The sequence below is a fragment of the [Bacteroides] pectinophilus genome, assembly GCA_025146925.1.
GTDB lineage: Bacteria > Bacillota > Clostridia > Lachnospirales > Lachnospiraceae > Bacteroides_F > Bacteroides_F pectinophilus.
In genome coordinates, this window is record CP102260.1 from 476,371 (window position 1) to 937,743 (window position 461,373).

At 41.2% G+C, this 461,373-nt stretch carries 418 protein-coding genes, 2 tRNA genes and 11 pseudogenes (1 of these 431 only partly in view); 349 read left to right on the forward strand and 82 right to left on the reverse strand.

Annotated elements, in window-relative coordinates; all coding sequences use genetic code 11:
• The 4 genes from NQ488_02190 to NQ488_02205 all read left to right on the forward strand — a co-directional run.
• Positions 1-266, forward strand: the 3' portion of a protein-coding gene (locus NQ488_02190) for a hypothetical protein (GenBank protein UWN97084.1). Its footprint begins 172 nt before the window's first position; the window shows 266 of its 438 coding nt (coding positions 173-438); its start codon lies off the left edge, out of view; it ends in the stop codon at positions 264-266.
• Positions 267-431: 165 nt separating this feature from the next.
• Positions 432-812 (forward strand): CidA/LrgA family protein, encoded by a 381-nt coding sequence (locus NQ488_02195; GenBank protein ID UWN96143.1) that lies wholly within the window; start codon positions 432-434, stop codon positions 810-812.
• The gene (locus NQ488_02200; GenBank protein ID UWN96144.1) at positions 805-1,497 is read left to right on the forward strand and encodes an LrgB family protein; all 693 of its coding nucleotides are present in this window, start codon (positions 805-807) and stop codon (positions 1,495-1,497) included. Before NQ488_02195 ends, NQ488_02200 begins: the two co-directional genes overlap by 8 nt.
• A gap of 19 nt (positions 1,498-1,516) precedes the next feature.
• Entirely contained in the window at positions 1,517-2,203 is a 687-nt protein-coding gene (locus NQ488_02205) for a GntR family transcriptional regulator (GenBank protein ID UWN96145.1), read from the forward strand.
• Here the strand turns inward: NQ488_02205 and NQ488_02210 are convergent.
• Positions 2,189-3,073, reverse strand: coding sequence for a LysR family transcriptional regulator (locus NQ488_02210; GenBank protein ID UWN96146.1), 885 nt, complete (start codon positions 3,071-3,073; stop codon positions 2,189-2,191). The two genes, NQ488_02205 and NQ488_02210, sit on opposite strands and share 15 nt — an antisense overlap.
• Positions 3,074-3,220: 147 nt before the next feature.
• Here NQ488_02210 and NQ488_02215 point away from each other — a divergent pair, with 147 nt between their 5' ends.
• From NQ488_02215 to NQ488_02235, 5 genes are all read left to right on the forward strand, one after another.
• Positions 3,221-4,513, forward strand: a complete 1,293-nt coding sequence (locus NQ488_02215) for an adenylosuccinate synthase (protein UWN96147.1) — start codon at positions 3,221-3,223, stop codon at positions 4,511-4,513.
• A 71-nt stretch (positions 4,514-4,584) separates the two neighbouring features.
• Positions 4,585-5,535 (forward strand): aspartate carbamoyltransferase, encoded by a 951-nt coding sequence (gene pyrB / locus NQ488_02220; GenBank protein UWN96148.1) that lies wholly within the window; start codon positions 4,585-4,587, stop codon positions 5,533-5,535.
• A gap of 554 nt (positions 5,536-6,089) precedes the next feature.
• Positions 6,090-6,803 (forward strand): transcriptional regulator, encoded by a 714-nt coding sequence (locus tag NQ488_02225; GenBank protein ID UWN96149.1) that lies wholly within the window; start codon positions 6,090-6,092, stop codon positions 6,801-6,803.
• Complete coding sequence (locus tag NQ488_02230; protein ID UWN96150.1) at positions 6,772-7,503, forward strand: response regulator; 732 nt, start codon at positions 6,772-6,774, stop codon at positions 7,501-7,503. The genes NQ488_02225 and NQ488_02230 overlap by 32 nt, the downstream gene beginning before the upstream one ends.
• Positions 7,496-8,779 carry a GHKL domain-containing protein gene (locus NQ488_02235; protein ID UWN96151.1) on the forward strand — a complete coding sequence of 428 codons (1,284 nt, stop codon included), beginning with the start codon at positions 7,496-7,498 and terminating at the stop codon, positions 8,777-8,779. The genes NQ488_02230 and NQ488_02235 overlap by 8 nt, the downstream gene beginning before the upstream one ends.
• A 162-nt stretch (positions 8,780-8,941) precedes the next feature.
• On the opposite strand, the gene NQ488_02240 is transcribed toward NQ488_02235, so the two are convergent.
• A complete protein-coding gene (locus tag NQ488_02240) occupies positions 8,942-9,487 on the reverse strand; it encodes an accessory gene regulator B family protein (protein ID UWN96152.1) in 546 nt (181 codons plus the stop codon).
• 241 nt (positions 9,488-9,728) lie between these two features.
• Between NQ488_02240 and NQ488_02245 the strand changes: the two genes are divergently transcribed.
• The 9 genes from NQ488_02245 to NQ488_02285 all read left to right on the forward strand — a co-directional run bounded on the left by NQ488_02245 (position 9,729) and on the right by NQ488_02285 (position 20,837).
• Positions 9,729-12,431, forward strand: a complete 2,703-nt coding sequence (locus NQ488_02245; protein ID UWN96153.1) for an FAD-dependent oxidoreductase — start codon at positions 9,729-9,731, stop codon at positions 12,429-12,431.
• Positions 12,432-12,435: 4 nt separating this feature from the next.
• Positions 12,436-12,780: a hydrogenase maturation nickel metallochaperone HypA gene (locus NQ488_02250; GenBank protein ID UWN96154.1), complete on the forward strand. Its 345-nt coding sequence runs from the start codon at positions 12,436-12,438 to the stop codon at positions 12,778-12,780.
• A 31-nt stretch (positions 12,781-12,811) separates the two neighbouring features.
• The gene (locus NQ488_02255) at positions 12,812-13,861 is read left to right on the forward strand and encodes a DUF5692 family protein (GenBank protein UWN96155.1); all 1,050 of its coding nucleotides are present in this window, start codon (positions 12,812-12,814) and stop codon (positions 13,859-13,861) included.
• Between the two features lie 5 nt (positions 13,862-13,866).
• Positions 13,867-14,535 carry a hydrogenase nickel incorporation protein HypB gene (hypB, locus tag NQ488_02260; protein UWN96156.1) on the forward strand — a complete coding sequence of 223 codons (669 nt, stop codon included), beginning with the start codon at positions 13,867-13,869 and terminating at the stop codon, positions 14,533-14,535.
• Positions 14,523-14,876 (forward strand): GNAT family N-acetyltransferase, encoded by a 354-nt coding sequence (locus NQ488_02265; protein UWN96157.1) that lies wholly within the window; start codon positions 14,523-14,525, stop codon positions 14,874-14,876. The genes hypB and NQ488_02265 overlap by 13 nt, the downstream gene beginning before the upstream one ends.
• A 275-nt stretch (positions 14,877-15,151) precedes the next feature.
• Positions 15,152-16,399 carry a metallophosphoesterase gene (locus tag NQ488_02270; protein ID UWN96158.1) on the forward strand — a complete coding sequence of 416 codons (1,248 nt, stop codon included), beginning with the start codon at positions 15,152-15,154 and terminating at the stop codon, positions 16,397-16,399.
• 176 nt (positions 16,400-16,575) lie between these two features.
• Positions 16,576-17,976, forward strand: coding sequence for an MATE family efflux transporter (locus NQ488_02275; protein ID UWN96159.1), 1,401 nt, complete (start codon positions 16,576-16,578; stop codon positions 17,974-17,976).
• A 44-nt stretch (positions 17,977-18,020) separates the two neighbouring features.
• Positions 18,021-19,226: a M20/M25/M40 family metallo-hydrolase gene (locus NQ488_02280; protein ID UWN96160.1), complete on the forward strand. Its 1,206-nt coding sequence runs from the start codon at positions 18,021-18,023 to the stop codon at positions 19,224-19,226.
• A 147-nt stretch (positions 19,227-19,373) separates the two neighbouring features.
• Entirely contained in the window at positions 19,374-20,837 is a 1,464-nt protein-coding gene (locus NQ488_02285; GenBank protein ID UWN96161.1) for a methyl-accepting chemotaxis protein, read from the forward strand.
• A 42-nt stretch (positions 20,838-20,879) separates the two neighbouring features.
• Here the strand turns inward: NQ488_02285 and NQ488_02290 are convergent, their stop codons facing one another.
• Complete coding sequence (locus NQ488_02290; GenBank protein ID UWN96162.1) at positions 20,880-21,353, reverse strand: GTP pyrophosphokinase; 474 nt, start codon at positions 21,351-21,353, stop codon at positions 20,880-20,882.
• Between the two features lie 154 nt (positions 21,354-21,507).
• On the opposite strand from NQ488_02290, the gene NQ488_02295 reads away from it, so the two are divergent.
• From NQ488_02295 to phoU, 6 genes are all read left to right on the forward strand, one after another.
• Entirely contained in the window at positions 21,508-22,524 is a 1,017-nt protein-coding gene (locus NQ488_02295; protein UWN96163.1) for a hypothetical protein, read from the forward strand.
• 147 nt (positions 22,525-22,671) lie between these two features.
• The gene (locus tag NQ488_02300) at positions 22,672-23,583 is read left to right on the forward strand and encodes a phosphate ABC transporter substrate-binding protein (GenBank protein UWN96164.1); all 912 of its coding nucleotides are present in this window, start codon (positions 22,672-22,674) and stop codon (positions 23,581-23,583) included.
• Positions 23,584-23,713: 130 nt separating this feature from the next.
• Positions 23,714-24,655, forward strand: a complete 942-nt coding sequence (gene pstC / locus NQ488_02305; protein ID UWN96165.1) for a phosphate ABC transporter permease subunit PstC — start codon at positions 23,714-23,716, stop codon at positions 24,653-24,655.
• A complete protein-coding gene (gene pstA / locus NQ488_02310) occupies positions 24,648-25,526 on the forward strand; it encodes a phosphate ABC transporter permease PstA (protein ID UWN96166.1) in 879 nt (292 codons plus the stop codon). Before pstC ends, pstA begins: the two co-directional genes overlap by 8 nt.
• 24 nt (positions 25,527-25,550) lie before the next feature.
• Positions 25,551-26,306 carry a phosphate ABC transporter ATP-binding protein PstB gene (pstB, locus tag NQ488_02315; GenBank protein ID UWN96167.1) on the forward strand — a complete coding sequence of 252 codons (756 nt, stop codon included), beginning with the start codon at positions 25,551-25,553 and terminating at the stop codon, positions 26,304-26,306.
• Positions 26,306-26,959 carry a phosphate signaling complex protein PhoU gene (gene phoU, locus NQ488_02320; GenBank protein UWN96168.1) on the forward strand — a complete coding sequence of 218 codons (654 nt, stop codon included), beginning with the start codon at positions 26,306-26,308 and terminating at the stop codon, positions 26,957-26,959. The genes pstB and phoU overlap by 1 nt, the downstream gene beginning before the upstream one ends.
• A gap of 3 nt (positions 26,960-26,962) precedes the next feature.
• Here the strand turns inward: phoU and NQ488_02325 are convergent, their stop codons facing one another.
• From NQ488_02325 to NQ488_02335, 3 genes are read right to left on the reverse strand one after another with little or no spacing between them, the layout of a single operon-like run.
• On the reverse strand, positions 26,963-28,564 hold the full coding sequence (locus tag NQ488_02325) for a DUF4173 domain-containing protein (protein ID UWN96169.1): 1,602 nt from the start codon (positions 28,562-28,564) through the stop codon (positions 26,963-26,965).
• Positions 28,565-28,572: 8 nt separating this feature from the next.
• Positions 28,573-28,788: a helix-turn-helix transcriptional regulator gene (locus tag NQ488_02330; GenBank protein ID UWN96170.1), complete on the reverse strand. Its 216-nt coding sequence runs from the start codon at positions 28,786-28,788 to the stop codon at positions 28,573-28,575.
• A gap of 47 nt (positions 28,789-28,835) precedes the next feature.
• On the reverse strand, positions 28,836-29,309 hold the full coding sequence (locus NQ488_02335) for a DUF2975 domain-containing protein (protein UWN96171.1): 474 nt from the start codon (positions 29,307-29,309) through the stop codon (positions 28,836-28,838).
• A 225-nt stretch (positions 29,310-29,534) separates the two neighbouring features.
• On the opposite strand from NQ488_02335, the gene NQ488_02340 reads away from it, so the two are divergent.
• Together NQ488_02340 and NQ488_02345 are read left to right on the forward strand one after the other, a co-directional pair.
• The gene (locus NQ488_02340; GenBank protein UWN96172.1) at positions 29,535-30,626 is read left to right on the forward strand and encodes a response regulator; all 1,092 of its coding nucleotides are present in this window, start codon (positions 29,535-29,537) and stop codon (positions 30,624-30,626) included.
• Positions 30,619-31,098: an S-ribosylhomocysteine lyase gene (locus NQ488_02345; GenBank protein UWN96173.1), complete on the forward strand. Its 480-nt coding sequence runs from the start codon at positions 30,619-30,621 to the stop codon at positions 31,096-31,098. Before NQ488_02340 ends, NQ488_02345 begins: the two co-directional genes overlap by 8 nt.
• 141 nt (positions 31,099-31,239) lie before the next feature.
• Here NQ488_02345 and NQ488_02350 read toward each other — a convergent pair whose 3' ends face one another.
• The 3 genes from NQ488_02350 to NQ488_02360 form a co-directional block, all read right to left on the reverse strand.
• Positions 31,240-31,761, reverse strand: a complete 522-nt coding sequence (locus tag NQ488_02350; GenBank protein UWN96174.1) for a peptidylprolyl isomerase — start codon at positions 31,759-31,761, stop codon at positions 31,240-31,242.
• 130 nt (positions 31,762-31,891) lie between these two features.
• Positions 31,892-32,461, reverse strand: a complete 570-nt coding sequence (locus NQ488_02355) for a chromate transporter (protein UWN96175.1) — start codon at positions 32,459-32,461, stop codon at positions 31,892-31,894.
• On the reverse strand, positions 32,458-33,012 hold the full coding sequence (locus NQ488_02360; GenBank protein ID UWN96176.1) for a chromate transporter: 555 nt from the start codon (positions 33,010-33,012) through the stop codon (positions 32,458-32,460). Before NQ488_02360 ends, NQ488_02355 begins: the two co-directional genes overlap by 4 nt.
• Before the next feature lie 136 nt (positions 33,013-33,148).
• On the opposite strand from NQ488_02360, the gene NQ488_02365 reads away from it, so the two are divergent.
• On the forward strand, positions 33,149-34,021 hold the full coding sequence (locus NQ488_02365) for a LysR family transcriptional regulator (protein ID UWN96177.1): 873 nt from the start codon (positions 33,149-33,151) through the stop codon (positions 34,019-34,021).
• Positions 34,014-34,877, forward strand: coding sequence for a GNAT family N-acetyltransferase (locus NQ488_02370; protein ID UWN96178.1), 864 nt, complete (start codon positions 34,014-34,016; stop codon positions 34,875-34,877). Before NQ488_02365 ends, NQ488_02370 begins: the two co-directional genes overlap by 8 nt.
• A 23-nt stretch (positions 34,878-34,900) precedes the next feature.
• On the opposite strand, the gene NQ488_02375 is transcribed toward NQ488_02370, so the two are convergent.
• The gene (locus NQ488_02375) at positions 34,901-35,599 is read right to left on the reverse strand and encodes a hypothetical protein (protein UWN96179.1); all 699 of its coding nucleotides are present in this window, start codon (positions 35,597-35,599) and stop codon (positions 34,901-34,903) included.
• 195 nt (positions 35,600-35,794) lie between these two features.
• Here NQ488_02375 and NQ488_02380 point away from each other — a divergent pair, with 195 nt between their 5' ends.
• The 13 genes from NQ488_02380 (at position 35,795) to NQ488_02440 (ending at position 46,556) form a co-directional block, all read left to right on the forward strand.
• Complete coding sequence (locus NQ488_02380; GenBank protein UWN96180.1) at positions 35,795-36,595, forward strand: DUF624 domain-containing protein; 801 nt, start codon at positions 35,795-35,797, stop codon at positions 36,593-36,595.
• Complete coding sequence (locus tag NQ488_02385) at positions 36,595-37,215, forward strand: hypothetical protein (GenBank protein ID UWN96181.1); 621 nt, start codon at positions 36,595-36,597, stop codon at positions 37,213-37,215. The genes NQ488_02380 and NQ488_02385 overlap by 1 nt, the downstream gene beginning before the upstream one ends.
• 108 nt (positions 37,216-37,323) lie before the next feature.
• On the forward strand, positions 37,324-38,883 hold the full coding sequence (locus NQ488_02390) for an ABC transporter substrate-binding protein (protein UWN96182.1): 1,560 nt from the start codon (positions 37,324-37,326) through the stop codon (positions 38,881-38,883).
• A gap of 473 nt (positions 38,884-39,356) precedes the next feature.
• Entirely contained in the window at positions 39,357-40,322 is a 966-nt protein-coding gene (locus NQ488_02395) for an ABC transporter permease (protein UWN96183.1), read from the forward strand.
• The gene (locus NQ488_02400; GenBank protein UWN96184.1) at positions 40,312-41,148 is read left to right on the forward strand and encodes an ABC transporter permease; all 837 of its coding nucleotides are present in this window, start codon (positions 40,312-40,314) and stop codon (positions 41,146-41,148) included. The genes NQ488_02395 and NQ488_02400 overlap by 11 nt, the downstream gene beginning before the upstream one ends.
• Positions 41,149-41,150: 2 nt before the next feature.
• The gene (locus tag NQ488_02405) at positions 41,151-42,719 is read left to right on the forward strand and encodes an ABC transporter ATP-binding protein (GenBank protein UWN96185.1); all 1,569 of its coding nucleotides are present in this window, start codon (positions 41,151-41,153) and stop codon (positions 42,717-42,719) included.
• A 110-nt stretch (positions 42,720-42,829) separates the two neighbouring features.
• Positions 42,830-43,225: a hypothetical protein gene (locus tag NQ488_02410; GenBank protein ID UWN96186.1), complete on the forward strand. Its 396-nt coding sequence runs from the start codon at positions 42,830-42,832 to the stop codon at positions 43,223-43,225.
• Between the two features lie 94 nt (positions 43,226-43,319).
• Positions 43,320-43,392: transfer RNA gene (locus NQ488_02415), tRNA-Gln, on the forward strand.
• 76 nt (positions 43,393-43,468) lie between these two features.
• Positions 43,469-43,554, forward strand: a tRNA-Ser gene (locus NQ488_02420).
• A gap of 44 nt (positions 43,555-43,598) precedes the next feature.
• Positions 43,599-44,303, forward strand: a complete 705-nt coding sequence (locus NQ488_02425; protein ID UWN97085.1) for a thioesterase — start codon at positions 43,599-43,601, stop codon at positions 44,301-44,303.
• The gene (locus NQ488_02430; protein UWN96187.1) at positions 44,304-45,140 is read left to right on the forward strand and encodes a S1-like domain-containing RNA-binding protein; all 837 of its coding nucleotides are present in this window, start codon (positions 44,304-44,306) and stop codon (positions 45,138-45,140) included.
• Positions 45,141-45,211: 71 nt separating this feature from the next.
• Positions 45,212-45,586: a RidA family protein gene (locus NQ488_02435; protein UWN96188.1), complete on the forward strand. Its 375-nt coding sequence runs from the start codon at positions 45,212-45,214 to the stop codon at positions 45,584-45,586.
• Positions 45,587-45,620: 34 nt separating this feature from the next.
• Positions 45,621-46,556 carry a CPBP family intramembrane metalloprotease gene (locus NQ488_02440; protein UWN96189.1) on the forward strand — a complete coding sequence of 312 codons (936 nt, stop codon included), beginning with the start codon at positions 45,621-45,623 and terminating at the stop codon, positions 46,554-46,556.
• A gap of 152 nt (positions 46,557-46,708) precedes the next feature.
• Here NQ488_02440 and NQ488_02445 read toward each other — a convergent pair whose 3' ends face one another.
• Positions 46,709-46,885: a YjfB family protein gene (locus NQ488_02445; GenBank protein ID UWN96190.1), complete on the reverse strand. Its 177-nt coding sequence runs from the start codon at positions 46,883-46,885 to the stop codon at positions 46,709-46,711.
• Between the two features lie 177 nt (positions 46,886-47,062).
• Here NQ488_02445 and NQ488_02450 point away from each other — a divergent pair, with 177 nt between their 5' ends.
• From NQ488_02450 to NQ488_02510, 13 genes are all read left to right on the forward strand, one after another.
• The gene (locus NQ488_02450; GenBank protein UWN96191.1) at positions 47,063-47,305 is read left to right on the forward strand and encodes a YitT family protein; all 243 of its coding nucleotides are present in this window, start codon (positions 47,063-47,065) and stop codon (positions 47,303-47,305) included.
• Positions 47,306-47,436: 131 nt separating this feature from the next.
• A complete protein-coding gene (ugpC, locus tag NQ488_02455) occupies positions 47,437-48,552 on the forward strand; it encodes a sn-glycerol-3-phosphate ABC transporter ATP-binding protein UgpC (GenBank protein UWN96192.1) in 1,116 nt (371 codons plus the stop codon).
• Between the two features lie 192 nt (positions 48,553-48,744).
• On the forward strand, positions 48,745-49,836 hold the full coding sequence (locus NQ488_02460) for a helix-turn-helix domain-containing protein (GenBank protein ID UWN96193.1): 1,092 nt from the start codon (positions 48,745-48,747) through the stop codon (positions 49,834-49,836).
• A gap of 17 nt (positions 49,837-49,853) precedes the next feature.
• The gene (ftsE, locus tag NQ488_02465; protein UWN96194.1) at positions 49,854-50,540 is read left to right on the forward strand and encodes a cell division ATP-binding protein FtsE; all 687 of its coding nucleotides are present in this window, start codon (positions 49,854-49,856) and stop codon (positions 50,538-50,540) included.
• On the forward strand, positions 50,530-51,438 hold the full coding sequence (gene ftsX, locus NQ488_02470) for a permease-like cell division protein FtsX (protein ID UWN96195.1): 909 nt from the start codon (positions 50,530-50,532) through the stop codon (positions 51,436-51,438). Before ftsE ends, ftsX begins: the two co-directional genes overlap by 11 nt.
• Positions 51,439-51,521: 83 nt before the next feature.
• The gene (locus NQ488_02475) at positions 51,522-52,769 is read left to right on the forward strand and encodes a peptidoglycan DD-metalloendopeptidase family protein (GenBank protein UWN96196.1); all 1,248 of its coding nucleotides are present in this window, start codon (positions 51,522-51,524) and stop codon (positions 52,767-52,769) included.
• A 39-nt stretch (positions 52,770-52,808) separates the two neighbouring features.
• Positions 52,809-54,107 carry a S41 family peptidase gene (locus NQ488_02480; protein ID UWN96197.1) on the forward strand — a complete coding sequence of 433 codons (1,299 nt, stop codon included), beginning with the start codon at positions 52,809-52,811 and terminating at the stop codon, positions 54,105-54,107.
• Between the two features lie 70 nt (positions 54,108-54,177).
• Positions 54,178-57,582: a hypothetical protein gene (locus tag NQ488_02485; GenBank protein UWN96198.1), complete on the forward strand. Its 3,405-nt coding sequence runs from the start codon at positions 54,178-54,180 to the stop codon at positions 57,580-57,582.
• Between the two features lie 217 nt (positions 57,583-57,799).
• Entirely contained in the window at positions 57,800-59,791 is a 1,992-nt protein-coding gene (uvrB, locus tag NQ488_02490; GenBank protein UWN97086.1) for an excinuclease ABC subunit UvrB, read from the forward strand.
• Positions 59,778-60,326: a DUF5662 family protein gene (locus NQ488_02495; GenBank protein UWN96199.1), complete on the forward strand. Its 549-nt coding sequence runs from the start codon at positions 59,778-59,780 to the stop codon at positions 60,324-60,326. The genes uvrB and NQ488_02495 overlap by 14 nt, the downstream gene beginning before the upstream one ends.
• Positions 60,326-63,169 carry an excinuclease ABC subunit UvrA gene (gene uvrA / locus NQ488_02500; GenBank protein ID UWN96200.1) on the forward strand — a complete coding sequence of 948 codons (2,844 nt, stop codon included), beginning with the start codon at positions 60,326-60,328 and terminating at the stop codon, positions 63,167-63,169. The genes NQ488_02495 and uvrA overlap by 1 nt, the downstream gene beginning before the upstream one ends.
• Positions 63,170-63,299: 130 nt before the next feature.
• The gene (locus NQ488_02505) at positions 63,300-63,842 is read left to right on the forward strand and encodes a DUF308 domain-containing protein (protein ID UWN96201.1); all 543 of its coding nucleotides are present in this window, start codon (positions 63,300-63,302) and stop codon (positions 63,840-63,842) included.
• A gap of 61 nt (positions 63,843-63,903) precedes the next feature.
• A complete protein-coding gene (locus NQ488_02510; GenBank protein UWN96202.1) occupies positions 63,904-65,304 on the forward strand; it encodes a radical SAM protein in 1,401 nt (466 codons plus the stop codon).
• Between the two features lie 26 nt (positions 65,305-65,330).
• On the opposite strand, the gene NQ488_02515 is transcribed toward NQ488_02510, so the two are convergent.
• Positions 65,331-66,458, reverse strand: coding sequence for a hypothetical protein (locus NQ488_02515; GenBank protein UWN96203.1), 1,128 nt, complete (start codon positions 66,456-66,458; stop codon positions 65,331-65,333).
• The gene (locus NQ488_02520; protein ID UWN96204.1) at positions 66,448-66,981 is read right to left on the reverse strand and encodes a sigma-70 family RNA polymerase sigma factor; all 534 of its coding nucleotides are present in this window, start codon (positions 66,979-66,981) and stop codon (positions 66,448-66,450) included. The genes NQ488_02515 and NQ488_02520 overlap by 11 nt, the downstream gene beginning before the upstream one ends.
• 240 nt (positions 66,982-67,221) lie before the next feature.
• On the opposite strand from NQ488_02520, the gene guaA reads away from it, so the two are divergent.
• Positions 67,222-68,763 carry a glutamine-hydrolyzing GMP synthase gene (gene guaA / locus NQ488_02525; GenBank protein UWN96205.1) on the forward strand — a complete coding sequence of 514 codons (1,542 nt, stop codon included), beginning with the start codon at positions 67,222-67,224 and terminating at the stop codon, positions 68,761-68,763.
• Between the two features lie 362 nt (positions 68,764-69,125).
• Here the strand turns inward: guaA and NQ488_02530 are convergent.
• Both NQ488_02530 and NQ488_02535 read right to left on the reverse strand, forming a co-directional pair.
• Positions 69,126-70,175 (reverse strand): annotated as a pseudogene (locus tag NQ488_02530) (site-specific integrase).
• Between the two features lie 176 nt (positions 70,176-70,351).
• The gene (locus NQ488_02535; GenBank protein ID UWN96206.1) at positions 70,352-70,948 is read right to left on the reverse strand and encodes a helix-turn-helix domain-containing protein; all 597 of its coding nucleotides are present in this window, start codon (positions 70,946-70,948) and stop codon (positions 70,352-70,354) included.
• Between the two features lie 282 nt (positions 70,949-71,230).
• Between NQ488_02535 and NQ488_02540 the strand changes: the two genes are divergently transcribed.
• The 11 genes from NQ488_02540 to NQ488_02590 all read left to right on the forward strand — a co-directional run bounded on the left by NQ488_02540 (position 71,231) and on the right by NQ488_02590 (position 83,468).
• The gene (locus NQ488_02540; protein UWN96207.1) at positions 71,231-71,626 is read left to right on the forward strand and encodes a hypothetical protein; all 396 of its coding nucleotides are present in this window, start codon (positions 71,231-71,233) and stop codon (positions 71,624-71,626) included.
• Positions 71,627-71,866, forward strand: a complete 240-nt coding sequence (locus tag NQ488_02545; protein ID UWN96208.1) for a hypothetical protein — start codon at positions 71,627-71,629, stop codon at positions 71,864-71,866. It begins immediately after the preceding gene.
• Between the two features lie 285 nt (positions 71,867-72,151).
• The gene (locus NQ488_02550; GenBank protein UWN96209.1) at positions 72,152-72,280 is read left to right on the forward strand and encodes a hypothetical protein; all 129 of its coding nucleotides are present in this window, start codon (positions 72,152-72,154) and stop codon (positions 72,278-72,280) included.
• Positions 72,249-72,611 carry a plasmid mobilization relaxosome protein MobC gene (locus NQ488_02555; protein UWN96210.1) on the forward strand — a complete coding sequence of 121 codons (363 nt, stop codon included), beginning with the start codon at positions 72,249-72,251 and terminating at the stop codon, positions 72,609-72,611. Before NQ488_02550 ends, NQ488_02555 begins: the two co-directional genes overlap by 32 nt.
• Complete coding sequence (locus NQ488_02560) at positions 72,590-74,365, forward strand: relaxase/mobilization nuclease domain-containing protein (GenBank protein ID UWN96211.1); 1,776 nt, start codon at positions 72,590-72,592, stop codon at positions 74,363-74,365. The genes NQ488_02555 and NQ488_02560 overlap by 22 nt, the downstream gene beginning before the upstream one ends.
• A 128-nt stretch (positions 74,366-74,493) precedes the next feature.
• Positions 74,494-74,763: a helix-turn-helix transcriptional regulator gene (locus NQ488_02565; GenBank protein UWN96212.1), complete on the forward strand. Its 270-nt coding sequence runs from the start codon at positions 74,494-74,496 to the stop codon at positions 74,761-74,763.
• A gap of 15 nt (positions 74,764-74,778) precedes the next feature.
• On the forward strand, positions 74,779-76,050 hold the full coding sequence (locus tag NQ488_02570) for a DNA cytosine methyltransferase (GenBank protein UWN96213.1): 1,272 nt from the start codon (positions 74,779-74,781) through the stop codon (positions 76,048-76,050).
• Between the two features lie 17 nt (positions 76,051-76,067).
• On the forward strand, positions 76,068-78,656 hold the full coding sequence (gene drmD / locus NQ488_02575) for a DISARM system SNF2-like helicase DrmD (protein ID UWN96214.1): 2,589 nt from the start codon (positions 76,068-76,070) through the stop codon (positions 78,654-78,656).
• A gap of 9 nt (positions 78,657-78,665) precedes the next feature.
• A complete protein-coding gene (locus tag NQ488_02580) occupies positions 78,666-80,363 on the forward strand; it encodes a site-specific DNA-methyltransferase (protein UWN96215.1) in 1,698 nt (565 codons plus the stop codon).
• Positions 80,363-83,086 (forward strand): DEAD/DEAH box helicase family protein, encoded by a 2,724-nt coding sequence (locus NQ488_02585; protein ID UWN96216.1) that lies wholly within the window; start codon positions 80,363-80,365, stop codon positions 83,084-83,086. Before NQ488_02580 ends, NQ488_02585 begins: the two co-directional genes overlap by 1 nt.
• A 13-nt stretch (positions 83,087-83,099) precedes the next feature.
• Complete coding sequence (locus tag NQ488_02590; GenBank protein UWN96217.1) at positions 83,100-83,468, forward strand: hypothetical protein; 369 nt, start codon at positions 83,100-83,102, stop codon at positions 83,466-83,468.
• A 181-nt stretch (positions 83,469-83,649) separates the two neighbouring features.
• Here the strand turns inward: NQ488_02590 and NQ488_02595 are convergent, their stop codons facing one another.
• Positions 83,650-84,618 carry a 4Fe-4S binding protein gene (locus NQ488_02595; protein UWN96218.1) on the reverse strand — a complete coding sequence of 323 codons (969 nt, stop codon included), beginning with the start codon at positions 84,616-84,618 and terminating at the stop codon, positions 83,650-83,652.
• Positions 84,611-84,754: a CD1871A family CXXC motif-containing protein gene (locus NQ488_02600; GenBank protein ID UWN96219.1), complete on the reverse strand. Its 144-nt coding sequence runs from the start codon at positions 84,752-84,754 to the stop codon at positions 84,611-84,613. The genes NQ488_02595 and NQ488_02600 overlap by 8 nt, the downstream gene beginning before the upstream one ends.
• A 54-nt stretch (positions 84,755-84,808) precedes the next feature.
• Here NQ488_02600 and NQ488_02605 point away from each other — a divergent pair, with 54 nt between their 5' ends.
• The 3 genes from NQ488_02605 (at position 84,809) to NQ488_02615 (ending at position 87,956) form a co-directional block, all read left to right on the forward strand.
• Entirely contained in the window at positions 84,809-85,528 is a 720-nt protein-coding gene (locus NQ488_02605; GenBank protein UWN96220.1) for a response regulator transcription factor, read from the forward strand.
• On the forward strand, positions 85,525-86,682 hold the full coding sequence (locus NQ488_02610; protein ID UWN96221.1) for a HAMP domain-containing histidine kinase: 1,158 nt from the start codon (positions 85,525-85,527) through the stop codon (positions 86,680-86,682). The genes NQ488_02605 and NQ488_02610 overlap by 4 nt, the downstream gene beginning before the upstream one ends.
• Before the next feature lie 236 nt (positions 86,683-86,918).
• The gene (locus tag NQ488_02615) at positions 86,919-87,956 is read left to right on the forward strand and encodes a hypothetical protein (protein ID UWN96222.1); all 1,038 of its coding nucleotides are present in this window, start codon (positions 86,919-86,921) and stop codon (positions 87,954-87,956) included.
• Between the two features lie 13 nt (positions 87,957-87,969).
• Here the strand turns inward: NQ488_02615 and NQ488_02620 are convergent, their stop codons facing one another.
• Both NQ488_02620 and NQ488_02625 read right to left on the reverse strand, forming a co-directional pair.
• Entirely contained in the window at positions 87,970-88,314 is a 345-nt protein-coding gene (locus NQ488_02620) for a phenylpyruvate tautomerase MIF-related protein (protein ID UWN96223.1), read from the reverse strand.
• Positions 88,315-88,428: 114 nt separating this feature from the next.
• A complete protein-coding gene (locus NQ488_02625; GenBank protein ID UWN96224.1) occupies positions 88,429-89,643 on the reverse strand; it encodes a dicarboxylate/amino acid:cation symporter in 1,215 nt (404 codons plus the stop codon).
• A gap of 156 nt (positions 89,644-89,799) precedes the next feature.
• Here NQ488_02625 and NQ488_02630 point away from each other — a divergent pair, with 156 nt between their 5' ends.
• The 13 genes from NQ488_02630 to cbiD all read left to right on the forward strand — a co-directional run bounded on the left by NQ488_02630 (position 89,800) and on the right by cbiD (position 102,077).
• Positions 89,800-90,966 (forward strand): hypothetical protein, encoded by a 1,167-nt coding sequence (locus NQ488_02630; protein ID UWN96225.1) that lies wholly within the window; start codon positions 89,800-89,802, stop codon positions 90,964-90,966.
• A gap of 46 nt (positions 90,967-91,012) precedes the next feature.
• Positions 91,013-92,029, forward strand: coding sequence for a metallophosphoesterase (locus tag NQ488_02635; GenBank protein ID UWN96226.1), 1,017 nt, complete (start codon positions 91,013-91,015; stop codon positions 92,027-92,029).
• A gap of 144 nt (positions 92,030-92,173) precedes the next feature.
• Positions 92,174-92,770: a PH domain-containing protein gene (locus NQ488_02640; GenBank protein ID UWN96227.1), complete on the forward strand. Its 597-nt coding sequence runs from the start codon at positions 92,174-92,176 to the stop codon at positions 92,768-92,770.
• 139 nt (positions 92,771-92,909) lie between these two features.
• Entirely contained in the window at positions 92,910-94,835 is a 1,926-nt protein-coding gene (gene recQ / locus NQ488_02645) for a DNA helicase RecQ (GenBank protein ID UWN97087.1), read from the forward strand.
• Between the two features lie 143 nt (positions 94,836-94,978).
• Positions 94,979-96,286 carry an ATP-binding protein gene (locus NQ488_02650; GenBank protein ID UWN96228.1) on the forward strand — a complete coding sequence of 436 codons (1,308 nt, stop codon included), beginning with the start codon at positions 94,979-94,981 and terminating at the stop codon, positions 96,284-96,286.
• Between the two features lie 160 nt (positions 96,287-96,446).
• A complete protein-coding gene (locus NQ488_02655; protein UWN96229.1) occupies positions 96,447-96,716 on the forward strand; it encodes a hypothetical protein in 270 nt (89 codons plus the stop codon).
• Positions 96,700-97,239 carry a DUF2726 domain-containing protein gene (locus NQ488_02660; GenBank protein UWN96230.1) on the forward strand — a complete coding sequence of 180 codons (540 nt, stop codon included), beginning with the start codon at positions 96,700-96,702 and terminating at the stop codon, positions 97,237-97,239. The genes NQ488_02655 and NQ488_02660 overlap by 17 nt, the downstream gene beginning before the upstream one ends.
• Before the next feature lie 12 nt (positions 97,240-97,251).
• Positions 97,252-98,226: a choloylglycine hydrolase gene (gene bsh / locus NQ488_02665; GenBank protein ID UWN96231.1), complete on the forward strand. Its 975-nt coding sequence runs from the start codon at positions 97,252-97,254 to the stop codon at positions 98,224-98,226.
• Positions 98,227-98,247: 21 nt separating this feature from the next.
• Positions 98,248-98,886: a precorrin-8X methylmutase gene (locus NQ488_02670; GenBank protein UWN96232.1), complete on the forward strand. Its 639-nt coding sequence runs from the start codon at positions 98,248-98,250 to the stop codon at positions 98,884-98,886.
• Positions 98,887-98,894: 8 nt separating this feature from the next.
• Positions 98,895-99,503 (forward strand): 2-dehydropantoate 2-reductase, encoded by a 609-nt coding sequence (locus NQ488_02675; GenBank protein ID UWN96233.1) that lies wholly within the window; start codon positions 98,895-98,897, stop codon positions 99,501-99,503.
• Complete coding sequence (locus tag NQ488_02680; protein ID UWN96234.1) at positions 99,500-100,093, forward strand: sugar O-acetyltransferase; 594 nt, start codon at positions 99,500-99,502, stop codon at positions 100,091-100,093. Before NQ488_02675 ends, NQ488_02680 begins: the two co-directional genes overlap by 4 nt.
• A 29-nt stretch (positions 100,094-100,122) precedes the next feature.
• Complete coding sequence (locus NQ488_02685) at positions 100,123-100,812, forward strand: L-2-amino-thiazoline-4-carboxylic acid hydrolase (protein ID UWN96235.1); 690 nt, start codon at positions 100,123-100,125, stop codon at positions 100,810-100,812.
• Positions 100,813-100,937: 125 nt separating this feature from the next.
• Positions 100,938-102,077, forward strand: a complete 1,140-nt coding sequence (gene cbiD, locus NQ488_02690) for a cobalt-precorrin-5B (C(1))-methyltransferase CbiD (protein ID UWN96236.1) — start codon at positions 100,938-100,940, stop codon at positions 102,075-102,077.
• A gap of 7 nt (positions 102,078-102,084) precedes the next feature.
• On the opposite strand, the gene NQ488_02695 is transcribed toward cbiD, so the two are convergent.
• Both NQ488_02695 and NQ488_02700 read right to left on the reverse strand, forming a co-directional pair.
• The gene (locus NQ488_02695) at positions 102,085-102,540 is read right to left on the reverse strand and encodes a threonine/serine exporter family protein (protein UWN96237.1); all 456 of its coding nucleotides are present in this window, start codon (positions 102,538-102,540) and stop codon (positions 102,085-102,087) included.
• A gap of 18 nt (positions 102,541-102,558) precedes the next feature.
• The gene (locus NQ488_02700; protein ID UWN96238.1) at positions 102,559-103,320 is read right to left on the reverse strand and encodes a threonine/serine exporter family protein; all 762 of its coding nucleotides are present in this window, start codon (positions 103,318-103,320) and stop codon (positions 102,559-102,561) included.
• A gap of 304 nt (positions 103,321-103,624) precedes the next feature.
• On the opposite strand from NQ488_02700, the gene NQ488_02705 reads away from it, so the two are divergent.
• The 4 genes from NQ488_02705 to NQ488_02720 all read left to right on the forward strand — a co-directional run bounded on the left by NQ488_02705 (position 103,625) and on the right by NQ488_02720 (position 108,556).
• Positions 103,625-104,404 (forward strand): alpha/beta hydrolase, encoded by a 780-nt coding sequence (locus tag NQ488_02705; protein ID UWN96239.1) that lies wholly within the window; start codon positions 103,625-103,627, stop codon positions 104,402-104,404.
• A 13-nt stretch (positions 104,405-104,417) separates the two neighbouring features.
• Positions 104,418-105,998 (forward strand): UDP-N-acetylmuramoyl-tripeptide--D-alanyl-D-alanine ligase, encoded by a 1,581-nt coding sequence (locus NQ488_02710; protein UWN96240.1) that lies wholly within the window; start codon positions 104,418-104,420, stop codon positions 105,996-105,998.
• 18 nt (positions 105,999-106,016) lie between these two features.
• Positions 106,017-107,198 carry a D-alanine--D-alanine ligase gene (locus tag NQ488_02715; protein ID UWN96241.1) on the forward strand — a complete coding sequence of 394 codons (1,182 nt, stop codon included), beginning with the start codon at positions 106,017-106,019 and terminating at the stop codon, positions 107,196-107,198.
• A 251-nt stretch (positions 107,199-107,449) separates the two neighbouring features.
• Entirely contained in the window at positions 107,450-108,556 is a 1,107-nt protein-coding gene (locus tag NQ488_02720) for a helix-turn-helix domain-containing protein (GenBank protein ID UWN96242.1), read from the forward strand.
• 12 nt (positions 108,557-108,568) lie between these two features.
• Here NQ488_02720 and NQ488_02725 read toward each other — a convergent pair whose 3' ends face one another.
• A complete protein-coding gene (locus NQ488_02725; protein ID UWN96243.1) occupies positions 108,569-109,555 on the reverse strand; it encodes a D-isomer specific 2-hydroxyacid dehydrogenase family protein in 987 nt (328 codons plus the stop codon).
• A gap of 260 nt (positions 109,556-109,815) precedes the next feature.
• On the opposite strand from NQ488_02725, the gene NQ488_02730 reads away from it, so the two are divergent.
• Positions 109,816-112,104: an EAL domain-containing protein gene (locus NQ488_02730; protein ID UWN96244.1), complete on the forward strand. Its 2,289-nt coding sequence runs from the start codon at positions 109,816-109,818 to the stop codon at positions 112,102-112,104.
• A gap of 4 nt (positions 112,105-112,108) precedes the next feature.
• Here the strand turns inward: NQ488_02730 and NQ488_02735 are convergent, their stop codons facing one another.
• Both NQ488_02735 and NQ488_02740 read right to left on the reverse strand, forming a co-directional pair.
• Entirely contained in the window at positions 112,109-113,290 is a 1,182-nt protein-coding gene (locus NQ488_02735) for a GHKL domain-containing protein (GenBank protein ID UWN96245.1), read from the reverse strand.
• On the reverse strand, positions 113,250-113,951 hold the full coding sequence (locus NQ488_02740; protein ID UWN96246.1) for a LytTR family DNA-binding domain-containing protein: 702 nt from the start codon (positions 113,949-113,951) through the stop codon (positions 113,250-113,252). The genes NQ488_02735 and NQ488_02740 overlap by 41 nt, the downstream gene beginning before the upstream one ends.
• Before the next feature lie 203 nt (positions 113,952-114,154).
• On the opposite strand from NQ488_02740, the gene NQ488_02745 reads away from it, so the two are divergent.
• The 4 genes from NQ488_02745 (at position 114,155) to NQ488_02760 (ending at position 117,805) form a co-directional block, all read left to right on the forward strand.
• Positions 114,155-115,204, forward strand: a complete 1,050-nt coding sequence (locus NQ488_02745) for an iron ABC transporter permease (protein UWN96247.1) — start codon at positions 114,155-114,157, stop codon at positions 115,202-115,204.
• Positions 115,205-115,206: 2 nt separating this feature from the next.
• A complete protein-coding gene (locus tag NQ488_02750) occupies positions 115,207-115,962 on the forward strand; it encodes an ABC transporter ATP-binding protein (protein ID UWN96248.1) in 756 nt (251 codons plus the stop codon).
• A gap of 112 nt (positions 115,963-116,074) precedes the next feature.
• Entirely contained in the window at positions 116,075-117,094 is a 1,020-nt protein-coding gene (locus NQ488_02755) for an ABC transporter substrate-binding protein (GenBank protein UWN96249.1), read from the forward strand.
• A 3-nt stretch (positions 117,095-117,097) separates the two neighbouring features.
• A complete protein-coding gene (locus tag NQ488_02760; protein ID UWN96250.1) occupies positions 117,098-117,805 on the forward strand; it encodes an alpha/beta hydrolase-fold protein in 708 nt (235 codons plus the stop codon).
• Here the strand turns inward: NQ488_02760 and NQ488_02765 are convergent.
• On the reverse strand, positions 117,795-118,220 hold the full coding sequence (locus tag NQ488_02765; GenBank protein ID UWN96251.1) for an FCD domain-containing protein: 426 nt from the start codon (positions 118,218-118,220) through the stop codon (positions 117,795-117,797). The two genes, NQ488_02760 and NQ488_02765, sit on opposite strands and share 11 nt — an antisense overlap.
• Positions 118,221-118,223: 3 nt before the next feature.
• Between NQ488_02765 and NQ488_02770 the strand changes: the two are divergent.
• Positions 118,224-118,379, forward strand: a pseudogene (locus NQ488_02770) (TRAP transporter large permease subunit).
• 517 nt (positions 118,380-118,896) lie between these two features.
• Complete coding sequence (gene eno, locus NQ488_02775) at positions 118,897-120,198, forward strand: phosphopyruvate hydratase (protein ID UWN96252.1); 1,302 nt, start codon at positions 118,897-118,899, stop codon at positions 120,196-120,198.
• Here eno and NQ488_02780 read toward each other — a convergent pair.
• Complete coding sequence (locus NQ488_02780) at positions 120,195-121,574, reverse strand: EAL domain-containing protein (GenBank protein ID UWN96253.1); 1,380 nt, start codon at positions 121,572-121,574, stop codon at positions 120,195-120,197. The genes eno and NQ488_02780 overlap by 4 nt on opposite strands.
• A gap of 675 nt (positions 121,575-122,249) precedes the next feature.
• Positions 122,250-123,092 carry a DegV family protein gene (locus NQ488_02785; GenBank protein UWN96254.1) on the reverse strand — a complete coding sequence of 281 codons (843 nt, stop codon included), beginning with the start codon at positions 123,090-123,092 and terminating at the stop codon, positions 122,250-122,252.
• A gap of 204 nt (positions 123,093-123,296) precedes the next feature.
• On the opposite strand from NQ488_02785, the gene NQ488_02790 reads away from it, so the two are divergent.
• The 28 genes from NQ488_02790 to NQ488_02925 all read left to right on the forward strand — a co-directional run bounded on the left by NQ488_02790 (position 123,297) and on the right by NQ488_02925 (position 152,094).
• Entirely contained in the window at positions 123,297-124,997 is a 1,701-nt protein-coding gene (locus NQ488_02790; GenBank protein UWN96255.1) for a methyl-accepting chemotaxis protein, read from the forward strand.
• A gap of 204 nt (positions 124,998-125,201) precedes the next feature.
• Complete coding sequence (locus tag NQ488_02795; protein ID UWN96256.1) at positions 125,202-126,089, forward strand: DegV family protein; 888 nt, start codon at positions 125,202-125,204, stop codon at positions 126,087-126,089.
• A gap of 42 nt (positions 126,090-126,131) precedes the next feature.
• Entirely contained in the window at positions 126,132-126,905 is a 774-nt protein-coding gene (locus tag NQ488_02800) for a tRNA threonylcarbamoyladenosine dehydratase (GenBank protein ID UWN96257.1), read from the forward strand.
• Positions 126,898-127,665 (forward strand): AzlC family ABC transporter permease, encoded by a 768-nt coding sequence (locus NQ488_02805; protein ID UWN96258.1) that lies wholly within the window; start codon positions 126,898-126,900, stop codon positions 127,663-127,665. The genes NQ488_02800 and NQ488_02805 overlap by 8 nt, the downstream gene beginning before the upstream one ends.
• Entirely contained in the window at positions 127,662-128,021 is a 360-nt protein-coding gene (locus NQ488_02810; protein UWN96259.1) for an AzlD domain-containing protein, read from the forward strand. Before NQ488_02805 ends, NQ488_02810 begins: the two co-directional genes overlap by 4 nt.
• Before the next feature lie 84 nt (positions 128,022-128,105).
• The gene (gene larE / locus NQ488_02815; GenBank protein ID UWN97088.1) at positions 128,106-128,903 is read left to right on the forward strand and encodes an ATP-dependent sacrificial sulfur transferase LarE; all 798 of its coding nucleotides are present in this window, start codon (positions 128,106-128,108) and stop codon (positions 128,901-128,903) included.
• Positions 128,904-129,146: 243 nt separating this feature from the next.
• A complete protein-coding gene (locus tag NQ488_02820) occupies positions 129,147-130,862 on the forward strand; it encodes a methyl-accepting chemotaxis protein (protein UWN96260.1) in 1,716 nt (571 codons plus the stop codon).
• Positions 130,863-130,886: 24 nt separating this feature from the next.
• Positions 130,887-131,873, forward strand: a complete 987-nt coding sequence (locus NQ488_02825; GenBank protein ID UWN96261.1) for a TRAP transporter substrate-binding protein — start codon at positions 130,887-130,889, stop codon at positions 131,871-131,873.
• A 10-nt stretch (positions 131,874-131,883) separates the two neighbouring features.
• Positions 131,884-132,516 carry an endonuclease III gene (locus tag NQ488_02830; protein ID UWN96262.1) on the forward strand — a complete coding sequence of 211 codons (633 nt, stop codon included), beginning with the start codon at positions 131,884-131,886 and terminating at the stop codon, positions 132,514-132,516.
• Positions 132,517-132,597: 81 nt separating this feature from the next.
• Complete coding sequence (hcp, locus tag NQ488_02835; GenBank protein UWN96263.1) at positions 132,598-134,169, forward strand: hydroxylamine reductase; 1,572 nt, start codon at positions 132,598-132,600, stop codon at positions 134,167-134,169.
• Between the two features lie 267 nt (positions 134,170-134,436).
• Positions 134,437-134,898, forward strand: coding sequence for a DUF2798 domain-containing protein (locus NQ488_02840; protein ID UWN96264.1), 462 nt, complete (start codon positions 134,437-134,439; stop codon positions 134,896-134,898).
• A gap of 184 nt (positions 134,899-135,082) precedes the next feature.
• Positions 135,083-135,769, forward strand: coding sequence for a F0F1 ATP synthase subunit A (locus NQ488_02845; protein ID UWN96265.1), 687 nt, complete (start codon positions 135,083-135,085; stop codon positions 135,767-135,769).
• Positions 135,770-135,809: 40 nt separating this feature from the next.
• Positions 135,810-136,040 carry an ATP synthase F0 subunit C gene (gene atpE, locus NQ488_02850; GenBank protein ID UWN97089.1) on the forward strand — a complete coding sequence of 77 codons (231 nt, stop codon included), beginning with the start codon at positions 135,810-135,812 and terminating at the stop codon, positions 136,038-136,040.
• A gap of 96 nt (positions 136,041-136,136) precedes the next feature.
• Positions 136,137-136,544 (forward strand): ATP synthase F0 subunit B, encoded by a 408-nt coding sequence (locus tag NQ488_02855; protein ID UWN96266.1) that lies wholly within the window; start codon positions 136,137-136,139, stop codon positions 136,542-136,544.
• Positions 136,544-138,598 (forward strand): F0F1 ATP synthase subunit alpha, encoded by a 2,055-nt coding sequence (gene atpA / locus NQ488_02860; GenBank protein ID UWN96267.1) that lies wholly within the window; start codon positions 136,544-136,546, stop codon positions 138,596-138,598. Before NQ488_02855 ends, atpA begins: the two co-directional genes overlap by 1 nt.
• A 19-nt stretch (positions 138,599-138,617) precedes the next feature.
• Positions 138,618-139,583, forward strand: a complete 966-nt coding sequence (gene atpG / locus NQ488_02865) for an ATP synthase F1 subunit gamma (GenBank protein UWN96268.1) — start codon at positions 138,618-138,620, stop codon at positions 139,581-139,583.
• 11 nt (positions 139,584-139,594) lie between these two features.
• Positions 139,595-140,992 carry a F0F1 ATP synthase subunit beta gene (atpD, locus tag NQ488_02870; GenBank protein UWN96269.1) on the forward strand — a complete coding sequence of 466 codons (1,398 nt, stop codon included), beginning with the start codon at positions 139,595-139,597 and terminating at the stop codon, positions 140,990-140,992.
• Positions 140,993-141,007: 15 nt separating this feature from the next.
• Positions 141,008-141,412 carry an ATP synthase F1 subunit epsilon gene (gene atpC / locus NQ488_02875; protein ID UWN96270.1) on the forward strand — a complete coding sequence of 135 codons (405 nt, stop codon included), beginning with the start codon at positions 141,008-141,010 and terminating at the stop codon, positions 141,410-141,412.
• Between the two features lie 125 nt (positions 141,413-141,537).
• Positions 141,538-142,560, forward strand: a complete 1,023-nt coding sequence (locus tag NQ488_02880; GenBank protein ID UWN96271.1) for a flippase-like domain-containing protein — start codon at positions 141,538-141,540, stop codon at positions 142,558-142,560.
• 37 nt (positions 142,561-142,597) lie between these two features.
• On the forward strand, positions 142,598-143,140 hold the full coding sequence (locus NQ488_02885) for a TetR/AcrR family transcriptional regulator (protein ID UWN96272.1): 543 nt from the start codon (positions 142,598-142,600) through the stop codon (positions 143,138-143,140).
• Positions 143,141-143,222: 82 nt separating this feature from the next.
• Positions 143,223-144,194 carry an Ig-like domain-containing protein gene (locus NQ488_02890; protein ID UWN96273.1) on the forward strand — a complete coding sequence of 324 codons (972 nt, stop codon included), beginning with the start codon at positions 143,223-143,225 and terminating at the stop codon, positions 144,192-144,194.
• 90 nt (positions 144,195-144,284) lie between these two features.
• On the forward strand, positions 144,285-144,695 hold the full coding sequence (locus NQ488_02895; protein UWN96274.1) for a hypothetical protein: 411 nt from the start codon (positions 144,285-144,287) through the stop codon (positions 144,693-144,695).
• A 36-nt stretch (positions 144,696-144,731) separates the two neighbouring features.
• Positions 144,732-145,760, forward strand: a complete 1,029-nt coding sequence (locus NQ488_02900) for a hypothetical protein (GenBank protein ID UWN96275.1) — start codon at positions 144,732-144,734, stop codon at positions 145,758-145,760.
• Positions 145,761-145,812: 52 nt separating this feature from the next.
• Positions 145,813-146,688, forward strand: a complete 876-nt coding sequence (gene cdaA, locus NQ488_02905; GenBank protein ID UWN96276.1) for a diadenylate cyclase CdaA — start codon at positions 145,813-145,815, stop codon at positions 146,686-146,688.
• Entirely contained in the window at positions 146,666-147,907 is a 1,242-nt protein-coding gene (locus NQ488_02910) for a CdaR family protein (GenBank protein UWN96277.1), read from the forward strand. Before cdaA ends, NQ488_02910 begins: the two co-directional genes overlap by 23 nt.
• A gap of 114 nt (positions 147,908-148,021) precedes the next feature.
• A complete protein-coding gene (locus NQ488_02915) occupies positions 148,022-149,749 on the forward strand; it encodes a phospho-sugar mutase (protein UWN96278.1) in 1,728 nt (575 codons plus the stop codon).
• A gap of 104 nt (positions 149,750-149,853) precedes the next feature.
• Positions 149,854-151,338 (forward strand): trypsin-like peptidase domain-containing protein, encoded by a 1,485-nt coding sequence (locus NQ488_02920; protein UWN96279.1) that lies wholly within the window; start codon positions 149,854-149,856, stop codon positions 151,336-151,338.
• A gap of 21 nt (positions 151,339-151,359) precedes the next feature.
• Entirely contained in the window at positions 151,360-152,094 is a 735-nt protein-coding gene (locus NQ488_02925) for a DUF6062 family protein (GenBank protein ID UWN96280.1), read from the forward strand.
• Between the two features lie 161 nt (positions 152,095-152,255).
• Here NQ488_02925 and NQ488_02930 read toward each other — a convergent pair whose 3' ends face one another.
• The gene (locus NQ488_02930) at positions 152,256-153,614 is read right to left on the reverse strand and encodes an SLC13 family permease (protein ID UWN97090.1); all 1,359 of its coding nucleotides are present in this window, start codon (positions 153,612-153,614) and stop codon (positions 152,256-152,258) included.
• A gap of 318 nt (positions 153,615-153,932) precedes the next feature.
• Here NQ488_02930 and NQ488_02935 point away from each other — a divergent pair, with 318 nt between their 5' ends.
• The 5 genes from NQ488_02935 to NQ488_02955 all read left to right on the forward strand — a co-directional run bounded on the left by NQ488_02935 (position 153,933) and on the right by NQ488_02955 (position 157,885).
• Positions 153,933-154,796 carry a DUF362 domain-containing protein gene (locus NQ488_02935; GenBank protein ID UWN96281.1) on the forward strand — a complete coding sequence of 288 codons (864 nt, stop codon included), beginning with the start codon at positions 153,933-153,935 and terminating at the stop codon, positions 154,794-154,796.
• A 10-nt stretch (positions 154,797-154,806) separates the two neighbouring features.
• On the forward strand, positions 154,807-155,613 hold the full coding sequence (locus NQ488_02940) for a hypothetical protein (protein UWN96282.1): 807 nt from the start codon (positions 154,807-154,809) through the stop codon (positions 155,611-155,613).
• A complete protein-coding gene (locus NQ488_02945; GenBank protein ID UWN96283.1) occupies positions 155,610-156,368 on the forward strand; it encodes a zinc-ribbon domain-containing protein in 759 nt (252 codons plus the stop codon). Before NQ488_02940 ends, NQ488_02945 begins: the two co-directional genes overlap by 4 nt.
• Entirely contained in the window at positions 156,352-156,801 is a 450-nt protein-coding gene (locus tag NQ488_02950) for a hypothetical protein (protein UWN96284.1), read from the forward strand. The genes NQ488_02945 and NQ488_02950 overlap by 17 nt, the downstream gene beginning before the upstream one ends.
• 79 nt (positions 156,802-156,880) lie before the next feature.
• A complete protein-coding gene (locus NQ488_02955; GenBank protein UWN96285.1) occupies positions 156,881-157,885 on the forward strand; it encodes a sugar kinase in 1,005 nt (334 codons plus the stop codon).
• A gap of 146 nt (positions 157,886-158,031) precedes the next feature.
• Here the strand turns inward: NQ488_02955 and NQ488_02960 are convergent, their stop codons facing one another.
• The 3 genes from NQ488_02960 to NQ488_02970 are packed head-to-tail and all read right to left on the reverse strand — an operon-like array spanning position 158,032 to position 160,508.
• A complete protein-coding gene (locus NQ488_02960) occupies positions 158,032-158,274 on the reverse strand; it encodes a hypothetical protein (protein UWN96286.1) in 243 nt (80 codons plus the stop codon).
• A gap of 30 nt (positions 158,275-158,304) precedes the next feature.
• Positions 158,305-159,492, reverse strand: coding sequence for a sodium/glutamate symporter (gltS, locus tag NQ488_02965; GenBank protein ID UWN96287.1), 1,188 nt, complete (start codon positions 159,490-159,492; stop codon positions 158,305-158,307).
• A gap of 53 nt (positions 159,493-159,545) precedes the next feature.
• Positions 159,546-160,508, reverse strand: coding sequence for a TAXI family TRAP transporter solute-binding subunit (locus NQ488_02970; protein UWN96288.1), 963 nt, complete (start codon positions 160,506-160,508; stop codon positions 159,546-159,548).
• 214 nt (positions 160,509-160,722) lie between these two features.
• Here NQ488_02970 and NQ488_02975 point away from each other — a divergent pair, with 214 nt between their 5' ends.
• The 3 genes from NQ488_02975 to NQ488_02985 are packed head-to-tail and all read left to right on the forward strand — an operon-like array spanning position 160,723 to position 163,740.
• Entirely contained in the window at positions 160,723-161,847 is a 1,125-nt protein-coding gene (locus NQ488_02975) for a GGDEF domain-containing protein (GenBank protein UWN96289.1), read from the forward strand.
• A gap of 2 nt (positions 161,848-161,849) precedes the next feature.
• Positions 161,850-162,845, forward strand: a complete 996-nt coding sequence (locus NQ488_02980; GenBank protein ID UWN96290.1) for an alpha/beta hydrolase — start codon at positions 161,850-161,852, stop codon at positions 162,843-162,845.
• On the forward strand, positions 162,826-163,740 hold the full coding sequence (locus tag NQ488_02985; GenBank protein UWN96291.1) for a polysaccharide lyase family 7 protein: 915 nt from the start codon (positions 162,826-162,828) through the stop codon (positions 163,738-163,740). The genes NQ488_02980 and NQ488_02985 overlap by 20 nt, the downstream gene beginning before the upstream one ends.
• A 6-nt stretch (positions 163,741-163,746) precedes the next feature.
• Here the strand turns inward: NQ488_02985 and NQ488_02990 are convergent, their stop codons facing one another.
• Positions 163,747-164,439, reverse strand: a complete 693-nt coding sequence (locus NQ488_02990) for a DUF6198 family protein (GenBank protein ID UWN96292.1) — start codon at positions 164,437-164,439, stop codon at positions 163,747-163,749.
• 185 nt (positions 164,440-164,624) lie between these two features.
• On the opposite strand from NQ488_02990, the gene NQ488_02995 reads away from it, so the two are divergent.
• From NQ488_02995 to NQ488_03005, 3 genes are all read left to right on the forward strand, one after another.
• Complete coding sequence (locus NQ488_02995; protein UWN96293.1) at positions 164,625-165,497, forward strand: LysR family transcriptional regulator; 873 nt, start codon at positions 164,625-164,627, stop codon at positions 165,495-165,497.
• A gap of 242 nt (positions 165,498-165,739) precedes the next feature.
• Positions 165,740-166,942, forward strand: a complete 1,203-nt coding sequence (locus tag NQ488_03000; protein UWN96294.1) for a BMP family ABC transporter substrate-binding protein — start codon at positions 165,740-165,742, stop codon at positions 166,940-166,942.
• 62 nt (positions 166,943-167,004) lie between these two features.
• Positions 167,005-168,705, forward strand: coding sequence for a methyl-accepting chemotaxis protein (locus tag NQ488_03005; protein UWN96295.1), 1,701 nt, complete (start codon positions 167,005-167,007; stop codon positions 168,703-168,705).
• A gap of 109 nt (positions 168,706-168,814) precedes the next feature.
• Here the strand turns inward: NQ488_03005 and NQ488_03010 are convergent, their stop codons facing one another.
• Positions 168,815-169,420, reverse strand: a complete 606-nt coding sequence (locus NQ488_03010) for a bacteriocin transport accessory protein (protein ID UWN96296.1) — start codon at positions 169,418-169,420, stop codon at positions 168,815-168,817.
• A 420-nt stretch (positions 169,421-169,840) separates the two neighbouring features.
• Here NQ488_03010 and NQ488_03015 point away from each other — a divergent pair, with 420 nt between their 5' ends.
• The 7 genes from NQ488_03015 to NQ488_03045 all read left to right on the forward strand — a co-directional run bounded on the left by NQ488_03015 (position 169,841) and on the right by NQ488_03045 (position 176,898).
• On the forward strand, positions 169,841-170,497 hold the full coding sequence (locus NQ488_03015; GenBank protein UWN96297.1) for an HD domain-containing protein: 657 nt from the start codon (positions 169,841-169,843) through the stop codon (positions 170,495-170,497).
• Positions 170,498-170,629: 132 nt separating this feature from the next.
• Positions 170,630-171,487 (forward strand): zinc dependent phospholipase C family protein, encoded by an 858-nt coding sequence (locus NQ488_03020; protein UWN96298.1) that lies wholly within the window; start codon positions 170,630-170,632, stop codon positions 171,485-171,487.
• Complete coding sequence (locus NQ488_03025; protein ID UWN96299.1) at positions 171,477-172,772, forward strand: MFS transporter; 1,296 nt, start codon at positions 171,477-171,479, stop codon at positions 172,770-172,772. The genes NQ488_03020 and NQ488_03025 overlap by 11 nt, the downstream gene beginning before the upstream one ends.
• A gap of 236 nt (positions 172,773-173,008) precedes the next feature.
• Positions 173,009-173,911, forward strand: coding sequence for an NAD(P)/FAD-dependent oxidoreductase (locus NQ488_03030; GenBank protein ID UWN96300.1), 903 nt, complete (start codon positions 173,009-173,011; stop codon positions 173,909-173,911).
• A 153-nt stretch (positions 173,912-174,064) separates the two neighbouring features.
• Complete coding sequence (locus NQ488_03035) at positions 174,065-174,376, forward strand: thioredoxin family protein (protein ID UWN96301.1); 312 nt, start codon at positions 174,065-174,067, stop codon at positions 174,374-174,376.
• A 36-nt stretch (positions 174,377-174,412) separates the two neighbouring features.
• Positions 174,413-175,771: an MATE family efflux transporter gene (locus NQ488_03040; protein ID UWN96302.1), complete on the forward strand. Its 1,359-nt coding sequence runs from the start codon at positions 174,413-174,415 to the stop codon at positions 175,769-175,771.
• Positions 175,772-175,920: 149 nt separating this feature from the next.
• Complete coding sequence (locus NQ488_03045; protein UWN96303.1) at positions 175,921-176,898, forward strand: J domain-containing protein; 978 nt, start codon at positions 175,921-175,923, stop codon at positions 176,896-176,898.
• Between the two features lie 81 nt (positions 176,899-176,979).
• On the opposite strand, the gene NQ488_03050 is transcribed toward NQ488_03045, so the two are convergent.
• The gene (locus tag NQ488_03050; protein ID UWN96304.1) at positions 176,980-177,591 is read right to left on the reverse strand and encodes a DUF308 domain-containing protein; all 612 of its coding nucleotides are present in this window, start codon (positions 177,589-177,591) and stop codon (positions 176,980-176,982) included.
• Between the two features lie 180 nt (positions 177,592-177,771).
• Between NQ488_03050 and NQ488_03055 the strand changes: the two genes are divergently transcribed.
• The 4 genes from NQ488_03055 to NQ488_03070 are packed head-to-tail and all read left to right on the forward strand — an operon-like array spanning position 177,772 to position 180,030.
• Positions 177,772-177,954 (forward strand): DUF6472 family protein, encoded by a 183-nt coding sequence (locus NQ488_03055; protein UWN96305.1) that lies wholly within the window; start codon positions 177,772-177,774, stop codon positions 177,952-177,954.
• A gap of 42 nt (positions 177,955-177,996) precedes the next feature.
• A complete protein-coding gene (locus tag NQ488_03060; protein UWN96306.1) occupies positions 177,997-178,722 on the forward strand; it encodes an ATP-binding cassette domain-containing protein in 726 nt (241 codons plus the stop codon).
• A 47-nt stretch (positions 178,723-178,769) separates the two neighbouring features.
• Positions 178,770-179,693 carry a SufD family Fe-S cluster assembly protein gene (locus NQ488_03065; GenBank protein UWN96307.1) on the forward strand — a complete coding sequence of 308 codons (924 nt, stop codon included), beginning with the start codon at positions 178,770-178,772 and terminating at the stop codon, positions 179,691-179,693.
• A 25-nt stretch (positions 179,694-179,718) separates the two neighbouring features.
• Positions 179,719-180,030 carry an MGMT family protein gene (locus tag NQ488_03070; GenBank protein ID UWN96308.1) on the forward strand — a complete coding sequence of 104 codons (312 nt, stop codon included), beginning with the start codon at positions 179,719-179,721 and terminating at the stop codon, positions 180,028-180,030.
• Here NQ488_03070 and NQ488_03075 read toward each other — a convergent pair.
• On the reverse strand, positions 180,027-180,668 hold the full coding sequence (locus NQ488_03075; protein UWN96309.1) for a hypothetical protein: 642 nt from the start codon (positions 180,666-180,668) through the stop codon (positions 180,027-180,029). The genes NQ488_03070 and NQ488_03075 overlap by 4 nt on opposite strands.
• A gap of 310 nt (positions 180,669-180,978) precedes the next feature.
• On the opposite strand from NQ488_03075, the gene NQ488_03080 reads away from it, so the two are divergent.
• The gene (locus tag NQ488_03080) at positions 180,979-181,917 is read left to right on the forward strand and encodes a magnesium transporter CorA family protein (GenBank protein ID UWN96310.1); all 939 of its coding nucleotides are present in this window, start codon (positions 180,979-180,981) and stop codon (positions 181,915-181,917) included.
• A gap of 121 nt (positions 181,918-182,038) precedes the next feature.
• On the opposite strand, the gene NQ488_03085 is transcribed toward NQ488_03080, so the two are convergent.
• On the reverse strand, positions 182,039-182,923 hold the full coding sequence (locus tag NQ488_03085; GenBank protein ID UWN96311.1) for a DegV family protein: 885 nt from the start codon (positions 182,921-182,923) through the stop codon (positions 182,039-182,041).
• A gap of 284 nt (positions 182,924-183,207) precedes the next feature.
• On the opposite strand from NQ488_03085, the gene NQ488_03090 reads away from it, so the two are divergent.
• From NQ488_03090 to NQ488_03110, 5 genes are all read left to right on the forward strand, one after another.
• Positions 183,208-184,767: a DNA methylase gene (locus NQ488_03090; protein ID UWN96312.1), complete on the forward strand. Its 1,560-nt coding sequence runs from the start codon at positions 183,208-183,210 to the stop codon at positions 184,765-184,767.
• The gene (locus NQ488_03095; protein UWN96313.1) at positions 184,764-185,198 is read left to right on the forward strand and encodes a YolD-like family protein; all 435 of its coding nucleotides are present in this window, start codon (positions 184,764-184,766) and stop codon (positions 185,196-185,198) included. The genes NQ488_03090 and NQ488_03095 overlap by 4 nt, the downstream gene beginning before the upstream one ends.
• A 113-nt stretch (positions 185,199-185,311) precedes the next feature.
• Positions 185,312-185,446: a hypothetical protein gene (locus tag NQ488_03100; protein ID UWN96314.1), complete on the forward strand. Its 135-nt coding sequence runs from the start codon at positions 185,312-185,314 to the stop codon at positions 185,444-185,446.
• A 32-nt stretch (positions 185,447-185,478) separates the two neighbouring features.
• A complete protein-coding gene (locus tag NQ488_03105; protein ID UWN96315.1) occupies positions 185,479-185,844 on the forward strand; it encodes a type II toxin-antitoxin system RnlB family antitoxin in 366 nt (121 codons plus the stop codon).
• A 167-nt stretch (positions 185,845-186,011) separates the two neighbouring features.
• Positions 186,012-186,713, forward strand: coding sequence for a S8 family serine peptidase (locus NQ488_03110; protein ID UWN96316.1), 702 nt, complete (start codon positions 186,012-186,014; stop codon positions 186,711-186,713).
• A gap of 46 nt (positions 186,714-186,759) precedes the next feature.
• On the opposite strand, the gene NQ488_03115 is transcribed toward NQ488_03110, so the two are convergent.
• Complete coding sequence (locus tag NQ488_03115; protein ID UWN96317.1) at positions 186,760-187,392, reverse strand: SdpI family protein; 633 nt, start codon at positions 187,390-187,392, stop codon at positions 186,760-186,762.
• A 141-nt stretch (positions 187,393-187,533) separates the two neighbouring features.
• Entirely contained in the window at positions 187,534-187,809 is a 276-nt protein-coding gene (locus NQ488_03120; protein ID UWN96318.1) for an autorepressor SdpR family transcription factor, read from the reverse strand.
• Between the two features lie 221 nt (positions 187,810-188,030).
• Here NQ488_03120 and NQ488_03125 point away from each other — a divergent pair, with 221 nt between their 5' ends.
• From NQ488_03125 to NQ488_03140, 4 genes are all read left to right on the forward strand, one after another.
• Entirely contained in the window at positions 188,031-188,876 is an 846-nt protein-coding gene (locus NQ488_03125; GenBank protein ID UWN96319.1) for a CAP domain-containing protein, read from the forward strand.
• 194 nt (positions 188,877-189,070) lie between these two features.
• Positions 189,071-189,619 carry a DJ-1/PfpI family protein gene (locus NQ488_03130; protein UWN96320.1) on the forward strand — a complete coding sequence of 183 codons (549 nt, stop codon included), beginning with the start codon at positions 189,071-189,073 and terminating at the stop codon, positions 189,617-189,619.
• A gap of 385 nt (positions 189,620-190,004) precedes the next feature.
• On the forward strand, positions 190,005-190,334 hold the full coding sequence (locus tag NQ488_03135; protein UWN96321.1) for a metal-sensing transcriptional repressor: 330 nt from the start codon (positions 190,005-190,007) through the stop codon (positions 190,332-190,334).
• A 27-nt stretch (positions 190,335-190,361) separates the two neighbouring features.
• Positions 190,362-192,890 (forward strand): heavy metal translocating P-type ATPase, encoded by a 2,529-nt coding sequence (locus NQ488_03140; GenBank protein ID UWN96322.1) that lies wholly within the window; start codon positions 190,362-190,364, stop codon positions 192,888-192,890.
• A gap of 126 nt (positions 192,891-193,016) precedes the next feature.
• Here NQ488_03140 and NQ488_03145 read toward each other — a convergent pair whose 3' ends face one another.
• Positions 193,017-194,492 carry a methyl-accepting chemotaxis protein gene (locus NQ488_03145; protein UWN96323.1) on the reverse strand — a complete coding sequence of 492 codons (1,476 nt, stop codon included), beginning with the start codon at positions 194,490-194,492 and terminating at the stop codon, positions 193,017-193,019.
• A 179-nt stretch (positions 194,493-194,671) separates the two neighbouring features.
• Between NQ488_03145 and NQ488_03150 the strand changes: the two genes are divergently transcribed.
• The 7 genes from NQ488_03150 to NQ488_03180 all read left to right on the forward strand — a co-directional run bounded on the left by NQ488_03150 (position 194,672) and on the right by NQ488_03180 (position 202,948).
• Positions 194,672-196,186, forward strand: coding sequence for an ABC transporter substrate-binding protein/permease (locus NQ488_03150; protein UWN96324.1), 1,515 nt, complete (start codon positions 194,672-194,674; stop codon positions 196,184-196,186).
• A 22-nt stretch (positions 196,187-196,208) separates the two neighbouring features.
• Positions 196,209-196,931, forward strand: a complete 723-nt coding sequence (locus NQ488_03155; GenBank protein ID UWN97091.1) for an amino acid ABC transporter ATP-binding protein — start codon at positions 196,209-196,211, stop codon at positions 196,929-196,931.
• Between the two features lie 41 nt (positions 196,932-196,972).
• Positions 196,973-198,037 carry a M15 family metallopeptidase gene (locus NQ488_03160; protein UWN96325.1) on the forward strand — a complete coding sequence of 355 codons (1,065 nt, stop codon included), beginning with the start codon at positions 196,973-196,975 and terminating at the stop codon, positions 198,035-198,037.
• 27 nt (positions 198,038-198,064) lie between these two features.
• Positions 198,065-198,625 (forward strand): TetR/AcrR family transcriptional regulator, encoded by a 561-nt coding sequence (locus NQ488_03165; protein ID UWN96326.1) that lies wholly within the window; start codon positions 198,065-198,067, stop codon positions 198,623-198,625.
• Between the two features lie 158 nt (positions 198,626-198,783).
• The gene (locus NQ488_03170) at positions 198,784-200,559 is read left to right on the forward strand and encodes an oleate hydratase (GenBank protein ID UWN96327.1); all 1,776 of its coding nucleotides are present in this window, start codon (positions 198,784-198,786) and stop codon (positions 200,557-200,559) included.
• A 235-nt stretch (positions 200,560-200,794) separates the two neighbouring features.
• Positions 200,795-201,736, forward strand: a complete 942-nt coding sequence (locus tag NQ488_03175; GenBank protein UWN96328.1) for an ion transporter — start codon at positions 200,795-200,797, stop codon at positions 201,734-201,736.
• A gap of 315 nt (positions 201,737-202,051) precedes the next feature.
• Positions 202,052-202,948: an Rpn family recombination-promoting nuclease/putative transposase gene (locus NQ488_03180; protein UWN96329.1), complete on the forward strand. Its 897-nt coding sequence runs from the start codon at positions 202,052-202,054 to the stop codon at positions 202,946-202,948.
• 141 nt (positions 202,949-203,089) lie between these two features.
• On the opposite strand, the gene NQ488_03185 is transcribed toward NQ488_03180, so the two are convergent.
• The 5 genes from NQ488_03185 to NQ488_03205 all read right to left on the reverse strand — a co-directional run bounded on the left by NQ488_03185 (position 203,090) and on the right by NQ488_03205 (position 207,904).
• Positions 203,090-203,782 (reverse strand): hypothetical protein, encoded by a 693-nt coding sequence (locus NQ488_03185; protein ID UWN96330.1) that lies wholly within the window; start codon positions 203,780-203,782, stop codon positions 203,090-203,092.
• Positions 203,783-203,880: 98 nt separating this feature from the next.
• A complete protein-coding gene (locus NQ488_03190; GenBank protein ID UWN96331.1) occupies positions 203,881-204,354 on the reverse strand; it encodes a VanZ family protein in 474 nt (157 codons plus the stop codon).
• Between the two features lie 11 nt (positions 204,355-204,365).
• The gene (locus NQ488_03195; protein UWN96332.1) at positions 204,366-206,573 is read right to left on the reverse strand and encodes an ABC transporter permease; all 2,208 of its coding nucleotides are present in this window, start codon (positions 206,571-206,573) and stop codon (positions 204,366-204,368) included.
• A gap of 16 nt (positions 206,574-206,589) precedes the next feature.
• The gene (locus tag NQ488_03200; protein UWN96333.1) at positions 206,590-207,507 is read right to left on the reverse strand and encodes an ABC transporter ATP-binding protein; all 918 of its coding nucleotides are present in this window, start codon (positions 207,505-207,507) and stop codon (positions 206,590-206,592) included.
• A complete protein-coding gene (locus tag NQ488_03205; GenBank protein ID UWN96334.1) occupies positions 207,500-207,904 on the reverse strand; it encodes a GntR family transcriptional regulator in 405 nt (134 codons plus the stop codon). The genes NQ488_03200 and NQ488_03205 overlap by 8 nt, the downstream gene beginning before the upstream one ends.
• A gap of 476 nt (positions 207,905-208,380) precedes the next feature.
• On the opposite strand from NQ488_03205, the gene NQ488_03210 reads away from it, so the two are divergent.
• The 3 genes from NQ488_03210 to NQ488_03220 all read left to right on the forward strand — a co-directional run bounded on the left by NQ488_03210 (position 208,381) and on the right by NQ488_03220 (position 213,055).
• Positions 208,381-210,030 (forward strand): SulP family inorganic anion transporter, encoded by a 1,650-nt coding sequence (locus NQ488_03210; protein ID UWN96335.1) that lies wholly within the window; start codon positions 208,381-208,383, stop codon positions 210,028-210,030.
• Positions 210,031-210,073: 43 nt separating this feature from the next.
• Positions 210,074-211,369 (forward strand): AI-2E family transporter, encoded by a 1,296-nt coding sequence (locus NQ488_03215; GenBank protein UWN96336.1) that lies wholly within the window; start codon positions 210,074-210,076, stop codon positions 211,367-211,369.
• A gap of 864 nt (positions 211,370-212,233) precedes the next feature.
• Positions 212,234-213,055: an Mrp/NBP35 family ATP-binding protein gene (locus NQ488_03220; GenBank protein UWN96337.1), complete on the forward strand. Its 822-nt coding sequence runs from the start codon at positions 212,234-212,236 to the stop codon at positions 213,053-213,055.
• On the opposite strand, the gene NQ488_03225 is transcribed toward NQ488_03220, so the two are convergent.
• From NQ488_03225 to NQ488_03240, 4 genes are all read right to left on the reverse strand, one after another.
• Positions 213,037-214,137 (reverse strand): hypothetical protein, encoded by a 1,101-nt coding sequence (locus NQ488_03225; GenBank protein UWN96338.1) that lies wholly within the window; start codon positions 214,135-214,137, stop codon positions 213,037-213,039. The genes NQ488_03220 and NQ488_03225 overlap by 19 nt on opposite strands.
• 24 nt (positions 214,138-214,161) lie before the next feature.
• Positions 214,162-215,409: an ABC transporter permease gene (locus tag NQ488_03230; GenBank protein ID UWN96339.1), complete on the reverse strand. Its 1,248-nt coding sequence runs from the start codon at positions 215,407-215,409 to the stop codon at positions 214,162-214,164.
• Complete coding sequence (locus tag NQ488_03235) at positions 215,406-216,128, reverse strand: ABC transporter ATP-binding protein (GenBank protein ID UWN96340.1); 723 nt, start codon at positions 216,126-216,128, stop codon at positions 215,406-215,408. Before NQ488_03235 ends, NQ488_03230 begins: the two co-directional genes overlap by 4 nt.
• A gap of 96 nt (positions 216,129-216,224) precedes the next feature.
• Positions 216,225-217,835 (reverse strand): CTP synthase, encoded by a 1,611-nt coding sequence (locus NQ488_03240; GenBank protein ID UWN96341.1) that lies wholly within the window; start codon positions 217,833-217,835, stop codon positions 216,225-216,227.
• Between the two features lie 249 nt (positions 217,836-218,084).
• On the opposite strand from NQ488_03240, the gene ftsH reads away from it, so the two are divergent.
• The 20 genes from ftsH (at position 218,085) to clpX (ending at position 243,018) form a co-directional block, all read left to right on the forward strand.
• On the forward strand, positions 218,085-220,043 hold the full coding sequence (gene ftsH / locus NQ488_03245; protein ID UWN96342.1) for an ATP-dependent zinc metalloprotease FtsH: 1,959 nt from the start codon (positions 218,085-218,087) through the stop codon (positions 220,041-220,043).
• Positions 220,044-220,138: 95 nt separating this feature from the next.
• The gene (gene uvrC, locus NQ488_03250; protein ID UWN96343.1) at positions 220,139-222,061 is read left to right on the forward strand and encodes an excinuclease ABC subunit UvrC; all 1,923 of its coding nucleotides are present in this window, start codon (positions 220,139-220,141) and stop codon (positions 222,059-222,061) included.
• Between the two features lie 134 nt (positions 222,062-222,195).
• Positions 222,196-223,152 carry an HPr(Ser) kinase/phosphatase gene (hprK, locus tag NQ488_03255; protein ID UWN96344.1) on the forward strand — a complete coding sequence of 319 codons (957 nt, stop codon included), beginning with the start codon at positions 222,196-222,198 and terminating at the stop codon, positions 223,150-223,152.
• Entirely contained in the window at positions 223,139-224,137 is a 999-nt protein-coding gene (locus NQ488_03260) for an ROK family glucokinase (GenBank protein UWN96345.1), read from the forward strand. Before hprK ends, NQ488_03260 begins: the two co-directional genes overlap by 14 nt.
• 5 nt (positions 224,138-224,142) lie before the next feature.
• Positions 224,143-225,105: a UDP-N-acetylmuramate dehydrogenase gene (gene murB / locus NQ488_03265; GenBank protein UWN96346.1), complete on the forward strand. Its 963-nt coding sequence runs from the start codon at positions 224,143-224,145 to the stop codon at positions 225,103-225,105.
• A 14-nt stretch (positions 225,106-225,119) separates the two neighbouring features.
• On the forward strand, positions 225,120-225,989 hold the full coding sequence (rapZ, locus tag NQ488_03270; protein UWN96347.1) for an RNase adapter RapZ: 870 nt from the start codon (positions 225,120-225,122) through the stop codon (positions 225,987-225,989).
• Complete coding sequence (whiA, locus tag NQ488_03275) at positions 225,989-226,936, forward strand: DNA-binding protein WhiA (protein UWN96348.1); 948 nt, start codon at positions 225,989-225,991, stop codon at positions 226,934-226,936. Before rapZ ends, whiA begins: the two co-directional genes overlap by 1 nt.
• Positions 226,936-227,190 carry an HPr family phosphocarrier protein gene (locus NQ488_03280; GenBank protein ID UWN96349.1) on the forward strand — a complete coding sequence of 85 codons (255 nt, stop codon included), beginning with the start codon at positions 226,936-226,938 and terminating at the stop codon, positions 227,188-227,190. Before whiA ends, NQ488_03280 begins: the two co-directional genes overlap by 1 nt.
• A 192-nt stretch (positions 227,191-227,382) precedes the next feature.
• The gene (locus NQ488_03285; GenBank protein UWN96350.1) at positions 227,383-230,973 is read left to right on the forward strand and encodes a DNA polymerase III subunit alpha; all 3,591 of its coding nucleotides are present in this window, start codon (positions 227,383-227,385) and stop codon (positions 230,971-230,973) included.
• Between the two features lie 199 nt (positions 230,974-231,172).
• Positions 231,173-232,147: a 6-phosphofructokinase gene (pfkA, locus tag NQ488_03290; GenBank protein ID UWN96351.1), complete on the forward strand. Its 975-nt coding sequence runs from the start codon at positions 231,173-231,175 to the stop codon at positions 232,145-232,147.
• Between the two features lie 117 nt (positions 232,148-232,264).
• Positions 232,265-233,722 (forward strand): hypothetical protein, encoded by a 1,458-nt coding sequence (locus NQ488_03295; GenBank protein UWN96352.1) that lies wholly within the window; start codon positions 232,265-232,267, stop codon positions 233,720-233,722.
• Positions 233,719-235,095: a UDP-N-acetylmuramoyl-L-alanine--D-glutamate ligase gene (murD, locus tag NQ488_03300; protein UWN96353.1), complete on the forward strand. Its 1,377-nt coding sequence runs from the start codon at positions 233,719-233,721 to the stop codon at positions 235,093-235,095. The genes NQ488_03295 and murD overlap by 4 nt, the downstream gene beginning before the upstream one ends.
• Positions 235,092-235,877 carry an RNA methyltransferase gene (locus NQ488_03305; GenBank protein ID UWN96354.1) on the forward strand — a complete coding sequence of 262 codons (786 nt, stop codon included), beginning with the start codon at positions 235,092-235,094 and terminating at the stop codon, positions 235,875-235,877. The genes murD and NQ488_03305 overlap by 4 nt, the downstream gene beginning before the upstream one ends.
• Before the next feature lie 210 nt (positions 235,878-236,087).
• Positions 236,088-237,299 (forward strand): cell wall hydrolase, encoded by a 1,212-nt coding sequence (locus NQ488_03310; protein ID UWN96355.1) that lies wholly within the window; start codon positions 236,088-236,090, stop codon positions 237,297-237,299.
• A 192-nt stretch (positions 237,300-237,491) separates the two neighbouring features.
• A complete protein-coding gene (gene argF / locus NQ488_03315; GenBank protein ID UWN96356.1) occupies positions 237,492-238,493 on the forward strand; it encodes an ornithine carbamoyltransferase in 1,002 nt (333 codons plus the stop codon).
• A 23-nt stretch (positions 238,494-238,516) separates the two neighbouring features.
• A complete protein-coding gene (locus NQ488_03320) occupies positions 238,517-238,816 on the forward strand; it encodes a hypothetical protein (protein ID UWN96357.1) in 300 nt (99 codons plus the stop codon).
• 39 nt (positions 238,817-238,855) lie between these two features.
• A complete protein-coding gene (locus NQ488_03325; GenBank protein UWN96358.1) occupies positions 238,856-239,881 on the forward strand; it encodes a biotin--[acetyl-CoA-carboxylase] ligase in 1,026 nt (341 codons plus the stop codon).
• Positions 239,874-240,209: a DUF6145 family protein gene (locus NQ488_03330; protein ID UWN97092.1), complete on the forward strand. Its 336-nt coding sequence runs from the start codon at positions 239,874-239,876 to the stop codon at positions 240,207-240,209. The genes NQ488_03325 and NQ488_03330 overlap by 8 nt, the downstream gene beginning before the upstream one ends.
• A gap of 24 nt (positions 240,210-240,233) precedes the next feature.
• On the forward strand, positions 240,234-241,598 hold the full coding sequence (locus NQ488_03335) for an MATE family efflux transporter (GenBank protein ID UWN96359.1): 1,365 nt from the start codon (positions 240,234-240,236) through the stop codon (positions 241,596-241,598).
• Positions 241,599-241,620: 22 nt separating this feature from the next.
• Positions 241,621-243,018 (forward strand): ATP-dependent Clp protease ATP-binding subunit ClpX, encoded by a 1,398-nt coding sequence (gene clpX, locus NQ488_03340; GenBank protein ID UWN96360.1) that lies wholly within the window; start codon positions 241,621-241,623, stop codon positions 243,016-243,018.
• Positions 243,019-243,081: 63 nt separating this feature from the next.
• On the opposite strand, the gene NQ488_03345 is transcribed toward clpX, so the two are convergent.
• The gene (locus NQ488_03345) at positions 243,082-244,794 is read right to left on the reverse strand and encodes a S8 family peptidase (GenBank protein UWN96361.1); all 1,713 of its coding nucleotides are present in this window, start codon (positions 244,792-244,794) and stop codon (positions 243,082-243,084) included.
• 229 nt (positions 244,795-245,023) lie between these two features.
• Here NQ488_03345 and NQ488_03350 point away from each other — a divergent pair, with 229 nt between their 5' ends.
• Both NQ488_03350 and NQ488_03355 read left to right on the forward strand, forming a co-directional pair.
• Positions 245,024-245,854, forward strand: a complete 831-nt coding sequence (locus tag NQ488_03350; protein ID UWN96362.1) for a Cof-type HAD-IIB family hydrolase — start codon at positions 245,024-245,026, stop codon at positions 245,852-245,854.
• Positions 245,855-245,963: 109 nt separating this feature from the next.
• Positions 245,964-247,595, forward strand: a complete 1,632-nt coding sequence (locus NQ488_03355; GenBank protein ID UWN96363.1) for an LCP family protein — start codon at positions 245,964-245,966, stop codon at positions 247,593-247,595.
• A 180-nt stretch (positions 247,596-247,775) separates the two neighbouring features.
• Here NQ488_03355 and NQ488_03360 read toward each other — a convergent pair whose 3' ends face one another.
• Entirely contained in the window at positions 247,776-248,096 is a 321-nt protein-coding gene (locus NQ488_03360; protein ID UWN96364.1) for a hypothetical protein, read from the reverse strand.
• Positions 248,097-248,383: 287 nt separating this feature from the next.
• Between NQ488_03360 and gdhA the strand changes: the two genes are divergently transcribed.
• The 3 genes from gdhA (at position 248,384) to NQ488_03375 (ending at position 253,363) form a co-directional block, all read left to right on the forward strand.
• Positions 248,384-249,718, forward strand: a complete 1,335-nt coding sequence (gdhA, locus tag NQ488_03365; protein ID UWN96365.1) for an NADP-specific glutamate dehydrogenase — start codon at positions 248,384-248,386, stop codon at positions 249,716-249,718.
• A gap of 232 nt (positions 249,719-249,950) precedes the next feature.
• Complete coding sequence (locus tag NQ488_03370; GenBank protein UWN96366.1) at positions 249,951-251,696, forward strand: methyl-accepting chemotaxis protein; 1,746 nt, start codon at positions 249,951-249,953, stop codon at positions 251,694-251,696.
• A 74-nt stretch (positions 251,697-251,770) separates the two neighbouring features.
• The gene (locus NQ488_03375; protein UWN96367.1) at positions 251,771-253,363 is read left to right on the forward strand and encodes a peptide chain release factor 3; all 1,593 of its coding nucleotides are present in this window, start codon (positions 251,771-251,773) and stop codon (positions 253,361-253,363) included.
• 28 nt (positions 253,364-253,391) lie between these two features.
• On the opposite strand, the gene NQ488_03380 is transcribed toward NQ488_03375, so the two are convergent.
• The gene (locus NQ488_03380) at positions 253,392-253,568 is read right to left on the reverse strand and encodes a DUF4250 domain-containing protein (GenBank protein UWN96368.1); all 177 of its coding nucleotides are present in this window, start codon (positions 253,566-253,568) and stop codon (positions 253,392-253,394) included.
• A 146-nt stretch (positions 253,569-253,714) separates the two neighbouring features.
• On the opposite strand from NQ488_03380, the gene NQ488_03385 reads away from it, so the two are divergent.
• The 17 genes from NQ488_03385 (at position 253,715) to NQ488_03465 (ending at position 276,374) form a co-directional block, all read left to right on the forward strand.
• Entirely contained in the window at positions 253,715-254,878 is a 1,164-nt protein-coding gene (locus tag NQ488_03385; GenBank protein UWN96369.1) for an AI-2E family transporter, read from the forward strand.
• An 81-nt stretch (positions 254,879-254,959) separates the two neighbouring features.
• Positions 254,960-256,291 (forward strand): MATE family efflux transporter, encoded by a 1,332-nt coding sequence (locus NQ488_03390; GenBank protein ID UWN96370.1) that lies wholly within the window; start codon positions 254,960-254,962, stop codon positions 256,289-256,291.
• A gap of 158 nt (positions 256,292-256,449) precedes the next feature.
• The gene (locus NQ488_03395) at positions 256,450-256,866 is read left to right on the forward strand and encodes a MarR family transcriptional regulator (protein UWN96371.1); all 417 of its coding nucleotides are present in this window, start codon (positions 256,450-256,452) and stop codon (positions 256,864-256,866) included.
• Complete coding sequence (locus NQ488_03400; GenBank protein UWN96372.1) at positions 256,863-258,584, forward strand: ABC transporter ATP-binding protein/permease; 1,722 nt, start codon at positions 256,863-256,865, stop codon at positions 258,582-258,584. Before NQ488_03395 ends, NQ488_03400 begins: the two co-directional genes overlap by 4 nt.
• Positions 258,585-258,864: 280 nt before the next feature.
• The gene (locus NQ488_03405) at positions 258,865-260,667 is read left to right on the forward strand and encodes an ABC transporter ATP-binding protein/permease (GenBank protein UWN97093.1); all 1,803 of its coding nucleotides are present in this window, start codon (positions 258,865-258,867) and stop codon (positions 260,665-260,667) included.
• A gap of 63 nt (positions 260,668-260,730) precedes the next feature.
• Positions 260,731-261,903 carry a VanZ family protein gene (locus NQ488_03410; protein UWN96373.1) on the forward strand — a complete coding sequence of 391 codons (1,173 nt, stop codon included), beginning with the start codon at positions 260,731-260,733 and terminating at the stop codon, positions 261,901-261,903.
• A 162-nt stretch (positions 261,904-262,065) separates the two neighbouring features.
• On the forward strand, positions 262,066-262,710 hold the full coding sequence (locus NQ488_03415) for a DUF4867 family protein (protein UWN96374.1): 645 nt from the start codon (positions 262,066-262,068) through the stop codon (positions 262,708-262,710).
• On the forward strand, positions 262,710-264,188 hold the full coding sequence (locus NQ488_03420; GenBank protein ID UWN97094.1) for an L-fucose/L-arabinose isomerase family protein: 1,479 nt from the start codon (positions 262,710-262,712) through the stop codon (positions 264,186-264,188). The genes NQ488_03415 and NQ488_03420 overlap by 1 nt, the downstream gene beginning before the upstream one ends.
• Before the next feature lie 80 nt (positions 264,189-264,268).
• Positions 264,269-265,744: a xylulokinase gene (xylB, locus tag NQ488_03425; protein ID UWN96375.1), complete on the forward strand. Its 1,476-nt coding sequence runs from the start codon at positions 264,269-264,271 to the stop codon at positions 265,742-265,744.
• Positions 265,745-265,904: 160 nt separating this feature from the next.
• Complete coding sequence (gene fsa / locus NQ488_03430; GenBank protein UWN96376.1) at positions 265,905-266,558, forward strand: fructose-6-phosphate aldolase; 654 nt, start codon at positions 265,905-265,907, stop codon at positions 266,556-266,558.
• Positions 266,559-266,684: 126 nt separating this feature from the next.
• On the forward strand, positions 266,685-268,100 hold the full coding sequence (locus NQ488_03435) for a methyl-accepting chemotaxis protein (GenBank protein ID UWN96377.1): 1,416 nt from the start codon (positions 266,685-266,687) through the stop codon (positions 268,098-268,100).
• A 128-nt stretch (positions 268,101-268,228) separates the two neighbouring features.
• Positions 268,229-269,950, forward strand: a complete 1,722-nt coding sequence (locus tag NQ488_03440; GenBank protein ID UWN96378.1) for a putative manganese-dependent inorganic diphosphatase — start codon at positions 268,229-268,231, stop codon at positions 269,948-269,950.
• Positions 269,943-270,818, forward strand: a complete 876-nt coding sequence (locus NQ488_03445; protein ID UWN96379.1) for a methionyl aminopeptidase — start codon at positions 269,943-269,945, stop codon at positions 270,816-270,818. Before NQ488_03440 ends, NQ488_03445 begins: the two co-directional genes overlap by 8 nt.
• 242 nt (positions 270,819-271,060) lie before the next feature.
• Positions 271,061-271,372, forward strand: coding sequence for a DUF6110 family protein (locus NQ488_03450; protein UWN96380.1), 312 nt, complete (start codon positions 271,061-271,063; stop codon positions 271,370-271,372).
• Between the two features lie 13 nt (positions 271,373-271,385).
• Entirely contained in the window at positions 271,386-273,464 is a 2,079-nt protein-coding gene (locus NQ488_03455; GenBank protein ID UWN96381.1) for a heavy metal translocating P-type ATPase, read from the forward strand.
• A 265-nt stretch (positions 273,465-273,729) separates the two neighbouring features.
• Complete coding sequence (locus NQ488_03460) at positions 273,730-274,947, forward strand: iron-containing alcohol dehydrogenase (protein UWN96382.1); 1,218 nt, start codon at positions 273,730-273,732, stop codon at positions 274,945-274,947.
• Between the two features lie 263 nt (positions 274,948-275,210).
• Positions 275,211-276,374 (forward strand): cation diffusion facilitator family transporter, encoded by a 1,164-nt coding sequence (locus tag NQ488_03465; protein ID UWN96383.1) that lies wholly within the window; start codon positions 275,211-275,213, stop codon positions 276,372-276,374.
• A gap of 22 nt (positions 276,375-276,396) precedes the next feature.
• On the opposite strand, the gene NQ488_03470 is transcribed toward NQ488_03465, so the two are convergent.
• The gene (locus NQ488_03470) at positions 276,397-276,936 is read right to left on the reverse strand and encodes a phosphatase PAP2 family protein (GenBank protein ID UWN96384.1); all 540 of its coding nucleotides are present in this window, start codon (positions 276,934-276,936) and stop codon (positions 276,397-276,399) included.
• Positions 276,937-277,276: 340 nt separating this feature from the next.
• On the opposite strand from NQ488_03470, the gene NQ488_03475 reads away from it, so the two are divergent.
• The 12 genes from NQ488_03475 (at position 277,277) to NQ488_03530 (ending at position 291,363) form a co-directional block, all read left to right on the forward strand.
• A complete protein-coding gene (locus NQ488_03475; GenBank protein UWN96385.1) occupies positions 277,277-278,035 on the forward strand; it encodes an AraC family transcriptional regulator in 759 nt (252 codons plus the stop codon).
• 13 nt (positions 278,036-278,048) lie between these two features.
• Positions 278,049-279,512 carry an amidohydrolase family protein gene (locus NQ488_03480; GenBank protein UWN96386.1) on the forward strand — a complete coding sequence of 488 codons (1,464 nt, stop codon included), beginning with the start codon at positions 278,049-278,051 and terminating at the stop codon, positions 279,510-279,512.
• Positions 279,513-279,555: 43 nt separating this feature from the next.
• Positions 279,556-280,026: a hypothetical protein gene (locus tag NQ488_03485; GenBank protein ID UWN96387.1), complete on the forward strand. Its 471-nt coding sequence runs from the start codon at positions 279,556-279,558 to the stop codon at positions 280,024-280,026.
• A 16-nt stretch (positions 280,027-280,042) separates the two neighbouring features.
• Complete coding sequence (locus tag NQ488_03490) at positions 280,043-281,575, forward strand: peptidase M20 (protein UWN96388.1); 1,533 nt, start codon at positions 280,043-280,045, stop codon at positions 281,573-281,575.
• 269 nt (positions 281,576-281,844) lie between these two features.
• A complete protein-coding gene (locus NQ488_03495; protein ID UWN96389.1) occupies positions 281,845-283,416 on the forward strand; it encodes an ABC transporter substrate-binding protein in 1,572 nt (523 codons plus the stop codon).
• A 67-nt stretch (positions 283,417-283,483) separates the two neighbouring features.
• Positions 283,484-284,449: an ABC transporter permease gene (locus NQ488_03500; protein UWN96390.1), complete on the forward strand. Its 966-nt coding sequence runs from the start codon at positions 283,484-283,486 to the stop codon at positions 284,447-284,449.
• Between the two features lie 31 nt (positions 284,450-284,480).
• Complete coding sequence (locus NQ488_03505) at positions 284,481-285,356, forward strand: ABC transporter permease (GenBank protein UWN96391.1); 876 nt, start codon at positions 284,481-284,483, stop codon at positions 285,354-285,356.
• A gap of 292 nt (positions 285,357-285,648) precedes the next feature.
• Positions 285,649-286,632, forward strand: coding sequence for an ABC transporter ATP-binding protein (locus tag NQ488_03510; protein ID UWN96392.1), 984 nt, complete (start codon positions 285,649-285,651; stop codon positions 286,630-286,632).
• 32 nt (positions 286,633-286,664) lie between these two features.
• Complete coding sequence (locus NQ488_03515) at positions 286,665-287,639, forward strand: dipeptide ABC transporter ATP-binding protein (GenBank protein UWN96393.1); 975 nt, start codon at positions 286,665-286,667, stop codon at positions 287,637-287,639.
• A 246-nt stretch (positions 287,640-287,885) separates the two neighbouring features.
• Positions 287,886-288,986: an iron-containing alcohol dehydrogenase family protein gene (locus NQ488_03520; protein ID UWN96394.1), complete on the forward strand. Its 1,101-nt coding sequence runs from the start codon at positions 287,886-287,888 to the stop codon at positions 288,984-288,986.
• A 140-nt stretch (positions 288,987-289,126) separates the two neighbouring features.
• The gene (locus NQ488_03525) at positions 289,127-290,410 is read left to right on the forward strand and encodes an aspartate aminotransferase family protein (GenBank protein UWN96395.1); all 1,284 of its coding nucleotides are present in this window, start codon (positions 289,127-289,129) and stop codon (positions 290,408-290,410) included.
• A 17-nt stretch (positions 290,411-290,427) separates the two neighbouring features.
• Positions 290,428-291,363, forward strand: a complete 936-nt coding sequence (locus NQ488_03530; protein ID UWN96396.1) for an AEC family transporter — start codon at positions 290,428-290,430, stop codon at positions 291,361-291,363.
• 145 nt (positions 291,364-291,508) lie between these two features.
• Here NQ488_03530 and NQ488_03535 read toward each other — a convergent pair whose 3' ends face one another.
• The 4 genes from NQ488_03535 to NQ488_03550 all read right to left on the reverse strand — a co-directional run bounded on the left by NQ488_03535 (position 291,509) and on the right by NQ488_03550 (position 296,684).
• Positions 291,509-292,525 carry an asparaginase gene (locus NQ488_03535; GenBank protein UWN96397.1) on the reverse strand — a complete coding sequence of 339 codons (1,017 nt, stop codon included), beginning with the start codon at positions 292,523-292,525 and terminating at the stop codon, positions 291,509-291,511.
• Positions 292,525-293,943 carry a Na+/H+ antiporter NhaC gene (nhaC, locus tag NQ488_03540; protein UWN96398.1) on the reverse strand — a complete coding sequence of 473 codons (1,419 nt, stop codon included), beginning with the start codon at positions 293,941-293,943 and terminating at the stop codon, positions 292,525-292,527. Before nhaC ends, NQ488_03535 begins: the two co-directional genes overlap by 1 nt.
• Positions 293,944-294,146: 203 nt before the next feature.
• Positions 294,147-295,676 carry a sodium/proline symporter PutP gene (putP, locus tag NQ488_03545; protein UWN96399.1) on the reverse strand — a complete coding sequence of 510 codons (1,530 nt, stop codon included), beginning with the start codon at positions 295,674-295,676 and terminating at the stop codon, positions 294,147-294,149.
• A gap of 87 nt (positions 295,677-295,763) precedes the next feature.
• A complete protein-coding gene (locus NQ488_03550) occupies positions 295,764-296,684 on the reverse strand; it encodes an AEC family transporter (GenBank protein ID UWN96400.1) in 921 nt (306 codons plus the stop codon).
• A gap of 168 nt (positions 296,685-296,852) precedes the next feature.
• Here NQ488_03550 and NQ488_03555 point away from each other — a divergent pair, with 168 nt between their 5' ends.
• The 8 genes from NQ488_03555 (at position 296,853) to NQ488_03590 (ending at position 309,049) form a co-directional block, all read left to right on the forward strand.
• Entirely contained in the window at positions 296,853-299,096 is a 2,244-nt protein-coding gene (locus tag NQ488_03555) for a DUF2339 domain-containing protein (protein UWN96401.1), read from the forward strand.
• Positions 299,097-299,111: 15 nt separating this feature from the next.
• Positions 299,112-299,585, forward strand: a complete 474-nt coding sequence (locus NQ488_03560; protein ID UWN96402.1) for a hypothetical protein — start codon at positions 299,112-299,114, stop codon at positions 299,583-299,585.
• A gap of 43 nt (positions 299,586-299,628) precedes the next feature.
• Positions 299,629-300,513 (forward strand): ankyrin repeat domain-containing protein, encoded by an 885-nt coding sequence (locus tag NQ488_03565; GenBank protein ID UWN96403.1) that lies wholly within the window; start codon positions 299,629-299,631, stop codon positions 300,511-300,513.
• Between the two features lie 533 nt (positions 300,514-301,046).
• Entirely contained in the window at positions 301,047-302,777 is a 1,731-nt protein-coding gene (locus NQ488_03570) for a carbon starvation protein A (GenBank protein ID UWN96404.1), read from the forward strand.
• Between the two features lie 283 nt (positions 302,778-303,060).
• A complete protein-coding gene (locus tag NQ488_03575) occupies positions 303,061-304,002 on the forward strand; it encodes a calcium/sodium antiporter (protein ID UWN96405.1) in 942 nt (313 codons plus the stop codon).
• Positions 304,003-304,244: 242 nt separating this feature from the next.
• The gene (locus NQ488_03580) at positions 304,245-305,201 is read left to right on the forward strand and encodes an L-lactate dehydrogenase (GenBank protein ID UWN96406.1); all 957 of its coding nucleotides are present in this window, start codon (positions 304,245-304,247) and stop codon (positions 305,199-305,201) included.
• Positions 305,202-305,591: 390 nt separating this feature from the next.
• Positions 305,592-307,310 (forward strand): methyl-accepting chemotaxis protein, encoded by a 1,719-nt coding sequence (locus tag NQ488_03585; GenBank protein UWN96407.1) that lies wholly within the window; start codon positions 305,592-305,594, stop codon positions 307,308-307,310.
• 47 nt (positions 307,311-307,357) lie between these two features.
• Complete coding sequence (locus tag NQ488_03590) at positions 307,358-309,049, forward strand: EAL domain-containing protein (protein UWN96408.1); 1,692 nt, start codon at positions 307,358-307,360, stop codon at positions 309,047-309,049.
• Positions 309,050-309,100: 51 nt separating this feature from the next.
• On the opposite strand, the gene NQ488_03595 is transcribed toward NQ488_03590, so the two are convergent.
• Positions 309,101-309,613 carry a flavodoxin family protein gene (locus NQ488_03595; GenBank protein UWN96409.1) on the reverse strand — a complete coding sequence of 171 codons (513 nt, stop codon included), beginning with the start codon at positions 309,611-309,613 and terminating at the stop codon, positions 309,101-309,103.
• A 170-nt stretch (positions 309,614-309,783) separates the two neighbouring features.
• On the opposite strand from NQ488_03595, the gene NQ488_03600 reads away from it, so the two are divergent.
• From NQ488_03600 to NQ488_03690, 19 genes and pseudogenes are all read left to right on the forward strand, one after another.
• Positions 309,784-311,535 (forward strand): GGDEF domain-containing protein, encoded by a 1,752-nt coding sequence (locus NQ488_03600; protein ID UWN96410.1) that lies wholly within the window; start codon positions 309,784-309,786, stop codon positions 311,533-311,535.
• A gap of 36 nt (positions 311,536-311,571) precedes the next feature.
• Complete coding sequence (locus tag NQ488_03605) at positions 311,572-312,384, forward strand: HD domain-containing protein (protein ID UWN96411.1); 813 nt, start codon at positions 311,572-311,574, stop codon at positions 312,382-312,384.
• Between the two features lie 187 nt (positions 312,385-312,571).
• The gene (locus tag NQ488_03610) at positions 312,572-312,841 is read left to right on the forward strand and encodes a hypothetical protein (GenBank protein UWN96412.1); all 270 of its coding nucleotides are present in this window, start codon (positions 312,572-312,574) and stop codon (positions 312,839-312,841) included.
• Positions 312,842-313,016: 175 nt separating this feature from the next.
• Positions 313,017-313,349, forward strand: coding sequence for a DUF3847 domain-containing protein (locus NQ488_03615; GenBank protein UWN96413.1), 333 nt, complete (start codon positions 313,017-313,019; stop codon positions 313,347-313,349).
• A 320-nt stretch (positions 313,350-313,669) separates the two neighbouring features.
• A complete protein-coding gene (locus NQ488_03620; protein ID UWN96414.1) occupies positions 313,670-313,813 on the forward strand; it encodes a MobA/MobL family protein in 144 nt (47 codons plus the stop codon).
• Entirely contained in the window at positions 313,810-314,340 is a 531-nt protein-coding gene (locus tag NQ488_03625) for a type IA DNA topoisomerase (protein ID UWN96415.1), read from the forward strand. The genes NQ488_03620 and NQ488_03625 overlap by 4 nt, the downstream gene beginning before the upstream one ends.
• Positions 314,341-314,476: 136 nt before the next feature.
• On the forward strand, positions 314,477-317,011 hold the full coding sequence (locus NQ488_03630; protein ID UWN96416.1) for a DEAD/DEAH box helicase family protein: 2,535 nt from the start codon (positions 314,477-314,479) through the stop codon (positions 317,009-317,011).
• A gap of 103 nt (positions 317,012-317,114) precedes the next feature.
• Entirely contained in the window at positions 317,115-317,981 is an 867-nt protein-coding gene (locus tag NQ488_03635; protein ID UWN96417.1) for a hypothetical protein, read from the forward strand.
• 75 nt (positions 317,982-318,056) lie between these two features.
• On the forward strand, positions 318,057-318,248 hold the full coding sequence (locus NQ488_03640; protein ID UWN97184.1) for a hypothetical protein: 192 nt from the start codon (positions 318,057-318,059) through the stop codon (positions 318,246-318,248).
• 50 nt (positions 318,249-318,298) lie between these two features.
• Positions 318,299-319,402 (forward strand): hypothetical protein, encoded by a 1,104-nt coding sequence (locus NQ488_03645; GenBank protein ID UWN96418.1) that lies wholly within the window; start codon positions 318,299-318,301, stop codon positions 319,400-319,402.
• A complete protein-coding gene (locus tag NQ488_03650; GenBank protein ID UWN96419.1) occupies positions 319,392-320,558 on the forward strand; it encodes a bacteriophage abortive infection AbiH family protein in 1,167 nt (388 codons plus the stop codon). Before NQ488_03645 ends, NQ488_03650 begins: the two co-directional genes overlap by 11 nt.
• 398 nt (positions 320,559-320,956) lie before the next feature.
• Positions 320,957-321,589 carry a hypothetical protein gene (locus tag NQ488_03655; GenBank protein UWN96420.1) on the forward strand — a complete coding sequence of 211 codons (633 nt, stop codon included), beginning with the start codon at positions 320,957-320,959 and terminating at the stop codon, positions 321,587-321,589.
• Positions 321,590-321,871: 282 nt separating this feature from the next.
• A complete protein-coding gene (locus NQ488_03660) occupies positions 321,872-322,093 on the forward strand; it encodes a helix-turn-helix transcriptional regulator (GenBank protein ID UWN96421.1) in 222 nt (73 codons plus the stop codon).
• A 67-nt stretch (positions 322,094-322,160) separates the two neighbouring features.
• Positions 322,161-323,195 carry a DNA cytosine methyltransferase gene (locus NQ488_03665; protein UWN96422.1) on the forward strand — a complete coding sequence of 345 codons (1,035 nt, stop codon included), beginning with the start codon at positions 322,161-322,163 and terminating at the stop codon, positions 323,193-323,195.
• On the forward strand, positions 323,195-324,085 hold the full coding sequence (locus NQ488_03670) for an Eco47II family restriction endonuclease (GenBank protein ID UWN96423.1): 891 nt from the start codon (positions 323,195-323,197) through the stop codon (positions 324,083-324,085). Before NQ488_03665 ends, NQ488_03670 begins: the two co-directional genes overlap by 1 nt.
• A gap of 120 nt (positions 324,086-324,205) precedes the next feature.
• Positions 324,206-324,835, forward strand: coding sequence for a TIR domain-containing protein (locus NQ488_03675; GenBank protein UWN96424.1), 630 nt, complete (start codon positions 324,206-324,208; stop codon positions 324,833-324,835).
• A 22-nt stretch (positions 324,836-324,857) separates the two neighbouring features.
• Entirely contained in the window at positions 324,858-325,277 is a 420-nt protein-coding gene (locus NQ488_03680; protein ID UWN96425.1) for a hypothetical protein, read from the forward strand.
• A gap of 33 nt (positions 325,278-325,310) precedes the next feature.
• Positions 325,311-326,183, forward strand: coding sequence for a toll/interleukin-1 receptor domain-containing protein (locus NQ488_03685; protein ID UWN96426.1), 873 nt, complete (start codon positions 325,311-325,313; stop codon positions 326,181-326,183).
• Between the two features lie 128 nt (positions 326,184-326,311).
• Positions 326,312-327,555 (forward strand): annotated as a pseudogene (locus tag NQ488_03690) (IS256 family transposase).
• Between the two features lie 166 nt (positions 327,556-327,721).
• On the opposite strand, the gene NQ488_03695 reads toward NQ488_03690, so the two are convergent.
• Together NQ488_03695 and NQ488_03700 are read right to left on the reverse strand one after the other, a co-directional pair.
• Positions 327,722-327,922, reverse strand: coding sequence for a helix-turn-helix domain-containing protein (locus NQ488_03695; protein ID UWN96427.1), 201 nt, complete (start codon positions 327,920-327,922; stop codon positions 327,722-327,724).
• Positions 327,923-328,214: 292 nt separating this feature from the next.
• Entirely contained in the window at positions 328,215-328,817 is a 603-nt protein-coding gene (locus NQ488_03700) for a hypothetical protein (protein UWN96428.1), read from the reverse strand.
• Between the two features lie 124 nt (positions 328,818-328,941).
• Between NQ488_03700 and NQ488_03705 the strand changes: the two are divergent.
• Positions 328,942-329,937, forward strand: a pseudogene (locus NQ488_03705) (site-specific integrase).
• A 161-nt stretch (positions 329,938-330,098) separates the two neighbouring features.
• On the forward strand, positions 330,099-331,448 hold the full coding sequence (locus NQ488_03710) for a hypothetical protein (protein ID UWN96429.1): 1,350 nt from the start codon (positions 330,099-330,101) through the stop codon (positions 331,446-331,448).
• A 364-nt stretch (positions 331,449-331,812) separates the two neighbouring features.
• Here NQ488_03710 and NQ488_03715 read toward each other — a convergent pair whose 3' ends face one another.
• A complete protein-coding gene (locus NQ488_03715) occupies positions 331,813-332,316 on the reverse strand; it encodes a helix-turn-helix transcriptional regulator (protein UWN96430.1) in 504 nt (167 codons plus the stop codon).
• A 571-nt stretch (positions 332,317-332,887) separates the two neighbouring features.
• Between NQ488_03715 and NQ488_03720 the strand changes: the two genes are divergently transcribed.
• The 10 genes from NQ488_03720 to NQ488_03765 all read left to right on the forward strand — a co-directional run bounded on the left by NQ488_03720 (position 332,888) and on the right by NQ488_03765 (position 344,122).
• The gene (locus NQ488_03720) at positions 332,888-333,187 is read left to right on the forward strand and encodes a hypothetical protein (GenBank protein UWN96431.1); all 300 of its coding nucleotides are present in this window, start codon (positions 332,888-332,890) and stop codon (positions 333,185-333,187) included.
• Complete coding sequence (locus tag NQ488_03725; GenBank protein UWN96432.1) at positions 333,184-333,378, forward strand: hypothetical protein; 195 nt, start codon at positions 333,184-333,186, stop codon at positions 333,376-333,378. The genes NQ488_03720 and NQ488_03725 overlap by 4 nt, the downstream gene beginning before the upstream one ends.
• A complete protein-coding gene (locus NQ488_03730) occupies positions 333,371-334,291 on the forward strand; it encodes a ParM/StbA family protein (protein UWN96433.1) in 921 nt (306 codons plus the stop codon). The genes NQ488_03725 and NQ488_03730 overlap by 8 nt, the downstream gene beginning before the upstream one ends.
• 8 nt (positions 334,292-334,299) lie before the next feature.
• A complete protein-coding gene (locus tag NQ488_03735) occupies positions 334,300-334,749 on the forward strand; it encodes an ATP-binding protein (GenBank protein ID UWN96434.1) in 450 nt (149 codons plus the stop codon).
• A gap of 5 nt (positions 334,750-334,754) precedes the next feature.
• Positions 334,755-334,928, forward strand: coding sequence for a hypothetical protein (locus NQ488_03740; GenBank protein ID UWN96435.1), 174 nt, complete (start codon positions 334,755-334,757; stop codon positions 334,926-334,928).
• 181 nt (positions 334,929-335,109) lie between these two features.
• Entirely contained in the window at positions 335,110-335,952 is an 843-nt protein-coding gene (locus NQ488_03745; GenBank protein ID UWN96436.1) for a hypothetical protein, read from the forward strand.
• A 91-nt stretch (positions 335,953-336,043) separates the two neighbouring features.
• A complete protein-coding gene (locus NQ488_03750) occupies positions 336,044-341,422 on the forward strand; it encodes a SpaA isopeptide-forming pilin-related protein (GenBank protein ID UWN96437.1) in 5,379 nt (1,792 codons plus the stop codon).
• Positions 341,423-341,495: 73 nt separating this feature from the next.
• On the forward strand, positions 341,496-342,491 hold the full coding sequence (locus NQ488_03755; protein UWN96438.1) for a DUF5688 family protein: 996 nt from the start codon (positions 341,496-341,498) through the stop codon (positions 342,489-342,491).
• 109 nt (positions 342,492-342,600) lie between these two features.
• The gene (locus NQ488_03760; GenBank protein UWN96439.1) at positions 342,601-343,140 is read left to right on the forward strand and encodes a JAB domain-containing protein; all 540 of its coding nucleotides are present in this window, start codon (positions 342,601-342,603) and stop codon (positions 343,138-343,140) included.
• Between the two features lie 4 nt (positions 343,141-343,144).
• A complete protein-coding gene (locus NQ488_03765; protein ID UWN96440.1) occupies positions 343,145-344,122 on the forward strand; it encodes a DUF3991 and toprim domain-containing protein in 978 nt (325 codons plus the stop codon).
• A gap of 270 nt (positions 344,123-344,392) precedes the next feature.
• Here the strand turns inward: NQ488_03765 and NQ488_03770 are convergent, their stop codons facing one another.
• On the reverse strand, positions 344,393-345,244 hold the full coding sequence (locus NQ488_03770; protein UWN96441.1) for an IS3 family transposase: 852 nt from the start codon (positions 345,242-345,244) through the stop codon (positions 344,393-344,395).
• Entirely contained in the window at positions 345,241-345,609 is a 369-nt protein-coding gene (locus NQ488_03775; GenBank protein UWN96442.1) for a hypothetical protein, read from the reverse strand. The genes NQ488_03770 and NQ488_03775 overlap by 4 nt, the downstream gene beginning before the upstream one ends.
• A gap of 391 nt (positions 345,610-346,000) precedes the next feature.
• Here NQ488_03775 and NQ488_03780 point away from each other — a divergent pair, with 391 nt between their 5' ends.
• The 26 genes from NQ488_03780 (at position 346,001) to NQ488_03905 (ending at position 374,790) form a co-directional block, all read left to right on the forward strand.
• Complete coding sequence (locus NQ488_03780; protein UWN96443.1) at positions 346,001-346,522, forward strand: multidrug transporter; 522 nt, start codon at positions 346,001-346,003, stop codon at positions 346,520-346,522.
• 4 nt (positions 346,523-346,526) lie between these two features.
• Positions 346,527-346,859, forward strand: coding sequence for a MobC family plasmid mobilization relaxosome protein (locus tag NQ488_03785; protein UWN96444.1), 333 nt, complete (start codon positions 346,527-346,529; stop codon positions 346,857-346,859).
• Positions 346,860-346,869: 10 nt separating this feature from the next.
• The gene (locus NQ488_03790) at positions 346,870-348,288 is read left to right on the forward strand and encodes a relaxase/mobilization nuclease domain-containing protein (GenBank protein ID UWN97095.1); all 1,419 of its coding nucleotides are present in this window, start codon (positions 346,870-346,872) and stop codon (positions 348,286-348,288) included.
• A gap of 29 nt (positions 348,289-348,317) precedes the next feature.
• Entirely contained in the window at positions 348,318-349,502 is a 1,185-nt protein-coding gene (locus NQ488_03795; GenBank protein UWN96445.1) for a hypothetical protein, read from the forward strand.
• Between the two features lie 9 nt (positions 349,503-349,511).
• Positions 349,512-349,916, forward strand: a complete 405-nt coding sequence (locus NQ488_03800) for a hypothetical protein (GenBank protein ID UWN96446.1) — start codon at positions 349,512-349,514, stop codon at positions 349,914-349,916.
• Complete coding sequence (locus tag NQ488_03805) at positions 349,916-351,034, forward strand: PcfB family protein (protein ID UWN96447.1); 1,119 nt, start codon at positions 349,916-349,918, stop codon at positions 351,032-351,034. Before NQ488_03800 ends, NQ488_03805 begins: the two co-directional genes overlap by 1 nt.
• A gap of 6 nt (positions 351,035-351,040) precedes the next feature.
• Entirely contained in the window at positions 351,041-353,236 is a 2,196-nt protein-coding gene (locus NQ488_03810) for a type IV secretory system conjugative DNA transfer family protein (GenBank protein UWN96448.1), read from the forward strand.
• Between the two features lie 123 nt (positions 353,237-353,359).
• A complete protein-coding gene (locus tag NQ488_03815) occupies positions 353,360-353,899 on the forward strand; it encodes a helix-turn-helix domain-containing protein (protein UWN96449.1) in 540 nt (179 codons plus the stop codon).
• A gap of 267 nt (positions 353,900-354,166) precedes the next feature.
• Positions 354,167-354,547, forward strand: coding sequence for an electron transporter RnfA (locus NQ488_03820; protein UWN96450.1), 381 nt, complete (start codon positions 354,167-354,169; stop codon positions 354,545-354,547).
• A gap of 54 nt (positions 354,548-354,601) precedes the next feature.
• Positions 354,602-355,444 carry a hypothetical protein gene (locus tag NQ488_03825; protein UWN96451.1) on the forward strand — a complete coding sequence of 281 codons (843 nt, stop codon included), beginning with the start codon at positions 354,602-354,604 and terminating at the stop codon, positions 355,442-355,444.
• Positions 355,445-355,456: 12 nt separating this feature from the next.
• Positions 355,457-355,867, forward strand: a complete 411-nt coding sequence (locus tag NQ488_03830) for a DUF4313 domain-containing protein (GenBank protein UWN96452.1) — start codon at positions 355,457-355,459, stop codon at positions 355,865-355,867.
• A gap of 12 nt (positions 355,868-355,879) precedes the next feature.
• Positions 355,880-356,392 carry a PrgI family protein gene (locus NQ488_03835; protein UWN96453.1) on the forward strand — a complete coding sequence of 171 codons (513 nt, stop codon included), beginning with the start codon at positions 355,880-355,882 and terminating at the stop codon, positions 356,390-356,392.
• A gap of 92 nt (positions 356,393-356,484) precedes the next feature.
• Entirely contained in the window at positions 356,485-358,857 is a 2,373-nt protein-coding gene (locus NQ488_03840; protein UWN96454.1) for a DUF87 domain-containing protein, read from the forward strand.
• Positions 358,858-359,109: 252 nt separating this feature from the next.
• Positions 359,110-359,679, forward strand: a complete 570-nt coding sequence (locus NQ488_03845) for a PBECR4 domain-containing protein (protein ID UWN96455.1) — start codon at positions 359,110-359,112, stop codon at positions 359,677-359,679.
• A 119-nt stretch (positions 359,680-359,798) separates the two neighbouring features.
• Positions 359,799-361,736, forward strand: a complete 1,938-nt coding sequence (locus NQ488_03850; GenBank protein UWN97096.1) for a C40 family peptidase — start codon at positions 359,799-359,801, stop codon at positions 361,734-361,736.
• Between the two features lie 50 nt (positions 361,737-361,786).
• Positions 361,787-362,683 carry a hypothetical protein gene (locus tag NQ488_03855; GenBank protein UWN96456.1) on the forward strand — a complete coding sequence of 299 codons (897 nt, stop codon included), beginning with the start codon at positions 361,787-361,789 and terminating at the stop codon, positions 362,681-362,683.
• Positions 362,684-362,710: 27 nt separating this feature from the next.
• On the forward strand, positions 362,711-362,929 hold the full coding sequence (locus NQ488_03860) for a DpnD/PcfM family protein (protein UWN96457.1): 219 nt from the start codon (positions 362,711-362,713) through the stop codon (positions 362,927-362,929).
• Complete coding sequence (locus tag NQ488_03865; protein ID UWN96458.1) at positions 362,926-363,294, forward strand: hypothetical protein; 369 nt, start codon at positions 362,926-362,928, stop codon at positions 363,292-363,294. Before NQ488_03860 ends, NQ488_03865 begins: the two co-directional genes overlap by 4 nt.
• 855 nt (positions 363,295-364,149) lie before the next feature.
• The gene (locus NQ488_03870) at positions 364,150-364,452 is read left to right on the forward strand and encodes a TnpV protein (protein ID UWN97097.1); all 303 of its coding nucleotides are present in this window, start codon (positions 364,150-364,152) and stop codon (positions 364,450-364,452) included.
• Positions 364,453-368,402: 3,950 nt separating this feature from the next.
• Positions 368,403-370,949, forward strand: a complete 2,547-nt coding sequence (locus NQ488_03875; protein UWN97098.1) for a helicase-related protein — start codon at positions 368,403-368,405, stop codon at positions 370,947-370,949.
• 13 nt (positions 370,950-370,962) lie between these two features.
• Complete coding sequence (locus NQ488_03880; GenBank protein UWN96459.1) at positions 370,963-371,580, forward strand: class D sortase; 618 nt, start codon at positions 370,963-370,965, stop codon at positions 371,578-371,580.
• On the forward strand, positions 371,573-371,971 hold the full coding sequence (locus tag NQ488_03885; GenBank protein ID UWN96460.1) for a hypothetical protein: 399 nt from the start codon (positions 371,573-371,575) through the stop codon (positions 371,969-371,971). The genes NQ488_03880 and NQ488_03885 overlap by 8 nt, the downstream gene beginning before the upstream one ends.
• A 3-nt stretch (positions 371,972-371,974) precedes the next feature.
• Positions 371,975-372,691 carry a SpoVG family protein gene (locus NQ488_03890; GenBank protein ID UWN96461.1) on the forward strand — a complete coding sequence of 239 codons (717 nt, stop codon included), beginning with the start codon at positions 371,975-371,977 and terminating at the stop codon, positions 372,689-372,691.
• 57 nt (positions 372,692-372,748) lie between these two features.
• Positions 372,749-373,651: a hypothetical protein gene (locus tag NQ488_03895; GenBank protein UWN96462.1), complete on the forward strand. Its 903-nt coding sequence runs from the start codon at positions 372,749-372,751 to the stop codon at positions 373,649-373,651.
• A gap of 584 nt (positions 373,652-374,235) precedes the next feature.
• On the forward strand, positions 374,236-374,496 hold the full coding sequence (locus tag NQ488_03900) for a hypothetical protein (GenBank protein ID UWN96463.1): 261 nt from the start codon (positions 374,236-374,238) through the stop codon (positions 374,494-374,496).
• A 66-nt stretch (positions 374,497-374,562) separates the two neighbouring features.
• Positions 374,563-374,790 (forward strand): hypothetical protein, encoded by a 228-nt coding sequence (locus NQ488_03905; protein ID UWN96464.1) that lies wholly within the window; start codon positions 374,563-374,565, stop codon positions 374,788-374,790.
• An 84-nt stretch (positions 374,791-374,874) separates the two neighbouring features.
• Here NQ488_03905 and NQ488_03910 read toward each other — a convergent pair whose 3' ends face one another.
• Complete coding sequence (locus tag NQ488_03910) at positions 374,875-375,585, reverse strand: hypothetical protein (protein ID UWN96465.1); 711 nt, start codon at positions 375,583-375,585, stop codon at positions 374,875-374,877.
• A 520-nt stretch (positions 375,586-376,105) separates the two neighbouring features.
• Here NQ488_03910 and NQ488_03915 point away from each other — a divergent pair.
• The 7 genes from NQ488_03915 (at position 376,106) to NQ488_03945 (ending at position 386,377) form a co-directional block, all read left to right on the forward strand.
• Complete coding sequence (locus tag NQ488_03915) at positions 376,106-377,842, forward strand: proline--tRNA ligase (GenBank protein ID UWN96466.1); 1,737 nt, start codon at positions 376,106-376,108, stop codon at positions 377,840-377,842.
• A 964-nt stretch (positions 377,843-378,806) separates the two neighbouring features.
• Positions 378,807-379,514: a hypothetical protein gene (locus tag NQ488_03920; GenBank protein UWN96467.1), complete on the forward strand. Its 708-nt coding sequence runs from the start codon at positions 378,807-378,809 to the stop codon at positions 379,512-379,514.
• An 81-nt stretch (positions 379,515-379,595) separates the two neighbouring features.
• Entirely contained in the window at positions 379,596-380,303 is a 708-nt protein-coding gene (locus NQ488_03925; GenBank protein ID UWN96468.1) for a hypothetical protein, read from the forward strand.
• A gap of 77 nt (positions 380,304-380,380) precedes the next feature.
• On the forward strand, positions 380,381-381,805 hold the full coding sequence (locus NQ488_03930; protein UWN96469.1) for a radical SAM protein: 1,425 nt from the start codon (positions 380,381-380,383) through the stop codon (positions 381,803-381,805).
• 24 nt (positions 381,806-381,829) lie between these two features.
• Complete coding sequence (locus tag NQ488_03935) at positions 381,830-383,167, forward strand: radical SAM protein (GenBank protein UWN96470.1); 1,338 nt, start codon at positions 381,830-381,832, stop codon at positions 383,165-383,167.
• A 582-nt stretch (positions 383,168-383,749) separates the two neighbouring features.
• Positions 383,750-385,078 carry a radical SAM protein gene (locus NQ488_03940; GenBank protein ID UWN96471.1) on the forward strand — a complete coding sequence of 443 codons (1,329 nt, stop codon included), beginning with the start codon at positions 383,750-383,752 and terminating at the stop codon, positions 385,076-385,078.
• Positions 385,079-385,168: 90 nt separating this feature from the next.
• A complete protein-coding gene (locus NQ488_03945; protein UWN96472.1) occupies positions 385,169-386,377 on the forward strand; it encodes a histidine phosphatase family protein in 1,209 nt (402 codons plus the stop codon).
• An 84-nt stretch (positions 386,378-386,461) separates the two neighbouring features.
• Here NQ488_03945 and NQ488_03950 read toward each other — a convergent pair whose 3' ends face one another.
• Complete coding sequence (locus NQ488_03950; protein ID UWN96473.1) at positions 386,462-387,313, reverse strand: IS3 family transposase; 852 nt, start codon at positions 387,311-387,313, stop codon at positions 386,462-386,464.
• Entirely contained in the window at positions 387,310-387,678 is a 369-nt protein-coding gene (locus tag NQ488_03955; protein UWN96474.1) for a hypothetical protein, read from the reverse strand. Before NQ488_03955 ends, NQ488_03950 begins: the two co-directional genes overlap by 4 nt.
• Positions 387,679-388,311: 633 nt before the next feature.
• Between NQ488_03955 and NQ488_03960 the strand changes: the two genes are divergently transcribed.
• Positions 388,312-388,881, forward strand: coding sequence for a CYTH domain-containing protein (locus NQ488_03960; GenBank protein ID UWN96475.1), 570 nt, complete (start codon positions 388,312-388,314; stop codon positions 388,879-388,881).
• Positions 388,882-388,963: 82 nt separating this feature from the next.
• Here the strand turns inward: NQ488_03960 and NQ488_03965 are convergent.
• Positions 388,964-389,211 (reverse strand): annotated as a pseudogene (locus NQ488_03965) (IS21 family transposase).
• A gap of 205 nt (positions 389,212-389,416) precedes the next feature.
• On the opposite strand from NQ488_03965, the gene NQ488_03970 reads away from it, so the two are divergent.
• Genes NQ488_03970 through NQ488_04005 form a run of 8 tightly spaced genes read left to right on the forward strand, consistent with a single transcriptional unit; the run spans position 389,417 to position 397,798 of the window.
• Complete coding sequence (locus NQ488_03970; protein ID UWN96476.1) at positions 389,417-390,838, forward strand: acyl--CoA ligase; 1,422 nt, start codon at positions 389,417-389,419, stop codon at positions 390,836-390,838.
• A 22-nt stretch (positions 390,839-390,860) separates the two neighbouring features.
• A complete protein-coding gene (locus tag NQ488_03975) occupies positions 390,861-391,952 on the forward strand; it encodes a hypothetical protein (protein UWN96477.1) in 1,092 nt (363 codons plus the stop codon).
• 16 nt (positions 391,953-391,968) lie between these two features.
• Entirely contained in the window at positions 391,969-392,214 is a 246-nt protein-coding gene (locus tag NQ488_03980; protein ID UWN96478.1) for an acyl carrier protein, read from the forward strand.
• 2 nt (positions 392,215-392,216) lie between these two features.
• Positions 392,217-393,278, forward strand: coding sequence for a nucleotidyltransferase family protein (locus tag NQ488_03985; GenBank protein ID UWN96479.1), 1,062 nt, complete (start codon positions 392,217-392,219; stop codon positions 393,276-393,278).
• Positions 393,279-393,306: 28 nt separating this feature from the next.
• Positions 393,307-394,167 carry a hypothetical protein gene (locus NQ488_03990; protein ID UWN96480.1) on the forward strand — a complete coding sequence of 287 codons (861 nt, stop codon included), beginning with the start codon at positions 393,307-393,309 and terminating at the stop codon, positions 394,165-394,167.
• Positions 394,161-394,400 carry a phosphopantetheine-binding protein gene (locus NQ488_03995; GenBank protein ID UWN96481.1) on the forward strand — a complete coding sequence of 80 codons (240 nt, stop codon included), beginning with the start codon at positions 394,161-394,163 and terminating at the stop codon, positions 394,398-394,400. Before NQ488_03990 ends, NQ488_03995 begins: the two co-directional genes overlap by 7 nt.
• Before the next feature lie 13 nt (positions 394,401-394,413).
• Positions 394,414-396,177 carry an ABC transporter ATP-binding protein/permease gene (locus NQ488_04000; GenBank protein UWN96482.1) on the forward strand — a complete coding sequence of 588 codons (1,764 nt, stop codon included), beginning with the start codon at positions 394,414-394,416 and terminating at the stop codon, positions 396,175-396,177.
• Positions 396,155-397,798: an ABC transporter ATP-binding protein/permease gene (locus NQ488_04005; protein UWN96483.1), complete on the forward strand. Its 1,644-nt coding sequence runs from the start codon at positions 396,155-396,157 to the stop codon at positions 397,796-397,798. Before NQ488_04000 ends, NQ488_04005 begins: the two co-directional genes overlap by 23 nt.
• A gap of 107 nt (positions 397,799-397,905) precedes the next feature.
• On the opposite strand, the gene NQ488_04010 is transcribed toward NQ488_04005, so the two are convergent.
• Both NQ488_04010 and NQ488_04015 read right to left on the reverse strand, forming a co-directional pair.
• A complete protein-coding gene (locus tag NQ488_04010; protein UWN96484.1) occupies positions 397,906-398,115 on the reverse strand; it encodes a helix-turn-helix transcriptional regulator in 210 nt (69 codons plus the stop codon).
• 75 nt (positions 398,116-398,190) lie between these two features.
• On the reverse strand, positions 398,191-398,889 hold the full coding sequence (locus NQ488_04015) for a helix-turn-helix domain-containing protein (GenBank protein ID UWN96485.1): 699 nt from the start codon (positions 398,887-398,889) through the stop codon (positions 398,191-398,193).
• Between the two features lie 200 nt (positions 398,890-399,089).
• Between NQ488_04015 and dinB the strand changes: the two are divergent.
• The 14 genes and pseudogenes from dinB (at position 399,090) to NQ488_04085 (ending at position 406,931) form a co-directional block, all read left to right on the forward strand.
• A pseudogene (gene dinB, locus NQ488_04020) lies at positions 399,090-400,133 on the forward strand (DNA polymerase IV).
• A 25-nt stretch (positions 400,134-400,158) separates the two neighbouring features.
• Positions 400,159-400,401, forward strand: coding sequence for a LexA repressor (locus tag NQ488_04025; protein ID UWN96486.1), 243 nt, complete (start codon positions 400,159-400,161; stop codon positions 400,399-400,401).
• Between the two features lie 4 nt (positions 400,402-400,405).
• On the forward strand, positions 400,406-400,660 hold the full coding sequence (locus tag NQ488_04030; protein UWN96487.1) for a hypothetical protein: 255 nt from the start codon (positions 400,406-400,408) through the stop codon (positions 400,658-400,660).
• A gap of 185 nt (positions 400,661-400,845) precedes the next feature.
• On the forward strand, positions 400,846-401,052 hold the full coding sequence (locus NQ488_04035; protein UWN96488.1) for a hypothetical protein: 207 nt from the start codon (positions 400,846-400,848) through the stop codon (positions 401,050-401,052).
• Positions 401,053-401,241: 189 nt separating this feature from the next.
• Entirely contained in the window at positions 401,242-401,559 is a 318-nt protein-coding gene (locus tag NQ488_04040; protein UWN96489.1) for a helix-turn-helix domain-containing protein, read from the forward strand.
• 156 nt (positions 401,560-401,715) lie between these two features.
• Entirely contained in the window at positions 401,716-402,084 is a 369-nt protein-coding gene (locus NQ488_04045) for a recombinase family protein (GenBank protein UWN96490.1), read from the forward strand.
• Positions 402,068-402,235, forward strand: coding sequence for a hypothetical protein (locus NQ488_04050; GenBank protein UWN96491.1), 168 nt, complete (start codon positions 402,068-402,070; stop codon positions 402,233-402,235). Before NQ488_04045 ends, NQ488_04050 begins: the two co-directional genes overlap by 17 nt.
• Entirely contained in the window at positions 402,222-402,569 is a 348-nt protein-coding gene (locus NQ488_04055; protein ID UWN96492.1) for a helix-turn-helix domain-containing protein, read from the forward strand. Before NQ488_04050 ends, NQ488_04055 begins: the two co-directional genes overlap by 14 nt.
• Before the next feature lies 1 nt (position 402,570).
• The gene (locus tag NQ488_04060; protein ID UWN96493.1) at positions 402,571-402,990 is read left to right on the forward strand and encodes a recombinase family protein; all 420 of its coding nucleotides are present in this window, start codon (positions 402,571-402,573) and stop codon (positions 402,988-402,990) included.
• A gap of 5 nt (positions 402,991-402,995) precedes the next feature.
• Positions 402,996-403,355, forward strand: coding sequence for a type II toxin-antitoxin system PemK/MazF family toxin (locus NQ488_04065; GenBank protein ID UWN97099.1), 360 nt, complete (start codon positions 402,996-402,998; stop codon positions 403,353-403,355).
• The gene (locus NQ488_04070; GenBank protein UWN96494.1) at positions 403,342-403,578 is read left to right on the forward strand and encodes an excisionase; all 237 of its coding nucleotides are present in this window, start codon (positions 403,342-403,344) and stop codon (positions 403,576-403,578) included. The genes NQ488_04065 and NQ488_04070 overlap by 14 nt, the downstream gene beginning before the upstream one ends.
• 77 nt (positions 403,579-403,655) lie before the next feature.
• On the forward strand, positions 403,656-404,855 hold the full coding sequence (locus NQ488_04075; protein ID UWN96495.1) for a site-specific integrase: 1,200 nt from the start codon (positions 403,656-403,658) through the stop codon (positions 404,853-404,855).
• A 232-nt stretch (positions 404,856-405,087) separates the two neighbouring features.
• Entirely contained in the window at positions 405,088-405,564 is a 477-nt protein-coding gene (locus tag NQ488_04080; protein ID UWN96496.1) for a low molecular weight phosphotyrosine protein phosphatase, read from the forward strand.
• A gap of 149 nt (positions 405,565-405,713) precedes the next feature.
• Entirely contained in the window at positions 405,714-406,931 is a 1,218-nt protein-coding gene (locus tag NQ488_04085) for an NAD(P)-dependent oxidoreductase (protein ID UWN96497.1), read from the forward strand.
• Positions 406,932-407,106: 175 nt separating this feature from the next.
• On the opposite strand, the gene NQ488_04090 is transcribed toward NQ488_04085, so the two are convergent.
• Positions 407,107-407,889, reverse strand: a complete 783-nt coding sequence (locus tag NQ488_04090; GenBank protein ID UWN96498.1) for an AraC family transcriptional regulator — start codon at positions 407,887-407,889, stop codon at positions 407,107-407,109.
• Between the two features lie 191 nt (positions 407,890-408,080).
• Here NQ488_04090 and NQ488_04095 point away from each other — a divergent pair, with 191 nt between their 5' ends.
• The 7 genes from NQ488_04095 to NQ488_04125 all read left to right on the forward strand — a co-directional run bounded on the left by NQ488_04095 (position 408,081) and on the right by NQ488_04125 (position 415,105).
• Positions 408,081-409,742 carry a glycoside hydrolase 43 family protein gene (locus NQ488_04095; protein ID UWN96499.1) on the forward strand — a complete coding sequence of 554 codons (1,662 nt, stop codon included), beginning with the start codon at positions 408,081-408,083 and terminating at the stop codon, positions 409,740-409,742.
• A 180-nt stretch (positions 409,743-409,922) separates the two neighbouring features.
• Positions 409,923-410,216 (forward strand): Asp-tRNA(Asn)/Glu-tRNA(Gln) amidotransferase subunit GatC, encoded by a 294-nt coding sequence (gene gatC / locus NQ488_04100; protein ID UWN96500.1) that lies wholly within the window; start codon positions 409,923-409,925, stop codon positions 410,214-410,216.
• An 81-nt stretch (positions 410,217-410,297) separates the two neighbouring features.
• A complete protein-coding gene (gene gatA, locus NQ488_04105; GenBank protein ID UWN97100.1) occupies positions 410,298-411,737 on the forward strand; it encodes an Asp-tRNA(Asn)/Glu-tRNA(Gln) amidotransferase subunit GatA in 1,440 nt (479 codons plus the stop codon).
• A 16-nt stretch (positions 411,738-411,753) separates the two neighbouring features.
• On the forward strand, positions 411,754-413,181 hold the full coding sequence (gene gatB / locus NQ488_04110; GenBank protein UWN96501.1) for an Asp-tRNA(Asn)/Glu-tRNA(Gln) amidotransferase subunit GatB: 1,428 nt from the start codon (positions 411,754-411,756) through the stop codon (positions 413,179-413,181).
• A 3-nt stretch (positions 413,182-413,184) separates the two neighbouring features.
• Complete coding sequence (locus tag NQ488_04115; GenBank protein ID UWN96502.1) at positions 413,185-413,946, forward strand: prolipoprotein diacylglyceryl transferase; 762 nt, start codon at positions 413,185-413,187, stop codon at positions 413,944-413,946.
• Positions 413,947-413,965: 19 nt separating this feature from the next.
• Positions 413,966-414,721: an NYN domain-containing protein gene (locus NQ488_04120; protein ID UWN96503.1), complete on the forward strand. Its 756-nt coding sequence runs from the start codon at positions 413,966-413,968 to the stop codon at positions 414,719-414,721.
• Positions 414,722-414,745: 24 nt separating this feature from the next.
• On the forward strand, positions 414,746-415,105 hold the full coding sequence (locus tag NQ488_04125; protein ID UWN96504.1) for a PilZ domain-containing protein: 360 nt from the start codon (positions 414,746-414,748) through the stop codon (positions 415,103-415,105).
• A gap of 92 nt (positions 415,106-415,197) precedes the next feature.
• Here the strand turns inward: NQ488_04125 and NQ488_04130 are convergent, their stop codons facing one another.
• Positions 415,198-416,478, reverse strand: coding sequence for a GGDEF domain-containing phosphodiesterase (locus tag NQ488_04130; GenBank protein UWN96505.1), 1,281 nt, complete (start codon positions 416,476-416,478; stop codon positions 415,198-415,200).
• A gap of 194 nt (positions 416,479-416,672) precedes the next feature.
• On the opposite strand from NQ488_04130, the gene NQ488_04135 reads away from it, so the two are divergent.
• The gene (locus NQ488_04135) at positions 416,673-417,725 is read left to right on the forward strand and encodes a hypothetical protein (GenBank protein ID UWN96506.1); all 1,053 of its coding nucleotides are present in this window, start codon (positions 416,673-416,675) and stop codon (positions 417,723-417,725) included.
• A 71-nt stretch (positions 417,726-417,796) separates the two neighbouring features.
• Here the strand turns inward: NQ488_04135 and mscL are convergent, their stop codons facing one another.
• Positions 417,797-418,201, reverse strand: coding sequence for a large conductance mechanosensitive channel protein MscL (gene mscL, locus NQ488_04140; GenBank protein UWN96507.1), 405 nt, complete (start codon positions 418,199-418,201; stop codon positions 417,797-417,799).
• A 167-nt stretch (positions 418,202-418,368) separates the two neighbouring features.
• Here mscL and NQ488_04145 point away from each other — a divergent pair, with 167 nt between their 5' ends.
• Positions 418,369-419,100: a phosphatase gene (locus NQ488_04145; protein UWN96508.1), complete on the forward strand. Its 732-nt coding sequence runs from the start codon at positions 418,369-418,371 to the stop codon at positions 419,098-419,100.
• On the forward strand, positions 419,093-419,392 hold the full coding sequence (locus NQ488_04150; GenBank protein UWN96509.1) for a YerC/YecD family TrpR-related protein: 300 nt from the start codon (positions 419,093-419,095) through the stop codon (positions 419,390-419,392). Before NQ488_04145 ends, NQ488_04150 begins: the two co-directional genes overlap by 8 nt.
• Before the next feature lie 142 nt (positions 419,393-419,534).
• Here the strand turns inward: NQ488_04150 and NQ488_04155 are convergent, their stop codons facing one another.
• Positions 419,535-420,206, reverse strand: a complete 672-nt coding sequence (locus NQ488_04155) for a DUF1836 domain-containing protein (GenBank protein ID UWN96510.1) — start codon at positions 420,204-420,206, stop codon at positions 419,535-419,537.
• Positions 420,207-420,408: 202 nt separating this feature from the next.
• On the opposite strand from NQ488_04155, the gene NQ488_04160 reads away from it, so the two are divergent.
• From NQ488_04160 to NQ488_04190, 7 genes are all read left to right on the forward strand, one after another.
• The gene (locus NQ488_04160; GenBank protein ID UWN96511.1) at positions 420,409-421,104 is read left to right on the forward strand and encodes a PspA/IM30 family protein; all 696 of its coding nucleotides are present in this window, start codon (positions 420,409-420,411) and stop codon (positions 421,102-421,104) included.
• Positions 421,105-421,131: 27 nt separating this feature from the next.
• Positions 421,132-422,106, forward strand: a complete 975-nt coding sequence (locus tag NQ488_04165; protein UWN96512.1) for an SPFH domain-containing protein — start codon at positions 421,132-421,134, stop codon at positions 422,104-422,106.
• Positions 422,107-422,158: 52 nt separating this feature from the next.
• The gene (gene pcrA / locus NQ488_04170) at positions 422,159-424,459 is read left to right on the forward strand and encodes a DNA helicase PcrA (GenBank protein ID UWN96513.1); all 2,301 of its coding nucleotides are present in this window, start codon (positions 422,159-422,161) and stop codon (positions 424,457-424,459) included.
• A 112-nt stretch (positions 424,460-424,571) separates the two neighbouring features.
• Positions 424,572-424,856, forward strand: coding sequence for a DUF4366 domain-containing protein (locus NQ488_04175; GenBank protein UWN96514.1), 285 nt, complete (start codon positions 424,572-424,574; stop codon positions 424,854-424,856).
• Positions 424,857-424,938: 82 nt separating this feature from the next.
• Entirely contained in the window at positions 424,939-425,355 is a 417-nt protein-coding gene (locus tag NQ488_04180; protein UWN96515.1) for a hypothetical protein, read from the forward strand.
• Positions 425,356-425,361: 6 nt separating this feature from the next.
• Entirely contained in the window at positions 425,362-427,002 is a 1,641-nt protein-coding gene (gene rlmD / locus NQ488_04185; protein UWN97101.1) for a 23S rRNA (uracil(1939)-C(5))-methyltransferase RlmD, read from the forward strand.
• 24 nt (positions 427,003-427,026) lie between these two features.
• Positions 427,027-427,272, forward strand: a complete 246-nt coding sequence (locus tag NQ488_04190; GenBank protein ID UWN96516.1) for a DUF6061 family protein — start codon at positions 427,027-427,029, stop codon at positions 427,270-427,272.
• Between the two features lie 51 nt (positions 427,273-427,323).
• On the opposite strand, the gene NQ488_04195 is transcribed toward NQ488_04190, so the two are convergent.
• The 7 genes from NQ488_04195 to NQ488_04225 all read right to left on the reverse strand — a co-directional run bounded on the left by NQ488_04195 (position 427,324) and on the right by NQ488_04225 (position 435,410).
• Entirely contained in the window at positions 427,324-429,969 is a 2,646-nt protein-coding gene (locus NQ488_04195) for an ABC transporter permease (protein UWN96517.1), read from the reverse strand.
• 15 nt (positions 429,970-429,984) lie between these two features.
• A complete protein-coding gene (locus NQ488_04200; GenBank protein ID UWN96518.1) occupies positions 429,985-430,656 on the reverse strand; it encodes an ABC transporter ATP-binding protein in 672 nt (223 codons plus the stop codon).
• A 135-nt stretch (positions 430,657-430,791) separates the two neighbouring features.
• Positions 430,792-431,691: a HAMP domain-containing histidine kinase gene (locus NQ488_04205; protein UWN96519.1), complete on the reverse strand. Its 900-nt coding sequence runs from the start codon at positions 431,689-431,691 to the stop codon at positions 430,792-430,794.
• Positions 431,684-432,361, reverse strand: a complete 678-nt coding sequence (locus NQ488_04210) for a response regulator transcription factor (protein UWN96520.1) — start codon at positions 432,359-432,361, stop codon at positions 431,684-431,686. Before NQ488_04210 ends, NQ488_04205 begins: the two co-directional genes overlap by 8 nt.
• Before the next feature lie 16 nt (positions 432,362-432,377).
• Entirely contained in the window at positions 432,378-433,550 is a 1,173-nt protein-coding gene (locus tag NQ488_04215) for a hypothetical protein (GenBank protein ID UWN96521.1), read from the reverse strand.
• A gap of 35 nt (positions 433,551-433,585) precedes the next feature.
• Positions 433,586-434,293, reverse strand: coding sequence for a hypothetical protein (locus NQ488_04220; protein UWN96522.1), 708 nt, complete (start codon positions 434,291-434,293; stop codon positions 433,586-433,588).
• A gap of 10 nt (positions 434,294-434,303) precedes the next feature.
• On the reverse strand, positions 434,304-435,410 hold the full coding sequence (locus tag NQ488_04225) for a DUF6076 domain-containing protein (protein ID UWN96523.1): 1,107 nt from the start codon (positions 435,408-435,410) through the stop codon (positions 434,304-434,306).
• Positions 435,411-435,631: 221 nt separating this feature from the next.
• Between NQ488_04225 and NQ488_04230 the strand changes: the two genes are divergently transcribed.
• From NQ488_04230 to NQ488_04275, 10 genes and pseudogenes are all read left to right on the forward strand, one after another.
• A complete protein-coding gene (locus NQ488_04230; protein UWN96524.1) occupies positions 435,632-436,252 on the forward strand; it encodes a CHC2 zinc finger domain-containing protein in 621 nt (206 codons plus the stop codon).
• Positions 436,227-437,617 (forward strand): annotated as a pseudogene (locus NQ488_04235) (phage/plasmid primase, P4 family). The gene NQ488_04230 and the pseudogene NQ488_04235 overlap by 26 nt, the downstream one beginning before the upstream one ends.
• Before the next feature lie 378 nt (positions 437,618-437,995).
• Complete coding sequence (locus tag NQ488_04240) at positions 437,996-439,285, forward strand: plasmid recombination protein (protein UWN96525.1); 1,290 nt, start codon at positions 437,996-437,998, stop codon at positions 439,283-439,285.
• A gap of 15 nt (positions 439,286-439,300) precedes the next feature.
• Positions 439,301-439,486: a hypothetical protein gene (locus tag NQ488_04245; protein UWN96526.1), complete on the forward strand. Its 186-nt coding sequence runs from the start codon at positions 439,301-439,303 to the stop codon at positions 439,484-439,486.
• A gap of 90 nt (positions 439,487-439,576) precedes the next feature.
• Entirely contained in the window at positions 439,577-439,807 is a 231-nt protein-coding gene (locus tag NQ488_04250; GenBank protein UWN96527.1) for a helix-turn-helix domain-containing protein, read from the forward strand.
• Between the two features lie 31 nt (positions 439,808-439,838).
• A complete protein-coding gene (locus tag NQ488_04255; protein UWN96528.1) occupies positions 439,839-441,464 on the forward strand; it encodes a recombinase family protein in 1,626 nt (541 codons plus the stop codon).
• Between the two features lie 268 nt (positions 441,465-441,732).
• A complete protein-coding gene (locus NQ488_04260) occupies positions 441,733-442,779 on the forward strand; it encodes a YaaC family protein (protein UWN96529.1) in 1,047 nt (348 codons plus the stop codon).
• Positions 442,780-442,835: 56 nt separating this feature from the next.
• A complete protein-coding gene (locus NQ488_04265; GenBank protein UWN96530.1) occupies positions 442,836-443,465 on the forward strand; it encodes a hypothetical protein in 630 nt (209 codons plus the stop codon).
• 532 nt (positions 443,466-443,997) lie between these two features.
• Positions 443,998-444,276: a helix-turn-helix domain-containing protein gene (locus NQ488_04270; protein ID UWN96531.1), complete on the forward strand. Its 279-nt coding sequence runs from the start codon at positions 443,998-444,000 to the stop codon at positions 444,274-444,276.
• A gap of 82 nt (positions 444,277-444,358) precedes the next feature.
• A pseudogene (locus tag NQ488_04275) lies at positions 444,359-444,769 on the forward strand (ORF6N domain-containing protein).
• Between the two features lie 127 nt (positions 444,770-444,896).
• Here NQ488_04275 and NQ488_04280 read toward each other — a convergent pair.
• Both NQ488_04280 and NQ488_04285 read right to left on the reverse strand, forming a co-directional pair.
• Complete coding sequence (locus tag NQ488_04280; GenBank protein UWN96532.1) at positions 444,897-446,192, reverse strand: site-specific integrase; 1,296 nt, start codon at positions 446,190-446,192, stop codon at positions 444,897-444,899.
• A gap of 160 nt (positions 446,193-446,352) precedes the next feature.
• Positions 446,353-446,970, reverse strand: a complete 618-nt coding sequence (locus tag NQ488_04285; protein UWN96533.1) for a helix-turn-helix domain-containing protein — start codon at positions 446,968-446,970, stop codon at positions 446,353-446,355.
• Between the two features lie 185 nt (positions 446,971-447,155).
• On the opposite strand from NQ488_04285, the gene NQ488_04290 reads away from it, so the two are divergent.
• The 3 genes from NQ488_04290 (at position 447,156) to NQ488_04300 (ending at position 454,287) form a co-directional block, all read left to right on the forward strand.
• Positions 447,156-447,386 carry a helix-turn-helix domain-containing protein gene (locus NQ488_04290; GenBank protein UWN96534.1) on the forward strand — a complete coding sequence of 77 codons (231 nt, stop codon included), beginning with the start codon at positions 447,156-447,158 and terminating at the stop codon, positions 447,384-447,386.
• Positions 447,387-447,629: 243 nt separating this feature from the next.
• Positions 447,630-449,348, forward strand: coding sequence for a MobA/MobL family protein (locus NQ488_04295; GenBank protein ID UWN96535.1), 1,719 nt, complete (start codon positions 447,630-447,632; stop codon positions 449,346-449,348).
• Positions 449,349-449,778: 430 nt separating this feature from the next.
• Positions 449,779-454,287, forward strand: coding sequence for a bacterial Ig-like domain-containing protein (locus NQ488_04300; protein UWN96536.1), 4,509 nt, complete (start codon positions 449,779-449,781; stop codon positions 454,285-454,287).
• 111 nt (positions 454,288-454,398) lie between these two features.
• Here the strand turns inward: NQ488_04300 and NQ488_04305 are convergent, their stop codons facing one another.
• Positions 454,399-454,626: a DUF6061 family protein gene (locus tag NQ488_04305; protein ID UWN96537.1), complete on the reverse strand. Its 228-nt coding sequence runs from the start codon at positions 454,624-454,626 to the stop codon at positions 454,399-454,401.
• Between the two features lie 266 nt (positions 454,627-454,892).
• Here NQ488_04305 and NQ488_04310 point away from each other — a divergent pair.
• From NQ488_04310 to NQ488_04340, 7 genes and pseudogenes are all read left to right on the forward strand, one after another.
• Positions 454,893-455,540, forward strand: a pseudogene (locus tag NQ488_04310) (hypothetical protein).
• Positions 455,541-455,603: 63 nt separating this feature from the next.
• Positions 455,604-456,511: pseudogene (locus tag NQ488_04315) on the forward strand (recombinase family protein).
• 319 nt (positions 456,512-456,830) lie between these two features.
• Positions 456,831-457,520, forward strand: a complete 690-nt coding sequence (locus NQ488_04320) for a response regulator transcription factor (GenBank protein UWN96538.1) — start codon at positions 456,831-456,833, stop codon at positions 457,518-457,520.
• Entirely contained in the window at positions 457,496-458,761 is a 1,266-nt protein-coding gene (locus NQ488_04325) for a HAMP domain-containing histidine kinase (GenBank protein UWN96539.1), read from the forward strand. Before NQ488_04320 ends, NQ488_04325 begins: the two co-directional genes overlap by 25 nt.
• 493 nt (positions 458,762-459,254) lie before the next feature.
• Positions 459,255-460,787: an ABC transporter permease gene (locus NQ488_04330; GenBank protein ID UWN97102.1), complete on the forward strand. Its 1,533-nt coding sequence runs from the start codon at positions 459,255-459,257 to the stop codon at positions 460,785-460,787.
• A 211-nt stretch (positions 460,788-460,998) separates the two neighbouring features.
• A pseudogene (locus tag NQ488_04335) lies at positions 460,999-461,118 on the forward strand (helix-turn-helix domain-containing protein).
• Between the two features lies 1 nt (position 461,119).
• Positions 461,120-461,371, forward strand: a complete 252-nt coding sequence (locus tag NQ488_04340; GenBank protein UWN96540.1) for a type II toxin-antitoxin system RelE/ParE family toxin — start codon at positions 461,120-461,122, stop codon at positions 461,369-461,371.
• Positions 461,372-461,373 lie beyond the last annotated feature (2 nt).

Below are 461,373 nucleotides of genomic sequence, written 5' to 3' on the forward strand. Positions count from 1 at the left end.
TAGAAGATAAAAACACATTTTCATATGATTCTATGAAAAATGTTGATTATATCAAACTGAAAAAATCTGAAAAGTTCACTCCGGCATTGTACCATGAAAATGGTGGCGTCTGGGAAGGTGGCAGCACAAGCCGTTTCTCTCCGGTAATGACATTTAAGCTTTGGGAAAGGTTTTCCGATAGCTGTCTGGAAGTATCTGAAAGTATGGAAGTTAACGGAAAGAGAACTTTTGGATACGATGCTCCGATTATTTATAAAAGAGTATAAAGAATTTATATAAAGCAGCAGAAGAGGGCAGCCGGTATTTTACGAATGTCCTGCTTCTGTTTTTTATGCCTGCTGCTTTTTACGACTGCTGATAAAAATAAGTTGACAAAGAAGATTTTGGATGTAAAATGGATTGGTAGTACCAATTTTTGGAGGAGTAAACTAATGAAGTATCTGAAGCAATTTTTAATTATTCTGATAATATCATTTATCGGAGAGATTCTTAAGGAGATTCTGCCGCTGCCTATTCCGGCAAGTATATACGGCATGGTAATTCTTTTTGTATGTCTGCTGACTAAGGTTATTAAGCTTGAAGATGTCAGAGAGACAGGCAAATTTCTTATAGAAATAATGCCGGTTATGTTTATACCGGCCGGTGTAGGCCTTATGTCATCGTGGAACGTTCTGCGTCCGCTTATTCTTCCAGTAGGAATTATTACGGTTGTAACGGTATTTACGGTAATGGCTGTCAGCGGAAGGATTTCACAGGCGATAATCCGTGCAGGCCAGAAAAATGAGGAAAGTGCAGGAACCATAGATGAATGAATTTTTTGCTAACGCTGCATTTGCAGGTGTGAGCGTAAGTCTTATATCGTACATGATAGGAGTATATCTTAAAAAGAAGCTGAATGTCGGACTTTTTAATCCGCTTCTTATATCAATAGCAGTAACAATAATATTTCTTGTGCTGGCACACATTGATTATGATGCATACAATGAGGGAGCCAGGTATCTGAGCTGGCTTCTGACACCTGCAACAGTATGCCTTGCAATACCGCTTTATGAAGAGTTTGAATTGCTTAAGAGTAATGTCCGCGCCGTAATGTGCGGAATCATATCAGGCGTGCTTACAAGCCTTATAACAATTCTTGTCCTTGCCATGTTTTTCGGGCTTACTCATGAGGAATATGTAACACTTCTGCCAAAGTCAATAACAACGGCAATAGGAATGGGTGTATCCGAAGAACTTGGCGGCTATGTAACTATTACTGTTGCTGTTATTATAATAACGGGTGTTATTGGTAATATTCTTGCGGAATTTATATGTAAAATTTTCAGAATTGAGGAGCCTATTGCCAAAGGAATAGCAATCGGATCTGCAGCACATGCAATCGGTACGGCCAAGGCAATGGAAATCGGTGAAGTTGAGGGCGCAATGAGCAGCCTTTCAATTGCAGTAGCGGGCATATTGACTGTGGTCGGTGCGTCTGTATTTGCACATTTTATATAATAACGGAGTATAGATTAAGATGGGGCGGGAATATGAGAAGGCCGTTGATTATGTGCGCAGAATGATTAGCAGCGGTTCATTGAATGTAGGGGACAGACTTCCGACAGAGCGGGAGTTGTCGCTTGAACTTGACATAAGCCGTAATTCAACGAGGGAAGCCATGAGAATGCTTGAAAATATGGGCATCATAGTGTCACGTCATGGCTCAGGTAATTATATCAGCGGCAACATGGAGAGAACAATATCGGATATGATACATATGATGCTGGCACTTAAACAGGTCTCTCGTCATGATATATGTGATTTCAGAAGAAGCATGGAAAAGACAGTGTGCCATGCTGTAATAGACAGGCTGGAAGCTGGAAGTGATAAACCGGATGAGCTTGATATGGCAGCGGAACTGGCTTATTCTATGGACTGCAGTGACAGTGAGACGGACAGAAGATTTCATTATCTGCTTGTAAAGGCATCAGGCAATGCATTTATCGATATACTTATGAGCGCACTCATAGACGTGTATCGTGAGTGGATAGATGAAGCACTCGAAGCGATAAACGGTGATGATAAGTTACATCTTAAGAAGGCACATGAAGATATAATAAATGCTCTGCATAGCAGGGATAAGTCTGCATGTGACAGAGCAATAGATATGCACTATAATATTAACGAGCAAAGCCTGACAGGACAGCTGCTATCTTTTAAGTAGTATTTCCTCAAGCTTGCCGGCGGCAACACTGTGAGGTTTTGATGTGTCCTGAATGAGACATACGGTTCTGTAGGGAACGGGTTCAAATATACGGATTGGCAGTATAGTTCCTTTTTGAATGAATTCGGATGCCATTTCTTCGGGATAAAAGCCGAGTCCGAGATTGTGCTCTACCATAGGAAGAATCTGGTCTGTAGTGGCAGCTTCCATATCGGGATTAAATGGCATATTGTGATTTAAAAAATACTGCATATACAGTTCACGGGTTGCTGATTCGCCGCCAAGTGATATAAAAGGTATATCGGCAAGATTATTAATACTCTGCATCTTTGCAGCGATATCTGAATATTTTCTTCCCCCGATGAGAATCTCACGGAATGAGTAAAGTGAGGTTTTCTGAAGGGGCTTTTTTATAGTTATGGGGGTTGTTACAACTGCAAAATCAACAAGTCCGTCCTCAAGGGCTTTGACAGCCTGTGGAGAGGAATGATTGGAAATGCGCAGCCTTACACGTGGATATTTTTCATGGAACTCTTCAAGCTTGTTAAGAAGCATAAGGCGCAGCGCTGTTTCACTTGCACCGATAGTAACAATACCGCTTTCAAGACTGTTATCCATTGATATCTCTTTTTCTGCGACTTCAATCTGTTCAAAGGCAACCGCAACATGTTCATAAAGCCTTGTACCTTCAGGTGTAAGTGTTACACCACGGTTCGTGCGGACAAAAAGCTTGCATCCCAGTTCATTTTCAAGATTGTTCATGCATCGTGTTATGTTAGGCTGGTTATTTTCAAGAATCTCAGCAGCCCTCGAGAAGCTTTTGTATTGTGCAACATAATAGAATATTCTATAGTAATCGTAATTTGCCATGCTATCCTCCATATACAAAATATGTATAACCGACATATCAAATATACATTTTACATCTGACTGCGTAAAAAGTATAATACAGTCGGTTTGAAAAATCAATAATCAAAAATATATTGGCGGTGACTGACTGCACTGAAAGGAGAATTTATGATTACGGCTGTTACGGGAATTAACTGGGGAGACGAAGGCAAAGGAAGAATAGTTGATCTGTTAAGTGAGAAGGCTGACTATGTTGTCAGGTATCAGGGCGGTAACAATGCAGGGCACACAGTTGTGACACCTGAAGGAAAGTATGTGCTGAATCTTATTCCATCAGGAATACTGCATCCGGAAGCAGTATGTGTGTTAGGCGGAGGAATGGTAGTTGACCTTGATCATCTCAGACATGAGATGTCAATGCTGCAATATATGAAAGTTAAAATAGATTCGGACAATCTCAAGATTTCGGATAAGGCAACAATATGTATGCCTTTCCATGTGCGTCAGGATGTACTTGAGGAAGAAAGGCTTCTTGAAAAAGGCGCAGCATTTGGCTCAACAAGAAGAGGAATAGCATATGCATACGGCGATAAGTATATGAAAAAGACACTTAGAATGGGCGATCTTCTGAATCTGAATTCGATTGCAATAAAGAGAAGACTTCAGGTTATACTTGAGAGTAAAAACCTCATCATGGAAAATGTCTATGGACAGAATCCGCTTTCATTTGAAGAATTATATAACTGGTGCGAAAGTCAGGCTGAATATTTCCGTAATTATATATGCGATACCGGAAAGCTGCTTAACAATGCTGCCGAGGCAGGAAAAAATATTCTTTTTGAAGCACAGCTTGGCGCTTTAAGGGATATTGATTATGGTATATATCCTTATACATCAAGTTCAAATACCATAGCAGCATATGCGCCTATAGGTGCAGGAATTCCACAGAGAACGCCTGACCGTGTTGTAGGTGTAATGAAAGCATATTCAACATGTGTAGGAGAGGGACCATTTGCTGCTGAAGATGCAATGCCTGAAGAGTGGAATAATAAGCTCCGTAATGCCGGAGGTGAATTCGGGGCAGCAACAGGAAGACCAAGAAGGGTAGGACCTTTTGATGCGGTAGCAAGCAGGTATGGGATAGAATGTCAGGGGGCAGATGATATAGCCCTCACAAAGCTTGATGTACTGAGTGAGTTTGATACAATACCGGTAGTTACTGCCTATGAGCTTGACGGACATACGATTGACACATTCCCTGCTGACAGCAGTCTCGAGAGAGTGAAGCCTGTTGTTGAGGAGTATCCGGGATGGCACTGTGATATATCAGGCTGCAAAAGCTGGGAGGAGCTTCCTAAAGAGGCAAGAGAATACGTGCTGGCAATTGAAAAACTTGTTAATCACAGAATTTATCTTGTGTCAACGGGAGCAGAACGCAGCGAATATATAACAATATCTTAATTGTACGGATTACATCGGTTAAATTATACAGATTGCATGAATTATACAGACTACATGAATGGAGAATGAAAATGAAACTCAGACATCTGATAGGACCACAGGACATTACACTTGAAGAAACTAATAGAATACTTGAACTTGCGCGCAGAATATCTGCCAATATGGACAGCTATTCAGAAGTTGCAAAAAGAAAAAAAGTAGCAACATTGTTCTATGAACCAAGCACAAGAACAAGGCTGTCATTTGAGACTGCAATGCTTAATCTTGGCGGAAGCGTGATAGGGTTCCCGTCTGCCAATGTATCAAGTGCCAACAAAGGTGAGACTGTAGAGGATACAATAAGAGTTATAAGCTGTTATGCTGATATAGCTGTCATGCGTCATCCAAAGGAAGGCGCACCCCTGCTTGCTTCACTCTATTCCAAAATACCTGTAATAAATGCAGGAGACGGCGGTCATAATCATCCGTCACAGACAATGATAGACCTTATGACTATTAAGAGCAGAATGGGAAGGCTCGACCACCTCAAAATTGGAATGTGCGGAGATCTGAAGTTTGGAAGAACCGTTCATTCACTTGTTCAGAGCCTGTCAAGATATGAAGGCAATGAGTTTGTGTTCATATCTCCGGAAGAACTCAGAATGCCGGAATATATGCTTGATGAGCTTCCGATAGATTCAGATGCAAAGTGGCGTGAAGAGAGAAGCCTTGAAAAGGCGCTTCCTGAGCTTGATATACTCTATATGACAAGAGTGCAGCAGGAAAGGTTCTTCAACGAGGAAGACTATCTGAGACTGCGTGACAGCTATATACTTAATGCAGAAAAAATGCAGCTTGCAAAGAGCAACATGGCAGTCCTGCACCCGCTTCCACGAATCAACGAGATCTCAAGGGATGTGGACCTCGACAGCAGAGCTGCATACTTTGAGCAGGTGCAGAATGGCGTCTATGTCAGAATGGCACTGCTGATGTCTTTCATGGGGCTTGAAGACCCACTTACAGGTGAATGTATACTGGGTTAAGCCTGCCCGTCTGAGTTAACCGGTCTTTAACTGCTCTGCTGAGCAAGCAGCTTACGCAGACGTTCAATTTCAGCTTTAAGAGTGGCAATCAGGTCAGCATCCTGCTGATGCTGTTGCCGCTGCTGCTGACAATCTTTATCGTACCGTTCGCGGAATTCCTTCTCATACCTCTCCCGGTATTCTTTTTCTAATTTCTCTTTCAGATGTTTTGTAAATCTCATATTCAGGCAATAATAAGGTTTTGGTCATTCTGACTGCCTCATCCGGCAGCTCAGGATTATGATATGTAACACGTATAAATGCTTTGCCTATTAATTTATATATAATATCGCATTGCGTGGTTTACGTCAACGTAAAAATTTTTTTAATAACAAATTAGAATAGTAAATTGAATAATGAACAGAATATTTACAATGATATAAAGATATAGACCTAATTAGGCACACAAACATTACCTTACAATTTATCTATAAGAATACATAGCATGCCGCATAAGACAATGGCTGTCAGGGCATGATGCAAAGTATTCAATGGCAGGTTGGAGACGTGTGGTAATGGGTAGTTATGATGAGATGCTGGTGAGGCTGGAAAAATACAGAAAATCTATCCCCATGAAGCAGAAGCAGATGGGGCAGGCTATCGGTGTCAGTCAGGAACAATATTCATACCTTGAGAATGGTAATACAAAGCTTACGGATAAGAATCTGAAGGCACTTGCAGATACCGGAGCAGACATTGATTATATTATCACGGGTGAGCATTTTCAATATAGTGCTGATGAGCTTGAGGACGAGATTAACAGAGCCGGTAAGGAACGTGATTTTGCCTTGAAAATGGTTGCTAATGTTATGAGTGAAAAGATTGAGCGCGGTGAACTGCAGAATGTCAGTCGGTCAGAGGCGAAACTTATAGAGGCAATGGCTGATTCGTGGGATGATTTCTCGATGGTCAATTTTGTCAGGGAGGAAGAGCAGTGTTCCCAGATAGAGATGGCTCAGCGTCTTGGAGTAGGAATAAAAAAATATCGTGAGCTTGAGAAGGAAACGCTATATCCGGATGCAGAACTGCTGCTTAGCTTATATAATATGTCAGGCTATCAGCCTGCATTGTTCATGAACCTTTGCGACAGAAGAATGCTTGCTGTCAAAATGTTGTGGTCTGCATTTGAAGCTGGAGATAAATCACAATTGCTTGATTTTGTAAGAAATTTGAGGAATATTATGCAGGGGAATACAGATGAGCAGAAGAATAATGATTATAGAGGATAACGAAACAACACGAGAAATTCTGGCATCAGCAGTAGAAGATGTGTGCCCTGACGCAGACATAAGAAAATTTGCAGATACAAAAGGAGCGGTTGAGACAGCGATAAACAGCAGGATAGATTTATTTCTTGTTGATATAATAACTAACACTAATGTGCCCGGGGATACCTCGGGCATTCGTTTCGTTGAGGCAGTCCGCCGTATAAATGAATATGAATTCACGCCGGTCATATTTATAACTTCATTAGAAGATCCGGCAATGTATGCATATGCACAGCTGCATAGTTTCAGTTATATAGAAAAGCCTTTTGACATTGACTGCGTTAAAGATGCAATAGCCAAAGCACTCCGTATGCCTCAGGCACATATTAACGACAGACAGATGTTTTTCAGAAGCGATGGAATCTTATTCCCAGTAAAATGTTCAGAAATTATTTACATAGAAAATATAGATCATAAAGCACATTTTCACAAAGTCACAGGAGAAGAACTAATAATCCCCAAAAAGACATGCAGGCAGATACTGGAGGAGGCAGACAACGATGCGCTTATCCAATGTAACCGCGGTGTAATCATCAACAGGAACTACATCGAACACATAGACCTGACTAACAGATGCATCCGTATGAGAGGCATAGATGCGGGTATAGTGATTGGCGTTACATTTGTTAAGAAGATAATCGGGATGATTAAGGATGGTTGATTATAAAATTTGCTGGGTTATAGAGATTTTAATGATAATTAGCTGCTTACACAAAATAGAAGGAAAGAAATTTATATTGAATGCTAGAACTATTATATTAGTGATTTCAGATGTGTTAATATTAAACGCTGTAGATAAAGGAATGATTCCTGATATTGCTAGTATTTTAGTATATCCGTTAATAGCTGGATATACTTTTTTGCAGTTCGGAAGTGGGATAAAAAGAAGCATTATAGATATCTGTATAATGTTTGTTTTTCTTGGCATTATACAGATGTTTTGTACAATGCCTGTTACTTATGTATTTCAAAGATATCTTGATGAAGATACAATGTCATTAATTATTTATATTGTGGCTCTGTTTGTATATTTAATAAGTACACATTTTATTGATTTGCATGCATTGGAAGAAATATTCTTAAAATCAGAGCTGTTATTAATAGGTGTAATGATAATAGGAACGATAATTGTAGTAGCAGCATTGATTATGACGAAAGCATTGGCAGGAATGTTTTTTGGAGAGTATATAACAGCCTTTATCCTTATAGTTATGATTTTTGCAATTACAGTTAGCTGGAATAATTATAAGCAAAAGGCAATAGAGGCATCATCAGAACTCCATGCATATAAGATATATGAAGAATCATATAAGAATCTCATTGATGAAATAAGAGTCAGACAGCATGATTTTGATAATCATTTAAATGCTATATATAATCAGCATACTATATATAAAACCTATGATGAGTTGGTATTGCATCAACAATTGTACTGTAACCAGCTTATTGCAGATAATAAGTATAAGAAACTGTTATGTATTGGAAATTCAGCTGTAATAGGTTTTCTGTACGGAAAATTCCTTGAAGCTGAGAAAAAGGGCATTCAGATTGATTATGACATTCATATTATTGAACTTAATATTGGAATACCAATACACAAAATTATTGAAATACTCGGTAATTTTATAAATAATGCAATTGATGCCTTGGAGGTATATAGTCCGAAAAGGCTGCATGTGCAAATTATAGAGAGTAATAGTGATTTTGTGTTATTTGTGGATAATTCAGGGGAATACATAATTACAGAAGAGTTTTCTAACTTTTTTAGAAAGGGATATAGCAAAAAAGGAGATGGAAGGGGACTTGGACTATACGCAATTAAGAAAATGAGTATGGAGTATGAATTTGATATTATATGCTGTAATGAATTAATTGATGAATCTAATATGGTTAGGTTTGGAATAAGAAAGAATAAAGAGACTACCAAACAAAATTAAGTGAGGCAGTCTCTTGCTTTTATTAAAGGCTATTTTTATCAGGATATTCGTATTCTCCGAAGAACAATACACAAGGATGAGACGAGCTTATCCAAAAAGAAAACGCCATGCACCCCATCAGTACATTCCTTACTGCCGGTGAGAATAATTTTTTCATGCTTACTAAACCTCCTTTTTAATTTTTTTTGCAACTCCCAGTTGAAATGTATTAAGTATAATAGTCCAAAAGCCGGTTATAATGTAGCGGCTGTCAGGCTTCATACACATTACGAAAATATATACAGCAATAACGGCAATAACCTTCAGCCGCAGGCGGAACCTGGTATTATTGCTTAGCTTAAGGTGTTTTGCGGATGTTACGGGACCGATTATGAAAGAGACTGCCGCACATATCACAAGCATCAGAATCCGCGCAAAAAGTACCGGCGTGAATAAAGGCAGCACTTTAATTATAATAACCATAAATGCAAGTGAAAGCAGTAGGCACCCTGCATATGTGCGGCAGTGTATACCTCCGGTTGTTGAACGTACTATCTGAAAGACAACTATTGTCCATAGATATAATCTGATGTCATATATGAAGAAAAGTCCTATGATCAGGAATTTGCTCAGCTCAGATAGCAGAGTGACCGTAAAGAAACGGAGCTGTGCCATCTGATAGTCTGTAAAATCATACTTTATCTGAATATAATTCTGTAAATGTTCCATTCCCATAATCCGATAAAAATTCCCAATGAATATCTGCCAAATTAATAACCAATTGCGATTATATTTAAGAAAAAGTAAAAAAATGGAATTTGGAGCTGAATTAAGCGAATTTGAACGTGAATTAACGATATGTCGAAATTGATAAAAAATTATCAATTTTTATTGTTAGCAGGTGGAGGATATTGTATAATATGTATATTACAAAATATCAGAAAGCGGGATTATGCAGAGGAGGGATTTAATGGCAGAACAAAGAGAGCTGATTATAAAGCTCGGACAGAAGATAACTGACCGTATCGGAGTTAAGGTGACCACGGAAGATCCTGAATACTGGGGACTTGCCGGAGTTGTCACAGACGAGATGGCAGAGGTCGCACTTGGAATGAAGGTAAGAGTGCCTATGACACTTGAGCAGGTTGCGAAGAAGTGTAAGAAGAGTGTTGAGCGTACGGAACAGCTTCTTCAGGAGATGAGTGTAATAGGACTTATCGAGTATAACTGGGAGAACGAGGACAGGCACAAGCAGTATATACTCCCGATGTTCGTTCCGGGAAGTGCTGAATTCATGGTAATGAACGGCAGGCAGGTCGAGGAACATCCGGAGGTCGCTGATTTCTTTGAGCAGATGTCACGTCTTCCGCTTGAGAAGGTAACACCTATGGTTCCACCGGGAGGAGCAGGCATAGGAATGCATGTAATTCCTGTTGAGACAGCGATTCCTGCAACGCCTGAATCTGTAAGCATTGAGCACATTTCATACTGGCTCAATAAGTACAAGGACAAGTATGCAGTAGGTGCATGCTCATGCCGCAGACAGCAGCGTGTGCGTGGTGAAGGTACAGGTGATATAGAGGGAGATCTGTGTATAGGTGTCGGTGATATGGCAGATTACCTTGTTGAGACAGGCAGAGGACATTACGCAGATATTGATGAAGTAATGGCGATACTTAAGCGTGCTGAAGATAACGGATATGTACATCAGATAACCAATATTGACGGTGAGGATAAGATATTTGCAATATGTAACTGCGCAGTAGGTGTATGTAATGCGCTCAGGACATCACAGCTTTTTAATACACCTAATATGTCACGTTCGGCATATCGTGCAAGTGTAACTCCTGACCGCTGTGTTGCATGTGGAAGATGTGTGCAGTACTGCCCTACGGGTGCTGCCAAGCTCGGACAGAAGCTGTGTACGAAGAACGGCCCTGTAGAATATCCGCAGCATGAGCTTCCTGACACTGTGAAGTGGGGACCTGAGAAGTGGGACAAGAATTATCGCGACAATAATCAGATTAACTGTTACGATACGGGAACAGCACCATGTAAGAGTGCCTGTCCTGCACATCTTCCGGTTCAGGGCTACATAAAGCTTGCATCACAGGGAAGATATATGGATGCACTTAAGCTGATTAAGACAGAGAATCCGTTCCCCGCCGTATGCGGTGCCATATGTAACCGTAAGTGTGAGGATGCATGTACAAGAGGAACGATAGACCAGGCAGTTGCCATAGACGAGATTAAGAAGTTTATAGCAGAGCAGGAGCTTCACGAAGCCAACAGATATATACCTGAGACAGTCAACCATGAAGGTAAGCAGTTCGAGCAGAAGATTGCAATAATCGGTGCGGGACCTGCCGGAATGTCAGCAGCTTATTATCTCAGATGCAAAGGCTATCCGGTAGACATCTTTGAGAAGGAAAAGACACCGGGCGGCATGATACTTAACGGAATCCCATCCTTCAGACTTGAGGAGCAGGTAATTGAGGCAGAGGTTGACGTACTCCGCAAGATGGGAATAGGTTTTAAGTGCGGAGTAGAGGTAGGCAGGGATATAACTATTGAGCAGTTAAGGCAGCAGGGCTATAAGGCATTTTATATTGCTATAGGAGCTCAGGGCGGAAGAAAGCTCGGAATCGCAGGAGAGGATGCTGATGGAGTTATAGCCGGAGTTGAGTTCCTCAAGAAGATTAATACTGATGAGAAGAGCGCCCATATCAAGGGAAGAACAGTTGTAGTCGGAGGCGGCAATGTTGCCGTGGATGTTGCGAGAACAGCTTTGAGAGCAGGTGCATCGGAAGTGACGATGGTGTGTCTTGAAGACAGGGAGAGCATGCCGGCGGCAAAGGATGAGATTGAAGAGGCACTTGAAGAGAACATCACAATCAATAATTCATGGGGACCAAAGGAGATACTAACAGACGGAGGTAAGGTTACGGGTATTGTATTCAGGAAGTGTACAGCCGTACGTGAGGCACAGGGACGATTTAATCCACAGTATGACGAGAATGATACGATGACGATTGAATGTGATAATGTGCTTGTGTCAGTAGGACAGTCAGTTGTATGGGGAAGCCTTATTGAGGGTACAAAGGTAGAGCTTAATCCTAATATGACTGTTAAGGCAGACCCTGTGACGTACCAGACAGCGGAGCCGGATATATTTGTGGGCGGTGATGTGTATACAGGACCGAGATTTGCAATAGACGCGATTGCGGCAGGCAAGGAAGCATGCGAGTCAATTCACAGATATGTGCATAAGGGACACAGCCTTACATTGGGACGTAATCTGCGTCAGTTCCCATCGCTTGACAAGGATAATCTTGCGATTGAGCCGGACAGCTATGACAATGCGCCGCGTCAGGCATGCCATAAGAAGACGGATGAGAACGGGCTTACATTCAGAGATCTGCGCAGTACATTTACAGAGGAGCAGGTTAAGAAGGAAGCAGCAAGATGCCTTGGCTGCGGAGCTACAGTGGTAGACCCTAACAAATGTATCGGCTGCGGCTTATGCACAACCAAATGCGAATTTGACGCGATACATCTTTCAAGGGATATACCTGAAGCAAGCACGATGCGCAAATCGGAGGATAAGATGAAAGCAATTCTTCCGTATATGCTTAAGAGAGAGATTAAGATTAAGTTCAAGAAGGACAAATAATACAATGCATGAGCTTGGAATTATTGTACATATTTCAAGGACACTCACAAAGCTGGCGGATGAGAAGAAGCTGAGTAAAATAGGCTCTGTGACTTTAGAGGTCGGTGAGGTCAGTGGAATAGTGCCTGATTATATGACGGATGCGTGGAATTATTACAAAAAGAAGACACCGCTTCTTGCGGAATCTGAACTTAGGATGGAGACACTCCCGGCAGTAACTTTCTGTGAGGAATGTGGGAATACATATGAGACGGTCAGGTACGGAAGGATATGCCCAAGGTGCAGCAGTCCGAGGACATATCTGCTTACCGGCAGCGAATGCAGCATAAAAGAGATAGAAGCGTGCTGATTGCACGGAATATGAATGGAGGGTGATTTTTATGTTATTTCATGTTTATGGAAGTGATGCAGTCTGTCAGTGGATAGCAATGCTGGCAGTGCTGGCAGGACTTATCCTGCTTAATGAATTTGCAAGAAGGACAAAGGCAGGCGGACTTCTTATGTTCGGAGTTATACCTCTTGCACTTACGGTATATTTTGTAGTGATTGCAGTTGCGGCACGAATGGGAGCAGAGTGGGCGGTTAACAACCAGACCCATATGTATATGAACGGCTGGTTCCATTATATGAAGCTCTATGCTTCACTTGCGGGATGTATCGGCTTTATGATGATTAAGTATGAGTGGGGAATCGGTAAGACGCACTGGTTCAAGGCATACCCGTTTGCAATCGTTGCAATCAACATACTTATTGCTGTGGCGAGTGATTTTGAATCGGCAATTAACGGCTGGTATTCATGGTGGCTTTCATCTGAAGGCGTATGGCTGTATGGCGGCTGGCATAATGTAATGAACGGAATCGCAGGACTTATTAATATATTCTGTATGACAGGCTGGTGGGCAGTCTATTCATCCAAGGATAAGAAGGATATGATATGGCCGGATATGATATGGGTATATATTCTTGTATACGACGTATGGAATTTTGCTTATACATATAACTGCCTGCCGACACATTCATGGTTCTGTGGTGTTGCGCTGCTTCTTGCACCTACTGTTGCAGCACTTATCTGGAATAAGGGCGGATGGATTCAGAACCGTGCCAACACACTCTGCATATGGTGTATGTTTGCACAGATATTTCCATTGTTCCAGGAGACGTTTGCAGACGGAACCAAGCTGTTCCCATGGGCTGCGATTACAACACAGTATGCAGACGGAACACTTAACGGCATAGCGGCGGGTACATCAGTTAATGCTGATCCTACGGCTATGACGGTTGTCAGTGCTCTTGCTTTAATTGTAAATATAATTGCAATTGTATACATTATCTGGAAGTCTGTAAAGACAAAGACCAACCCATACAAGGGTGAGATATTCAAGGATTTCAAGTATTATAAGGAAGCAGCCGACAGAGCTGAGATCAGGTAAATGTAATGGATATGAAGATAATAGAGGTAAAGCAGAGTATATTTGCGGATAATGACGCTGATGCAGATAGACTAAGACAGCAGCTTAAGGCGGAGGGGACATTTCTTCTTAATGTTATGTCCTCTCCCGGAAGCGGTAAGACAACTACACTTGTTAAAACAATTAACGCCTTGTCTGATGAGTTCAGAATTGGTATAATGGAAGCCGACATTGACTCTGATGTGGATGCACGGACAATGTCAGATAATACTAAGGCAAAGACTATTCAGATTCATACAGGCGGAATGTGTCATCTTGATGCGGATATGACAAGGCAGGGAATTACAGAGCTTGGAACAGATGATGTTGACCTGGCAATCCTTGAGAATGTAGGTAATCTTGTATGTCCGGCAGAGTTTGATACCGGAGCGTCTAAGAATGTCATGATACTGTCAGTGCCTGAAGGACATGATAAACCACTCAAGTATCCGCTTATATTTACGGTATGCGATGCGCTTCTGATTAATAAGATTGATGTACTGCCATATTTTGATTTTGATATGGATAAGGTTACGGAATATGCGCATATGCGTAATCCTGATATTAAGATATTCCCGATATGTGCCAAGACCGGTGAAGGGATGGATGCATGGTATGAGTGGCTTCGCACGGAGGTAAAGGAGTGGAGAAGTTAGATATCAGCATAAGAACCGCAACGCCTGATGATGCAGAAGGACTGCTGGCAATTTATGCACAATATGTTGAAAATACGGCAGTTACATTTGAGTATTCTGTTCCGTCTGAAGCAGAATTCAGACGCAGAATTGAGAATACGCTTAAGAAGTATCCGTATCTGGTGGCAGTATCACAGGGAGAGATTGTCGGATATGCCTATGCCGGAGAATTCAGAAAGTGCGGTTATAAGTTCGGACGCTGGTATAATGTAGCCTGGATGGAGAAGTATATTAATGATCATGAACGTAAGCCACAGCCTGTTAAGACATTCCGGGAGATAGCTGCGGATATAATTGAATGACACAGTTAAGGCATAGAGCGTTTTGATTAAAATATTGTACTTAATGAGAAATAATACAGATGATGATATATTGTCTGTATTATTTTTTGCCTTAATATAGTGTCCGGGCATAAATGTCTATTGGGGCTTCTGTCACTAACATCATATTAACCAAGGAAAAATCACAGAAAAATCACATTTATACTATTGACCCTGAAGTTTACTTCAATGATATGCTATATACATGAAATTAATTTTTTGTGGTATGGTGCAAAATGGCGGAATGGAGGATTAGTGTGATTAATAAAAGATATATAAAGACAGCGGGAGCAATTATAAGTGCAGCAGTGCTGCTTGTGTCAGCAGGCTGCGGAAGCCGGAACAATGTGCCGGGTGGCAGTGTGCAGGCGGAAAGTATTGCAGGCAATGATAAGGGAAGTACATCAGTCAGTACGGCAGATGTGACACTGACACGCGATTCGGAATATCCCGATTATTATGAGCAGGAAGTACGCAAGACAATACAGACACTTGACGATACAATTACCGGAGACAGCGTGAGCTATATATTTATCACGGATACACATCTTGACAGCAATGAAGCAAGCACAACGGCGGCATACCGTATGTATAATGCAGTTGTGGATGTTGCGAATAATTCTGATGTCGATTTTGTATGTGTCGGCGGTGACATATATGATGGAAGACATGCGGAGGAGAACGGCAAGGCTAATGCAATGCAGATAATCCGTAATGTGGCAGAGATACTGTCGACATGCAATAAGCCGGTATTTTTCCTGCATGGCAACCATGATGATAACAGCTTTTCGGCACAGGTTGACGGCAATCTGCTTTACAGTGCCGACTATATTATCAATAAAGAGGAGTGGTATTCCGTTACAATGGCATATTTTCCGCAGTATGCTACAGAGTATGAGCACGGATATTTTTATTATGACCTTCCAGGTAAGAATGTGCGTGTTGTCTGCCTTAATATGAGCGACAGTGACGACACGGTGGTTAATGGTGAGCAGAATGAGATGGGCATGTACTTTTACGGATATAAGGATAAGCAGATAGACTGGCTTCTTGACAAAGCATTTGCAAGGGAGGACTGCCGGTACCTTATAATGTCACATGATGCATTTGATTATCCGGAAGGTTATAATGTTTCAAGTAACAGAGATACATTGCATGATATTCTGACTGCGGCATATACACATCAGAATTATAATAACGGCAGGTTTGCCAAAGATTTTTCCTTATGGAACAGCAATATAGTACTTTATAATTGTGGTCATCTTCATATGGAAAGAGTATATATGGCACCTGACATGGGCGGGCTCCCGCTTATTAATACAGATAAAGGAAAGGTTGCAGAACATGGCGTATGGGGAACATTCGGTTCTAACGGATACTGGTGCCAGAAGCCGAGAACAGCGGGAACCATTACAGAGGCGCTTTTTGATATAGTTGTAAGTAAGCCGGATGAGCTTGACTTTGTAAGGTTCGGAGCAGGTGATGACTGGCAGGTAAAATATTAGGATTTACTATCAACAGACGTACCGGCAGCGCCGAAGCTTATGCGGCAGCCACGAATCAGGCAGAGGCTTGACATAATAGAAAAATAGTATAATAATGTTAAGGGGTTCTGCTTTGGCAGGGCCCTTTTAAGGTTAAATCAGTCTGGATACATTTGCGTCAGAAGAAAGGGGCAGGCATGAATAAAGAGAATAACAGAGAGGTTGAGACGTCCGGAATAAAAAGAAGCAAATATGAGATAGATATGTGCAATGGTACAATTATGGATAAGCTGATATCATTCGCACTTCCGCTTATGTTGTCCGGCGTGCTGCAGCTTATGTTTAATGCTGTTGATATTATAGTGGTTGGAAGATTCACCGGAAGCCAGGCACTCGCTGCGGTAGGTTCGACAAGCGCACTCATTAATATATTTACCAATCTCTTTATTGGAATATCACTTGGAAGCAATGTGCTTGCAGCCAGATTCTATGCGGCAGGAAAGTCAAAAGAGATGTCGGAGACAGTCCATACTTCAATAACAATAGCATTAATAAGCGGAATAATAATGGCTTTTGTGGGAGCCATATTTGCAAAAGGTGCATTGGAACTCATGGATACTCCGGATGATGTAATAGATCAGTCTGTACTTTATATGCGGATATATTTTATGGGCATGCCGTTTTTTATGCTGTATAATTATGGCGCAGCAATATTAAGGGCTGTCGGAGATACAAAAAGGCCGCTTTTATTTCTTATAATATCAGGAATTACCAATGCGGTGCTTAACCTTATACTTGTAATCGTATTCGGACTTGGAGTTGCCGGTGTTGCTATAGCGACAGTTATTGCTCAGCTCATTTCATGCGTGCTTGTCCTCACATGCCTTTGCCGTTCGCAGAGCAGTTACCGCCTGTATTTTAATAAACTCGGAATACGCAGGGACTATATGGTTCAGATATTCAAGGTTGGTGTGCCGGCCGGAATACAGAGCGTTGTAATCAATTTTTCAAATGCACTGCTTCAGTCTTCTGTTAATTCATTCGGCTCTACGGCGATGGCCGGATATACAGCGGCCAATAATCTGCTGGGATTCTTATATGTATCGATTAATTCAGTGACACAGGCCTGCATGAGCTTTACAAGCCAGAACCTTGGTGTTGGAAAGTTTAAGCGTATGGACCGTGTGCTTATCGACTGCATTATTTTGTCAGTTGCTGTTTCAATAGTTATGGGAAGTTCATTTTACATATTCGGCAGGCAGCTTATAGGAATATATACATCAGATGCCGAGGTGGTAAAATGTGGCATGGAAATACTCGCATATACAACGCTTACATATTTTCTCTGCGGAATTATGGATCTTATACCTGGTGCCCTTAGAGGAATGGGATATTCAGCAGTACCGATGGTGTTATCAGTAATAGGAACTGTAGGAACAAGAGTGTTCTGGATATTTGGCATATTCCCTTATCACAGATCACTTGGAATATTGTTTGTATCATATCCTGCGTCCTGGGGGCTTACAATCGTTCTGCAGGCGGCATGTTTCTATTTTGTGAGAAAGCGTGTACATGGGAAAAGACTATTTGTTAATTAATGCGGCCGTATATTATAAGAAATGTATTAGTATGTGAGGAAGATATGATTATAAATAATGAAAAGATAGCAAAAGCACTTGAATATATTAAGTCGGAAGATGACAACACAACGCAGGAAACACTTACAATGTGCCAGATTCCCGCACCGTCACATCAGGAAAAGAAAAAGGCGGAATATGTACTTGAAAAGTTCAAAGAGATAGGCCTGCTTAACGTACATATGGATGCAGTATGTAATGTACTCGGTACATGGCCGGGTGACGGAGACGGACCTGTAATAATGCTTGCAGCACACACGGACACGGTATTTCCGATAGATACGGATGTAACTGTAAAGAAGGAAGGCAATAGATATTACTGCCCGGGAATTAATGATGACACTCATGCAGCAGCTGAGATAATGGCGGTAGCAAAGGCAATGGTCAGGTATGACATTCACGCACATGGAGACATAATATTCTGTGCAAATGTGTGTGAAGAAGGACTTGGCGATCTTAAGGGTATTAAATACATTATTAATAATGATAATAATATTGATGCATTTGTGTCGGTTGATAATCCTGTGACAGGCGGTGTTGTATACACGGCAACTGGAAGCCGTCGTTATAAGGTAACATTCACAGGCAACGGCGGACACAGCTTTGCGGATTTCGGACTTCCCAATCCTATACATGCGATGGGAAGGGCAATAGCAAAAATATCTGATTTTAAAGCACCTGAGCTTCCTAAGACAACATTCAATGTAGGAGTCATAGAGGGCGGAACGTCTGTAAATACAATATCGGCATCGGCAGGCATGCTGATGGATATACGTTCTGACAGTGATGAAGAACTTGAGCGTCTTACAGAAGAATTCATGAATGCGGTAGAGAGTGCTGTTGAAGAAGAAAATGCAAGATGGGATGCCGACAAGCCTCAGGTAAAGGCAGACATAGAGGTTAAGGGGGTACGGCCTGCCGGAACACAGGAGCCTGACTGTCCTATAGTAAAAGCAGCATTTGATGCAGCGAGAATGCTTGGAATAGAGCCTGAATTAAGGGGTGAGAGCAGTACTGATGCCAATATTCCGATAAGCATGGGAATTCCGGCGATAACAGTAGGACGTGGCGGCAATGAAGGCGGAGTGCATACAGTCCATGAGTGGTTTGAACCCGTGGAAAGCTGGCTTGGACCACAAAGAGACCTGCTTCTTATTCTTCTGCTTGCAGGCTATGAGGATGTGGCAGAGCCTGTTATAAAGAAAAGATAATAACTTTGCAATTTACGTAATTTTTGCCCATCCGTTGACTTTAAGATATAGACATCATAAAGAAAAAGTATTAAAATCTACTTGAAACACAGGTTTAGTACTGTGAGTACCTGTGAGTTAATACGTTTTAGTACGGAGGGTTGTGTAATGAAGAAAGAACAGTTGAAAAGAGTCGACAAGGTAGTATTTGCAATATTATTGATTGTACTTGGCTATATAGCGTTTACAATGGTCGGACTGCTTGCAACAGGAAGAGGTAACAGCGGTATCATAATACAGACTGTGGCTGTAGCAGCAGGATTAATCACTGTTATAGGTATATTTGCAGTAAGGGCGGGAACACAGTTGTGCGGAATCGTTATGTCTGCGGCTGCGGCTATGGTGTATTTTGTAATGATGTGCACCAATAATATGCCGGATACATATGCATATGCGGTGCCTCTTATTATAGCAACAATCGGATATCTTGATATGAAGATGGCAAGGATTGAGAGCGGTATCATAGTTGCCGGCTTCATAATACATAGCGCAAGAATGATTTCTATGGGAAAGATAGCCTCTGAAGATGTGATAGTAGAGTCAATAGTTATCTTTATTGTTGCAGCTGCCGTTGTAATAATGACTAAGATGATGGTTACATTCAATAAGGAGAATATGGCTGAGATTGCCAGGGGTGCAGAGAAACATCATGAAACAGCAATTAAGATGCAGCATGTGTCAGAGGAGATTACCAATTGCTTTGATGAGACTAATGCACATATAAATGATCTCAATGCAAGCATTACAACGAGTAACCAGTCCGTTAAGAATATTGCCGAGAGTACGGAAAGTACAGCGGAATCTATCCAGCATCAGGCACAGATGTGTCAGGAGATTAAGAATCATACGGATGCGGCAAGCGACCACACAAAGAATATGCTTGATGCATCAGACCGCGCAATGCGGAACGTGCATGAAGGCGCAGAGCTTATCAATGCACTTAAGAGCCAGGCTGAGAATGTAGAGGAAGCAAGCCGTGAGACAGAGACTGTCACGGATAAGCTTACACAGCGGGCAAAAGAGGTTGGAGAGATTGTCGGTTCTATAATGAACATTTCTTCACAGACCAATCTCCTTGCACTTAATGCGTCAATTGAGGCGGCAAGAGCCGGCGAGGCCGGAAGAGGATTTGCGGTTGTCGCAGATGAGATAAGAGAGCTCTCAGAACAGACAAAGGACGCTACAGAGCGAATAAGAACCATAATTGAAGACCTTACCAATGATGTTGAAAGTGTAAGCGGGAGCATCGGTAATTCTGTTGAATCAGTGCGTAAGCAGAATGAGATGATAGATGAAGCCAAAGATAAGTTTGGAATGATTAACACAGAGGTCGATGACCTTATCATGGTAATCAGGGGATTTGACTCGATAATAAGCAATATAGTGAATTCAACTGATGTAATATCAGAAGATATAACTAACCTTTCGGCAACAAGCCAGGAAGTAGCAGCTGCCTCCAACGAAGGCTTCAGCCATACCAATGAGGCTGTTGAGAAGATGAATAAAGTATCAGAGCTCCTTAAGAAAATACACGGACTTGCAAAAGAACTTGAACAGTACGAAGCAGAGTAAGCAGATTAACGTGTTTGCGGATAGCAATTGACAGATAGAAGATTACAGCGTGTCGGAATACCCCTGAAGAAATGCTAATTCACGGCGGTATTTGACACGCTTTTCTATTAAGTGGCGTGTCGGTGTCACAACCCTGTATTCATCAAGATTATGCATAAGGTCATTAATCTTAACTTCACGGGCTATAGGATTGGCTTTTATTCTTGTAAAATAGGATTCTTCATCCCAGCCGTCTTCTTTGGTGACGCAGCGGACAGCCTCTATAATATGTTCGGGAAAACCTTCTGCACGTAAGTCATCATATGAAACGTCAGTATCTTCAATGACATCATGCAGCATTCCGACAATCTTGGAGTCAATCGAACCGCATCTGTATGACACAACAAGCGGATGCTCTATATATGGCATACCCGACATATCTGTCTGGCCTTCGTGTGCCTTGTATGCAATACGCTTGGCTTTGATAAGAAGAGCCAGATTGCAGGTGCTTTCTGATACTTGTGTATTAATGTCCATATAGAGTACTCCTTTCATAAGACCGCTCATAAGACTATCTTAGTTCATTTAAAAATTTATGTCAATTTCTAAAAAAATTATAAAAAAATATCGAAATGTAGTAAGATAAGTGTTAAAATATCTAAGTCATATTACAATAATAAGGGAGATAGTAATGAAGAGGACAACTAAGAATTTGATATGTGCTGCTTCACTGATAGCTATAGCATCAATAGCGGCATGCGGACCAAAGACATCACAGGAGATGGAAGCTGCAGAGGTCACTGAACCGGTAACGGCAGCAGTCGATGAGTCATGGAAGAATGGCAGGAATCTTACAGGCTATGATGTAAGTGATAAGAACGGTGCACGTACATTGTGGGTTGAATTTGGAGAAGAATCAGCCGATATCTATGATGATAAGGGACAGATTTTTGGCTCAGTCAACTATGGGCAGCTTAAGGATACGGAATACTCAAAGCAGGGTTTTGCCTTTGCTGATATTGATAATGACGGATACCTTGATGCATCAATGCCGGGAATCAAGAATGAATTCGGTAATTATACATATAACTGGATATACAATTTTGTTGACAGAAAGTTCATGGACAGAACCGCAGAGCTTACCAATGAGAAAGAAGTGCTTTGGCTTATAGCCAATGGTATTCTCGGCAATAACTCATCAAGACAGATAGTCCAGATGTTTAATAACAGTGACGTCGGAGTAGTTAATGGAGTCGTAACACTTAATGACAGGAACTGCAAGGCGTACAGCATAAGTGATGACGGCAGGGAGACGGCAAGACTTTACTATGACCAGAATGGTGACTGGTATATAGATGAGGGCTGTAAGAATATTTACAGTATCATGGCAGTTAAGAACGATTCCTATGTGCTTGACGGGGTGCTTACAACACCGAGAGCTAAGAGCATAGCAGGATATACGTTAGCAGATTTTTATGGAGATGCGTCCGCTGTGTCAACTGGTATAAGCCAGCTCTGGGTGGCAGCCGGTGATGCTTCTGTATCAGCTGATTCGATAAGCAGTGCGATTAATTCTGTTGTAAGTGCATATGAGATAGTCATAGATGATAAGGGAACTATCAGAAGAATGTCACGCGGCACGAATGTGTTTGAGATGGCTGCAGGGCAGTTTGGAATAGACCTTTCTAAGTATGAAAAACTTAAGTAAAGTAGCTTTACTACGATTTTACATACAATTTACAAATTAGTGGTTTGGGATTTTACAAACAAATAATATATTAAGTCATGCAAAGAGAAATAAATCAGAAAATCTCTTGCATGACTTTTTTGTTTGTATAATATGGAGGAAAAGAAAATGAGACTTAAGAAGTTATTATGTGCATCACTGTCAGTGATGATGGTGGCAGGAGCACTTACAGCGTGTGGCAGTTCAGCAGCTTCAGATGACGGCAGTGCAGCAGGCAGCGGAGCAGCTAATGCAGAGGAGCTTACAGGAAGCATTACGGCAGCGGGTTCATCAGCACTTAAGCCACTTGCAGATGATGCAGCAGACGCATTCAATGAGAAGTACCCTGATGTAAACATCACAATTGATGCAGGCGGTTCAGGTGAAGGACTTAAGCAGGTATCCGAGGGAACAGTTAATATCGGTAACTCAGATGTTGAGGCAGCAGAGAAGCTTGACGCAGCAAAGGCATCAGCACTTGTAGACCACAGAGTATGTGTAGTTACAATGGCACCTATCGTTAACAGGAGTGTTACGGCCGGCGGTGTTAAGGATCTTACGACACAGCAGCTTACAGACATATTTACAGGTAAGATTACTAACTGGAAAGAAGTTGGCGGAGCTGATGAGGCAATCGTTCTTGTAACACGCCCTGAGTCATCAGGTACAAGAGCTACATTCAAGAAGTATGCAATTGGCGGAGCTGCAGAGGCATCTAACAAGTCAATGGAAACAGATGATTCAGGTGTCCTTCTTAAGAATGTTAAGGATACAAAGGGTGCAATCGGTTATGTTGCTCTTTCATATCTTGTAAGTAATCCCGGCGTAGATACACTTTCACTTAACGGTGTAGCACCTACACTTGAGAATACATACGCAGGCAAGTATCCTGTATGGACATATGAGCATATGTATACAAAGGGTGAGCCTGACAAGACAGCTAAGGCATTTCTTGAGTACATCATGTCAGATGAGTACGGCAAGAAGATGGAATCACTTGGCTATGGTGTATCATCAAAGATGCAGGTAAAGGAACACTAATCAGCATATAATCGGAAACAAGTCCAAGACATTAGATTAATTGGTATATAAGGCGGGCGCCTATGGGGGGATGCCCGCCAATTAGTACATAAGACAGAATCCGAAGATATGAGCAGAAATGAGGTAGACAATGAATAGTAAAAAAGGTATGTTTCTCAAGGAATATCTGTGGAGAACAATCGTTACGATATGCGGACTGTTTGTTATCGTACTGACACTTGTTATAGGCGGTTTCCTTGTATATAAGGGCTCCGGAACATTTACGAAATTCGGACACAGCATAGGTGAATTCCTTTTCTCGGCAGACTGGGCACCTGTTGATAATATTACCGGAGGAGGAAGCGTGGGAACACGAATCTTCATTGTCGGATCATTATGCACATGTGGTCTTGGATTACTTATAGCAACGCCTTTTGCAATCGGTTCAGCGATATTTATGACAGAGATATCACCTAAGTTTGGCGAAAAGTTCTATCGTCCGGTCATTCAGATATTTGCGGGTATTCCGTCCGTAGTATACGGATGGGTAGGCCTTACGGTGCTTGTACCGGCTATAAAGACAATATTTAACAGACAGGTTGGACATTCGATTCTTGCGGCAGGACTTGTACTTGCAATTATGATATTCCCGACGATAACGAGTGTGTCGGCAGATGCGATACGTGCAATACCTAAGGAATTCAGGCTTGGAGCTTATGGAATGGGCTCAACCAGATGGCAGACTACATATAAGATAGTTCTTCCGGCAGCAGCACCGGGAATATTCTCGGCAGTAATTCTCGGACTTGCAAGAGCATTTGGTGAAGCACTTGCGGTAGCGATGGTAATAGGTCAGACAACAGCTCTGCCTACAGGAATATTCTCGACGACAAAGTCTCTTACAACAGAGATTACAGCACAGATGGGTAATGCCATGGAAGGCGGCGAGACTAAGACCGCATTGTGGACACTGGCACTGTTGTTATTTATCATATCACTGCTCTTTATATTCCTCATCCATTACTTCTCAGGAAAGAAGCCTGATGATGACGGAGCGGTAAAGGAAAAGAAGGGAGGAAGAAGCCATGCATAACAAAATAAAGCGCGCGATAGGCGCAGACAGAATTATGACCGTTGTATTTTATTGTGTTGCAGTATTTTTCTTCGTACTCCTTGCAGCATTTGCGGGATATGTAATAATAAAGGGCTTCATGGGTGCAACACCGGAGATGTTCAGGTTTCAACGCCGCGGAAGTATAGGAAACCAGTTATTTAATACTATTTATCTTGTGTTTCTTTCACTTCTTATAACTGTTCCCATCGGAGCGCTTGCAGGAATATATCTTGCAAAATACGCCAGAGAGGGAGCACTTACAAAATTTATAAGAATATGTATCGAGACACTGTCATCACTTCCTTCAATTGTTGTCGGACTGTTCGGATATCTTATATTTCTTGTTATCATGGGACTTGATAAGAGCCTTATGGCGGGTGCGTTGTCAGTATCAATACTTACACTTCCGCTTATAACAACGACAACGGAGGATGCGATAAGAGGTTTGCCTGAGGGATATTTTCAGGCGAGTATGGGTCTCGGCTCTACGAGATGGCAGGCAATATTCCATGTGCTTCTTCCGGCATGTCTTCCGAGAATTATGACAGGAATAATTCTTGCAGCAGGACGTGGATTCGGCGAGGCTGCCGTGCTTCTGTATACAACCGGTTCGGGAACCAACATAAGATGGGGCAACTGGAATCTCGCTTCACATACATGCCCGCTCAATCCGTTCCGCTCAGCTGAGACACTTTCACTCCAGATATGGGATCTGCAGGTTAACGGACAGAATCAGGACCTTGCCAATCTTGCATCGGCAGTCCTTCTTATTCTGGTCCTTGCATTCAGTATAGGAGCCAATATCCTGAGTAACAGACTTAATAAGAAAAATGCCGGTGAGAAGGCCTGACATATTTGCGAAAGGAATTAATATATGGAAAACAGTAAATTTGAAGTAAAAAATCTGAATCTGCATTATGGCGCTTTCCATGCATTGAAAAATATTAACATGGATATTGCAAAGAATGAGATAACTGCATTTATCGGCCCATCCGGCTGCGGTAAATCAACATTTTTAAAGACGCTTAACAGAATGAATGACCTTGTAGAGGGTGTTAAGATAGACGGCAATATATACCTTGACGGAGTTGACATATATAATGACATGGACGCTATTTCGCTGAGACACCGCGTCGGTATGGTGTTCCAGCAGCCGAATCCATTTCCAAAGAGTGTATATGACAATATCGCGTACGGACCAAGACTGTTCGGCGTGCGTAAGAAGGCAGAGCTTGACGAGATAGTTGAGCGTTCGCTCCGTCAGGCGGCGATATGGGATGAGCTTAAGGACAGACTTAAAAAGAGCGCGCTCGGATTATCGGGAGGACAGCAGCAGAGACTTTGTATAGCAAGAACGCTTGCGGTTGAGCCTGAGGTAATTCTTATGGATGAGCCTACATCGGCACTTGACCCGATATCAACATCGAAGATAGAAGACCTTGTTGTTGAGCTTAAGAAGAAGTATACAATAGTTATGGTAACACATAATATGCAGCAGGCAACCCGTGTATCTGATAAGACAGTATTTTTCCTGCTTGGTGAGGTTATAGAGGCAGCACCGACAGAAGAATTATTCTCAATGCCTAAGGATAAGAGAACAGAAGATTATATAACAGGGAGGTTCGGTTGATGAGAAATCGTTTCGACAAACAGTTAGTGCAGCTTAATGATTATATGCTTGAGATGGGAAGCCTCATAGAGCAGTCCATTGAAATGTGTGTCAAAGCCCTGGTGAGTCAGGATGAGGCAATAGCAAAGCAGACAATAGAGGCAGATGATGATATCGACCATCAGGAAAAGAAGATAGAGGATCTGTGTCTCCAGCTTCTCCTTCAGCAGCAGCCGGTAGCGTCAGACATGAGAATAATCTCATCGGCGCTTAAGATGGTAACTGACATGGAGCGTATCGGTGATCAGGCAGCGGATATATGTGAGGTGGCAATGGAGATGTCAGAGCTTACGTATATGAAGAAGCTTGAGCATATCCAGAGTATGGCAAAGGAGACAACCGTAATGGTTGTTAAAGCTGTTGAAGCATATGTCCACAAGGACCAGACACTTGCCGAGGAAGTAATTGCAAGGGATGATACTGTGGACAGACTTTTCAACGAGGTTAAAAAAGAGCTTATCACCCTTATCAACCAGAATGCAGAGAATGGCGGGCAGGCAGTTGATTTTCTCATGATAGCTAAGTATTTTGAGAGAATCGGTGACCATGCAACCAATATTGCAGAATGGGTAATATACTCAATAACAGGTGAGCATAACGATTATAATCATTAATTATTAATAATGATTTAAACCTTTGTATCTGCATAGGGCAGTGTAACGGGACAGATTAAATGTTCTCAGTGGCACTGCCCTTTTTCTGTCCGTTTCATTTGCATCCAGTTTGCAGCCCCATTCCATAAGGCAGTTTTTATAGTATGAATCTGATTCTGCCTTACGGCACATATTTTCAAAACCGCTGTTCATTAATATCGGAGCTGCATCAAATGAAAGCCCGGTGAGGTGAATGATATCATTGCGCACATCCGGGCCGTTATAACCTTCAGAAGCCAGTCTGCGCTGCATTGCACTGTAATTATACCGTGCAGTGACATAGTCGGGACGCGAGAATGAAAACATTACAAATATTATTGTAACGGCAGTAACAAAATATCCGAAAAGATTAAAATTACGCCGGAATATATTGATTAATATTCCAATCATGATAACAGCAATAGCGGCAAGTGCCCACAGAACGGATATCCTCAAAAATGTAAGATTGTAAGCCTTTATGTACATTATCATACGCAGGGCACTTGAAAATGTCATGATATATGTGCAGCCGCAGATAATGGTAAGTATTACATTAAGCGCGCGTGATACCCTGTAATAGTGAAGACATGCAAGAACTATAATGATATTAATGATACATACAAACAGCAGCTGGAAGAAACCGCTCCTTGCGTATTCGGCGTAGGTGCAGCCTGAAGGCAGGGCTGCGGCACCGGTCATGCCTGCAAACTGCACAAGGCAGAAAAGTACATATACAAAGCACAATATCCCTGTAAATGTTATGGCAGTCACCGGGTTATGAACGGCACTGACATGATTGTCTGACGGCATGTGCCCTTCACATAAAAATGACCATGTGCAGAAGGCTGCCATGAATGCAAAAACGCCCATTAATAATATTACATACAGGTCAGAGATAATATCATTAAATATGTCTATAATGTCAAAGTTCAATACTGACAGATAATTAAAAATATCAGAGATGATATTGCCGAATATGGCGTCAGCACCGGCAAGCAGCCAGACTACAATAAGAAGCAGGGGAACTGCTATCAGTATTCCGAGAAGAATGCTCTTTGCCATGGGAGATATGCTTAGGCGGTGCATTTTTGCGGCATCAGAATTATCGGTATTACCCGAAACACTGCCGGAACGCGCCGCTTTTAAAGCTTTGCGGCATTCATACGCATCGTGAAATGGTTTTGGAATAAACTCAAAGCATCCTATAATGATGCGCATGACTGAGCAGAGATGCTTTGCAAAGCTCCAGCCACCGGTGGTGTATACCGCACACAGAAAATAGCAGTTCATGAGTACAAATATTGCAAGCTTATTAAGAATTATCATGGGTATACAGTCTGTAATGCATGTCGATATGCCAAGAAGCAGCACGGCAGCTTCATAGAAAATGCATTCATGCGGAACCGCATTACGAAATTGCAATCCGTTCCTTCGGGCAGCAAAAAGCCTGAACATCACAACAGTTCCGGCCACAAACAGCGGGAATGTAATCCCTGACGGATTGTGGTAGAGGCAGAATACATAGAATATTGAGTACAGTGCGCAGCCTCTCAGATAAAATCCTGTATTATTAATATTTACTCCCATATTAAGTATTACTCCTTCCCGTCTTCAACGTATTCAATAATATCACCCGGCTGGCAGTCAAGCGCGCGGCATATTGCATCAAGCGTTGAAAGTCTTATTGCTTTGGCCTTGCCCGTCTTTAGAATTGAGAGATTGGCAAGTGTTATATCAACCTCCGATGCCAGTTCGGTAAGACTTTTTTTGCGTTGAGCCATAACAACGTCAAGATTAATGCGTATAGCCATTAAAACATCTCCATTCGTTTCAGGATTTATTCCCGGTATTAGTGTATTCAGATTGTAAGGTCATTCTCGGTCTTGTAGCTGACTGCTTTTTCAAATACCTGCGCCAGTACGCGGCTGAACATTCCGGCCACAAAGAACGTGATGATTACAATTATGGCAGCAGGTGACAGATAAAGAAAAAGCCGGATACATGTGATGCCTGATATAAGAAATGCATATAGTCCCATCCTTCTGAGGCTTGTAACGTTGGAATATACAAAGCAGTCATCTGCAAGCACGGTGGCAAACATCTTCCTCAGCTCTGCGATTATAGATATTGTAAATGCACCTGCCGAGGCAAATAGTAACCACATGACCAGGAAGTATCTTGCAAAAAAGCTGCTGTAATTCCCATAAAAATGTATAAGGGCGGGAAGTGCAAGCCATGTTATAATGGCACACACAAATGCAATATCAAGGAGCAGCTTCGTAAAACGGGTAACGTTAAAGACATTATTCCTGCCGGTAGTGTTTGTATTCATATTAATCCTCCATTCATGCCCGTAAAATCGTTTGATTTTGTTATCGGTTCACGGTTATCAGTTTAGTTAATGTATACACCATGATTAATCAAAAGTCAATAAAAATTTATTGAAAAACGATAAAAACGCATAAGACACTGACATTGAAAAACGGTACTTTATGTGTTAAAATAAAACAAAGTGTGGACGTGAATAAAATATATGAAAATATATGGGAGAGAGCATATGGCGAGACGTACAATTCTTATTATTGATGATGTTGAGTTTAACAGACGTGCAGCTGAAGGTGTTCTTAGAGATGAATATGATCTTATTCAGGCAGGCTCGGCTAAGGAGGCACTGGCAATACTTGAAAGTACTGTCCCGGATCTTATCCTGCTGGATATCGTAATGCCGGAGATGGACGGATATGAAGCGATAGGCGTGATTAAGTCAAAGAATGCGTGGAAGGGAATACCGGTAATATTTCTTACCGGCAATTCGGACACGGTGAGTGAGGTGCGCGGACTTGACCTTGGTGCTGCGGATTTTATAACAAAACCATTTGTAGCTGCTGTTATGAAGCGCAGAATCAAGACCCAGCTTGAGTTGTATGATTATGAGCATCATCTTGAAGAGCTTGTAGACGAAAAGGTGAAAGAGATAGAGAAGATGCAGGATCTGCTTTCTGTAGGTTTTGCAGAGCTTGTTGAGTGCAGGGACGGCGTGACGGGTGGACACATAAAGAATACATCAATATATTTTACTGCATTTATTAATGAATTGCGCAAGGTTCCTAAGTATAAGAATGACCTTACGGAAGATTTTGTGCGAAGTGCAATACGCTCAGCACCGCTTCATGATATTGGCAAGATTGCGATATCGGATGATGTACTCCGCAAGGCAAGCCCTCTCGATAACGATGAATTTGATTATATGAAGTCACATACTGTGATAGGTGGGCAGACATTCCGCAAGATCCGTAATCAGGTTATGGATAACTATTTCATATCAACAGCGGAAGAGATGGCATTGTATCACCATGAGCGATGGAATGGCAAGGGATATCCGTATGGACTGTCAGGTGAGGAGATACCATTGTCGGCAAGAATTATGAGTATTGTTGATGTATATGATGCGCTTACATCCAAGAGGCCATACAAAGAGCCGTACAGCCATGAGAAGTCTATGGCGATAATTGTAGAGGGACGCGGTCAGTTCTTTGATCCGGACCTTGTGGACGAGTTTATAAAGATAAGTCCGATAATAAGTGAGTGCCTGAAGCAGAAAGAAAAGCTCAGACAGGATTATATGGGAGAAACCAGAGTTTATGAATAAGATAGCAAGTTTTACGGTTAATCATCTTAATCTTCTTACGGGAGTATATGTATCACGACGTGATTACATAGGAGACGAAGTTATTACAACATTTGACCTGAGATTTACGAGACCGAATGAGGAAGCACCTATGGACACAGCGGGCATTCATTCCATAGAGCATCTTGGAGCAACATTCCTTCGTAACGACCCTGAGTGGAAGGATAAGACTATATATTTTGGACCTATGGGATGCAGGACCGGATTCTATGTGATATTTGCCGGCGAACTCGAACCGGAGGATATAATTGATGTTCTCAGAAGAATGGCAGACTACATACTGTCATACGAGGGCGATATACCGGGATATTCTCCTAGGGATTGCGGCAATTATCTCGATAATAATCTTAAGCTTGCCAAGATATACATGAATAAGTATAAGACAGAAGTGCTTGATGCACCGACACCGGACCGCATGAAGTATCCGCAGTAACAGATGAATTACAGCAACAGTAGTGCTTAGGGCAATTAAAGAATAATTAAAGAATAATTAAAGAGCTGCCATGCCGGAATTAATATCAGGTTCCGGCATGGCAGCTCTTTATATTAAAATTAAAACTATCGTAATTACAAATTACAGTGTCTCAGGCTCCGGATAATCTGCACCGAAAGTCTCAACAGTTACAGTCTTCATAACCTGTGGGTTACGTGGACGGTCATTCCAGTCCACATCTGTCTCTGCAATGCTGTTAAGAACATCAAAGCCTTCTGTAAGCTTACCGAAGGCAGCGTACTGTCCGTCAAGATGCGGAGCATCCTTATGCATGATAAAGAACTGTGAACCTGCTGAATCAGGGTGCTGTGAACGTGCCATTGAAAGTACGCCTGCTGTGTGCTTAAGGTCATTCTTGAAATTGTTGCCTGAGAATTCACCGGCAATACTGTAGCCCGGACCGCCGTAGCCCATTCCCTCAGGATCGCCGCCCTGAATCATGAAACCTGAGATTACTCTGTGGAAGATAAGTCCGTCGTAGAATCCCTTGTTGATAAGTGAGATAAAGTTGTTTACTGTGTTAGGTGCGATTTCAGGATAAAGCTCAGCCTTCATTACATCGCCGTTTTCCATTGTGAATGTTACTATTGGATTCTGTGCCATTGATATAAGTCCTTTCAAATATATTATGTGCTATTAATTCTATATTGCATGATTGAAAATGTCAAATATACGGATAGGACTAATGGTGGCATATGCATAGTGCATGGCAGGTCAGGGTAATACATCACCATCACGCATACATCACCGTGCCCAGCACTGCGGCAATAACAATCATAAGAATAGGGGAAGCCTGTTTTGAACGCATTTTTTTATAAATGGCACCAACACATGCAAGAGTAGTAAGTATTGCTACGGCACGGATGTCAACTGCAAGTACAGAGTGGATATTCTCAAATCCGAAAAGTGCCTTAAGACCGAGCGTTACTGCGGTGGAGAGAATCAGCGCAACCACACATGGACGTATTCCTGACAGAAAAGCCTGGACACCGCGGAATCTGAGAAGATTGTTTATAAGTGCAGCAATAATAAGAATTATGATAAATGAAGGGAGAACAACTCCAAGCGTTGCCACAAAAGCACCGGCAATTCCTGCCTGTGTCGAACCTATGAAAGTCGACATGTTGACAGCAAGCGGTCCGGGGGTTGATTCGGATATTGCGATGAAATTAATAAATTCATCTTCACTGAGCCAGCCGTTGGACATGACAGCATCACTGATCAGCGGAATCATTCCGTATCCGCCTCCGAAGGACACTGTTCCTATCTCAAGAAATGTAAGGAAAAGCTTCAGGTATATCATTTTTTCTCACCTCCGAGCCATACTGCAACACCGGCAACTCCACATATGAATATGAAAAATATTGAGGAAAAGTCTATTGCAAAAACCGAAAACAGAATCATTAATGCGGTTACCGCAGATACAATAAATATATTCATGAAGGTTCTGTCAAGCCTGCGCAGCAGTTTCAGACCGGCAGTGAATACAAGATATACTATGCATGCCTGTATTCCGCGGAAAGCATTCTGTACAACAGTAAGTGCCATAAACTGATCGAGGAAAAGCGAAATTATATAAATAATAATGAATGACGGTATGCTCACCGCAACAGTCGCCGCAAGCGCACCCCAAAAGCCGCATATACGGTAACCGATATAAGTTGCGCTGTTTATTGCCATCGGTCCGGGAGTGGACTCGGCAATCGCAATCATGTCTATGAACTCATCTTTGTCAAGCCATCTGCGGTATGAGACAAATTCAGATTCAAGCAGGGCTACCATAGCGTATCCGCCACCAAAAGTGAATGCTCCTATCTTTAAAAATGTAATAAAAAGTGTTGTGATTTTTTTCATGGATTTCATCTCCCTTAACCGGCTGTAACAATTATATTTACAGATTTGCCATAAAACAATACATATGTTAATATAAAAAACATAAGCTTTTACTTATGTATTGACGCAGGATTACTGCGCATGGAATGGAGCAGACATGACGTTAAGACATTTACAGATTTTCAGGGCGGTATGCGACTGCGGAAGCATAACTGCAGCGGCGGACAGGCTTAATGTAACCCAGCCTTCGGTCAGCATGGCTATACGTGAGCTGGAAGCATTTTATCAGACAAGACTGTTTGACAGAATTAACAGAAAGATATACCTTACCGAGGCCGGAACGATGCTGCGGCAGTATACCGACACGATGCTTGACCAGTATGATGATATGACAATACTTTTGCGGGAAGGAAAAGTATTTACAAAATGCAGAATAGGTGTGAATATATCAGTAGCCGAAACGCTGCTTCCGGATGTTATAAGGAAGGCACGCGCAAGAATACCTGATATCAATCTTAATGTACTTGTGCATAACACGGAGACAATAGAGCAGAAGCTTGCCGACAACCAGATAGATTTTGCAATTCTGGATAATGTAAAGGACAGTGCTTCAAGAAACTCAAGGATATTTGATACGGATGACATGGTGATTGTCTGCTCACCGTATGTTTATTACAAAGACAGTATGACAATTGGAGAGCTTGCGGAAAAGCCGCTTCTGCTGCGCGAAGAGGGGAGCGGTCTTAGAAGCTGTGTGGAAGGCGTGTTTGCAAGACATGGATATGGCATGAATATAATCATGGAGAGTACAAGCACACTTGCGCTTGCGGAGCTTGCGGACGGAGGTCTTGGATTTACGGTGCTCCCGCTGAGTATAGTAAAAAAACTTGAAAAGACATTGTGCCTTAAGACAGTTAAGCTTGAGGACGATATCTTCAGAAGAAGCTATTATCTTGTATATAACAAGAAAAAGCATCTTACATATACAATGACGGAATTTCTCAAGGCAATGGAGAGAACAGATGAATAAAGAGCTGATAATATTAAAGGACAGCATACCGGTACGGAAGGTGTATGCAATCAGGAGAGAACTGACGCAGTGGGACGTTGTATTTTATGATAATATTAATTCCTGCAATTCAATAGACAGCCGGGCGGGGGCATCTGATGATGACGGGGTGCGACAGGTGATTCTGGTTACGGGATGTCAGGATGATGAAGAGTATGACGGATATTATGAGGAGTATAATATACCTTATTTCGGATATGGCGAAGATTACCGTGGAGATGCGCGCTATGTGGCTCTTGATGAGTGGGCGGTGACGGACAGATTCCTTGATACGGTATGGGCAAGATATAATGGCCTTCCGCTTACGATGTTTTATACTTCAAGGCTTACGGCAAGGGAGATTACGGTTGAAGACCTTCCGAAACTTTACGAATTGTATGCGTATCCGGGAATGACAGAGTTTGTTGAACCGCTGTATGAATATGAGCGTGAAGTTGAATTTACAAAAGATTATATTAAAAATATGTATGGGTTTTATGGATACGGTCTGTGGCTTATATTTGAGAATTCTACAGGCAGGCTTGTAGGAAGAATAGGACTTGAAAACAGGCAGATTGACGGACAGACGCAGGTCGAACTTGGCTATATGGTTGGATCGCCATTCTGGAGAAGAGGGTATGCAACAGAGATGTGCGAGGCGATACTTGAATATGCATTTGCCGAGGATGGCCTTAATCTTGAAAAGGTGGCGTTGTGTACTACACGCGACAACAAGCCGTCCAAGAGACTTGCTTCAAAGCTTGGATTCAGGCTGTATGCAACTAACAGGCACGACAACCTGAATCTTTATTACAAATACAGAAACCGGACACGATAAACCACCATCTGTGGAGTGCAGTATCAGTCAAGGTCAAATGCATATCTGATAAAAGCAGTCGCGTTATCGATATGTGTTGATGACCTTACGATTGCAAAGCAAGGGTTCTTTACTGAAAGCCCCATATCTTTTACAAGTTTGGTTGCTGTAAGGTCAAGAGCTACCGGAAGTTCAGTCCCATCGGACAGCTTATAATAAATCACGTAATCACTTACCTTATTGAATTCCTCGTCTGTAAGGCATGTTGTAAGGTCAATAAATGCAGACTCGTCAGTTGTTGAAAATCCGCGAAGATTGGATTTGTCAGTTATAAGGGCATCTATACTGCCGGTTGCAATCTGGGTCATAATCTTCTCTGCACTGATATAAGGATCCTGGTCAACTGAGTTGGTGTATGTCAGAGTGTAATTATTATCAAAATATACACGTTCCTTTTTACCGTCAATTCCAAGATATTCAGTGAATTCAGTAGTGAGACGGTCTTCTTTTTTATCCATCCCCTGTATTCCGCCGTCAGTTACTACGGTGTATAATACATTTTCATAATCATTAAGACGGAACATGTATACAATTCCTATAATTGCCGCGATAAGCACAGCCACAGCTATTATCGGAATCTTGTAATATTCCCATATATGTTCTTTCTTCTGTTCCCATGTCATCCTGGACAGGCGTTCTTTTTCTTCATTCATATCTTCTTTGAGTGATTTGCCGTCAACCATAAATATATAATCCTTTCATAATTTACAAATTAAAATAACTGTCTGCACGATAAAGGTCATTATAACATACAGATAAGTGTATATGACAGGCTTTTAGAAAAAGTTAATAAAGATTATACAAAACTTCTTTGATTTTTTGTATATTAATGCGTATAATGAAAAACAGAATGTTATGAATTTAGGAATGGAGATAATATGGGTAAGTTTTTTGGACTGGACAGTCCGTTTTTTAAAGTGATGACAAAGGTCGCTGATTTTATAATTCTGAATTTTCTTGTGCTGGTATTCTCAATACCTGTAGTGACGATAGGCCCGGCACTTACAGCCATGTACTATGTGGCGCTTAAGGAAGCAAGAGGTGAAGAAGGATATATCTGGCGTGACTTCTGGAAATCATTCAAGGCTAATTTTAAGCAGGGATTTGTCATAGAGCTTATTGTTGCGGCGATAATAGCCGTACTTGGTCTTAATATAGTAACCTGTTACAGATGGACTTATGAGGGAAGCATGATGGGACAGATTCTTATGTTCCTTAACATAGGTCTTGCAATACTTGCTGCGGCATCGCTTATATATCTTTTTCCGCTTCTTGCACAGTTCAGGAACACGGTAAAGAATACGCTGTTTAATTCGCTTCTTATGGCTATGAAGCATCTTCCTCAGACGATAGTAATGCTTATAGCAACCGGACTTCTTGTATATGCAATAATAAGCTACCCGGTATTCATATTCCTGTTTATCGGTCTTATAGCGTATGTGCAGACATATGTGCTTGCCAAGATTTTCAAGCAGTATATGCCTAAGGAGGAATTTATTCCCGATACATATGAAGTGCCTGAGGATGTAGATGACATCTGGGACAGGCTTGCGGCAGGAACGGCTGATGAGAAGAAAGAGGCGGAGCAGGAAGCCACGGATGCGGCAGATGACAGCAGCGGACAGGAGACAGCCGGACCGGCTGCCGCTGATGAACAAAAAGAGCAGGGAGAAGAGTAATGAATTTTAAGAAGAAGGACATAATGCTTATATTGGCAGGAATTATCCTGCTTGCATTGGAGTTTGACATAACAGTTGCAGGAGCAAAGATTGATATATTCTCGGATGTGCTGGCGTACATCATTATACTTATTGGAATTTCACACATTGCAGTGCGCAATAATATTTTTAAAAAATGTAAAAGTACTTCAATAAAAGGACTTATCGCAGCAGTAGCAGTGCAGGCAATACACTGCGTAAGCCTTGGCGTGGCCCAGGCAAATGCAGACCTGTTTATGATGGGCGTTATGACAATATTCTTTATATATTTCACGTATTATTTTACGGAGGGTATTGCACTTGAAGCCAAGATGCAGGATAAGAGTGCTGTGGCGCGTAATTTTAAGCTTACATGGGGCGTGTTCGGCGTATTTATATTTGCATATTACATCATACTTAACTTTATATCAGCGGGAAGCATTGTTGCTATCCTTGTGCAGGCGGTGCTTGTAATATGTGCCATATACTACTGCTATGCAATGTCAGCAGCATGTGACATGCTCTACATGGAAGGGCTTCCGCAGCGTTCGGAGGAAGCACTCGCAGAAGAGAAGCAGAATGAGAAAATGGTTGAAAAGTAACACGATGTACTAAAAATAAAACTTGTAAAAGAATCATACATTGTATACAATGACCTTGGCAATTGAATAATGAGAGAAAGTAATATAGCTGAATTAAAGGAGAGAACAATGAAAAGAAGTAAAAGATTACTGGCTTTTGTATTGACGCTTGTTATGGCACTTTCTGTTGCACTAAGCGGATGCTCAGGCGACAAGAAGGGAGATTCTTCTGATCAGTCAGATGCTTCCTCTAAGGAACCGACATATGGCGGTTCTGTAGTTGTAGGAATACAACAGGATATCGACAGTCTTGACCCACACAAAGCAACAGCGGCAGGAACCAAGGAGATATTATTTAACATTTTTGAAGGGCTTGTAAAGCCTGACGAGAATGGCAATCTTATCAAGGCAGTGGCAAGTGATTACAAGGTATCGGATGATGGACTTGTATACACATTTACAATCAGGGACGGCATTAAGTTTCATAACGGAAATGCAGTGACCGTAGAAGATGTAAAGTATTCACTTGACAGAGCCAGTGGATTACTTGACGGCAATGCGCTGATTACGGCACTTAAGAAGATAAGTGCTGTTAACATAGTGGATGACAGGACGGTTGAAGTCACTCTCGCATCTGCGGATACGGAAATGATATACAACTTTACTGCTGCAATCATACCAAAGCCTGCTGACGGCACTCAGGCTGATGCAGGCAAGCCTGTAGGAACAGGCCCATTCAAATTCGTTTCTTATACACCGCAGGAGAGCATAATTCTTACAAAGAATGAGGATTACTGGCAGAACGGACTTCCGTATCTTGATGAAGTTAAATTCAAGATTGTATCCGGCACAGATACGGCACTGCTTGAGCTCAAGGGCGGATCGATTGATATGTATCCATATCTTACAGATTCACAGGCAGAAGAACTTAAGAGTACTTATGATATTGAATATGCAATATCTGATGTTGCACAGGCACTTTTCCTTAACAATGCAGAAGCACCGTTTGACAACGAAAAGGTTCGTCAGGCAGTAGCATGTGCACTGAATAAGGATGAGATTAACCAGTTTGTTGCGGGCGGCAAGAGCGCGGTAATAAACTCTGCAATGCTTCCGACGATTAAGAATTACTATGTTGATACTAATTCATACAATTCATATAATGTGAGCAGAGCTAAGCAGCTTCTTGCTGAGGCAGGTTATCCGAACGGATTCGACATGACAATAAAGGTTCCGTCAAATTACACATTCCATATGGAGACTGCACAGGTTGTTGCAGAGCAGCTGAAGGCAGCAGGAATTAATGCTAAGATTGAGGGGATAGAGTGGAGTTCATGGCTTAGTGACGTATATGCCAACAGAGATTATCAGGCTACAATATGCGCACTTACAGCGGATCTCACACCATCAAGTCTTCTTGTGAGATTTACATCGGGATATTCAAAGAACTTTGTGAATTTCAGTGATGCAGAGTATGATAAGGTTTACGCAGAGGCGCAGGCATCACTTGATGATAACGTGAGAAAAGAAAAGTATGCAAAGCTTCAGCAGATTCTTGCCGAGAAGGAAGGAAGCGTATTCATTCAGGCAGCGGCACTGCTCGTTGCCAAGAACAAGGACCTTGCAGGCTACAAATTCTATCCGGTGTATGTACAGGATATGAGCACGGTGTATTACATTAAGAAGTAAGTGGGACACATCCGCCCACGCATATTGTCGCCGGACACGCTTTCGCTGCGATGCAGCCATAGCGGACACGTAAGGCACCACAGTACGGCGCCTAAGTGCCGATGGCTGCAAAGCGTCCGGCTCGTAATAAGCGCGGGCTGCTGCTGTGCAGGACGCCAGCCATCCACACCACATGTATTTTAAGGCCGGTTTATATGTAAGGCTGTGCGATGCTATGTAGTCTATGTAGTTGCGCTGGGGGAAGCCCAGCCGCGAAGGAGCGGCAAGAGCATAAGCAGGCATTTTAGAGCGGCCGGTACTTATGCGGCGTATTCTGCCGCATTATGTACCGCTGCCAGCTCTAACAAGCGCAAGCGCGCCTGCGTTGCCTTGCTGTTCCTTCGCGGCGTCACTCACACAACGCATAAATTACCACAACATATAAAACACCGAATTATATAAAACACCGAAATACATGAAAGGAGGCCGGTTGAATGAAATATTTTGCCAAAAAGACATTAACTCTCATTATAACTTTATTTATGATTTCAATTGCCACCTTTTTTGTGTTTCAGATTATACCGGGAGATGCGGTTGCTAACATGCTTGGAACTGAGGCTACACCTGAGCGTGAAGAAGCACTCAGACAGCAGCTTGGACTGGATGAGCCGGTTCCTGTAAGATACATAGAGTGGATAAAAGGTGTTGCGCATGGTGATTTTGGACGCAGTTACCGTTATGCAGAGAATATGAATGAAATGATGAGTGTATCCAGACTGATTGGAGATAAGCTGCCGGTAACACTTACATTAGCAGTGCTTTCACTGATAATGACTGTGATACTGGGTTTCTTTATCGGAATTGTCTGGGCCGGCTGCAAGAGCAGGACACTTGATGCTGTATTTGGAATTATTACGCAGGGTGCGATGGCGGTGCCGTCATTCTTTCTGGGTATACTCATAATTTTTTTCTTTGGAATAATACTAAGATTGTTTGCTCCGGGACAGTATGTAAGTTACCATGACAGTGTTGCAGGTTTTTTCGGATATCTGATATTCCCTGCATTTGCAATGGCTATACCGAAGTCTGCGATGGCGGCAAGATTCCTTCGTAATGCTATTCTTGAGCAGGGAGAACTTGATTACGTGCGTACTGCTAAGAGTAAGGGATGTACGGATAGAAGAATCATGTGGCGACATATACTTCGTAATGCGATTATACCTGTAATAACATTTATGGGAACCGTCATAGCCGAGATAGTGGCCGGAAGTATTGTAGTTGAGCAGGTATTCAGTGTTCCGGGAATAGGAAGGCTGCTTGTGAGTTCGATATCCACGAGAGATTTTCCTGTTGTCCAGACGCTTATTCTGTACATAGCAGTTGCGGTTATGGTAGTTTATTATATTGTTGATATTATTTATGGAATTGTAGACCCAAGGATGAGGAGCAATGAAGACTGATAACGCTGCAAAAGGGAGAATAAAAATAATCCGGATGAACGGATATCTTACGGCCGGTCTTATAATAACCGGAGTTTTTGTGCTGCTCGGAATTATCGGGATGTTCTGGACACCGTATTCAACAACGGCAATGTCAGCCTCAGAGAAGTTTGCAGCACCAAGTCTGGCACATCTTATGGGAACGGATAATTTTGGAAGAGATATACTGTCGCGTGTTATGAAAGGACTTGGAACGACAGTTATGACCGGAGTCCTCGTTATACTTGTAAGTGGAACGGCAGGCCTTGTGATAGGGGCACTTACCGGATATTTCGGCGGAATTGTTGATGAAGTGATTATGAGAATTAATGATGCACTGAACAGCTTTCCGAGTATCCTGATGGCGCTTGTGGTTGTAAGTATACTTGGAACCGGAAGCCGCAATGTTATAATAGCTCTTTCAATCGTATTTATACCGAGCTTTGTGCGTGTGGTAAGAAGCGAGTATATGAGATGCCGCAATGCGGATTACATAACGAATGCAAGACTTATGGGAGTGGGCAGGATAAGGATTATGTTTGTGCATATACTGCCTAATATAATGTCGACATTCCTTGTGGCGGTTACGGTAGGTTTCAACAATGCAATACTGGCTGAGTCAGGTTTGAGCTATCTTGGAATAGGAGTGCAGCCACCTGATGCCAGCCTTGGCAAAATGCTTTCAGATGCCCAGGGATATCTGTTCACAGCGCCATGGTATGCAGTCTTTCCGGGACTTACAATAGTCTTATTTGTACTTGGGTTTTCACTTATCGGTGAAGGAATACAGCGTAATAACAGGAGATAACCATGCTTCAGATTAATAATTTTTCAGTGGGGATAAAAGAAAAGATAATAGTGGATTCTCTTACGCTTGAGATAGGTGACGGAGAAGTAGTGGGACTTGTTGGGGAGTCAGGTTCCGGCAAGTCAATGACGGCACTTGGAATTATGGGGCTTCTTCCGCATACGGCAGAGGTGATGTCAGGGGAGATACTGCTTGATTCCCGGAATCTGCTTGCAAAGAGTGCACAGGAGATGAGGAATCTGCGCGGCAGGGATATATCGATGATCTTTCAGGAGCCTATGACATCACTGAATCCGACGATGAAGGTTGGAAAGCAGCTTATGGAAGTATTTGCGGTTCATTCAGAAAAATATCTTAAGGATGAAGCCCAAAATAAAGTCCTTGAAGTACTTAAAAGCGTAGGACTTAATGATTCCCGGAGAGTATTCGACAGCTACCCGCATGAGCTTTCCGGAGGAATGAGGCAGCGGGCGATGATTGCAATGGCAATGCTTCTTAGACCGAAGCTGCTTATTGCGGATGAGCCTACAACAGCGTTGGACGTTACTGTACAGAAGCAGATCCTTGATATGCTTATCGAACTGAAAGAAAGAGAAGGCGGACAGAAGATGTCCATTCTTTTCATAACACATGACCTTGAACTGGCAAGACATTTCTGCGACAGGATAGCAGTAATGAAGGATGGAGCTATTGTTGAGCAGGGCGAGGCTGCCCGTGTGATGGATGAGCCTTCACATGAATATACAAAGAGGCTTATAGAGGCGGTACCGGGAAGACGCACAGGAAGAAGGCACCATGCGGATGATAGCATTGCGGGAAGCGGCAGAGATGCAAAGAGAGATAAAGTGCTGAGTGTGTCAGGTCTGAGTGCATATTACAAGAACAAGAGAAAAGGTGTTTTTGACAGACAGACGCTTATGAAAGCGGTTGATGACGTAAGCTTTGATGTGTATAAGGGTGAAGTGCTTGGCCTTGTGGGAGAGAGCGGATGCGGTAAAACATCCCTGTCCAAGGCGCTCCTTGGCGTGAATCCCGATGTTTGCGGCAATATTGAGCGCAAAAGTACAAACGCCAGAATGATATTTCAGGATCCGTATTCATCACTCAATCCATCATATACCATAGGATGGCTTCTTGAGGAACCGCTCAGGGCTGCCGGTGTCAGATCGGCACAGGAGCGTCAGAGACGTGTTAATGATATGCTTAAGATGATAGATTTAGAAGGGTATAATGACAGATATCCCGGGGAACTGTCAGGAGGACAGCGGCAGAGAGTGAGCATAGGACAGGCGCTTATAACGGAACCGGAACTTGTCATAGCTGATGAACCGGTGTCGGCACTTGATGTTACAATTCAGGCACAGATAATGGAGCTTATGCTTAAGCTGCAGGAAAAAATGGGGCTTTCATATATATTTATATCGCATGATATGAACGTAATAAGCCAGATGTGTGACCGGGTTATGGTTATGAAGTCGGGAAGCATAATAGAGAGCGGAAGCACAGAAGAGATTTTTGAACATCCAAGAGAAGAGTATACAAAGAAGCTTCTTGATGCTGCATGGAGATAATTCTGTATTTTTTGCAATACACATATAAAGTTATGATAAAAAATGTCGATAAGTATTTTACAAATGATTAACGCTGTTTAAGCTGTGATATTCAGAAAGGAGGAAGTGTTATGAGAATTGAGCGGGCCGGATATAATGTCTATGGAAGATTGGATAATGCTGATGGAAGTGTTTCTGTTAAGGCGGATGAAGCTGCAGGCAGGCTCAGTCAGGATACCGGTGCCGGACTTGCAGACACTGGCCTTAATGCTTCTGATGACAGCAGGCGGGCTGCCGGTAATGAGAATGTACATAATCTTGTATTTGACTTTAAGAGGGATAATGATTACAATCTTATTGGGGCGAGCAGCAAGCTGGAAGACCTTGATGTAGAAAAAGCATTATCAGACATGAAGCGTGACAGTGTTCTTTCACAGTATCAGTTCTTTGTAAAGTCACCTAAAGGACTTGGAACAGATGAAGATGGTACGGTAAGAAAAGTAGTGCGTAATTTTAATGACAACTAATTAAAAAGCCTTTTTTGAAAAAAATCAAAAAAAATTCAAAAAAGGCTTGCAATTTTAAAAAGCATGTCGTATAATACGTTTTGTTGCTATGTATTGGGCTTTCGCCAAATGGTAAGGCACTGGATTCTGATTCCAGCATTCTGGGGGTTCGAGTCCCTCAAGCCCAGCTCATAATCCCCCGCATAATTTAGTGGGGGATATTTTTTTAGCAGGATTTGTTTATTATGAATGCTGCACTAATATGGAGACGTATCGAAGTGGTCATAACGAGCCGCACTCGAAATGCGGTTACCCATCCGGGTACGTGGGTTCGAATCCCACCGTCTCCGCTAATTGTGAATATAATATAAGGAGGCACACGGTATTGTACTCAGTGAATGACATCATAAGATACAGTGAGATAGCCCCTGACGAAAAGCTGTCTGTATTCGGACTTGTTAATCATTTTCAGGACTGCTCCAATTGCCAGTCACAATCGCTTGGAGTTGGAGTTGATGAGCTTATTAAGGCCGGACGCGGATGGCTTTTGTCATATTGGCAGATAGACATAAAAAGGCTGCCAAAGTTTGGGGAGAGTGTAACAACGGGAACATGGGCATATTCATTTGAAAGATTCCTTGGACATCGTAATTTTATTATGAAAGATGCTTCGGGTGAGGTGCTTGCATGCGCGGATTCACTCTGGGTATATGTTGATACTGCATCAGGTAAGCCTGCAAGGGCAGAAGGCAGACTTGTTGATGCATATCCGATAGAACCTAAGTATGAGGATATGGATTATGAAACGCGTAAGATAAATACGGCGTCACATTATGATGAGTGCGGCGGCTTCTATGTTACGAAGTACCAGCTCGATACGAACTATCATGTTAATAATGCATGGTATATCCAGATTGCACAGGAATATCTGCCTGATGATTTTGTACCGGCGATGATTCGTGTGGATTATAAGATGCCGGCTGTATACGGCGATAAGATATATCCTTATATTGGCTGGACAGATGAAGGCAGGATACAGATTGATTTGCGTGATGGACTTAACAAGACATATGCATTGGTTGAATTTGCGGAGGCGTAGATGATTCAGATTGGTAAGAAGCAGTGCTTGAATATTGTAAGCAGAACAGATTTTGGTGTATATCTGGGAACTAAGGAAGAGAAAGTTCTTCTCCCTGTTAAGCAGGTGCCTGCGGATGTTGAGATTGGTGATGCACTGACGGTGTTCGTATACCGTGATTCCCAGGACAGGCTTATAGCAACAACAAATACACCTAAGATAGAGCTGGACCGGATTGCAAAACTTAAGGTTGCACAGACTTCACAGATAGGCGCATTCCTTGACTGGGGTCTTGAAAAGGATTTGTTTCTCCCGTTTAAGGAGCAGACATATAAGGTTAAGCCGGGTGATGAATGCCTTGTGGTGCTTTATGTTGATAAGAGCAGCAGACTGTGTGCGTCGATGAGAAGAGTATACAATTACCTTGTGCCGGCGGACTGCTATGAGAAAGACAGTCAGGTAAGCGGTACGGTGATAGAGATTAATCCTGACTATGGCGCATATGTTGCCATAGATGACAAGTATTACGGAATGATTCCGAATAACGAGCTTTTCAGTAAGGTTAATATCGGTGACAGAATAGAAGGCCGTGTCGTTAAGGTCAGAGATGACGGCAAGCTCATGATCGGTCTGCGCAAGAAGGCTTATCTCCAGATGGATGATGACTCACAGTTTGTGCTTGATGAGATTAAGAAACGCGGTGGAAGACTCCCGTTTAACGATAAGGCATCACCGGAGCTTATCAGGTCACAGTTCAATATGAGCAAGAATGAGTTCAAGAGAGCGGTTGGCAGGCTGTTTAAGGAGCGGAAGATTGTAATCAATCCGGATTCTATTGAACTTACTGATAATAATTAATATAATTACAGATGTAACTGCCATAATGCTGTGGCAATTATTTAAAATATTTTATGAAAGGAATTAATAATATGCAGAAAGTAATAAGCACAGAGAATGCACCGGCAGCAATCGGACCATACTCACAGGCAATCGAGATTAACGGAATGGTGTATACTTCAGGGATTATCGGAGTTGATCCTGCAACAGGAACTCCTATGGAAGGAATCGAGGCACAGGCAGAACGCGCCATGACAAGCCTTGTTAATGTTGTAGAGGCGGCCGGTTCTAAGGTGGAGAATATTGTTAAGACAACAGTATTTATTAAGAATATGGAAGATTTTGCTAAGGTTAATGAGATTTATAAGAAGCATTTTAAGGAGCCATATCCTGCACGCTCATGCGTTGAGGTTGCAAGACTGCCTAAGGATCTCCTTATTGAGATTGAGGCTGTAGCATTCAAGTGATTGCCGTATATATACTGGGATAAAGGGATGGACTATGTGTAAAAAAGCAAACTGGTTTTATCTGATACTGCTTGTATTTACATTTGCAGGCTCAATAGGTCTTTCATATGTTCTGGAGGATGCTCCTATACCGGAATGGTTCGGAATGATACAGACATATCTGGTTATGCTTGTTCCTGCAGTAATATTCATGGCAGTGTGCAGAATTAATCCGATTAAGAAACTGCCGTGGAGAATACTCAGACCGGCAGATGCACTTCTGTCGCTGCTTTTTGGATATATGCTCGTTCCGATGATGCTTTTTCTGAGCTATGTCTCGATGCTTTTTGTCGATAACCATATGCAGGAGACATCAATATCGATGAGGCAGGATTATGCATTTGTTGTACAGCTGCTTTTTATGGCTGTAATTCCGGCACTGGCAGAGGAATTCCTGTTTCGTGGGATATTCTTTCATTCATACCGAAAGAATGGTGTGTTTGGTGCAGCTCTTATGAGCGCATTTATATTTGGAATGTTCCACATGAATTTTAACCAGTTTTTCTATGCATTTGCGCTTGGAGTCATATTTGCACTGCTTGTTGAGGCGACAGGTTCTCTGTTTGCTTCGATGCTTGCGCATTTTGCGGCTAATTCATACTCGGTTATAATGCTGAGACTTATTCCACAGGATGTGTTAGAACAGGCGGCTTCTTCAGGTAGCAGTATAGAGATGTCGGAAATGCAGATGATTGCAGGCAATATAGCGGCGGTTGTCGTACTCGGAATTATGGCGGCAGGGTTTGGTGCTGTTGCTGTCTGTATATATCGCAGGCTTGCACGGCGCAATAACAGATATGAATACATAAAGCAAAAGCTTTCGGGCGGACCTCTCAAAGCATGCCGCGCAGTGAACGGTGAGAAATTTATTACAGTTCCGGCAGTTATTGCATCTGCGATTGGAATATATATCATGATTCTTGTGCAATAGATTTATATATCATAATATACATTAAACAATAAAACAGCCATATGGCGATTATAGTCAGAATGATGATTATAATATGCCATATGGCTGTTTTGTGATTGTGCACCGGTTAAACAATCGGCAAAAACAGTCGGTGCCGTTGATTGCTGTCTGTGTTATACAAGATAGTCAATGTTCTGTCCGATGCCGGGATTCACTGATAATTCCATCATCTTTGTCAGTGCATCGCCCTCTGTATTCATGACATCGAGATTCTTGGCAAGTACTGCAATACCGATATCATTGCTTGTCTGAATTGAATTCAGTGCAATTGAAAGTGCAGGAATATCCATAACTATACATCTCCATTCTCTAAAATGATATATCAATATGTCTGCGGATACAGATGTGTCTCCTGATTGAATTATATCATTATGGTATACAAGGTTTCAATATGGAAATCATATATATATGGTTAAAAGAGAATTATCTTTATTATAATAAGAATAATATCAGATATATAAGGATGCTTGCAAAACAAATATGAACAAATTGCCAAAAAAATCATAATCCGGCTGGAACGCGGAGGAACGTATCTTTATGGGGAAGGAATTTATTCAGGGAACAAAAAATCTGTAATTTCATGTGTTGTGGCAAGAAAACAGGTGCCGGCCATGAAAAAAGTAGTGTGGGAAACTGATGAAGATGCATTTGTTATGGTAAGTGATGTGAGAGAAGCAGTTGGCGGGAGTTTTGTGAAAAATTCACAGTGAAGGTACATGTATAGGCAAATTGACTAAATTTGAGCGTCATTTTTGGTAAATTACCATATGGCAATTATTTTGATGATAATGTATTATAGATGCAGTTGTTAAGACGCAAGAATTTAGGAGGAATTTGGAAAATGGCAAGTTTATCACTTAAGAATGTCTGCAAAGTATATCCTAACGGATTTGTTGCAGTTAAAGATTTTAACCTTGAAATCGCTGATCAGGAGTTCATCATCTTCGTTGGTCCTTCAGGATGCGGTAAGTCAACAACACTTCGTATGATTGCCGGTCTCGAGGAAATCAGCTCAGGTGAGCTTTGGATTGATGACAAGCTCGTTAATGATGTAGAGCCTATGAACAGAGATATCGCTATGGTATTCCAGAACTACGCTCTGTATCCACATATGACAGTATATGATAACATGGGATTTGCACTTAAGCTCCGTAAGGTAGCTAAGGCTGATATTGATAAGGCTGTACATGAAGCAGCTAAGATTCTTGACCTTGAGCATCTTCTTGATCGTAAGCCAAAGGCTCTTTCAGGTGGTCAGCGTCAGCGTGTTGCCATGGGTCGTGCTATCGTTCGTAAGCCAAAGGTATTCCTTATGGATGAGCCACTTTCAAACCTTGATGCAAAGCTGAGAGTTCAGATGCGTGTCGAGATTTCTAAGCTTCACCAGAAGTTAAAGTGTACAATTATCTACGTTACACATGACCAGACAGAGGCTATGACACTTGGTACAAGAATTGTAGTTCTTAAGGATGGTATCATACAGCAGGTAGATACACCACAGGCTCTTTACAATACACCACAGAACCTCTTCGTTGCTGGATTCATCGGATCACCTCAGATGAACCTTCTTGATGCTAAGGTTGTTGAGAATGCAGGCGCAGTTACACTTGAGCTTGGCGCTAACTTCTCAATCAAGCTTCCTGAAGCAAAGGGTAAGAAGCTTATCGAGCAGGGATATGTTGGCAAGACAGTTGTTGCAGGTATCCGTCCAGAGGATATTCATGATGAGGAGCTTTTCCTTACATCATCACCTGACAGCATTATTGAAGCTACAATTAAGGTATATGAGCTTCTTGGCGCAGAAGTTAACCTTCACTTTGACCTTGATGATGTAACATGTACAGCTAAGGTTAATCCTCGTACAACAGCACGTCCTGGTGATACAGTTAAGTTCGCAATTGACCTTTCAAAGCTTCATATATTTGATAAGGAGACAGAGCAGGTTATCTGCCACTAATCACATACATCAGATGTGATTGGTTCCTGTCACTAACTACATAAATGTGAAAATTTGAGGAAATGTTTAGAAATAAGCATTTCCTCTTTTTTTTTTGCACCGATTGAGTTATAATACCTCATATATGGTTTGGTATAATATGTCGAATTATTGTTATAATATACAGACTTTAGAAAGGATAACGGGAGTAAGATGGTTTCAAATCAGATTTTACAGAATACGATAGATGGTCTGAAGTCTATTACAAGAATAGATCTCTGCCTTATTGATACGGATGGCAAGGTTGTAGCAACAACATTTCCGGATACGGAGGAGTGTGAGAAAGCAGTTCTTTCATTTATAACTTCGCCTGCTGAGAGCCAGGTTATTCAGGGATACCAGTTCTTTAAGGTTAATGATGACCAGCATACGGAACTTGTTCTGCTTGCACGCGGCACGACAGATGATGTATATATGATAGGCAAGATGGCAGCATTTCAGGTTCAGAGCCTTATAGTAGCATATAAGGAGAGGTTTGATAAGGATAATTTTATTAAGAATCTTCTGCTTGATAATCTTCTTCGTGTTGATATATATACAAGAGCTAAGAAGCTTCATATTGATACGGAAGTTAAGCGTGTTGTATATATAATTGAGACAAAGAATGAGAAGGATACCAACGCTCTTGAGATTGTAAGGACACTTTTTGCACCTAAGACTCATGATTTTATAACAGCTGTTGATGAAAAGAATATTATTCTTGTTAAGGAAGTTAAGAGTACGGATACACTTGATGACCTTGATAAGACGGCATATATGATAATAGATATGTTAAGTACAGAGGCAATGAGTGCTGCAAAGATTGCATACGGAACTGTTATTAATGATATCAGGGAAGTGTCAAGATCGTACAAGGAAGCACAGATGGCACTTGATGTGGGTAAGATATTCTACAGTGACAAGAGTGTTGTGGCATACAGCAGACTCGGAATAGGCCGGCTTATATATCAGCTGCCGATTCCACTGTGCCAGATGTTCATCAGGGAGATTTTCGGCGGCAAATCGCCGGATGATTTTGACGAAGAGACATTATCAACAATTAACAAGTTCTTCGAGAACAGCCTCAATGTATCGGAGACATCAAGACAGCTTTATATTCACCGTAATACGCTTGTGTATCGTCTGGATAAGCTTCAGAAGAGCACAGGTCTTGATTTGCGCAAGTTTGACGATGCGATTACATTCAAGATAGCGCTTATGGTAGTAAAATACATGAAGTATGTGGAGAACAGGGATTCATTCTAGAAAGGAACACATAGAACATGATTATACTTGAAAATGTAACAAAGGAATATACGTCGGGTACACCGGCACTTAATGGAATAGATTTAAGGATTGAGAAGGGCGAGTTTGTATTTGTAGTCGGTAACAGCGGTTCCGGTAAGTCTACACTTATCAAGCTGCTTCTTAAGGAACTGGATGCAACATCCGGTAAGATATATGTTAACAAAAAGTATCTTAATAAGATTACAAGAAAGAGACTTCCCTCACTTCGACGTGACATAGGCGTTGTGTTCCAGGATTTCCGTCTCCTGCCTGACCGTAATGTGTATGATAATATTGCATTTGCAATGAAGGTGGTAGAGGCTCCTTCAAGAATTATAAGAGGACGTGTTCTTGCCATGCTTTCAATGGTAGGTCTGCTTGATAAGTATAAGTCGTTCCCTAACGAGCTTTCAGGTGGTGAGCAGCAGAGAGTAGCCATTGCGAGAGCACTTGTTAATGAACCGTCAATTCTTCTGTGTGATGAGCCTACAGGTAACCTTGACCCGGAGAATTCATGGGAGATTATGAAGATTCTCGATGAGATTAACAAGCGTGGCACGACAGTACTTGTTGTTACTCATAACATGGAGATTGTACAGGCTATGAAGAAGCGTACTATTACCATGAATAACGGCAAGATTATCAGTGATGTAGAAAAGGGTGGTTATTTCTATGAAGATTAGATCTTTAGGTTACAATATAAAACAGGGCTTCAAGAATATCTATCGTAATAAGATGTTCTCACTGGCCTCAATAGCAACAATGACTGCGTGTCTGTTCCTTTTTGGAGTTTTTTATTCGATTGTTACCAATTTCCAGTACATGATAAAGAAGGCGGAGAATTCAGTATGTGTTACCGTATTCTTCGATGAAGGCCTGTCAGACCAGCAGAAGTCAGATATAGGCAAGAATATAGAAAGCAGGGTTGAGGTCGCAAGTATTCACTATACATCTGCCGAAGAAGCATGGAGTACATTCAGCAAAGATTATTTTGGACAATATCAGGATCTGGCGGAAGGCTTCAAGGATGACAATCCTCTGGCATCTTCAGATTCTTACTCGGTATATCTTAATGATGCATCAATGCAGCCTACGCTTGTAACATATCTTGAGAATATGGATGGTATAAGACAGGTTAACCGTTCGGATGTTATGGCAAGCAGTCTTTCTAATGTGGCAATACTTGTAGGATATGCATCTGTGGCAATCATCGTAATACTTCTTGCAGTATCTATTTTCCTTATTATGAATACTGTAGTTATCGGTGTTACTGTACGTAAGGATGAGATATCAATTATGAAGCTGATTGGAGCAACTGATATGTTTGTTAACGCACCATTCGTTGTTGAAGGTGTAGTTATCGGTATGATTGGTTCAATTATTCCGCTTATTATAATAAGATACATGTATGCGAATATTATTAATTATGTGCTGGCCAAGTTCTCAATACTTAATAATATTCTTGCATTTCTTCCAGCATCAAGTATATTCAGGGTACTTACACCTGTAACACTGGGGGTGGGAATCGGAATAGGTTTCCTTGGAAGTATACTTGCACTCCGTAAGCATACTAACGTATAATCATTGAAATCATAGAAGGAGAGGGGCTTTTACAATAGATTCGCAGTTGTAGGAGCCCCTTTGTGTATATAATGGAGGGAACAATGAAAAAAAGACTGCATAAAGGGAGAATGCAATCTGTTGTGAAGAAGGTTACAGCTGTGATATTGGTGTCAGTCCTTTCACTGACGTCTTACAGACCGGCACTTGCGGACACCAAGCAGGACCTGTCTAATGCCAATGATGCCAAGGCTGCTATAGAGAAGAAGCTGCAGGATGTTCAGAATCAGTTAAGCCAGCTTAATAAGGATAAAAAAAATATTGAGAGCTACATTAAGGAACTTGACAGTAATCTTGCTTCAATAGACGGAGATATTAATTCTCTGGGAATACAGATAGAAGATAAGAAAAATGAGATAACCCAGGCACAGGAGATGCTTGAGACTGTACAGCAGCAGTCACAGGAACAGTATGAATCTATGAAGCTCCGCATAAAATATATGTATGAGAATGGAACCGATTCATCATACATTAACATGCTGATAACTGCACAGGATATGTCAGATCTTCTTAATAAGGCAGAATATATTAATAAGATTACAGAGTATGACAGGCAGATGCTTGATCAATATGCAGCTACGGAACAGCAGATTGCGGAGACTAAAGAGCTTCTTGAAGCAGATCTTACGTCACTTGAACAGATGCAGGTAGAAGTAGAAGGACAGAAGCAGGCACTTGCACTCATACAGAGCACCAAGGTGAATGAACTTCAGAAACTTGACAACAAATCCGCAGATGCCAAAGCATATCAGGCACAGCTTGAAAAAGACAAGAAGGAACAGGAAGCTGCCATTCTTGCGATGGAGGCTGAGATAAAGCGTCAGGAGGAAGAAGCGAGACGTAAGGCAGAGGAAGCCAAAAAGAATGGAACAACACCTGCAGTGACGGTTCCTACATACGATGGCGGTAAGTTCAAGTGGCCGACACCTTCGACAAGAATTACCTCTCCTTACGGAGATATGGAGGACAGGTCATCACCGCATCATGGCGTGGATATAGGAGCCAAGACAAGAGGTGTGTCGGGAGATCCGATATATGCAGCATATGATGGCACGGTAACTCTTGCAACATACAGCAGTTCAGCGGGCAACTGGATATGGATTAATCATGGCAACGGACTTATGACGGTCTATATGCACTGTTCAAAGCTGCTTGTATCTGAGGGAACCAAAGTTAAGAAAGGTGATACAATAGCACTCATGGGAACTACAGGTAATTCAACCGGCGTTCATCTGCATTTTGGTGTAAGACTTAACGGCAAATATGTCAACCCTATGTCATACTTTGGATAAAGCCATATAGGTAATTTTATATTTTGAAGTGAGGCAGTAATGGATAATTTTGATAATGATAACAATGTAAATGAAAAAAACGTAATACAGAAGGAACGCCACAGAAGCGGTGTTATACAGGGATTACTTATCGGTTCATTTACAATGCTTGCAATATGTGCCGTTGTCATTGCGGCAGCGGTTAAGAAAGGATATATAAGACCTGATACTGACGGAAGTATTTATATCCAGAGTGAGACATATGACGGGAACACAGGTATTGGAACAGAGGCTGAGCAGAAGCTCAATCTTATAGACCAGACGCTTAAGGATTTTTATTTTGATGATATAGATGACAGTAAAGTCCTTGATAATATTTACAAGGCATATGTTAATGCGTATGGAGATAAGTATACAGTCTACTATACTGCAGACGAATATGCTAAGATACAGGAGAGCAGTAATGGTGCGTATTACGGAATAGGTGTCGTTGTGCGTAAGAATGATGATGGTACAATACTTGTTGTGGAGCCATATGATGGAGCACCCGGCAAAGAGGCGGGAATGCGCAAGAATGATGTTATAGTTACTGTTAATGGTGAATCGGTAGCAGATCAGGATCTGAATTCAGTTGTAGCCAAGATTAAAGGTGACGAGGGAACAACTGTTAATATCGGAATCAGGCGGGATGGTTCCGATGATATTGCGGAACTTACGGTAACAAGACGCAAGGTAGAGATAAAGACTGTTGCGTATGAGATGCTGGATGACTCAGTGGGACTGATTACGATAAGTGAATTTGATAAGGTTACGGCACAACAGTTTAAGGAAGCATATGCGCAGCTTGAGACACTTGGCATGAAAGGGCTTGTAATTGATATCCGTTCTAATCCGGGTGGACTGCTGAATGTTGTTGTTGATATGCTTGATGAGATCCTTCCGGATGGGCTTATAGTATATACTGAGGACAAATACGGCAATCGTCAGGAATATAACGGAAGCAATCCTGATGTGATAGATGTTCCTCTTGCAGTGCTTGTTAATGGTGAGAGCGCAAGCGCATCTGAGATATTTGCCGGAGCAGTGCAGGATTACGGAGCAGGGACAATTATCGGTACTCAGACATTTGGCAAGGGAATTGTACAGACTATAAGAAGAATGTCTGACGGAAGTGCAATAAAATACACGATGGCTAAGTATTTTACACCGAAAGGACAGGATATCCATGGACATGGTGTTACACCTGATATTGTGGAAGAATTGTCAGATGAATTCAATAATCTTACAGAATATGATGCCTCTAAGGATAACCAGCTGCAGAAGGCAATTGAAGTTATAAAAGGTGATATAACACGTTAGTACGGAAGCAATGATGCTTAATGACAGATTCATGTCAATAAGATAGATAAATATGAGAGAGGAATTGCGTATGAAGAAAAAAACATATGGAAAAACAAGAACTAAAAGCTGCAGCTTTATAAAGAAAGTAACAGGCATGGTTGCAGCGGCTTCGCTGGCAGTGGGAATGATAGTATTACCTGATAACATATCAGGAACAATCAGAAAAGTTGACGCTGCCCAGCCTGTTGTAAAAGCTGCTAATGTGGTGGTTGTTGTGAAGTTCGCGGGAGACACATCGGATTATTCTGTCAGCGGATATAATAAGGCGTATACAAGTGCGATAGAAGGTGCTCCAAGAACATATTGGGAGTATTTTCAGAGAACATTCAACGGACAGAATGACAAGTTCTGGAAAGGTTCTTTTAAAGAATATTTTTATGATATATCGGGAGGCAGGCATCAGGTTGACTCTGTATTTCCACAGACTAATGATGACGGCACTGTGACATACATAGAGATGGATAATACTGTTGATAATTATAAAGGTGCAACGGGTGAGGCGCTTATGATTGATGAGATAGCCCGGAAGCTGGATGAAGCATATCCGTCTTATGATGGTGCACAGCTGGATCTTAATAATGATGGCATAATAGATAATTTTATGATTATACCATCTGTAACATCACAGAATCAGTTTACACCACATTCCTCAACAGGCGGTAATACGTCAAGTTTTGCAGGCAGGAAGATAGGTGCATACAATGTGATAGAGAATAGGACAAGTGCGGCACTTCCAACCGGAATGTTTGATATTCACACGGCAGCACATGAGTATATACATACATTTGGAATACCTGATTATTACCGGTCATCTTACCAGTATGCGGGCAGTGGTGAGAATCCTGTAGGCATATGGGACCCGATGGGTGTGCCGGGTAAGAGACCTTGGCCGCTTGCTGTTACAAGAGAGGCAATCGGATGGACTACTGTTAATGAGAAGCCGGCAGCTGATAATTCGTATGTATTATATGATGCTGCAGCTGCATACAATGATGCGGATAAAGTTCAGGCACTGAAGTTCTATACGCCTATGTCAGCCTCAGAGTACTTTGTTGTTGAATATCGCAAAGCTGGTTCACCAAGTGATAATAAGTCACTTGACCGAGGTGCACCGGGAGATGGACTTATAGTTTACAGAGTCAATCCTTCACTTAAGGATGAGGGAAATCTTCAGGGAAAAGATTATATATATGTATTCAGGCCGGGAGATACAAGTATAACTGCCTCTGACGGTATTGTTGAGAATGCACAGGTGGGACTTGCGTCATACAATGCAACACGTCAGGAGATAGGCAGTCTTGATATGAATAAGAAGATAACGGATGATGCTATCTGTTATTCGGATGGGCGTAATTCAGGAATAAAGATAAATGTTACTGCACAGACAGACGATTCAGTAAGTTTTAATATACAGTTTGCGGACTATAGCGCTCTCAAGCTGTGGAGTCCTGTGACAGACCGTGACGGCACGAGTCCGTTCTCATCAATTACTGCATCAGCTGCAAAGGCTGTGGCAGATGGCAATGATATTTATATACTTGCGGAAGATATACGTTCGGCAAATATATTAAAATATGATGGATCTGACTGGAAAAATCTTGGTGAGTGTGCATCGGGTTCATCAGGTATAAAAACCTCAATAGCTGCGTATGATGGAACTTCATATGTACTCATTGCGGATTATTCATCAGGACAGGGGCGGACAATACTTAAAAAGTATAATAATGGCGTATGGCAGCAGGTAGATGTAATTGAAGGATATACAGCTAATGCACCGGCATTGGGAGTTGCGGGCGGTTCATTATATGCACTGATTGATAATAATGGAAAGTCAGCAAAGCTGTATAAACTCATTGACGGCAGACTTACAGAAACCGGAGAAGCAATTGATGTAAACAGCATTAATTCTCCGGAGATATTTGATTATAATGGCGTACCTGCTGTTGCATATGGCAATTTCAGCTTTTCTAACGGCTCTTCTAATGCAGCAGTATTGGAAAATGGAAAATGGCATAATATTATGTCGGATACTTCAGCATATTCGGTATCTAACGCGGTAGCTGTGTCAGATGGTGTGACATATATATTGAACACATACAATAGCGGAGATAAGATTGCAAAGTTAAGGGTAATCGATGCAAATGGCAGTACAGATACATATAAGCTTAACGGTATATCACAGGGCGCATCTTCCGGAAGCATATCGGTTGATTCCGGGTATGTGTATATATCGGTTGTTGAGGATGGCAATGCCATTACATATACTGCCTCGGCGGATGACTTAAGCAAGTTTACGAAGCTTGGTGGAACTACTTATTCACCGGCTGGAGGGGTTTCAACTGTAATAAGTAATCGCGTTGTATATAGCGCAGTTGTGCCGGAAGTAAGAGGCACCATGGATGTAAGATCATATAAAGCACTGGATAAGCAGGATACAACGAAGCCACAGCCTACAACAACGGCGCAGGCGGCAACGAAGCCACAGCCGACAACAACCGCGCAGGCGACAACGAAGCCACAGCCTACAACAACGGCGCAGGCGGCAACGAAGCCACAGCCGACAACAACAGCGCAGGCAGCAACGAAGCCACAGCCGACAACAACGGCGCAGGCGGCAACGAAGCCACAGCCGACAACAACGGCGCAGGCAGCAACGAAGCCACAGCCTACAACAACGGCGCAGGCGGTAACGAAGCCACAGCCGACAACGACAGCGCAGGCGACAACGAAGCCACAGCCGACAACGACAGCACAGACAGCTTCAGACACAACAGGAAACAGTGACGACAATAATGGTGCAGATGATTCAGCAAAGGCAGGCAATGCAGCTGCTTCAACTGCAGCATCGGGAAGTCTTAATGTATCGGGCATTAATGCAACAGTATCAGTAAAGAATGGAACAGTAATTAAGAATGCGGCAGGTATCGCAGTTAATTCCGGTAATGTATATTTGCGCGCAATACCAAAGACTGCGGGACAGAGTGAGGCAGACAGAATAAGACAGGCTGTAGCAAATCAGAATATGGATTTGGGAAATATGCAGTTTGTATATTACGAAGTAGAGCTTGTAGATGCCGCAGGTAATCCGCTTACATTCGATGGAAATATTACTGTGACATTTGCATATCCTGAGGGAACTGATGCACAGACATATACATTCAAGGTGCTGCATCTGCTTAAATCAGGAGTGCTCGATGTAATGGATCCGTATGTGATATCAGATGGACTTAGTGTGGAAGTTTCAGAGCTCAGTCCGTTTGCAATAGCTTATAAGGAAGCTGCTTCTGACGTGGTACAGACAGGAGAAAATGTATCTTCGACACAGACAGGTGACAGGGCTCCGGTAGTAATTCTTATGGCACTGATTGCCGTAAGTGCTGCAGTATTATTAGGAATTACATACAGCAGTAAGAACAGGAAATCCGAAAGATAACTTTTATTTAACCGGGTAATAAAATAATAAGATGAAAATGGTGTGCCATAAATGAAAATTCATTGAGGCACGCCATTTTTTTAAAATTCCGGAATAACGCAATAGAACAACTATTCGATTTTACTGTACATTTTAAGTGTAGAATGATATAATGAATTATCGGGAAATATGTTTGGACACAAACTTGGGATGCCCTGAAAGCCGGGCAGGAATGGGGATTGTTATGGAATTCAGACTTCACAGTGAATATCAGCCTACCGGTGACCAGCCGCAGGCAATAGACAGGCTTGTTGCAGGATTTATGGAAGGCAACCAGTTTCAGACGCTTGTTGGTGTAACAGGCTCAGGCAAGACATTTACAATGGCGAATATAATACAGAAGCTTCAGAAGCCGACGCTTATTATCTCTCATAATAAGACGCTTGCCGCACAGCTGTACGGGGAGATGAAGGAGTTCTTTCCGGAGAATGCAGTTGAGTACTTTGTCTCCTATTATGATTATTATCAGCCGGAGGCGTATGTCCCTTCAAGTGATACCTATATAGCCAAGGATTCATCTATCAATGATGAGATTGATAAGCTGAGACATTCGGCAACAGCAGCTTTGTCAGAGCGCAAAGATGTTATTATAGTTTCATCTGTGTCGTGTATATACGGACTTGGTGCGCCTATCGATTATCGTAATATGGTTGTATCCTTAAGACCCAGGATGGAAGCTGACAGAGATGATGTTATACGCAAGCTTGTGGACATGCAGTATGTGCGCAATGAGATGGATTTTAAGCGTGGTACGTTCAGGGTGCATGGAGATGTCGTTGAGATATATCCGTCAGCTTCGAGCGGTGATGCGGTACGTGTGGAATTCTTCGGCGATGAGGTAGACAGAATTACGGAAGTGGATACGCTTACCGGAGAGATTAAGTCAGTTCTTGAACATGTCGCAATATTTCCCAACTCACATTATATTGTTGAGAAGGAGAAGATGGAGGCTGCCATAGCAGGAATTAAGGCGGAATTAGAGGAGCGTATTAAGTATTTTAAGAGCGAAGATAAACTGATCGAGGCGCAGCGTATAGAGGAACGCACGAATTTTGACATAGAGATGCTCCAGGAGACAGGGTTCTGCTCAGGAATAGAGAATTACTCGAGACATCTTACGGGACTTGCACCGGGAATGCCGCCATATACACTGATTGATTATTTTCCTAAGGATTTTCTTATAATAATAGATGAGTCACATATTACGGTGCCGCAGATAAGAGGAATGTATGCAGGTGACCAGTCACGTAAGACAACGCTGGTTGATTATGGATTCAGGCTTCCGTCAGCAAAGGATAACAGACCACTTAATTTTCAGGAGTTTGAGAGTAAGATAGACCAGATGCTTTTTGTGTCGGCAACACCGGCACAGTACGAGGCAGACCATGAACTGCTCAGAGCGGAACAGATTATAAGACCTACGGGACTTCTGGATCCGGAGATATCGGTAAGACCTGTGGAAGGGCAGATTGATGATCTTATAACAGAGATTAATAAAGAGACAAAGAATAAGCATAAGGTTCTGGTTACCACACTTACCAAGAATATGGCAGAGGATCTTACCAAGTATCTGAAGGAGGTCGGAATACGTGTAAGATATCTTCATTCAGATATAGATGCGCTTGAGAGAACCAAGATTATACGTGATATGAGACTTGATGTATTTGATGTGCTTGTCGGAATCAATCTTCTGCGAGAGGGACTTGATATACCTGAGATTACACTTGTTGCGATACTTGATGCCGACAAGGAAGGTTTCTTAAGAACAGAGACATCTCTTATACAGACTATCGGACGTGCCGCGCGTAATTCTGAAGGACATGTAATAATGTACGCCGATACGATTACGGATTCGATGAGACAGGCTATAGACGAGACAGAGAGAAGACGTGCAATACAGCAGAAGTATAATGAGGAACATAACATAACGCCTAAGACTATACAGAAGGCGGTAAGAGACCTTATCAGCATAAGCAGGGCGGCTGAGCCTAAGGATACCATGAATCTTGAGAAGGATTATGAATCGATGAGCCGCAGGGAGCTTGAGAAGGTAGCAAGACAGATAGAGAAGAATATGCACAGGGCTGCAGCAGAGCTTAATTTTGAGGAGGCAGCACAGCTCAGAGACCAGATGATTGAGGTAAGGAAACATATTAATGGACAGGTATAAGATTACTGCGAAGAAGTTCTTCGGGCATCTTCGCACAATAACAAGACACAGGCATAAGGTAATGATGCATTGTTTTAAGGCGGGAATATTCCGGCAGGGATTAAGGCATGACCTGTCCAAGTATTCACCTGTGGAATTCATGACGGGTGCCAGATATTATCAGGGAACAAGGAGCCCTAATGAAGCGGAGAGAGAGACAATAGGATATTCTGTTGCATGGATACACCACAAAGGCCGTAACCCGCATCATTTTGAGTATTGGACGGATTATAACCTGACAACACGTCAGGTTGAGCCGGTTCCGATGCCCAAGAAGTATGTTGTGGAGATGTTCTGTGACAGAGTGGCGGCATCCAAGATATATAATGGTGCGTCATATACGGACGCGGATTCGATAGAGTATTACTACCGGGAGAAGTCCCGCAGACTTCATCCTGATACGGCGAAGGATATTGAGCTTCTGCTTAATATGCTTAAGGACAAGGGAGAAAAAGAAACATTCAGGTATATTAGAAAGGTGTATAACAAAAAGTAATGGCTGTAAAAGGTAATTTGAACAGGACGTATATTAAGATACGAGGCGCTAATGAGCATAATCTTAAGAATATCGATGTGGATATACCGCGCAATGAACTTGTGGTGCTTACGGGACTGAGCGGCTCGGGTAAGAGTTCACTTGCATTTGACACGATATATGCAGAGGGACAGAGAAGATACATGGAATCATTATCTTCGTATGCAAGACAGTTTCTCGGGCAGATGGAGAAGCCGGATGTAGAGAGCATTGAAGGACTGTCACCGGCAATATCAATAGACCAGAAGTCAACTAACCGCAATCCAAGGTCTACGGTTGGAACAGTCACAGAGATATATGATTATTTCAGGCTTCTGTATGCACGAGCCGGAATACCACACTGCCCTAAGTGCGGACGAGAGATACGTAAGCAGACTGTTGACCAGATGGCAGACCAGATAATGGCACTTCCGGAGCGTACTAAGATTCAGGTACTTGCACCCGTTGTAAGAGGACGTAAGGGTGAACACGTGAAGCTTTTTGAGCAGGCCAAGAAGAGCGGATATGTGCGTGTTAATGTGGATGGAAGCATGTATGAGCTTACTGATGAGATTAAGCTCGATAAGAATAAGAAGCATAATATTGATATTATTGTGGACCGACTGTCTGTAAGAGACGGAATACAGAAGAGACTTACGGATTCGATAGAGACGGCACTTAAGCTGGCAGAAGGACTTATGACTATTGATGTCATAGGAGGAGAAGAGATGCATTTCAGCCAGAGCTTTTCATGCCCTGACTGCGGAATAAGCATAGATGAAGTAGAGCCGAGAAGCTTTTCGTTCAATAATCCGTTCGGTGCGTGTCCCGTATGCTTCGGGCTTGGATATAAGATGGAATTTGACGTAGACCTTATGATTCCGGATAAGAGACTTTCAATAAGTGAAGGTGCGATAGTAGTGCTTGGCTGGCAGTCTGTAACGGATAAGACAAGCTATACGAGAGCGATAATTGATGCGCTTGCCAGGGAGTATGGTTTCTCGGTTGATACACCATTCAAGGATTACCCGGATGACATAAAGGATATTATTATCCATGGAACAAAAGGTCATACAGTACAGGTACATTACAGGGGACAGAGGGGTGTCGGTGTCTATGATGTGGCATTTGAAGGACTTATTAAGAATGTTGAGAGACGTTACAGGGAGACTGCATCTGAGACGACCAAGCAGGAGTATGAGCAGTTCATGCGGATAACACCATGTTCAGAGTGCCACGGACAGAGGCTTAAGAAGGAGTCACTTGCGGTTACTGTAGGTGATAAGAATATATTTGAGATAACAGATATGTCTATCGCGAAGCTTAAGGATTTTCTTGATAATATGAAGTTATCAAGCTTCCAGCTTGCAATCGGAGAACAGGTACTCAGAGAGATTAAGGCAAGAATACAGTTTCTCATTGATGTAGGACTTGATTATCTGAGCTTAAGCCGTGCAACGGGAACACTTTCCGGAGGAGAAGCTCAGAGAATAAGGCTTGCCACACAGATAGGTTCGGGACTTGTAGGTGTTGCGTATATTCTTGATGAGCCAAGTATAGGCCTTCATCAGAGGGATAATGACAAGCTGCTTGCAACGCTTACCCATTTGAGAGACCTCGGTAATTCAGTCATAGTTGTTGAGCATGATGAGGATACGATGAGGGCAGCGGATTGTATAGTCGATATAGGACCGGGAGCCGGAGAACACGGCGGACAGGTGGTAGCAGTCGGAACAGCGGAAGAGATAATGAAGAATCCTGATTCCATAACCGGAGCATACCTCAGCGGAAGACTTAGGATTCCGGTGCCGAAGACAAGACGCAAGCCGGTTGATTTTATAACGATTAAGGGAGCAAGAGAACATAACCTCAGGAATATAGATGTAGATATACCGCTTGGCGTATTTACCTGTGTTACCGGTGTGTCGGGTTCGGGTAAGAGTTCGCTTGTCAATGAGATTCTTAACAAGAGACTGTCAAGAGATCTCAACCGTGCAAGAACGATTCCAGGAGAGCATGATGACATTATAGGAATCGGGAAACTGGACAAGGTAATTACGATTGACCAGTCACCTATCGGGCGTACACCGAGATCTAATCCGGCGACGTATACAGGTGTATTTGATATGATAAGAGACCTGTTTGCGGCAACAACGGATGCCAAGGAACGTGGTTACAGCAAGGGCAGATTCAGCTTTAATGTGAAGGGTGGACGATGCGAGGCATGTAACGGAGACGGAATACTTAAGATAGAGATGCATTTCCTGCCTGATGTATATGTTCCGTGTGAAGTATGCGGCGGTAAGAGATATAACAGGGAAACGCTTGAGGTACGTTACAGAGGTAAGAATATCTACGATATACTTAATATGACAGTTGAGGAGGCGGTTACATTTTTTGAGAATGTGCCTTCAATCAGACGTAAGATTGAGACCCTTAATGATGTCGGACTCTCATATATCAGGCTGGGGCAGCCGTCAACGGAGCTGTCGGGCGGTGAGGCTCAGAGGATAAAGCTTGCAACGGAACTTTCAAGGCGCAGCACCGGAAGAACGATGTATATACTTGATGAGCCTACAACGGGACTTCACTTTGCCGATGTGCATAAGCTTGTTGAGATTCTTCATAAGCTTGCAGACGGCGGTAATACAGTAGTCGTGATTGAACATAATCTTGATGTCATTAAGACCGCAGATTATATAATAGATATGGGCCCCGAAGGTGGAGATGGCGGCGGAACCGTCATTGCCAAAGGAACGCCGGAGCAGGTTGCTAAGGTTAAGAGCTCATATACAGGACAGTATGTTAAGAAGTATCTTAAATAAAGATAGTTAAAATTTAGACAAAAATGCCCGGGTGCACAAATTTTGTGCATCCGGCTTTTTTTGTCTGTTGGATTTTGTCGGAAAAACTTATAAAATGATGCCAATTGATAGGGAAAGGAGTGATGCAGATATGAATTCCCTTAAAAGAACAAAGCTGGCATACAGCATACTGTCAATTGTGCTTATTGTAATAGGAATTTACCTGATAATACGACCGCAGACGGCTATGTTAACAGTGTGCAGGGTGCTTGGAGTTGTGCTTATGTTCTATGGAATAATAAGACTTCTGGGTTACTTTTCACATGATATGTATCAGCTTGCATTTCAGTTCGACCTGGCGATGGGAATATTTTCGCTTGTAGCGGGATGTATATTTTTGTTCAGGACGGAATGGATAGCAGAGCTTATACCTGCATTTATCGGAGTTATTGTATTGATTGATGCGGTATTTAAGATACAGACATCGCTTGATGCCAAAAGGTTCGGCATAAGTAAGTGGTGGCTGATACTTATACTTGCAGTTATTGCAGGCGCGCTCGGAGCAATGCTTCTTGTAATTCCGCTTAAGGTTGTGGAATTCGTTATGGTGCTCATAGGGATTAATCTTGTAATTGACGGAGTGCTTAACTTTTGGGTCGTACATGATACGGTAAGAATGATTGATTCATTATAAAACACAAATAAAAATACAGGTGTATGTCATATAATGAGACATACACGGAATGGAGACTAATATGGGAACGATGACACATGCAGCAGCAAGACTGGCATTCAGTAAGGCAATTGATGTAGTGCTTAAGGATGTTGACAAGAACAGAGAAGAGGCAATAGTTAAGATTGTTGACCTTATGCAGAAGTATATGGGAGATGAGAAGCTTGACCTTGATTATGATAATATCAGGAAAATGATCCGTGACAAGGATGGAGCATTCAATAAGTACATCAACAAAGTGCTTGATGAGATTGATCCGCATGTACTCAAGACAGCAGCGCTTAATCTTGGATATGAGGCATTCTTCCACGGAACAAAGACAATCAGAAAGATGCGCGAGGTACACCAGTGCAACGTGCCATGGCTGATTCTTATGGATCCTACCAGTGCATGTAACCTTCACTGCACAGGCTGCTGGGCAGCAGAGTATGGTAACAAGCTGAATCTTACATTTGATGAGATGGATAATCTTATCAAGCAGGGCAAAGAGCTTGGTATCTATCTGTATATGTTCACAGGCGGCGAGCCGCTTGTAAGGAAGGCAGATATAATTAAGCTTTGCGAGAAGCACAATGACTGTGCATTCCTTGCATACACAAACGGTACACTTGTTGATGAGGCATTTTGTAATGAAATGCTCCGCGTAGGCAACCTTTACCTTGCAATCAGCCTTGAGGGCTTTGAAGCTGTTAATGACCTCAGAAGAGGTGACGGAGTATACGGCAAGGTTATGCATGCCATGGATCTCCTTAAGGAAAATGGACTTATCTTCGGTACTTCAATCTGCTACACATCAAAGAATATTGAGACTGTAACAAGTGATGAATTCGTTGACCTCATGGTTGATAAGGGATGCCGTTACGCATTTTACTTCCATTACATGCCTGTCGGCAATGATGCAGCCGTTGACCTGCTTCCGACAGTTGAGCAGAGAACATACATGAGAACAAGAGTCCGTGAGATAAGAAAGCTTACAACGGGCAAGGGTCTCTTCACAATGGACTTCCAGAATGATGGTGAGTTTGTAGGCGGATGTATTGCAGGTGGCAGAAATTATTTCCATATTAATGCAAATGGTGATGCAGAGCCTTGTGTATTCATCCATTACTCAGGAGCTAACATAAGAACACATTCACTCCTTGAGATACTTCACCAGCCATTGTTTATGGCATACAGAGATAACCAGCCATTTAATGAGAATCACCTTCGCCCGTGTCCAATGCTTGAGAATCCTGAGATTCTTCAGAGAATGGTTAAGGAGACGGGAGCAAAGTCAACAGACCTTCAGTCACCTGAGAGCGTAGAGCATCTCTGCGGCAAGTGTGAGCAGTATGCAAAGAACTGGCAGCCACGCGCTGACGAGCTCTGGGCGCAGACACCAAAGGTAGAGCACAGCTACGAGAACTACAAGAAGAGGGACTGATTATAAATATGAGGAATTAAACATATTTAGTTGGAGCGCTGTGCAGCTGAGGCTGATTGCTTAAGTGCATTCTCTTTTGCAATGGAAGCTTTTTCTCTTGCAATCGATTCGCTTATGCAGACAGCCTCTTGCTTCATACGGGCAATCTCTGCCTGTCTGCTGTAATCCTGCTTCATGCGCTCAATCTCAGCCTGCTCGGCGGCTTTAGCCCGGTTAACGGCTTCTTCGGCAGCATCAGCCCCGGCCTGCCTGGTGGCATCGGCCTTATCAAGAGCGTCCTGTGCAGCAAGGCTTGCGGCCTCTGCGTAATCGGTTTCAAGCTTTATATTGATACTGTTATTATTCATGGGACTGTCACCGGCTGCCAGCCTATACCGGTTGACGGAGATGCTTCCGTCATCAAATGTTACACATGCGGTTATATCTGCCGCCGGATCTTCCTCTTCCAAGGTTTCGCCATTGGTGATTAATGCAATGTAAATGCCATCGTCCGCAGCGAAGCTGCTTTCAATATCGCTAATCACGATACTGTAGGAGGTCCCGGCACTGCCGAAGACAATGCTGCCTGTATCATCAGTATCTGCAGGAAGGAATATAAAGTTATCACTTGATGAAAGATATTCTATCCGGCTTATATTGCTTCCGGAAACCGAAAGATTAACGTCATATATGCCTGCAATTGTCCATGAATCCGGGAGGGCACTGAAATCATATATTGTATCAGAAGCAGCATTGCCGGTTCCACATGTATTCATTGGAATCGGAGATATTGTGATGCCTCTTTTGGTTACGGCTTCACTGGAAGGCCCGGCAAGCACTGTAAATGGCTTTATTCCAACGACATTATAGACAGGTTCGGGATAAATACCACCAATACCTCCGTCATTTTTGTTGAGCTGTCTCAATGCGGACACGCCGGTTACAGTGATAACGGCGATGATAACTGCGCACGCTATTGCAGCGGTAACACGCAGTGGGGTACGGGACCTGTTTTGCATGTTTGTCCTGATGCGCTTCATAATGGATGTGTTCATCTTAGTCTGCCCGGCTGCGTCTGTTGTCTGCTTGTAAATATTGTCAAGCGTATCCCTGTAAATGCTGTCGGGTACATTTATATTGGAACAGCATTTGTTAAATTCATCTTTAAAATTCATAATTATCGGCCTCCTTCTTAAGAATGTCGCGTGCACGTTTGAGCCGCGAGCGCACGCCTGTCTGCATTATGCCAAGAATACCGGCAATCTCAGCGGTTGAAAGTTCTTCGTAGTAATACAGGAAAATGACATCACGGTATTTGGGCGGGAGGCTGCTCACAACGTCCCAGATGCCGGTTCGCTCATTGCTGCAATTATTATATTCACTACACGGATTACCGTATGTTGTGTCAGCAGCATCTATTCGGTCAGCTGTGCTGCCGGATGCAGACATGACATGGCGCTTCCATGCGCTTTTGTGGATATTGATACATTCATTTACGGTTACTTTGAGAAGCCAGTGCCGTATGTGGCTGTCGGACTCAAAATCCTTATTACAGCAGTAAAGCCGCATAAATACTGTCTGAAATACATCTTTGGCTTCCTCGGCATCCTGAAGCCTTAGCACGGACATGCGGTACACATCAGAGCCATACAGCTTCATTAGCCGTTCAAAATCAGGTTTGTTATCCTGCCAGTTCATTGGTTGTCCCCCTCGCAAAGGTATTGAAGATGCGTCTTCATTTATATTACAATATATAAAATGTATTTGTTGCAAAATATCGCAGCAAAATAAAATTTATATCCCAATTTATATCCAAAAAATTCTTGTATTTAAGCCGGATTATGAGGTTGATATATCCGGTGGAATTTTGTATAATAAAATTTACAGATTTGAATTAATTATCAGCATGCGCCTGCGCGCGTGGAACGGAGGAGAAGAATGAAAAAGGAACTCGTATTGGTTCTTGATTTTGGTGGACAGTATAATCAGCTGATAGCCAGAAGAGTCAGAGAGTGTAATGTTTACTGTGAGATAGTACCTTATACTATGAGTCTCGATGAGATTCTTGCCAAAAAGCCAAAGGGAATTATATTTACAGGCGGCCCTAACAGTGTATATGATGAAACATCACCTACATATGACAAGGCTATATTTGACGCAGGAGTACCAATTCTGGGAATTTGCTACGGCTGTCAGCTCATGGCGTACAAGCTTGGTGGTACTGTTGCAACAGCACCTGTAAGTGAATATGGCAAGACGGAAGTCGAGGTTGACAGTAAGTCACTTCTGTTCCACAACGTAAGCAGCAAGACTGTAACATGGATGAGCCATACAGATTACATTGCTGAAGCTCCAGAGGGCTTCAAGGTAACAGGAACAACAAAGAACTGTCCTGTTGCAGCAATGGAGAATAAGACAAGAAAGCTTTATGCAGTCCAGTTCCACCCGGAGGTTATGCACACGCAGGAAGGTAAGAAGATGCTTCACAACTTCCTCTTTGATGTATGTAACTGTGCAGGTGACTGGAAGATGGATTCATTTGTAGATAACACGATTAAGTCACTCCGCACTAAGATTGGCAGCGGCAAGGTTCTGTGTGCTCTTTCCGGCGGTGTTGATTCATCGGTTGCAGCAGTACTTCTTGCTAAGGCAGTAGGCAAGCAGCTTACATGTGTGTTTGTAGATCACGGTCTTCTCCGTAAGGATGAGGGCGATGAAGTAGAGGCTGTATTCGGACCGGATGGCCCATATGACCTTAACTTTATCCGCGTCAATGCCCAGGAGCGTTTCTATGAGAAGCTTAAGGGTGTTGAGGAGCCTGAGCGCAAGCGTAAGATTATCGGCGAGGAATTCATCCGCGTATTTGAGGAAGAAGCCAAGAAGATCGGAGCAGTTGATTATCTTGTTCAGGGAACTATCTATCCTGATGTTATTGAATCAGGACTTGGCAAGTCAGCAACAATCAAGTCACATCACAACGTAGGAGGACTTCCTGATTATGTTGATTTTAAGGAGATAGTTGAGCCGTTACGTGACCTCTTCAAGGATGAGGTAAGAAGAGCCGGCCTTGAGCTCGGTATCCCTGAATACCTTGTATACCGTCAGCCATTCCCGGGTCCTGGACTTGGCATCCGCATCATCGGTGAAGTAACAGCCGAGAAGGTACGCATCGTTCAGGAAGCTGATTTCATCTACCGCGATGAGATTGCCAAGGCAGGCATCGCAAGCAATCTGGGTCAGTACTTTGCAGCACTTACCAACATGAGAAGCGTTGGTGTCATGGGTGATGAGCGTACATACGATTACGCGATTGCACTCCGTGCTGTCAACACAGTAGATTTCATGACAGCCGAAGCAGCACAGATTCCATGGGAGGTGCTCAATAAGGTTGCCAACAGAATAGTGAACGAAGTCAAGGGAGTTAACCGCGTGCTGTATGACTGCACGGGTAAACCACCGGCTACGATTGAGTTTGAATAAGAGCCATAAGTCTTGGAATCCGCTAAACAAGCGGGTTCCGAGACTTTTTCTTTTGCTCTGCTACTAATTTGCTACTAATAGCAACTACTCTTTTTCTATCGTTTTCAGTTGGTTGTCATTAACTTTAATAGCAAGAAACCCTGATGACTGCTGGATTTCTTTTATATGATCTTTCTTTGTGGCATCTGGATGATTTTCCCGGATGCGGTATTTGGTGGTACTAACGCAGGTCCAAACTGAGGTCGGATTGTTACATCTGAGCCGTTGTCTTGAGTCTGAGGCACTTCACATGTGATACCTGCTGCTTCAAGCAGAGGGTTATCAGATGGTGGTTCAGGTGTTGGCGAATCTGTCGCCTGCAATGATTCCAGACTATGCACAAGCTCCTGCTGTTTATGTGGAAACAGATGAGAGTATGTGTTAAGTGTTGTGGATACTTTCTCGTGTCCGAGCCTGTCTGCTAACATCAAGGCATCACAGCCCTGATTAATAAGTAAGCTGGCGTGCGAATGCCTGATATCGTGGATTCGTATCTTTTTTACACCTGTGTTTTTGCAACCTCTTAACATCTCATGTGAGAGATATGATTTTGTTACCGGGAACAGCCTTTCGTCTGCATCAAGCATATATCTTGACTGGATATAGTCTGATAGTTCCTGGCAGAGAAAATCCGGAATCGGAATCTTTCGCTTGCTTTTTCTTGTCTTAGGTGATGTAAATACATCTTTTCCACCTATCCGCTGATATGTTCTGTTGATGGATATTATCTTGTTATCAAGGTCAATATCAGCAGGTGAGAGAGCAAGTAATTCACCTTCTCGCATACCAGTCCAGTACAGGACTTCAAAGCATATATACGATAGCGGCTTGTCTTTTACGCCCTCACGGAAAGCAATATATTCATCGTAAGTCCAGTAATCCATTTCCTCAGCCTTTGCTTTTCCAATGGTACCTGCCTTGCCGCAGGGATTGGTGTTGAGATCATAGAAGCGCTTGGCGTAATTGATGATGCTGTTAAGCTCCGTGTTAATCTTCTTCAGATAGGTCTGGGAGTAATTATTCGGCGAACTCATAAGCTTCGCCTGCCATCTTCGTACATCAGAGGCTTTGATTTCATTAATCGGCTTGCTACCGAAGAATGGAAGAATATGCGTCTGTAGTACCGTCTTTTTTGTCAGAAGAGTTGACTGCTTAAGTCTTGCAGCCATATCTTCCATATAAATTTCATAGAGGTTTTGAAATGTCATGTCAGGATTGGCAGACTGCTGTTCCAAAAAGTCCCTTTCAAATCCTAAAGCTTCCTTTTTGGTGGCGAAGCCTCTTTTCCACTTCTGTTTCTTGATTCCCTGCCAGTTCGTGTAATAGAACTTGGCGAACCATTTACCAGTTTTTTCATCTTTGTAAGCTGGCATAAATATCATCTCCTTTTTGTAAAATTGTTGTGCAATCATCAAAAGGCTATGATATAATCTACTTGTTCAGGGTGATTATAAAGCCTTCGGGTCAATCACTTACATAGCTTCGGTCATTCCTTTTGCGAGAAGGAGTGTGCCGGAGCTTTTTCTTTACTAAAGGTGTAAGCCTGCAATTATTCAGTTTTTGAATCAGCTTCATTATCCAGTCGGGAATCCTTATAATATGCCAACATATCTGATTTCCATGAATCAAACTTTTCTTTTGAAAGCTTTCCTGTCTGAAGCATATTCTTCTTTGCTATCCAGTTTTCCATAAAGAGACAGAAGTCTGCATCATATTTTCCATCGCCTTTGCCATTAACCTTAATCCCAGCGGTCCATTCAGTATTTTCCGGGGGTTTGGTATTGGTCAGCTCAAATGAAAAGTCAGTAAGTTCAGTTATGGCAAAGAGAGCATTGATTACATCTGACATAGTGTGGAATTCATATGCCGGGTACTCAGTGGCCGTATTATCTTTGGGAATATTATTATCTTCTGGAGATAAAAGTTCCTGCCATGGAACATTTAATTCATTTGCAATCTGTTTTAAAACATCTATCTTCATTAGTATTTCACCAGACTCATATTTCTGGATAGTGCGTTCTGATTTACCAAGATGCTGTGCAAACTCTTTTTGAGTAATCTTCTGTGCTCTGCGCTGTTTCTGTATTGCCTTCCCGATTTCTTCTGGAGAAGACATAGTGATTTTAATGGAATGAGAATTAGTCATTCTGTTCACCTTCCTTTACATGAAATAGTCCGTTGTAAAGATACGTATTAGGTTGATATTAAATGAAATACGTATCAGTAAGTGACTTGTTTATGATTGTACGATTACTTTATCATAAATAAAAACGAATTGCAAGTGCGTAATCGTAAAAAGTTCTATTGACAAATTTTGAAAAGGATATTAAGATAAACACGAATTAAAAATACGGAATAAATAAAGAACAGGATAGCTGCTTTGTGAAAACACGTATTTAAAATAACAATTTATGAAAGGAGGAGCTGCATGAAGGGTATAAAGGAAGCATTCATAGATGCAGGCGAGATAAGCCGGATGCTTGGTATCGGGATGACAAAGGCATATGCAATTATAAAGGAATATAATGCAGAGCTTGAGGCAAAAGGTTATTTCACCATGCGGGGCAAATGTCCAAGGAAGTACTTTGAACAGAAAATCTATGGTTACGAAGATTATTACAATCCGGATTATGAGCCGCAGCGTAATCGGATCAAGGTTGCAGAAGAAATGGATTATGAAGCGGCAGTAGGGGATTCTGTGATAAGTGAACAGGATGAAGTGGATATACCGCCTGAAACAAATGAGATGCCGGAAGTGGATACAGATGTAGCAGAAAATGTGATATCGGATGCGGATGAAATAGCAAAAGAGATAACTGAATAGGTGAATCCAGCAAGTGGGGGCAGAAAGCGCCCCCGCACTGAAGTGGTACAAATCAGAGCTGAAAAAGTGTGGGGGCAAAAAGTGCCGTCAAAATGCAAAAGTGGGGGCAAAAAGCGCCGTCAAAACAGCAAAGTGACGGCAAAAAGCGCCACCACTCAAATCAGAGTGAAAAAAGTCATGGTGGCGGAAAGTGCCATCAAAATGGAAAAGTGGTGGCAGAAAATGCCACCAAAACAATAAAGTTATGGCAGAAAGTTCCACTACTTTTCAAATCTGGTGGAACTTCAACCACCATATCAGTAATCGTGGTGGTACATTAACCACCACATATCATATACAGGGTGCAGGTGCTCCTGCCAAGACGAAAAATTATGTAAACGTTGATGGCGTTTATATTTTTCGGGAAAAGGTCCGACCTTTTCCGCATCTTGCAAAACAAGTGAACACTACGAATTTCATGCTTGCATGGAAATAAGTAGTGTGAACGCCAAATACACCGAGCATGTAATGCGAGGTGCAAAACCTATGAACACTATTTTAAGAAAGGATGAAAAAGCAATGGTACAGATAAAAAGAGATTGGTTTGATACAGAATTTGGAAATTACGAAAGGGGAAAAACGTATGGCAGATGGAAAGAGAAGATACAAGTCTGACAGGAAAGACTATAAGATATCGGTGAAGCTGTCGGAAAAAGATATGGATATTCTGAAAGCAGCGCTTAAACGGACAGGAATGACAGCAAGTGCCTATATAAGAGAATTGATCCGGACAGGCGGCAATATAGATACAAGTTATCCAGAGGACAGGGCAAGAGTAATCCGTATTATAGCAGGTATTGCAAATAATATTAATCAGGCGGTAAAGCTTGGCAATTCACAGCGAAGATTGTATTACAGCGATATTGATAAATTGCAGAGCAGTCTGGATGATATAAAGAAAACATTTGGGGAGGTGCTGGAAGTATGGCGATTACAAAGATCTTGAATATCATGGAATCAGAGGGCAGAAATCCGGCATCACACCTGAAGAATGCTTTGGAATATATACAGAATCCGGATAAGACAGAAGAATGTGTACTGGTGGGCGGTATCAACTGCCTGCCGGATACGGCATTTGAGCAGATGGAGGAGACAAAGAACATTTTTCATAAGACGGGTAAAAGGCAGGGCTATCATGTGATCATATCATTTTCACCGGAAGAAAAAGTGACGGCAGAGCAGGCAATGTATGTGCTGGAGCACTTTGCGAAGGATGTGCTTGGTGATGAATATGAGGCGGTGTATGCAGTCCATACTGACAGGGAACATATGCATGGGCATTTGATATGGAACAGTGTCAGCATGACAACCGGTAAGAAGTATAATTCACCTAAAGGCAATTGGAAGAATCATCTCCAGCCTATTACAAATAAATACTGTGATGAGCTGGGACTTTCCATTATGCCGGCAGAGTATAGCAGGAACCCGAAAAATATCAGCAGGGACAAGTGGGAAAAGGAAATGTCCATGAAAGAGATAATTCTAAGGGATGCCAAGATGTGTGCATATGCAGCCGGGAATGTGGAGCATTTTAAATATCTGATGAAAAGGCTTGGATATGTATTCAAGAAAGACACATGGATGGAAGTACAGGCACCGGGATTCGGATATTATCACAAACTTGCAAAGCTGGACGAGATGTTTTCAGAAGATATGTTACGGCATTATGTGGATATGCCATGGATGGCAAAGCCTTACTTTTATTCGTCAGATATCAGGGGATTGCACAGGGCGAAGCTATCACCATTCCAGAAGAAGTTTTATGCAAAGTTATACAGATTAAGGATTGTAGAACAGAAGCGTTTTGTAGTTGGTGGAGCAAAGTATGTAGAGGATTTGAAGAGGTTTCATCGTTTACAGGACGAATATCTGCTGCTTGTAAATAATGACATCAAAAGTGTTGTGCAGCTCGTGGATTTCATAAGTGAGCAGGAAGAAAAAATTCAGCAGATTGAGGACAGACAGCATGAGATATACAGAGAAAACTCTAGCCGGAAACGGAAGATTAAGACGGATGAGCAGTATCGCGAGTATCAGATATGGCATGTGGGAGTGCAGGAAGAACTGGACGAGCTGAAGCAGGAGAAAAGGGAAATTAAGAGGCAGATACAGCTTGCTGATGGCATTGTGAAAGAAGATTTGTATACAGCTTATTATGCGGTGTCGGAGAATGAAGAGATTGTTGATGATAGGGATGTTGAGATACCGGAGATGGAAGAGGATACATTGGTTGAGAGAACGGAGGAAGCAGTTGTTGAGCTGGATATAAGTGCTACAGGAATGAAGTCCAACAATAATCAGAATGATATATTTGTAATGTCAGATATTTATAATGCGTCTGATGTGAATATGGCAAGAATGAATGAAGATATTACTGATGTAACAGGTGAAAGTGAATATGTGGAAACTAAAGAAAATGAGCCTATGGACAAAGTTGGCTGGATTGTCAGGAGAATATCAGAGCTTGGCGGTTATGAAAATATCAGTGATTTAGTTAAGGCAGATGTATTCAGATTTGATATTACCGATGTAGGCGGTAGCATAAGGTTGTTCTCGGATGTGGTGAAAAGGTTGGAGATAAAGCTGGATGGAGATGGGCTTTATGAGGAGTTTCAGAGGATTTACGATGAAGCAGTTAACAGAGATGCTGATAAAGAAAGGGCGGAAGATAAAATGTGGAACAGTGGCAGAGGAAGATGATTCCTCTGCTGACTTATTTTACAACTTGAAAAAAGTATTCGAGAAATCAAATAAAGTATTTTACAACAAAATTGAGATAATATATAATAAAATAGTGAAATTGTATTCCTAAAAGCACGGAGGATAATATGGCTGTATCATACAATAAATTATGGAAATTAATGATCGATAAAAAAATAAATAAGAGCCAACTGTGTAAAAAGATAAAAATTAGCAGTAGTACTATGGCTAAAATGACAAATGAAGAGATGGTTGCTATGACTGTATTAGAAAAAATATGTGCTGAATTGGAATGTGATATATCTGATATTATGGAGTTTACTGATTTAGCTGAAGTAAAGAAAAAAATCCATAATGATAATACAAGTCCGGATAATGGGACAGTAAATGTGAGATAATGAGGTAGAACAACCATGAACGAAAATGGGTTAAATTATATTGATCTCTTTGCTGGTGCCGGTGGACTTTCAGAAGGATTTATTCAAAGTGGCTATAGACCGGTTGCACATGTGGAAATGAATGAGCATGCAGCAAAGACAATAGAAACAAGAATAGCATATTATTACTTAAAAGATAATGGCAAAATTAAAAGTTATTATGATTATGAAAAAGGAAAAATAACCAGAGAACAACTTTTGGAGAAAATACCAAAAGAGGAACTTAAGACTGTAATTAATAAAGAAATGTCAGAATCCACGATTAAGGGGATTTTCAACACAATTGATGATATCAAAAGGGAAAAAGAAATTGATAAGATTGATGTAATTATAGGTGGTCCTCCATGCCAAGCATATTCTTTGGTGGGAAGAGCACAGAGCAGTCATATGATTGTTCCGATGGAAGATGATCCAAGAAATGAATTGTATAAAATGTATGTTCAATTTCTTAAAAAGTATAAGCCAAGAATGTTTGTGTTTGAGAACGTAGCCGGAATAAAGACCGCGAGAGGCGGGGCAGCATTTAAAAATCTTCAGACATATATGAAACGTGTGGGTTATGAAATTGATTATCATGAGTTGAATGCTCAGGATTTTGGAGTATTACAAAGTAGAAAAAGAGTAATTATAGTAGGTTGGCTTAAAGGCACAGGATATGAATACCCATCATTTGATGTAATTCATAGTAAAGCAGAAGTATGGGATTTACTTAATGATTTGCCAGTGTTAAAGCCTGGTGAAGAGGCTATAGAGCATACTATGACAGATATGCGCAGATTAAAAAAATATGTAAAAGATAATGACATTCGTGTGAAATCGGATGTGTTAACAGGACATATCGCAAGACCACATACTGCACAGGATATTGAAATATATAAGAGAACAATAGACATGTGGTTTGAAAACGAACAGCATGAACGTTTGAAATATGATGATTTACCAGAAGATTTGAAAACACATAAAAATAGAACTTCATTTGTAGATCGATTTAAAGTTGTTGAGGGTGATATGGATCATTGTCACACAATACTTGCTCATTTATCGAAAGATGGACATTATTTCATTCATCCAGATATAGAGCAACATAGATCAATTACAGTGCGGGAAGCAGCAAGAATACAGTCGTTTCCAGATAATTATTATTTTGAAGGACCAAGGACAGCACAATTTGTTCAGGTGGGGAATGCGGTTCCGCCAATGATGGCAAAGGTAATAGCAGATAAAATAAAAGAACAATTAGGGAAATAAAATTGGAGGTTTCGCAAATGGGTATTGTTGAAAATACATATGCTGAATTAAAGCAACAAGAACTGAAAAATAATCCGTATAGTTGTTTGCATATGGCTGATATTGACATCAATCCTCATCAGATTGAAGCATTCACATTTGCACTATCTTCATTGGAACTTGGTGGAGCAATTCTTGCGGATGAGGTAGGTCTTGGAAAAACTATTGAGGCTGGCTTGGTCATCAAGTATTTGCTATGCAGTGGAAAAAATAAAATACTACTTATTATGCCATCAAACCTGCGAAAGCAATGGCAAGTTGAATTAGAAGAGAAATTTGATATTGATTCATTAATTGTGGATAGTTCTAACTGGGAGGATTATCTCGCAAAGGTAAAGAGTAAACAAGCAGTAATTATTGTTTCCTACCACTTTGCCTCAAAAAGAAAAACAGAGTTCGGAAAGATAGCTTGGGATTTTTGTGTATTTGATGAAGCACATCGGCTTAGGAATGTTTATAAGAATGGTTCAAAGATGGCTAACTCATTATATGAATTAACAAAGGGAATTCCGAAAATTCTATTAACTGCGACTCCTATGCAGAATACTTTACTTGATATATATGGACTTGTTCAGTTTATCGATGATAGAGTTTTTTATAGTAAGCAGATATTTTCCGAAAGATATTTGCGAGGAGAAGATTACAATGATTTGAAGGCTTGTTTAGAACCTGTTGTGCAAAGAACTTTACGAAAAGAAGTAGCAGAGTATATCCAATTTTCAGAGCGTAAAGAAATGACAATTGATTTTGAACTATCGCCAATGGAGATAGAACTTTATGTGATGATAAATAATTATCTAAAAAAGGAAATTTTGTATGCTTTGCCCAATTCACACAGAACACTTATTACATCTGTTATTAGAAAACTGCTTGCATCATCAAGTATGGCAGTTGCAGAAACCTTCAAGGTATTAAAAGGCAGACTTGAAACTTTGAAGGAAACAACTAGAACTGAATCAGCGGATGAAAGTATTGATTTTTTCCTTAGCTTTTTTGATGATGATGAAATTGAGACAGATGATGATAGTAAGCAGGATGAATTATACACAAGAGAAAAGGTAAATGAATTTATTCAGCATGAAATAGATGAGGTAACAGCCATTATTAATAAAGCTGAAAGTATAAAAAGAAATGCGAAGATGACAGCATTGAAACAGGCGGTGGAGACAGCTTTTGCATTTCAAGATGAAGCTGGCATAAAACAAAGAATAGTTGTGTTTACGGAATCTATTAGAACGCAACAATACATGTTTGAAGAATTATCTCATGCCGGATATGAAGGTCAGATACTTAAGTTTAATGGTAGTACAAATGATCCTGTTACTAAACAGATTTATAAGGCGTGGAAAGCTAGAAATTATGGAAAGTATGTGGGTAGTAGAAATGTTGAATTGAAGAATGCCATCGTAGAAGCATTTAGGGATGAATACAAGATTTTGCTTGTAACAGATTCCGGTTCGGAAGGATTGAATCTTCAGTTTTGTAATACGATTATAAACTATGACCTTCCTTGGAATCCACAGAAGATAGAGCAGCGAATTGGTCGCTGTCATCGTTATGGACAAAAGAACGACGTTGTGGTTATTAATTTGCTTAATACTCAGAATGTAGCAGATAAGAGAGTATATGAAATCCTTTCTGAAAAGTTTGAGTTATTCCAAGGCGTATTTGGTGCATCCGATAAAGCTATTGGATTATTGGAAAGTGGAGCAGATTTTGAAAAAAGAGTTACACTTATTTATCAGGAATGTAAAACGATCTCAGATTTTACAAAGCAATTTAAGGATTTGGAAAAGGAATTAGAAAAGAAACGAAACAAGAAAATGGATGAACTGAAATCCATATTTATATATAAGACAGAGGAACAACATAAGTCTCATTTTAATATTATTATGAAAGAAATTGCGGAATATGATTCACAGTTTAAGTATTGGAATAGTAGAAGTATAGAGGAAAATGAGATATATCCAAAGTGCTGTGAAACTAATACAGAGTTGGAAATTCCGGGAATTCAACATGGATATTTACTTATTGGTGGTTCTTATGTTGATGAGATTCTTGAAGATGCAGTATTTGAAATTATTGATATAACAGGGAAGATATATGGTGTTTCAGATGATTTGGCTAGAGAACTTTGCGAAAAATTGCAGGAGCAGTGCCTAGAAGAAAAGACACCAAATAATCAAGAAATCCTTTCATATATTGACAAAGTGGATGAATTTATGCAGCAGAAATATGCAGAATCTAAAAGAACAGTTTTGATTGCTAATCAGAAAAAATTGGATAATTGGCTGCAATTAAAAAAAGAGGAATATTTGCTCAGAGTCAAAGATACATCAGAATTAGATGAACTTAAAGATAAATATGTAAACGAAAGCGATTTTAGACAGAAGATTGCATTAAAAAAACAAATAGAAATTTTAGAAGAACAGAAACAAAAAATGGTACGGGCGTTTCATGATGAAATGTCGATATTGGAAGAAGAGGCTGTAAATATGCAGAAGCAGTTTGCAGAAGATATATTGGTAAAAACACAATTGGTAACAAAGATAGTGATTAAGTTTTAGGAGGCTACCATGGAGAAAAAAGGCAAGTTAGAATTGACATGGGTTGGTAAATACGAGGAAGAGAAACTTGAGCCAAGAATATTAATTGAAGACAAATCAAAATCATATGGTAATCCGAATACAGAAAATATGTTGATTCATGGGGATAATCTGTTGGCACTCAAGGCTTTGGAAAATAAGTATACGGGGATGATAAAGTGTATTTATATTGATCCACCATATAATACTGGCACGGCGTTTGAACATTATGATGATAATTTAGAGCATTCCATTTGGTTAGGAATAATGAAAAAAAGATTAGAAATCCTTCGTAATTTACTTGCTGAAGATGGAACTATTTGGATTCAGATAGATGATGAAGAACAAGCATATTTAAAGGTATTGTGTGATGAAATTTTTGGAAGAAATAATTTTGTAAATATGATTTCTGTAAATATGAAGAATGTTGCAGGGGCATCTGGTGGAGGCGAAGATAAGCGATTAAAGAAAAATTGTGAATATATACTAGTGTATGCTAAAAATTATGATTTGCTACCTCTATTTAATGGACCATATAAATATACTGAAATGTCTGAATTGATACAGCAGTACATAGACGAGGGTAAGAGCTGGAAATATACAAGTGTTTTGGTTAATCCTGGAGAAAAAGAATATATCGGATCAACTGTTGATGGTGATGGAAATGAAATTAAAATATATAAAAGAAGTGGGGTTGAAACATTATCTATTAATCAAGTTGCTAAAAGAGAGGGATTAACTACACAAGAGGCTTATAAAAAATACGGAATAAATGTATTTAGAACTACCAACGCTCAGACTTCAATAAGGACAAGAGTTATGGATTATAGAAAAGAAGCTGGTGTTGAAGATGAATATCTATCAATAGAATATATTCCTAAAACTGGAAAGAATCGAGGCATAGTTTATGAACAGTTTTATAAAGGAGATGTATGCAATTTATTTGTTTGGTTAAGAGATACTTCGGAGATAATAGATGGAAAACTGTATAAAAAGGATTTACAGGGAACATATTGGGACATGAATGCATGGATGAAGAATTTAACTAAAGAGGGCGATGTGACATTCCCTAATGGTAAAAAACCAGAAAAGCTACTGAAACAAATTATTGAAATGACAACATTAGAAGGAGATATGGTATTAGATAGTTTTTTGGGGTCAGGAACTACGGCAGCTACAGCACATAAACTTAATAGAAGATGGATAGGAATTGAGATGGGCAATCAAGCTTACTCGCATTGTAAAGTTAGACTTGATAACGTAATTGACGGTGAACAGGGAGGAATTTCCAAAGAGGTAGGTTGGCAAGGTGGTGGGGGATATAAATTCTACGAACTTGCAGAACCATTACTTGTAAAGAACAAAGTTCTTCCTGTTTATCAAATAAATCCATCTTATACATGGGATATGGTATGTGAAGCTATTTGTAAAATAGAAGGATTTACCTATGAACCATCCGGGGAGTTTCAAGGACATTCATCAGAGAATCGATTCATACATATCACAGAAGAATTTGTTAATACAAAGTATGTGATGTCGATAATGAAGAACTTAGGGGATAAGCAGAGTTTACTTATCTATTGTAAGAAAAATCAAGCTGACATGATTCTTCCAGAGAATGTGGAAGTGAAAAAAATACCAAAGGATTTATTGGATAAATGTAATTTTGAAAGTGAGGTGCAGGAATAATGAGTTCAATAGATAAAATCAAATGGGCTATGAGCCTGCGTGATCCTCAGTATGAAGCACTACAATACTTTGATGCAATCAGTTCCAAGATTGAGTATAGAACTTGTTCGAAAGCTGATGCAGAGAAAATAGCATCAGAGAATTGTCAAGATTCGCATACAATCTCCGTGGATAAGGAATTTGATTTCCCATCATTTTGCTTTGATATGACAACAGGTATTGGTAAGTCTCGTTTAATGGGTGCATGCATTTATTATTTGTACAAGACAAAAGGGTACAAACATTTCTTTATTCTGGCACCAGGAAATACGATTTATGACAAGATGCGTCGAGAGGCGATCCCGGGACATCCAAAATACATGTTTAAGGGACTTGAAGCAGAGATGGGAAGACCCAAAGTTTATGATGGAGAAAATTATTTATCATACCCGGTAAGATATATCCAAGAGGAAATGGTGGTAGAAAAAACATCTGATATTCAGATATTTATCTTTAATATTTCAAAGATTTTTACTAGGGGAGATATTGAATTTAAATTTCACAAATTTAATGAAAATTTAGGTGGCTCTTTTGCGGATGTGTTACGTTCGTTTGATGACTTGGTTATTTGTATGGATGAAGCGCATCGTTACTATGCCCCAGCATCAAAGAAAGCGATTAATTATCTGAATCCAGTGTTGGGGTTGGAATATACTGCTACACCTAAGAGTACAAATAAGAATATTATTTATCACTACGGATTAGAGGATGGAGCTGGGAAGTTTTTGAAGATTCCGGTTGTTATGGGAAGAACAAATACAGCAGGATATTCAGATGATGATATAGAGGAAATGAAGTTGAAAGATGGAATCAAGCTTCATGAGAGAAGAAAGTCCATCGTATATAAATATTGTATAGATAATCAATTAGAACAGGTAAAGCCAATTGTTTTGATAGCTTGTAAAGATACAACACATGCTAGAAAAATAAAAGAAAAAATAGATTCCGATGCTTTTTTTGGAGGTCGTTATGTTGGTAAGGTTATTGAAATTGACTCCAGCACAAGTGGTGCAGAGACAGAAGAAAACATTCAGAAATTACTAACCATTGAGAAAAATACCAATCCAATTGAGATTGTGCTGCATGTATATAAGCTGAAAGAAGGTTGGGATGTAAATAATCTGTTTACAATTATCCCTCTTAATGCAGCAAAGAGTGACATATTGGCACTTCAAACTATTGGTAGAGGATTAAGGCTTCCTTTTGGTGAGATAACGGGTATTGAGGAATTAGATACCTTGGATATTGTTGCTCACGACCATTATCGAGAGATTGTTGATGATATCAAAAATAACCCTGTATTTAAGAAAAGAAATCTTGATGAGGAAGATATACCGAACACAAAAACAGTTATGGTAGAGCCAGCAGTTGAGAACCAGCAGATTTCATTATTTGATGAAGCGTTATGCGAAAGTAAAGTGAAATCATACCAAGATTTGAATAATGAAAATGTAGTGGAGAATCTGTTTGCTGAGTATCAGAAAGCATTTGTAAAAAAAGTAGCACCCAAGAAGTCCGAAAGCGATAATGGACAGATGTCTATTTTTGATTATTTTGCTAATGATGATGGAAAAGAAACAAGTGATGGCACAGTATCAGATCATAAAATGACACAGACGAGCATTGGCACTGATGCATCATTTGCTGTACATCAAGGGGATACTTCATTGCAGATTGATTTACAGAGGTCATCTGGTAGTAAGAATGTATTGCCATATGCAAAACAAGAGTTTATCAAGAAAGTTGAAGAGCTAAAGAAAGTTGCTATATCTGTTCCCAAAATTGGAATTAGCTATAGTTCAACAATTATATTTAAACCTTTTACTGTTAAGCGAAACATTATGGATTTTGATGTTGCGGCATCGAGAATCGAGAGGTATGACGCTGTAAATGGTAGGTTGTTGCAAGTGCTGGATGCAGACGCACTTATTGTAGAAAATCCTGAGAATATGCTTGCAGTTTCTTTATTGGAGAGTATTCCGGAGTTTAGTTCTGATGATGCAGAATTTATTCTTGATGTGGTTGATCAGTATCTCGCATTAATCGAAGGTACGGATGAAGAAAAAAAGAAGATTGTCCGTAGATATGCAACTGTTATAGTAGAGGACTTAAGAAAACAGATATATGCGTCAAAGGAAGAAAGCACTGAGTTTGTATTTAACGTTCAGAAAGACCTTATTGTATTCAAATCATTTGCGAAGAATATGAAGGAAAATGGACGATTAAATTTTAAGAAAGAAGTGCCGGACAAGAAAAATATTAAACAATATTTGTTTGAAGGATATAAGAAATCATACTATGCAGAGAATGCATTTGATAGTGATGATGAGAGAAGGCTGTCTGTGGTATTAGAAGAGGATTCAGAAGTTATTAGATTTATTAAGCCACCTTTGAATCAGTTAGGACTATTTTATAAGGCTGCAAAACAGTATAATCCTGATTTCTTAGTGGAGACGGCTGACAAGAAATATATGATTGAAGTGAAGGCTGCAAATCAAACAGATAATGAAGATGTACAGGAAAAAGCAAAGGCTGCAATTAAGTGGTGCGAATGTGCATCACAGGTGGATGCGGACGGAAAGACTTGGGAGTATCGCCTAGTGCCAGGTGATAAAATTATAGTAGGTAATACATTCAAATATGTAATTGGTATGGCAATTCCTGTTGTAGTAGACGGAGAATAAATGGAGGTTGTAGATGGCTGATATAAAGGATTTTAAACATGCTATTGTTCGACAGAAGATTTTAGATGCAGTACGAAAAGACTTAATAGGACCAGCATCAGATTGTGAACAATTGAATGAAGTACCAACGAGTAGTTATATCACGGGATTATTATATCCTGCTGATACAGATGTAACGGAAGATGAAAATTACAATGATGTAGAGTTTACAGAAAAGAATTTTGATGCTGATGGAGAAACTTTGGAGGTAGGAATTTTTGAAGAAGAGGAACCAGAGGATAGAGTAAAAGGTGGTTTTCAGAAGCCGTCTTCTATAGGTGTGTCTTTCTATGTCTCTAATGATAATGAGTATATGATAGACTTTGTTTTATGGCAGGGATAATAGTGAAGGTTAATTATTTGAAATAGGGAGGTATACAAATGGATAATGAACTTATATGCAATAAGTTTATAAATCAATACTTGTTACGAGGCAGAAAGTTTGTGGAATATGCTTGCTTTAGATATGGATATTATAATGCTCAAATAAGTGGCAAAATTGGAAATGGATTTGTTGATGATTTTCAATATTTTGTTTTTACAAAGAGTATTAAGAGTTTAGGCTCAATAAGAGAATTACTAAGGCTGGGACATGTTGAAGATGTATTTATTATTCTTAGAACATCATTTGAAGGATATATAGCAAGTAGATATATGGCGTCCTTCGGACAGGCCTTTATGCAGGCACCGCAGCGTATGCACTCGGGGTGATCCGGTGTCTTACACACATCCACATCCATCTTACATGCCTTTGAGCATTGACCGCATCCGACACATTTGCTGCTATCAACGGTGATTTTGAGCAGGCTGACCTTATTAAATAATGAGTAGATTGCTCCAAGCGGACAAATCCATTTACAGAAGGGTCTGTAAAATAAGATACTTAGTACAATCACTGCAATTAAAATCATACACTTGAAAGAAAAAAGCTTTCCCAACGCAGAACGTATAGCAGCATTTCCAATAGATAACGGTATAGCACCCTCTAAAACACCCTGAGGACAGATATATTTGCAGAAGAACGGATCTCCCATTCCTATAGAGTTCGTTACAAGCATCGGAACAAGTATAACGAAAACAATAAGAATGACATATTTTAGGTACCTAAGAGGCTTTAGTTTGGCTGTGGATAATTTCTTTCCGGGGATTTTATGAAGTAAATCCTGAAACCATCCAAATGGGCACAAAAAACCACATATAAATCTGCCGAGAGTTACACCGAGTAAAATAAAAAATCCGGTTATGTAGTATGAAAACTTAAATTTTGATGATCCGACAACTGCCTGAAATGCCCCTATTGGACAGGCTCCTGTCGCGGCAGGGCAGGAGTAGCAGTTTAATCCGGGTACGCATACTGTTTTTGCATTGCCCTGATATATTTTACCCTTAAATAAATTTGGAATATGAATATTGGTCAGCAGCGTTGCTGCGGCCTGTATCCAGCCACGTATTTTGGCCAGTTTTCTTGATAGTAATTTCTTTTCCTTATCCAATTCCGACACACTCCAGACATAGTTTTATTGCTTTACCAAGCACTGTAGCCGCCTCACCTCTGACTGCACCATAGCTTATCATGGATACACCAAGGACAAGCAGAATGATTTGACATGTTTTTTGGTATTTCAACATAATGTTGCTCCTTTTTGTTGTATTGTTGACCAGCTGACTTTGGTATTATACAATATGGGTTGTAAAATTCTTGTTAAGAAGCAGGAGAACATTTTGAGATTATTAATTGTTGAGGATGAGAAACAAATATGTGACATGGTTGCAAAGAGTCTGTATGCTGCCGGTTATGAGGTGGATACCTGTTATGATGGGAAAGAGGCTCTTGAATGTATACTATCGGAGAATTATGATCTGATAGTTTTGGATTTGAATCTGCCGGGGATGGATGGCATGGAGCTTCTTAAGGAGCTTAGAAAATACAATGATGAAACTAAGGTTTTGATATTATCTGCAAGAGGTCAGATTGCTGATAAGGTAGAGGGACTGGATGCAGGAGCAAATGATTACATGGAAAAACCATTCCATCTGCAGGAGCTTGAGGCACGTATCAGAAGCCTGACAAGAAGGAAATTTGTACAGAATGATATATGTCTTAAATGCGGAGAAATAAAGTTTGATACGATTAAACGCAAGGCATATGCAAAGGAAGAGCCGGTTCTACTGACAAGAAAAGAGAATGGTATTTTGGAATATTTACTTATCAATATAGGCAGACCGGTGAGTCAGGAGGAGCTGATAGAGCATGTGTGGGATGCCACGGCAGACAGCTTTAGCGGAGCAATCAGGGTACATATGTCTTCACTTAGAAAAAAGCTTAAGGCGAAGCTGGGATATGATCCCATTCAGAACAAGGTAGGTGAAGGCTATAAAATACGGGAGGAGTCTGACAGATGAAAAGAATGTCGCTACAGTGGAGACTTACGTGCATTACTACATTGTGTATTGCTATTATATGTGGCTGCCTGACTATGTTTGTCTATAAAAATGGTGTGTATTACATCGATTCTCTGCATGATGCGGTAGAGTCACAGGGGGATGAAAAAGGAAACAAATCAGATGAAATATATATCAGCATACCGGACGATAAGTGGGATGAGTTTGCGGATGAATTTTCGGTTCAGGTGTACAATAATAAGGCCGACTATAAAAGAAACAGTCTGATAATCACGGTTTTGCTGGCGCTTTTGGGAGGTGTCGTCACTTATTTTATAAGCGGGCATGCACTCAGACCAATCAGGGAGTTTTCAGATAAAATTGAAGAGGTACAGGCTCAGAATCTGTCTGATTCAAGAATAGAGGAAAATAATGTTAAGGAACTGAACCAGCTGGGTATTTCTTATAATAAGATGCTTGAGCGTCTGTCGGAAGCATTTGAGATACAGAGACAGTTTACTGCAAATGCAGCACATGAGCTGCGTACTCCATTAGCGTTAATGCAGGTACAGCTTGATTTATATAATTCTGCCTCTCACCCGGGAAATGATGCAGACACTTTGCAGACCATAAAAATGGTTACGGAACAAAATGATAAATTAAACAGGATGGTAAAGACTCTTCTTGACATGAGTGAGCTTCAGACGGTGGGAAGGGATGATAAAATTATATTGGATGCTATTGTTGAAGAGGTTTTGGCAGACCTTGAGCCTCTTGCCGTGGAAAAGAATATAAAGCTGATTGGAAAATGTGAGGATGCCACTATGATAGGCAGTGATATCCTTATTTACAGGCTTGTATACAATCTGGTTGAGAATGCCATCAAATATAATCATCCGCTCGGACAGGTTACAGTAACCGCATATCAGAGAAACAGGCATGTTTATCTGTCTGTAGAAGATACGGGAAGCGGAATACCAATGGAGCTTAGGGAGAGAGTGTTCGAGCCATTCTTCCGTGTGGATAAATCCAGAAGCCGGGAGCTTGGTGGCGTAGGGCTAGGTCTTGCTTTTGTACGTGAAATCGTTAGAGTACATGATGGCAGTATTTGTATCAAATCAGGCAAGACTGGGGGAACGATTTTCGAGGTGACTTTTGCACAGCATTCAATGTAGCGTTCAATTTTACGCATTTGTCAACGCTATTAAAACAGATTTGCTAAATGAGAAAAATAGAATAATTTGAAAAAATAACAGTACAACCGTATTTAGAGCATTTCTAAAATCTCTATTCCCTTGAAAATCCCAACTCCGGATGATATCCTAAAAACAAAGAGATTCACCTGCGAGCTTTATGCCTGTGTGTGCTTGACACATCCCCAATATGCGCAAGAATATCCCGGAAATGAGGAATGATAAATAATATGAAGAAATCCCCCAAAACCCAAAGGGCCCCAATAATAACGCTCTGCATACTAACACTGACAGCAGCAGTAATAATAACAGCAGTAGCAATAACCGCATCCCTATCTGATTCCACCAGACATCCCGCAGAATCAGACACATGGTCTGCAACTGAGAACACTTATATTACAGAAGCTGCAACATCCGTGGCTGTAAGCGATGTGACGCATTCGGTTCCGCCAGGAAAATCCACGGCAGACACAGGCGTAACAACAGACACGATATCTCTTGGTGATATAGACAACAATGGAATGCAGGACGCAATAATTGCTGAAGGTGCAGCGGCAAAAGGACCGCTCTGGGAAGATGAATATAACCTTCGCTGGACACTTATGCTTAATGATGCTCCGGTTTATATTGGATATAACCGGCTCATGTGCAGCTTTAAGGCAGAATGTATTGATATTGATGATGACGGGGAAAACGAGATATTTATCATGGTATCACCGCGTGTTAATTCTATGCCGTTAGAGGAGTATGTTGTCCTGAAAAAGGAAGCAGCCGGTGAAGGTGATGAATGGAAAGAGCTTCAGAATACAAGCGCAGACGGAACGAACGCATTTCCGATTCGCGGGTATGCAGGGAAGGAGAGTCCTGCAATAATTGATATTATTTGTGAGGGCTTTGATAATGTTGAAGTTATCAGGGCTGATACAACAAGACATTATCAGGAGATACTTGATAAATACAAAGATAATAAAGGCTTTGAATTGATGTATAAGTATGCGGATGCAGTACTGAATGGTGAAAAGTACAGTCCAGGTGAGCAGGTTGCACAGACAACTCCGTGGGGAATACACAAACTGCGTACAGATAATATTGACGGACATGCATGCATTGTCGCGACTCACGGTTTTGGCAGCATTGAGGGCGGCAAGTATGATGACTTCGGCAACATAGATATTTATTTTAACTATGATGCCGAAGGCAGGATACATGTTCTTAAGATGTCAATGCGGCCATACGATGGCGTTGACGTAGAATGACATAATATAATATTTAGAAGTTGCTGCCATTCCAGCCCCAGTTGGAAACGGCCTGATATTTTACATATATATTGTCCGGTGCAATTCCGAGAACATCATTGAAAATGTCGCATATCTGGGCTGTAAGCTTTTCAAATGCAGAAGGATTCTCACTTCCGTATACGCTTACCTCAACCATTGCCATAGGCTCAGAGTTGCTTCCGCGGAAATACAGCCTGTATTCAGGCTCAAAGCCGAGCATCAGCCAGCTTTCGGATTTGCCGGGAATGGTCTGGATAGCCTTGCCGAGGCGTGATTTGATTTCGTTTTCCTGTTCAGCAGTGACGGGAGTACTTATTTTTGAATTGATAAATGGCATAAAATCCTCATTTCTGCACATACGTGCGTAGTTTTTATATTTATAAGCATACCATAACATTTATACAATAATCCAGTGAAAAACGCCTCAGATATGAGTATTTAAAAGCAGAGCTTAAAAAGTACTGTGACTTTCACTGATTTTGTGACGTTCAACATAACCTGTAAGAATCAGTGTGAGTGCGCCGTCACCCGTTACATTGCAGGCAGTTCCGAAGCTGTCCTGAAGTGCAAAGATAGTGAGCATGAGTGCAGTTCCGACATCTGTGAAGCCAAGGACACCGGTTATAAGACCGAGTGATGCCATTACAGTGCCGCCCGGAACACCGGGAGCTCCGATTGCAAATATACCAAGCAGTACACAGAAAAGAATCATCGTTCCGGCTGACGGAATAGAGCCATACAGAATCTTTGATACAGTCATGCAGAAGAACACCTCTGTGAGAACCGAGCCGCAAAGATGTATGTTTGAGAATAAAGGTATTCCAAAAGAGACCATATCCTTACGAAGCGGTTCAGCCCTGCCTGCACACTGAAGAGCAACAGCCAGAGTGGCAGCGGATGACATTGTACCAATTGCTGTAAGGTATGCGGGGCCGTAATGGCGTATTACGTCAAGCGGATTTTTCTTAGAATATATACCTGCAATTGTATAGAGAAGAGCCATCCAGATATAATGTCCTGCCAGTACAATAATTACAATCTTGATAAATACAGGAAGCTGTCTTGTAATTGACCCTTCATATGAAAGTCCGCAGAAAGTGAGTCCTATGAAAAACGGGAGAATAGGAATCATTATCTTTGAAACAATCTGAAGAACAATCTTCTGAAATTCCTCAAGAATATTAGTTATTAATTCTGCTTTTGTCCATGCAGCTCCGAGACCGATCATTACTGAGAATACGAGAGCACTCATTACGGGCATTATCTGAGGTATTGATAATTCAAATACGGCTTCCGGAAGCTCCTTTAAGCCGTCAACGATAGGCGTGATTGAAAGGTGCGGAATCAGAATATAGCCCGCACCTGTTGCAAAAAATGCTGCACCCACGGATGATGCATATGCAATACATACAGCGATTATCAGGAGCTTTGAAGCATTTTTGCCCATCTGTGTAATAGACGGGGCGATAAATGCTATGATTATCAGTGGAATACAGAAGTTAATAATCTGATTCAGTATAAATTTTAACGTGACAACTATATTGAGTACTGATGCTGTGATTACGGATCCGTCTGTTGTGCTAAAAAGCTGACCGAGCAGGATGCCGGTAATAACGGCTGCTAGCAGCTTAACAGGCAGGCTTGTCATAAAAGAATTTTTCTTCATGTGATATCTCTCCATTTTAATGTGAATATTTTAGTGTAAATTGCTCTTACATCACCATTCGCATGATGCAAAGCGGCAGTTATTAGATTATAATATAGATATGCAAAAACCTCAAGGTGACAGTGATGACAATATATGTATTAAACGGAGGCAGTTATGACAGACACAGGAATATCAGGATCAGAAGCTAAGTTTACGATGGCAGAATCGGTAAGTATGATAATGGGAAACAGCATAGGAACGGGAATTATAGCTGTGCCGTATCTGGCAACTAAGAACAGTCTTCTGGATGTTGTATGGATGGTTCTGATTGCATATGCGGTAAATGTAATCCTTCACCTTATAATAGCAGAGCTGTCGCTTAATAACGGCGGCGTACAGCTGGTTAAGAGTTTTGAAGGAGAACTTTTTCACGGGAAGATGAAAAAGGTGTTCAGCTGGATAGTATTTGTGGTATACGGGCTTGCTATCATGACGGGAATAAGCGGCAATATAAATGGCGGCGCACAGATATTTGTAAACTGGTTCAATATGCCTTTGGAATTGGCACAGATACTGTATTATGTGATTGCAGGTGTGGTTGTGTTTATTGGCATGAAGGCTGTGGGAATAGCACAAAAATATGCAATTATGGTGCTTTTTGGAATAGTGGGAATAATGACGGCAGCAACCTTCATGCATCCGCTTAACAGTCTGTACAGGGCAGAATTTCACTGGAACAACCTGATAGCGCTTTACAGTATGGTCGTATTCGCAACATCAGCCAACCAGGCTGTAATACAGGTCGTGAAGGGGCTTGGTGGAGATGCGCTGCGCATAAGGAAATCCATATTCATAGGATTTGCCCTGTCGTCACTTTTTGTACTTGTAGTGACGGCGACAGTACTGCTCGGAACAAAAGGAAGCCCGGATAAGGAGCTTGCTTATATGCAGCTTGGAGAAAGCATAGGGTCATGGGCTGTTGTGCTTGCGGGAATATTTTCATTATTTGCACTGCTTACAACATTCTGGTCCAATACGCTTGCACTCAGGGATGTAGTGCATGAGCAGACTGGCATTGGCAACAGATTAAGCTGGGTTCTTGCAACGCTGCCATGTATTCTGTTTGCAATATTTGGGGTGAACAGTTTTATCATTCTTACAAGGATAATGAGCGGAGTAGTTGTCCTTGTAAGTATAATGCTTGTTATTACATACGGCAAATCACGCAGAAGGGCAGGAAGCAGTCCTATATGCGGTGTGATAGGAACAAAGCCGTTTCAGATACTTATGGTAATATCAACAATAATATCAGCAGTCGGAGCCTTGATTCCGCTCAGCTAGGTCAGCTGGGAATTAATGTTTTGTGCCTGTAGAATGGAGGATTAGTATGTTTTCATCTGAACAATTCAGACAGGATAATGAAGATACGTTCAGCCTTGAGATTCCTGCTGACAGGGATTACCGGATACTGCAGCTTACAGACCTGCATCTGGGATATGGAATATTCTCGGGCAGAAAAGACCGAATGGCACAGGATGCTGTGCGCACTATAATTAAAAGATCACGCCCTGATCTGATTGTGCTTACGGGGGATTCCATATTTCCGTTTTTTCCAAAAAGCGGAACAATGAACAACCGCCGTGAGGCAGAGCGTTTCATTAAGTTCATGGACGGATTTGAAGTCCCGTATACTATGGTATTTGGCAATCATGACTGTGAGATGGGGGCGGTGTGCGGCAAGGATGAGCTTGCTGATATATTTATGAAGGGCAGATACTGCATTTTCTCCAAAGGAATTGCGGACATATCAGGAACTGGCAACTTCATCATTAATCTTACAGATGACTTCGGAAATGCCCGCATGCCGCTTGTTATGCTTGATTCCAACATGTATGGTGACGGATGGTTCTTCAGTGGCTTTGACTGCATACATGATGACCAGACAAAGTGGTGTATGGACAGACTGGATGAATTCAAGGCAGTTAATAAGAATATAAGAGCCATGGCTTTTTTTCATATGCCTCCACGCGAATTCAAGGAAGCTTACGAGAAGATGAAGCTTGGGGACAGGAGTGTTATATACTGCCATGGGAGCATCGGAGAAAAGGACGGGTATTTTGGAATATCCAACAGAGAAGGACATTTTTTTGAAGAGGCGGTAAAGAATGGCGTGATAAAATGGATGTTCTGCGGCCATGACCATCTTAATACGCTGTCACTGATATATAAGGGGATACAGCTTACGTACGGCATGTCGATTGACTGTCTGGGATATAGAGGTATAGACAGGCAGCATGTACAGAGAGGAGGAACGCTGATTACTTTGAAGTGTGATGGAACGGTTGATATAAATATGGTTCCGCTTACATCAGTGGTTTCAACACGTGTGCGTGGTAAAAAGTGATAAATTAAGGCGCAGATTAAGACTCAGATTGTGGATTAATATACAAAAATAAATTTTTTTGGTGTATAATGTAATTTGTATAATATTAATCGGACCGATGTATACCATTTTGTACACCGGCAGAATAAGAATAGGAGAGAAGAAATGAATTTAAGGGATCAGATAAGCCGCGGCGAGGCGGTGTTGTGGGATGGCAAGAAGTCAGTGAAAGTGTCGGTGCTGGAGGCAATATTTAATCCAATGCTTCCTTTTGCATTAATCTGGCTTGCATTTGATGCAGGATTTATAGGATTGTCAGCTTTTGGTGGAGGATTCGGTGACTCAATGGCATTTATACTGGTGCCGTTTTTCCTTCTGCATCTCATGCCTGTATGGCTTTATCTTGGAGGTGTGATAACTTCTGCAATGAAAGCTAAGAATACGGAATATCTGATTACTGATAAGGGAATATACATACAGACCGGCATAATATCAAAGAGAGTTGAGATGAAGCCATTTACGGATTTGTCACATGTTTCACTCAACCTTGGCGTGTTTGACAGAATATGCCATACAGGGGATGTCGTAAGTGAGTGCCATGGACATGCGGGCATGAATATAGCCAACATAGAAGAATATAAAAAAGTATTCCAGCTTGTCCGTGAACTTCAGGAGAATATCTATTCAGACACGATGTATCCGAATGACCTGCGTCCTGCAGAGAACCATGGATATAACACAAAGTATGTGAGAAATCAGTAAAATATCAGGTACATAAATGGTAATCTTTAATGTTTAACTTAAAGCAAAGCAGTCAATCAGGGATGCCGAAAAGATGCGTCAGGAGAAAAATTTTTAAGAAATTATATAAAGAAAGGTTACAGTTATAACTATGTTATCAATGGACGCAAAATCAACCCTGAAACATTATTTTGGATATGATTCCTTCAGAGGCGGACAGGAGGAAGTGGTGAATGCAATTCTTGAAGGCCGTGATGTGCTCGCAATAATGCCGACAGGAGCAGGCAAGTCCATTTGCTATCAGATTCCTGCGCTGATGCTTGATGGAATAACCATTGTTGTGTCACCACTGATATCGCTTATGCAGGATCAGGTTAAGGCACTGAATAAGGCGGGAGTTCATGCGGCATATATTAACTCTTCACTTACGGAGAGCCAGATATCCAAAGCGCTTTTTCTCGCTTCCCAGGGAACATATAAGATAATATATGTTGCGCCGGAGAGGCTTGGCGGATATGAGTTCAATGCATTTGCAAGGAGTGCTCATATATCAATGGTGACGATTGATGAGGCACACTGTATATCACAGTGGGGGCAGGATTTCAGGCCGGCATATCTTAAAATACTTGATTTTGTAAATGGATTGCCGAAGCGTCCTGTTGTCAGCGCATTTACAGCAACGGCGACAAAGGAAGTAAAGGATGACATTCTGTGCATACTTAATCTTAATGCTCCAAAAGTTGTCATAACAGGCTTTGACAGGCAGAATCTTTATTACAGAGTTGAACAGGTAAGGAAAAAGGATGCATTTATCGTTGATTATATAAAGGAACATCCGGACCAGAGCGGAATAATATACTGTGCTACAAGGAAGAACACGGATGCAGTATGTGAGCTTCTGAAGAGTGAAGGAATACGGGCTTCGGAATATCATGCCGGGCTTGGCACGGAGCAAAGAAAGAATAATCAGGATGATTTTATATATGACAGGGTTGATGTAATTGTTGCGACCAACGCATTCGGAATGGGTATAGACAAACCTGATGTGCGGTTTGTAATCCACTATAATATGCCGCAGAGTATGGAAAACTACTATCAGGAAGCCGGAAGAGCGGGAAGGGACGGAGAGCCTGCTGAGTGTATTCTTCTGTTTTCACCGCAGGATGTCGTAATAAACAGGATGCTTCTTGATAGTAAGGATTTCAGCGATACGGATATTGAAGACATTGAACTGATAAAGCAGCGTGATATGTACAGGCTGCGTGTTATGGAGAATTACTGCCGGACAACGGAATGCCTGCGCAATTATATATTGCGGTATTTTGGGGAGAATACGGGTGAATCGTGCAATAATTGCGGAAACTGCAATCAGGCTTACACGGAGTACGATATGACGGATGAAGCAAGATGGGTTATCAACTGTATTGCCGAGACGCATGGACGATATGGGCTTACAATAGTTATCGGAACGCTTATGGGGGTTGACCGTGCAAGGCTCAGAGAGCTTGGAACAACCGTGTACAGGTCATATGGCGCACTTAAGGATATGAGTGAGGCCGATATTAGGCTGCTCATAAGCCGGATGATACAGCTGGGATACATTTATCAGACACAGGAGCAGTACAGTGTCCTGAGAATTGGGAATATAGAGTCTCTTCGTAGCGAAGCTGCAAGAGTGGTCATAAGAAAGCATAAGAAGACTCCTGAGCAGCTTTATTATGACACAAGGGGCGAACGCAGAGGCAGAACAGGCAGAACAGGAAGATGCGAAGCAGGAAAGTCTTCCGGCAGTAAGGCGCGTGGCAGCAAGGATTCACTTACGGCAGCAGGCTATGAGCTGTTTGAAAAGCTGAGACAGCTAAGACTTGAGATTGCGAGGGAAGAGTCAGTCCCTCCGTATATTGTATTCAGCGACAAGACGCTTGCCGACATGTGCATCCGGCTTCCTAAGGACAGGGACGCAATGCTTGATGTATCGGGTGTCGGAGCAGGCAAGTATGAACGGTACGGACAGAGATTTATGGATGCGATAGAAGCATTTGTAAATGAGCATCCGGGAGCAGTGACAACTTTAAATGCATTTTAATCGGTGATATAATTTTCTAAAATGTTGAAATAGTAAATGTTTTAACATTCTAAAATGTTGATTTAGAATACATTTTAACATTCCAAAATGTTGATATATTACGTTTGCTGTATTTTATTTGTTGATATGAGGTGACGTGTTTTATGTTAAAAAGAAAAGCAACAGCATTTATAAAAAGTTGGGCTGACACCAAGGAGAAGAAATGCCTTGTTGTCCAGGGAGCGAGACAAACAGGGAAAACATATATAATTGAGCGGTTTGCAGAAGAAAATTATGAGGAACTGGTTGAAATAAATTTTAAGCAGATGATTTCAGCGGTGGATATTTTTGCCGGTGATCTCACTGTAGAAAACATGGTTATGGCTATGCGTTTCCGTTTTCCTGAAAAGAAAATAATACCGGGGAAAACTTTAATTTTTTTAGATGAGATACAGGAGTGTCAGGAAGCAATAACATCACTTAAATTCTGGGCAATAGACAACAGGTTTGACGTTATTGCATCAGGTTCACTTCTTGGAATTGATTATAAACGTGCATCTTCTTATCCTGTTGGGTATGTTGATTATATGAGAATGTATGGCTTGGATTTTGAAGAGTTCCTTTGGGGGATGGGAATTGCAGAAGATATGATAGATAATCTGCGCAGATATATGGCTTCAAAGACGGTCATACCGCAAGCAATTAATTCAAGTATGATGAATTATTACAGGCAGTATATTGCAACAGGCGGCATGCCGGAGGTGGTGCAGAAGTATATAGATACAAGGGATTTCAGGGAAGTTGACAGGCTGCAGCGTAGTCTGTTACAGGGATATCAGTATGACATAGCACACTATGCAACTGCCGAAGAGAAGGTGAAAGCTGAAAAATGTTACCTTTCGGTTGCAAAGCAGTTGCTTGATAAAGAGAATCATAAATTTCAATATAAAGAAGTCGAGCATGGCGGAAGAGCACAAAAATATTATTCAAGTATTGAGTGGCTGCTTCGTGCAGATATGGTACATTTATCCAGACTTGTGACAGATGTAAGATTTGATCTGGATGATTATTCCAGAGATGATTTTTTCAGGGCATACACAACAGATTTATCACTGCTTATGGCAATGAAGGACCTTTCATTAAAACAGCATATTGTTGAAAATACTTTGGCAGGCAGCACAAAGGGCGGAATATTTGAATGTGCAGTAGCAGATGCTCTTTTTAAGAAAGGGTACCGGTTATATTTTTATAAAAATGAGACAACTAAAAGAGAAATAGATGTTATTATCCAACAAGACGGAAAAGTTATACCGATTGAGGTAAAGAGCGGGAATACGCGGGCTAATTCACTAAAAGCGCTTTTAAAGAATAATAAAGATATCCCTTATGGGTATAAGTTTGTTGACGGCAACACAGGAGTGAGCGAAGATGGAATAATCACACTGCCACTATATATGATTGCATTTATCTGACACCATTACATCAGGAGAGACAGCCATGAATACAGTATGCCGCGATATATTCCGTGCAATTCATGAGGGCAAGTGGCTCAGTATTGAATACCGGAATGGTCAGGATGAGGTGACAAAGTAATGGATAGGGATTAAGAGCGTTGACACAAGAGACAGGTCAATGAAGGTTCAGGGACTGCACCTCGCAAGGCTGACAACCTTAGAGCTTAAGATTTATATAGACTCAATATTGTCATCATCAGTGCTTGATGGCTCTTATTTTGATATAAACGAAAAGCTCATAGAGGATATCCGCATTAATCCGGCTAAGTATAAAAGTATATTTGATAACGCAGCCAATCTTAAGATACTTAATTATCTGGCAGACTGTAACAGGCTTGATTCAACGCCTTATAAGACTGACTACGCACTGATTGACCATCTCGAGTGAACTTGAGAGGCTTCACAGCGAAGGTCAGGATGATATATACGAGCTTGTCAGTTATGTAAAGAGTAACGGAGAGTCGCAGGTTACGGCAAGAGAGAATTCGTCAAGGGCACTCGGCATCAAGCCGTACAGCACGCAGACGGAGACGGCATTTCTCACTACGCTTAATCATGCGCTGGATAACGTCCTTAATACCAACCGCAGGTGCATTGTGCAGCATGAAGTAAGTATTGCACATGTATTTGATGGTAATACTGAGTATAGTGACCTGTTTTACAGCGGAAGATTTGACTTTGTTGTATATGAGCAGGAATATAAGGGTACGGATATTCCTATTCTTGCAATAGAGCTGGACGGCAAAGAACATCAGGAAAATGATATCGTCATGCAGAGAGATGCCAGGAAAAACGAGATATGCCGCAGGCATGGTTTTGAACTTATAAGAGTGGAAAATTCCTATGCCAGACGATATAATTATATAAAAGACATACTGATTCAGTATTTTAAGAGTGTTAAGTCATATTAATGGGAGGCAGATATGTGTACAGCAGCAACGTATAAGACAGAAGATTTTTATTTTGGAAGAACGCTTGATTATGAATTTTCATATGGGGATGATGTAACAATAACACCTCGTAATTACAAATTCACATTCAGACATATGGGAGAACTCGACAATCATTATGCGATAATCGGAATGGCTCATGTAGCCGGGACGTATCCGCTTTATTATGATGCAATTAATGAAAAGGGTCTTGGAATGGCAGGACTTAACTTTGTAGGCAACGCGGTGTATGCGGATGTAAAGGATGGCGTTTGGAATGTTGCACAGTATGAATTCATCCCATGGATACTTGCACAGTGTGCCAGTGTAAGTGAGGCAAGGCAGAAGCTTGCAGGAATGAATCTTGTAGGTACACCGTTCAGCGAACAGCTTCCTTCGGCGCAGCTTCACTGGATAATTGCAGATAAGAATGAGGCTGTAACTGTTGAGTCGATGGCAGACGGACTTCATGTGTACGATAATCCTGTCGGAGTGCTTACCAACAATCCACCGTTTCCATTGCAGATGTTCCAGCTCAATAACTATATGAAGCTTTCTCCGAAGCAGCCGGAATGTAATTTTTCGGACAGGCTTTCACTCTGCACATACAGCCGTGGTATGGGCGCTATCGGACTTCCGGGAGACCTTTCGTCAGAATCACGATTTGCAAGAGTGGCATTTGTAAAGATGAACTCTAAGTCAGGAACATCCGAGAATGAGAGCGTAAGCCAGTTCTTCCATATCCTTAACAGCGTAGACCAGCAGAGAGGCTGTTGTGAAGTGGCAGACGGCAAGTACGAGATAACGCTCTACACATCATGCTGTAATGCGGACAAGGGCATATATTACTACACAACATATGAGAATCATCAGATAACGGCAGTCGATATGCATAAAGAGAATCTTGATGGCACAGATATAGTGAAGTATCCGCTTGTGACAGGGGAGAATATAAAGTATCTCAATTAATAACATTTTAAGGAGCTTTACATGAATACACAGATAGAATATGTCAGACCGGATGAGATAGAAAAGCGCAGCTTTGAGATTATAGGCAGAGAGCTTGAGCAGCGTGGAATAGTCCTTGATGCGGTGCAGGAGCCGGTGACGAAAAGGGTTATTCACACGACAGCGGATTTTGATTATGCGGATACTCTTGTATATTCGGAAAATGCAGTCGAAAAGGCAAGAAATCTCATAAAGAACGGCGCACACATAGTTACTGATACCAACATGGCAAAGGCGGGAATTAACAAGAAACGCCTTGCCGGATATGGAGGAGAGGTACATTGCTTTATGGCGGATGAAGATGTGGCGGCGGAGGCAAAAAGCCGCGGGGTTACCAGAGCAACGGTAAGTATGGAGCGGGCAGCAGCCCTTCACAGACCGGTGATATTTGCAATCGGCAACGCACCTACGGCGCTCATAAGTCTTCATGAGATGATGCAGGAGGGAGTATTCACGCCTGCTTTCATAATCGGTGTTCCTGTAGGCTTTGTTAATGTGGAGGCAGCCAAGGAGCTTATCATACAGAGTGATGTCCCGCATATCGTGAACCGTGGGCGTAAGGGAGGAAGTAATGTTGCAGCGGCGATATGTAATGCGCTGGTGTATGGTATACACTATTAGGAGACACAATGAAGATATATATAGATTTTGATGATGTAATATGTGAGACAGCTCTTTATTTCACGAAGATTGCCGGGGAAATGTTCGGAATTGATGTACCTTACCGGCAGGTTCAGTTTTTTAATCTTCAGAAATCATTTAACTTAAGTGACGGGCAGTATGATGAATTGATGAAGGCAGGGCATATTCCTGACAATCTGCTAAGTTATGAGGAGACCACGGGAGCGTCAGAGACAATTAATAAGTGGGTGGATGAAGGGCATGAGGTCTTTGTGATTACGGGAAGACCTTTCGATGCATACAAACCGTCAAGGCAGTGGCTTGATGAGCACAATCTTGAGCGTATTCCGCTTTATTGCGTGGACAAATACGGACGTGAAATGTTCAAACAGGATTATACATACAATATGACACTGGAACAGCTTTACAGCATGACATTTGATTTTGCGGTGGAGGATTCACCTGCTGCCTTTGAACATGTTATGCACTTTGACAAATGTAAGGTAGCGGTTTTTGACCGGCCGTGGAACAGGCAGGCAGAGCTGCCTGATGACAGGTTTGTAAGATGCAGTGGCTGGCAGGAGATAGACAGGCTGCTTGAAGAGGTACAATCATGACTGAATGGGAGAAAGCTCAGAACGGATATCTGTATGATGCCAATTATGATAAGGAAATTATAGAGGCAAGAACGAGATGTGCCGATCTGTGTTATGAATTTAATAACTGCAGACCGTCAGATATCGCAAAGCAGCAGGAACTGCTGCAACAGATTATAGGAAACATAAAAGGAACACCTGTTATTACGGCACCGTTCTATTGTGATTACGGAGTTAATGTTTCGATAGGCGAAAACTTTTATACAAATCATAATGTTACCATACTTGACTGCACAAAGGTAACTTTCGGAGACAATGTATTTATTGCTCCTAATTGTGTGTTTTCTACAGCGGGGCATGCGATAGACAGTGAGCAGAGAAACCGCGGACTGGAAATCGCCCTGCCTATTACGGTAGGAGACAATGTCTGGATTGGAACCAATGTATCCGTATTGCCGGGCGTGACTATAGGAAGCAATACGATTATAGGCGCGGGAAGTGTTGTGAATAAAGATATCCCGGATGGTGTGATTGCAGCCGGCAACCCATGTAAGGTAATCCGTAAAATAACGGAGGCTGATAAGAAGAAATATCCGGTATTTGAGGAATAATTCATTAGAAATTTATCAGGAGGTATTATATGAAGTACGCAGGTATGCCAATGGCAATGTGGATTATATTCAGCAAATCCTTTAAAAGAAATCTTACGGATGTTCTTAAGTATGATGAGCAGGAAAGCAGAAGGATAACGGCTGAGGCAAAGAAAAAGTACAGAGCAGTCATAGAGAAGCTGCCGGAGTTTGAAAAAGCGGACAGATTCAAGATGAATATAGTAAATTGTGCAATGCTGTCTGCATTTTTCCTGAACATGCCCAAGCTTCCTGATGTTGATTCTGCTACAGAGTATTATAAGAAGTCTATGATGACTGGGATGATGCAGTGGTTCTGCCGTATGAGCGGAAAGAAAAAATACTCAGAATCGGATATAAAGTCAATGAAAGACACAGCTAAGCTCAAGGCAGGCGACAGAAACCCATATTCATGGAACATGGAATTTTATGAGTACGAGGACGGAAGCGGATATGAGGCAAGATTTACAATGTGTGGAATATGTACACTTATGAAAGAGCTGGGACTTGAAGGGCTGATACCTGCAATGTGCCGCCTTGATTACACAATGAGCGAGGCGGGCGGTGTTACTGATTTTGTCAGGGAATACACGCTGGCGTCAGGTGGTCCGTATTGTGACTGCGGATATAAGAAGAAGGGTGCCGGACATCTTGCAGAACCCGATGAGGGAAGTGAAAAAGCTGCCATCAGGCATAAATGAGATTCCCTTGGAAATGTTTATCCCGGCGTTGGATTATCTCAAGTCAATAAAGAAAATCTTTGAGCAGACAGAGCGGGAAATCATTAAATGGCTTCAATAAATATATGGTCAGGAATAGTAACGGTATGAGATACGGATTTACAACCGGAAGCTGTGCGGCAGCAGCGGCAAAGGCTGCATGTTATATGCTGCTGACAGGAAGAAGGAAAGATACAATAAGCATACAGACACCCAGTGGAATAGTATTCAACGCACAGATAGAAGATATAGTGATGAACGAGAATTCAGTAAGCTGTGCAGTGATAAAAGACGGCGGTGATGACCCTGATATTACAACGGGCGTGCATGTCTGTGCCTCTGTGACGGCAGAAGCTTATGCAAAGCAGAGTGATGATAGCAGTAATGACAATGCCAGAGTAATAATTGACGGCGGAACCGGTGTGGGACGTGTGACAAGACCGGGACTTGACCAGCCGGTGGGGAATGCTGCAATCAACCATGTTCCGAGACAGATGATTGCAGACGGGGTTGCCGAGGTTATGGATATATGCGATTACAAAGGTGTTATCAGAGTTGAGATTTCCGTACCTGAGGGACGCGAGGCTGCGGCAAAAACATTTAATCCGAGACTTGGGATTGAGGGCGGAATATCAATTCTCGGGACCAGTGGCATTGTGGAACCGATGAGTACAAAAGCGCTGCTTGATACAATCCGTGTCGAACTCAGGCAGAAACGTGCACTTGGATTTACTTCGGCTGCGGTAACACCCGGCAATTACGGAAAGGATTTCCTTAAGAATACATATGGATATGATATTGACAGAAGCGTAAAATGCAGTAATTACATCGGAGACACGATAGATATGGCAGCAGAGCTTGGATTTGATTCGATAATTCTTACCGGTCACATTGGCAAGCTTATTAAGGTGGCAGGCGGAATTATGAATACCCACTCCAAAGAAGGTGACTGCAGAATGGAACTTCTTGCGGCAGCCGCAATAAGGGCAGGGGCTGACAGTAATACGGCATTGCATATACTTGATGCGGTTACAACAGAGGATGCACTTGATATAATTTCCAATGCTTCAGACGGGCATAATAGTCTTCTTGAAGCAACAATGGCATGTGTTCTCGATAAGGTCATGCAGAATCTGACAAGACGTGCCGGAGACAGGCTGCATATTGAGTGCATGATATATTCCAACAGTTATGGTATGCTTGCAAAAAGCCCGCAGGCAGAAGATATGCTAAAAAACAATATATAGCAGGATGTCAGCCGGCATCCTGTTTTTTTCTGACTGTACGTCCGAAATAGCATATTGACCATGCTGCACTCATACCGACAGCAATGCCGAGCGCAAAATAAAATGTATCGCGTCCATACATGAGCGCCATCTGACTGTTGCCTTCAACAATGCTGCTCATGCAATAGAACAGAGTACTTCCCGGAACAAGAGGAATTATTGAAGTTACAAAAAATGATGTTGATGTCTCCTTACAGACTCTTGCAAGAATCTCAGCGTATATATCAACGATAAAGCCGGCAGCAAGTGAAGGAAGAAAAACTCCTTCCCATATGCCTGCAAAGAACACGTATGCAAGCCATCCAATCATTCCGCCAATGCCAACAAGTCCAAGGTATCTCTTCCTTATATGAAAAAGCAGGCCAAATCCTATAGAACCGGCAACGGCCGTTATAAGCTGAATAAAAAGCTGTGTTTTAATCATAAAATTAATCTCCGTTTGCTATATATATCTGAACAGGCATATCGCCCCTATGAAGCCAAGTGCCAGAACTGCGGCGAGAAGCATGGCTTCTATGAAGCGCATGACGCCTGATATAGTGTCGCCAATCAGAATATCACGTATGGCATGTGTAGACATAAGTCCAGGAATAAGGAGCATTATGTCGCCTATCATAATCTTATCCATATGCAATGACGGAAATAGCAATTTCATTGCACAAATGAAGCATCCGGTAATAAATGAGACAACGAACTGGAAAGTCACACCATTCATGCATACAGGACGCAGCCATATCTGCGCGGCCCAGATTATGACTGCGGCTATGGCGGCAACGATTCCGTCGGTGATATTGCCTCCGTAGAATATTGCAAAGCTGAATGCCGCAAGTATACTTCCGGCAAGCTGGCCGATAACAGATGGCTTTTTTCTGTTTATAATATCTATTTCGTTCCGTAATTCATCCACCGTCATAGGATTCGCACAGAATCGGCGGCTGAGGTCATTGAGCTTTTCAAGCTTTGCAAAATCATTACCGCCTGCAGAGCGGATCCGTCTTGTCTGTGTCCTTGCATTGCTGTCCGGAAGCTCCATAGTTATGACAATACTGGATGTTATTACAAATACGTTCATCTGTGCTGCTCCGCACGCATATCCCATCCGGTTGATAGTATCTTCAACACGGAAAATCTCAGCACCACTGCAAAGAAGTGCTTCGCCAATATCAAGAAATGCGTGCAGATAGCTTGTCGCATCTGGATGCATGACTCAATCCTCCTGAAATTATTATTATTCATATAATACCACATTCATTGACAATGAATCGTTCCGGCTTAAAAAATTTATTGATTATTTATAGCTGCAAAGTAATTACAGTTAATCTCCGGCTTTATTGTGCATAGGATATACATATGGCATATGTTAAATATTAGGTGTTAAATATTAGGCTTTCTTGCGGTTGACATCATCAATAATGCCGCTTATAATTTTATATTACGAGTGGCTTTTTACATAAAATTTTTACATATTAATTATATGTAAGGTTCAGATTCAGAATATGGAGACAGAGATGAACATTTCAATAGATGGATATAATATCTGCTACAGAATTACCGGAGATGGTCCGGAAACAGTTGTTATGCTGCAGGGCTGGGGGACAGAGCTTGCGGTGTATGATTCGGTTGCAGCAATATTTGCGGGAGATAACAGATACAGGTTTGTACAGTTTGATTTCCCGGGCTTTGGCGGAAGTGATGAGCCGAAGGAGGGCTGGAATGTAGATGCATATGCGGATTTCTTCTGCAAGCTTATGCAGAAGCTTGGTATAGCAAAAGCAACGCTTATAGGTCATTCATATGGCGGAAGAGTCATAATAAAGCTGGCTTCAAGAGACAGCATACCATTTGAGATAGACAGAATCGTACTGATAGACAGTGCGGGAATTGTGCCTGAGAAGACAGCAATCCAGAAGCTTAAGATAAAGAGATATAAGTTCCTTAAGAAGTTCCTTAATTATAAGCTTATACATGCGCTGTTTCCGGAGATAATAGATGACTGGAATTCAAGGCAGGGCTCTGCCGATTACCGCAATGCAACACCGGTTATGCGTAAGTGCCTTGTTATGGCAGTTAATGAAGATCTAAGAGAGCTTATGCCGAAGATTAAGCAGGAGACTCTGCTTATATGGGGAGACAGGGATACGGCAACACCGATTGGCGATGCTAAGATAATGGAAGAAAAGATTCCGCACGCAGGACTTGTTGTTCTTGAAGGAACAGGACATTTTTCATTCCTTGAGAAACCGGCGGTATTCAGAAATGTAATGAAGAATTACTTTCAGATTGTGTAGAATGGAGTAGATAATGATAATCAGAACTATTATAACGATACTGCTTGCAATCCCGGCATTCTGTCTTACGCTGCGCTATAATATGCATATGTTCCAGCTTAACGGATATAAGAATGGTGAGCATGTCAACTGGCTTAAGAAGAACATAAGGATGCAGTGGGTGCTGATATATGGAATAATACTCGGAATAGTAAGGCTTGTACTGCCGTATACGGCAGTTGATGTGCTTGTGTATCTGTCACTTCTTCTCATAATAATTGTATACAGGGCAATGAAGCGCATGACAACTAAGAAGAAGCTTGTATACACGCCGAGAGTCAAGCGCATGATTACAACCAATGTGCTTGTGACATTTATAATAATCATACTTACTGTGGTATTGGGAGGCGGAAGCTTTACAGACAGGATAAGACCTCTTGACGGAGTACTGATGCTTCTTGTGTCAGTACAGTTCTTTATGAACATAGTATGTAACATAATCAATCATCCGGTAGAAGCTGCGATTAACAGATATTATATTAACGATGCCAGGAGAAAGCTTGAATCGGTTGAAGGCATTAAGGTTATCGGAGTTACGGGAAGCTACGGCAAGACGAGTGTTAAGTTCTATCTCCAGACACTTCTGCAGGAGAAGTACAATGTGCTTGTTACACCTGAGAGCTTCAACACTCCTATGGGCGTTGTGAGAACAATAAGAGGTTCGCTCAGATCAACACATGAGATATTCATATGTGAGATGGGTGCAAGGCATGTAGGGGATATCAAAGAGATCTGTGATATTGTACATCCTGACTATGGCATTATTACTTCAATAGGGCCGCAGCATCTTGAGACATTTTTCAATATGGAGAATATCAAGAATACAAAGTTTGAGCTTGCGGATGCACTTCCTGATGACGGAATCCTGTTCCTTAACGGGGATAACGAATATATTCAGGATAAGGCAAAGGATTATAAAAACAAGGTATTCTATTTCGCACAGGGAAGCGGCAACGGATACTGTGCAAGTGATATAGCAGTTTCACAGCTTGGAACGGAATTTACAATGACAGCTCCGGACGGAACAACAGAGAACTTCCAGATGCGTCTTATCGGTGCGCATAACGTGATTAATGTTGCCGGTGCGATTGCAGCTGCCAACACACTCGGAATACCGCTGTCAGATCTTAAGATTCCTGTCAGAAGAATCCAGCCGGTACCTCACAGAATGCAGATGAGAGAGCACGGACAGGTAACGATAATAGATGATGCATATAACTCTAACCCGGTTGGTTCCAAGGCAGCGGTAGAGACACTTGCAATGTTTGACGGAATAAGAATTCTTATAACACCGGGGATGGTAGAGCTTGGTGATAAGGAAAAAGAGTACAATTACAAATTCGGTACTTATGCGGCAGACTGTTGTGATTATATACTTCTGGTCGGCAAAAAGCATACAGAGCCAATCAAAGAAGGCGTATTAAGCAAAGGCTTCACACCGCAGAAGTGCCAGTCATTCGACAAGCTTGAAGAAGCACTGTCATATGCATATGCAATCAAAGGCCAGGGACACAGGTACATCCTGCTTGAGAATGACCTTCCTGACAATTATTAATATATGGAGGATGTAATAATGAAGACAAGAGTAGCAATGATGTTTGGCGGCAAGAGCGTTGAGCATGAGGTCTCTGTAATATCGGGAATTCAGGCATATATGAGCATGGATACTGACAAGTATGATGTTATACCGGTCTATATGACTAAGAATAACGAGATGTATATCGGTGATTCAATAGGTGATATTGAGTCATATAAGAATATTGATGAGCTTCTTAAGAAGTCGCAGCGTGTCATAATGATCAATGAGGACGGCAGGGTAAAGCTTGTACAGTATCCTGTGAAGAAGCTTGGTAAGAATGTTGAAGTTGGAATTGATGTGGCATTCCCTGTAGTTCACGGAACAAATGTTGAAGACGGAGGCTTCCAGGGATATCTTAAGACGATGGGAATTCCGTTTGTAGGCTGTGACGTTACTGCTTCGGCAATCGGCATGGACAAATACATAACAAAGCTTGTTCTTAAGGAAAGCAATGTACCTGTCCTCGATGCACGCCTGTACACACTGTCGGATTATGCTGATATGGAAAGCATGATGAATGACATTGAAAATGTATTCGGCTATCCTGTAATAGTCAAGCCGGTCAACCTCGGCTCAAGTGTAGGTATCAGTGTAGCCAAGAGCCGTGTTGAACTTGCCAATTCTGTTGATGATGCGTTCAGATATGCAACAAAGGTTCTCGTTGAGCATGCAATTACGAACTTAAGAGAGATTAACTGTTCAGTTCTCGGTGATGAGAATGATGCAATTGCATCTGAGTGTGAGGAACCTCTTCACACAAAGGATATCTTAAGCTACGAGGACAAATATGTAAGCAATGCCAAGGGAAGCGGTTCTAAGGGCATGGCAAGCGTATCCCGCAGGATTCCTGCTGAGCTTACACCTGAAAAGAGAGAAGAGGTAAGAGAGCTTGCGGTTAGGTCATTCAAGGCCCTCGGCTGCAATGGTGTATCAAGAATCGACTTTATGATCGATGCTGATACAGATAAGCTGTATTTTAATGAGATTAATACAATACCGGGTTCACTTGCATTCTACCTGTGGGAGCCTGTGGGAGTTCCATACAAGGAGCTGCTTGACCGTATGATACAGCTTGCTCTTAAGAGAGAACGTACAGAGGAAAGTCTTACATTTACATTTGATACTAATATACTTAATCAGGCAAGCTTCGGTGGTTCTAAGGGAAGCAAGATGTAAGCAACCGGCATATTAATATAAGATATGCAGTAATACACAATGATATATGAATTGTAATGAGCGGCTGTTAGCCCGGTGTTAATTATGGGCGCAACAGCCGCTTTTTACGCATGTGCAACCACCGGTTGACAAATTGTAAGTGCTGGTATATGGCATGTAACCGGAAAAAATGATATTGTATTTGTAACAGATAGATGCATACTAACTGAAAAATATCCCGGCACATAGTGCCTGTGTAATGGAGGATTATTATGATATTGGCAGATAAGATTATAAACCTGCGTAAGAAAAACGGGTGGTCGCAGGAAGAACTGGCTGAGAGACTCGGAGTGAGCCGCCAGTCTGTTTCCAAATATGAGGGAGCGCAGTCTGTCCCTGATCTGGATAAGATATTAAAGCTCAGTGAGATATTCGGTGTAACAACAGACTATCTTATTAAGGATGATATCGAAGAAGAGCAGTATTCGGAGTATACGGGGTACAAAGCTGATGAAGTAATACTGGGGGATAAAGTCCCGTCAGCCGGAAGCACGGGAAGCAAAGAAGAGCAGGGAGCCGGAACAACAGACAGGACGGAAGGTACTGAAGCAGAGAAAAACAGAGAGGCTGTAAGGCGTAAAGTAAGTATGGAGGACGCCAACAATTACCTTAGTCTTACAAGGCAGACCGCACCGGCTATAGGTCTTGGAGTAATGATGTGCATAATATCTCCTGTTGTTCTTATGATACTTGCATCTGCAAATGATATGCAGATTGGCGGAATAAGTGAAAATATGGCTGCCGGAGTGGGAGTGTGTGTATTGATTTTGCTTGTAGCGTCTGCGGTCGGAATCTTTATTATGAACGGAATGAAACTTGAACAGTATGAGTTCATAAAAAGTGAAGAGATTGAGACCGAATATGGCGTTACCGGAATGGTAAAAGATTATAAGAGCAAGATTCACGATGGATATGTAAGGGATATGATTGTCGGAACGGTGCTTTGTATATGCTCGGTAATACCGATGTTTATGGTGATTGCCGTGAATGAGGAAGATGATTTTATGATAATATGCTCAGTCTGTATGCTTCTTGTAATTGTGGCAGTCGGTGTATTTTTCTTCGTAAAAGGCGGAATGCAGATGTCTGCTGTCAATCAGCTGCTTGAAGAAGGTGATTATACAAGAAGTGCTAAAAGGATTGACAGAAAGACATCAACATCCACAACCGTATACTGGCTTGTTGCAACAGCAATATATCTGTGTATAAGCTTTGTAACCAACAGATGGGACAGAAGCTGGATAATATGGCCGGTAGCAGGCGTATTATTCCCGGCCTATCATGCAGTTGCGGCCTATATTGTTAATAAAAACGAATAATAGAGCAGTGTATCAGCGGGTTACCTCAAAAGGATTATTATCCTCCTTCTCAAATGCAAGAAGTCCGAGGATTGAGTTACCGACCATGTCCGATACAGCCTGTTCTGTATAGAATGCCATATGAGGTGAAAGTATTACATTAGGGAATGAGTTAAGGATTGCACGGTCATGGTTATCCATTATGGCGTATTCATGGTCGAGATAATAAAGGCCTGTCTCATTCTCAAATGTATCAAGAGCGGCAAAACCGACTTTTCCGCTTTCTATGGCGCTTATAAGTGCTGCAGTATCAATAAGTGAACCACGGGCGGCGTTAACGATGATAACGCCGTCTTTCATTTTGCCAAATGCTGAGGAATCAAGCATATGATGATTCCCGGCAGCACCCGGGGCATGAAGTGTTATGATGTCAGATTCAGCATATATTCTGTCAAGATCAGCATATTCTGCAATACCATCAAGAGACTTCTTAGGATATGGGTCATAAGCAAGAATCCTGCATCCGAATCCGGCAAGATGGCGTATTACGGTTTCTCCGATCTTACCTGTTCCGATTACGCCTACTGTAGATGTGGATAACTCTTTTCCCATCTTGCCTTTCAGTGTAAAATTCTGTTCTTCTGCGTGACGCATTATAAATGGTATATTGCGGCATGCCATAAGCATAAGCATTATCGTATAATTGGCAACGCTGTTAGGTGAGTAAGTTACATGCGCGCCACGCATACCAAGCCTGTGCATATATTCAAGATCCATATGTTCATAGCCGATGCTTCTTGTTGAGATGTATCTGACACCGTGTCTGTAGAATTCATCAAGAAGTTCAGGGTACATTGTGTTGGTTATTATTGATATTGCTTCGCAGCCGTCTGCAAGATGTGCATTCTCAAGCGAAGGATATTCTTCTGTATAATCGTAATCAAAAGAATACTGTTCGTGGAATTTTCTCACAAAAATAAGCTCATCGTAGCTCCTTAGTGCATAAAAAAATATTTTCATAGCCGGTCTCCATTCCTGCGCCGCATTCTGCGCATATGCTCTCTCCTGATATTATTATGTTCATATTCATATCGGCTAATAATAGCACTGAAAAGAAAAATATGCAATATTTGCAAAAAATTCCACTATAAGTGGCATTATTTGTAAATTCTTAATATTTACAAATAAGTATAAGGGATTTAAAATAAATAAGTAAAAAGTAATAATTAAAGCATAGCCTGTAGGTAATATGTAACAGATTTATGGCTTGGGAGATATATATGAAGATAGCTTATGGAATATTGGTCATGGCAGAGATTATTCTTCTGGGGATATGTTCGGTGCAGGCATTCAGAAGAAAAGGGATACTTGCCAGGGCAACATTTGCATATGAACTGAGTTCATTTATATGTGGAATAGTATTTGCGGCATATATATTTGTGCCGGGCAACATGGCAAAGACATTATGTGCGGGACTTACATATGCAATATTTGACTGGATTATTATAGCACTTATGTATTATTCACAGCATTACACAGGATTGTTCAGGGGCGTACGTCCTGTCAAGATATTAATGTATGTGTATTCGGCATTTGATACGGTTATGATGATTTCCAATGCGTGGACACATAAAGTGTTTTATATTGATAATATATCAGCGGATTCTGTCAATGTAGTGATTGGTCAGGCGAGCCTGGTATACAAGGCACATTTTATATATATATACATTGGCATTATTGTAATAATGCTGGCGTATCTTATGATGATAATTAAATCATCAAGATTCTACAGATTCAGGTATGAGATGATACTGCTGGTTCTTGCGGTATCATTTACACTTGATATAGTGACAATCGGGAACAATTCAATATATGATTTGTCAACTCCGGTATTTAGCTTTATGGCAATACTTATATATTATCTTACATTCAAGTATGTACCTAATGAAGTTATCGAGAATATGCTTTCGCTGATAATTAAAGATATGAACGATGGAATTGTGTGCTTTGATAACCGCGGCAGATGTATATACAGCAATGATGTTGCGGATATGATGTATACATCGGACGGATTACATGGCAGCAAGTCACATGAAGATTTTGAAGCTGAATACAGGGAGTGGCTTGAAAAACACCGGGATACACGCAGGGATTACATGAAGTATGATATTCCGGTTACTAATGCGGCAGGCTCCAAGTTCTACGAGATAGAGTACAAGAGAATTAACGATGAGAAGAACAATCACATATGTGATTATTTTATCGTGAATGATATATCTGAGGTGATTGCAAAGCTTGAGAGAGAAAAGTATAAAGCATCACATGACAGTCTGACGGGACTGCTCAACAGGGAACAGTTCTACGAAGAGACCCGGAAGATTCTGCGCAATAATCCGGATCGGAAGTATAGCATTATATGCAGCAATATACGTGATTTTAAGTTCATTAATGAGCTGTTTGGAATTGAAAAAGGCAACAAGGTGCTTATAAGACAGAGCGAGCTTATGAAGGAGTATCAGCATAACGGGGATTTGTGCGCAAGGATGCAGAATGACAGATTTGCAATGCTTGTTCCGTCTGATCACAAGATAGAAGAGCATATAATATCATGTATAAATCTTATGCAGGAAGAATTCAAAAGCAGTTTATTCAGGCTGCATATATTCGCAGGAATTTATGAGATTGATGATACAGACGAGCCTGTAAGCATTATGTGCGATAAGGCTAATATTGCAAGTGAGACAATCAAGAACAGCTATCAGAAGTATTTTGCATATTACAATAATGAGCTTCTTGAGCGTTCTATAGAAGAAAGGCGCATAATCGGAGAGTTTGAGAAGGCAATTGACAATAATGAGTTTGTTATGTTCCTTCAGCCTCAGGTTGACTGCAAGGGCATGGCATATGGTGCTGAAGCACTTGTAAGATGGCAGCATCCTGAGAGAGGTCTTCTTTCACCGGCAGTATTTATAGATGTTCTTGAAAAAGCAGGACTTATATATAAGCTCGACAGATATATGTGGGAGAAGGCAGCTGAGAAGCTTGGAGAGTGGAAGAGAGAAGGCCATGACCGGTATCACATATCAGTTAATATCTCTACCAAGGATTTTTATCTTATTGATGTATATGAGACATTTACAGGGCTTGTAGACAAATATAATATTAATCCGGACAAGCTTAAGCTGGAGATAACAGAAACGGCGCTTATGGCAGATTTTAAGAAGAACATGGAGATAATAAGGCGCCTCCAGAATTATGGCTTCAAGATTGAGATTGATGATTTTGGAAGCGGTTATTCGTCACTTAACATGCTTAAGGATATAAGTGCGGATGTCCTCAAGATTGACATGGGATTTTTGCGTGCTTCGGAGAATGAGCTCAAAGGCAGGGATATCCTTGAGAGCATAGTCAGCCTTGCGGGAAAGCTTGGAATGGAAGTAATAACAGAAGGCGTTGAGAAGGAATCACAGGTCAATATGCTTAAGGATATGGGCTGCAATATGTTCCAGGGATATTTCTTCTCAAAGCCTGTGCAGATAAAAGAATTTGAAGACAGATATCTCATATAAATAATCATATTTTGAACATTATATCAATGAAAAATTCATTGGCGGTATTGCGGAATCTTGCAGTGCCGCCATATTTTTGTGCAGTAGCAATGATAGACGCCAGACCAATGCCGCACTGGCCGGAAGAGGACAATGTATCCGCTTTTGTTGAATGGTATATCCCATCATAAAATTCAGTATTGCCGTCAAAATTGTTGGTTGATACGATGTATAGCTCATCTCCGTGCATTATGCTGACGGACATGTTGTGGTAGCGTGGACTGTCAGCGACATTGCTGCATGCATCGGATACATTTTCAAGAAGATTACCAAGCATACCGCACAGCTCAGTATCTGATATTGAAAGATTACCGGGAAGCTCAATCCGCCAGTTGAGCGCAATATTGTTATTGGACATAATATCTGAATAGTAATTCAGGAGTGCATTTACACAGACATTGCTGCAGTATGCCGTAGTATCGTTGTGTGGAATATTATCTGTATAGTCTTTAATATAATCGCTGAGTGCATCATAATTGGCTGTCTGCACAAGGTTCCTGATTACGGCAATGGACTGCCGGAAATCATGGCGCATCCGCGAACTTTCGTTAATATATTTCTGCTGCTTGAGATATTGCAGCTGCTGCATCTCCAGAAGACGCATGCGTTCACGCTCCTGGGAATTACGGAACATATCCATGGCAATAACATAGAAACTGGCATAGAATATAGTCAGCAGTATCAGAAAAATAATCAGTATGAAAATGTAAACTTCAAATATTCTGTTGGTGTAGAGAGTTGCATAATAATGAGGACGTATTTCTATGTTAATCAGCGTGAATATAACCGGAATGGGAATTATAGCAGCCCATGTCATGGGATTGGAGATAATGTCCATAAGACGCCCTATGTATTTGTATACAAACCATCCTGCTATAAGCAGACAGATAACACTGAGCAGAAACTGCGAGCCTGTTGCAATAATGCAGCTTGAGTACAGTGTATCATCGTGGTGGACTAACGCATCGATTGCAAGTGAAAAGTCAGCCGGAAATGACATAAGCGCGGCGGACAAAAGAAATATGGCAAGGCTTTGTGCCGGCGATGTACAAAGCGTATAATCATACAAAAAGAACAGAACTACAATTACCGGAAGCATTATGTAATTAGGGTCGCTTTCCAGCAGGACTGTCCAGCTTTTTGGCATTGCGTATGGTTATTGGAAGAAATGTATTATTGGAGAGGTTACAGCAGTCCTTTGAAAAACCTGTTATGTAGTCCATGTTGCAGAGAATGCCGCGGCTTAACTGCAAAAAACGTTCATCTGACATAAGAGGTTTTGTAAGCGCGGTAAAGTAGATATATGGCTGATAAATATTATTGCAGCAGTCACATATAATCGTATAATGACGGTCTGCCTTTATGAATATTATATCTTTGTAATCAAGGCGTACAGTTACATTGTCTGACGTAAAATTTATATATGCTTCATTATGCGGAATCAGCCTGAACGCATCGTCCAGACAGCAATACATACGCTCTCTGGATATAGGCTTTTCAATGTAGTGGGAGGCGTGTACATTGAATGCATCTTTCATATGGTCAGGACTTGATGTAAGAAAGATCAGAATGACACGGTTGTCAGAGCGTCTCATTAAGGAAGCAGTATCCGTACCGTTCATTCCGATCATATATATATCCATAAAAACTATATCATAGCTGTAAGGAACAAATGCAGCAATAAAAGCTTCGCCACTGTCAAAGCAGCAGATATCGGCAATGGTATCAGTGCTGCGGCAGTAATCGTATATAATCTCTTTAAGTTCCTGCTGCATTGCAGGAATATCATCAACAATTGCAAAACGCATAAAAGTCCCTTATTCCTTTCAAATCCCAAAATGTAATGGTATTTGCAATAATTATACAATAAAATGTGTCATATTAAAGTTATTTGTTTTGTGAAACATGCCTGTCTTGACAAACTCATGACAGTGTGTTTTAATTTTATACGGTTAGGCAAGACTAATAAAAGTAATCAACAACAAACTATACTGCAAGACGGGAGAATGAAGTGAATAAAAAAACTAAAGCAATTACAAAATCTCAAGCATTTTACTGTACGATGCTTTTTTTTCTTATAGCTGGGTTAGTTGCAACTATCCTGATAGCGGTTTCGCTTGGACCTGTGAATATAAGCATTGGAGATACATACAGAATTATTATCGGCAGGCTTACCGGAAAGAATGGACTGTATGCAAATGCAGGCAAAGCAACGATAGCAATTGTCTGGAATATGAGATTTCCCAGAGTACTTCTTGGAATAATAAGCGGAGCAGGTCTTGCAATATGCGGATGTGTGATGCAGGCAACGGTTAATAATCCGATATCGGAGCCGTATATACTTGGTGTCTCTTCCGGTGCAACCTTCGGTGCAACACTCTTAATCGTTATGGGGCTTGGAACAATTGTATCAGGAGGAGCCTTCATTGGTGCCGTAATTGCAACGGTTATGGTGCTTGGAATAGCAGGAAGACACGGTAGCATGACGACAACAAGGCTTATACTTGCGGGTACGGTTGTGAATGCGCTGTTTACTGCATTTTCCAATTTTATAATATCGGTCGGAGCCAATGCTGACAGCATAATGACAATAAAGTTCTGGACAATGGGTTCGCTTGCCAATGCGGGCTGGAAGAATATAGGACTGCCGGCGGTGGTTGTCATTGCGGTGACACTGTTTTTTCTCACGCAATACCGTGTGCTTAACACGATGATGCTTGGAGATGAGACAGCGGTAACGCTGGGAATTAATCTGAGCTTTTACAGGAAAGTATATATGGCGCTTATCGCGGTAGTTACAGGCGTGCTTGTTGCAAACTGCGGGATAATCGGTTTTGTCGGACTGATAATACCGCATATTTCAAGGGCATTTGCAGGAACCAACCACAAGAGACTTATGCCGGTTGTGATACTTACGGGAGCAATATTCCTTACATGGGCTGATGTGCTTGCAAGAATACTTGTCAAAAATGCTGAGATGCCTATCGGGATATTCACGGCACTTGTAGGTGCGCCGTTCTTCATTTACATAGTTACAAAAAAAGATTATGGCAGGGAATAGACATGGAACTTAGATGTGAGGATATTGAATACAGCATAGCGGGTAATAGAATACTTAAAGGAATCACAATGGGAGTAAGCAATAATGAGTTCCATACGATTCTCGGACCTAACGGGTGCGGTAAGACAACGCTGCTCAAGACCGTTTACAGGATTGTAAAGCCGGAGACGGGGACCGTATATCTTGACGGCAGGCCGCAGAAGGACATAAGCATAAGGCAGAGCGCACAGCAGATGGCGGTTGTTGCACAGTTTAACAATCTTAACTTTGACTGTTCTGTGCTTGATGTGGTGATGCTCGGAAGAACGCCGCATCTTAAGATGATGGAGCAGGAGAAGGCGCAGGATTATGAGATAGCATATGATGCACTAAGAAAGGTTGGTATGTATGACAAAAAGGACAGGTCATATCTGTCGCTGTCCGGAGGTGAGAAACAGAGAGTGGTGCTTGCGAGGGCAATAACACAGCAGCCAACGCTTCTTTTGCTTGATGAACCGACCAACCATCTTGATATAAAGTATCAGCTTGAAATATTAAGAATCGTTAAGGAGCTTAATATAAATGTGCTCGCAGTGCTTCATGATATCCAGCTTGCATGCAGATTCTCAGATTATATATATCTTGTCAGGGATGGCAGGATACGGCATCAGGGAACGCCTGAGCAGGCAATCACAAAAGAGAATATGAAAGAAATATATGATGTGGACTGCGAGGTCCTCAATCAGGGCAATAACCATATACTGATACAGTATACCTGATACAGTATATCTTCAATAGTACAGTGGCAATAGGTCAAAAAGCCATTCATGGCTGCATGATAAGGCTTTTGATATATAAAAAGGAGAATCACGGAAAAAGGAGAACTAAGGAATGAAAAAATTCACATCACTTGTGCTTATAGCAGCACTTACAACAACACTTGCTGCGTCACTCACAGCGTGTGGCAGTACACAGAATCAGTCACAGCAGAGCAGTCAGGCAGAGGCTGCACAGCAGACATCAGTGACACAGTATCCGGTCACAATTACAACCTACGATGCATCGGGCAGGGAGATTACACAGACTTTTGACAAGGCACCTGAGAGAATCGTAACCAATAACCTCTCTGCGACAGAGACACTTATAGAGCTTGGCCTCGGAGATAAGATTGTCGGAATGATGAATCCTGACAATACAATAACATCAAAGTACAAGGACAGTATTGAGAAGATTAATAAGCTTGGAGATAAGAAGAGCATTTCCAAGGAGATAATCCTTTCGGCAGCTCCCGATATAGTAGTCGGGCGTGCAGCAATGTTCTCTGAGAAATCACTCGGTGCGTATACAGACTGGAATAATAACGGCATCAACGTATATGCGCAGGGAGCAAGCGTAACTGCCGGTAATGTTGAACTTACAAGTGTAATTCAGGATGTTAAGAATCTTGGAATAATATTCAATGTGCAGGATAAGGCCAATGCATATGCGGACGAGCTTCAGAAGAAGTATGACGCAGCAGTTGCCAAGGCAGGCAGCAGCTCATCAGACAAAAAGAATGCACTTGTAATGTGTGCATTTGACGGCAATACATTCGGTGCATATAAGTCAGCACTTCAGGAAAGCCTTCTCAACAAGCTTGGCTATACTAATGCGGCAACAGGTACTTCAGGGCTTTCACTAGAGGTTCTCGTAACAATGAATCCTGAGCTTATAATCTACGTTACAAGTGACCGTAATGCCAAGAATGATGCAGATGCAGTAAATAAGCTTCTCGCAGCGGATGCAGTTTCAGATGTACCTGCAATTAAGAATAAAAAGATAGTAACTATAGGCTATGATGAATTCATGGATTACGGACCTGCAATATTTGATGCTTTGACAACAGTTGCAGATGCCGTAAGCGCAAAGTAATATATGAGAGAGTTAAATATATCCGGCATCAGAGTAATTATCCGGGTGCCGGATAATTATTCGGACAAAAACATTTACAATGCAGTATTTATCAATGACGGGGATGTAATCTGCAATAACGGCTTTAAAGATTTCATGTATCCGGGCTGTATACTTATCGGTCTTGTGCCGGAAAACAGGCTGGATGAATACACACCATGGCAAGAGAGGGCAATAAGAAAGGGAGCAGCGGACTTCGGCGGAAGATGTGATGAGTATTACACTAAGCTCACACAGCAGATAGTGCCGTGGGCAGCCGGTGAATACAACATTAACAGAGATACGCTTGCTTACGGCGGATATTCACTTGGCGGGCTTGCAGCAGTGTACAGCCTGTTCAGGGATGATACATTTGCTAATATTTTCTCAGTGTGCGGCTCCTTCTGGTATCCCGGCTTTACGGAATACATAAGCAGCACGCCGGTTGTCAATGGGAACGCTTATGTAAGGCTCATAAATGGTGAAAATGAGGGCAGCAGACATGGAAACATCCTCGAAGAGGCACCGGTGCGGGCTCATTATGTCCATGAGTATCTGTCACTTATTATGAATGTGTGCGGCAGCTTTGATGAATACGGACACCATGAGCATCACACAGAAAGAATAAAGTGTGCTCTTGAGGATGTGTTAAAACATATCGACGCAAATGATTCAGGCAATACTATTTTGTAGTTTTTACAACATTAAGCGGCATCATAAGATGGTCTATAAGTACTTTGTAAGCATCATTACCGTTGCCGTTTTTAAGATACTCATAATACTTTGCATGTTCGTCCATTGTGCCGGTAACACGGCCTTCTACAGCAAGGGCGGACTGCGAAGTAAGTCTTATAAGATACATCAGCCTCTGAAAAATGTTATTAACTTCTTCATTCTTTATGTATTGGACAAGAAGCAGATGGAACTGATGGTCATAGTCTATAAATGATTCATAATTATCATCTTCTTCGACAGCATGTCTCTGCAGATCAAGTATATTTCCAAGCTCGCGTATAGTCTTCTGGCCTCGTGCGGTATTAACATCCGCAGCCAGACATTGCGTACAGAAGCCTTCTATAGCACATCTTATCTGTATTGTTTCCTTCATATAATTCTTTTCACGGGCTGCCGTGTCGGAGGAGTTACAATCGAGAGCGTAATCAAATACATGCTTCCTTATTTTACAATCATATTTGTTGCGCTGCTTCTTGTAACATATATACCGGCAATCTCAATGTTCCTTCCTGGAATACTTGGATTGGTATAATAACAAAAGCTTATTTCCTAAAATTTTCCTAAATTCATTCAAACATGACGAAAGTCCGGAGAGAAATCCCCGGACTTTTGTCATTGAATGTTACGCTATGTTAAATAAGATCAGTTACTATGCTGTCTGTTCTTCATTGTACATAAAGGACATATTGCCTTTTTGTCGTTGTCTTTGAATGTCCAGCCCTTCTCTCGGAGTAATACCACAACGAGCGTTTCGTCACGATACTCCATGGTATCGAGTCTTCCACATTGATCACATCTTGCACCGGCTACCAGCATTGTTGTCACCTCATTCTTGATTTGTCTTATACATTTTATCAGAAAAAATCGGCAAATCAAGAGTAATAATTCCCAAAAATAAGGTTTAATTAAGAATTCTTTGTGAAGAATTTACTAAGAAGCATCATGCCTGTAATGGGTGAATATTCCCTAATTAATACATAATTGTAAGTATTATGGGCAATAATATCATTGTTCAGCATATTAAAATCATTATTCAAAGGAGCTGCCAGATGAATTATTTGGAAATTGAAAAGGTTATAGGAAGAGAAATTCTTGACTCAAGGGGTAATCCCACTGTGGAAGCAGAAGTAACACTTATGGATGGTACAGTTGCAAGAGGCTGTGCACCGAGTGGTGCTTCAACAGGCGAATTCGAGGCATTGGAGCTTAGGGATGGTGATAAGGGAAGATATCTTGGCAAAGGTGTACAGAAGGCTGTAGATAATATTAATACGACAATTAATGATGCGCTTACGGGAATGGATGCATCAGATATATATGCGGTTGATAAGGCAATGATAGAGGCAGACGGAACTAATGACAAGTCAAAGCTCGGAGCCAATGCGATACTTGCGGTATCAATTGCGTGCTGCCGTGCAGCAAGTGTGTCCCTTGATATTCCGTTATACAGATTCCTTGGAGGTATATCAGGTAACAGACTTCCTGTTCCTATGATGAATATAATTAATGGCGGATGCCATGCACTATCATCGGGACTTGATGTGCAGGAGTTTATGATTATGCCTGTAGGAGCGCCTTCATTTAAAGAATGCTTAAGATGGTGTTCGGAAGTGTTCCATGCACTTGCAGCAATCCTCAAGGAACGTGGACTTGCAACATCGGTAGGCGACGAAGGTGGATTTGCACCGGCACTTAAGTCAGATGAAGAGGCAATAGAGACAATTCTTGCGGCGGTTAAGAAAGCAGGATATGAGCCGGGAAGAGATTTCAGAATTGCAATGGATGCAGCGTCATCAGAATGGAAGAGTGAGAAAGGTAAGGGGTATTACAGGCTTCCGAAGGCGGGAACCGAGTTTACATCAGAAGAACTTATTGACCATTGGGAGGCGCTCTGTGACAAGTATCCGATTATATCAATCGAAGACGGACTTGATGAAGAAGACTGGGAAGGCTGGGAGAAGCTGACTAAGAGACTTGGAAGCAGAGTACAGCTTGTAGGTGATGACCTTTTTGTTACTAATACCGGGAGACTTGCCAAAGGAATTGAACTTGGAGCAGGTAACTCAATCCTGATAAAGCTTAATCAGATTGGTTCTGTGTCAGAGACACTTGAAGCAATTAAGATGGCACATAAGGCAGGATATACTGCAATAAGCTCACACCGCTCCGGTGAAACTGCTGATACAACAATAGCTGACCTTGCAGTTGCGCTTAACACATGTCAGATTAAGACAGGTGCACCGAGCAGAAGTGAGCGTGTTGCAAAGTACAACCAGCTCTTAAGAATTGAAGAAGAACTTGGTACAGCAGCTGTATATCCGGGCATAAAGGCATTTAATGTTAATAATTAATCCTGTTTATCAGTATTATGCTCTTTTAAAAATTCTATAAAATCACGGCAGCAAAGCGGCTTAGAGAAATAGTATCCCTGAATGTAGCTGACGCCCAGAGCATTCATTGCCTCAAACTGTTCAGCAGTTTCAATACCCTCGGATACAATCTCAAGCTGCAGGTCGTGAATCATGTTGATAGAAGCGTTCATTATGTATTTGCCTTTACTGTTATTGAAGTATGACATAGACATTGAACGGTCGAACTTAATGATATCAACCGGCATATCAATAATGTAATTAAGGTTTGACTGTCCGGTGCCAAAATCATCAAGAGAAAAATGAACGCCATAATCAAGCAGCGCATGCATGTTATTGATAAGGGCATTGCGTGCTCCGATGGAAGCTGATTCCGTAATCTCAAGATTAATCATATCAGGAGCAACATCATATTTTTTGAGAATATTGATATAGCGTTCTGCGAGCTGCTCGTATGAGCATTGTACGGCAGACAGATTAACTTCAATGTAATCAATTCCGTACTGACGCAGATCATGTTTTTTGATAAAACGGCATACATGTTCAAATATCAGTTCACCGAGTTTTATTATGGAGCTGTTTTTCTCTGCAATGTCAATAAACTTTGCCGGAGGAAGTATATTCCCGTCTTCATCCTTTATTCGCACAAGCGCCTCGGCACTGGAAAAACGGCCGGTTTTGGTAGAATATATCGGCTGATAGTATACTGCTATTGTATCATTGTCTATAGAATCTTTTACAAGCTGTTCAATCCTCTGTGCATCTTTCATCTCATTCAGTACATTAATATCAACGAAGACAAGGCCGTTCTCGAGGAATTCACGGTTACGCTGTCTTGCGTAGCTTGTAAGATAAAGCATCTCCGCAGCATTGCCTGCTATTGTACTGTCAGGGATGCATATGATGCCTGCCGGGATTACTATGTCAGAGTTAGTACCCCATCCGGTACGGATCTTCTCCTGAACGAGTTCAAATGCATCAGATGCAGCATTGGCATCATCGAACATCATGGTCACTTTATCTTCGCCGCTCTTGAATGTTACCGCACCGGGAATGTCGGAGAAAAATCTCACAATACTGTAGTTTATATCACGCGCAACTGATGGCGTAAGATTATTCTGGAATGAATTAAGTCTTACGAATACAACTGAGGCGAACTGGCGTCCGTCATTATAATATTGCTGCATATACTGTACAAGCGCATTATAGTTAAAAAGCCCGGATGTGCGGTCTATGTTGGTAAGAGGCGTCTCAAGCATTATAAACAATATGAGTATGCCGATGCAGCTTGAAAAGCTGACAATAAGAATCTCCCTATGGAAAAATTGCACAACCGCAGAAGCAATCCAGAATATCATCCATATTGTAATTGCTTTGCTGCGCTGGGGATTTATTGCGTTGCGGTGTTTTATTGCGGTTGCAAGAACATTTATTATAAAAATTAATACAATTATGTATGCTGCAGAAACGCTTGGACCATATGTATATACTGCATCAGAACCTAACTCTTTTGAATGATGTATAGGGAGTGTGTATATAATTACAGATCCTATTATGGCGGCGGCATAGTATATATGCATGCAGCGGATGTAGTTTTTATGATTGCTGCTGTATACGTCGATGCAAATGTACCGCAGACTGAAGAAGCCTACACATACAAGTGAGATAAGATAGGCTTTACATATGAATCCGGTATAAGCGGGGGAATAGCTCCGGTAATTGTCAATTACAATAACGGAATATATATCGAGAAGAACACATAAGAAAGTTACAATAATGGTAATCAGGAAAGCCTGACTTGTGCGAAGCGGAAGATGTTTCTGCTGACAATAGAAAATAAAGATTATTAACAGTAAAGAAGCAGCACAAATCTGAGATGCAAAATTCATATATCCTCCGTAATCTGAAAAGCAATCTGAATGTAACAAAAAATCTGTATATGATCCGAAAAAATCCTATGTATACTATATCGCTTGTATACTATATCACATACAGATTTTATTGCAACATCAAATATAGCTTACATATCAGGTTCAGATATCGGCAAAGAATGCGACTGCTATAGCCCCGGGGCCTACATGTGTTCCTATGGCACCTCCTATTGTACCTGTCTTAAGAATATCGGCATGACCTTCCCAGATATCTTTACTGTCATTTATATATTTTTTAAGCATTACGTCCGAAAGTCCGGTATAGCCTAAGAATACAGGCTTTGTAAAATCTATTCCAAATGACTTTACCTGCTCGATAAGAAAGTTGTTGCCCTGCTTTGAACCGCGTGCTTTGCCAAGAATTGCAACTTCTCCTTCCCTGACGGTTACAACGGGCTTTATTGAAAGAAGACTGCCGGCAAGAGCAACAGTTTTGGATATGCGTCCGCCTTTTTTCAGATACTCAAGAGTATCAAGGAGAGCCAGCGTATGCAGTGACTGCTTGCGGTTGTTAAGTTCATCGGCAATGTCGGCACATTGCATGCCTGAATCTGCCAGCTGCATTGCATATGTAACAAGCGCTTTTTCACCGACAGACACGTTCTCGCTGTCAACGACATATACTCTCCCATCGAATTCAGCGGCAGCAATGCAGGCACTCTGGTAGGTGCCTGACAGTCTGGATGATATAGTTATTATAAGAACATCGCTTCCGTCAGACCGGGCTTCGCTGATTGCCTCTTCAAAAATATATGGTGTCACCTGGCTTGTCTTAGGAAGGGTGTCACTTTCAATAAGTTTTTCGTAGAATTCATGGTGAGTGATTGTCGCACCGTCTTTATATTCATCCTCATCAAATCTTATAGTGAGTGGAAGTACATTAAGCCTGCTGTCATGTGGTGCGAGGATGTCAGAACCTGAATCAGTTATAAATTTTATGCTCATTTGCAGTAGTCTCCAAAAAATAGTTTGATTATAAAATAACTTATTGAATATTAACACGTGAATGAGTCGGGGTCAAGGGCTATTTTGGTAATCAAAATATTGCAATACAATACAAAAAGTATTAATATATAAGTAAATATATAAGTAATACTTGAAGTGTAAAGAAAAGGAAATTATTAAATACTGTAATCAGGAGGGAACAGAATGAAACTTGAACAGATGAAGATTAAGAAAAGGCTCCGTACAGGGTTTGGCTTTGTTACGCTGCTTGCAATGCTGTCGGCAGTAGTTGGCATTATTGCGCTTATTGTGGTATCAACACGTTATGAATATGCGCTGTCACACTATGGATTTTCACAGGGGGATGTAGGCAAAGCAATGGTAAGCTTTGCGGAGGCAAGAAGTGCTCTCCGTGCTGTTGTGGGATATGATGACGAGAATGAGATAGAAGAACAGATAGAATTACATGACCAGAAAAAAGAGGTATTCCAGACATATATGGAGAAGGTTGAGAAGTCTGTAACATATAGAGAAGGAATTCAGGCGTACAATGATGTCCTTAATGAACTTGACGGCTATTGGGAAATTGATGGACAGATAATGAAGCTCGCAACCTCTAATGACAAAGATGGTTATTTAAAGGCCCAGAAACTTGATGTCGAGCAGCTTACACCTAAGTATGAAAAGATATATGCGGAGTTTGCGGATCTTATGAATCTTAATGTGCAAAAGGGCGACAGTGCCAAGGATATGCTTCATGTTGTTGAAATTGTAATTACGGTACTGATAATTGGTGTGATTGCAGCTGCAGTTTTATCATCAACAAAGCTCGGCAATACTATAGCTACAAATATTGAAAAGCCGCTTCTTGCATTACAGGCGAGACTTAAGACATTTGCAGAAGGTGACCTTGAGAGCCCGTTCCCTGAAGCTAATACCAATGATGAGATTGGTGAGATGATTGAAGAAGCGAGAGGGATGGCGGAGAATCTGAACCTTATTGTAACAGATGCCGGAGAACTTCTTACACAGATGGCAGACGGCAATTATGCAATTTCCACTAAGATAGAAGACAGATATGTAGGTAAGTTTGCTGCTCTTATGGATGCAATGCGTAAGATGAACAGAGAGATGAATGATGCACTGTCACATGTTAATGACGCAGCCAATCAGGTAACAATAGGCTCGGAGAATCTTGCTGAGTCTGCACAGGCACTTGCAGAAGGTGCAACAGATCAGGCAGGTGCGGTTGAAGAGCTTACCGCAACGATTGCCAACATTACCGAAGGAGTTGACAGAACAGCAGAAGATCTCGATGAAATGCGCAAGAAAGCCGATATGTATGCAAAGAAGGCAGATGACAGCCGTGAGCAGATGACTGAGCTTGTTTCGGCAATGAACCGTATTGATGAGACATCCAAGAAGATTGAGAATATCATTTCCGATATAGAGAATATAGCAAGTGAGACTAATCTTCTCTCACTTAATGCGGCAATTGAAGCAGCGCGTGCAGGAGAGGCAGGAAGAGGATTCGCAGTTGTGGCAGAGCAGATAAGAAAGCTCGCCGAGCAGAGTGCCCAGTCGGCTGTGGACACTAGAACACTCATAGAAGGCTCGTTGCGCGAAGTTGATGATGGTAATCTTGCAGCAGAAAGCGCAGCGGGTGCAATTGAAGAAGTAGTTGAAGGAATAAAGAATATTGCGGAAGCCTCCAACAGGCTCAGCGAGACACTTAACGAGCAGGCTAAGGCGATGGATCAGGCAGAAGCAGGAGTTAACCAGATATCTGAGGTTGTACAGTCTAATTCGGCTGCAGCACAGGAATCATCGGCAACAAGCGAGGAGCTTTCAGCTCAGGCAACTACACTCAGCGATCTTGTCGGAAGATTCACACTGAGAAGCTGATATAATATTGAATATCTACACGGATAAGTAATTAAGGCAGTCCTTGCCCATTGGATTATGGGGAGGGCTGCTTTTTATATGAGGAAACCGGAAAACGAGATAATAAATTTGTATTTCAAAAGTATCGTTAAATCATTGATTGCTATCGCATTTTAGATTAAAATATAAAAAATGTATTATGTATGACAATATGGGAGAGAATCAATGAGCAAATTTATTTTAAGCTGTTGTTCAACGGCAGACCTTACAAAAGAACATTTTGAAAAGATTAATGTAAGATACATATGTTTTCATTACGAGCTTGACGGAGTGGAACATGCAGATGATCTCGGACAGTCAATTCCATTTGATGAGTTCTATAAGAAGATGGCTGAAGGAGCAATGACCAAGACATCCCAGGTTAATGCGGAGGAATATAAGGAATACTTTGAAGGGTTCCTTAAGGAAGGTTACGATGTACTGCATGTATGCCTGTCATCAGGAATATCGGGTACGGTTAACTCTGCCAATATAGCCAGAGATATGCTTGCGGATGAATATCCCGACAGAAAAATATATGTTGTGGATTCACTTGGCGCGTCATCCGGTTATGGTCTTATCATGGATACGCTTGCGTCACTCCGCGATGAAGGAAAGACAATAGATGAGCTGTATTCTTGGGTTGAGGAGCATAAGCTCGAACTTCATCACTGGTTTTTCTCAACTGACCTTACATTCTACATCAGGGGAGGAAGAATATCCAAGACAGCCGGAGCAATAGGCTCAATACTTAATATATGTCCGCTGCTTAATATGGATAATCTTGGAAGACTTATTCCGAGATATAAGATAAGAGGCAGGAAGAAGGTAATTACAGAGATTGTTAAGCGGATGGAAGAGAATGCACAGGACGGACATGATTACTCAGGCAAATGTTTTATATCGCAGTCAGCATGCTATGAGGATGCAAGAGCAGTTGCAGACCTTGTCGAGGCTAAGTTCCCTAAACTTAACGGCAGGGTTGAGATTAACAGTATAGGAACTACAATAGGAAGCCATACGGGACCGGGAACAGTGGCACTTTTTTTCTGGGGCGGTATGAGAACAGAGTAGTTTTTACATTGACAAAATAGCTATTATGAGGAGATTATGCTGATGCTGACACAATTTGCAAGAACAGAGCTGCTGCTTGGAAAAGATGCCATGGAAGTTCTTAAGAACTCAAGAGTTGCCGTGTTCGGAGTAGGAGGCGTAGGTGGATATGTGTGCGAGGCGCTTGTACGAAGCGGTGTAGGTGCATTTGATCTTATTGATGATGACAAGGTCTGCCTTACTAATCTAAACAGACAGATTATAGCAACGAGAAAGACAGTGGGCAAATACAAAGTTGACGTTATGGAAGAACGTATACATGATATTAATCCTGATGCCAGAGTGCGTGTGCACAAGTGCTTTTTCCTGCCTGAGAACGCTGATGAGTTTCCGTTTGATGAGTATGATTATGTTGTAGACGCAGTGGATACCGTAACAGCCAAGATATCACTTGTAATGAAGGCTCAGGAGAAAAATATACCAGTAATCAGCAGTATGGGTGCAGGCAATAAGCTTGACGCAAGCCAGTTCCGTGTTGCGGACATTTATAAAACCAAGGTATGCCCGCTTGCCAAGGTTATGAGAAGAGAACTTAAGAAGCGTGGAGTTAAGAAGCTGAAGGTTGTATATTCCGAGGAAATGCCGACAAGGCCGGTAGAAGATATGGCTATAAGCTGCAGGACGAACTGCATATGTCCTCCGGGTGCACAGCATAAGTGCACGGAGAGAAGGGATATTCCGGGAAGTGTTGCTTTTGTACCTTCTGTTGCGGGACTTATTATAGCCGGAGAGGTCGTTAAGGATCTGACGGCAGGAGCCGGACGTACTGATGTATAATAGAAGAGATATTGCCGGGAGTATTTTGAAGAAAGATAAAAAGAGTGCATTTAATAAGGCATTTGTAAAGTCGCTTCCAATCATGTGCAGTTATCTGTTTGTGAGTATGGCATACGGAATGATGATGGAAGAATCAGGATTCCACTGGTATTATTCACTGTTTGCAAGTCTTACGATATATACAGGGGCTTTTCAGTTTGTCCTCATCACGTTCTTAAGCAGTACGGCTTCAATTGCTACAATAGCGGTGACGGCGCTTCTTATGAACAGCAGACAGACATTTTACAGCCTTACATTCGTTAAGGAATTTAAGAGGATGGGTAGAAGAAAGCTGTACATGATCCACACGATGACGGATGAGACATATGCGGTCAACTGTACACTTGATGAGAATGAACCTGAACATGATGATGAGATGTTTTTTGTGGCGCTTCTGAGTAGATGTTACTGGATGGCAGGAGCTGTGGCCGGTGGTGTTATAGGACAGCTGATACCATTTTCGCTTGATGGAATTGATTTCTGCATGACGGCATTGTTTGTAATAATATTTATTGATCAGTGGGAAAAGGCAGACAGCCATATTCCGGCTATAACCGGGATTGCTGCTGCCATATTATGTATGTATGCCTTCGGAACAACAGCATTCATGCTTCCGTCGCTTATACTTGTGTCAGGGATACTTGTGTGCCTTAACATGCGCAGGCCGGCATGTGAGGCGGCAGATAATACAGGCAATACCGGACGGGAGACACAAAGATGAATACAGGAATGCACCCGGCGTCAGGTGCCGGCATTAATATATGGTATGTGTGTGCTGCTATTCTGATATCTGCTGTAATAACATTTGCACTCAGGGCACTGCCGTTTATTCTGTTTAAGGATAACAGAAGCCTTCCGGGATGGCTTAGGAGACTTGGAAAGCTTCTGCCATCGGCAATTATGGCGGTGCTTATAGTCTACTGTGTTAAGGATATAAGGGATGCAATGCTGCCGGCAGGGCTGCTTGAGCTTATTGCGGTTGTTATTGTGGCAGCAAGCTACAAATGGAAGCACAATACATTTTTGAGTATACTGCTTGGAACGGCAGCATACATGGTGATGATAAGAATGGTTTAGTTTGTATACAGGAGGCGGCATACAATGAATGGCAGCATTAATGATGTTAAAAGATCTGATAGCGGCAATGTGACAAGGGAACAGATGGCAAAGCTTGATGCTCTGAGGGAGTATCTTAAAAGCCTCGAATCGGTTGCAGTCGCATTTTCAAGCGGTGTCGATTCAACATTTCTTCTTAAAACGGCTAAGGATACACTGGGAGATAATGTTATTGCAGTGACGGCACGTTCCTGCTCATTCCCGGGCAGAGAGCTTAATGAGGCTCTGGAGTTCTGCAAAAAAGAAGGAATCCGCCACTTTGTCTGTGAATCTGAGGAACTGTCAATAGACGGATTTGCACAGAATCCCAAGAACAGATGTTACCTCTGTAAGAAGGAGCTTTTCCGGAAGATTCAGGAGATAGCTGACGAGAACGGCATTGCGGCGATAGCTGAAGGCTCCAATATGGATGATATGGGAGATTACAGACCGGGACTTACGGCAGTAGCAGAGCTTGGAATAAAAAGTCCGTTAAGACACTGTAATCTTACAAAGGCAGATATAAGAGCACTTTCAAGATATCTTAATCTTCCTACATGGAAAAAGCAGTCATTTGCATGTCTTTCATCAAGATTTGTATATGGTGAGACGATAACGGAAGAAAAGCTTGGAATGGTAGATAAAGCTGAGCAGCTGCTTCTTGATATGGGATTCCATCAGGTAAGGGTAAGAATTCACGGTATGATGGCAAGAATTGAGATTGACCCGTCGGAATTCGCAATGCTCATGGAAGAAAACAACCGTATGAAAATTACCGGTGAATTCAAAAAATACGGATTTACATATGTGTCACTGGATCTTATGGGGTACAGGACCGGAAGTATGAATGAAGTACTGCAATAGGGCAGTATACCGGTAATCCCGGTGATGTCTGCCGGTTTGCATAAGAATTTTAATATTTGTGTGGTTTATTTGTAAATTTTTCTAAACTTATAGGCGATTTTGTAGTAAAATAAAAGAGTGGGATGATGGAATTGAAACGGCTGCGGATGTATGGAATGCTGAACGGAATACTGAACGGCATACAACTCATGGCCAATGCAATTTAATTCATACGCAAATAATCAGTAAGGGAGATAATAAAGTATGAGATCAATTGGCGCAAAGATTAATTATGTATTGCTGCTTGTATTTCTGATATGCGGCGTCGGCATGCTTATAGTTAATGCTAAGATTAACAGCATGGATGACATAACTAATGAGATAAGCCAGAATTACATTGCCAGCGTCAGTGAGGTTGATACGATTTCGGAGAATGTTACCGGCCTCAAATCACAGATGATGGAGTATCTGCTTGTTGGTGAAGATAAACGTCCGGCTACACTTGGCAATATAACCAAGACACAGGGAGCGATAGTTACTTCATTCCAGAATCTTAAGAAGTATGCCTCAACACAGCGTACAGAAGAAGCTGTAGGCAGACTTGAGCAGTCGTATGGTACATATAAGGATCAGTATAATGCGGTTCTGAAAGACATTGATAATGGTAATATCAAAGATGTGGCATCAATAGATGCACGGCTTGGTAAGGCATATGATGATCTTGAGATACGGGTACATTCAGTTGAAGTACAGAATACGGTTAATACCGCACGTGCCCAGAAGTCACTTGCAGGAAGTGCAAAAGCAAGCCATATCACATTTATTGCTGTAGGAATACTGCTTATTGCCGCAATTGCCGCAGGTGTAATTGTAGTAAGATTTACTGTAATTGCGCCGGCCAGAACTGCTACTCGTGAGCTTAATATAATTATTGACGGCATAGAGAAGAATGATGGCAATCTGACAGCGCGTGTTACGCAGAAGTCCCAGGATGAGATAGGACAGCTTGTCGGTGGCGTTAACAAATTTATAGAAGTACTGCACAGTATTATTGCAGAGATTAAAGCTGATGCAGATAATGTCAGCAACAGTACTAATGTAGTATATCAGCAGATTTCTACCGCAGACGGCAATATTATGGATGTTTCGGCTACAATGCAGCAGCTGTCGGCAGGAATGGAAGAGATGGCGGCTTCAGCTGAGCATATAAGCAATGAGACTGATTCCATAAGTACAAGTATGGAGAATATTGCAGCTCAGGCAGGTGAGGGTTCCAACAAGGCGAAGGATATAAAGGTAAGGGCTGTTGCACTCAGGGATGACGGAATTGCAAGCAAAGAGACTACAAGCAGCATGGCTGATGAGATAAGGACAGCTGTAAGGGCATCACTTGAGAAGAGTAAGGATGTAGAGAAGATTAATGCGCTGACAGACAATATTCTTAATATATCAAGCCAGACTAATCTGCTTGCACTTAATGCATCAATTGAGGCTGCAAGGGCCGGTGAGGCAGGCAGAGGATTTGCGGTTGTTGCCGATGAGATAAGAACGCTTGCCGACTCAAGCAGAGCTACAGCTAATGATATTCAGGTAATAAGCCGTGATGTAACAGCTTCTGTTGAAGAACTTGCGGAGAATGCCAACAAGATGATTGATTTTATTCTTAATGTTGTAATGCCTGACTATGATAAGCTTGTTAATATGGGTGAACAGTATAACAGGGATGCAGGTGATTTTGATGACATTATGATTGCATTTACTGAAGACTCAGCGCAACTTAAGAAGACAATGGAGGATGTTGCAGGACTTATCAGAAGTATGTCATCGACTATTAATGAGAACTCTGAGGGAGTTGCAATGGTATCAGACAGTGCATGCGGACTTACTGAAGGCATGAGCCAGATAAAAGACGAGATGTCGCATACAGAGGAAGTAGCAGCAAGACTTGGAGAGACTGTGAGCCGCTTTACACAGATATAATCATATGAAAGGAAGTCAGACGATATGAAAAGAAGACTTTTAATTACAGTAATATTTATGGCAATGTTGTCTGCCCTTACCGGATGTGGAAGCAGGCAGGAAGTTACAACACTTATAATGGCTGATGTGCAGGAGGGAGATCATCCTACCGCAAAGGCCTGTGATAAGTTTGCAGAGCTGGTTAAAGAAAAGACTAATGGCAGAATTGAGATTGAGGTGTATCACGGCTCAACACTCGGAACAGAGGCAGAACAGATTGCACAGGCAACTGTAGGCGGAATTGATTTCGTGCGTGTATCATCCCCTGTTTCTGCTTATGATGATGACATAAAGGCATTTCAGGCATTGTATCTGTATGGCAGTGAGGATGACATGTGGAAGGTGCTCGACGGACAGATAGGCAACGAATTCCTTAAGGCACAGAAGCTCAAGAATAATGGCCTGGAAGGTCTCTGCTGGATATCAGGCGGTTCAAGAAATTTCTACAATAATGTAAAGCCTGTTTCGAGCCCTGAGGATCTTAAGGGACTTACGCTTCGTGTTAATACTGATTCCATGTTTGCATTTCTTGACAAATGCGGCGCCAAGGGTGTGAATGTATCATATGGTGATATTTACAATGCGATTGCAGATGGGACAATAGACGGAGCAGAGAATAACTGGCCGTCATATATATCTACGGGACATTATAAAGTGGCACCTTACATTACTGTTGATGAGCATACGAGAATACCGGAGATGATAGTTGCATCGGCAGAGACAATGAATAAGCTTTCACAGGAGAATCAGCAGATAATCCGTGAATGTGCAACGGAGGCCGGCAAGCTTCAGAGACAGTGGATGCAGGAATACGATGAGAAAGCAATAAAGGAAGCAGAAGCTGCAGGCTGTACAATCACATATCTGACGAAGGAACAGGTCGCAAAGTTCCAAAGCGTTGCCCAGCCGGTTAATGAGCAGGTCAGCAGCAAATATATGGATATAATTAAGAAGATTAAGGCAGCACAGTAAAGGAGCACATGTGACTAAGAAGAAGCTTGCTCTTGAGGTTATAGAGAAACTGAAAAATGAATACCCTGATGCAGCCTGTACGCTTGATTATGATGATGCATGGAAGCTGCTTGTAAGTGTACGCCTTGCGGCACAGTGCACTGACGCGAGAGTTAATGTTGTGGTTGAGGGACTTTTTGACAAATACCCAAGTGTGGCTGCACTTGCAGAAGCTGATGTTGATGACATAGAGAATATCGTGCGTCCATGTGGACTTGGCAGAAGCAAGGCACGCGATATAAGCGCATGTATGAAGATGCTGCACGAAAAGTATAGTGATACCGTGCCGGATGACTTTGATGAACTGCTCAAGCTTCCGGGTGTGGGACGTAAGAGTGCTAATCTTATAATGGGAGATGTGTTCGGTAAGCCTGCAATTGTGACGGATACACACTGTATAAGGCTTGCTAACAGGATAGGTCTTGTCGACAATATAAAGGAGCCTAAGAAGGTGGAGATGGCACTGTGGAAGATAATTCCACCCGAAGAAGGCAGTGACCTCTGCCACAGGCTTGTAATACACGGAAGGGAAGTGTGTACGGCAAGAACTGCACCATATTGCGACAGATGCTGCCTTGCGGATATATGCCGTAAAAATATCTGAATAAATATTTAATACAACGGCAATCCTCTATTATATATTACAGGCATTAAGTGCCGGCAGAATGGAGGAGCAGATTAGAGAATGTCAGATATGTTTTGTTTTCAGTGCCAGCAGACAGCAGGCAACCAGGGATGTATTAAAACAGGAGTGTGTGGTAAGCAGCCCTCAACAGCCAATCTTCAGGATGAGCTTGTAGCGGAGCTTATACGCCTCGCACAGACAGCGCTTGATAATGGTAAGATGTCACATGAGACAGATGATTTACTTATGGACGGTCTTTTTACGACCCTGACTAACGTAAATTTCAGTGATTCTGCGATAAAAGCATTCACAGAACGTGTGGTAAAGATGCGTGAAGCGCTTGGCGGCGGCAATATCCCTGTTATATCATTGTGGGAGGGGGATACGGACATTGTATCGCTTCGTTCCACTCTGCTGTTCGGATTGAAGGGGATGGCTGCATACGCACATCACAGCAGGAATCTTGGGCTCCGCGATGATGAGGTGAGCGGCTGGTTCTATAAAGGATTAACAGAGATAAATAAAAAGCATACAGTGCAGGAATGGCTTGAGCTTATCATGGAGTTTGGCAGGATTAATTTCAAATGCATGCAGATGCTTGATACAGCCAATACAGAAGCGTATGGGACACCGGTGCCTACAAAGGTCAATACTGACATAAAGAAAGGTCCTTTTATTGTAGTATCGGGACATGACTTAAGAGACCTTGCACAGCTCCTTGCACAGACCGAGGGCAAGGGAATAAACATCTACACTCACAGTGAGATGCTGCCGGCACATGGCTATCCCGGACTAAAAAAATATCCGCATCTTGCAGGCAATTTCGGAACGGCATGGCAGAGCCAGCAGAAGGAATTTGAAGATATACCGGCACCTGTGCTGTTTACCACGAACTGTCTTATGCCATGGCGCAAAAGCTATAAGGATAATCTGTATACAACATCAGTTGTGGGTTACGAAGATATAAAGCATATCGAAGGGGATGAACATGGTAATAAGGATTTTACACCTATTATAGAGCATGCATTAAGACTTGGCGGCTATGAGCATGACAGAAGCATGAGCGGAATAAACGGAGGTCACATTCTTACAACCGGTTTTGCGCATGGAACGGTTCTTGCCAATGCGGATAAGGTGATTGAGGCTGTTAAGAGCGGTGCGGTAAAACACATATTCCTTGTAGGCGGATGTGATGGAGCACATCCGGGGCGCAACTATTATACGGAATTTGTCAAGCAGACACCTATGGATTCGCTGATTCTTACTCTGGCGTGCGGCAAGTACCGCTTCAATGATATTGACCTTGGTGAGATTAACGGACTGCCGCGGATACTTGACATGGGGCAGTGCAATGATGCCTACAGTGCGATAAAAGTAGCAGCAGCACTTGCGGAAGCTTTTGGCTGCGGTATAAATGAACTTCCGCTTACGCTTGTACTCTCATGGTACGAACAGAAAGCTGTATGTATTCTTCTTACACTGCTTTCACTCGGAATAAAGGGAATATATCTCGGACCTACATTCCCGGCGTTCATCTCGGAAGGAGTTGCAAGAGTCCTCACAGAGCAGTTCGGACTTCAGCCGATTACGGCACCGCAGCAGGATCTGGATGCAATACTTGGAAGAAGATAATATACCGCAATTGAGAAAAATGCATAATCCTGCAATGAATTACATGTAAAAATTATCAAAAACTACAAAATTTTAATTTTTTAAAAAAAAATACTTACGAAGAAAAAATGTATATGATAGAATAGCCTCTGCAAAAAAGAATGCCATGTGCGAATATATTTACAACGCAGGAAGGATACACAGCAGTGGAGTCAGTACGAGTTGACTCCGCTGCTTATTTTTTGCGGATATTAGAGATTTAAAAGGAATTCAAAAGGAGAAAAACAAATGCCAAGAACAAAAAAACAGGAAATTATCTACACAATCATGATGGTAATCGTCATGGTATACGGAATGGTGTGCTACAACATAGCACTTGATACAAAGGGAATGCAGTACTTTATATTCGGTGCAGCGCTTTCGGAACTTCCGCTTATGGGCGTTGTTGCTTTTGTGCTTGATACTTTTATTGCAGGACCAATTGCAAAAAAAATAACATTCAGACTTTTTACACCGGGACAGGATAAGCAGATTTTTATTATTCTTTCTATATCACTTCTGTCACTCTGGACAATGTGTCCTATGATGAGCCTTGCCGCAACAATATTTTTCAAGACGGGATTGAGTGTGCAGATTCTTCCGGTATGGCTTGGGACAACTGCACTTAATATGCCGGCGGCGCTTATATGGCAGCTGTTTGCAGCCGGCCCGCTTGTAAGATTTATTTTCGGAAAAGCGGTGATGAACTGATAAACAAGAATGAAATATGCGCTATATCAATATTGTATAGCAGATTGGTAAAAATTTAGCAAAGATTATTATATTTTGCTAAATTTGTAAAAAAAAGCTTGTAAATAAAAAATGGAGTTGTATAATAACAACGATTTCAAATTCACATTTATAACACATTTGCAATCTGGAGGTGATAAAAGACATGGGCAATTTGACAGAGAAGCTGATGGAAGAGCTGAACTGTGAGACCGTCTTTACAATCCCTGTATTCGGCGGAATCGGAGTGGCAGAATCAGTAGTTGTCACGTGGATTATAATGGCGGTTATGGTGATTGCTGCTATTATCTTGACAAGGAATCTTCGCGTAGACCACATCAGCAGACGTCAGGCAGTGGCCGAAACGATTGTGACGAAACTCAATGGCATGGTAGAGAGCATGATAGGACCGGAAGGAAAGAGATATGTTCCGTATCTTGCAACAGTACTGGTGTACATAGGCATAGCCAATATAATAGGTCTGTTCGGATTCAAATCCCCGACTAAGGATCTTAATGTAACGGCAGCGCTCGCCATAATGAGTATCGTGTTGGTTGAAGGTGCCGGAATATACCAGCACGGTGTAAAAAAATGGCTTCACAAATTCACGGAGCCTATTGCAGTTGTTACACCAATCAACATCCTTGAGGTCTTTACAAGACCGCTGTCGCTGTGTATGCGACTTTTCGGTAATGTACTTGGCTCTTATGTAATCATGGAGCTGCTGAAGATTATTGTCCCGGTAGTTGTACCGGCAGTATTCTGTCTGTATTTTGATATATTTGACGGACTTCTTCAGGCATACGTATTTGTATTTCTTACTTCACTTTATATCAAAGAAGCTGTGGAGTAACATCAAAATTTTATTAATTTATTAAGATTAACGGAGGATTATTTCTATGGGTACAATAATAGCAATTGGTGCAGGTATTGCAGTATTAGGTGGACTTGGTGCCGGTATCGGTATCGGTATTGCAACAGGTAAGGCTTCAGAGGCAGTTGCAAGACAGCCTGAGGCAGAAGGTAAGATCAGTAAGACACTTATTCTTGGTTGTGCACTTGCAGAGGCAACAGCTATTTATGGTTTCGTTATCGCACTTATGATTATTATCATGTTAAAGTAATTTGAAAGGCAGGTTGGTAAGATGCTCCGATTAGATTGGAATTTATTATTTACCGTAATAAATCTTTTACTGCTTTTCGTGTTAATGAAGATTTTTTTGTTTAAGCCGGTTCAGAAGATTCTTGATGAGAGACAGACAGAGGCTGACAGGCAGTTTGACGAGGCGAAGGCACGTCAGGATGCAGCCGATGGAATGAAGGCACAGTACGAGCAGTCTATGGCTGACATCGAGAAACAAAGAGAAGATACTCTGCGTGAAGTAAGACGTAATGCTGATGCTGAGTATCACAGAATCGTTGAAGATGCCCAGGATAAGGCTAAGCAGATAAAGGATGATGCTGTTGCAGAGGCTGAGAATAAGAAAACTCAGATTCTTAAGAAGGCTGAGAAAGAAATCGCAGACATGGTTGTTGATGCAGCAGTTAAGGTAGTAGGAGAGAAGGAAGGAGCTGCTGTTGACAGTTCCCTCTATAACGAATTTTTAAATAAAGCAGGTGATAAATAGTGACTCAGGCAGCGATTGATTACGCAACGGATTTGCGCAAAACGGAAACTCCAAAGGAACTACTGCAGCAGGTCAGGGGAATTCTTGAAGCCGTACCTGAAGTTAGAACGGATTTTGAAAACCCTACAGTATCTATTGAGAAAAAGCACCTGGTTATTGACAGAGTATTTCCTAAGGAAATAAGAGATTTTTTGAAAATACTGTGCGACAACAAAGATTTTCAGCTCTTTGACGAAATCTGTCAGGCATTTGATGAGCTCGGAAGAACTCCACAGGCAGAAGAAGATCACGCACAGCTGGTATATGTTACTCCACCAACTGATGAGCAGCTTGATGGAATAAAGAAGTTCCTTGCAAAGGAATTCAATAATCCTGATATTAAGATTGACTGCAAAGAAGACAAGTCACTCAAGAGCGGTTTTATCTTAAGGGTAGGAACTAAGGAATATGACTGGAGTGAGAAGGGAAGAATCGAACAGTTTGAAAACAGTATAGCCAAGGCTGTTAATTCTTCACGCAATACTACATTCAGTGAAGAGGGAATTATATCAATTCTCCGTACTGAGATTGCAGATTTTGAACTCGAAGCTAAGAATAAAGAGATTGGTGTTGTTAACTGGGTTGGTGACGGTATCGCCAATATCGACGGAATCGACCATGCATTCTATGGTGAAATCGTAGTATTTGACTGTGGTGTTAAGGGCATGGTACAGGATGTAAGACGTGACGAGATAGGTGTTATCCTTTTCGGACGTGATACAGAGATAAAGGAAGGTACAAGAGTTGTCAGAACCGGTAAGATGGCTGGTATCCCTGTAGGCGATGCATTCAAGGGCAGAATAATAAATGCACTTGGCGAGCCTCTTGACGGTGAAGGAGATATTGAGCAGGCAGGCTTCAGACCTATCGAGTGTCCTGCACCAAGCATCGTTGACAGAAAGTCGGTATCCGTACCAATGGAGACTGGTATACTTTCTATTGACTCAATGTTCCCGATCGGACGTGGACAGCGAGAGCTTATCATCGGTGACCGTCAGACAGGTAAGACTTCAATTGCAATGGATACAATCATCAACCAGAAGGGCAAGGATGTTGTATGTATATATGTTGCAATCGGACAGAAAGCATCAACTATTGCAAAGCTTGTTAACACATTAAAGAAAAATGATGCAATGGACTATACGATTATCGTATCTGCCACAGCATCTGATCCTGCACCGCTGCAGTACATAGCACCTTATTCAGGTACGGCACTTGCAGAGTACTTCATGTATCAGGGCAAAGATGTACTTATCGTATATGATGACCTTTCAAAACATGCTGTTGCATATCGTGCGATATCACTTCTTCTTGAAAGATCACCGGGACGTGAGGCATATCCGGGAGATGTATTCTATCTCCACTCAAGACTGCTTGAGCGTTCAAGCCGTCTTACGGCTGAGGCAGGCGGCGGTTCAATAACTGCTCTTCCTATAATAGAGACACAGGCAGGCGATGTATCAGCATACATTCCTACAAATGTTATTTCTATTACAGACGGACAGATATTCCTTGAAAGTGAGCTTTTCTTCGCGGGTCAGCGTCCTGCTGTTAACGTAGGTCTTTCAGTATCACGAGTTGGTGGTGCTGCACAGACTAAGGCGATGAAGAAGGCATCAGGAAGTATCCGTATCGACCTTGCACAGTATCGTGAGATGGAAGTCTTCACACAGTTCTCATCAGACCTTGATGAGAATACCAAGAAGCAGCTTGCACATGGTAAAGCACTTATGGAGCTGTTAAAGCAGCCGCTCGGACATCCTATGAGTATGGCAGACCAGGTAATTACGCTTGTTGCAGCTAATGCACATATCTTCAGTGACATGGATGCATCAGAAGTAAAGCCTTTCCAGAGTGCTATGCTTAAGGAATTCAATCTTAATCATTCAGATATAGTTACGGAGCTTGAGACAAAGAAAACTCTTTCAGATGACCTGAAGGATTCAATTGTCAAGGCTGCCGGAGAGATTAAGGCTGGTTTTAAGCCGGAAGAGGCAGTTGAAGAGAATATCTAGTTGATTCGGAGTGTGTGCTATGGCTAATGCAAAGGAAATTCAAAATAGAATAAGAAGCATTCAGGACACAATGAAGATTACAAGAGCCATGTATATGATGTCTTCAATGAAACTTCGTAAGGCAAAGCAGCAGCTTGAGAATACGGAACCATACTTCTTCGGACTGCAGGATCAGATATCAAGTATTCTGTATCATTTTCCTGATATGGAGCACATATATTTTGATAACCGCAGTTCTGATAATGCGGAGAGCTTCAAGAAAAAAGCATATATAGTACTCACCGGCGATAAAGGAATGGCCGGTGCGTACAATCACAATGTTATAAAGGAAGCACAGGCACTTTGTGATAATTCTGATAACTATATGCTTTTTGTTGTAGGAGAGATTGGAAGACAGTATTTTCTGGGGCAGGGGTATCCTGTAAAGGAAGACTTCCGGTTCACGGCAACAAATCCTTCAATGCACAGGGCACGTGTTATAACAGAGCTTATTGTAGATATGTATAACCGTGAACAGATTGATGAGGTGTATGTCATCTATACAAAGATGGCTAACAGCATCAAAGAAGAGGTTGATGTCAGACAGCTTCTTCCGCTTAAGACACATCAGTTTATTAAGCAGGAGATGCTTGAAAAACAGAAAGAAAGTTTCAGCAAAGATGGCGATGGTTATGACGATAACGAGGAGCATTATGACAATGATGGTAATTTCCTTATATATCCGTCACCTAAGAAGGTCCTTAAAAAGGTCGTTTATAACTATGTTACAGGATTCATATATGGTGCATTGGTTGAGGCTTCAGCCAGTGAAGAGAATGCCAGAATGATGGCGATGCAGTCCGCCACAGATAATGCCGAGGAGATGCTTAAGGATCTTTCGGTACAGTACAACAGAGTACGTCAGGCTGCAATCACACAGGAGATCACCGAGGTAATCGGTGGTGCCAAGGCTTTAAAGAAGAAAAAGAGAAAGCAAGTGAGGTGAGACTTACAATTATGGAGAATTTAGGTAAGATTGTACAGGTTTCAGGCCCGGTTGTCGATGTAGAATTCGAGGATAGTAATCTCCCATCAATCAAAGAAGCCCTCTATGTAATAAATAACGGACATAAGTGCGTTATGGAAGTCGCACAGCATATAGGTCATAATACAGTACGCTGTATTATGCTTGCTGCCAGCGAGGGACTTAGCAGGGATATGACAGTTGTTGCTACAGGTGACAGTATACAGGTGCCTGTAGGCGAGAAGACACTTGGAAGACTTTTCAATGTGCTCGGTGACACTATTGACGGCGGTGAGAAGCTTGATGATGAAACACACTGGTCAATACACAGAGAGCCGCCTACATTTGAAGACCAGAGCCCCGTTGTAGAGATGCTCGAGACAGGTATCAAGGTTATAGACCTTCTTGCACCTTATGCAAAGGGTGGTAAGATTGGTCTGTTCGGTGGTGCCGGCGTAGGTAAAACAGTACTTATTCAGGAACTTATTCATAATATTGCAACTGAGAGAGGCGGATATTCAATATTCACCGGCGTAGGAGAGCGTTCAAGAGAGGGTAATGACCTTTGGACAGAGATGAAGGAATCGGGAGTACTCGATAAGACAGCCTTAGTGTTCGGTCAGATGAATGAACCACCTGGAGCCCGTATGAGAGTTGCCGAGACAGGACTTACAATGGCTGAGTACTTCAGAGATGTTAAGCATCAGGATGTGCTTCTGTTCATTGATAACATTTTCCGTTTCGTACAGGCCGGTTCAGAAGTTTCGGCACTTCTCGGACGTATGCCTTCAGCCGTAGGTTATCAGCCTACACTGGCTAATGATGTAGGTGAACTTCAGGAAAGAATTGCATCTACAAAGGATGGTTCCGTTACATCAGTACAGGCTGTATATGTGCCTGCCGATGACCTTACGGACCCTGCACCTGCAACTACATTTGCCCATCTGGATGCAACAACCGTTCTTTCGAGAAAGATTGTTGAGCAGGGTATCTATCCTGCAGTTGACCCACTGGAGTCATCATCAAGAATCCTTGAGGCTGATGTTGTCGGTGAGGAACACTATAATGTCGCAAGACGTGTTCAGGCTATTCTTCAGAAGTACAAGGAATTACAGGATATCATTGCAATCCTTGGTATGGAAGATCTGTCTGATGAGGATAAGACAACTGTATACAGAGCAAGAAAGATACAGAGATTCCTTTCACAGCCATTCTTCGTAGCCGAGAACTTCACGGGAACACCGGGAAGATTCGTACCTGTCAAAGAAACAGTAGCAGGATTTAAGGCTATCCTTGACGGTGAGATGGATGATTATCCGGAGGGTGCATTCTTTAACGTTGGTAATATAGAAGACGTTAAGAAAAAAGCAGCAGAAATGGCTAAGAATTAAGCGGGGTGTATGAGTATGAGTACATTTTCCTTAAAAATCGTAGCATGTAATAAAGTATTCTATGACGGTGAATGCGAGGTTCTCATATTCCCGGCATACGATGGTGAGATGGCTGTCATGGCTCATCATGAGCAGATGACATCAACAGTTGAAATCGGAGAGATACGTTTTAAACTTCCTGACGGAACATGGCAGGAGGCGGTTGTGTCTGACGGACTTATAACTGTAGATCATAACAGGGTCAACATTATCGTGTATTCAGCAGAGAAGCCTGAGGAGATTGATAAGTTCCGTGCGGAGGCAGCTCTTGAGAGAGCTAAGGAGCAGATGCAGGCAAAGCAGAGTATCATGGAATATCATATATCACAGGCATCACTTTCAAGAGCTATGGCCCGACTTAAGGGTGCCAGGGGCAACTGATCAGGTTATTTGAATCTTATCAGGACAGCGCAGACGGAAGCACTACAGACCGCCTGTGCTGTTTTTTGCTTTATAGGAAAGTTCTCATTACATGGAACAGGTGATTATTGAAAGGGGATGACCGGATGAACAAAGATCCTGGTAATAACGGGAAGAGGCCTGAGCTTACAAACAGAAAAACACTTCTTGTATATGCAGCTCTGATTGTCCTGCTCGTTTTTGCGATAGTAATGAACCGTGAGTTTTTTGTCAAAATGACACATGAACTTAGGGAAATGAGCATCGCAGGAATTATCACGGTATGTGTATGCGGAATACTGTACAGGGTAATTGACGGCGTGGTGTTATGTCAGATGGGACATAAGTATTCGGCAGAATTTACTCTCCCCAAAGCTGTTATTACGGCCCTGTGTGGCTCGTTCTTCAGGGTAAGTACTCTTGGAAGCGGAATGGCTGTATCAAAGATATACTACATGAAGCGTGACGGAATTGAGATTGGTAATGGAATGGGAATCTGTTTTTTACAGACGATATTCTTTAAACTTTCAATCCTTGTTATGGGAGTTGTGGCAATTGTGTGCAGTACAGTTTCAAGAGCGGCATTTGCAAATTCAAAAATTTTTGTTATTATAGATATTGCAGCTAACGTCCTGCTTGTCGCAGCGATGGTTACAATTGCAGTCAATAAGCGGCTGACAGAATTCCTTTTCAGACTGGGGAAGAAGATATGCGCAAGGTTCCCTAAGGCAATGGCATTCCTTGAAAGGGCCGGCTATGAGGTTGACCTGCTTCAGAATGAGTCAGCTGTCACAATGAAAGATAAGAAACTGTGTATTATCCTGCTTGCGGAATCTGTACTTATGCAGGCTCTATGGTATATTACTCCGTGTATTGCAGTTATTGGGGATGGAGTAGCATTGACGGATGTATTTGCTATGATAGCAATTGCCAACATGCTTGCGGGAGTTATTCCGATGCCGTCGGGCTTTGGCTCGGTTGATGTATTCTTTGTATTAATGTATGTTCAGGCAGGTACGTCTGTTACGGCTGCACTTGCAATGGTTGTGTACCGGTTTGCAACAACGTTTGTGCCATTCTTTGCAGGAGCACCTGCAGTATTTGCATATATCAGAAGAGAACGGCATTAAGCAGCTTCAAAAGGGAGAATTACAAGGGAGGAAATGTATGCCGACATTCACCAAAAAAGCAATAGAAATCGCGCTTTTTAAATTGCTGAATGAAAAGCCGCTTTCTAAAATAACAGTAAAGGATATAGTGGAGGAGTGCGGTATTAACCGTAATTCGTTTTATTATCATTTTCAGGATATTCCGGCTTTGATAGAAGAGAGCATTATTGAGGAAACAAACAGTATTCTTGAAGATATAAGTGGAATCACCACAATGAGGGAAAGCGTCGAGAAGATAATCCGGAGACTGTATCAGAATAAGACAGCGCTTTATCATATATGGGGATCGTCTAATCACGAACAGCTTGAGATTCATCTTATGAGAATATGTGATAATTTTGCACAAAAATATGTAAATGGCTCTGAAGCATATAAAAACGAGAGTGAAGAGCACAAACAGATTATGCAGGACCTGCTGCAGTGTGAGTGCTTCGGACAGCTTGTCAAATGGTTCAACAGCGGTATGACTATCGATCTTATGGAGCATGTTGATAAGGTGGTACAGATGGCAGATAAAGGGCTATTTAGATTTGATAAATAAGTTTGTATGTGGTAAAATAATCCCAGCATGCGCAGATGCGTTATGCCGGGATTTTTCTAAATAATATTAGTTGGAGATAAATATGTCGAATAAAAAAAACAGCAGAAAGAGCAGTACAAAGAGCAGCACAATGAGATTAAGACCTGTATGGGTGGTGGTTCTCTGCATACTTGCAGTGCTTCTTGTTATACTGCTTTTCAGAGCGTGTTCAAAGACTGATGATGATACATCATCTAATGCAAGCATAAGCGTAATCGATATGAATGCTGGTGTGCAGACTATAGAAGAGACGAGGGCAGTAGAACAGACATCTGTTAAGATTGATATTCCCAGCTGCAAGGTGGTTGTCGGGGAAAAGATATATGTTACGGCAACGGTAACACCTGCTAATACAGACAGATCACTTCAGTGGAAAAGCAGCGATGACAAGGTGTTCAGGGTAAGCCAGGATGGTATTGTGGAGATTACGGGAACAGGTACGGCAGCTCTTACCGCCACAGTTGGCAATGTGTCTGATGCAATAGTTATTGAAGGCATAGAGAAGAATGATTCAAAGTCACAGATGAATCTGCCATCATATAACGAAGTAAGTTCATCGGATAATACAGATGCAGACAGCAATGCAGATAATGACGGACAGCCACAGCAAGAGACGCAGGCAGCGGCTGCCCGGCCTAAGACGACGCAGGCGGCAATGCCTTCGGTAAAGGTTGTGAGCAGAGGCTTAAGGAGTTATCAGCTTGCTGATGTACTTGGAGGATTAGGATTCCATTCCACAGGAGATAATGTATTTGTATATGGTGAGGGAGATGACTATTCAGGTGAGATTATAGTGCAGCCTGATGTATCAATCATATATATCAAGAAGAATTCGGCAGATTATGAGTCGGCAGTACAGTCAGTGCTGCAGAATCTTCTCCCTGATGAATATACACAGGCATGGAGTAATTACACATCTGCGGCGACAGACAGAACCTTTACACTTGAAGGCAGAACGGTACGAATAGTAACGGCAGGCAATGGCGGCCACTCCCAAATAGTTGTATACAATTAATGAGTGATTTGTTATAATATTGTCATATTTGACGGAGCAGCTGCATTTATTATAAGGTGCGCCATATGCACCGGATTGGATGAGTCAATTATGTTGAATGAAAGTAAGGTCAGGATGATGACCAAGATGGCTATATACGAGAAGAATGAGGGACGCAGGGAATTAAAGACTGCCAGGTATTTTAAGACTGATTATGTTTCACTTGGAGTTCTTAATACGATTATTGCAGCGACGGCAGCATATGTTCTCATTATACTTATGATAGCATTATCTAACATGCAATGGCTGACAAACAATGTCAATAATATTGATTATGCGTCTGTTGGAAGCAGATTTGCTGCATATTATATTGTCTATCTGTTGTTTTTCTCAGTGGTGAGCGCCTTTGTATATGCGCGCAGATATGACAGGTCGCGCAGGGACATAAAGAAGTTTTTTGCAAGACTGAATAAGCTTGAACATTTTTATGATAAGAACAGAAAGAATAATACAGAGCGCTGATACGCCCGGTATAAGATTGAAGATTCGGAGGATTCAATGGCTGTTTTACTTGAATTAAAAGAGAAGATTAAGAGGATTTATGGAAGATATAATATGTATATAGTGCCGGCTGCCAAGTTTCTGATTACGCTTGTTGCCATGCTGATGCTTGACAGTTCGATAGGCTATGTATCTGTACTCAAGAGTCCGCTCATAGCAATACTTATAGCAATAATATGTGCTTTCATGCCTGCAGGCTTTATGGTAGTATGCCTTTCTATGGTTCTTGTAGTGCACCTGTATTCAATATCCGCTGAATTTGCACTCGTTACGCTGTGTCTGATACTTATTATGTATCTTTTGTATTTCAGGCTTGCATCAAAGACAGGATATCTCATTGTCATAACAGCAATGCTGTGCTGCATTAAGCTTCCGTATCTTGCGCCTATAGCTCTCGGGCTTACGATAGGACTTCCGGCAGCTGTTCCTGTAGGATTCGGAACAATTATATATTACATAGTTAAGACCGCAAGTGACTATGAAGCAGCCATAACAGGACAGTCAGCATCGAATACGGTTCAGAAGTTTACATTTATTGTAGATGGATTCCTCAATAACAAAGATATGATTCTTCTTCTTTTTGTGATGGTAATAACTGTAATTGTTGTAAGCATTATCCGCAGAATGGCGATAGACAATGCATGGAATGTTGCAATTGTTGCGGGAGCGCTTCTTGAATTCGTATTTGTGATAATCGGCAAGCTTGCACTTTCGGCGAGTCTTAATATTATAGTGGCAATAATCGGAATACTGCTTTCGGTAGTGATAGCTTACATATGTGAGGTTGTATTTTTTAATCTTGATTATAAGAGGACTGAATTTGTCCAGTATGAAGATGACGAATATTATTATTATGTCAAGGCAGTACCTAAGGTGAACCTCGTAAATGAAGACCTCAGAGTTAAGAGAATTAATGCGCAGAAAGCTCACAATACAGATGATATTAACAGCAGAAGGTCATCAAGACAGACAACCAGACCGTCTAAGAGAGATTTTGAAGACGACGATGACAGTACACAGATTTAATGAACAATAAGCAGGCTGACAGTCAGTCTGGGCATTTGATATGGAGGACACAGTGACAGCAATTAATTCTTTATTACAACAGTATTCGCTGTATATACCTCAGATTACATGGACTGATGTAATCGAGATAATTATAATTGCATATGTATTATATAATGTCCTCATATGGATTAAGGATACGAGAGCATGGGCACTTCTTAAGGGTATTATAATTGTAGTGGCGCTTGTGATGATTGCCGTGCTTCTTAATCTGAGAACCATCCTGTGGATTGCCGGCAAGGCAATAAGCGTAGGTATTATCGCAATTGTAATTATATTCCAGCCCGAATTGCGACGTGCGCTTGAACAGCTTGGACGTAAGAGAGTCTTTACGGGATTGTTTGGATTTGACTTTGGCAGGCCACAGCAGGACAGGTTTTCCAGCAGAACAGTGGAAGAGATTATAAATGCCACTTATGAGCTTGCCAAGGATAAGACAGGTGCACTGATAGTAATAGAGCAGGATATGCTGCTAAGTGAGTATGAACAGTCCGGAATAGAACTTGATGCAGTTGTCTCAAGCCAGCTGCTCATTAATATATTTGAGCATAACACTCCGCTTCATGACGGAGCTGTTATTGTAAGAGGTGACAGGATTGTGTCTGCAACATGTTACCTTACACTTTCGGACAGTAATGCCATAAGCAAGGAGCTTGGCACAAGACACCGTGCAGCAGTAGGAGGCAGTGAGAATTTTGACTGCTTTATAATAGTTGTATCTGAAGAGACGGGCTATGTGTCAGTTGCAGTCGGCGGTGAACTTATCCGTAATATAGAAGGTGAGGAACTCAGGAGTAAGCTTGAATATATAAGGCATAAGACGATGGATGTTAAGTCTTTCAGATTATGGAAAGGAAGGTTGAAGAGTGAAGGAAAAATTGTTGAATAACCTTAGCCTTAAGATTCTTTCCGCAGTCTGTGCAATTATTATATGGATTATAATAGTCAATGTATATGATCCGTCAACAAGCGTTACCGTCAGCGGTGTTGAGGTGCAGCTTGTTAATACGGAATCTCTTACCGAGAAGGAATACGCATATGATGTTGTTGACGGAAGTAAGATTTCGGTATATATAAGCGGACCGAGAAGTATCGTAACAGATATCAAGGCCAAGGATATTGTGGCAACAGCTGACCTCAGTAACGTTACGGTATTTTCAGATTATGTGGATATTGATGTTAAGGTTGTAAAAGACGGAGTATCAGCATCAAGTATAGAGATAGCACCCAAGACAACAGCTATAAGGCTTAAGATTGAGAACAGGGTAACGAAGACATTCAATATTGATACAGAGCTTGTAGGAACACCGGCAGACGGGTATGTTATAGGCGGTCAGCAGATAAGCCCGTCATCAGTTAAGGTTACCGGGACATCATCAGTAGTTGACAGTATATCATCAGTTAAGGTTTTATATGATGTAAGCGGTGCAACTATGAATATAAGTGATGCTGCCCCAATTAAGATATATGATTCGCAGGGAACTGAGATTGTCGATGACCGTATTGAACTGTCGAAGACAGCAGTCGATATTAAGGTTAATGTGCTTATGACAAAGACTGTGCCGGTTACTTATAAGACTAAGGGGACGCCGGCAGATGGTTACGGGGTTTCGGGTATTGACCAGGCCGTTACGGAGGCAGTGATTGCCGGAACAGAGGATGCATTGAGGGATGTCAATTCAATAGATGTGCCTGACAGTGCAATAGACGTGAGCGGTCTGAATGCGGATAAGATATTCCACGTAAGACTTTCATCATATCTTCCGGGGAATATTACAGTAATGTCTGAAGGAGTTGTTAATGTTACTGTCAGAATATATCCGGTATCAGAGAGAGAGATATCGGTTCCGGTGACAGGAATAGTATTGAGCAACCTGCCACAGGGATACAATATATCATTTGGTGATGTCACGGCAGTGAATATCACTGTAACAGGAGAGCAGTCGGTTCTGACGGCTCTTACCGTGACGGGAATAATACCTACTATTGATTTGTCAGGTATTAAGGAAGGTGACAATACACTCCGGTTAAAGGTCACACTTCCTGCAAACTGCACATTGAAACAGAATTATACTGTCAATGTGACTGCAGAGAGCGTAAACGGCTGATAACGGCCGGTTATATATGCTAATATATTTCTAATATATTCATCAAAATGTTAGTATCCGTACCAAAAGACATACATTTATAAAGCATATTACGGATACGGAATGGAGGCAGATATGGGGTATATGGAGACTTACAGGGAATGGTGTGATAATCAGTATTTCAGCGATGAAGCAAGAGCTGAGCTTGCATCAATAGCAGGTAATGAGGCTGAGATAGAAGACAGATTCTATAAGAATCTTGAGTTCGGTACAGGCGGATTAAGAGGTGTAATCGGCATTGGAACTAACCGCATGAACATCTATACAGTACGTAAGGCGACACAGGGACTTGCTAATTTTATCATCAGGGAGAATGCGGCAGACAGAGGAGTTGCCATTGCATATGACTCAAGAAGAATGTCACCTGAGTTTGCTGATGAGGCTGCATTGTGCCTTAACGCTAACGGAATTAAGGCATATATATTCCCTACATTAAGACCTACACCGGAACTTTCATTTGCAGTAAGAGACCTTCACTGCATCGCCGGTATTGTAGTAACAGCAAGTCATAATCCACCTGAATATAACGGCTATAAGGTATATTGGGAAGATGGTGCACAGATTACCGCACCTAAGGATACACAGATAATTACGGAAGTTAACAATGTTACAGACTTTAACAGTGTTAAGACAATGGATAAGGATGAAGCTAAGATTGCGGGACTCTACAATGTTATCGGTTATGACCTTGATGACCGTTATATTGCAGCTCTTAAGAAGATGAGCATCAACGGAGACCTTATTAAGAAAGTGGCTGATGACTTCACTATTGTGTATACACCGCTTCATGGCACAGGTAATATTCCTGCAAGACGTGTACTTAAGGAACTCGGATTTAAGAATGTGTATGTAGTTCCTGAACAGGAAAAGCCGGATCCTGATTTTACAACACTTGAGTATCCTAATCCTGAGGATCCTAAGGCATTCACACTTGCGCTTAAGCTTGCTAAGGAAAAGAATGCAGATATCATTCTTGCTACGGACCCTGATGCAGACAGACTTGGAGTATATGCCAAGGATTCAAAGACAGGAGAGTATGTATCATTTACAGGTAATATGTCAGGAATGCTTATTGCTGAATATCTCCTTTCACAGAGAAGAGAGAATGGAACACTCCATAAGAATGGTGCCTTTGTTAAGACAATCGTGTCAACTAATATGGCAGATGCAATCGCTGCAGAATACAATGTAAAGCTTATCGAGGTTCTTACAGGTTTTAAGTTTATCGGTGAGCAGATTAAGCTTTTCGAGCAGAATGGTACATATGAGTATGAGTTTGGATTCGAGGAAAGCTACGGATGTCTTGTAGGAACACATGCAAGGGACAAGGATGCAATTGTTGCGGTTATGGCATTATGTGAAGCAGCAGCATATTATAAGACAAAGGGACTTACACTGTGGGATCAGATGATTAACATCTACGAGAAGTACGGCTACTACAAGGAAGGTCTTAAGTCTATAACACTTAAGGGAGTTGAGGGTGTCGCAAAGATTCAGGAGATGCTTAATAATCTTCGTGCCAACAAGCCTTCTAAGATTGGTTCATGGGATGTACTTGCAATCCGTGATTACAAGGAAGACACAATCCATAACCTTAAGACAGGTGAGGTAACCAAGACAGGACTTCCTAACTCTAATGTACTTTACTATGATTTATCAGATAACGCATGGTGCTGTGCAAGACCATCAGGAACGGAACCTAAGATTAAGTTCTACATGGGAGTTAAGGGAACAAGCCTTGAGGACGCACAGGCTAAGCTGGATGAGCTTACACAGGCTGTTATGGATCTTGTCCAGGGCTAATTGTGAACATTAATTTACAGTAAGAACACATGGAAAACACATTTCATTGATAGACTTCAATCTATAAATGAAATGTGTTTTTTGATGAAAGGAGATAATCGGTCATGTATGATGATAATCAAATGAATAATAATGTACCAAGGTTTGATTCGCAGACAGGCGAGCCATTATTTACAGGAGATGTTCAGAATGCACAAGATACGCAGTCTGATACATCAGATACCAATACAGATAGCGCACAGCAGCCATCATATACCTATTACGACGTCAATCCGGTACAGCAGCCACAAAAATCGGCAAGAGAATTGAAGCGTGAACAGAAGGCAATGAAGAAAGCTGCAAAGCACGAACAGAAAAAGCATAACGGCGGCGCAGGATATTTTGCCAAGCTTGTTATATCAGCGGTTATATTCGGCCTTATAGCCGGAGGTGTAATGTTCGGAGTCAACAAAGCGGGTGAGAAGCTCGACGGCAGCACAAGTTCGGCTTCTGATATCCAGATTCCGATGGTGTCTAATCAGGGCAACGGCACAGATGCATCTGTGAATGCAGGAACATCATCAGTTGTGCAGACTGAAGATTCAACAATATCGGCTCCTATGGATGTAAAGGGCATAGTTAAGACAAGTATGCCGTCAATTGTAGCAATCAACGGTGAAGTTACGGTATCATCAGGATATGCATATCCGTTCTCCGGCACACAGAAGTCTAAGACAAGCGGTACCGGAATTATAGTTGGCAAGAATGATACTGAACTTCTTATAGTAACGAATGCGCATGTTGTTGACGGAGTAAGCAATCTTACATGTACATTCACGGATAATGAGCAGGTAAGTGCTACGGTTAAGGGCAGTAAGAGTAATAAGGATATTGCTGTTGTAGCAGTTTCACTTTCATCACTTAAGGAATCAACAGCAAAGAGCATTGCTATCGCAGAGCTTGGAGATTCTGATTCCATAGAACTTGGTGATCAGGTAGTTGCAATAGGTAATGCACTTGGCGAAGGCCAGTCGGTAACAGTCGGCTATGTCAGCGCACTGAACCGTTCAATTGTTGTTGATAATACTGAATATACTAACCTTATAATGACGGATGCAGCAATTAACCCTGGTAACAGTGGAGGTGCATTGCTTAATGCATCTGGCAGGGTAATAGGTATTAACTCAGCAAAGTATTCTTCAGAGGAAGTAGAGGGGATGGGATATGCAATCCCTATTTCATCAATTAAAGATGTCCTTGATACACTGATGAATAAGCAGACAAGACAGAAGGTATCAGGTGATAAGGCTTCATTCTTAGGAATATCAGGTGTTGATGTGACATACTCGATATCTAAGGCTTACGGCTACCCACAGGGTATCCTCCTTCAGAATGTACAGCAGGATTCCCCGGCAGATAAGGCAGGACTTGTTAAGAACGATATCATAACAGGATTTGACGGAGATTCGATATCATCATCCTCAGACCTTAAGGAGAAGATGCAGTATTATGCTTCAGGTGAGAAGGTAACAATCGATTACTATCACATGGAGAATGGCGAGTACAAGCTTAAGAGTGCTGAGGTTACACTTGGACATAACAGTAACTGACAATGATATGAGGGGGCGCTTATGAAAGACGAAAAGATATATTCAATACCTGTTACAGAGGCATTTGAAAAGGATTGCGAATGTCCGGTGTGTGCAATGTATAACAGACTTGAGCAGGATGCTGTGGATTATGCAATGGGACCAAGCTATATGGAGGCAGACATACGTGAAGTTACAGACAGAACGGGATTCTGCCGTAAGCATATAAGGATGGTTGCAGCAAAGGGTAATACATTAGGAATGGCACTTGTGCTTAAGACACATTTTGATAAAGTTATAGATGATGTGAGCAGACTTCAGTCTGAAGGCACAACACCCAAAAAGTCATTATTCCGTAAGGCGGATACAGATAAAGATGCGGTGCCGGAGTATATTGAAACACTTGAGAATTCATGCTTTGTATGTGACAGGGTGGATAAGACATTTGCAAGATATATAGATACAATATTCTATCTGTGGAAGAACAATTCTGAGTTCAGAGACATGTTTGGCAATACCAAGGGATTCTGTACATCGCATTATGCAGAATTGAGGAAGATGGCACCACAGTCACTTGGCAAAGAAGCACCGGAGTTCATTAAGGAGCTTGACAGGCTTTATATGGATAATATGAAGCGGGTAAGGGATGACCTTGAATGGCTGATAAAGAAATTTGATTACAGATATGCCAATGAGCCTGCAGGGAATTCCAAAGACGCCATACCAAGGGCGATAGTTAAGATTAATTCAACAGATATAGATAATCAGAATCTATAGTGTTAATGAATTATAAGATAATATCAGCTAAATAATAAAGCAGTAACAGACATGGGATATACTCATATATTATGTATCTCATGTGTGGTTACTGCTTTTTGTATATATTAATATGCTGCAATAAGCTGCAGACCGACGGTTAATCTTAATTGCTGCCGGTATTAACGTACATGCAGAATATAGAGCATTACCGTACATATTACAAGGCACAGTATAGTTGCCGGGAGAGCATATCTGCAATACTGTCCCCATGTGATGTGGTGGCCGTTTCTTGAAGCTATTGATGTTCCTACTACATTGGCTGATGCTCCTATAGGAGTTGCGTTGCCACCGATATCGGTACCGAGTGCGAGAGTCCAGGCGAGTGTCTCAACAGGTATTCCCTGTGTTATGGCAAGAGCCTTTATTACGGGAACCATGGTTGCTGCAAATGGGATGTTATCTATGATTGCACTTGCCAATGCAGAGAACCATAATATTACACATACCATAACCATGACATGTCCCCCGCTTGCCCGGCTGATAAGGTCAGCAAGCAGGTCAAGGATATGTGTCTGCTCAAGACCGCCTACAACAATGAAAAGCCCGACGAAGAAATATATAGTCTTCCAGTCTATGCCGCGCAGCAGTCCGCCTTTGACATCAACAGATGTGACAAGCGTAAGTACTGCGGCGATTATACCGATTGATGCTACAGTTATGCCTGTCTGTGCATGTGTGACGAGCAGGAATACAACCATCAGGAAAATCATTGTGCTGATCATGAATCCCAGCCTGTTGCTTATGGCTGAAGAAGGATCAGGCATGGCAGAAGAATCGGCCATATGTGAGCCTTCTTTCAGCTTCTTTGCAAAACAGAGATAAAAATATATAATCATGGCAATAAGTGCAATAAGGATGATTATGCCGGTATTAGTAAGGAAATCCATGAATGTAAGTCCGAGAGATGTTCCGATTATAATATTGGGCGGGTCACCGCTCATCGTTGCAGCTCCACCGAGATTGGCACAGAAAATCTCAGGAAGAATCATATATACAGGATTAAACTTAAGAAGGCCGGATAATTCTATAGTTATTGCAGTCAGAAAAAGTACAACCGTTATACTGTCAATAAACATTGATAATACCGCTGATAATACCATAAATGTTATAAAGATGGGAACTATCCGGTATCTGACTGCTTTGGCAAGCCACAGACACAGCCATCTGAAAAATCCTACCTTTCCCATTCCTTCGACAAGAACCATCATTCCAAAGAAAAACAGGATTGTTGACCAGTTAATTCCGGAAGAAGCAGATTCTGAGATGCCCGGAGCATACCAGAATTCGGATGTGGTAAAGCACCGGAGATTAAGTGTATCCAAGATTGCGGATGTGCTGTGCATACATATGCCGAATACGACGATAATCATGGCAGCAGCACCTATGAGAGCCGGAATGTACCGTTCAACTTTGCCGCTGATAATGCAGGCAAACATAGTGATGAAGATAATTACTGCAAAAATCTGACTTACCATTATTTATTACTCCTTTTTTAAAAATAGAAACACAAATTTTATTATAAACTAATTCCTGCCAACTTCAAGTTACAAGTTGCAATCCTGGCGGAAATTGGTAAAATATACATTATGGCACGCACAGGATTTGCGCTGTGCACAAACTTGATATGTGCATAAAACAGTGCAGAACAGGAGGATAGTGTGAAAAACAGATTAATATCTGTTTTTCACACAGCTATTTGTGCCGCAGGCGCCACAAATAGCATTTATCGCAGAGCCAAATCTGACATTTGGCCCGCGATTCCTCCGGCACTTTGTGCCTGCGGAATGGAGGATATTATGGCTTCAAAGGTATATTTTTCATCACAGATTTCAAAGGAACGTATGGTAGATATGTATAAGGCACTTGGTGTCAGTCTTGCGGGAAGTGTAGCTGTTAAGCTTCATTCCGGTGAGGAGGGTAACCAGAATTATCTCAGGCCGGAATTTATGAAAGATATAATAGAATATGTCAATGGAACCGTCGTTGAGTGCAATACCGCTTATGAGGGAGCACGTAACACAACCGAAAAGCATAAAAAGCTTATGAGCAGCCACGGCTGGAGTAAGTACTTTGATGTGGATATTATGGATGCAGACGGACAGATGGAGCTTCCCGTGCCTGAGGGAAAGCAGATTAAGGTCAACTATGTAGGCAGGAATCTTGCAGATTATGATTCGGTACTTGTTCTTTCACATTTTAAGGGACATCCTATGGGAGGCTTCGGAGGAGCACTTAAGAACATTTCAATCGGAATAGCTTCTTCATATGGCAAGGCATACATTCACGGAGCAGGAGAACCTGATAAGATGTGGACAGCTGATCATGACGCATTCCTGGAATCAATGGCTGATGCTGCAAAGTCGGTTATTGATTACGAGAAGGGCAATATGGCATTTATTAATGTTATGTGCAACATGAGTGTAGATTGTGACTGCTGTGCGGTTGCAGAGGATCCATGCATGCAGGATATAGGAATACTTGCAAGCCTTGATCCTGTTGCGCTTGACCAGGCATGTATTGATCTTGTGTATGCATCTGAGGATCCGGGAAGAGATCATCTTACAGAGAGAATAGAATCAAGAAACGGTGTTCATACAATTGAGGCAGCAGCGGCAATTGGCGCAGGCTCAAGGGAGTATGAGCTTATCAACATTGATTAGGTGGTAACAGATGGATAAGATTAAAGAATGTGTTAACTGCGGTGCTGCAATAAGTGCTGAAGATGCAGAATGTCCATACTGCCATTATATGCAGTATGATGCGGCAGAAGCCCGGTACATGGATACTCTTGAGTCAATGAATGACAGTATGGGCAGCCTTGACAGAAATACGCGTAAAATTGCCAGAAAGGACATTGTAAAGAGTGTTCTTATTACTCTGGCAGCTGCAGCAGTATTTGCAGGGATAGGCTCACTGTCAGGAATAGTACATGAAAAAACAGATTCATATTATTACGGAGAGAAGAGCAGGATTGTCAAAGGGCTTGACTGGTATGATGCCAATGCAGATGCTCTGGACAAGGCATATGAGGATAAGGATTTTGCAGGCATTTACAAGATAATCAATGCTGACAGCAAAGGTCCGTATTATAGTATTCTGCATAACTGGGAGCATTACGATATATATCAGATATATACAGGTTCATATGACAGATTTGAGCAGTATATGACTGATGAGGACAGAGACGGGCAGTATGTATTCGAGACACTATACCGTAATGCAATCAGTACGCTTGAAATTGAATATAAAAAAGATTCAGCTGCATCAAAGCTGTATGCCAGGTGCAGTGATGATGAAAAGAAAATTGTTGACGGATGGCTTGCCAACGTAAAGAAATTTCTTAAAGATGATGCGGGACTTACGGAAGAACAGTGCAGGGCTGACTATAATGATCTGTACAGCAGCGGATATATGGATTACTCAAAATCATCAGAATATGCACAGAAGTACTACAATGCTAAGGGAGGAACACAATGAAATGTAAGAATTGCGGAGCACCGCTGAATCTTAATGTGAAGTTCTGCCCTAACTGTGGTACGCCTAATGAAGAGGCGGCGAAGCATATTAAGGATATGGAGAATTACGGCAGAAAGTTTAACCAGACACGTAACCGTGTTGTAGGTAACAGTAAGTGGTTTGTTGAGTATATAGCACCTCTGACATCCATGGCGATTGCAGTTGTTATTTTTGCCGTAAGCTGGGTTGCATCAGCCGACGGCTTTGGATATACGCTTGCTGACGCTGCCAACAGTTCTTATAACAGGAGACATAAGACACAGATACAGAGCACAATGAATGAATACATAGACAGCGGTAAGTATGAGGAAGCGTATTTTGCCAATAGCAGGAGAGAATGGCAGCCTGACTTTGATGATGAGAGAGGCTGGGACAGCTTTTATTCGGTTATGTATGACTATAACCGCCTGCGCAGATGTATCACGGCGGATTTTGATCCGGCACAGGATAATGAATACTTGGCGCAGAATGTATATTCAGGAGCCGCAGAGGCAGTTTATAATATTTTCGATGAGTATGAACGCCTTGACAGGTCTTCATACCGTGTTCCGTCACAAAAATGCAGGGAAGCCGTGGAAAATATCATATCAGATACGAAGCTTTTTCTAAAAGCGTACTGTAATCTTACGGATGATGATATTATAAATCTGCCGTCTTTGGACAGAAATGGTGTATTAACGCTTATTACAGGGAGAATGAATGATGCGCAAAAATAAGGCAGTTAAGATATTAAGGAATACAAAAAAGACAGCGCTGCTCATATATGCGGCTGCATTCATACTTCTTATTGTGGCAGGAGTAAGGGTATCGGGAATTACAAAAGAGGCTGTAAGAGGTAATGACAGACATAAGCCGTATGAATTCTATGAGCTGTACAATGATTTTTCAAATCATGACTATGCACGGCTTCAGGAAAAAGTGCATACCAATATTGCATTAGGTGCCAATCCCGGCAGTGACGAGAAGCAGCTGTATGATTTTGCGTTGAGTTATGAGGCGGCAGTTAACTATTATATGTACACAAAAAACGGAATGAATGACAAGGCACAGGCTTGCAGGACAGACTTTTCGGAGCATGAAGGAGCAATAACGCGTAAGCTGCTGCTTGATGCACTTGAGGATGTTAAGAGTACTTACGGAATATCTTAATAAAATAAATATTTTAAAATTGACATTTTGTGTTATAATAGAACGCGTGCAGTATGAATGAAATTGGAGATAATACATAATGAAGAACAAGATTATTACATTTGGCGAGATAATGCTCCGCCTTACACCTGAGAACAATGACAGATTTGTACAGTGTCATTCATTTGAAGCAGTATACGGAGGTGGAGAGGCTAACACAGCCGTATCACTTTCTAACTTTGGAGTTGACTGTGCGTATGTAACCAAGCTCCCTGAGAACGGAATAGGTCAGAGTGCTGTTAATTCACTTCGTCAGTATGGCGTTGATATTAGTAACATTGTACGTGGAGGAGAACAGATTGGTATCTACTTCCTTGAGAAGAAGACGAGCCAGCGTCCTTCTAACGTAGTATATAACAGAAGCGGTTCAGCCATTGCACTTGCAACTGATGCTGATTTTGACTGGGATAAGATATTTGAAGGAGTTACATGGTTCCATTTTTCAGGAATTACTCCTGCAATCAGCGATAATCTTGCCGGAATATGTCTTAAAGCATGTAAGATTGCCAAGGAAAAGAACATTACAGTAAGCTGTGACCTTAACTACAGAAGTAAGCTGTGGAGCGGTGAGAAGGCTAATGAGGTAATGTCTGAGATCTGTAAGTATGTTGATATCTGTATCGCCAATGAGGATGATGCAGTAGGAATATTCCAGATTAATCCGGGTCCTGAGGTTGCCAACCGCAACGAGTACATAGCAGAAGAACTTATGAAGAGATTCCCGTTCAAGATGGTAGCTTCGGTATGGCGTACAGAGAAGTCAATAACAACATTTGAGCTTCAGGCAATGGTATATACAGATGGCAGGGCATATTACAGCAAGCCATATTATATGGATATCCTTGACTATATCGGTGCCGGAGACGCATATTGTGCAGGTCTTATCTATGCATATATACAGAACTATGAGCCACAGAAGATGGTAGAGTTTGCTAACGCTGCAAGCTGTCTGAAGCACACAGTAAGCGGTGACTTCAACCTTGTAACGGCAGATGAAGTATACAGACTTGCTTTCTCGGAGAGCGGCAACGAGGTGCAGAGATAATCAGTATAGTGCTGATTAAGAGATATTAATAATTAAAATCCCACAGGCCCAATGATTGTAATGATTATGCGTAAGTGCTTAATCAAAGCAATCAGAGTCTGTGGGATTATTAGTCTGTAGTATGGAGCCAATGGATTCCCCGGATGTTATCTGCGCCGCTTACCTATGTGGACTTCGGGAATGGCAACTCCTTCATAACTGACTTCATGCTCTTTGGATTCATCACAGTCCATAAAAACATCATCAGTGACAGCCGCATCATCTGAAGAGCTATCCGGTGTAATGCTGCTATCTGCCGTCTCATCCTGTCCGGTGTGGACTTCAGGAATTGCCAGATTATCATATGTAAGATTAAAGTCTTTCTTTTCACGTCTTTTTTTACCGAACATAAATCATTCCCCCAAATCTGTAATTATTAATTATAGAATATTAATGAAAAATGTTATAGCAAGGCTGTTAAGGAAATCTGCAAAAAGGCTTCCGACAAGGGGTATCAGAAGATAAGCCTTGACAGAAGGGACATATTTGTCACAGAGTGCCTGCATATTAGCCATGGCGTTAGGGGTTGCTCCCATACCGAAGCCACATGTCCCCGCAACGAGCACTGCTGCATCGTAATCCCTGCCCATAATATAGAATTCAATAAAATATGTAAACAGACATATAAGAATTACCTGGGCACCAAGGAGAATCACAAGTGGCAGGGCAAGTGAAGCCAGCTGCCACAGCTTAAGCGTAATCATAGCCATTCCAAGGAAAAGTGAGAGAGATATACCACCTATGTCATTAATCTCACCCATGTGAATAGATACCTTGCCGGTATATTCTGCAATATTGCGTATAAGTGCAGCTGCAAGCATCGCACCTATATATATCGGAAATGTAAGTCCTGTCTTGGTAAGCATCCATGAGAATATTGTTCCAAGTCCGATGGCGAGGATAAGCTGGAATACTGCTGAAGCAAACATATTCGGATGTCTTGCGTGCTTTTTCTCATCCTCGACCAGAAGACTGTCATCCTCAGAAATTGCAGTCTCAAGAAGATTCTTCTTCTCAATAAGGCGTTTGCCGAGAGGACCGCCTACAAGGCTTCCGGATATAAGTCCGAAGGTCGCTGCGGCTGTACATATTGTAGCCGCACCCTGTACATTGAAATCTTCAAGGACAGGACCGAAGGCTCCGGCAGTTCCGTGACCGCCGACCATGGGAATCGAACCTGTGCACATTCCTATAAGAGGGTTAAGCCCGAGAAGCTTGGACAGTCCTATTGCCAGCAGATTCTGCGAGATAATTAATGCCATAACAAGGGCAAGGAATATTGCGAGCGACTTACCACCCTTCTTAAGCACCTTAAGATTTGCCTGAAAGCCTACAGATGTAAAGAAGAATACCATACAGACTTCCTTGAGTACATCATCAAAAGAAAATTCAGCTATTCCCGTGCTGTAGCATATGCATGTGAATATTGCAAACAGAAGACCGCCTACAACGGGTGCCGGAATACAGAATTTTTCGAGAAAATGTATCCTGCGTCTTAAAAAGCTTCCAAGCATGAGAACCAGTACAGCGAGTGCGAGCGTCTGGTACATATCTAAACGTATTTCCATATTTTATAAACCTTACTTCCTAATTACTATTTTAATTCTGTATAAATGCTTTATCATTCTGTTGCAACAGTTATTCCCTGCTGTGCATAATATTCGGCGGCACCGGGATGAAACGGTATCGCAATGCCATCTGTTGCCGAATTCAGGCTGATGTGAAGATCAAGAGGTGTCGCATACTGCAGCTCATGAATATTATCAAACAGCATAGAAGTAAGTTCCCTGACTGTCTCATTGGACAGGCTGTCAGAAGCAAGCAGTACAGACTGGACACCGACGGTATTGATATCTTCTGTCTGCCCCTGGTATGTTCCGGCAGGAATAGTGACTTTGGTGTAACACGGATATGCAGATATCAGCTTTGCCACACACTTGTCATCAAGACTGATTATCCTGATATCATATTCCTTGGTCAGCTCACCTATCATAGTTGTTGCAAGACCGGCAGTACAGAAGAATGCATCGATTTTCCCTTCGGCAAGCTGCTTAGCCTCGTCAGTATAGTCAAGATTAACAGTATTAACAAGACCGAATGAAAGACCGTTGGATTCAAGAATCTGTTTTGCATTAAGCTCAGTTCCCGATTCGGTTGCGCCGATGCTTACATTCTTGCCTATGAGGTCATCAACGGAATATATATCGCTGTCTCTGCCGACGATAATCTGGCATGCCTCCGTATACAGAGCTGCAACGGCGCCATAGCCTTTGTACCTTGTTCCGTCGAATGAACCGGATCCGTTATAGGCGTCCTGAATAAGATCTGCCTGAGCAATTCCAAGCTCAATGTACTTTCCTGAGAGAAGCCGGATATTAGCTGCGGAGCCTGCTGTATTCTTAACTTCAAATGTCATGTCGGGCTTATCTTTGGCTGCGATACCTGTGAAAGAGCTTGCAAATGAATAGTACATTCCACCTATATCAGCAGAACCGAACCGTATGTTTTTCTGTCGGCTGTCACAGCCGGCAAGTGAAGCGATAATCACAGTCAGACATAACATAATACATATACTTTTTTTCATGGTTATCCCCATTTCTGTTGAATTCATTATAAAGAAAAAAGGAAAGTGCCTGTAATATACAGAATACCTTTCCCCTTTACCACAATAATTTTATCATACGAATATATATTTTTCAATAATCAAAGGTTGTATTAATTATGCAAAAGTTGCATAATGTATAGAATATAAGGGATTATTAATTTGGATGCGACAGGTATCTGATGGAGGATAAATAATGGAAAATTATCAGGAACAGTGTAATTCCGAACTTCGGAATCAGGAGATAAAATCAAACATGCGTACACTGACAGGATTTATGTGGATGATGATTGCAATAACATTAATGTGGCTGTTGACGCTTGTACGTTTTTTTGATGTTAATGCAGAAGTATTTTCTAAGGCATATATAATGTCTGCAATTCTGCTTATACCGATTGTATACATATATTTCAGATCGGATATATCAAAGCCGTGGGTAAAGTATTTTCTTATAGCGTCAATATGCATTATATCAGCGATAATAGCATCATTTCTTACATTCCATGTAGTACTGGTATATGTATTTCCGCTTCTGCTTGCAGTACAGTACAGAGAGAGAAAGGTACTGTGGGCAGCTCTTATAATGGATATTACAGGTGTTGTGATAAGTTCATTAACAGGGTACTATTACGGATTATGTGACCTTAATCTTTTATTTCAGAGCAACCATACATTAAGCTGGTATCTTGGAATTATGAATGAGGGGCATATAATTATACCTTTTAATGAGAATATAAACTTTATACTGCTTGTGTATGAGGCGCTTCCACGTTCATTTATACTGTTTATATTCACAATCATGTTAAGATATTCGGTTATCACAAGCCATGAGGATGCAATAAGGATAGCAGACCTTACATACCATAAGGATACTGACTTAAGAACCAAGCTGTTCAATAAGAATAAGTATGAAGAGATGGTAAAAGGCTATTATCCGTCAGTAAAGCGTGTCGCAGTAATATTCTGGGATATTAACAATCTTAAGAAGACTAATGATTCGTTCGGACATGCCATGGGTGATGCACTTATTGAGACGATGGCACTGCGGCTGTACGAACAGTCAGACAGCAGAAAATGCACGTACAGGGTTGGCGGAGACGAATTTGTAATGATAATTGAGAATCCCAAGCCTGATGAAGCAGAGGAGGTTATACAAAAAGTAAAGACAAGCCTTGAGCAGTGCAGGGCCGCAGGAGGCATTTATGTATCGAGCGCGGTCGGATGTGAAGAGGGCTTTGGATCTGATATTGAACTTGTAATTAAGGCGGCAGATAAGAATATGTATGATAATAAAAGGAGCAGCAGGGAGGGCAGGGACTGATAATGACAGGTTATGTATGTATTGCCGGAATCGGGCTGGCTGTTATGTTTTTTGCTGCTCTGATTATTACAGCATATTATATATATCGCGGCGTATTTGTGTATCCGGAATCTGAGCGTGATGAGCCTGATTATATCCCTGACAGCGCATTATATCATGGAATGGAGTCTGACCTTGCCGGATGTATGAAGAATATGAAAAATGATTCTTCAAAAGAACTCTCGGTGATGTCTTATGACGGACTCAGGCTCTGCGGCAGGTTGTATGAAGGAGATGCGGATGCGCCTGTTGTGATATTTTTCCATGGATATCATGGAACATATATGCGTGACGGATATGGAATGTTCAGATTCTGCAGGGAACACGGATACAGAATTCTTCTCGTCGATGAGCGCGCACATGGGAAAAGTGATGGTGACACAATTACATTTGGAATTAAGGAAATGCATGACTGTATAAGCTGGATAAAGCTGGTGGATAATATGTACACGGAAAATGCCGGCATAATTATAGCAGGTGTATCGATGGGGGCGTCTGCCGTACTTATGGCAGCAGGGTACAAAGAAGGTACAGCTATTCCAAAGAGTGTTATTGCAGTTATAGCTGACTGTGCATTTACTTCTGTGCGTGACATTATAAAAAGCATGTGCCAAAAATTGCATTACCCGGTGCATATATCATATGCACTCGCATGGCTTGGTGCACTGGTATTCGGACATATGAATATAAGCAGCACGGCTGTGGCGTCTGCTGAGGCGGCGGTGAGTGGTATAAGAATACCGGTGCTTTTCATTCATGGAAGTAACGATTCAGTAGTACCTTCTTCTATGTGTGACAGGTTGTATAATGCGTGTACGGCTTACAAAAAGCAGCTTGTTATCAGCGGTGCGGATCATGCGGTTAATGCATTGACTGCCTATAATGCATATGCGGATGCTGTCGGTGAATTTATAAAAAAGTGCGGAAAGGGATATTATAATGAAAAATCTGAAGATTAAAAGTGCTGTCATAACTGCAGTGACAGCTATTGTAGTTGCCACTGCGTCATTTGGTCTGTATACGGCTTGGTATTATCACGATGATGAGGCTGCGGCAGCTTATATCGCAAAGCCTACAGAGCAGTCTGCAGATGATGATGACGATGATGATGGCACCATAGGCAGATCACCTCTTATAGACACTCTCAATCAGAACTTTAAGGTGCAGCTCCCTGTATATCGCGATGGGAGCACAACGGCAGTGAAGGAAGTTGGCAAGGGCTGCAGTATAGCATTTGATGATTACAGTGATGAATATTTTTATTACGCTCCCGCTGATGGGGCTATTGTTTTCTATACACCGGTATTCGGAGCAAAAACGGCTAACACAAAGTACACCCGTTCTGAACTCAGGGAGATAAGCGGCAGCAGTACCAGAGATAACTGGGGCTGGGATGGGAAGCATACACTTGTGACAACAGAGTCTGTAACTAAGATTCCCGCAAATGGCAAAGTTATGGTGTGTCAGGTGCATGCAATCCAGACAGACGGCGGGAACGGACCGGTTCCGGTAAAAGTTATCTATGAAGGCAATGCAGAGCGGATTGTCGTAAGTTTTACAATATCTCCGGCGGGAAAGGCTGCTGACAGATACTATTTTGATAATGTAAAGATTGGACAAAAATTTACGACAGCTATCGATATAACAGATGGCAGGGCTATGGTTACAATAGAAAGCAATGGTGAAAAGAAAAGCTTTGAACATGATTTTAAGTCTCAGTATGAGAATTATGCTGCATGGTCAGAGTATCTTAATTACTTCAAGGCGGGGAATTATATTCAGGATGATTCGGACAGCAGCGACGGTGCAGCTTCAGAAGTAAGGATGTATGACATAGCGGTATCCCACCGGTAATGCCTGTCAGTCATTGGCATGTACCGGAAGAATTGCGCTGATTCTGGCTTTGAATCTGAATTTTTTGTCAATCAGTGAACCGATAATGCCGATTCCCTTGCCCATTGTGAATGCAGCGAGAACCGTTCCAATTCCGAGCCCTTCGATATGTCTCAGGCAATATCCGGTGAGTACGGCAGTTACAATAAGACATGTAACGTCAAAAGTAATCTTAATCTTTGAATAGCTGACTGATATAATATCGGACAGCTCACGTGGAAACAGGTCAGTTGGCGTTATCGGAAGTCCGCATCTGTTGGCAAGTGCAATTCCTATGCAAAGCAGCACATAACTTACTGCAAAATATGCAATTCTCCATGGAATTGTGTAAGGCAGAATCCCAATCCACAGTTCGTGAACATCAAGGAGCTCTCCAAAAGCGAATCCCACAACAAAACTGAACAGATATTGCGGAACAAATCGTCTGCGCAGAAGCATCAGACAGAGCACAAGGGTACCCTGAAAAATATATGTCCAGGTGCCAAGAGATACATGTGAAAAAACTCTTGAAAATGCATATGGCACACTTGAAATTGCTGAAATGCCGGCACCTGAATATAACATAAGAACCACACCGAAACTGTTGATAATAACAGAGATAATAAGAGTAAGTTCACCACTAATTGTGTGATAATTCCGTTCCGATAATTCTGAAATCATAATATTATATATTCTCCATTCTGCAGTCACAATCACTGCCAATATATTACACAACCTCACTAAATCTATAACTGAAACTGCTATTAATCAAATGAATAATTTTTATGAAACTATAGATTGAGTCTATTAAAATGCTGTATAATGAAAATAACAGATGAATACATATAACCATGAGGTAACAATCAATGAATCTTTTTTACCTGAAATATTTTGTTGAGCTTGCACATGTCAGACATTATACGAAGGCAGCACAGAATCTTTGCATAACGCAGCCGAGTCTCAGCCATGCGATAGCACAGCTTGAAAATGAGCTTGGGGTGCCGTTGTTTGAAAAGAATGGACGCAATACGACACTCACAAGATTCGGCAGGGAATTCCTTGTATGTGCGGAGAATACTCTAGCAACACTTGATTCGGGGGTTAAGGCGGCAAGAAGAAGTGCTGCCGGCGAAGGGCTGATAAGACTTGGATTCGTCAGACCTGCCGGAGTTGAATATGTGCCGCGGCTTGCAAGAGAATTCCTTGAAAAAAACAGTGGCAGTGATATACATTTTACATTTGATACAGGACCTACGGTAACACTTCTTGATGATCTGAAGAGAGGGAGATATGATGTTGTATTCTGTTCGGAGCCCTTTGGAGAGACGCAGCTTACGGCGGTGCCGGTAAGTAATCAGGAACTTGTGCTCATAACACTGGCAGAGCATCCGCTTGCCAACAAAAAGAGCATTAATCTTGATGAGGCGCTTGAATATCCGATGATATATTTTACAAGAGAATCCGGAATGCGTGCGGTTGTTGAGGAATTATTTGAAAAGACAGGGAAAAGTCCGAAGATAGCATATGAGACGCAGGAGGACCAGGTTATTGCCGGACTTGTTGCTAATGGATTCGGAATAGCGGTTGTGCCTTATATGGAGCTTTTGCACAGGCTTGGTGTAAGTATTATAAAGATTGCAAAGCCGCAGTACAGCAGAAAAATATACATGGTTACGGACAGCAGCATATATATGCCCCCTGTAGTAGAAAAATTTTGTGAATATGTAAAAATGTATTGACATTGAGTGGACTCTAAGGAAAAGAGCAATGTAAAGTGCTGAAAAATATAATAATTGTATAATGCAGAAGAACATCCATAATTCACGCAATAGTAATTATGGTTGTTTTTTTTCTTACAAATATTGGAATTTGTTTGAATATTGTGATAAAATTATTATAAATTTACAACTGAATATTGATGCTATGCATTATTGGCACACATAAGAGCTGGTGCTGATGCATCAGGGGATTGGAGGTAAGTATGAAACATAAGAGGTTATCAGGTCTGCTTGCACTGCTGATGTGCAGTGTGCTTATGGCAGGCTGTGCAGGTACGGCAGCAATTGATGATTATGCTGTTAATGAGGGATACGAACTGAAAGTGAGCAGTTCCGGAGCAGGTAATAAGGCCGGATCCGGCAAGAGTACACCGGGGATATCAAAGGATAAGATTAAAGTAGGAGTAATCCACCTGTCTGATCCGGCAGAAGGCAGTGGTTATACATATACCCATGATATAGGCATACAGGGCATGCAGCAGAATCTCGGACTTTCAGATTCACAGATTGTAAGAAAGAATAATATAAGTGATACTGATGCTGATGCGACACGCACCGCAATAAAAGAGTGCATAGATGCCGGCTGTAATATAATATTTACAACAAGCTGGGGATATATGCAGGCAACGGCTGAGATGGCAGAAGAGTATCCAGATGTATATTTCTCGCATGGAACCGGATATATGAGTAATGGCAGGAACTTTAATAACTATTTTGGAAGAATATATCAGGCAAGATATCTTAGCGGAATAGTTGCCGGAATGAATACAATGACGAACAGAATTGGATATGTTGCTGCAATGGGTTCGGACAGTGCAGAGGTGACAGGTGGAATAGATGCATTTGCACTTGGAATATATTCGGTTAATCCTGATGCGAAGGTGTATGTAAAGGTAACTAACAGCTGGTTTGATCCACAGGGAGAGGAAGCAGCTGCAAGAACACTGCTTAATATGAACTGTGATGTTATTGCACAGCATTGCGACACTGTATATCCACAGACACTTGCACAGGAAAAGGGGGTATACAGCATAGGATATAATTCAGATATGAGCAAAGAGGCCCCGGATGCGTGCCTCTGCAGTGTAACATGGAACTGGAGTGCGTATTATACATCTGCCGTACAGAGCGTAATTGATGGAACGTGGGATGGCAGCAATTATTATGGAGGAATGAACGAGAATCTTGTAAGTATTACATCAGTTGCGAGCTTTGCGGCACCGGGCACACAGGAGAAGGTGAATGAGGCAAAGCAGCAGATTCTTGCCGGTAAGAACGGAGTATTTGACGGTGTTATTGAGACTAATACCGGAGCAACTGTGGGAACGGCAGGTAAGACACTTGATGATTCGACGATAACAGGCAGAATTAACTGGTATTTTAAGACAGTAAGCGTTGTTGAATGATTTGACGGGGTGAACGTGCGGCATGCTTTGATTGGCAGGGGTGCCGCAGAATGGAGAGGAAAATGAGTATAAAAAAGAAAATACTTGCTATGACAATTGGTCCGGTCTTAATTCTGGGACTTATATCGGTTTCATTTACACTGACAATGGTAAAAAGCGCAATGACAGATGAGATACAGGATGCGCTTAAGGGAACTGCAGCGGCAACGCTTGCTGCATATGACCAGAATGCAGGCGATTATATACAGGCAAGTAATGGAGACATATGGAAGGGAAGTTATAATATCTCCAAGTCGGAGAGTCTTGTAGATGGAATCAAAGAGAATACGGGAATGGATGTAACATTCTTTTACGGAAGCCAGAGGATAATGACCTCGGCAAAGGATGGGAATGGTGACAGACTGCTTGGTTCTCCTGCAGGAGAAGTTATTATTGAAAATGTCCTTAATAAAGGCGGGAGTTATTTCAGCAAAAATGTATCACTTAACGGGACACTTAACTATGGATATTTTACACCTGTATACCAGAATGGAAGCAGTACTGATATCGTAGGAATGGTATTTGTCGGAACGGATAAGGAACAGAAGAATGCGGTAATAAACCATATAATGCTTACGATAGGCGTAGCTGTATGTGTTGTTATGATTATATGTGCCGGTGCAGGCATTAAGATGTCATCTGCAATGAGCAGAAGTATCAGAACGAGCATAGGAGTTGTTGAGAAGGTTGCAGGAGGCAATCTGGATGTGTTGGTTGATGATAAGCTGCTTAACAGAAAAGATGAGATCGGAGATCTTTCTAAGGTTACAATAAAGCTTCGGGATGCAATGAAGACAGTTATCATGGATATATCAGCGAATGCAAATGCACTTCTTAATGCGGGAACTGACCTCAAGTCTGTAGCAGATAAGACCAATGGAACAATGGAGCAGGTAAGATCAGCGGTGACGATGATTGTTGACAATTCAAGTGAACAGGCCAGAAATTCACAGAGCACTTCAGAGCATATGAAGATTATGGGCGAGAATATAACTGAGACATCAGGCGAGGTCGATATGCTTGATAACAATGCAGCGTCAATGCAGCAGTCAAGTGAGAAAGCATCAGAGACACTTGAAAAGCTGAGAATAATTAACACTGACGTAGAACGTATTATAAACGATGTCAAAGAACAGACCATAAGAACGAATAATTCAGTCCAGAAGATACAGGACGCAACTTCATTTATATCATCAATTGCAGAAGAGACGAATCTTCTCAGCCTTAATGCTTCAATAGAAGCAGCAAGGGCAGGAGAGAGTGGTCGTGGATTTGCAGTCGTTGCAGAACAGATTAAGAAGCTTGCGGAACAGTCTAATACATCAAGCCAGGAGATAGATGATACGGCAAGAATTCTTATGGAGGATTCAACGAAGGCGGTTGAACTCATGAAGCAGATGCAGGATATAATGGTAAGCCAGAGTGCAAGCATGGAAGAGACACAGGCTGTTGTTGCCGGTGTACTTGCAGAGATTGAAAGCTCCATGAAGAGTATTGAGCTTATAAAGACCAGCACTCATAAGCTTGAAGCATCACGTAATAAGGTGGTGTCAGCAGTTGATGAGCTTTCAGAGATTGCACAGAATAATGTCGAAGGTACCAAAAAGACGCATCAGGAGACCGAGGAAGTGGCAGATACATTCAGACAGGTGTCAGATAGCGCTGAAAAGCTGAGAGAGATAGCAGGGCAGCTGGCAGACAGTATAGATTATTTTAAGATATAAATATAATATTGATAAAACTAAAAACAGATGCACTGTGTTATATAATCAACGGTGCATCTGTTTTAGTTTGCTTAAATTACGCAATATCAGCATAGAACTTTCGGGAGTGTCATTCTACCGGCGCATTGCAGATAATCTTCGTCGAAGGATATGCGGCGGCGAGCTTATCTGTGAATGTATCAACTAATTCATCATACCCCCATAACACAACTACATAATCCTCTGTCACGGCTATCACATACTTGTCCGGAAATCCGTCGAGCCAGTGACGCTGTACAATGTTGGCCTTGACAGCATCTGTTACGGTTGATGAATCAGCAGGATTCTTGAGGTGGAAAACACCGCAGGTAAATGCGTTGGCAAGCATCATATGTGACAGGGATGCAGCATTGTCAATCTTGTCAGCACAGTCCGCAGGAAAACCGAGAGCACGGTCAAGTCCATCAATGTCACTGACTGAATATACGCCGGGTGCATCTTCAGTGGCATTATTATGTGATACATCGCCTCCTGCAGCATAGAATCGTTCATCTTCATTGTAACTGTTCCATACAGTATTAAGAAGTTCAAGCGAACTGCCGATTGCATGCTGCGATGCCTGTGTGCTTCCTGCTGCGGTATTATTGCCGTTGTTGCCGGTGGTGCAGCCTACAAATGACGAGATGACTGCGGTGCCTGCAAGTATAAAAATCCAATGTCTGAAACCTTTATTCATAAAAACCTCCATTCTTGCGCTGCTTTCAAGCGCATCTTAAGTTTGTGCGTAAGCACAAACCTTGCGTGTGAAAAATGTATTTTTCACACTAACCTCCATAAAAATAAAACACCGATAATATAAATCTGCAGATTCTAATATATAGATTTTTTAATATTATAACATGGAAAGTTGTATTTTGAAAGGATAAAAGTGCAGCCGGTGCAGTGGAATTCCGGTAGTGAATTTTCATAGATTTTACACAATTAATATATTTATGTGATAGCAGCAGTTACGTTTGTAATGTACGATGAGAGCAGTTCATTGAAAGGAAACAGCTGTATGAAAAAACGGATGTGATTGATACTAATGTCTTTATTCAGGCATCATATGCGGTAAAAAGGCTGTAATAAAGCCGTAAGAAGGCTGGAGGGAATATATTTGAAATACAGTGAAATTATTAAAAATGAGGAAGTCCTTGCATATATACGCAAGGGCAATGAAAAGCTTGGCATGCTTGGTTATACCGACCCTTCCGAGGTCCATACCGCAATAGTGGCAAAGCATGCTGCAATGATACTTAAGCAGTTCGGGTATCCTGAACATGATATAGAGCTTGCCAAGATTGCCGGATTTATGCATGACATAGGTAATGCAGTCAACAGAAGCCATCATGCAGAGTATGGTGCAATTCTTGCCGTACAGATATTGGAAAAGGCGGGTATGAGCCTTGAGGACCGTGTTGAGGTAATGTCTGTAATAGGTAACCATGATGAGTCAACGGGTGGCGCTTATGATGCAATATCTGCGGCACTTATTATAGCTGATAAGACGGATGTGCGCCGCAACCGCGTGCGCAATACAGACCTTGCCAGCTTTGACATACACGACAGGGTCAATTATGCCGTTACGGAGGCAAAACTTAAGCTTAATACCGAAAAGTCAGTTATATCGCTTAACCTTAAGATAGACGAGAACATATGCACAATGTATGAATATTTTGACATATTTTTAGGGAGGATGATGATGTGCCGCAAAGCAGCGGAGATACTTGGAGCACGTTTTAAGCTTACAGCTAACGGAAGTAAGGTTTTATAAATATACAGCGGACAGATATATTAAGAGACAGACACATAAGGAGAATAGTGTGAAAAACAGATTAATATCTGTAACAGATTAATATCTGTTTTTCACACAGCTATTTGTGGTGCCTGCGGAATGGAGAATATTATGCCATCTACATATGCTCACTACAGAATGGGAAAAGAATTGATTAAAGCACTGTCTGAGAGCCGGCAGACGATAATACGCAATAATATTGAGCTTTATCTTATAGGACTTCACGGGCCGGATATCCTTTTCTATTATAAGCCGCTTAAGCGTAACCATGTAAACAGCGTGGGGTATGGCATGCATGAAAGAAGCGGACGGGAGTTCTTTGAAAATGCTGCAAAAGTAATTAAAGCACATCACGGTGATGACGCATACAAGGCATATGTATATGGCGTGATATGCCACTTCTCACTTGATGTAATGTGCCACGGATACATAGATGAAAAGATACAGGCAAGCGGAGTAAGCCATGCAGAGATAGAAGTTGAATTTGACAGAATGCTTATGCTGCTTGACCATCTTGACCCGGTCAGACATGTACTTACCGGACATATAGTGCCATCAGATTATAATTCATCAGTGATACACTGCTTTTATAATGGCATAGAGCGCAGGGAAGTGAAGAAGGCGCTTGGAGGAATGATTTACAATAACAGTCTGCTTCTTGCTCCGTCAAGAATCAAAAGGGCGTTAATATACCTGCTATTGCTTGTCTCAGGTAATTATAAGGAAATGCATGGCCTTATTGTCAATTACAGGAAAAATTCTAAATGTGAAGACAGCAACAGGCAATTAATGCAGCTGTATAAAAAGGCAGGGAAGAAAGCAGTCATGCTGATTGAAGAGTATGATGGATACCTTGACGGAACACATCCGCTTAATCCGATATATAACTATACATTTGGTTCTAAACCGGGCGAAGCTTGTACAGATGCCCCGGCTGGGAAGAAAGAAGGTTACAAAGATGCGGTTTAGACTTACAAAAAATGAACGTAACTGGGTACTGTATGATGTTGGCAATTCAGCTTTTGTACTATTAGTATCAACTATAATGCCGATATATTTTAATTACCTGGCCGGCAATGCGGGGCTTTCATCAGCAGACTATATGGCCTATTGGGGATATGCGGCTTCAATTGTTACAATTATTGTTGCAGTTCTGGGTCCTGTTATGGGCACACTTGCAGATACAAAGGACTTCAAGAAGCAGGTATTTACAATATCAATGCTTGCCGGTGCAGCAGGCTGCATATGCCTTGGGCTGGCAAGACAATGGGTGATGTTTATTATTATTTACATTATTGCAAAGACGGGTTTCTCATGCAGCCTTATATTTTATGACTCAATGCTTACTGATATAACTGTTGATGAAAGAATGGACAATGTGTCATCACATGGATTTGCATGGGGGTATATAGGAAGCTGCATTCCGTTTGCAGCGTGTCTTGTACTTGTGCTTGGCGCAGGAAGAATAGGCATATCAATGGAAACTGCAATGACGGTTACATTTGCAGTAACAGCTGTATGGTGGATTGCAATGACAATTCCGCTGCTTAAGACCTATAGGCAGAAATATTATGCTGAGAAAAAGAAGAATGCGGTAAAAGACAGTTTTGCAAGACTTGGGAATACATTTAAAAATGTAAAACAGAATAAAAAAGTATTCGTGTTTCTGCTTGCATTTTTCTTCTATATTGATGGCGTGTATACAATAATAGATATGGCTACAGCATACGGACAGGCGCTGGGGCTTGACAGCACCGGACTTCTGATGGCACTGCTTGTCACACAGATAGTAGCATTTCCATGCTCTATCGCATTTGGCAGATTGTCTCAGAAGATAAAATCAGAGAGGCTTATAATTGTATGCATTACTGCATATTTTGGCATTGCTGTATTCGCAATGTTTTTACATACACAGGCTCAATTCTGGATACTTGCGATAGTTGTTGGAATGTTTCAGGGAGGGATACAGGCACTTTCACGTTCTTACTTCACCAAAATAATTCCTGCAGGACAGTCAGGGGAATATTTTGGGCTGATGGATATATGCGGCAAAGGCGCATCATTCATGGGAACAACCATTGTAAGTGTTGTATCGCAGATGACGGGCAATGTAAGTAAGGGCGTTGGAATGATAGCTGTATTGTTTGTTGCAGGCATGGTATTTTTCATATACTCATTAAGAGTTGAACCTGAGAAAAAGGAGCAGCGGGAAGAACTTATAAAAAGTAAGCTGGCTGTTACGGAAGAATATTAAAATCATATTGATATGAATAAAATCATATAATGCGTGACACACTTTTCAAGTACGGATATTAAGATATATATCATGCTGTATGGCAGTGATATGTTGTAATATGCCGAATCTTGACAAGTGTGTTATTTTATTATAAAAGTAATATAGCAATGCGGGTGATTAAAATGTCAGATCCGGCATCATATAACAATATTCTGATTCCCGGATATAAGTTTTCCGGATATATGAGGAGCACTATGAGGTACGATATAGCAGTAATAGGAACAGGACCGGCAGGAGTGTCAGCCGCAATTACGGCAAAAGTCCGTAATAAGAATATTATTCTGATAGGGCCGGAGTCGATGAGCCGGAAGATCAGGAAAGCCCGGACAATCAGGAATTATCCGGGGCTGCCTGATATAAGCGGTGACGCTCTTGCTGATGCGTATAATAAGCAGCTTGCGTCGCTTGGAATAGAGATTACAGATACAAAAGTGAATATGGTATATTCAATGGGAAACTATTTTTCATTACAGACGTCAGGCGGCATTCTCGAGGCATCAGTGGTCATACTGGCAACCGGGGTTATACCCGGAGCTTCTCTGCCCGGGGAGAATGACTATTTGGGGAGAGGCGTAAGCTATTGTGCTACATGTGATGCTTTATTTTATAAGGGAAAGACAGTGGCTGTTATAGGATATTCACAAAAAGCAGAGGAAGAAGCTGAATTCCTTGCAGAGACATCAGAAAAGGTGTATTATTTCCCTGTGACCGGAGCGGAATATAAGAATTGTGGAATAGGTGGGGATGACGTACAAGGCGCTGCCGCGCCAGAGAAATATCATAACATAGAGGTCATATATGATATTCCTCAAAAGATTACAGGAGAACTGAAAGCAGACACACTTGTATGCTCCGGCAGAAGTTATCAGGCTGATGGCATATTTGTTCTCAGGGATAATATAGCTGCGGACAGGCTTGTTCCGGGACTTAATATGGTGAACGGACACGTTGAGACAGACATGTCAATGTGTACGAACATTAAGGGGTGCTTTGCGTGTGGAGATATAACAGGCACGCCATATCAGTATATAAAGGCAGCAGGACAGGGGAACGTGGCTGCATTGTCTGCAGTGGACTATCTTAAGACATTATTATAAGAATGGAGATAGTGTGAAAAATCAGCCTGATAGCTGATTTTTCACACAGCTGTTTGTGCCGCAGGCGCCACAAACAGCATCTATCGCAGAGCCAAATCTGACATTTGGCCCGCGATTCCTCCGGCACTTTGTGCCTGCGGAATGGAGATTAGTATGGTTAAGAAGATTAAAAATAATGATTTGAGCGAAGTTAAGGCAAGTGGATGCGCACTTGTTGATTTTTCGGCAGCATGGTGTGGACCATGTAATATGCTGGCACCTGTACTTGAGGAGCTTTCGGATGAGATGGATGGCGTGGCATTTTTCAATGCAGACGCAGAAGCCAATATGGAGCTGTCATCAAAGTATGGAGTTACGAGCATCCCTGCACTTTTTATATTCAGGGACGGACGTCCGGTAGCACAGACGGTAGGTTTCCAGCCTAAGGAAGTAATTAAGGGCTGGATAGAGAGTAACAGGAATTAATATACATCTGAATAAAACATATAAAAGAGGTTTCAAATGCGTTCAAAAAAAATAGATATGACCAAGGGACCGATTTTAAAACTTGTTTTTCTATTTGCACTGCCGATATGTGTGGGAAATGTGCTGCAGATGCTTTATAATACCGTAGATTCGATTATTATAGGCAACTTCTGTGGCGCAGCTTCACTGGCGGCTGTTGGAACAAGCGCGCAGCCTGTTGAGATGATTCTGTGTATATTTCTGGGACTTGGAACAGGAATATCGATACTCATCTCGCAGTATGCAGGCGCAAAAGATCAGGAGAACCTTAAGAAAACAGTGAATACGGCATCTGCATTTGTATATATGTGTGCGATACCGCTGACTGTTCTGGGATTTTTTATCGGTCCGCTTATTCTGCGTTTTATGGGTGTGCCGGAAGATACATGGAGTCTGGCAGTTACATATATAGATATAATGTTCCTTGGCACACTGGGCAATATCGGATATAACATAAATGCAGGAATACTGCGTGGGCTTGGTGACAGCAGTTCATCCCTTATATTTCTTGTAATATCATGTGTTGTTAATATTGTGCTTGATATGATATTTGTTGCCGGGCTGCATCTTGATGTTGGCGGAGCCGCTGCGGCTACATCTATTGCCATGTTCTGTTCATGGTTCTTCAGTGTATGGTATATAAAAAAGAAGTATCCTGAACTGGAATTCAGGCTGAGACCCGGGCGCATAGACAAGTCAGTCATGAAGGATATAGTGTCTGTCGGTCTTCCGCTTGGACTTAACAATTCTATATATTCAATCGGACATATCCTTATGCAGGGACTGATAAATGCACAGGGGTCAGTATTCATGGCAGGCTGTGTTGTCGGTAATAAGGTTAACGGAATTGCCAATGTTGCCATTACGTCAATGTCAAGTGCCGGAACAACATTTGCAGGGCAGAATCTGGGAGCGGATGAATACGCGAGACTCCGTAAGGGAGGAAAACTCATACCATTCGTGTCAGGTGCAATAACATGTGTGTCCGGGCTTATCGTAACATTTTTATTAAGTCCGTATATAGTAAGGATATTTACAAGTGACCGTGCGGTAATGGATGTCGGCATACTGTATATACACTGTATACTGCCTTTTTCGTGGATGTATGCAATATTCAACGGAATAATCTGTTATGCCAACGGACTGGGAGAAGTCAGATATCCGACTATAATTAATATACTTGTTTTGTGGGCTGTAAGAATACCATGCGGATATTTTATATCGTATTTTATAGATGGAAGATATGTTAATGCATGTGTTGCAGTAAGTTTTGCATTCGGAATGATATGCATGATGGCGTTTTATGGCACAAAGAGATGGAAAGAAATATGCAGGCTTGCCGGGCAGATGCAATGAAAAAGCATCTGCCTTTTTTGTGCGTTCTAGCGGGTGAAAGTGCCGCATACTTGATTGTGTTTTAAAATAATTTGCAAAAATGCTTGACGCAACATGATATTAGTGTTATAAAACATATAGAACAATGATAACATAGTTTGGAGGTGAACATGGCTATGAAGCGTGATTACTACGAAGTACTCGGAGTAGACCGCAGCGCAGATGAAGCGGCTATTAAGAGAGCATATAGAAAGCTTGCCAAGAAGTATCATCCTGATACGAATGCGGGTAATGCGCAGGCAGAGGAAAAATTCAAGGAAGTAACCGAAGCCTATGATGTTCTTGGAGATGAGAAGAAGAGAAAGCTGTATGACAAATATGGTCATGTCGCTTTTGAAAATGGATTCTCAGAAGAAGATTACGAGCGCAGAAAGTCAGGCATGGGCGGTAATCCTTTCGGATATGGCAATGGCGGAATGCACAGGGAGTACCACTTTAACGGTAATGCCGGTGATATGGATGATATATTCGGTGATATATTCGGAGGAATGTTCGGAGGCGGATTCAACGGGCAGGAACATTCAGGATATGCGGGAAGGGGATTCTCTTCAGGTGGTTATTCAATGAAGGGCGAGGATGCACATGCTGATATAACGGTAAGCTTTGATGAGGCGGCTTTTGGATGTGACAAGACGATAACCCTTCAGGGTGGCAGCGGAAGTCCGCAGACACTTAAGGTTCATATACCGGCAGGAATTGATACCGGCAAGAGTATAAGGCTTAAGGGTAAAGGCAATCCCGGATTCGGCGGTGGAGCTGCAGGAGACCTTTATCTTAACGTCACTGTGCTCAACAAGCCGGGCTATGAGAGGAAAGGAATGGATGTCTATACAACGGTAGATGTTCCGTTTACAACGGCGGCTCTCGGAGGAGAAGCAAGAGTTCACACACTGTATGGGGACGTTGAGTGTAAGATCCGCGAAGGAACACAGTCAGGAAGTAAGATAAGGCTTAAGGGTAAGGGAATTGTATCAATGAAAGACAAATCAGTTCACGGAGACCAGTACGTCACAGTACAGATACAGGTTCCTAAGAGTCTTAATCCGAAGGCAAGACAGATACTTAAGGAATTCCAGCAGGCATGCTGATGGCGCAGAAAAGCCGGTGCAGAGATTTATCACAGGATAATATCTGTACCGGCTTTTTGTTTTGCCTGATGTGTTATGTTTTTATTTTACATCCCTGAAATCTGCGTCAACATATCCGTCTATTGATCCGTCAGGATTACGTTTGACTGTCTTGTCAGCCCTGCGTCCTCTGATATATGTGATAAAATCGCTTATGCCGCTGTAAATAAGGCATGCACCGACTATTCTTAATGTAACGTCAACGGTGCCGAAAGGATTACTGAATATTATGAAGCCGAGCAGTACACTTATAAGTGCAAGGACAAGAGAGAATATCCAGCGGCTGCTGCCGGGATATATCTGCTTAAGCTCGATTGCAGGCCCGATTGCTATAAGACCATGGACAAAAAGTATAAGTCCGAAGAAAAAAGGTATTGATGCCATTACTATTCCGGGATTCAGGAATATAAACACACCAAAAAGTGTCTCAAATAATCCGAGAAGAAAATCACCCTGATACCACACAAACATGCTGAGAGTTGAAAAATATCTCACAAGGGATATTACTCCGAGCACAACAAGTACTGCGCCGAGAATGTATCCGACGAACTGCGATGCTGCTGTCGGGAATATTGCCAGAAGCAGCCCCAGAAGCGTGAAGGCAATTCCTGATATCAGGGAGTTAGTCTTAAAATTCTTTATTATTATCTTCATAAGGAACACCCCTTTCAGTGTTTACTTTTATTATGCCATTATTATAATATCTCTTAATTAAAGCTACAATATTTATTGTATTTTATTTATGCTCTTTTAATATTTTTAATGAGAATTAGATGATAAATATATGAAAAGTATGATATACTATGACTATGCGTTTTAAGAATGGAGATTAATATGGCAAGACAATCAAGCTGTGACAGCTGTAATAATTTCGTATATGATGAAGAAAGCGAATGCTATACATGTGAAGTGGAACTGGATGAGGATGAGATGGTACGCTTTCTGCAGGATTCATATTATGACTGCCCATACTATGTACTGGGGGATGAATACGCTGTTGTAAGACATCAGATGTAGTTGATAATAATATGCGTAAGATACGCGGAAATGAGGATTTGTATGCTTGAGTTACAGAATATAAAATGGCATCCTGAAGGAGGACCTCAGGTGCTTAACGGAATAGACATAACGATACCGGATAACAAACTTGTTGTCATAACAGGACCTAACGGAAGCGGCAAGACGACAACCGCTAAGATAATTGCGGGCATAGAGAAGCCTGATGATGGCAGGATTATACTTGACGGAGAAGATATCACAGATAAGGATGTGACGGAGAGGGCTAAGCTTGGAATAAGCTTTGCATTCCAGCAGCCTGTAAGATTCAAAGGTCTTTCGGTAAGGGATATTCTTACATTGGCATATGACCACAAGCCGGACGAGAAGGAGCTTGGGACAGTTCTTCAGAAAGTCGGTCTGTGTGCTGCTGATTATCTGGACAGAGAACTTAATTCCAACCTGTCAGGCGGCGAGATGAAGCGTATAGAGATAGCTACAGTGCTTGCCAGACATACTAAGGTTACTGTGTTTGACGAACCTGAGGCAGGAATCGACCTTTGGAGCTTTTCGAGTCTGATAGATGTATTTACAGATATGAAGAAATCACTTAACGGAACGCTTGTAATCATTTCACATCAGGAGAGAATACTTTCGATTGCGGATGAGATAATAGTAGTTGATGGCGGACGTGTGGCAAGACAGGGAAGCTCAGAGCAGATAATGGCAGACCTGCTCACAAGAAGGCCGGGCTGTGAGAATTGCGATGCGACTGAGTGTGTGCGGTAGTGGGCAGTGATGCAATAATACATTTGACTGAAAGGTATGGATTACAGATGGAACAGGCAACAAAAGATTTACTTAATATAGTATCAGATTGGGATGGTAAAGATGATGGCAGGACTGCCTTTAATATACGTGAGAACTGCGCAAGTGCGGGACGCGCGTCTACAGAACATATAAAGATTGAATCTAAAGAGGATGCGCCGGGGCTTAACATAAGAGTCCTTCCTGGAACTGCCGGCGAGAAAGTATATATTCCGGCATGCATAACGAAGGCGGGCGTGGATGATCTTGTATACAACGATTTCTATATTGCTGAGGGAGCAGATGTAACAATAGTTGCAGGCTGCGGAATCCATACAGAGACAGGGGAACCGGCAAGGCATAACGGAATACACAGGTTTTTCCTTGAGAAGAATTCACATGTACTCTATCTTGAGAAACATGTCGGAACAGGTTTTATAAAGGCTAAGAGAAGCATAGACCCGGTGACGGAGGCATGGCTTGCAGACGGGGCATTGCTTGAGATGGAGACATCACAGCTTGGCGGTGTACAGACGGCTCTGCGCAATACAAAGGCTACACTCGAAGGAGCATCAAGTCTTGTAATAAGAGAGCATCTCCTTACGGATTCAGATGAGACACTTACAACTAATTTTGACGTAGTGCTTAATGGTGACGGCTCAAGTGTTAATCTTGTATCACGTTCTGTTGCCAGAGGTGAGTCATATCAGGAATATCACTCTAATATCGTTGGTAATGCAAAGTGCTCGGGACATTCCGAATGTGATGCCATAATAACAGACCATGGTAAGGTAACTGCACAGCCTGCACTTACGGCGGCTAATGAGGATGCCGCACTTATACATGAAGCAGCGATTGGCAAGATTGCGGGAGAGCAGATTCTTAAGCTGCGTACACTCGGACTTACAGAGTCGGAGGCTGAGGCAGCAATTATCAACGGATTCCTCAAATAGCATTTAATAGGAATTGAATATTAATATGAATACGTTTGAAAAGATATATGAAGTAGTAAAACAGATTCCACGTGGGTATGTTGCCACATACGGGCAGATAGCTGAGCTCGCCGGCAACAGACACTGGTCGAGGGTTGTGGGGTATGCACTTCACTCCAACCCTCAGCCGGGTGTAATTCCATGCCACAGAGTCGTTACAAAAGACGGTGATGTGTCCAGGGCATTTGCGTTCGGAGGACAAAGCCGCCAGATTGAGCTCCTTAAGGATGAAGGAGTGGAATTTGTTGACGGGCATGTTGATATGGAAAAATATCAATGGACAAAGCGTATATTCTAAGCCTTTGAATTAAACAGTGAATCCATGAGTGACTGTGTTGAATCACTTATTGTAGCAGCACTTGAATAATTCTGGCTGTAAGCTGTGCCGCTCATTGAGGAAGTAGCAGTTGTAACCTTGGTAATACTTGCAAGATCTGTGCTGATTCTTGAGGCATAGCTGTCATTACCTGAGAAAGCTGCTTTGATGGAATCAAGGCTTGAAGACTTGAGTTTGTCCGTATCAACTACAAGCTGTCCGTTTTCAGAACGGGTTATTCCGATTGCGGCTAACTTGCCTTCATTATCTACAAAAGCCTTGCCGAGCTCTACAAGGTACGCCACATTAATCCTGCCTCCCTGGCTGCTCATATTCTTAACCATAGCATTGTAGCTGCTAACAAACTTCTGCACATCTGCAACGGCATCTTCACTTGTGTCATTAAGAAGACTATCAAGTGACGAAGACGCTGAGTCAGCGGCGTTAAGAATAGCCTTGGCAGTATCACTGCTACTGCTGCTTATTCCCGACAGCTTCTGCTTAAGGATTGCAGTACGGTAATTGCTGTTGGCTGTAAGAACAGATTCTATTGAATTGTCATTATCACTATCCATATAATCAAGGATAGATGACAGACCCAATGTTGAACTTATCTGCATAATAAATATAAACCTCCGTTTGCATATAATAAAATACGTTGCCGGTGCGGCAATACGGTTATAGCAATACTTTTACGCATCCATGCTGAGCTGCTGCCCGGATGCTTCACCGGAATCATAATATATATCGGCATTCGGCAGATAAAATTAACACATTTTCAAAATTTACATATATATGATAGAAAATTTACACAACGGGTGTTAAAATATAATAAGACGTTAGTACAAGTACATTCGCTTTTCAATCACGGTATCTGTGCCGGTACACAGAACCGGGATGCCCTGAGAGGCGGCAGGAATGGAGATTACAATGATTAACATATATAGAACCGATGACCAGATACTTCATGAGGTGCATGAGATACACGAAGGCGTCTGGGTAAGCCTGTCAGCACCAACAGTAGCAGAGACACAGAAGATGGCGGATGAACTTGACATAGATATTGATGACATCAGGGCATCACTCGATGAGGAAGAGAGTTCGCGTATCGAGCTGAAAGACGGATATACACTTATCCTTGTCGATGTCCCTATAACAGAGATAAGGCACGACAGAGAGGTGTATACTACTCTGCCCCTTGCAATAATTCTTACACAGGACATAATAATGACTGTTTCAAAGGAAGAACATAATGCCGTCATAGCTGCATTTATAGATGGCAAGATAAGGGATTTCAGTACGAAGAAGAAGCTTCGTTTTGTATATCAGATACTGTTCAGGACAGCCATGCTGTATCAGGCGGAATTGAGAATCATGGATAAGAAGAGAATAGAGATTGAGGAGCATGTTGGAGATAAGACAGAAGATTCTGACCTTATAGCACTGCACGAACTTGAATCTACGCTTGTATATTTTGCAACATCACTTCGCGCCAACCGTGTTGTACTTGAGAGACTTTCACATTATAAGAGGCTTCAGCAGTATCCTGACGATATTGAGCTTCTTGAGGATGTAGTAGTCGAGACGCAGCAGGCTATCGAGATGGCAAGCATCTACAAGGATATTATTAACGGAACAAGAGAACTGCTGTCATCAGTGCTTAACAGCCGTCTGAACAATGTGATGAAGTACCTTACATCAATTACACTTGTAATGGCTTTCCCTACGGTAATATCGGGACTGTATGGAATGAATGTTGCCGGAATGCCGTTTGCCAATGATATTAACGGATTTATGATAATATGTGTAATGATAATTGTTATCTGTATTGTTGTGGCATTCTGGTTAAAACGCAATAAGATGCTGTGATTGGGAATGGGATTAGAATAATCAGGAATAATCAATAGAAATATAAGCCGGAAAATACCATTTAAACATTGTGTGATTAATGGTATGCTTCCGGCTTCTGTTTTATTATATCAGATGGCAGTTAAACTGTCTCATACTTGCGGATACATCCGAGTCCGAGAGCGTAAGGCCCTGTGTGGCATACTGTTACGGCTCCGATTTGTGAACCGATATCCTCGCAGAAAGTAACACCAAGTGCATCACCAATCTCCTTTTTGAACTGTGCGGCTTCTTCAAGGTCATATCCCCAGCCTATGATAAAGTTATAATCCTTAACATTGTGTCCCGGCTCGTTAAAATACTTCCTGGCAGCTTCGATAACTGATGTAAGTGACTTGGCGCGTGTACGACTTACTCCGCCAAGACCGATCTCGTTGTCCTTCATGATTATTGTAGGCTTAATCTTAATCCTGCTTGATATAAGAAGTGCAAGCTTACCGATACGGCCGTTCTTAATCAGATAATCAAGAGAACCGATTGTAAAGAAAATTCTCGTAGATTCCTTGAGCTTTTCGAGGTTCTCAACAGTCTTCTCATATGTAAGTCCGGCTTCTTTCATTCTTACGGCTTCGTTGACAAAAAGTCCCTGTGTTACAGTGTTGGTTGTTGAATTCATAACTGTAATAACAGCATCGGGATGCTCCTCAAGAACAAGGTCACGTGCAGTCTGGGCTGAATTATATGAACCGCTGAGTGAAGTAGAGATTGTAATACATATAACAGGTAAGCCCTTCTCAACATAAGGCATCATATGGTCTACGTAATCCTGTACAGAAGGGAGAGATGACTTGGGGAATATATTCTCCTCAACCATTCTTTTGTAAAGGTCTCTTGAATAGAGTTCCTCGCCATCCCTCAGGTAATTCTGTCCGTCTGTTGTAATGTATAAAGGAATAACGTCAACATCATGCTTTACAACATATTCCTTATCAAGATCACATGCACTGTCAGTTAAAATCTTAAACATCGTAATAATACCTTTCATAAATAAATGTGTCAATTAGTTAATACAGATATATTTGTCTCTTGATATAATAACACATAGTTTTCAAAACTACAATATAAAGTTTGTAATGCGGCGAAAAATGAGATTTATATTCCCTGATATTGATAAGGAGCTTTACGGAAAGAAATTAAATAGCAAACTTTTGTTCGATTGCATATGGAAAAATGAATCCGGATATGCTATTCTTAATGTACGGCTTAATGCGTGATTGTAGTTAATATTATGGTTAAGAGGAGCATGGACGGATGAAAGAACATATTTATATAGCAATAGACCTGAAGTCATTCTATGCTTCGGTTGAATGCAGGGAGCGGGGGCTTGACCCTCTTACAACGAATCTTGTAGTTGCAGATGCATCAAGAACGGAGAAGACAATCTGTCTTGCCGTGTCACCATCTCTTAAGGCTTACGGGATTCCGGGAAGGGCGCGCCTTTTTGAGGTTGTACAGAAGGTGCGTGAGGTTAACGCTATGAGACGCACTGCCGCAGGAGGACACAGGCTGTCGGAGAGCTCAAGTGATGCAGCGGTAATTGCGGCTGACCCGGATGTGGCTGTCGGATATATAACGGCACCTCCGAGAATGGCACTTTATATGGAATACAGCACACGCATTTATAATATTTATATGAAATACGTGGCACCTGAGGATGTTCATGTATATTCGATTGACGAGGTATTCATAGATGCATCGCCGTATCTCGGAACGTATGGGATAACTGCGCGTGAGCTTGCCTCCAAGATGATACGGGATGTGTATGAACAGACGGGAATTACGGCAACGGCAGGGATAGGTACGAATCTGTACCTGTGTAAGATCGCAATGGATATAGAAGCCAAGCATGCCAGACCGGATGAGCATGGAGTGAGGATTGCATTTCTGGATGAAAAGGCGTACAGAAAGAAGCTCTGGAATCACAGGCCTATTACGGATTTCTGGCGCGTAGGGCGCGGATATGCGAAGAAGCTTGAAGAAAAAGGCATCTGCACAATGGGAGATATCGCAAGATGTTCCGTTGGCAGGCCGGGAGATTTTTATAATGAAGAACTGCTTTACAAGATGTTTGGCGTGAATGCAGAGCTTCTCATTGACCACGCATGGGGATATGAACCGTGTACAATGGCTCAGATTAAGGCATACAGACCTGAGTCTAACAGCATAGGCTCGGGACAGGTGCTGCACTGCCCGTATGACTACACCGGAACAAGGCTTGTGGTAAGGGAGATGGCAGATCAGCTTGCACTTGACCTCGCAGGCAAAGGGCTTGTGACAGACCAGCTTGTCCTGACGATAGGATATGATATAGATAATCTCAGTAATGCTGATATCGCGCGCAATTATCATGGTGAGGTAACTGCTGACAGGTACGGAAGAAGGATTCCGAAGCCGGCGCACGGTACCGGTAATCTGCCTGTGTGTACATCCTCCTCAAGAATACTGATTGATTCTGCAACTAAGCTGTATGAGCGTATAACCAATCCCGGACTTCTTATAAGACGTATTAACATTACAGCTAACCATGTGGTGCCGCATTCGGCAGAACCGGGAATATCAGCTCATAACAATACAACAGAAAAATATGAACAGCTAAGCCTTTTTGATACGCCGGGCTTTGACGGTTATGATGAGCGTAAGAAGCAGGAAGACAAGATGCAGGATATAATTGAAAAAGATGACCGCATGCAGCAGGCGGTTCTCGACATTAAGAAAAGATATGGCAGGAATGCGATTCTTAAGGGCATGAATTACGAGGAGGGAGCAACAACGATTCAGCGTAATTCGCAGATTGGAGGTCACAGGGCATGAGTGATAATTATAGTGATAATTATGATGACATAATAGACCTTCCGCATCACGTATCCATGACACATCCGCGTATGAGCAGTGACATGCGTGCAGCCCAGTTCTCACCGTTTGCCGCCCTGACCGGGTATGAGGAATGTCTTGAGGAGGCAGTAAGGCAGACATCACATTGGATTGAGCTTGACGATAGTATTAAGGAGATAATCAACAGAGAGCTTAACCTGACTAAGGAAAGACTTTTGCAAAAAGCATCCGGTGTATCCGTTAAGCTCACGTATTTTGTGCCTGATTCACGCAAGGAGGGCGGCGAGTACAGGACGGTTGAGGGCAATGTAAAGAAGATTGACGAGTATAATGGTGTTATTGTGCTGGATGACGGGGAGGAGATTGAGATTGGGAGAGTGAGGGGGTATAGATTACAAAATTTACAGTGAGTATTAGAAAAAGACAGTGTATTACTCATATTGTGAGTATTCGGGCAGATAGATGTGGTACAGCGTCAGACAAACAAATAAAATATATTGAAAATTGTTATACATTTTTTAATATGAACAGAAATAAACTTTCACATTGGGATGATGCAACACAGCCGCTTGATACAACAAAGTTGCTTAGTGTTGAAGAAGCACATTCATTAATTAAAAGAACATTACAGCTCATAGATGAATACTATCAGGACTGAAACTAATAAGACTGAGAAAGGAGAATCCATACATGAATGATTTTAATATTATAGATATTGAGAATGAAGAATTTAATATTCTGATATTAATGATGACTTGTGATTCTCCATTTGATTATATTACAGAGATTGCAGAGCAGCTTAATAATAAGCAATTTAAAGGTTCGGTAATAATAGACGAGATGCTTCATAGTGGTAATAGCGATGAGAGATTTATAACAGGTTATTTTGATGGAGTGGCATTTGATGAGAATAGCTTTAGATTCTTGACGGTCCCAGCCAGAAGTGATCTGCGTCAGCCTATGTGTACTTATCTTGCATCTGATTTGGATGTGCTTAATTACAGTATTTTGACAATTAGGCAGCAAAAGCTTATTTCAAAAGGATGTTATATATAATTGTTGAACAAAGAATTAAATATTTTTAAAGCAATACCGCATCTGGTACAGATATTAAGATATCGGCTAGGATGCGGTATTTTTTTGCATCCATGAAAATGCTTTTGTCCAGGAGTGTGATTTAATATAATTATAAAATAATAAATATTTCGGAATCATATGATTATGTGAATAATGACGATAATGTATGTGACGGGCTTGATTCGCATGCAACATATGTTGGAAGCGTGATACTTGACTGTCTCGGCAATGCGTCCCAGAAAGCAGATTTAAGAATTGCAAAGGTTCTGGAAAACGGACGCGGCAGCAACTATGACGCATATACAGCAATTCTTGACCTTGCAGACAGGCATGTACAGCTTATAAACTGCTCTTGGGGAGGTAAGACGGACAATAAGATGCTGGCATTTGCAATGAAATACGCAGCAGAGCACAATTCAATAGTTGTATGTTCAAGCGGTAATGACGGAGGTGCAGTTGCTTATCCTGCAAAATATTCCGATACGATTGCAGTAAGTGCATGTGACAGTGACGGTAAGATAGCAGATTTCAGTAATACAGGAAGTGAGATAACCTATTGTGCTCCGGGAGTTGATATAGTGGTTGATGGTGTTGAAAACAGCCGCCGGATTGTGTCCGGTACATCATTCTCAGCACCTGCAATAACTTCTATGAGTGCAATATCAATTATGGATAATACGAAAATATATATAAGCTTTAATCATTCTGATTATAACGGATATAAATTCAACAGGTCGGAATTGCAGTCGGGAGATTATACCGTCTCAGTATTTGCAAGATATAATTCGGGAGAAGGCCCTGAGTCATCGGTTGGCTGGAGCAGCAGTACTACGTTTGTTATAAAGTAGATAAAGCAGATAAAGGCTGCCTTGCGGGGCAGCCTTACACCAACGCCTACACACCTTTTCTGTACAGATAATAAGAATAAGCAAACGGTACAACGAGAAACAGAACAATCACGATTGCCGGAATATATGAAGTTTTTAAGAATGCATTTGCGATAAATGCAATTCCGCAGATTATAAGAAGCCATGAGCTCATGCGGTTGGTACGGTTCCAGTTCTCTTCGCTGTTAAGTGTCCAGCTTATTTTGACTCCGATGCTGTAGTTCTGCTTGACCTTATGCATGTAGTTACCGAGAACGATGAATATAATACCCAGCAGAATATTAACAAAGAGGGTTATATCAATATCAATCCCAAGAGCAGTGCCGTAGATGACAATTGCTTCAACAATTGAAACTGCCGGTGTAATCCAGAGTATAAGGCACTGGATCCTGGGGCTGATATTCTGTCTTCGCGGGTCGGATGTTGTAACTGCGAAAACAAGCCACTGGATAGCAAGCATGAACAGAGGGATACCTAATACCGCTGTTCCTTTGCTGCTCCAGCCGTTGACGTTATTGGCAGCATCAAAATGTGTCGGAATCATGTCAGGAAGACTGTTCCACATAACCAGCCCGAATATTACGGGAATGATAAGGATGATACTTGTAGATATCATAGTCCATTTATATTTTTTCAGCATACTAATCTCCATTCCGCAGGCACAAAGTGCCGGAGGAATCGCGGGCCAAATGTCAGATTTGGCTCTGCGATAGATGCTATTTGTGGTGCCTGCGGCACAAATAGCTGTGTAAAAAATAAGATATCAATCTTATTTTTCACACTAATCTCCATTCATATTTGTTGTTAAATTCCTGAGCCATAGCATAATCTCATCAACTACTGAGGTGTTAAGCTCGTAATAAACATAATTTTTGACTTTTGTTTCCCACACCAGATCAGCTTTTTTGAGGATGTTCAGGTGATATGAGATGGTTGCACCCGTCATGTCAAAGTGGCTTGCAATCTCTCCGGCAGACAGTCTGCCATTCTTTAGAAGCTGCAGGATATCGCGGCGTACAGGGTCGGACAAAGCCTTAAATGTATCGGCGAAAGCCAAATTATCACATCCCTTCACATTAAGCATTTAGAAATATTTCTAAATAGATAATATTACACACCTGCTGCATAGTCAACAACTATTTAGAAAAATATCTAAATATAGTAAAGGTGGGATTACTTGAAAAATCTGTCACTTGTAATGAATAATTTATTCATATATTATAATTAGTGTAATCGGTAATACATTAACAAAAGTTTAAGAAAGGTAACTGAACTTATATGAGAAAGACATATAGAAAAACGCAGATAATAACAGCGGCAATTCTCGCAGCGGCGCTCGCACTTACAGGCTGTGCCGGAAAGCAGCCTGATAGCAGAAGCACACAGGAAAATGGCACACAGCTTCAATCTCAGAATCAGCAGAATCCTGCTGCCGATACAGAAACTGATAATCCGGGAACAGATTCTGCCAAGCAGTCACAGGCAGATTCTAAGACTGCGCCGGAATCAGCACCGGCACCGGATAAAGAGACATCAGCACCGGTAGAGCAGACACCAATATCAAAGCCATCTGCTCCGGTATCACAGCCGACACAGGAAGTTCAGGTTCCGGTTACAAATCCGGTTCCGTCTCCAACTACAGCACCAACTACAGCACCAACTACAGCACCAACTGTGGTACCAACACTGGCAACTGCGGATTCATCACAGGATATCGTATCACAGGCAAATGCTCTGTCAGCAGCCAATATTGCATATTACAGCGAGATACTTGAGCTGGTTAACAATATAAGGGCAGAGGCAGGCGTGTCACCGCTTACGCTTGATATGACACTTTGTCAGGCAGCAACGGTAAGAGCAATAGAGATGGATAACACAGGGGTATTTTCACATACAAGGCCTGACGGAACAGACTGCTGGTCTGTATTCAAATTATACGGAATTACCTATAGAACATGCGGAGAGAATATTGCAATGGGTCAGAGGACACCAGCACAGGTAGTTGAGAGCTGGCGCAATTCTCCGGGACATTACGCTAATATGGTCAAAGCGGGCTTTGGTAAGCTTGGTGTCGGCATGAGCAACAGCAACAGAATCTATTGGGTGCAAATGTTTACCAACTGATAAAAGAGTGGTAGAATATTCTGTATAAAATAAACCTGACAGATTGGAGATAGTGTGAAAATACAGATTGGTATCTGATTTTTCACACAGCTATTTGTGCCGCAGGCGCCACAAATAGCATTTATCGCAGAGCCAAATCTGACATTTGACTCGCGATTCCTCCGGCACTTTGTGCCTGCGGAATGGAGATTAATATGACAAAGGTTAATGCATTTTTACAGGATGGATTTGAGACAGTGGAAGCACTTGCAGTTGTTGATGTACTTCGCCGCGCAGGAATGAATGTTGAGACGATTTCGCTGATGGACGGGCTTGAGGTTAAGAGCGCGCAGAACATTATTGTTAAGGCAGATAAGGAATTTGCCGGATATGATTTTGCAGACACGGATGTATTCTTCCTTCCGGGCGGACCGGGTACGAAGAATTATGAGACAAAGCCTGAATTTATAGATGTAATTGCCAATGCTTACAAAGAGGGCAGGCTTATAACGGCAATATGTGCTGCACCAAGTGTACTTGGTAAGATGGGACTCCTTAAGGGACGCAGGGCAACATGTTTTCCGGGATTTGAGAATGCTCTTGAGGGTGCACAGGTAACGGGCGGACGCGTAGAGACAGACTGCAATGTCATAACAAGCCGTGGTATGGGAACTTCAATAGACCTGGGACTTGAGATAATAAAAGTAATCGAAGGTGAAGAAAAGGCACAGAGCATAGCAAAGAGCACACAGTATCTTGATTAACATGAATCTTATTGCAGATTCATATGATACCTGCGGTATATTATACTGCAGGTATTTTTTAATTTGCAAAATGCTTATGAGCGAGAATTTTATACGAAATTATTCAAGGAATGTTATATAAAAACGACAAAGCAACGCAGGTACGCTTGCGCTGCTTTGCCGTTTTTACACAACCGTGATTAAAATAGTACGTGAATAAATTACCTCCCATAATCTAATTTTGCATATTGACAATATACCCTGTGGGGGTATATATTAAACGTGCAGGCAGCGCACTGATATAGTTGCAGCACAATGTAAGCGGTTTTGCAGGTTATATGGCATAGCTGCAGTTATTATAAATGACAAACAGACACAAACAGACTGTCGGGAATGGAGAGGTAGTATGGATAATAATGGTTCAGAGGAGAAGTGCATGAAGGAATGCTGCTGTTGCGGGCGCAAGAAGGAACGCACGGCAGATGAGTATAAGAAGCTTATCAACAGGCTAAACAGAATTGAAGGCCAGATAAGAGGAATTAAGGGAATGATAGAAAAGGATGCATACTGTACGGACATTCTCGTACAGTCAGCGGCAGTAAGTGCTGCCATGAATGCATTTAACAGGGAATTGCTTGCTAATCACATACGGACATGTGTGGCAGATGATATCAGAAAGGGTAATGACGAGGTTATAGATGACCTTGTTGCGACACTTCAGAAACTTATGAAGTAGCGCCATACGGGACGGAGGTGGAATGAATTGAAACAATACACAGTTACGGGTATGAGCTGCGCGGCATGCAGTGCGCGTGTTGAAAAAGCAGTGTCAAAGGTTCCCGGAGTAACATCCTGCTCGGTAAGCCTGCTTACTAACTCAATGGGAGTTGATGGAGATGTATCGGAGCAGGCGGTAATATCAGCAGTAGAAGCGGCAGGATATGGTGCTGCACCGAAGGGACAGGGAATATCAGAAGGCACACAGAACATGTACAGCAGTCAGGAGGAAGCGCTGGCAGACCATGAGACACCTGTGCTTAAGAGGAGACTCTGGTGGTCGGTTGGATTCCTTGCAGTGCTCATGTATATTTCTATGGGACATATGATGTGGGGCTGGCCGCTTCCGTATTTCTTTGACAATAACCATGTTGCTATGGGACTGGCACAGATGCTTCTGACAATAATTATTATGGTAATTAACCAGAAGTTCTTTATCAGTGGCTTTAAGAGCCTGTTCCACGGAGCACCGAATATGGATACACTTGTTGCGATGGGTTCTGCGGCAGCATTTGTATACAGCACGTATGCGCTGTTTGCAATGACGGGAGCACAGGTTAACGGTGATATGGCGGCAGTAATGTCATATATGCATGAGTTTTATTTTGAATCGGCGGCAATGATTCTTACACTCATAACAGTGGGTAAGATGCTTGAGGCACGTTCCAAGGGCAGGACGACTGATGCACTCAAAGGACTTATGAAGCTTGCACCCAAGACGGCAACCATTATAAAGGATGGAGCAGAGAAGGTTGTTCCTGTTGAAGCGGTAGCAAAGGATGACATATTTGTTGTAAGACCGGGAGAGAATATTCCTGTTGACGGAGTTGTGGTTGAGGGCAGCAGTGCCGTGAATGAATCAGCTCTTACAGGTGAGAGTATACCGGTTGATAAGGCAGAAGGCGATAATGTATCTGCGGCAACGATTAACCGGTCGGGCTTTATAAAGTGCCGTGCAACGAGAGTCGGAGAGGATACAACACTTTCGCAGATAATACAGATGGTAAGTGATGCAGCGGCAACCAAGGCACCGATTGCCAAAGTAGCTGATAAGGTATCGGGGGTATTCGTTCCGGCTGTAATAACAATTGCCGTGATAACAATAATTGCATGGCTTATTGCGGGACAGAGCTTCGGCTTTGCACTCGCAAGAGGAATATCGGTGCTTGTAATCAGCTGTCCGTGTGCACTTGGACTTGCAACTCCGGTTGCAATTATGGTTGGCAACGGAATGGGTGCCAGGAACGGAATACTGTTCAAGACGGCTGTCTCACTTGAGGAGACAGGCAGGATTCAGGTCGTTGCGCTTGATAAGACAGGAACGATTACGAGAGGTGAACCGGAGGTTACCGATATAATACCGGCAGAGGGTTATACGGAGAATGAATTGCTTGGTAAGGCACTGGCGCTTGAAGTTAAGAGCGAACATCCGCTGGCGGGTGCAATAGTAAGACGGGGCTCGGAGAACGATATTACACCTGATGAGGTTACTGAATTTGCGGCACTTCCGGGTAACGGACTTAAAGCACGTCTTGCCGGTTCGGTAATCACAGGCGGCAGCTTAAGCTATATAAGTAACCTTGTAAATGTTCCCGAAGACATGAAAAAACAGGCAGACAGCCTTGCAGGTCTTGGAAGGACACCGCTTCTGTTTGCTGAGGATGACCGGCTTATCGGTATAATAGCGGTTGCGGATGTAATTAAGGAAGACAGTCCGGGAGCGGTTGAAGAGCTTAAGAATATGGGTATCCACGTTGTAATGCTCACCGGAGATAATGAGCGCACAGCCAGGGCAATCGGTGCTCAGGCAGGTGTTGACGAGGTTATAGCGGGAGTACTTCCTGACGGCAAGGAGAGCGTAATACGTTCGCTCAAAAAACGCGGCAGGGTTGCAATGGTCGGTGACGGGATAAATGACGCACCGGCGCTTACAAGAGCGGATATAGGAATAGCAATCGGGGCAGGTACAGATATTGCAATGGATGCGGCTGATATAGTCCTTATGAAGAGTTCTCTTGCGGATGTTCCTGCCGCAGTAAGGTTAAGCCGTGCAACACTTACTAATATACATGAGAATCTGTTCTGGGCATTTTTCTATAATGTAATAGGAATACCGCTTGCAGCCGGTGTGTGGATTCCGTTATTCCACTGGCAGCTTAACCCGATGTTTGGCGCGGCAGCGATGAGCCTGTCAAGCTTCTGTGTAGTATCTAACGCATTGCGCCTGAATCTTTTTGATATGCACAATGCGAAAAAAGATAAAAAAATAAAAGCAAAAAATAACATGAAAAAGGAGAATAATTCAATGGAAAAGACAATGAATATTGAAGGAATGATGTGTGGACACTGTGAGGCAACAGTAAAGAAGGCACTTGAAGCAGTTGACGGAGTATCAGAGGCAGTAGTAAGCCATGAGAACGGTACAGCAGCAGTTAAGCTTGAAAAGCCTGTAGACGACAGCGTTCTGCGCAAGGCTGTTGAGGATCATGATTATAAGGTGACAGGAATCAACTAATCCGGAAGCCATACAACAGAAACAACATGCAGAACATAATACAGAGCAGCAAAAAGCACGCAGCAGCCTGTCAGTGAAATCTGATAGCTGTTACGTGCTTTTTGCTGCATATATTACACTTATTACTTACGACTTATTGCTTACAGTCTCAATGAGATTCTGCATTCTGCCGGCAATGCTGTTAAGAATAGAGATGTTGGAGTCTTCATTCTCCATAGTCTCAGCAGCATGTGCGGACAATTCTTCTGATACGGCCGATATGGTCTGGATGGATTCAACAATAGCCTGATTAGCGGTCTTAAGCTCATCAATGCTTGATGTAAGGTTGTCAACATTATCTCTTATTGCAAATGTATTATTCTGGATATTATCAAAACTCTCATGAGCTTTGATTGTGGACTGCTTCTCAGCATTAATGCCGTTAATCATCTGCTCGATTACGGATACGACTTCCTGAATTGCAGCAGAGACATTCTCGATGAGAGTAGTAATATTATCTGTGGCATTACTTGTCTGTGATGCCATCTTGGTAATCTCTGTTGCAACTACGGCAAAGCCTTTACCTGCTTCACCAGCTCTTGCAGCTTCAATACTTGCATTAAGTGCAAGTAGCTCTGTCTGTGATGCAATATCTTCAATAAGACCGATGATTGAATGCATCTGCTCTATATGAGAACTGAGATTCTGCAGCTTGGCAGCGGCATTCTCGCTGTTATGTACGGAATCATCAACATGTGATACAAGATTAATCATCTCCCGGCTTCCTGCCTCAAGACAATCAAGCGTCTTCTTCATGCTGTCGGTTATATGGCCTGCCGCATCATCAACAACATTAACTTTCTTCTGAATCTCTTCTGTCTGGATAAGCTGGCTCTGGACTGCATTAGCTGTATCAGTCGCACCGGTTGAGACATCTTCCATAGTTGACTGGGTGGCTTTGCCTGCTTCATTCAGCTTGGCAAGTTCATTGTAAATCTCATTGATGCCTGTCTGCATCTTCTCAGACATCTCAGATATATTCTTAAGCAGCTCGTCACTTTTCAGATGTGACTCCTCAAGCTTCTGAAGCTTCTGGTCGGAGTTGGCTTTTGATACTTTTGCAAGAAAAAGAGCAAATATGCCAATCATGACAGTAATAAGAATCTGGATAACGGCGGAATCCTGGCCTGCATACCCGAGCCGGCCTGTTGTTGCACCTATAATAACCGCAAGTACATTCTCGATAACAACGCCGGCGTTAATAAGAAGCATGTAACGTATGTCATTATAAATGGATGCTACCAGAACAAGCGGAAGCACAAATGCATAAATAGCGCTTGTAGTTGCAGTAAATATGAGACATGTGTAGTATACGGCAAAGCCTATGGCAAGAAGATGGTATATTGTCTGTGTCTCATGATTCTTTTTCCAGAATATGCGCTCTGCGATAACAGGAGCAAAACCTATTACAGAAAGAACTATGGCATATACCCATGACCTTTCACCGTTCCATGCCTGAAGAAAGCACAGAATACTGATAATAACAACTTCACAAAGATGGGTATTCATTGCAAGCCGGTTGTTGCGCTCAAGCTCGGATGAAAATTGGAATTTTTTAGACATTTATACACCTCCGACACATTTTTACAAAATCTGTTATTATTATAGTAGAAATGTCTGAAATATACAATAGTTGACAAATTAAATACTTTAATAACAATACTGTTTTTACTTTATTATATATGTTATAATGTCATTCAGCAGAAAAATGTGCCGGATAAGGCACGGAAATGAGGATAAAGATGAAGAAGAAAAAAACAGGCATTATGCAAGAAGGCATTGTGCTCGTAATGTGTCTTGTGGCACTGCTTTCGCTGGCTTCATGCGGCAGTTACAAAGAAGTCAGAAGTGTAGATGATCTCGAGGGAAGCCGTATTGGTGTACAGCTTGGAACAACCGGAGATACATACGCAAGTGATTATGAAGGCGATGATGCCGGAACAGTAATTGAGCGTTATAACAAAGGTAATGATGCAGTACAGGCACTTAAGCAGAAGAAGATAGATGCGGTAATCATAGATGAGCAGCCGGCACTTGCATTTGTTGAGAAGAATAAAGATCTTAAGATTCTTGATGAGGAATTTGCCGTTGAGGATTATGCAATATGCATTTCCAAGAACAATACAGAACTTAAGAAAAAGATTAATTCAGCGCTTGCAGAACTTAAGGCAGACGGCACTTTTGATTCAATCGCAGCCAATTATACGGGAAACGATGATGAGAAGGGTAAGACACCTTACGTTGCCAAGAATATAGAGCGCCCTAACGGAACACTTGTTGCAGCTACCAATGCGGCATTTAAGCCATATGAATACTATGATAACGGTAAGATGACAGGCTTTGATGTAGACATGATTCAGGCCGTATGTGATATCCTCGGAATGAATCTTAAGATGGAAGACATGGAGTTTGACTCGATCATTGCTGCCGTGCAGTCAGGCAAGGCAGATGTTGGCGTTGCCGGAATTACCGTAACAGAAGACAGACTTAAGAATATTGATTTTACGGATTCCTATACAACATCTAAGCAGATGATTATTGTTAAGGATCCTGATGCAGCGTCAGTAGGCGGAAGCATAAGTGAGAAGTTCAATGATAACTTTGTTAAGGATTCACGTTGGGAATACCTTATTAAGGGTCTTGGCAATACACTGCTCATAACATTATTTGCAATTATAATCGGTATTGTTCTCGGTTTCCTTATTGCAATTGTACGTACTAATCACGATAAGAATGGCGGACTTACTATACTTAACGCAATCTGTAAGGTTTATCTTACTATTGTGAGAGGAACACCTGTAATGGTTCAGCTTCTTATCATCTATTATGTAATATTTGCAAGCGTTAATACAAGTAAGATTCTTGTTGCAGTAATAGCATTCGGCCTTAACTCTGCCGCATATGTTGCGGAAGTAGTACGTTCAGGTATCATGGCGGTTGACAATGGACAGTTTGAGGCAGGAAGAAGCCTTGGACTTAATTATTCGCAGACTATGAAGAGCATTATTCTTCCACAGGCGGTAAAGAACATCCTGCCTGCACTTGGTAATGAGTTTATCAGTCTTCTTAAGGAGACTTCAATCAGTGGTTATATCGGGCTTATGGATCTTACTAAGGGCGGTGATATTATCAGAAGTATCACATATGAGCCATTTATGCCTCTGATAGCAGTAGCAATTATATATCTCGTAATAGTAATGATTCTGTCATATGGTGTTGGCAGACTTGAAAGGAGACTCAAGAAGAATGAGCGATAATCAGAATTTTAACAATAATGTGCTGATTGAAGTAAAAGACCTTCATAAGGCATTTGGTGACCATGAGGTTCTTAAGGGAATTAATACTACGATTTCAAAAGGAGAAGTTGTTGCAATAATAGGTCCTTCAGGCTGTGGTAAGTCAACATTCTTACGTTCACTCAATATGCTTGAAGTTCCTACATCAGGTTCGGTTCTCTTTGAGGGTGTTGATATTACGGACAAGTCTGTTGATATCAATAAGACACGTCAGAAGATAGGCATGGTTTTCCAGCAGTTTAATCTGTTCCCTAATATGACTGTTAAGGAGAATATTATGCTTGCACCTGTCAAGCTTCAGATAATGGGCAGTGAGGATGCCGAAGCCAAGGCAGAAGAGCTTCTGGCAAGAATAGGTCTTGCTGATAAGGCAGAGATGTATCCTGACCAGCTCAGCGGAGGACAGAAGCAGCGTATCGCAATAGCGCGTTCACTTGCAATGAATCCGGATGTCATGTTGTTTGATGAGCCTACATCCGCACTTGATCCTGAGATGGTAGGTGAAGTTCTCAGTCTTATGAAGGATCTTGCAAAGAGCGGAATGACAATGGTTGTAGTGACACATGAGATGGGATTCGCAAGGGAGGTTGCAAGCAGGGTAGTATTTATCAATGATGGTACTATTCAGGAAGAGAATGCACCGGAAGCGTTCTTTGCTGATCCTAAGAATCCGAGACTTAAGGACTTCCTTTCTAAGGTGCTTTAAAAATGTCTTTGAATCAGAGATTCTGTTAATAAGGAGAAGATATGAGTAATACAAGAAGCAGTAACGGCGGCAACAGGCCAAGACACAGAATGAACAGAAGGCAGAGAGAAGAACTCATGCGTAAGAGAAAGATAGCAACCGCAGTTATTCTTATGGTTATTATAATTGCTGCTGCCGGAATTATATGGGGCATTGTGGCACTTGTAAGACATTCCCGGGGCGGCTCTGATAAGCCACAGCACAATTCGCAGGTAACGCAGACAGCACAGTCAGGCCAGAATGAGACACAGGCAGCCGGTTCGGTGACACAGACCATGACAGCTGATACTGTTGCACATACGACAGATGATGTGACAAGAGTTACACCTCCGGCAGATATGACGGAATCATCGGAAGGCACAGCAGTACCTCAGGAAACAGCATCAGTGGCAGATGTTCCGCCTGTTACATCTGCTGTGACAGCATCTGCGGCACATTCTGAAGATGAGAATACTGACAGGACATTCACGACTTCCAAGGGATTCACAGGATATGTCAAGGACGGAGTTACATATATAGACGGCTACCTTCTGGTTAATAAGACATACAGCCTTCCGTCTACATATGTTCCGCAGAATCCGGATGTTCCTGTAACGGCAAGCTGGAGTACAACAAGCCTCGACAAAGATCTGATGGATGCATGGAGAACTATGAAACAGGATGCAGATGCACTTGGTCTTAATCTCGTGCTTTCAAGCGGATACCGTTCTTACAGTACACAGGTTACGCTTTACAACAGATATGTTGCACAGGATGGCAAGGCAGCTGCCGATACATACTCGGCAAGAGCCGGATACTCAGAACATCAGTCGGGACTCTGCTTTGATCTTAATTCAATTGAGGACAGCTTCCAGTATACTGATGAGGGTAAGTGGGTTAATGACAATGCTTACAAGTATGGATTTACAATAAGATTCCCTAAGGGAAAGGAAAGTTATACCGGATATCAGTATGAGTCATGGCACCTGCGCTATGTTGGCAAAGATCTTGCACAGAAGCTTTATAATAATGGTGACTGGCTGTCACTTGAGGAATATTTCGGTGTGACAAGTGAGTATAAAGATTAATAATATGAGATAAGGATTGAGGGTGTTATGTCACAGACAACAAAGAGGGCGCTTGCAGCTTCGCTTAAGAATCTTCTGCTCAAAAAGCCGCTTGATAAGATTACGATTAATGATATTGCTGAGGACTGCGGCATTAACCGCATGACGTTCTATTATCATTTTAAAGATATATATGATCTTATTGAGTGGACATGCATTGAGGATGCCACAAGAGCGCTTGAAGGCAATAAGACATATGATACCTGGCAGCAGGGGTTCTATCAGATATTTGAGGCAGTACAGGAGAATAAGCCGTTTATAATGAATGTCTATCACTCCGTGAGCCGTGAACAGGTTGAGAGATATCTGTACAAGGTAACCTATGGGCTTCTTATAGATGTGGTGAACGAGAAAGCAGCCGGTATGTCTGTCCGTGATGAAGATAAGGAATTTATAGCTGACTGCTACAAATACATGTTTGTGGGAATAATGCTTGAATGGATACGCAATGATATGAAGGAAAATCCTGCATATATCATAGAGCGCCTTGACGGGCTCGTTCACGGAAGCATTATGACAGCACTTAATAATTACCGCAATAATCCGTAGGTATCAGAGTCGGGGCTTTTGCCCCGGCATCTTTATACAAAACAGGCGTTATGATAAAAATTTTATCATGGCGCTTTTTTTGTTTATTGTTAATGGATTTCAGGCACAATATAATATGCACATAGAAACAAAGAGGCAGCGCAGAACAGGAGGTAAGTATGTATTATTCAAGCGGTAATTATGAAGCATTTGCACGTCCGTTAAAACCTGAGGGCGTGGACGGAAAATCAGCTTATATAGTAGGAAGCGGTCTTGCAGCACTTGCAGCGGCATGTTTCCTGGTAAGAGACGGTCAGATGAAGGGTGAGCACGTACACATTCTTGAGAAGGATAAGATTCCGGGCGGTGCATGTGACGGATACAAATATGAGAATGTCGGCTATGTTATGCGAGGCGGACGAGAGATGGACAATCATTTTGAATGTATGTGGGATCTGTTCCGTTCTATTCCGTCAATTGAGACTGAGGGTGTATCGGTTCTTGATGAATATTACTGGCTTAACAAGGCCGACCCGAACTATTCACTCTGCCGTGCAACTGTGAACAGAGGCGAGGATGCCCACACAGACGGCAAGTTCTCAATATCAGACAAGGGCGCACTTGAGATAATGAAGCTTTTCTTCACACCTAATGAAGAACTGCAGGATAAGAAGATTACAGATGTGTTCGACAATGAAGTGCTGGATTCTAATTTCTGGCTGTACTGGAGAACGATGTTTGCATTTGAGAACTGGCACAGCGCACTGGAGATGAAGCTGTATATCCAGAGATATATCCACCATATCGGAGGACTTCCTGACTTTACAGCGCTGAGATTTACCAAATACAACCAGTATGAGTCAATGATTCTTCCTATGGTGAAGTATCTTGAGAGCTTCGGTGTACAGTTCCATTACGGTGTTAAGGTTGTAAATGTAAAGTTCGACATCACAGATGCAAGAAAGCAGGCTGCCCGCATTGATGTAATCGATAACGGCAGGGAAAGCGCAATAGACCTTACGGAGAATGATCTTGTATTTATTACAAACGGAGGCTGCGTTGAGAATTCAACTATTGGTGACCAGAATACACCGGCAGTATTTAATAAAGAGATAAAGCCGGGCGGAGGCTGGGATATGTGGCGTAAGATTGCCGCACAGGATCCTTCATTCGGACATCCGGACAAGTTCTGTTATGACCCTGAAAAGTCTAACTGGATGAGTGCAACCGTAACAACTCTTGATGACAGAATAATTCCTTATATAAAGAAAATCTGTAAGAGGGACCCTCTTTCAGGTAAAGTAGTAACCGGCGGCATCGTAAGTGTTAAGGATTCTTCATGGCTCCTTAGCTGGACGATTAACCGTCAGCCACAGTTCAGGTCACAGCCAAAGGGTCAGGTTCTTGTGTGGGTATATGCACTGTTCTCTGACAAACCGGGCGATTATATAAAGAAACCTATGAGAGAATGTACAGGAAAAGAAATATGCATGGAGTGGCTGTATCACCTTGGCGTCCCTGTTGAAGAAATAGAAGACATGGCAGCCAACAGCGCCAACACTGTACCATGTATGATGCCTTACATTACAGCATTTTTCATGCCTCGTGCATATGGTGACAGACCTGATGTTGTACCTGAGAAAGCAGTCAACTTTGCATTCTTAGGCCAGTTTGCAGAAACAAAACGCGATACCATATTTACAACAGAGTATTCAATCAGAACCGGCATGGAAGCAGTCTACACGCTCCTTAACATTGACCGCGGCGTTCCGGAAGTATGGGGAAGCGTGTATGACCTCCGTTGTCTGCTTGATGCAACAGTAAAGCTTCGCGACGGAAAGAAAGCAACAGACATGGAGCTCAATCTTATTGAAAAGTTTGCGCTCAAGGAAGCACTAAAGAAAATCAAGGGTACTGACGTTGAAAAACTCCTTAAGGATTACAACGTAATCTGATATCCTTACAAATCATTACTACATTATATGTAGATGTGATAATGTGAATTGAAATCAAAAATGTGAAATCAGTGAAATCAAAATGAAATCAGCAAAACGGGCATCTGGTACTGCATTTGACAGCAATGCGGCAGGGTGTCCGTTTTGCGTGTGCGAAATATTATCCGCAATGTTGCGCGGCAGGACAGTATGGTCTATAATTTTTATGTTACACAAAGTATGGGGGAAGAACTGTATGTCGGTTAAGAGAAAAATATTTAACATAATTCAGATAGGGGACAAGAGCAATTATATAAGCAGATGCTTTGATATATTTATAACTATAACGATAATTTCCAATATAGTAGTAATGTTTTTACAGACATTTTCCGAACTTGCAGCCTGCATGGCGGTTTTCAAGGGGATAGAATATGTTACGACATTTGTATTCTGCATAGAATATGTCCTTAGAATCTGGACTGCGGATTACCTGTATCCTGACAAAAGTGAGTTTAGGTCACGTCTCAGTTTCCTGATATCATTTGACGGAATTGTTGACCTGCTTACAATAATCCCTGCATTTTTCTTATCGGGCTTTGTAATATTCCGAATGCTCAGGGTAGTAAGAATCTTCCATCTGTTCAGGCTTAATGCCAGATATGATTCATTCAATGTAATTACAGCCGTATTATATGAAAAACGTAATCAGATTATGTCGTCGGTATTTATAGTGCTGATTCTTATGCTCGCGAGCAGCCTGTGCATGTACAGTGTGGAGCATGATGCACAGCCTGACGTATTCCGTAATGCATTCAGCGGCATATGGTGGAGCATGTCAACGCTCCTTACTGTAGGCTACGGAGACATATATCCGATAACAACACTTGGAAGAATAATGGCAATCTGCATTGCCTACCTTGGGGTTGGCGTGGTGGCTATCCCAACCGGTATCATAAGCGCCGGATTTGTAGAGCAGTACCAGCGTAAAAGTGATATCTCCAATTACCGCGATGTTGACATTAAGGATATTGTCGAGATAATGATAGACAAACGCCTTGCGGGAAAGACACTTGCAGAGGTTGAATACGGCGACAACTTCTCGGTATATCTTGTGCTGCGCGATAATCTGTCAATCCTGCCGCAGGATGACATGATATTGAAGGAGAAGGATATAGTTGTGGCAAGGTGCCGGAATTAGGGAAATGGGAAACTATGTTGATAATTATGTTGATTGTGGTATTGCTTTTTAACAAATGCTCTGCTACAATCAACTCAAAGCATATATTCTACAATTCAACAACGTAAGTTGATCTAATTTCTAATCTTTATTCAATGAATTCTATGCTTTTATAACTCACTTAACATTTTTATAGCATAGTGCATTGGACGGAAGATTGGATTGGCGGTCTGTAGCTGCATGTTGGTATCTGTAGATTGTGCGTCATATTCTAAGATACGTTAAAGGTTCTGTATTTCTTTCCGCTCCGCATGCACTGTGGGAACAGGAGGAAACATGAAACCTTTGGAACAGATGAACATTGTGGATGACTTTCTGGCAGGCAGCCTTATAGGTCATAAGGAGTATGGCGAAGCGGCATCACGCTACATCCTGAGCTGCATACTGAACCGTAAGATTGGGAAGCTTAACGTAGTAACGCAGAAGTTTCTTATTGGTGACAACCCTGAGAGGCATGGTATCAGGATGGATGTCTACCTTGATGAGGAAGAAGGCGAGATATTCGATGTTGAACCGGACAAGAATAATAATGCAAAAGACATTGCATCACTTCCCAAAAGGGCGCGGTTCTACCATGACAAGATTGACACAGCCAATCTCAGATCGGGCAGTAACTACGATGACCTTCGCGATGTGATTGTCATATTCATCATGCCGTATGACCCGTTTGGGCTGGACAGGATGGTGTACACAGTTAAAAAGTGCTGTGTAGAAGTGCCTGATATGCCGTATGATGACGGTGACAGGACGATATTCCTGTATACAGGCGGGACAGAAGGACATCCGACAGAACAACTGCGTCAGCTATTACACTATATGGAGAACTCCGTTGAGGAGAACGCCTGCACAAAAGAACTGCAGGAGCTTCATAAGATGGTGGTGGCTGTCAAGCAGGATGGAGAGGTAGGTATTGCATATATGAAGAGTTTTGAGATTGAGGAGAAGATTCGCAGAGAGGGCGAAGAACGCGGCAGGGAAGAAGGAATACAGGAAGGAATACAAAAAGGAATACGAGAAGGAATGCATGGAATGATTAGAACATGCCGAAGATTCAAGCAGACTGACGCCCAGATTGTACAGCTCCTTCAGGAGGAGCTTAACCTTACAAGAGAACAGGCTGAGGATGCCTTGGCAAAGTACACTCCGGCTTCAGATGAAAAAGTAACACAGTGATGAAATAAAACGCCGACAATAGCATAACAGAATAACAAGAATCCCAATAATCCGGCACAGCCATATGGCATTGATGCCCGGATTATTGGGGTTTTTATTAATTATATATAATTATAATTAATTGCCGGCAATTTAAACTCATTAAGGATTACATTTTTTGCAGGCAGAATAGCCTCTGGAGATAAGCGTATCTCTGTCACCGTCGAATTCCACATAGTTGGATGCCTTGATCTGCTTGGCACTTGCACATCCGGCGTAGTGGAACTTCTTAGTGCTCTTGTTTAACACATAGTGACCGGATTGGCTGATTGAATCATTGGCAGGCTCTTCATTTACCTGAGCTTCCCCGGCATCTTCAACAACTGAATTGTCGTCTGAACTGCCTGCATCAGCAGCATCTTCAGCAGCATCTTCTGTTGTATCGGCGGTTTCGGTAACAGCGTCTGTTACATTGGCAGAAACTTCGACTTTGCCATCAGTTATCAATTCATCCACAGCTTCGGCCGCAGTCTCAGTTGCCGTTTCAGTTACAGCCTGGGGTGCAGCTTCAACAGCTTTTGTGGCTGCTGAAGTACTTTCGGCATAAGACTTAGTCGTAGCCTGAGCAGCAACAGAAGCATTTTTTGCTGCAGTTGAGGCTTGTGTTGAAGGAACGCTTACAACAACGGCTTTGGTCTCTGTGACTGCAGCAGGAAGATTTGCGACAGATTGTACAGATGGTGCGGAAGATGCAATTTCTGGCGAAGAAGTTGGCGTGCCGCATGCGGCGTTCATAACCATACTCATAACAATAGCAGTCATACAAATGGTATTTCTTATAAAATTCTTTTGCATATAGCACACTCCTCATATAATATTTTAATATATTATAATAATATATCATTTCATATGAACAAGCAACTATTAATTATTAGATGTTTTTATTCAAACCTTTAAACAAGAGCGGATATTCCTGTAACATTATATAAAAAGAACACACCGAGATAAGAAAGAATTATATAGGCAATTGCCTCACTGATATTCGGTGTTTTACTTTTGGCTGTAGCCCGTGCGTGCCGCTGAGAGGCAGATTCCACTTTAGAATTCTTATTATGCGCAAATATGCTGTAAATCCCATGTATAATCATGTCAACCAACTTGAACAGGAAAAATCCGATAACCGCGCCGAGTGTATTCATCAGAAGGTCATCAATATCGGATACGCGCCAATTGAAAAGCTGCATAATCTCAATCGCGAGGGAAGAGAGCATGCCGATAAGCAGAACCTGATTAAATCTAAAAATAAAGTGTTCATAAATTTTCTCCCTGATAAAATAAGGAGACTGCCAAAGCTGCATCCGAAGATGGCTGAGCCTTAACAATCTCCTCAATTGGAAAATCAGTAAATGCAAATCTGAACCATGCAAATCTGCATCGCCTATCTCACATCTGTTTTTGTAAATGTACTGAACAGATTAACTAGCTCATCATCTGCCTGATAGAAGCGGCAGCCGGATTCGGTTGTACGCTTGGCATTATTGTCAGTCAGTGATGAATTGTAGGTTACACACAGTACAGGCCTGTTCAGGTCAATAGTGGATGGCGCACTGTCGAGTCTGTCCGCAATCTTATTAAGAATTTCGGCACCATTTTCAGTATAGTCAGCATAAGAATCATTTGAACCATCTAAGTTATTGTAGAAGCTGCGTGTAGCTGAACCATCGTACAGGTTACCGTCATACAGAAGTGTGAATGACAAAGTACAGTTCCTTACGGCATAACCATCGGGAAGCTGTGCATCAAGCAGCTTATTTACAGCATTGGAAGCATCTGAAGCTGCATTAATACGCTCAACAAGCAACTTGAGTGCTCTTGGTGTATCAGCAGATATGCCGGCATAAAAATTAAGTGTTGAACTCTTATAATTGACTTCCACATAGAATCTTCCAATGCAGCCACCTGAAGAATAGCGTGATGTGTGGCTGATAGCAGCAGGAAGATCCAGTGAACGGAAATCTTCACAAAGAGCCTCATACAGGTCACGTTTGTCATTGTCAGATATCTTCCATGAAGAGTGGCCCGTCATATACAACTCACATGAAGCAAGAGAGTTATATTCAGGCAGATTCTTATATATGGAAGTATAATCATCAGACTTATTCAGTGTATTGATAAATGTCTGGTACTCATTTAACGGTACATACACCTTACGTCTGAGTGTTCCGATACCTTTGCCGAATTCCACACTCAGCCGTGTAGAATAGGCACTGACAGAGTCAGCACCATCAGTTGTTTTTATATCATTTATATTCTGCTCAAGATAGCTGACAAGCTTACTGATTATCTCCTGGTTATATATTTTGGTGGCTGCTGCTTTCTGGGTAAAATAATAATCATGTCCTACATCACTTCTTGTGAGAGAAGAGTAATCGTCTGTATTGATGATTACGTATTTCACGCGGTCGGCTGAAGGCACATTGTGAATCTCATAAAAATATCCGGCAGCGATTATAATGACAAACAGTACATTAAATGCTGCAAGTGTCCACAGGCTTTTGAAGGATTTCATTACATTGGCAATCTTTCTGGTTGAGATGAGCTCATAAAGAAAATATGCTATTACTGCAATAAAATAGAAAAGCACAATGTAAAACAGGTTCATGGCATTGGTTCCGCCAAACATCTCATGCCTGCGGAGGATAAGCTGGCATACCGCTGCAATTGGCAGAAGACATATGCACATCGGAGGTATAAGCCTGTATATATTCTGAAGGTGTCTGTTGGAAGCCGGCATGGTTGCTGTCTCGGATTTCCTTATTTTAAATGCATACATTCCAATGACAAAATATACTATGGCAAGCACCAGCGTATAGAGTGACGGAACAAGATGTGTCATTGGATATAACGCATCTCCGCCTATAAACAGGCTGATTACATTGCCGACGACAATGTTAATGTTATAGTCAAGTATTCCGCCAAGGCTTAACGGCAGAACCTGGACAAGAGAAGACATCATAACCGTGAAGAATGTTATAAGTCCTCTTGGAAATATAAGAAGCATAACTGAAACTGCTATATTTGAAAAATAAGTTCCTGTAATGCTCATGGCAAGGAAGCCTGCGGCGAGCATACATACAGAGCCTGCCAGTGTCGCAAGAGTTGTTGTAAGCACACTGTACATGTTGATTGCCACATATGGCGTGAACAGCGTAAGAATGCAGCAGAGTGCAGTACTTACAAGCACGATTATACACAGCCATGCAACAATCGCAGCCAGAAATGATACAGCGATGCATTCCCTTTTTACAGGAATACTGTGATAAAAGTCACTTGAGTTGCGTCTGTTCATGAATCCAAACAGATAAAGAACCATAACAGGCGCAAGAATATATATTGCTGCAAGCAGTATCGGGTGAAGTTCAAGCAGTGTGCACACCTCAGGCATATTAAGTGCGGTCTGGGCTGCGCTGCCTGATATCGTAATCTGGCCTGCCGTATATGATGCAATCCATTCGGCATTGCTCATATTATTGCCGATTACAACAAATACTGTTTCAAGGCAGAAGATTATGAGGCCCATGATTCCTATTGTGCGAAGCTGGCGCATTCCGTCTGAAAATAATTTCTTATTAAATATATTTTTCATGATTATCCTCCAATCCTCAATTATTGACCAGCACATCATCAAAACTGTATCCGAGTGCTTCCATCTCATAGGTAAATACTTCTTCAAGCGTAAGCGGAAGAATGTCAAGTATCACAGGATGCTTTGCCTGAATCTTCGCGGTAACGTCTGCTTTGTCGCCGCGTACGATAATATTGGCAACACTTCCATGCTTGGTGTAATGAAGTATATCAAGATCTGAGAATGTATCCCTGCCGTAAGTCCCTGCAAATTCCCCGGTGAATGCCACCTGAACCTTGAAAAGGGATGTCTTTAAGTTGCTTATGTCACTTTCCAGCACAAGACCTCCCTTGTGAAGCAGGGCAAGCTGGTCACACGTATCTTCAAGCTCACGAAGAGAGTGTGAGGTAAGAATTGCGGTTGCCTTGCGGTCAACAACATCCTGACATACGATATTTTTAACAAGATTACGCATTACCGGGTCGAGTCCGTCAAATGTCTCATCAAGGAAGAGATATCTCGGACGGCATGACAGCGCGAGAATAGTCGCTGCCTGCCTCTTCATTCCTTTTGAAAATGTGTTCAGGCTGCGGCTGCCGGAAAGCTTGAATATCTCCTTGAGATGTTCATAGCGTTCACCACTGAAATCAGGATAAGCAGCGGAGTAGAGCTTCGCCATCCTGTCCATTGAAGCGCCGCCGAGAAAATACAGTTCATCAGGCACAAATGCCATATGTGATTTCAATTCAGTGTTCTCGTATACATCGTTCCCGTCGATAGTGATAGTCCCCATGTCTGCACGGTATATACCCGTCAGCAGACGTAAAAATGTTGATTTGCCGGCACCGTTGGATCCGACCATGCCGTAGATACAGCCTTCCTCAATTGTACATGAGATGCCGTTCAAAGCTTTGTAATCATCAAATGTTTTTGTCAGATTGTCAGCTTTAATCATTGCTTTGCCCTCCCGTCATATTATTGGATGAGCTGTCCCCAAACACCTCATCAACACAGCTTATTACATCTTCTTTTGTGATGCCTGCCATCTTAAGGCTTATAAGCTGCGTTTTGATATCCTGTAATTCGTCCTCTTTTGCAATGTGCATAAGCTCAAGTGCATTATCTGATATAAAGCTTCCCTTGCCGGGAACTGATTTGATAAGCGTCCTTCTGTCAAGCTCGGCAATTGCCTTCTGAATCGTGTTGGGATTAACAGAAAGCTCAACAGACAAAGTCCTTACCGAAGGCATCCTGTCACCGGGCTTAAGTACACCCTTAAGGATGAATTCCTCCGTCTGCCGTATTATCTGCTCATACACAGGCGTTCTGGATATTACATCAATCTGATACATCGTCCGCCTCCTTTAGCAATATTAACTGTATTAGTACGATTAATACAGTTGTATAATAACATGCATTCCGCAGCCTGTCAAGAGGGGGAAGTGTATTGCATCAACAGACACGCTCCCACTTGGACGGCAGCGCAGCGGACGCATAACCGGCTGTAAGTAATAAAGTGTTTATAAACCAAGAGCAGTAGTGTTCCGGGTTGGCTCCCAAACAAAGCAGAATAGGTGTGTAAAAGACACGGCTATGCACCCGCCGGTACTTAGCGAACGCAAAGCGTGAGCTTAGTATCCGCTGCGAGGTGCATGCAGCGGGAGCGAGTGCCTTTTACACATCTATTCTGCCCTTATTCTGCCCTTATTCTGCCCTTATTCTGCATTTCCCCTTGTAATATTTCCACAATAAGGTAAAATGTTATGTATGCGGCTTTGAAGCCGTACGATATGAAAAATGATAGAATATTCAGGGAGAGTACATTACAATGGACAAATTAAAACCGATGCTTTTTACGGTAATGAAGGGTTACACAAAAGAGCAGTTTGTTAAGGATGTAGTAGCAGGAATTATTGTAGCGATTATAGCGCTGCCGCTTTCAATAGCACTTGCACTTGCGTCAGGCGTAGGACCGGAGCAGGGTATCTACACAGCGATAATCGCAGGCTTTATAATTTCCTTCCTTGGCGGAAGCAGTGTGCAGATTGCAGGTCCGACGGCTGCATTTGCAACAATAGTAGCGGGAATCGTGGCAGAGAACGGAATGTCAGGACTCGCAACGGCAACAATACTTGCCGGAATTATACTTATAGTCATGGGACTTTTAAGATTCGGAAGTCTTATAAAGTTCATACCTTATACGATTACAGTAGGTTTTACAGCCGGAATTGCGGTAACAATAGTTATAGGACAGCTCAAGGATTTCTTTGGAATAACATATGCACAGGGAACACAGGCTGTTGAGACAATGGAAAAGCTTAAGGCGGATGTTGCATTTGCAGGAACCGTTAACTGGCAGGCAGTGATAGTAGGCGTTGTATGTCTTGCCGTGCTTATCGTATGGCCTAAGATAAGTGAAAAGATTCCGGGTTCACTTATAGCTGTAATAGTGGGAATTGTTATGGTTAAGGGAATCGGAATGCATGTAAATACAATCGGAGACCTCTATACAATAAGTAATGCACTTCCAAAGCCTGTTATGCCTGATTTCAGTCTTGAGACTGTAGGCAGAATGCTTCCGGATGCATTTACAATAGCTATACTTGCAGCGATAGAATCACTGCTTTCATGTGTTGTAGCTGACGGAATGGTTAATTCAAGACACCGATCCAATATGGAGCTTGTTGCGCAGGGTGCGGGTAATATCGGTTCTGCATTATTTGGCGGAATTCCTGCAACGGGAGCAATAGCAAGAACAGCAGCTAATATTAAGAACGGCGGACGCACACCTGTTGCCGGAATGGTGCATGCAATTGTGCTGCTGCTTGTGCTGGTTGTACTTATGCCATATGCGGCACTTATTCCGATGCCGACAATTGCGGCTATTCTTTTCATGGTAGCTTACAATATGTGCCAGTGGGGAACTTTCGTACATTTAGTGAAAACTGCGCCAAAGAGTGATATAATTGTACTTGTGCTTACATTTGCGCTTACAGTTATATTTGACCTTGTCGTAGCAATTGAGATAGGAATGATACTTGCATGTCTGCTCCTTCTCAGGCGTATGAGTGAGGAATCAGAGGTTAAGAGCTGGAAATATATTGAGGATGAGAATGATCCTGACAGCATTATGCTCCGCAAGGTACCTAAGCATGTAAGAGTATATGAGATAAGCGGTCCGATGTTTTTCGGAGCTGCTGACAGAATAGCAACAATTTCAGTAAAGGACTTTACCAGGTGCCTCGTTATAAGAATGCGTGCGGTTAACGCACTTGACGCAACAGCGATGCATTCACTTGAGGAGCTTTACGATAAACTCAGCAAAAAACATATAGCAGTAGTATTTTCACATGTGAATGAGCAGCCTATGCATGTTATGCAGAAGGCAGGATTTGTTGAAAAAGTAGGCAGTGAGAATTTCTGTGAGCACATTGATGAAGCGCTTGAAAGAGCAGCAGGATTTGATTCTAACGACTGATATTTGAAGAATGACCGGTGATGGTCAGGTATGGAGGCATCATATGGATAATAATGAAGGGAAGCACAGGCAGGCTGATATTGCAGACGATAACCGTAAGAAGTGGAATTATGACATAAAAAAATATGCCGTTGTGGCAAGTGTCGCCATAGTGACATTCTTTATTTGTGTGCTGCTTTTCTTCATTGTATACAGATACAGTGGTTTTGCCAAAATCTGGGACAAGCTTATGTCTATTATGCAGCCGTTTATAATAGGAATTGTGCTTGCATATATTGTCAATCCGATAATGATGGTGGTTGAAGGGATAGTAATGCGTCTTATCGGACCTAAGGTGAAGAATCCAAAGACTGCCGAGAAGACGGCAAGAGGCATTGGAATCGTATGCGCGCTTATGCTGTTTATACTTATTATCGTGTTCCTGCTTGAACTTATCATACCTCAGATAATCAGCAGTGTTCAGGGAGTTGTCGGAAGTCTTCCGGATGAGATCAGCTCATTTGTTGCATGGGTAACAGAGGTGACAAGGGGCAATGAGCAGATATCCAATATGGTTGAAAAAGGGATTATCTCAGGAACAGACTTTATCGGCAAGTGGGTTCAGGATCACCTGCTTCCACAGGCTAATACGTACATTGTATCAATTACGACAGGTGTAGTTAATGTTGCCAGGATAGTTGTAAATGTATTTGTCGGCATTATTATTTCGGTATATGTACTTGCCAGCAAGGAAAGATTCATCGGACAGTCCAAGAAGATGATATATACGATGTTTGACGCGAAGCGCGGCAATATAATAATAAGGACGGCAAGAAAGAGCAATGAGATATTTGGCGGATTTATTATGGGCAAGATAATAGATTCACTTATTATAGGAGTGCTCTGCTATGTAGGGCTTCTTATACTCAGAATGCCATATCCTACGCTTGTCAGTGTTATTGTCGGTGTAACCAATGTAATTCCATTTTTTGGTCCGTACATCGGAGCAGTACCGAGTTTTATAATTATTACGCTTGCCAATCCAATCAAGGGACTGTATTTCCTTGTATTCATTCTCGTTTTACAGCAGCTTGACGGTAATGTAATCGGACCGAAGATTCTTGGGGATTCAACAGGACTTTCGCCATTCTGGGTTGTATTTGCAATTATTGCAGCCGGAGGAATATTCGGATTTGCAGGAATGCTTCTTGGTGTGCCAACATTTGCAGTTATATATTACATAGCAGGCGAGATAGTCAGTCATAAGCTTAAGATGCGTAATCTTCCGCCGGATACAGAGAGTTACATAAAGGCTGAAGAACTTGATATTTCCACAAATGAAATCAAATACAAAGAGTAATTGTCAGAATATTTTAAATAATACACACAATTAAGAGAATAAAATACAAAAGATAATATAAAAACAAAATAATTAAAAATATTTTAGAAAAAGTATTGACAAAACTGAACCTCAATGGTAATATACATACATAAACAAGAGAGATACATAAAGTATCAATCAGAAGTCAATTGATTAATCAAACTGAATTAATCAAAGTCAAGACAGCAGGGAGGTTGATACCGTTGGGCCAGACATAGTAATAACAGTCAATATGAAGTGGTAGTACTGGACAGGAGTTTTAATAACAGTATTCATATTGAACAATACCACATTAATATCCAAGATTTCAGATTCGTGTAAAGAAACGATGAAGAAGAAGCGTACATTTTATACAACCTGAAAGTTCATGAAGACGCTATATCCGAATACAGCATACGCAGCAAGCGTTAGATGCATATAATGAAGATAGTAAGCAGCAGGAACTGATGGAAGATATATCTTGTAGGTTGTGAGAGATTAAGAATAGGGTTCTTATCTTGAAACTTGATATTATAATAAGCGTCACTGTACAGAGAATGAGAGCAGTGAGGAAAGAGAGAAAAAATTGAATAACGAATCAGAGTTTTAGAACGACCATTGTACTTAAGTAATACGAGAGTATGATGGTCGTTCGCTTTTTATGAACAGCCTGACTTCTGCATGATACTATGATTTTTATTAGAACTGTCTTTTTGAGAAAAATATGCTATAATGCTATAGTATGATGTGATGTCTGCAGAATTGTGTGAGTAATTCGCAGGTATCGGGGCGGTGCCGAAAGTCCCCTTTTATGAGGTCTTTGACACCAACGTAAGTCTGAATATATATAAGCGAGGTATTACAATGAGTGAAGCATGCAGTCATAACTGTGGAAGCTGTAGTGAGAATTGCAGCGAGAAAATGGATTTTCGTAAGAGCCTTCATGAGGGCAGCAGCGTTAAGAAAGTAATAGGAGTTGTCAGCGGTAAAGGCGGAGTCGGTAAGTCAATGATAACATCACTGCTTGCCGTTGCGGCACAGCAGTCAGGAGCACGTACGGCAATACTTGATGCAGATATAACAGGCCCTTCAATTCCAAGAGCGTTTGGAATTAAGAGTAAGGCATCAAGTGATGGAGTTGTACTTATGCCGGTTAGTTCTAAGACAGGAATACAGATTATGTCGACCAATCTCCTGCTTGCCAATGAGACGGATCCGGTAATATGGAGAGGACCTGTAATAGCAGGATGTGTTGAGCAGTTCTGGACAGATGTTATGTGGAATGATGTTGATGTTATGCTTGTGGATATGCCTCCGGGAACAGGAGATGTGCCGCTTACGGTATTCCAGTCAATACCTGTGGATGGAATTGTAATAGTCACAACTCCTCAGGAACTCGTCGGCATGATAGTGGAGAAGGCGGTTAATATGGCTTCAACAATGAATGTCCCTATACTTGGAATAGTAGAGAATATGTCATATTTTGAATGTCCTGACTGCAAGAGCCGTCATGAGATATTCGGTAAGAGCCACATAGAAGAGATTGCGGCACAGTACGGAATAAGCAATATTGCTAAACTTCCTATAGATTCATCACTTGCTGCCAATGCAGATGCAGGAACAGTGGAAGATTACAGCGGAGCAGATCTTGCAGAACTTAAGGCATTCTATAGCACACTGATGTAATAATACGGAATGAGTAATTTCTGAAGAACACTGACAGGCGGAAGGTATGAGCCCAGGTCGATGAAAATAGGGCAGCATACAAGGCACAGGATAGCATACAGAGGGATAATACTCATCATGATGCGGCTTTTGCGTATGCATAGCGATAATGCGAAGGCAAATAATATGCATATAGCCGCAAATACAGTTATCGAAGACAGTTCTTCTGATAATCCGGAATGTGAGCCGGACAGCATTAATGATAACAGAGACGACAATGCGAACAGTATTGTCGGGATAGCGGTGTATACAAGTCGTCCGAGGATGGTCATTCGTCCCTGCATGGCTAAGAATACACCGCTTTCTTTATCTGTGACATATTGCGAACATCCAAACATTGCAGCTATTGTGATAAGTATTGCGAGTATGCCGCGAAGCGGAAAAAGCTGTGTATCTGCCTGATATTCAGCAGAATGTGGGGCTGATGTGCCGTATGTGCCGGACTGGGCTTTACCGGAGACATCAAGAAGCCTGAATTCCACATGAAAGGTGGCAGGACCATTAAGATAGTAGTCAAAGCGTTCATTTACATAATCTTTTGCAATATGTGAGGCGGTGCTGTCAGTGCCGGCCAGTGACGAGGCATAGTCGGCTGCAATTGATTGACCGAATATGCCGAACATTGAGTGAAATACCATTTCGCTGGACAGTGATGCCATCATGGATGAAGGAGAGCTTACAAGCTTTATACAACCGGAATATTTACCGCCTGATATGCATGCTGAGAGATTGTCGGGAAAGATGTATCCGCAGTCTGTTCTGCCGCTTATAATATCATTATTAAGCTCGTCGGCAGATGATGCCTCATAATATTCCATAGTTGTGCTGTCGGAAGACTCAATAAGATGCTGCATGGTCTGGTGTGCAAGAATGTCATTGCCGGCTGCAAGCATACCGATTCGCACAGGTTCGCTTTCGTTAAGCTGTGGAACCGAAGAGATTATGTATACACAGACAGGCATGGCAATTAAAAATATGGTCATAAGCCTGTAATTAAGCTGTCTTTTAAGAAGAAGAAAAAATCTTATAAAATATGCTCTCATAGTAATCCCCATTCCTGCCCATTTTCAAGGCATATCAAGTTTGTGCGCAAGTGTTGTTATGCATGCTGACAGAATGCAGACTGCCAGACATCCGGTTATGCAGCTTAAGTCAATATTATTGCATAGAACGCCTCTGAATGCACCTATAATATAAGTTGCAGGTACCAATACAGCCGATTTTTGGAGAACTGAAGGCAGGAAAGCCTTCGGAACCAATCCTCCTGCAAGAAATACCATCAGCACAGTCATTATAAATAAAAGTATTATACCGGCACCTGTGTTATCTGACAGCGAAAGCAGCATCTGCGATAATGAGAATATAGCAGGTAATGCAAATGCCAGCATAAGCACGGATGACGGGCCGAATGCGGTAAATACGTCCTGTAATGTGTAACGTACCTGCGGTGATAATTCCGCTGCGGTAATAGCAATTCCGGCAATTATAAGAATCAGAATAAGATAAGCTGCACTGACAGCTGAAAATCTGCATGCGGATGAAATGATGTAAGGTACTCCGTTACGCTTTATTGCAGCCTGTGTACAGGAGTTCTCGCTGCGAAGAAGACTGATACAGGATATTGATGACAGCATTATAAGCAATACGGCACCCGTACAGAAATAGAACTGTATAAGTGTCAGGCTGCCTGTTGATGATATGGTTTCTTTGCTGAAATACACAGAGCGGTCAAGCGCATGCGAGAGGTATTTGTCATTAAGATACAGTTCGGCAGCGGCAATCTCATCCTTAAGGCCGTATCTGCCGCAATAGTCATCTACAGCGTATATGCCGGCCTGCGCGATTGCCAGGTCACCTACGCCGGCGTTCACAAGTTCTCGAAACAGTGGAGAAGATGATGTCGAACCGCTTTTTGGAAGGATTACCTGTGCGGGGGTGTTGGTTCCGTTCATAATATGTTCTATGAATTGTCCCGGAACAAGTATAATGGCATCCACCGAACCATCGCGCATATTATTAAAGGCATCATCCTCAGACATTTCCGTGAAGGAGCACTGATTTTTTACTGTATCAATCTCATTTATGAATGAAAATGCTGCGCGCGTGTATCTGTCGCTGTCTTCAGGAAGCACAAGCGCAACGTTAAGTGGTTCTTTGTGGCTGCTGCTATACAGAAGCTTTGTGCCGGCAAATGCAGCAAGCCCTGTAATTGAAGCAAAGCAGGCGGTTGTTGCAAGTATAACGGGAATCATTCTGAAAGCAGCTTTAATCTGTAAAGAGAAGAAAAGCAGTATTTTATTGAGCTGTATATTCATTGACGAACCTCCGGAATGCGGATATACCTGATCAGGGTGTCTGCAATGTCTGCGCTGCTGCGTACGGAACGCCTTAAGAATTCGAGTTCGGTAAGGCGGCCGCCTGCCATAAGATATATCCTGTCACACAGTTCCAGTTCACCGGTCTCATGGCTTGCTATTATGACTGTATTACCTGTGTTGACGTAAGAACGGAGATAATTCTTGATATCTTCCTTACATACGATGTCAAGAGATGCACCGGGTTCGTCAAGAATAAGTACCTGAGGATCACGGGCGATGGCACAGGCAATTGAAAGCCGCTTTTTCATGCCGCCGGACAGCTTGCTGACATCATAGCTGCGGTATGCATCAAGACCGAACCGGGAGAGTATTCCGCCTGCCATGTCGTCATCAATGCGGCGGCCTGTCTCACAGTACCAGAAGCGGAGATTATCATAGACACTCAGATGGCTTAACAGAGGATTGTCCTGCGGTACAAACCCTGTGTAGCGCAGGAATGTGCCACGTTCTTTCGTTGCATCATGGTTATCATAGAAAATATGGCCTGATTCAGCTTTGGAAGAGCCGGACAGAATACCAAGAAGAGTAGATTTGCCGCATCCGTTAGCACCTACGATGCCTATGCACTCACCATGTTCTGCGTAAAATGATGCACCGCGAAGAACTTCGCGTCTGCGGTAACTTTTGTGAATATCCCTTACCTCTATAAAACTCATAAATACTCCATTCTTATTCAAAATAAGCTGTTACACAAAGCAGGAACGACGATGGACGACGACAGCTTTATGTAACAGCTTATGATGTGTATTAGTTTAGTTATTCTCCTGATAATCAAGAGCAGCCTTGATGAAGCCCTTGAAGAGAGGATGTGGACGGTTAGGACGTGACTTGAGTTCAGGATGTGCCTGAGTACCGATGAACCAAGGATGGTCAACATTCTCAATCATCTCAACGATTCTTCCGTCAGGTGAGATACCTGAAAGCATTATGCCGTTATCTGTAAATGCCTTGCGGTAGTCATTGTTAACTTCGTAACGGTGACGGTGTCTCTCATGAATTGTCTCTGTGCCGTACATCTTATATGCGATGCTGTCAGTATTAAGAACACATGGATATGAACCAAGACGGAGTGTTCCGCCAATGTCATCAATTCCCTCCTGATCAGGCATAAGATGAATTACAGGATGAGTTGTCTCAGGTGAAAGCTCAACGCTGTGTGCATCTGTATATCCGAGAACATTACGTGCAAATTCTATAAGGGCAATCTGCATACCGAGGCAGATTCCAAAGTAAGGAATCTTATTCTCTCTTGCATACTGTGCTGCAAGAACCATACCTTCAATACCTCTGTCGCCGAATCCACCGGGAACGATAATTCCTGATACTCCGCCAAGAAGCTCATCGGCATTCTCCTTAGTAAGAAGCTCTGAATCAACCCATCTGATATCAACAGAAGCATAGTTGGCAACACCGCCATGCTTAAGAGCCTCGACAACACTTATATATGCATCGTGCAGCTGTGTATACTTACCGACAAGTGCAATACTTACGCTTGTCTTAGGATTCTTCCATGCAGTGCACATCTCACGCCATTCCTTAAGATCCGGTTCAGGACACTCAAGATTGAGGCATTCACATGCAACCTGTGCAAGATGCTCTTCTTCCATTGCAAGAGGAGCTTCATATAAAATATCTACGTCAAGGTTCTGAAGAACGTGTGAACTTGGAACGTTACAGAACAGAGCAATCTTGTCCTTGAGTCCCTTATCAAGCGGATGTTCTGAACGGCATACGATGATATCAGGCTGGATACCCATACCCTGAAGTTCCTTAACACTTGCCTGTGTAGGCTTGGTCTTCATCTCACCTGAAGCACGAAGGTAAGGTATAAGGGTAACGTGGATGAGAATTGCATTCTCACGGCCTACTTCATGCTGGAACTGCCTGATAGCTTCGAGGAAAGGCTGGCTTTCGATATCACCTACAGTTCCACCGACTTCGATAATTGCAATCTTGGTATCATCTGTTGAATAGTCGCGGTAGAAGCGGCTCTTAATCTCGTTAGTTATATGAGGAATTACCTGAACTGTTCCCCCGCCAAAGTCTCCGCGGCGCTCCTTGGAAAGAACCGACCAGTAGATCTTGCCTGTTGTTACGTTGGAATTCTTAGTAAGACTTTCGTCGATAAATCTCTCGTAATGTCCAAGATCAAGGTCTGTCTCAGCTCCGTCGTCAGTTACGAATACTTCACCATGCTGAATAGGGTTCATTGTACCCGGATCGATATTGATATAAGGATCAAACTTCTGCATTGTTACAGAAAATCCTCTTGACTTTAAGAGACGTCCAAGCGAAGCCGCTGTAATTCCCTTTCCTAAACCTGAAACAACACCACCTGTAACAAATACATATTTTACGGGCATGATTAACCTCCTTCGTAGTAACTCATATTAATAATCAAATAATAATTGTATCTTTACAAACACTTTTATAGTATACAACGAAAACATTTTAATTTCTACATGTATTTCAATATTTTTAAAATAAAAAATAAAACAGAAAATTACTACATACAAATTTCACATTATATGGAGTTGATTTTATTGCGGAAAATCCATATAATGATATAAGTGTCAGAAAAAATAATAATATATAGAAGAAAGAGAAAAATAATGGATAATAGACAGAACAATGGTCAGGGACCGAGAGGCGACGGGAACCGCGGACCCAAATTCAATCAGACAGTGGTAATTCTTTTGATAGCCGCGCTTATTACATTTATCGGTATAAGCTGGCTTAATGGCATGGTCAAGAATGCCACATACAAAGAGATAACATATGACGAATTCTTAAGCATGCTTGATGACGGAGAGATTGGAAAGGTATCATTCGAGCAGGACAGAATTCTTATTGAACCGGCAAAACAGAACAATTCAATGGGTGTTAAGTACACTTATTATACAGGATATATCAATGATGATGAGATAGTAAGCAAGCTTGAAGAGAGTGGAGTTACATTCAGTGGATACATTCCGAGCACTAATTCATCGGTTGTTGATTTCCTGCTTGCATATGTACTTCCGCTTTTGTTTATCTACCTGCTGTTTGGCCTTGTATACAGAAGAATGTCCAAAGGCGGCGGTGGCGGCATAATGGGAATGGGCGTTGGCAAGAGCAATGCCAAGGTATATGTCCAGAAGGAGACAGGAGTTACATTCCGTGATGTGGCAGGTCAGGATGAAGCCAAAGAGTCACTTACAGAGATAGTTGACTTCCTTCATAATCCTGATAAGTATTCCCACATCGGTGCCAAGCTTCCTAAGGGTGCTTTGCTTGTAGGTCCTCCGGGAACAGGTAAGACGCTTCTTGCGAAGGCTGTTGCAGGCGAGGCGAAGGTTCCTTTCTTTTCACTCTCAGGTTCGGATTTTGTTGAGATGTTTGTTGGTGTCGGTGCTTCAAGAGTAAGAGATTTGTTCAAGCAGGCACAGCAGTCGGCACCATGTATCATATTTATTGATGAGATTGATGCAATCGGTAAGAGCCGTGATTCAAAAATGGGCGGTAATGATGAACGAGAGCAGACTCTTAACCAGCTCCTCTCGGAGATGGACGGATTTGATGCATCCAAGGGTATATTTATCCTTGCAGCAACTAACAGACCGGATGTCCTTGATAAGGCGCTCTTAAGACCGGGAAGATTCGACAGAAGAATTATAGTTGATAAGCCGGATCTCAAAGGCCGTATAGATACGCTTAAGGTTCATTCAAAGGGCGTACTTATGGACGATACGGTAGATCTTGAAGCAATTGCACTTGCAACATCCGGTGCGGTAGGTTCAGACCTTGCCAATATGATTAACGAGGCTGCAATCATGGCAGTTAAGGCAGGAAGAAAGTATGTTTCACAGAAAGACCTGTTTGAAGCTGTTGAAGTTGTTATTGCAGGTAAAGAGAAGAAGGACAGAATCTTAAGCAAGGAAGAGAAGAAGACTGTTGCATATCATGAAGTAGGACATGCACTTATTACTGCGCTTAAGAAGCATGCTGAGCCTGTCCAGAAGATTACGATAGTTCCGCGAACGATGGGCTCACTCGGATATGTAATGCAGGTACCCGAGGAAGAAAAGTACCTCATGACCAAGGATGAGCTTATGACAAGGATTGTTACATGCCTCGGAGGAAGGGCAGCAGAAGAGCTTGTCTTTGACAGTGTTACAACCGGAGCATCCAATGATATTGAAAAAGCAACCAATATCGCAAGAGCTATGATAACGCAGTATGGTATGTCAGACAAATTCGGGCTTATGAGCCTTGAATCTGTTGAAAACAAATATCTTGACGGAAGGACTGTCCTTAACTGCAGCGATGTTACATCAGCTGAGATAGATTCAGAGGTAAAGGATCTTCTTAAGAGATGTTATGATGAAGCGAAGTCACTGCTTGCAGCTAACAGGGATGTGCTTGACAGAATAGCTGATTATCTGTATGAGGAAGAGACAATAACCGGTAAGCAGTTCATGGAGATATTCAATGACGTGAAGAATCCAAAGCCGGATACGGAAGAAAGCAGCGATGACAGCTCACTTCATGGCAGTGTATTTTCTGATATAGAGGATAATTTCAAAATCTGATAACCGGTATTACGATAACATAAGGCAGGGAATAAGCTGTTAAGGCTATGCCCTGCCTTATGTTTCTTATATTTTGCAAATGAACGGAGGGCAGCATGTTTGATATAGAAGAGGAGCTTAAAAAACTTCCGTCTAAGCCGGGAGTTTATATAATGCATGATAAGACGGATGCAATAATATATATCGGTAAGGCTGTAAGTCTTAAAAACAGAGTGAGACAGTATTTTCAGAGCAGCCGTAATCTGTCGGTCAAGATACAGCATATGGTTTCTAATATAGACCATTTTGAATATATAATTACAGATTCGGAGCTCGAAGCACTTGTGCTTGAGTGTAACCTTATCAAGGAGCACCGGCCGAAGTACAACACTATGCTTAAGGATGACAAGTCCTATCCTTTTATAAAGGTGACGGTTAATGAGAAGTATCCGAGAGTGTTATTTGCAAGAAGCATGAAAAAAGATAAGAGCAGGTATTTCGGGCCATATACGAGTGCAGGGGCGGTTAAGGATACGATTGAGCTTTTGTGCAGACTCTACAGGATAAGAACATGCAGCCGTAAGCTGCCGGCTGATATGTGTAAGGACAGGCCGTGTCTTAATTACCATATTAATCAGTGCAGTGCGCCGTGTCAGGGATATATAAGCGAAGAAGAATACAAGGAGTCTGTGCGTCAGGTTATAGATTTCCTTAACGGCAATTACTCAGAGATTCTTAATAAGCTCAAAGATAAGATGATGGAAGCATCCGATAAGATGGAATATGAGGACGCGGCGCAGTACCGTGACCTGATAACCAGTGTAAAGCAGATAGCGCAGAAGCAGAAGATTACAGACAGTGATTTTGAGGACAGGGACGTAATTGCATGTGCAATTCAGGGCGATGACGCTGTTGTTCAGGTATTCTTTATCAGAGGCGGCAAACTTCTCGGAAGAGAACATTTTCATATGAATGTAGCTGCCAGTGACAGCAGAATGGAGATTGTCCAGGAGTTTATGAAGCAGTATTACGGAGGAACTCCGTATATACCGGGGATAATTATGGTTCAGGATGAGCTTTCCGAAAAAGATATCATCAGTGAATGGCTTACTTCAAGACGCGGACTTAAGGTGTCAATTCTTGTGCCTAAGAAGGGTACAAGGGAAAAGATGGTTGAGCTTGCATTCAAGAATGCACAGATGGTTCTTGATAAGGATAATGAGAGAATCAAAAATGAACAGAAGAAGACGGTCGGTGCAATGCAGGAGATTGCTGACTGGCTCGACCTTGGAACGATAAAGCGTGTTGAGGCATATGATATCTCCAATACAAACGGTATAGAGTCTGTAGGTTCAATGGTTGTGTTTGAAGACGGCAGACCTAAGAATAATGACTACAGAAAGTTCAGGATAAAGACTGTCAAGGGGCCTGATGATTATAAGAGTATGCGTGAAGTCCTTACAAGAAGATTCACAAGAGGAATGGAAGAAAGAAGAATTCTTGTGGAACAGGAACATAAGGACAGACTTCTTGCCGAGCAGGAGATTGTAATAGATGAGGCAGCAGGCGGTGAAACAAAGGAAAAGATACATCTGGCAGGATTCAATGTATATCCTGATCTTATCATGATGGATGGAGGACGCGGCCAGGTTAATATTGCGCTGGATGTCCTTAATGAACTGGGACTTGATATTCCGGTATGCGGTATGGTTAAGGATGACAATCACAGAACAAGAGGACTTTATTATAATAATGTAGAGATTCCGATAGACAGGCACAGTGAGGGCTTCAAGCTTATAACAAGAGTACAGGATGAAGCGCACAGATTTGCAATTGAATACCACAGAAGCTTGAGAAGCAAAGCACAGGTAAGCTCAGTCCTTGATGACATTGAAGGGGTAGGACCGGCAAGGCGCAAGGCTCTTATGAAGCATTTCCTTGATATTAACGTGATAAGAAATGCAGACGTGGAAGAGCTGATGCAGGCGGACGGGATTACAAGGCAGGTGGCCGGGAATATTTACAGATATTTCCATTAAGCGTCAGTGGCGATGGCATAACATGTCATCCGATAATTAATCAAATATCTTTGCTTTGGCGGTTGATAGATAAACACTGATAGATTATAATATATTCAAAACAGCGTGAAAAGTGCGCAGGAATGAGGTATATAATGGCGGCATCTGAAAAGGTTAAGTTATCCAAAATAATTAAAAAAATGCAGCTTGTCAATAAGACACCGCAGATAGATACACGTACAATCTGGGTTCACCAGCCTGATGTTAACAGACCGGCACTCCAGCTTGCAGGTTTTTATGATCATTTTGATAATGAGAGAATACAGGTAATAGGCTATGTTGAGCAGGCATACCTTGATTCCATTTCGGCTGATGAGAGAAAGTTAAGATATACACAGCTTCTTTCAAGCAACATTCCATGCGTTGTATTCTGCAGGGATCTTGAACCTGAGGAGTGCATGCTTGAGATAGCACTTAAGTATGGTGTTCCTATTCTTAAGTCACATGATGCCACATCATCATTTATGGCAGAGACAATCAGATGGCTGAATGTGCAGCTTGCACCTTGTATTGTTATTCATGGCGTATTAGTTGATGTATACGGCGTAGGCGTACTTATAACAGGCGAGAGCGGAATAGGTAAGAGTGAAGCGGCTCTTGAACTTATCAAGAGAGGACACAGACTTGTGACGGATGATGCTGTTGAGATACGTAAAGTGAGTGATGAGACACTTATTGGTACGGCACCGGGAATCACCAAGTATTTTATTGAACTTCGCGGAATAGGTATTGTCGATGTCAAGACGCAGTTTGGTGTAGAGAGTGTCAAAGAGACACAGCAGATTGACATGGTTATCAAGCTTGAAGATTGGAATCGTGAGAAGGAATATGACAGACTTGGTCTTGAGGAAGAGTATATAGAATACCTCGGTAATAAGGTTGTGTGCCATACACTTCCTGTGCGTCCGGGACGTAACCTTGCTGTTATAGTTGAGACCGCAGCGGTTAATCACAGAACTAAGGTTATGGGTTATAATGCTGCCAAGGAGCTTTACAGAAGAGTTCAGGAGAACCTCATGAAGACAGAGGATGATGATTATGATGAAGACTGATACCGGTTATGAAAAAAGATATTATTTCGGCATAGATATTGGCGGCACTTCGGTCAAGGCTGCAGTATTTGATGAGAGCGATAACACGGTCGGTACATATGAATTTGCAACTGATAAGGAAGACAACGGAAGCCACATACTTAATGATGTGGCTGACTTTGTTTCTTCATGGATGAATGAGAATGGCGCTGATGCATCTGTAATCGGCGGAATCGGAATAGGTGTTCCGGGTGCCGTGCTTGATGACGGAACGGTTAACGGCTGCGTTAATCTTGGCTGGGGCGTTGTTAATGTGAAGGCGGAACTTGAAAGACTGACCGGCATAAGGACTGTTGCAGGCAATGATGCCAATGTGGCTGCACTTGGTGAATATGCCGGTTATTATGCGGGGCTGTCATCATTCTTTTTTGTTACGCTCGGAACTGGTGTCGGTGGCGGTCTGATAATGAATGGAAGACCGGTGTGCGGCATTAACGGAGCGGCTGCGGAGATTGGACACCTTCCGATTGTTACTGATGAAGACAGAATGTGTACATGCGGCAAGAAAGGGTGCCTTGAACAGGCAGCGTCCGCAACGGGTATTGTGCATGAAGCATTAAAACGCCTTAACAGTGCGTCGGACAGCAGTGCTGCCGTATCATCGCTTCAGAAGTATGATAAAGCTGCACTTACTGCAAAAGATGTATTTGATGAGGCAAAAGCAGGAGATATTGTGGCCGGGAGTGTAATAGACAGGGCTGCAGAGTATCTTGGCAGAGGAATAGCATGCGTTGCATGTGCGGTTAATCCCGAATGTATAGTTATAGGCGGAGGGATGGCGGCAGCAGGGGAATATTTCCTTGATAAGGTGCGCGCAAGTTACAGGGCAAATGTATTCTATCCTATGAAGGATACTCCGATTGTGAAGGCAGAACTCGGCAATGATGCCGGGGTATATGGAGCAGCGCATCTTGTAATGCCTTCCAGTAATAATGAAAGGAAATAGTCATTTTGATAGTCTGTGATTCAGAGTTTGTAAAAGAGATTGGCAATATAACCGGAGTGGATAATATATTGTGCAATGAGAGCATGAAGACGCATACTACCCTTAGAATCGGAGGCAATGCGGATTATTTTGTTATGCCGCGCTCCAATGAAGGACTGCGTGACGTTATTAAGTGTGCAAAGAAGTATGGCATAGAGTATTATATTCTTGGCAATGGAAGTAATCTGCTTGTTGCAGATGCCGGATATCGTGGAATGATGATATATACAGGCAGATATTTTGATAAGATATCCTATGACGGGGCTGATAAGGCTGGTGCGGCTTGTAATACCGATGCAGATGAATGTGTAGTATATGCACAGTCAGGGGTAAGGCTTTCAAGGCTCGGCAACAGTCTTATGGAACGGGCTTATACAGGATTTGAATTCGCGGCGGGAATACCGGGGACGGTAGGAGGCGCGGTAGTGATGAATGCGGGAGCTTACGGCGGAGAGATTAAGGATGTAATAGTTGCTGCAGAGGTGCTGACTAAGGATGGCAGGATAATAACGCTGACAAAGGATGAGCTGAAGCTGGGATACAGAACAAGTATAATTGCTTCGGAAGGTTATGTTGTACTCGGAGCGTGGTTTAAGCTGCGCAGAGGCGACAGAGAGCAGATAAAGCAGAGGATGAAGGAACTTGCCGGATTAAGAAAGGATAAGCAGCCGCTTGAGTATCCAAGCGCAGGAAGTACATTTAAGAGACCGGAAGGATATTATGCCGGCAAACTTATCTCAGATGCAGGATTAAAAGGATACCGTATCGGAGGGGCTATGGTTTCTGACAAACATGCCGGATTTGTGATTAATGTAAAAGACGCAACGGCAGCGGATTTTATTGCCCTTACAGATGCTGTCAGGGATAAAGTATATGATATGTATGGGGTGCGTCTGGAACTTGAAGTTAAGGTTATCGGACAGATTTAGATAGGAGATTCAGTATGAGAATGGTAATTGTGACCGGAATGTCCGGTGCAGGTAAATCTACGGCGCTGAAGGTTCTTGAGGATGCAGGTTATTACTGCTGTGACAATATGCCGATTTCGCTTGTTATCAAGTTTGCTGAGCTGGCTTCATCAAAGGAATCGTCAAGAGAGAATATCGCACTTGGTGTGGATATAAGAAGCGGAGATGCATTAGATGAGTTTTCAGACGTACTCGAAGAGATGGGCCGGAGGAGATATGATTACAGAATACTATTTCTTGATGCCAATGACGATGTACTTGTTAAGAGATATAAGGAGACAAGAAGGGCACATCCGCTTGCCAATGGCGGAAGAATAGACCACGGAATCAGGCTGGAGAGAGAAAAACTGCGCTTCCTTAAGGATAAGGCGGATTATATAATTGATACGAGCCAGCTCCTTACAAGAGAGCTGAAGCAGGAGATAGAGAAGATATTTGTCGGTGACGGAAAGTTCAGCAATCTGTATATTACGGTGCTTTCATTCGGCTTCAAATACGGCATACCGGCTGATGCTGATCTTGTATTTGACGTAAGATTTCTTCCTAATCCATATTATGTGGAGGGGTTACGTAATCTCACAGGTAATGATAAGGAGATACAGGATTATGTCATGCAGTTTGATACGGCATCTGAGTTCCTTGATAAGCTTGAAGACATGCTGCGTTTTCTGATACCTAATTATGTGCTTGAGGGCAAGAACAGCCTTGTTATAGCTATAGGCTGCACCGGAGGCAAACACAGGTCAGTAACGCTTGCTAACGCAATATCAGAGAGACTGAGCGGAATGGAGTATGGTATTAAGACAGAACACCGTGATATAGATAAGGACAGGAAGAGAAGCTAATGTCATTTTCATCAGAAGTAAAAGAGGAACTTTCAAGACATACAGGTACGGCGAGACATTGCCAGATTGCGGAATTCGCGGCGATTGCCGGCCTTTGCGGGAGAATATCATCAGCCGGTGACGGAAGCGTTACGCTTGTTATATCAACCGAAAATGAAATAGTTGCAAGAAAGTGCTTTACATTATTGCGAAAAACATTTAATATAAATGCTTGTAATCCTGTTAACATTGACGAGATTAAAAGAGGCAATGTATACGAGATAAAGATTGACGACAGTGAGCAGGTTATAAGAATCCTTCAGACACTTAAGGTGTATGAGGATGGAAGGGTGGCCAATGCGAAGTGGCTTGTCAATCCGATGCTTATTCAGATGACATGCTGCAAGAGAGCTTTTATAAGAGGAGCATTTCTTGCGTCAGGTTCAATAAGTGATCCGAATAAGTTTTATCATCTTGAGATTGTGTGCGACACACCATCACAGGCCTGCCAGATCAGGGATGTCATGAATACGTTCGGTGCTGAGGCTAAGGTTATACAGCGTAAGAAGTATTATGTCGTGTATGTAAAGGAAGGTACACAGATTTCAGATCTGCTCAACGTCATGGAAGCAGGCGTTGCTCTTATGAACTTTGAGAATGTCCGTATTGTGAAGGAGATGCGCAACAGTGTTAACAGGCAGGTGAACTGTGAAACAGCGAATCTTAATAAGACGGTATCAGCTGCAGTAAGGCAGATAGAGGATATTGAACGTATCAGGGATACCGTAGGACTTGAATATCTGGCACCTGGGCTCAGGGCTGTTGCGATAGCGCGTCTGGAGAATCCGGATATGAATCTTAAGGATCTGGGTGAGATATTAGACCCGCCGGTAGGAAAGTCAGGGGTTAATCACAGACTCCGCAAGATAGGAGAGATTGCGGCAGAATTAAGTGGAGGAGACATCTAATGATAACTAAGAATATTACAGTTGATCCTGCATCAGTAGCAGATGCAAGTACTACAGCAATGCTTGTACAGATAGCAAGTCAGTTTGACAGCAGCATTCATGTGAAGTATGGCGAGAGACAGTTCAACGCCAAGAGCATAATGGGTATGATGACACTTGGAATCACTCCTGGGGCAGAGATTGCAGTAACTGCAGATGGAAGTGATGAACAGGGGGCAATAGACAGAATATCAGATTTTCTTTCAGCTAAGTAAGACAGATTATACAGCTCCGGCATGCAGATTAATAAGTCTGTATGCCGGAGTTTTTGTTTTATGCTGATATATTTTATGCTATAATAGACAACAGCGGTTAGAAAGCAATTAAGCTATGAGTAAGCTATATAAGTTATAGAATTACAGGATTATGGAATGTCCGCATAGAGGCGGACCGGAATGGAGATAAGAATGGCATTTACACACCTTCATGTGCATACGGAATACAGTCTGCTTGACGGCCTGAGTAAGATTAATGAGATTGTGTCGCAGGCTAAGAAGCTGGGCATGGACAGCCTTGCTATTACAGATCATGGTGTCATGTATGGCGTGATCGATTTTTACAGGGCAGCCCTGAAGGAAGGAATTAAACCTATTATCGGATGCGAGGTATATGTTGCACCGGGGTCGAGATTCGACAAAGAGGCAGGGGCGGGAGATGACAGATATTATCATCTTGTACTTCTTGCTGAGAATGATACGGGATATCATAATCTTATGAAGATAGTGTCCAAAGGTTTTGTTGAAGGTTTTTACTATAAGCCGCGTGTGGATTATGAAGTCCTTAGCGAATATCATGAGGGTGTAATTGCATTGAGCGCCTGTCTTGCCGGTGAAGTGCAGAGATATCTTGCACGTAATATGTATGAAGAGGGCGTTAAGGCGGCACTGAGGTATCAGGAGATATTTGGCAAAGGCAATTATTTTCTTGAATTACAGGATCATGGAATACCTGAGCAGAGGTTTGTCAACCAGCAGCTTATGAGAATGAGCAGAGAACTCGGTATAGACCTTGTTGCAACTAATGATGTGCATTATACATTTGCAGATGATGCTTCAGCACATGATATCCTGCTGTGTATACAGACATCCAAGAAGATTACTGATACTGACAGAATGAAGTATGAAGGCGGGCAGTATTATCTCAAGTCTGAGCAGGAGATGAGGGAACTGTTTGCTTATGCACCGCAGGCACTTGATAATACTGCTAAGATTGCGGCAAGATGTAATGTTGAGATAGAATTCGGTGTACAGAAGCTCCCTAAGTACGATACACCGGCGGTCTATGCTTCATCCTCAGAGTATCTGAGATGGCTGTGTAACAGGGGATTTGGGAAAAGATACCCCGATGCGCCTGAGGATGTAAGAAAACGCCTTGACTACGAACTTTCTGTAATAAATGAGATGGGATATGTTGATTATTTCCTGATTGTATGGGACTTTATCAATTATGCCAAGAGCAACGATATAAGTGTCGGACCGGGGAGGGGTTCGGCAGCGGGAAGTGTTGTTGCATACTGCCTTGAGATAACGGATATTGACCCGATAAAGTACAGTCTTATCTTTGAAAGATTCCTTAACCCGGAACGAGTTTCAATGCCCGATATTGACGTTGACTTCTGTTTTGAGAGAAGACAGGAGGTAATTGATTATGTCGTAAGAAAATACGGCAAGGACAGAGTATGCCAGATTGTAACATTCGGAACGATGGCAGCCAGAGCGGTCATTAAGGATGTGGGCCGCGTACTTGATCTGCCTTATGCACTGCGCGATTCGGTATCAAAGATGATACCGAGAGAGCTTGGAATCACAATAGATAAGGCGATAGAGATGAATCCTGAGCTTAAGGCGCTATACAACAGTGATGAGACAGTACATGACCTTATAGATAAGTCAAGAAGACTTGAGGGACTTCCCCGCCATGCCTCAATGCATGCTGCCGGTGTTGTCATCAGCCAGAAGGCGGTAGATGAGTATGTGCCTCTTTCAAGAGGCTCCGACGGTTCGATAGTTGCACAGTTTGTCATGACAACGCTGGAGGAACTTGGCCTTCTTAAGATGGATTTCCTTGGACTGCGTACGCTTACTGTAATACAGAGCGCAGAGCACATGGTAAGAAAAGTTGTTCCGGATTTTGATATTGATAAGATAGATTATAATGACGCGGCTGTGTTCGATATGCTTAGCACAGGCAGAACTGAAGGTGTATTCCAGCTTGAAAGTTCGGGGATGAAGTCTTTCATGAAAGAACTTAAGCCACACAGCATGGAGGATATTATAGCCGGTATATCACTGTACCGTCCGGGTCCTATGGACTTTATTCCGCAGTATATAAAAGGTAAGAATGACCGCAGCAGCATAGTCTATGACTGTCCGCAGCTTGAGCCTATACTTGAGCCTACATACGGATGTATTGTCTATCAGGAGCAGGTTATGCAGATTGTGCGTGACCTTGCCGGATATTCATGGGGGCGAAGTGACCTTGTGCGCCGTGCAATGTCTAAGAAAAAAGCATATGTAATGGAACAGGAGCGCAGGAACTTTATATACGGCAACCCTGAAGAGAATGTTAAGGGGTGTGTCAATAATGGTATTGATGAGAAGGTCGCAGGACACATTTACGATAACATGATTGATTTTGCCAAGTATGCGTTCAATAAGTCACATGCGGCATGTTATGCGGTTGTAGCATATCAGACAGCATTTCTTAAGACGCATTATCCTACGCAGTTCATGGCAGCGCTTATGACATCAGTTATCGATAACAGTACCAAGGTTGCAGAATACGTGATGGCATGCCGCCAGATGGGGATAGATATACTTCCTCCGGATGTCAACGAGGGAGAGTATGGATTCTCTGTATCGGGCAATGCAATACGCTATGGACTGTCTGCCATCAAGAGCCTTGGAAGACCTGTTATAGAAGCTCTTGTGAATGAACGCAGTGAGAACGGAAAGTTTAAGAATCTGAGGGACTTTATAGAGCGTATGGGCAAAGAAGCCAATAAAAGGACTATAGAGAACTTCATAAAGTCAGGAGCATTTGACTGCTTTGAGGGCAACAGAAGACAGCAGATGCTTGTGTATTCGCAGATAGTTGACGATGTGGCACGTAATGAGAAGAATTCCCTGACAGGGCAGATGTCCCTGTTTGATTTTGTTGATGAAGAGACTAAGGCGGAGTTTGAGATAAAGATGCCGGATGTCCCGGAATACGGCAAGAAAGAGCTTCTTGCATTTGAAAAGGAGGTTCTTGGAATATATGTAAGCGGACATCCTCTTGATGAATATATTGATATGTGGAACAAATACACAACGGCAAGGACATCTGATTTTGAACCTGAAGATGAAGATGCACAGCAGCCGCAGATGGCAGAACGTACACAAAATGTGCTCAGGGTAGACATGTCAGAGTATATGAATACTCCCGGCGGCGTTAAGGACTACGTCCCTGACTATGTTGATGTAGGTTCACCTTCTGATGAGGGCGGCAGGGATGAAGGTGCATTAAGAGATGGCGATGAGGTTACAATCGGTGGAATTATCACTGATAAGACAGTGAAGTCAACCAAGACTAACCAGCTTATGGCGTTTGTTACCGTTGAGGATATGTACGGAACTGTCGAGGTTATTGTATTTCCACGAAGCTACAATGACAACCGTGCAAAGCTTGAGGTTGATGAAAAGGTATTTATCAGCGGAAGGGTCTCACTTGAAGCAGATGCAAAGGGCAGAGTTATTCTGAACAGGGTCATCACGTTTGATGAGGTACCGAGAAAATGCTGGATACAGTTCGAGGATATGGAGCAGTTCAGGCAGAAGGAACAGAGGCTGTATGATATAATAAGAACATCGGACGGCCATGACGGAATGGTTGTATACTGCCGTAAGGAAAAACAGATGAAAAAGCTGCCGATGAGCTGTAATGTCTGCATAGACGATGAACTGAAGAAAGCGCTTATGGCTGAATTTGGAGAGGATAATGTTAAGGTTACGTTATAGCCCGGCTCTTTATAGCCCACATTGAAGCCTGCGTCAGAGCGGATATACTGTCTGCTTTAATGCAGGCTTGTGCAAACGTGCGGTAAATTTCTAAAAAGCCATTGAAAATGTTATATTATTGGATTAAAATTAAATAAATTATGATAAGATGTGCATAAGCTTGGATGTCTGTAAAAGACAGGCAGGAATGGAGATTAATATGGCAAAAGAGATTAAGACAATAGGAGTTTTGACAAGTGGTGGTGATGCACCCGGTATGAATCCTGCTATACGTGCAGTAGTTAGAACGGCCTTGGCCAAGGGTCTTAAGGTCAAAGGCATTCTTAAGGGATATAACGGACTTATAAGTGATGAGATAATAGATATGGACAGACACAGTGTGTCAGATATAATCCAGCGCGGCGGTACTATTCTTTATACTGCACGAAGCATGGAATTCATGACACAGGAAGGTCAGGAAAAAGCTGCCGATACATGCCGCAGACATGGCATTGACGGAATAGTTGTAATAGGTGGTGACGGTTCCTTCAGAGGCGCCCAGAAGCTTGCTGCGCAGGGAATCAACACAATCGGTCTTCCGGGAACGATTGACCTTGATATTGCATGTACAGATTATACAATCGGATTTGATACAGCGGTCAATACTGCAATGGAGGCTATTGATAAGGTAAGAGATACCTCGACATCCCATGAGCGTTGCAGTATTATAGAGGTTATGGGCCGTAATGCAGGATATATAGCATTGTGGTGCGGTATTGCCAATGGCGCTGAGGATATTCTTCTTCCTGAGAGATATAATAATGATGAGCAGGAGCTTATTAACCACATTATAGAGGGACGTAAGAAGGGCAAGAAGCATCATCTTATCATTAATGCCGAGGGCATTGGACATTCTACGGGAATGGCAAGAAGAATAGAGGCTGCTACCGGAATTGAGACAAGAGCAACAATCTTAGGCTACATGCAGCGAGGCGGAAGTCCTACATGTAAGGACAGAGTGTATGCATCAGTGATGGGTGCCAAGGCAGTTGATCTTCTGTGTGAAGGCAAGAGTAACCGCGTTGTTGCATATAAGAACGGACAGTTTGTAGACTATGACATTGACGAAGCACTTGCAATGACAAAGGATATCGATGACTACGAATTCATGGTAAGTCTTATGATATCAAAGTAATTAATAACAGCTGGACATTATGCAGAGTCCGTCTGGACATATCCGGACGGCTCTTTTCATATTATAGGATAGGTAACATATAATAGATAGAATATATGGAAGGAAAGGATTCTTAACATGAGTTCATATAAAGAATTAAGAGCCAAGTATCCGACATTTACTTATGAAGGATATGACGTGAAACAGAATGATAAGGAAGTGGAGATTACTTATCACTTTGCTATAGACAATCTGGCACAGTTTGCGCCACAGTGGAGATTCCCCGCAGGGGACAGGCAGTGCGATTATTCCAGTGATGAGACATTTGCAAGGCTTATATTCTCGCTTGGAATGGTGGAGCTTGTAAGCTATTGGAAGATAGCATGCCCTCCAAAGGTAATAATAAAGAATGCTTCGCTTGGAGAAGACCAGATAGCATGGTGGAAGTCGTTGTATTTTAACGGACTTGGAGAATTCTACTATACTAACGGAATAGAAGAGAATATTAATGATTTTATGGAGATAGTTCCTGAGAACGGAATATGTGAGAATGCATTGTCACTTCAGTGTGAGGCTGATGTTGAAGCTGCAATGGCGTTAAGGAACAGCAGGATAAAGTCACTTGCAGATGGGGCGCACTGTATGGTACCGGTTGGCGGAGGCAAGGATTCCGTAGTATCGCTTGATGTGCTTAAAGGATATAAGAGTCAGATTCATCCTTATATAATTAATCCGAGAGGTGCAACGATAAAGACAGTTGAGACCGCAGGAATGAGCATGGATGACAGAAATGTGATTGTAGCACACAGGACTCTCGACAGTAATATGCTTGAACTCAACAAGAAGGGATTCCTTAACGGACATACACCGTTCTCTGCGATTGTGGCATTCTCGGCAGTTATTGCTGCATATATGAATGATATAACGTATATTGCACTGTCAAATGAGTCCAGTGCCAATGAGAGCACAGTGCCGGGAAGTACCGTTAATCACCAGTATTCCAAGAGCTTTGAATTTGAACGTGATTTTCATGAATATGAGGCAGTATATCTTAAGAGCAATACCTATTATTTCAGCCTTTTAAGACCTCTGAGTGAATTCCAGATTGCAGCTGATTTTGCTGCATGTACGGATTTCCATTCCATATTCAGAAGCTGCAATGTAGGAAGCAAGAAGGATATATGGTGCGGTCACTGTCCTAAGTGCATGTTTGTGTGGCTTATTCTGTCACCGTTTATTGAGCAGGAGAAGCTTTGTAAGATATTCGGAACTGATATGGCAGAAGATGAGACAATGCAGGAATGTTTTGACAAGCTTGTGGGAATCGCAAGCGAGAAGCCGTTTGAATGTGTAGGAAGCGTTAATGAGGTTAATGCGGCGATAACGCTTACAATAAGAAGCATGAAAGAGGCAGGAAAGAAGCTTCCGTATCTGTTTGGATATTATTGCGGTACCGGACTTTATGAAAAGAATCTGCCTGTATGTGAGGATTATTTCAGATACTATGATACCCAGAATCTGCTTCCGAAGGATTTTGAGGAGGCATTGAATAAGACACTTAATGAAAAATTGGGAGAGAGGGCGCCAAGACATTGATAAAGCATTTAACTGAATTTATACATGGACTTGTTAATAATAAGAAGGTTCTCATACTTGGATATGGACGTGAGGGAAGGTCTACTCTGCCAGTGGTAATTGAGGCCGGAGGTGCGGCAGTAATTGCTGTTGCTGATGCAAAGCCTGTGAAGGACGGACTTCCCGAAGGAGTAACAGCGATAACGGGAGAAGAGTATCTTGGATGTCTTAATGATTTTGATGTTGTATTCAAGAGCCCGGGCATTGTGCTTGATAGAGAGATTAATGATTATACATGTAATATAGTTTCCCAGATGGAAGTGTTTTTTGAATGCTTCCGTGACAGGATAATAGGAATTACGGGAACTAAGGGAAAGAGCACAACCACAACGCTTCTGTACCATGTTCTTAAGTCGTCGGGAAAGGATGTGCTGCTTGCAGGGAATATAGGAATTCCGGTGTTTGAGATAGCTGACGGAATGAATGACACGACAACGGCGGTTCTGGAACTTTCATGCCACCAGCTCGAATATATGGATGTATCGCCACACATGGCAATATATCTTAATCTGCATGAAGAACATCTTGACCATTACGGCACTATGGCAAAGTATACAGCTGCCAAGGAGAATATATACAGACATCAGAAAGCAGGGGATAAGCTGTATTGCCTGGATAGCCTCAGGCCACATGAGACATTGCCTGCGGATGTGTATACATTCAGATGCGGTGCCTGTAGCGGAGCGGACTACAGCCTGTCAGGCGGCACGATATATTATAAAGATGAGGATAACGGCGAATGCGAATACAGAATACCGGTCGGTGATATAAAGCTTATCGGAGAGCATAATTATTTTGATATTGCATTTGTGTATGCTGCATGCAGAGACTGCGGTGTTACAGACGAACAGTTTACAAGAGCACTTTTAAGCTATGAACCCCTCCCACACAGACTGCAGTATGTTGGAACAATAAATGGCATAAAGTGGTACGATGATTCAATATCTACGATTGATGAGACTACAATACAGGCACTGAATACACTTAAGGATGCCGACACAGTTCTTATAGGCGGTATGGACAGAGGCATAAGCTATAAAGAGCTGGAACAATATCTGGCACATTCTGATATTAAGAATATAATCCTTATGGAAGCATCGGGCAAACGTATTCTTGAGGAGATAGAATTAATGAAAGGTGAATTTGAATCGCCTGAGAGAATACATTATGTTCAGCATCTTGAAGATGCAGTCAGTCTTGCGGCAGATATTACAGGAGCAGGAAGAAGCTGTGTTATGTCACCGGCAGCAGCAAGTTACGGAATATTCCGTAATTTTGAAGAGCGTGGTGAAGTATTTAAAAAGCTTGTTTCCGGAATGGAGAAAAACGCATGATTACCAGTACAGGCAATGCACGTGTGAAGAATGTCATACAGCTTCAGACGCGTGCAAGAGCAAGAAAAGACAGCAGGCAGTTTGTCGCAGAGGGCTTCAGGATGGTTTCGGAGGCACCGGCGGACAGAATAGTCAGTATATATGCATCAGAGACATTTGCAAGATGCAACAGCGGATATATGTCAACAATACAGGTTCCTTATGAGATGGTGTCAGATAATGTATTTGCACAGATGTCGGATACCAGGACGCCGCAGGGAATACTTGCGGTTATTAAGATGGCTGAATATGGAATCGGGGATATTATTGCACATGACAACGGCCTTTATGTCATTGTTGAGAACCTTCAGGATCCGGGGAATCTTGGAACGATCATCAGAATGAGCGAGGCGGCAGGTGTTGACGGAATTATTATGAGCCCGAATACGGTTGATATATATAATCCCAAGACGATACGTTCAACAATGGGTTCACTTTACAGGGTACCGTTTGTGTATGCTGATGATTTTGCCGGGACACTTGAACAGATGAAGTCCAAAGGGGTAGAGCTGTACGCGGCGCACCTTGAAGGAAGTGTTGAATATACGGAGCCGGATTATACTAAGGCGAGTGCATTTGTTATCGGCAATGAAGGCAACGGACTTACGGATGCCGTAACGAATATCTGCAGCAACAGAATAAGGATTCCGATGGCCGGTAAAGTTGAGTCGCTGAATGCCGCAATTGCAGCATCCGTGCTGACCTTCGAGGCTGCCAGACAGAGGAGAAATGGCAAGGGTTGACAAAAATATGTAACTTTGGTAGAATACTTTCGAAATAAATGTAACATTTTTGTAATAATTGTAATCGGTTATTCATATAATAATGTTACAGGACAGCGGTTACTATGCCTGACTGCTGTCAGCCAAGATACTGTTATTTACAAGTGATATTATTTTGCTGTGCAGACAGCGGGCGGTTAATAACAGACAGTTGAGGCGGAAAGGTTATGTATGAAATCAAAGAGCAGGGTAGCGGTGATGGCAGGCACCATGATGGTTATTGCAATGATGCCGGTTATGCCTAACTACATTGCTGCCGGGACAACCCACGAAGCATATGCGGCAGCGCAGACTTACAATGAAGAAAGAACTGCATCTTATGAAGAAAAAGCAGTTGACATTGTTGCGTATGCACAGGGTAAGCAGGAGACACTTAAGGAAGAAAGTATATTTAAGGGAAAGGCAGTTGCCACGGATACTGATTATCTTGCGGTAATGCAGGAGCCTGATGATGATTCAGAGGTGGCAGGCAAGCTTTTCGAGTATAATATTGCTGATGTTATTGAACAGGACAACGGATGGACTAAGATTACGTCCGGCAATCTTACAGGATATGTGCCTACGGATGCGCTTTGCTTTGATGATGAAGCTGAGAGCGTTGCAAGGCTTGAGACAGAGGTTTCGGCAGCACCGGTCGGAAGTGAGGCTGTTGTATACGCTTCATACGATACGGATGCAGCAGTAACCGGAACATTTACAGCAGATGAGAGTGCTGTGCCGGTAAGCCGTATAGGAGAATATGTTAAGATTCTGAAGTCTGATGAGAGTACAGGATATGTTCTTGCTGATGCAGTCACAATTGATTACGGATTTGAATGCGGAATGACTGTTGAGGAAGAGGAAGCCAGGAAGGCAGCAGAGGAAGCAGCACGTCAGGCAGCAGAAGAGGCGGCACGTAAGGCAGCTGAGGAAGAAGCAGCACGCAAGGCGGCAGAGGAAGCGCTCAGACAGCAGATTATTGCAAGAACGATAGCAGGAACAGATTTTACTTATAATCCGACAATGGCAGTATCAGATGATGACCTGTGGGTGCTTGCATGTATCATTGACTGGGAAGCAGGCTGGGAACCATATGAAGGTAAGCTTGCAGTTGCCAATGTAATACTTAACCGCGTAAGAAGTGCAAGATATCCGGATACAGTATCAGATGTTGTGTATGCGAGAGGCCAGTTTGGCGGAGTGATGTCAGGCGGAAGTATCTCGGCGAGATTTGAACAGAGGCTTGCAGCGGGGCCACGTACTGATGAGTGCATGGAAGCAGCGCTTGAAGCACTGTCAGGCAAGAATAACATTGGAGATTTTACTGCATTTAACGGTTCAGATGTGATTAATTATGCAGCACTTTCTGATTATGCAATAATCGGAGGACACTGCTTCTATTAATTAATATTCAATGCAGGATATATAGTGCAGAATACATGCAGTTATGCAGCAACCCGGACAGATTAACAGTCTGTTCCGGGTTATTTTTATATGTACTATTTTTGCTATGCATCTTGTCAATTATATGCAGATGATGATAATATAAGAAGATAAAGAAATTTTTAGTTATTATGCGAACGGAGGATCAGAGTTATGGTTAATTTAAAAGGTCGTAATTTTCTTACACTGCGTGATTACAGTGCAGAGGAGATAGAGTATTTATTAGATCTGGCTGCAAAGCTTAAGAAGATGAAGAAAGACGGAGTTACAGACAAGTGCCTTGAAGGTAAGAATGTTGCTCTTATATTTGAAAAGACAAGTACAAGAACACGCTGTTCATTTGAAGTGGCAGCACATGATCTTGGCATGGGTACAACATATCTTGATCCTAAGGGTTCGCAGATAGGCAAAAAAGAAAGCATTGCGGATACAGCAAGAGTACTTGGAAGCATGTTTGAAGGAATTGAATATCGTGGCTTCGGTCAGGAGATAGTTGAAGAGCTTGCAAAGTATGCGGGTGTGCCTGTATGGAACGGACTGACTAATGAATATCATCCTACACAGATGCTTGCAGATATGCTTACAATCCGTGAGAAGATCGGAAGACTCAAGGGCGTTAAGCTCGTATATATGGGTGATGCAAGATACAACATGGGTAATTCATGGATGATAGCATGTGCTAAGATGGGAATGAACTTTACTGCATGTGCACCGAAGGAATACTGGCCTGATAAGGAACTTATTAAGGCTTGTGAAGAGTATGCTGCCGTAAGCGGTGCGACACTTACATTTGAAGAGGATCCTGTTAAGGCAACTAAGGATGCAGATGTCCTCTATACTGATGTGTGGGTATCAATGGGCGAGCCTGATGAGGTATGGGCAGAGAGAATTAAGGCGCTTACTCCTTACCGCATTACGATGGAGCTTGTGAAGAACGCATCTGACAGCGTTATATTCATGCACTGCCTGCCTGCATTCCATGACCTTAAGACTACTGTGGGCAGGGAGATATATGAAAAGTTCGGCCTTACGGAGATGGAGGTTACGGACGAGGTATTTGAGTCTGAGTATTCAGTAGTGTTTGATGAGGCTGAGAACCGTATGCATACAATTAAGGCTGTTATGGCTGCTACACTTGGTGCATATCAGGATTAATATTAACATGAACGGAGGAAGACATGGATTTCTTTACTACGTCTAACACAGGAGCATATGGAGCGTACCGCAGGTCTAAGATGGTAATAGACGCACTTAATATTATGCTTGCGGTAGTTATTGTAGTGCTTTTTGTGGCACTTATATTTCTGAATGACCGCAGAAGTTTTCTGTTTCCGCTCATATTTCTTGCAGGTGGAATAGACAATGCACTTGCGGCGGCAAAGAATTTCATGAGCTACAACCGTATAGGCGGGATTGCGCTTACGGTTGTTGCTGTGCTTCTCTGGCTGCTTGCATTCATATGCTTTAGAATAAGATAGACTGCGCTTGACCGCAGGACAGATTGTGGGAGGTATCTGATGAAGACAAAGATACTTACAATACTTCGTGGAACTGATGATTATATATCCGGACAGGAGATATGCGACAGACTTGGCGTGTCAAGAACGGCTGTCTGGAAAGTGATTAACCAACTGAAGGAAGAAGGATATGTAATAGAGGCTGTTAATAACAAGGGTTACAGGATAACGGAATATCCGGATATACTTACGCAGAGTGAACTTGAGAGCGCAATTAATATCGAAAGTGCCAACGGAGAAGGTACTCTGGCTAAGAAGCTTGTATGCAGGGATATAGTTGATTCAACGAATAATGTTGCAAGAAAGCTTGCGGAAGATATGGCGTGTCACGGAACGCTTGTTGTAGCCGAACAGCAGACAGGCGGCAAGGGAAGACGCGGAAGACACTGGGAGTCACCTGCCGGTACAGGTATATGGATGACGTATGTGTTAAGACCTGACATATCACCTGACAGGGCATCGATGCTTACACTTGTGGCAGCACTTGCGGTTGCGGACGGAATTAAGGAGCAGCTTCATGCAGCAGGCTGTGACTGTGAGTTCGGAATAAAGTGGCCGAATGATATAGTCCTTAACGGCCGTAAGATAGTCGGAATACTCACTGAGATGAGTGCAACTCCGGACAGTGTGAATTATGTTGTCGTAGGTATAGGAATTAATGTCAACACTACGGAATTTGATGATTCCATAAAAGCTACCGCGTCATCAATTCTTGTGCAGACAGGACTTCACATACAGAGGAGCAGGATTATCGCATCTGTGAGCCGCAGGTTTGAAGAGTATTATAATATATTTATTAAGACTGCCAATCTTGAAGGATTGATTGAACAGTATAATTCTGCCCTGATTAATGCAGGACGTGAAGTCAGACTTATAAGCAGTGATAATGGTACGGAGCATGAAGAGACAGGAGTTGCCAAGGGTATAGACATGAACGGCGAGCTTATAGTCAGACTTGATGATGGAACAATGAAGAATGTAATTGCCGGAGAGGTTTCGGTAAGAGGATTATATGGCTATGTATGATGAGAAAATGGTTCTGTGTGCCTCAAGTGCATATGAACAGAAATATTATTTTAACGAGGATTTTGCGTCACTTCCTGACCAGATAAAGGATGAACTTAAGATAATGTGTGTCCTTTTTACGGAAGAAGTCGGAGGAATTCTTACGCTTCGTTTCGCTGAGGACGGAACACTTATGCTTGAGACAGAGGCAGACGAAGGAGACCTTTTATATGATGATATTGCATGCGGTCTTCTTATTAAGAGAATACAGAATGAGAAGAGAGAGCTCCTTGAGTCAATAGAGCTCTTTTATAAAGTATTTTTCCTTGGGGAGAATATACAGCTATAATAGGTTAATGGAGAGTTATCAGTAATGGAAGAGAATATACAGTCAAAAGAGAATAAGATGGGTGTAATGCCTGTCAACAGACTTCTTATAACAATGTCGCTGCCGATGGTAATATCGATGCTGGTGCAGGCTTTATATAATATAGTAGACAGTGTATTTGTTGCACAGATTAATGAAGCGGCACTTACGGCGGTATCAATGGCATTCCCGATACAGAATCTTATGATAGCTGTTGCAGCGGGAACAGGAACGGGTGTCAATGCGCTCCTGTCCAAGAGTCTTGGAGAGAAGAATAAGAGAATGGTTGATGATACGGCTAATATGGGCGTATTTCTTGCAATATGCAGTTACGCAGTATTTGCCATAATCGGAATATTCTTATCAAGAATATATTTTGCTGCACAGATAAGCGATGCACAGATAATTGAATACGGAGATGAGTACATGTCGGTTATCTGTCTTTTCTCGTTTGGATTGTTCGGACAGATAATAACGGAGAGACTTCTTCAGGCTACCGGACGAACAATATTTACAATGTTCACACAGGGAATTGGAGCGATAATAAATATCATACTTGACCCGATTCTTATATTCGGACTTCTGGGGCTGCCGGCAATGGGAGTTACAGGAGCAGCCGCAGCAACTGTAATAGGCCAGATAATAGCAGCAATTCTTGGCTTTGTATGTAATGCGGTATACAATCATGACATTACACTCAGCATTAAAGGAATATTTACAATTGATACGACGGTAATATCAAAGGTGTATCGGGTGGGAATTCCTTCAATAATAATGCAGTCCATTACATCGGTAATGACATTCAGCCTTAATAAGATACTGGCAGAATTTTCATCAACCGCAGTAGCTGTGTTTGGTGTATACTATAAGCTCAACAGCTTTATATTCATGCCTGTTTTCGGTATGAATAACGGACTTGTCCCGATACTTTCATATAATTACGGAGCAAGAAAGCCTGACAGAATTAAGAAGACAATAAAGCTCGGAATGAAATATGCGGTTGCAATAATGATATTCGGACTGCTGCTTTTTGAACTTTTCCCGTCAGGACTTCTCGGAATATTTGATGCTTCACAGGAAATGCTTTCAATCGGCTGTGTGGCGCTCAGAATAATAGCATCCAGCTTTGTATTTGCGGGTGTTGCAATTATATGCAGCACAGTATTCCAGGCAATAGGCAATCCACTGCACAGTCTTATTATGTCTGTATGCCGTCAGCTCCTTGTGATTGTTCCCGTAGCATGGCTGTTGTCACTTAGCGGCAGACTGGAGCTTGTATGGCTCGCATTTCCGATTGCTGAGTTTGTTTCAGTTGCAATGTCAATATTTTTTATGAAGAAGACTATAAGACATCTGGATGGAATGGCATAAGAGAGGTAATAGGTTTTAAGGTATGAGTGAAGATAAGATTAATAACACCAATGATATAGTTGACAGTGAAAAGGAAGATAAGGACGAGTATGAAAAGGTCTGCAGTGTGTGCAGAAGACCTGAGAGCAAAGCCGGCAAGCTGATTACGATGCCGGGCAACATGTATGTGTGCTCCGACTGTATGCAGCGTTCCTTTGACATGATAAACAGTAATTCTAACTATGATGATTTGATGAAAATGATGTCCAATCCTTCTCTCGGCGGGATGAATATATTTATGCCGGGGATGGAGGACATGGAGGTTCCTAAGAAGCAGAGAATTAAGAAGCGCAAGAAGGATGAAAAAGCCAAACCGATTATTGAGCTTAAGGACATACCGGCACCACATGAGATTAAGGCAAAGCTTGACGAGTATGTAATCGGACAGGATTATGCCAAGAAGGTAATGTCTGTTGCCGTATATAATCACTATAAGCGTGTTGCCACAGACACAATGGATGACATAGAGATTGAGAAGTCCAATATGCTCATGATAGGACCTACGGGAAGCGGTAAGACATATCTTGTAAAGACACTTGCAAAGCTTCTTAACGTGCCACTGGCGATTGCCGATGCAACTTCACTTACGGAAGCCGGTTATATCGGTGATGATATTGAGAGTGTTGTATCTAAGCTTCTTGCTGCTGCCGACAATGATGTTGACAGAGCTGAGCAGGGAATTATATTTATCGATGAGATTGACAAGATAGCCAAGAAAAAGGAGACGAGAAGCCGTGATGTAAGCGGTGAGTCAGTACAGCAGGGAATGCTTAAGCTCCTTGAGGGCAGTGACATAGAAGTGCCTGTCGGAGCAACAAGCAAGAATGCAATGGTGCCGCTTACGACAGTTAACACACGCAATATTCTCTTTATATGCGGCGGAGCATTTCCTGAGCTTGATGAGGTTATCAAGGAAAGACTTAACGAGCAGGCATCGATAGGCTTTATCGCAGACCTTAAGGATAAGTATGATAACGATGATAAGCTTCTTAGCAAGGTAACACTTGAGGATCTGAGAAACTTCGGAATGATTCCTGAGTTCCTCGGAAGACTTCCGGTTGTATTTACACTCGACCCGCTTGATAAGGATATGCTTGTGAGTATCCTTAAGGAGCCGAAGAACGCAATACTCAAGCAGTATAAGAAGCTCCTCGCACTTGATGAGGTTGAGCTTGAGTTTGATGACAGCGCACTTGAGGCGATTGCGGAGAAGGCACTTGAGAAAAAGACCGGTGCAAGAGCGCTCCGTTCAATAATCGAGGAATTCATGCTTGATATAATGTATGAGATTCCGAAGGACGACAATATAGGACGCGTGATAATTACAGGTGACTATATCAACAAAAAGGGCGGCCCGGTTATACAGATGAGAACGGTGTAGGGCAGCAGGTGTGATGTGATTAATATATAACAGGTGCATATCTTTGCGGATATGCACCTGTTTTTATTGTAGCCTCGTCTGCTCAAATGAATTGTACAGGTCAAGTATGCCGTAGCCCCATTCGTTATTCGGATAACTGCGCGTTGCTGCGCGCCTTGCACCACGGACAAGGGTTGTCTTAAGGTTGGTACTGGAAAGATAGGTTGCAGGCTTTGAACGTATGTCCCATGCGAATATCAGCGCGGCGGCACCCGCAACATGGGCGGCAGCCACGCTGGTGCCGGTCATATAGGTATATCCGCCGTCAGCGGAAGGACCGTATACGTTAACGCCGGGGGCAACTATATCCGGCTTAAGCCGCCCGTCTGATGTCGGCCCGCGGCCATTGGCAATGTATATGCCGCCCGTGAGGTGGTCATAGGCACCTACGCTTATCACGGAAAATGCAGTGGCAGGCTGTGTGAGCGTGGTGTCGGGAGAGGGTCTTACAAAATGCACGTCACCTGTCAGAAATGCAGTGACCGGAAGCCACATATCGAATTCACCTGACAGTCCGGACAGCCCGTGTACGTTAATCTTCCAGATTCCTCCGGTGGGCTTGATGAACCGCATGAATATAAGCTGGTTGCCGGACAGGGATTCAACATTCTGGTAATCTATATAAAGCCTTGTCTGCTCAAATACAAAATCAATAACGCTGCTCTGCTCGGTTCTTCTTGCCGGTATGCGTGGGATAAGCTCTCCTGTCGGAGATACTATTGATATTGAGAACATCTCGGGGCGGTCTGCCCACAGTTCAAGAACAAAGCCCTTTTCATTATCGCTCACACTCAGCTCAACAGTTGCATAATCCTCGAACGCGGGCTTGATTCCAGAAAAATGATGGCGCGCATTTCCTTCGTTGCCCATGCTGCATACAACACCTATGCCTGCCTGTCTGGCAAGATCATTGGCATATGCGGCAAGCGGCGTACCTCCGTTGTGGGGACCGCTGCTGCTCCCAAGACCTATACAGATTACAAGCGGCTTCCCTTTGGCATTAGCAGTGTCCTTGAGAAACTGCATCCCTGTCATGATATCATTTTCCTGAAATGCCACTGCTTCATCATTTATAAGAAAAAAATCACGGAGATACTGTTTGGCAGGCTTTAACTTAACCATGGCAATAGATGCGTCAGGGGCGGCACCGGTAAAGCCTGCTGATTTGTCTGCACCTCCGGCGGCGATTCCCGCAATGAATGTCCCATGACCATTATCGTCTTTTGACGGAACGATTGCATAAGGGTCATCACCGGCAAGACTTGCGGCAATGGCATCATTAATCTGCGAATTGGTGTAGACAGTGCCGTATTTGTACGGATTATCGGATGGATTGCTATCAGGGGACTGTATAGTCTGGTCCCAGATTGCATCAATCTTGCTTAATCCCCTTGCATATTGGAATATCGGGTTCAGATAGTCAATCCCTGTGTCAATAAAGCCAATGAGTACACCGCGTCCGAGAAGATTAAGCACCGGCTGGTTATGCACCTGTGTTATTCCTGATGCATCAATGCTTGAGGTATCGGTTAATGTAAAAAGCTTCGGAATCTCGATATAGCCTGAGGTGCTGACACCGATACTGCCGTCACCCTCATAATTGATGACAAGCCATTGATTATCTATGTTGTTGACGCACACTCCGGGCGTATAGGATAGCATATTGTAAAGGTAAGGGGTATAAGCGGCTATATAGTCATAGTAATCCCCGGAGGTTATTATTTGACTGCAATTCAAGTCCATGATACAATCCTGTGAGTACCTGTGGATTTTTGCACAGGTACGGAAGCATTTTGTATATAATATGCACAGGAATGGAGATTAGTGTAAAAAATCAGCTTGATAGCTGATTTTTTACACAGCTATTTGTGTCGCAGGCGCCACAAATAGCATCTGTCGCAGAGCCAGATCTGACATCTGGCTCGCGATTCCTCCGGCACTTTGTGCCTGCGGAATGGAGAAAAGTGTGGAAAATCATATCAATAATGAGAAAAAATACAGGGCGATAGCTCTTGATCTTGACGGAACTCTTACCGACAGCAATAAGCAGCTTCCTAAGGAGAATAAGGAAGCGATATGGAAAGCGATTGACAGCGGATGTGCGGTCATACTTGCATCAGGAAGACCGGTGCTTGGAATCGCTGCAATAGCGGATGAGCTTGAACTTAAGGAACGCGGCGGTTATGTGCTTGCATATAACGGAGGCAGCATAATTGACTGGAAGACGGGGAAACTTATGTATGAGAACATGCTTCCGGCAGAGTGTATACATGATATATGTGAGCTTGCTGATGAGAATGGAGTTGTTGCGCTTACTTACAATGATGATTCGATAGTGGCTGAGAATGATACGGATGAGTATGTTATAAAGGAAGCAAAGTGTAATAATGCTCCGGTACTAAAGCTCGATAATCTTGAGGAATATGTTGATTATCCGGTGTCAAAGTTCCTTGTTGTCGGAGAACACGAAAAACTCCTGCCTGTTCAGGAGGCACTGCTGTCAAAGCATGGTGACAGGCTTGATGCATTTTTCTCAGAGAGCTATTTCCTTGAGGTTGTGCCAAAGGGAGTGAGCAAGTCTGCGTCACTGGACAGCCTGCTTACAGGACTTGGAATTGACAGGTCAGAGCTTATAGCCTGCGGTGACGGTATGAATGATATTCCGATGCTTGAATATGCAGGGCTTGCGGTTGTTATGGAGAATGCATATCCTGAGGTAAAGAAGTACGCCGGTTATATAACAGAGTCTAATGACAATTGCGGTGTAGCACGGGCTATTGAGAAGTTTTTGTTGTAAAAAATAATCTGTGTGGTATAATTAACGAGTATATTTTCAGAGTGGGGAGAAAATATACTCGAGACATCAAAGAAGAAAGGGTACTGAATTATTCAGAAAAGGTTACATTATGGCAGATTCAAGTAACAAGAAAAAGGCTGCGTCACATGAGAGTAAGAAGTCCAATATGGAGATTATGTTCTCCGGCTCAGATTCTCTTACAAAGCGTGAACGCCGTAAGAAGAAGCAGCTGATTGCCAGATCAGTAGGATTTGCACTGATTGGAATCGAAGTTATAGCACTTATCATATTCCTTGCAGCATTATTCAAGCTTAATATGATTCCTGCTAAGTATATGGCGATGCTTATAGGCATTCTGCTTCTTATAACAGTATATAACGTACTTTCCCAGTTTACCAAGGCACACTGGGTCGGCAAAGTGCTTGCGGTACTGCTTGCGGTAGTGATGTTTGTTGGTTCTTCGTATATAGGCAAGGCTAACAGTGTAATCAGTAATATAGCGGGTGTAACAACCAAGACGGATACATTCTCACTTGTTGTTCTTGCAACCGATCCGGCAACAGGTGTTGAAGCAACTAAGAATTATACATTCGGATACAACAAGATTAATAACAAAGACATGGCAGAGAGCCTTATCCAGGAAGTTAATACAACACTTGGAACTAATGTAAAGACACGTACTTATGATAACTGGACTAATATTATTAATGCACTTTATAATAATGAAGTAAAGGTAATTGTATTTAACGAGTCCAACAGAGCGATGCTTGAAGAGCAGTTCACTGATTTTGAAGAAAAGACAAAAGTTATCTATACTAAGACATATACAACACAGATAAAGGAGAATGTTGTTAATAAGAACACGGCAACAGAGTCATTCACAATCTATGTATCAGGTAATGATGATTATGGTGCTATATCAGCCAACGGACGAAGCGACGTTAATATTGTAGCAACATTTAATCCTAAGACAAGACAGGTATTGATGGTCTCTACACCTCGTGATTACTGGGTCCCTGTTGATACACTGTCAACAGATTCCAATGGCAAGGCTGTAACAGGTTACGAGAAGCTTACGCATGCCGGTAACTATGGTGTCGATTCATCAATCAGCACACTTGAGAGTCTGTACGGAGTTGATGTTGATTACTATGTTAAGGTTAACTTTACCGGTGCTGTAGGCGTTATTGATGCCCTTGGCGGAATCACGATTAATTCTGATGTTAAGTTTACTAACGGTGAGGACGCAGCTCCTGTAGCTTACAACTTTGTGGTTGGACCTAATGAGTGTGATGGCGAGAAGGCTCTTGCATTCTGCAGAGAGCGTCAGGCATTCTCAGACGGTGATAACCAGCGTGGACGTAACCAGATGGCAGCTATCGAGGGTATGATTGACAAGGCTACATCAACTGCAATCCTTACACAGTACAATAAGGTTCTTGATGCAGTATCCGGACTTATTGCGACTAACATGCCTGACAGTGCAATATCTAACCTTGTTAAGGCACAGATTAACGATCCGACAGGCTGGAATATAATGTCTTACAGTGTATCAGGTACAGGCGCGACTAAGACAGGACAGTTATTCGGTATTGTAGGTATGTCTGTAATTGAGCCTGATTATTCAACTGTTAATACTGCCATTGAGCTTATGAGCAAGGTACGCAACGGAGAAGTATTTGATATTGACCAGTTCCTTGAGGATAAGGCGCTTGAATCAGGTACAACACAGGCGAGATAATTGACGGATTGAATTAATAATATAATAAAATAATCCGGCCACTTTAAAAATTAAGGCGAAAAACGCATTTCTTAATAAAATTAAGTAAAATGCACTGAACCTTATAATTTAAAGTGACCGGATTTTTTTGCATGCAAAATCATTCATGAATAATGAATATCTATGCAATACAGCACAGATTTAAGCTTTGTTGTCCATAAGTGATTCTGTCATGCAGAAGTAAGCTGACTGGGCTTTGCCGTTGTAATAATCGATAAAACCGTAATTCGTGGACCTGCCGGAGTCTCCCCCTGTTGAGCCGGAAGAGCCGGAAATTTGTGGTCCGGCTGAATTATTGCTGTCTTTGCGGGCTTTGCCGCCATTATTCTTATGGCTGTCCAGCATCTGCTCAAAAGTACCAGAAGTGCCGCCATGCTTTTTGTCACCGCCTGCCGGCCTTACGGTTGCTACATCTGATATCCGCTCTATAGGGCGGCTTGAGAATGTATTCATGTCTGCCATAGTATTTCCTCCTTGAAATATGATGATAAACATATGCACATCCTTGTGCATTTTTTGTCAAAACTTTTAATTCTTCTATTTTATATATCGGATAATTAATTATTTTAATTATATTTGGATAGATGAATGTTAAATTTATTAAGAAAAAACGCTTTTTACTTGATTTTATATACCGAAACGAAAGAAAAAACTTGAAAAAATTAGGAATATTGAATATAATATCTTCATAAGGCAATTGAAGGTTACGGATTGCACTTAATTTTTAAGGAAAAGGAGATTACTTAAAGATGGGATACGTTGATGAAGTATTAGAGAAAGTATCTAAGAAGAATGAGGGACAGCCAGAATTCCTTCAGGCAGTTACAGAGGTTCTTGAGTCATTAAGACCTGTAGTAGAAGCTAATGAGGAGCTTTACAGAAAGGAAGCTGTTCTTGAGAGAATTACAGAGCCGGACAGACAGATTATGTTCCGTGTACCTTGGGTAGATGATAACGGACAGGTTCAGGTAAACAGAGGATTCAGAGTACAGTTCAATAACGCTATTGGACCATACAAGGGAGGTCTCAGACTTCACCCATCAGTTAACTTAAGTATTATAAAGTTCCTTGGATTCGAGCAGGTTTTCAAGAACTCACTTACAAGCCTTCCAATCGGCGGTGGCAAGGGTGGTTCTGACTTCGATCCTAAGGGCAAGTCAGACAGAGAGATTATGGCATTCTGCCAGAGCTTCATGACAGAGCTTTACAAGTACATCGGTGCAGATATGGATGTTCCAGCAGGTGATATCGGTGTAGGCGGACGTGAGATCGGTTACCTCTTCGGACAGTATAAGAGAATCCGCGGAACATATGAAGGCGTTCTTACAGGTAAGGGTCTTACATATGGTGGTTCTCTTGCAAGAACAGAGGCTACAGGTTATGGTCTTCTTTACTTCACAGAGGAGATGCTCAAGTCTAACGGACAGGATATAGCAGGCAAGACAATCTGTGTATCAGGTGCAGGTAATGTTGCTATCTATGCTATCCAGAAGGCTCAGCAGCTCGGCGCTAAGGTTGTTACATGTTCAGATTCAACAGGCTGGATCTATGATCCGGAAGGAATCGATGTTGCACTTCTTAAGGAAGTTAAGGAAGTTAAGAGAGCAAGACTTACAGAGTATGCTGCTAAGAGACCAAGCGCTCAGTACCATGAGGGAAGAGGCGTATGGACAATTAAGTGTGATGTTGCTCTTCCATGTGCTACACAGAACGAGCTTCTGATTGACGATGCTAAGGCACTTGTTGCTAACGGTGTTATCGCAGTAGCAGAGGGTGCTAACATGCCTACAACTCTTGAGGCTACAAAGTACCTTCAGGAGAACGGTGTTCTCTTTGCTCCTGGTAAGGCTTCTAACGCAGGTGGTGTTGCTACATCAGCTCTTGAGATGAGCCAGAACAGCGAGAGACTCAGCTGGACATTCGAGGAAGTTGATTCTAAGCTCAAGAATATCATGGTTAACATCTTCCACAACCTTGATGATGCTTCTAAGAAGTATGGCAAGGAAGGCGATTATGTTGCAGGTGCTAACATTGCCGGATTTGAGAAGGTTGTTAACGCTATGGTAGCTCAGGGCGTCTGCTAATTATCAGATAACAGCTGATTAATAGAATAGTTCGTTCACGATTTGAATACGATTTGATTTTACTGCTAATAAGGGTATCGGAAGAATGTGTCATCTTCTGATGCCCTTATATTAATTTATATATAATTAAAATCAGGTAATTAAAATCAGGTGCAGGAAATATTGACAATAGTACCTGAGAACTATATAATAGTTAAATTATGAAATATAGACTATTAAGGAAGGACAATCAATGAACAGATTAAAAGAAAAGCTTACAGAAAAGCTGAAAAACAAGTCGATTAACAGTAAACTCAAAACATCACACGGAATAATTGTCGTATTATCTGTAATTATTGCTGTGGTACTTCTTGTAGGAATGACCGTGATAGCCGGAAAAGTTAAAAAAATATTTGTTGGGCCAATGACTAATGTAAGTGATATCGCTGACATTAAGTATGGACTGACAGATCTTCAGAGTGAGATAAACAGCTATATTATTGCGGGTAATGCTGGCGCAGGTTCTGATTATAATGGATTTTCAAGTAATATGGAAGCGGATGTAAAGCTTGTCACAGAGGCTGTCCAGTCACTTGATGAAACAATAGATAACAGCGAAGGAAAGGATGTCCTTGAAAGACTAAAAAGTAAGATTAATGAAGGAGAGAAGATAAGACCACAGCTTATGACACTCCTTAAGAATAAGGATCTTAATAATGCTTATACATACAATAAGAATACATACAAGCCGGTCGTAAATGACATTAAGGAATTGTCGCTTGAGCTTGAGAGCATCATTAATGCAAGCGGAAAGTCATATTATAAGTCAAGCATGATATCAAGCTATGTGCTTATTGGAATCGGAGTGGTACTTCTCATTATTGCAGTCGCTGCTTCTGTCATGCTTACAGGAATTATAACAGATATGCTTACGGCACCAATCAAAGAGCTTGATGATGCTGCCGCACACATGTATAACGGCGACCTTGGAGCAGCAGATAATATTACATATGAGTCAGAAGATGAGCTTGGTGAGCTTGCCGAGGCCCTCAGAGGAACAATGAATGTACTTTATTCTTATGTTGATGAGATTTCTGCTACATTAAGAGAGATAGCAAAGGGCGATCTCACAAAGCCAAGTGAGAATATTACAGATTTCAGAGGAGATTTTGCAAGTATTAAGGAATCTTTTGTATATATACTTAAGAATTTCAATATAACACTTACTAACATCCAGAATACATCAGGACTTGTTGAAGCAGGTGCAGCAGATATTGCCGGTGCGGCGGTTGAACTCTCAACAGGCACAACAGACCAGGCAAGCTCGATTGAGGAGCTTACTGCAACTGTTGAGACAGTAGCAAACCTTGCAGAGACAAGTGCGAAGAAGACTCAGGAAGCATATGAAAGCATTGAGAAAGCCGCAAGGGATGCTAAGAGTGAGCAGGTAAGAATGCAGGAACTCACGGAAGAGATGGCGAATATCACAGCTATTTCAAAAGAAATTGAGAATATCACGGCAACTATCGAGGATATTGCATCACAGACAAGCCTCCTTGCTCTTAATGCATCAATTGAGGCGGCAAGGGCAGGCGAAGCAGGTAAGGGATTTGCGGTTGTCGCAGATGAAATCGGCAAGCTTGCAACGGACAGCTCTAATTCAGCAGTCAACACAAGAGAACTTATCGGCAAGACTATGGAAGAGATTGGCAAGGGTAATGATATTACGGCTTCCGTAGCAGAAGTATTTGGGAAGATAATAGGACAGATGCATGAATTTGCAGAAGTTGCGCGTACTACTAATGAAGCTTCAAAGGGACAGGCAGATGCGCTGGCTCAGATTGAAGCAGGAATTGAACAGATTTCAGGCGTTACACAGAATACCGCAGCCGCAGCGCAGGAAAGCAATGCTATCAGCACACAGCTTTCAGAAAAGGCAGATGAACTTGATGAGCTTGTACGCCGCTTTAAATTATATTCGGCAGTTGAAAAAAAGTAATATCGCAAGTATAATATAAGGTATGCGTCAGATTTTGCTTCGCAAAACTGTTAGAAGAATCAGGAGGATTTAAGGTGGCAGATTTAACCAGTGAGATTACAAAAAGAAGGACTTTTGCGATAATTTCCCACCCGGATGCAGGTAAGACAACTCTTACCGAGAAATTCCTGCTTTACGGAGGGGCAATTAATCTCGCCGGCTCTGTAAAAGGCAAGAAGACAGCTAAGCATGCTGTGTCAGACTGGATGGAGATAGAGAAGCAGAGAGGTATCTCTGTAACATCTTCAGTATTGCAGTTTAACTATGACGGCTACTGCATTAATATTCTTGATACACCGGGACATGAGGATTTCTCAGAGGATACTTACCGTACACTTATGGCAGCTGATTCGGCAGTCATGGTTATCGATGCATCCAAGGGTGTAGAGAAGCAGACAATTAAGCTGTTCAAAGTATGCGTTTTAAGGCACATACCTATATTTACTTTTATTAATAAGATGGATAGGGAAGCTAATGACCCATTTGAGCTTCTTGATGAAATTGAAAATGTTCTTGGAATAAGGACGTGTCCTATGAACTGGCCTATCGGTTCAGGTAAGGAGTTCAAGGGTGTATACGATCGTACTGACAGGGAAGTATCACTGTTTACGGCTGCGATGAACGGACAGAAGGAAGTCGCAACGGAGAGACTTGGAATAGATGATGCCGCACTTGCAGATGAGCTTGGGTCTCATTTTTATGAGAAGCTGCAGGAAGATATAGAGCTGCTTGACGGTGCAAGCTCGGAATTCAATCTTGATGAGGTAAGAGCCGGAGACCTGACACCTGTGTTCTTTGGCTCAGCACTTACGAATTTTGGTGTGGAGAACTTCTTACAGCATTTCCTTAAGATGACAACAGCTCCGCTTGCGAGACATTCATCAATCGGTGATGTTGACCCGTTTTCCGGGGATTTCTCGGCATTCGTATTCAAGATACAGGCTAACATGAATAAGATGCACCGCGACAGAATTGCATTCATGAGAATATGTTCAGGTAAGTTTGAGGCCGGCATGGAGGTCACCCATGTTCAGGGCGGCAGGAAGATTAAGCTTGCACAGCCGCAGCAGATGATGGCTCAGGAGAGGCATATTGTTGATGAAGCTTATGCAGGAGACATTATCGGCGTGTTCGATCCGGGAATATTCTCAATCGGTGATACGCTTACAACTTCCAATGAGAAGTTTACATTTGACGGAATACCTACATTTGCACCGGAGCATTTTGCAAGAGTACGCCAGATAGATACGATGAAGAGAAAGCAGTTTGTTAAGGGAATCAGCCAGATAGCACAGGAAGGTGCAATTCAGATATTCCAGGAGTTCAACACCGGAATGGAAGAGATTATTGTCGGAGTAGTCGGAGTGCTTCAGTTTGATGTACTTAAGTTCAGACTTGAGAATGAATATAATGTAGATATACGCCTTGAGCCTCTTCCATATGAGCATATCAGATGGATAGAGAATCCGGAAGAGGTTGATGTTGAGCATCTGTCAGGAACGTCTGACATGAAGAAAATCAAAGACCTTAAGGACAATCCTCTGTTACTGTTTGTGAACAGCTGGAGTGTCGGAATGGTCCTTGAACGTAATGAAGGTCTCAAGCTTTCAGAATTCGGCAAGAACTGATAGACAGGACAGTCAGCAGACTGCCGTATCAGATAAACTGATTAGTTGTTTCATTATACTGATAATCGATAGACGCGAGTTTGTCGGTTATCAGTTTTTTATCTAAAGAATTTGTCTTACAAAAATCACTAAAGCTGCTGTAATGGTCACGAAGCTGCATATTCACAAAGCTTAAAAGCATGACCGGATCATTAGGAATCGACATAATATTTACCCCGTTTCATTTATAATGTTAATAGTCTTTTCATTTTTTACCACATTTACGGAAGAATGTAAAGTGTGTTATTATGAAATTAACCGATGTCAGTCAGATGTCGGATGGTATATCAGAGATAAAGGAGATTATAGAGAATGGATTCTGATAAGAGAAAAGTAAAGCAGATAGCAGGGCTGATTGTATTTACAATGCTTGTGTATACAATATTTATCAATTATGAGAAGGTATTTGCGGGAATAGAATTTCTGTGGGATCTGATATTTCCGTTTGTGCTTGGTGCGGCGATAGCATTTCTTTTGAATCTTCCGATGAGGGGGATAGAGAAGCTGTTGAAAAAGTTTATGCCATTGATACAGGGAAAGAATAACAGTAAGACGTCAGCAGCTGAAAGGCTTCTGCGTCCGGTGAGCCTGCTGCTTACGTTTGGATGTGTAATTGCTGTGATAAGCATAGTTATAGGAGTTGTTCTTCCACAGCTTGTGAGTACAATGGAGTCAATCGGACAGGCATTCATGGCGTGGCTTCCGCAGTTCCAGGACTGGCTTCAGAAAACATTCGCAGATAATCCTGAGATTGAAAAATATATAGGAGATGTACAGATAGACTGGGTTGCAGTATTTGATTCTGTTAAGAATTTCATATTCAACGGTGCAACCAATATACTTTCTCATACATTTTCGGCAACTATGGGAATTATAAGCGGAGTTACTACATTTTTCATAGCAGTTGTTTTTGCATGTTATATCCTTATGCAGAAGGAAAAGCTTGAATCACAGGTAAGACGTATTATTAAGGTTACATTCAGTGAAAAGACAGTTGGGAAGATTAATTATGTGGCATCACTGACACACAGGATATTCTGCAGCTTTATTACGGGACAGTGCCTTGAGGCATGTATTCTTGGATTTATGTTCTTTATATGTATGCTTATCTTCAGACTGCCGTATGCACTTCTTATTGCGGTGCTTATAGCGTTCATGGCATTAATTCCGATTGTCGGTGCATTTATCGGATGTATAGTCGGAGCACTGCTTATACTGCTGATTGATCCGTTCAAGGCACTGTTTTTTGTTATTATGTTCCTGGTGCTTCAGCAGATTGAAGGCAACCTTATATATCCGCATGTTGTGGGCGGCTCGGTAGGACTCCCTTCAATATGGGTGCTTATGGCAGTTACAATAGGCGGAAGCCTTATGGGAATAGTGGGAATGCTTGTATTTATCCCGCTTGTATCAGTAATATACAGCCTTATCGGAAGCTGGGTAAGACAGAGGGAAAAGTGTGAAAAATCAGCCTGATGGCTGATTTTTCACACGCAAGATTTGTGCTTACGCACAAACTTGATATGCGTAAAAGGCAGCGAAGGAATGGAGATTAAGATGAAGATTAAGTTATCAGACCACTTTACTTATGGCAGGCTGTTAAGATTCTGTCTGCCATCGGTAATTATGATGGTATTTACGTCAATATACGGAGTGGTAGACGGCTTTTTTGTATCCAACTTTGCAGGAAAGGTATCATTTGCGGCGATTAACCTTGTTATGCCGTTCATAATGATTCTCGGAGGTTTAGGCTTTATGATAGGCGCAGGCGGGAGTGCGCTTGTTGCCAGGACACTTGGCGAGGGTGATAAGAAGAGAGCATCACAATATTTTTCAATGCTGGTGTATTTTACGGTTATATGCGGAATAATCACGACTGTCATAGGAATCATATTTATGAGGCCTATTGCACTGATACTTGGAGCTACACCTGCAATGCTTGATGACTGTGTTATATACGGAAGAACGGTTATGGCCTTTAATATAGCATTCATGCTTCAGAATGTGTTTCAGACATTTCTTACAACAGCAGAAAAGCCAAAACTTGGACTTATGGCGACGCTTGCGGCAGGAATAACCAATATGGTGCTCGATGCCGTGTTTGTGGGCGTGTTCAGATGGGGAGTTACCGGTGCGGCAGCTGCTACGGGGATAAGCCAGTGTGTAGGCGGAATACTGCCGCTTATATATTTTGCAAGACCGAACAGCAGCCTTCTGCGCCTTTCGCTGTGCCGCATGGATGCAGGAATAATCATTAAAGCATGTACTAATGGGGCATCAGAACTTATGACCAGTATATCAGGTTCCATTGTAAGTATATTATATAATTTTCAGCTTCTCAGGTTCGCAGGTGAGAACGGCGTTGCGGCATATGGTGTTCTTATGTATGTGCAGTTTATATTTATTGCGGTATTTATCGGATACAATATAGGAACCGCACCTGTAGTCGGCTATAATTATGGCTCCGGCAATAATGCAGAACTTAAGAATATGCTTCGTAAGAGCCTTGTGGTTATGGGAAGTGCAGGGGCTGTCATGATGGTAACAGCACAGGCATTGTCATATCCGCTTGCCGGCATATTCGTGGGATATGATGCGCAGCTTCTTGCAATGACGCACAGAGCGTTTGGAATATTCTCCCTGTCATTCATAATTGCGGGCTTTAACATATTCGCGTCATCATTTTTTACGGCTCTTGGCAATGGTGCGGTATCGGCGGGAATATCATTAATGAGGACACTTGTGTTCCAGATGGCAGCGGTTCTTATACTCCCTCTGATATTGCGGATAGACGGAATATGGTGGGCAACAACGGCCGCTGAGCTGCTTGCGCTTGCCGTATCCGCATTTTTCCTTATTAAGAAGAAAAATACATACCATTATGCATGAAAAAAGACAAATGATCACATTCAGCACGATAAAAAGACTATTTGACAAATTAATCCCAGATGATAAAATATAGTTAGGTACATAATTATTATGTACCTAACTATATTTTTTATAAAGCAGGGCAGGCTTTATATGCCACCTGCGGAATGGAGATTAGTGTGAAGGATACTGATTTATTGAAGCTTCTCAATGACTGCGAATATTATATGCATTACAGAAGACCTGCGCACAGAGGAAGGCTTACGGTATTGCACAGCCTTGATGAGGAGGGACCGCTTACGCAGAGCGGGCTTATAGGGAAGATGGATGTAAAGGCGGGCTCTATGAGCGAGCTGCTGCGCAAGATGGAAGAGGACGGACTTATACAGCGTAAGCGCGGAGAAAAAGATAAAAGACAGGTGTATGTCACAATAACTGATGCAGGAAGGGATAAGATGCTTCATATAGAGGAAGTAAGAAAGGAAAAAGCAAAAGATACATTTGCATCATTAAACAGCAAAGAAAAAGAGCAGTTGTATGTGCTGCTTGGAAAGCTGCTTAATGACTGGAAAGACAAATGGGAGGTGGAAGCTTGAAAAAATATGTCCAATACATAAAGCCGTATGCTGCATATTATTTTACAGGGCCATTGTTTATGATTGTTGAGGTCGTCGGTGATATTATGCTTCCGTGGCTTCTGGCAAGGATTATAAATGTCGGAGTTATGAATCATGATATTGGGTACATAGTCAGAACAGGAATCATGATGGTAATCATAGCAGTATTTATGGCAGTTGGAGGTGTAGGAGGAGCATTCTTTGCGGCAAGGGCAGCAATGAATACAGGGACAGACCTGCGAATGGCTTTATTTGAAAAAATCCAGAAGTTCTCTTTTAAGAATATTGATGATTTCAGCACGGGTTCACTTGTTACACGTCTTACCAATGACATTACGCAGATACAGAATATGATAATGCAGACATTGAGAACATGCCTAAGGTCACCGGGAATACTTATAGGAGCCGTTATCATGGCATTTGTTATGAGTCCGGGGCTTGCAATGATACTTATTGTTGTAATTCCGGTTATAGTGTGTGTGGTAGCCGTAATCATGAAGCTGGCGTTTCCGAGATTTGACAGAATGCAGACGAAGCTTGATAATCTGAATTCATGTATTCAGGAGATGCTTGTTAATATCAGAGTAATAAAGTCATTTGTCAGGGGAGAGTATGAGGAGGCTAAGTTTGACAGCCGCAATGAGCAGTTATGCGAATCGACAGTAAGGGCAATGAGGACTGTTATAGTCATGGCACCTGCAATGGCACTTATAATGAATATGGCAATAGTGGCTGTTATGTGGAAGGGTGGCAATATGATTATCGCAGGACATATGCCTGTCGGCAATCTTACCGCATTTATCAATTATATGACACAGATATTGTCAAGCCTTACAATGCTTTCAATGGTATTCCTTAACAGTACAAGAGCAGTGGCATCACTTAAGAGAATAGATGAAGTTATGCAGGCTGACATAGACCTTACGGATGATGCTGCTGCGATGAAGGATAAGAAAGTATTATGTGGGGATGTTGAATTCAAAAATGTTTTCTTCAGATATTATAAAAACTCGGAAGAATGGGTGCTGGATAATATAAGCTTTCACCTTAAGAGCGGACAGAAAATGGGAATTATAGGTTCCACGGGCTGCGGCAAGAGTACACTGGTGTCGCTTATTGCCAGACTTTACGATGCTGACAGCGGAAGTGTGCTTATTGACGGAACTGATGTCAGGGAATATTCACTTAAGAATCTGAGAGACGGTGTAGGAATGGTGCTGCAGAATAATGTACTTTTTTCCGGAGACATTGCAGATAATCTGAGGTGGGGCGACGCAGATGCCACGGATGAGCAGATAAGGCAGGCAGCATCAGCGGCACAGGCGGATGAATTTGTAAATGATTTTGCTGACGGATATGCAGCACAGCTCGGACAGGGCGGGTGCAACGTATCAGGCGGACAGAAGCAGAGGCTTTGTATAGCAAGGGCACTGCTTAAAAAGCCAAAGATTTTGATACTTGATGATTCGACAAGTGCAGTAGATACTGCAACAGAGAGAAAGATAAATGCAGCACTTGAAGAACAGCTTGCAGGGTGTACAACTATTACGGTATCACAGAGGATATCATCAATAATGCATGCAGATGTAATTCTTGTAATGGATAACGGCAGGGTTATTGATATGGGAACGCATGAACAGCTCCTTGCAGGTTGTACACTTTACAGGGAGATATATGATTTGCAGACAAATTCGTAATCTTTACCTGCGGAATGGAGGATAGTGTGAAAAATCAGCCTGATATCTGATTTTTCACACAGCTATTTGTGCCGCAGGCGCCACAAATAGCATCTATCGCAGAGCCAAATCTGACATTTGGCTCGCGGTTCCTCCGGCACTTTGTGCCTGCGGAATGGAGGATAGTGTGAAAAATAAGATTTTTCACACGCAGGATTTGTGCTTGCACACAAACCTGATATGCGCAAAAAGCAGCGCTTGAATGGAGGATAATATGGCAGGACCATCAGGAATACCGGGAATGCGCGGACCCGGAGGAGGCGGACGTGCCAATATGCGCGCCAAGGCTGAGAGACCGAAGAATATGAAGAATACTATACTCAGGCTTTTGGGATATATGTCGGAGACAAAGGCACAGCTCATTGTGGCACTTATTGCATCTATGTTGAGCACACTTTGCAATCTGGCAGCTTCTTACATGATAAGACCTATAATTAATACATACATACTTCCGGTTGATGGAAGCAGCGGTAATCCACAGGGACTTTTTATGGCGGTATGTGTTATGGCAGTTGTGTACGCAGGTTCATTCGTGGGGATGTATATACAGATGAGGCTTATGCTCAGTGTGTCACAGTCGGCATTGCGCAGGATGAGGCATGATCTTTTTACACATATGAAGGATATGCCGGTGCGTTTTTTTGATACTAACAGCAATGGTGACCTTATGAGCCGTTATACCAATGATATTGATGCTGTAGGAGAGATGATGAACAATACGATAGTCCAGTTCATTGCAGGAATTATGACACTCATAGGCACTCTTTCAATGATGATATATACGAATATATGGCTTGCACTTGTTACGTTTGTGATGACACCGGTCATGATTAAGGCAGGCAGATTCCTTATTAAGAGAAGCCGCAGATATTATGCGATGCAGCAGGAATCAATAGGACGCCTTAACGGCTATATCGAGGAGACGATAACGGGGCAGAAGGTAGTAAAAGTATTTAATCATGAGGAGAAGGCTATAGAAGAATTCAGGGAATATAATAATGACCTTAAGGATAAGCAGATAAATGCACAGTTCTTCGGCGGAATTATGGGACCGGTTGTAGGTAATCTCGGTCAGGTTAATTATTCGCTTACGGCAATGCTGGGAGGAATATTCTGTGTACTTAAGGGATTTGATGTGGGAGGTGTGACAATATTTGTCACATATGCGAGACAGTTTTCAAGACCGGTCAATGAACTGTCTTCACAGATGAATACGATATTTTCAGCACTTGCAGGTGCAGAGAGAGTCTTTGGTGTTATGGATATGGATACGGAAGCGGTATCCGGGAGAACTGGGGAGATAATGCCGGTCCGCGGTGATATTGAGTTCAGGGATGTCACATTTGGGTATAATCCCGACAGGATTATTCTTAAAGATATCTCACTTAAGGCTTCTAAAGGGCAGAAGATAGCATTTGTCGGTTCTACCGGAGCGGGTAAGACAACGATTACCAATCTGCTTACAAGATTCTATGAGATTCAGAGCGGGCTTATAACGATAGACGGACGTGATATAAGGACGATTGATAAGGATGAACTCAGGAAAAATATAGCTCTCGTACTCCAGGACACACATCTGTTCACAGGTACGGTTATGGAGAATATCAGATACGGAAGACCTGATGCCACGGATGATGAAGTAAGGCAGGCTGCGATGACAGCCAATGCTGATTACTTTATCAACCGTCTTGAAAACGGTTATGATACGATGCTTGAAAAGGACGGTTCCAACTTAAGCCAGGGGCAGAGGCAGCTCCTCAATATAGCAAGGGCGGCACTGTCCAAGGCACCGATACTCATACTTGATGAAGCAACAAGCTCGGTAGATACAAGAACTGAAAGGCAGATTCAGGATGCAATGGACAGACTGATGGCTGAACGTACAACATTTGTTATTGCACACAGACTGTCGACAATCCGTAATTCTGATTCCATAATAGTACTTGAACATGGTAGTATAATAGAAAAAGGCACACATGAGCAGCTTCTTGCAAATCACAGCAGATATTATGAGCTGTATACAGGCAGGGCGGTTCTGGGATAAAGTGCTATAAGTCTATAGCTATAGGTTATTGGTAATATTTTACAGGATTGGAGCTGGATTAAGATGAGTCCATATATAATAGCGCTTAGAACGGCGTATATAGCATTCCCTTTTGTCGCGCTTGCACTTACATTTCCGTACGTGCTCTATCAGTATCACAAGTACGGCAGCCTTATGGCATACAGGATTGTAGTTGTGTATACCTTCTGGTTTTACGTACTGTGTATGTGTTTTCTTGTGTCACTGCCGCTTCCGACATTTGAGGAGGTAAGCCGGATGACTGATAACATGGTGCGCCTTGTGCCATTCCAGTTTCTTACAGACATAAGACATGAGGCAGATATAGCAGTCGCGGGATGGGATCTGCAGACACTTAGTGCAGTGGTACATACACAGACATTTTTTGAGGTTGTTGCGAATATAGTAATGATGATTCCGTTCGGAATATATCTGCATTATTATTTCAGGCAGAGCTGGCCTAAGGTCATGGTGCTTGGTTTCTGCATGAGCCTTTTCTTTGAGGTATCACAGATTACGGCACTTTTTGGCATATACCCGAGACCATACAGGTACTTTGATGTGGATGACCTTATATGTAATACGGCGGGAGCGGTGGCAGGCTCATGGATTACGCCGCTGTGTACATTTTTCCTTCCGAAGAGGGAGAAGCTCGATGAGCTGTCATATGAGAGAGGCAGGAATGTAACCTTCTTAAGGAGACTTACAGGAATGATTGTGGATATGGGCGTGACGGCTGTTGCCTGCGTTGTGCTTTATTACCTTATTAAGAATTCGACGCATATAGTTGAGCCGGGATCGGACCTCTACACCAGATGCGTATTTCTGTTCAAAATATATATCGTCTGGGTACTTGCATATTTTTGTGTTGTGCCTGCGGTAAGCGGAGGAATGACGGCCGGAAGACACATAGTCGGACTGAGGCTTGTTAATGATGACGGAAGCAGGGCTAATCCTTTGCGGATAATGATAAGGCAGATGATAGTGTACTATGTTGTAATGCCGGCACCGGGATATGCATTCCTGTCATATGTGATACTGTCATACTACCCTTCGGGCTGGCAGCGTATAGCATGTGTATGGGCGATATGTCTGTTCATGCTGATAATGCTTCTGTATATATGTGATATTTTTGTAAATACACTCGCAAGACATAACAAACTGTTTTATGACAGATTGTCAGGCACAAAGTATATTTCATTCAGGACACATGAGTAAAAATGCTGTCAAATAAGGAGAATAGTGTGCCATAATTTGATAATATATTGACAATAAGAACCGTAAAGTTAAAATGAACTTATAAAGATAATTACGGGGGAAAAGCATCTCAAGGCATTGCCCCCCGGACGTTGCAGAAGCATCTGCGGAATTGGAGTGGGTATGATTTTTAACAGTGTAGGTTCGCAGCAATTCAGGCAGTATGGCAGGGTTATTACGGAATACGATCTGACAGATATTCTTGAGCGCATGGAGCAGACCCCGCTGCCTGAGGATGTGGTGTATGTGCGTAAGGACGCATATCTTGAGGAAAGCCATCTTTACAGTGAGATGAAGAGCAGAATGTATGGGGAGAGCAATATCCAGTTCGGGTATTGCAATGGACATAACGATAAGCTTAATGCACTTGAGTATCACAGAAGCTCAGAGGTGAATATAGCAGTCACGGATATGATTCTTCTGCTTGGCAGACAGCAGGATATTACGGATGAATTTACCTATGATACGTCTAAGGTTGAAGCATTCCTTGTCCCGGCAGGCACGGCGGTTGAGATATATGCGACAACACTGCACTATGCACCATGCGGAGTGGACGGTAACGGCTTTAAGTGCCTTGTTGTACTTCCGGACGGAACGAATGCAGAGCTTGGGGATAAGCATTGCAGCGGGGATGCATGCACGGAAGGTGAGGACAGGCTTCTTGCGGCAGCCAATAAGTGGCTTATAGCCCATGAGGATGCCGGAATAGACGGAGCATGGAACGGATTAAAGGGAAGCAATATATCAACAGGAGGATATCAGAGATGATTAACAACATGCCACAGTTAAAGATGGGAATTGTATCAGTAAGCAGAGACTGTTTTCCGATGACATTGTCAGCAACAAGAAGACAGAGAGTAGTTGAAGCATATAATGCAAAGTATGAGACACAGACAGGGAAGATATATGAGTGCCCTACATGTGTTGAGAATGAGATACATATGAGAACAGCGCTTGCACAGCTTAAGGAAGCCGGCTGTAATGCTCTTGTAGTATACCTCGGTAATTTCGGACCTGAGACACCTGAGACACTTCTTGCAAAGGAGTTCGGCGGCCCTGTAATGTTTGTTGCGGCGGCAGAGGAGACAGGCAGTAATCTTGTACAGGGCAGGGGAGATGCATACTGCGGTATGCTTAACGCAAGCTATAATCTTAAGCTTCGCAATATCCGCGCATATATTCCTGAATATCCGGTAGGAACTGCTGACGAATGTGCAGATATGATTGCAGAGTTTGCCCCTCTTGCGAGGGCAGTCATAGGTCTTAACAGCCTCAAGATTATATCATTCGGCCCAAGACCGCAGGATTTCATTGCATGTAATGCACCTATAAAGCAGCTTTACAATCTCGGAGTTGAGATAGAGGAGAACTCAGAGCTTGATCTGTTTGAAAGCTTCAAGAAGCATGAAGGGGATGAGAGAATCCCTGAGATAGTTAAGGAGATGGAGACTGAACTTGGTGAGGGCAATAAGAAGCCTCAGATACTTCCTAAGCTTGCACAGTATGAGCTTACGCTTCTTGACTGGGTGGAGGCACACAGGGGCTCACGCGATTATGTGGCAATAGCAGGCAAGTGCTGGCCTGCATTCCAGACACAGTTCGGCTTTGTGCCATGTTATGTTAATTCAAGGCTTACTGCGAAGGGGATTCCGGTATCGTGTGAGGTTGATATATACGGTGCGCTCAGCGAATTCATCGGAACTGTTGTAAGCCGGGATACAGTAACACTTCTTGATATTAATAATTCGGTGCCTGAGGATCTGTATGATGAGGATATCAAGGGAAAATTCCCTTATGAGCTTAAGGATACATTTATGGGCTTCCACTGCGGCAACACGGCAGCAGGCAAGCTTTCTTTCTGTGAGATGAAATACCAGATGATTATGGCACGTTCTCTTCCTGAAGAATGTACGCAGGGAACTCTTGAGGGCGATATAGTTCCGGGCAATGTTACACTGTTCCGTCTCCAGAGTACGGCGGATGCACAGCTTCGTGCATATGTTGCACAGGGGGAGGTTCTTCCTGTGGCTACACGTTCATTCGGTGCAATCGGAATATTCGCGGTACCTCAGATGGGAAGGTTCTACAGACATGTGCTGATTGAGAAGAACTATCCTCATCATGCCGCAGTTGCATTCGGGCATTACGCAAAGACACTCTTCAACCTGTTCAGATATCTCGGAGTTGAGGATATAGGCTTTAATCAGCCGGCAGGAATGTTATATAAGACTGAGAATCCTTTCTAAATAGCATTTGAATATAACATATGGATTTCTAAATTTGACACTGACAGGAAAATGTCAGGTGTTATGAAATGGAGGCGGCTATGCGTTACATAGGTATAGATCTCGGAACATCAGCCGTAAAGCTTATATTAATGGGAGCTGACGGAACGATATATAAAACCGTGTCAAAAGAATACCCGATAAGTTTTCCAAGACCGGGATGGTCGGAGCAGAATCCGTGTGACTGGTATGAGCAGACAAAAGCAGGGATAAGAGAACTGACAGAGGGAACAGACACCACGGACATAGCAGGAATGAGCTTTGGCGGGCAGATGCACGGACTGGTTATTCTGGATAAGGATGATAATGTCATAAGACCGGCGATATTGTGGAATGACGGAAGAACTGATAAAGAATGTCAATACCTTAATAATGTGATTGGAAGGGATAAGCTCTCAGAATATACAGCCAATATTGCATTTGCGGGCTTTACGGCACCTAAGCTGCTGTGGCTTAAGACCAATGAGCCTGATAATTTTGCCAGAATAAGCAAAATAATGCTTCCTAAGGATTATCTTGCATACAGGCTTACGGGAGTGCACTGCACGGATTATTCTGATGCATCGGGAATGCTCCTTCTTGATGTTAAGAACAGATGCTGGTCAGGGCAGATGCTCTCAATATGCGGAATAAGTATGGAGCAGATGCCTGCTCTCTATGAGAGCTATGAAAAAGTTGGGACACTCAGGGAAGCGGTTGCGGAAGAATTAGGACTTGCCAGAGATACAATAGTGGCAGCAGGTGCCGGTGACAACGCAGCGGCAGCAATAGGAACAGGCACTACCGGCAGCGGAAGATGTAATATATCACTCGGAACGTCAGGAACGATATTCATATCAAGTGACAGATTCAGTGTTGATGATAATAATGCACTGCATTCATTTGCACATGCTGACGGAAATTACCATCTGATGGGATGCATGCTCTCGGCGGCTTCCTGTAACAAATGGTGGATGGATGGTATAATCGGAACTAAGGATTATTCAAAAGAGCAGGAACCGATAACAGACGATATGCTGGGCAATAACCATGTGTATTTTCTTCCATATCTTATGGGAGAGCGTTCACCGCATAATGACCCTCATGCCAGAGGAACATTTACGGGACTTACAATGGATACGACAAGAACTGATATGACACAGGCTGTGCTTGAAGGTGTAGCGTTTGCAATACGTGATTCCTTTGAGGTAGCCGGGAAGCTGGGAATTAAGATTGACAGGACAACGATATGCGGAGGCGGTGCAAAGAGCCGCCTGTGGTGCAGAATAATTGCCAATGTACTTGGAATTGACGTTGATATGCCTGCGCTTGAGGAGGGTCCGTCACAGGGGGCAGCAATGCTTGCAATGGTGGCATGTAAGGAGTACGATAGTGTTAAGGCTGCCGTTGATGCAATCGTAAAGGTATCAGGTACGATACACCCTGACAAAGAGATTGCCGCAAGGTATGACAGACGATATAATGAATTTGCAGGAATATATCCTGCGTTAAAGAATGTGTTTGCATCATTGGCATAATACGGGAATGGAGGTTAGTGTGAAAAATACAGATTGATATCTGATTTTTCACACAGCTATTTGTGCTACAGGCGCCACAAATAGCATTTATCGCAGAGCCAAATCTGACATTTGGCTCGCGATTCCTCCGGCACTTTGTGCCTGCGGAATGGAGGTTATTATGAGATTTTTTATTGATACGGCTAATGTGGAGGATATTAAAAAGGCTAATGACATGGGAGTTATCTGCGGGGTTACAACTAACCCTTCGCTGATTGCCAAAGAAGGAAGAGATTTTAAGGAAGTAATAGCTGAGATTGCTTCAATTGTTGATGGCCCTATAAGCGGTGAGGTTAAGGCAACTACAGTTGATGCAGAAGGAATGATTAAAGAGGGACGGGAGATTGCGGCAATCCATCCGAACATGGTAGTTAAGATTCCTATGACTGTTGAAGGTCTTAAGGCAACGAAAGTCCTTGCTTCAGAAGGAATAAAGGTTAACGTAACACTTATATTCTCAGCTAATCAGGCACTCCTTGCAGCAAGGGCAGGAGCAGCATATGTGTCACCATTTCTCGGAAGACTTGATGACATATCACAGCCGGGAATAGGACTTATTCAGGATATTACGGATATATTTGCCAACTATGACATAACAACAGAGATTATCTGTGCAAGTATCCGCAATCCGATACATATTACAGACTGTGCACTTGCAGGAGCTGATATAGCAACTGTTCCTTACAAGGTAATAGAACAGATGGTTCATCATCCTCTTACAGATGCAGGAATTGCCAAGTTCCAGGCTGATTACAAAGCAGTTTTCGGTGAATAAATAATCCGTAATTGCATGTACAATATGTATAAAATCGGTTGATATTTATACCGGTTTTGTGGTAAAATGTCTAAAAATGGGAGAAGTGTATTCAGGGTTTAATTATCTTATTTGGGAGGAAAGTCTATGTTTGGTCATAAGAAAAAAAGAACAGAATCTAACAGCGACCTTAAGCTCCTTCTTGAGTCTATGGATAAGGTGATAGAAGGAAACTTCGATCCGATAGACACAAGTGCATTTACGGATGGAGCTGTTGGAGAAAAACTCAATAATGTGCTGGATGCATTCAGAAAGAGTAATAATAATTTTGTAATGCGTTCCAATGAAGCGATGCAGTCAATAGGTGATAATTCATACGTCAAGAATATGCTTGATCAGGTTGAGTCACAGACTGTAACTATTAACGAGATGCAGGAATCAAGCGGTAATCTTGAGAATTCTATCAATGATATCACTAACTCTATTGAACATATAAGGAGCAGTTCGCATAATGTACTTCAGGCGACCAATGACAGCGCTGAAGGCATGAGGGTAAGTGCCAAGGTTGTTAAGGATTCTACAGAAGAGATTAACAATATTAATCTTCAGATTCAGGATTTTCAGGAGAAGATTACCAAGATCAGCGAGATTATCGATATGGTTAAGAAGGTTGCAAGCCAGAGTAATCTTCTTGCACTTAATGCGTCAATTGAGGCTGCAAGAGCAGGTGAAGCAGGTAAGGGGTTTGCGGTAGTTGCCGATCAGGTAAGAGAGCTTTCCAACAGTACATCAGCATCAGCGGATGATGTTGTCAAGTATGTGGGAGAATTGCAGACGAGCATTGCAGAGCTTGCAGCAAGCATGGATGCAACTACTAAGAAGCTTGAGGATGGTAATAAGAGAGTTGAAGATTCAATCGCTAATATCAATGCAATGGAATCGCAGATGAATGATGTAACAGATGAGGTTGACAGTATCTATCATGCAATAGATAAGCAGTCGGCATATACTAAGGATTTAAGTAAAGTTATCGGTCAGATTACAGACAGTTATTCAGTACTTTCACAGGATTGTCATGATACAGGCGAGCATATCTATAAGATCGGAAGGTACATAGATACTCTCAGAAGTGACATGTTCAGGGGATTTTCAGATGTTACACTCCTTGACAGAATGAAGATATTCTCAATAGACCATTTCATTCTTACATGGAGGGTATACAACAATGCTGTCGGCTTTGAATCACTTAAGCTTACCCAGCTTAATAATGCTACAGGACCGAATGCATGTAAGTTCGGTAAGTGGGCACAGTCGGTTACCGATACGAAGATTACATCATCTTCACAGTTCAAGGATATGGTACAGTGCCATAATGATATACATAATAATGCAAGTGAATCATGGAAGGCTAAGGATGCAGGTAATACAGAGCTTGCAATTGAGTACTTTAATAAAGCACTTGAGGCATATTATAGGTTCGATGAATCAGTCAAGAGAATGATGGATTTCATGAGGGCTAATGGCGAGAAAGATATGACGCAGATTGTCGTATTTAGAAAATAATATCGATTAAAGATTGGAATTCCTGATAGTTCTGTTGTATACTCTATAACAGACTATCAGGAATTTTTGTATTTGTGCCTGAGTGCAGATGCGGCATGCCATGCATGACAGGCAGGAAAGAGTTGGATATGAACATTGGGCAAAGAAAGAAGATAACTATAATAGGACACAAGAATCCGGATACTGATTCCATATGCTCGGCGATTGCGTATGCCGGGCTCAAGAATGCAATTGCTGCCAATGCAGGCAATGATATTACAGGTGGAGACAGCACAGATAATGATGATTCTGTAAGTGGTGAATGCTATGAGGCGAAGAGAGCCGGACACCTTAATGAAGAGACACAGTTTGTACTTGATTACTTTAAGGTCAAAAAACCTGAATATATAAAGGATGTGAGAACCCAGGTACAGGATGTAGAGATAAGAAGAGTCCCGGGCGTTGACCGTAACATCTCTCTTAAGCAGGCATGGAATATGATGCGCAAGGATAATCTGTATACACTGCCGATAACATCGGAAGATAAGCTTGAAGGCCTTATAACAATAGGTGATATTGCGGAATCGTACATGGATGTGTATGACAGTAATATTCTTGCGGCAGCTAAGACTTCATGCTCTAATATAGTTGATACACTTGACGGGGACCTGCTTGTAGGCAGCATGAATACTGTGTTTGATAAGGGAAAGGTTCTTATTGCGGCAGCAAGTCCGGATCTAATGGAGAATTACATAGAGCCGGGAGACATTGTTATACTCGGCAACAGATATGAGTCGCAGTTATCGGCGATAGAGATGGATGCAGGCTGTATAGTCGTATGTGAAGGGGCAGAGGTGGCGCTTACAATAAGCAAGCTTGCAGGAGAACATGACTGTATGATAATAACAACACCGCATGATACATACACGGCGGCACGTCTTATCAACCAGAGTATGCCGATAAGCTACTTTATGAGAACAACAGGGCTCGTTACATTTAATACGAGAGATTTTATTGCTGATATCCAGGATGTTATGGCTAAGCTCAGATATCGTGATTTTGCGGTGCTTGACAGCAATACGGGCAATTATGTAGGTCTGATATCGCGCCGTACACTCATGAAAGCCAATAAGAAGAAGCTTATTCTTGTGGACCATAATGAGAAGAGCCAGGCGGTATATGGAATTGAGGATGCAGAGATTCTTGAGATTATCGACCATCACAGGCTTGGAACTATTGAGACCATGAATCCGGTATTTTTCAGGAATCAGCCGCTTGGCTGTACCGCGACAATTATATATCAGATGTATAATGAGCATGGTCTTAAGCCTGATGCAACAACGGCGGGGCTTTTATGTGCGGCAATTATATCAGATACGCTTATGTACCGTTCACCGACATGTACTGAGCCTGACCGGAAGGCGGCATCGGAGCTTGCGGCAATTGCCGGAATTGATATCGAGACATTTGCACATGCAATGTTTAAGGCAGGAAGCAACCTGATGTCAAAGACAACTAAGGAAATATGCTATCAGGATTTTAAAAAGTTTAAGATAGATGATGTAATGATTGGAATAGGTCAGATTAACTCAGTTAACGGAAGTGAGTTTGATGAACTTAAGGGAAGGGTAATATCCGAACTTCCGGAGGTGATGAAAGACAATAATCTTCAGATGGTATTCTTTATGCTGACTAATATAATGAAGGAATCATCTGAGATAGTATTTGCGGGCAGGAATGCGGGAGAACTGCTTAAGGATGCATTTAATGCGGAACCGGGAGAGACAAGTGTGATGCTTGACGGAATTGTATCACGCAAGAAGCAGTTCCTTCCTACTATAATAGAAGCTATGGAGGCACAGAATGTTTAAGAAACCAAGATCAACAGATGCATGCTGGTGCATGAGTGGAAAACCTTATTGTGAATGTCATATGGAGTTTGACAAGAAGCTGGAGTTCTTCAGAAAGAGACATCATAAGGTACCGCCGAGAAACATAATCAAGAATGAGAAGCAGCTTGAAGGAATGCGTAAGAGCAGTGCAATCAATATTGCAGTGCTTGATTACGTGGCAGAGCATATTAAGGCGGGAATATCAACAGAAGAGATTAACCGTATGGTATATGAGAAGACTACACAGATGGGTGGTATTCCGGCTCCGCTTAATTATGAGGGATTCCCTAAGAGCGTATGTACATCAATTAATAATGAGGTGTGTCACGGAATACCTTCCAATGACATAATACTTGCAGACGGAGATATTATTAATGTTGACTGTTCAACAATTCTTGACGGATATTTTTCGGATTCATCAAGAATGTTCTGTATAGGTGATGTTGACCCTGAGATGAAGAAGCTTGTTGATGTTGCCAGGGAATGTGTGGAGCTTGGCCTTGAGCAGGTTAAGCCGTGGGGACATCTAGGTGATGTGGGTCAGGCGATAAATGACCACGCCAAGGCTAACGGCTATTCTGTAGTGCGTGAGGTAGGCGGACACGGAATCGGTCTTGAATTCCACGAGACTCCGTTTGTAAGCTATGTCACCAAAAAGGGAACAGACATGGTTATGGCACCGGGAATGGTGTTTACGATTGAACCGATGGTCAACATGGGTGACCCGGACATATTTATTGATGAAGATAACGGCTGGACAATATATACGGATGATGATATGCCATCAGCCCAGTGGGAGATTATGGTACGTGTTACTGAAGACGGACATGAGGTTATGTGCTGGTAGAATTATATAATTACGATTAAAGGCAGGATATATTAATCAATGGTATATGGCTGCTTTTAATTTTATGATTGAATTAGAGATAACTAACAATGATTTGGTTTGTATAACGAAAATTCCGGTAAATAAGCCGTATTGCGGACATAATGATAAAATTTATCATCAAGGGCGAATGTGTTTGATAAACGAAAAACAGGGTGTTATACTCTCGTTTAAACAAAAAGCTTTTATAGGAGGATAAATCAATGAAGAACTGTTTAAAGGATGTAGACTGGAAGAAAGTTGGAACATTTGCAGGAGGAGTTCTTTTTGGTACAGCAGGTATCAGGATTCTTTCAAGCAAGGATGCAAAGAAGGTATACACAAACTGCACAGCAGCAGTACTTCGTGCTAAGAAGTGCGTTATGGCTGCAGCCAACACAATTCAGGAAAATTGCGGGGATATCTACGCTGATGCCAAGGATATCAATGAGAAGCGTGAAGCTGCAGCAGATGAGCTTTTCTTTGAAGATGCTTCAACTGATGTGAAGGCTTCTGACAGTACTGTAACAGAATAGAGGTGTACAAACCATGAAGTTTTGCATAAAGAGTGAGTCAGGGGGCAGAATGCGTATACATGCCGTGCAGAAGCGTATGACGTATGAGCAGGCTGATATCCTTGAATATACACTGCAAAAGTTTGGGGGAGTTGCATCAGTCAAGGTATATGACAGGACATGTGATGCGGTAATCTATTACACATGTTCAAGAAACTGTATGATTGAATTCTTAAGGGGGTTCTCATATGCAGGCGTTGATGTACCGGATACAGTGGTTGCCAATTCGGGCAGGGCAATGAATGCAGAGTATCAGGAACAGCTTGTTGGTAAGATTATGTACCATTATGCAAGAAAATGGCTGCTTCCTGCACCATTAAGAGCATGCTATACAATAGCATCATCACTTAAGTTCATCGCTGAGGGAATCAAGTGTCTCTGGAACCGTAAGATTGAGGTACCTGTGCTTGATGCAACTGCAATCGGGGTATCTATCGTAAGAGGAGACTTTGATACGGCAGGCTCGGTCATGTTCCTCCTTGGAATAGGCGAACTGCTTGAGGAGTGGACTCATAAGAAGTCGGTCGGCAATCTTGCAAGAAGCATGTCACTCAATATCGGTAAGGTATGGCTTGCCAACAGCGGAACGGAAGTGCTTGCAGATGCGGATACGATTCAGCAGGGTGACAGGATAGTAATACATATGGGTAATGTCATCCCATTTGATTCTGTGGTAGTATCAGGTGACGGTATGGTTAATCAGGCCTCACTTACGGGTGAAGCAGTACCTGTCCACAGAAAAGAAGGAGACAGCGTATATGCCGGTACAGTGCTTGAGGAAGGAGAGCTGACAGTACGGGTAACAACAGTAGGACGCGGAAGCCGTTATGAAAAGGTTGTTGCCATGATTGAGGAGTCTGAGAAGCTTAAGTCAGGACTTGAAGGTAAGGCTGAGCATCTCGCAGACAGGCTTGTACCCTGGACACTTGGCGGTACTGCACTTACATGGCTGCTTACACGTAATGTTACTAAGGCGCTTTCGGTGCTCATGGTAGATTTTTCATGCGCACTTAAGATGGCTATGCCTATATCGGTGCTGTATGCAATTCATGAGGCAGGAACGCATGACCTCACGGTTAAGGGCGGCAAGTACCTTGAAGCTGTAGCTGATGCGGACACAATAGTATTCGATAAGACGGGAACTCTTACCAAGGCAAAGCCTACGGTGGTTGATGTGGTTCCGTTTATAGATGAAACACCTGACAATCTTTTGAGATTAGCTGCATGTCTTGAGGAGCATTTCCCTCATTCGATGGCTAAGGCTGTAATTAATGCAGCTCAGGCAAAGGGACTTGAGCATGAGGAGATGCATACAAAGGTTGAGTACGTTGTTGCTCATGGAATATCTTCAAGTGTGGATGGCAAGAAGGTTGTAATCGGAAGCTATCATTTTGTATTTGAGGATGAGCAGTGCGTTGTTCCTGAAGGAAAGGAAGAGCTGTTTGCAAAGCTGCCTGAGGAATATTCACACCTGTATATGGCTATCGAGAATAAGCTGGCAGCAGTTATATGCATACAGGATCCTGTAAGAAGAGAGGCGGCTGATGTAATCGCTGCACTCCATAAGGCAGGCTTCAGCCATATAGTAATGATGACAGGCGACAGCGAGAGAACTGCCAGGGCAATAGCTGCCAAGGTTGGTGTGGATGAGTATTATGCAGAAGTTCTCCCTGAGGACAAGGCTAAGTTTGTCGAGGAGAGAAGAAAAGCAGGTCACAAGGTTATAATGATCGGTGACGGAATTAATGATTCACCGGCACTCTCAGCGGCAGATGCAGGAATCGCAATCAGTGACGGTGCTGAGATAGCAAGGGAGATAGCAGACATAACAGTCAGCGGCGATGACCTTGCACAGATAGTTACTCTGAGAAATATCTCATCAGCACTGATGAAGCGTATTCACTGGAACTACAAGAAGATTGTCGGAATTAATTCAGCACTCATCGGACTTGGCGTGCTTGGAGTAATCCAGCCGGCAACATCGGCACTTCTTCACAATACATCGACAATCCTTATCAGCCTTAACAGCATGAAGAAGCTGTTGGATGATTGATGGGGAAAGTCAGAATCTATTATGATGTGTTTTAGAATAGAATAAACGGAAACATCCACCAAAACCATGAGCATGGAATGTGCGTGATTTTGGTGGATGTTTTTATGTAATAACTCCCCTTACATCCGCATATTATTAAAATCTTAAAGTACAAATATAAAAAAGTTGAGAAATTTCACTTAATATACTTGAATTGTTCTGCAAATATGTTATTATGTTTGTATGATAAAAAATTAACGATAATACATGAAAGGAGCATCGTATTATGCAGAGATTTACATTACCAAGAGATTTGTATCATGGCAAGGGTGCTTTGGAAGCACTTAAGAGCTTTGAAGGAAAGAAGGCAATGATTTGTGTTGGCGGCGGTTCAATGAAGAGATTCGGATTTCTTCAGAAGGCAGAGGCTTATCTTAAGGAAGCAGGAATGGAAGTTGAACTGTTTGAAGGTATTGAGCCTGACCCATCAGTAGACACTGTAATGAAGGGTGCAGCAGCTATGGAGAAGTTCCAGCCTGACTGGATAGTCGCAATCGGTGGCGGTTCACCTATTGATGCAGCCAAGGCTATGTGGATTAAGTACGAGTATCCTGATATAACATTTGAAGATATGTGTAAGGTATTTGGTATACCTAAGCTGAGAAAGAAAGCTCATTTCTGTGCAATATCATCTACTTCGGGAACAGCTACAGAAGTAACGGCATTCTCAATTATTACTGATTATCAGAAGGGAATTAAGTATCCTATAGCTGATTTTGAGATTACACCTGATGTGGCTATTGTAGATCCGGAGCTTGCAGAGACAATGCCTAAGAAGCTTGTGGCACATACAGGTATGGATGCACTGACACATGCCATAGAGGCATATGTATCAACAGCCAACAGCGATTACACAGATCCGCTTGCGCTTCATGCAATCAAGATGATTCAGGAAGACCTTATCGGATCATATAATGAGGATATGGAGAAGAGAGATGCAATGCATAATGCACAGTGTCTTGCAGGTATGGCATTCTCGAATGCACTTCTTGGTATCGTCCACTCAATGGCACATAAGACAGGTGCAGCATTTGCTGATTATGGCGCACATATTATTCATGGTGCAGCTAATGCAATGTATCTCCCTAAGGTAATAGCATTCAATGCCAAGGATCCTACAGCTAAGAAGCGTTACGGACAGATTGCAGATTTCATGAAGCTCGGCGGTAATACAGATGATGAGAAGGTTGAGCTGCTTATCAGGTATGTAAGACATATGAATGATGAGCTTAATATTCCTCACTGCATTAAGAACTACGGTCCTGACAGCTATCCTACAGAACAGGGCTTTGTTCCTGAGAATGTATTTCTTGAGAGACTTCCTGAGATTGCAGCTAACGCAATACTTGATGCATGTACAGGTTCTAATCCTCGTCAGCCAAGTCAGGAAGAGATGGAGAAGCTGCTTAAGTGCTGCTACTATGATACAGAAGTAGATTTCTGATAAAACGGGGCAGGAAGATGCCACAGTTATTATAACCGACAATTAAGCATAAGAATAGCAGGGTGCAATATCAATCGTTGAGATTACGTTGTGATTAACTTCAATGATTGATACGCATCCTGTTATTTTTATATTTATAATACACAGTGCTCCCATTGACAATACATTTATAATAAAAGATAATGTATATGATATAGTATCAGTGGACACAAGCCGCATAGTAGTGGCACAGCCGTAATGCGGCATGCAGGAATGGAGAATATATGACGGAATTTATAATAAGACTGTTTGTAAAAGATTATAAAGATACACAGGATCCTGATGTAAGACTCAGATATGGAAGCGTTGCGGGCGCTACGGGAATTGTCTGCAATGTATTTTTGTTTATTGCCAAGCTGATAATAGGAACAATAAGCAGAAGTGTGTCTATTACTGCAGATGCGGTTAACAACCTGTCGGATGCGGCATCATCAATACTGACACTGCTGGGATTTAAGATGTCGCAGAAGCCGGCAGATAAAGAACATCCATATGGTCATGCAAGAATGGAGTATCTGTCGGGAATGGCTGTGTCGGCGCTTATACTTGTAATCGGATATGAACTTGCCAAGACATCATTTCAGAAGATAATTAATCCTCAGGAAGTTGATTTTTCAGTTGAGATAATAATCGTGCTTGCCGTATCAATACTTGTAAAGCTGTGGATGATGTATTTTAATACAAAAGTGGGAAAGCGGATAGACAGTCCGACGCTTGCAGCAACAGCCGCAGACAGCCGTAATGATGTAATTACTACTTCAGCCGTGCTTGTAGCGGCGGTGATTGCCCATATAAGCGGACTTAATCTTGATGGAATAATAGGTTTTCTGGTCGCGCTGTTTATACTCTACAGCGGCATTGGAATTGCCAGGGATACGATAAATCCTCTTCTTGGAGAGCCGGCATCGGAAGAGTTGACGAAGCTTGTGTATGACGAGACACTTAAGTCCGATAAAAGAGTCCTCGGAGTGCATGACCTGATGGTTCATGATTATGGCCCGGGACAGAGGTTCGCAAGTGAACATGTGGAGGTTGATGCAAAGGAAGATGTGCTGGCAGCTCATGAGATGATTGATGAGATTGAGCGTATGTTTGAGGAAAAGCACAAGATACATATGGTTATTCATTATGACCCTGTTGTAACAGATGATGATGAAGTTAATGAGATGAAAGAATATGTTGAAAGTCATCTTGCAGATATTGATGAACAGCTCAAGCTGCATGATTTCAGAATAGTAAGAAGCAAAGAACGCACCAAACTTATCTTTGACCTTGCAATTCCTTTTGACTTTAAAGGCAAAGAGGATGAACTGCAGAAAAGTCTTGATAAGATTGTTGCGTCCAAAGATAAAAAATATTGTACTGTTATAACCTTCGACTTAGTCTGAATTGACTTAGTCTGAATTGACTTTATTTTGCCTGACGGCGTGCAGCAATGTGCGCCGTTATTATATTGCAAAGCTTTCCGCCTGCTATGCCGTATATTATTCCGAGTATTGTTCCTGCGAGAACATCCGTAGGAAAATGTACTGTAAGGTACATTCGTGATACTGCGATAAGTGCAGCAAGTATAACGAGGATAACTCCCTTTTTGCGGTCCTGTGTCAGACATGCAACAGCTCCGGCAAAAGATGCTGATGAATGACCTGATGGAAATGAAAAATCCGTAGGAGCCGTGACAAGCAGGTTGAATGACGGGTCAATCCAGAATGGGCGTGGTCTCATCACGAGCGGCTTGATTATAATGTTGGTGAAGATTAATGAAAAAACAAGTGAGAGAGCCATTGCAAGTCCGCATCTGCGTGTCTGCTTAAAACAAAGAAATGCAACTGTAAGCAATATCCAGAATATTCCGGCATTGCCGAGTAAAGTTATGGCTTTCATAATTGTATCGAGAACCGGTGTATGTATCGATTCAAACCAATGGAGTAACGATAATTCCCATGCCATAGTTAAAATCCCCTTTCGTAAATAAACATATTGCAGATTATATCATTACAGATATGTAAAATCAATGTAAATTAATACTGCAGTATCATTAAATTAATTAAGCAAAAGAAAAAAATAATTTATAATATAAAAAATATTCATTATGACTTGAAAAGTTGTAAGAGCATGTATATTATATGAAATATAGTTTTCAGACGAAGGCGTCACATCATTGATGTGGCGCCTTTTTTGTACGGAAAGCGTGCCGTGATTTCTGCAAATGCTGCAGATGGAATCCGGCAAAAACGGAAATAATATGCTTAAGAAAAGCCGGCGACTGCCGGGCGGAACGGAGGCTGCTATGAACAGGAAGACATTTTATATTAATGACAGAATTATTTACAATGAGATAAGCGTTCAGACAGATTCAATAAACAAATTCTATGAGATTCATAATCCGGATAACGAAAGAATAGTTGCGATACCGGATGGCTGCATAGACATACAGTATGTATGGAAGAACGGAGTGATGCATCCACAGCTATGCGGCAGCTTTATGCAGGGAAAGCCATCAAGAATAGGAGATTATGATTACTGCTTTGGTGTAAAATTCAATCCGGGGCAGATGCCTGACTGGATTGAGGCTGATGCAAGCAAGCTGATGGAAGCGAGAGAAGACCTGGGCAAATATTCGGAATGCTGTAAGAATTTTAATGTTGAACAGGATATGCCATTTACAGATAAAATAAGGATGTTTACCGATGAGTATGACTGTAGTGCAGATATGACAGACAGGCGTGCCATGACGATGTATGTCGTCAATAATATTGATGAGAACAGAGGATATGTAAATATAAATGAACTTGTTGAACGTGTTGGTTACAGTCATTGTTACACAGACCGTGTATTTAAGAATGCAGTGGGCCTGTCAATGAAACAGTATGCCAATATAGTACGGATACAGCGTTCGCTTGATATACTCGGAGAAAAGAATGCAGCAGATGTATGTAATGACCTTGGGTATTATGACCAGAGCCATTTTATAAAGGATTTTAAGAAATTTACATTAATGACACCTAAGGCTTATTACAAAAAGCCGGCAGAGGAGCACTTTGTGTGAGAAGGAGGCAGACATGAAAGACGGCAGGAATGAAAAGATAACACTTATTTATAATGCAGCTTTTGTTATCGGCTGTGAAGAGGAAGAGCATTACATAATCAGAGGCGGAGAAGTTGCGTATAAGGGCAATACAATAATATATGTAGGCAGACATTATATAGGAGAGGCGGATGAGAAGATAGATGCCGGTCAGGGACTTGTTATACCGGGACTTATCAACCTCCACTGCCATATTGCGGGAAGTCCTCTTGAAAAGGGCTTTATCGAGGATACAGGCAACAGATTCAATTATATGTCGGGACTGTACGAATATCTGTCAGTAACAAAGCTTGAACCGGAAGATCAGATTGATGTGCTTGATTTTTCACTTGCAGACATTATGACAAGAGGCTCAACAACAGTATTCGAGCAGGGCTGGTGTGATGAAAAGTCAATAGAGCATATGGGCGAATCGGGCCTGCGTACAATAGTCGGACCTGTGGCATCAAGTTCAAACTTCATGACTAAGGACGGCAGAAATGTATATTACAACATGCATGAACAGCAGGCATATGACAGGCTGCAATACGTCATGGATACCAGACAGAAATATGACGGTGCATATGATGGCAGGATGACAGTGGCACTATATCTTGGTCAGGTGGACTGCTGTACACCTGAATATCTTGATGAGGTGCGCAGGGTTATGGATAACGACAGGGAGATGATCGTTACGATTCATGCGGCGCAGTCCATTAATGAGTATGAGCAGATTGCAAGAACATACGGAAAAACACCGGCCGGATATCTGTATGATCACGGCATAGTAGGAAGCAGGGTTCATTACGGACATTATCTTATGCCTCAGGGACACAGCATGAACGCAATGAAGCTGATGAAGCCTGATGAAGAGCTTAAGCTTATAGCCGGCACCAATACAAACATAATTCATTGTCCGTGGAGCTTTGGAAGACGTGGCATGATTCTTGAATCATTACAGCACTATCTTGACCTTGGAATAAATATGGGTATTGGAACTGATACATTTACCCAGGATATTATATGGGAAATGAGATATGCAGCAATATTCTGTAAGATTGCCGAAGGTGCCAACCCATTCACGGGAACTGCGGCAGAGGTATTCAACATGGCGACACTTGGAGGTGCAAGGGCAATAGGAAGACCTGATCTTGGAAGAATCCAGAAAGGCTGTAAGGCAGATATCGTAATAGTTGATCTTAATAATCTTGACTGCCAGCCTGTAAGGGATCCCATAAAGGTGCTGGTATACAGCGCATGCGGCAAGAATGTTGATAAAGTTATCGTTGACGGAAAGCTCATTGTTGATGGTAACAGACCTGTCAATATGGACATAGATAAAGTTATAGGAAGGATGCAGCAGGCTCAGGATAAGATGATTGCAAAGGTGCCTGAAAGAGACTGGGCAGGAAGAAGTGCAGATGAGATGTCACCAATGAGCTTCAGAGTAGCTGATTAGGGCTGATTGTAAATGCATCCGGAACGAAAAGGAGGAATCGGTTATGAAGAAAAATCCAAAGTTTTATATATGGGGAAGGGCAACACATGTAGGGCAGTGCTATGAGGGCTTATGTGCCACCACGATAGCATCATTCATTGAGCAGCTAATGAAGGAAAAAGGCGCGGTGCCTGTCGAACTTTGTGACCTCAAGCCGGAATACAACGTGCAGACACCATCAGATGCATATGTATCATTTGAATATGAACAGAACGGTGAGAGCGCATCAGAAAATGGCTGTCAGGAAGAAGCTTATGAGAATATGCTTGAAGAAACTGCGGCACAGGCGTGCAAAAAGATGCTGGATATGCTTAACACAAGGCGTGAGGAGTATTGCAGACTGTGTAATATAAAATATGTTCCTTACAGTTATGATGTAAAGATAATCAAAAAGGATGACAGTATGACACTTGGGGAAGTGAGGGAGTGGTTCAGGCTTTCAGCGATAAAGGATCCGGCAATAATAGTATTTTAGAAAGGAATGGATTATTATGGATAAAAATATGCTTGAAGAGATGGTATCTGTGACAAAAGGACTGGTTGCAGTCAACAGCATAAATTCTAACGACGGCGGTGAACTGCTTGCATCGCAATATATAGATGGTTATTTTAAAAAACTTCCATATTTTCAGGAACATCCTGAATATTCATTTACGCAGGAATTAAGGGCGGATGCGCTACACAGACGTAATGTATTTGCATTTGTGAAGGCAGGAAAAAAAGAGACAAAAAATGTAATAATTATCCATGGACACATGGACACGGTTGGTGTTGATGATTATGGCAATCTTAAAGATTATGCATTCTCATGCGACAAACTCAAAGAGAAGTTCCTTGAGATAAAGGATAAGCTGCCCAAGGATTTCCGCAATGACCTTGAGAGCGGAAGCTGGATGGTTGGAAGAGGTGTCGGTGATATGAAGAGCGGTGTTGCTCTCTTCATGGTGCTTACAAAGTATTTTAGTGAAAGAACACAGGAGCTGGGAGTTAATATCCTGTTTATGTCTAATCCGGTAGAGGAGAATCTTCATACCGGAATTATAAATGCACTTGATGTGCTTTCGGATATGAAAGATAAAGGATACAGATTTCTCTATGCTATCAACAGCGACTGCGTAACGCCGCTTTATCCGGGAGACACGACAAGATATATATATACAGGCGCAATCGGCAAGATTCTTCCGTGTTTCTATGTAAATGGTGCAGGGAAGCCTGTAGCAGATGTGGCATCGAAAATCGTGACATCAGTCAATCTTAATCCGGAGTTCTGTGACGGAGCGGGCGGAGAGATTACTACGCCTCCGGCAGTGCTTAAGTTAAGGTGCAGGGATGATGAGGCATTTTTATATTTTAATTATATGATAATGTATAAAGATACAAAGGCAATACTTGGGCTTCTTAAAGATGCGGCAGAAGGGGCAGGAGAAGGATATGAAGTATATGAGTTCATGCAGATATATGAGATGGCAAAAGAAAAATGCACCTCTGATTTTGAAAAGTATGTAGATGACCTGACGGCGGATATAATAAAAGAATATCCCGACAAGAGAGATTCCGCATACGAGCTGACAAAAAGGCTTTTTAAGCTTGCAGGAATAGATAAAAAGGCAATAGTTATATTCCTTGCAGCACCATATTGTCCACATAATACGCTTAATCTTGAAGATACGTACGAGGCTGCATTGCAGACACAGATTGAAAAGGTGCTTGATACGATGGCGGAAAGAACCGGAGAGACATTTAAGATACTTAAGTTCTTTGCCTGCCTTACAGACAGCAGTTATCTGAAGATAGATGATGACAGCGATGCGATTGCTTCACTGAAAGGCAACTTCCCGGCAATGGATATGCTGTTCCGTGTACCTTTGCAGACCGAAAAAGAACTTAATATACCGGCACTCAACTTTGGTGTATTTATGAAAGATCCGCATCAGTGGATGGAGAGACTGTATGTTCCGTATTCATTCGGTGTACTTCCGCAGGTGATTATGGAGATGATTAAGGTAAGTGGTGAGCCTGATTAATGATTTTAAAGAAAAGTACAAAAATTTACAATATTTTTTATTATACGATAGTATAATTGATTTCAACAAGTAAATACTTGGCAGGCAAAAAGAGACAATGACGTCACAAAACGTAATTGTCTCTTTTTGTTATACTATCGCAAAAAAAGGAGGAAAATTCCTCTCCTCACGTGGGAGTTCGGATTTTTGCTCCGCAAAAAAAGGAGGAAAATTCCTCTCCTCACGTGGGAGTTCGGATTTTTTGCTCCGCAAAAAAAGGAGGAATTGTTATGAAGAAGAGATTGATCAGCTTATTAATGGTACTTACACTGATGGTTTCACTGGTTGGATGTGCGGAAGAAAGTACATCTAATGAAGGAAAAAGTGTTAAGCAGGATGTCACGGTAGCATGGGATATTGAGCCGCCAATGCTCGATCCTACACTTACAACATCTACCGCAGCAAGAGATATCAATAAGTATATATATGAAGGCGTGGTTGAGATGGATGCCAACTTTGAGCCACAGCCACAGCTCGCAGAGAAGATTGAACATAATGATGACAATACAGAATGGACATTCTATCTGAGAAAGGGAGTTAAGTTCCATGACGGAACAGAGATGAAGGCAGAAGATGTTGCAGCATCGCTTAACAGATGGTCAGGAATTAACGGTTCAGCAAAGCTCATTATAAAGAATGGCGAGAAGTTTGAAGTAAAGGATGATTATACAGTTACAATAAAGCTTGACACACCATGTCTGTTATTCCTTTATTACCTCGCTAACCCGTCACAGTTCGCAGGTATTACCAAGAAGTCAATTGTAGAGGCAGCCGATTCATCAAGCGGATATAAGAGTATAATCGGTACAGGTGCAATGAAGTTCGTTGAATGGAAGCAGAATGAATATATAAAGCTTGAAAAGTTTGCTGATTATTCAGCACCTTCAGCAAAGCTCAGCGGATTTGCAGGAGATAAGACAGTTAACTTTAATACACTTACGTTCTACATGGTTAATGATGCGTCAACAAGAGTTGCAGGTGCACTTGCAGATCAGTATGACTTTGTAAATAAGATAAGCTACGACAGCATGAATCAGTTTGACGGAGTTACCAACTGCTCACTTACACAGGGACAGTACATGATAGGCGGCCTTATATTTGAGAAGAAGGAAGGCTGCGGAAGTTATTCAGAAGATCCGAACTTCAGAAGGGCAGTATCATATGCACTTGATATAAATGAGATTGCCAAGGCACAGGTTCCTAATTCAGATTATGTAACAATTGATTCAGATTATATGGGACCTTTCCAGACAGCCTGGGATACTAATGCAGGTGATGCATATTATAACAAGCATGATCTTGCCAAAGCTAAGGAATATCTGGCACAGTCAAAGTACGATGGCGGAACGGTTAAGATGGTAACTAATACAGAATATCCTGATATGTATAATGGCACACTTGTAGTACAGAAGCAGCTTGAAGCTATAGGAATCAAGGTAGAAGTAGAGGTAATGGACTGGGCTACACAGCTTACAAGAATTAACCAGCCTGAGACACTGGATATGTTCGTATCGAACTTCGGTGTATCACCTATCCCTAATACACTTCTGTTCCTTACACCGGGCAGAACAGGATTTACACACAATGCAGCAATCAGTTCAATATTCGACCAGATGGGTGCGGCAAAGGATATGACTACAGCACAGTCACTCTGGAAGGAAGCTCAGAAGGCAGCATGGGAAGAAGCAGAGTTCATCCCGCTCGGACATCAGTATACAGTAGTCAGCAAGTCTTCAAGAGTAGAAAATTATACAGGATTTATGGGACTCACATTGTGGGGATGCACAGTATATGAACCATAAAAATATATGAGATGACAAAGGAGCCATTTGATTAAGAATGGCTCCTTTTGATTATGTAGAAGGAGGTATGGCAGATATGGCAAAATTCCTTGGAAAACGGTTATTGTCGGCACTGGTAACAATATTCCTGCTGTCGATAATTATTTTTACAATTTCACATATGTCAAAGGGTGACCCGGCACAGATAATACTTGGTGCGGAAGCAACAGAGGAGCAGATTACCGAACTCAGGCATTCACTTAAGCTGGACAGACCGGTCGTTGAACAGTATATCGACTGGATATTCGGAGCTGTAAGAGGTGACTTGGGAGATTCATATTATACAGGTGAACCGGTGCTTGCAGAAGTAGCTTCCAGACTTGTTCCGTCACTGCGGCTTGCAATAATGGCAGAGATACTTGCAGTAATCGTTGCTATTCCGGCAGGAGTATTTGCAGCTAAGAATAAGGGACGCGGGCTTGATTATATGCTTAGCACAACATCACTTCTTGGACTGTCGATTCCTAACTTCCTTATGAGTCTCATTCTCATACTTGTATTCGGTGTTGCATTCAAGGCGCTTCCGGTATCAGGTTACAGGACACTTAAGAGCGGTGTCGGTGTATTTTTAAAATATTCAATACTTCCTGTACTCGCACTTGGGCTTGGACAGGCGGGAATCCTGATGAGAATGACACGTTCTTCAATGCTTGAGGTCATGAATACGGATTATATCAAGACAGCCAAGGCAAAGGGTGCTAAGAGCACGGTTATATTGTTCAAGCATGCACTGCGTAATGCATTTATTCCTATTCTTACTGCAATCGGACAGTCATTCGGTACATTGTTTGCCGGAACGGCAATTGTTGAGACTATATTCAATATACCGGGTGTAGGACAGCTTGTCGTAACGTCAATAACACGAAGAGATTACGCTATGATACAGGGCGTTGTTCTTATAATAAGTATCATGTGGATAATTATAAATCTTGCACTTGATATTCTGTACGGAGTTGTAGATCCGAGAATAAGACTTGCAAAGAAGGCACATTAGGATTAATGGATGAGGATTGGAGACGATGATTATGAAAAATGCAGATAACAGCGCAATGGCTCTGAATAAGAAAAGCATAAAAGAGCACAGGGCGATTATGATTAAAAGCTTTCTTAAAAATAAGCTTGCAGTTGCCGGTCTTATCATAGTTGTTGTAATGGTTCTGGCAGCTGTGCTTGCTCCTGTGATAACAAAATATGACCCGTACGAGATGGATATCCAGAACAGGCTTGCAGCTCCGGGCAACGGACATCTGTTTGGAACTGATACATTTGGAAGAGATGTGTTCTCAAGAGTTATATACGGACTCAGAATATCACTTTATGTTGGATTTGCTATTGCAATCATAGCAATGGTATTTGGACTTATAATCGGTCTGCTGTCAGCATACTTCCCTAAGGCTGATGTAGTACTTATGAGAATATGCGAGGCAATGATGTCAATTCCCGCAACACTTATGGCAATAGCGATGATGGCGGCACTCGGAGCCAAGACTGAGAATGTAATAATAAGCTTAAGTATCATATATATGCCGACAATAGCCAAGATAGCGAGGGCTTCGGCGCTTTCGGTAAAAGAAATGTCATACATAGAAGCAATAAAGGCGCAGGGTGCAAGCTGGATGAGAATTATATTCAGACATATAGCACCTAACGTAATGTCACCCGTAATCGTACAGACAACATTTATATTTGCATCAGCAATAATAGTTGAGTCATCCTTAAGCTTTATCGGTGTAGGCGTTCCTCAGCCGACACCAAGCCTTGGCAATATTCTGTCAGAGGCAAGATCGGTTATCTACAATTCATGGTGGATGACATTGTACCCTGGCATTGTAATGATTCTTACAGTACTCGGAATTAATATACTTGGAGATGGAATAAGAGATATTATAGACCCTACATAACATTTGCAAAAGTGCCGATGTCAGGGACGTTGTACAAAATGGCAAATCAACGCAGGCACGCTTGCGCTGCTTAGAGCTGACAGCGGTACATAAGGTGCTAAAGGACAGCACCTAAGTACCGGTCGCTCTAAAAGCACCTGCTTATGAATTTGCCAATTTTGTATAACTGTTTAATGGCATACGTAAGTTATGCAACTGTCATGCAGGCTTTAATTAAGCAAAAACAAGGAGGAAAATTCCTCTCCTCACGGGAGTTCGGATTTTTGCTTCGCAAAAACAAGGAGGAATTGGCATGAAGGATGATAATAAGCTTCTGGAAGTGAAGAATTTGAGAACATCGTTCAAGACGCTGCGTGGAACGGCTGTGGCGGTTGATGGTGTAAGCTTTTCAATAAATAAGGGTGAGATAGTCGGAGTTGTAGGTGAGTCAGGATGTGGAAAGAGTGTTACGTCACAGTCAATTATGAGGCTGTATGATGAGAAAAGTCTGGCAAGATATGAAGGAGAGATTCTTTTTGAAGGAGAGAATCTTCTGAAGCTTCCTGAGAAAAAGATGGAGGCGATAAGAGGCAACAGTATAGCAATGATATTTCAGGATGCACTGAGTTCTCTTAATCCGCTGTATACGGTGGGTAACCAGATTGCGGAGACGGTAATGAAGCATCAGCATTTGTCTAAAAAGGAAGCACTTAAGGTTGCGGAGGAGATGTTAAGGCTTACAGGTATACCCGCACCTGAGGAACGTATTTATTCATATCCTCATGAGATGTCAGGAGGAATGAGACAGAGGGCAATGATAGCGATGGCGTTGTCGTGCAAGCCTAAGCTGCTTATTGCAGATGAGCCTACAACAGCGCTTGACGTTACAATTCAGGCCCAGATATTAAAGCTCATAACAGACCTTAACAAAGAGCTGGGAATGGGAATAATGCTTATCACACATGACTTAGGTGTCGTGGCACAGACATGTCAGAGAGTAATAGTAATGTATCTCGGACATATTGTAGAGGAAGGCACGGTGGATGATATATTTGACAGACCGCTCCATCCGTACACAATCGGACTTATAAAATCAATTCCGCGTATGACAACAAAGAAGGGTGAGAAGCTCTACATGATAAAAGGAATGGTTCCGCAGCTAAGTGAGGTTGGAAGCGGATGCCGTTTTGCAAGCAGATGCCCATACTGTACGGAAGAGTGTAAAATCCATGACCCTGAACTCAGAACGGTTAATGAGACACAGAAGGTATGCTGCCTGCATGCGAATGAATTTTAGATGTCCCAAGAAGGGCGGATTGGAGGAGAAATATGGCTGATAAAATCCTTGAAGTAAAAAATCTTAAGAAATATTTCCCGGTGGAGTCAAAGGTAAGAGTTGAGCCAAAGTCCGTAAAGGCTGTGGATGACGTTTCATTTGACGTGTACCGCAATGAAACGCTCAGTATCGTAGGTGAGTCGGGATGCGGCAAGAGTACTACCGGACGATGCCTTATAGGGCTTAATAAACCTACGTCGGGCGAAGTCATTTATAATGGAAAAAATATAGTAGGCATAAGCGACAAAGAACAGAGAGTTCTGTGTAAAGATCTGCAGATGATATTTCAGGATCCGTATTCATCGCTTAACCCGAGAATGACGATAGGAAGCATCCTTGAGGAGCCGCTTATAATCCATAAGATATGTAAGACTAAAGAAGAACGCATGCAGAGAGTGCTTGACATGCTTGAAAAGGTGGGAATGAGGCGCGACCACTATTACAGATATCCTCATGAGTTCTCAGGCGGACAGCGTCAGAGAATCGGAATTGCAAGAGCACTTATTCTTGAGCCTAAGCTTGTAGTGTGTGACGAGCCGGTGTCTGCACTGGATGTGTCGATTCAGTCACAGGTGCTTAATCTGCTTGCTGAAGTAAAGAAAGAAATGAACATAACATATGTATTTATCTCACACAACATGAGTGTCGTAAGATATATATCAGACCGTGTCGGAGTAATGTATCTTGGACATCTTGTTGAGCTTGCCGGGACAGAGGAGCTGTATAACAATCCGCTTCATCCGTATACACAGGCACTTCTTTCAACAGTGCCGGAGCCTGACCCGCATGTTAAGCGTGAACAGATAATGCTCAAGGGTGATATCCCGTCACCGCTTAACCCGCCAAGCGGCTGTATATTCCATAACAGATGCCCATATAATGAGCCGATATGTCAGGATCAGATGCCGCCTCTTGTAGAGATAAAGCCGGGACATTTTGTGGCATGCTACAGACACCAGCTGTATTAGTCTGATGAGTACTTGCGTTTTACTTTCTGCGCTGCTACAATTCAACAACGCAAGTTGACTTCAGGTATCTGCATTCTTTATTACGGAATTTTTAGATTGCAGGTACCTGATATTTTTTTAAAATTTTCAAAAATATTAAGTATATAAATTTACAATATTTTCTAAACAAAATGTAGCATATTATACCTAAGAGCTAAGAGCTCCTGTTAATCAAATAAAATTCATTAAAGAAGGAAGGAGTTGTAGATGGAATTTTCATTTGGAATACCAACAAAAATATATTTTGGAAAAGATTGTATAGCTAAGAATGCCGGAGTGCTTGCAGCAGTTGGAAGTAAGGCAATGATTGTCACAGGAAAGCATTCAGCTAAGGCAAGCGGCGCACTTGATGATGTCACAGCAGTGCTTGAGGCGGAGAAAAAGGAATATGTAATTTTTGATGAGATTGAGAATAATCCTTCTGTTGAGACTGTTGCTAAGGCTGCTGATATTGCAAGGGCAGAAAAGATTGATTTTGTTATCGGAATCGGCGGAGGTTCACCGATAGATGCTTCCAAGGCAATTGCAGTTCTTGCTGCTAATGCGGATATGGCAGTGACCGACCTTTTTAAAAATGCATTTACAAAGGCACTTCCGATTGTCGGAGTACCTACAACGGCAGGTACCGGAAGTGAGGCAACACCATACAGCGTACTCTTAAGAAAGGATATGCAGACGAAGGTAAGCTTCGGGACAAAGGACACATATCCGGTGTATGCATTTGTTGATGCAAAGTATACATATTCACTCGGAAAGGGTTCTACAATAAGCACGGCTGTAGATGCATTTACACATGCTTTTGAAGGCTATCTTGCCAACAGAAGCACCGTTATCAGCGACAGCTTTGCAACGACTGCAATAAAGGCATTCGGAAAGAGCATGAGAAAGCTTGCCAAGTTCGAGCTTGATGAGGCTGACAGAGAGAATCTCATGCTAGTATCGCTTCTCGGAGGAATCATAATATCGCAGACAGGCGTAACGATTGCGCATGGAATGGGCTACTGCTATACATATTTTAAGGGAATTCCGCATGGTGCGGCCAACGGCCTGATTATGAGAGAGTATATGAAGCTTAACTATGATGTGGCAAAGGACAAGATAGACAATGCATTAAGCCTGCTTGGATGTGAAAGCATTGATGAATTTGCCGATATCCTTGCGGAAATGCTTGGACAGCCACCGAAGCTTACAGAAGAAGAGATAGAACTCTACACAAAGCTTACCCAGATTCAGAAAGGAAGCATGGCAAATACACCGCATAAGATTGATGCGGAAGTAATAAAGGGACTGTGGAGCAGTATACGCTAACTAAAACACGCTTTCGCTGCATGCTGCCGGCAGCAGCATAGCGTTTTAGCAGATATGGTTTCACAGATAAAAAGAAAATGCACTGAAAAAGACGAACAAACTTGATATGCGCAAAAAGCGCAGGAATGGAGGATTGTAATATGGAATCATTATATGAGAGATGTATGAAGGTCATGCCGCCTGTAGTAAAAAGAGCAACAACAATGGGAGTAACGAAGGGAGAGGGATGTTATCTGTGGTCTGAGGACGGACGTAAGATTCTTGATTTTGCAAGCGGCGTTGCAGTATGTAATCTCGGACACAACCATCCTAAGGTAGTTGATGCAGCCGAGAAGCAGATGAAGGAGCTTATCCATGGCGGACACAATGTTGTCTACTATGAATCATACGTAAGGCTTGCTGAGAGACTGGTTGAGCTTACGGGCGGAGACACGATGGTATATTTCAGCAACAGCGGTGCTGAGGCCAATGAAGGAGCAATAAAGCTTGCCAAGTATGTAACAAAGAGACCGGGCATAATTGCATTCAGAGGTTCTTTCCACGGACGCACACTTGCAACAACATCACTTACGTCATCAAGCTCAGCTTACAGAAAGAATTATGAGGGACTTCTGCCAAGTGTATATTTTGCAGAGTATCCATATCTTTACAGAACACCTTATGAAATGAAGGATGGCAAATGCCCTAAGGAGTATTTTGAGCAGTTTGAAAATATTTTCCATACGCTTATTGATCCTTCAATGGTGGCAGCAATCATGATGGAGCCTGTGCAGGGTGAGGGCGGCTATATTGTCCCTGATAAGGAATTTGTTCAGTATGTAAGAGAGATTTGTGATAAATATGGCATACTTCTTATATTTGACGAGGTTCAGTCAGGTATGGGAAGAACCGGCAAGCTGTTTGCATATGAGCATTTTGGCGTAAAGCCCGATATTCTTACATCTGCCAAGGGTATTGCTAACGGATTTCCGCTCAGTGCGGTTATCGGTAAGAAGGAGATTATGGAGCAGTGGCCTGCAGGAGCACACGGCGGTACATTTGGCGGCAATCCGGTTGCGTGTGCGGCTGCCAATGCAGTGCTTGATGAGCTCACTGACGGCGGAATGCTTGACAATGCAGCTAAAATGGGAGATTATTTTAAGGAAAAGCTGTTCGCACTTCAGAAGAAGTATCCTTCAGTTATCGGTGACGTAAGAGGACTTGGACTCATGCTTGCAATGGAGATGGTTCATCCGGATAAGACTCCCGATGCAGATATCACAACAGCAATCCGTACCAAGGCACTTGAGAAGGGACTGCTTCTGCTTGGATGCGGTACTAACCACAATATCGTAAGATTCATCGCTCCTACAATCGTAACAGAGAAGGAGATTGATATTGCGATTAATATCATTGACGAGTGCCTGAAGGAGCTGACAGAATAGATTCGGAGGTATGGCTAATGGTTGCTTTACAACAGATGCTTGTGCTTTTCATCATAATGATGATTGGCTTTATAGCTTATAAGAAAAATATAATTACGGATGAGACTTCCAAGAAGCTGTCGGCAATTGTTGTAAACATATCCAATCCTGCCCTCATACTTTCAAGTGTTACCGGAAATGCAACGGTTACGGGAGCAGAGCTTGTTGAGACCATGTTCGTTGCGATAGGAATGTATGTATTCCTTATTGCTGTCGCAGCGCTTGTTCCCGTAATTATAAAGGCTCCGGCAAGGGACAGGGGTACATACCGTGTCATGACTATATTCGGTAATGTCGGATTTATGGGATTCCCGATAATATCTTCACTATATGGAGGCGGAGCGCTTCTGTATGCTTCGCTGTTCCTGCTTCCGTACAACATACTGATATACACATATGGTGTATGGGAAATGTGCAAAAGCAGCGGTGAAGGCAGCGGTGCTGTTAAAAAGTCCGGCAGAGAAAGCATTAAGCAGATATTCAACATAGGAGTTATCTTCTGTATAATCGCAGTTGTTGTGTATGCGCTCGGAATAAAGTTTCCTGCATGGGTCAATACAACGGTATCAATGCTGAGTAGCACAACAGCTCCGCTGAGTATGATGGTTATCGGCGCGTCATTTGCAACAATGAATTTCAAAAAGGTATTCCTGAATGTGAGAACATGGGTGTTCTCTGCATTAAGGCTGCTTGTTATACCGGTTCTGGGAACATTTCTTGTATCTCTGGTTACAGACAATCCGTCAATCATAGGTGTTACGATGGTTATGCTGGGAGTACCTGTAGGAAGCATGACAGCAATGCTTGCGCAGGAATACGGCGGAGACTATGCATTATCATCCGAGACTGTGGCAATGACAACACTCTTATCGGTAGTGACATTTCCTATTGTATCAATGGTAATGCATATTTGACATATCCAATTAAAAATGTTACTATACCTGTCGAGAAGGTTTATTTTAGATTGTCCCTTGACAGGACACAATGAAGCCACCGCCTTTACACGATGGCTTATTTTGTGCCCTGAAGAGGGATATTTTATTTTTACAATAAAAATTATCAGTAGCTGCGGTCTGAAAATAACGGAGCTTCCATATACTCCTTAATAGCTTCAATACTGTCGTAATGGGCAAGTGCCCACATAAGCTTCATAGTGAGGGCCTCTGTTGTCATGTCGGCACCTATGATAACATTCTGCTTTGCAAGATTCTGCCCGACTTCATATATGCTCAGATCAATTCCTTCATATATGCACTGTGTGGTGATTACTACCGCAACTCCTGCATCAATAAGCTCATGTATTTTTGCAACTATATCATTATGCTCATTCGGAATTCCGCCGATTCCGAAGCTTTCGATAATAACACCGCGATAAGTATTTTTAATAAAATCAAATATATCAGGTCTGATTCCGGGAAATATCTTAAGAATAAGAATGTCCGGACAGAGGCGTGTATCAATTGCAAATTCACCTGATACCGGGCGGCTTAACTGCTGCAGATGACCGGAATAGTCAAGCACCTGATTGTAGGTTATCCTTCCAAGCTTAATTTCTGCTATTACCGGAAAGTTGACGGTTTCAAATGCATCCGAGCTTCTGGTCTTAATCTTCATCGCATGTGCGCCGTTAATAACCATTCCGTCGAATGTCACATATACCCCGTTAATTCCTTCACAGGCAAAACGTATCGCATCGGACAGATTTTTCTTGGCATCAGTATAGAGCGCCTCGATAGGTATCTGTGAGCCGGTAAATACAACGGGCTTTGCGAGATTTTTAAGCATATATGTCATGGCAGCGGCGCTGTAAGCCATCGTATCGGTACCGTGTGCCACAACAAAACCGTCATATGATTCATAATTATCGGCAACAGCCTGCGCTATTGCTGCCATAAGTGACGGATTCATATTGGTACTGTCAACATTCATGACAGATATACCGTCAAGCTGACAGACTGATTTGATATCGGGTATATATGCAAGCAGGCGTTTTACGTCGATTGAAGGTGTCAGCCCGCCTTCTGATTCTGATGAAGCTATTGTACCGCCGGTGGCGATTAAAAGTATTTTTTTCATTATATCTCCATTTCTGCATTAGGTGAATTTTTGCTGCTCATGCGGACATCATTGGAATTGTCCCACATAAACCATCCTGTAAAGCCAAATATAACAGCTATTATTATACATGTAAATGATAACCACATATATGGCAGATATTCAAATGCGGCGACTCCGAGAATTGCAGACATATAGATGCCGTTATCACTCCATGGAATCATGCCGGCAGTAAGTGTACCGCCTATCTCTGCATTACGTGACAGAACGCGGCGGCTGTAGCCCATCCCGTCATATCTGGCTGCCATAATCTTAGGTGTAAGTACAAGTGAGACATACATTGCACTTCCGAGAAGGCATCCAAGGAAGCCGACTATTATTGTAAATACAGTAAGCGTCCCGCCATTGTTAATAAAGCCGTACAGCCTGTCGGCAATAGCCTTTATAATTCCAATCCGGTCGAGAAGTCCGCCGAATCCAAGACCGAGAATTATTATGGCAGCCGACCAGAGCATGCTCTCCATGCCTCCGCGTCCAAGAAGCGAATCTATAAAATTAACGCCTGTATTCATCTCGAGCTGTGTCCATGCAGTGGATATTGCCGTTACCGGATGAAGCCCCTGAAAAGCAATTCCCCATATAATCCCAAGTACTGAGCCGAATGTTATTACAGGAAGTGAAGGAAGCCGCAGAATAAGCAGAATTATTACAATTATCATCGGGATGAATGCAAAAAGGCTTATGTTAAAATTCTCAGCCAGTGCATTCATGACATATTCTACCTGCGTAAGGTCTGCACTGCTTTCTCCAATCGATAATCCGAATATGGTGAAAGCAATTCCGGTTATCGCAAATGCTGTGAGAGATACAGGCATTATACCACGGACATGGTCTATTACGTCAATATCTGCCATAGCAGCGGAAAGAACACAGCTGTCCGAAAGCGGGGAGAGCTTATCACCAAAGTATGCGCCCGAAAGGACGGCACCTGCAGTAACGGGAGCAGGGACACCCATTGCCGAGCCTATACCCATCATAGCAATTCCGGCAGTACCGACAGTACCCCATGACGTTCCGGTGGCAAGCGAAGTTATACCGCACAATATAAGCGCCGCCGGAAGAAATACAGCCGGATGAATTACGTTAAGTCCGTAGTAAATAAGGCTCGGAACAATACCTCCTGAAATCCATGTCCCGACAAGTGCGCCTACGGCAAGAAGAATAAGTATTGCGCTCATTCCGTCATAGATGCCTCCGGTTATTGACTTTTCCATATCACTGTAAGAATGACCGTTAAATTTACCTAAAGCCATGGCAAGAAACCATGCGGCGAATATTGCAAGGTGAATCTCTATTCCGAATTGGTTACAGGCAAATGCCATGGCGAGGAATCCTCCAAGGACGATTACCGCCTGTAAAAGTGATGCTTCTTTTTTCAATGCTGACCTCCATTCCTGCCCGTTTTTCAGGGCATCCTTAGTTTGTGCTTTGGCAATTATAGTATCATCTGAAATAAGTAAATTACAGTGGAAATATATGGATTATAGCGGTTATGGCGAACGCGAAAAACGCTCTTGACGGCATAAAAAAATTCCCGGACCGTTAATGATCCGGGAATTAATTAAAATATTTGATTTTTGTACTATTCAGCTTTCATTGCCGCGTCGAATTCATCGAGTATCGCCTGTTCAGGCGCTTTTGTAAGAAGACTCACAACAACTATCATTATAAGAGCAATTATGAATGCGGGAAGAAGTTCATATACATCCCAGAGACCACCCAGCGGACGTACGAGATATTTCCATATAAATACCATTGCGGCACCTGATATCATTCCTGCAAGTGCGCCCCATCTGTTAGAACGCTTCCAATAGAGTGAAAGAAGTATTACAGGACCGAATGCTGCACCAAAGCCTGCCCATGCAAACGACACTATACCGAATACGGAACTTGAAGGATCTCTTGCAAGAAATACTGCAACAAGTGCTACTCCGATAAGTGCTAATCTTGCGGCAAGAAGTGTAGCCTTTCCGCTTAACTTTACATTGAAAACAGAACCCAGGATATCCTTGGACACGGCAGATGACGCGGCGAGAAGCTGGGAATCTGCTGTTGACATCGTAGATGCCAGTATACCTGAAAGAATTACTCCGGCTATAATTGCAAAGAGTATTCCATGTGAGCTCATAAGTGAAGCAATATTGACAATAAGTGTCTCTGAATCCTTAAGGATTGGAAGTGCACCTGCTTCGGATACTGCAAGTCCGATAATACCGATGCATACGGCAGCAGCAAGCGATATTACAACCCAGATAGTGGCAACACGTCTTGATATAGTAAGCTTCCTGGCATCCTCAATAGCCATAAAGCGGAGAAGGATATGAGGCATGCCAAAATATCCGAGACCCCAGGCAAACATTGTTGCAATATTAAGAAATCCGTATGGAGATGAAGCGCCTGTCTCAGGATTATATGTATGAACGAAGCTGAGATAACCTGTAAGTGACTGGGCATTGGCAACAACCTTATCAACACCGCCTGCAACATTTATTCCGAATATAAATACGATAATAAGCGCGATTGACATTATTATTGACTGTATAAAGTCGGTTGTTGATGCGGCAAGGAATCCGCCGGTAGCAGTATAAAGTACGATTACTGCGGCAGAAATAACCATTGCGGCTGTGTAATCAACTCCGAGAAGACTTGCAAAAAGCTTGCCGCAGGCTGCAAATCCCGAAGCTGTATACGGAATGAAAAATACGATAATAAATATGGCTGAGAACAGAAGAAGCAGATTACTGTTATCATGATAACGCTTCTTAAAATAATCAGGTACGGTTATCGCATTACCTGCAATGTGTGAATATCTTCTGAGCTTCTTGGCAACAAAAAGCCAGTTAAGATATGTACCAAAAGCAAGACCTATAGCTGTCCATCCCGCATCTGCGACACCTGTAAGGTATGCAAGACCCGGAAGTCCCATAAGAAGCCAGGAACTCATGTCTGATGCTTCGGCGCTCATTGCCGTTACGAACGGGCCAAGCTTACGGCCACCAAGATAGAAATCATCTGATGTGTTATTCTTTTTGGAACAGATAAATCCTACAACAAGCATGAAACCAAGGTATAGGACCATCGTGCAGAGAATAATGATTTGTGCAACTGTCATGTTAAACCTCTTTCTTAGAATTTCTTCAATATAAATGTATAAATTTTAATAAAAAGCAAGGAACATTTTACCACATTAAAGTGCTGATTACAAGAAATATTGCATTATGACACACAATAACGGAATTGTAAAAAGGGACAGTATTGTGGATAAAAATACAATTTTGACGGCAAACTGTTCATTACCGTCATATTTGGCGGCGAGTATAGCTGTAGTTGCCCCGGCAGGCATCCCTGAGAGGACTACACATACTGAGGTTACAAGTGTGTCGAGTGCCAGCAGCCTGCATCCTGCGAGTACAAGAAGCGGGAATACGATAAGCCTGATAAAACAATAGTAGATATTAAGCCTGCTTACGATTGTTCTGATGTCGATACCGGCAAGAATATGTCCTATTACAATCATTGACAGGCCTGTTGTGCAGCTGCTTGAAGTCTGAAGTGTCTTTACAATGCCTGATGGCAGGTCAAACGGAACCAGCATAAGTACAAATCCGACAAACACTGCAATTATACATGGATGCGTGATGACCTTTTTTATTACATCTTTTCCTTTGGCTGTTGTGAAGCAGGATACTCCGGCTGACCACATTACGATTCGCTGCGGAATAAGATATATTGATGCATACAGAAGACCCTGTGCACCATAAAGTCCCTGAATTACAGGATTGCCGATAAATCCCGCATTAGAGCATATTGTGCCGTACCTGAGGACTGCGAGAGTGTCTTTGTCTTTTACAGGATAAAAATATCTGCCGGCAAATGCACTGAATATCTGTATTACAATTGATGCACACAGAACAGCAAAACAGGATACAAGCACCTCACGGTTCATGTCAATCATAAATGACACGATGATGTTACACGGAAGTACAAAGTCAATAACCAGATCTGTGAGAGGTTTCTTGGATTCGGGTGGAAGAATTTTTAATTTTGTCATGACATAGCCTGCAATCATAAGTAAAAAGATAGTTATCTGCAGGTCAATCATGGAATGCATGTCAACCATATGTATATTTATCTCCATTTCTGCGCATTGGGCGCTAAGCATTTGATATCTATTATAACAAAAATCTCCAAAAAAGATATTCAAAATATATTTTAATATGTATAATAGTAAATAGCCATGCAGATGTATTGAAGGGGATATTGCATGATGCGAGGAGGATAATAAGATATGGGTAACGATGAATACAATGTGGATAGAATAGACAGGCTTGAACAGGAGCTTACGCGCCTTGAGAATATAGTAGATGCACAGCAAAAGGAGATAGCACTGCTTAAGCAGATGAATACGGCACCACAGCCGCAGGCACCGCCGATGGTTCAGTGGCAGATGCAGCATGTATTACAGCCACAGGCACAACAGATGCTGCAACAGCAGCAGATGCCACAACAGCAGCAGATGCCACAACAGCAGCAGATGCCGCCGCATCAACCGCAGATTAATCCGGAAGCATATGGGCTGCCGCCTGTTGGACGTAAAACCACAATTGCGGACAGGATGAGGCAGAACAGTATAGAGAACAGGCTTGGCAATTCAATGGGAATTATTGCATCTGTGCTTATATTTATAAGCATGGTGCTGTTTGTAACGCTGGTGTATTCATCGCTCACAGACATGATCAAGGTAACATGTATATTTGCATTAAGTTTTGCAATACTTGCTGCAGGAATTGTGCTTATGAAGCGCAGAACCAATATATTTACAATGTCAGTTGCCGGATGCGGAATGGGAGCGATATTCCTGTCGCTGTTTGTTGCACATATATATTTTGGTATGATTGACAGAATAGTTCTGTACATTCTGATTACGATATGGGCGGTGGCAGTGTTCGGTTTCTTTCAGAAAAAGTCATACGCATTCAGAGTCGTAGGTCAGGCGGGTGTTACAATCGCTGCCGTATTCGGAGCGTATGCGCTTGACGGTACCCGGATTATTGACGGTGCATGGATGGGACAGTATGTATCGGTATTCGTATTTTTTGTGGCAGTGTCATTGTTCTATCTTATTGTACGCCCGGAGAGAGGCGCTGCAAAGAATGCTCCGTTGGCAATTATGGATTATATAGGAATATTTGCGGTATCCGCAGTCGGAGCAGAGCATTGTACGCAGACGGGATTGTATGTAATTATGGCGGTGACATGGATGTATATGTTCGGAATCCTGTTCAGATATATATGGGCATCCCGGCAAGGTACAGCTTTGTCGGATGAGGCAGGTATTATATATGTCGGACTGTCTTTGTCTGCATGTTATGTGACCGCGTCACTTGGTGACGGTATTAATTCCGGTATGAATGCGGCAGCCGGCTTTATAACATTCGCGGTAAATGTCATTATTACAGGAACCGCATATGTTGCCGAACTATACAGAACAAAGCTTTACAATGCATGCCCTGGTAATGCCGGTACATCTGATGCGGCAGCCGGAGTGTCAGCTAAGAATTATAATATAATCCATATAATTATGTCTGTAATTCTGTATCTGATGCTTCTTAATAAAACAACGGAATTTGACGCGCTTTATGATATGGTCGGAATAGGCATTTATATATTCCCGATGCTTGCGGCAGCTTATTACTGTAAGGACAGAACGGCACTATGGCTTGCGTATGCAACAATGGCTGTATTTGCAGTATCAGGCTGTGAGTACATTACAATCAGAATAATAATATGTATACTCGGAGCGGCAATGGCATGCACATTGATGGCATACCGCAAGGAAATGTATCATCCGTTATTCAAATGTGCATTATATGCAGTAATTATTGTCACAATCCGGGCAATTACGGATGACGTACTTATAATCCAAAGCATCCCGCGGATTATGCACAATACCTGGATATATATAGTACTTGCGGTAATAAACTGCGCAGCAGTCCACCTGCTTGACCGCAGCAGGTCTGAAAAGCCGGCCCTGCTGTTTACGGGAGGATTCAATGTATTGCTGATGCTTCAGGGAATGTCATATCTTGAAGGTAGTTATTCCTGGTGGATTAAGCTGATAATTCTTGTTGTAGCAGCAGGAACATTTACAACAGGGATAAATGTTTTATACGAAAAATACGGCACTAAGACATGGGCAGGCATCTATACCGGCCTTAAGCTGAGCGTATTTGTATATGCAGCACTTCACGCATATGAAGTTACCGGCCCATATATCAGCATAGGATGGCTGGTGCTTTCGATAATCCTTATTGCGTCAGGCTTTGTATTCAGATACAGATACCTGCGCATGTACGGAATGTTCCTGACAATGTTTGCAATCGTAAAACTTCTTGTATTCGACATCTCATATGAGAACGGAATCGTCAGGGCAGGAAGTTTCCTTGTCAGCGGTCTTTTGTGCTTTGTGATAAGCATGATTTATAATAAGTGGAGCAGGAAGATGGAAGGGGAGAAGAATGGCGATGAATGAGAGGAGGTTTAGCTTATGTATACAGGAAGCATAACAACAGACAGCCAATATAACGGTTATAATGATTATAGCGGATATAATGACTATTCCGATTATGCAGGAAGGGAAACACCTGATGGCAAAAAGCCACAGGAAGAATGCCAGACGTGTAAAAACCGCAAATACGTAGATGGTTCTGACGAAGCCAATGTATCTTTTAAAAGTGCAGCACACATATCGCCAGAGAGAGCCAAAGCTGCAGTTGCGGCGCATGAAGGACAGCATGTTGCAAATGCGTTTAAGAAGGCAGCACAGAATAACGGACAGGTGCTGTCAGCGTCTGTGCGTCTTAAGACAGCGATATGCCCGGAATGCGGACGTTCATACATATCAGGCGGAGTTACGAATACACAGATTAAGTATTATAATGAGTCTAATCCATATCAGCAGGATCTTAAGCAGTCAGACGGAATAAAGCTGCGGGGAGCTAATGTTGACTATCAGTTGTAGTTGCGGACAGAGACTTAATAGATAAGATAAGGGCGGTATTATAATGGCATTTGTAAGCATGTTTTTTGTCTTGATAATTGTAATAATAGCATTTATCGGATTCTGCACATTTGTGGGAGCAATCCTGCTTGTCATAAGTGCTTTTAAGCATAGTAGCTACAAGAAAAAGACGTCACAGGGAATACCTGTAAAACGTACATATATAGTGTTAAGGTCGATAGGACTTGTGTGCATGATTCCGCTTATTGCGGCGGTTTCGCTTGTTGTATATTCATTTATCGGTGCCGGAATAAGCTCGTTTGCTGATAAGAATATGAATCTCGGATATAATGTGATGAACGGCAACTATGAGGCTGCAGAGCGCATTTTGAAGAGAGGAGTAACGCCGGACTGTACAAGATACAGCAACAGACATGCCGGGAATGGGGAAGAGACACTTTTGTGTGTACTTGCAGAAAATGGCTTTACTTCGGGAACTGATTCCGCAGGCGATGAGGAAGAAGTACTCCGCATGATGCAGCTGCTTATTGATTATGGAGCTGATTTGGAGTACAGGGCATACGAACATCCAAAAGACAGTGATTTACACAGAATGAATGACTTGTCAGATTATTATATGACAAGTGACAATTGCGGATATACACCGCTTCTGTATGCTGTATATAATGGAGAGCCTGAGCGTCTCAGACTGCTAGTGGATAATGGGGCGGACATCAATGTAAAGGACTATTGCGGATATAATGCAGTTGCCACAATAGCGGATAACCTGAGTGACAGAACCGGTGCAGATATGCTGGAGTATCTTATTGATAACGGATGCACGGCGGATAATGTCACTAATTTCCGGCAGGACGTTTTGTTCCTGCTTTCAAGAAATAGCAGACAATGCAGCAAAATGACAGATATTATCAATAACAATTACAGATAACTGCCGGATAAGATTTTTAAGTAATTCTTTATACTTACTTAAAAAATATTAAAATTTTTTAAAAAAGGTGTTGACAAATTAAAAACGAAAGACTATTGTATTACTTAATTCAACAGTCAAATGCGAAGAACAGGACATGACTTCTTCATATCACCGCTTACAGAAAGCCGTTGTTTGTGAGATACGGCAGCAAGGAATGAATGAGCCCTCACCTGCGAGCTGTTTCGGGGAAAGGTTATATTACTGTATACCAAGTAGTCGGAACCGGTACCCATCGTTAACAGGGCATGCCATATAGCCATGATTAATCGTCAGGTTAGTCGGTGAATGTGGCAGGAGAGAGGTCGGAACACCCGGCAAGCAAAGTGGTAACGCGGAAGTAACGATAAGTTTACCTTCGTCTTTGCACATACATCCAATGGATATGTGCATGGACGAAGGTTTTTTTGTTGTTATACATATATGAACCATTAGTGAGCCATTAAGTGTTTGACTGCCAGAATACTATTATATAACAATAGGAGAGAGAGATTATGAACACATTAGTAATCGTGCTTATCGCAGCAGTTGTACTTTTTGCAGCTTATGTATTCTACGGCCGCTGGTTAGCAAACAAATGGGGAATTGACCCAAAGGCTCAGACACCTGCTGTTAAGTATAATGACGGCAAAGATTATGTACCAACAAAAGGATGGACAGTATTCAGCCATCAGTTTTCATCTATCGCAGGCGCAGGCCCTGTAACCGGTGCCATTCAGGCAGCAGCATTTGGCTGGTTACCTGTATTACTCTGGATTCTTATCGGCGGCGTATTCTTCGGTGCAGTAACAGACTTCGGTGCTCTGTATGCTTCAGTTAAGAATGAAGGTAAGTCAATGGGTATGATCATTGAGAAATACATCGGTAAGTTCGGACGTAAGATTTTCTTACTGTTCTGCTGGTTATTCACACTTATCGTTATTGCAGCATTTGCTGATATGGTTGCAGGTACATTCAATGCTTACTCTGTAGCCGGAGGACAGACAACAGTAGTATCAACTAACGGTTCTGCCGGTACTGTTTCTATCATGTTCATGGTATTTGCAGTTGTATTCGGTCTTATCCAGAAGAAGTTCAATCTTTCAGGATGGAAAGAAGCTGTAGTTGGTATTGCATTCATAGTTGCTTCATTTGTAATCGGTAACTTCTGCCCAATCATATTAGGCAAGGAGGCATGGAGCTATATTACATTTGTATATATCTTCTTCGCAGCTGTTATGCCAATGTGGTTAATGAAGCAGCCTCGTGATTATATGACAACATTTATGTTCATTGCCATGATAGTTGGTGCAGCACTTGGACTTGTTGTTGCTCATCCATCTATGAACCTTCCTGTATACACAGGATTCAACAATGCAAAGCTTGGAACAATGTTCCCAATTCTTTTCGTAACTGTTGCATGTGGTGCCGTATCAGGTTTCCACAGCCTTGTATCATCAGGTACATCATCTAAGACAGTTGAGAATGAGAAGGATATGCTTAAGGTTGGCTATGGTGCCATGATACTTGAAAGTTTACTTGCGGTACTTGCTCTTTGTGTAGCAGGTGCAGCCGCAGCAGCAGATGGAACAGCCGCTACAGGTACTCCGTTCCAGATATTCAGCCGTGGTGTAGCAGGTTTCTTTGAAATGTTTGGTGTTCCTGTACATTTTGCTACAGTATTTATGACAATGTGTGTATCTGCACTTGCACTTACATCTCTTGATGCTGTTGCACGTATCGGACGTATGAGCTTCCAGGAACTCTTCAGCGTAGATGATATGGAACATGCGGAAGGATGGAGAAAGCTCCTCTGCAATACATATTTCTCAACAATCGTAACACTTGTATTTGGATTTATCCTTACTAAGATTGGATATGCTAATATCTGGCCACTGTTTGGTTCAGCTAACCAGCTGTTAAGCGCACTTGTACTTCTTACACTTTGCGTATTCCTTAAGGTTACTGGACGCAGCAACAAGATGCTCTTCCCACCACTTATCATTATGCTTTGTGTAACATTTACAGCTCTTGTACAGAGACTTATCGCTATGGTTAAGGCTATCCAGAATGCAGCAGCTGTAACAATTCCTGCAGGTAAGGCAACATGGGGCAGCGTATTCATTGCTAACGGATTACAGCTTATAATCGCAATCCTGCTTATAGTTCTCGGTGTAATCATCGTAGTTAACTCTGTAAAGAGCTATGCTAATAGTGAGAAGAACTCAGAGAAGACAGCAGCATAATTTAACAACATCTTATTGACAAAAAATACTCCGCAAGTTATACTGAATCTAATGTGGCGCAAGCCATTGTGTTAGGAATTTCCGTGAGGGAGTAGTTCGCGTGAGAACGTGATTTGTCAACAGACCCGGTTGTGTAGAATACTTTGTATGATATATAACCTGGCAAATCTTAAAGAATGAGACTCATGTATATTTCGCAGGATGCATAAATGCATCTGTGTGGAATATGCATGGGTCTATTTTTTTAACTATATATTAATCATGCAAAAGGAGAGAGAATTATATGGCAGATGTGTTAATATCAGTCGGGTTACTTGTGGTTGGATTTGTTTTACTGATTAAAGGTGCTGATTTCTTTGTGGAGGGCAGTTCTTCCGTAGCTAAGATGTTAAAAGTTCCTTCTATTATAATAGGACTTACAATAGTTGCAATGGGAACAAGTCTCCCGGAGTGCGCTGTAAGTATTACGGCGTCACTTACCAATAATAATGCGCTGGCAGTCAGCAATGCTGTTGGATCTAATATATTCAACCTTATGGTTGTCTGTGGGGTTTGTGCGCTGTTTAACCCTCTTGCAGTGGACAAGGGTACGCTTAAGAAAGAGTTTCCATTTTCTATAATATGTGCAATGCTGCTGCTTGTGCTTGGTTACATCGGAATGGTGCTTGGAAGAGCGGATGGAATTGTACTTCTTGTGCTTTTTGCCGGATTTATAATCTGGATGGTACGCTCAGCACTCAGGGCTAGAGCAGAGGCTTCAGATGAGGAATATGAGGTGCTTCCTGTCTGGAAATGTATTGTATTTATAATAGGAGGAATAATTGCAATTAAGTTTGGCGGGGATTTTGTCGTTAATGGTGCATCAACAATTGCAGCTAAGATGGGTCTCAGCCAGAATCTGATAGGACTTACTATAGTTGCATGTGGGACAAGCCTTCCGGAACTTGTAACATCTGTTGTTGCCGCTAAGAAGAATGAACTTGATATGGCACTCGGTAATGTTATAGGCTCTAATATATTTAATATTCTTTTTGTACTTGGAATTGCTGCAGCAATGAGCCCAATGGGATTTATTATGGAAAATGTAATCGATATAATAATCCTTATGGTTCTGAGCCTTGTTGTCTGGGGCTTTGCATGGACAAAACAGAAACTTGATAAAAAGGAAGGTATTGCCATGCTTATAATGTATGCGGTATACCTTGTATATATCTGCGTCAGATAGTTTTTTTCAATTATGTATATGCTAATGTCATCAGGAGGTATTTGTATTAATGTACAAATGCCTCTTTTATTTAATTGTGAAATGGGAAAAGTAAGAGTGAAAAGTAAGTATACCAAAATCATCATATGAATTTTATATAAAATAATTAATTTTAAGGTATTGATTTTTTTAAAATTACATATTATATTGGATACATCAGATGAATATGGAGACGTTTATAAGAAAGGTGTATTAAGAGTATTATGACGAAACAAATAATTAATTCAAAAAAAGCGGTAATGGTAGGATGTGGTTTTGTTGGTTCTGCATCAGTATTTGCTTTAATGCAAAGCGGATTATTTACAGAGATTGTTCTTATTGATGCGGATAAAAATAAGGCAGAGGGTGAAGCGATGGATATTAGTCATGGAGTGCCGTTTGCCAGCCCAATGAAAATATATGCAGGGGATTATGATGATGCGGCTGATGCTGCAATTGTTATAATATCTGCCGGGGCAGGACAAAAGCCCGGTGAGACAAGACTTGACCTTGTAAATAAAAATGTAGCGATATTTAAGTCAATTATTCCTGAGATTGCCAAGAGAAATTTTGCGGGTATTATGCTGGTGGTTGCTAATCCTGTGGATATTCTTACCCAGGTAGCTATAAAGTTATCGGGACTTCCTGAAAACAGAGTTATCGGTTCGGGGACAGTCCTTGACAGTGCAAGATTAAGATACAGGCTCGGTGAGCATCTGTCTGTGGACAGCAGAAGCGTTCATGCATTTATAGTGGGAGAACATGGTGACAGTGAAGTTGTTGCATGGTCATCTGCAAATGTATCGGGTGTTCCGTTGAGTGAAATATGTGAAATGCGTGGACATTATAAGCATAAGAAAAACACGGAAGAAATAGCAGCAGAGGTTAAGAATAGTGCTTATGAAATCATAAACAAAAAGCATGCCACATATTATGGAATTGCAATGTCTGTAAAAAGAATCTGTGAGGTGATTATGCGAGATGAGAAGTCCATTCTGCCTGTATCACACATGATTCATGGCGTATATGATATTGACGGAGTATCGTTAAGTATGCCAGCTATCGTAGGTGCAGATGGTATTGAGTCTGATATACCTATTAATTTAAGTGGCGAGGAAGCGTTAAAACTTAAGGAATCTGCAGATACTCTAAAGAAAATCGTAGAAGGTATTGAATTATAAATTTTCTGATGATTACAATGGAGCAGCACAATCGGCTATTAGTCTATTTCCGGAAAATATTTCTGCTCTGGCAGTAACATTAGCATTAAGCTCTACCTTTTTAGAACGGTTACGTTCAAACATGGAATCGTCTATAATAAGAACATTGGCACGGTCTTCCTGTAAGCAGACTCATATATATACTTCTGTTGGAGAAAATCAGCATTGTGAAAAGTGTTCATCCAGGAGACAGAATTTAGATTAATTTTCACCAGTTTCCAGCAATAGAACCACTAATATTTAGTAGAAAATAATTTAATTCTTTTTAGTAGATTTTTCCAATAAAGTATGCTATATTATAGACGCTTATGGATAAATAAATGTGAATTTTCAAAAGAAAGGAAAACTACCATGGAAAAGATCAAAAAGCGCATAGCTAACTTAAAGGTTGCAGGAAAATTAAAAGTATATCGAATGACAGTGCTTGTTATGACATTATTTTTAGTGTTGGTGGCACTGATCTCGACATTAGTGATCCGTTCAAATATAGAGAAGATCACGGAGGTCTGGTCTCCGTCATTGGAATATCTGCAGGATTTAGAGACAATGACTGCGAGATACAGAATCAAACAGTATCAGCATCTGGTATCATCAGATGCAGCAACCATGAACTCCTGCGAAGAAGAAATCCAGAAGCTGGAGAGTCAGATCCAGGATACCGATGCGAAGCTGGAAGCAATCATGTCTGCAAACAGCAAAGCTCAAAAAGGACGGGATGATTATGATGTAGCAAACGCTGCATGGGAAAAATACAGGGGTGCTTCGGATGAAATCCTGAAGTTGAGCCGTGAAGGTAAACAGCAGGAAGCATCGAAAATTATGACCGGAGAGGTGTATCAAGAATATAAAGCTTTTACTGAAAAATTAACTACATTACGTGACGAGTTCCAGGTAGAATTAGACCGGGCAAAGACCATGGCTAATGTATGCACTGTAATCATATTAATTGTGATCGTGGCAGCGGGTCTTGCGATTGCTGTAGTGACGACACTGATCGGAAAGATCATTACTGATTCCATTACCGAGCCGGTAGAACAGATAGAGGCAGCAGTTGCCAGCCTGCGTAGGGGCGAACTGTCTAATGTAGAAATGCTTACCTATGAGTCTGATGATGAGCTTGGCGATAGCATCAGGAATCTGAAAGAAGCCATGGGTATTCTGGCAGATTATGTCCGCGAGATCTCTGTGGAGGTAAAGGCAATAGCGCAGGGTGACCTGACCAGAAATGGTGATGATATTACAGATTTCCTAGGCGATTTCTCGGAATTGAAGGTATCACTGCTGTATATTCTGAAACGGTTTAACAGTACCCTGACCGAGATCAGCAATCTGGCAGAACAGGTATCATCAAATTCATCAGAGGTGGAAAATGCATCAAAATCCCTGGCGGACGGTGCAACAGAGCAGGCAGGAGTCATCGAGGAATTGAATGCCACCATTGATACGGTCGTGGATCTGGCGTCAGATACAGCGAAGGAAACACAGGACGCATCTGCACGTGTAAAAGCCTCTGCAAATAAAGCGAACGAAGAAAAAGAAAAAATGAATGAGCTGCTCACGGAAATGGAGCACATTACAGAAATCTCCAAGGAGATCGGTAATATTATCACAGATATCGAGGATATTGCATCCCAGACCAACCTGTTATCCCTGAATGCTTCCATTGAAGCTGCCAGAGCAGGAGAAGCAGGAAGAGGCTTTGCAGTAGTGGCAGATCAGATTGGCAAGCTGGCAGCAGACAGTGCAAAATCTGCTGTAAATACAAGAGATTTGATTGATAAGACCTTAGTGGAAATCGAAAAGGGCAATACGATTACAAGAACAACAGCAGATGCATTCAATCAGATCATTGCAGATATGGAGTCCTTTGCAGAGATTGCACAGAACACCATGGAGAAAGCAAACTCCCAGGCAGAGTCCTTGGAACAGATCGGTCAGGGAATTGAACAGCTGTCCGGTGTGGTACAGGGCAATGCAGCATCCTCAGAAGAGAATACTGCAATCAGTATTAATCTGGCAGAGGGAGCAGCCAAGATGCGTGACCGCGTGAATATCTTTAAGCTATTCTAGAAAAATGGCAGGAATAGAGTGAAATTGTCGGAAGGAAGGTTCTTGTTGTGATTAATGATATATTTAGAGTGTTTGGAGAGCAGACAGGAGAAATCTTATTTGAGATCATTAAAGAGTGTATGGATGATTATCTGTATATATTTGATCTGCAGAATAATATCTTTGAGATTTCACAGTCAGCTGTGGAACGGTTTAATATATCGAAAAATGTTCTGACAGATGCTGCAAATGAAGTTATGAAGGTAGTATATGAGGAAGACCGCAGGATGCTTGCAAAGCATCTTGCGGATATATGTGAAGGAAGAGAAAATGTACATAATCTTCATTACAGGTGGCTTGATAAAGAAGGTATGCCGGTCTGGATTAACTGCCGTGGTATCGTGATCATTGATCAGCAGGGAAAGGCAGAGTATCTGATCGGGTGTCTGAATGAAACCGGCAACAAGAGAAGAGCCGATAATGTCACAGGACTGCTTGGCGGTTCGGAATTCCTTGCTTACCTGCGTGCACAAAAAGAACCCATTACCAAGGGATTTTTTATGCATATAGGAATTGATGATTTTGGAGCGATCAATAGCTCCAGGGGAGCTGATTATGGTAATTATATCCTGAAAAGCGTAGCCGGCTGTATGAAGGAATGCCTTTCAGACAAGCAGAGAATTTACCATCTGGTAGCGGATCAGTATGTGATCGTGGATCTGGAAGCTTCCTCCGCAGAAGACGCTGTGGCACTGAAAGAAAAGATTACAGATAAACTTCGTAATTTCATAGTAGCCGAAAATTATGAAGCGATATTTTCTATTTCTATTGGTGTTATAGATGCAGCAACATTTTGTGAGGGAGCCGAAGAATGCCGCAAAAAGTTTGAATTTGCCTTGAAACAGGCAAAAAGCATGGGTAAAAATGGATTCTATATTTTTGACCAGGATGACTATGAGGACTTTTTACGACAAGGAAGAATCATAGCAACACTTCGTAATGCTATAGTGAACCATTATGATGGCTTTGAAGTATACTACCAGCCGATCGTGGACTGTCAGTCCGAACAGCTCATTGGAGCAGAGGCACTGATGCGTTTTTCTATGATAACGGAAGAAGGGCGGGAGTTTGTTTCACCGATGGAGTTTATCCCATTATTGGAAGAGACCGGATTGATCATTCCCGCTGGAAGATATATTTTGAACGAAGCTGCAGCAATGTGCTGTGAAATGCAGAAATATATTCCTGACTTCCGGATGAATGTAAATGTATCCTATGTTCAGATCCTGCAAGGCGATGTGGAGCGGGATATTCTGGATGCAATTCAAAAATATTCATTACAGCCGGAATGCTTATGTGTTGAAATGACAGAAAGCGGATTTATGGATATGACACCTTCGTTCTGTAAATTCCGTAAAACTCTGGACAAGAACGGGATTCCCTTTGTAATCGATGATTTTGGAACAGGATATTCGAATCTTCATTGTATCCGTGATATGAATCCAAGTTACGTGAAAATGGATAGGGATTTTACTGCCAAGGCGATGAACAGTGACAGGGATTATGAATTATATAAAAATATCATCTCCATGGTACATAGTATTAGCGTCAGGATATGCGCAGAAGGCATCGAGGAAAAAGAATGGTTTCTGAAAATGAAAGAAATGAAGGTTGATTATCTGCAGGGATATTATTTTGGAAGACCATGTGGAAAGAAACAGTTTCTACAGCAATATGCCAGTGGCATCAACGTTAAATAAAGATAGTAAGGCAGACTCAGCTATGTGGGGCTGCCTTATTTTATGGCCTTATCAGAAGGATGAGTTCCTAACGGCTTGTCTGAGTCTCTCCAGGTCATCTGCATCAGGGTGAGACAATGCACAGTCAAAATTCTGGATCAATACATCAAGATTTGCCGGATGATCAGGAGCTTCCTTCATTTTCAAGTAGCGTTCACGGACAGACTGCGGCATTCTGCCTTGACACATATACTCTCCGACGATAACATTGCTTGCGTCAATGAACTGCTTAACCTGACTCAGGATTTTCCGGAAATAGATATCACTGCCACCAAAGCCTGCAGTTCCAAACAGAAAAATCTGTTTATTCTTTAACTGCGATAATAGCTGTAATGTCTTGGTATCTGCATTACCCTTGTCTGTCCAAAATCCGATATAGAGCAGTTCGGAAGAAGGGATCACTGTGTCGGACACACCGAAATACTCACATTCATCCTGAGGTAATGCCTCGTGGATTGCATCAGCCAGCACCTTGGTATTACCTGTTAAGCTGCTATAAACGATGGAATATTTTTTATTCTTCATATCATGTTGTCTCCTTTCATAGGATCATGAAATTATCATATCGTAATCCTATTTTAGTTCGGAAAGCATGATTTGTCGAATGAATTTTCCATAAACATTTTACAGAGCGAAATGGATAGTTGCTTTTCCTGCTACTTGTGATAAACTTGTTGATAAGTGGATGAAAGATCATGGACAGAACCACCGATAAGGAAATAAAAGCGGGGGCAGCCCCGGTATCATTTAATGAGGTAGAAAAGTTGACAGAAGCGAAATATACGATTCAAAAGTATAAGAGAATTTTATTTTATGTGGTGATATGTGTGCTGCTTGCGGCATTCATTTTGGGACAATATATTTACCCAAGTGAAAGGGAACCGGTCACGGAGGAAAGCATTACTTATACCGGAACCTTTTACCGGGTGCTGGCAGACGGAACGGAAGAAGAGCTTCGGATTCCGGGTCGGTATAATGTGCCTGCCGGAGAGTCTCTTGTCATCCGGTCAGTGCTCCCACAGGATTATCATGAAAATACGATCGCCATTAGGTCCTCTCTGGAGAATGTGCGCATTTACATCGGTGGGGAACTGAGGGCGGTGTATGATACGGAGAATACCAGACCTTTTGGGAAAAATTCTGCCAGTAGGTATGTGTTCTGCGAGACATCCGGCGAGGATGCGGGACAGGAAGTGCGGATAGAGCTGCAATGCTTTACGAAAAAGTATTCAGGTGTTGTCAACAAGGTATATTGCGGGGATAAATCAGATATCTGGGCATATATGTTCCACTGCTATTTTATGGTAACTCTGATCGCCTGCGCCATGCTGTTTGCCGGATTGGTTGTGCTGATACTTAGTCTGGTGCTTGATATTATATATAAGACGAGATTTGATCTGGAGTACCTGGGATGGTGCATGCTCATGGGAGCAGTGTGGATGCTGGGAGAATCGAAGCTGCGCCAGCTGTTTGTTTCCAATGCTTCTATTCTGTCGAATATGTGCTTCTTCGTTGTGATGCTCTGCCCGGTTCCGATCATGTTCTATATTGACAGTGTGCAGCAGGGAAGGTACCGGAAGGTCTATCATGTGGCAGAGTGTATCACCTGTGTGAATTTTGTGATATGCACGGCCTTACAGCTACTGAATATCGCAGATTTTATCTCGACAATGTTCTTGTCCCACCTAGTGATCGCAGGAACGTTCCTGACAATATTTATCACCATTTGCCTGGATATCATCAAGGGAACGGCGAAACATTACAAGCTTCCGCTGATCGGACTGGTAGTTGCCATGATTGCAGTCATGCTGGAGGTGACAGCGGTGTATCGAGTGGTGTCACTGTCAGGGATCTTTATCGCAACCGGACTGGTGGTCCTGCTTGTCGCTACGCTGATCCATACAATGGACCGCATCCGCGAGCTGGAGCTGGCTAGGCAGAGAGAGGAAATGGAAAGCATGGATTATCTGACTGGTCTTCCTATGCGTCATAAGGGTGAAAAGCTGATCCTTGAGAAAATGCAGAAGCATGATGGCTGTCTTGGATTTGTCGATATGGATAATCTGAAGAAGATCAACGATGTTTATGGACATAAGGCGGGGGATTGTGCTCTCAGGCTGGTAGGAGCAATGCTCACAGAGTGCATGGAGAACGCAGTGGTCTGCCGGCTGGGAGGAGATGAATTCCTGTTCTATCTGCCGGAGGCATCAGAAGCAGAGATGAGCATGCAGATAAGAAAGCTGTTTGATAGCTTTGGTGCGGCAAAAAATGTCACGGCAGAGACTTCACCGGCATCCCTGTCCTGCGGTCTGTGCATGTGCAGACAGGGAGGAAACTTTGAAGAATATTATATAAAAGCGGATAAGGCGTTGTATTATGTCAAACAGAATGGTAAGAACAGTTACCGGTTTTATGAGGAGCTGGAGGAACAGCAGACGGATGCATAGGCCAGAAAATTTCAAAAAAGGTGGAATGAAAATCCATTGTTTGCAAGGATTATTCATCTTGCAGATACCATTGATATTATAGGAAATAACACGGGATCTGGAAATAACAGTTGGAATTTTATATGTCAGTACCTTTTAAAAAATAGGGATGGATTATTCGATTCAGAATGTGTGAATGCCTTTTTTCATGCATTCACACATTCTGAATCTTTTATATGTTTAAGTGATAATTCTTTTGAAATGAAGCTATGGGAGATTATCCCAAGACAAAAACAGGTTTTTGATTGGAAAACGTGTAAAAATGTCGCAGATTTTTTGGCAAAGATTGTAGATTATAAATCTTCTTTTATAAGCAGACATTCTATAGAAGCGGCTGAAAAAGCAGCTTTTTTTGCTCAATATATCGGATATGATTCTATTAATGTGCAAAAAAATTATCTGGCTGGTGCACTGCATGATATTGGGAAGATGGCAGTAGGCAATGAAATTTTGGAAAAACCGGATAAGCTTACGGATGATGAATTTTCAAAAATGAAGAATCATGCTGGCTATACATACCTTATATTATCAGAGATTAATGATTTTGAAGAAATACGAGACTGGGCAGCTTTCCATCATGAAAAATTAAATGGAAAAGGGTATCCTTTTGGAAAAACCGCAGCTGAGTTAAATGAGCCGGAACGTATTATGGCATGTATTGATATTTATCAGGCATTAACCGAGGACAGACCATATAAGAAAAGTTTATCGCACGAAAAAACGTGTGAGATGCTCGATGACATGGCGCAGAAAGGTTTTGTTGATTCTGATATTTTCAAGAAGATTAGGGAATGTTTTGGTGGAATCTAACATTAAAAGCGAGAAAATATAGGAAATTCATGAGAAATGCATTTGCCTATTATGAATAGTATTGAACAGGTTCATAAAACAAATAAAACTGAAAAATAGATTATCATTATACACCTGCAGGTGGTTATAGAAGGAGTGGTAGCATAGAAAAAAACTTCCAGAAATATTCAAGGTGATTGCAATACAAATGATGGATGTTTCTTTAACTGGATCGGCGATTAGTGATGCCATAAAATCAAAATATGCTTCAATAATAGGCTGCATGGTGTATTTTAATGATTCACAACAGATAAAAGTAATATTAAGTCAGTTGCGAGCTTTAGGCTTGATATATTCTTCTTGGAGTGAAAATGCAGGAAAGCTATATTGTGGATTAACCATAAGGGGAAGAAGATATAGGGACGAAATGATTGTTGTGAAAGAAAATATGATGATTGTGGACAATACTGAAGAATAGTAATATATGAGCGTTACTCAGATATGAATATAGAATATTATGAAAGGAGACAGGAGTACATTGCAGAAATCAAAACGAATACGGGCAGTCATTTAGGCGGTGTTATCCAATAAAACGGAAGCACCGCTTTTCTGTTTTACCGACAAAAAATATAAAAAGGCAGAGGTAATGAAAGATGAATTTAGAAAATAAAATCGAAGCACAGCGGAAACGCATGGAACAGGAAAAGAACAAGCTGGATATTCTGATGAAAAAGGCAAAGATGGAGCAGAGGAAAGCAGATAACCACAAAAAGATTGTGGTGGGTGCAAACTTTGAAACATTCCTTAATGAGCCGAGGAGATACAGCGAAGAACAGACCAGACGGATTATGCAGGTGGCATTTGCCACAAGAGAGGTCAAGAACTGCATGGAGCAGATTGAACGAGAGCATGCAAGGACGGAGGAGAAAATGCCGGATACGGCGATAAATGAGGAAGCAGACGAGGGCGAAAACGAAGAAGAATAGGGAATGTGCAGCGTTGTAGACAATTTCCTCAACTTTGTTGAGGGCGCACAGATACACCACCCTTTGGGGCGGTGCTGTGCGTTCTCCAAAGGCTCTTGCAGAGGGCAGTCGGCTACTTCGTATCCGATAACAGGGTGCAGGCACCTTGTTGAACTAAAGGCAAGCCTTTTGTTATAAGGGAGCTACACTCCCTTCGGCGGTAAAAAGAACCGCCTACCCTAGTGAACTTTGCGTTCAGATGAAATCACAAAAAGACGTGCTTTCATCTGCCCACAAAGACTACCGGTGCAACCCGCTACGTTGTGGGAAAGGATAGGACAGTGAAGAACGGAACGATTAGCAGCAGGGCATCCATAGTCCAGCGGAGCAAAGGACAGTCTGCGGTTGAGCAGTCAGCCTATATCAGCAGGACATCGCTTTACAGTGATTATTATGGCATGACCTATAACAGAAAAAGCAGATGATACTGACAGAGGACGGAATAAAGCTGATTACGGTGCTTCCTGATGTGGTAAAGTCTCCGAAACTCACCGCTGATTGGGAAAATGCCCTTACCCTTGTGGCAAAGGGAGAGTATTCCAAGGAAGAGTTTATGGATGGCATTGCGGATATGGTAACAGACCTTGTGCAGACCTATCACAGCATTAGTGACGAACAGAAATTCATGTTTGGAGGGAACCAGAACGGACAGGAAGCCCTTGGAAAATGCCCGAAATGTGGCGGGGATGTAGTAAAAGGAAAATATGGAGCTTACTGCAAAAATAAATGTGGTATGAATGTTGGAAAAGCTATGGGAACAGTCCTTTCCGATACGCAGATCAAGAGTATGCTGGAGGGGAAAAAGACTTTCGTCAAAGGATTAAAGGTAAAGAAAGGAAGCTATGATGCCTACCTTAACCCGGAAGAAATTGAGGATTATTCCTATACCAAAGATGGAAAGGAAATCAAAGGCTCACAGTATAAGGTCAAGCTGGAATTTCTGAAAAAGTAAAATGAGAATTATATTTGCTTTAATATTTTCAGAAAAATAGAGAAGAACATACAATTCAATTTTGGTGGAATTATGGTATAATATGTAAGAAGAATATATTATATTCTTCATAAAAATATGAAGGGAGATGGCAAAAATGATTGATTTCAAGAAAAAACTTAATTCTGCCAAAATAGAAAGAAAAACAGAGCCTTGTGAATTATATTCTACATTAGATAGAAAAAGTGTTGCCGGTCCGTTACGCCCCGCTCAAGAGTATATTTTAAGTCAATGGTATACAAACCATCGTGATGATAGAGATTTAGTTATAAAATTGCATACAGGAGAGGGTAAAACATTAATAGGTTTGTTATTATTACAATCTATGATTAATTCTAAAAAAGGACCATGTTTATATATTTGTCCAAATGTATACTTAACTGCTCAGGTATGTGCAGAAGCAGAAAAATTTGGTATACCATATTGTGAGATAGGGAACGATAATCAAATCCCAGATGAATTTGTATGTGGTGAAAAAATTCTTATAACTCATGCATATAAGGTTTTTAATGGTAAATCAATTTTTGGAATAGGTAATAATTTTATTGATGTTGACACAGTAATATTAGATGATTCACATGCATGTATTGATGTAATAAAAGATTCTCAGACTATCAGTATAAAAAAAAGTGATTCGGACTATGTCTATCAAAAAATAGTATCATTATTTTCAGATGAATTGGTAGACCAAGGAGAGGGAAGCTTTTTAGATATAAAAAATGGTGATTATGATACATTTATGCCTATTCCGTATTGGAGTTGGTATGATAAAAAAACAGAGATGCTAAAAATACTGTCAGAAGTAAATGATATACCATCAATACAGTTTGTATGGCCTTTAATGAGAGATAGAATTAAAGATTACAGTTGCTATATTTCCGGAAATGAAATTGAAATAGTTCCTTACAACGCTAGCGTTGATGTATTCGGGTCATTTTCAAAGGCAAAACATAGGGTTTTGATGTCTGCAACAACACAGGATGATGCTTTTTTTGTTAAAGGGCTTTCATTTAGTACAAGTGCTGTAAAATGTCCATTGATGTTCAAGAAACAAAAATGGTCTGGAGAGAAAATGGTAATAATCCCATCATTGATAGATGAGAATTGTGATAGAGATTTGGTGGTAACGGATTTTGCAAGAATGGAAAATAAAAAATTCGGTATGGTATCACTGGTTCCTAACACTAGAAAAGCGAAACAGTATAGTAATTTGGGAGCTATTTGTGCGGATAAAAATAATATCTTTGATGTAATAGAATCCCTCAAAAAGAGAGAATTTAAAAGGCTTGTTGTTATTAATAATAGATATGATGGAATAGATTTGCCAGATGAAAGTTGCAGAGTATTGATAATGGATTCTATGCCATATTTTAATAGTTTATCTGATAAATATGAAAAGAAGTGTCGGCCAAATAGTGAAATAATTAACAAAAAAATAGCGCAAAAAATTGAGCAAGGTTTGGGCAGAGGGGTTAGAGGAGAAAAGGACTATTGTGCTATTTTAATAATTGGTTCAGATCTTGTAAAATTTATGAGAAGTGTTACAACAAAAAAATATTTCTCATTGCAGACGCAAAAACAAATAGATATTGGACTTGAGATTGTTAAAATGGCGAGTGAAGATTCGAATCAAACCGAATCTACTATGAAGCCAATTATTTCATTGATAAAACAGATGTTGTCTAGAGATGAAGGATGGAAAGAGTATTATAATGACGAAATGCAATCGATTGAAGAAGAAGAAAATGAGTCTAGTATATATGATCAATTATTAGAAGAGTCTATTATAGAGAAAATGTATAGTGTAGAAGAGTATGAAAAGGCTTCTTCTGCAATGCAAAAATTTATTGGTAAATATGTAGTGGATCCATTAGAAAAAGGATGGTATTTGCAGCAACTTGCTCGTTATTATTATCCGATTAGGAAGGAGGAATCTATTAAAATTCAAAAAGCAGCGTTTCAATCAAATCCTCAATTATTGAAACCTAAAACAGGAGTTGAATATACCAAGGTATCATTTATTAATGAGAATAGAATTAATAGGATTTCTCAATATTTGAAACGGTATAAGAGCTATAATGAATTAATGCTGGCAGTTAATGAAATATTGGATAATTTATCATTCGGAATTGAAGCCGATAAATTTGAATCTGCGCTCAAGCAAATTGGTGATTTACTGGGATTTGTGAGTCAGCGTCCAGATACAGAAATTCGTAAAGGACCAGATAATTTATGGTGTGGAACTAACGATGAATATGCTTTTTTTGAATGTAAAAGTGAAGTAGAGGAAACTAGGCAAGAAATAAGTAAACATGAAGCTGGACAAATGAATAATCATTGTGCATGGTTTGAGACAGAATATGGTGATAATGTATTAGTAAATAGATATTTATTGATTCCAACAAAAGATTTGTCGTATTATGGTGATTTTACGCATGAAGTTAGAATCATTAGGAGAGGAAAGCTGAAAAATTTTAAGGAGTCTATAAAAAGGTTTATTAAAGAATTAAAACCATATAACTTATATGATATTTCAAATGAAAAACTTCAAAATTTAATTGATTTACATCACTTAAATTTGAAAGATATAAGGGAGTTATATTCAGAAGAATACTATCATAGAACAAAATAATATTGTTACATACAAAATTATTATTTAATACCTGTAATTCAGAGATGGATTGCAGGTATTTTTATGCTTATAAAGATATAAATAAAAGAAAGGTGTTTTTCGCGTGAGAAAATATGATTTTATATCTGCTCTAGCACAAGAGACTGCTACAGAAGTAGTCAAAAACCGTGACGAGTGGATGAAGTATCTGACCACGGCTGCAAGGTTGTATAAATATCCCTTTAACGAGCAGATGTTAATATACGCCCAAAGACCTGATGCAACAGCCTGTGCTTTGCTTGAAACGTGGAATGAAAAGATGAATTGCTGGGTCAACCGTGGAGCGAAAGGAATTGCCCTGATTGATACGGACAGCGAACGTCCGAGATTAAAATACGTCTTTGATGTATCTGATGTGCATAAGGCAAGAAGAATCGGGCGTGATCCATATCTGTGGGAACTTAAGGAGGAACATAAGGCTCCTGTGCTTGCACAGCTTGAAAAGACTTATGGTGCAACCGATGTAAATATGCCTTTTGAAGAGAGGATTATGGAGATAGCTGACAGGATTGCACAGGATTATTATGAGGAACTTTTACCGGAGCTTAACTATGTGAAAGAGGGAAGTTTCCTTTATGATCTGGATGAACTGAATCTTGGAATCAGGTTGAGGGAAACGCTGGCTTGTATTGCTGATAATGCCTATGTAATAGGAAAATTTGGCAGGGCAATGAAATACAGCATGATGAAAACTTTTGCGTTCAAGTACAAGACAAAAGTACCCAAAATTAAAAAGAAATATGTAAAGAATGGAGATTTTACTGTTAGTTATGAAACAAAGCAGGGTTTGAAAACTTCTGTATTTTATAATCAAGGCTATGGTAAAAGAGACAGCTCTGTTGCTGGGCAGGTGGAATTATTACCACAATATAAGAGATATGACAGACCAAATAGCCTTGCAAGAAAATTGAATGTAAATGCTACTATTTAAATGTAAAAAAAGTGGAAAATAAAAATGTACAATCCCACTTGTGATTGATACCATTTCCATGGGAGGATTTTCACCATGGATAAAGGATTAATCACTCAGCTTCAGATACTAAAGTTGAGCAATATAAAACCAAACTTTTCAGAACTGGCTCGTCTGTACGACCTGGATCGTAGGACTGTCAAAAGGTATTATATGGAAGATAGGAAACGCTCTGGCTTAGGCTGGGGCGTTTTTTTGAGTGGAAAAGAAGTGAAAATGACGATATAATATGTGTATATATTATGTAGAGTTGTCGATACAATAAGTGAAGGGGAAATATGGAAGAAAAAATCAATAATATTAAGGTTCAATTAATTATAAGTTACATAGAAAAAATAGATAATGTAGTAGAAAACTATGATGTTATAGATAATACGACTGATGAAATATTTGATTTAATAATTGAAATATCGAATGTTATGCAGAATGAACTACCAGAAATACGAGATTCAATATTACTAAGAGATGGAACAGAGATAAGAGATGCAAATACGGTTAGAGCAATGTTAGTAATGTATTTAGCCAATAATGGAATCCAATATACAGGAAAGAAAAAAGAGGAAAATGCTGAAATAAAAAGATTTTGGTCATCGTTCATTTTGTGGTTTGAAACAGAATTGGTTAGTATGGAATTGCTAAAATCGCAGTACCTACGCTGGGATAATTGGGATGGTGGGATGTGGTTTTTGGAAATAGATTATGACTACGAATTTCGGATCCATAGAGGTGTGAATTATCCAGATTCATTAAAAGAAAACACTGGTAACATGGAAGATATTAAAACTTTCATTGAATTGGCATATAAGTACTGGATTATCAATGATGGAAAATCACATTATGCATTTACCATAGAAGTAAATGAAAGATTAAAAATATTTAAACTCCCTTACCGATTGCAAAATGGTATTTTATTAAAACAAGGATATAAGACTACGTATGGAATTGATAAGATTATTAATTATAGGATGTTTGAAAGAAAAATCAGATTCTCCGAGGATATGATAAATAGCCATGATATGATGGAAAAGAAAAGTGCATTGGATTTTATAATAGATGCCTTGCAGTACATGATTTCTACGCAGAAAGGAAATCGAGATAAGCAATATGGTGCCTTGGCAAAGTCTGTAAAAGATGATGGTAATAGTAAAGTATATGCAGTGGTTAAGCGCGAAATTGATGATTTGATGAAGATTTCTAATGAATATTTTGATATTAGACACAATGATTATTTAAACGTAGCCAAGCAGCAGAGAGAAGCATTAAATGATTCACAGTTCATTGAATATTTGTATAATCGGGCATATGCATTACTATATTTGTTAAGGCTGAAAGACAATAATAAAGAAAAACAATTAGAAGAGAAAGGTAATTATGATGAATAATAATGTGTTGATTATAGGAAATGGATTCGATTTGTATCATAAACTACCAACAAGATATACAGACTTTCTTTTTTTGGTAAGAAATTGGGAAAAGTTTTACTCTTTGTACAATGAACAACTTATAAAAAGTCATAATATGAGAAGTGAAACAGAGCATGAACAATTTAGTGTATCTGTAAACGAATATGGAAAACTGACAGAGGAAGCGTTAGAGGATTTTGCTAATCATGCAATATGTTTGGATAATGAAAGTATATCAATTTTAGGGGACATTATTTCACGAAATGTATGGATAAAATATTTTATAGAAACTGGATATTCCTCTGAGGGATGGATTGATTTTGAGGCGGAGATAGAAAAATTACTTGTTTTGGTAGAGGAGTTCTGTACATGTGAGATTTATAAGTGCGAAGGAAAAGTAATGTCACAGGTGATTAATCCAACAATGTATAAGGCGATAAAGTGTGTGATGACACATTCAAAGGCGATGCCTTTAAATGTGGGATTATATTCAAAAAGTGATATAGAGAAAATTGTGTATGGAGATGTGAAAATCCAATTACTTGCTGAATTAAAAATTGAGTTGAATGACTTGATAAGAGCATTAACAATTTATATGAGAGAATTGGTTGGTAATATAAAGGTGTCTTGTTTTTCACAACAAATTAAAGAATTGAAAAATATAAATTTGCTTAACTTTAATTACACATATACATATAAAAGTGTTTATGGCAGCGCAAATTCAAATCATCAAGTGCACGGTTCGTTAGCAAACGATGATATTGTATTAGGCGTAAGCGATAATGCATTCAATAATTTAGATTATGTTTATTTTCAGAAGTATTTCCAACGAATCCAAAAGAAAACAGGGGCATATTATAAAACATGGATTCCAAAAGAATTTACCACTTTGGAAGATACTCCGATTAAAGTATATATTATGGGTCATTCTTTGGGAATGACAGACAAAGAAATATTGAAGGATTTCTTTTTTGAAAAATATGTTTCAGAAATTACTATTTTCTATCATAGCCAGTATGCGTATGAACAGTTGGTTATTTCATTGATAGAAATGTTTGGTAAAGACTTTGTAATTGAACAGACTGGTAGTGAGAGAGTTAAATTCGTAAAACTTAAATCTGCGGAGGCGGAATAAGGGAAAAATCCTTAGTAGTAACCCATTCCCTATTACTACCAATTTTACTACTAATAGGTAGTAACAACTTGCTAAATTCTGCTCTGATTTGCCACAATCTGTAATTTCAGAGCATATCACAATAACCCCGGAAACCCTTGCAAAACGGGGCATTCCGGGACAAAACAAGGAGAAATAAAACAATGATAAAAGTACTATTCATCTGCCACGGCAATATTTGTGTATTCGCATGAAATGCTTGTAAAATCAGGGCTTTCAGAAAACGATAGGGAGAATTTACCCCTGTTTTGCCCCTGAAATAGTAATGGAATTATAGGGCTGCCCGATAAAAAATGTAATATTTATAATTGACATGATACAATTCGTATATATATAAGAAATATAATGGAGAAATAAAAATGAATGATACAATATTAATGTTGATTCTTCTAGGAGTATTAGTGATACCTATCCTGTATTTAATATGGGAAATTAATTTTTGTTTAAATACAGTTATTTATACAAGACAGAAAAAGAAAATGTTTAAATCGTTAGAAAATATTTTACTAAGTTATTATAATAAAAATGATACCACGGCATGTTTTAAAGAAATAAACTTGATATTTAAGCATATTATTGATAGAAATGAAGAATTAAAAAGAAATTATGCAAGCGTGGATTTCCTTTTGGAAAAATACTTAATTGAATTAAATGCTCAAAATAAAAAAGTTGTAAATGTTAATATCCAGGATATAAATAATCTGAAGGCATATATTTTGCAACTGATAGATGAATTTAAGAAAAAAAATCCAATGGAACAAGTAAAGGGAGCAAATTTTGTTTTGTTTAATGATATTATTCAATATTTTCACCATAACGAAAGTGACAAGTTTGATGAAGCTATCAATCAATTAGCAATTGAAATGAAAAATTTGCAGGATACTTTGTTTGAAAAAGAAAAAAATAGTAAAAGACAAGATGTGCTAACAATAGTCGGGCTTGTTCTTTCTGTTTTATTTGGAATAATGACATTTATACAGTTTTTTATTTGAACTCATATTTACCAACTATCGTAGTTTGATGGTTGGTATTTTTTATACAAAGAGTTTGGTTGAAGTGAATTGTAATCCTAACGGTACAACATTATTGGGATAAAAATCACCTTTTTAATATTATTTGCGTGGGTCAATATTATTCAATACAGTTGAATGAATCAAAAAAATATTGAAAAAATCAATATAATCGAGTATACTCATTTAAGTAAATGGGTTACAGAGTTATAGGAGAACTATGGAGCTGTAACGAGTTTATTATTAGGATAGGAAGGATCAACTATGACTGTAAGCTATAATAAATTATGGAAAAGACTTATAGATTTAAATATGAGCAAAACTCAGCTTAGAGAAAAAGCCGGTATAACAACAAATGCAATAGCAAAGATGGGAAAAAATGAGAATGTTTCGACAGAAATTATATGTAAAATATGCAAAGTATTGGAATGTCAGGTAGAAGATGTAATCGAATTAGTTGATGAAGAAGAAAAAGAGGTATGTTAGTATAGAAGAGTCAGTTTTATGGGACATATACTATGATATTATTAGAAAAAAGTAAAGAGGTAATTGAATGTATACAAGTATAGAGCTTTTTGCTGGAGCCGGCGGATTGGCATTAGGAGTCGAAAAGGCGGGATTTAATACATTAGGTTTAATAGAATTTGATAAGGACGCAGCGGATACATTAAAGAAAAATAGACCAAACTGGAATGTTATAAATGACGATATTGCAAATATATCGTGTCTGGATTTGGAAAAGTATTTCTCTATTAAAAAGGGTGAGCTAGATCTCCTTTCAGGTGGTGCACCTTGTCAGGCATTTTCATATGCTGGAAAAAGGCTTGGGCTTGAAGATGCAAGAGGAACATTATTTTATCACTATGCATTGTTCCTTGAAAAATTGCAGCCTAAAATGTTCCTGTTTGAGAATGTTCGAGGATTGCTTACACATGATCATGGAAAGACTTATTCAACAATGCTTGATATTTTTACAAGATCTGGTTATACCATTGACAAACAAGTATTAAATGCATGGAATTATGGCGTACCGCAGAAAAGGGAACGACTTATTACTATAGGAATTCGCAATGATTTGGTAGGAAAGACTGAATACAGATTTCCGAAAGCACATAGTTATAAACCGGTTCTTAGAGATGTCCTTTTGGATTGTCCGGATGGTCCAGGGGTTCCGTATGGAGAAAAAAAGAGAAAGATTTTTGAATTAGTTCCAGCTGGTGGATATTGGAGAGATATAGATCCAGCAATTGCCAAGGAATATATGAAGAGTTGTTGGGATATGGAAGGCGGAAGAACCGGAATTCTGAGAAGAATGAGCCTGGATGAGCCGTCTTTAACTGTATTAACATCTCCATCCCAAAAGCAAACAGAAAGATGTCATCCATTGGAAGCAAGACCTTTCACGGTTAGAGAAAATGCAAGATGTCAGACATTTCCAGATGATTGGGAGTTTTGCGGAAATGTTTCGGCTCAATATAAACAGGTAGGAAATGCTGTCCCGGTTAATTTAGCATATGATATTGCAAAAGAAATCGCAAATTCGCTAAATATGCTTGCGGAAAATCAGAAAGTAAAGGAGGCAATGTAATGGATTGGAAACTGAAATTTATAAGTCAGGAAAACTTTGTTAAACATGTGGAAGCGACAATTGACAAGTATGGGGAAAAACTGGAATCTTTTGATATTAAGCGGTTTAACAAGAATATTATTGATCCGATTAAGTTGATATTTGATAAAACAGTATATCAGTCAACTTGGGAAGAAATGGTGGGAAACGAGATATTCCGACAAAGGGACAAATCAAATAATAACGATATCGGATATTTCCATCAGACAATATTTCAGTACATGAAAAATTGTCATGTGCCTGAAAATGGTAAAGAAGGCGGATGGGATGTTATCTATGAAAACGCAGATGGAATTCAATTGCCAGAGGGTGATGTAGTACATAAGATTTATGTTGAGATGAAGAATAAACATAATACGATGAATTCTGCATCTACCGGAAAGACATATATGAAAATGCAGAACCAATTATTGAATGATGATGATTGCGCATGCTTTCTGGTAGAGGCGATTGCGCAAAAATCACAAAATATTACTTGGAATCCAACGGTTGATGGTAAGAAGATTTCTCATAAACGTATCAGAAGAGTAAGCATAGATCAATTCTATGCACTTGTAACAGGAGAAGAAGATGCATTTTATCAGATGTGTATGGTACTTCCAGAAGTTATCGAATCTGTAGTTGTAAAGGGTGGAGAGGTTAAAGTTCCACATGATACAGTTGCAGAGGAACTAAAGAAAATAGCGGAAATTTCAGGAGAAAAATCAGAGAATCTTGCAATGGCAATTGCTGTTTATATGCTGGGGTTCAGTTCATATATTGGATTTTCCAAATTAGTGGATGAAAAGGAAGATATTGATGAAAATTTTCTAAATAGAATTTATGCATATGCGAGAGGCATAGGATTTTAGTTTTTGAATTCAAAAGTATATAGAGAACAGATATAATATGATTAAAATAGAAAAGGAAGGAAAATATATGGGAAAAAAATATTTGTTTCATACAAATATGCGGATGATTTTGTTGAAAATTTGGAGGATGAGGTTAATTCAACAGTACGAGACTATGTTGATTTGTTTGAACAAAAATTGGATGAAGAGGACGATATTTATAAGGGTGAAAGTGATGGAGAAGATTTAAGTAAATTGTCCGAGGACATTATTTGGGAAAAATTGAAAGATAGAATCTATGACAGTTCAGTAACAATAGTGTTTATTTCCCCAGGAATGAGAGAAATTGGGATAGAAGATAAGGAACAATGGATTCCTTGGGAAATTTCTTATTCTTTAAAAGAAACATCAAGAAGAAATAAAAATGGAGAATCTGTTACAAGTCATAGTAATGCTATGATTGCAGTTGTTCTTCCTGATGCAAACGGTTCGTATACATATTATTTAGAAAAAAAGAATTGTTGTGATGGTGGATGTACAATGCATCATACAAATATATTATTTACAATAATAAAGGAAAACAAGTTTAATAGAATTCAAAATGCTAATAAACGAACTTGTGATAGCAATGATACTATTTGGTCTGGAACTTGTAGCTACATAGAAGCCGTTAAATGGAATACTTTTATTAATAATTACAAAGACTATGTGGATAAAGCAGTTGAAAGACAAAATAATATAGACGAATATAATATAAGAAAAGAAGTTTGATTTTAAGAATGAGGTGAAATATATGGATAATTTCTGTGAAGATAAACATAAGTATATGGATTTGGTTCAGGGTGTTATTAATCGAATGGCGTCAAATTCGTTTGCATTAAAAGGATGGGCAGTAACTCTTGTAGCTGGTATTTTTGCGTTAGCTAGTAAAGATGCGGATAAATGTTATTTTATTATAGCGTATATTCCGATAATTGTTTTTTGGGGACTAGATACTTACTATTTATGGCAGGAAAGACTTTATCGAGCTTTATATAATAAGGTCAGAAAGATGGAAGACGAAAAAATTGATTTCGATATGAATACGAATAAGGATGAGTTTAAAACAGGTAAGAATACTTATTTGGATACATTGTTTTCTGTTACGGAGTTGTTTTTTTATTTACCGCTTGCAATAGTTTCAGCAGCGGTGATTTGGATTGCCTTTATATAAGAAAACAAAATTACTGATGAGAAGGAAAATGTAATGGAAATATTAGGAAGAGTAAATGTGTATTTAGATTTATTGCGTAATGAGAATGCGCGATTGAGTAATGAAATTTTTAATTTAGTTCGCCTAAATGAAAGGATATTGAGAGATGTTGAACCTTTATTTTTGCGCGATAATGATTTGCAAAATAAGGATGTTTTATTTCAAAGTGCGTTGGCGACTGTTGTTGAAGCTGGTATCAATTTAGAGGAAGCAAGGAATATACCTACTTATAGAAAACTTCTTGAGGAATTGGATAATATTGCAAAGAGTAAAGTAAAAACGCCCAACAAATTCAATTCGCTAATAAAAGCGCTTAGTGGATTTAATGACAATGTAATAGAAGAATTGACAAAGCAAAGAAACTATATTTTTAAGGATTATAGTGACAATTCATTTTTGGATTCAGGAGAAACAGGGTTTGATTGGAATGCATATGGCGATTATCTAAAGGCGAATTATAAAAAAGAAAAACAAGTATTTTTATCATACGCATATGAAGATAAATTGTATACAATTGCTTTATTTTTCTATTTTCAAAAGAAAAATATTTTTTTGTTTGTTGATTGGATGAATAATGGAAAAGAAGAAAAAGGAATCAAGCTAAAATATAAATTGCATAGTGCATTAGCTCAATCAGATCATTTACTCTTTTTAAGAACTCCTAATAGTGAATTAAGGATAGGAGGAAATTATTATATAAGACCATGGTGCTCTTGGGAACTAGGTAATTTTTATGATAGATTGGGATCTAGAGAAAAATATTACATAGATTTATATGAGCATGAAAAAAATGATAATATGCAATTAGATGGAATAAAACTATTAACAGGTGTAAGAAATGAAGAATTGGAAGGTGTCTTGGTATAGCAGATAATAAAATACATATTCTAGAGTATAGTAGAGGGCATTGAAGAGTGTGTGAAACTTTTTCTGTAAATAGCTAATAACGGCAAGGTCTTCTATGATAAAATATAAATCATAGGAGGCCTTTTATTATGGCAAGAAGAGAAAAGAAACCTATACACAAAGTAGTAATGACAGAAGGAAAGCGAAACATCATTCAGCAACTTCTTCAGGAGTATGATATTGAAACCGCTGAAGATATCCAGGATGCGCTTAAGGATCTGCTTGGCGGCACTATCAAAGAGATGATGGAAGCAGAAATGGATGATCATCTTGGTTACCAGAAATCCGAACGATCTGATAGCGATGATTACCGCAATGGATATAAATCAAAGCGTGTAAACAGCAGCTATGGCAACATGGATATCGATGTTGCACGGGACCGTAAATCAACATTTGAGCCACAGATTGTAAAGAAACGTCAGAAGGATATTTCTGATATCGATCAGAAGATTATTTCCATGTATGCAAAAGGGATGACGACCCGGCAAATATCCGAAACCATCGAAGATATCTACGGTTTTGAGACATCAGAAGGCTTTATTTCAGACGTTACAGATAAAATTCTGCCTCAGATCGAAGACTGGCAAAATCGACCGCTGGATGAGGTATATTCGATCCTCTATATAGATGCCATCCATTATTCCTTACGAGATAATGGAGTAATCAGAAAACTGGCTGCCTACGTCATTCTTGGCATCAACACAGAAGGAAAAAAAGAGGTTCTTTCAATCACTGTCGGTGATAATGAAAGTTCAAAGTACTGGCTGTCTGTTCTGAATGAGCTGAAGAATCGTGGTGTAAAGGATATCCTGATTATCTGCGCTGACGGTCTTAGTGGCATTAAAGAGGCAATTGCCGCTGCATTTCCAAAAACAGAGTATCATAGATGTATTTTGTACATCAGGTAAGAAACACGCTGAAATATGTTCCGGATAAGGACAGAAAAGCGTTCGCTTCCGACCTAAAAACGATTTACCATGCTTCCGATGAAGAGAAAGCTAGACTGGCTCTGGATCGAGTTACTGAAAAATGGAACGAAAAATACCCAAATTCCATGAAACGGTGGTATGATAACTGGGATGCAATAACGCCGATTTTCAAGTTCTCACCGGATGTCAGAAAGGTTATTTACACGACCAATGCAATTGAAAGTCTGAATTCTACCTACCGTAAGCTAAACCGTCAGAGAAGCGTATTTCCTAGTGATACAGCGCTCCTGAAAGCCCTGTATCTGGCAACTTTCGAAGCTACTAAATGGACTATGAGCATTCGGAACTGGGGACATGTATATGGTGAACTCAGCATTATGTATGAAGGAAGACTCCCAGAATAACAGAATTTGTATGCGTGATAAGAAGGACGTTTTTGACGTCTGCTCTTGACATGCCCGAAATCATGTCGTATATATAAAGCAAGAGCTGGAAGCTCCAATTTAGCGCTTCCAGCTCAATCATTATCATAGAAGATTATTATTTACGGACTTTTCTTCATAGTCTCGCTCAATCCTCTGCATGGAATACATCTTCCACCAGCATATTAAAGTACTTTGATATCCGCAGCATAAATTCGGCAGATGGGGTGCTGTCCCCATGTTCTATCCTGCCGACAGTTTTGGCGCTGTATCCAATAGCAGCGGCAAGGTCATCCTGGTAAATGCCACGCTGTTCCCGGATTTCTCTGATATTATTGGTAACCGCCATAAAAATCCCTTCTTTCAGTTCTATAGATATTTTCTTATTGTCCTTGAATGAAAAACTAAAACTTGACTGAAATATCGTCTGATTACACAAAATCGATTTTCGTCCCCAATTTCGACTTATATTGTTGTGCCTTCTTTCTGAAAGGTGCTATAATTAGCATATTCCAGACAACGGGTATATCAAAAATTGCATAGCAAACAGACGGCTGGCTAATTCTTATGCAAAAGTAAACGCGACCCGTCTAATAACACCTATTGACAAATCGATTACTACCTGCATTTAAGTCTTTTAGTTACTTTTCAATGAATAGGTCTGGCATCAAATGCACTTCATCTGGCGGGATGAGGTGCATTTTTAATAGCCTCATTAGTTCATGAAAATCTTCATCATCTTCCTCAATCAGTTCATAGGGGCATTTGTTACCAAGCCCCGGACGTTTGATGCTATTGATATGATTCATAAGCAATGTGATGTCATCCTGATTATAAGGATTTAAGCTTTTCTTTTTCGGAATAGCATAACGGATAAATTCATGATTCTTTTCGATACATCCTTTTTGCCATGAGGCCATCGGATCGCAGTAAAACAGACTTGTTCTATAAACTAAGAAACCATCCTCATCTGATGTAAGTTCTAACTCATCCACTTTCTTAAATTCACTGCCATTGTCAGTCAATATAACCGAAAATAATCTCCGAAATACTTCTATTCCCAGTCCTGCCTCAAGATAGTCAAACACCCTTTTTACAGATTCTGCTTTTCCATCCGGCATCAGGAATAGAAGCATTACATTATTCCTTCTGAAAATTATGGTAAGAAGTCTTTTGCCTTGTTCTCTTACGCCTTTTACAGTATCCATTTCTACTACTTCATCTTCTGTATACTTTGCTTTCATCGCATACTCAAAATCAGTATATGTTCTGCCTTGGCGAAACTCCACATTTGCAAATCCAAGAGATGGTTGATGACCTTTTCCTCGTTTCTTATATCCGGTTTTTCTACGCAAGGTAGACCGATATTTGAAAACAAAGACAGGAGTAAGGCAAAGCACAAAACAGGGATATGTTACAGTACAGAGATTACTTGCAAAGGAAGCATTTGGCAAAAAGACGATACGAAGTGTGAAAACTTCCGATGCAAAGCTGTTCCTTATAAAATTGCAGCAGGAAGATGGGAAAAGCTAAAGTTCCATTCATACCATTCGGGGAGTGTTGCGACCAGCTTTTCAGATGGCGGTGGATGATGATATTTTGGTAAAGAATCCATTTGGATTCCAACTTGCCGGAGTACTGGTAAATGATGCAGTTACAAGAGAGGCAATTTCCAAAGACCAGATGAGAAAATTCCTAAAGTTTGTGCATGACGATGTGATGTACTGTAAATACTATGAAGTAGTGTACATATTATTTCATACGGGAATGCGAATATCAGAATCTTGTGGCTTGACGCTGAAGGACATTGATCTTGAGAACAGAACTGTGAATATTGACCACCAGTTGCATAGAACATCGGATATGCGATACATCATAGAAACCACAAAGACGGATGCAGGAACAAGAGTGTTGCCGATTACAGAGGATGTGGCACAGATGTTTCAGGCAATCATCGGGGATAGAAATACACCGAAAGTGGAAAAATCCATTGATGGCTACAGTGGATTCCTGTTTTACGATGACAATGGAATGCCCCTTGTGGCAATGCACTGGCAGCACCGATTCAACCACATGGTTGGCAGGTACAATGACATCTACCGGGTGCAGATGCCAAACATCACGCCCCATGTGTGCCGACACACCTATTGCAGCAATATGGCGAAATCGGGAATGAATCCCAAGACCTTGCAGTATTTGATGGGACATTCGGATATATCGGTTACAATGAATGTGTACACGCATATCGGATTTGATGATGCTGAGGAAGAACTGAAACGGCTGGAAGACTTCCGAAAGGCACAAGCAGAGGTTGAGCAGAAGAAGGAGAAACCGATGTCGCAGAAGATGTTTAAGGTAATTTAATATGGAAAAGGGATGACGCTCCGGCTTGGCTGGGGCGTTTTTTCTATGGAAAAATAATAAAATAAAATATATAATATGTTTGATGGGATTAGAGAGAAGGTGCAAATATCAATAATTTTGAAAAAACATTATATTGGCTAATGGATGCTTATCCAAAATCAATGTATAAACTTAACCCCAATATTGCAAAAAGAATATTTGCTAATATAGCAGATGATGAGAGGTTAATAGATGAGATACTGAATGATAAATCAGAAGAATTATTGGATGGAAAGAGCGAAAGGATTGTTTCTATTTATCTTTTTCTTGATGATATAAGAAACAAACTCAATAAATTGAAAGGTAAAATCATGTCTTATGATGATGCCAATTATATTTTGAATATAATGATATTAGTTAATTCCGAAATCACTCAATATTATATGGATAAGGCACAAAAAGATGGCAGGTTTTCGTATGAAAATGAATATAGTCAAAGTAGCATAATAATTAACTACATTAAGGTAATTAGAGACGATATGCAGAGAAGGGGAAAAATACAAGAAATCTATCCTAATAAAGAAATCATTGAGAGCAAAGAGCTGAAAATTGTTTCGGAATGTGATTTGTCTATAATCGAAAAACATTTAGAATATCTTGTATTAATCAATACATTAATGTGTATGCAGATTAGTCCATTTTTCAATGATAAAGACAGAATAATTGCAGAGTGGTTCTTATGTTGTTTTGGAGATATTTTCACAAACTGCATGATTGAAGGAATTTATATGGAACCGAATACATCTTATAGTGAATATGAAAATGGGTCTAGGACAACTACAAAAATGGAAATTTTCTTTTCACAGAGCAACGAAGATAGATATCAATTAAGGTTGGATTTTCCTCATGATGATAAGGAGTGTATTCATTTCAATTTATATGAACCTTTTAAAATAGCTGCGTATCCCATTGATTATCTGGAATATAATATGTTGATTAAGCAGTATGGTGATGTAGTTAAAAATTTATTTTATCACTGTGGTAATAGAATGTGGTTTAAGAGTCAATTTAAAGATTATATTGATTTGAATTTTACTAATAATATTGAAGCTAGGAAAGCGTTACTTAATCTGTTTGAAACACATACACATAGTCCGGTGTGTGACAATAGTGTTTCTGAAAATGATATGAAAAATTTTTTGAATGAACTTTTTTCTGCGATATCTATTATGGACATGTCACATTCTAGGTATTTAAAACCAAAGAACATAGATGAGAATAAAGAACTTGAATATATTACTTTAGAAAAAAATGTTAGAAATGCTGCTTACAAAATAGATGAGGCATATTTATATAATTTGCAAACAGGTACTATTCCTGCAAAATTGAAAGAGGATTTAGCTAATATAGAAATCAAGTTGACAAATGTGTTGACTGAATATTATGCGAAATATACGCATGAGGAATTAAATGATTTGTCTTTGTTAGAATTATTAATGTTGGTTAGAGAATGTATGATAGAACATTCTTAGTAGTAAGCCTATCTTGTTTTACTACCAATTTTACTACTAACAGCCCGCAATAACTTGCTCCATCTTGCTCTATTTTGCCAGGAGTTCAGCAAAAATACACATTTTACAAATCCCTAGAACCCCTTGCAAAACAGGGCATTCCGGGGCAAATTAAGGAGAAACAAAAACATGATAAAAGTACTTTTCATCTGCCACGGCAATATACTAACCTTGATTAAAAATACTTGATTTTACGGCGTTTTGGGGATGTTACAGTAGATTTTTACCAACGATTTACCAAAGCTATTTGAGTAGGGGATAAACTACTCAGGATATGTAAAGAGAAGTATTATAATAGAGTCCTAGCAAAGAAAAAATCCGCAATTTAGCGGATTTTTTTAATACATTCGTTAAATAAGAGCAATCTGTTAATCTTATCATCATAAAATTCTTTTTGCTGTTCAATCACAGCTTTATCATTATCCTCATAGGCAATTAAATCCATCTGTTGTTTACAATTTAGATAAGAACAAATAGCTTCATTTATTTGTGAATCTTCAAATGTCATGTGTATGCTGCTGGGGATGTAGTTGCCATCTTTATCCTTATCAGCAGATATTTTCAATGGAGATTGTTCGTTAAGCTTCATAACTAAAGAAAGAACATCACTAATAGTATTAATATCGTAATCAAGAAATACAGTTACGCTAATGCCAAGAGCTTCTGCTATTTTTTGAAGCTGATCTGGTTTTGGATTTCGTTCACCGCTTTCATATTTCTTTATGGTAGATAAATAAATACCGGACTGTTTTGATAATTCGTCCTGTGTCATATCTTTTAATTTTCTATATTTTTGAATTTTACTTCCAATTGAATGTCTATTATCCATTAATAATCACCTCAAACAAATTGATATGAATATTTTAACACAGAGTTCACAAAAGTGGTACATTATTTTGAAAATATATTGACAACCACAAATGTGGACTATATAATAAAAATATGAACAGACCACAAATGAGGACTAACATAAAAAGAATAGATATGTTGAAAATACTTCTTTTGGCGAAGTTCAAGGATTGAAAATTTTGCTATATCATAATCCTGCGAGTTGCAAAGCAGCTCATACAATTGAATAACAATTACAGATATAGTGATAATTCCGGTTCAGATACCTGATGGAAATCAAATATACTTGCGAAGAGTGCTGAAGGATTGAGAAATGAAAGTGGAGCGAGTAAGGGTAGTCAATACTGTTGCGGAAGGATAATAAACTATGAAGGTGTTCAAAGGGAACTTCCTGGCTCTCGAAAAGGCGGTAGAGAGGATAGCATTATTTAATTTAACTTAATGCGTCGTAAACGCAGATGCGGCTTATCTGTAATTCCTATGTGTGCAGGCAAATGGGAAAAAAGCACACCTACATGGCATGAGCCGTGTAGAAAGCAGGTAAGTAGTGAATGGAATTAACTTTTAAAGGTGTGGATATAAGCACTGAGGAAAAGTTCGTCAGCTACATTAATTCACTGAATACAGCGATAATGAAGCAAAATGTCATGAATGAAATCAAGCAGGATTTATATGATGTTTCTTATTTGAAAAAGCGTTACCGAAAGATTGTAGCCAGGAATGAGAAAGCACTATTTATGGCAGAACACGAATGTTTGAAATGTGTTTATTTTCAAAGACTGGCACGAAAATGTCAGGCAAATTGTAAGTGTCTCTTAGAAGAATCTACGGAAGGAGGCGTATTTACATGAAGCTATGTTGGATTGTAGTGTTGGTCGGAATAAGTATCATCCTGGTTTTTCTATATTCATTAGTTGCAATGTCGTCCAGAACAGAGAGGTTTATTGAGCAGCTTATGGAAGAGGAGGGGAGAAAAGATACAGATGTGCAGGATATGGAAGCAAATATTACGGAATGGAAGGAGAGACAGGAATATGAATAACAAATTAGAAGTAATCGGCATTGATCATGGATGGTCAATGATGAAAACAATCTCTCAGGTATTTGTCACAGGTGTTAAGGAGATTACAACAACTCCGGCACTTTTCGGCGATGTACTTGAGTATGAAGGAAAGTTCTATAAGGTTGGAACTGTGAGGCAGGAAGTAAAGGATACAAAGGTCGAAGATGACAGCTTTTATCTTCTCACTCTTGCAGCAGTTGCTAAGGAACTTAAAAGAAGAGGTCTTGCAGAGGCAAAGGTATTCCTTGCCGTAGGACTACCACTTACAAGGTTTGGAGCAGAGAAGAATGATTTTATCAAGTACCTGACAAAGAATAAGCGTGTAAGCTTCAAATATGAGAATGAGCCGTATTATATTGAAATGGATGATGTGGCAGTATTCCCTCAGTGTTATGCAGCAGTAGTGGACAAGATTCCTACAATGGCAAAGAAAACGCTGATAGTAGATATCGGTAGCTGGACAATCGACATTATGCCGGTAATCAACAAGTCACCGGATGAATCAAAGTGTGTGACGATACCAAAAGGTCTTATTACCTGTATGCGTTCTATCAATGAACAGTGTGTAAGACAACTTAACGGAGAGGTAGACGAGTCAGAGATACAGAACATCATGCGATATGGCAGGTCAGATATTGATGATGAATACTTTGCCATTATCAAGGCAGAGATAGAGGATTTTGTTGATAAGGTATATAACTCAATTCGTGAGTTTGGGTATAACTTAAAGACTACACCGATTGTATTTGTCGGTGGCGGGGCAGTTGTGATGAAGAATTTTGGTAGCCATGATGCCAAGAACATTTCCTATAACCTTGATGTAAAGGCAAATGCAAGAGGATATGAGCAGCTTGCCACGATGGGGCTTAAAAGCACTAAGCGATTATCATAAGGAGGCAGATGATGGGAAGAAGACTTGAATATGAAGTAAAAACTTCTGTCCGCCTCAACATGAGCAATCCTCAGCATGTGAAAATCAATGATGTGATTCAGAACCTTGATCCGAAGATTTTCAAATCTAAGAATCAGTTCATCATAGATGCGATTCAGTTTTACATTGATAATTATGGAAAAGAAACCTTTGTTATCAAGAAGAAGGAAAAAGAGAGGGCTGAATATATCCGGTCAGAAGATATTGATGACATTAAGGAAGAAGTCATTGAAGCAGCAACCAATGAGGCTAGGAAAGAGGTTATAAGGCTGTTAGGCGGAGTGATATCCGGGATGAATGTTGGTCAGCCGGTAATAATGCAGGCAGCCAATAGTGAAGCACAAGAACCCACAGAAGATGTTATGGACGATGCAGATGTTGCAGGACTTGCAATGGGATGGATGTCGAAAGGAGACTGATTATTATGAGAAGAGTTATGGGAGCCGTAGGAACAGTGATTTTAGAGATACTCAAGTGGATATTAAGGATAATTCTTGGAGCGTTGAAGCTGGTCTTAGGACTTGCCAGAATAATTCTTCTTCTATTCGCTATGGTGGCAAGGATATTTCTTTCATTCGTAAGAATGGGCACATTCTGAGAGGAGGTGAGCGTATGCAGGTAAAGGGTTTATTCTTAAATTATAAGAAAAACAGAAGACTTATGCAGTATTTCTTTAAAATAAGAGAACTGGTATAATGAAAGGAGTTTAAGATGCACAGAATACGGGACAGTCCTATGTGTCCCGTGCATTACAGATAAATAGTTCACCGCAAGGGTGGATGGCACGGAACACAAAGCCCGTCCCTCTTGCGGAGAAGGGATGGGCGATTACTATGAAGAAGATAAGTATTATCTTATTATTCGCAGTATTGGTCTTTTCAATGGCTGCCTGTAATGGTGGTAAGGAAAAGGCTGATAATCAGACAGAGAAACAGACGGAAAGCGTAAAGCCAACTGAAGAAGCAGAAATGGCAACGGAAGCTGTCACAGAGGTCACAACCGAAGCTGGAAGTGAAGAGACAGAGAAAGATATTGCCGAGGTTAAAGATTCAGAAGAGAAGAATGATAAGGAAGATAACCGGTCCGCTGATAATGAAACTGCTTCAAGGCAGGAAGAAAAGCCAAAGCAGAATGACGAGCCGGAACAGAAAGCTTCAGTAAATGATAATGAGGAAGCTGGCGGAAATCAGAGTAATGCAGGTAATGGTGGTCAGACTACAGACAGTCCGAAAGACAATGTGAGCAATCCACAGCCTGCATCCGTGGCATACAGTCCACAGAATGTTGTGTCACTTGCAACAGCAAAGTGTCAGGCAGGAGGGATGATTACCACACAGCAGAATTTACAGAACCATTTGAATGATGGAAGTATCACGCAGGAAGAGTACAATGAGTATTATCCTTACGATGGTATGGAAGGCTCTTATTACAGTGTGTTTGTAGAGACAGACCTCAACAAAGTAAGTACCATTGATGGACAGCGGTTATCATCTGAGGATGCAATCGCAGAATATATTGCAAGTATGTTACTTTTGGAAACAGATCCGGTATTCTACATCAGTTATGATGGAGTTTACACGACAGGCGGTACAGACTATTACGAGTTTCGATGTCACAGATAAATAAAAACGAATAGAAGCAGAAGGAAGAAAGATGTAAGCCATAAACTTATGTCTTTCTTTTTTTATGCGTAAATTAAGGAGGAAAGAGCACATGAAACAGAAACTAAAGCGTTTTATGGCAGGATTTATGGCTATGCTCACACTGGTTGGAACACTCTTTACGAATGGAACAACAGCATTTGCAGCCAGTCCGCAGGCAAATATTGCGTTCTGGAATGCGTCAGTCAAAAATTCCGGAGAAGTAAGTGAGCTGAAGCCCGGATATAATCATGGCAAGATTCTGTATTCAATTCTTGACGGAAATTCTGCATATTGTATGAATTTCGGATTAAGAGCAGATGGCGGTCAGCTTATGAACAGCTACGATGATGCGAGCACATCAATGTCAGCACAGCAGAGAAAGCTTTTAAGTTACTGCCTTTATTATGGATTTAACAGTACACAAAAGGCGGCACCAAGCAACAGTCAGTGCGATGAGTATATCGCAACTCAGGCAATGGTATGGGTTATTGTAGCAGATATCTTTGGAACCGGAAGTGGTGATTCGGCAGCAAGAAAGCTCTGTAACACAGCACCAAGTCCTGATTCTTCATACAGCTATTATGAGAGACTCAGGGACAATATCAGCAGCTCCTACAATGCAACGCTTCCAAGTTTTGCATCACGCAGAACCAGTGAGGCACCAACTTATGAGTTGAAGTGGAATGAGGGAAGTCAGAGATTTGAAACAACATTATCTGACAGCAATGGTGTCTTATCAGACTTTGATTTTGGCATCAGTGGATATTCTGTTGATAAGAATGGCAACAGTATTACAATCTCTTCAACGAGCGTGAATACCACAGCTACAACTGGAACATTCACATCCAATGCTGGCAAGGTTGAGACAACATCAAGCTGTGTATTCTGGCTTACAGGAAAGAGCGGATATCAGGAGTTTATTTCTGAAAGACCGACAGCAGATCCTGTCAAAGCATATATCAAGGTCAAGACAGAGAATATCGGATATGGTGAGCTTACAAAGACAGATGAGGCAAGCGGAGTGAAGCTTTCCGGTGCAGTCTATGGAATCTATTCTGACAGCGGATGCACAAACAGAGTACAGACCATGACAACAGATGGAAACGGATATGCAAAGTCAGCTGCACTTGTCGCAGGCACTTATTATGTAAAAGAGATTACCGCACCAAAGGGATATGTCCTTTCCGGTACAGTTCATACACTTACTGTAAAAGCAGGACAGACAACGGGAATCTCTGCAACAGATAAAGAGCAGCTTGGAGCAATCACAATCTATAAAGAGGGTGAGGTGCTTAGCTCATGGAATGGAAGCAATTTCACTTATGAGAAAAAGAAGCTTTCCGGAGCAACCTTTAAGGTAACTGCCGGAGCAGATATCTATAAGGCAGATGGTACAAAGGTGTATAGTGCTGGCGATGTTGTGGCAGAAAGCCTTACAACAGGAACTGACGGACAGGTGGTATTATCTGACCTTCATCTTGGAACTTATGTGGTAACTGAGATTAAGAGCATTGACGGGTATACAATCAATACCACACCTCAGACAGTAGCAGTTGAGTATAAGGATCAGACTGTGACAGTACAGTATGAATCAACTACGATTGAGAATACAAGACAGAAAGCGGATGTATCTGTCGTAAAGAAGGACTCTGACACAGAGAACCCTCTTGATGGTGGCAAGTACACACTTTATGCCGGAAATGACATCAAAAACTATGCCGGACAGGTTATTGTCACAAAGGGTACAGCTCTTGAGACAGTAACTACAGGTGAGGACGGAAAGGCAAGCTACAGCGTGGATCTGCCAATCTCTAACGGATATTATATCCAAGAGACACAGGCACCATATGCGTATATCAGAAACAGTAAAGATGTTTACAGCTTCAATTTCAATGTATTACCTGAAACACAGGCAAAGGCATCATTCAGTCACACATTTGTAAATGACAGAACCACAGCAAAGATTCATATCTACAAGGTAGACAAGGAATCAGGCAAGGCAGTAGCCCAGGGAGATGCAAGCCTTGAAGGTGCAGTTTATGGTCTTTATGCGAGAAATGATATCGTGCATCCGGACGGAGCAACAGGAGTCGTATTCAAGGCAGGAGACCTTGTAGCAACACTTACAACAGATAAGAATGGCGAGGCAGAGGTCAATAACCTTTACCTTGGAAACTATTATGTGAAAGAAATCACTCCATCAGAGGGGTATCTCTTAGACGAAGAGGAGCACGATGTAGTATGCGACTATGAGGGAGACCTTGTAGCAGAGGTATCAAGAAGCACAACCTCAGCAGAGCAGGTCATCAAGCAGCCATTCCAGCTTATCAAGGTATCTGACAATGGCGATGATACTGAAGCAGGACTGCTTGCAGGTGCAGAGTTTACAGCGTATTTGAAATCATCTTTATCTGTAAAGGCAGATGGAAGTTATGACTTTGACAAGGCAACTCCGGTAGTAATCGGGGAAAACGGAGCAACAACAATCACATCCGATGATAAGGGACATGCAGTTTCCATTGCAATTCCTTATGGAACTTATGTGGTAGTTGAATCAAAGACTCCGCATAACATGAAGACAATCAAGCCATTTGAGGTAAAGATAAAGGAGAATCATCCAACAGAGCCTCAGACATGGAGAGTTTTCTTGGACAGAGAGTTTACAGCAAAGCTTCGTGTAATCAAGAAGGATTCCGATACAAAGCAGACAGTACTTGTACCAAACGCAGAGTTTAAGATCTTTAATATTGATAAGAACGAATATGTAAAGCAGTACACAACCTATCCGTCAAAGGTAGAGCATACTTCATTCTTTACTGATGAGGACGGAGATTTAATCTTACCGGAAGCACTTAAAATCGGTAACTACCGCATTGAGGAAGTGTCTGCACCATTTGGATATGTTGTAAATGATAAGTATGTCAACATTTCTGTTGATACTGATACAGCATTTGAGACAGATGGTGATACAAATGATGCCATCATCACAGTGGAATATTCCGATGCCCCTGCAGTCGGAGAGCTGACTGTAGAAAAGAAGGGAGAGGTACTTGACGGATTCAAGGGTGGACTTCTTGCAAGCTCATATGAGAAAGAGTTTGTTTATAAGGAAGGCTCACTTGCCGGAGCAAAATTCAAAGTTTATGCTGCCGAGGATATTTACACAGCAGACAACCAGAAGGATGCAGACGGAAACCGCATTAAGTATTACAGCAAGGGAGACCTTGTGACAACTCTTACAACAGGTAAGGATGGAAAGGCAACAGCTAAGAATCTTCCTCTTGGACAGTACAGAGTTGTGGAAGTGGAAGCTCCATACGGATATGTATTAAATCCGAATGAGCAGAAAGTGACATTCACATATGTGGATGATAAGACACCTGTTATCAAGGAAAGCCTTACTTTCTCAGATGACAGACAGAAGCTTGATATGTCAGTGACTAAGCTTGATGCAGAAGATAACACACCGATTGCAGGTGCAGTATTTGGTCTTTATGCAGATGAGGATATAAGGAATGTTGATGGCAGAGTTATTATCGAGAAAGGCACACTTCTTGAGAAGGCAACATCTGATGAGAATGGAAAGATTGCTTTTGTTAAGGATTATCCATTTGCAAAATATGTTGCAAGGGAGCTTGTAAAGCCAGCCGGATATGTGACAAATGAGGAAGCAGTAAACTTTGATACAAAATATCAGGGACAGGATGTTAAGACTGCTGTATATAACAGCGAGTATAAAAACACTCCTACAACCTTTGAGTTTACAAAGACAGATATCACAAGTGGTGCAGAGCTTACAGGTGCAACACTTACTGTACTTGATAAGGATGGAAATGTGGTAGACACTTGGACATCTGATGCCAAGGAAGCACATGTGATCAAGAAACTTGTCGTAGGAGAGACTTACACACTTTGTGAGGAGTTTGCTCCATACGGATATCTGAAAGCAACCGATATTCAGTTTACTGTAGAGGATACAGGAGATGTGCAGCATGTAGAAATGAAGGATGAGGTTCCGACTGGTTCTATCGTGATCAACAAGGATGGCGAGTTTGTAACAGATACCACTCTTATGAAGGGACACTGGTATGATTTCATTTTCAATTACTTCAAGGACAGTCTTGCAGGAGTAACCTTTGATGTATATGCAAAAGAGGATATCGTGAGTGCAGACGGACTTGGAAGCATTTACCATAAAGCTGGGGAAAAGGTAGCAACTATCGTAACAAACGATAAGGGCATTGCCAGAATTGATGACCTTCCTCTTGGCAAGTATTATCTTGTAGAGACAAAGACATTAGATGGATTTGTACTTGATGATACACCGATTGATGCAGACCTTTCTTATATCGACCAGAATACAAAGGTTGTATTTGCGGGAATGGATGTAACCAATGAGAGACAGAAGGTGCAGATTACTGTCACAAAGACTGATTCAGAGACGAAGAATGCTCTTGAAGGTGCAGTATTCGGCTTATTTGCGAAAGAGGATATCGTAAATAAAGATGGAAAAGTCATTGTCAAAGCAGATACACAGATTGAGAGAGGTGTTACTGGAAAGGATGGCAAAGTAACATTTACCTCTGACCTTCCGCTTGGACAGTATTATGTCAAAGAGATTGAGGCACCAAAGGGCTATGTGAAGTCTGATAAGATTTTTGATGTGGATGCTTCATATCAGGGAGATAAGGTAAAGGTTATCGAGTTTGAGGCATCATTTGAAAATGCGCCGATCAAGGTAGAAATTTCAAAGACTGATATCACAGGCGAGAAAGAATTACCTGGAGCAAAGCTTTCAGTTATTGATTCTGATGGAAAGCTTGTTGAGAGCTGGACATCAGAGGCAGGAAAGACTCATATGATTGAGAGACTTCCTGTTGGAAAGTACACACTCAGAGAGGAAGCTGCACCATATGGATATAAGGTGGCAAGTGATGTAACCTTTGAAGTAAAGGAGACAGCAGAAATCCAGAAGGTATCCATGAAGGATGAGCAGGCAGTCGGTAAGATTGTCATTGAGAAAACTGACAAAGTAACCGGAAAGCCGATCGAGGGTGTTGTATTTGAAGTAAGGGATAAGGACGGAAAGGTGCTTGATACACTCACTACTGACAAGAATGGTCATGCAGAGAGCAAGGAGCTTCCTATCTGTACTTACAATGAGGATGGTTCATTTAAGGAAGATATCCATTATACAGTAGTTGAGACAAAAGCAGCTGATGGATATATCCTTGATGAAACAGCTCACGATGTAACTCTTCGATATGATGACAATGCACCGGAAGTTGTTGTAACAACACTTAAGCTTGTCAATGTACCGACAGAGCCTAAGCTTCCACAGACAGGTGACAATGCAAATCCGCTTCTTTATCTTGGAATCGGTGCACTTGCACTTATTACTGGTGTCGGAGTCGGACTTCGTGGAAGAAAGAAAAAGAATAAACAGTAAAAATTAACCTTGCGGGGAATGTAAGCCAGTAACTTATGTTCCCCGCTTTTTTAGATTAAGGAGGAACCGTAATATGATGAATTACGAGATTTTTAAGGAAGTAGTAAAAGAAAAGTTTATGGATTATATGCCTGAGAAGTTCAAAGGAATGGAGCTTGTGGTAGAACCCGTGGAAAAGGTGAATGTGACTCTTGATGGCATCATCTTAAGAGAAGAAGGCAGGAACATTTCGCCTACGATTTATATCAATGACATGTATAAGAAGTATCAGGACTGTGGTGATCTTGAGGAAACACTTATGGCTGCATGTGACTTTATGGAAAGGGCATATGAGCAGGTTCCGGTTGTTGATGTGGACAGCATTATGAAGGATGCTAACGAGAAGATTGTATTCCAGCTCATCAATACAGAGCAGAATAAGACATTTTTGGAACAGGTGCCGCACAGGGAGTTCCAGGATCTTTCTATTGTGTATAAGGTAATAATCAGTGCAGATAAGGATGCGGTGCAGAGTTCAAAAATTACAAATGAATTTGCAAAAAGACTTGGAATGAGCGAGGAACAGCTCTTTAAGTGTGCAGCGGAAAACACAAGAAGACTCTTCCCACCTGTCGTTCGTAGCATGAATGACATTATGAAAGAAATGTTCGCAAGGGATGGGATGCCACAGGAGATCGCAGAGATGATGATAGCTGAGATTCCACCGGAGCAGACGATGTGGGTGATTTCCAATGAAAAGGGTATCAATGGTGCAGCATCCATGCTTTATGAGAATGGGCTTCATGAGCTGGCAGAGAGTTTAGAGAGTGACCTTTATATTCTCCCTTCGAGCGTGCATGAGGTTATTGCAGTATCTTCAGATATGGGAAGCCCTGAGATGCTTGCACAGATGGTAGTCGAGGTAAATATGCAGGAGGTGTCTTTGGACGAGAGACTTTCCAATCAGGTATATCACTATGATAAGGATTTAAGAAAACTCACCCTTGCAACTGATACACCGAACAAGAGACTTGATGGTATCGTTGCAGAACCTCCCCTTGTATATGATGCGAAGGAAAAGTCCAGATAGGAGGCAGTTATGGAGCAGGAACTTACAATGGAAGAACTCATTGCTCTCATAAACAGCCAGAAAGGTGACTTTGTTATCCGTGTCGAGTCTGGAGAGGAGGCGGTGTCTGATGCCAAAGAAGAATGACTTCAAGCTTGATGTGGTTTCGGTAAGACTTGTAAAGGATGCTCCGATTTATTCGGAGCACACCTTTAACAATCCGGCGGATATAGCTGCTGTCATGGGAGACTGTATGTGCCAGTTTGACAGGGAAGTAGTGTGTGTGGTCAATCTAAGGTCAGATTTAAAACCTATCAATGTGCATTTTGCAAGTGTTGGTTCTTTAAATGAGGCAATGGCACATCCGAGAGAGCTGTTTAAATCAAGTATCCTAAGCAATGCGGCAAGCATGATGTTAATCCATTGTCATCCATCCGGGAATGTATTCCCAAGCAAGGCAGACACGATGATGACAGACCGCATGAACAAGCTGTGTGAACTGATGGGAATACCGCTCATTGACCATATCATAGTCGGTGGAGACAATCGTGAATTTTTCAGTTTCAGGGAAAAAGGCATGATTGATAATCCTAAGATTACACTAAGCACAGATTACCGGACACTTGATATCAAGTCACCGCTTGTAGCAGAGCAGGGAAAGGCAAGGTGAAAGCATGGATGGAAGATTTACGGATGAAGAGCTTGCCATAGCAAAGAGTGTTGACCTGTGTGCAGTAGCTGAAAGCCTTGGGTATACAGTAAAGAGGATTGGCAAATACCACACTTTAAAGGAGATGGATTCCATCCGTATCTATAACAGAAGCCATTGGTACAGATGGTCAAGGCAGTTTGACAAAGGCAACAATGGCGGCTCACAGATAGATTTCTTACGGGTATTTTGTGGAATGAGTGTAAAAGAGGCTGTGTTCTGGCTTTTAGATTTCGCAGGATACAGAAGGATCGAGAAGCCTGTAAAGCAGCCTCTTGTTCATCAGGTATCGCAGAAGCAGGCAGAGGAGAGAAAGCCATTTGTCCTACCGGAACTGGCAGGAGATAATTCCTATCTTATTTCATATTTGAATCAGGAGAGAGGAATCAGCAGGACTGTCATAGATCTGTTTTTAAAAGATGGACTGATTTATGAGAGCAGGCATTACCACAATGTTGTTTTCAAAGGAAATGATAAAAATGGAGTGACAAGATTTGCAAGTATGCGGGGAGTGTTTGATAAGCAGGGCAAGCCATTCAAGTGTGATGTCACAGGAAATGATAAGAACTATGGATTTAATGTGGTAAATGTTAACAGTACAGAGCTTGTAGTATTTGAGGCAGCAATCGACCTTATGAGTTATGTCGATATCTTCGCGGATTATGAATCAAATAAGCTGGCACTTGGTATGCTTGCAGATGCACCACTTGAGACATTTCTTCGGGAACATCCGCAGATTACTTCCATCCGGTTCTGCCTTGATGGAGATGAGCCGGGGAGAAAAGCAGCAGCTGAACTTATGAGAAAGTATTATGAGCTTGGATATGAGGTAGAAGACTGTCCGCCACCTGCCGGATATAAGGATTACAACGAGTGGCTTGTAGCGGCAAAGCTTAATCTGAACAGGATGAATAAGCGAGCAGATGAACCAGTCAGGGCATGAGAAACCGGATTTTGATGTGTGGGGGCAGAAAGCGCCCCCAAAACAGCAAAGTGGGGGCAGAAAGCGCCCCCAAAATGTCAAAGTGGGGGCAAAAAGTGCCCCCGCAATTTGGACACGACAAAATCCGGTGCACTAGTCAACATATTTTGGACACAAAATTATAAAAATTATTCAGTTACAGCGTAAGGTTGTACAAGCCGTACGCCATCCTTGACATCGCTCCCGAAAACGCTGGTCGGCTTTCACCGACGGTATGAACTCATGAACAGATTATACTGCATATTTCTCACGGTATTGTTTCGGTGTAAGATAACTGAGCGCATAAGCAGGGCGCTCCTCATTGAAAAATTTTATATATTCATTCACTTCTTCGTAAACTGGTCGTTCACCTGTGACATGAAAATCCATAAATAATTCTGCTTTGATCCATCCGTTGATAGATTCCATCGCACTATTATCAGTAGGTGTTCCAGCTCTGGACATGGATCTTACCACATACATAGGAAGAAGATCATTGTATGCCTTTGAAGCATAGACGGATCCTTGATCTGAATGAAGAATCATTTGGTATTCTGGATGCTGCTTCTTTATTTCAAGGAGATTTTCCAGACCACTTATATAAGTCATTCGATCACCACGTTTTGATGATAGAGAATGACTTAGGATTTCATTATTCCAAAGATCCATATATAAGGTAAGTTCATAATAGATACCTTTTACCCAAAATGCAGTCATATCACTTACAATACATTGAAGTGGACCATCAATCTGAATCTCTGACATAAGAAGATTTGGAAAAATCTTAAACGGAGCACCAGGTTTCTTGTATTTATAATGTTTAGCTTTACTCTTTATACCAGCAGACTTGCAACATTTATGTGCATAAGGAGCAGACATCTCTATTCCTTTATCCAGACGAATTTTAGCATTTAACCATCTGTATCCATGAGATGGATATTTTAAATGGTATTCCTGGAATAACTGGATATTTTCAATCAATGCCCTTGTTCTTGGAGCTGGATTGCTGAGCATCTTCTTCCAATAATAGAAGCTGCTTCTATTGATGCCCATAGCATCACAAAGAAGATTGACCGGAAACTTTCCTGAGAGTTCCAAAATCACTTGATATTCTTGCTGCTGTAATGAATTACCGAACCATCCCCCTTCACTTCGTAACCTTTTTTTAATCGTGCCTCTGTGATACGTGCCTGGATAAGCGCTTGAATTAATTCTTCCTTTGTCATAGCTTCATATGATTCAAAATCAGGTTGTTTTGCTTCGATTGTTTGTGGAGTTTTGGAAACATACGTTGTTCTTTTCCTTCCGACATTTTTAGGTGGAAGATGGTTGGTATCTCGATATAGCCACATATAATTGCGAGCCGTATTGTCATTGATACCATACTCCTCAGCTGCTTGAAATCTTGTTAGTTCGCCTTCATAAATACGGCGCCCAATGTCCAACCGTTGTTCTAAAGTGTATTTCATGGTAACCCTCCTGTTAAATACGAAATCAATTAAGACTAAATATGAGAATTCCTTGTTTGAATTATAACTCATTTATGTCTAGAAATTGACCCCTCTGTGTCCAAAATTAGTTTACCACTTCACCGGACTGAAGTAAAAATAAAAGTGGGGGCAGAAAGCGCCCCCAAAATAACAAAATGGGGGCAGAAAGCGCCCCCAAAGTAGCAAAGTGGGGGCAAAAAGCGCCCCCACTTTCATAAACAGAGGGTTTTAGGGAGATTTTCTCCCTAACTAGATGGCATTAGGACAGAGATGTCTCTAATGCGTATCTAGCCGTAAACCTAAGAGATTCAGACAGGCGTGTGGGTGGAAGAGATATACAAAACACGGATAAGGGAGGTGCAGGAAAGCAATGGATAAAGAACTTACAATAATCGCAGAACCAGAGGAACTTATTGCCTGGGCAGACACATTTGATATCTTACTAAACCCTTCGATAGAAGATGCTGCAATTCTGCTTAACTATATGGAAGGACATGATTATGCCATTGGCATAGATTCAGATGGGAAGATGTACAGGCAGGATGTAGCTGAGGAGAATGGTGAAATTGAACCATACCCGATAGATGATGTTATAGATATTGTCTGTGAATGGAACTATGAACTGATACTTGATGCGGAAGCACACAGGAGTGATCCAAAGGATTTTAACGATTATAACGAGTATCAGAGCAAGTATGAAAGTCTGAAAGCAGATGAAAAGAGACTGGACAGATTGTTTGATAAAACCAGTTATGGTAAGGAACTTATAGAAGTTGCTACAGAGCTTGCAGACAGGGTTATTGCCCAGCTGGGTAATAAAGAACTGGAAAAAGTTGCTGTAACAGTAGCAGAAGGAGTAAGAGAATACAGTACGGGTAAGAGAGGAAGGTGATTCTATGGCTGATAAAGTTCATTGTATAAGGAAAACACTAAGACTTATGCCACAGGAAGCGAAGGTACTTTCTGATAAGGCAAAGGCAAATGGAATGAATGAAGCCGAATATATCAGGCTTCTAATCAGTCAGAAACCAAATGATTATCCGGAAGTAAGGAAACTTCTTAAAGAGCTTATCAATGAGATAAACCGAATCGGCATTAACATCAATCAGATTGTATTTAACAGTAATGCTCAGATGTATTCCAAGAAAGATAAGGAACAGCTTGTGGCATATATGAAAAAGCTGAATCAATCTGTCAGCGAGGCGGTGGTAAAGATTGGCAATCAGTAAGATACTTCACATGAAGGACAGCGGGAATTCTTTTCATGCAAGGCATTTAAAGCGGGCACTGGATTATGTAATGAATCCTGAGAAAACGCAGGGAGGAAGACTTGTGGGAGCCATAAACTGCCAGGCAGATATGGCTTTTGAACAGATGATGGATACAAAGAAGCAGTTTGGAAAAACAGACAAGCGACAGGGGTATCATATCATTCTTTCTTTCAAAGAGGATGAGGTGGAACCAGACAGGGCTTTTGAGATAACACAGAAGTTTGTAGCAGAATATCTTGGCGATGCCTATGAAGCAGTATTTGTGGTTCATGATAATACAGACCATGTTCATTCACACATTGTATTTAACAGTGTAAGCTTTGTGGATGGGAAAAAGTATCGCTACGAGAAAGGTGACTGGGCAAAGTATATCCAGCCGATTACCAATAAGCTGTGTCAGGAGTATGGTCTTTCCATTATAGATGTGGAGGATGGCAGCAAAGAGAAACAGCACGAGAATTATAAGGATTGGAGCGAATATCGTGAAGGCAGCTTTGTGTGGGCAGATATGATAAAAAGAGATCTTGATGCCTGCATTTTACAGGCAAATGATTTCAGTGGATTTCTGGAGCTGCTGTCGGAAAAAGGATATGAGGTCAAGCAGGGAAAGTATCTGGCAGTCAGACCACAGGGGATGACAAGATTCAGAAGATGTAAGACTCTTGGCGAGAATTATTCACAGGAAGCTATTGTGGAGCGTATTGCTAAGGAAGATTTATCTTTTTACCAGTCACAGAATGAGGAAAAGCAGGCAGCGATAGTAAAGTGCTATGTCAAAAGATACCGCAGGGCGAAGATGTCAGGCTTGCAGAAAAGATATTATGCAAAGCTTTACCGGATTGGAAAGCTGAAAAAGAAGCCATACAGTCAGGTATGGAAGTATAGGGATGATATCCGAAAGATGCATAAGCTGCAGGAGCAGTATCTATTTCTGGTAAGGCATAAGATTGAGAGTGCGGAAGAACTTGTTTCGGTACTTGATAATCTGACGGATAAGAAGAAAGAAGCATCAAAGGAAAAGAGTAAGACCTATAAGGCTAAGGAAAGATTCAAAGATATTTTTGACAAGGCTGAACAGATCCGGGAGCTTGATGATGCGGAATCGTGTTATCAGAGTGGGGATACCTTCTTTGAAGATGAGCACAATGCATGGGAAAGGCTTAACACTGAACTTTTAGCACAGGGATACAGTGTGGAAGAGGTCGAGAGTCTTAGAAAGAAATATGAGAGCAAGTATGCACAGGACTGTAAGGCAGAACGGGCGGTATCAAAGGAACTTAGCCTTGGAAGATCAATATGGAAGGAACTTACGGTATCAGCTTCGGCAGAAGAGAAGCAGTATGACAAAGAAACAATAAGAGACAGAAAAGAACAGCCGATACGTTAGGCTGTTTTTTTAGTGGTTAGGAGGCATATATGGAAGAAAAAAGAGAGCCATTAAGTGAAATGGCGATTGAGAGAAAGATACAGATTCTTCGTAATAAGCATATGGACAGTGAGGTTATTGCTCTTGTCAAAAGCGATTATGAATATGGACTGACTGATGATGAAATTGGTCTGTATCTTAACAAAAGTTATGACATTGAGCAGATGAAGGTGTTATCAAAATGTCTGCATAAGGGTGTATCAGAAGAGTTGTTAACGCTGCTGAAAGATAGCAGGATGGCAGCACCTAAGATGCAGACAGCATTGGATTACTATGAAAAAGGTGTGCCGATTGATGCAATCAGAGAGGTAGTCCAAAAAGATGATACAGCAGTAAACATGCGCAGGATGTTTGATGTCGTATTAGATAAGCTTAATAAAGCCAAAGAGCAGGTGCCACAGGATTTAGAGTATGTGAAAAGTCTTGTAACCCAGATGGATGAAGTGGTTGAAAAGATCAATCATCAGAATGAAAGGTATGATGCCCTGAATAAGAAGCTTTCTGAAATAGAAACTTCCAAAGATGATGAGGAAGTCAGGGAGCGTCTGGTCAAGGAGAACCAGGATAAGGATGCTCTTATCAACAGTCAGCAGAATGAACTGAATAAGGCAAGCAGTACGATTGCAAGACTCAGGGATGATATTGAGAAAAAGGATAAGGAGATGAAGCGTATGGGAGACAGAATAGAGTCATTGGAAGATAAGATCATAAGTGTTGCCACAGAGAATAAGAACGAGGCAGAAAGTAAGGCAGAGCCGCAGGAAAGCCAGTCCGTATCACAGGCAGATAAAAAGATGGTTGATACAGTTGCAGTTCCTCAGAATATGCAGGCTGTGGCAAACGGGATTCCGGTCTATTATCAGATTCCGGTAGTTGATGGTACTGGAAATGTGGTGCAGAGACTTCCGATTGAGCGAAGTGTGAGAAAGAGCAGTAACAGAGGAGTGGCAAGCCTTTTTGCAAGACTGTCATTTAAGAAAAAGTCAAGGGCAGACATTGTAAAGCTGGTTGCATCGGGAGACCTTGTTCCGGCGCAGCTTGTGCAGATTAAGAGTGCAATAGAAAAGGGACTTACTGAGTCACAGCTTGTAGAGCTTATAAACAACAACATTTCAGCGGAAAAGATGAAGGAAATCATTGAGATTGCTGTGCTTGAAAACAGCATGGCAGATTAGGAGGAACTTATGAATTTAGCAGTAGTAAATGAAGCAGTAACAGAGATGAATGGTGTGGAGCATCAGTTTACAGAGGAAGAGAAAAACTTTGTTGTCCAGTTCGCATTCAGAAGCGGCAGCAAGGAAGACACGATTTCTCTTATTGAAGCTTTGGCACATTCAGCGGATAAGGCTGAGTCGGACGAGATTATGGTCACATACAGGTCTAAATATGATATGAAGCCTGCATGGGTGGAACAGGTGGAAAACCTGCTTGTGGCACTTGAAATGTATCGTATCGAGGAGGAGAAAGCAATCAATCATCTGGCAGATATTTTGACTGCTTATGGTATTGATGTATCAGCCGAGGAAATCCGTACTACAGAGACAGAAACGCTTAAAACAACAGTCAGAGAGAAAGTGGAGGTGCGATAATGGCAGAAGAGATTCAGGAAGCGGTGCAGATCATCCGTGTAGCTTATGATGGCATTGAGATTGCCATGAAGGTAGGAAGCGGCGGCATTGCTGCCATGCAGAAGGCAATAGATTTCTTAAAAGGGATGCTTGATTATGAAAAGTCACTTGGCAAGACATCCATGAGAAAGCTGATCTTAAAAGGTGGCGATTTACAGGTGTTGCAGTTTAATACCGAAGATATGAAAAAGGTTGAAAAGATGGCAAAGAAGTATGGAATCCTGTATTCGGTACTTCCAGACTGTAACAGGAAAGATGGACTGAGTGAGGTAATCTTTCATACAGAGGCAGTTCCCCGTGTGAATATGATGATACAGAAGCTCAAGTTTGGTAAGATTGCTACATTTGACGATTATCTGAAGAATGGAGATGAAAAATCCCTTGGCAAGCTGATGGATTTTTTGAAGAAACAGCAGGGAAACGAGAAAAGCCACACGATAGAAGGGGATAGGGTTAATACCGCTATTGACGGACTGATCGAAAAGGTCGGAATGTTTGCAATGGAAAAGAAAGCTATCAGTGTGGATCAGGTCAAGGAGAATTTCAGTATCAATGGTGAGCAGGCTGAAAGTGTTATCAAACAGCTAGAGACAATCGGTGTGCTTGGAAAGAAAAATGAGGATGGCACCCATACAGTCATGATGGACAAGGATGCATTTATCAACCGTGTCAGAGGCTATCAGGACCTTGCTGAGAGAATGAGGGCAGTTGCAGCATCAAAAAATGCGAACCTGTCAGATGTGACAATCAGCAAGAAGCTGATTATCGAAGAAAATGACCATGCTGTTAAGACCAGAGTTCCCGGCACATGGGGAGAAGAGGCAAGATATGTATGGCTCCGTAAGGAAAACATCATGGAGATTCATGGTGGAAAGACAATGCTTACCTTCCTTGATTCAACCAAGGATTATAAGCTCTACGATGAGCAGAATCGTGTGGTGACAACCCAGAAAGGAACCGAGCTTTATACTCACTACGACAAGGTGGAGTCATCTGTCAGGGAGCGTTACGAGAAAGTGCAGAAGCAGCAGAAAAAGACCACACAGCAGAAAACTGTTACCACAAAGAAAGCGAGGTAGCAGCCTATGCAGACAACAAAGAAAAAGCCGTCACTGATATTCATTCTTGTGGGTGCAGTGTTAGCAGGGTATCTTGGTTATCTGATAAATGGTGCGTGGACGGAAGGGATTGCCTTTAATGAATTTATGGACAGATTCAATGAAGTATGTGCTGTTCCCTTTGCCAACTATTACAATTCCAATACAGTAAAAGCAGTAGCCATTGCATTAGGTATCTATGCGATGGCTATTGTCATGTATTACACCAGTCAGAGAAACTATATGCCCGGTAAGGAATTTGGTACGGCAAGATTTGAAAATCCGAAGCAGGTCAACAAGATACTTGCAGATAAGGATGAGAATTTCAACCGGATACTCAGCCAAAATGTGAAGATGTCGCTGGATTTTAGGAGACTCAAGCTCAATGGAAATATACTTATCTGTGGTGGTTCCGGAGCAGGAAAAACATTTTATGAAGTAAAGCCGAATCTGATGCAGATGCCGCATAACTGTTCCTTTATCTGTACCGATCCAAAGGGAGAAATCCTTAGAAGCTGCGGGCAGATGTTAAAAAATAACGGATATAACCTGAAAGTCATTAATCTGTTAGAGATGGATAAATCAGACTGTTACAATCCATTTTCCTATATCAGAGAGGAAACAGATGTGGTCAAGCTGATTACAAACCTTATCAGCAATACGACACCAAAGGGAGCGACACCAAGTGATCCGTTCTGGGAAAAAGCGGAAGGATTGTTCTTGCAGGCTATCTTTTATTATGTGTGGCTGGAGGTACAGCCGGCAAAGAGAAACTTTGAGACAGTATTGAAGCTTCTTGGAGAGGCAGAGGTTACAGAGCAAGGGAAGGCATCAAAGCTGGATGTGCGTATGAAGTTTTTAGAGGAAAGTTCTCCGCTTGGAGCTAATCATCCGGCAGTAAAGCAGTACAACAAATGTATGAGAGGTGCAGGAGATACCGTCCGTTCCATTATCATCAGTGCCAACTCAAGACTTGCATTTCTTGAGAATAAGCAGGTTTTACGATTACTCTCAAAAGATGAGCTTAATCTGTCAGATATCGGTATTGGAGTGAATGGGGATGGAGAGACAAAGACAGCACTCTTTTGTGTAATCCCGGATAGTGACAAATCCTATAACTTTATTATTGGACTACTTTATACGCAGATATTTCAGGAACTGTACTATCAGGCGGACTTTAACTGTGGCGGCAGACTTCCAATTCATGTGACCTTTATGTTAGACGAATTTGCAAATGTCGCATTGCCGGATGACTACTGTTCATTGTTATCGACAATGCGAAGCAGAGAGATTTCAAGTATTATCATCATACAGAACTTTGCCCAGTTAAAGGCACTTTTTAAGGACACCTGGGAGACAATTCCAGGCAACTGCGATACTTTCATCTACCTTGGCGGCAACGAGCAGTCAACGCATAAGTACGTCTCAGAGCTGCTTGGAAAAGGTACGATTGATAAGAAGTCAAGCGGTGAGACAAAGGGCAGACAGGGAAGCTCTTCGAGGAATTATGATGTATTAGGCAGGGAACTGTTTACACCCGATGAAGTCAGAAAGCTGGATAACAAAAAGTGTATTATCTTTATCCGTGGTTTTGATCCTATCATGGATAATAAGTTTATACCATTCAATCATCCGATGTTTAACCAGACGGCAGATGGTAAGGGAAAACCATATGTTCATCAGATAAGAGGAACGGATAATCTTATCGGTCCGCCATTTGAGATTCTTTCAGACAAGGCAGTTAAGTATTATGAAAAGCTGAAGGATAAGGGCGAGAATGTGTATATAGATTCTCTTACCTATGAGCAGTTTATGATGCTTGGTGATGCGGAATTAAGCAGAAGATTCTCCATGCAGGATGAAGCAGAGCAGAAAGCAAAGATTGACAGGGAACAGGCAAATGAGCTTGAGTATGTTGATGAATCGCAGAAGTCGGAAGCAACAGAAAGTGCCAATGCTTCTAGTGGAAGTGCTGGTGCTAAACCTGTGAGGAATCCTGAGAGGGAAAAGCCTAAATGGGAGGATACCATCACAAACCGAATGCTGCACTGGTCATATACACCAGAGCAGAAAGAGGAAGTGAAGAAAGCTCTTGCTGCAGGTGTTCCAAAGTCAACGATTCTGACGTATTTCTATCCGGAGGTTACTGTGGAGAAGATGAGTTCATATCGAAAGAAGCAGTAATGTTTTTAGATATATTACAGAGTATATGATATAATTTGCTCACATGGTATGCTTCAGCTTATTGGACTACTAACATGTGAGCAGTTACAAAAGACAGAAATTATTTTATATTGGAGGTACAGGATGAATACGGAAAAGACTTTTGCAGATAGATTAAAAGAGTTGCGTAATATACGAAACTATACACAGGAAGAGCTGGGTAAGATAACAAATATATCTGTTCAGAGTATACGACGTTATGAACAAGGTAGACTCAATGAAGAGCCAAGTGCGTATAATCTTTTACAACTAGCAAAGGCACTAGATGTAACACCTGAATACTTATTGATAGGAGATAATAATATGACAAGTTACACGGAGGCAATTAAGAGAGAATTGAAGCAACTTAATGACTATGGACAAATATCTGAAATTAAAGAAACCGAGTTGAATTCCACGATTTTATCACATCTTGAGATGAGTAATGATTTAGTAGATGCTGTAAAGACGGATTGGAATGCAAAAGGCATATTTAAGAGGATAGAGAAAGAGGAAGATAAACAGATTGTGGTAGACAGTTATTGTACAAGACCTTATGTACAGGATGTCATATTACGATATTGCCAGAATAGATCTATATTTAAGACAAAGTTTGCAATAATTGATGGAATGCTTTTAGAATAAAGCAAATTTGAGAGTAAATTAGCACTTTAGCCAATATGGTTAAGGTGCTTTTTTTCATACCTTGAAAGGAGATGGTCACAGCAAAAACGCATCGGGGAAAGCCCGATTAACCAGTACAACAGGCATTGCCTGATTATCATAGAGTAACTAACAACAGGACAGAAAGGAATGCATATATTCCGTTCGGAAAGCTAGCCGGATTGGAATATGTGTATTCCTTTCTGGCTTTTTCCGCTTCTGTCACTTCAAAAAAGGAGATTAAACAACATGAGAAAAGAACAGGTTATTTCAACAACAAACAACAATCAGATGGAGGAGAAAGGCATGAAGAGCAGATTCATTCACTTAAAAAAGAGATTCGTTCCGGCATTATCCGGAGCACTTATGGGAGTAATGCTTATGAGCACTACTTGTTTTGCAGCAGGTACAGGTACTTCCGCAGTAACACAGCCGCTTGAGAACTTAAAGACACTTATTATTGCTGTCATTGGTGCGGTTGGTGTCATCATTCTTGCAAAGAATGTTATGGAGTTCGCACAAGCCTACCAGCAGCAGGATTCATCTACCATGAACTCCGCTCTGAAAGGAATTGTGGCAGGTGTCATGATGGCTGGTATTTCAACAGTTCTGACATTCTTAGGCTTCTAAGATGGGGGAAATGCATTTCCCCTTTTAGTAAAAGGAAAGAGGTGAATAACAAGTATGGATATTTTTAAGCTTGGAGACAAGATCCTTGCACTTCTTGAGGCAGTGTTTGGGTTTTGGAACAATCAGATATCCCTGGTCTTTGCAATGCTTGGACAGTCACCGGTCAGTTTCAAGGGCGGAGGTCCCTGGGCAGTCATTGAGGGGATAGAGCCGGTCTTTGTAGCGGTCGGCTCTTCCCTCGTTGTGCTGTTCTTTGTTATCGGTTTCTGCTCGGAAAGCATAGATGTAAAAGATGAGATGAGGTTTGAATCAATCCTGCGTATGCTTATCCGACTGGGACTTGCAGAATGGTTTGTTGCAAATAATGTCACGATTATGAAAGCATTTTTTACTTCCATAGGAAATCTGGTGGGACTTATATCTGCCGGGACAACGACGCAGCTTGCCATTGACAGTACACAGGCAGACATCATTAAGGGACTCGGATTTGGTGAAAGTCTGGTAATGCTGATACTTACAGCCTTGCTTGCAATCATCATTATTATCTGTGGATTCTTTATCATCTACACAGTGTATTTCAGGTTCTTAAAGATACTGATTATTGTGCCGCTTGGTGCGATTGCATGCTCCACAATGGCAGGAAACAGAATGGTCAGTCATACAATGGCTACCTACTGCAAATATTTTCTTTCGTGTGTATTCGAGGCAGTAACGATGGCACTTGCAATTGTGGTATGTAATGCATTTATCAATGCAGGACTTCCGGCATTTACAGGAAGTTACGCTGACTGGGCACAGACGCTTATTTATTTGTGTGAAATGACATTTACGATAGCAATGACTGTTGGAAGTGTGAAGGGTGCACAGACACTTACAAGCAAGGCATTTGGATTATAGAAGGAGGCAGAAATGGATAATGAAAAGAAACAGGTTACTTATAATTCAAGCATAACCGGAGAAACGCAGGTGACATTTGATATCCAGCAGTATATGAATAACAGGGCAATGTTTATCGGTCTTATGTGTAATGAAGATGGATATGAGGAGCCTTTTGGGGATGTGACTGTGAATTTGTCGGTTGCAGCACCAAATTACTGCGGATATCTGAATGTGAATGACATGCCGGATATTGAAAAGTTTATTACAGATAACGACCTTGGAGAGTTTACTGGATTCACGCAAAGGAGCGGGTTCTGTGAATATCCTCTTTATCTGTTCAATGTAGACAAGCTTAGGGAACTGTGTCCGGATGGAATGGATAAGTATGAGGCAAATATCGGAATGACAAGAAAGCCAGAGATAAAGGATTTATCAAGATAGGAGGCAGGGACAATGGTAATCGAAGTAAACAAGGATATTGACCGCTATCAGGAATCGGTTGCAATGGGACTTACTGCAAGGCAGCTTATATTTTCCATTGCAAGCGTAGTGGTTGGTGGCGGTATCGTCCTTCTTCTTTACAAGTATATCGGTCTTACGGGTTCTGCTTATGTGGCAATTCCCTGTGTGGCACCGATTGCACTTGGTGGTTTCTATTCCTTTAATGGGATGAATTTCTACGAGTATATGGGAAAGAAACTGCATTTTATGTTTGGCAACAGGGCGCTTACCTATGTATCAACAGAAGGAGAGCCTGCAATAAAGCAGTTAGAAGCAGAACAGAATGAACAGGTAAAGAAGAAAGGCAGAAAGGCTGAACCGGAGACTGTAACAGCTGATTCGGCTGTAAAGAAGCAGGAGGAGTTTGAAGCGATGAAGAAAAAGACGAGAAATATGCTGCTTGGACTTGTCGCAGTCATTGTGGCGGCAGTAGCAGGCATTGCAGCATATAAGGCAATGCATTAGAAACGAATAGTATCTGACCGCAAGGTCGGGAACACAGCCCGCAGGGTGAAGTTCCCGGCGGGCTTTCATTATAAGAAAGCGAGGTTAGAGACATGGGTTTATTTACAGACGGATTTAAGTTATTAAAGAAGGCGAGTGAGCCTTTGTATAAGACACCTAAATCCATTCAGGAAACCATAGAGATTATGGCGGTGGCTGAAAACGGCATTTTTGAAGTAAGCAAAAATAAGTATTCCAAATGCTACCGCTTTCAGGACATCAATTACACAACAGCAACGGAGGATGAGCAGATCGGCATATTTGAGAGATACTGCAAGTTCTTAAATTCGCTGGACTGTAATTATAAGATTACGATCAACAATAAGAACAAAAACATGGATGAACTCCGTGACAAGGTTCTGATTGCTGAGAAAAACGATGGCTTCAACAATTATAGAAGAATCTACAATGACATCATTGAGGAGAAGATTATTGAGGGCAGACAGGGGATTGAGCAGGAGAGATACCTGACAATCACGATTGAGAGAAAGAACTTCGAGGAGGCAAAGGCACAGTTTGCAACCCTTGAGGCAACGATACACAAGGCTTTCATTGAGCTTGGTGCGGAGATTGTACCACTTAATGGCAATGAGAGACTGAAAGTGCTCTATGACTATTATCATCTTGGAGATGAGGGCAGCTTTGATTTTGATATCAAAAAGGCAAAGAAGGTCGGGGCAGATTTTAGAAATGATCTGTGCAATGGGATGGTGAAATATTTCCCAGACCATTTTGAGGATGAGAGTAAATTCTGCAAGGCACTTTTTATCAAAAAGTATCCGAGCAGTTTGTCAGACAGATTCATCAATGAGATTACTTCCCTTCCGGTTCATTCCATCACGAGCATTGATGTGGTGCCTGTTCCCAAGGATCTGACAACAAAGGTGCTTCAGAAGAAATACCTTGGTATTGAGTCGGATATCATTAAGCAGCAGAGAGTCCGTAATAAGAATAACGATTTTTCTACGGAAATCTCATATGCCAAAAGGACGGAGAAAAAGGAGATTGAGGAAATCATGGATGATGTCCGTGAGAATGACCAGTGCCTTTTCTTTGTGGGAGTAACCATTATTCTTATGGCAGAAAGCAAGAAGGAGCTTGAGAGTGTATGTGAGACAGTAGAGACTATCGGAAAGCGTAACAGCTGCACGATTGACACACACTACTTAAAGCAGAGGGAGGCACTCAACACAGCACTTCCGATTGGTGTAAGACAGGTGGAGACAATGCGTACACTTCTTACCCAGTCACTTGCGGTGCTTATGCCATTTAATGTGCAGGAATTAAATGACAGCACAGGAAACTATTATGGCATCAACCAGATCAGCAAGAATGTGAATATCGGTAACAGAAAGAAGCTCATCAATGGAAATGGCTTTGTATTTGGTGTGCCGGGTTCCGGTAAATCCTTCTTCTGCAAGATGGAAATGGGCAGCGTATTCTTGTCGGGAGATGATGAAATAATCGTTATAGATCCAATGAACGAATACTTTGATATTGCTGAGACTTATGGTGGAACAGTGGTAAATATGTCCACCTACACGGATAACTATGTGAATCCGCTGGAGATGGATGTATGGAGCCTTGATCCGAATGATTCCAAGGGAATGGTAAGAGAAAAGGGCGAGTTCATGCTTGGTCTTTGTGAGCAGTGCATCGGTGACAGCTTAAATTCAAGACAGAAGTCAATCATCGACCGCTGTGTGAGAAAGCTGTATATCGACATTGCAAGGAGCAAAGAGAAGTATATCCCTGTAATGAGTGACTTTTACGATATCCTTATGGCACAGCCGGAGGACGAGGCAAAGGACATTGCATTGTCATTGGAGCTTTTTGTAAATGGTTCACTTAACATCTTCAACCATCAGACAAATGTGGATGTGGATAACAGATTCACAGTATATGGCATCAGGGACTTAGGTACAGAGCTTAGTCCTATCACAATGCTTGTCATGATGGAGTCCATTCAGAACAGGATTGTTGAGAATGGCAAGAGAGGCAAGGCAACATGGCTCTATATTGATGAGTTCCATGTCTTACTTAATTCCGAGTATTCTGCAAAATATCTGCAGCAGCTCTGGAAGAAAGTGAGAAAACAGGGAGGTCTTTGTACCGGTATCACGCAAAATGTAGTCGATCTGTTGCAGAATTACACAGCAACCACAATGCTTGCAAACTCTGAGTTTGTGGCACTTTTAAAGCAGGCGAATACAGACAGTTCCAAGATGGCGGAGGTTATCGGAGTATCAGAGGCACAGCTTAGATTTGTAACCAATACTGCATCTGGAATGGGACTTATCAAGTGTGGTTCTGTGGTGATTCCGTTTGATAATCAGATAAGTAAGGATACGGATTTGTATAAGCTGTACAATACCAACATTCACGAGATAATTGAGATGAAAAAGCATGCAAATGAAAAATGTTAATTCTTTATGAAGTCATGAATTTTGGATTGACATATTTTCATATGACAGGTAATATAATATTAAAGACAGGCAACTTGAGTGTCTGCCAAGCGGCAAAGTAAGGTGTTGTGCCAGAGAGCAGTGCCTTATGAGCTTTATAAGGGTTTGACATTTACCACAATCTGGCTAGAGGTTAATCCTCGAAAGAAAATGTTAGAAGGGCTCTGCTTATGCAGAGCCTTTCTTAATCTAAGGATGTAGTGGAGAACTGTAATGAGGAATGTTTTAGATTGCATAAATGCATTTATTCCGCTATTATCAACCGAATATGAGCTTGTACTAGGGAGAAAAGGTGTTTCAGTTACATTAAGAATTTCATTTGATAAAAAAGATTGTTTTCATCTTATGGGATTACAATATCTGGTAGACAGACCTGAATTGAGCCGAGACAGAGGCAGAGTATTTGATGAGATAGCAGATGGAACAATTACAATTGAAAAAATAGAGTCATCAGATTTTTATAATAAGATAGAGCAAAGAGTTCATTTCCTGCCATTGCTTGAACAAATGATTGATAGTAATGATACTGTGTTTAAGTATAATAAGAAAGCAAATATGTATTCAATGATTGAGGCTGATTATCTTATGGAAAACAACGTGGAGAGCAGGAATCTATTTTTGTTTTTATCTAATGATGAAGGAGATAATTATTTCTGTCGTTCATTTTTTCCAGAGGAAAAGATGGATTATTCAAAAAATCAAGCATCGTGGACACTTCTTTATAAGAAAAAGATTGATTTATCAACCAGAATAGAGACAGTTCTTTACAATAGAATTAAATAGATTTTTACATAAGCCATTTGGACTAATCATCCAGATGGCTATTTTTTTACCCATTTTTGGGTAATGGATGTAGAAAGAAGGTGAGAACATTGAAGATAAAAAAGGTGGATGATAAGCCTATGGTCATTCACACCAAGGAGAAAGCCAAGATTCATGCCCACGAGCCAAAGGGTGCCAAGATTAAAGGCAGCAACATCTATACAGTAGAGAGAGGTCCGAAAGTGCATGATGCTAAAGCCAATGAAATGGATAAAAAAGCATCTGCAAAATTAATGCTTCAGAAAAGTGCTGGTGGAAAGAGTACTTATAGAAAGAGTACCATTCATCAGTCGGAGGCTAAGGATAAAGGTCTTTCTAAGTTTAAGCGTAACATCAGAGAGTCAGGAACTTCAATCAAGACCAAGAATACCAATCTTCACATTGCAGGAAGAACAGGAGCACTTGCAGCTGGGGCAGTAACGGAGCAGGTGGAGGGCGGGCATGAGGTATCGCAGGCAGCATATCTTGCATATGAAGCAAGCCGACCTGTTACCGGAACTGCTTCTAAGGGTGCAGCACTTTTCAGGAAAAAGGCGGCAGCCGAGGCAAAGAAGCGTATCAAGAAGGTAGAGGCAGGAAAGAAGCTGGCAAAAAAGACAGCAAAGAAAGCTGCCAAAGATACAGCCAAGACGGTAGCTAAAGAGACGGCAAAAGAAACAGCCAAGACAACTGCCAAGGTTGCAACAAAAACTGCGACAAAGGCAGCTGCTACAGCGGCAGGAACAGCGGTTGCACCGGGAGTTGGTACTGCAATCGGCATGGCAGCCGGGTATGCTGCAGGTGTATCCATAGAGGTGAAGGATGAAAAGATGACCAACCGGAGCAGGAAGATAAAATTCTTTCTGGATAAGATGAAAGCACAGGAGAATCAGACAGACAGCGTGGCAAAGCTGGTAAAGGATCTGATTGTGCGAAAAGCGATTACCTGGGTAAAGGCAGCAGCACCGATTATCGGACTGGTGCTGTTGTTACTGGTTCTTGTAGTTGCTATGATTGCGGTTCCGGTTATAGCGGTGATAGCAATCCTTTACAATTCTCCATTTGCTTTATTCCTGCCACCACTTGAATCAGGAGATACCGTGCAGACAGTAACGAGTGCTTATGTGCAGGAGTTTAACCGGGATGTTAATACGAAAGTGAATGAGCATACCGGATATGACCTTGGAGAGCTTGTATATGTGGATTATGAAGGTATGGAAGAAAACCCAAGCAATTACTATGACATCATGGCAGTCTATATGGTCAAGCATGGTGTCGGAGATACAGCAACAGTCATGAATGATACTTCAAAAGGCTGGCTGCAGGCAGTTGTAAATGATATGTGTTCATACACCACAAGCACCGGAACAAAGGATGTGGAAGAAACGGATGCAGACGGCAATGTAACTACTGTCACAAAGTCGGTTCTGTATGTGAATGTCACACTAAAATCGTACAGGGATATGATTTCGGTCTATGGATTTAATTCTGATCAGGTGGAAATGCTTGAGCAGATCATGAGTCCGGAGTTTATGGGACAGCTTGGATATGCCGGAAGCGGAAGTGGCGGCGGAGGCGGAAGTCCTGGAGTAAGCTCCATGACTGAGGATGAAATCAATGCCATCCTAAACGGAATTACAGACAGCAGGCAGAAAACAGTCTGCTCCTATGCACTTCACAGAGTTGGCTTCCCTTATAGTCAGGATTTAAGAGACAGCGGTAACTATTATGACTGCAGCTCCTTAGCCTATTATTCGTGGAAGGATGCGGGCGTGGATATTAGTTACGGCGGTGCAACCACAGCGGCAGCGGAGGCACAGGGACTGGATGAAGCCGGAAAGACTGTCTCCTTTGATGAGTTACAGCCGGGAGACCTTATCTTCTACAGTTTTACAGGCAACGGAAGATATAAGAACATCAGCCATGTGGCAGTATATGTCGGAAATGGCAAGGTGGTAGAGGCACTTAATGAAAGTCTTGGTGTGGTCTACAGAGATGTGGCAAGCACAGGAAAGATTGTTGTGATAGGAAGACCATAACAGGAAATTTGCAGAGAGGGCATAGTCCCTCTCTGAGACTGGAGGTAAGAATGGATTTAAAAGATATGATACTGGTAACAGAAAACGACAGGGGAACAGAGACAAATATGCTGATGGCTCTGGATGATTATAAGAGTTTTATAGCAATTGATGACATGTCAGAGCTTGCAGAAAATTTGTTGCAGCTTGGAAGGACACTTGGTGAAGCAGATAACTTCACAGAGTATTACAGGGCAGCAAATGTAACTGTATCTGCAAGATTCTGTCTGGATGATATTCAGCTGGGACATTTTCTTCAGGGGTTTTATAACGATTCCAAAAAATTTCGGTTTGATAAAGAAGCCAGTTCTTCTGAATGTGTTGCAAAGCTTAAGGAGATTGGAATGACCGATAAGGGCTGGGTGGATGATTTTAACCTGCATTATGAAATGGAGAACCGCTCATTTGAAAGGGGACAGACATTTCATAACTTCAATGACCATGATTACATGGTGCTTGAAGCATTATCACCAAGGAATCTCGTGGTGATGGATATGAAGTCAGGTTCTCTTACAATCGCCCTTGGTGCGACAGAGTATAAGCGTTATCCGAAGGATGAGAAGCCTACAAAGGACAATACCACAATCGGGGTATCGTGGGAGCATGGCATTTATCTAGGTTCCACACTTTCAACCACGAATTTCAAGGCATACAAGAGGGAGTATGGCACACCGGAAAAGATAGAGGATATCTATGATTACAGGGCAAAGCTAAAGCAGAAGTTCTATTTTTATCAGGATATGTCAAAGGATGATGATGTACCAAAGAAGCTGCAGAATGACTTCCTTCACCAGATGTATGAGGATTTTGGAACGATTGAAGAGGACTGTTTTTACGACAGGCTGGAAGATGGAAAGTACGATGAAGGCTTTAAGGAAAGACAGGTAAAGGAAGAAAAGAGCCGGTGATGAGATTTTTACAGGAGGCGATATCATATGGAACAGGAATTTGATGTTGAGATAAAAGAAGTGCTCTCAAGAGTACAGAGAGTAAAGGCAGAGTCGCTTGATGATGCCATCAATAAGGCAATGGATATGTATTATGCAGAGCAGATAGTCCTTGGAGCAGAGGACATGAAGGGAGTTGATTTTACGCCTATCAGCGAAGGTCAGCTCCCTTCTTCATTAAAAGAAAACGGAGGAAGAGCAAGATGAAAAGTGATTCAACAACAGTAATTAAGAACATGGAGTTTTTAGTAAAGGAACTTCATAAGGAGTGGGACAGATCGGGTGCTTCTAAGGCATCCGTTATTATTTCACTTGAGGAAGTAGATGGTATCAATAATAAGTTAAAAGAGATTATCTATCAGACACAGAAGTCAGTCGATGAGGATGAGCTGACCTTTAAACAGAGCATTGCAAAATCAAAAGAGTGCTATGTGCTTCTTCGTGTGGTGCGTAAGATTGCAAAGAAAAAGGATAAATGTGAAAAACAGGCAATCGACAATGAATTTGCAATCGAGCTGGATAAGGATGAGTTAAAGCTATTTAAGGGATTGTTTGCAGAGATGTTTAAATAGAGGAGGACAAAGGTATGGGCGTTGATATGAAGGTCAAAGCGATATACGATTCTGAGATTGGTAACATCACCAGATCAGAAAAGAGCTGGAAGGATGTGTTAAAGGTCGCAGGTCAGTTATACCGCTATGAATTTGACAATATCGTTATGGTAACAGCTCAGAGACCTCTGGGAAAAAGCACACTCATGGCAGATTATGATACCTGGAAAAAGGTGGGAAGATATGTAAAGCGTGGTGCGAAAGGCTGCGCTATTTTCCCGTCAAGGGCACTGAATCCACGCATGAGGTATATCTTTGATATCAGTGATACCGGAGGGAAGAATGTCAAGCTGACATGGGACCTTGAGGGAGAAAATCTTAAGAATTATGTGGATTTTCTTGTATCAGAAGGTCAGATTGAGCAGTACGATAACAGCGACAGGGAGTCTCTAAAAAATATATTAAAACAGTTTACAGGAACAGATGTTTGGCTTATAATAAAAGAAGAGTTCGGAGACCGAATGACCGAGCTTATGCAGCTATCAGGTAGTGTGATAAAGGAAGAAAGTAAGAAACGCAATGGCTTACAGCAGGAAATGGACATGGAGCAGCTTGTATTTGCAAGTGTCATGTATGCTGTAGGGACGAGATGCGGATTTGACTTATCTGTGCAAGAACAGGATTTTAGTCAGATCGTAAATATCAAAGACGAAGAGATCATTTACCGTCTTGGTTCCATTGTATGCGATGTCTCCTGTAGTGTTCTTAGAGAATTTAGTCGTAACTTAAAGGCAATCGAGAGCGAAAGGAGAATTGGATATGTTAGAAGAAATGACTTACAAGGAAGTGGACGGACTGCTTTATCCGCAGATAGAGATGCCGGACGAGACGGAGGATCTCACGAAGCTGGGCAAATACGGAAGGATGGCGATGAACTATCTAAAGGAGAACGAGCCGGCAAGATACAAGACGCTGATGAGATTCGGGAAGATGTACGAGAAGATGTCAGCGGTAGAGGAGGAAGCGAACCAGCTGTACGACCAGCTGGAGATGCAGTATCTGGCGAAGCACAAGCCACAGAATCCGTCATCGACAATGGAGATGTGGAAGATAAGAGAGCAGGCGAAGATGCAGGCAGAGGAAGTGGTACTCCATCAGATAGTGATGCGATTCCACTAGAATCAGATGATACAGAACTGAATAGGGAACTTGATGAAATCAATTCATTGGGTGTCAGTAAGGAAGCCGAATATACACAGGCTTCCTTTTTTTTCGACCAGAACGGGCAGGCAAGCATTGGCACCATTCATACAGAGGACGAAAACAATAATCAGTTTATGCGTCAGTTCGAGCAGGACAGAAAAGCTGCACTAGCAGGTAAATACAATTATCTGAATCCCAAAAAGTCTGCAACAGTACCAGGTGAGTATATCAAACAGGTGCTTATGAGAGGTACAGGCTTTGTCGGTGGCAAGGGCAGGGTATGCAAGATTTTTGAAACAGAGATTGATGCAGGAACCAGGGCAAAGCGTATCAAAGCAGAGTATGGTCAGGGAGGTGCAGGCTGGCCGGTTGACGGACTGGGACTGCACGGATATGACACATTTCATGGGAACGGACTGCGTTTTCAGTGGCGAGATGAGGATGGAGAGGTTGAAGGATATGTTTCATGGAAAGATATCGAAAAAGAGCTTGGCGTCCTTATTCTTACAGGGGAATACCAGCCTGAGACACCTCGTATTGATGAGCTTGCGATGGACGGACTCCGTGAGGATGATGAGGTCATTGATGCCGAATACCGGGAAGTGGAACCGGAAAAGGCAGAATCAGAGATTGATGATTATGCAATACCGGATGAGCCGGAGAGCTATGCTTCTAACAGAGATTATGTAAGTGCAAAAGGCATGACACCACAGGAAACTGCCGATGAAGACCGCATGGTAACACAGGCAGAATATGGTGCAGAGATAGAAGCTAAAACAACTGAAAAAGATCCATCAGAGCTTCAGTATATTACACCGATTGATTATGCCAAGCGTATTGCAGAGCTTGATGAAGACCTGCGTGATGCGGCGGAGCTTCTTGTAACAGATTGCAGCTGCTACACTCCGTTTAGGGCATTCCTTATGGATGTGGTGCAGTCTGATTTTGCATTTATGCCCAATAAACTTGACCTTATCAGGGATATTGCATTAGGGACAGATAATGCAGAAAGAAAGGCATATTCCAACAATAAGTATGGTCTTGTGGAGTACTCAATCAGAAGCGGTTATGTGAAGATCAGCTATAAGAACAGGAATGGTGTGCGTAAGGAAGGTGCACTCGACTGGCGTGAGTTATATGAAATCTTATCTTATATGGTAAAACAGCCATTTTACTGCGGAGAAGACCAGAAGAAGTATTATCAGGAGACAAAGCAGAAGGCTGACAGGGATAAGATGAATCCGGTCTATAAGAGATTCTTTGATATCGAGGATAGTGTAAGAGCCAATCGTCTTGAAACCAGGGAAAGAGCAATAGCGAATGGCTGGGATACCAAGATTGATGAGAATGGTCGTATTGTGTCAGATAATGTCAAACCAGCGTCAGTTGATGTATCTGATGATTTGTATCGAGATGACAGTCAAAGAGAATCAACCGAAGAATCTCAGTTACAGGATGAAACAGAACTGGCAGTTGCTGACAATCAGAAAAAGCACAACTTCCATTACAATCTCTGGGAGTTGGAAAAAGGCGGTGCCAAGACCAGATACAAGTGGAACATTGACGCAATCCGCACTTTAAAGCAGATTGAGTCAGAGAACCGCTTTGCCACACCAGAGGATCAGAAAATCCTGTCGAAGTTTGTCGGCTGGGGCGGACTGTCACAGGCATTTGACGAGGAAAACGCAGGCTGGAGCAAAGAGTATACAGAACTGAAAGAACTTTTATCTGATGAGGAATACAGTGCTGCAAGGGCAACAGTAAATAACGCCTTTTATACTTCACCGGAGATTGCCATGTGCATAAATTCGGCACTTGTCCAGTTTGGTTTCAGAGGCGGCAATGTATTAGAGCCATCTATGGGTATCGGTAACTTCTTTGGAAGTATGCCGGCACCAATGCAGAGAAGCAAGCTGTATGGGGTAGAGCTTGACAGCATTTCAGGAAGAATTGCAAAGCAGCTTTATCAGAATGCCAATATCAGTATCACAGGATTTGAGAATACTACTTATCCGGACAACTTTTTTGATGTGGTTGTCGGAAATGTGCCGTTTGGCGATTACAAGGTATTTGATCCGAAGTACAACAAGTATAACTTCCGTATCCACGATTACTTCCTTGCAAAAGCACTTGACCAGGTAAGACCGGGAGGCATGGTTGCTGTAATTACCACAAAGGGAACACTTGATAAGGCAAATCCTACTATCCGAAAGTATCTGGCCGAAAGAGCAGAACTTGTGGGAGCGATAAGACTTCCGAATACTGCATTTAAAGATAATGCAGGAACCGAAGTGACAGCAGATATCTTGTTTCTGCAGAAGAGGGAGAGAAAGATTGATATTGAGCCGGACTGGCTACACCTTGGTGTGACTGAGAATGGCATTGCAGTCAACTCTTATTTTGCAGAGCATCCGGAGATGATGCTTGGATCTATGGAGTATGATACAAGGATTTACGGACAGGACAGCAGATATACAGTCTGTGTGAATGATGATGAGAACTTCAATATGTACGAGGCTCTCAATAAGGCAATCGGAAATATCAAAGCACAGATGACAGATTTTGAGAGAGTGGCAGATGAGGCGGAGCAGACAGAGGAAGTTATCCCGGCTGATCCGGATGTGAGAAACTACACTTACACATTTTTTGAAGGAAAACTCTATTACAGGGAAAATTCCGAGATGGTAAAAAAAGAAGTATCACAGACTGCCGAGGAGCGAATCCGAAGCCTTGATGAAATCAGACAGATAACAAGAGAGCTGATTGATATCCAGATGGATGGCTGCAGCGAGGAGGAGCTTTCTGATAAGCAGAGACTTCTTAATGTAAAATATGATGCCTTCGTAAAGCAGTATGGAGCCATTACTTCAAAAGCAAACAGAATAGCATTCAGGGATGACAGCGATTATCCACTTCTTTGCAGTCTTGAGGAAGTAAACGAAGATGGGGAGGTGAAAAAAGCGGATATGTTTTATAAGCAGACGATTAAGGCAAAGACAGTCATAGACAGAGTGGAGACCGCTGTGGAAGCATTAAATGTATCCGTCAATGAATTTGGATATGTAAACCTCGCCTATATGCTCTCTATCTATGAGCCGGATATTACAAATGCAAAGGAAGAGCTTGCGGAAAAGACCGGACAGACAGTGGATGAGATAACTCTAAGTGACGATGCTTTGGCAGAGCTTAGAAGGGCAGTTCTTGTGGAAGAGCTGGACGGACTGATTTTCCTTAATCCCGACCGTTACAACGAGAACAATCCCGATATCGGCTGGGAGACAGCAGACGAGTATCTTTCCGGCAATGTGAGAGACAAGCTACGAGTAGCAAAAGCTATGGCAGCGGATACAGACAATCCACAGGCAGAAAGATTTGCAGGCAATGTGGCAGCACTTGAAAAGGTGCAGCCGGAATGGATTGAAGCTTCAGATATTGATGTAAAGATTGGTACGACATGGATTGAACCGCTTGATTATGAGCAGTTTATCTATGAACTTCTCAATACACCAAGACGTGCAAGAGCAGTCAGAAGTCAGTTTTACAATACAGGCATTCAGGTACACTTAAATAAGATGAGCATGGAATGGTTCATCGAGAATAAGAGCATGGATAAGCATTCAGTGGCAGCTACTAAGACCTATGGTACAAGCCGCATGGATGCTTATTCTATTTTTGAGGATACGCTGAATCTTAAAACTGTAACAGTAAGGGACAGGATTGATGACGGTGATGGCAAATATCATTACGAAGTCAATAAGAATGAGACAATGCTTGCAAGGGAAAAACAGAACATGATCAAGGAAAAGTTCAAGGAATGGCTGTTTTCAGAGCCGGAACGCAGACAGAAATATGTGGAGTATTATAACGAGACATTCAATAATATCCGCCTGCGTGAGTATGACGGAAGCCACTTACAGTTTCCGGGAATGAATCCGGCGATTGAGCTAAAGCCACATCAGAAGAATGCGGTGGCTAGAATCCTTCTTGGAGGAAACACCCTGTTGGCACACTGTGTCGGTGCCGGAAAGTCCTTTGAGATGATGGCTGCCTGCATGGAGCAGAAGAGACTTGGACTTGCCAATAAAACGATTATGGTTGTTCCAAAGCCGCTTATCGGGCAGACTGCATCAGAGTTTTTAAGGCTTTATCCGTCAGCCAATATCTTAGTTGCCACAGAGCGTGATTTTGAAAAGAGCCGCAGAAAGCAGTTTGTATCAAGGATTGCAACAGGTGACTATGACTGCATTATCATGTCCCACTCGCAGTTTGAGAAAATCCCGATCTCAGCAGAGAGAAAGGAAAGAATGCTCAATGAGCAGATAGATGAAATCAGCTATGCGATTGATGAGATGAAAGAGCGTAATGGAGAGCGTTGGACTGTAAAACAGATGGAAAGCCAGAAGAAAAAGCTGGAGGAGCAGCTTAAATCACTATCTGATGAAAGCAGAAAGGATGACCTTATTACCTTTGAGGAGCTGGGGGTAGATTCTATCATGGTAGACGAAGCACATAATTTTAAGAACCTTGCGATTTTTTCCAAGATGAACAATGTGTCAGGTATCAGCAGCAGTGGAGCAAAGAAGTCAACGGATATGCAGCTTAAATGCCAGTACCTATCAGAGATAAATGATGGCAGGGGCATTGTGTTTGCTACAGGTACACCTATATCCAATACCATGTGTGAGATGTATGTCATGCAGCTTTACTTACAGAAAGCGGCACTTGAAGAGATGGGGATTTATCACTTTGATTCATGGGCAGCGAACTTTGGTGAAGTGACAACAGCACTGGAGCTTACTGTAGAGGGAAGCGGATTCCGTTTTAAGAGCAGATTCAATAAGTTTACGAATCTGCCGGAGCTTATGAATATCTTTAGAGAGGTAGCTGATGTGCAGACCGCAGACATGCTTGACCTTGATGTGCCGGCTCTCCGTGGCGGCAAGCCTATTATTGTGGAGTCGGAGCCTGACTGGTATGTGAAGCAGGTCATGGAAGACTTTGTTGTGAGGGCAGAGCGTATCAGAGGCGGTGGAGTTGATCCAAGCGTGGATAACTTCCTAAAGATTACCCATGAGGCAAGACTATTAGGAACAGATGCCAGACTGATTGATAAGGATGCACCGAACAATCCGGACGGAAAACTCAATAAGGTAGCAGAAAATGTGTGGAAAGAATACGAGAAAGGAAATGCCAACGGTCATATAGGCTGCCAGCTTATTTTTTCGGATATCGGCACACCGGGACCGGATAAGGACTTTACCATCTACGATTATCTGAAGGAAACACTTATCCAGTATGGTATTCCGGCAGATGAGATAGCATTTATTCATGATGCCAAAACGGATGCACAGAGGGACGCACTTTTTAAGGAGATGAGGACAGGTAAAAAGAAGGTTCTTATCGGTTCAACGGACAAGTGTGGAACAGGTGTCAATGTGCAGACACACCTTGTAGCAATGCATCATGTGGACTGTCCTTGGAAGCCAAGCTCCATTGAACAGAGGGAAGGACGAGGCATCAGGCAGGGCAACGAAAATGAAGAGGTGGCTATCTACAGATATGTCACAAAAGGAACCTTTGATGCATACAACTGGTCACTTGTCGAGAATAAGCAGCGTTTTATCAGTCAGGTTATGACAAGCAAGGCTGTAAGCCGAAGCTGCGAGGATATCGACGAGGCTACACTTTCCTATGCAGAGATCAAGGCGGTTGCTACAGGTAATCCTCTGATCAAGGAAAAGATGGAGATTGACAATGATGTCCAGAGATTAAAGCTCTTAAAGGCATCCTATGACAATCAGAGATATGGCTTGCAGGATAACTTTATGATCAAGTATCCGAAGCTGATTAAGACAGCAACAGAAAAGCTTGCCAATGTCCGTGAGGATGTAAAGGCAAGGGATAAAGAGCTGATTGATAATCCGGAATTTGCCATTACTATAGGCAAAGCAACTTATACTGAGCGTGTGGATGGCGGAACGATGATGCTTGAAGCAATCAGCAAATGCAAGACCGGAGAGACAACTGCAATTGGTAAATTCCATGGATTTGAGCTGCTTGTGGAAAAGAACTTCCTTGACATCAATTATATGGTGCTTCGTGGAAAGACAGAGTATAAAGCAGAGCTTTCCACCAGTCCGGTCGGCAGTATGGTGAAGCTTGAAAACCTGTTCAATGGACTCCATGAGAACATTGATTTCTTAGAAAAGAAGATTGAGCAGTACCAGAATGACCTTGAAGCATCAAAGACTGAGTATGATAAGCCATTTGCATACAGCACGGAGCTGGAAGAAAAGCTGGCAAGACAGTGTGAACTGAATGCCCAGCTTGACCTTGAGAACGCAAAGGCTGTGGATGCAGACCTGAGCGGACCGGAGGAAGAAAGAGAAGCAGATGACAGGATGGAAGCTGCAGCAATTGTAGCTGAGGATAAAGGCACTTATTCAGCCGACAGAGAGGGCAGAACACGATAGGAGAGTGAATAATATGAGCATAAGAAAAGTGGTCGCAGGACTACTGATTACAGCAGGGATTGCCATTATGGCAGTCCCTTTTTTCTGGAGGGCAACCGGAGAAAAACAGACAGAACAGCTCATAAGTGAATTTGAGCAGACATTGGAGGATGATTACGATGAAGAAACAGATGTGGAGGAAGAGCAAACCTCCATTAGTGAAGAGGATGAAGCCATTCTTAAAGAAGGCGGTGTTATCGGCATCATTGAGATACCGGGGTTAGATATCAGGTATCCGGTAATGGAAGGAACCACAAGTAAAGTGCTTAATGCAGGGATTGGTCATATAGAAGAGACTGCAGGAATCGGTGAGAGTGGCAACTGTGTATTGTGCGGTCACAATGGCAGCAGATATGGCACATTTTTTACACCACTAAGTCAGATATCCATAGGTGATGAAGTGATGATAACCGACAAAAAGGGACAGGAGCATATCTATGAGGTAACAGAGACAGAGGTAGTAAATCCGTATGATAACAGCATTAAGACACAGGGAGAGGAAAAGGAATTAACTCTTTTTACCTGTTCACAGAAGGGTACTATGCGTTTTGTGGTCAGATGCAGATATAAGGAGGCAGGTGTGGATGAATAAAAGATACCGGTTAGGTGAGATAGAAGAGGCAGTAGCAGAAATGGAAGAGCTAATTGACATCGAGGATGATATTGCAGAGATTGATGATGAATTTCAGATAGTCGTAAGCGGCTGGTCTGTGTATGTCGAAAGCCTGAATCTGACACTCAGACAGGGAATAGCCTGTGTATGGGATGCAGAGGAAGGATTATTTATGCCTGATTTTGATGTGACCATCGTGTATGAGGGGAACATTGAAACACAGGAGTGGCTCTGCTATGAGCAGGACGGAATGGTCGTTACACTTGGCAACTGGTTAAATGGCAGATTGTCTTGTGAACAGATAGAACAGCTTTGGTGTGAGCTTATCATACCAAAGCAAAACAAAGAACAAAAAGAAAGCGAGGAATAGCATATGAAGTATTCAATTAAGGTAAACGAAGTAAGGGCAAAAGAGGGCAGCAATATCAAAGGATTTGCAACAGTAGTATTTGGTGATTCATTTAAGATCACCAATATTGCAATCCTTGAGAATAGGGAAAAGGGCGAATTATTTGTATCTATGCCAAGATACAAGAGTAATGAAAAAGATGCCAACGGAGGTGGCGTTTACAAGGATGTATGTAATCCTATCACAGCAGAGTTTCGGGAGGAGTTATATACCAATATCCTTGAGGAGTACAACAAGGTTGTAGCAAATGAAAACAGGGATATGGAAGAGGACAAGGGCAGTATTGCGACTCCTGAGTTCTCTGTTACAGTAACACCTTTTACCAGAGAAAATAGCAATATCAGAGGACTTGCAAGGATCTATTTTGAGGATAGCTTTATTGTCAACAATGTAAATCTGTTACAGGGCAAGGAAAACATTTTTGTTGCAATGCCATCATATAAGACTAAGCAGGTTGATGAACAGGGCAGAGCGATTTATCGGGATGTATGCTATCCAGTAACTAAGGAGTTTAGGAAAAAACTTTATGCTGAAATTGAGAGAGCCTACAATGAGGCACTTGATAAGCAGAAGCAGGAAGCACAGGAAAAGGTACAGAATGGTAATGATAAGAGTCAGCAGCCAAAGACTTATGAAAATGAGTTTATTCAGAAGGACTCTTCACCAAAACCATTCAGATAAAAGCAATTAGCAGTAGGGGCAGAGCAATGTGCTCCTATTTTGCGGAAAGGAAAGATAATGGAAAGCACGATGATAAATGATGAGGTTATGCAGGAACTCATTACTCTCTTAAGAGAAAACAATATGAAGTGTGAAACCAACGATACTTTTGATATTTGTAATTATATTGACGGTTTGCAGAATAAGATTTCTGGAATGCAGATTGAATTAGACAATATACAGCAACAGTTAAAACAAATGGAAAAAGATAAGCTGGTTAATAAGTTAAAATCCCAGCTTTCAAAGGCACAGACAAAAGTATCAAATACTTTCGGACAGATAAAGACAGAGCTCTTTATCATAAAGAATAGTATTAAGTCTAAGGCTTCGAATATTATTTGTGATTTTAAGAAAAAAGGTAGGTCAGCATTAAATAAGATATATGAGGTGTTTGATGTAAAAGATCGACTTGTGAGTATGAGAGTAAAGGTAAAGGAATCTCAGGAAGATGTTGCACATGCACTTGATAAGATAGACGCATTTGCAGTGGGAATGAGTGAGGCTTCGCATATATTCAAAAATACTTTTCGTGAGCTATTTGATAAAAAGGCAAAGGATTATTCAAAGATAGACAAAAGGATAAAAATGTCTGATTTATTCAAAAAGTCTTGGATGGCAAAACAGAGTATTTTGGAGTCTATGGAGAAAAGAATTGACCGAGCTATAGTAAAGGTTGATTCTTTGCATAAAGAAGCAGAACTCAACAATATGATTAAGCTCTATGACAGATTGGAGAGCAGAATCGAATGTACCAAGGAGGCGGTAGTAATGCCTATGGTAGCGGAGAATGAAGCGGTGTACGGAGCAGATGCATTTGATAAGTATATGGAAAATTATAATGCGACGATGCAGTCTAAGGATAAGGCTGACAGAATTGCAGGAAATGTAGCAGCGGTAAAAAATGAAGGAAAAGGAAGATAAGAAAACACCTTCCCCAGACTTTATATTTATCGAAAACATGTCTGGTGTGGCGGCTTGCTGCACCAGATGCCTTACATGTAGGAATACTTGTAAGCAGGTGTTTAAGGTGGATGAAGTAAAGTGCTGTGGATGCAAGTTATGTGAGTGGGGGGGGAAGGCTGCAAAATGAAGAAGTACATATTAAATCTTGTTTTTTATACATATTTTTTATTGAAATAGGTGATAAAGAATTATGAAAAGTACGATATAATATATAATAAGGATAATTAGAGAAAATTTCTGTTTTAGTGCTACGTGAAATATGTTTGAAACCAGTTGATGGAGTTATTTCTTAACGGGATGATGAAAAAATAGTATTTGGATGTTACCTAGCTATATGGAAGGAATATGTGAAGTAGGTGCAATATCTATTACTTTTCCATTGACAGATAATGAAGGAAATATGATGTGTGATGGATATGGTACAAGGTGTGTTGCTTTCTGCAGGACATAATGTAGCACCACAGATGTATGGAGAAGAATATGTTTACCAAGATGGAAAAACGTTGTATTGAGATTAAGGTGACGTTATTCGATGTAAAGGTATGAAAGCAAAAGCTTCTGAAATCGTACAGGCAGAGAAGTGGAAAGGCAAGGAGGGATTAGATAAGGTATCAGAATTTGATGGATTGAAGGAAAATCTTATGTTTATTCGGGGAAAGCTTAGACAAGATATTACGGATACGAACAGAACCATTGCAAAAATTGATGCATTTGGTTCCGGGATGCGTGAGGCAGGTCAGATGGCAGCTAATACCTTCAAAACATTTGTGGATAAACCTGTGGTTGATTATGCAGAGAGGTAAAAGCGATTATCATAGACAGAAGCACTTAAGAAACCGTGGAAATGGCAAAAGAAGGTGTATCAAAATATGAAGCTTCATCAGGATGTAGCTATTGATAAGGTGCTGAAGTTATCCTTTGATGTCCATATTCAAGACATGTTGCGGAAGTGGGATGACCTCTATAAGAGAAATAAGGATATGTTTGACCAGACGAAGGAGAATGCTCCGAAGTCATTAGAAGCACAAGCAGTGGCAGAGCCAGGACATAATTATGTGACGGAAGTCAATCTGGTTAGTAAGGGAAGAAGCCGATAGAAATGGGAGGGTTATCATCTGTGGGTGGTATATATGTTAAGCATATATATTAAAGCAAAAATGTGAAGTTTTGATCTTTCCTTTCTACTGGTTCCTAAGATGTGTGGCAGAGACATATTTTCCGCGGAAAAAGAGATTGCGTTTGGAAGTGAGCCAGATTGCATAATCCTGTTTTAACTCATCCAGCTTCAAAAACATCTTGTTGTCATAATAGCCTCTGCCCATGACGAAAGTAGCATGACCAAACATATCTGCACCGCGTTTCATTGTAGAAAAGGTTACATCATTGGCGGATGTAAAGTTCTTTTCCTTTGAAGAATGAATCTTCGAGAAGATGCTGACGGGATGAGCGTTTTTGACTAGAACACAGCTCTCCGTCATGTGATAGCCTTTTTCATAAACATTTTTAGTGTCGGTACTCTTTGAACTATCCCTGACAGTACCAAGAGCCTCAAATTTATAACCATCAGGTTTTACGATGTCGCTGTCATCGATGTGAATAACAGTCTCATCTGGAACCCACCTGCGGATCAGGGAGAAATAAGAATTCAACGCTTTTGAAGGTGTACCTTTGTTCAGATGTCTGGCAAGCCTTTCCACAGAATTGACCTTTTTGGAAGATTCATGAAACTGGTCTACGATATCAGTAAGAAGACAGCTGCCAGAGGCAAGAATACCATAGGTCATGTCGGCAGTGAACTTGCTATCTGGTTTGGAAAGATGTCTGGAAATTTTTCTGGAAAAAGTTAAAATTTCCCGTTTCATTTGATAGGTATTTGATGTAAAATTAACCACAGGGAATCCTCCTCTTTTTTGTTTAGTATGATTTTTTGTGGTGAATTAATTTTACATCAAAAAGGAAGAAGATTGCTTATATTTTGGGCAATTTTTGAAAGTTGTTTATGGCTACACCTGAGAAACGATCCGGTAGTGGATAAAACTGCGGAAACTCAAGAAACTCAAGAAACTCAAGAAAGCAAAAATGGCTTGCAAAAACCACAAATTATGATATTATATAGATATATACATGAAGAAATACATATTCTGAAATCGATTTGCGAATGAGAAAAAATTGTGAGTCAAAAGGATAATGTTTGAACAAATGACCAAGAGGTACATTGTTTAATCATATGGCGGAAGAAATCTATACCAATATAGTACAGGTTGATTTATGTGCGTACGATAATCATGTATGTTTTTCCTAAATTCTTAATATGAATTTAATAGGATGAATAAGTGCTGTAGCATCAATTAGATTAAGATGCTGCAAAAATGTGTGTGAGATAATTTATTATTATAGAATGGAGTTGGATTTGTGAAATTAAATAATTTGATTGGTGAAAGATTCAAAGAAAAACCTGCGGATTGTGTAATAGACAGCTATGAATTCTGTATTCGTGGTGGTTATATAAAGTATGTGGCAAATGGAATATATTCATTATTCCCTCCTATGCGAAGAATTACACAGAAGATAGAAAAGATTATTCGAGAAGAGATGGACAGTGTTGGTTGTCAGGAAGTTTTATTTCCTGTAACTTTGCCTAGCTCATTGTGGGAGGAATCGGGGCGTTATCAAAGTGTTGGTGACGAACTTTTGAGATTCAAAGACAGAAACGGTTCACAGATGGTATTGGGAATGACACATGAAGAAGCTGCTGTTCATCTTGTAAGGGAGTATGGGCGTTCGTATGCTAGATATCCTTTCTCTATATATCAGATTCAGACGAAGTTTCGTGATGAAGCAAGACCAAGAGCAGGATTGATTCGTGTAAGAGAGTTTACGATGAAAGATGCATATTCATTTCATCTTACACAAAAAAGCTTAGAAGATTATTATCAACAGATGGCAAATTCGTATAACAGAATATTTGCTAAAGTGGGGATTCCTGAGGTGATATCTGTAAAATCAGATTCCGGTATGATTGGTGGTAATGTATCACATGAATATATGCTTTTGTGTGATGCTGGTGAGGATTCGATTGTATTATGTGATGATTGTGGATATAGTGCCAATATAGAGGCTGCTGAGACTAATGTTGAAAAAGAATTATCGGTAGAAGTTGAAGAATTGAAAAAAGTTAATACACCTAATTGTAAGACAATAGAGGAAGTGGGTCAGTTCCTTGGCATAAACAAGGAAAGATTTTGTAAGGCTGTAATCTATCAGAGGAATGAAGATGATTCATTTGTTGTTGTGTTTATTAGAGGTGATTATGAAGTAAATGAGACTAAATTGACTAATTATTTACATACTAAAGTTCATCCGGCTGTGTTAACAGAAGATTCAGAAATTATTGCTGGGTTTTGCGGCCCTGTTGGACTAAAAGGCGTAAGCAAAGTTATCTATGATAAATCGTTGACGAGTGTTAGTGATAATATGTGTTGCGGAGCAAATGAAATTGATTACCATTATGTTGGTCTTAATTTGCATCGTGAAATAGGTGAAATTGAGTATGTTGATGTTGCTAAGATTCAAGAAGGTGGCATTTGTCCGTGCTGCAATAAGAAGTCAATTAGAATTAGTCGTGGAATTGAGGTCGGCAATATCTTTCAACTTGGAACAAAATATTCAGATGCTATGGGATTGAAATATGTCGATACTAATGGCGAAGAGAAAGTGCCTATAATGGGTTGCTATGGTATAGGTATAGGAAGATTGGCAGCTTCAATCTGTGAGGCTCATCATGATGATTACGGTCCTATTTGGCCTATCTCTGTTGCACCTTGGCAGGTACATATATGTTGTATGCGTGCTGATAAGATAGAGTGTAAAGAGGTTACAGATAGGATTTACAATGAGTTGCAAAGTAGCAATGTGGAAGTGTTGTATGATGATAGAAAAGTTAGTGCTGGTGTAATGTTTTCTGATGCTGATTTACTTGGAATTCCTATAAGAATCATAGCTGGGCCGAAGAATATTGAACAGGGAAAAGTTGAAATATTAACTAGAAACAAAGCAGTAAAGAAGTTGGTTGATATTGACAGTGTTGTTGAGGAAGTAGGAGAACTTATAAAGATTTTACAGAAGGATGTTGCGAGAAGCATAGAATGACATTGAAACGGCATGGTAGTCAAGGTGCATTGCCATTCCTTCCTTTTCGAATGAAACTGGGACATACCAAGTGTATATAAAGCGAAACAGTATCTGTAAAATATGCATTGTAAAGGGATATTTATATGAGAAATAAGTTGATGGAGATATATGTCTTGTTGGCGCGTATATAACTAATATGATATTTCTTGTTAGTTGTTTGATGTTGGATTTAGTAACAATATTTACATGTTTGAACTGTATGGATCAAATTGTAGTATCCGTGTGAGTCCTGTTTAAGTGAGACAATAATTCGTCTGGCTTTGGCACTAAAGACAATCTTGGTTACATCGCAGCCTTATTTAGATAGCTCCTTGGAGAAGAGTTGTCTAAATAAGGCTTTTTTGAATTATACTATACGATTTCGGTCTGAGGCGAGTGCGACTATAATATAATTTTGTTGATATAATCTTTTGCAAAGGTCCGTTAGTTTCATATATTCATAGTATGAAAATCGTAGGAGTACACATGTGCAGGAACACTATCTGTGGATGGTAAAGGACATTTTTAGGACATCATTTGGATTTGGTACTCTTTAGGATACTCCTGTTTCTCGTTTGTTAACATAGCAGTGTCATTTTTTTATTTGGATATAGAACATATATATTTATACGCAATGAATTAAGAATGCTTTTCAGTGACAAGAACACATTTACGATTAAAATTTAGTGTTATGTTGAGTTTACTTAGTAGGAAGGTTGTTGATGTTCTCTTTTAGCTGTTTATGCGGTTAAAACAATCTATAAACCGACTACTGATTGTTAGATTCTTTTGGTCTGATTCTTTTTTTGGGGGGATGACAGAATATATTGGAATTATATTGTAAAGACACATTATTAAGGCGATGAAGCCACACAGGCAGAATTAAAAGATTATGAAAAGGAGCAACATTATTCAGTTAGAACGATTAATGAGTGAAGGATGAATGGTTATTTCTTTATCGGGTTATGATGGAATGGGAAAAAGTACAAGTGTTGATTTGCTTATGGAAAAAATATGTGAAAATCATGGACTTAAGGGGATGTCGGCACTCAAGGCAAATAATGGAACGGAAGTATACGAAAATATTGAACAGGTAGACGATATTTATAAGGTGCTTTCAAGATACGATGTAATAACTACGCGTTTTTATTTTAGAAGTAATAAAATGCAAAAGTTGCAGGAAATGGTTATGTTTGCTGAGACAGATGTTTTTGACAATACGGAATTGATTAAAGAAGTTACAGATGCGGCGAGGCAAGAAGCACAGATATGGTACGATCATGTTATATGGAAATTATTACGTAAAAACAAAATTATTATATATGATAGGTATTATTATGATGAGATAGCTTACAGGTCATTGTATAACTTAAAAAAAGAGTATATAGAAAGAAAGTATATTGGTTATCCAGAATCAAATATACGTATTCATCTCTTTGGTGATATGGATTTAATAAGAGAAAGAAATAGGACAAGGATAGATATGAAAACAGCATTGTTTAATTGTGAAGATAAGATGATGGAATTATACCAAAATATTGAATACATTAGTAAAAAATACAATATGATCCGTATGGATATAAAGGGAAAGACAAGGGATGAAGTTGCAGAAGATTTGTATACTATAGTTAATGGTTATTTGGAAGCATGAAGCATATCTAGATAGATTATTTGAGTGATTTGATAGAACTTATGCCGCAAAAGATACATAATTTGATATGAGGTGAACAGAATGATTATTTCATTTACGGGTTGTGATGGCGCAGGAAAAACCACACACATTGATTTATTAAAAAAAAGAATATGCAACAGTTGCAAATTATCGGGGATTAATTTGCTTGATATTACAAATGGAGTACTAGTGTATGAAAATATTCGAGACATTGATTTAATATATAAGCAACTGGAAAAATACGATGTTATAGTTACAAGGTTTTATATGAAGAGTAAATTGTGCAATGAGGAACAAAGAAAAATAAGACTTGGGTTAGATAGTGTCTTTAATAATTCTGAAAGAATTCGTAAAGTTCTTGATTGTGTAAAAACAGATTCAGATATTTGGAGAGAACATGTAATAAGTAAACTGCATGAACGGAACAAAATCATTATTGTTGACAGATATTATTATGATGAGGTAGCATACAGGTCAATGTATAATCTTGGACTTTATGAAGTAGAACAATATTTTTGCGATGCAATCAAGCCTGATTTGTCTTATGCACTATTAGCAAGTTTTGATGAAATTAGACAAAGAAACAACAATAGAGAAGATGGCTCTACGCCAATTTTTAGAGATAATGAGAAATTGCAATTATTGTTAGAAAGGATAGAACTTGTTGCAAATATGTATTCGCTCGAAAAAATTTATACTGATGGGAAGAATATTTCACAAACAGGGGATGAGATATATGATATTTTTTTGAAGCAATATCTAAAATAGCTAAATGTTGGAGATTCATATAAATTGAAGTGAGTGTTGGATAATATCTGCTGAGAAAGGTATACGGGTAAGTGTAGATGTTAAATATTGGGCTTTTAAGTTTTTTTGATGAAGATGAAGGTGGAAAATATACGATTGCATCACTGAGAATTGCAGCTTCGCTACTTGATATGGATAATGTTTCTGTTGAAATCATACCTATCCCTATTAATATATGCGATGAGCATTTATTGAGTGAGATTGACAAAATTAATAATTCAGATTTTGAAGTAATCGGTATGTCTGCATATGTATGGACGTGGGAAAAAATCAGAAAGATTAGTCTTGGTCTAAATCGAGATAAGATAAAGGCTGTTCTGGTTGGAGGACCAGAAATACAGAATTCAATCAGAAGTGATTGGTATGGCGATGAACTTTTTTCATATGGTGAAGGTGAACTGTTTACAAGAGAAATATGTAAGTTGCTTATTGAAGGCGCTAACATACAGGATATACATCAAATGCAGAAAATTGCAAATGCAGAAAAGAAAGATGATATCTATATTATTGAAAAAGACGGGGAATTATATAATTCAATCCCTATTTATACATTTGATAATCTGAAAAAATTGAAGATAGAAGATTTTTGTACAGATTATTGTTTTTATGAAACAACGCGAGGTTGTCCGTATAAATGCGGATACTGTGGACACAAATTCCGCCAAATTCCAGTTACATTTGATAAAAGTATATTAGAAAACGAGATTCGTTTTTTTGGAGAAGTTGGTCTTAAACGAATATTCATAGTGGATCCAATACTTGGAGGAACACCTAAAAGAGGCAAAGAAATACTATCTATGTTTAATAAGTATGCACCAAATACAAAAATCACTTCATTTTTGCGTCCAGAATATTTGGATGATGAATATCTTGAGTTATTATCAAGAAGTAGCATTGAGGAATTGAGATTTGGTATACAAACAATTAATGAAAGCGTACCAAATTGGATTCGAGCAAATAATATTAGCAAAATATTAAAAATTTTACCTTTATTAACAAGTACCGGTATTCCTTGGCGTGCAGAATTAATTGTTGGTTTACCGGGTGATGATATTTATGGACTTAAGAGAAGTATAGAATTTGTAATAAAAGAAGTGCATCCTACATATTTACATGCTTATCATCTTTCTGTGCTTAAAGAGACTGAAATGTATTCGCTTTTAAATAATCCTGGCGATAAGTGGATTAAAATTTATGAAGATACAATGCGAGCCAAAGAGTCATATAGTTATTCAGAAAAGGAACTTATATGGATGGTACAGTATGCAGTGCTCATCACAGCTCTATATAATATGTATGCGAGTGTTGATGAGATAACAGGTAAAGCAATAAATGAAGCTCCAGAATTTGCGGAACTTGAAAAGACTGTTATGGAACATATGGGTGAATTTGTCAGCAAGGGTCTGATTCATTATAGTGATGGCGAAAAGTACTGGGCTAAAGTGAAAAGTAGTGACAATTAGTATTTGAATAGGGGGGAGAACATTTTGGTTAATGTCGTTTTTGTAAGTTTATATTTGAGGACAGATGAGTATCCGCAGAAATATACATTGTCATCTATGAGATTGGCTTCATATATTATGTCAAGGGAAGATGTTAACGTTAGGATAATTCCTTCAAAGTATGATATGACAGATTGTGAAATAGAAGAGTTGGCTGAGACCTTAGATGGTATGAATATTAATATTCTTGGGCTTTCGGCATATGTCTGGACGTGGGATGTGATAAAAAAAATTAATTCTGCAATAACGCACAGAAATGATTTGTGTGTTATGGTTGGCGGTCCGGAATTAAAAAGTAGGTTATTGGATGATTGGGAAGGAAAACCTATATTTGTATATGGTGACGCAGAGCTTTTCCTTGATGAATTGTGTACACTAATGAGTGAAAAAAGAGATGTTCGAGATATTCACACTCGAGATATAATTTCTGATGCAGTAAAAAAGAATGGGGTATATTACACACCTTTGGATAGAAAGATTGCATGGAGAAATGCGTTGTATTCAGAAGAATTTTTTAAAAAGCTTAAATTGAATGAATTTTCAAATGAGTTTGTATGGATAGATATGTCGAGAGGTTGCACATATCAGTGCGGATATTGCGGATTTAGAAATCGTAAAGGCGTTGCCATCTTACAAAAAGACGCAATACATGAAGAAATTATTAATTTAGGCAAGATAGATGCTAAAAGAGTGTTTATTGTTGATGCTAATTTAGGAGGGATTCCTGCAATTGGTAAGTTTATCTTTAGTGAATTTGCAAAATATGCACCGAATGTCAAAATAATAGGATATTTAAGACCAGAGTTTTTGGATGATGAATATCTGGCGATTCTTGAAAAAAGTAACATAGAGGAATTAAGATTCGGAATACAGACAATTAATGAAAATGTACCAAGATGGATAAGGAATAATGATATAACAGCGGTGAAGACAATGCTTCCCAAATTGAAAGATGTAGGTGTGTTTTGGAGAGCTGAATTAATGGTAGGACTTCCAGGAGATGACTTTAAGGCATTAAAAGAATCGTTTAGATTTGTTATAGATGAGATACAGCCGAGTTTGCTGTTTGCATATCGTTTAACTGTATTACATGGTACAGAAGTTGAACAGTTATGCAATTCGAATGTGAGTGAATGGGTAAAAGCGGATGAAAGTTCAGGTGGGAAAGTATTGGCATCATTTAGTTATTCAGAAAAGGAGTTGATGGAAATGTTGGATTTTTCTAATAAAATTACCAATTTATACAATAAGGCGAAAGTTATTAAACCTACATATGAGGAATTGCTTGATTGTATGAAAAATAAAGTAAATAATGAAAGTTAGACAACTAATGCATTCTATAGCAAATAGGTCTCGTAACTTGTAAATTCAATAATACAGCTAATATATTTGAAATATAGTTTTTCATGTAAGAGAAATGCAACTAATCCAGTAAATGGTTAAAATACTACAATTAATGTTACAATCTGATTTTTGTATTGAAAAACGATAGCTATTTTTCATTATTGCAGTGGCGTCAATTCGTCTGTGAGTGGAAATCTATGTAACAAACACATTGAGCAACTTGTACTTGAGGATGGTTGTAATAGGAATACCATTTTCCTTTTGGACATTGTGCGTTCTACGCAAGTCTTCATTCCAGAAAGCTAAAAGTGATGATGTTATAAGAAATAGTTTTTTCCATCCGATGCTCGTATTATTATTCAGTTGGCATGGAAAATGCATAGCTTTTTTCAGGGCATTTAATTTGCAGCAGTAGAGAGTTTGAGTTTTTGTTGCCTATATCATTGAGTTTCTAAGGATATATGCTGTTAGGTGTGGAAAGATTTGGTTTAATAAAAAACAAAAGCGCTGGATGAGGGGTTGTAACACAGTAAAAAATATTAATGAAAATGGAGAAAAAGAATGGGACAGGAGAAACTACTAATTAGACAAGAGAATTTTGGATATTTGTTATACAGTATTCCTATGAAATGCTATTATACAGTAAAAAATAATGGTGAATTTATAGTAAGTACTGTATTAAACAATCTGCGGAATGGAAAAGATGTTTTTGAACAAATTGATGCCCAGTATTTGTCAGAACTAAAGAAAGTTGGATTTGATAATAATATTCGAGTGCTTGATCATCGCAATAAAGTTTCCAGACAATTATTTGCACCATTAGAGTATTATTTTGATTTCTCTAATAAGTGCAATCTTAGATGTCCACATTGCTATAACAGCAAACATTTGGGAAAGATAACAATGCCTGAAGAAAGTGTATCTGCGATTATTGATGAAATGTATGATCTTGGGGTAATGAGATTGCATTTGGCAGGCGGCGAACCAACGATAGAGAAAAAAGGAATTGCGAATTATCTTTCAACAGCTAAAAAGCATAACATTGTAACATCTATGGCAACCAATGGTACATTATTAACTGATGAGATGTGTGAGATACTTCTTGGAAATGATATGTTTGCGATAAGTATAAGTCTTGATGGATATGATGAGGAAACAAATAATAAAAGACGTGGAGAAGGTTTCTTTTCAGTAACTGTTGACGGTGTTAGGCGCCTTATCAAGAAAAGAGATGAGATGGGAAAGAAGACGGAAATATGTTTGAAGCCTATTTATGAGTATAATACTTCGTTAAATTTTTTTGATAGGATGACAGAGTTTGCTATCAGTCTTGGTGTTGATAAAATAAAGTTTTCTAATCCGGAGAGATCTGTAAATCATGAATTGGGATACTATGGAAAGCATATCGAACCATATTATGAGAAATTGAATTATATTTCAGAATTGCAGGTAAAATATAAAGGAAAGATTGCGATACTTAATGTTACTAACCCGATAGAAGGTTGCTTTGCTATTGGATTAAAAGAAATGAGGGGATGTATTGGAGGACAGGAACTTCTTACAATAAATCCTGATGGTAGAATTACTCCATGTTTAATGAATGATACAGAACTCGGTGATTATTTTGACTACAGGAGCATTAATAAATTTCTTCTGACTTCTAAGGCTTTAACAAATTATATTAGTTCTATTCAATATGAACCATGCTTTGACTGTGAAGCATATTCTATGTGCAGAGGTGGTTGCCAAGTTAGAAAGAGGGTGGAATATGGCAAGATGCAGTTTAAAGATCCATATTGTCCGATGGAATATAATAAAGCAGAGTTAAAGAAACTATATGAGATTGATTCAGATATTTTTGATTGTGTGTGTGTAAGCCATTCATTATAGAAATTATATATTAAAGTTGATAAATAAATGAAAGGCAACGTGATGACCAATTTGATTTTAGTAAGGCATGGAGAATCTGAAGGAAATAAGATGAGAATTATTCAAGGGAAAATGAATTTTTTTTCGTTAACACAAGAAGGAAGACGACAAGTAAAAGAGAGTACTCTTTCTAATATTAAATTGCTAAAAGAAATTAATGGCGTATATTCAAGTAGTATGATGAGAGCAATCGAGACAGCAAAGATTGTCATCAAGACAGCTGGCATAGAGCAAGAGGTTAAAAGCATGGAAATTCTTGATGAGATGAACCCCGGAGTGCTTAGTGGAAAAACACATGATTATGCAAAGGAGAATATGCCAAAAGAATATGCAATATGGACACAATATAAAGACCTTGATGGCATAGAAAGAGCTGAAACTGGCGATGAATTACAGGCTAGGGCGATAGCTTTTTTGGAATATATGTTACACAGTTGTGAACAAGGTAATTATGTTGTAGTTACTCATGCAGGTTTTTTGAGATGCCTTTATAATACAATTTTGAATAAAGACAGAACTACACCTGTTGATATTAGTAATGCATGTTTTCATAAGGTTGATGCATTTAAGTATTTTTCACCATTGGTAATTAAAGAGGGAGAAAAATGTAGCGTGTCATATATTTCAACATGTAATGGTGAATATGTTATAAAGCATATTAATAGACTATTGACAGAAACAGAGCTTTTATTATGTAAGGTGCAAAATAGGGTTTCTAAGAAAAATAGTCATATAACAGAGGTGCTTTTTGCACAAAATATGTGTTTGGCTGAAAATACATACGGACTTAAAATTTCCCGGTATATTGATGGAGAACATGATTTTCAAAAATATGATTATCATAAATCTATTGAAATATATAAGCAGGTTGAAAAAATCTATTGCGATTATAATGATGAAATCAGAAAAGAAAAAAGTATTCATCTATTTAAAGAGATAAGTTTGCTTAAAAAAACTAAATTGTATTTAGATAAGCTAAGAAATTGCGAAACAAAACAACTAGGAATCATTTTAACTGAGCATAAGGAAGATGAACATTATGATAGTTCACAATTTGGATTTATAATTTACGATTTACATAGGCGTAATATTATTTTTACAAAAGATAGTTTATATTTTATTGATATAGAATCTGTTTTATATGCACCAAGAGAGTATCAGGTAGCATCATACATTGTATCATTTATGATGCTGAATGATTATGCACTAGTCAACATATTTTGGACACAAAATTATAAAAATTATTCAGTTACAGCGTAAGGTTGTACAAGCCGTACGCCATCCTTGACATCGCTCCCGAAAACGCTGGTCGGCTTTCACCGACGGTATGAACTCATGAACAGATTATACTGCATATTTCTCACGGTATTGTTTCGGTGTAAGATAACTGAGCGCATAAGCAGGGCGCTCCTCATTGAAAAATTTTATATATTCATTCACTTCTTCGTAAACTGGTCGTTCACCTGTGACATGAAAATCCATAAATAATTCTGCTTTGATCCATCCGTTGATAGATTCCATCGCACTATTATCAGTAGGTGTTCCAGCTCTGGACATGGATCTTACCACATACATAGGAAGAAGATCATTGTATGCCTTTGAAGCATAGACGGATCCTTGATCTGAATGAAGAATCATTTGGTATTCTGGATGCTGCTTCTTTATTTCAAGGAGATTTTCCAGACCACTTATATAAGTCATTCGATCACCACGTTTTGATGATAGAGAATGACTTAGGATTTCATTATTCCAAAGATCCATATATAAGGTAAGTTCATAATAGATACCTTTTACCCAAAATGCAGTCATATCACTTACAATACATTGAAGTGGACCATCAATCTGAATCTCTGACATAAGAAGATTTGGAAAAATCTTAAACGGAGCACCAGGTTTCTTGTATTTATAATGTTTAGCTTTACTCTTTATACCAGCAGACTTGCAACATTTATGTGCATAAGGAGCAGACATCTCTATTCCTTTATCCAGACGAATTTTAGCATTTAACCATCTGTATCCATGAGATGGATATTTTAAATGGTATTCCTGGAATAACTGGATATTTTCAATCAATGCCCTTGTTCTTGGAGCTGGATTGCTGAGCATCTTCTTCCAATAATAGAAGCTGCTTCTATTGATGCCCATAGCATCACAAAGAAGATTGACCGGAAACTTTCCTGAGAGTTCCAAAATCACTTGATATTCTTGCTGCTGTAATGAATTACCGAACCATCCCCCTTCACTTCGTAACCTTTTTTTAATCGTGCCTCTGTGATACGTGCCTGGATAAGCGCTTGAATTAATTCTTCCTTTGTCATAGCTTCATATGATTCAAAATCAGGTTGTTTTGCTTCGATTGTTTGTGGAGTTTTGGAAACATACGTTGTTCTTTTCCTTCCGACATTTTTAGGTGGAAGATGGTTGGTATCTCGATATAGCCACATATAATTGCGAGCCGTATTGTCATTGATACCATACTCCTCAGCTGCTTGAAATCTTGTTAGTTCGCCTTCATAAATACGGCGCCCAATGTCCAACCGTTGTTCTAAAGTGTATTTCATGGTAACCCTCCTGTTAAATACGAAATCAATTAAGACTAAATATGAGAATTCCTTGTTTGAATTATAACTCATTTATGTCTAGAAATTGACCCCTCTGTGTCCAAAATTAGTTTACCACTTCAATTATGGTGATTCGGAAAAGGCAACAGAAAAATTTATTAACTACATTTGTTTGAAATGTGGATACAGGAAGAGTAAAATTATATTTTTGTCTTTATGGAGAGTTTTCACTGGTCTAAGTTATTTCGAATTGTTAATTGAAAAAAGTGAAAATGATAAAGCTATTGTTTCTGATTATTGGAAAGTATATACCGAACTTATGCACATGTATGAAGATGAGAATGTCAATCCAAAACTGCTTTACAAGTTAAAAATGTTACTTTGAAAATGTAAAAAATAATGTAATATTATGTAATGGTGGAAAGTGAAAGTTTATGAAAAAAAGAATCTGATGTGACAATGTTGAGATGTTTAATTAAGAAAACAGAAGAAAATACTCAAAAAAGGTTATTGGAGAGGGCGGTTTATTAGGCTGAAGTGTGTGGTGCTTTATTAAATCGCATGTTTATTTGATATGTCTACATATATATATGTTTAATTGTCATCACTAAGATAATCCTAGAGGGGGTCAATATGTCTGATTTAGAGAAGGAAATAAAAATTCTGCTGGATGAAAAGCAGTATCTTGAAGTTATGAATTATTTTGATTTTGAAGAACCGGTTGAGCAGACAAATTATTATTATGCGAATGATGCGATAGTGAGCAACAATATAACCATACGTATAAGAGAGAAACTAGGAAAACTCAAACTTCAGTTTAAGGTTCCGCAAAAGATAGAGGGCTCTTTGCATGTGAAAGAAGAATTTGAGCAAAATGTTGATGAAGTGTCAGATTACATTTCGAAGGATGAAATATATGGTACTTGTGGCTTTCTTTGTAAGGATGATGCCAAGTTACTTGGAAATTTAAAAACAATAAGAAGGATATGCAATAAATACCAATATGTTGAAATTGCTCTCGATAAGAATTCCTATTTCGATGTTGTAGATTATGAAATAGAGATAGAATATATTGGCGAATTTCCGCAACATATTTTATATGAATTGGAAAAAATTAATATATATTCAGGTAAAGAAGTAAGTGGAAAAAATAAACGATTTCTAAACGAGTATAAGAAAGTAGTAGCCAATATTAAAAGATGACAATATACGGACATTTGCAACATAAGGAGAGTTGGATAATAATATTCTGGAAAAATAAGGCGTGTTGCCAGTAATCGCATTTCTTATCAAGAAATAGACTACACAGGCTACCTTCTTTTTTCTGGAAGGTTTTAGTAGCATTGAACTGTTCAAGTTTTCCCTAATAGCGAAATTTAATTCAGCCAGAGAAAAGAACTGTTCATTTCGAAGGACTGCAGAAAACTATGTAGATACATTTCTTACTGTTCCTTCAGCGCTAGACTTGTTTTTGGATTTGCGTACCCGTGCCGGAATAATTGATGTACCGTAATGTTCAGCTAATTCATAGTATGGGGTAATTGTGTTATTACAGCTATAAGTGAAAATAAAGAATATGTATAAGTTAGAGTTGATTTATAGTTTCGTTTTTTAATATTTAGATTTGCATGTGTGAAAGTGATAAAAGAAAGGAACTTTGATATATTTTAAATGCGTTAAAATGTTTGGCGTGCAGTATTAGTAAGTAATAATTTTTTGTGTGTAGGAGAATGAAAAAATGTATGACTATTTAAGAAAAGCTGTGCAGCAGTTTCCAGAGAAAATTGCTATTAAATATAAAGACGTCGAATTGTCTTATAGTGAGTTAGATGATGTGATTAAGAAAATCGCTGATGAATGTTTTTCTGACATTGAAAGATGTAATATAGGAATAGTTGTAAATAGTCCTATGTTATTTACCATGAGCTTGATGGCTGTTAGTTATATCGGATGTGTAGCAGTACCTATATATGCTTATACCGGCAAGGAAAAAATAAAAGAATTAGTAAAACAGTTTTCATTGGAATATGTGATATTTGAAAAAGGTTATGATGTATTGAGCTGCGAAGAGAGTACTACGGTTTTATCAGATTTGATCATTCACAAAGAAGTAAGCGTTGGTAAAAATCATAGCGATAAGAATTGTGAAATTATCTTATTAACATCAGGTACGACAGGTGCACCAAAGGGGATAATGTTATCTCGGGATAATATAAAAAGTAATGTAGAAGCTATAGGTGACTATTTGAGACTAACGTTAAATGATAAAATATTTATGGTTAAAAATATGAATCATAGTTCAAGCATTATTGGAGAGTTGTTGATAGGCTTAGATAATATGTGTACTATAATTTTTAATTCAAAAATTTTGACGGCTTCTAGCATGGTTAATTCTATACTTGATAATAATATTACTGTGTTTTTTGCAGTGCCTACTATTCTAAGAGAAATTATATTAAAGCACAAACAACTTAATTTAGAAAAAATAGGTCATTTAAGAATAATTAATTTTTATGGTGCACCAATGTCTTCACAAGATATTGTTAAATTGGTAGAATTACTTCCTAATTGTAATTTGATATATTCTTATGGATTAACGGAAGCTTCGCCAAGAGTTACATATATTATGGGTTCGGACTTATTAAAAAAGGCTGGTTCTAGTGGAAGACCTATCAAGAATGTTAAAATAGAAATTAGTAATAAAGGGATTGATAATAATGGAGAGATTGTTGTTAGCGGTCCTAATGTTATGCTGGGGTATTATAACGATGCAGAAAAAACTCGCAAAACTATTGTTGATGGGAAATTATATACGGGTGATTACGGATATATTGATGAGGATGGATATTTATATGTACAAGGCCGTAAAGATAATATGATAATTAGTGCAGGTAAAAATATTTATCCTGAAGAAATTGAACAGGTATTACAAACAGCAGAAGGTGTAAAAGAGGTGCTTGTTCGAAATGTTTCTGATGATAAAGGTGTAGAAAAGTTTATAGCATATATTGTTACTGATGATATTGAGCCTAATATGAGTTCCTTATTTGAAGTGTGTAAAAATAGATTAGAGAATTATAAGATACCTAGTAAGTTCGTGTATGTAAAAGAATTAGAGAAAACACCTAGTGGAAAAATAGTTAGAAAACAACAGTTATAAGTCCGTGATAAGGAGGAAAATTATGGATGAATTAGTAAATACGGTTCAAAGTATGAGTAAAAGTACTAATGATATTGATATAAAGCTACCTATAGTGTTTCCGCCCCCTATATGCTATGCTTTATTTGCAGCTGATAAGTTGGCGATTATTATGAATAACCCAAGTGCTATGAATTGGATATATAATAACTTTATACAACTTGTATTTTATTCTGATAATTTGGAAAACATAGATCCACATACACATTATTTATCGATTTGGCCAATTGATTTGATGAAAATAGATCAGAGAGGTGGCAATTTATTCTTAAGGGAACACATAATTAATAATAATATAATGGAGTTGAATAAAGAGAATCTCGTTGATTGCATTAAAATGTGGATTGATCAAGGATTGTATATTATTGCGAATATAGACTCTACAAAAATATCTAAAACAAGATATTTTGGCAGAAAACCATTCTGCCATTCTGCTTTTATATTTGGATACAATGAAATAGGAATATATCAGGTAGATTTTTTGAATTCAGGTCAGCTTGATATAATTAATGTTCCATATGAAGAGTTAATTGAAGCTTTCTTTTCTCCGGAACTACCTAACATATTTAGGACAGAAAAAAATATGGAGGTTGATTATAATATAACTTTAATCCAACTTAGGGATAATATAAAATGTGATTTGAATGGTGAGGTAATCAAGTTTTGGATAGAAGAGTATTTACAAGCAAAAACTATTCAGACGCATAATAACTTCTTTGTTCGGTTTGAGAATACTGTATCGGGAATTAAAATTTATGATTGTATGATTAAAATGGTAAAGAAGATGAAAGAAGACAATGAGCTTGATTATAGAATGTTTCATGCACTGTATGAGCATAAATCTATAATGGTTAAGCGTGTAGAGGAGTTAATGAATCAAGGATTAATATCTAGTGATGAGGTCCTTGTATCAGAGGCAGAAGAAATGGAAAAAATCTCTGATATTTGTAGAATGATGGTGCTGAAATATAACATTCTTCCGAGAGATGACATGCTAGAAGAACTTGAAAGAAACTTACTGGAATTAAAAGATAAAGAGATTATCTTTTTAACCAAGTTGAGAGATAAATTATAAGGAGGGCGTGAGTAAGATGGATACTATAATCGAAAAAATAAAAGCTATTATTAAAGAGAATTATAATATTGAGATTGAAGAAGATGAAGAACTACGTGAAAAAGGAATTGATTCATTGAGGACAGTCAAGCTAATTGTAATTATTGAGCAGCAGTTTAATATAAGTTTTCCTGTTGAAAGTATGAATGGCACAGATTTGAAGAATGTAAGAACTATATCTAAATGTATATATGATATTATAAAAAAGGAAGAGAGGATATAATTATGAATAGAGAATTGATTTTTAAGTTGTCAGACGCTTTGTTAGATGAGAAGGTTACAGTTGAGGATGAAGATTGGGAGTTGCTATTAGGACAGATTGTTACTAATAGGGTTGTAGGAATTGCTTACAAGAATTTAAAGAAAAGTGAAGTGAAAATGGCAAATGAGATTGAACAGTGTCTGAAAAGTACGCTAGATTATAATGTAAGAAAAACAAAAGATTACATTGATAATGTTAAGTACATAGGCACAATCATGTCAGAAGCATCATTTAATTATGCATTGTTGAAAGGCGCATATTTGGCTACCAAGGTTTATGAAATAGGGAATAGAACATCGAATGATATAGATATTTTTCTGCATTCAAGTGATTTGACAGAATGTCAAGAAATACTTAAGAAAAATGGATTTATTCAAGGCTATTTTGCTAATGGAGAGATTATTCCCGCAACACGTAGAGAAATATTGATGGCAAGAATGAATTATGGTGAAACTGTTCCGTTTTTGAAAATGGTAAATGGAAACTTGCTTGAACTAGATCTTAATTTTTCGCTTGATTTTAAGCCTAGTGGGAATAGTGAAATTATGAGCAAGATGTTATCTGATGTAAGTTATGTTGAGTTAGATGATGTTGGATTTAAGACTCTTAAATTGACAGATTTTATTATTCATTTGTGTGCACACTTGTATAAAGAAGCTACTACATATGATTGGGTTGTTGGTAGAAGAGATCTTAATTTATATAAATTTAGTGATATTAATGTACTGTTAAGAAAGATGTTGGATGAAAAGCTTTGTAAAGCTTTGGTTGAACGAATAAAGGAGTTTGATATTAAAAATGAATGTTATTATTCATTCTATAATTCAGGTTTGATTTATCCTAAATTGTATGAAAATCAATATTTTAAACAACTACTTGATGGTATTAAGCCAGAATCATTGAGGTATATGAAACAAATAGTTTGGCCTGTTAAAAAAGAATTATATGAATATCAACATGATTTTATAGAGTGGTTTTTACATAAGGATAGAGTAAATGAACTTAAATTAGTAACTGAGGAATAAATGTTTGGTATTGAAAGAAGGGTTTTATATGATAGTAGGACAAATAAAACAAGGGAATTTGGGAAACAAGCTTGCTTTATCTTGCGTTGAGAGACAACTATTATACATACTTGAAGCCAATCAAGTTAATTCCAATATATTATTCGTAGAAAGCTATTCAAGTGTTGAAACGATACTTGATTATTTTATGAACGAAGATATGAAATATGTTGAGTTCAATATCTTTAATAGATTGCAATATATTGCAAGCGAAAAAGGCATTATAGATATAGAATATGTTGAAGTTAGGGATGAGGATTTCATTAATAAATACGAATATATATTATTAGGAGCTGATATAGAGTTTTTGAAAAAAACATATGGTTCTTCTGTATGGAGTGACGAACATTATGTATTGATTACTCAGAAGGATGCAGATACATATTACTATCTAAATGATAGTCCATATGATGAACGTATTATTTCAAAAGAAGAAATGCATGAATTGAGTACAAGTAGTGCTATTGGAATAACATTAAAGAGAAAGCCTATTGATGAGAAAGATGTTTTAAGACAATTTTGTGATAAGTTGAATAGTGATGATTCTGCCAGAAGGTATCAATTAAAATCAGTAAATGAAAATTCTTTGTTGCAATTAAGAGATGCATTGGGGATAATAAGGGTAATGAGAAGACGTAATTATTACTTTATTTCTGAATATGTGGATGCCGATTTTATGAATGAATATTTAAAAGGATTGGATTCAAAATACATAAAGTTAGAATATAGACGTCTGAGAAAAACAGCTATTGATATGGATTTTATAAATGAGTTTACATCAGAACTAATTAAAGATGACATAGACATTACAAATAAAATTAAAGAAAAAATAGGAGAAAGAATATGTTAGGAAAGATTGTTAATGAGATTAAAAAGTTGGTGAATAATGGAATTGATGCAAATATTACAGAGGAGACTAGTTTGGTTGAATTAGGAATTGATTCATTAATGACCGTTGAGTTGGTATTATGGTTAGAAGATGCATTTAATATTCAGTTTAATGATTCGGATTTGGAAATGGAAAATTTAAGAAATGTCAGAGATATAGTTAATCTTGTAAATAAGTATATTGAGCAATGTTAGGTCAGTAATCACAATGAAAAATGTACAACTATTTTTTAAGGTAATAACGAAAAAAGTGTATTTATTAATAGCTTTTGTTATTCTCTCTTATATGACATCACAAATTGTTGCAACTGGAACCGGTCTTATATCAGATTCTATAGATGCAGTGTTGGTGTCCAAAGTGTTAGAAATTAAATCATTATTGATGCAAATTTCCTTGTTAATTTTAGCAGCTATGGCGTGTTCGATTATTAAAAAGATAAGTATAGAAAGCTATTCAATTTCGCTACAAAAGATTTATCGAGAAAAAATCATATATAAACTTGGAAAGTTAAAATATGATTATGTCAACAAAAATAGAGGAGAAATCATAACAAAGCTGACATCTGACATAGGTGATTTAGGTAAGTTTTTATCAGAAAATTTACCAGATATTATTTATTCTTTGGTGATGATAATAACATTTAGTATATCTATAATGATTATGAATTATAGGTTGATGTTGAGCATTTTGATATGCTATCCGGTTGTTTTGCTTATAGGAGACAAACTATCTAAAAGGTTAAATGAGCTTGCAAAAAATCGTAAGGGTAAGTATGATGAATTGACTGATGCAGTGATGGATGCTGTGGGTGGCATTGAAATTGAACGAAGCTATTGTTTGTATGAGGAATTAACAAATAGAATTAATATAATAGCTAAATGTATATTAGGAAATGAGTACAAACGTAATACTTATCAGGCTATGGCTAATGGATTGCAAAATTTAATAAAATGGTTCCCTAATGTGGTTTGTACTATTATAGCACTTGTCGAAGTGCTTGCTGGAAGATTATCGGTGGGAGAATTGATGGGCTTTGTGGTTTTATTTGTAAAGCTCTCATCCTATATGAGCGAATTACCAGCATATATTAATGATGGTCGTGAGTTGTTTGTTTCGGTTAATCGAATAGAACAATTATTGGAAGCACCGGTTGAAAAATCAGGCAATTACTATTTGAAGGAGATTTACGAGGGTAGAGATGTCGTAGGACTTAAAAATGTAACATATCGGTATGAAGATAATTCTAGTAGGAATGTGCTTGATAGTATTAATGTTACATTTAAGAAAGGAACTACCAATGCGATTGTCGGTGAATCAGGGTCTGGTAAATCGACATTATTTAAGTTATTGTGTGGTTTTGAAAGGCCGGTTAATGGTACATATGAATTATATGGTGTGGATTTTAATAAATGGCAGTTGGATAAAGCACGCGAATTATTTGCAATTGTACCTCAGAATTCTTTTATGTTTCCAGAATCAGTTTATGATAATTTGCGATATGGTAATGAGGAGGCTACAATGGAGCAAATAATTGTGGCATGTAAATCTGCTGGTATCTATGAACGGATTATTTCTTTACCTGATAAATTTGATACGATAATAGGTGAAAATGGTGCTGAATTTTCAGGTGGAGAAAAACAGAGAATAGCAATTGCCAGAGCTCTTGTAAAGAATGCACCAATAATTCTATTAGATGAACCAACTTCTGCACTTGACGTAAAGACAGAGTCAATAATTAATGAGACAATGGAGGAAATTGCAAAGAAACATGATAAAACAATAATTATTATTGCACATAGATTATCGACAATTAAGAATGTGAATAGAATAATTGTTTTACATAAGGGAAAACTTGTTGAGGATGGAAAACATAATGAATTGATAAAAAATAATGGTTTTTATGCAAGTTTATACAATAAAGAATATATCGAAAAGGAGGGAGAAAATCATGAAGATCAAGATTCTCTTTAAGTATTTAAAGCTCATGAAAAGAAGACTTCCTCTTTATATGTTAAGTATTTTGTTTATGACAGCATTTGGTGCACTTTTTGATGTTGCATGCTCGATGGTGACGAAAAATGTGTTCGTTGTAGCGCAAAAAGGTGTAATGGTAAAAAATGATGTTGTATTGTTTGTGGTATATATTGTTGCAGGATTTGTTGCTGTTATACTCTCGGCTGTGTTTATGAAGATATACAATAATGAGGCTAAAAGAAGTTCATTAGAGATTAAACAACTAGTATTTGCGAAAAGTATGAGGCTTCCTATGAGGTATTACGATATACATCATAGTGGAGAGATAATGTCTAAGTTTGTATATGAAACAGATATGGCTAATGACATATATGGTTCAAGACTAAGAAGAGTATTGGCTCCAATAATCTCTGTTGCAGTGTATGTTATTGTTATGATGCAATTGTGCTGGTCATTAACGTTAACTTTACTACTATTTAATGTGCTTATAGTTGTTCTTAACGGACTTCTGGCAAAGCCTATGAGTCAAGTTGGCAAAGCCATGGCTGATAGTAATGCTAAGATGACAGAGAAACTTACAAATATTCTTTTAGGCATAGAGGTGAAGAAACTTTACGATTTAAAGTATATAAATGAGGATAAATATGCTAAAGAAAGTAATGTTTATGTAAGTCACCAGAAGAAGAAGATGGCAATAGGTGCTTTATTAGAGATGTTTTATAATGGATTTGATTTGTTGTGTGCATTGTTGTTCTTGGCAGTTGCTACTGCTTTTATTCAGAATGATTGGGTATCTGTTGGAAATGTTGCGGCTATTTATACTATGTATGGAGCATTAAGCATTAGATTTTTACAATTGGGCAAAAGCTATCCAGAGTTGATGAATTGTTTAGCCTATGCGGAAAGAGTATTTGGATTTTTGCAAATAGACGAGGAAAGAGATATATTAAATTCAGAAACTACAGTTCGTGTGTTCAACTGTGAAAATGCAGTTGATGTAGTTGATATAAGTTTTAGTTATGATGGAAAGCGTAAGGTATTTGAAAAAAGGAGTTTGTTGATAGAAAAAAATAAGACGGTGGCTATAGTTGGTAAATCAGGTGGTGGAAAAAGTACTCTTGCTAAGCTGATGCTTGGGTTCTACAATATCCAAGAGGGCGATATATTGTTATTTGGAACCTCCATAAAAAAGCTAGGACTGATTAATGCTAGAAATCTTATTGCTTATATTCCGCAAGAGCCATATTTATTTGGAGTTAGTATAAAAGAGAATATCCGATATGGTAATTTGAAGGCGAGTGATGAAGAAATAATTATAGCAGCGAAACTTGCTAATGCGCATGATTTTATTATGTATCAAAAGGAAGGATATGATACATTGATAATTAACGGGGGAAAGAGCCTTTCAGGTGGGGAGAGACAACGGATTGCAATAGCCAGAGCTATTGTAAAGGATGCACCCATAATTCTTATGGATGAAGCAACTTCAGCGTTGGATAATGAATCAGAAAGAAGGATTCATGAAGCTTTAGAGCAGTTGAAACACAATAAAACAGTCATAGTCATTGCCCACAGACAAGAGACAATTAATATAGCTGATACAGTAGTCGAGGTTTAAAAAATCCCCTATAGGTAGTTTTCTGACATATTAGAGTGTAGGTATTAATTGCCTATAGGGTGATTTGATATATTAGATAGCATAAGTTAATAAGATAACATTGCATATTAATGTTCTTCTTCTGACAGTGAAAAAAGTTCTTCTACAGAAATTCCTAGATAACGGGAGAGGCGTAGAGCAAGTTCTAAGGAGGCGTTTCTTTCGCCACGCTCTATTCTTCCAATGGTTCGTCCACAGGAGCCGATAGCAACAGCCAAATCTTCCTGACAGATATTTCTTTCGGTTCGTATTTGCTTAAGTGTAGTAGATATAGCCATTAATATCCCTTCTTTCATAAAATTCTTAAATTGGTAAGCTAATTATAGCAAAAAACATAGTCCAATAATCTGTACTTAACCAACGACTTTGCCAAAGACTTTGAAGGAGCTGGTTTCTTTAATCGGAATCGGTTCATATCTAGTATTGAGGGACAGAAGGAAAAGTCCATCTTCATCATCTTTTAGTTTCTTACAGTATGCGTTTCCATCAAAATAAAAAATTCCAATTTCTCCGGTGGATAAAGTTTCCTGTTGATGTACCCATACAATCTGACCATTGATAAATTGAGGTTCCATACTGTCGCCACTGATGCGAATACCAAAATCAGCTTCAGCAGGAACTTCTTCACCTACTTCAAGGATAGAGTAGTTTTCTCCATCAAGAAAACTTCCAGTTCCGGCTGATGCAGGAATATCAAATAGCCGGATATTTCTTCTAAATGGAATAATTACTGCAGGAGTAGGAGTGTACATACCGGACATTTTCAATAGTTCTATATATTCTTTTGCTTTAGCCTGTCCTTCTTCATTAAGGTCAGCTAAAGGATTATCAGGATTTTCACCATAATGTTCTCCATATATATCAGTTATATTTAATAACTTGCATAGAAGTAAAAGAACAGAAATACTAGGTTCAGCAGCATCTTTTTCCCACGTAGATATAGCTTTATTGGTTAAGCTGTAACCATGAGTTCCAAGCATATTGGATAGTTCTACTTGAGATATACCAAGCTTTTTTCTGTGAGTTGATATGATTTCTCCTAATGAACGCATACAAAGGCCTCTTTTCTGTTAATATTTGTAGGTATAGTATATAACAAGCAAGTTATAAAATCAAGTAAATTCCAATATAAATAGAACATACAACCAACTTGTCACTTGTAATCCGATTGGATTAGATATATACTTGCCCGTGTAGGGAAGAGCATATAAGTTATTTCCACAGAAAGAATTTGACTGGAGGTGAATGAGAAATGGAGCGAACCATATTGCATAGTGATATCAACTGCTGTTATGCAGCGATTGAGCATTTGCATCACCCGGAACTATCCGGAAAGCCATTGGCAGTAGGAGGGGACCCGGAGTCAAGACATGGAATTGTACTGACTGCTGACTACATTGCCAAAAAATACGGTGTGAAAACAGGAATGGCACTCTGGCAGGCAAAGCAGGTATGTCCAGACATCACATTTATTTCGCCGAGAATGGATCTGTACTTACGATTTTCTAGGATGGCTCATGAGATATATGCAGAATATACAGATTTGCAGGAACCTTATGGGATTGACGAGTGCTGGCTGGATGTGACAGACAGTACAAGCCTGAAAGGTGACGGACTTATGATTGCACAGGAAATCAGCAATCGTATGAAGTCAGAGCTTGGAATTACAGTAAGTATTTGAGTTTCTTTTAATAAGATATTTGCCAAGTTGGGTTCTGATTACAAGAAACCCGATGCGATAACAACGATGTATAAGTCGGAGTTTAAGCATAAGGCATGGGCATTGCCTGTGGGCGATTTATTATATGTAGGTCGCAGTACGAATCAGAAGCTTACGAAGTTCAGGATTAAGACCATAGGTGATCTGACACGAACGGATGAAGCTTTTTTACACAGTCAGCTTGGCAAGATGGGAAACATCTTATGGTCATTCTCCAATGGCTATGATGATTCACCAGTCAAAAAGGAGAATACCCATGCTCCTATTAAATCAGTGGGTAACAGCACAACGACGCCGAGGGATTTGGAAAATGATGGGGATGTAAAGATAGTTCTTTATATCCTGGCTGAAAGTGTTGCTGCAAGACTTCGTGAGAATGGATTCCGCTGCAGGGTGGTGGAGATAAGTGTGCGGGATAATGAGTTATTCTCGTTTACCCGTCAGAAAAAGATAGACCACGCAACGAATATCACCGGAGAGATAGCGGCATACGCTTATCAGATAGTTAAGGAGAATTACCATTGGCAGAAACCAATCCGGAGTGTCGGAGTCAGAGGAGCAGACCTCGTAACAGACAGCATAGACAAGAGGAGGCGGGACAATGAGTTATAGCAGACAGATAGACCTTGCAGACAGGGAACAGCTGACATCAAAACAGCAGCGTATCTATGAATGTATTATAAGATACCAGCGGCTGCATGGGTTCGTACCAACAATCAGGGAATTATGCGGTATGTCGGGTTTAGCATCCACATCAAGCATATATGGACATTTGAAAAATTTAGAGAGAAAAGGCTATATTGCAAGGAAGACGGAATCTTCCAGAGCAATAGCAATCTTGTAAGGAGGTGATTACATTGAGTGATAAGGTATATGTCGATGTACTGACAGAGTTTTCAAAGGACGGACTGCTTATCCCCAAAGAGATTACATGGGAAGATGGCAGAAAGTATGAGATAACACGAGTAAAAGATAAACGCAGGGCTGCCAATACCAAAGCTGGGGGCGTGGGAGAACGCTATACCTGTGTGGTGGATGGAAAGGAAATATTTCTTTTCTACGAAGATAACAACATGTGGTTTATGGAAAGAGCCGGAGCCTGATGTGCTTATGTGCTGACAACAAAAGCACATAATATATCAGTTAGCTTATAGATCAGCATCGCTGGGGAATGGAATACCATTCATCGGAACTCCCGGCACAAGGCTTGCAAAGGTGATTTCCCTTTCCTTTACGAGTACAAAGTTGTAGGTAATGATGATTTTGTATGAATAAGGAGCGAACTGAATTGAACAAAGAGTTAAAGATTATAGAGATTAGATGTAAGAAGTGTAACAAGCTGATGATGAATTATTATCTGAGTGGAGATGATTCTATGATTGCATTACAGAATATTGGAATTAAGTGTGACAGGTGCAAGCGAGTCATGATACTCAAGAAATATACAGAAGGCATAATGAAAGAACAGTCAGAAAGCAGTTCTTTCAGAATATAACATAGAAACAAAAAAATTGAATTACAGCCCACCTGATAAGGGCACATCGTAAGATGGAAGCACCAGAGACGCAGGGGAAACGAACAGTATCTAGGATACTGGTTTCCTCGTGCGTCTTTTTTGTATGTGTAAATTAGGTGGATGCAGATTTCCTTCTTGTTCGTTTCCAGGGGCGGCAAGGAGGAATATATGTACTACGATATTAAAGAAAGCGGAAAGAGATTATCAGAGTTAAGAAAAATGAAGGGATTAACACAACAGCAGGTTGCAGATGAGCTTGGAATAGATGTAGATACTGTGCGAAAGAACGAACAGGGAAGAAGAGGATTATCCATAGATACCGCCAGCATGTATGCTGAATATTATCATTCAACAATTGACTATATAACACATGGTAAAGAAAGCAGTAATGATGAAGTTACTGCAATGTTAGCAGAATATCCGGAAGAGGTTAGAAACAAGGCAGCTAAATTATTAAAGAACATTCTTGATACATTAGCAGAATAAAATTAGGACTCAGAGTACCAGCGACTGGGCGGATTGAGCCCACGACTGGCAGCTTGTACTAAGGTAAGATAAACATGTGCTAAGGAACAGCACACCACGAGAGTGGAGGCGCCAATACTCTCCAATACAAATCAGAATGTAAAGGAGATTAATTAGATGAATAAGTATAACGGAACATATATGTATGAAGGACTTTTATTTATTAAGTCCATGATGAGCTTTAACAATGTAATGAAGCAGGCTGTAGAAGATCAGGCATATGCATTTAAGGTTGGAATTGAGTGTAATGATGTTGCTGTGGATGATGGTGTTTCAACATCTGTTGACAGAGAGCAGATGCGTAATCTGATTGAAAAGTTAGAGACTGGGAAATACGCTGTGCTGGTTGTAGAAGATATATATGACATTACTCGTAATCCAGAGGATTTGATGGCGATGATGGACAGAATCAACAATCTGGTTGTCACAATTTTTGATCTTGGCACGATGAGTGCGAGGTATAACAACCATGCAGTTGAGTGTTAGGACAGTCAGGAAGTATTCCTATATCGTCTATCCTTCAGAAGTTGTGGTATATGATGACTGTGGCAACGCAGTTGTCAAATGCCCGACTGAACAGGAAGCAAAGGAATATATAAGGAATCTGGAAAGTGAGGCAAAGGATGATGACATATGATATTTATGCAGTTGGCGATGCGTTAAGAACTATAAGAAATAAGCTGGGATATACCCAGAATAATATGGCTGAGAGGCTTGATGTCAGTTATATTCACTATTCTCAGATAGAGCAGGGAAGACATCGTATGAGTTTGGAACTTATGATGAAAATTGTATCTGAATTTGGCATTGAACCAAATACGTTGCTTGGGATTGATAATAGCAAGAAAGAAGATGCGGTTTGTGAAATAGAAAACAGAATAAAAATGTTTAAGCCTAAAGAACAGGAGTACTTAACATCTGCTTGCTTGATTTTTATAGATGGCTATGAAGCCAGAAAGGAAGTGGTTTAGGATGAGAAGAGCAGGAAGAAAGAAAAAGCCACTTGTAGTACAGCCAATTAAATGTGTAGTGATGCTTTCTTCTGATGAGGAACATGATTGTATTGTTGCAGAGAAAAAGGAGAATAAGCAGCTTAATAGAATAATGGAGTTTGCGGATAATAATAATCTGATTCCAATGAAAATATTTCGGAGAGGAATATTCGGAAGACGATTGAGTGATGAAGTTTTTTATAAGGCAGTAAGGTACATGAGGGCAGGTAAGGCGGATGCTCTTGTTGTGACAAATCTTGATGCTATATCAGATGGAGTTGCAGATTCATATTTAAAGGTTGGTATAGTCAGAGAGGCAGGATTTAGATTATTCAGTGTTGATGAAAAAGAACCTAAATTATATTTATATGAACCTCCAAAGCGAGGTGATATACAGTGAAAATAATGAGAAATACGATTATCTGGGCGGAGTTGAAGAGTGGAATTAAGCATATACAAGCAGGGCAAAGACCTTGTATTGTTGTAAGTTGTGATAAGGCAAATAGAAACGCACCAGTATATACAGTTATCCCAGGGACAACTAATTTGGGGAAAAATCATATTCCGGTCCATTTTGAGATTGATCCTAGAGATATAAAGGGATATCTGAAATGTACAACAATGTTTCTGCCTGAGCAGATAATAACAATAGATAAGAGTCAGATAATACAGACTGCTGGAATCATCACGAATACAGAGGCAATAAAGTTGATTGATGAGATGCTGATACGGCAATTACAGATTGGAGAGTATGATGGAAGATGAATTGGAAATGGAATCAGTTACATCAAGTCAAGATATTCCAGTTTGGAAAAGGTATTTACTTACGATACCAGAAGCATCTCAATATTATCATATTGGAGAAAAGAGATTAAGACAGATGATTGATATTTATCCAAATGGAGAATTTTATCTGATGGTGGGAAATAAGGTTCTGATTAAAAAGTTGCAATTTGAGCAGTTTCTTATGGATTCGAGCGTAATTTAAAATATTAGTAGAAAAGGGGGCACAAATGTGGTACAATAACCATGCTAGGGCTCTCTTTTTTGAAAGGAGACATATAGATGAGTGAAAAAAGACGAGATAATCGTAATAGAATTCTTCACGAAGGAGAGTACCAACGAGCAGATGGAAGATATCGTTTCAGATGTGTTGACAGTCATGGAAATGAAATCAACATATATAGTTGGCGTTTAGACCATAATGATCCTATACCGAAGGGAAAAAAGATGGAGCTTTCTCTTAGAGAAAAGGAAAAACAGATTGAACAGGATATGTTCAACGAACTTGTTCCGAAGGGTGGAGGACTTACTGTATTAGAGTTAGTAGAAAAGTATGTGGGTCTTAAAATAGGTGTCAGACAGAGTACTTATGCCGGGTATAAGACGGTAATAAATCTGCTGAAAAAAGATGATTTTGGTAAGAAGAGAATTGATAAGGTTAAATTATCAGATGCGAAAGCATGGCTGATTAAACTTCAGAGAGTGGATAAGAAAGGGTATAGCTCAATTCATACAATACGTGGAGTTCTAAGACCAGCATTTCAGATGGCAGAAGAGGATGATTTGATTCGTAAGAATCCATTTGGATTTGAACTGGTTAATGTAATTGTGAATGATAGTGTACGAAGAGAGGCAATTACTAAGAGGCAGGAGAGAGAATTTCTTCGATTTATAAAAGAGGATTCACATTTCTGCAAGTATTATGATGCAATTTTCATTTTGTTCAATACAGGACTTCGTATATCAGAGTTTTGTGGACTTACAAAATCAGATTTAGACTTTAAAAACAAGAGAATAAAGGTAAATCACCAATTACAAAGAACAAGCCAGATGCAATATATCATTGAAAAGCCTAAGACGGAAAGTGGTGAGCGATATGTTCCTATGTCGGACGAGGTGATGGCTTGCTTTAAAAGAATCTTGGCTAACCGGGTTAATCCAAAGGTGGAACCTATGGTGGATGGCTTGACAGGATTCCTGTTTCTTGATAAGAATGATATGCCTATGGTAGCATTGCATTGGGAAAAGTATTTTCAACATATCAGGGAGAAATACAACAGTATATATAAGGTTCAAATGCCTGTTGTTACACCTCATGTATGTAGGCATACGTTTTGTTCCAATATGGCTAAGTCAGGGATGAATCCTAAAATGTTACAGTACATTATGGGGCATTCAGATATAAGTGTCACAATGAATACTTATACACATGTAAAATTTCAAGATGCACAGGAAGACTTCCAGAAGGCAATCAATGCATAGTGACGAAAGTAATATGTGGAAGAATGAGAGTTTTGTCAGTAATTATGCGATTTCCCAATTTCTTACCTGTCGTTTCCCAACGGCAGAAAAGCCTTTGGTACAGATTTGAAATTTACCAAAGAATTTACCAAAATTGCTGACAAAAATATGCCAAGATATGCAAAGATATGCCAAGATAAGGTGAAAATAAAGAAAGGTAAAAAGGCTTGAAAAGCCCGAAAATAAAGGAAATATGGGAAAAATCAAAATATTATTTGTCTGCCACGGCAACATCTGCCGCAGCACCATGGCCCAGAGCATCTTCACTTATCTGGTGAAGCAGGCAGGGCTTGAGAATGATTTTGAGATTGAGTCAGCGGCGACAAGCCGTGAGGAGATTGGGAATCCGCCACATTACGGCACAGCAGCAAGGCTGAGAGAGGCGGGAATTCCGCTGGTGTCACACAGGGCTGTCAGGATGACAGAGGAAGATTACGATTACTACGATTATCTGATAGGAATGGACAGTGCTAATATAAAAAATATGCAGCGTATTGCGGGTGGTGACCCGGATGGTAAGCTTCATAAGCTGATGGAATATGCAGGCAAAGGGGCAGCAAGGGATGTCGCAGATCCGTGGTATACGGGAGATTTTGAGGCAACCTACAGGGATGTTACGGCCGGGTGCAAAGGCCTGTTAGAATGTCTGAAAAAAGATAATAAAATTTGATATTTTCTTAACAAAATAACTTTGTTAAGAAAATAACTTAATTAATTTAAGGAAAATGATAGAAATTCTGTAATAACACTTGATAATTTCTCAAAAAGCAAGTACTATTTACATAGACGTGTTATTAGATTTTGAGGAGGAGACAGGTTATGGCAGATCACGTAATTAACGAAGCAAAAAGGTGTCTTAACTGCAAGAAGCCAATGTGCAGAACCGGATGTCCGATTAATACACCTATTCCACAGATGATACATGAATTCCTGAACGGGGGAATCACAGAAGCAGGTAAGATGGTATTTGAGAACAATCCGCTCTCTATAATATGCTCACTTGTCTGCGACCACGAAGCACAGTGCGAAGGACATTGCATAAGAGGAATTAAGGAAAGCCCTGTACATATAAGCAGCATAGAGAATTATATTTCAAGCAACTACTTTGACAAGATGGAGATTGTAAGAGATCCGCTTAAGAACAAGAAGGCAGCAGTAATCGGTTCCGGTCCTGCCGGAATTACAATAGCAACAATACTTGCCAAGAGGGGATATGATGTGACGGTATTTGAATCACGTGAGAATATCGGTGGTGTATTAAGATACGGTATACCGGAGTTCAGACTCCCTAAGTCAATCCTTGACAATTATCGCAAGAAGCTTTATAAGCTCGGCGTAAGATTCCGTCCGAACACAACAATCGGTGGTGCAATAAGTGTTGATGATCTGTTCAGGGATGGTTATCTTGCGGTATTCATCGGAACGGGAGTGTGGAGGCCTAACTCACTGAATATTAAGGGTGAGAGCCTTGGTAATGTGCATTTTGCAATTGATTACCTTGTTAACCCGGATTCATATGATCTTGGCGAGAAGGTAGCAATAATCGGAGCAGGCAACTCCGCAATGGACGTTGCACGTACAGCACTCCGTAAGGGGGCAAGAGAGGTTACTGTATATACGCACAGCGAGAAGGTTCGTGCAAGCGTAAGAGAAGTTGAATATGCACAGATTGACGGTGTTAATTTTGAGTATTGCAAGTCACCTGTAGAGCTTACTGACAAGGGACCTATATTTGCAGACATCATTATTAATGAAGATGGCGAGAAGATGGTACAGGCGGGAACAGAGAAGCTTTATCCGGCTGATACAACATTTATCGCGGTAAGTCAGGGACCTAAGGATAAGATTGTGTCTACAACGCAGGGAATTGATGTTAACCAGAGAGGTCTTATCACAGTTGATGAGAATGGTAAGACTACGAGAAATGGTATCTTTGCAGCAGGCGATGTTGTTAACGGCGCTAAGACGGTTGTTGAGGCTGTTAAGTTCTCTAAGGCAGTTGCTGATGCGATGGACGAGTATATGCAGACACTGTAATTGAAGGATATTTTATTTAATTGAACAGACTGAGTTGAATAAGCTGAGCCCCGGCCTGGCAGGTATTAATAATTCCTATGAATAATATCTGTCATTCCGGGGCTTTTAATTAGTTTTGTCAGCTATATACCGGTTTTGCAAATGTATTTCATGACCATGCATGCAGTCCGTCTGCCTACAGATTCCTGTATTCCTGTGGTGTCACTCCATATACACGCTGAAATGCCCTGTAGAATGTACGGCTTGAATTAAAGCCGCTTGCATAGCCGATATCAGTCACGGTCATATGTGTATTCTTGAGAAGATGCGCGGCATGTTCTGAACGGCATCGGCCGAGATACGCAGGGAATGATTCGTGTATCTTATCAGAAAAAATATGTGAAATGTAGAATTTGTTAAGACCGAGGTCATGCGCGATTGTGTCAAGCGACATGTCTTCTTTAAAATTATCTGCGATGTACTCGATTAACGTATGGCAGATATCTACAGAATCGCCGGTCTCCACGGAACTCTGCATCGTAAGCAGCGGCATGATGCATCCGAGGATTATATGCATGTAGCCCTGGGCAATCCGGAAGTCACGTCCGTTGGCGCAGCAGTCGAGAATGTGGTCAATTGCATAGGTACATTCATGTGGAATTGTATCCTTTGTAAGAACAGGTACTTCAGGCCTTCGGCGTGAAAGTTCATTTATATAGCCACCGGCAAATTCAGGATTGAATATCATAAGTATTGCCTCGGATTCACCAAGACTTTCAGTGCTGTGTGGCCGGTTTGGAAATGCAACAGACAGATCTCCGGCATTAAGCACATAGGAATTATCATCGATAGTGACGCGAAGCTGCCCGCTTTTTACGTAGATCATCTCGACCTGCCGGTGAAGATGAAGCGGATATGTGTTATTTAGTGTGGTTGTTACGCTATATTCTTCTTCACGATTCTGATAAAATGCACTCATATATAGTCCTCCGGTCTGTGAGATAATGATACTGACATCATTATAATACACAAAATGCATATTAACAATATATGACATAATGAACATTCACGTTGGCATGCAAAAAATGTGTCCGTGTTTTATATTAAAATTAATTTAAATGATTCATGAAGGCACTATTTTGAAATCACAGATATAAGGAGAGCAGCATTATGAGTATTGTAAATCAGAATTTTACCATAAGATATAATTTTGACAGTATGAAGCCACAGAGTATGTGGAATGCCGATCTTGGTGACAGATATTCTAATCCGGTGCTGTATGCGGATTACTCAGATCCTGATGCCATAAGAGTTGGTGAAGATTATTTCATGATTGCGTCGAGCTTCTGCAATTCACCGGCACTGCCAATCCTTCATTCAAGGGATATGGTGAACTGGAAGGTTATTAATTATGTGCTTAAGCATGTTCCTGAAGACAGGTATGATGAACCTGTCCATGGCTGTGGAGTATGGGCACCTGCAATAAGATATCATGAAGGAATCTATTATGCGTGTTTTCCGATGCCGGATGAAGGCATATATATGAGCACAACAACTGACCCATGGGGTGAATGGTCAGAGCCTGTCAATATAAGACCGGGAGCGGGCTGGATTGACCCATGTCCGTTCTGGGATGAGGACGGAAAGGCATACCTTGTTGCAGGAGTTGCAAAGAGCCGTATCGGATATAAAAGCGTGCTGCATATGGTTGAGATGCAGCCGGACGGAATGGGGCTCATTGGGGAAGAGGTAAAAGTCTTTGATGGCAATCTCAATGACCAGATTACGATAGAAGGCCCGAAGCTTTATAAGCGCAATGGCTGGTATTATATATTTGCACCGGCTGGCGGTGTAAAGACCGGATGGCAGACGGTGCTGCGTTCACGCAATATATTCGGACCATATGAGTACAAAGTAGTTATGCGTCAGGGTGATACTCCTGTTAATGGCCCTCATCAGGGAGCGTGGGTTGACACTGTAACAGGTGAGGACTGGTTTATTCATTTTCAGGATGTATATGCAGCAGGAAGAATTACGCATCTTCAGCCTATGCACTGGGAGAATGACTGGCCGGTTATCGGAATAGCCAAGAATGGCAATGATTACGGAGAACCGGTACTTGAGTACAGAAAGCCTGATGTAGGTGATGTTGAGACTGCTGTATGTGAGCCGGATTCATCCGACAGCTTCTGCAGTAAGAATCTCGGACTACAGTGGCAGTGGAATGCCAATTATGACAAAAAATGGTATTCGTGTACAGAACGTGGTCTCATACTTAATGCAATGTTCAAAGAGGCTGACAGACCTCTCGGAGATGTTCGCAACCTGCTGCTGCAGAAGTGGCCGGCACCGGAATTTACGTGCATAACGAAGATTGATGTTACAGGAATGAAGGAAGGTGACACGGTCGGAATTATTTCAATGGGAATGCTCTATGAAGGGCTTGCATTGACAAAGAATGCTGCCGGATTTGGTGTTAGTGTAACAGAAGGTATGCAGCATTTTGATAAGGAGAAGGCAATAACTGACGAGCAGACCAAGACGGTTGCACAGCTTGCTGCAGCTGAATGTGCAGATGGTGTATGGTTTATGTATAAGGTCGTAAGGACAGGATACAGGGATATCAGCGAAGAAGAGAAACATACTCCGGTGGAGATGCTGGGTCTGTATTACAGCGTTAACGGCACTGATTTTGTCAAATGCATATCTGCTGAATCTAAAGCAGGCCGCTGGGTTGGCGTCAAGAATGGCATATACTGCATAAGCGATAACGATGACGGCGGCTGTGTTACTGCAAAATATGTCAAATATATAAAAAACGATAACATTTAATTTGCTTGCAAATGAGCTGTGAATATGCTAACATAAGCATATTAATGGTAAAAGCCGTGAAGGCTCTTGAGCAGAAGTGGATTATCCCTTTGATGCGGGTGATACCGATTAGTATATCCGTCCCGGCATATATCATTTTACTGATATGTGCCGGGACTTTTTAATTTGATGGAGGTAGAGATGGCAAATATTATTTCTGACGAAACAATTGATTATGTTGGAATTCTTGCTAAACTGGAACTTTCGCCTGAAGAGAAGGAAGAGGCGAAGAAGGATATGGGAAGGATGCTCGATTATGTAGATATGCTTAACGAACTTGATACATCAGGTGTGGAGCCTATGTCACATGTGTTCCCTGTTAATAATGTATTCCGTGAGGATGTTGTTACTAATGGTGACGACCGTGATAATATTACAGCCAATGCACCGCAGAAGAAGGATGGAGCATTTATGGTACCTAAGACATTTGTCTAAGACAATTGTCTAAGACATTCGCCTAAGACAATTGTCTGATTATTTTAAATATATGATTTGGAGGATATAGACGTGGATTTGATGAGTCTGACAGCCGTAGAGCTTGGCAGAAAGATAAAAGCCAAAGAAGTTACCGTCAGGGAAGCAGTCCTTGCGGCATATGACAAGATTGATGAGAAGGAAGCTGAACTTAACTGTTACGTTACAACAACGAAGGAAGCAGCACTTGCTAAGGCGGATGAAGTTCAGGCTAAGATTGATGCGGGTGAACTTACAGGACCTCTTGCAGGTGTGCCTGTTGCAATTAAGGACAACATGTGTACCAAGGGAGTGCTTACGACATGCGGTTCCAGAATACTTGAGAATTTTGTGCCTACATTTACGGCAGAAGCAGTAATTAACCTTGAGAAGGCAGGTGCTGTAATTCTCGGTAAGACTAATATGGATGAGTTTGCGATGGGAAGTACGACGGAGACATCGCATTACGGAGCAACTAAGAATCCATGGAATACAAAGCATGTTCCGGGCGGTTCATCAGGCGGTTCAGCTGCAGCAGTTGCAGCTGATGAGTGCAGCTTCGCACTTGGTTCAGATACAGGTGGTTCTATAAGACAGCCGAGCTCATACTGCGGCGTTACGGGTATGAAGCCTACTTACGGAACAGTATCAAGATACGGACTTATTGCCTATGGTTCTTCTCTTGACCAGATAGGACCTATAGCTAAGGATGTTACGGACTGTGCAGCAATACTTGAAACGATTGCATCATATGATCCTAAGGATTCAACATCAATCAGGAGAGATGATTATGACTTTACATCAGCACTGGTTGATGATGTTAAGGGGATGAAGATAGGAATACCGAAGGATTATCTTATCGAAGGGCTTAATCCTGAGGTTAAGGCAGCGATTATGAATGCTGCACATAAGCTTGAAGAAAAGGGTGCTGTTGTTGAAGAATTTGACTTAAGTCTCGTAGAATATGCGATTCCTGCATACTATGTAATTGCATGTGCTGAGGCAAGTTCTAATCTCGCAAGATTTGACGGTGTTAAGTACGGATACCGTACACCTGAATATAATGAGCTCCACGAGATGTACAAGAAGACACGTTCAGAGGGATTCGGACCTGAGGTTAAGAGAAGAATCATGCTCGGTTCATTTGTATTAAGCTCAGGATATTATGATGCTTATTATCTTAAGGCACTCCGTACAAAGGCGCTTATAAAGCAGGCATTTGATAAGGCGTTTTCTAAGTATGATGTAATTCTCGGACCTGTTGCACCTACAACTGCTCCTGAGATAGGTTCATCACTTGCAGATCCTATCAAGATGTACCTTGGAGATATTTATACAATCTCTGTTAACCTTGCAGGTCTTCCGGGTATCAGTGTTCCGGGGGGATTTGATTCAAAGGGTCTTCCTATCGGTGTGCAGATGATTGGCAACTGTTTTGAAGAGAAGAAGATTATCAGGACTGCATATGCATTTGAACAGTCTCTGAAGGCAGAGAGAATATAGGAAAGGGGCCAATACAATGAGAGAATACGAAACAGTCATTGGACTTGAGGTCCACGTTGAACTTGCAACTAAGACAAAGATTTTCTGCGGATGCTCAACTGCTTTCGGTGGAGCACCTAATACACATACATGTCCGGTATGTACAGGCATGCCGGGTTCACTTCCTGTACTGAATAAGCAGGTAGTTGAATATGCTATGGCAGTAGGGCTTGCTACGAACTGCGCAATAACACAGAACTGCAAGTTCGACCGTAAGAACTATTTTTATCCGGATAACCCACAGAATTATCAGATATCACAGCTCTATTACCCAATATGCCGCAACGGACATGTAGATATTGAAGTTGACGGAGTTAAGAAGAGTATCGGAATCCATGAGATTCATATGGAAGAGGATGCGGGTAAGCTTATACATGATGAGTGGGAAGATTGCTCACTTGTAGACTTCAACAGAAGCGGTGTTCCGCTTATTGAGATAGTATCAGAGCCTGATATGCGTTCGGCAGAGGAAGTTATTGCATATCTTGAAAAGCTCAGAATGACAATACAGTATCTTGGTGCATCAGACTGTAAGATGCAGGAAGGCTCTATGAGAGCCGATGTCAACATTTCCGTAAGGGAAGTGGGAGCAGCCGAATTTGGTACGCGTACTGAGATGAAGAATCTTAACTCATTCAAATCAATCGCAAGGGCAATTGAGGGTGAGCGCAACAGACAGATAGAGCTTATTGAGGATGGCAAGAAGGTAGTTCAGGAGACACGCCGCTGGGATGATGCCAAGGAGTCTTCATATGCTATGCGATCTAAGGAGGATGCACAGGACTACAGATATTTCCCTGAGCCTGACCTTGTACCTATAGTTATAAGTGATGAGTGGATTGCAAGGGTTAAGTCTCAGCAGCCGGAATTCAGAGAAGAGAAGAAGGCAAGATATCAGGAGGAGTTCGGTCTGCCTGAGTATGATGCAGATATTATCACGGGAACAAAGCATCTTGCAGATATATTTGAAGAGGCAACCAAGATCTGTGGCAAGCCTAAGAAGGTATCTAACTGGATTATGGGCGAGACAATGAGACTTCTCAAGGAGAAGGAGATGGATCCTGAGGATATCACATTCGCACCTGAGAACCTTGCTAAGATAGTTAATCTTGCCGATGCGGGAACAATCAATAATACGGCTGCTAAGGAAGTGTTTGAAGCTGTATTTAACGACAATGTCGACCCTGATGTTTATGTTGAAGAACATAAGATGAAACAGGTTAATGATGAGGGCGCATTGAGAGAGGCTATTGAGAAGGTTATAGCTGAGAATCCACAGTCTGTTGATGATTACCATAATGGTAAGGAAAAAGCAATTGGATTTCTTGTTGGACAGACTATGAAGGCTATGAAGGGTAAAGCTAATCCTGCAATGGTTAACCAGATATTAAAGGAATTGCTCTAATATATGAAAAATGATTTACTGACTATTGGAAGTTTTACTGTGCATGGATATGGTCTGATGATAGCAATTGGCGTTATTGCTGCTTATATGATGGCGGAATATCGTGCCAAAAAGAAGAATATGGATCCGGATAATGTCTTTTTACTTGTCATATGGGCACTTGTATCAGGATATATCGGTTCTAAGCTTCTGTTTATAATTACTATCCTTCCGGATGTTTTTAAGGATCCTTCAATCCTTAAGAATGTCTGGGAAGGCTGGGTTGTATATGGTGGAATTATTGGCGGCGTAATCGGAATCATGATTATGTGCAGAGTTAAGAAACTGGATTTTTGGCAGTATATAGATCTTACAGCTCCGTCAATGGCACTTGCACAGGGATTCGGACGTATCGGATGTCTGCTGGCGGGCTGTTGTTACGGAAGACCTGCAACGTCAGCGTTTGCAATTACATTTCATAATTCGGCATTTGCACCTAATAATATTGCACTTGTACCTACACAGATAATATCTAGCGGACTTGATTTTGCTAATGCATTCGTGCTTCTCTGGCTTGATCGTAAGAAAAAATGTGATGGACAGATTATGGCATTATATCTGATGTTCTACAGTGCCGGCAGATTTGTGCTTGAGTATTTCAGGGGTGACCTTGAACGCGGAAGCGTTGGAGTGCTGTCAACGTCCCAGTTTATATCGGTATTTACATTTATACTTGGTGTGGTCATATTCGTGGCGAGAACACGTTTATGTGATAAGAATAAGTGATGGAAGGAGGTGAAGGCGGGTGTTTGGATTTGGTAAATCATCTAAGCCAAGGGCAGCAGTATTTGTAGACTATGAGCACTGGTTCTATGGATATCATAATAATTTCCATATGAGACCTAACTTTGAGGAGTGGATTCAGGAACTTAAGAATGAATATGACATTGATGAACTTCATGTGTTTGGAGATTTTTCAGAGCGTCAGATAGGAGCGGAGCTTCCTGAACTTCAGAGAATTACGAATAATAACGTGACTCATACTGCAAGTGATAAGCTTGGTGTGGACAAAGATTTTACGGATGTAATAATACTTGACCATATTTACAGAAGTGCAGCAAAGAAGAAGAGTGCAGATGTATATGTGCTGTTTACAGGGGATGCACATTTTACATGCGTTGTGGATTATTTAAAAGAACTTAATAAAAAAGTAGTTATTTACGGAGTTAAATTCGGCTTCAGCAATGCACTGAAGTCAGCAGCAACAAGTTATGTAGAGATGCCAAGACAGATTCAGGTTAAGAATCATTATAATGACCTGATTCTTGCAAGTCTTGATAAGCTTCGCAGAAAGCCGGGCAAGACACCTTCATACTGGAGAACCATAGACAGCGTTGCCAAGTATAACAGGGTTCCGGAAGACAGGGTTAAGAAGGCGCTTGATGGCCTTATAAGCCAGAAGTACATCAGCCAGACTACAAAAACAGATGCTAGGGGAGAGAAAATTTCACTCCTTACGGTTGACTGGGATAAGCTCAGCCAGGATGGAATATGGCAATAATTATATTGTCTGGGGGTTACTTATATGAGGATAGAAAAAAGAAGAACAAAGAGAATTGATGTTGATGTTACAGTTTCGTTAAGGCAGCTGGGGGATAGCTTTGTATCAGGATATTCATCAGATACGGTGGATGTGCATGTTATTGACATATCAAAAGGTGGAATAGCATTCGAGTCTGATTATGATTTTAAAATTAATTCTTACTATGATACTATAATCACACTTGCCAATAAGGAATCATTTGAGGCGGTGATAGAAGTGCTCCGCAAAGATGTTCACGGAGCGAATAACGTATATGGCTGCAGATTTGTCGGAATTAATGCTGATGACCAATTTAAGATTGATGTGTATCAGCTGCTTCATGACAATGGCGAAGCACAGTAGCAGCGTGGCCGTGAGTGGAAGGAAAACCAGCGGTCTGCAGATATAAAATACTGCCATACAGGATACAAGCAGATGTCCTGTATGGCAGTATTTTATTGTTTTGTTATATATTTTTCTTCAAAGCTCGAAGATGGCATCGGTCTGTCATAATAATAACCCTGTATCTTATCACATCCAAGTTCCATTATGCGCTGCCTTTCACGTTCGGTCTCAATGCCTTCACATATTATGTCGAAACCTATACTCCTGAGTATATTGATGATTCCTGAGAGAAGAATCACTCCTTTGTCATTATCAAGGCACTGCCTTGCAAAACTGCAGTCAAGCTTGATTGTGTCGGCAGGCAGAGTGGCAATAAGACTGAGTGAGGAATATCCGGAGCCAAAGTCATCAACATCAATGGTAAATCCATGCCTGCGTAGTTCTCTTGCTGTATCGTCTATAAAGTCAACAGATTCAATAAAAGTTGTCTCTGTTATCTCAAGCTCTATCAGGCGGGATGGAATATCATACTTCTTCTGGAGGGCAAGTATCTTATCAATAAGCCCGGGCTTTAGAAACTGTATTCTTGATATATTGAGTGAGACGGGTTTTACATTGCCGCCGTTATCAATCCATCTGCGTATGTCAGCAAATGTCTTCTCCATGATTATATCATCAAAATCACCAATGATGCCTGTGCGCTCAAGAACAGGAATGAACTCACCGGGAGATATAATGTTGCCGTCCTTGTCGGCTATGCGTCCTAAAGCTTCTGCACCGATAAATTCGCCGGTAGAGGCTGAACACTTAGGCTGGTAATATACATACACACTGTCACGTTCACGTGCACTCTGGAATTCATGTGTAAGCCTCATTACATTGGATGAATCCTTATATGCGTTGGAATCAAATATGCCGCATGTCACACTCAGGTTACCTTTGAAGCACTTCTTGGCAAAGTGAGCCTTATCACATGCTGAACGTATTCCTTCTGAATTGTCCTCAATGATATAAAGCCCTGTATACACATGAAAATATATATTAGGATAACGCTTCTGGATATATTCAGTAAACTCTGTATTCATGTTTGTTATGATTGCTACTTCTTCATCCTGCGATACATCACCTATAGCAATCAGCGACCTGAACTGATCGGCATAAGGGCGGCTTGCAAGTATGCATCGGGGATTGCCGCTGAAGAACTTCTCAGCCATCTCCTGTATAGTGCGGTTGCCTTCAGCCATTCCGTAAAGGTCATTAATGTATTTGAAATTGCTTAAATCAGTTGCTGTGACAGCATATCTGCAGTCCGGGTTATTCTTTAATATTTTATCAGCCTCGCGCAGGAAAAGGTGCAATGGCAATAGGTTGGTAAGATAATCCCTCTCCATATGAAACCTCCTGATGACACATTAACAGATGTGTCCTGTGATTCTGTATACACGGATTGTACTAAAATCAGTACAATTATCATGTTGTAATGATAGCACATTTTGCTTTGAATAACAACAGCTATGTGCTACAATTAGTTAGATAATTATCAGACTTCTCCAAAGCAGAAGAATTAACGAAAAGAGGTTTTTTGATGAAAAAGTTATTTGCACTTCTGTGGTTTTCGATAGTTATGCTTACAGCGGTTTGTGGATTGATTTTTTATACAGACAGCCGGAAGTCACAGCAAAGCAGTCAGAATAATGCGCAGGCTGCAATATATACCATGGCAGGCACCAAGCCAACACTTCCGCTTGCTCCTTCAGCACAGGTTAGAACGAAGCCTGCATCAGACAGGGGAGCTCTTGGAACAGATTATAAAGCTATGCAGGGAAGCGGCAAGTCGGTATCTGCTCCGGATTCATCACGTGCACCTGATGCTGAGCCGGCAACGGAAGCGGAATCAGCGAAGAAGTACACATTTACTGAAGAAATGTATCCGTATCGGGCAATGTTATCCAAAGAGCAGCAGGAGGTATACGATGATGTATATGCTGCAGCCGTAGAACGCAGGAGTGATTGTGCTGTTGGCGCAATGATAAGCCAGGATGCGCTGAATGATGTGATGACGGCCGTATATAACGACCACCCGGAGCTGTTTTATCTTGATACACAGTATTCGTATGAGTATTCCGGTTCAGGAAGAGTGTTGAAAGTTACACTTAAGTATAATGCCACAGCGGCGGATTATGAGAATTCACTTAAGAAGTTCAATGATGCGGCAGACGCGATAATTAAGGGGGCATCCGCACTTACTACAGCAGAGGATAAGGAAAAATATGTATACAATGCCATAATGGACAGTGTTAAATATAATGCGTCGGCACCGGTTAACCAGAGTGCATACAGTGCACTTGTTAATAAGGAGTCTGTGTGCGCCGGATATTCGCGGGCATTCCAGTACATTATGCAGAAGCTTGACATACCATGCTATCTGTGTACAGGATATTCCAAAGGAGGAGCACATGCGTGGAATATAGTAAAACTGGGTGATGCATATTATAATGCTGACATATCGTGGGATGATTCGCTTGGAGAGAGCGGAGGATATACTTACAGATATTATAATGTTTCTGATGAAAAGTTCTCTGTTGACCATACAAGAAAAGGTCTTTCGGTAAAACTGCCGAAGGCAGCAGGTGAATAACCTGTGCGCCTCCGGCAGTTTTGCTTTTGAATCTTAATGAATCCTAGCTGTATGTAATAAATGCGGTAAGCTTAAGAAAGCTGGGAAGTGCAGTTAGGGCATCTTACGGCCTTGACTGATATCTTGCTGCAGCAGTAAGGGCATTCCTTAGTGTCTGGTGCTGCCGGAGCATCTTTGTGGCCGAGGCTGCTTAGCTTGTTAAGAACCTTAACAAGCATGAATATTATGAAAGCCATAATGATAAAGTTAATAACTGATGTTATGAAAGCACCATATCTGATGTCAACACCACGGATTGTGAGCACCATGCTGCTGAAGTCAGTCTTGCCGAACAATCCGATGAATGGCGAGATTACATCGTTGGTAAGAGATGTAACAATAGCCTGAAAAGCTGCACCGATGATAACACCGACTGCCATGTCCATTACATTGCCGCGCAATGCAAATGCCTTGAACTCGTTTAAAAATTTTTTCATATGTCCCTCCATAAATAAAAATGAGATATTATGCTGTATAATATGATGATACAGTCAGCAAATTCTATTGTCAATACTACTTGAAATGTGGTAATATTATCTGTAGTGTTGATTAGATATTGAGTATTGTAATCGGATGTAATCCGATATTTATAAGAGGATAAAAGATGCGATTAACGATTGATACACATATGCATACAATTGCAAGCGGACATGCTTATAATACGATTGATGAGATGACACGTTCTGCTGCTGACAAGGGATTTACACATATTGCGATAACGGAGCATACGCCAAAGATGCCCGGCTCATGCGCTGAGATGTATTTTCATAATCTTCAGTCACTCCGCCATGAGAAGATGGGAGTGTACAGACTGTTCGGAGCGGAACTTAATATAATGGATTTTAAGGGCAGTGTGGATCTACCTGAACGTGTGTATAAAGAGCTTGATATTACAATAGCAAGTTTCCATACGCCGTGCATTAAGTCGGGAACAAGGGAACAGAATACAGCGGCTCTGATATCAGTTATAAAGAATCCGTGGATTAATATAGTAGGTCATCCGGATGACGGAAGGTATCCGGTTGATATGGAAGCGGTTGTTAAGGCTGCAAAGGAGAACAATACACTGCTTGAGCTTAATAATGCATCACTTAAGCCTGCCGGGCCAAGACCGGGAACCTGGGAGAATGACCGGAAGATGCTTGAACTGTGTAAGAGGTATAAGGCGCACATAACTATATCAAGTGATGCGCACATTGAGGAGGATATTGGTAATTTCCAGTATGCACTTCAGCTGATTGAAGAGATGGATTTCCCGGAGAGCCTTATAGCCGGAACGGATTATGATAAGCTTGTGGGATTCCTTAATATAGGGAAGAGTGGGAACAATGAATAAAAAGCTTGATACTGACGAAGTTAAGAACCTGTACAAAGCTGTTGTATCTTTGAAAAGTGAAGAAGAATGCATGGCATTTTTTGAGGATTTGTGTACTATTAATGAGATATTATCATTGTCGCAGAGATTTGAAGTTGCCGGACTTCTAAGAGAGCATTGGACATATCTTGACATTGCCCAGAAGACAGGAGCATCAACAGCGACAATAAGCCGTGTGAACAGAGCTCTCAACTATGGAACGGACGGCTATGACACTGTGCTTAACAGACTTAAGGCAGAAGAACGGGAATAACAGAATATAGAATATATATTAAGCAGACAAAAGGCTGCCGGAATGATTATAATCGTACGATTACAGTCATATCCGGTGGCCTTTTGCTCATTTTGCCATGTGTTTTATTATTGGTTACAGGCGAATCTGCTACATGAACAGATTACTTATTCTTGTCAGTATCCATCTCATCGATGATATTTTTCTTCATGTAAATGTCAAATATAAGCATTGATATAAATGCAAACTTCTGCAGATATTCACGCTCATGTTCATCCTCTATGTTCTCAAATGAGGCAGAAGCCTTCCTATGCTGGAAGAAAATATCTTTAGATACATTGGAAACCTGGTCCTTTTCAAGCTGATATACCTCCTTATATATCTTCTCAAGTGAAATAACATCATTATCTCCAAAGAAATCTTCTGTCATCGGAGTAAGCAGCTTCTGTATGTCTCCGATGGAAAGCATCTGCTTAAAGTAATAGATGAATGCCATGATATAGAGATGGTCGGAAGAATATTTCTTCTTGACCGGTGGGGGAAGAAGCTTATTCTTCGTGTAATTGTTGATCATTGTCTTGGTGAGAGTCTTATCGTCTTCGTAGCGCTTGATATCGCTCAGGTGCTCGTCCATAAATGTTGTTACCTGATCCATATAGAGATCTATGTTCGGAACTTCACCGGGTTTGATGTATGATAGCTGTGTAAGTTTGCGAAGAAGCGCACCTACAAAAGCCTTGCTGTCGAAAGATATGTCTTTGGAACCTGCAGGCGTACGTCCGGCAGATGTATTGGTTGTCTGGCTATCCTTATTATTATGCTTTTCAGCAGCCATTGTAATACCTCTTTTCTATTCTGCTGTGATATGGTTTTAATAGCTACATTATATAGTTTTGGTGAGCAAAACACAAGATAAATTTGCGTGACAATCTGTGATGGATGTAATATAATAAACATGTGTGGTAAGCCTCTGCGTTTGGCAGAGTTACAGACATGCCATAATAATATAAGATAATTGAAAGGATGGGGTTATTAACATGGGAATATTAACAAGATTTAAGGACATTATGGAAGCTAATATCAATGCACTTCTTGACAAGGCAGAGGATCCGGAGAAGATGGTAGACCAGTATCTTCGTAATCTGGAGAGTGACCTTGGCAAGGTTAAGGCTGAGACAGCAGCAGTTATGGCAGATGAAGCTAAGGCTAAGAGAGAGCTCGATAGCTGTAAGCAGGAGGTTGATAAGTATCAGGCATATGCAGAGAAGGCGCTTAAGGCAGGCAATGAGAGCGATGCCAGAGCATTTCTTGAGAAGAAGCAGTCAGTTGCCAGAAAGCTTGAGACTCTTCAGCAGAACTATGACCTTGCGACAGCTAATGCAACAAAGATGAGAGAGATGCATGATAAGCTTGTTAAGGATATCAACTCACTTAAGGAGAGAAGAGACGAGATTAAGGCTAAGGCAAATCAGGCTAAGGCCATGCAGGAGCATAATAAGATACGCAATAATGTGTCAGATACATCAAGTGCAATGGCAGGATTAGACCGTATGGATGAGAAGGTCAACAGAATGCTTGATGAAGCCAATGCAATGACAGAACTTAACCAGTCACAGGCTGACAGTGATATTGATAATCTTGCAGCTAAGTATGATTCAGAAGAGGCAGCTGCGGAGACATCCAATGCTGTGGATGATGAACTTGCGGCACTTAAGGCCCAGATGGGACTTTAATAGGAATCATCAGGAGGAAGCGGTAATATGGGATTGTTTGGCAACCAGCTGGCCAATGTGGTCGAATGGGAAGAATACAGGGATGATGTAATCTTCTGGAAATGGACTAACAAGGAGATTAAGAAGGGAAGCAGGCTTGTTATCCGTCCGGGACAGGATGCCATATTTATGTATAATGGTAAGGTTGAAGGCATATTTACAGACGAAGGAAGCTTTGACATAGAGTCAGATATTATTCCTTTTCTTTCAACGCTTAAGGGGTTCAAGTTCGGATTTAACAGTGGAATGCGTGCAGAGGTATTGTTTGTCAATACCAAGGAGTTCACTGTCAAATGGGGAACGAAGAATCCGGTGATGCTTGCATCACCTACACTTCCGGGAGGACTTCCGGTAAGGGCACATGGAACATTCAGCTTTAAAGTATCTGATTATATGTGCCTCATAGATACGATTGCCGGAGTTAAGAAGCAGTTTACGGTAGAAGATGTAAGAGAGAGAGTATCTTCATCACTTGATACGCTTCTTATGACATGGCTCAGTAAAGCAGGCAGCAGTGTGATTGAACTTCAGCAGAAGTCGATTGAGATTTGCGATGGAATTAAGGGTGACCTTGATATGGAGCTATTTAAGATTGGCATATCAATAACGAACTTTACAATGGCTCCGCTCTCATATACTGAGGAAGTTGCAAGAATGACTGATAAGGCAGCTGCACAGTCAATGGTCGGTGACATGAATAAGTACAGCCAGATAGCAGTGGCAGATTCACTTGGTAATGCAAGAGGTTCCAATGCCGGAGTTGATATGGCAGGTATGCAGATAGGCATGATGATGGGGCAGCAGATGGCTAATTCGATGGCAGCCGGCATGAATATGCAGAATAATTCCGGTGTTAGCGGACAGATGGGAACACCGTCTGCGGGACCTAAGTTCTGTCCTCAATGCGGCGCACCGGTCAGCGGAGCAAAGTTCTGCCCTGAGTGTGGAACGAAGCTTCAGTAGTGGATTTTAAGTATTATTATATTATTTAGGACGGTCGGACGGCAGTATAATCATGAGTATTTACGATACATTGAATGAACAGCAGAAACAGGGAGTCTTCACAACGGAAGGTCCTGTACTGATACTTGCGGGAGCAGGTTCGGGTAAGACAAGAGTACTTACACACAGGATTGCATACCTGATTGAGGAGCAGGGAGTTAATCCGTGGAACATTCTTGCAATAACATTTACCAACAAGGCAGCATCTGAGATGCGTGAGCGTGTTGATAAGGTTGTGAGCATGGGAGCAGAACATGTGTGGGTAAGCACATTTCACTCTATGTGTGTAAGAATTCTGAGAAGATATATAGACAGAATCGGATATGATACCAATTTTACAATATATGATTCGGATGACCAGAAGAGTATTGTAAGAGAGGCAATAAAAAAGCTGAATATCGACAGCAAGACTTTCAAGGAAAGAGCTGTGCTTAGCGCAATCTCAGCAGCTAAGGATAATCTTGAATCTCCGCAGGATATGCGGGAAGCGGCGGGAAGTGATTATAACCTTTCGACTATCGCCAGGATATATGATGAGTATCAGCGTGTACTTAAGATTAATAATGCTCTTGATTTTGATGATCTTATAGTTAAGACGGTTGAACTCTTCCTGACGGATGATGATGTGCTGGAATATTATCAGGACAGATTCCGCTATATAATGGTTGATGAGTATCAGGACACCAATACGGCTCAGTTCAGGCTTGTCAGCATTCTTGCCGGGAAGTATAAGAACCTTTGTGTCGTAGGTGATGATGATCAGTCAATCTATAAGTTCAGAGGTGCTAATATACATAATATCCTGAATTTTGAAGATGCATTTCCGGGGGCAACGGTAATCAAGCTTGAGCAGAATTACCGTTCAACCCAGAATATTCTTAATGCTGCCAATAATGTAATTGCCAACAATATCGGAAGAAAGCAGAAGACGTTGTGGACAGATAACGGTGACGGCGAAAAGGTGCATTTTACAACATATGATGATGCGTATGCCGAGAGCTATGGAGTAGCATCAACAATAAGCGCCAAGGTCACAGACGGCTGGAATTATAATGACTGCGCTATTCTTTACAGGACTAATGCACAGTCGAGAGCGCTGGAAGAGAAGCTTGTACAGTCTAATATCCCTTATAAGATATATGGCGGGGTTAATTTTTATCAGCGCAAAGAGATTAAGGATATTCTCGCTTATCTTAAGACAATTGATAATGGCAAAGACAGTCAGGCCGTGAAGAGAATTATAAATGTACCTAAGCGCGGTATAGGTGCTACAACAATTAACAAAGTCCAGGAGTATGCGGATGAGCGTGGAATAAGTTTTTTTGATGCGCTTATGAGGGCTGATGAGATTACCACTCTTGGAAGGTCAGCGTCAAAGCTTAAGCCGTTTATAACTTATATATGTGCACTCAGGGCTAAGGTACAGTCGCTGTCTTTGGAACAGCTTGTTGAGGATATGCTTGAGGAGATAAGGTACAGAGAATATCTTCTTGACGGAGATACACCTGAGGAAGTTGCAGCAAGGGAAGAGAATATTGATGAACTTATCAATAAGATTGTGACATATGAAGAGGAGTGCGAAGATGACAAGCCAACGCTGTCCGGATTTCTCGAGGAAGTTGCACTTGTTGCTGATATTGATAATCTTGATGAGAACAGTAATCACGTTATGCTGATGACGATTCACAGTGCCAAGGGACTTGAATTTCCGATTGTATTTATGACAGGAATGGAAGATGGGCTTTTTCCGAGCTATATGTCGATTGTGTCTGAGGACCGGGATGCATTGGAAGAAGAGCGAAGGCTCTGTTATGTCGGAATTACCAGAGCCAAGAAGGAGCTTTACCTTAGCAGTGCCAGAATAAGAATGGTGAGAGGAGAGACACAGTATAACAAAGTGTCCCGTTTTATCAAAGAGATTCCTGATGAACTGATGGCTGTGTCAGGTGAGACAAGCTTTGACAAGAGAAAAGAAAAGGCAGAAGAACCTAAACCGGCACACAGCAGGCGTGCTGCTTCATTTATGTCGACAGCATATTCTTCAGCGATGGGCTCATATATAAGCAATGCAAGTAATGCCAAACCTAATACAAAGGTGGGATTCGGCAGGGAATTTTCTTCTGACATATTCGACCTTGAGAAAAAGAAAGGGCTCTCATACGGAGTTGGCGACCGTGTATTGCATGCCAGGTTTGGAATGGGAACGGTTGCAGGAATTGTTGAAGGTGCACGTGATTACGAAGTCAGTGTTGATTTTGATGAGTTCGGACGTAAGAAGCTCCTTGCAGGATTTGCCAAGCTGAAAAAATCATAAAATGTATTTTATAACCTAAAAAACAGTAGTAAAATAACAATGCGTTTGGTATACTATTCATATATTTTGTGGTGCATTCATTCTGATGAATGTTGCGGATTGGAGGACAAAGATGAATATTAATAAAATTGAAGATCTTGTATCACTCAGCAAGCTTGGAGATCTTATTCACAAGGGTGAGTTAGAACAGAAGAAGGAAGAAGAGAAGAAGTGCTGTAACGCAGTTGTTATTGCACTTGCAGTTGTCGGAGCTGTAGCAGCGATTGCTGCAATTGCATATGCTGTATACAGATACTTCACACCTGATTATCTTGATGATTACGAAGATGATTTTGAGGATGAAGACTTCGGAGATGAAGACTTTGAAGATGAAGAGGTTCCGCTTACTGAGAAGTAATTCAGACTGAGTTTGAACTGGACTGTTGCCACCGGTTGCAATAACTGGTGGCAATTTTTTAAGGAGGATGGAGGATAATCTAATGAAGAAAGAGCGTAATGAATTATTGGAGTTCCTGGCAGGAATGGCTATGCTTGTTGTGGGGCTTTATCTTCTTACAACACATGTTGATGTATCAATGGGATTCTTCGGTGGATACATAAGAATCGGTGGATGGCATATGTCAACGGGAATGACGGTTATACCATTTATAATAGGTGTTGTATGGTTGTTTGTTAATCCGGATTCATTTGCAGCAAAGCTGGTTGCCGGACTTGGAGTATTAATTATTCTTGCATGTATTATTATGTCTACAAGATTTTCAATGATAGGCGTATCACTCTATGAATGGCTTCTTATGCTTGTACTGATATTCGGCGGTGGCGGAATGGTTGCGAGAATTCTCTTTAAGACACCTAAGGGTTATAATGACAAGAAAAAAGATGGCAGGGATAAGTAATCAATGATGAAAAAAGGTGAAGTGTATACAGGAACAGTCGAGCGTGTTGACTTTCCCAACAAAGGAATTGTAAGAGTTGACGGTCAGGAAAAGCCGGTAATCGTGAAGAATGTTATACCGGGGCAGAAGGTAAGCTTTTCCATATGTAAGAGCCGTGGTGAAAGGTATGAGGGCAGGCTTCTTGAAGTTGAAGAGAAGTCTCCTCTTGAAAGTGTACCGGCATGTGAACATTTTGGTGTCTGCGGCGGATGCATTTTTCAGACAATGGATTACAATGAGCAGCTTAAGATGAAAGCATCCCAGGTTAAGAAGCTGCTGGATGATGTTATCAGAACGGATTATGAATTTGAAGGAATTAAGGCAAGCCCTGATGTTACCGGATACCGCAATAAGATGGAGTATACATTTGGGGATGAATTCAAGGACGGGCCTCTGGCACTTGGCCTTCACAAAAGAAGCAGCATGTATGACATTGTGACATGTGATGGCTGTCTTCTTGTTGATGAGGATTATGACAGAATTCTTAATTGTGTGCATGAACACATGTCTCGCGCCGGACTTCCGTTTTTCCACAAAGTTACCCATAAGGGATATCTCAGACATCTGCTTGTGAGAAAAGCAGTTAAGACGGGGGACATTCTGATTGATCTTATAACAACAACCCAGATGGAATACTCTCTTGATGCTCTTGCGGATGAATTGAAAGCACTTGACCTTAAAGGACATATTACAGGCTTCCTGCATACATATAATGACAGTGTCGCTGATGCTATCAAGAATGAGCGCACTGAGATTGTGTTCGGACAGGATTTCTTCTATGAGGAGCTTCTCGGACTCACATTCCGTATCACGCCGTTTTCATTTTTCCAGACCAATTCTCTTGGAGCGGAAGTTCTCTATTCTACTGCCAGAGAGTATATCGGTACAACGAAGGATAAGACTGTGTTCGATCTCTACAGCGGAACCGGTACAATAGCACAGCTTATGGCACCGGTGGCTAAGAAGGTAATCGGTGTTGAGATAGTTGAGGAGGCGGTTGTGGCTGCACGTGAGAATGCGGCACACAATGGCCTTACGCAGTGTGAGTTCATTGCAGGCGATGTACTGAAGGTCATTGATGACATCAAGGACAAGCCGGATATAATAATTCTTGACCCACCCCGTGACGGAATTCATCCTAAGGCACTTCCAAAGATTCTGTCTTACGGCGTTGACCACATCGTCTACATTTCCTGCAAGGCATCATCACTCGCAAGAGACCTTGTGACGATACAGGATATGGGTTACAGCGTGGAGAAAGCGTGTTGTGTGGATATGTTTCCTATGACTGGGAATGTGGAGACAGTTGTCTTGCTTTCCAAGGGTGAGGTCGACTCGAAAAAGATTCGGGTTGAGTTCTCTTTGGAAGATATGGATATGTCCGAATTTCAGGATGGGGCAACCTATCCGCAGATCAAGGAGTATGTGTTGGAGCATACCGGGTTAAAGGTATCCAACCTCTATATCTCACAGATTAAACGAAAATGTGGGATTGGGGTTGGTAAGAACTATAATCTGCCGAAGTCCGAGGATTCCAGACAGCCCCAGTGTCCACCGGAAAAAGAGAAAGCAATCCGAGAAGCATTCAAATATTTTGGGATGATCTAACATCCAGCAAAGTGGAGGTTTCTTATGGATAGGTTGATTTCTTGTGAGTTCAACATGGATAATGCCTGTGTGGAACTGAAATTCTTAGATGGCAGTATGATTGCTATTGATACAATAGCCGTGGAGAATGAGGTTGCTGACAATATGTATCAGCGGTCAGAGCTGGACTATCTAATCTACAATGACCCGATTGGATATGCAGACCTTGTTTTGAACGGAAACCCCGAAATTTATCTAAAAACTGTAACTGAATGTAAACTCTTAGATTAAAACTCAGCCCTCTGCCTTTTCATTGGCAGAGGGCCGTTTTTTGCTTAACAGTTATTGAGCATCTCTTAATTGCTCTACAACGCTGCATTTTGCTGCGTTGTCATACATCATGCAAGGAATCAGCCACCCCAGCAGAAGAAATACCGGAATTGTCAGCAGGACAGGCAGAATGGTGAATCGATACTCAAAGAACCAGAACATACTGCCCAGCATTTTTCCCGCAAGAGGTCCCACCGCCAGCGACAGAATAAAGGCCGCTGCTACAGAAGATATTGCGTAAAACAACCCCTCGTAGATCAGCATGGTTTTGAGCTGCCGGTTTGTCATTCCTACAGCCTGAAGCACAGCAAATTCACGGCGGCGGGAAAGAATACCGGTCATCATGGCGTTGAAGAAATTTAAGAGTCCCACCAGCCCAATGATAGCACAGAGGATACCGCCTATCAGAAGGAACATCTGCCGGAACTGAGCAAATTCAGAGCGAGCCGTGGCCTTGCTTTCATACATCAAGGGCGAAAACTCACCGGCAGTGAGCTTCGATAGATATTGCTCTGCTTCGGCCTCGTCAACTTCGTCCGCTGTGTCGAACAGGTAGAGCATCGGAATGGCTGCACCACCGCTGTCCCTCTGTGCGGTGTCCACAGACAAAACTACGTCATATCCAATACCACCATAACGATAACTCATGGAATTCGGAAGTTCTACCAAGGCGCAGACCGTGTACTCTACATCTCTGGCTCCATACAATTTTGCCTGAAAGTACTCCTCCGGTGTATCTTCGGTGCGGAGTTCCCCGGTGCGGCTGTCGATATATTTCACATCATCCGCATAGGTAGCGGTAATCGTGTCTCCCACCTTGGGGTAGTATTCAGGATTGGGCAGATTGCCGTAATCATCCAAAGAAACCGCAATGGCAATGGCGTTATTGTCCGGCTCCAGCATAGGAGAAATATCTCCGTCGAACACTTGCAGCTTGTCAAACAGGCTGTTATCCAGAGCCTCGATTCTGGTATCTCCCATCACCATATTGCCCCGGTGCTCCAGACGGCTCATATGGCTGTCCAACTGCTCGGCGCTTTCGTACCTTGCATAGTCCTGCCGCAGAGCATCCTCCGTCATCCACAGATATGCGGGTTTTCGCACAGCATATCCCGTGCCGGAAAGACTGGCCTTTGTGTTTGCTGCGATCTCTTCGATCTGTTCCGGCGTGATGAATTCATCTGCCGGGTTGTAACGGAAATAGTCGGGCGTGCTGACGATAAAATCGGCGCAGGTCATGAAGGATACATACTTCTCCATGCTGAAGCCGCCCACAAAGGCACACAGCGCATTGAACAGCGTCACCGACAGTGCCAGAGACACCACCACCAGCACCGTCTTTTTTTTGTTTCGTCCCAGATTGGCAAAGGCCATCTGATGGAGCTTCGCTCCCCGGGTGCTGCGCTGTTTTTTCTTGGTCTGCATCGCATCCGTATATTTGGTAGCCTCCACCGGAGAAACCCTGGCTGCCATTTTCCCGGGCTTGGAGCAGGACAAAAGCACCGTCAGCAGGGCAAACAGCACGGAGCCAACAAAGATCACAGGCGAAGTGCTGATGGTGGTGATGCCTGCATCCAACTGGGTGGAGCGCAAGACAACAGGCACCAGAACAGCGCCAATGCCATAGCCCACCAGCAGCCCCGCCGGAATGCCGATCAGACAAAGCAGAAGTGCCTGCTGGCGAATGATACGTTTGATCTGCCGGGGCGTTGTGCCAATGGTTTTCAGAAGTCCGTAAAACCGGATATCCCCCGCAACAGAGATCTGGAAAATGTTATAGATGATAAGATACCCGGTAAAAATCACCAGCAGCAAAAAAGCTGCTATGGCGATCACAAGTTCCGGATCAAGCTGCGACTCCAACTGGGATGAGGTATATCCCCAGTTGACGCCGATCCGGACGCTGTTGGGATCGGTATAGCTGTCCCATGTGTAGCCAAGATCGGTATCCACCTGCTCCATCTGCCCTTGAATGTTTGTGCCGGAAGCCATCATGACATTCAAATCGGTGCGGAAAGGCTGTAAACCTGTTTTCACTGCCTGCGCTTCGATGTCATCTGCGTAATCACGGCTGATGTTGATGTAATGAACAGGCATTAGTTCATCATAGTCCCAATAGCCCACCAGCGTAAAGGTATCTGTTACGGTAAAGGCGGTTTGATCCTTGTCCGTAATGGAATAGGAAACCGTGACCTCGGCGCCCAGCTCCGGCGTTACGCCAAGCAGCTGCAACGCTGCCGTATCCATGGCTACCTCTTTGCCGCTTTCGGGCATCCGTCCGGTAGTAGGGGTTGCATAGCTCCATTTAGTGCAGTTGGCATCCATGTAGCTGATCTCTGCCGGTATTTTGGCAAAGACCCCCTCCGCAGTGATACCGATTACCTTCCGTGCCCCCGTAGCCTTCACCTTTGGGTGGGCAGTGATACGTTCCGCCTGCTCGGGGGAAACATCTTTAAAGGTACCGTGTGCATAGCCGCCTACCTGCCGAAACTGGTAGGTTTCATAACTGGCGTTCAGTGACAAGACAATGGTGAACATGGACGTAAATAGCAGCGTTGTCAGCGCAATGGCAAAAATAGCGATCAGATTGCGGCGACGGTTCGCATAAAGAGATTTTAAGCTGAGCTTTCGAATACATTTTCTGTTTTTGACATTCATCGTAGCCACCTCCCGTTAGTTCTGGGAGACGATCCGACCATCTTCGATACGGATAATGCGGTCTGCCATCTGCGCAATTTCTTCGTTGTGAGTGATCATTACGATTGTCTGGGCGAACTTTTGACTGGTGACTTTCAAAAGGCTCAATACATCCTGGCTGGTTTTGGAATCCAGATTGCCGGTGGGTTCATCTGCCAGAATGATAGCGGGTGCTGCCGCCAGCGCACGGGCAATGGCTACCCGCTGCTGTTGACCGCCTGAGAGCTGATTGGGCAGCGCATCCAGACGATCATCCAGCCCAAGTGTCTGTACAATCTGCTGTACGAAATCCTTATTGACCTTGCCACCGTCCAGCTCAATGGGTAGAACAATATTTTCATACACATTCAGCACCGGAACAAGATTATATGCTTGGAACACAAAGCCGATTTTCCTGCGGCGGAAGATGGTCAGCGCTTCCTCCTTCAGGGAGAAAATATCCTGTCCGTCCACCATGACCGTGCCGCTTGTAGGGCGATCCAGCCCGCCCAGCATGTGCAGCAGCGTGGATTTGCCGGAGCCGGATGTGCCGACAATTGCAACAAATTCGCCCTTCTTTACACTTAAATCAACTCCATCCAACGCATGAACTGCGTTATTGCCGGAGCCATAAATCTTTTTCAGGTTTTTTGCCTGTAAAACTTCCATAAATGAGTACCTCCATGAAAAAATCTGTATGTATGAAAGGAAATGATCCTTTGATACATACAGATTATCGCATAGGAATCTTTCCACATTCTTTCCGGCGAAAAATGAAATCTAACAGTTTTGATAGAATTGTTGTTATTTCGGCAGAAATATGGAAAACGTACTTCCTTTTCCCGGAACGGAAGCAACCTTGATATAACCGCCCTCGCCGGATATGATCTGTCGGGCAAGGTATAAGCCGATGCCGACTCCTTCTTGTTTCTGCACACTATTTGAGCGGTAAAAGCGAGCAAATATCTTCGCTTGCTCAGTTTCCGGTATGCCTAAACCGGTATCCGATATATCGATCCTTGCAAACATTTCATAGCTTACGGCAGAAATAGTAATGGTGCCATGCTCTGTATATTTGATGGCGTTGTCTACGATATTAGCCAGCGCTTCCGCTGTCCATTTGAAGTCGAATACAGCAAAAGCATCTGTATCCTGCATTTGCAAAGACAATCCTTTTTCAGAAGCCTTGGCAGTATATTGTTCTACCACACTTTCAAGCAGCGGCTGCAGCGCTGCTTGCTGAGGGGAGAGTGAAATGATCCCGTTTTCCAGTCTGGAAAGCTTTACGAGAGAATCGATCAGAAATCGCAGCTTTTCCGATTGTTTGTACAGTGCCTCCACATTTGCCTTCGCCGATGCAGGCATAGTTTCCTCCATCAGAAGCTCGCTGTATAACAGCAGGTTTGCAATCGGCGTTTTTGTCTGGTGGGAGATGTCAGCAATCAAGGTTTTGATTTTGTCTTTTTCCTGCGCTATGTTTTGAGAAGATGCTTCTGCGGCGGAAAGATAGTGCGCAAACTTCGTTTCCAATGCAGATAGCTGGCTTTCATCAAAATTGGTTTCAGAAAAGGAGCCGGTCATGGCAGCGTCCAGCATCCTTTCGATTTCTTCCATCGTTTTTCTGATCTTCCTCCGCTCCCATAATACAGCAGCTATCGCCGCCAGAAAACATAGCAGTATGATCACAATGCCGGTTTTATTCATCTTTTGTCACCCAGCTATAACCGATTCCGTAGATGGTTTTAATGTATTTCTGTGCGCCAAGCTTATCCCTCAGACGCTTGATCGTAACAGACAAAGCATTTTCATCCACATATTCTGCGCCATCTGTCCAGATCCGGTCGACAAGGTCTCCACGGGTCATGGTTCGACCACGGTTTTCAACAAGCAGACGCAGTAATTTTTGTTCTGTTTTACTCAATTCCACTTTTGAATCTTCCACATAAAAGGTCATAGCCTCAAAGTCAAAGTGAAATAGATCAATATGGATCGGCGCATTTTTATGGCTTGACCCTTGCTTTCGCAGTTGGGTATTCACCCTTGCCCGCAAAACCGAAAGAGAAAAGGGCTTGGTAATATAATCATCAGCGCCCCTCTCCAGCCCATCTACGATGTCCAGATCGGTGTCATTGGCAGTCAGCAGAATAACAGGAATATAGGGTGTGTTTTCCTTGACCTCCCGGAGCAGCTCGAGCCCGCTGCCATCCGGCAGATTGATATCCAGCAGGATCAGGGATACACCGCCGCAAAGAAGCTGTTCCTTCGCCGTTTTTAGGTCTTGGCAGGAAATGATCTGACGGTCATCTGCTTTCAGTGCTTTACTTAAACCCTGATTCAACCCTATATCATCTTCAATAATCAATAATTGTTCCATGTATCTCACTCCCTCGTTATTCAAAGGCCACCATTATTTCCTTGGGTAATTTTTCGTTCTCACAGTTCAGAAGATAGGCGATTGCTCTGCTTGCAAATTTGTTTGTTTTCACTGTATCCCAATCGGCAAGCAAAATGACCTCTGCCTTGCTGTTCTCAAAATCTAATGATATTTCGCCCCATTCGCCGTCGCAGTCTGCCTGATATTCGTAGATTACGGCGGCGATTTTCTTTTTTCGCTTGATCTTGGATTTCTGTTTTAGCCGGACTGCATGGATTGCGCCCTCGGCAACCAACAATTCCGTCAACTTGTCCACTGCTTTTCGGTAGGCTCGTTCTGCACCGCTGGCTGTACTGCCCTCAAACATAACCGCCAGTTCTTCAAAGGTGGGGAGGTCTTTCCATGAGCTGACACGCCCACAGGTCATGCAAATTGCTAACCGTTTTTCGAGCAAGGTCTGTTCCCGGTAATTCAGTTTCTCAAATGCCCGCTGCACCTTTTCTGCCTGTATGCCGTTCCAGAGGATATCGGTATAGTTCCAGCTATCGTCAAGGGCTACATCCTCGCCTGTTTCTTCGCCGTCCTCGTCTGTGACATAGAAAGGCTGCTGATTGCGGATTCCACGGACAACTTTCAGATATTCTTCCGCAAGGGCAAGATCGCAGTTGTATTTCTTGGAAAATTCGTTGACCGCATCCTTGGTATTGTGGTACAGCCAAGCCATTGACCGCACCATTTTGTAATTGGTCAGAGAGGACACCGACCATTTTTCTTCGCCCATGCGAAAACGGAGCATAGCATCCCGGATGAACGGGAAAATGTATGTAGCATACTCTGCACCCTTGGCAAGGTCATAGTCCATCAGCTTTTGGAGCATTTGCTCCCGGCAGGAGAGCTTTATATCTATAAATCGGTCTGTGTCGTACAAATCGCCGCCATCCACGCCAAGAAAGCTCTTGATGCGTTTATTAAGCTGCGGTTCGTAGTGGTGGAGAAAGAACGAGAAATATATCAAATTCTTCTCCTGTAAGGCAGACCGGATATATTCGTTCAGATTGCCCACTGATGGCGGCTCCGGTTCCAGTTGGAAGATGCGCTCTGCTACATAGGGAATGATACTATCACTGTGAGGATTGACTTGGTGTTTTGGTATGTATCCGGTCATATTCCATGTAAAATCATTCAGCATAGCGCACCTCCCTTCTAAGTAATCAGCGGGAATAATTAACCATAATTCCAAGTTTGTCTTGCAGCATTTATATTATCCAGAAGAACAGATGCAGGATTTGCCTCGTAATAGTACGTGCTCATATCCAAAACGCCTTCTTCCATTTCACCCCACTCTGCCGTGCGGGAAACAAAGATTCTATTATATACACACCAATCGCATGTGGCGGTGAAAGCAGCAATATCTGCAAAGTCTTTTGGAAATACAATTCTTCTTCCATTTGATGTTGGCTTAAGATAGTTCTCCATTATTTCTTTGAAATTCTTCAGATCATAATCCGTAGCGTTTTCCAAAGCTTTACAGACAATCAATTCTTCGTGCGTGAATTCTGTAAGTGTTTCTAAATGGTTTGCAAGAATTAGACCATAAATAACGCAAACCTTTGGGCATTCTGCATTTACGGTTTGTTTGAACAGATTGGCTACGATAATAGCCTTTTCCGGGCTGGAGTTTACATAGTTGTAAAGCTCGTTCAATCTTCTTTCGAGATTAAAGCCAGATGCAAGACCGTTCAGTAGATGGCCAAGTTTGAAGGTATTGTATTCAGATAGAAGATCATTTCCTATTCCGCCTACAATTCCCGCAACTGGGTTTACTACGCCCAACACACCAATAGAGCCAGAACGGATTATTTTGGTCATAGGATTGTCCATAACCCGGCTAAGCGCATTCCCAATATCAGTTAAATCATATTTCTGTGCCATTACATATTCCTCATTTCGTCCGTAATTTTGCTTCTTTCTTCAAAGCAGCCTGTCCCATCTCTTTTTCGTAATCACCTTTGGCATAGGCGACATTGCTCAGCGCTCGAAGCATTTTATCCTTTGCCAGCTTTTTCATAACCTCTGCAAGATCAGCGTCCAGAGTACCACGCTTCACATAGCGGTTTATGGTGTTCAGCCGTTTCTCATAAATCTGTTTCACCGGATGATCGTCCGCAAGCTCCCGTTGTTCTCTGCCTTTCAGGTTGCCGATCTGCCGACAGGTGCGGTGCAGCTTGTCCCCCGGTGCATAGCCGCCACAGTATTTGGTGTGCCGTGCGTTGGTGGTCAGAAACCACTTGCCGCAGATTTTGCATTTCTTCGGTGCATGACCAACACACAGGCCCTCAAAGAGATCAGACCGGAACATCCCCACAAAGGATACATAGTGCATCCGCTTGACCAGCTTCGTAACTTTTTCGCCGGGACGGATGACGGATACATACTGAACGGAATTGTTCAGGGTAGACATCCAGGCATTGCCCTCTGTGATAGAAAACTCCGGTGGGAAATAGGTGCCGAACATTTTCGCAAAGCCCTCTGCGGTGCGGTCTGCTTCGTTTCCGTCCGATTGTTCTGCAAAATCAAGCATCGCCTTTTGGTATTCCTCAAGGGAGTAAGCCAGATGCCCGCATACAGCGGTATAGCGCTGGAGCATCACCGCATCAGCATATTTCGGAACTTCTTCGAACGGTAAAGAATTGGTTACGGCTTTTATGGCGAACTCCACATATTTCAGAGCATTGTCCGCAGTAAAGACCCTTTCTATTCGTTCCCGGTGCTTTGGTATATCCATATAGGAGAACGGCGGCGTTTTGCTGAGAATCTCTAACATTGTCAATGCAGCTTCCTTTGCCATAGGAAAGAGTGCAGAAGTATCCTGTCCGGCATTCAGCATCCCGAGCAGCAGATTGATTTTCTCGCATTGCTCGTTCATTTTTGTAATAGTATCCGCAGGAACATTCAGCGCATCACAGGCAAGCGTGCCGACAGGAAATGTTTTGCCCTCATATATGACCGTATCCTGCCAGAAGTCCAATGTCATCAATTCTTGGTTCATGCTTACCTCCTGTCCTGTTTTTTCACTTTCTTAATTGTATCATGCTAATGTAAAGAAATCTACATCTATCAATAAGTTGTCCTGTTTTTTGAAACGGAGTTGTCCTCCGATTAGCCTGTTTTTTGAGAAATCCGTCATAACCATAATAGAAGGAGCAAAGCACCTGCCAATCACTGCGGGTGCTTCGTGCTTTCCAGAATATTATGAACGGAGGGTTTTTTATGACAATCTATGGAACCATCAAAGCGGCAATCAGTGTCAAGCAAGCCGCCGAACACTACGGGCTGAAAGTCAACCGAAACGGTATGGCTTGCTGCCCGTTCCACAATGACAGGCATCCGAGCTTGAAGCTGAATGAGGACTATTTCTTCTGCTTCGGCTGTGGAGCAAAGGGAGATGTGATCGACCTTGTGGCAAGGCTGTTCAATATGAGCAGCTATGAAGCAGCGCAAAAGCTGGCTTCGGACTTCGGACTTGACCCGAAACCGCCCACTGCCGCAGCTATGGCCAAGCCAAAGCGTCCTTATATCCGTCAGTTCCGGGAGGATGAAATGCTGTGTTTCCGGGTGCTGACGGATTATCTGCATCTGCTGGAAGATTGGAAAGTGCGGTATGCACCCAAAACACCGGAGGAGGCTCTGGATGATCGTTTTGTGGAAGCCTGCCAGATGCACTGCTATATCGAATATATGGCAGATGTGCTGACGGTGGGTGATCTGGAAGAACGGGTGGCATTGGTGGACAAGCTGATGCAGGACGGCAAAATTGCTTTTCTGCAAGAGTACATCACACGAAAGAAAAAGGAGGTGGCGCACCATGGCGAAGAACCGGAAAACGCCTGATATGAATTTGCCTGTCTGGTTTGATGGGCAGAACATCAACGAAGCTCTGTTTTGTGAAGAATTTCTGCATGAGCGCAGAATCATCTTCGCAAACGGAGCTTTTTTACGCCCGATGGTCGAGTGACGGACGATCTCCCACTGCGTGGGGAGATTTACGACAAGCTGAAATTCTGTGCCGTGAACAACATCCCCCGGAAGATCACCAACATTCTGGAAGTGCTGAAACTGGAAGCGCAAGTGCCTGACTTCCCACCGGAGCAGGATCGCATCCATGTGTTCAACGGTACGCTGCTATTGAACGGCACATTTACCGAGGGCAGACCGGCTATCGTGCGAAGCCGTCTGCCTGTTGTCTACAATCCCGATGCTCCTGCGCCCGTGATCTGGCTGAACTTTTTGAATGGACTGCTCCATGCGGAAGACATTCCCACCTTGCAGGAGTTTATCGGTTATTGCCTGATCCCCTCCAACAAAGGACAGCGCATGATGGTGATTAAGGGCAACGGTGGCGAGGGTAAATCCCAAATCGGTGCGGTGCTTTCGGCTATCTTTGGCACAAACATGAAGGACGGCAACATCGGCAAGATTTCTGAAAACCGCTTTGCCCGTGCCGATCTGGAGCACATCCTGCTGTGCGTAGATGATGATATGCGGATGGAAGCTCTGCGCCAGACCAACTATGTAAAATCCATCGTGACAGCACAGGGCAAGATGGATTTGGAACGTAAAGGCAAGCAGAGTTATCAGGGCTGGATGTTCGCCCGGCTGCTTGCGTTCAGCAACGGCGATTTGCAAGCTCTTTATGATCGCAGTGACGGATTTTATCGCAGACAGCTTGTGCTGACCACCAAGGAAAAGCCAGTGGACAGAGCTGACGATCCTGACCTTGCAGAGAAGATGAAAGCCGAAGCCGAGGGCATTTTCCTGTGGGCATTTGAAGGATTGCAGCGGCTTGTTGCCAACAACTTCAAATTGACAGAGAGTGATCGTATCCGGGAAAACCGAGAAGCGGTCAAGCGTGACAATAATAATATCTTTGATTTCATGGAATCGGAGGGATATATCCGGCGCAAAGCGGATGCGTCCATCAGCTCTAAGGAGTTCTATGAAATCTACCGGATGTGGTGTGAGGAAAATTCCCTTGCTCCGCTGAAAGCCCGCAGCTTCAGCGACGCCATGATTGCCAATGCCAAGAAATTCAATCTGGAGCATTGCAACAACATTACCAACTCTGCCGGACGGCGGGTTTGGGGATTCATGGGAGTGGAAGCCATTGCACGACCTCATATAAATGGGTTTTACGGAGATTCGCCGTGTACGTACGTACCGGAGGACATTCCGGAGGAATGGCGGCAGGTCGAGTAAATCCCATTGCTGGTACGTATGTACGCAGCAAAAGAGCGTGAAACGCTCGTTATAGAAACAGCACACATCCTCTCGTTCGGGCTGTTTCTATGTCCACAGGCTTTTGAAAAAGTGTCTGTGGACATCGGCTGCAAGAGGAAGTTGACACAGAACAGCTTCATGCAGACGGGGCTGACCATGGGAAAAGGCGCAGACATTTTCGCCTTGGTCAGCAGAGGTCACCGCAGTGACCGCATTCCCCCTCGGGAGAGCCCTCGGAGAGCCCACGGCACTTTGCAGCCAGTATGGATGAAAGTGTCATAGTGGGTTATTACACTTTGAAAAAGTGCCTCTCCGTAGTTCTCCGCTGTCTGCAAATCTCAAAGAAAGGAAACGCCAATGGCAAGAAACGATGGAATAGACCGTACCGTAGCCAGAAATCAGGACTTGGGAAACCCGGCAGATGTGGCAAAGGTACAGGAACACAATGAGCGTGAAAAGGACAGCTACAGCAATCAGGACATCGTGCCGGAACGCACTTCTCTGAACGTCCATTTCAAAGCACCCACGGACGATTATGTAAAAATGTTTGAGCAGATGGAACAAGACGGCGTGATCTCCACCAGAGGTCTGAAGCCGGATGCCGTCAAATACGGTGAGTTGGTATTTGATGTGAATTCCGCTTATTTCTACAATCATGGCGGCTATGAATTTGCGAAACAGTTTTATGCCGATGCCTACAAAGCTGCTGCGGAGATCGTAGGTGGTGAGCAGTATATTCTCTCCGCTGTGATGCACGCCGATGAGCGCAACCGAGCAATGTCCGAAGCTTTGGGCGAAGATGTGTACCACTACCACCTTCATGTGGTTTATATCCCGGTGGTGGAAAAGCAGATACTTTGGTCGAAGCGATGCAAGGATGAAGCCCTCCGGGGAACCATCAAGGAGGTCATCACACAGGTCAGCCGCAGCAAGAAATGGGAGTCCAAGCCGGTGCTTGGCGAGGACGGAAATCCCATGCTCAACGCAAAAGGGAAAAAGATTTTGAAGTCATCCTACAGTGTGTTGCAGGATGACTTTTTCAATTTCATGCGAAACGCCGGTTATACCGATGTGGAGCGTGGAGAGCGTGGCAGTACAGAGGAACATCTGACTGTGACCCAGTTCAAGGTGCAGGCAGAACAGCAGCGCTTGGAAGCTGTGACCGGGCAGGTGGCACAGGCGAAGCGGAGTTTGGAGAATGCCAAAGCTGCCACGGAGAAACAGAAAAAGAAACTGGAAGCTCTGCAAAAGGAAACCAAAACAGCAAAGACCGTTGCTCTGACGGTGCAGGATATTGAAGCGATGGGCAAGAAGGCCACATTCGGAAACAATATCACACTGACACCGGATGAATGCCGCACACTCAAAGATTATGCTGTCAGTAGCTTTGCGGAAAAGGCAGAGAAGATCAAGTACAAGCAGAAATTCGAGCAAGCGGAGAAAAGTGCAAAAACATGGAAGCAGCGGTACGATGCGCTGCATGAACAATATCAAGAGCTGAAAAAGAAAGCCCAGCCCTTCTTGGATGCACTGGAAATCGCATCCGAAAAGGTTCGGGCTTTTATCAATTCTATCCTCATCAGAGGAAAGGAAACACAGGAACACGAACACCCTGCCCGGAAGCGTGGACGGGATATGGAACTTTGATGGAGGAATCGCCTATTGAAGAAATATTATGAGGAAGCGAAATATAATGCGGCATTTGACCGCTGTGTGGATGTTATGAGCCAGATGCTCCAGAAATATGGACATCAGGTTTTGGATAAATTGGAACAGGACACTCCGCAGGAAGTGGAGCATTCCGAGGAAAGTAATCAAGCACAGCCTTTGGCGGATAAGGCTGCGTAAAATCTCACAATTTACACGTTGCGTATTCGTTGCGGCTATGCTATAATGATTACACAACGTGTACTTTTTGCTTTTATGGAGAAAAGACGGATGGATTGTAAAAACAGAATTATTAAGTTGCGTGAAAGCACAGGACTGAACCGGAAAGATTTTTGCAAGCTCGTCCATATCCCTTATCGGACTATGACCGAGTGGGAATTGGACAACCGCCATGCACCGGATTATGTGCTGTGGCTTTTGGAGTATTATATCCGCAACGAAGGACTTGTGGTAAAAGAAATGAATGAGGGAGGTGGAGATTCTGAAAAAGAAACAACTTAAATGCTATCTTTATACAAGAGTGTCCACCTCTATGCAGGTTGACGGGTACAGTTTGGATGCCCAGCGTGACAAGCTGCGGAAGTATGCGGCATACGAGGATATGATTATTGCCGGGGAGTATTCTGACGAAGGCTTTTCCGGCAAGAACATCCAAGGGCGGCAGGACTTCCAACGGATGCTGAACGATATCCAGGACGGCAAAGATGATGTTTCTTATGTGCTGGTCTTTAAGCTGTCCCGATTTGGCAGAAATGCGGCGGATGTTCTGAACTCTTTGCAGCTCATGCAGGATTTCGGTGTTAATCTGATCTGCGTGGAGGATGGCATCGACAGCTCCAAGGATGCCGGAAAGCTGATGATCTCTGTGCTGTCTGCGGTGGCAGAGATTGAGCGAGAAAATATCCGCACACAGACAATGGCAGGACGGGAGCAAAAGGCTCGTGAAGGCAAATGGAACGGCGGTTTTGCTCCCTATGGATACAAACTGGAAAACGGAAACCTTGTCATTGCAGAGGATGAAGTGGAAGTTATCCGAGTAATCTATGATCGTTATATTCATACAAACGAGGGTGTTGCAGGAGTTGCAAAATATCTGAACCGCAATGGTTATGTAAAGAAACTAAGACAGAATAATACCATTCCGGGATTTTCAAGAGATTTTGTGAAAAATGTATTGTACAATCCTGTTTATATGGGAAAGATTGCTTACGGCAGACGAAGAACTGAAAAGAAACAGGGTACAAGAAACGAGATGCACGTGGTTGAGCAGTCGGAGTTTCCGGTTTATGAAGGACAGCACGAAGCTATCATTTCTGAAGAGGATTGGTATCTGGCACAGGAAAAGCGCAAGATCAATTCCTTTAAGCGGGAAAAGGTCAACAATCCAGACCACGCACACATCCTGTCCGGTATCTTGAAATGCCCATGCTGCGGCAAGAGTATGTACGGCAATACCGCCAAGGCACACAGCAAGGACAAGAAAACACGGTATTATTACTACTGCAAAAATACGGTTACACCCACAGGGCATGAGTGTAGCTTCCGGCTCAATATCGAGCAGACGGAAATCAATAAATTTGTGGCAAAGATCATTTCCGCTATGGTCAATAATCCCCGATTTGTAGAAGCAATTCAAGCGAAAATCGGAACGGCGGTTGATACAGAGGATATGGAAAAGCAGATCGCCGTTCTGCAAGGACAGCTAAAGCAAGCCTTTGGAACGAAAAGCCGCTTGGAGCGTCAGATGGATACCTTGGACATCAACGATGCCCACTATGACAGAAAAATTTTGGATTTGCAGCGCCGATATGATGAACAGTATGATACGATAGAGGAAATCGAAGTTCAGATTGGCGAATTGCAAAGTCAGATACGCAGCATCCAGCAGGAGAAAATCTCCGGCGATAACATTTATCGGCTCTTACTGGCATTTGATGAAGTCTACCATTCCGCAACGGAAGCAGAACAGAAAGAGTTTATGAAAGCCTTTATCGAGCGAATTGAGATGTTCCCGGAAAAGAGAAAAGACGGAAGCTGGATAAAGAAGATTGTATTCAATTTCCCTGTGCCTATTGATGGCGAGGAAGTGAAAGAACTTCCCTTGGAAACTGAAACAACAGTCGAGACGGTTGTATTGATGTCAAGAAAAGAAAAATAATGGTCAGAAAGTGGCGTATTTCCGGGCTTTTTCGAAAGTTGGGATTAGAAGCCTAACTCCTGAAAAGGCTCGGTTATTTTATATGGAAACATATCTACTGTGAAAATGTGTGTCAGGTTGTGACCTCGGATTAGATAACGCAAATTGAGTGAGTGGATTAGATGTCGGGCATTTTTGAGCAAGAGCTGAAAACTGGTAACAAATCCGGCAACTCGATAGTAAAGGCATTTTCGGGCAGTGGAATAGATGTCGGGAGGAGAAGACAGAAATGTTCAAAGATATATGCATCAATAACAAATCGTGTGAATTGATGAAATCTGTGAATAGACCTAAATATGGCAGTAGAACAATACTAACGGATTCATGTTGGGAATATGTAGCTTTGTTTTTGAAGCGTCAATCAATATCTGGAGCAAGTGATGCCTTATTTTATTGGGAACAGGCGCATAGTTTTTATTTAGCGTCACAGGAACTTCCAGATAACGCACGACCATTAACATCATATTATTGTATTTTAAATGCAGCTAAGGCCTTATTGCGATATAAAGGTGTTGATGATAGTAGATTAAAAAACCATGGAATATCGTCTGTTAGAGACGATACTAATAAGACAAATATAAAAGAGGCTTGTACATCGATAAAAGGCGCTGGAGTTTTACCTGAGCTGTCAAGATATTACGGACATAATATAGTCACAGGCCATTACACAATGGCGGAATTACTTTATAATATTCCATGTGTTCATAGAGCATATTGCATTACTTTTTCCAAACCGGAGATATTCGTTCCTATCAGCAAGCCTGTGTTCGTAAAAAAAGACAACTCTAAGGAAGCATGGATTAAATTCGAAGTTTCTGGAAGGTATGCAAATGCTAAGGCTCTTAAGAACTTGCCATCGAAGTTTGAGAGAGACCTAGGTGTTGATGGTAAATATGTTATAAGAATGAAAAAAAGATTCAATTGGGATATTCACAAGCCAATTGAGGAGCGTAAAAAAGCACTAAACAAATATCACGAAAAGACTAGAGGCTATCTTTTTTACATATTTGGTGAGACAAAATTATGGTACATAAAAAAAGAAGTTTCAGGTAATGACAACTTAGCAAATATGCCATCGACTGTATTGATTTTTGCTGTGTTTCATTGGATAAGTGAATTGGTCAGATATAATCCGAAATTATTTAGCAAATACATGAAGTCAAAACAGAACTGGTTGTTACATGAATTCATTAATAATGCATTAGACCAATTTGTAGATGAGGTAGGATGTGAAATAACTGGTGAAGATATCATGTGTACCGGATACAGAAAATGACATAAATTGATGCTATATATGATGATGACAAGTATGCTGAACGTAAAAGACAGGATATGAATAACCGCCTTAACAAAATTTATGAGGAAATCTATGATATTGAGGATAGGATAACAGATTCTGAAAAAAAGAAGGAAGCTGCACAGCAGGATGTTCTTACAAAGGAAAATGTATTCAAGATGCTATTGGTTTTCGACAAGATTTTTGATAAAATGAATGATGTGGATAAGCGTAAGCTTATTGAGAGCATGATAGCGGAAGTACACCTTCATCCAAAGGAAACATGGGAAGAGGGAAAGAATCCGATAAAAGAAATAAAGTACGCATTTCCAGTAAGTAAAGAGGTTATGGATGCTTTGAGGGAAAATGTTGCATCCGTTGAGACGGTAATTTTGTTGTCCCAAAAGGCTCCAGATGCCGAAATTAAGGTAAGATTGGATATGTCGGAATTAGACATAACAAGTGCAGAAAACAAAGCAACATATAAAGAAATACAGGAATATGTAAAAAATAAATATGACCTGCATGTAACAAATTTATATATAGCGCAAGTAAAACGTGAATTTGGAATTATAGAAAGAGAAAACTATAACACAGGTGAAGGCAAGGCAAAAGTGCCACAAGTAACAGCTGAAAAAAGGGAAGCTATTATAGATGCACTTAAATACTTCCAGATGATTGAATAAAAAGGCTATACAGGAAAGAACTCCTTCGGGGGTTCTTTTTAATTTTTGGAAGAAAGTTGGCTTTTTTGGAAGATGTAAATATGTGTTTTCCAAAAATCAATTTTTGATACAGTTAGGACAACTTCCGCTATTATATGTTAAATGGATAAAATGTTTTATAAATGTAGTTGTTATTAGGCTTTTATATAAATAATCTTACAATTTCGGATTTCGCCTCCTCAGTTTTCTATGCTCCTTTGCAGGTTTAGAACGGGAAAATATTTCTTTTGAGAGATGTGTGGATGTTGTGACAGTGCTGATCTTAAAATATGGACCGGCAATAAAAAGAAAATGGATTTTGCGTGAGTGGATAAAGAATAACAGGCTGACCGCTTTTGGAGAAGTTTAGCCTGTAAACGATACCAGCGGTATTTCGATTGTATGAAAGCTATTGTAAAAAAATGACACAACATGACATAATCGGATTGACTAAAGTAACATAGATATTTATAATATAGACAAAACGAAAATGACATGAACGGAGGACAGAGTAATGGAGAAAACTGTAACACTTGAAGAGGCATTAAGAAGAATTGAGGAGCTGGAAAAAGAGAATGCAGAACTTCGGGAGGAATTGGAGTATTACAGAAATCGTAAGTTAAGCGGTCGTCAGAAACATAACGCCAAGTGGATGGCAATTTATAATGATTTTGTTGTTGGGTATGAGAGCGGCATGACAATGGTAGAAATTGCGAAGCGGAACAATGTCAGTGAGAGGACGATTTATAGGTATAAAGCGTATTATGACAAACTGAGGGAAAAAGAGGAATAGACCATTTTGCTGATGTCAGTAAAATGGTCATATGAGAATTGCGGACGAATTTTTTTGACCGCAAAATGGATGGAGGAGTTCTATGGCAGAAGATAAAAAGAAAGAAGAAATTGCTGTGATTGATATTACAGAAGAATATTTGAAAGAAAGAATTTATGAAATTCGAGGACAAAGAGTAATCTTAGATGCCGATCTTTCTGAAATATATGGTTATACTACAAAAGTATTTAATCAACAAGTAAAAAATAATATTGAGAAATTTGATGAAGATTTTATGTTTGAACTTACGGATGACGAGGTAGAAAATTTGCGGTCAAATTTTTTGACCGCAAATCTTAACAGTAAGAGCAGATATAATCCTCATGTATTTACAGAGCAAGGATTATATATGCTGATGACTGTCTTGAAAGGACCGTTGGCTGTTAAGCAGAGCAAGGCATTAATAAGAACCTTTAAGAAAATGAAAGATTACATATTAGAAAATCGGGATTTGTGGAGAGATTTCCTGAACTTTCCGTGTTTTTCAAGGCATGCAGAGCCTTGTATGATGAAATGATATGTATTTTCCCTTATTTTTGCCCTTGTGAGATAATCGTGAGGGAAATAAGGGAAATTTCTTTTTAGTCATTGCCTGCCACTTTGTCGAGAAGCCTTGCCGAATCTCGCTTAGCTTTTCTGGTGGAGTGAGCATAGACATTCATAGTGGTACTGACATCTGAGTGTCCTAACAGTTCCTGCACATCCTTTGGAGCAGCTCCGTTTGAAAGCAAGTTGCTTGTATAGGTGTGTCTTAACTGGTGAAAATGAAATCCTTCAAATCCCTCCAGCCTATTGGAAACTGACCGGCACACAAGACCAAGTGTGCTTGGTAATTCAAGGCAACCATCCGGTCTTAAGCAGACAAATGATATTTCCTTATATTCTTCAGGAACAGCCTGTGTTCCATCCAGATGATAATATTCATAATACACTCTGTTTTTGTCCTGTACTTCTTTGTAGTAATTGCGGTGATAGAGTTCACCATACTGCATCCGGTTTTTAAGCTGTTCTTTTCTTGCTTCTTTCAGTATGCCTGCTAGCGTATCTCCGAAATCAACAATTCTTACTTTTTTTCGTTTGGTAGGTCCAATGATGTTCTTGTGTCTAGCTCCATCATAACGGATACTTCTCTTGATAGTCAGGTATTGTTCCTCAAGATTAATATCCTGCCATGTAAGACCACAAACCTCACCGATGCGAAGCCCTGCGTAATATGCTATCTGAATTGGCAGTATTGCTGGGGGATTCTTTTCTTCAAGGTATTTTATTAACCTCTGGTAATCTTCGTGTGAAATTGGCTGAACACCTTCTTCAATGTCATCATCCGAAAATAAATCCACATCCTCCGCCTGTTTTTTCAGCTTGATATACTGCATTGGATTGAAAGTAATAAACTGCTTTGGAAATACTGCAAATCGGAAAGCCTGCTGTAATACAGCAGAAAATGAATGGATATAATCCTTGCTGTATCCCTTTTTGACAGTTCCATCCGGATATTCGCCACCAAATGTCAGTAAATCAAAGAATGACTGTAAATGTTCCGCAGTAACATTTTTTAACTTTCTGTCAGCAATAGGATGTTTCTTGATAACCCTTATTGCACCGAGATAGTTTTCAACAGTTCCATTGCTTAATGTCCCTGTCTTTAGTTCTTCCTCAGACCATAAATTAAGTAAATCACCTACAGTGAGATTATCTGTCTTAGCAACAAACTTTTTATTATCATAATCATCCATTGCCTGACGGAGCAGTTTTTCCGTTTCACTCTTGCTTTCTGTTCCAGCGTATTCTTTCTGAACCAGATTGCCGCTTTGATCTTCTACATAGAAGCGGTAGTACCATTTTTTTCCTTTTTTTCTTACAGATCCTTTTGCCATAATCGTGTTTCTCCTTTCGATATTCGACAATCGGAACTGATGAAATGCTTCTTGCGTGTAGGCATCTTATGGACAAGTCCATAAGCCAATTCGCCGCTCGTCAAATCTGTAAACAGCTTGACTCGCTTGTGCTCATTGTATCATAACTCCGGTTGTCGTTCTATACCGAATCGGAATTATCTTCTAAGAGATTGGATAGTCTCTGTGCCGCCACATCCGGATTCTTGGAATATGTTCTTATGATGTCAGCTATATCATTGAATGCGTTTACTGAGTGAGTAATCTCTCTCAGAAACATTATTTCGTTATATTCCTGATTGGATTCAAACCCCATCTTTGCTGCTACATCTGCATATTCTGTATTTCCCTTGAAATTATTGCAGGCATTGGTAAATGAATCAGCAAAGAGCTTGTATTCGTTTAATACTGCCAGCAACAGGTTCTTGGCAAAATCTCCTTCTGCGTTATCAAGGTTTGTTGGAAGGTTTTCGATAATACCTGTCATTGCGTCTTTTATAAGAAGTTCTTTCTTATCTGTTATATCTGTTTCGTAGCTGTCAGTTTCACCTTTGAGCCATTCCACAGATACATGAAGTGCTTCGGAAAGTCCTTCCAGTACCATCTTCTTGGTATTGTCGATTGTTCCGGCTTCATAACGCTGTATGGTGGAAGCGGTGACTCCCATCTTGTCTGCAACATAAGGTTGTGTAAGGTTTAATTCTGTTCTTCGGCTTTTAGCCCTCTCACCGATAATCCGGCGAAGTTCCTTATCCTTCATGTTGTCTGCCTCCTTTTTGATTATTCCTTTCGGTATGTTCATACTATATCATATAAAAATTAAAATTGCAATATGCAATACTATAATCATCTTTACAATTTCGTAACGCTTGACAATAAAATATAAATGCGATATACTGACAGAAAAAATAAATTGCATAATGCAATTTTAAAGGAGGCGGTTAAATGACGGAAAGAAAGATAGCTCTATCTATAGAAGATGCTGCCGACTATACAGGAATTGGAAGAAACACTCTGAGAAAACTTGTTGAGTGGGAAAAGCTTCCTGTTCTAAATGTCGGAAGAAAAGTTCTTATAAAAACGGATATGCTTGAAAAGTTCATGGAAGTAAACGAAGGTAGAGACTTGAGAGATAAGAGCAGCGTAAAACCGGTCACAAGAAAAGTGACAACTTAAGAGAGGCGGCTTCTAATGAAACCGCCTCTGATATATCAGACCGAAGCCATGATATACCTACACGCAAGAGGATTATAACATGTGCTTCTTCTGATATGCAACAACCAATTATTGGAATGGAAGGACAGGAAAATCACAAGATATCAAAGCCCTCGGCGTTTGAGAGCGAAATACACCCCTCGCACAAACCTGCGGTTTATGCTCAGCGTATTTCGCCCTTGCAGGGAGCAAAGCCACGCAGGCGTGACTTATACAAATGCTGTCGCATTTGGTTATGCCGGATACGGCAATAAGCCAACAACAATACCACTTATATTGTCTGTTCGTACTCCATTCCCACTAGCAGAGGAAGGAGAAGAAAGCACATTGACAACAAGACATTCATTTATACAGATGACCAAGCTGTCGAATGTCCGGGGAAGAATAACCTATATATCAAGCCATGCAAAGCAGGAACATCTGTATGCTGTCTATGAAACTACGGAAAGAAGTTACTGGACAGAACTTGCACGATGCAGCCAGCAGGAATTTAAGAAAAGCGGTGTTGAGGGAAATTGTATCGAGGCAAGAGAACTTATCATTGCCCTGCCTGAATCACTTTATGAACAGGGAATGCCCGATATGCTGCTAAAATCGTTTACGGATAAATTCAAAGAAAAGTATGGTGTGGAATGTGTTGCAGCACTTCACCACAATAAGCGTATGACAAATTTCCATATCCATCTTATCTTTTCCGAAAGGCAGTTATTAGCGGAGCCTGTTATAAAGATTGCCACAAGAAATATGTTCTATGATGAGCATGGTAATCATGTAAGGACTAAGAAAGAAATCCTTGATGAAGCTGGCAATATCCGCAAAAGATGTAAGGTTATAGGGAAAGGCGAGGTTTATGAGAAGAAGCTGTTTACCTCAAAGAATACGAGGTTCAAGCAGGAAGATTTTCTGGATGAGGTAAAACTATTCTATACCAGAATGATAAACCATTGGGTAACGGACGAAAAAGACAGATTAACAGTATTTGACCGCAATGGTCCATATCTTGCTACCAAGAAGATTGGTAGGAATAATCCAAAGGCAGAACAGATTGAGCAGGATAATAAGTTGCGGATGGACTGGAATCGGGAGGTTGACAGGGCAATCATAAGCAATGTTCCTATGGATGATATTTTACAGATAAAAAGGGAACATATCACAGAACCGATAAAAAGGTCGATTGAAATATATGGGAACAAACCTCAACGATTAGCATTGATACTTAATATGGCGATTACGGAACTGGTACTGCTGATATCGAAGGTGCTTGAAGCAGCCAGAGCTATTCGGAATAAGATACTGCATACAGATGTTACAAATGCCGAAAAAACAGATTTTACAAGCAATATAGTGGTAGATAACACAGATAATACTTCTGCTATTGAAGAATCTACAAAAGTTGAGAATAAAATAACAACGCAAGAAGAAACAATCAAGGAAGTTAATGTTACAAAACCAGACAAGCCTGTAATGACACCAGAGGCAGCCACATATCCAAAGCTTAAAAAAATAAAAGCAGAGCTTGATAATCAGAATAATCTTATCTTTCAGGCTGAACAGCAACGGGGTAATCTTGAGATTGAATTATCTGATTTGAAGGGATTGGCAAAGCTTACAAGAAAAGCTGAATTACAGAGAAAGATTGATGAAAAGACTGATTATATCAATCGATTGAAGATAGGACTTTCAAATATGGTTCGTAACTACGGATTTGAGAACATGAATGAATTTTATCTAAGCTACAAGGAATCTCAAAATGCATATGCAGAGTATCAGCAGGAAGTTGATGACTGGAAGAAATCCAATGACAATGCAGAAACACCAATGAATAAGACAGAAATGATGTCAGAGAAACTTGCCCGATTGCAGAAAGATGTTGGAAAGTTTAGACAAAACAATAGAAGAACATTTGACAAAGAGATGAGGTAATACTCCGCTTCTTTAGAAATGATGTCCAGCCAATATTACTATAATATCAGATTTAAATGATTGATAAATCCTGACATTTTTGCTATTCTAATTATTATAGAAATATTGCAACGGAGGTAGACAGGCATGGCGGTCAGAGAGATAATCTTAACAGCACAGCACAGCACAGCACAGCACAGCACAGCACAGCACAGCACAGCACAGCACAGCACTCTGACTGCGCCTTTTTTTCGACTGTTCATATTCATAAAAGGAAACGGATAAAAGCATCAATAAATATGTACATGGATAAGATGTATGTATTTAGTGGTGCTTTTTCTGTCTGATAAGGGGGGATCATTTGATTTGAATTTAAAGCATGGTCATACATGGAAATTAAGAAAACGTATCTATTTTAATACTATATTTACAAAAACAAAGGAGGATTCAGATGAGAAGATTAAAGCATAATTTTAAGAAAGGAATGGCGTTTGTTCTTACCTTTGCCATGATAGCAGGACTGGTTCCTGCTATGTCAGGCGGAGCAAATAAGGTGCAGGCAGCATCCGGTTCGGGAACGGAACCAAGTGTGTCAGCCTATGCCACAAAGACACAGTTGATGGATAATACATTTGCCCCGAATGCAGATGGAACTGCAGAAAATTATGGAATGATTGTATTTGGTAAAAAATCAGATGGAATAACAGCACAGGAATGGTATATCTTAGGAGAGGATAAGGGTGTATCAGGGGATAATACCATCATCTTTGCCACAAGCCCCATAGCAACAGGGCAGAAGTTTAATTCAAGCTATGACAATAAGTCTTTTGCTTCAAGTTTTGGTGTATATGAAAGTAATCCATCAGAAGTATATGCAAACCACTACGGAGCAAGTGACCTTCGAAAGGCATTGCAGGGTATGGCTGCGGATATAAACTATTTCACCAAAGCCGAGCAGCGCTTGATGAATGATACCGCAGTGAAAACGATGGACACGAAGAACAGTAATGTGACCTATACCACCAAAGACAAGCTGTATGCATTACAGGGAGATTTTAATGATAATAAACTGCAGGCAGGAACCAGTGACAGTACAGTACTTGCCAGGTATAGTTACTGGAACAGCTATTCTTCGAGCTACGATTTTTGGTTCTGGTCGCGCTCGCCTTACGCTGATGATGTTAGCATTGCGTTGATAGGTATTCCGGGTCTGATTGTCGGCAACCGCTATGTTGACTACGATTTAGCTGTTCAGCCCGCTTCCAATCTGAATCTGTCATCTGTTCTCTTCGCATCTGCTGCGACAGCAGCATCATCTGATCAAGCAAAGTTAGGAACAATCGCATTGGGTAAGGCGATGACTTTAAGACTTGACGGAACAGGTAAGAATATTGGTACAGTAACCTATAGTGCCACAACAGGTGATATTAAGGTGGTGAGGGGTGATACATCACAACCCGTGTCACTTGTCGTACAGGGCAATGATGGAACAAACGATTGGTATTACAGTAAACAGATTACAGGAACAGAGACGATAAATGTATCTGCTATTGAGGCAGAATCAAATACACCGGCATCAATCAATTTATCAGCCTGCAAAATCTGGCTGGAAATAACCGAGGATAATGTTTCATATGCAGTAAACGCAGAAAAAGAGATTGAAAAAATCAATACCACCTATGTAACCAAAGAACAGTTGATGAATTCATTTAAACCATACAGTAATGGAACTGCAGTAAATTACGGCAAGCTGGTATTTGGTAAGAAATCAGATGGAACAACAGCACAGGAATGGTACATCTTAGGAAAGGATGAGGGTGTATCAGGGGATAATACCATCATCGTTGCCGCAAGCCCGATTGCAAGAGGGCAGAAGTTTAATTCAGACATAAGCAATAAGAATGATGAAAATCTATGGTCAGATTGTGTTTATAGTGAAGCGACTATAACAGAAGTATACGCAAATCACTACGGAGCAAGTGAACTTCGTGATACACTGCAGGGTATGGCTACGAATACATCCTACTTCACCTCAGCCGAGCAGGGCTTGATGAATGCCACCACAGTGACAACGAAGGATACGAAGAATAGTAGTGTAACCTATACCACCACAGACAAACTGTATGCGTTACAGGGAGATTATGATAATGACCAATACTTGTGGGCAGGAACCGATGACAGTACAGTACTTGCCATGAGTAGTTACTTGAGGAACGGAGAGTGGTTCTGGCTGCGCTCGCCTTACGGTCGTAGTGGTGACACTGCGTTGTGCGCGGATCGGGGCTATTATGTCATCCTCGGCCGTGTCGACATCGACTCCGGGAGCCCTGTTCAGCCCGCTTCCAATCTGGATCTGTCATCTGTTCTCTTCGCATCTGCTGCGACAGCAGCATCATCTGGTACAGAATCGGGAACGATTGCAGAACGTACGGCGATGACTTTAAGACTTGATGGAAAAGATAAGAATATTGGTACAGTAACCTATAACACCACAACAGGTGATATTAAGGCGGTGAAGGGTGGTGCTACCTCACAAACCGTGGCACTTGTTGTGCAAGGCAAAGATGAAACAAATGATTGGTATTACAGTAAGAAGATTACAGGAACAGATGTTGTGAACGTATCTGCTATTGAGGCAGAATCATATACACCGGCATCAATCGATTTATCAACCTGCAAAATTTGGCTGGAAATAACCGAGGATAATGTGGCTTATGCGGTCAATGCAACTGAGACAAATATTAAAATAATTCATTCAATAGCAATTACAGATATTGATACTCCGATGCCTGATACTGCATTGGATACCGAAGCATCATGTACAACAGAAGGTGTAAAAAGCACCACACCACAGATTACATGGACACCAAGTGATACCACAGCGGGATATAATATGAGATACACGGCAAGCATTACACTTACAGCAGATACAGGCTATGAATTTGCAGATAATGTGACAGCTACCGTATCAGGCAATACCGCAACGAGTGTTACAAAGAATGCTGCAGATGATACATTGACAGTAACCAAAGAATTTACAACAGACAAGAGAAAGATAGAAAGTGTAGCTGCGCCGACAGTACCGGAAAATAATACATTTACAGCTTACTATGGCTATGATGGATATGATACAACGCCTATAAGCGGAACGAACACGGAGCTTGGAAAGACGGCAACAGTAACATTTGAAGGAACAACGTCACCAACTACAGAAGATATGGCTGTGACATGGACCATTGAGAGTGACGGAGGAGTTTATGACAAAACGCCGGAAGCAGAGAACATCTTTAGGTGGACAATCCCTGAATCTGCATTGACGAATTATAACGCTGCTAACTGTCAGGGCTATGATACAAGTACAGGCAATATCACAGGCACGATTACGGTTAAGAATAAAGCCGCAACCCCTGTCGCCATCACCGGAACAGACAGCAGTATAACATATACAGGTGAAACCGTTGATGTATCACAGTATTTTAGCATCGACAATAATGCAGGAGCTGCAATGTATACACTTGTTACTGGAACGAATGGCGGAACCGGAAAAGGCACGCTTTCGGGTACAACACTTACCGTAACCCAGACAGGAACCTTTAAGATTAAGGTAAGTACTGTAGCAAACGGAATCTTTGCGGCAGGAGAGAAAACAGTTACTCTTACGGTAGATAACGGAACCATCCTGTATACGGCAACGGATTACAGCACAACCTATGACGGACAGCCACACAGCATCAGCGTGAGCGTGACCAATCCTGAAGGAGCAGCCGTAACCTACAGCACCGATGGCATAACCTACGGCAGTGATAATCCTTCTTTTAGCAATGAAGGTACGTATACCGTATACTATCGGATTACGAAGGATAACTATACTACCGTTGAGGGTTCAAAGACAGTAACCATAAATAAAAAGCCTGTTACCATAACAGCACAGGAACAGGATATTGTCTGGGGTAAAGATATTAACCAAAGTCTGTATACCGTATCAGAGGATGGACTCATTACAGGTGACAGCATTAAAGAAATAACCCTTACACCAAGCACAACAGATCGTACAGAGAATGGAACAATCTCCGTAAGTGGTGTGAAGATTGAAAATGCTGCAGGTGTGGATGTGACAGCCAACTATGATATCACAATGGCTAATGGTAATTTGAAGATTACCCACAATACAGCCCTTGCTCCTGAGCGGATTGAAGCATCAAAGACAAAGACCACGTATACAGCAGGCGATACCCTGAATGTGGATGACCTTGCAGTCACTGTGTACTATGCAGACGGATACAGTGAACCTGTGCAGGATTATACAACCAATGTATTCGCAATAGATATGTCAGCGGATGGAGATAAGATACTGACAGTATCATATACTAAGAATGGCGTAACAAAGACAAAGGATATTACAATAAAGGTAAATGCAGCTCTGGCATCTTATAAAATTATATCTGGTGCAGACAGTGAGTGGAAGCAGAATACAGACAGAACCATCACTATCGGAGGAAATGGAGAATTTTCTAAATTTGAAAGCGTAAAAGTTGATGGAAGCATAATTGATGCAAAGAACTACATCGCAAAAGAAGGTTCAACGATTATTATCTTAAAGGCAGATTACCTGAAAACACTTTCTGTCGGAACACATTCATTTGAAATCGTATGGGCAGATGGCTCAGCAGTTACAAGCTTTAAGGTAAGCAAGAATACATCAGATAATGAAGGTAGTAAAGACAACAACGGTAATAAGGACAACAGCAATGATAATCCAAATAGTAATCCGGCAGCTGTACCTGATGACAAGAAAACTAATGACAGTAACAGTGGAAATAATACAGACGACAGCCAGCAGATAACAGCACCTCAGACTGGCGATAACAGCCATCTAATGCTCTGGGTGACATTATTGGCTGCTTCACTTGCAGGTCTGCTTGCATTGTTAAGTGTACGCATGAAAAAAGATGATGAATAATATGCAGCGTTAAGACTTACGGCATATATATTCAGTAAAGGGGATAGTTAGCACGAAAGAAATGCTGGCTATCCCCTCTGTATATATGGTGGTATATGCAGAGTGTTATTCTTATGCGTCTTCTGCATCTACCCACATCTGCATAGTTCCATCAAGATATAGCTTAACATACTCTAGTGGCTCATCAATCGCAAGAGCATTTAACGAACATTGTGAGCAGGGAGTAGTTTTTAGTCCATCCTCTGCCTTATTACAGTCAATGCGTAACATATATCCGGCAGATGTGTAGATATCAATGCTGTTGTGATACATATTGTATTCTGCGTAAATGGTATTCATGTTGTGTCTCCTTAAAATCAAAAAATATTGAAGCATTTCAATCAGTTCACCATGTCAGTTTTATTTTGTGTTATACTGTTTTATAAGATTTTCTTTCCCTTACTTTTTCCCTTATCAGAGTTCGTAAAAACCTGTGGGAAGATATAACACAAGGGAAAGTCTAAGGGAAAGTTCACCTACCACAAACTTAGTGTTTTCAATGGCTCGTGAGAAATTTAGTAACAAAATATAACAGTTATTAAATTCCTTAGAATAGGTGAAATCTCAATCGTGATTTAATAGGTCAGCGGGAAATACTTCAGTTAAGCATGGAAACTGCTAACAACAGAATAGAAATTAACAAAATCAACTCAGATATGATATCTCTTGAAAAGCAGATTTCAGATGTTGCAGAAGGCTTGAAGGATGTTGTGACAAAATCTGAGTTGGCTGATATGATGAACAGCTTTGTTTCAGATGATGATGAAAAATGGCTCATGTTTAATGCAAAATTCAGTAGTGCAGATGAGGTATATGAGTCCATTTATAAACAGGCAAAGTCGTCAATATATGTCGTTGACAATTATATTGGCTTAAGGACGCTGGTACACCTTAAGAATTCTCCGGCTGGAGTAGCTATTATTTTATTCAGTGATAATGTTGGAAATAATAAACTTCACAACATAGAATTTACAGATTTCTGCAAGGAGTACCCAACAGTAAATTTGTCAATGAAAAAGACAGGCGGTATATTTCATGATCGATTTATCGTATTAGATTATGGAACTGCTGATGAAAGGGTTTTCTTATGTGGGGCTTCATCAAAGGATGCAGGAGCTAGAATAACCAGTATTGTTGAAGATTATGGAATATCTAAATATGCCCCTGTGATTGCCACACTGTTGAAAAATCCAACTTTGATTTTACCACAATAGAGGGGAGTGAATGTATTGAAAAAGAAAACAAAATGCTACATATATACTCGTGTATCAACAGCAATTCAGGTTGATGGTTACAGCTTGGATGCACAGAAGGACAAACTAAAAAAATATGCAGAATTTCAGGATATGGAGATTGTCGGAGAATATTCCGATGAAGGGCATTCCGGGAAGAATATAAAAGGTCGTCAGGACTTTATGCGTATGCTGAATGATATTGAAGATGGCAAGGACGGAGTTGATTTCGTCCTTGTATTTAAATTATCCCGATTTGGCAGAAATGCGGCGGATGTACTCAGCTCTTTACAGCTTATGCAGGATTATGGTGTGAACCTAATCTGCGTGGAAGATGGAATTGACAGCTCAAAAGAAGCCGGCAAACTGCTTATATCTATCATTGCGGCAGTAGCAGAGATGGAGCGGGAAAATATCAGGGTGCAGACAATGGCTGGGCGTGAGCAGAAGGCGAGAGAAGGTAAATGGAATGGCGGATTTGCTCCGTATGGATATAGGCTGGAAAATGGGGAGCTTGCATAGGAAAAGCGTTAAAAAAATAATTACAGGCGTGAAAAAGTTCATGATCCGGAACATGCACATATTTTGTCCGGAATACCAGATATTACTATTATTGCAAGAATACCGTGAATGCTACCGGGCACAAGTGTACTTTCCGACGCAATATCGAGCAGTCACAGATTGATGATATGCTTGCAAAGCTGATTACAGCAATGACAAAAGAAGGAAAATTTAAGGATGCCATTCAGGATAATATTGGAGCTACAGTCGATACAACGGATATGGAAAAACAGTTATCTGTGTTAAATGCAAGTCTTCATAGGGCGAAGACAATAAAAACCCGCCTTGAACAGCAGATGGATAATCTGGATGTTACGGACACTCATTACGATAAAAAAATATCAGATTTACAGAGACGATTGGATGCTCAATATGATAGAATAGATGAAGTGTATTCAGAATGTACGGATGCAGTACCGATTATTAAAGAAGGCAAGGAAGTAGCACAAATCAAGGGGATTTCTTTGGACAAAGAGAAATCGGATGAGCATATGGTTTCCTTGGAAAAGTTATCAACACTTGAGACGGTTGTTCTTTTGTCCCAACTGAAACAAAAGCCGGATGATTACATTAATGTCACGATTGAACTTGATGATATGGATATAACATCTGCAGAGACTAAGGCTACATATGATGAGATAAAGAGAGCGCAATTGTGGAGGCATTGAAGCATTTTAAGATGAATAGTTAATAAAGAGAGGTGCAGATGCTATGCCAGGTATACTCGTGGTTGAAGATGATGAAAATTTAAATCGTGGAATTACATTCTCACTGAAAAAATCCGGATATGAGGTTTTTTCAGCAGAATCAGTGAAAAAAGCGAAAAGAATTGCAAGTGATAATAATGTGGATGTTACCATTTGTGATGTGAATCTTCCGGATGGGAATGGACTGGAATTTGTAAGGTGGATGAGATGCAATTATAATACATACATTATTTGTCTTACAGCACTAGATCAGGAGATGGATCAGGTCATGGGATATGAAGCAGGGGCAGATGATTATATTACAAAGCCGTTTAGTCTTTCGGTACTTCTTTTGAAAATAGAAGCACATTTCCGCCGCAGACAGGAGAAAACGGAAGCCGGAAAGATGATTTCGGGAGATATCGTATTTATCGCAGGAGAAATGAAAGTCCTGATAAAGAGTCGTGAAATCAGTCTGACAAAAACGGAGTTGAAAATGCTGACTTTTTTTCTTCAGAATCCGAAACAGATTCTTTCAAAAACACAAATACTGGAAAATGTGTTTGATCTGGAAGGGGATTTTGTGGATGAAAATACAATCGCTGTCAATATCAGAAGACTCCGTGAGAAAATCGAAGACAATCCGGCTGCACCGGTCTATATAAAGAATATCAGAGGCCTTGGGTATATATGGAATCAGGAGGTAAGGCAGTGACAAAGAGATATCGCAAGAAGATTACAGTAGTGCTCTCCTTGGTATTACCTGTCATATTATTGTTTGCAATATTAAATTGCTTTACCACGTATGTGTTTTATGAAGATTATAAATATAAAATGAATCTTATGACAGAGATTGCTGCAAAGGAAGAATTTTCCGGGCTGGATGCTGTTTCGGAATTGCTTAAGGATAAGGATATTGAAACTAACGAACAGGGAAGGCGATTATTGGAGCAATATGGATACTGGGGGAATAAAGGGAATGCATTTTATATGCAATTCCGGCATCAGGTTATGGTGACCGGTGCTGTAAGCACTGTGATATGCGTGCTTCTTTTGACTTTTTTACTTTATTGGAAGAAAAAAGAAGATGCGTGTCATCAGAAAATTTTAGACCAGTTGGAAGAAATTTTGATCAGATTCCGTGAAAATAAATTTGATGATTTACTGAAAACGGAAAATCCAGCAGAACTGGAAAAATTGAATGACCAGCTTGAAGCAATCGGACATCATATTCAGTTGCTAAATGAAGAAGCACGGGAAGAAAAGGAGAACACGAAAGAAATGGTTTCCGATATCTCTCACCAGTTAAAGACACCGGTTGCAGCTTTGGATACATGTTTTAGTGTGCTGATGCAGAATGACTTAAGTGCCACAGAACAGGAGGAGTTTCGTATCCGTTGTCGGAGTGCTCTGGATGGACTGGAGACATTATTGCAGTCGCTTCTTGAAATATCCAAGATGGAAACTGGACTGATTCAGATTAATAAGAAAAAACTTCCGCTTATGGATACTGTCATATCTGCTGTGAACCGCACTTATCCTAAAGCGGATGAGAAAGAAATTGAATTCGTTTTTGACTATGAAAAAGAACTGGAAACATGCACGATTATGCAGGATAAAAGGTGGCTTGGTGAAGCTGTGATCAACGTTCTGGATAATGCAATCAAGTACAGCCCGGATGGTTCAAAAATATTTATCCGGTTACAAAAAAGAAACGATCTTGTAAGAATGGAAATTGAGGATCAGGGAATTGGTATTCCGCAGAATGAGTATCACAAAATTTTTCAACGATTTTACAGAGGAAGTTCCAAGGATGTCATGGAAAAGAGTGGTACAGGAATCGGACTTTTTCTATCGAGAGAAATTATCGAAAAACACGCAGGTACAATCATGGTAACCTCCGGCAAAAAGAAAAAAGGAAGCACGTTTGTGATTCAATTACCATATGTTGGTTAAGTTTTAAGTGAGCAGAAAGATCGGAGATACGGTTACACTGGATTACCGCGCAGGGATGCAGTCAGAATATAAGCCGGAAGAATTTGTTGTCAGCGGAATCCTATATGATCGGGATGAGTATACCATCGAGGCATCTTATGTTGCTTTCGGGTCACAGGAGTTTTATGATGAGCATGTCGCAGAGAATGACAGACAGTATAATATTTATTTTACTTTAAATGATTCTGCAAATGTATCTATGAATAATATTGATTCGGTTATAAAGCAGATTGCAGCAGCTTGTGGGATCGAAGAAAAAAACGTTATAGTCAATGATCTCTATTTGCAATGGGTCTTGCAGCCGAGTTATGAAACGATTGCGGTATGCGGGGTTTTGATTCTTGCAATTGTACTTTTCTCTGTTGTGGTCATTTATAATATTTTTCAGGTCGGTATTGCCAACAAGATACAGGAGTATGGAAAAATCAAGGCTCTGGGAGCGACAAAAAAGCAGATGAAACAACTGATCTTCAGAGAGGGTATGTTTTTGACAATTTCTTCAATACCGGTTGGATTGCTTTTTGGCTTTCTGATTGCAAAATGCGGTTTTAACTGGCTGGTAGAACAGGGAAAACTTGTATCAACCGGAACTGGCTCTATGGGAGTCCAAAATCAGCAGATGCCACTGTTTTCCCTGCCTGTTATGCTTCTATGTATTTTCGTGTCATTTTTTACCGTTGCTTTGGCGCTGCGTAAACCAATGAAAATTGTTTCACGGATTTCACCTATCGAAGCAACACGGTATTTAGAAAATGCAGAAACACACAAAAAAGGAAAACGAAATGGCAGAAAAAATGTCACCGTGTTTTCTATGGCAATGGCAAATGTAACGGGTAATCCCAAAAGAACTATTGGTACTATCCTCACAATGGGTTTTTCTTGCGTATTGTTTGTGATTATCTCTAATTATGTGGGAAATATTGACACGGAGCATGAAGCACGTCTTTCTGTTAATCATGGACAATTTGAACTGCAGCTTGACTATTCTGCTGAGTACGATGAAAGATATCCGGAGAATAATCTGGATACGATTCTGACGGATGATCCATTGAATGATTCGCTGATTGAAGAAATCAAAAGCATTCCGGGAGTGACAGATGTCATGACGAGAGAGATTGTCTCTGTAAATCTGAACGGAACAAGATTTCCGGCTGATATTGTGAGTGAAAATGATTTTGATTTTATGCGCCAAGACGGGGATATTGGCTCTATGGACTATGATCAGGCGGTAAAGAATGGTGATATTTTCTTTGGCTGGTCGACGTGGATGGAACAAGACGGATATGCTCCGGGTGAATCCATTGCATTTGACTTTGAGAATGGAAGTGGAACCTATACCTATCAGGGAAAGATTGCAGGATCTTTTGTAAGTGCGGACACTTATCTTGTCATTCCGGAAGGTGTATATCGTTCCATGAATCCGAGAGGAACAGCCTATGGCTATCTGTGGGTGGACTGTGATAAAAAAGATGTGGCATCTGTAGAACAAAGTCTGAATACTTTGATTTCTAATACTTCGCATATAAAAATGGATACTTATCATGCGCAGTTACAATCTGCCGAATTTGCAAGCAGCATGATGAAGCTTGGCTGTTATCTGTTTATGGCGGTTGTAGGACTCATCGGTTTTATGAATATGGCAAACACCATAATCATGAATATTACGACAAAAAAGCAGGAATATGGTGTATTACAGGCTGTGGGTATGACAAATAAACAATTAAATTTATGTCTGCAGTTACAGGGAATGATGTTTACGGTTGGTACCATATGCGTAGCTTTGGTCATTGGTCTGCCGCTCGGCTATGCACTTTTTTCCTATGCAAAACATAATGGAATATTTGGAATGAATATCTATCATGTTCCAATCGTACCAATTTTTATTATGATTTTTTTGGTCGGTCTGTTGCAGATTGTACTTTCCTGCGTTTTAAGCAGTAATCTGAAAAAGGAAACGCTGGTAGAAAGAATAAGGTATCAGGGATAGCAAGTAATATGTAATGAACTAGGTCTTAACGAAGAGGAGAAATAGATAACTTCCAATTTGTATGTATGGTAAATCTAAACTGTATTTTAGCAATATTTCCTATTGGTTAATTAAATTGAATAGAAATTAAACACTGTTCAATTGTGCAATCTATATGAATCTGATATGCTGAGTATACAAAAGCTTTTGAATTTTTTAGGAGATGAAGCAAATGGATATAGGCGTTGTTATAAAAAAATATAGAAAAGAAGCTGGTATGACGCAGGAGGAGATGGCAAACAGATTAGGCGTGACGACACCGGCTGTAAACAAATGGGAGAATAGTAATTCCAATGGCACCGGATGCAGCAGATAATCTGCTTGACAAGATGAAAGCAGAGATTACTAAGTTGTCAAGTTTTCCGAAAAAACATTCCTTGATTGATGAAGAGCCATGGAGGACTGAGGGAGTACGCAAGATTGTTGTTAAAAATTTCCTGATTTACTATTGGGTTGATGATGAAAATAACAGAGTTCAGGTAACAGCAGTTATTTATAGCAGGAGAGACCAGATCAGGCAGCTAAGCAATATGGATATGGAGTAGTG

Excerpts from the sequence above, each read along its gene's own strand:
- NQ488_02195 (UWN96143.1), top strand. The coding sequence starts at position 432 with ATGAAGTATCTGAAGCAATTTTTAATTATTCTGATAATATCATTTATC.
- NQ488_02200 (UWN96144.1), top strand. The coding sequence starts at position 805 with ATGAATGAATTTTTTGCTAACGCTGCATTTGCAGGTGTGAGCGTAAGT.
- NQ488_02205 (UWN96145.1), top strand. The coding sequence starts at position 1,517 with ATGGGGCGGGAATATGAGAAGGCCGTTGATTATGTGCGCAGAATGATT.
- NQ488_02210 (UWN96146.1), bottom strand. The coding sequence starts at position 3,073 with ATGGCAAATTACGATTACTATAGAATATTCTATTATGTTGCACAATAC.
- NQ488_02215 (UWN96147.1), top strand. The coding sequence starts at position 3,221 with ATGATTACGGCTGTTACGGGAATTAACTGGGGAGACGAAGGCAAAGGA.
- pyrB (UWN96148.1), top strand. The coding sequence starts at position 4,585 with ATGAAACTCAGACATCTGATAGGACCACAGGACATTACACTTGAAGAA.
- NQ488_02225 (UWN96149.1), top strand. The coding sequence starts at position 6,090 with ATGGGTAGTTATGATGAGATGCTGGTGAGGCTGGAAAAATACAGAAAA.
- NQ488_02230 (UWN96150.1), top strand. The coding sequence starts at position 6,772 with ATGAGCAGAAGAATAATGATTATAGAGGATAACGAAACAACACGAGAA.
- NQ488_02235 (UWN96151.1), top strand. The coding sequence starts at position 7,496 with ATGGTTGATTATAAAATTTGCTGGGTTATAGAGATTTTAATGATAATT.
- NQ488_02240 (UWN96152.1), bottom strand. The coding sequence starts at position 9,487 with ATGGAACATTTACAGAATTATATTCAGATAAAGTATGATTTTACAGAC.
- NQ488_02245 (UWN96153.1), top strand. The coding sequence starts at position 9,729 with ATGGCAGAACAAAGAGAGCTGATTATAAAGCTCGGACAGAAGATAACT.
- NQ488_02250 (UWN96154.1), top strand. The coding sequence starts at position 12,436 with ATGCATGAGCTTGGAATTATTGTACATATTTCAAGGACACTCACAAAG.
- NQ488_02255 (UWN96155.1), top strand. The coding sequence starts at position 12,812 with ATGTTATTTCATGTTTATGGAAGTGATGCAGTCTGTCAGTGGATAGCA.
- hypB (UWN96156.1), top strand. The coding sequence starts at position 13,867 with ATGGATATGAAGATAATAGAGGTAAAGCAGAGTATATTTGCGGATAAT.
- NQ488_02275 (UWN96159.1), top strand. The coding sequence starts at position 16,576 with ATGAATAAAGAGAATAACAGAGAGGTTGAGACGTCCGGAATAAAAAGA.
- NQ488_02280 (UWN96160.1), top strand. The coding sequence starts at position 18,021 with ATGATTATAAATAATGAAAAGATAGCAAAAGCACTTGAATATATTAAG.
- NQ488_02285 (UWN96161.1), top strand. The coding sequence starts at position 19,374 with ATGAAGAAAGAACAGTTGAAAAGAGTCGACAAGGTAGTATTTGCAATA.
- NQ488_02290 (UWN96162.1), bottom strand. The coding sequence starts at position 21,353 with ATGGACATTAATACACAAGTATCAGAAAGCACCTGCAATCTGGCTCTT.
- NQ488_02295 (UWN96163.1), top strand. The coding sequence starts at position 21,508 with ATGAAGAGGACAACTAAGAATTTGATATGTGCTGCTTCACTGATAGCT.
- NQ488_02300 (UWN96164.1), top strand. The coding sequence starts at position 22,672 with ATGAGACTTAAGAAGTTATTATGTGCATCACTGTCAGTGATGATGGTG.
- pstC (UWN96165.1), top strand. The coding sequence starts at position 23,714 with ATGAATAGTAAAAAAGGTATGTTTCTCAAGGAATATCTGTGGAGAACA.
- pstA (UWN96166.1), top strand. The coding sequence starts at position 24,648 with ATGCATAACAAAATAAAGCGCGCGATAGGCGCAGACAGAATTATGACC.
- pstB (UWN96167.1), top strand. The coding sequence starts at position 25,551 with ATGGAAAACAGTAAATTTGAAGTAAAAAATCTGAATCTGCATTATGGC.
- phoU (UWN96168.1), top strand. The coding sequence starts at position 26,306 with ATGAGAAATCGTTTCGACAAACAGTTAGTGCAGCTTAATGATTATATG.
- NQ488_02325 (UWN96169.1), bottom strand. The coding sequence starts at position 28,564 with ATGGGAGTAAATATTAATAATACAGGATTTTATCTGAGAGGCTGCGCA.
- NQ488_02330 (UWN96170.1), bottom strand. The coding sequence starts at position 28,788 with ATGGCTATACGCATTAATCTTGACGTTGTTATGGCTCAACGCAAAAAA.
- NQ488_02335 (UWN96171.1), bottom strand. The coding sequence starts at position 29,309 with ATGAATACAAACACTACCGGCAGGAATAATGTCTTTAACGTTACCCGT.
- NQ488_02340 (UWN96172.1), top strand. The coding sequence starts at position 29,535 with ATGGCGAGACGTACAATTCTTATTATTGATGATGTTGAGTTTAACAGA.
- NQ488_02345 (UWN96173.1), top strand. The coding sequence starts at position 30,619 with ATGAATAAGATAGCAAGTTTTACGGTTAATCATCTTAATCTTCTTACG.
- NQ488_02350 (UWN96174.1), bottom strand. The coding sequence starts at position 31,761 with ATGGCACAGAATCCAATAGTAACATTCACAATGGAAAACGGCGATGTA.
- NQ488_02355 (UWN96175.1), bottom strand. The coding sequence starts at position 32,461 with ATGATATACCTGAAGCTTTTCCTTACATTTCTTGAGATAGGAACAGTG.
- NQ488_02360 (UWN96176.1), bottom strand. The coding sequence starts at position 33,012 with ATGAAAAAAATCACAACACTTTTTATTACATTTTTAAAGATAGGAGCA.
- NQ488_02365 (UWN96177.1), top strand. The coding sequence starts at position 33,149 with ATGACGTTAAGACATTTACAGATTTTCAGGGCGGTATGCGACTGCGGA.
- NQ488_02370 (UWN96178.1), top strand. The coding sequence starts at position 34,014 with ATGAATAAAGAGCTGATAATATTAAAGGACAGCATACCGGTACGGAAG.
- NQ488_02375 (UWN96179.1), bottom strand. The coding sequence starts at position 35,599 with ATGGTTGACGGCAAATCACTCAAAGAAGATATGAATGAAGAAAAAGAA.
- NQ488_02380 (UWN96180.1), top strand. The coding sequence starts at position 35,795 with ATGGGTAAGTTTTTTGGACTGGACAGTCCGTTTTTTAAAGTGATGACA.
- NQ488_02385 (UWN96181.1), top strand. The coding sequence starts at position 36,595 with ATGAATTTTAAGAAGAAGGACATAATGCTTATATTGGCAGGAATTATC.
- NQ488_02390 (UWN96182.1), top strand. The coding sequence starts at position 37,324 with ATGAAAAGAAGTAAAAGATTACTGGCTTTTGTATTGACGCTTGTTATG.
- NQ488_02395 (UWN96183.1), top strand. The coding sequence starts at position 39,357 with ATGAAATATTTTGCCAAAAAGACATTAACTCTCATTATAACTTTATTT.
- NQ488_02400 (UWN96184.1), top strand. The coding sequence starts at position 40,312 with ATGAAGACTGATAACGCTGCAAAAGGGAGAATAAAAATAATCCGGATG.
- NQ488_02405 (UWN96185.1), top strand. The coding sequence starts at position 41,151 with ATGCTTCAGATTAATAATTTTTCAGTGGGGATAAAAGAAAAGATAATA.
- NQ488_02410 (UWN96186.1), top strand. The coding sequence starts at position 42,830 with ATGAGAATTGAGCGGGCCGGATATAATGTCTATGGAAGATTGGATAAT.
- NQ488_02430 (UWN96187.1), top strand. The coding sequence starts at position 44,304 with ATGATTCAGATTGGTAAGAAGCAGTGCTTGAATATTGTAAGCAGAACA.
- NQ488_02435 (UWN96188.1), top strand. The coding sequence starts at position 45,212 with ATGCAGAAAGTAATAAGCACAGAGAATGCACCGGCAGCAATCGGACCA.
- NQ488_02440 (UWN96189.1), top strand. The coding sequence starts at position 45,621 with ATGTGTAAAAAAGCAAACTGGTTTTATCTGATACTGCTTGTATTTACA.
- NQ488_02445 (UWN96190.1), bottom strand. The coding sequence starts at position 46,885 with ATGGATATTCCTGCACTTTCAATTGCACTGAATTCAATTCAGACAAGC.
- ugpC (UWN96192.1), top strand. The coding sequence starts at position 47,437 with ATGGCAAGTTTATCACTTAAGAATGTCTGCAAAGTATATCCTAACGGA.
- NQ488_02460 (UWN96193.1), top strand. The coding sequence starts at position 48,745 with ATGGTTTCAAATCAGATTTTACAGAATACGATAGATGGTCTGAAGTCT.
- ftsE (UWN96194.1), top strand. The coding sequence starts at position 49,854 with ATGATTATACTTGAAAATGTAACAAAGGAATATACGTCGGGTACACCG.
- ftsX (UWN96195.1), top strand. The coding sequence starts at position 50,530 with ATGAAGATTAGATCTTTAGGTTACAATATAAAACAGGGCTTCAAGAAT.
- NQ488_02475 (UWN96196.1), top strand. The coding sequence starts at position 51,522 with ATGAAAAAAAGACTGCATAAAGGGAGAATGCAATCTGTTGTGAAGAAG.
- NQ488_02480 (UWN96197.1), top strand. The coding sequence starts at position 52,809 with ATGGATAATTTTGATAATGATAACAATGTAAATGAAAAAAACGTAATA.
- NQ488_02485 (UWN96198.1), top strand. The coding sequence starts at position 54,178 with ATGAAGAAAAAAACATATGGAAAAACAAGAACTAAAAGCTGCAGCTTT.
- NQ488_02495 (UWN96199.1), top strand. The coding sequence starts at position 59,778 with ATGGACAGGTATAAGATTACTGCGAAGAAGTTCTTCGGGCATCTTCGC.
- uvrA (UWN96200.1), top strand. The coding sequence starts at position 60,326 with ATGGCTGTAAAAGGTAATTTGAACAGGACGTATATTAAGATACGAGGC.
- NQ488_02505 (UWN96201.1), top strand. The coding sequence starts at position 63,300 with ATGAATTCCCTTAAAAGAACAAAGCTGGCATACAGCATACTGTCAATT.
- NQ488_02510 (UWN96202.1), top strand. The coding sequence starts at position 63,904 with ATGGGAACGATGACACATGCAGCAGCAAGACTGGCATTCAGTAAGGCA.
- NQ488_02515 (UWN96203.1), bottom strand. The coding sequence starts at position 66,458 with ATGAATTTTAAAGATGAATTTAACAAATGCTGTTCCAATATAAATGTA.
- NQ488_02520 (UWN96204.1), bottom strand. The coding sequence starts at position 66,981 with ATGAACTGGCAGGATAACAAACCTGATTTTGAACGGCTAATGAAGCTG.
- guaA (UWN96205.1), top strand. The coding sequence starts at position 67,222 with ATGAAAAAGGAACTCGTATTGGTTCTTGATTTTGGTGGACAGTATAAT.
- NQ488_02535 (UWN96206.1), bottom strand. The coding sequence starts at position 70,948 with ATGACTAATTCTCATTCCATTAAAATCACTATGTCTTCTCCAGAAGAA.
- NQ488_02540 (UWN96207.1), top strand. The coding sequence starts at position 71,231 with ATGAAGGGTATAAAGGAAGCATTCATAGATGCAGGCGAGATAAGCCGG.
- NQ488_02550 (UWN96209.1), top strand. The coding sequence starts at position 72,152 with ATGAACACTATTTTAAGAAAGGATGAAAAAGCAATGGTACAGATAAAA.
- NQ488_02555 (UWN96210.1), top strand. The coding sequence starts at position 72,249 with ATGGCAGATGGAAAGAGAAGATACAAGTCTGACAGGAAAGACTATAAG.
- NQ488_02560 (UWN96211.1), top strand. The coding sequence starts at position 72,590 with ATGGCGATTACAAAGATCTTGAATATCATGGAATCAGAGGGCAGAAAT.
- NQ488_02565 (UWN96212.1), top strand. The coding sequence starts at position 74,494 with ATGGCTGTATCATACAATAAATTATGGAAATTAATGATCGATAAAAAA.
- NQ488_02570 (UWN96213.1), top strand. The coding sequence starts at position 74,779 with ATGAACGAAAATGGGTTAAATTATATTGATCTCTTTGCTGGTGCCGGT.
- drmD (UWN96214.1), top strand. The coding sequence starts at position 76,068 with ATGGGTATTGTTGAAAATACATATGCTGAATTAAAGCAACAAGAACTG.
- NQ488_02580 (UWN96215.1), top strand. The coding sequence starts at position 78,666 with ATGGAGAAAAAAGGCAAGTTAGAATTGACATGGGTTGGTAAATACGAG.
- NQ488_02585 (UWN96216.1), top strand. The coding sequence starts at position 80,363 with ATGAGTTCAATAGATAAAATCAAATGGGCTATGAGCCTGCGTGATCCT.
- NQ488_02590 (UWN96217.1), top strand. The coding sequence starts at position 83,100 with ATGGCTGATATAAAGGATTTTAAACATGCTATTGTTCGACAGAAGATT.
- NQ488_02600 (UWN96219.1), bottom strand. The coding sequence starts at position 84,754 with ATGTTGAAATACCAAAAAACATGTCAAATCATTCTGCTTGTCCTTGGT.
- NQ488_02605 (UWN96220.1), top strand. The coding sequence starts at position 84,809 with ATGGGTTGTAAAATTCTTGTTAAGAAGCAGGAGAACATTTTGAGATTA.
- NQ488_02610 (UWN96221.1), top strand. The coding sequence starts at position 85,525 with ATGAAAAGAATGTCGCTACAGTGGAGACTTACGTGCATTACTACATTG.
- NQ488_02615 (UWN96222.1), top strand. The coding sequence starts at position 86,919 with ATGATAAATAATATGAAGAAATCCCCCAAAACCCAAAGGGCCCCAATA.
- NQ488_02620 (UWN96223.1), bottom strand. The coding sequence starts at position 88,314 with ATGCCATTTATCAATTCAAAAATAAGTACTCCCGTCACTGCTGAACAG.
- NQ488_02625 (UWN96224.1), bottom strand. The coding sequence starts at position 89,643 with ATGAAGAAAAATTCTTTTATGACAAGCCTGCCTGTTAAGCTGCTAGCA.
- NQ488_02630 (UWN96225.1), top strand. The coding sequence starts at position 89,800 with ATGACAGACACAGGAATATCAGGATCAGAAGCTAAGTTTACGATGGCA.
- NQ488_02635 (UWN96226.1), top strand. The coding sequence starts at position 91,013 with ATGTTTTCATCTGAACAATTCAGACAGGATAATGAAGATACGTTCAGC.
- NQ488_02640 (UWN96227.1), top strand. The coding sequence starts at position 92,174 with ATGAATTTAAGGGATCAGATAAGCCGCGGCGAGGCGGTGTTGTGGGAT.
- recQ (UWN97087.1), top strand. The coding sequence starts at position 92,910 with ATGGACGCAAAATCAACCCTGAAACATTATTTTGGATATGATTCCTTC.
- NQ488_02650 (UWN96228.1), top strand. The coding sequence starts at position 94,979 with ATGTTAAAAAGAAAAGCAACAGCATTTATAAAAAGTTGGGCTGACACC.
- NQ488_02655 (UWN96229.1), top strand. The coding sequence starts at position 96,447 with ATGAAGGTTCAGGGACTGCACCTCGCAAGGCTGACAACCTTAGAGCTT.
- bsh (UWN96231.1), top strand. The coding sequence starts at position 97,252 with ATGTGTACAGCAGCAACGTATAAGACAGAAGATTTTTATTTTGGAAGA.
- NQ488_02670 (UWN96232.1), top strand. The coding sequence starts at position 98,248 with ATGAATACACAGATAGAATATGTCAGACCGGATGAGATAGAAAAGCGC.
- NQ488_02675 (UWN96233.1), top strand. The coding sequence starts at position 98,895 with ATGAAGATATATATAGATTTTGATGATGTAATATGTGAGACAGCTCTT.
- NQ488_02680 (UWN96234.1), top strand. The coding sequence starts at position 99,500 with ATGACTGAATGGGAGAAAGCTCAGAACGGATATCTGTATGATGCCAAT.
- NQ488_02685 (UWN96235.1), top strand. The coding sequence starts at position 100,123 with ATGAAGTACGCAGGTATGCCAATGGCAATGTGGATTATATTCAGCAAA.
- cbiD (UWN96236.1), top strand. The coding sequence starts at position 100,938 with ATGAGATACGGATTTACAACCGGAAGCTGTGCGGCAGCAGCGGCAAAG.
- NQ488_02695 (UWN96237.1), bottom strand. The coding sequence starts at position 102,540 with ATGATTAAAACACAGCTTTTTATTCAGCTTATAACGGCCGTTGCCGGT.
- NQ488_02700 (UWN96238.1), bottom strand. The coding sequence starts at position 103,320 with ATGCATCCAGATGCGACAAGCTATCTGCACGCATTTCTTGATATTGGC.
- NQ488_02705 (UWN96239.1), top strand. The coding sequence starts at position 103,625 with ATGAACATTTCAATAGATGGATATAATATCTGCTACAGAATTACCGGA.
- NQ488_02710 (UWN96240.1), top strand. The coding sequence starts at position 104,418 with ATGATAATCAGAACTATTATAACGATACTGCTTGCAATCCCGGCATTC.
- NQ488_02715 (UWN96241.1), top strand. The coding sequence starts at position 106,017 with ATGAAGACAAGAGTAGCAATGATGTTTGGCGGCAAGAGCGTTGAGCAT.
- NQ488_02720 (UWN96242.1), top strand. The coding sequence starts at position 107,450 with ATGATATTGGCAGATAAGATTATAAACCTGCGTAAGAAAAACGGGTGG.
- NQ488_02725 (UWN96243.1), bottom strand. The coding sequence starts at position 109,555 with ATGAAAATATTTTTTTATGCACTAAGGAGCTACGATGAGCTTATTTTT.
- NQ488_02730 (UWN96244.1), top strand. The coding sequence starts at position 109,816 with ATGAAGATAGCTTATGGAATATTGGTCATGGCAGAGATTATTCTTCTG.
- NQ488_02735 (UWN96245.1), bottom strand. The coding sequence starts at position 113,290 with ATGCCAAAAAGCTGGACAGTCCTGCTGGAAAGCGACCCTAATTACATA.
- NQ488_02740 (UWN96246.1), bottom strand. The coding sequence starts at position 113,951 with ATGCGTTTTGCAATTGTTGATGATATTCCTGCAATGCAGCAGGAACTT.
- NQ488_02750 (UWN96248.1), top strand. The coding sequence starts at position 115,207 with ATGGAACTTAGATGTGAGGATATTGAATACAGCATAGCGGGTAATAGA.
- NQ488_02755 (UWN96249.1), top strand. The coding sequence starts at position 116,075 with ATGAAAAAATTCACATCACTTGTGCTTATAGCAGCACTTACAACAACA.
- NQ488_02760 (UWN96250.1), top strand. The coding sequence starts at position 117,098 with ATGAGAGAGTTAAATATATCCGGCATCAGAGTAATTATCCGGGTGCCG.
- NQ488_02765 (UWN96251.1), bottom strand. The coding sequence starts at position 118,220 with ATGAAGGAAACAATACAGATAAGATGTGCTATAGAAGGCTTCTGTACG.
- eno (UWN96252.1), top strand. The coding sequence starts at position 118,897 with ATGAATTATTTGGAAATTGAAAAGGTTATAGGAAGAGAAATTCTTGAC.
- NQ488_02780 (UWN96253.1), bottom strand. The coding sequence starts at position 121,574 with ATGATATTCTGGATTGCTTCTGCGGTTGTGCAATTTTTCCATAGGGAG.
- NQ488_02785 (UWN96254.1), bottom strand. The coding sequence starts at position 123,092 with ATGAGCATAAAATTTATAACTGATTCAGGTTCTGACATCCTCGCACCA.
- NQ488_02790 (UWN96255.1), top strand. The coding sequence starts at position 123,297 with ATGAAACTTGAACAGATGAAGATTAAGAAAAGGCTCCGTACAGGGTTT.
- NQ488_02795 (UWN96256.1), top strand. The coding sequence starts at position 125,202 with ATGAGCAAATTTATTTTAAGCTGTTGTTCAACGGCAGACCTTACAAAA.
- NQ488_02800 (UWN96257.1), top strand. The coding sequence starts at position 126,132 with ATGCTGACACAATTTGCAAGAACAGAGCTGCTGCTTGGAAAAGATGCC.
- NQ488_02805 (UWN96258.1), top strand. The coding sequence starts at position 126,898 with ATGTATAATAGAAGAGATATTGCCGGGAGTATTTTGAAGAAAGATAAA.
- NQ488_02810 (UWN96259.1), top strand. The coding sequence starts at position 127,662 with ATGAATACAGGAATGCACCCGGCGTCAGGTGCCGGCATTAATATATGG.
- larE (UWN97088.1), top strand. The coding sequence starts at position 128,106 with ATGGCAAAGCTTGATGCTCTGAGGGAGTATCTTAAAAGCCTCGAATCG.
- NQ488_02820 (UWN96260.1), top strand. The coding sequence starts at position 129,147 with ATGAGATCAATTGGCGCAAAGATTAATTATGTATTGCTGCTTGTATTT.
- NQ488_02825 (UWN96261.1), top strand. The coding sequence starts at position 130,887 with ATGAAAAGAAGACTTTTAATTACAGTAATATTTATGGCAATGTTGTCT.
- hcp (UWN96263.1), top strand. The coding sequence starts at position 132,598 with ATGTCAGATATGTTTTGTTTTCAGTGCCAGCAGACAGCAGGCAACCAG.
- NQ488_02840 (UWN96264.1), top strand. The coding sequence starts at position 134,437 with ATGCCAAGAACAAAAAAACAGGAAATTATCTACACAATCATGATGGTA.
- NQ488_02845 (UWN96265.1), top strand. The coding sequence starts at position 135,083 with ATGGGCAATTTGACAGAGAAGCTGATGGAAGAGCTGAACTGTGAGACC.
- atpG (UWN96268.1), top strand. The coding sequence starts at position 138,618 with ATGGCTAATGCAAAGGAAATTCAAAATAGAATAAGAAGCATTCAGGAC.
- atpD (UWN96269.1), top strand. The coding sequence starts at position 139,595 with ATGGAGAATTTAGGTAAGATTGTACAGGTTTCAGGCCCGGTTGTCGAT.
- atpC (UWN96270.1), top strand. The coding sequence starts at position 141,008 with ATGAGTACATTTTCCTTAAAAATCGTAGCATGTAATAAAGTATTCTAT.
- NQ488_02880 (UWN96271.1), top strand. The coding sequence starts at position 141,538 with ATGAACAAAGATCCTGGTAATAACGGGAAGAGGCCTGAGCTTACAAAC.
- NQ488_02885 (UWN96272.1), top strand. The coding sequence starts at position 142,598 with ATGCCGACATTCACCAAAAAAGCAATAGAAATCGCGCTTTTTAAATTG.
- NQ488_02890 (UWN96273.1), top strand. The coding sequence starts at position 143,223 with ATGTCGAATAAAAAAAACAGCAGAAAGAGCAGTACAAAGAGCAGCACA.
- NQ488_02895 (UWN96274.1), top strand. The coding sequence starts at position 144,285 with ATGTTGAATGAAAGTAAGGTCAGGATGATGACCAAGATGGCTATATAC.
- NQ488_02900 (UWN96275.1), top strand. The coding sequence starts at position 144,732 with ATGGCTGTTTTACTTGAATTAAAAGAGAAGATTAAGAGGATTTATGGA.
- NQ488_02915 (UWN96278.1), top strand. The coding sequence starts at position 148,022 with ATGGGGTATATGGAGACTTACAGGGAATGGTGTGATAATCAGTATTTC.
- NQ488_02920 (UWN96279.1), top strand. The coding sequence starts at position 149,854 with ATGTATGATGATAATCAAATGAATAATAATGTACCAAGGTTTGATTCG.
- NQ488_02925 (UWN96280.1), top strand. The coding sequence starts at position 151,360 with ATGAAAGACGAAAAGATATATTCAATACCTGTTACAGAGGCATTTGAA.
- NQ488_02935 (UWN96281.1), top strand. The coding sequence starts at position 153,933 with ATGGCTTCAAAGGTATATTTTTCATCACAGATTTCAAAGGAACGTATG.
- NQ488_02940 (UWN96282.1), top strand. The coding sequence starts at position 154,807 with ATGGATAAGATTAAAGAATGTGTTAACTGCGGTGCTGCAATAAGTGCT.
- NQ488_02945 (UWN96283.1), top strand. The coding sequence starts at position 155,610 with ATGAAATGTAAGAATTGCGGAGCACCGCTGAATCTTAATGTGAAGTTC.
- NQ488_02950 (UWN96284.1), top strand. The coding sequence starts at position 156,352 with ATGATGCGCAAAAATAAGGCAGTTAAGATATTAAGGAATACAAAAAAG.
- NQ488_02955 (UWN96285.1), top strand. The coding sequence starts at position 156,881 with ATGAAGAACAAGATTATTACATTTGGCGAGATAATGCTCCGCCTTACA.
- NQ488_02960 (UWN96286.1), bottom strand. The coding sequence starts at position 158,274 with ATGTTCGGTAAAAAAAGACGTGAAAAGAAAGACTTTAATCTTACATAT.
- gltS (UWN96287.1), bottom strand. The coding sequence starts at position 159,492 with ATGGAAATACGTTTAGATATGTACCAGACGCTCGCACTCGCTGTACTG.
- NQ488_02970 (UWN96288.1), bottom strand. The coding sequence starts at position 160,508 with ATGAAAAAAAGTATATGTATTATGTTATGTCTGACTGTGATTATCGCT.
- NQ488_02975 (UWN96289.1), top strand. The coding sequence starts at position 160,723 with ATGGAAAATTATCAGGAACAGTGTAATTCCGAACTTCGGAATCAGGAG.
- NQ488_02980 (UWN96290.1), top strand. The coding sequence starts at position 161,850 with ATGACAGGTTATGTATGTATTGCCGGAATCGGGCTGGCTGTTATGTTT.
- NQ488_02985 (UWN96291.1), top strand. The coding sequence starts at position 162,826 with ATGAAAAATCTGAAGATTAAAAGTGCTGTCATAACTGCAGTGACAGCT.
- NQ488_02990 (UWN96292.1), bottom strand. The coding sequence starts at position 164,439 with ATGATTTCAGAATTATCGGAACGGAATTATCACACAATTAGTGGTGAA.
- NQ488_02995 (UWN96293.1), top strand. The coding sequence starts at position 164,625 with ATGAATCTTTTTTACCTGAAATATTTTGTTGAGCTTGCACATGTCAGA.
- NQ488_03000 (UWN96294.1), top strand. The coding sequence starts at position 165,740 with ATGAAACATAAGAGGTTATCAGGTCTGCTTGCACTGCTGATGTGCAGT.
- NQ488_03005 (UWN96295.1), top strand. The coding sequence starts at position 167,005 with ATGAGTATAAAAAAGAAAATACTTGCTATGACAATTGGTCCGGTCTTA.
- NQ488_03010 (UWN96296.1), bottom strand. The coding sequence starts at position 169,420 with ATGAATAAAGGTTTCAGACATTGGATTTTTATACTTGCAGGCACCGCA.
- NQ488_03020 (UWN96298.1), top strand. The coding sequence starts at position 170,630 with ATGCCATCTACATATGCTCACTACAGAATGGGAAAAGAATTGATTAAA.
- NQ488_03025 (UWN96299.1), top strand. The coding sequence starts at position 171,477 with ATGCGGTTTAGACTTACAAAAAATGAACGTAACTGGGTACTGTATGAT.
- NQ488_03030 (UWN96300.1), top strand. The coding sequence starts at position 173,009 with ATGAGGTACGATATAGCAGTAATAGGAACAGGACCGGCAGGAGTGTCA.
- NQ488_03035 (UWN96301.1), top strand. The coding sequence starts at position 174,065 with ATGGTTAAGAAGATTAAAAATAATGATTTGAGCGAAGTTAAGGCAAGT.
- NQ488_03040 (UWN96302.1), top strand. The coding sequence starts at position 174,413 with ATGCGTTCAAAAAAAATAGATATGACCAAGGGACCGATTTTAAAACTT.
- NQ488_03045 (UWN96303.1), top strand. The coding sequence starts at position 175,921 with ATGGCTATGAAGCGTGATTACTACGAAGTACTCGGAGTAGACCGCAGC.
- NQ488_03050 (UWN96304.1), bottom strand. The coding sequence starts at position 177,591 with ATGAAGATAATAATAAAGAATTTTAAGACTAACTCCCTGATATCAGGA.
- NQ488_03055 (UWN96305.1), top strand. The coding sequence starts at position 177,772 with ATGGCAAGACAATCAAGCTGTGACAGCTGTAATAATTTCGTATATGAT.
- NQ488_03060 (UWN96306.1), top strand. The coding sequence starts at position 177,997 with ATGCTTGAGTTACAGAATATAAAATGGCATCCTGAAGGAGGACCTCAG.
- NQ488_03065 (UWN96307.1), top strand. The coding sequence starts at position 178,770 with ATGGAACAGGCAACAAAAGATTTACTTAATATAGTATCAGATTGGGAT.
- NQ488_03070 (UWN96308.1), top strand. The coding sequence starts at position 179,719 with ATGAATACGTTTGAAAAGATATATGAAGTAGTAAAACAGATTCCACGT.
- NQ488_03075 (UWN96309.1), bottom strand. The coding sequence starts at position 180,668 with ATGCAGATAAGTTCAACATTGGGTCTGTCATCTATCCTTGATTATATG.
- NQ488_03080 (UWN96310.1), top strand. The coding sequence starts at position 180,979 with ATGATTAACATATATAGAACCGATGACCAGATACTTCATGAGGTGCAT.
- NQ488_03085 (UWN96311.1), bottom strand. The coding sequence starts at position 182,923 with ATGTTTAAGATTTTAACTGACAGTGCATGTGATCTTGATAAGGAATAT.
- NQ488_03090 (UWN96312.1), top strand. The coding sequence starts at position 183,208 with ATGAAAGAACATATTTATATAGCAATAGACCTGAAGTCATTCTATGCT.
- NQ488_03095 (UWN96313.1), top strand. The coding sequence starts at position 184,764 with ATGAGTGATAATTATAGTGATAATTATGATGACATAATAGACCTTCCG.
- NQ488_03100 (UWN96314.1), top strand. The coding sequence starts at position 185,312 with ATGAACAGAAATAAACTTTCACATTGGGATGATGCAACACAGCCGCTT.
- NQ488_03105 (UWN96315.1), top strand. The coding sequence starts at position 185,479 with ATGAATGATTTTAATATTATAGATATTGAGAATGAAGAATTTAATATT.
- NQ488_03115 (UWN96317.1), bottom strand. The coding sequence starts at position 187,392 with ATGCTGAAAAAATATAAATGGACTATGATATCTACAAGTATCATCCTT.
- NQ488_03125 (UWN96319.1), top strand. The coding sequence starts at position 188,031 with ATGAGAAAGACATATAGAAAAACGCAGATAATAACAGCGGCAATTCTC.
- NQ488_03130 (UWN96320.1), top strand. The coding sequence starts at position 189,071 with ATGACAAAGGTTAATGCATTTTTACAGGATGGATTTGAGACAGTGGAA.
- NQ488_03135 (UWN96321.1), top strand. The coding sequence starts at position 190,005 with ATGGATAATAATGGTTCAGAGGAGAAGTGCATGAAGGAATGCTGCTGT.
- NQ488_03145 (UWN96323.1), bottom strand. The coding sequence starts at position 194,492 with ATGTCTAAAAAATTCCAATTTTCATCCGAGCTTGAGCGCAACAACCGG.
- NQ488_03150 (UWN96324.1), top strand. The coding sequence starts at position 194,672 with ATGAAGAAGAAAAAAACAGGCATTATGCAAGAAGGCATTGTGCTCGTA.
- NQ488_03160 (UWN96325.1), top strand. The coding sequence starts at position 196,973 with ATGAGTAATACAAGAAGCAGTAACGGCGGCAACAGGCCAAGACACAGA.
- NQ488_03165 (UWN96326.1), top strand. The coding sequence starts at position 198,065 with ATGTCACAGACAACAAAGAGGGCGCTTGCAGCTTCGCTTAAGAATCTT.
- NQ488_03170 (UWN96327.1), top strand. The coding sequence starts at position 198,784 with ATGTATTATTCAAGCGGTAATTATGAAGCATTTGCACGTCCGTTAAAA.
- NQ488_03175 (UWN96328.1), top strand. The coding sequence starts at position 200,795 with ATGTCGGTTAAGAGAAAAATATTTAACATAATTCAGATAGGGGACAAG.
- NQ488_03180 (UWN96329.1), top strand. The coding sequence starts at position 202,052 with ATGAAACCTTTGGAACAGATGAACATTGTGGATGACTTTCTGGCAGGC.
- NQ488_03185 (UWN96330.1), bottom strand. The coding sequence starts at position 203,782 with ATGCAAAAGAATTTTATAAGAAATACCATTTGTATGACTGCTATTGTT.
- NQ488_03195 (UWN96332.1), bottom strand. The coding sequence starts at position 206,573 with ATGAAAAATATATTTAATAAGAAATTATTTTCAGACGGAATGCGCCAG.
- NQ488_03200 (UWN96333.1), bottom strand. The coding sequence starts at position 207,507 with ATGATTAAAGCTGACAATCTGACAAAAACATTTGATGATTACAAAGCT.
- NQ488_03205 (UWN96334.1), bottom strand. The coding sequence starts at position 207,904 with ATGTATCAGATTGATGTAATATCCAGAACGCCTGTGTATGAGCAGATA.
- NQ488_03210 (UWN96335.1), top strand. The coding sequence starts at position 208,381 with ATGGACAAATTAAAACCGATGCTTTTTACGGTAATGAAGGGTTACACA.
- NQ488_03215 (UWN96336.1), top strand. The coding sequence starts at position 210,074 with ATGGATAATAATGAAGGGAAGCACAGGCAGGCTGATATTGCAGACGAT.
- NQ488_03220 (UWN96337.1), top strand. The coding sequence starts at position 212,234 with ATGAGTGAAGCATGCAGTCATAACTGTGGAAGCTGTAGTGAGAATTGC.
- NQ488_03225 (UWN96338.1), bottom strand. The coding sequence starts at position 214,137 with ATGAGAGCATATTTTATAAGATTTTTTCTTCTTCTTAAAAGACAGCTT.
- NQ488_03230 (UWN96339.1), bottom strand. The coding sequence starts at position 215,409 with ATGAATATACAGCTCAATAAAATACTGCTTTTCTTCTCTTTACAGATT.
- NQ488_03235 (UWN96340.1), bottom strand. The coding sequence starts at position 216,128 with ATGAGTTTTATAGAGGTAAGGGATATTCACAAAAGTTACCGCAGACGC.
- NQ488_03240 (UWN96341.1), bottom strand. The coding sequence starts at position 217,835 with ATGCCCGTAAAATATGTATTTGTTACAGGTGGTGTTGTTTCAGGTTTA.
- ftsH (UWN96342.1), top strand. The coding sequence starts at position 218,085 with ATGGATAATAGACAGAACAATGGTCAGGGACCGAGAGGCGACGGGAAC.
- uvrC (UWN96343.1), top strand. The coding sequence starts at position 220,139 with ATGTTTGATATAGAAGAGGAGCTTAAAAAACTTCCGTCTAAGCCGGGA.
- hprK (UWN96344.1), top strand. The coding sequence starts at position 222,196 with ATGGCGGCATCTGAAAAGGTTAAGTTATCCAAAATAATTAAAAAAATG.
- NQ488_03260 (UWN96345.1), top strand. The coding sequence starts at position 223,139 with ATGATGAAGACTGATACCGGTTATGAAAAAAGATATTATTTCGGCATA.
- rapZ (UWN96347.1), top strand. The coding sequence starts at position 225,120 with ATGAGAATGGTAATTGTGACCGGAATGTCCGGTGCAGGTAAATCTACG.
- whiA (UWN96348.1), top strand. The coding sequence starts at position 225,989 with ATGTCATTTTCATCAGAAGTAAAAGAGGAACTTTCAAGACATACAGGT.
- NQ488_03280 (UWN96349.1), top strand. The coding sequence starts at position 226,936 with ATGATAACTAAGAATATTACAGTTGATCCTGCATCAGTAGCAGATGCA.
- NQ488_03285 (UWN96350.1), top strand. The coding sequence starts at position 227,383 with ATGGCATTTACACACCTTCATGTGCATACGGAATACAGTCTGCTTGAC.
- pfkA (UWN96351.1), top strand. The coding sequence starts at position 231,173 with ATGGCAAAAGAGATTAAGACAATAGGAGTTTTGACAAGTGGTGGTGAT.
- NQ488_03295 (UWN96352.1), top strand. The coding sequence starts at position 232,265 with ATGAGTTCATATAAAGAATTAAGAGCCAAGTATCCGACATTTACTTAT.
- NQ488_03305 (UWN96354.1), top strand. The coding sequence starts at position 235,092 with ATGATTACCAGTACAGGCAATGCACGTGTGAAGAATGTCATACAGCTT.
- NQ488_03310 (UWN96355.1), top strand. The coding sequence starts at position 236,088 with ATGAAATCAAAGAGCAGGGTAGCGGTGATGGCAGGCACCATGATGGTT.
- argF (UWN96356.1), top strand. The coding sequence starts at position 237,492 with ATGGTTAATTTAAAAGGTCGTAATTTTCTTACACTGCGTGATTACAGT.
- NQ488_03320 (UWN96357.1), top strand. The coding sequence starts at position 238,517 with ATGGATTTCTTTACTACGTCTAACACAGGAGCATATGGAGCGTACCGC.
- NQ488_03325 (UWN96358.1), top strand. The coding sequence starts at position 238,856 with ATGAAGACAAAGATACTTACAATACTTCGTGGAACTGATGATTATATA.
- NQ488_03330 (UWN97092.1), top strand. The coding sequence starts at position 239,874 with ATGTATGATGAGAAAATGGTTCTGTGTGCCTCAAGTGCATATGAACAG.
- NQ488_03335 (UWN96359.1), top strand. The coding sequence starts at position 240,234 with ATGGAAGAGAATATACAGTCAAAAGAGAATAAGATGGGTGTAATGCCT.
- clpX (UWN96360.1), top strand. The coding sequence starts at position 241,621 with ATGAGTGAAGATAAGATTAATAACACCAATGATATAGTTGACAGTGAA.
- NQ488_03355 (UWN96363.1), top strand. The coding sequence starts at position 245,964 with ATGGCAGATTCAAGTAACAAGAAAAAGGCTGCGTCACATGAGAGTAAG.
- NQ488_03360 (UWN96364.1), bottom strand. The coding sequence starts at position 248,096 with ATGGCAGACATGAATACATTCTCAAGCCGCCCTATAGAGCGGATATCA.
- gdhA (UWN96365.1), top strand. The coding sequence starts at position 248,384 with ATGGGATACGTTGATGAAGTATTAGAGAAAGTATCTAAGAAGAATGAG.
- NQ488_03370 (UWN96366.1), top strand. The coding sequence starts at position 249,951 with ATGAACAGATTAAAAGAAAAGCTTACAGAAAAGCTGAAAAACAAGTCG.
- NQ488_03380 (UWN96368.1), bottom strand. The coding sequence starts at position 253,568 with ATGTCGATTCCTAATGATCCGGTCATGCTTTTAAGCTTTGTGAATATG.
- NQ488_03385 (UWN96369.1), top strand. The coding sequence starts at position 253,715 with ATGGATTCTGATAAGAGAAAAGTAAAGCAGATAGCAGGGCTGATTGTA.
- NQ488_03390 (UWN96370.1), top strand. The coding sequence starts at position 254,960 with ATGAAGATTAAGTTATCAGACCACTTTACTTATGGCAGGCTGTTAAGA.
- NQ488_03405 (UWN97093.1), top strand. The coding sequence starts at position 258,865 with ATGCGCGGACCCGGAGGAGGCGGACGTGCCAATATGCGCGCCAAGGCT.
- NQ488_03410 (UWN96373.1), top strand. The coding sequence starts at position 260,731 with ATGAGTCCATATATAATAGCGCTTAGAACGGCGTATATAGCATTCCCT.
- NQ488_03415 (UWN96374.1), top strand. The coding sequence starts at position 262,066 with ATGATTTTTAACAGTGTAGGTTCGCAGCAATTCAGGCAGTATGGCAGG.
- xylB (UWN96375.1), top strand. The coding sequence starts at position 264,269 with ATGCGTTACATAGGTATAGATCTCGGAACATCAGCCGTAAAGCTTATA.
- fsa (UWN96376.1), top strand. The coding sequence starts at position 265,905 with ATGAGATTTTTTATTGATACGGCTAATGTGGAGGATATTAAAAAGGCT.
- NQ488_03435 (UWN96377.1), top strand. The coding sequence starts at position 266,685 with ATGTTTGGTCATAAGAAAAAAAGAACAGAATCTAACAGCGACCTTAAG.
- NQ488_03440 (UWN96378.1), top strand. The coding sequence starts at position 268,229 with ATGAACATTGGGCAAAGAAAGAAGATAACTATAATAGGACACAAGAAT.
- NQ488_03445 (UWN96379.1), top strand. The coding sequence starts at position 269,943 with ATGTTTAAGAAACCAAGATCAACAGATGCATGCTGGTGCATGAGTGGA.
- NQ488_03450 (UWN96380.1), top strand. The coding sequence starts at position 271,061 with ATGAAGAACTGTTTAAAGGATGTAGACTGGAAGAAAGTTGGAACATTT.
- NQ488_03455 (UWN96381.1), top strand. The coding sequence starts at position 271,386 with ATGAAGTTTTGCATAAAGAGTGAGTCAGGGGGCAGAATGCGTATACAT.
- NQ488_03460 (UWN96382.1), top strand. The coding sequence starts at position 273,730 with ATGCAGAGATTTACATTACCAAGAGATTTGTATCATGGCAAGGGTGCT.
- NQ488_03465 (UWN96383.1), top strand. The coding sequence starts at position 275,211 with ATGACGGAATTTATAATAAGACTGTTTGTAAAAGATTATAAAGATACA.
- NQ488_03470 (UWN96384.1), bottom strand. The coding sequence starts at position 276,936 with ATGGCATGGGAATTATCGTTACTCCATTGGTTTGAATCGATACATACA.
- NQ488_03475 (UWN96385.1), top strand. The coding sequence starts at position 277,277 with ATGAACAGGAAGACATTTTATATTAATGACAGAATTATTTACAATGAG.
- NQ488_03480 (UWN96386.1), top strand. The coding sequence starts at position 278,049 with ATGAAAGACGGCAGGAATGAAAAGATAACACTTATTTATAATGCAGCT.
- NQ488_03485 (UWN96387.1), top strand. The coding sequence starts at position 279,556 with ATGAAGAAAAATCCAAAGTTTTATATATGGGGAAGGGCAACACATGTA.
- NQ488_03490 (UWN96388.1), top strand. The coding sequence starts at position 280,043 with ATGGATAAAAATATGCTTGAAGAGATGGTATCTGTGACAAAAGGACTG.
- NQ488_03495 (UWN96389.1), top strand. The coding sequence starts at position 281,845 with ATGAAGAAGAGATTGATCAGCTTATTAATGGTACTTACACTGATGGTT.
- NQ488_03500 (UWN96390.1), top strand. The coding sequence starts at position 283,484 with ATGGCAGATATGGCAAAATTCCTTGGAAAACGGTTATTGTCGGCACTG.
- NQ488_03505 (UWN96391.1), top strand. The coding sequence starts at position 284,481 with ATGAAAAATGCAGATAACAGCGCAATGGCTCTGAATAAGAAAAGCATA.
- NQ488_03510 (UWN96392.1), top strand. The coding sequence starts at position 285,649 with ATGAAGGATGATAATAAGCTTCTGGAAGTGAAGAATTTGAGAACATCG.
- NQ488_03515 (UWN96393.1), top strand. The coding sequence starts at position 286,665 with ATGGCTGATAAAATCCTTGAAGTAAAAAATCTTAAGAAATATTTCCCG.
- NQ488_03520 (UWN96394.1), top strand. The coding sequence starts at position 287,886 with ATGGAATTTTCATTTGGAATACCAACAAAAATATATTTTGGAAAAGAT.
- NQ488_03525 (UWN96395.1), top strand. The coding sequence starts at position 289,127 with ATGGAATCATTATATGAGAGATGTATGAAGGTCATGCCGCCTGTAGTA.
- NQ488_03530 (UWN96396.1), top strand. The coding sequence starts at position 290,428 with ATGGTTGCTTTACAACAGATGCTTGTGCTTTTCATCATAATGATGATT.
- NQ488_03535 (UWN96397.1), bottom strand. The coding sequence starts at position 292,525 with ATGAAAAAAATACTTTTAATCGCCACCGGCGGTACAATAGCTTCATCA.
- putP (UWN96399.1), bottom strand. The coding sequence starts at position 295,676 with ATGACAGTTGCACAAATCATTATTCTCTGCACGATGGTCCTATACCTT.
- NQ488_03550 (UWN96400.1), bottom strand. The coding sequence starts at position 296,684 with ATGGTTGACATGCATTCCATGATTGACCTGCAGATAACTATCTTTTTA.
- NQ488_03555 (UWN96401.1), top strand. The coding sequence starts at position 296,853 with ATGGGTAACGATGAATACAATGTGGATAGAATAGACAGGCTTGAACAG.
- NQ488_03560 (UWN96402.1), top strand. The coding sequence starts at position 299,112 with ATGTATACAGGAAGCATAACAACAGACAGCCAATATAACGGTTATAAT.
- NQ488_03565 (UWN96403.1), top strand. The coding sequence starts at position 299,629 with ATGGCATTTGTAAGCATGTTTTTTGTCTTGATAATTGTAATAATAGCA.
- NQ488_03570 (UWN96404.1), top strand. The coding sequence starts at position 301,047 with ATGAACACATTAGTAATCGTGCTTATCGCAGCAGTTGTACTTTTTGCA.
- NQ488_03575 (UWN96405.1), top strand. The coding sequence starts at position 303,061 with ATGGCAGATGTGTTAATATCAGTCGGGTTACTTGTGGTTGGATTTGTT.
- NQ488_03580 (UWN96406.1), top strand. The coding sequence starts at position 304,245 with ATGACGAAACAAATAATTAATTCAAAAAAAGCGGTAATGGTAGGATGT.
- NQ488_03585 (UWN96407.1), top strand. The coding sequence starts at position 305,592 with ATGGAAAAGATCAAAAAGCGCATAGCTAACTTAAAGGTTGCAGGAAAA.
- NQ488_03595 (UWN96409.1), bottom strand. The coding sequence starts at position 309,613 with ATGAAGAATAAAAAATATTCCATCGTTTATAGCAGCTTAACAGGTAAT.
- NQ488_03600 (UWN96410.1), top strand. The coding sequence starts at position 309,784 with ATGGACAGAACCACCGATAAGGAAATAAAAGCGGGGGCAGCCCCGGTA.
- NQ488_03610 (UWN96412.1), top strand. The coding sequence starts at position 312,572 with ATGATGGATGTTTCTTTAACTGGATCGGCGATTAGTGATGCCATAAAA.
- NQ488_03615 (UWN96413.1), top strand. The coding sequence starts at position 313,017 with ATGAATTTAGAAAATAAAATCGAAGCACAGCGGAAACGCATGGAACAG.
- NQ488_03625 (UWN96415.1), top strand. The coding sequence starts at position 313,810 with ATGATACTGACAGAGGACGGAATAAAGCTGATTACGGTGCTTCCTGAT.
- NQ488_03630 (UWN96416.1), top strand. The coding sequence starts at position 314,477 with ATGATTGATTTCAAGAAAAAACTTAATTCTGCCAAAATAGAAAGAAAA.
- NQ488_03640 (UWN97184.1), top strand. The coding sequence starts at position 318,057 with ATGGATAAAGGATTAATCACTCAGCTTCAGATACTAAAGTTGAGCAAT.
- NQ488_03645 (UWN96418.1), top strand. The coding sequence starts at position 318,299 with ATGGAAGAAAAAATCAATAATATTAAGGTTCAATTAATTATAAGTTAC.
- NQ488_03650 (UWN96419.1), top strand. The coding sequence starts at position 319,392 with ATGATGAATAATAATGTGTTGATTATAGGAAATGGATTCGATTTGTAT.
- NQ488_03655 (UWN96420.1), top strand. The coding sequence starts at position 320,957 with ATGAATGATACAATATTAATGTTGATTCTTCTAGGAGTATTAGTGATA.
- NQ488_03660 (UWN96421.1), top strand. The coding sequence starts at position 321,872 with ATGACTGTAAGCTATAATAAATTATGGAAAAGACTTATAGATTTAAAT.
- NQ488_03665 (UWN96422.1), top strand. The coding sequence starts at position 322,161 with ATGTATACAAGTATAGAGCTTTTTGCTGGAGCCGGCGGATTGGCATTA.
- NQ488_03670 (UWN96423.1), top strand. The coding sequence starts at position 323,195 with ATGGATTGGAAACTGAAATTTATAAGTCAGGAAAACTTTGTTAAACAT.
- NQ488_03680 (UWN96425.1), top strand. The coding sequence starts at position 324,858 with ATGGATAATTTCTGTGAAGATAAACATAAGTATATGGATTTGGTTCAG.
- NQ488_03685 (UWN96426.1), top strand. The coding sequence starts at position 325,311 with ATGGAAATATTAGGAAGAGTAAATGTGTATTTAGATTTATTGCGTAAT.
- NQ488_03695 (UWN96427.1), bottom strand. The coding sequence starts at position 327,922 with ATGGCGGTTACCAATAATATCAGAGAAATCCGGGAACAGCGTGGCATT.
- NQ488_03700 (UWN96428.1), bottom strand. The coding sequence starts at position 328,817 with ATGAAAGCAAAGTATACAGAAGATGAAGTAGTAGAAATGGATACTGTA.
- NQ488_03710 (UWN96429.1), top strand. The coding sequence starts at position 330,099 with ATGTATAAACTTAACCCCAATATTGCAAAAAGAATATTTGCTAATATA.
- NQ488_03715 (UWN96430.1), bottom strand. The coding sequence starts at position 332,316 with ATGGATAATAGACATTCAATTGGAAGTAAAATTCAAAAATATAGAAAA.
- NQ488_03720 (UWN96431.1), top strand. The coding sequence starts at position 332,888 with ATGGAATTAACTTTTAAAGGTGTGGATATAAGCACTGAGGAAAAGTTC.
- NQ488_03725 (UWN96432.1), top strand. The coding sequence starts at position 333,184 with ATGAAGCTATGTTGGATTGTAGTGTTGGTCGGAATAAGTATCATCCTG.
- NQ488_03730 (UWN96433.1), top strand. The coding sequence starts at position 333,371 with ATGAATAACAAATTAGAAGTAATCGGCATTGATCATGGATGGTCAATG.
- NQ488_03735 (UWN96434.1), top strand. The coding sequence starts at position 334,300 with ATGATGGGAAGAAGACTTGAATATGAAGTAAAAACTTCTGTCCGCCTC.
- NQ488_03740 (UWN96435.1), top strand. The coding sequence starts at position 334,755 with ATGAGAAGAGTTATGGGAGCCGTAGGAACAGTGATTTTAGAGATACTC.
- NQ488_03745 (UWN96436.1), top strand. The coding sequence starts at position 335,110 with ATGGCACGGAACACAAAGCCCGTCCCTCTTGCGGAGAAGGGATGGGCG.
- NQ488_03750 (UWN96437.1), top strand. The coding sequence starts at position 336,044 with ATGAAACAGAAACTAAAGCGTTTTATGGCAGGATTTATGGCTATGCTC.
- NQ488_03755 (UWN96438.1), top strand. The coding sequence starts at position 341,496 with ATGATGAATTACGAGATTTTTAAGGAAGTAGTAAAAGAAAAGTTTATG.
- NQ488_03760 (UWN96439.1), top strand. The coding sequence starts at position 342,601 with ATGCCAAAGAAGAATGACTTCAAGCTTGATGTGGTTTCGGTAAGACTT.
- NQ488_03765 (UWN96440.1), top strand. The coding sequence starts at position 343,145 with ATGGATGGAAGATTTACGGATGAAGAGCTTGCCATAGCAAAGAGTGTT.
- NQ488_03775 (UWN96442.1), bottom strand. The coding sequence starts at position 345,609 with ATGAAATACACTTTAGAACAACGGTTGGACATTGGGCGCCGTATTTAT.
- NQ488_03780 (UWN96443.1), top strand. The coding sequence starts at position 346,001 with ATGGATAAAGAACTTACAATAATCGCAGAACCAGAGGAACTTATTGCC.
- NQ488_03785 (UWN96444.1), top strand. The coding sequence starts at position 346,527 with ATGGCTGATAAAGTTCATTGTATAAGGAAAACACTAAGACTTATGCCA.
- NQ488_03790 (UWN97095.1), top strand. The coding sequence starts at position 346,870 with ATGAAGGACAGCGGGAATTCTTTTCATGCAAGGCATTTAAAGCGGGCA.
- NQ488_03795 (UWN96445.1), top strand. The coding sequence starts at position 348,318 with ATGGAAGAAAAAAGAGAGCCATTAAGTGAAATGGCGATTGAGAGAAAG.
- NQ488_03800 (UWN96446.1), top strand. The coding sequence starts at position 349,512 with ATGAATTTAGCAGTAGTAAATGAAGCAGTAACAGAGATGAATGGTGTG.
- NQ488_03805 (UWN96447.1), top strand. The coding sequence starts at position 349,916 with ATGGCAGAAGAGATTCAGGAAGCGGTGCAGATCATCCGTGTAGCTTAT.
- NQ488_03810 (UWN96448.1), top strand. The coding sequence starts at position 351,041 with ATGCAGACAACAAAGAAAAAGCCGTCACTGATATTCATTCTTGTGGGT.
- NQ488_03815 (UWN96449.1), top strand. The coding sequence starts at position 353,360 with ATGAATACGGAAAAGACTTTTGCAGATAGATTAAAAGAGTTGCGTAAT.
- NQ488_03820 (UWN96450.1), top strand. The coding sequence starts at position 354,167 with ATGAGAAAAGAACAGGTTATTTCAACAACAAACAACAATCAGATGGAG.
- NQ488_03825 (UWN96451.1), top strand. The coding sequence starts at position 354,602 with ATGGATATTTTTAAGCTTGGAGACAAGATCCTTGCACTTCTTGAGGCA.
- NQ488_03830 (UWN96452.1), top strand. The coding sequence starts at position 355,457 with ATGGATAATGAAAAGAAACAGGTTACTTATAATTCAAGCATAACCGGA.
- NQ488_03835 (UWN96453.1), top strand. The coding sequence starts at position 355,880 with ATGGTAATCGAAGTAAACAAGGATATTGACCGCTATCAGGAATCGGTT.
- NQ488_03840 (UWN96454.1), top strand. The coding sequence starts at position 356,485 with ATGGGTTTATTTACAGACGGATTTAAGTTATTAAAGAAGGCGAGTGAG.
- NQ488_03845 (UWN96455.1), top strand. The coding sequence starts at position 359,110 with ATGAGGAATGTTTTAGATTGCATAAATGCATTTATTCCGCTATTATCA.
- NQ488_03850 (UWN97096.1), top strand. The coding sequence starts at position 359,799 with ATGGTCATTCACACCAAGGAGAAAGCCAAGATTCATGCCCACGAGCCA.
- NQ488_03855 (UWN96456.1), top strand. The coding sequence starts at position 361,787 with ATGGATTTAAAAGATATGATACTGGTAACAGAAAACGACAGGGGAACA.
- NQ488_03860 (UWN96457.1), top strand. The coding sequence starts at position 362,711 with ATGGAACAGGAATTTGATGTTGAGATAAAAGAAGTGCTCTCAAGAGTA.
- NQ488_03865 (UWN96458.1), top strand. The coding sequence starts at position 362,926 with ATGAAAAGTGATTCAACAACAGTAATTAAGAACATGGAGTTTTTAGTA.
- NQ488_03870 (UWN97097.1), top strand. The coding sequence starts at position 364,150 with ATGCCGGACGAGACGGAGGATCTCACGAAGCTGGGCAAATACGGAAGG.
- NQ488_03875 (UWN97098.1), top strand. The coding sequence starts at position 368,403 with ATGAATCCGGCGATTGAGCTAAAGCCACATCAGAAGAATGCGGTGGCT.
- NQ488_03880 (UWN96459.1), top strand. The coding sequence starts at position 370,963 with ATGAGCATAAGAAAAGTGGTCGCAGGACTACTGATTACAGCAGGGATT.
- NQ488_03885 (UWN96460.1), top strand. The coding sequence starts at position 371,573 with ATGAATAAAAGATACCGGTTAGGTGAGATAGAAGAGGCAGTAGCAGAA.
- NQ488_03890 (UWN96461.1), top strand. The coding sequence starts at position 371,975 with ATGAAGTATTCAATTAAGGTAAACGAAGTAAGGGCAAAAGAGGGCAGC.
- NQ488_03895 (UWN96462.1), top strand. The coding sequence starts at position 372,749 with ATGGAAAGCACGATGATAAATGATGAGGTTATGCAGGAACTCATTACT.
- NQ488_03900 (UWN96463.1), top strand. The coding sequence starts at position 374,236 with ATGAAAGCAAAAGCTTCTGAAATCGTACAGGCAGAGAAGTGGAAAGGC.
- NQ488_03905 (UWN96464.1), top strand. The coding sequence starts at position 374,563 with ATGAAGCTTCATCAGGATGTAGCTATTGATAAGGTGCTGAAGTTATCC.
- NQ488_03920 (UWN96467.1), top strand. The coding sequence starts at position 378,807 with ATGGTTATTTCTTTATCGGGTTATGATGGAATGGGAAAAAGTACAAGT.
- NQ488_03925 (UWN96468.1), top strand. The coding sequence starts at position 379,596 with ATGATTATTTCATTTACGGGTTGTGATGGCGCAGGAAAAACCACACAC.
- NQ488_03930 (UWN96469.1), top strand. The coding sequence starts at position 380,381 with ATGTTAAATATTGGGCTTTTAAGTTTTTTTGATGAAGATGAAGGTGGA.
- NQ488_03940 (UWN96471.1), top strand. The coding sequence starts at position 383,750 with ATGGGACAGGAGAAACTACTAATTAGACAAGAGAATTTTGGATATTTG.
- NQ488_03945 (UWN96472.1), top strand. The coding sequence starts at position 385,169 with ATGAGAATTATTCAAGGGAAAATGAATTTTTTTTCGTTAACACAAGAA.
- NQ488_03955 (UWN96474.1), bottom strand. The coding sequence starts at position 387,678 with ATGAAATACACTTTAGAACAACGGTTGGACATTGGGCGCCGTATTTAT.
- NQ488_03960 (UWN96475.1), top strand. The coding sequence starts at position 388,312 with ATGTCTGATTTAGAGAAGGAAATAAAAATTCTGCTGGATGAAAAGCAG.
- NQ488_03970 (UWN96476.1), top strand. The coding sequence starts at position 389,417 with ATGTATGACTATTTAAGAAAAGCTGTGCAGCAGTTTCCAGAGAAAATT.
- NQ488_03975 (UWN96477.1), top strand. The coding sequence starts at position 390,861 with ATGGATGAATTAGTAAATACGGTTCAAAGTATGAGTAAAAGTACTAAT.
- NQ488_03980 (UWN96478.1), top strand. The coding sequence starts at position 391,969 with ATGGATACTATAATCGAAAAAATAAAAGCTATTATTAAAGAGAATTAT.
- NQ488_03985 (UWN96479.1), top strand. The coding sequence starts at position 392,217 with ATGAATAGAGAATTGATTTTTAAGTTGTCAGACGCTTTGTTAGATGAG.
- NQ488_03990 (UWN96480.1), top strand. The coding sequence starts at position 393,307 with ATGATAGTAGGACAAATAAAACAAGGGAATTTGGGAAACAAGCTTGCT.
- NQ488_03995 (UWN96481.1), top strand. The coding sequence starts at position 394,161 with ATGTTAGGAAAGATTGTTAATGAGATTAAAAAGTTGGTGAATAATGGA.
- NQ488_04000 (UWN96482.1), top strand. The coding sequence starts at position 394,414 with ATGAAAAATGTACAACTATTTTTTAAGGTAATAACGAAAAAAGTGTAT.
- NQ488_04005 (UWN96483.1), top strand. The coding sequence starts at position 396,155 with ATGAAGATCAAGATTCTCTTTAAGTATTTAAAGCTCATGAAAAGAAGA.
- NQ488_04010 (UWN96484.1), bottom strand. The coding sequence starts at position 398,115 with ATGGCTATATCTACTACACTTAAGCAAATACGAACCGAAAGAAATATC.
- NQ488_04015 (UWN96485.1), bottom strand. The coding sequence starts at position 398,889 with ATGCGTTCATTAGGAGAAATCATATCAACTCACAGAAAAAAGCTTGGT.
- NQ488_04025 (UWN96486.1), top strand. The coding sequence starts at position 400,159 with ATGAGTTATAGCAGACAGATAGACCTTGCAGACAGGGAACAGCTGACA.
- NQ488_04040 (UWN96489.1), top strand. The coding sequence starts at position 401,242 with ATGTACTACGATATTAAAGAAAGCGGAAAGAGATTATCAGAGTTAAGA.
- NQ488_04045 (UWN96490.1), top strand. The coding sequence starts at position 401,716 with ATGAATAAGTATAACGGAACATATATGTATGAAGGACTTTTATTTATT.
- NQ488_04050 (UWN96491.1), top strand. The coding sequence starts at position 402,068 with ATGCAGTTGAGTGTTAGGACAGTCAGGAAGTATTCCTATATCGTCTAT.
- NQ488_04055 (UWN96492.1), top strand. The coding sequence starts at position 402,222 with ATGATGACATATGATATTTATGCAGTTGGCGATGCGTTAAGAACTATA.
- NQ488_04060 (UWN96493.1), top strand. The coding sequence starts at position 402,571 with ATGAGAAGAGCAGGAAGAAAGAAAAAGCCACTTGTAGTACAGCCAATT.
- NQ488_04065 (UWN97099.1), top strand. The coding sequence starts at position 402,996 with ATGAGAAATACGATTATCTGGGCGGAGTTGAAGAGTGGAATTAAGCAT.
- NQ488_04070 (UWN96494.1), top strand. The coding sequence starts at position 403,342 with ATGATGGAAGATGAATTGGAAATGGAATCAGTTACATCAAGTCAAGAT.
- NQ488_04075 (UWN96495.1), top strand. The coding sequence starts at position 403,656 with ATGAGTGAAAAAAGACGAGATAATCGTAATAGAATTCTTCACGAAGGA.
- NQ488_04080 (UWN96496.1), top strand. The coding sequence starts at position 405,088 with ATGGGAAAAATCAAAATATTATTTGTCTGCCACGGCAACATCTGCCGC.
- NQ488_04085 (UWN96497.1), top strand. The coding sequence starts at position 405,714 with ATGGCAGATCACGTAATTAACGAAGCAAAAAGGTGTCTTAACTGCAAG.
- NQ488_04090 (UWN96498.1), bottom strand. The coding sequence starts at position 407,889 with ATGAGTGCATTTTATCAGAATCGTGAAGAAGAATATAGCGTAACAACC.
- NQ488_04095 (UWN96499.1), top strand. The coding sequence starts at position 408,081 with ATGAGTATTGTAAATCAGAATTTTACCATAAGATATAATTTTGACAGT.
- gatC (UWN96500.1), top strand. The coding sequence starts at position 409,923 with ATGGCAAATATTATTTCTGACGAAACAATTGATTATGTTGGAATTCTT.
- gatA (UWN97100.1), top strand. The coding sequence starts at position 410,298 with ATGAGTCTGACAGCCGTAGAGCTTGGCAGAAAGATAAAAGCCAAAGAA.
- gatB (UWN96501.1), top strand. The coding sequence starts at position 411,754 with ATGAGAGAATACGAAACAGTCATTGGACTTGAGGTCCACGTTGAACTT.
- NQ488_04115 (UWN96502.1), top strand. The coding sequence starts at position 413,185 with ATGAAAAATGATTTACTGACTATTGGAAGTTTTACTGTGCATGGATAT.
- NQ488_04125 (UWN96504.1), top strand. The coding sequence starts at position 414,746 with ATGAGGATAGAAAAAAGAAGAACAAAGAGAATTGATGTTGATGTTACA.
- NQ488_04130 (UWN96505.1), bottom strand. The coding sequence starts at position 416,478 with ATGGAGAGGGATTATCTTACCAACCTATTGCCATTGCACCTTTTCCTG.
- NQ488_04135 (UWN96506.1), top strand. The coding sequence starts at position 416,673 with ATGAAAAAGTTATTTGCACTTCTGTGGTTTTCGATAGTTATGCTTACA.
- mscL (UWN96507.1), bottom strand. The coding sequence starts at position 418,201 with ATGAAAAAATTTTTAAACGAGTTCAAGGCATTTGCATTGCGCGGCAAT.
- NQ488_04145 (UWN96508.1), top strand. The coding sequence starts at position 418,369 with ATGCGATTAACGATTGATACACATATGCATACAATTGCAAGCGGACAT.
- NQ488_04150 (UWN96509.1), top strand. The coding sequence starts at position 419,093 with ATGAATAAAAAGCTTGATACTGACGAAGTTAAGAACCTGTACAAAGCT.
- NQ488_04155 (UWN96510.1), bottom strand. The coding sequence starts at position 420,206 with ATGGCTGCTGAAAAGCATAATAATAAGGATAGCCAGACAACCAATACA.
- NQ488_04160 (UWN96511.1), top strand. The coding sequence starts at position 420,409 with ATGGGAATATTAACAAGATTTAAGGACATTATGGAAGCTAATATCAAT.
- NQ488_04165 (UWN96512.1), top strand. The coding sequence starts at position 421,132 with ATGGGATTGTTTGGCAACCAGCTGGCCAATGTGGTCGAATGGGAAGAA.
- pcrA (UWN96513.1), top strand. The coding sequence starts at position 422,159 with ATGAGTATTTACGATACATTGAATGAACAGCAGAAACAGGGAGTCTTC.
- NQ488_04175 (UWN96514.1), top strand. The coding sequence starts at position 424,572 with ATGAATATTAATAAAATTGAAGATCTTGTATCACTCAGCAAGCTTGGA.
- NQ488_04180 (UWN96515.1), top strand. The coding sequence starts at position 424,939 with ATGAAGAAAGAGCGTAATGAATTATTGGAGTTCCTGGCAGGAATGGCT.
- rlmD (UWN97101.1), top strand. The coding sequence starts at position 425,362 with ATGAAAAAAGGTGAAGTGTATACAGGAACAGTCGAGCGTGTTGACTTT.
- NQ488_04190 (UWN96516.1), top strand. The coding sequence starts at position 427,027 with ATGGATAGGTTGATTTCTTGTGAGTTCAACATGGATAATGCCTGTGTG.
- NQ488_04195 (UWN96517.1), bottom strand. The coding sequence starts at position 429,969 with ATGAATGTCAAAAACAGAAAATGTATTCGAAAGCTCAGCTTAAAATCT.
- NQ488_04200 (UWN96518.1), bottom strand. The coding sequence starts at position 430,656 with ATGGAAGTTTTACAGGCAAAAAACCTGAAAAAGATTTATGGCTCCGGC.
- NQ488_04205 (UWN96519.1), bottom strand. The coding sequence starts at position 431,691 with ATGAATAAAACCGGCATTGTGATCATACTGCTATGTTTTCTGGCGGCG.
- NQ488_04210 (UWN96520.1), bottom strand. The coding sequence starts at position 432,361 with ATGGAACAATTATTGATTATTGAAGATGATATAGGGTTGAATCAGGGT.
- NQ488_04215 (UWN96521.1), bottom strand. The coding sequence starts at position 433,550 with ATGCTGAATGATTTTACATGGAATATGACCGGATACATACCAAAACAC.
- NQ488_04220 (UWN96522.1), bottom strand. The coding sequence starts at position 434,293 with ATGGCACAGAAATATGATTTAACTGATATTGGGAATGCGCTTAGCCGG.
- NQ488_04225 (UWN96523.1), bottom strand. The coding sequence starts at position 435,410 with ATGAACCAAGAATTGATGACATTGGACTTCTGGCAGGATACGGTCATA.
- NQ488_04230 (UWN96524.1), top strand. The coding sequence starts at position 435,632 with ATGACAATCTATGGAACCATCAAAGCGGCAATCAGTGTCAAGCAAGCC.
- NQ488_04240 (UWN96525.1), top strand. The coding sequence starts at position 437,996 with ATGGCAAGAAACGATGGAATAGACCGTACCGTAGCCAGAAATCAGGAC.
- NQ488_04250 (UWN96527.1), top strand. The coding sequence starts at position 439,577 with ATGGATTGTAAAAACAGAATTATTAAGTTGCGTGAAAGCACAGGACTG.
- NQ488_04255 (UWN96528.1), top strand. The coding sequence starts at position 439,839 with ATGCAGGTTGACGGGTACAGTTTGGATGCCCAGCGTGACAAGCTGCGG.
- NQ488_04260 (UWN96529.1), top strand. The coding sequence starts at position 441,733 with ATGTTCAAAGATATATGCATCAATAACAAATCGTGTGAATTGATGAAA.
- NQ488_04265 (UWN96530.1), top strand. The coding sequence starts at position 442,836 with ATGAATAACCGCCTTAACAAAATTTATGAGGAAATCTATGATATTGAG.
- NQ488_04270 (UWN96531.1), top strand. The coding sequence starts at position 443,998 with ATGGAGAAAACTGTAACACTTGAAGAGGCATTAAGAAGAATTGAGGAG.
- NQ488_04280 (UWN96532.1), bottom strand. The coding sequence starts at position 446,192 with ATGGCAAAAGGATCTGTAAGAAAAAAAGGAAAAAAATGGTACTACCGC.
- NQ488_04285 (UWN96533.1), bottom strand. The coding sequence starts at position 446,970 with ATGAAGGATAAGGAACTTCGCCGGATTATCGGTGAGAGGGCTAAAAGC.
- NQ488_04290 (UWN96534.1), top strand. The coding sequence starts at position 447,156 with ATGACGGAAAGAAAGATAGCTCTATCTATAGAAGATGCTGCCGACTAT.
- NQ488_04300 (UWN96536.1), top strand. The coding sequence starts at position 449,779 with ATGAGAAGATTAAAGCATAATTTTAAGAAAGGAATGGCGTTTGTTCTT.
- NQ488_04305 (UWN96537.1), bottom strand. The coding sequence starts at position 454,626 with ATGAATACCATTTACGCAGAATACAATATGTATCACAACAGCATTGAT.
- NQ488_04320 (UWN96538.1), top strand. The coding sequence starts at position 456,831 with ATGCCAGGTATACTCGTGGTTGAAGATGATGAAAATTTAAATCGTGGA.
- NQ488_04325 (UWN96539.1), top strand. The coding sequence starts at position 457,496 with ATGGAATCAGGAGGTAAGGCAGTGACAAAGAGATATCGCAAGAAGATT.
- NQ488_04330 (UWN97102.1), top strand. The coding sequence starts at position 459,255 with ATGAAACAACTGATCTTCAGAGAGGGTATGTTTTTGACAATTTCTTCA.
- NQ488_04340 (UWN96540.1), top strand. The coding sequence starts at position 461,120 with ATGGCACCGGATGCAGCAGATAATCTGCTTGACAAGATGAAAGCAGAG.